Source organism: Afipia dichlorophenoxyacetatis, assembly GCF_055386385.1.
Window position 1 is genome coordinate 2,553,806 of record NZ_AP029250.1, and the last position, 444,446, is coordinate 2,998,251.

The 444,446-nt window shown below is 59.5% G+C and carries 447 protein-coding genes, 6 tRNA genes and 3 pseudogenes (2 of these 456 running past the window's edge); 273 read left to right on the top strand and 183 right to left on the bottom strand.

The features are described from left to right. Positions 1-27 carry the 3' portion of a zinc-binding alcohol dehydrogenase family protein gene (locus tag ACZ5C3_RS11845; protein WP_464037852.1) on the top strand. 948 nt of this gene lie to the left of the window's left edge, so the window shows 27 of its 975 coding nt (coding positions 949-975); its start codon lies beyond the left edge, outside the window; it ends in the stop codon at positions 25-27. A 345-nt stretch (positions 28-372) separates the two neighbouring features. Next, complete coding sequence (locus ACZ5C3_RS11850; RefSeq protein WP_464037853.1) at positions 373-846, top strand: hypothetical protein; 474 nt, start codon at positions 373-375, stop codon at positions 844-846. Between the two features lie 39 nt (positions 847-885). On the opposite strand, the pseudogene ACZ5C3_RS11855 reads toward ACZ5C3_RS11850, so the two are convergent. Beyond that, positions 886-1,775 (bottom strand): annotated as a pseudogene (locus tag ACZ5C3_RS11855) (AraC family transcriptional regulator). 135 nt (positions 1,776-1,910) lie between these two features. Between ACZ5C3_RS11855 and ACZ5C3_RS11860 the strand changes: the two are divergent. Both ACZ5C3_RS11860 and ACZ5C3_RS11865 read left to right on the top strand, forming a co-directional pair. Next, entirely contained in the window at positions 1,911-2,663 is a 753-nt protein-coding gene (locus ACZ5C3_RS11860; RefSeq protein WP_464037854.1) for an SDR family NAD(P)-dependent oxidoreductase, read from the top strand. Between the two features lie 134 nt (positions 2,664-2,797). Further along, positions 2,798-2,892, top strand: a tRNA-Ile gene (locus ACZ5C3_RS11865). Between the two features lie 124 nt (positions 2,893-3,016). Here the strand turns inward: ACZ5C3_RS11865 and ACZ5C3_RS11870 are convergent. Then, positions 3,017-4,783: a GMC family oxidoreductase gene (locus ACZ5C3_RS11870; protein ID WP_464037855.1), complete on the bottom strand. Its 1,767-nt coding sequence runs from the start codon at positions 4,781-4,783 to the stop codon at positions 3,017-3,019. A gap of 29 nt (positions 4,784-4,812) precedes the next feature. Next, the gene (locus tag ACZ5C3_RS11875) at positions 4,813-5,571 is read right to left on the bottom strand and encodes a gluconate 2-dehydrogenase subunit 3 family protein (RefSeq protein ID WP_464037856.1); all 759 of its coding nucleotides are present in this window, start codon (positions 5,569-5,571) and stop codon (positions 4,813-4,815) included. 281 nt (positions 5,572-5,852) lie between these two features. Between ACZ5C3_RS11875 and ACZ5C3_RS11880 the strand changes: the two genes are divergently transcribed. Further along, the gene (locus tag ACZ5C3_RS11880; RefSeq protein WP_464037857.1) at positions 5,853-6,419 is read left to right on the top strand and encodes a DUF1127 domain-containing protein; all 567 of its coding nucleotides are present in this window, start codon (positions 5,853-5,855) and stop codon (positions 6,417-6,419) included. Between the two features lie 342 nt (positions 6,420-6,761). Here ACZ5C3_RS11880 and ACZ5C3_RS11885 read toward each other — a convergent pair whose 3' ends face one another. Both ACZ5C3_RS11885 and ACZ5C3_RS11890 read right to left on the bottom strand, forming a co-directional pair. Further along, positions 6,762-7,496, bottom strand: coding sequence for a response regulator (locus ACZ5C3_RS11885; protein WP_464038323.1), 735 nt, complete (start codon positions 7,494-7,496; stop codon positions 6,762-6,764). Between the two features lie 422 nt (positions 7,497-7,918). Then, positions 7,919-8,959 (bottom strand): helix-turn-helix domain-containing protein, encoded by a 1,041-nt coding sequence (locus tag ACZ5C3_RS11890; RefSeq protein WP_464037858.1) that lies wholly within the window; start codon positions 8,957-8,959, stop codon positions 7,919-7,921. A gap of 508 nt (positions 8,960-9,467) precedes the next feature. On the opposite strand from ACZ5C3_RS11890, the gene ACZ5C3_RS11895 reads away from it, so the two are divergent. Continuing rightward, positions 9,468-10,499: a cytochrome-c peroxidase gene (locus tag ACZ5C3_RS11895; RefSeq protein WP_464037859.1), complete on the top strand. Its 1,032-nt coding sequence runs from the start codon at positions 9,468-9,470 to the stop codon at positions 10,497-10,499. After that, positions 10,496-13,045, top strand: coding sequence for a two-component system VirA-like sensor kinase (locus ACZ5C3_RS11900; protein WP_464044730.1), 2,550 nt, complete (start codon positions 10,496-10,498; stop codon positions 13,043-13,045). Before ACZ5C3_RS11895 ends, ACZ5C3_RS11900 begins: the two co-directional genes overlap by 4 nt. Here ACZ5C3_RS11900 and ACZ5C3_RS11905 read toward each other — a convergent pair. Next, positions 12,976-13,422 carry a hypothetical protein gene (locus tag ACZ5C3_RS11905; RefSeq protein ID WP_464037861.1) on the bottom strand — a complete coding sequence of 149 codons (447 nt, stop codon included), beginning with the start codon at positions 13,420-13,422 and terminating at the stop codon, positions 12,976-12,978. The two genes, ACZ5C3_RS11900 and ACZ5C3_RS11905, sit on opposite strands and share 70 nt — an antisense overlap. A gap of 123 nt (positions 13,423-13,545) precedes the next feature. Between ACZ5C3_RS11905 and ACZ5C3_RS11910 the strand changes: the two are divergent. From ACZ5C3_RS11910 to ACZ5C3_RS11920, 3 genes and pseudogenes are all read left to right on the top strand, one after another. Next, a pseudogene (locus ACZ5C3_RS11910) lies at positions 13,546-13,761 on the top strand (SDR family oxidoreductase); the annotation flags it as partial. 70 nt (positions 13,762-13,831) lie between these two features. After that, positions 13,832-14,038, top strand: coding sequence for a hypothetical protein (locus tag ACZ5C3_RS11915; protein WP_464037862.1), 207 nt, complete (start codon positions 13,832-13,834; stop codon positions 14,036-14,038). 48 nt (positions 14,039-14,086) lie between these two features. After that, entirely contained in the window at positions 14,087-14,308 is a 222-nt protein-coding gene (locus ACZ5C3_RS11920; protein ID WP_464037863.1) for a hypothetical protein, read from the top strand. A gap of 36 nt (positions 14,309-14,344) precedes the next feature. Here the strand turns inward: ACZ5C3_RS11920 and ACZ5C3_RS11925 are convergent, their stop codons facing one another. After that, positions 14,345-14,920, bottom strand: coding sequence for a phosphatase PAP2 family protein (locus tag ACZ5C3_RS11925; RefSeq protein ID WP_464037864.1), 576 nt, complete (start codon positions 14,918-14,920; stop codon positions 14,345-14,347). Between the two features lie 45 nt (positions 14,921-14,965). Next, entirely contained in the window at positions 14,966-15,292 is a 327-nt protein-coding gene (locus ACZ5C3_RS11930; RefSeq protein WP_464038324.1) for a four-helix bundle copper-binding protein, read from the bottom strand. Between the two features lie 267 nt (positions 15,293-15,559). On the opposite strand from ACZ5C3_RS11930, the gene ACZ5C3_RS11935 reads away from it, so the two are divergent. Both ACZ5C3_RS11935 and ACZ5C3_RS11940 read left to right on the top strand, forming a co-directional pair. After that, positions 15,560-18,076, top strand: coding sequence for an ATP-binding protein (locus ACZ5C3_RS11935; RefSeq protein ID WP_464037865.1), 2,517 nt, complete (start codon positions 15,560-15,562; stop codon positions 18,074-18,076). Positions 18,077-18,303: 227 nt separating this feature from the next. After that, entirely contained in the window at positions 18,304-19,173 is an 870-nt protein-coding gene (locus ACZ5C3_RS11940; protein ID WP_464038325.1) for a hypothetical protein, read from the top strand. A gap of 8 nt (positions 19,174-19,181) precedes the next feature. Here ACZ5C3_RS11940 and ACZ5C3_RS11945 read toward each other — a convergent pair whose 3' ends face one another. After that, positions 19,182-21,602 (bottom strand): hybrid sensor histidine kinase/response regulator, encoded by a 2,421-nt coding sequence (locus ACZ5C3_RS11945; RefSeq protein ID WP_464037866.1) that lies wholly within the window; start codon positions 21,600-21,602, stop codon positions 19,182-19,184. A 743-nt stretch (positions 21,603-22,345) separates the two neighbouring features. Here ACZ5C3_RS11945 and ACZ5C3_RS11950 point away from each other — a divergent pair. Next, on the top strand, positions 22,346-22,576 hold the full coding sequence (locus ACZ5C3_RS11950; RefSeq protein ID WP_464037867.1) for a hypothetical protein: 231 nt from the start codon (positions 22,346-22,348) through the stop codon (positions 22,574-22,576). A 68-nt stretch (positions 22,577-22,644) separates the two neighbouring features. On the opposite strand, the gene ACZ5C3_RS11955 is transcribed toward ACZ5C3_RS11950, so the two are convergent. Both ACZ5C3_RS11955 and ACZ5C3_RS11960 read right to left on the bottom strand, forming a co-directional pair. Further along, positions 22,645-23,538: a DUF6282 family protein gene (locus tag ACZ5C3_RS11955; RefSeq protein ID WP_464037868.1), complete on the bottom strand. Its 894-nt coding sequence runs from the start codon at positions 23,536-23,538 to the stop codon at positions 22,645-22,647. Between the two features lie 177 nt (positions 23,539-23,715). Next, a complete protein-coding gene (locus tag ACZ5C3_RS11960) occupies positions 23,716-24,405 on the bottom strand; it encodes an MBL fold metallo-hydrolase (RefSeq protein ID WP_464037869.1) in 690 nt (229 codons plus the stop codon). A gap of 176 nt (positions 24,406-24,581) precedes the next feature. Here ACZ5C3_RS11960 and ACZ5C3_RS11965 point away from each other — a divergent pair, with 176 nt between their 5' ends. Further along, positions 24,582-25,553, top strand: a complete 972-nt coding sequence (locus tag ACZ5C3_RS11965; protein ID WP_464037870.1) for an ATP-dependent 6-phosphofructokinase — start codon at positions 24,582-24,584, stop codon at positions 25,551-25,553. Positions 25,554-25,577: 24 nt separating this feature from the next. Here the strand turns inward: ACZ5C3_RS11965 and ACZ5C3_RS11970 are convergent, their stop codons facing one another. Together ACZ5C3_RS11970 and ACZ5C3_RS11975 are read right to left on the bottom strand one after the other, a co-directional pair. After that, positions 25,578-25,748: a hypothetical protein gene (locus ACZ5C3_RS11970; RefSeq protein WP_464037871.1), complete on the bottom strand. Its 171-nt coding sequence runs from the start codon at positions 25,746-25,748 to the stop codon at positions 25,578-25,580. A gap of 182 nt (positions 25,749-25,930) precedes the next feature. Beyond that, complete coding sequence (locus tag ACZ5C3_RS11975) at positions 25,931-26,287, bottom strand: VOC family protein (RefSeq protein ID WP_464037872.1); 357 nt, start codon at positions 26,285-26,287, stop codon at positions 25,931-25,933. A 161-nt stretch (positions 26,288-26,448) separates the two neighbouring features. On the opposite strand from ACZ5C3_RS11975, the gene ACZ5C3_RS11980 reads away from it, so the two are divergent. Further along, complete coding sequence (locus ACZ5C3_RS11980; protein ID WP_464037873.1) at positions 26,449-28,605, top strand: carboxypeptidase-like regulatory domain-containing protein; 2,157 nt, start codon at positions 26,449-26,451, stop codon at positions 28,603-28,605. A gap of 53 nt (positions 28,606-28,658) precedes the next feature. On the opposite strand, the gene ACZ5C3_RS11985 is transcribed toward ACZ5C3_RS11980, so the two are convergent. Further along, positions 28,659-29,087 carry a PA3611 family quorum-sensing-regulated virulence factor gene (locus tag ACZ5C3_RS11985; RefSeq protein ID WP_464037874.1) on the bottom strand — a complete coding sequence of 143 codons (429 nt, stop codon included), beginning with the start codon at positions 29,085-29,087 and terminating at the stop codon, positions 28,659-28,661. 447 nt (positions 29,088-29,534) lie between these two features. On the opposite strand from ACZ5C3_RS11985, the gene ACZ5C3_RS11990 reads away from it, so the two are divergent. The 4 genes from ACZ5C3_RS11990 (at position 29,535) to ACZ5C3_RS12005 (ending at position 34,599) form a co-directional block, all read left to right on the top strand. Next, a complete protein-coding gene (locus ACZ5C3_RS11990) occupies positions 29,535-30,815 on the top strand; it encodes a c-type cytochrome (protein WP_464037875.1) in 1,281 nt (426 codons plus the stop codon). After that, positions 30,812-31,267 (top strand): (2Fe-2S)-binding protein, encoded by a 456-nt coding sequence (locus ACZ5C3_RS11995; RefSeq protein WP_464037876.1) that lies wholly within the window; start codon positions 30,812-30,814, stop codon positions 31,265-31,267. The genes ACZ5C3_RS11990 and ACZ5C3_RS11995 overlap by 4 nt, the downstream gene beginning before the upstream one ends. An 8-nt stretch (positions 31,268-31,275) precedes the next feature. Beyond that, positions 31,276-33,498 (top strand): xanthine dehydrogenase family protein molybdopterin-binding subunit, encoded by a 2,223-nt coding sequence (locus ACZ5C3_RS12000; protein WP_464037877.1) that lies wholly within the window; start codon positions 31,276-31,278, stop codon positions 33,496-33,498. A 324-nt stretch (positions 33,499-33,822) separates the two neighbouring features. Further along, positions 33,823-34,599 carry a cysteine hydrolase family protein gene (locus tag ACZ5C3_RS12005; protein WP_464037878.1) on the top strand — a complete coding sequence of 259 codons (777 nt, stop codon included), beginning with the start codon at positions 33,823-33,825 and terminating at the stop codon, positions 34,597-34,599. A gap of 239 nt (positions 34,600-34,838) precedes the next feature. On the opposite strand, the gene ACZ5C3_RS12010 is transcribed toward ACZ5C3_RS12005, so the two are convergent. Together ACZ5C3_RS12010 and ACZ5C3_RS12015 are read right to left on the bottom strand one after the other, a co-directional pair. Beyond that, positions 34,839-35,894, bottom strand: a complete 1,056-nt coding sequence (locus ACZ5C3_RS12010) for an NAD(P)H-dependent flavin oxidoreductase (RefSeq protein WP_464037879.1) — start codon at positions 35,892-35,894, stop codon at positions 34,839-34,841. Positions 35,895-36,033: 139 nt separating this feature from the next. After that, complete coding sequence (locus ACZ5C3_RS12015; RefSeq protein WP_464037880.1) at positions 36,034-36,747, bottom strand: SDR family NAD(P)-dependent oxidoreductase; 714 nt, start codon at positions 36,745-36,747, stop codon at positions 36,034-36,036. Between the two features lie 321 nt (positions 36,748-37,068). Here ACZ5C3_RS12015 and ACZ5C3_RS12020 point away from each other — a divergent pair, with 321 nt between their 5' ends. Beyond that, positions 37,069-37,296: a hypothetical protein gene (locus ACZ5C3_RS12020; RefSeq protein WP_464037881.1), complete on the top strand. Its 228-nt coding sequence runs from the start codon at positions 37,069-37,071 to the stop codon at positions 37,294-37,296. Positions 37,297-37,326: 30 nt separating this feature from the next. On the opposite strand, the gene ACZ5C3_RS12025 is transcribed toward ACZ5C3_RS12020, so the two are convergent. Continuing rightward, entirely contained in the window at positions 37,327-37,593 is a 267-nt protein-coding gene (locus ACZ5C3_RS12025; RefSeq protein ID WP_464037882.1) for a hypothetical protein, read from the bottom strand. Positions 37,594-37,764: 171 nt separating this feature from the next. On the opposite strand from ACZ5C3_RS12025, the gene ACZ5C3_RS12030 reads away from it, so the two are divergent. Then, the gene (locus ACZ5C3_RS12030) at positions 37,765-38,841 is read left to right on the top strand and encodes an AI-2E family transporter (RefSeq protein WP_464037883.1); all 1,077 of its coding nucleotides are present in this window, start codon (positions 37,765-37,767) and stop codon (positions 38,839-38,841) included. Positions 38,842-38,961: 120 nt separating this feature from the next. Continuing rightward, on the top strand, positions 38,962-39,585 hold the full coding sequence (locus tag ACZ5C3_RS12035) for an HAD hydrolase-like protein (protein WP_464037884.1): 624 nt from the start codon (positions 38,962-38,964) through the stop codon (positions 39,583-39,585). 156 nt (positions 39,586-39,741) lie between these two features. On the opposite strand, the gene ACZ5C3_RS12040 is transcribed toward ACZ5C3_RS12035, so the two are convergent. After that, on the bottom strand, positions 39,742-40,098 hold the full coding sequence (locus ACZ5C3_RS12040; RefSeq protein WP_464037885.1) for a hypothetical protein: 357 nt from the start codon (positions 40,096-40,098) through the stop codon (positions 39,742-39,744). Positions 40,099-40,134: 36 nt separating this feature from the next. Beyond that, positions 40,135-40,389, bottom strand: coding sequence for a PilZ domain-containing protein (locus ACZ5C3_RS12045; RefSeq protein WP_464037886.1), 255 nt, complete (start codon positions 40,387-40,389; stop codon positions 40,135-40,137). Positions 40,390-41,794: 1,405 nt separating this feature from the next. On the opposite strand from ACZ5C3_RS12045, the gene ACZ5C3_RS12050 reads away from it, so the two are divergent. The 13 genes from ACZ5C3_RS12050 to ACZ5C3_RS12110 all read left to right on the top strand — a co-directional run bounded on the left by ACZ5C3_RS12050 (position 41,795) and on the right by ACZ5C3_RS12110 (position 53,039). Beyond that, positions 41,795-43,336: a hypothetical protein gene (locus tag ACZ5C3_RS12050; protein ID WP_464037887.1), complete on the top strand. Its 1,542-nt coding sequence runs from the start codon at positions 41,795-41,797 to the stop codon at positions 43,334-43,336. After that, on the top strand, positions 43,337-45,544 hold the full coding sequence (locus ACZ5C3_RS12055) for a portal protein (protein ID WP_464044731.1): 2,208 nt from the start codon (positions 43,337-43,339) through the stop codon (positions 45,542-45,544). A 2-nt stretch (positions 45,545-45,546) separates the two neighbouring features. Then, a complete protein-coding gene (locus ACZ5C3_RS12060; RefSeq protein WP_464037888.1) occupies positions 45,547-45,846 on the top strand; it encodes a hypothetical protein in 300 nt (99 codons plus the stop codon). Positions 45,847-46,462: 616 nt separating this feature from the next. Next, positions 46,463-46,981, top strand: coding sequence for a hypothetical protein (locus ACZ5C3_RS12065; RefSeq protein ID WP_464037889.1), 519 nt, complete (start codon positions 46,463-46,465; stop codon positions 46,979-46,981). A 512-nt stretch (positions 46,982-47,493) separates the two neighbouring features. Next, positions 47,494-48,453: a DUF5309 domain-containing protein gene (locus ACZ5C3_RS12070; RefSeq protein WP_464037890.1), complete on the top strand. Its 960-nt coding sequence runs from the start codon at positions 47,494-47,496 to the stop codon at positions 48,451-48,453. 67 nt (positions 48,454-48,520) lie between these two features. After that, the gene (locus ACZ5C3_RS12075; protein WP_464037891.1) at positions 48,521-48,886 is read left to right on the top strand and encodes a hypothetical protein; all 366 of its coding nucleotides are present in this window, start codon (positions 48,521-48,523) and stop codon (positions 48,884-48,886) included. Between the two features lies 1 nt (position 48,887). Continuing rightward, complete coding sequence (locus ACZ5C3_RS12080; protein ID WP_464037892.1) at positions 48,888-49,184, top strand: hypothetical protein; 297 nt, start codon at positions 48,888-48,890, stop codon at positions 49,182-49,184. Beyond that, positions 49,181-49,510 (top strand): hypothetical protein, encoded by a 330-nt coding sequence (locus ACZ5C3_RS12085; protein ID WP_464037893.1) that lies wholly within the window; start codon positions 49,181-49,183, stop codon positions 49,508-49,510. The genes ACZ5C3_RS12080 and ACZ5C3_RS12085 overlap by 4 nt, the downstream gene beginning before the upstream one ends. Then, positions 49,507-50,160 (top strand): phage adaptor protein, encoded by a 654-nt coding sequence (locus tag ACZ5C3_RS12090; protein WP_464037894.1) that lies wholly within the window; start codon positions 49,507-49,509, stop codon positions 50,158-50,160. Before ACZ5C3_RS12085 ends, ACZ5C3_RS12090 begins: the two co-directional genes overlap by 4 nt. Positions 50,161-50,169: 9 nt before the next feature. Continuing rightward, positions 50,170-50,589 carry a hypothetical protein gene (locus tag ACZ5C3_RS12095; protein WP_464037895.1) on the top strand — a complete coding sequence of 140 codons (420 nt, stop codon included), beginning with the start codon at positions 50,170-50,172 and terminating at the stop codon, positions 50,587-50,589. After that, positions 50,589-52,043: a hypothetical protein gene (locus ACZ5C3_RS12100; protein WP_464037896.1), complete on the top strand. Its 1,455-nt coding sequence runs from the start codon at positions 50,589-50,591 to the stop codon at positions 52,041-52,043. The genes ACZ5C3_RS12095 and ACZ5C3_RS12100 overlap by 1 nt, the downstream gene beginning before the upstream one ends. 3 nt (positions 52,044-52,046) lie before the next feature. After that, positions 52,047-52,424: a hypothetical protein gene (locus tag ACZ5C3_RS12105; protein ID WP_464037897.1), complete on the top strand. Its 378-nt coding sequence runs from the start codon at positions 52,047-52,049 to the stop codon at positions 52,422-52,424. Between the two features lie 3 nt (positions 52,425-52,427). Further along, complete coding sequence (locus tag ACZ5C3_RS12110; protein WP_464037898.1) at positions 52,428-53,039, top strand: hypothetical protein; 612 nt, start codon at positions 52,428-52,430, stop codon at positions 53,037-53,039. Between the two features lie 57 nt (positions 53,040-53,096). Here the strand turns inward: ACZ5C3_RS12110 and ACZ5C3_RS12115 are convergent, their stop codons facing one another. Beyond that, positions 53,097-53,924, bottom strand: a complete 828-nt coding sequence (locus tag ACZ5C3_RS12115; RefSeq protein ID WP_464037899.1) for a class I SAM-dependent methyltransferase — start codon at positions 53,922-53,924, stop codon at positions 53,097-53,099. Positions 53,925-54,216: 292 nt separating this feature from the next. Here ACZ5C3_RS12115 and ACZ5C3_RS12120 point away from each other — a divergent pair, with 292 nt between their 5' ends. The 6 genes from ACZ5C3_RS12120 to ACZ5C3_RS12145 are packed head-to-tail and all read left to right on the top strand — an operon-like array spanning position 54,217 to position 59,063. Next, positions 54,217-55,689, top strand: a complete 1,473-nt coding sequence (locus ACZ5C3_RS12120; protein WP_464037900.1) for a hypothetical protein — start codon at positions 54,217-54,219, stop codon at positions 55,687-55,689. Continuing rightward, positions 55,686-55,994 (top strand): hypothetical protein, encoded by a 309-nt coding sequence (locus ACZ5C3_RS12125; RefSeq protein WP_464037901.1) that lies wholly within the window; start codon positions 55,686-55,688, stop codon positions 55,992-55,994. Before ACZ5C3_RS12120 ends, ACZ5C3_RS12125 begins: the two co-directional genes overlap by 4 nt. Further along, positions 55,984-56,388 (top strand): hypothetical protein, encoded by a 405-nt coding sequence (locus ACZ5C3_RS12130; protein ID WP_464037902.1) that lies wholly within the window; start codon positions 55,984-55,986, stop codon positions 56,386-56,388. The genes ACZ5C3_RS12125 and ACZ5C3_RS12130 overlap by 11 nt, the downstream gene beginning before the upstream one ends. After that, entirely contained in the window at positions 56,388-57,476 is a 1,089-nt protein-coding gene (locus ACZ5C3_RS12135; protein WP_464037903.1) for a tail fiber domain-containing protein, read from the top strand. Before ACZ5C3_RS12130 ends, ACZ5C3_RS12135 begins: the two co-directional genes overlap by 1 nt. Next, the gene (locus ACZ5C3_RS12140; RefSeq protein ID WP_464037904.1) at positions 57,473-58,762 is read left to right on the top strand and encodes a hypothetical protein; all 1,290 of its coding nucleotides are present in this window, start codon (positions 57,473-57,475) and stop codon (positions 58,760-58,762) included. The genes ACZ5C3_RS12135 and ACZ5C3_RS12140 overlap by 4 nt, the downstream gene beginning before the upstream one ends. Positions 58,763-58,781: 19 nt before the next feature. Continuing rightward, positions 58,782-59,063, top strand: a complete 282-nt coding sequence (locus ACZ5C3_RS12145) for a hypothetical protein (RefSeq protein ID WP_464037905.1) — start codon at positions 58,782-58,784, stop codon at positions 59,061-59,063. Here ACZ5C3_RS12145 and ACZ5C3_RS12150 read toward each other — a convergent pair. Both ACZ5C3_RS12150 and ACZ5C3_RS12155 read right to left on the bottom strand, forming a co-directional pair. Beyond that, positions 59,047-59,262: a hypothetical protein gene (locus ACZ5C3_RS12150; protein ID WP_464037906.1), complete on the bottom strand. Its 216-nt coding sequence runs from the start codon at positions 59,260-59,262 to the stop codon at positions 59,047-59,049. The genes ACZ5C3_RS12145 and ACZ5C3_RS12150 overlap by 17 nt on opposite strands. A gap of 166 nt (positions 59,263-59,428) precedes the next feature. Beyond that, positions 59,429-60,778, bottom strand: coding sequence for a hypothetical protein (locus ACZ5C3_RS12155; protein ID WP_464044732.1), 1,350 nt, complete (start codon positions 60,776-60,778; stop codon positions 59,429-59,431). Positions 60,779-61,037: 259 nt separating this feature from the next. On the opposite strand from ACZ5C3_RS12155, the gene ACZ5C3_RS12160 reads away from it, so the two are divergent. The 5 genes from ACZ5C3_RS12160 (at position 61,038) to ACZ5C3_RS12180 (ending at position 65,542) form a co-directional block, all read left to right on the top strand. After that, a complete protein-coding gene (locus tag ACZ5C3_RS12160; RefSeq protein ID WP_464037908.1) occupies positions 61,038-61,793 on the top strand; it encodes a hypothetical protein in 756 nt (251 codons plus the stop codon). A 38-nt stretch (positions 61,794-61,831) separates the two neighbouring features. Next, positions 61,832-62,851, top strand: a complete 1,020-nt coding sequence (locus ACZ5C3_RS12165) for a M23 family metallopeptidase (protein ID WP_464037909.1) — start codon at positions 61,832-61,834, stop codon at positions 62,849-62,851. A gap of 143 nt (positions 62,852-62,994) precedes the next feature. Continuing rightward, positions 62,995-63,540 (top strand): hypothetical protein, encoded by a 546-nt coding sequence (locus ACZ5C3_RS12170; RefSeq protein ID WP_464037910.1) that lies wholly within the window; start codon positions 62,995-62,997, stop codon positions 63,538-63,540. Further along, positions 63,537-64,190 (top strand): hypothetical protein, encoded by a 654-nt coding sequence (locus tag ACZ5C3_RS12175; protein WP_464037911.1) that lies wholly within the window; start codon positions 63,537-63,539, stop codon positions 64,188-64,190. Before ACZ5C3_RS12170 ends, ACZ5C3_RS12175 begins: the two co-directional genes overlap by 4 nt. Before the next feature lie 359 nt (positions 64,191-64,549). After that, entirely contained in the window at positions 64,550-65,542 is a 993-nt protein-coding gene (locus tag ACZ5C3_RS12180) for a phage tail protein (protein ID WP_464037912.1), read from the top strand. Between the two features lie 2 nt (positions 65,543-65,544). Here ACZ5C3_RS12180 and ACZ5C3_RS12185 read toward each other — a convergent pair whose 3' ends face one another. The 5 genes from ACZ5C3_RS12185 to ACZ5C3_RS12205 all read right to left on the bottom strand — a co-directional run bounded on the left by ACZ5C3_RS12185 (position 65,545) and on the right by ACZ5C3_RS12205 (position 71,127). Continuing rightward, entirely contained in the window at positions 65,545-66,195 is a 651-nt protein-coding gene (locus ACZ5C3_RS12185; protein WP_464037913.1) for a class I SAM-dependent methyltransferase, read from the bottom strand. Between the two features lie 359 nt (positions 66,196-66,554). Next, entirely contained in the window at positions 66,555-67,373 is an 819-nt protein-coding gene (locus ACZ5C3_RS12190) for a class I SAM-dependent methyltransferase (protein WP_464037914.1), read from the bottom strand. 112 nt (positions 67,374-67,485) lie between these two features. Then, positions 67,486-68,535 carry an NAD-dependent epimerase/dehydratase family protein gene (locus ACZ5C3_RS12195; protein WP_464044733.1) on the bottom strand — a complete coding sequence of 350 codons (1,050 nt, stop codon included), beginning with the start codon at positions 68,533-68,535 and terminating at the stop codon, positions 67,486-67,488. Next, on the bottom strand, positions 68,532-69,320 hold the full coding sequence (locus ACZ5C3_RS12200) for a transglutaminase domain-containing protein (RefSeq protein WP_464037916.1): 789 nt from the start codon (positions 69,318-69,320) through the stop codon (positions 68,532-68,534). Before ACZ5C3_RS12200 ends, ACZ5C3_RS12195 begins: the two co-directional genes overlap by 4 nt. Positions 69,321-69,822: 502 nt before the next feature. Further along, positions 69,823-71,127: a hypothetical protein gene (locus tag ACZ5C3_RS12205; RefSeq protein WP_464037917.1), complete on the bottom strand. Its 1,305-nt coding sequence runs from the start codon at positions 71,125-71,127 to the stop codon at positions 69,823-69,825. Between the two features lie 136 nt (positions 71,128-71,263). Between ACZ5C3_RS12205 and ACZ5C3_RS12210 the strand changes: the two genes are divergently transcribed. Genes ACZ5C3_RS12210 through ACZ5C3_RS12225 form a run of 4 tightly spaced genes read left to right on the top strand, consistent with a single transcriptional unit; the run spans position 71,264 to position 73,096 of the window. Next, the gene (locus tag ACZ5C3_RS12210) at positions 71,264-71,968 is read left to right on the top strand and encodes a hypothetical protein (RefSeq protein ID WP_464037918.1); all 705 of its coding nucleotides are present in this window, start codon (positions 71,264-71,266) and stop codon (positions 71,966-71,968) included. Between the two features lie 9 nt (positions 71,969-71,977). Beyond that, the gene (locus tag ACZ5C3_RS12215) at positions 71,978-72,394 is read left to right on the top strand and encodes a hypothetical protein (RefSeq protein WP_464037919.1); all 417 of its coding nucleotides are present in this window, start codon (positions 71,978-71,980) and stop codon (positions 72,392-72,394) included. Positions 72,395-72,396: 2 nt separating this feature from the next. Continuing rightward, positions 72,397-72,783: a hypothetical protein gene (locus tag ACZ5C3_RS12220; protein ID WP_464037920.1), complete on the top strand. Its 387-nt coding sequence runs from the start codon at positions 72,397-72,399 to the stop codon at positions 72,781-72,783. A 13-nt stretch (positions 72,784-72,796) separates the two neighbouring features. Further along, a complete protein-coding gene (locus tag ACZ5C3_RS12225) occupies positions 72,797-73,096 on the top strand; it encodes a hypothetical protein (RefSeq protein WP_464037921.1) in 300 nt (99 codons plus the stop codon). 39 nt (positions 73,097-73,135) lie between these two features. On the opposite strand, the gene ACZ5C3_RS12230 is transcribed toward ACZ5C3_RS12225, so the two are convergent. The 4 genes from ACZ5C3_RS12230 to ACZ5C3_RS12245 form a co-directional block, all read right to left on the bottom strand. Beyond that, entirely contained in the window at positions 73,136-73,273 is a 138-nt protein-coding gene (locus ACZ5C3_RS12230) for a hypothetical protein (RefSeq protein ID WP_464037922.1), read from the bottom strand. A gap of 195 nt (positions 73,274-73,468) precedes the next feature. Then, entirely contained in the window at positions 73,469-74,239 is a 771-nt protein-coding gene (locus tag ACZ5C3_RS12235) for an exodeoxyribonuclease III (protein WP_464037923.1), read from the bottom strand. 281 nt (positions 74,240-74,520) lie between these two features. Then, positions 74,521-74,760, bottom strand: coding sequence for a hypothetical protein (locus ACZ5C3_RS12240; RefSeq protein ID WP_464037924.1), 240 nt, complete (start codon positions 74,758-74,760; stop codon positions 74,521-74,523). Positions 74,761-74,862: 102 nt separating this feature from the next. Then, positions 74,863-75,063 (bottom strand): hypothetical protein, encoded by a 201-nt coding sequence (locus ACZ5C3_RS12245; RefSeq protein ID WP_464037925.1) that lies wholly within the window; start codon positions 75,061-75,063, stop codon positions 74,863-74,865. A gap of 450 nt (positions 75,064-75,513) precedes the next feature. Between ACZ5C3_RS12245 and ACZ5C3_RS12250 the strand changes: the two genes are divergently transcribed. Beyond that, a complete protein-coding gene (locus ACZ5C3_RS12250) occupies positions 75,514-75,828 on the top strand; it encodes a hypothetical protein (protein ID WP_464037926.1) in 315 nt (104 codons plus the stop codon). Positions 75,829-76,347: 519 nt separating this feature from the next. Here the strand turns inward: ACZ5C3_RS12250 and ACZ5C3_RS12255 are convergent. Beyond that, on the bottom strand, positions 76,348-76,578 hold the full coding sequence (locus tag ACZ5C3_RS12255; RefSeq protein WP_464044734.1) for a hypothetical protein: 231 nt from the start codon (positions 76,576-76,578) through the stop codon (positions 76,348-76,350). A gap of 252 nt (positions 76,579-76,830) precedes the next feature. On the opposite strand from ACZ5C3_RS12255, the gene ACZ5C3_RS12260 reads away from it, so the two are divergent. Then, a complete protein-coding gene (locus ACZ5C3_RS12260; RefSeq protein WP_464037928.1) occupies positions 76,831-77,019 on the top strand; it encodes a hypothetical protein in 189 nt (62 codons plus the stop codon). Positions 77,020-77,035: 16 nt separating this feature from the next. Here ACZ5C3_RS12260 and ACZ5C3_RS12265 read toward each other — a convergent pair whose 3' ends face one another. Then, positions 77,036-77,209 (bottom strand): hypothetical protein, encoded by a 174-nt coding sequence (locus ACZ5C3_RS12265; protein WP_464037929.1) that lies wholly within the window; start codon positions 77,207-77,209, stop codon positions 77,036-77,038. Between the two features lie 142 nt (positions 77,210-77,351). Then, a complete protein-coding gene (locus tag ACZ5C3_RS12270; RefSeq protein WP_464037930.1) occupies positions 77,352-78,080 on the bottom strand; it encodes a Crp/Fnr family transcriptional regulator in 729 nt (242 codons plus the stop codon). Between the two features lie 132 nt (positions 78,081-78,212). Here ACZ5C3_RS12270 and ACZ5C3_RS12275 point away from each other — a divergent pair, with 132 nt between their 5' ends. Further along, positions 78,213-78,422, top strand: coding sequence for a hypothetical protein (locus ACZ5C3_RS12275; RefSeq protein WP_464037931.1), 210 nt, complete (start codon positions 78,213-78,215; stop codon positions 78,420-78,422). Here ACZ5C3_RS12275 and ACZ5C3_RS12280 read toward each other — a convergent pair. The 3 genes from ACZ5C3_RS12280 to ACZ5C3_RS12290 form a co-directional block, all read right to left on the bottom strand. Continuing rightward, on the bottom strand, positions 78,419-78,634 hold the full coding sequence (locus ACZ5C3_RS12280; RefSeq protein ID WP_464037932.1) for a hypothetical protein: 216 nt from the start codon (positions 78,632-78,634) through the stop codon (positions 78,419-78,421). The two genes, ACZ5C3_RS12275 and ACZ5C3_RS12280, sit on opposite strands and share 4 nt — an antisense overlap. Beyond that, positions 78,631-78,825 carry a hypothetical protein gene (locus ACZ5C3_RS12285; protein ID WP_464037933.1) on the bottom strand — a complete coding sequence of 65 codons (195 nt, stop codon included), beginning with the start codon at positions 78,823-78,825 and terminating at the stop codon, positions 78,631-78,633. Before ACZ5C3_RS12285 ends, ACZ5C3_RS12280 begins: the two co-directional genes overlap by 4 nt. Positions 78,826-78,951: 126 nt before the next feature. Continuing rightward, positions 78,952-79,662 (bottom strand): Crp/Fnr family transcriptional regulator, encoded by a 711-nt coding sequence (locus ACZ5C3_RS12290; protein WP_464037934.1) that lies wholly within the window; start codon positions 79,660-79,662, stop codon positions 78,952-78,954. A 518-nt stretch (positions 79,663-80,180) separates the two neighbouring features. Between ACZ5C3_RS12290 and ACZ5C3_RS12295 the strand changes: the two genes are divergently transcribed. Next, a complete protein-coding gene (locus ACZ5C3_RS12295; protein WP_464037935.1) occupies positions 80,181-81,884 on the top strand; it encodes a methyl-accepting chemotaxis protein in 1,704 nt (567 codons plus the stop codon). 101 nt (positions 81,885-81,985) lie between these two features. Here ACZ5C3_RS12295 and ACZ5C3_RS12300 read toward each other — a convergent pair whose 3' ends face one another. From ACZ5C3_RS12300 to ACZ5C3_RS12320, 5 genes are all read right to left on the bottom strand, one after another. Further along, the gene (locus tag ACZ5C3_RS12300; RefSeq protein ID WP_464037936.1) at positions 81,986-82,783 is read right to left on the bottom strand and encodes an outer membrane protein; all 798 of its coding nucleotides are present in this window, start codon (positions 82,781-82,783) and stop codon (positions 81,986-81,988) included. Between the two features lie 223 nt (positions 82,784-83,006). Beyond that, positions 83,007-83,756: an outer membrane protein gene (locus tag ACZ5C3_RS12305; RefSeq protein ID WP_464037937.1), complete on the bottom strand. Its 750-nt coding sequence runs from the start codon at positions 83,754-83,756 to the stop codon at positions 83,007-83,009. Positions 83,757-84,006: 250 nt separating this feature from the next. After that, positions 84,007-84,375 carry a hypothetical protein gene (locus tag ACZ5C3_RS12310; RefSeq protein WP_464037938.1) on the bottom strand — a complete coding sequence of 123 codons (369 nt, stop codon included), beginning with the start codon at positions 84,373-84,375 and terminating at the stop codon, positions 84,007-84,009. A gap of 549 nt (positions 84,376-84,924) precedes the next feature. Continuing rightward, the gene (locus ACZ5C3_RS12315) at positions 84,925-85,419 is read right to left on the bottom strand and encodes a lysozyme inhibitor LprI family protein (RefSeq protein WP_464037939.1); all 495 of its coding nucleotides are present in this window, start codon (positions 85,417-85,419) and stop codon (positions 84,925-84,927) included. 246 nt (positions 85,420-85,665) lie between these two features. Then, positions 85,666-85,995: a hypothetical protein gene (locus ACZ5C3_RS12320; protein WP_464037940.1), complete on the bottom strand. Its 330-nt coding sequence runs from the start codon at positions 85,993-85,995 to the stop codon at positions 85,666-85,668. 64 nt (positions 85,996-86,059) lie between these two features. Here ACZ5C3_RS12320 and ACZ5C3_RS12325 point away from each other — a divergent pair, with 64 nt between their 5' ends. Then, positions 86,060-86,569, top strand: coding sequence for a hypothetical protein (locus ACZ5C3_RS12325; protein WP_464037941.1), 510 nt, complete (start codon positions 86,060-86,062; stop codon positions 86,567-86,569). Between the two features lie 168 nt (positions 86,570-86,737). Next, entirely contained in the window at positions 86,738-86,926 is a 189-nt protein-coding gene (locus ACZ5C3_RS12330; protein ID WP_464037942.1) for a hypothetical protein, read from the top strand. 509 nt (positions 86,927-87,435) lie between these two features. Here the strand turns inward: ACZ5C3_RS12330 and ACZ5C3_RS12335 are convergent. The 5 genes from ACZ5C3_RS12335 to ku form a co-directional block, all read right to left on the bottom strand. Beyond that, a complete protein-coding gene (locus tag ACZ5C3_RS12335; protein WP_464037943.1) occupies positions 87,436-88,683 on the bottom strand; it encodes a DUF763 domain-containing protein in 1,248 nt (415 codons plus the stop codon). A gap of 63 nt (positions 88,684-88,746) precedes the next feature. Continuing rightward, positions 88,747-89,094: an alpha-ketoglutarate-dependent dioxygenase AlkB gene (locus tag ACZ5C3_RS12340; protein WP_464038326.1), complete on the bottom strand. Its 348-nt coding sequence runs from the start codon at positions 89,092-89,094 to the stop codon at positions 88,747-88,749. Continuing rightward, the gene (locus ACZ5C3_RS12345; protein WP_464037944.1) at positions 89,019-89,318 is read right to left on the bottom strand and encodes a hypothetical protein; all 300 of its coding nucleotides are present in this window, start codon (positions 89,316-89,318) and stop codon (positions 89,019-89,021) included. Before ACZ5C3_RS12345 ends, ACZ5C3_RS12340 begins: the two co-directional genes overlap by 76 nt. A gap of 106 nt (positions 89,319-89,424) precedes the next feature. Then, positions 89,425-89,613, bottom strand: a complete 189-nt coding sequence (locus ACZ5C3_RS12350; protein ID WP_464037945.1) for a hypothetical protein — start codon at positions 89,611-89,613, stop codon at positions 89,425-89,427. 715 nt (positions 89,614-90,328) lie between these two features. Beyond that, positions 90,329-91,303, bottom strand: a complete 975-nt coding sequence (gene ku, locus ACZ5C3_RS12355) for a non-homologous end joining protein Ku (RefSeq protein WP_464037946.1) — start codon at positions 91,301-91,303, stop codon at positions 90,329-90,331. 270 nt (positions 91,304-91,573) lie between these two features. Between ku and ACZ5C3_RS12360 the strand changes: the two genes are divergently transcribed. After that, complete coding sequence (locus ACZ5C3_RS12360) at positions 91,574-92,020, top strand: DMT family transporter (protein ID WP_464037947.1); 447 nt, start codon at positions 91,574-91,576, stop codon at positions 92,018-92,020. A 15-nt stretch (positions 92,021-92,035) separates the two neighbouring features. Here ACZ5C3_RS12360 and ACZ5C3_RS12365 read toward each other — a convergent pair whose 3' ends face one another. Then, positions 92,036-92,350 (bottom strand): hypothetical protein, encoded by a 315-nt coding sequence (locus tag ACZ5C3_RS12365; protein WP_464037948.1) that lies wholly within the window; start codon positions 92,348-92,350, stop codon positions 92,036-92,038. 235 nt (positions 92,351-92,585) lie between these two features. Between ACZ5C3_RS12365 and ACZ5C3_RS12370 the strand changes: the two genes are divergently transcribed. The 5 genes from ACZ5C3_RS12370 to ACZ5C3_RS12390 all read left to right on the top strand — a co-directional run bounded on the left by ACZ5C3_RS12370 (position 92,586) and on the right by ACZ5C3_RS12390 (position 96,531). Beyond that, a tRNA-Cys gene (locus ACZ5C3_RS12370) sits at positions 92,586-92,661 on the top strand. 485 nt (positions 92,662-93,146) lie between these two features. Beyond that, positions 93,147-93,512, top strand: a complete 366-nt coding sequence (locus tag ACZ5C3_RS12375) for a Rieske (2Fe-2S) protein (RefSeq protein WP_464037949.1) — start codon at positions 93,147-93,149, stop codon at positions 93,510-93,512. Further along, on the top strand, positions 93,499-93,855 hold the full coding sequence (locus ACZ5C3_RS12380; RefSeq protein ID WP_464037950.1) for a hypothetical protein: 357 nt from the start codon (positions 93,499-93,501) through the stop codon (positions 93,853-93,855). The genes ACZ5C3_RS12375 and ACZ5C3_RS12380 overlap by 14 nt, the downstream gene beginning before the upstream one ends. Further along, on the top strand, positions 93,852-95,099 hold the full coding sequence (locus ACZ5C3_RS12385) for an amidohydrolase family protein (protein WP_464037951.1): 1,248 nt from the start codon (positions 93,852-93,854) through the stop codon (positions 95,097-95,099). Before ACZ5C3_RS12380 ends, ACZ5C3_RS12385 begins: the two co-directional genes overlap by 4 nt. 115 nt (positions 95,100-95,214) lie before the next feature. Next, positions 95,215-96,531, top strand: coding sequence for an MFS transporter (locus ACZ5C3_RS12390; RefSeq protein ID WP_464037952.1), 1,317 nt, complete (start codon positions 95,215-95,217; stop codon positions 96,529-96,531). Here ACZ5C3_RS12390 and ACZ5C3_RS12395 read toward each other — a convergent pair. The 4 genes from ACZ5C3_RS12395 to ACZ5C3_RS12410 all read right to left on the bottom strand — a co-directional run bounded on the left by ACZ5C3_RS12395 (position 96,528) and on the right by ACZ5C3_RS12410 (position 101,980). Further along, entirely contained in the window at positions 96,528-97,430 is a 903-nt protein-coding gene (locus tag ACZ5C3_RS12395) for a LysR family transcriptional regulator (RefSeq protein WP_464037953.1), read from the bottom strand. The two genes, ACZ5C3_RS12390 and ACZ5C3_RS12395, sit on opposite strands and share 4 nt — an antisense overlap. 147 nt (positions 97,431-97,577) lie before the next feature. Next, the gene (locus ACZ5C3_RS12400) at positions 97,578-97,892 is read right to left on the bottom strand and encodes a hypothetical protein (RefSeq protein ID WP_464037954.1); all 315 of its coding nucleotides are present in this window, start codon (positions 97,890-97,892) and stop codon (positions 97,578-97,580) included. 69 nt (positions 97,893-97,961) lie between these two features. Then, positions 97,962-101,540 (bottom strand): hypothetical protein, encoded by a 3,579-nt coding sequence (locus ACZ5C3_RS12405; RefSeq protein WP_464037955.1) that lies wholly within the window; start codon positions 101,538-101,540, stop codon positions 97,962-97,964. A gap of 197 nt (positions 101,541-101,737) precedes the next feature. Then, complete coding sequence (locus ACZ5C3_RS12410; RefSeq protein WP_464037956.1) at positions 101,738-101,980, bottom strand: hypothetical protein; 243 nt, start codon at positions 101,978-101,980, stop codon at positions 101,738-101,740. A gap of 351 nt (positions 101,981-102,331) precedes the next feature. Between ACZ5C3_RS12410 and ACZ5C3_RS12415 the strand changes: the two genes are divergently transcribed. From ACZ5C3_RS12415 to ACZ5C3_RS12485, 15 genes are all read left to right on the top strand, one after another. Beyond that, positions 102,332-105,505, top strand: coding sequence for a GAF domain-containing protein (locus ACZ5C3_RS12415; RefSeq protein WP_464037957.1), 3,174 nt, complete (start codon positions 102,332-102,334; stop codon positions 105,503-105,505). Between the two features lie 90 nt (positions 105,506-105,595). Then, positions 105,596-106,516 carry a helix-turn-helix transcriptional regulator gene (locus tag ACZ5C3_RS12420; RefSeq protein WP_464037958.1) on the top strand — a complete coding sequence of 307 codons (921 nt, stop codon included), beginning with the start codon at positions 105,596-105,598 and terminating at the stop codon, positions 106,514-106,516. A 181-nt stretch (positions 106,517-106,697) separates the two neighbouring features. Then, complete coding sequence (locus ACZ5C3_RS12425) at positions 106,698-107,723, top strand: TonB-dependent siderophore receptor (protein ID WP_464037959.1); 1,026 nt, start codon at positions 106,698-106,700, stop codon at positions 107,721-107,723. Continuing rightward, on the top strand, positions 107,660-109,012 hold the full coding sequence (locus ACZ5C3_RS12430; RefSeq protein WP_464037960.1) for a TonB-dependent siderophore receptor: 1,353 nt from the start codon (positions 107,660-107,662) through the stop codon (positions 109,010-109,012). Before ACZ5C3_RS12425 ends, ACZ5C3_RS12430 begins: the two co-directional genes overlap by 64 nt. A gap of 46 nt (positions 109,013-109,058) precedes the next feature. Then, positions 109,059-110,189, top strand: coding sequence for a PepSY-associated TM helix domain-containing protein (locus ACZ5C3_RS12435; RefSeq protein WP_464038327.1), 1,131 nt, complete (start codon positions 109,059-109,061; stop codon positions 110,187-110,189). Further along, entirely contained in the window at positions 110,186-110,392 is a 207-nt protein-coding gene (locus tag ACZ5C3_RS12440) for a hypothetical protein (RefSeq protein ID WP_464037961.1), read from the top strand. Before ACZ5C3_RS12435 ends, ACZ5C3_RS12440 begins: the two co-directional genes overlap by 4 nt. A 121-nt stretch (positions 110,393-110,513) precedes the next feature. Beyond that, entirely contained in the window at positions 110,514-111,686 is a 1,173-nt protein-coding gene (locus tag ACZ5C3_RS12445; protein ID WP_464037962.1) for an extracellular catalytic domain type 1 short-chain-length polyhydroxyalkanoate depolymerase, read from the top strand. 75 nt (positions 111,687-111,761) lie between these two features. Continuing rightward, positions 111,762-112,718, top strand: a complete 957-nt coding sequence (locus ACZ5C3_RS12450; RefSeq protein WP_464037963.1) for a formylglycine-generating enzyme family protein — start codon at positions 111,762-111,764, stop codon at positions 112,716-112,718. A 137-nt stretch (positions 112,719-112,855) separates the two neighbouring features. Then, complete coding sequence (locus tag ACZ5C3_RS12455; protein ID WP_464038328.1) at positions 112,856-113,206, top strand: EF-hand domain-containing protein; 351 nt, start codon at positions 112,856-112,858, stop codon at positions 113,204-113,206. Positions 113,207-113,419: 213 nt separating this feature from the next. After that, the gene (locus ACZ5C3_RS12460) at positions 113,420-114,118 is read left to right on the top strand and encodes an RNA polymerase sigma factor (protein ID WP_464037964.1); all 699 of its coding nucleotides are present in this window, start codon (positions 113,420-113,422) and stop codon (positions 114,116-114,118) included. Between the two features lie 115 nt (positions 114,119-114,233). Beyond that, entirely contained in the window at positions 114,234-114,758 is a 525-nt protein-coding gene (locus ACZ5C3_RS12465) for a DUF4142 domain-containing protein (protein WP_464037965.1), read from the top strand. A gap of 7 nt (positions 114,759-114,765) precedes the next feature. Then, positions 114,766-115,083, top strand: coding sequence for a cupredoxin domain-containing protein (locus ACZ5C3_RS12470; RefSeq protein WP_464037966.1), 318 nt, complete (start codon positions 114,766-114,768; stop codon positions 115,081-115,083). An 87-nt stretch (positions 115,084-115,170) separates the two neighbouring features. Continuing rightward, the gene (locus ACZ5C3_RS12475) at positions 115,171-115,455 is read left to right on the top strand and encodes a hypothetical protein (RefSeq protein ID WP_464037967.1); all 285 of its coding nucleotides are present in this window, start codon (positions 115,171-115,173) and stop codon (positions 115,453-115,455) included. A 12-nt stretch (positions 115,456-115,467) separates the two neighbouring features. Continuing rightward, entirely contained in the window at positions 115,468-115,632 is a 165-nt protein-coding gene (locus ACZ5C3_RS12480) for a hypothetical protein (protein WP_464037968.1), read from the top strand. 9 nt (positions 115,633-115,641) lie between these two features. Next, positions 115,642-115,767, top strand: coding sequence for an MFS transporter small subunit (locus tag ACZ5C3_RS12485; RefSeq protein WP_464037969.1), 126 nt, complete (start codon positions 115,642-115,644; stop codon positions 115,765-115,767). Between the two features lie 21 nt (positions 115,768-115,788). On the opposite strand, the gene ACZ5C3_RS12490 is transcribed toward ACZ5C3_RS12485, so the two are convergent. From ACZ5C3_RS12490 to ACZ5C3_RS12500, 3 genes are all read right to left on the bottom strand, one after another. After that, positions 115,789-116,016: a hypothetical protein gene (locus ACZ5C3_RS12490; RefSeq protein WP_464037970.1), complete on the bottom strand. Its 228-nt coding sequence runs from the start codon at positions 116,014-116,016 to the stop codon at positions 115,789-115,791. A 75-nt stretch (positions 116,017-116,091) separates the two neighbouring features. Then, a complete protein-coding gene (locus ACZ5C3_RS12495) occupies positions 116,092-116,283 on the bottom strand; it encodes a hypothetical protein (protein WP_464037971.1) in 192 nt (63 codons plus the stop codon). 41 nt (positions 116,284-116,324) lie between these two features. Further along, positions 116,325-116,519, bottom strand: coding sequence for a hypothetical protein (locus ACZ5C3_RS12500; protein ID WP_464038329.1), 195 nt, complete (start codon positions 116,517-116,519; stop codon positions 116,325-116,327). Between the two features lie 361 nt (positions 116,520-116,880). On the opposite strand from ACZ5C3_RS12500, the gene ACZ5C3_RS12505 reads away from it, so the two are divergent. The 3 genes from ACZ5C3_RS12505 (at position 116,881) to ACZ5C3_RS12515 (ending at position 117,882) form a co-directional block, all read left to right on the top strand. Then, positions 116,881-117,012, top strand: a complete 132-nt coding sequence (locus ACZ5C3_RS12505) for a hypothetical protein (RefSeq protein WP_464037972.1) — start codon at positions 116,881-116,883, stop codon at positions 117,010-117,012. Positions 117,013-117,316: 304 nt separating this feature from the next. Further along, positions 117,317-117,574 (top strand): hypothetical protein, encoded by a 258-nt coding sequence (locus ACZ5C3_RS12510; RefSeq protein WP_464037973.1) that lies wholly within the window; start codon positions 117,317-117,319, stop codon positions 117,572-117,574. Further along, positions 117,571-117,882 (top strand): hypothetical protein, encoded by a 312-nt coding sequence (locus ACZ5C3_RS12515; RefSeq protein WP_464037974.1) that lies wholly within the window; start codon positions 117,571-117,573, stop codon positions 117,880-117,882. The genes ACZ5C3_RS12510 and ACZ5C3_RS12515 overlap by 4 nt, the downstream gene beginning before the upstream one ends. A gap of 584 nt (positions 117,883-118,466) precedes the next feature. On the opposite strand, the gene ACZ5C3_RS12520 is transcribed toward ACZ5C3_RS12515, so the two are convergent. The 3 genes from ACZ5C3_RS12520 to ACZ5C3_RS12530 form a co-directional block, all read right to left on the bottom strand. Beyond that, a complete protein-coding gene (locus tag ACZ5C3_RS12520) occupies positions 118,467-118,676 on the bottom strand; it encodes a hypothetical protein (protein ID WP_464037975.1) in 210 nt (69 codons plus the stop codon). 313 nt (positions 118,677-118,989) lie between these two features. Further along, entirely contained in the window at positions 118,990-119,184 is a 195-nt protein-coding gene (locus ACZ5C3_RS12525) for a hypothetical protein (RefSeq protein ID WP_464037976.1), read from the bottom strand. Positions 119,185-119,298: 114 nt separating this feature from the next. Next, positions 119,299-119,703, bottom strand: a complete 405-nt coding sequence (locus ACZ5C3_RS12530; protein ID WP_464037977.1) for a hypothetical protein — start codon at positions 119,701-119,703, stop codon at positions 119,299-119,301. A gap of 313 nt (positions 119,704-120,016) precedes the next feature. Between ACZ5C3_RS12530 and ACZ5C3_RS12535 the strand changes: the two genes are divergently transcribed. Further along, positions 120,017-120,253, top strand: a complete 237-nt coding sequence (locus ACZ5C3_RS12535) for a hypothetical protein (protein WP_464037978.1) — start codon at positions 120,017-120,019, stop codon at positions 120,251-120,253. A 150-nt stretch (positions 120,254-120,403) separates the two neighbouring features. Here the strand turns inward: ACZ5C3_RS12535 and ACZ5C3_RS12540 are convergent, their stop codons facing one another. Then, positions 120,404-121,381 carry a Bug family tripartite tricarboxylate transporter substrate binding protein gene (locus ACZ5C3_RS12540; RefSeq protein ID WP_464037979.1) on the bottom strand — a complete coding sequence of 326 codons (978 nt, stop codon included), beginning with the start codon at positions 121,379-121,381 and terminating at the stop codon, positions 120,404-120,406. A 307-nt stretch (positions 121,382-121,688) separates the two neighbouring features. Between ACZ5C3_RS12540 and ACZ5C3_RS12545 the strand changes: the two genes are divergently transcribed. Continuing rightward, on the top strand, positions 121,689-123,542 hold the full coding sequence (locus ACZ5C3_RS12545) for a putative bifunctional diguanylate cyclase/phosphodiesterase (protein WP_464037980.1): 1,854 nt from the start codon (positions 121,689-121,691) through the stop codon (positions 123,540-123,542). A gap of 29 nt (positions 123,543-123,571) precedes the next feature. Here the strand turns inward: ACZ5C3_RS12545 and ACZ5C3_RS12550 are convergent, their stop codons facing one another. The 9 genes from ACZ5C3_RS12550 to ccoN form a co-directional block, all read right to left on the bottom strand. Then, positions 123,572-124,765 (bottom strand): GGDEF domain-containing protein, encoded by a 1,194-nt coding sequence (locus ACZ5C3_RS12550; protein WP_464037981.1) that lies wholly within the window; start codon positions 124,763-124,765, stop codon positions 123,572-123,574. 168 nt (positions 124,766-124,933) lie between these two features. Continuing rightward, positions 124,934-125,128, bottom strand: coding sequence for a cbb3-type cytochrome oxidase assembly protein CcoS (gene ccoS, locus ACZ5C3_RS12555; protein WP_464037982.1), 195 nt, complete (start codon positions 125,126-125,128; stop codon positions 124,934-124,936). Continuing rightward, positions 125,125-127,398 carry a cation-translocating P-type ATPase gene (locus tag ACZ5C3_RS12560; protein ID WP_464037983.1) on the bottom strand — a complete coding sequence of 758 codons (2,274 nt, stop codon included), beginning with the start codon at positions 127,396-127,398 and terminating at the stop codon, positions 125,125-125,127. Before ACZ5C3_RS12560 ends, ccoS begins: the two co-directional genes overlap by 4 nt. 48 nt (positions 127,399-127,446) lie before the next feature. Next, positions 127,447-128,244: a DUF2189 domain-containing protein gene (locus ACZ5C3_RS12565; RefSeq protein ID WP_464037984.1), complete on the bottom strand. Its 798-nt coding sequence runs from the start codon at positions 128,242-128,244 to the stop codon at positions 127,447-127,449. Positions 128,245-128,249: 5 nt separating this feature from the next. Further along, positions 128,250-128,486, bottom strand: a complete 237-nt coding sequence (locus ACZ5C3_RS12570; protein ID WP_464037985.1) for a hypothetical protein — start codon at positions 128,484-128,486, stop codon at positions 128,250-128,252. After that, positions 128,483-129,364: a cytochrome-c oxidase, cbb3-type subunit III gene (gene ccoP, locus ACZ5C3_RS12575; protein ID WP_464044735.1), complete on the bottom strand. Its 882-nt coding sequence runs from the start codon at positions 129,362-129,364 to the stop codon at positions 128,483-128,485. The genes ACZ5C3_RS12570 and ccoP overlap by 4 nt, the downstream gene beginning before the upstream one ends. Next, on the bottom strand, positions 129,361-129,525 hold the full coding sequence (locus ACZ5C3_RS12580) for a cbb3-type cytochrome oxidase subunit 3 (protein WP_464037986.1): 165 nt from the start codon (positions 129,523-129,525) through the stop codon (positions 129,361-129,363). The genes ccoP and ACZ5C3_RS12580 overlap by 4 nt, the downstream gene beginning before the upstream one ends. A 2-nt stretch (positions 129,526-129,527) precedes the next feature. Continuing rightward, positions 129,528-130,259, bottom strand: coding sequence for a cytochrome-c oxidase, cbb3-type subunit II (gene ccoO / locus ACZ5C3_RS12585; protein WP_464037987.1), 732 nt, complete (start codon positions 130,257-130,259; stop codon positions 129,528-129,530). Positions 130,260-130,262: 3 nt separating this feature from the next. Then, positions 130,263-131,921, bottom strand: coding sequence for a cytochrome-c oxidase, cbb3-type subunit I (gene ccoN / locus ACZ5C3_RS12590; RefSeq protein ID WP_464037988.1), 1,659 nt, complete (start codon positions 131,919-131,921; stop codon positions 130,263-130,265). A 346-nt stretch (positions 131,922-132,267) separates the two neighbouring features. Here ccoN and ACZ5C3_RS12595 point away from each other — a divergent pair, with 346 nt between their 5' ends. Further along, entirely contained in the window at positions 132,268-132,696 is a 429-nt protein-coding gene (locus ACZ5C3_RS12595; RefSeq protein WP_464037989.1) for an RrF2 family transcriptional regulator, read from the top strand. A 26-nt stretch (positions 132,697-132,722) separates the two neighbouring features. After that, positions 132,723-133,169 carry a group III truncated hemoglobin gene (locus ACZ5C3_RS12600; RefSeq protein WP_464037990.1) on the top strand — a complete coding sequence of 149 codons (447 nt, stop codon included), beginning with the start codon at positions 132,723-132,725 and terminating at the stop codon, positions 133,167-133,169. Positions 133,170-133,284: 115 nt separating this feature from the next. Here the strand turns inward: ACZ5C3_RS12600 and ACZ5C3_RS12605 are convergent, their stop codons facing one another. From ACZ5C3_RS12605 to ACZ5C3_RS12635, 7 genes are all read right to left on the bottom strand, one after another. Then, complete coding sequence (locus tag ACZ5C3_RS12605) at positions 133,285-135,438, bottom strand: vWA domain-containing protein (protein ID WP_464044736.1); 2,154 nt, start codon at positions 135,436-135,438, stop codon at positions 133,285-133,287. Further along, positions 135,428-136,114, bottom strand: a complete 687-nt coding sequence (locus ACZ5C3_RS12610; RefSeq protein ID WP_464037992.1) for an RNA polymerase sigma factor — start codon at positions 136,112-136,114, stop codon at positions 135,428-135,430. The genes ACZ5C3_RS12605 and ACZ5C3_RS12610 overlap by 11 nt, the downstream gene beginning before the upstream one ends. Positions 136,115-136,312: 198 nt before the next feature. Then, positions 136,313-138,244, bottom strand: a complete 1,932-nt coding sequence (feoB, locus tag ACZ5C3_RS12615) for a ferrous iron transport protein B (protein WP_464037993.1) — start codon at positions 138,242-138,244, stop codon at positions 136,313-136,315. Further along, entirely contained in the window at positions 138,241-138,552 is a 312-nt protein-coding gene (locus tag ACZ5C3_RS12620; protein WP_464037994.1) for a FeoA family protein, read from the bottom strand. The genes feoB and ACZ5C3_RS12620 overlap by 4 nt, the downstream gene beginning before the upstream one ends. A gap of 570 nt (positions 138,553-139,122) precedes the next feature. Then, entirely contained in the window at positions 139,123-139,359 is a 237-nt protein-coding gene (locus ACZ5C3_RS12625) for a hypothetical protein (protein ID WP_464037995.1), read from the bottom strand. A gap of 145 nt (positions 139,360-139,504) precedes the next feature. Beyond that, positions 139,505-139,738: a hypothetical protein gene (locus ACZ5C3_RS12630; protein ID WP_464037996.1), complete on the bottom strand. Its 234-nt coding sequence runs from the start codon at positions 139,736-139,738 to the stop codon at positions 139,505-139,507. Positions 139,739-139,809: 71 nt separating this feature from the next. Beyond that, entirely contained in the window at positions 139,810-140,133 is a 324-nt protein-coding gene (locus ACZ5C3_RS12635) for a hypothetical protein (protein ID WP_464037997.1), read from the bottom strand. 650 nt (positions 140,134-140,783) lie between these two features. On the opposite strand from ACZ5C3_RS12635, the gene ACZ5C3_RS12640 reads away from it, so the two are divergent. From ACZ5C3_RS12640 to ACZ5C3_RS12655, 4 genes are all read left to right on the top strand, one after another. After that, positions 140,784-141,068, top strand: coding sequence for a hypothetical protein (locus ACZ5C3_RS12640; protein ID WP_464037998.1), 285 nt, complete (start codon positions 140,784-140,786; stop codon positions 141,066-141,068). A 68-nt stretch (positions 141,069-141,136) separates the two neighbouring features. Continuing rightward, on the top strand, positions 141,137-141,358 hold the full coding sequence (locus ACZ5C3_RS12645; protein ID WP_464037999.1) for a hypothetical protein: 222 nt from the start codon (positions 141,137-141,139) through the stop codon (positions 141,356-141,358). Positions 141,359-141,399: 41 nt separating this feature from the next. Next, complete coding sequence (locus ACZ5C3_RS12650) at positions 141,400-141,642, top strand: hypothetical protein (protein ID WP_464038000.1); 243 nt, start codon at positions 141,400-141,402, stop codon at positions 141,640-141,642. A 179-nt stretch (positions 141,643-141,821) separates the two neighbouring features. Then, positions 141,822-143,840 carry a GYF domain-containing protein gene (locus ACZ5C3_RS12655; RefSeq protein WP_464044737.1) on the top strand — a complete coding sequence of 673 codons (2,019 nt, stop codon included), beginning with the start codon at positions 141,822-141,824 and terminating at the stop codon, positions 143,838-143,840. A gap of 48 nt (positions 143,841-143,888) precedes the next feature. Here the strand turns inward: ACZ5C3_RS12655 and ACZ5C3_RS12660 are convergent, their stop codons facing one another. Further along, positions 143,889-144,596, bottom strand: coding sequence for a TetR/AcrR family transcriptional regulator (locus ACZ5C3_RS12660; RefSeq protein WP_464038001.1), 708 nt, complete (start codon positions 144,594-144,596; stop codon positions 143,889-143,891). A gap of 331 nt (positions 144,597-144,927) precedes the next feature. Here ACZ5C3_RS12660 and ACZ5C3_RS12665 point away from each other — a divergent pair, with 331 nt between their 5' ends. From ACZ5C3_RS12665 to ACZ5C3_RS12680, 4 genes are all read left to right on the top strand, one after another. After that, a complete protein-coding gene (locus tag ACZ5C3_RS12665; protein ID WP_464038002.1) occupies positions 144,928-145,812 on the top strand; it encodes an FAD binding domain-containing protein in 885 nt (294 codons plus the stop codon). Further along, positions 145,809-146,312, top strand: a complete 504-nt coding sequence (locus tag ACZ5C3_RS12670; protein ID WP_464038003.1) for a (2Fe-2S)-binding protein — start codon at positions 145,809-145,811, stop codon at positions 146,310-146,312. The genes ACZ5C3_RS12665 and ACZ5C3_RS12670 overlap by 4 nt, the downstream gene beginning before the upstream one ends. Before the next feature lie 9 nt (positions 146,313-146,321). After that, positions 146,322-148,700: a xanthine dehydrogenase family protein molybdopterin-binding subunit gene (locus tag ACZ5C3_RS12675; protein WP_464038004.1), complete on the top strand. Its 2,379-nt coding sequence runs from the start codon at positions 146,322-146,324 to the stop codon at positions 148,698-148,700. A gap of 340 nt (positions 148,701-149,040) precedes the next feature. After that, positions 149,041-150,021, top strand: coding sequence for an aldo/keto reductase (locus tag ACZ5C3_RS12680; RefSeq protein ID WP_464038005.1), 981 nt, complete (start codon positions 149,041-149,043; stop codon positions 150,019-150,021). Positions 150,022-150,084: 63 nt separating this feature from the next. On the opposite strand, the gene ACZ5C3_RS12685 is transcribed toward ACZ5C3_RS12680, so the two are convergent. Continuing rightward, entirely contained in the window at positions 150,085-151,281 is a 1,197-nt protein-coding gene (locus tag ACZ5C3_RS12685) for an acetylornithine transaminase (protein WP_464038006.1), read from the bottom strand. Positions 151,282-151,703: 422 nt separating this feature from the next. Here ACZ5C3_RS12685 and ACZ5C3_RS12690 point away from each other — a divergent pair, with 422 nt between their 5' ends. After that, the gene (locus tag ACZ5C3_RS12690) at positions 151,704-152,084 is read left to right on the top strand and encodes a winged helix-turn-helix domain-containing protein (RefSeq protein WP_464038007.1); all 381 of its coding nucleotides are present in this window, start codon (positions 151,704-151,706) and stop codon (positions 152,082-152,084) included. Positions 152,085-152,109: 25 nt separating this feature from the next. Here ACZ5C3_RS12690 and ACZ5C3_RS12695 read toward each other — a convergent pair whose 3' ends face one another. The 4 genes from ACZ5C3_RS12695 to ACZ5C3_RS12710 all read right to left on the bottom strand — a co-directional run bounded on the left by ACZ5C3_RS12695 (position 152,110) and on the right by ACZ5C3_RS12710 (position 156,179). Further along, positions 152,110-152,886 (bottom strand): ABC transporter ATP-binding protein, encoded by a 777-nt coding sequence (locus ACZ5C3_RS12695; protein WP_464038008.1) that lies wholly within the window; start codon positions 152,884-152,886, stop codon positions 152,110-152,112. Beyond that, complete coding sequence (locus ACZ5C3_RS12700; RefSeq protein WP_464038009.1) at positions 152,883-153,887, bottom strand: FecCD family ABC transporter permease; 1,005 nt, start codon at positions 153,885-153,887, stop codon at positions 152,883-152,885. The genes ACZ5C3_RS12695 and ACZ5C3_RS12700 overlap by 4 nt, the downstream gene beginning before the upstream one ends. Positions 153,888-153,896: 9 nt before the next feature. Continuing rightward, a complete protein-coding gene (locus ACZ5C3_RS12705) occupies positions 153,897-154,949 on the bottom strand; it encodes an iron ABC transporter substrate-binding protein (RefSeq protein ID WP_464038010.1) in 1,053 nt (350 codons plus the stop codon). Positions 154,950-155,141: 192 nt separating this feature from the next. Continuing rightward, positions 155,142-156,179 (bottom strand): Atu2307/SP_0267 family LLM class monooxygenase, encoded by a 1,038-nt coding sequence (locus tag ACZ5C3_RS12710; protein ID WP_464038330.1) that lies wholly within the window; start codon positions 156,177-156,179, stop codon positions 155,142-155,144. 353 nt (positions 156,180-156,532) lie between these two features. On the opposite strand from ACZ5C3_RS12710, the gene ACZ5C3_RS12715 reads away from it, so the two are divergent. Then, positions 156,533-157,021: a DoxX family protein gene (locus tag ACZ5C3_RS12715; protein ID WP_464038011.1), complete on the top strand. Its 489-nt coding sequence runs from the start codon at positions 156,533-156,535 to the stop codon at positions 157,019-157,021. 3 nt (positions 157,022-157,024) lie between these two features. On the opposite strand, the gene ACZ5C3_RS12720 is transcribed toward ACZ5C3_RS12715, so the two are convergent. After that, entirely contained in the window at positions 157,025-158,437 is a 1,413-nt protein-coding gene (locus ACZ5C3_RS12720) for an ATP-binding protein (RefSeq protein ID WP_464038012.1), read from the bottom strand. Continuing rightward, the gene (locus ACZ5C3_RS12725) at positions 158,434-159,099 is read right to left on the bottom strand and encodes a response regulator (protein WP_464044738.1); all 666 of its coding nucleotides are present in this window, start codon (positions 159,097-159,099) and stop codon (positions 158,434-158,436) included. The genes ACZ5C3_RS12720 and ACZ5C3_RS12725 overlap by 4 nt, the downstream gene beginning before the upstream one ends. Before the next feature lie 101 nt (positions 159,100-159,200). Between ACZ5C3_RS12725 and dsbD the strand changes: the two genes are divergently transcribed. Together dsbD and ACZ5C3_RS12735 are read left to right on the top strand one after the other, a co-directional pair. Then, positions 159,201-161,027, top strand: a complete 1,827-nt coding sequence (dsbD, locus tag ACZ5C3_RS12730; RefSeq protein WP_464038013.1) for a protein-disulfide reductase DsbD — start codon at positions 159,201-159,203, stop codon at positions 161,025-161,027. A gap of 31 nt (positions 161,028-161,058) precedes the next feature. Then, positions 161,059-161,688 carry a DsbA family protein gene (locus tag ACZ5C3_RS12735; protein ID WP_464038014.1) on the top strand — a complete coding sequence of 210 codons (630 nt, stop codon included), beginning with the start codon at positions 161,059-161,061 and terminating at the stop codon, positions 161,686-161,688. Between the two features lie 146 nt (positions 161,689-161,834). On the opposite strand, the gene ACZ5C3_RS12740 is transcribed toward ACZ5C3_RS12735, so the two are convergent. Beyond that, a complete protein-coding gene (locus ACZ5C3_RS12740) occupies positions 161,835-162,605 on the bottom strand; it encodes an outer membrane protein (RefSeq protein WP_464044739.1) in 771 nt (256 codons plus the stop codon). Between the two features lie 907 nt (positions 162,606-163,512). Here ACZ5C3_RS12740 and secE point away from each other — a divergent pair. The 6 genes from secE to ACZ5C3_RS12770 all read left to right on the top strand — a co-directional run bounded on the left by secE (position 163,513) and on the right by ACZ5C3_RS12770 (position 167,218). Further along, on the top strand, positions 163,513-163,707 hold the full coding sequence (gene secE, locus ACZ5C3_RS12745) for a preprotein translocase subunit SecE (RefSeq protein ID WP_464038015.1): 195 nt from the start codon (positions 163,513-163,515) through the stop codon (positions 163,705-163,707). Between the two features lie 19 nt (positions 163,708-163,726). Beyond that, a complete protein-coding gene (gene nusG, locus ACZ5C3_RS12750) occupies positions 163,727-164,260 on the top strand; it encodes a transcription termination/antitermination protein NusG (RefSeq protein WP_464038016.1) in 534 nt (177 codons plus the stop codon). A gap of 166 nt (positions 164,261-164,426) precedes the next feature. Then, positions 164,427-164,855, top strand: a complete 429-nt coding sequence (gene rplK, locus ACZ5C3_RS12755) for a 50S ribosomal protein L11 (protein ID WP_464038017.1) — start codon at positions 164,427-164,429, stop codon at positions 164,853-164,855. A 5-nt stretch (positions 164,856-164,860) separates the two neighbouring features. Then, on the top strand, positions 164,861-165,550 hold the full coding sequence (rplA, locus tag ACZ5C3_RS12760) for a 50S ribosomal protein L1 (protein WP_464038018.1): 690 nt from the start codon (positions 164,861-164,863) through the stop codon (positions 165,548-165,550). Positions 165,551-165,638: 88 nt separating this feature from the next. Next, positions 165,639-166,589: a 2-hydroxyacid dehydrogenase gene (locus ACZ5C3_RS12765; protein WP_464038019.1), complete on the top strand. Its 951-nt coding sequence runs from the start codon at positions 165,639-165,641 to the stop codon at positions 166,587-166,589. Positions 166,590-166,591: 2 nt separating this feature from the next. After that, complete coding sequence (locus tag ACZ5C3_RS12770; RefSeq protein WP_464038020.1) at positions 166,592-167,218, top strand: FMN-dependent NADH-azoreductase; 627 nt, start codon at positions 166,592-166,594, stop codon at positions 167,216-167,218. A 165-nt stretch (positions 167,219-167,383) separates the two neighbouring features. Here ACZ5C3_RS12770 and sigJ read toward each other — a convergent pair whose 3' ends face one another. The 3 genes from sigJ to ACZ5C3_RS12785 are packed head-to-tail and all read right to left on the bottom strand — an operon-like array spanning position 167,384 to position 169,167. Beyond that, positions 167,384-168,277: an RNA polymerase sigma factor SigJ gene (gene sigJ / locus ACZ5C3_RS12775; RefSeq protein ID WP_464038021.1), complete on the bottom strand. Its 894-nt coding sequence runs from the start codon at positions 168,275-168,277 to the stop codon at positions 167,384-167,386. Beyond that, a complete protein-coding gene (locus ACZ5C3_RS12780; RefSeq protein ID WP_464044740.1) occupies positions 168,249-168,797 on the bottom strand; it encodes a carboxymuconolactone decarboxylase family protein in 549 nt (182 codons plus the stop codon). Before ACZ5C3_RS12780 ends, sigJ begins: the two co-directional genes overlap by 29 nt. After that, a complete protein-coding gene (locus tag ACZ5C3_RS12785) occupies positions 168,787-169,167 on the bottom strand; it encodes a hypothetical protein (RefSeq protein ID WP_464038023.1) in 381 nt (126 codons plus the stop codon). Before ACZ5C3_RS12785 ends, ACZ5C3_RS12780 begins: the two co-directional genes overlap by 11 nt. 665 nt (positions 169,168-169,832) lie before the next feature. On the opposite strand from ACZ5C3_RS12785, the gene rplJ reads away from it, so the two are divergent. From rplJ to ACZ5C3_RS12825, 8 genes are all read left to right on the top strand, one after another. Continuing rightward, the gene (gene rplJ / locus ACZ5C3_RS12790; RefSeq protein WP_464038024.1) at positions 169,833-170,351 is read left to right on the top strand and encodes a 50S ribosomal protein L10; all 519 of its coding nucleotides are present in this window, start codon (positions 169,833-169,835) and stop codon (positions 170,349-170,351) included. A gap of 52 nt (positions 170,352-170,403) precedes the next feature. Continuing rightward, positions 170,404-170,781 (top strand): 50S ribosomal protein L7/L12, encoded by a 378-nt coding sequence (rplL, locus tag ACZ5C3_RS12795; RefSeq protein ID WP_464038025.1) that lies wholly within the window; start codon positions 170,404-170,406, stop codon positions 170,779-170,781. A gap of 397 nt (positions 170,782-171,178) precedes the next feature. Continuing rightward, complete coding sequence (gene rpoB, locus ACZ5C3_RS12800) at positions 171,179-175,312, top strand: DNA-directed RNA polymerase subunit beta (RefSeq protein ID WP_464038026.1); 4,134 nt, start codon at positions 171,179-171,181, stop codon at positions 175,310-175,312. A 125-nt stretch (positions 175,313-175,437) separates the two neighbouring features. Then, positions 175,438-179,637 carry a DNA-directed RNA polymerase subunit beta' gene (gene rpoC / locus ACZ5C3_RS12805; protein ID WP_464038027.1) on the top strand — a complete coding sequence of 1,400 codons (4,200 nt, stop codon included), beginning with the start codon at positions 175,438-175,440 and terminating at the stop codon, positions 179,635-179,637. A 187-nt stretch (positions 179,638-179,824) separates the two neighbouring features. Then, the gene (locus ACZ5C3_RS12810) at positions 179,825-180,955 is read left to right on the top strand and encodes a helix-turn-helix transcriptional regulator (RefSeq protein WP_464038028.1); all 1,131 of its coding nucleotides are present in this window, start codon (positions 179,825-179,827) and stop codon (positions 180,953-180,955) included. A gap of 604 nt (positions 180,956-181,559) precedes the next feature. Next, entirely contained in the window at positions 181,560-182,675 is a 1,116-nt protein-coding gene (locus ACZ5C3_RS12815; RefSeq protein ID WP_464038029.1) for a helix-turn-helix transcriptional regulator, read from the top strand. Between the two features lie 240 nt (positions 182,676-182,915). Then, positions 182,916-184,979, top strand: coding sequence for an FAD-dependent oxidoreductase (locus ACZ5C3_RS12820; RefSeq protein ID WP_464038030.1), 2,064 nt, complete (start codon positions 182,916-182,918; stop codon positions 184,977-184,979). A 211-nt stretch (positions 184,980-185,190) separates the two neighbouring features. Beyond that, positions 185,191-187,176, top strand: a complete 1,986-nt coding sequence (locus ACZ5C3_RS12825) for an ABC transporter ATP-binding protein (protein ID WP_464038031.1) — start codon at positions 185,191-185,193, stop codon at positions 187,174-187,176. 30 nt (positions 187,177-187,206) lie between these two features. Here ACZ5C3_RS12825 and ACZ5C3_RS12830 read toward each other — a convergent pair whose 3' ends face one another. Further along, positions 187,207-188,376 carry an FAD-dependent oxidoreductase gene (locus ACZ5C3_RS12830; RefSeq protein ID WP_464038032.1) on the bottom strand — a complete coding sequence of 390 codons (1,170 nt, stop codon included), beginning with the start codon at positions 188,374-188,376 and terminating at the stop codon, positions 187,207-187,209. 252 nt (positions 188,377-188,628) lie between these two features. On the opposite strand from ACZ5C3_RS12830, the gene ACZ5C3_RS12835 reads away from it, so the two are divergent. The 34 genes from ACZ5C3_RS12835 to ACZ5C3_RS13000 all read left to right on the top strand — a co-directional run bounded on the left by ACZ5C3_RS12835 (position 188,629) and on the right by ACZ5C3_RS13000 (position 211,464). Then, on the top strand, positions 188,629-189,765 hold the full coding sequence (locus tag ACZ5C3_RS12835; protein ID WP_464038033.1) for a GNAT family N-acetyltransferase: 1,137 nt from the start codon (positions 188,629-188,631) through the stop codon (positions 189,763-189,765). A gap of 103 nt (positions 189,766-189,868) precedes the next feature. Continuing rightward, positions 189,869-190,381, top strand: coding sequence for a YdcF family protein (locus tag ACZ5C3_RS12840; protein ID WP_464044741.1), 513 nt, complete (start codon positions 189,869-189,871; stop codon positions 190,379-190,381). Between the two features lie 1,185 nt (positions 190,382-191,566). After that, a complete protein-coding gene (gene rpsL / locus ACZ5C3_RS12845; protein ID WP_002712306.1) occupies positions 191,567-191,938 on the top strand; it encodes a 30S ribosomal protein S12 in 372 nt (123 codons plus the stop codon). 16 nt (positions 191,939-191,954) lie between these two features. Then, positions 191,955-192,425: a 30S ribosomal protein S7 gene (gene rpsG, locus ACZ5C3_RS12850; RefSeq protein ID WP_464038035.1), complete on the top strand. Its 471-nt coding sequence runs from the start codon at positions 191,955-191,957 to the stop codon at positions 192,423-192,425. Between the two features lie 33 nt (positions 192,426-192,458). Next, complete coding sequence (gene fusA, locus ACZ5C3_RS12855; RefSeq protein WP_464044742.1) at positions 192,459-194,531, top strand: elongation factor G; 2,073 nt, start codon at positions 192,459-192,461, stop codon at positions 194,529-194,531. A gap of 37 nt (positions 194,532-194,568) precedes the next feature. Beyond that, entirely contained in the window at positions 194,569-195,759 is a 1,191-nt protein-coding gene (tuf, locus tag ACZ5C3_RS12860) for an elongation factor Tu (protein ID WP_464038037.1), read from the top strand. 111 nt (positions 195,760-195,870) lie between these two features. After that, positions 195,871-196,179, top strand: coding sequence for a 30S ribosomal protein S10 (gene rpsJ / locus ACZ5C3_RS12865; protein ID WP_002712302.1), 309 nt, complete (start codon positions 195,871-195,873; stop codon positions 196,177-196,179). A 48-nt stretch (positions 196,180-196,227) separates the two neighbouring features. Then, complete coding sequence (gene rplC, locus ACZ5C3_RS12870) at positions 196,228-196,959, top strand: 50S ribosomal protein L3 (protein ID WP_464038038.1); 732 nt, start codon at positions 196,228-196,230, stop codon at positions 196,957-196,959. Then, positions 196,959-197,579, top strand: a complete 621-nt coding sequence (rplD, locus tag ACZ5C3_RS12875) for a 50S ribosomal protein L4 (RefSeq protein WP_464038039.1) — start codon at positions 196,959-196,961, stop codon at positions 197,577-197,579. The genes rplC and rplD overlap by 1 nt, the downstream gene beginning before the upstream one ends. Beyond that, on the top strand, positions 197,576-197,875 hold the full coding sequence (locus ACZ5C3_RS12880; RefSeq protein WP_464038040.1) for a 50S ribosomal protein L23: 300 nt from the start codon (positions 197,576-197,578) through the stop codon (positions 197,873-197,875). The genes rplD and ACZ5C3_RS12880 overlap by 4 nt, the downstream gene beginning before the upstream one ends. A gap of 12 nt (positions 197,876-197,887) precedes the next feature. Further along, positions 197,888-198,721 (top strand): 50S ribosomal protein L2, encoded by an 834-nt coding sequence (gene rplB / locus ACZ5C3_RS12885; RefSeq protein ID WP_464038041.1) that lies wholly within the window; start codon positions 197,888-197,890, stop codon positions 198,719-198,721. A gap of 12 nt (positions 198,722-198,733) precedes the next feature. Then, positions 198,734-199,012 carry a 30S ribosomal protein S19 gene (rpsS, locus tag ACZ5C3_RS12890; RefSeq protein WP_464038042.1) on the top strand — a complete coding sequence of 93 codons (279 nt, stop codon included), beginning with the start codon at positions 198,734-198,736 and terminating at the stop codon, positions 199,010-199,012. 10 nt (positions 199,013-199,022) lie between these two features. Next, positions 199,023-199,409, top strand: coding sequence for a 50S ribosomal protein L22 (gene rplV, locus ACZ5C3_RS12895; protein ID WP_424630866.1), 387 nt, complete (start codon positions 199,023-199,025; stop codon positions 199,407-199,409). 15 nt (positions 199,410-199,424) lie between these two features. Continuing rightward, positions 199,425-200,135, top strand: coding sequence for a 30S ribosomal protein S3 (gene rpsC / locus ACZ5C3_RS12900; protein ID WP_464038043.1), 711 nt, complete (start codon positions 199,425-199,427; stop codon positions 200,133-200,135). A gap of 34 nt (positions 200,136-200,169) precedes the next feature. Further along, the gene (rplP, locus tag ACZ5C3_RS12905; protein WP_424630868.1) at positions 200,170-200,583 is read left to right on the top strand and encodes a 50S ribosomal protein L16; all 414 of its coding nucleotides are present in this window, start codon (positions 200,170-200,172) and stop codon (positions 200,581-200,583) included. A gap of 5 nt (positions 200,584-200,588) precedes the next feature. Next, on the top strand, positions 200,589-200,801 hold the full coding sequence (rpmC, locus tag ACZ5C3_RS12910) for a 50S ribosomal protein L29 (protein WP_464038044.1): 213 nt from the start codon (positions 200,589-200,591) through the stop codon (positions 200,799-200,801). An 11-nt stretch (positions 200,802-200,812) separates the two neighbouring features. Continuing rightward, the gene (gene rpsQ, locus ACZ5C3_RS12915; RefSeq protein WP_002712292.1) at positions 200,813-201,061 is read left to right on the top strand and encodes a 30S ribosomal protein S17; all 249 of its coding nucleotides are present in this window, start codon (positions 200,813-200,815) and stop codon (positions 201,059-201,061) included. A gap of 37 nt (positions 201,062-201,098) precedes the next feature. Beyond that, positions 201,099-201,467 carry a 50S ribosomal protein L14 gene (gene rplN / locus ACZ5C3_RS12920; protein ID WP_009797128.1) on the top strand — a complete coding sequence of 123 codons (369 nt, stop codon included), beginning with the start codon at positions 201,099-201,101 and terminating at the stop codon, positions 201,465-201,467. After that, positions 201,467-201,781 (top strand): 50S ribosomal protein L24, encoded by a 315-nt coding sequence (gene rplX, locus ACZ5C3_RS12925; RefSeq protein WP_464038045.1) that lies wholly within the window; start codon positions 201,467-201,469, stop codon positions 201,779-201,781. Before rplN ends, rplX begins: the two co-directional genes overlap by 1 nt. Beyond that, entirely contained in the window at positions 201,774-202,331 is a 558-nt protein-coding gene (gene rplE / locus ACZ5C3_RS12930; RefSeq protein ID WP_464038046.1) for a 50S ribosomal protein L5, read from the top strand. Before rplX ends, rplE begins: the two co-directional genes overlap by 8 nt. 50 nt (positions 202,332-202,381) lie before the next feature. Then, on the top strand, positions 202,382-202,687 hold the full coding sequence (rpsN, locus tag ACZ5C3_RS12935; protein WP_464038047.1) for a 30S ribosomal protein S14: 306 nt from the start codon (positions 202,382-202,384) through the stop codon (positions 202,685-202,687). 12 nt (positions 202,688-202,699) lie between these two features. Next, positions 202,700-203,098, top strand: coding sequence for a 30S ribosomal protein S8 (gene rpsH, locus ACZ5C3_RS12940; protein ID WP_464038048.1), 399 nt, complete (start codon positions 202,700-202,702; stop codon positions 203,096-203,098). Between the two features lie 13 nt (positions 203,099-203,111). Beyond that, the gene (gene rplF / locus ACZ5C3_RS12945) at positions 203,112-203,645 is read left to right on the top strand and encodes a 50S ribosomal protein L6 (RefSeq protein WP_464038049.1); all 534 of its coding nucleotides are present in this window, start codon (positions 203,112-203,114) and stop codon (positions 203,643-203,645) included. Positions 203,646-203,656: 11 nt separating this feature from the next. Further along, complete coding sequence (gene rplR, locus ACZ5C3_RS12950; protein WP_464038050.1) at positions 203,657-204,019, top strand: 50S ribosomal protein L18; 363 nt, start codon at positions 203,657-203,659, stop codon at positions 204,017-204,019. A 53-nt stretch (positions 204,020-204,072) separates the two neighbouring features. Beyond that, positions 204,073-204,651, top strand: coding sequence for a 30S ribosomal protein S5 (gene rpsE, locus ACZ5C3_RS12955; RefSeq protein WP_424630877.1), 579 nt, complete (start codon positions 204,073-204,075; stop codon positions 204,649-204,651). A 27-nt stretch (positions 204,652-204,678) separates the two neighbouring features. After that, positions 204,679-204,873 carry a 50S ribosomal protein L30 gene (rpmD, locus tag ACZ5C3_RS12960; RefSeq protein ID WP_424630878.1) on the top strand — a complete coding sequence of 65 codons (195 nt, stop codon included), beginning with the start codon at positions 204,679-204,681 and terminating at the stop codon, positions 204,871-204,873. A gap of 11 nt (positions 204,874-204,884) precedes the next feature. Continuing rightward, a complete protein-coding gene (rplO, locus tag ACZ5C3_RS12965; protein ID WP_464038051.1) occupies positions 204,885-205,370 on the top strand; it encodes a 50S ribosomal protein L15 in 486 nt (161 codons plus the stop codon). Between the two features lie 113 nt (positions 205,371-205,483). Beyond that, positions 205,484-206,815, top strand: coding sequence for a preprotein translocase subunit SecY (secY, locus tag ACZ5C3_RS12970; protein ID WP_464038052.1), 1,332 nt, complete (start codon positions 205,484-205,486; stop codon positions 206,813-206,815). Next, positions 206,812-207,765 (top strand): adenylate kinase, encoded by a 954-nt coding sequence (locus tag ACZ5C3_RS12975; protein ID WP_464038053.1) that lies wholly within the window; start codon positions 206,812-206,814, stop codon positions 207,763-207,765. Before secY ends, ACZ5C3_RS12975 begins: the two co-directional genes overlap by 4 nt. 153 nt (positions 207,766-207,918) lie before the next feature. Then, positions 207,919-208,287: a 30S ribosomal protein S13 gene (gene rpsM / locus ACZ5C3_RS12980; protein ID WP_464038054.1), complete on the top strand. Its 369-nt coding sequence runs from the start codon at positions 207,919-207,921 to the stop codon at positions 208,285-208,287. 104 nt (positions 208,288-208,391) lie between these two features. Then, on the top strand, positions 208,392-208,781 hold the full coding sequence (gene rpsK / locus ACZ5C3_RS12985) for a 30S ribosomal protein S11 (RefSeq protein WP_006021048.1): 390 nt from the start codon (positions 208,392-208,394) through the stop codon (positions 208,779-208,781). Positions 208,782-208,887: 106 nt separating this feature from the next. Beyond that, on the top strand, positions 208,888-209,919 hold the full coding sequence (locus tag ACZ5C3_RS12990; protein WP_424630883.1) for a DNA-directed RNA polymerase subunit alpha: 1,032 nt from the start codon (positions 208,888-208,890) through the stop codon (positions 209,917-209,919). Positions 209,920-210,038: 119 nt separating this feature from the next. Beyond that, positions 210,039-210,458 (top strand): 50S ribosomal protein L17, encoded by a 420-nt coding sequence (rplQ, locus tag ACZ5C3_RS12995; RefSeq protein ID WP_464038055.1) that lies wholly within the window; start codon positions 210,039-210,041, stop codon positions 210,456-210,458. A 211-nt stretch (positions 210,459-210,669) separates the two neighbouring features. Further along, positions 210,670-211,464: an SDR family NAD(P)-dependent oxidoreductase gene (locus tag ACZ5C3_RS13000; protein WP_464038056.1), complete on the top strand. Its 795-nt coding sequence runs from the start codon at positions 210,670-210,672 to the stop codon at positions 211,462-211,464. A 129-nt stretch (positions 211,465-211,593) separates the two neighbouring features. On the opposite strand, the gene ACZ5C3_RS13005 is transcribed toward ACZ5C3_RS13000, so the two are convergent. Continuing rightward, positions 211,594-212,607 (bottom strand): zinc-binding alcohol dehydrogenase family protein, encoded by a 1,014-nt coding sequence (locus tag ACZ5C3_RS13005; protein ID WP_464038057.1) that lies wholly within the window; start codon positions 212,605-212,607, stop codon positions 211,594-211,596. A 114-nt stretch (positions 212,608-212,721) separates the two neighbouring features. On the opposite strand from ACZ5C3_RS13005, the gene ACZ5C3_RS13010 reads away from it, so the two are divergent. Genes ACZ5C3_RS13010 through ACZ5C3_RS13035 form a run of 6 tightly spaced genes read left to right on the top strand, consistent with a single transcriptional unit; the run spans position 212,722 to position 218,365 of the window. Beyond that, positions 212,722-213,126: a winged helix-turn-helix transcriptional regulator gene (locus ACZ5C3_RS13010; RefSeq protein ID WP_464038058.1), complete on the top strand. Its 405-nt coding sequence runs from the start codon at positions 212,722-212,724 to the stop codon at positions 213,124-213,126. Positions 213,127-213,176: 50 nt separating this feature from the next. Beyond that, positions 213,177-214,568, top strand: coding sequence for a DegQ family serine endoprotease (locus ACZ5C3_RS13015; RefSeq protein WP_464044743.1), 1,392 nt, complete (start codon positions 213,177-213,179; stop codon positions 214,566-214,568). Further along, positions 214,565-215,896 carry a replication-associated recombination protein A gene (locus ACZ5C3_RS13020; protein WP_464038059.1) on the top strand — a complete coding sequence of 444 codons (1,332 nt, stop codon included), beginning with the start codon at positions 214,565-214,567 and terminating at the stop codon, positions 215,894-215,896. Before ACZ5C3_RS13015 ends, ACZ5C3_RS13020 begins: the two co-directional genes overlap by 4 nt. Beyond that, complete coding sequence (locus tag ACZ5C3_RS13025; RefSeq protein ID WP_464044744.1) at positions 215,893-217,164, top strand: RluA family pseudouridine synthase; 1,272 nt, start codon at positions 215,893-215,895, stop codon at positions 217,162-217,164. Before ACZ5C3_RS13020 ends, ACZ5C3_RS13025 begins: the two co-directional genes overlap by 4 nt. Before the next feature lie 43 nt (positions 217,165-217,207). Then, positions 217,208-217,576 carry a hypothetical protein gene (locus ACZ5C3_RS13030; RefSeq protein WP_464038061.1) on the top strand — a complete coding sequence of 123 codons (369 nt, stop codon included), beginning with the start codon at positions 217,208-217,210 and terminating at the stop codon, positions 217,574-217,576. A gap of 15 nt (positions 217,577-217,591) precedes the next feature. Next, the gene (locus ACZ5C3_RS13035) at positions 217,592-218,365 is read left to right on the top strand and encodes an ATP12 family chaperone protein (RefSeq protein ID WP_464038062.1); all 774 of its coding nucleotides are present in this window, start codon (positions 217,592-217,594) and stop codon (positions 218,363-218,365) included. A gap of 9 nt (positions 218,366-218,374) precedes the next feature. On the opposite strand, the gene ACZ5C3_RS13040 is transcribed toward ACZ5C3_RS13035, so the two are convergent. After that, positions 218,375-218,824, bottom strand: coding sequence for a hypothetical protein (locus ACZ5C3_RS13040; RefSeq protein WP_464038063.1), 450 nt, complete (start codon positions 218,822-218,824; stop codon positions 218,375-218,377). Positions 218,825-219,016: 192 nt separating this feature from the next. Here ACZ5C3_RS13040 and fliK point away from each other — a divergent pair, with 192 nt between their 5' ends. The 4 genes from fliK (at position 219,017) to ACZ5C3_RS13060 (ending at position 222,723) form a co-directional block, all read left to right on the top strand. Beyond that, complete coding sequence (fliK, locus tag ACZ5C3_RS13045; protein WP_464038064.1) at positions 219,017-221,026, top strand: flagellar hook-length control protein FliK; 2,010 nt, start codon at positions 219,017-219,019, stop codon at positions 221,024-221,026. Next, positions 221,023-221,289, top strand: coding sequence for an EscU/YscU/HrcU family type III secretion system export apparatus switch protein (locus ACZ5C3_RS13050; protein WP_464044745.1), 267 nt, complete (start codon positions 221,023-221,025; stop codon positions 221,287-221,289). The genes fliK and ACZ5C3_RS13050 overlap by 4 nt, the downstream gene beginning before the upstream one ends. Before the next feature lie 254 nt (positions 221,290-221,543). Beyond that, entirely contained in the window at positions 221,544-221,936 is a 393-nt protein-coding gene (locus tag ACZ5C3_RS13055; RefSeq protein WP_464038065.1) for a nuclear transport factor 2 family protein, read from the top strand. A 112-nt stretch (positions 221,937-222,048) separates the two neighbouring features. Beyond that, positions 222,049-222,723, top strand: coding sequence for a carboxymuconolactone decarboxylase family protein (locus tag ACZ5C3_RS13060; protein WP_464038066.1), 675 nt, complete (start codon positions 222,049-222,051; stop codon positions 222,721-222,723). A gap of 74 nt (positions 222,724-222,797) precedes the next feature. Here the strand turns inward: ACZ5C3_RS13060 and ACZ5C3_RS13065 are convergent, their stop codons facing one another. From ACZ5C3_RS13065 to ACZ5C3_RS13075, 3 genes are all read right to left on the bottom strand, one after another. Beyond that, positions 222,798-223,166, bottom strand: a complete 369-nt coding sequence (locus tag ACZ5C3_RS13065; RefSeq protein WP_464038067.1) for a nuclear transport factor 2 family protein — start codon at positions 223,164-223,166, stop codon at positions 222,798-222,800. 51 nt (positions 223,167-223,217) lie between these two features. Then, the gene (locus tag ACZ5C3_RS13070; RefSeq protein ID WP_464038068.1) at positions 223,218-223,928 is read right to left on the bottom strand and encodes a helix-turn-helix transcriptional regulator; all 711 of its coding nucleotides are present in this window, start codon (positions 223,926-223,928) and stop codon (positions 223,218-223,220) included. A gap of 104 nt (positions 223,929-224,032) precedes the next feature. After that, complete coding sequence (locus ACZ5C3_RS13075; protein WP_464038069.1) at positions 224,033-224,446, bottom strand: DUF4260 domain-containing protein; 414 nt, start codon at positions 224,444-224,446, stop codon at positions 224,033-224,035. 189 nt (positions 224,447-224,635) lie between these two features. Here ACZ5C3_RS13075 and ACZ5C3_RS13080 point away from each other — a divergent pair, with 189 nt between their 5' ends. The 3 genes from ACZ5C3_RS13080 to ACZ5C3_RS13090 all read left to right on the top strand — a co-directional run bounded on the left by ACZ5C3_RS13080 (position 224,636) and on the right by ACZ5C3_RS13090 (position 228,340). Then, a complete protein-coding gene (locus tag ACZ5C3_RS13080) occupies positions 224,636-226,168 on the top strand; it encodes an acyl-CoA carboxylase subunit beta (protein WP_464038070.1) in 1,533 nt (510 codons plus the stop codon). 65 nt (positions 226,169-226,233) lie between these two features. Beyond that, positions 226,234-227,442, top strand: a complete 1,209-nt coding sequence (locus ACZ5C3_RS13085) for an MFS transporter (protein WP_464038071.1) — start codon at positions 226,234-226,236, stop codon at positions 227,440-227,442. 583 nt (positions 227,443-228,025) lie between these two features. After that, positions 228,026-228,340: a hypothetical protein gene (locus ACZ5C3_RS13090; protein WP_464038072.1), complete on the top strand. Its 315-nt coding sequence runs from the start codon at positions 228,026-228,028 to the stop codon at positions 228,338-228,340. 10 nt (positions 228,341-228,350) lie between these two features. On the opposite strand, the gene ACZ5C3_RS13095 is transcribed toward ACZ5C3_RS13090, so the two are convergent. Further along, positions 228,351-228,635 carry a hypothetical protein gene (locus ACZ5C3_RS13095; RefSeq protein ID WP_464038073.1) on the bottom strand — a complete coding sequence of 95 codons (285 nt, stop codon included), beginning with the start codon at positions 228,633-228,635 and terminating at the stop codon, positions 228,351-228,353. Between the two features lie 108 nt (positions 228,636-228,743). Beyond that, a complete protein-coding gene (locus ACZ5C3_RS13100) occupies positions 228,744-229,076 on the bottom strand; it encodes a hypothetical protein (RefSeq protein WP_464038074.1) in 333 nt (110 codons plus the stop codon). Between ACZ5C3_RS13100 and ACZ5C3_RS13105 the strand changes: the two genes are divergently transcribed. Further along, positions 229,077-229,271 carry a hypothetical protein gene (locus tag ACZ5C3_RS13105; protein WP_464038075.1) on the top strand — a complete coding sequence of 65 codons (195 nt, stop codon included), beginning with the start codon at positions 229,077-229,079 and terminating at the stop codon, positions 229,269-229,271. It abuts the gene before it with no gap. Positions 229,272-229,334: 63 nt separating this feature from the next. Here the strand turns inward: ACZ5C3_RS13105 and ACZ5C3_RS13110 are convergent, their stop codons facing one another. Continuing rightward, positions 229,335-229,583 (bottom strand): GCG_CRPN prefix-to-repeats domain-containing protein, encoded by a 249-nt coding sequence (locus ACZ5C3_RS13110; RefSeq protein WP_464038076.1) that lies wholly within the window; start codon positions 229,581-229,583, stop codon positions 229,335-229,337. Positions 229,584-229,817: 234 nt separating this feature from the next. Here ACZ5C3_RS13110 and ACZ5C3_RS13115 point away from each other — a divergent pair, with 234 nt between their 5' ends. Beyond that, complete coding sequence (locus ACZ5C3_RS13115) at positions 229,818-230,255, top strand: hypothetical protein (RefSeq protein WP_464038077.1); 438 nt, start codon at positions 229,818-229,820, stop codon at positions 230,253-230,255. Between the two features lie 205 nt (positions 230,256-230,460). Continuing rightward, a complete protein-coding gene (locus ACZ5C3_RS13120) occupies positions 230,461-230,724 on the top strand; it encodes a twin-arginine translocation signal domain-containing protein (protein WP_464038078.1) in 264 nt (87 codons plus the stop codon). A gap of 87 nt (positions 230,725-230,811) precedes the next feature. Here the strand turns inward: ACZ5C3_RS13120 and ACZ5C3_RS13125 are convergent, their stop codons facing one another. The 4 genes from ACZ5C3_RS13125 to ACZ5C3_RS13140 all read right to left on the bottom strand — a co-directional run bounded on the left by ACZ5C3_RS13125 (position 230,812) and on the right by ACZ5C3_RS13140 (position 233,912). Further along, positions 230,812-231,072 (bottom strand): GCG_CRPN prefix-to-repeats domain-containing protein, encoded by a 261-nt coding sequence (locus ACZ5C3_RS13125; protein ID WP_464038079.1) that lies wholly within the window; start codon positions 231,070-231,072, stop codon positions 230,812-230,814. Between the two features lie 50 nt (positions 231,073-231,122). Then, complete coding sequence (locus ACZ5C3_RS13130; protein ID WP_464038080.1) at positions 231,123-232,139, bottom strand: alpha/beta fold hydrolase; 1,017 nt, start codon at positions 232,137-232,139, stop codon at positions 231,123-231,125. A 140-nt stretch (positions 232,140-232,279) separates the two neighbouring features. Then, the gene (locus ACZ5C3_RS13135; protein WP_464038081.1) at positions 232,280-233,104 is read right to left on the bottom strand and encodes a hypothetical protein; all 825 of its coding nucleotides are present in this window, start codon (positions 233,102-233,104) and stop codon (positions 232,280-232,282) included. A 121-nt stretch (positions 233,105-233,225) separates the two neighbouring features. Next, entirely contained in the window at positions 233,226-233,912 is a 687-nt protein-coding gene (locus tag ACZ5C3_RS13140) for an ArsR/SmtB family transcription factor (protein ID WP_464038082.1), read from the bottom strand. Positions 233,913-233,987: 75 nt separating this feature from the next. Between ACZ5C3_RS13140 and ACZ5C3_RS13145 the strand changes: the two genes are divergently transcribed. Then, complete coding sequence (locus ACZ5C3_RS13145) at positions 233,988-234,293, top strand: NIPSNAP family protein (protein ID WP_464038083.1); 306 nt, start codon at positions 233,988-233,990, stop codon at positions 234,291-234,293. Positions 234,294-234,373: 80 nt separating this feature from the next. Further along, positions 234,374-235,198, top strand: coding sequence for an isocitrate lyase/PEP mutase family protein (locus ACZ5C3_RS13150; RefSeq protein WP_464038084.1), 825 nt, complete (start codon positions 234,374-234,376; stop codon positions 235,196-235,198). Between the two features lie 78 nt (positions 235,199-235,276). Here ACZ5C3_RS13150 and ACZ5C3_RS13155 read toward each other — a convergent pair whose 3' ends face one another. Both ACZ5C3_RS13155 and ACZ5C3_RS13160 read right to left on the bottom strand, forming a co-directional pair. After that, complete coding sequence (locus ACZ5C3_RS13155) at positions 235,277-235,633, bottom strand: hypothetical protein (RefSeq protein ID WP_464038085.1); 357 nt, start codon at positions 235,631-235,633, stop codon at positions 235,277-235,279. Between the two features lie 72 nt (positions 235,634-235,705). After that, the gene (locus tag ACZ5C3_RS13160) at positions 235,706-235,930 is read right to left on the bottom strand and encodes a hypothetical protein (protein WP_464038086.1); all 225 of its coding nucleotides are present in this window, start codon (positions 235,928-235,930) and stop codon (positions 235,706-235,708) included. A gap of 432 nt (positions 235,931-236,362) precedes the next feature. Here ACZ5C3_RS13160 and ACZ5C3_RS13165 point away from each other — a divergent pair, with 432 nt between their 5' ends. From ACZ5C3_RS13165 to ACZ5C3_RS13210, 10 genes are all read left to right on the top strand, one after another. Further along, positions 236,363-239,851 (top strand): indolepyruvate ferredoxin oxidoreductase family protein, encoded by a 3,489-nt coding sequence (locus ACZ5C3_RS13165; protein WP_464038087.1) that lies wholly within the window; start codon positions 236,363-236,365, stop codon positions 239,849-239,851. 117 nt (positions 239,852-239,968) lie between these two features. Next, positions 239,969-241,117: a thiolase domain-containing protein gene (locus ACZ5C3_RS13170; RefSeq protein ID WP_464038088.1), complete on the top strand. Its 1,149-nt coding sequence runs from the start codon at positions 239,969-239,971 to the stop codon at positions 241,115-241,117. Then, positions 241,117-241,509: a Zn-ribbon domain-containing OB-fold protein gene (locus ACZ5C3_RS13175; RefSeq protein WP_464038089.1), complete on the top strand. Its 393-nt coding sequence runs from the start codon at positions 241,117-241,119 to the stop codon at positions 241,507-241,509. Before ACZ5C3_RS13170 ends, ACZ5C3_RS13175 begins: the two co-directional genes overlap by 1 nt. Positions 241,510-241,537: 28 nt before the next feature. Further along, positions 241,538-242,398 (top strand): MaoC family dehydratase, encoded by an 861-nt coding sequence (locus ACZ5C3_RS13180; RefSeq protein ID WP_464038090.1) that lies wholly within the window; start codon positions 241,538-241,540, stop codon positions 242,396-242,398. Between the two features lie 30 nt (positions 242,399-242,428). Continuing rightward, positions 242,429-243,301 (top strand): SDR family oxidoreductase, encoded by an 873-nt coding sequence (locus ACZ5C3_RS13185; RefSeq protein ID WP_464038091.1) that lies wholly within the window; start codon positions 242,429-242,431, stop codon positions 243,299-243,301. A 39-nt stretch (positions 243,302-243,340) separates the two neighbouring features. Beyond that, positions 243,341-244,273, top strand: coding sequence for a dihydrodipicolinate synthase family protein (locus ACZ5C3_RS13190; protein WP_464038092.1), 933 nt, complete (start codon positions 243,341-243,343; stop codon positions 244,271-244,273). Continuing rightward, positions 244,270-245,085 carry an NUDIX hydrolase gene (locus ACZ5C3_RS13195; RefSeq protein ID WP_464038093.1) on the top strand — a complete coding sequence of 272 codons (816 nt, stop codon included), beginning with the start codon at positions 244,270-244,272 and terminating at the stop codon, positions 245,083-245,085. The genes ACZ5C3_RS13190 and ACZ5C3_RS13195 overlap by 4 nt, the downstream gene beginning before the upstream one ends. A gap of 180 nt (positions 245,086-245,265) precedes the next feature. Further along, positions 245,266-246,006: a DUF3750 domain-containing protein gene (locus ACZ5C3_RS13200; RefSeq protein WP_464038331.1), complete on the top strand. Its 741-nt coding sequence runs from the start codon at positions 245,266-245,268 to the stop codon at positions 246,004-246,006. Positions 246,007-246,049: 43 nt separating this feature from the next. Next, positions 246,050-246,829, top strand: a complete 780-nt coding sequence (locus ACZ5C3_RS13205) for a cobalamin-binding protein (protein ID WP_464038094.1) — start codon at positions 246,050-246,052, stop codon at positions 246,827-246,829. 89 nt (positions 246,830-246,918) lie between these two features. Continuing rightward, positions 246,919-246,995, top strand: a tRNA-Arg gene (locus ACZ5C3_RS13210). 71 nt (positions 246,996-247,066) lie between these two features. On the opposite strand, the gene ACZ5C3_RS13215 is transcribed toward ACZ5C3_RS13210, so the two are convergent. Next, a complete protein-coding gene (locus ACZ5C3_RS13215; protein ID WP_464038095.1) occupies positions 247,067-247,327 on the bottom strand; it encodes a hypothetical protein in 261 nt (86 codons plus the stop codon). A gap of 625 nt (positions 247,328-247,952) precedes the next feature. On the opposite strand from ACZ5C3_RS13215, the gene ACZ5C3_RS13220 reads away from it, so the two are divergent. Beyond that, positions 247,953-248,528: a hypothetical protein gene (locus ACZ5C3_RS13220; RefSeq protein WP_464038096.1), complete on the top strand. Its 576-nt coding sequence runs from the start codon at positions 247,953-247,955 to the stop codon at positions 248,526-248,528. A 115-nt stretch (positions 248,529-248,643) separates the two neighbouring features. Further along, a complete protein-coding gene (locus ACZ5C3_RS13225; protein ID WP_464038097.1) occupies positions 248,644-249,372 on the top strand; it encodes a helix-turn-helix transcriptional regulator in 729 nt (242 codons plus the stop codon). Between the two features lie 14 nt (positions 249,373-249,386). Here ACZ5C3_RS13225 and ACZ5C3_RS13230 read toward each other — a convergent pair whose 3' ends face one another. The 4 genes from ACZ5C3_RS13230 to ACZ5C3_RS13245 all read right to left on the bottom strand — a co-directional run bounded on the left by ACZ5C3_RS13230 (position 249,387) and on the right by ACZ5C3_RS13245 (position 255,440). After that, complete coding sequence (locus ACZ5C3_RS13230) at positions 249,387-250,766, bottom strand: HlyD family type I secretion periplasmic adaptor subunit (protein ID WP_464038098.1); 1,380 nt, start codon at positions 250,764-250,766, stop codon at positions 249,387-249,389. Between the two features lie 197 nt (positions 250,767-250,963). Beyond that, positions 250,964-252,721 carry a type I secretion system permease/ATPase gene (locus ACZ5C3_RS13235; protein ID WP_464038099.1) on the bottom strand — a complete coding sequence of 586 codons (1,758 nt, stop codon included), beginning with the start codon at positions 252,719-252,721 and terminating at the stop codon, positions 250,964-250,966. Positions 252,722-252,849: 128 nt separating this feature from the next. After that, positions 252,850-253,314 carry a hypothetical protein gene (locus tag ACZ5C3_RS13240; RefSeq protein WP_464044746.1) on the bottom strand — a complete coding sequence of 155 codons (465 nt, stop codon included), beginning with the start codon at positions 253,312-253,314 and terminating at the stop codon, positions 252,850-252,852. 278 nt (positions 253,315-253,592) lie between these two features. After that, complete coding sequence (locus ACZ5C3_RS13245) at positions 253,593-255,440, bottom strand: autotransporter outer membrane beta-barrel domain-containing protein (RefSeq protein WP_464038101.1); 1,848 nt, start codon at positions 255,438-255,440, stop codon at positions 253,593-253,595. Between the two features lie 396 nt (positions 255,441-255,836). Here ACZ5C3_RS13245 and ACZ5C3_RS13250 point away from each other — a divergent pair, with 396 nt between their 5' ends. After that, positions 255,837-256,616, top strand: coding sequence for a tetratricopeptide repeat protein (locus tag ACZ5C3_RS13250; RefSeq protein WP_464038102.1), 780 nt, complete (start codon positions 255,837-255,839; stop codon positions 256,614-256,616). Positions 256,617-256,622: 6 nt separating this feature from the next. Here the strand turns inward: ACZ5C3_RS13250 and ACZ5C3_RS13255 are convergent, their stop codons facing one another. Further along, positions 256,623-257,333: a hypothetical protein gene (locus ACZ5C3_RS13255; RefSeq protein ID WP_464038103.1), complete on the bottom strand. Its 711-nt coding sequence runs from the start codon at positions 257,331-257,333 to the stop codon at positions 256,623-256,625. Between the two features lie 126 nt (positions 257,334-257,459). On the opposite strand from ACZ5C3_RS13255, the gene ACZ5C3_RS13260 reads away from it, so the two are divergent. Continuing rightward, positions 257,460-257,536 (top strand) — tRNA-Arg (locus tag ACZ5C3_RS13260). A 1,246-nt stretch (positions 257,537-258,782) separates the two neighbouring features. Here the strand turns inward: ACZ5C3_RS13260 and ACZ5C3_RS13265 are convergent. Further along, a complete protein-coding gene (locus ACZ5C3_RS13265; RefSeq protein ID WP_464038104.1) occupies positions 258,783-265,124 on the bottom strand; it encodes a DUF4082 domain-containing protein in 6,342 nt (2,113 codons plus the stop codon). A 336-nt stretch (positions 265,125-265,460) separates the two neighbouring features. Between ACZ5C3_RS13265 and ACZ5C3_RS13270 the strand changes: the two genes are divergently transcribed. Then, complete coding sequence (locus ACZ5C3_RS13270) at positions 265,461-266,564, top strand: helix-turn-helix transcriptional regulator (RefSeq protein WP_464038105.1); 1,104 nt, start codon at positions 265,461-265,463, stop codon at positions 266,562-266,564. 29 nt (positions 266,565-266,593) lie between these two features. Here ACZ5C3_RS13270 and bchE read toward each other — a convergent pair whose 3' ends face one another. From bchE to ACZ5C3_RS13295, 5 genes are all read right to left on the bottom strand, one after another. Beyond that, positions 266,594-268,120: a magnesium-protoporphyrin IX monomethyl ester anaerobic oxidative cyclase gene (gene bchE, locus ACZ5C3_RS13275; protein ID WP_464038106.1), complete on the bottom strand. Its 1,527-nt coding sequence runs from the start codon at positions 268,118-268,120 to the stop codon at positions 266,594-266,596. 16 nt (positions 268,121-268,136) lie between these two features. Continuing rightward, the gene (locus ACZ5C3_RS13280) at positions 268,137-268,871 is read right to left on the bottom strand and encodes a di-trans,poly-cis-decaprenylcistransferase (RefSeq protein ID WP_464038107.1); all 735 of its coding nucleotides are present in this window, start codon (positions 268,869-268,871) and stop codon (positions 268,137-268,139) included. A gap of 32 nt (positions 268,872-268,903) precedes the next feature. Next, a complete protein-coding gene (locus ACZ5C3_RS13285) occupies positions 268,904-269,284 on the bottom strand; it encodes a transcriptional regulator (RefSeq protein ID WP_464038108.1) in 381 nt (126 codons plus the stop codon). Beyond that, entirely contained in the window at positions 269,271-269,891 is a 621-nt protein-coding gene (locus ACZ5C3_RS13290; protein ID WP_464044747.1) for a hypothetical protein, read from the bottom strand. The genes ACZ5C3_RS13285 and ACZ5C3_RS13290 overlap by 14 nt, the downstream gene beginning before the upstream one ends. A 183-nt stretch (positions 269,892-270,074) precedes the next feature. Continuing rightward, on the bottom strand, positions 270,075-270,437 hold the full coding sequence (locus ACZ5C3_RS13295) for a hypothetical protein (protein ID WP_464038110.1): 363 nt from the start codon (positions 270,435-270,437) through the stop codon (positions 270,075-270,077). 431 nt (positions 270,438-270,868) lie between these two features. Between ACZ5C3_RS13295 and ACZ5C3_RS13300 the strand changes: the two genes are divergently transcribed. Both ACZ5C3_RS13300 and ACZ5C3_RS13305 read left to right on the top strand, forming a co-directional pair. Further along, complete coding sequence (locus tag ACZ5C3_RS13300) at positions 270,869-271,318, top strand: hypothetical protein (protein ID WP_464038111.1); 450 nt, start codon at positions 270,869-270,871, stop codon at positions 271,316-271,318. 46 nt (positions 271,319-271,364) lie between these two features. Then, positions 271,365-271,913, top strand: coding sequence for a YbhB/YbcL family Raf kinase inhibitor-like protein (locus tag ACZ5C3_RS13305; protein WP_464038112.1), 549 nt, complete (start codon positions 271,365-271,367; stop codon positions 271,911-271,913). Between the two features lie 65 nt (positions 271,914-271,978). Here ACZ5C3_RS13305 and ACZ5C3_RS13310 read toward each other — a convergent pair whose 3' ends face one another. Together ACZ5C3_RS13310 and ACZ5C3_RS13315 are read right to left on the bottom strand one after the other, a co-directional pair. After that, positions 271,979-272,893 (bottom strand): PhzF family phenazine biosynthesis protein, encoded by a 915-nt coding sequence (locus ACZ5C3_RS13310; RefSeq protein WP_464038113.1) that lies wholly within the window; start codon positions 272,891-272,893, stop codon positions 271,979-271,981. Between the two features lie 323 nt (positions 272,894-273,216). Beyond that, on the bottom strand, positions 273,217-274,344 hold the full coding sequence (locus tag ACZ5C3_RS13315) for an S-(hydroxymethyl)glutathione dehydrogenase/class III alcohol dehydrogenase (protein WP_464044748.1): 1,128 nt from the start codon (positions 274,342-274,344) through the stop codon (positions 273,217-273,219). Between the two features lie 93 nt (positions 274,345-274,437). On the opposite strand from ACZ5C3_RS13315, the gene ACZ5C3_RS13320 reads away from it, so the two are divergent. Then, positions 274,438-275,340, top strand: coding sequence for a DMT family transporter (locus ACZ5C3_RS13320; RefSeq protein WP_464038114.1), 903 nt, complete (start codon positions 274,438-274,440; stop codon positions 275,338-275,340). Here the strand turns inward: ACZ5C3_RS13320 and ACZ5C3_RS13325 are convergent. Next, positions 275,337-276,788 carry a cryptochrome/photolyase family protein gene (locus ACZ5C3_RS13325; protein ID WP_464044749.1) on the bottom strand — a complete coding sequence of 484 codons (1,452 nt, stop codon included), beginning with the start codon at positions 276,786-276,788 and terminating at the stop codon, positions 275,337-275,339. The genes ACZ5C3_RS13320 and ACZ5C3_RS13325 overlap by 4 nt on opposite strands. Before the next feature lie 130 nt (positions 276,789-276,918). Between ACZ5C3_RS13325 and ACZ5C3_RS13330 the strand changes: the two genes are divergently transcribed. Beyond that, positions 276,919-278,655: a methyl-accepting chemotaxis protein gene (locus ACZ5C3_RS13330; protein WP_464038115.1), complete on the top strand. Its 1,737-nt coding sequence runs from the start codon at positions 276,919-276,921 to the stop codon at positions 278,653-278,655. Between the two features lie 63 nt (positions 278,656-278,718). Here the strand turns inward: ACZ5C3_RS13330 and ACZ5C3_RS13335 are convergent, their stop codons facing one another. Further along, positions 278,719-279,378: a peroxiredoxin gene (locus ACZ5C3_RS13335; RefSeq protein ID WP_464038116.1), complete on the bottom strand. Its 660-nt coding sequence runs from the start codon at positions 279,376-279,378 to the stop codon at positions 278,719-278,721. A gap of 379 nt (positions 279,379-279,757) precedes the next feature. On the opposite strand from ACZ5C3_RS13335, the gene ACZ5C3_RS13340 reads away from it, so the two are divergent. Beyond that, entirely contained in the window at positions 279,758-280,348 is a 591-nt protein-coding gene (locus tag ACZ5C3_RS13340) for a hypothetical protein (RefSeq protein WP_464038117.1), read from the top strand. Between the two features lie 92 nt (positions 280,349-280,440). Here ACZ5C3_RS13340 and ACZ5C3_RS13345 read toward each other — a convergent pair whose 3' ends face one another. Then, a complete protein-coding gene (locus ACZ5C3_RS13345; RefSeq protein ID WP_464038118.1) occupies positions 280,441-282,294 on the bottom strand; it encodes a nucleotide pyrophosphatase/phosphodiesterase family protein in 1,854 nt (617 codons plus the stop codon). 199 nt (positions 282,295-282,493) lie between these two features. Between ACZ5C3_RS13345 and ACZ5C3_RS13350 the strand changes: the two genes are divergently transcribed. The 3 genes from ACZ5C3_RS13350 to ACZ5C3_RS13360 are packed head-to-tail and all read left to right on the top strand — an operon-like array spanning position 282,494 to position 285,730. Continuing rightward, complete coding sequence (locus ACZ5C3_RS13350) at positions 282,494-284,509, top strand: acetyl-CoA carboxylase biotin carboxylase subunit (RefSeq protein WP_464044750.1); 2,016 nt, start codon at positions 282,494-282,496, stop codon at positions 284,507-284,509. Between the two features lie 10 nt (positions 284,510-284,519). Then, positions 284,520-285,386, top strand: coding sequence for an isocitrate lyase/PEP mutase family protein (locus ACZ5C3_RS13355; protein ID WP_464038332.1), 867 nt, complete (start codon positions 284,520-284,522; stop codon positions 285,384-285,386). A 44-nt stretch (positions 285,387-285,430) separates the two neighbouring features. Next, on the top strand, positions 285,431-285,730 hold the full coding sequence (locus ACZ5C3_RS13360) for an acylphosphatase (RefSeq protein WP_464038119.1): 300 nt from the start codon (positions 285,431-285,433) through the stop codon (positions 285,728-285,730). A 14-nt stretch (positions 285,731-285,744) separates the two neighbouring features. Here the strand turns inward: ACZ5C3_RS13360 and lipB are convergent, their stop codons facing one another. After that, the gene (gene lipB, locus ACZ5C3_RS13365; RefSeq protein WP_464038333.1) at positions 285,745-286,479 is read right to left on the bottom strand and encodes a lipoyl(octanoyl) transferase LipB; all 735 of its coding nucleotides are present in this window, start codon (positions 286,477-286,479) and stop codon (positions 285,745-285,747) included. Between the two features lie 38 nt (positions 286,480-286,517). On the opposite strand from lipB, the gene ACZ5C3_RS13370 reads away from it, so the two are divergent. The 4 genes from ACZ5C3_RS13370 to ACZ5C3_RS13385 all read left to right on the top strand — a co-directional run bounded on the left by ACZ5C3_RS13370 (position 286,518) and on the right by ACZ5C3_RS13385 (position 289,536). Continuing rightward, positions 286,518-286,781 (top strand): FliM/FliN family flagellar motor switch protein, encoded by a 264-nt coding sequence (locus ACZ5C3_RS13370; protein ID WP_464038120.1) that lies wholly within the window; start codon positions 286,518-286,520, stop codon positions 286,779-286,781. 110 nt (positions 286,782-286,891) lie between these two features. Then, positions 286,892-286,976 (top strand) — tRNA-Leu (locus ACZ5C3_RS13375). A gap of 244 nt (positions 286,977-287,220) precedes the next feature. Then, entirely contained in the window at positions 287,221-287,583 is a 363-nt protein-coding gene (locus ACZ5C3_RS13380) for a hypothetical protein (RefSeq protein WP_464038121.1), read from the top strand. Between the two features lie 1,182 nt (positions 287,584-288,765). After that, positions 288,766-289,536, top strand: coding sequence for a dioxygenase family protein (locus ACZ5C3_RS13385; RefSeq protein WP_464038122.1), 771 nt, complete (start codon positions 288,766-288,768; stop codon positions 289,534-289,536). A 348-nt stretch (positions 289,537-289,884) separates the two neighbouring features. On the opposite strand, the gene ACZ5C3_RS13390 is transcribed toward ACZ5C3_RS13385, so the two are convergent. From ACZ5C3_RS13390 to ACZ5C3_RS13405, 4 genes and pseudogenes are all read right to left on the bottom strand, one after another. Continuing rightward, the gene (locus ACZ5C3_RS13390; RefSeq protein WP_464038123.1) at positions 289,885-290,400 is read right to left on the bottom strand and encodes a flavin reductase family protein; all 516 of its coding nucleotides are present in this window, start codon (positions 290,398-290,400) and stop codon (positions 289,885-289,887) included. A 1-nt stretch (position 290,401) separates the two neighbouring features. Beyond that, complete coding sequence (locus ACZ5C3_RS13395) at positions 290,402-291,028, bottom strand: FAD synthetase (protein ID WP_464038124.1); 627 nt, start codon at positions 291,026-291,028, stop codon at positions 290,402-290,404. After that, positions 291,025-291,648 (bottom strand): IclR family transcriptional regulator domain-containing protein, encoded by a 624-nt coding sequence (locus tag ACZ5C3_RS13400; protein ID WP_464044784.1) that lies wholly within the window; start codon positions 291,646-291,648, stop codon positions 291,025-291,027. The genes ACZ5C3_RS13395 and ACZ5C3_RS13400 overlap by 4 nt, the downstream gene beginning before the upstream one ends. A gap of 39 nt (positions 291,649-291,687) precedes the next feature. Next, positions 291,688-291,834, bottom strand: a pseudogene (locus ACZ5C3_RS13405) (helix-turn-helix domain-containing protein); the annotation flags it as partial. A 262-nt stretch (positions 291,835-292,096) separates the two neighbouring features. Between ACZ5C3_RS13405 and ACZ5C3_RS13410 the strand changes: the two are divergent. Next, positions 292,097-293,659 carry a 4-hydroxyphenylacetate 3-hydroxylase N-terminal domain-containing protein gene (locus ACZ5C3_RS13410; RefSeq protein ID WP_464038126.1) on the top strand — a complete coding sequence of 521 codons (1,563 nt, stop codon included), beginning with the start codon at positions 292,097-292,099 and terminating at the stop codon, positions 293,657-293,659. A gap of 93 nt (positions 293,660-293,752) precedes the next feature. Here ACZ5C3_RS13410 and ACZ5C3_RS13415 read toward each other — a convergent pair whose 3' ends face one another. Both ACZ5C3_RS13415 and ACZ5C3_RS13420 read right to left on the bottom strand, forming a co-directional pair. Then, on the bottom strand, positions 293,753-294,649 hold the full coding sequence (locus ACZ5C3_RS13415; RefSeq protein ID WP_464038127.1) for a LysR substrate-binding domain-containing protein: 897 nt from the start codon (positions 294,647-294,649) through the stop codon (positions 293,753-293,755). 194 nt (positions 294,650-294,843) lie between these two features. Then, positions 294,844-295,743, bottom strand: a complete 900-nt coding sequence (locus tag ACZ5C3_RS13420; RefSeq protein ID WP_464044751.1) for an MBL fold metallo-hydrolase — start codon at positions 295,741-295,743, stop codon at positions 294,844-294,846. Positions 295,744-296,014: 271 nt separating this feature from the next. On the opposite strand from ACZ5C3_RS13420, the gene ACZ5C3_RS13425 reads away from it, so the two are divergent. Beyond that, on the top strand, positions 296,015-296,977 hold the full coding sequence (locus ACZ5C3_RS13425) for a helix-turn-helix transcriptional regulator (protein WP_464038130.1): 963 nt from the start codon (positions 296,015-296,017) through the stop codon (positions 296,975-296,977). A gap of 65 nt (positions 296,978-297,042) precedes the next feature. Here ACZ5C3_RS13425 and ACZ5C3_RS13430 read toward each other — a convergent pair whose 3' ends face one another. From ACZ5C3_RS13430 to mdcA, 4 genes are all read right to left on the bottom strand, one after another. Beyond that, positions 297,043-297,723: a hypothetical protein gene (locus tag ACZ5C3_RS13430; protein WP_464038131.1), complete on the bottom strand. Its 681-nt coding sequence runs from the start codon at positions 297,721-297,723 to the stop codon at positions 297,043-297,045. Between the two features lie 355 nt (positions 297,724-298,078). Continuing rightward, positions 298,079-298,858 carry an alpha/beta fold hydrolase gene (locus ACZ5C3_RS13435; protein WP_464038132.1) on the bottom strand — a complete coding sequence of 260 codons (780 nt, stop codon included), beginning with the start codon at positions 298,856-298,858 and terminating at the stop codon, positions 298,079-298,081. Between the two features lie 67 nt (positions 298,859-298,925). Next, positions 298,926-300,203, bottom strand: a complete 1,278-nt coding sequence (locus tag ACZ5C3_RS13440) for a malonyl-CoA decarboxylase (RefSeq protein WP_464038133.1) — start codon at positions 300,201-300,203, stop codon at positions 298,926-298,928. A gap of 10 nt (positions 300,204-300,213) precedes the next feature. Further along, entirely contained in the window at positions 300,214-301,869 is a 1,656-nt protein-coding gene (gene mdcA / locus ACZ5C3_RS13445; protein WP_464038134.1) for a malonate decarboxylase subunit alpha, read from the bottom strand. Between the two features lie 106 nt (positions 301,870-301,975). Here mdcA and ACZ5C3_RS13450 point away from each other — a divergent pair, with 106 nt between their 5' ends. After that, positions 301,976-302,836 carry a LysR substrate-binding domain-containing protein gene (locus ACZ5C3_RS13450; protein ID WP_464038135.1) on the top strand — a complete coding sequence of 287 codons (861 nt, stop codon included), beginning with the start codon at positions 301,976-301,978 and terminating at the stop codon, positions 302,834-302,836. Between the two features lie 20 nt (positions 302,837-302,856). Here the strand turns inward: ACZ5C3_RS13450 and ACZ5C3_RS13455 are convergent, their stop codons facing one another. Next, positions 302,857-303,828 carry a LysR family transcriptional regulator gene (locus ACZ5C3_RS13455; protein ID WP_464044752.1) on the bottom strand — a complete coding sequence of 324 codons (972 nt, stop codon included), beginning with the start codon at positions 303,826-303,828 and terminating at the stop codon, positions 302,857-302,859. Positions 303,829-303,939: 111 nt separating this feature from the next. Between ACZ5C3_RS13455 and ACZ5C3_RS13460 the strand changes: the two genes are divergently transcribed. Next, on the top strand, positions 303,940-304,461 hold the full coding sequence (locus ACZ5C3_RS13460; protein ID WP_464038136.1) for a hypothetical protein: 522 nt from the start codon (positions 303,940-303,942) through the stop codon (positions 304,459-304,461). Positions 304,462-304,486: 25 nt separating this feature from the next. Here the strand turns inward: ACZ5C3_RS13460 and ctaD are convergent, their stop codons facing one another. Then, complete coding sequence (gene ctaD, locus ACZ5C3_RS13465; RefSeq protein WP_464038137.1) at positions 304,487-306,094, bottom strand: cytochrome c oxidase subunit I; 1,608 nt, start codon at positions 306,092-306,094, stop codon at positions 304,487-304,489. Between the two features lie 382 nt (positions 306,095-306,476). Between ctaD and ACZ5C3_RS13470 the strand changes: the two genes are divergently transcribed. Continuing rightward, complete coding sequence (locus ACZ5C3_RS13470) at positions 306,477-306,605, top strand: hypothetical protein (RefSeq protein ID WP_464038138.1); 129 nt, start codon at positions 306,477-306,479, stop codon at positions 306,603-306,605. Positions 306,606-306,669: 64 nt separating this feature from the next. Here ACZ5C3_RS13470 and ACZ5C3_RS13475 read toward each other — a convergent pair whose 3' ends face one another. From ACZ5C3_RS13475 to ACZ5C3_RS13490, 4 genes are all read right to left on the bottom strand, one after another. Further along, on the bottom strand, positions 306,670-306,900 hold the full coding sequence (locus tag ACZ5C3_RS13475) for a hypothetical protein (RefSeq protein WP_464038139.1): 231 nt from the start codon (positions 306,898-306,900) through the stop codon (positions 306,670-306,672). Between the two features lie 36 nt (positions 306,901-306,936). After that, positions 306,937-307,233, bottom strand: coding sequence for a hypothetical protein (locus tag ACZ5C3_RS13480; RefSeq protein ID WP_464038140.1), 297 nt, complete (start codon positions 307,231-307,233; stop codon positions 306,937-306,939). A gap of 302 nt (positions 307,234-307,535) precedes the next feature. Then, on the bottom strand, positions 307,536-308,720 hold the full coding sequence (locus tag ACZ5C3_RS13485; protein ID WP_464038141.1) for a polysaccharide deacetylase family protein: 1,185 nt from the start codon (positions 308,718-308,720) through the stop codon (positions 307,536-307,538). A gap of 61 nt (positions 308,721-308,781) precedes the next feature. Then, the gene (locus ACZ5C3_RS13490; RefSeq protein ID WP_464038142.1) at positions 308,782-309,576 is read right to left on the bottom strand and encodes a polysaccharide deacetylase family protein; all 795 of its coding nucleotides are present in this window, start codon (positions 309,574-309,576) and stop codon (positions 308,782-308,784) included. Positions 309,577-309,702: 126 nt separating this feature from the next. Between ACZ5C3_RS13490 and mgtE the strand changes: the two genes are divergently transcribed. The 5 genes from mgtE (at position 309,703) to ACZ5C3_RS13515 (ending at position 314,205) form a co-directional block, all read left to right on the top strand. Continuing rightward, complete coding sequence (gene mgtE, locus ACZ5C3_RS13495) at positions 309,703-311,133, top strand: magnesium transporter (protein WP_464038143.1); 1,431 nt, start codon at positions 309,703-309,705, stop codon at positions 311,131-311,133. 394 nt (positions 311,134-311,527) lie between these two features. Next, positions 311,528-311,971, top strand: a complete 444-nt coding sequence (locus tag ACZ5C3_RS13500; RefSeq protein WP_464038144.1) for a hypothetical protein — start codon at positions 311,528-311,530, stop codon at positions 311,969-311,971. A 109-nt stretch (positions 311,972-312,080) separates the two neighbouring features. After that, the gene (locus tag ACZ5C3_RS13505; RefSeq protein WP_464038145.1) at positions 312,081-312,392 is read left to right on the top strand and encodes a helix-turn-helix domain-containing protein; all 312 of its coding nucleotides are present in this window, start codon (positions 312,081-312,083) and stop codon (positions 312,390-312,392) included. A gap of 103 nt (positions 312,393-312,495) precedes the next feature. Beyond that, positions 312,496-313,314: an aldo/keto reductase gene (locus tag ACZ5C3_RS13510; protein WP_464038146.1), complete on the top strand. Its 819-nt coding sequence runs from the start codon at positions 312,496-312,498 to the stop codon at positions 313,312-313,314. Positions 313,315-313,353: 39 nt separating this feature from the next. Then, positions 313,354-314,205, top strand: coding sequence for a YdcF family protein (locus ACZ5C3_RS13515; protein ID WP_464038147.1), 852 nt, complete (start codon positions 313,354-313,356; stop codon positions 314,203-314,205). 6 nt (positions 314,206-314,211) lie between these two features. On the opposite strand, the gene ACZ5C3_RS13520 is transcribed toward ACZ5C3_RS13515, so the two are convergent. Together ACZ5C3_RS13520 and ACZ5C3_RS13525 are read right to left on the bottom strand one after the other, a co-directional pair. Continuing rightward, complete coding sequence (locus ACZ5C3_RS13520) at positions 314,212-314,487, bottom strand: DUF3253 domain-containing protein (RefSeq protein ID WP_464038148.1); 276 nt, start codon at positions 314,485-314,487, stop codon at positions 314,212-314,214. A 59-nt stretch (positions 314,488-314,546) separates the two neighbouring features. Next, positions 314,547-315,221 (bottom strand): DUF599 domain-containing protein, encoded by a 675-nt coding sequence (locus tag ACZ5C3_RS13525; protein WP_464044785.1) that lies wholly within the window; start codon positions 315,219-315,221, stop codon positions 314,547-314,549. Positions 315,222-315,347: 126 nt separating this feature from the next. Here ACZ5C3_RS13525 and ACZ5C3_RS13530 point away from each other — a divergent pair, with 126 nt between their 5' ends. The 5 genes from ACZ5C3_RS13530 (at position 315,348) to ACZ5C3_RS13550 (ending at position 318,537) form a co-directional block, all read left to right on the top strand. Next, a complete protein-coding gene (locus ACZ5C3_RS13530; RefSeq protein WP_464038149.1) occupies positions 315,348-316,004 on the top strand; it encodes a glutathione S-transferase family protein in 657 nt (218 codons plus the stop codon). A 95-nt stretch (positions 316,005-316,099) separates the two neighbouring features. Beyond that, positions 316,100-316,465, top strand: coding sequence for a YidB family protein (locus ACZ5C3_RS13535; protein WP_464038150.1), 366 nt, complete (start codon positions 316,100-316,102; stop codon positions 316,463-316,465). A 261-nt stretch (positions 316,466-316,726) separates the two neighbouring features. After that, on the top strand, positions 316,727-316,930 hold the full coding sequence (locus ACZ5C3_RS13540) for a hypothetical protein (RefSeq protein ID WP_464038334.1): 204 nt from the start codon (positions 316,727-316,729) through the stop codon (positions 316,928-316,930). A 60-nt stretch (positions 316,931-316,990) separates the two neighbouring features. Beyond that, the gene (locus ACZ5C3_RS13545; protein WP_464038151.1) at positions 316,991-318,052 is read left to right on the top strand and encodes a hypothetical protein; all 1,062 of its coding nucleotides are present in this window, start codon (positions 316,991-316,993) and stop codon (positions 318,050-318,052) included. A 47-nt stretch (positions 318,053-318,099) separates the two neighbouring features. Further along, complete coding sequence (locus ACZ5C3_RS13550; RefSeq protein WP_464038152.1) at positions 318,100-318,537, top strand: DUF1489 family protein; 438 nt, start codon at positions 318,100-318,102, stop codon at positions 318,535-318,537. A gap of 21 nt (positions 318,538-318,558) precedes the next feature. Here ACZ5C3_RS13550 and panC read toward each other — a convergent pair whose 3' ends face one another. Then, positions 318,559-319,413 (bottom strand): pantoate--beta-alanine ligase, encoded by an 855-nt coding sequence (panC, locus tag ACZ5C3_RS13555; protein ID WP_464038153.1) that lies wholly within the window; start codon positions 319,411-319,413, stop codon positions 318,559-318,561. 198 nt (positions 319,414-319,611) lie between these two features. Here panC and ACZ5C3_RS13560 point away from each other — a divergent pair, with 198 nt between their 5' ends. From ACZ5C3_RS13560 to ACZ5C3_RS13575, 4 genes are all read left to right on the top strand, one after another. Beyond that, entirely contained in the window at positions 319,612-320,532 is a 921-nt protein-coding gene (locus ACZ5C3_RS13560) for a division plane positioning ATPase MipZ (RefSeq protein WP_464038154.1), read from the top strand. A gap of 395 nt (positions 320,533-320,927) precedes the next feature. Next, on the top strand, positions 320,928-321,776 hold the full coding sequence (locus tag ACZ5C3_RS13565; RefSeq protein ID WP_464038155.1) for an alpha/beta fold hydrolase: 849 nt from the start codon (positions 320,928-320,930) through the stop codon (positions 321,774-321,776). Between the two features lie 218 nt (positions 321,777-321,994). Beyond that, positions 321,995-322,174, top strand: a complete 180-nt coding sequence (locus ACZ5C3_RS13570; RefSeq protein ID WP_464038484.1) for a hypothetical protein — start codon at positions 321,995-321,997, stop codon at positions 322,172-322,174. Positions 322,175-322,385: 211 nt separating this feature from the next. Then, positions 322,386-322,895 (top strand): GrpB family protein, encoded by a 510-nt coding sequence (locus ACZ5C3_RS13575; protein WP_464038156.1) that lies wholly within the window; start codon positions 322,386-322,388, stop codon positions 322,893-322,895. A 5-nt stretch (positions 322,896-322,900) separates the two neighbouring features. Here the strand turns inward: ACZ5C3_RS13575 and ACZ5C3_RS13580 are convergent, their stop codons facing one another. Beyond that, positions 322,901-324,202, bottom strand: coding sequence for a hemolysin family protein (locus tag ACZ5C3_RS13580; RefSeq protein ID WP_464044753.1), 1,302 nt, complete (start codon positions 324,200-324,202; stop codon positions 322,901-322,903). A 175-nt stretch (positions 324,203-324,377) separates the two neighbouring features. Between ACZ5C3_RS13580 and ACZ5C3_RS13585 the strand changes: the two genes are divergently transcribed. From ACZ5C3_RS13585 to ACZ5C3_RS13595, 3 genes are all read left to right on the top strand, one after another. Then, complete coding sequence (locus ACZ5C3_RS13585) at positions 324,378-325,115, top strand: vWA domain-containing protein (RefSeq protein ID WP_464038157.1); 738 nt, start codon at positions 324,378-324,380, stop codon at positions 325,113-325,115. Positions 325,116-325,253: 138 nt separating this feature from the next. After that, positions 325,254-325,988: a DnaJ domain-containing protein gene (locus ACZ5C3_RS13590; protein WP_464044754.1), complete on the top strand. Its 735-nt coding sequence runs from the start codon at positions 325,254-325,256 to the stop codon at positions 325,986-325,988. Positions 325,989-326,640: 652 nt separating this feature from the next. Beyond that, positions 326,641-328,305 carry a phospholipase C gene (locus tag ACZ5C3_RS13595; RefSeq protein WP_464038158.1) on the top strand — a complete coding sequence of 555 codons (1,665 nt, stop codon included), beginning with the start codon at positions 326,641-326,643 and terminating at the stop codon, positions 328,303-328,305. 239 nt (positions 328,306-328,544) lie between these two features. On the opposite strand, the gene ACZ5C3_RS13600 is transcribed toward ACZ5C3_RS13595, so the two are convergent. Further along, a complete protein-coding gene (locus ACZ5C3_RS13600; protein WP_464038159.1) occupies positions 328,545-330,569 on the bottom strand; it encodes a serine hydrolase in 2,025 nt (674 codons plus the stop codon). Positions 330,570-330,967: 398 nt separating this feature from the next. On the opposite strand from ACZ5C3_RS13600, the gene ACZ5C3_RS13605 reads away from it, so the two are divergent. Beyond that, on the top strand, positions 330,968-331,309 hold the full coding sequence (locus ACZ5C3_RS13605; RefSeq protein ID WP_464038160.1) for a phasin family protein: 342 nt from the start codon (positions 330,968-330,970) through the stop codon (positions 331,307-331,309). A 91-nt stretch (positions 331,310-331,400) separates the two neighbouring features. Here the strand turns inward: ACZ5C3_RS13605 and ACZ5C3_RS13610 are convergent, their stop codons facing one another. After that, positions 331,401-332,804 carry a TadE/TadG family type IV pilus assembly protein gene (locus tag ACZ5C3_RS13610; RefSeq protein ID WP_464038161.1) on the bottom strand — a complete coding sequence of 468 codons (1,404 nt, stop codon included), beginning with the start codon at positions 332,802-332,804 and terminating at the stop codon, positions 331,401-331,403. Positions 332,805-333,473: 669 nt separating this feature from the next. Between ACZ5C3_RS13610 and clpS the strand changes: the two genes are divergently transcribed. Both clpS and clpA read left to right on the top strand, forming a co-directional pair. After that, the gene (gene clpS, locus ACZ5C3_RS13615; RefSeq protein ID WP_464038335.1) at positions 333,474-333,806 is read left to right on the top strand and encodes an ATP-dependent Clp protease adapter ClpS; all 333 of its coding nucleotides are present in this window, start codon (positions 333,474-333,476) and stop codon (positions 333,804-333,806) included. A gap of 146 nt (positions 333,807-333,952) precedes the next feature. Then, complete coding sequence (clpA, locus tag ACZ5C3_RS13620) at positions 333,953-336,352, top strand: ATP-dependent Clp protease ATP-binding subunit ClpA (RefSeq protein ID WP_464044755.1); 2,400 nt, start codon at positions 333,953-333,955, stop codon at positions 336,350-336,352. Positions 336,353-336,431: 79 nt separating this feature from the next. On the opposite strand, the gene ACZ5C3_RS13625 is transcribed toward clpA, so the two are convergent. Beyond that, positions 336,432-336,818, bottom strand: coding sequence for a hypothetical protein (locus ACZ5C3_RS13625; RefSeq protein WP_464044756.1), 387 nt, complete (start codon positions 336,816-336,818; stop codon positions 336,432-336,434). Positions 336,819-337,052: 234 nt separating this feature from the next. Here ACZ5C3_RS13625 and ACZ5C3_RS13630 point away from each other — a divergent pair, with 234 nt between their 5' ends. After that, positions 337,053-338,186: a transglycosylase SLT domain-containing protein gene (locus ACZ5C3_RS13630; protein WP_464038163.1), complete on the top strand. Its 1,134-nt coding sequence runs from the start codon at positions 337,053-337,055 to the stop codon at positions 338,184-338,186. Between the two features lie 396 nt (positions 338,187-338,582). On the opposite strand, the gene ACZ5C3_RS13635 is transcribed toward ACZ5C3_RS13630, so the two are convergent. Further along, entirely contained in the window at positions 338,583-339,302 is a 720-nt protein-coding gene (locus ACZ5C3_RS13635; protein ID WP_464038164.1) for a class I SAM-dependent methyltransferase, read from the bottom strand. A 321-nt stretch (positions 339,303-339,623) separates the two neighbouring features. On the opposite strand from ACZ5C3_RS13635, the gene ACZ5C3_RS13640 reads away from it, so the two are divergent. The 3 genes from ACZ5C3_RS13640 to ACZ5C3_RS13650 all read left to right on the top strand — a co-directional run bounded on the left by ACZ5C3_RS13640 (position 339,624) and on the right by ACZ5C3_RS13650 (position 341,767). Beyond that, the gene (locus tag ACZ5C3_RS13640; RefSeq protein WP_464038165.1) at positions 339,624-340,364 is read left to right on the top strand and encodes an AzlC family ABC transporter permease; all 741 of its coding nucleotides are present in this window, start codon (positions 339,624-339,626) and stop codon (positions 340,362-340,364) included. Next, entirely contained in the window at positions 340,361-340,705 is a 345-nt protein-coding gene (locus ACZ5C3_RS13645) for an AzlD domain-containing protein (protein WP_464038166.1), read from the top strand. Before ACZ5C3_RS13640 ends, ACZ5C3_RS13645 begins: the two co-directional genes overlap by 4 nt. 69 nt (positions 340,706-340,774) lie before the next feature. Beyond that, on the top strand, positions 340,775-341,767 hold the full coding sequence (locus tag ACZ5C3_RS13650) for a Bug family tripartite tricarboxylate transporter substrate binding protein (protein WP_464038167.1): 993 nt from the start codon (positions 340,775-340,777) through the stop codon (positions 341,765-341,767). 26 nt (positions 341,768-341,793) lie between these two features. Here the strand turns inward: ACZ5C3_RS13650 and ACZ5C3_RS13655 are convergent, their stop codons facing one another. From ACZ5C3_RS13655 to ACZ5C3_RS13675, 5 genes are all read right to left on the bottom strand, one after another. After that, positions 341,794-342,216, bottom strand: coding sequence for an HIT family protein (locus ACZ5C3_RS13655; RefSeq protein ID WP_464038168.1), 423 nt, complete (start codon positions 342,214-342,216; stop codon positions 341,794-341,796). A gap of 79 nt (positions 342,217-342,295) precedes the next feature. Then, positions 342,296-343,387 (bottom strand): FUSC family protein, encoded by a 1,092-nt coding sequence (locus ACZ5C3_RS13660; protein ID WP_464038169.1) that lies wholly within the window; start codon positions 343,385-343,387, stop codon positions 342,296-342,298. 91 nt (positions 343,388-343,478) lie between these two features. Beyond that, complete coding sequence (locus tag ACZ5C3_RS13665) at positions 343,479-344,696, bottom strand: GNAT family N-acetyltransferase (protein WP_464038170.1); 1,218 nt, start codon at positions 344,694-344,696, stop codon at positions 343,479-343,481. Between the two features lie 100 nt (positions 344,697-344,796). Continuing rightward, positions 344,797-345,555, bottom strand: a complete 759-nt coding sequence (locus ACZ5C3_RS13670; RefSeq protein WP_464044757.1) for a glycerophosphodiester phosphodiesterase — start codon at positions 345,553-345,555, stop codon at positions 344,797-344,799. A 5-nt stretch (positions 345,556-345,560) separates the two neighbouring features. Then, entirely contained in the window at positions 345,561-346,028 is a 468-nt protein-coding gene (locus tag ACZ5C3_RS13675; RefSeq protein ID WP_464038171.1) for a RidA family protein, read from the bottom strand. A 217-nt stretch (positions 346,029-346,245) separates the two neighbouring features. Here ACZ5C3_RS13675 and ACZ5C3_RS13680 point away from each other — a divergent pair, with 217 nt between their 5' ends. Beyond that, the gene (locus tag ACZ5C3_RS13680; protein WP_464038172.1) at positions 346,246-347,112 is read left to right on the top strand and encodes a cell envelope integrity EipB family protein; all 867 of its coding nucleotides are present in this window, start codon (positions 346,246-346,248) and stop codon (positions 347,110-347,112) included. A 31-nt stretch (positions 347,113-347,143) separates the two neighbouring features. Here ACZ5C3_RS13680 and ACZ5C3_RS13685 read toward each other — a convergent pair whose 3' ends face one another. Further along, positions 347,144-348,430 (bottom strand): DNA polymerase IV, encoded by a 1,287-nt coding sequence (locus tag ACZ5C3_RS13685; protein WP_464038173.1) that lies wholly within the window; start codon positions 348,428-348,430, stop codon positions 347,144-347,146. 16 nt (positions 348,431-348,446) lie between these two features. Beyond that, on the bottom strand, positions 348,447-348,731 hold the full coding sequence (locus tag ACZ5C3_RS13690; RefSeq protein ID WP_464038174.1) for a DUF3572 domain-containing protein: 285 nt from the start codon (positions 348,729-348,731) through the stop codon (positions 348,447-348,449). A 122-nt stretch (positions 348,732-348,853) separates the two neighbouring features. On the opposite strand from ACZ5C3_RS13690, the gene ACZ5C3_RS13695 reads away from it, so the two are divergent. The 3 genes from ACZ5C3_RS13695 to ACZ5C3_RS13705 all read left to right on the top strand — a co-directional run bounded on the left by ACZ5C3_RS13695 (position 348,854) and on the right by ACZ5C3_RS13705 (position 352,470). Continuing rightward, a complete protein-coding gene (locus ACZ5C3_RS13695; RefSeq protein WP_424631011.1) occupies positions 348,854-349,219 on the top strand; it encodes a response regulator in 366 nt (121 codons plus the stop codon). 10 nt (positions 349,220-349,229) lie between these two features. Next, on the top strand, positions 349,230-350,603 hold the full coding sequence (locus tag ACZ5C3_RS13700; RefSeq protein ID WP_464038175.1) for a PleD family two-component system response regulator: 1,374 nt from the start codon (positions 349,230-349,232) through the stop codon (positions 350,601-350,603). Positions 350,604-350,736: 133 nt separating this feature from the next. Further along, positions 350,737-352,470, top strand: a complete 1,734-nt coding sequence (locus tag ACZ5C3_RS13705) for an adenylate/guanylate cyclase domain-containing protein (protein WP_464038176.1) — start codon at positions 350,737-350,739, stop codon at positions 352,468-352,470. A 16-nt stretch (positions 352,471-352,486) separates the two neighbouring features. Here ACZ5C3_RS13705 and ACZ5C3_RS13710 read toward each other — a convergent pair whose 3' ends face one another. From ACZ5C3_RS13710 to ACZ5C3_RS13750, 9 genes are all read right to left on the bottom strand, one after another. Next, positions 352,487-353,803 carry an NAD(P)/FAD-dependent oxidoreductase gene (locus tag ACZ5C3_RS13710; RefSeq protein ID WP_464044758.1) on the bottom strand — a complete coding sequence of 439 codons (1,317 nt, stop codon included), beginning with the start codon at positions 353,801-353,803 and terminating at the stop codon, positions 352,487-352,489. A 127-nt stretch (positions 353,804-353,930) separates the two neighbouring features. Beyond that, entirely contained in the window at positions 353,931-354,098 is a 168-nt protein-coding gene (gene rpmG / locus ACZ5C3_RS13715; RefSeq protein WP_002712167.1) for a 50S ribosomal protein L33, read from the bottom strand. A gap of 106 nt (positions 354,099-354,204) precedes the next feature. After that, positions 354,205-355,554, bottom strand: coding sequence for an LLM class flavin-dependent oxidoreductase (locus tag ACZ5C3_RS13720; protein ID WP_464038178.1), 1,350 nt, complete (start codon positions 355,552-355,554; stop codon positions 354,205-354,207). A 132-nt stretch (positions 355,555-355,686) separates the two neighbouring features. Next, positions 355,687-356,589: a cell envelope integrity TolA family protein gene (locus tag ACZ5C3_RS13725; protein WP_464044759.1), complete on the bottom strand. Its 903-nt coding sequence runs from the start codon at positions 356,587-356,589 to the stop codon at positions 355,687-355,689. Positions 356,590-357,022: 433 nt separating this feature from the next. Then, the gene (locus ACZ5C3_RS13730) at positions 357,023-357,763 is read right to left on the bottom strand and encodes an NUDIX hydrolase (protein ID WP_464038180.1); all 741 of its coding nucleotides are present in this window, start codon (positions 357,761-357,763) and stop codon (positions 357,023-357,025) included. Continuing rightward, positions 357,760-358,236: a DUF983 domain-containing protein gene (locus ACZ5C3_RS13735; protein WP_464038181.1), complete on the bottom strand. Its 477-nt coding sequence runs from the start codon at positions 358,234-358,236 to the stop codon at positions 357,760-357,762. The genes ACZ5C3_RS13730 and ACZ5C3_RS13735 overlap by 4 nt, the downstream gene beginning before the upstream one ends. A gap of 17 nt (positions 358,237-358,253) precedes the next feature. Next, entirely contained in the window at positions 358,254-360,587 is a 2,334-nt protein-coding gene (gene rnr, locus ACZ5C3_RS13740; protein WP_464038182.1) for a ribonuclease R, read from the bottom strand. Beyond that, entirely contained in the window at positions 360,587-363,337 is a 2,751-nt protein-coding gene (gene topA / locus ACZ5C3_RS13745) for a type I DNA topoisomerase (RefSeq protein WP_464038183.1), read from the bottom strand. The genes rnr and topA overlap by 1 nt, the downstream gene beginning before the upstream one ends. Positions 363,338-363,803: 466 nt before the next feature. Further along, the gene (locus ACZ5C3_RS13750; protein ID WP_464038336.1) at positions 363,804-364,259 is read right to left on the bottom strand and encodes a winged helix-turn-helix transcriptional regulator; all 456 of its coding nucleotides are present in this window, start codon (positions 364,257-364,259) and stop codon (positions 363,804-363,806) included. A gap of 101 nt (positions 364,260-364,360) precedes the next feature. Between ACZ5C3_RS13750 and ACZ5C3_RS13755 the strand changes: the two genes are divergently transcribed. The 3 genes from ACZ5C3_RS13755 (at position 364,361) to ACZ5C3_RS13765 (ending at position 368,727) form a co-directional block, all read left to right on the top strand. After that, positions 364,361-365,134 (top strand): SDR family NAD(P)-dependent oxidoreductase, encoded by a 774-nt coding sequence (locus ACZ5C3_RS13755; RefSeq protein ID WP_464038184.1) that lies wholly within the window; start codon positions 364,361-364,363, stop codon positions 365,132-365,134. Between the two features lie 488 nt (positions 365,135-365,622). Beyond that, positions 365,623-366,585 carry an alpha/beta fold hydrolase gene (locus ACZ5C3_RS13760; RefSeq protein WP_464038185.1) on the top strand — a complete coding sequence of 321 codons (963 nt, stop codon included), beginning with the start codon at positions 365,623-365,625 and terminating at the stop codon, positions 366,583-366,585. A 306-nt stretch (positions 366,586-366,891) separates the two neighbouring features. After that, on the top strand, positions 366,892-368,727 hold the full coding sequence (locus tag ACZ5C3_RS13765) for a hypothetical protein (protein WP_464044760.1): 1,836 nt from the start codon (positions 366,892-366,894) through the stop codon (positions 368,725-368,727). A gap of 45 nt (positions 368,728-368,772) precedes the next feature. On the opposite strand, the gene dprA is transcribed toward ACZ5C3_RS13765, so the two are convergent. The 5 genes from dprA to ACZ5C3_RS13790 all read right to left on the bottom strand — a co-directional run bounded on the left by dprA (position 368,773) and on the right by ACZ5C3_RS13790 (position 373,668). Then, complete coding sequence (gene dprA / locus ACZ5C3_RS13770) at positions 368,773-369,894, bottom strand: DNA-processing protein DprA (RefSeq protein WP_464038188.1); 1,122 nt, start codon at positions 369,892-369,894, stop codon at positions 368,773-368,775. 63 nt (positions 369,895-369,957) lie between these two features. Beyond that, the gene (locus tag ACZ5C3_RS13775) at positions 369,958-370,731 is read right to left on the bottom strand and encodes an alpha/beta fold hydrolase (protein WP_464038189.1); all 774 of its coding nucleotides are present in this window, start codon (positions 370,729-370,731) and stop codon (positions 369,958-369,960) included. A gap of 80 nt (positions 370,732-370,811) precedes the next feature. Beyond that, a complete protein-coding gene (gene plsY / locus ACZ5C3_RS13780; RefSeq protein WP_464038190.1) occupies positions 370,812-371,402 on the bottom strand; it encodes a glycerol-3-phosphate 1-O-acyltransferase PlsY in 591 nt (196 codons plus the stop codon). Positions 371,403-371,408: 6 nt separating this feature from the next. Continuing rightward, on the bottom strand, positions 371,409-372,710 hold the full coding sequence (locus tag ACZ5C3_RS13785) for a dihydroorotase (protein WP_464038191.1): 1,302 nt from the start codon (positions 372,708-372,710) through the stop codon (positions 371,409-371,411). 4 nt (positions 372,711-372,714) lie between these two features. Further along, on the bottom strand, positions 372,715-373,668 hold the full coding sequence (locus ACZ5C3_RS13790; RefSeq protein WP_464044761.1) for an aspartate carbamoyltransferase catalytic subunit: 954 nt from the start codon (positions 373,666-373,668) through the stop codon (positions 372,715-372,717). 179 nt (positions 373,669-373,847) lie between these two features. Here ACZ5C3_RS13790 and ACZ5C3_RS13795 point away from each other — a divergent pair, with 179 nt between their 5' ends. The 5 genes from ACZ5C3_RS13795 (at position 373,848) to ACZ5C3_RS13815 (ending at position 382,650) form a co-directional block, all read left to right on the top strand. After that, positions 373,848-374,603, top strand: coding sequence for a M15 family metallopeptidase (locus tag ACZ5C3_RS13795; RefSeq protein ID WP_464038192.1), 756 nt, complete (start codon positions 373,848-373,850; stop codon positions 374,601-374,603). A gap of 45 nt (positions 374,604-374,648) precedes the next feature. Beyond that, positions 374,649-376,298: an acyl-CoA dehydrogenase family protein gene (locus ACZ5C3_RS13800; protein WP_464038193.1), complete on the top strand. Its 1,650-nt coding sequence runs from the start codon at positions 374,649-374,651 to the stop codon at positions 376,296-376,298. Positions 376,299-376,336: 38 nt separating this feature from the next. Next, complete coding sequence (locus ACZ5C3_RS13805; protein ID WP_464038194.1) at positions 376,337-377,119, top strand: lysostaphin resistance A-like protein; 783 nt, start codon at positions 376,337-376,339, stop codon at positions 377,117-377,119. Positions 377,120-377,239: 120 nt separating this feature from the next. Beyond that, the gene (locus ACZ5C3_RS13810; protein ID WP_464044762.1) at positions 377,240-378,136 is read left to right on the top strand and encodes a LysR family transcriptional regulator; all 897 of its coding nucleotides are present in this window, start codon (positions 377,240-377,242) and stop codon (positions 378,134-378,136) included. A 164-nt stretch (positions 378,137-378,300) separates the two neighbouring features. Further along, a complete protein-coding gene (locus ACZ5C3_RS13815) occupies positions 378,301-382,650 on the top strand; it encodes an autotransporter outer membrane beta-barrel domain-containing protein (RefSeq protein ID WP_464044763.1) in 4,350 nt (1,449 codons plus the stop codon). A 29-nt stretch (positions 382,651-382,679) separates the two neighbouring features. Here the strand turns inward: ACZ5C3_RS13815 and ACZ5C3_RS13820 are convergent, their stop codons facing one another. Both ACZ5C3_RS13820 and ruvX read right to left on the bottom strand, forming a co-directional pair. After that, on the bottom strand, positions 382,680-383,606 hold the full coding sequence (locus ACZ5C3_RS13820) for an AEC family transporter (protein ID WP_464038197.1): 927 nt from the start codon (positions 383,604-383,606) through the stop codon (positions 382,680-382,682). 3 nt (positions 383,607-383,609) lie between these two features. Then, positions 383,610-384,101 (bottom strand): Holliday junction resolvase RuvX, encoded by a 492-nt coding sequence (gene ruvX, locus ACZ5C3_RS13825; protein WP_464038198.1) that lies wholly within the window; start codon positions 384,099-384,101, stop codon positions 383,610-383,612. Positions 384,102-384,155: 54 nt separating this feature from the next. Between ruvX and ACZ5C3_RS13830 the strand changes: the two genes are divergently transcribed. The 6 genes from ACZ5C3_RS13830 to ACZ5C3_RS13855 all read left to right on the top strand — a co-directional run bounded on the left by ACZ5C3_RS13830 (position 384,156) and on the right by ACZ5C3_RS13855 (position 388,922). Continuing rightward, positions 384,156-384,380, top strand: coding sequence for a hypothetical protein (locus ACZ5C3_RS13830; protein WP_464038199.1), 225 nt, complete (start codon positions 384,156-384,158; stop codon positions 384,378-384,380). A gap of 271 nt (positions 384,381-384,651) precedes the next feature. Further along, on the top strand, positions 384,652-385,119 hold the full coding sequence (locus ACZ5C3_RS13835; RefSeq protein WP_464044764.1) for a PAS domain-containing protein: 468 nt from the start codon (positions 384,652-384,654) through the stop codon (positions 385,117-385,119). Between the two features lie 150 nt (positions 385,120-385,269). Continuing rightward, positions 385,270-385,557, top strand: coding sequence for an Asp-tRNA(Asn)/Glu-tRNA(Gln) amidotransferase subunit GatC (gatC, locus tag ACZ5C3_RS13840; RefSeq protein ID WP_464038201.1), 288 nt, complete (start codon positions 385,270-385,272; stop codon positions 385,555-385,557). 18 nt (positions 385,558-385,575) lie between these two features. Continuing rightward, the gene (locus ACZ5C3_RS13845; RefSeq protein ID WP_424631039.1) at positions 385,576-385,764 is read left to right on the top strand and encodes a hypothetical protein; all 189 of its coding nucleotides are present in this window, start codon (positions 385,576-385,578) and stop codon (positions 385,762-385,764) included. Next, the gene (gene gatA / locus ACZ5C3_RS13850; protein WP_464038202.1) at positions 385,761-387,239 is read left to right on the top strand and encodes an Asp-tRNA(Asn)/Glu-tRNA(Gln) amidotransferase subunit GatA; all 1,479 of its coding nucleotides are present in this window, start codon (positions 385,761-385,763) and stop codon (positions 387,237-387,239) included. Before ACZ5C3_RS13845 ends, gatA begins: the two co-directional genes overlap by 4 nt. Before the next feature lie 294 nt (positions 387,240-387,533). Further along, entirely contained in the window at positions 387,534-388,922 is a 1,389-nt protein-coding gene (locus tag ACZ5C3_RS13855) for a patatin-like phospholipase family protein (protein WP_464038203.1), read from the top strand. A gap of 46 nt (positions 388,923-388,968) precedes the next feature. Here the strand turns inward: ACZ5C3_RS13855 and ACZ5C3_RS13860 are convergent, their stop codons facing one another. Then, a complete protein-coding gene (locus ACZ5C3_RS13860) occupies positions 388,969-389,937 on the bottom strand; it encodes an SEC-C metal-binding domain-containing protein (protein ID WP_464038204.1) in 969 nt (322 codons plus the stop codon). 236 nt (positions 389,938-390,173) lie between these two features. Here ACZ5C3_RS13860 and gatB point away from each other — a divergent pair, with 236 nt between their 5' ends. Together gatB and ACZ5C3_RS13870 are read left to right on the top strand one after the other, a co-directional pair. Further along, positions 390,174-391,658, top strand: a complete 1,485-nt coding sequence (gatB, locus tag ACZ5C3_RS13865; protein ID WP_464038205.1) for an Asp-tRNA(Asn)/Glu-tRNA(Gln) amidotransferase subunit GatB — start codon at positions 390,174-390,176, stop codon at positions 391,656-391,658. A 1,491-nt stretch (positions 391,659-393,149) separates the two neighbouring features. Next, complete coding sequence (locus ACZ5C3_RS13870; RefSeq protein WP_464038206.1) at positions 393,150-393,416, top strand: SEL1-like repeat protein; 267 nt, start codon at positions 393,150-393,152, stop codon at positions 393,414-393,416. Positions 393,417-393,433: 17 nt separating this feature from the next. On the opposite strand, the gene ACZ5C3_RS13875 is transcribed toward ACZ5C3_RS13870, so the two are convergent. Continuing rightward, positions 393,434-393,718, bottom strand: a complete 285-nt coding sequence (locus tag ACZ5C3_RS13875; RefSeq protein WP_464038207.1) for an O-linked N-acetylglucosamine transferase family protein — start codon at positions 393,716-393,718, stop codon at positions 393,434-393,436. Continuing rightward, on the bottom strand, positions 393,634-393,837 hold the full coding sequence (locus ACZ5C3_RS13880; protein WP_464038485.1) for a hypothetical protein: 204 nt from the start codon (positions 393,835-393,837) through the stop codon (positions 393,634-393,636). Before ACZ5C3_RS13880 ends, ACZ5C3_RS13875 begins: the two co-directional genes overlap by 85 nt. A 322-nt stretch (positions 393,838-394,159) precedes the next feature. On the opposite strand from ACZ5C3_RS13880, the gene ACZ5C3_RS13885 reads away from it, so the two are divergent. From ACZ5C3_RS13885 to ACZ5C3_RS13900, 4 genes are all read left to right on the top strand, one after another. Continuing rightward, positions 394,160-394,251 (top strand) — tRNA-Ser (locus ACZ5C3_RS13885). Positions 394,252-394,491: 240 nt separating this feature from the next. Next, positions 394,492-396,897 carry a tetratricopeptide repeat protein gene (locus ACZ5C3_RS13890; RefSeq protein WP_464044765.1) on the top strand — a complete coding sequence of 802 codons (2,406 nt, stop codon included), beginning with the start codon at positions 394,492-394,494 and terminating at the stop codon, positions 396,895-396,897. A gap of 177 nt (positions 396,898-397,074) precedes the next feature. Further along, positions 397,075-399,465, top strand: coding sequence for a tetratricopeptide repeat protein (locus ACZ5C3_RS13895; RefSeq protein WP_464038210.1), 2,391 nt, complete (start codon positions 397,075-397,077; stop codon positions 399,463-399,465). Between the two features lie 506 nt (positions 399,466-399,971). Further along, on the top strand, positions 399,972-401,534 hold the full coding sequence (locus ACZ5C3_RS13900) for a porin (RefSeq protein ID WP_464038211.1): 1,563 nt from the start codon (positions 399,972-399,974) through the stop codon (positions 401,532-401,534). A 135-nt stretch (positions 401,535-401,669) separates the two neighbouring features. On the opposite strand, the gene ACZ5C3_RS13905 is transcribed toward ACZ5C3_RS13900, so the two are convergent. Both ACZ5C3_RS13905 and ACZ5C3_RS13910 read right to left on the bottom strand, forming a co-directional pair. Then, positions 401,670-402,554 (bottom strand): alpha/beta fold hydrolase, encoded by an 885-nt coding sequence (locus ACZ5C3_RS13905; protein WP_464038212.1) that lies wholly within the window; start codon positions 402,552-402,554, stop codon positions 401,670-401,672. Between the two features lie 170 nt (positions 402,555-402,724). Next, a complete protein-coding gene (locus tag ACZ5C3_RS13910) occupies positions 402,725-404,944 on the bottom strand; it encodes a lytic transglycosylase domain-containing protein (RefSeq protein ID WP_464044766.1) in 2,220 nt (739 codons plus the stop codon). Positions 404,945-405,201: 257 nt separating this feature from the next. On the opposite strand from ACZ5C3_RS13910, the gene dapA reads away from it, so the two are divergent. The 4 genes from dapA (at position 405,202) to ACZ5C3_RS13930 (ending at position 407,703) form a co-directional block, all read left to right on the top strand. Further along, complete coding sequence (dapA, locus tag ACZ5C3_RS13915) at positions 405,202-406,092, top strand: 4-hydroxy-tetrahydrodipicolinate synthase (protein ID WP_464038213.1); 891 nt, start codon at positions 405,202-405,204, stop codon at positions 406,090-406,092. Positions 406,093-406,123: 31 nt separating this feature from the next. Next, positions 406,124-406,540: a large conductance mechanosensitive channel protein MscL gene (gene mscL / locus ACZ5C3_RS13920; protein ID WP_464038214.1), complete on the top strand. Its 417-nt coding sequence runs from the start codon at positions 406,124-406,126 to the stop codon at positions 406,538-406,540. Between the two features lie 109 nt (positions 406,541-406,649). Next, positions 406,650-407,123 carry an SsrA-binding protein SmpB gene (gene smpB, locus ACZ5C3_RS13925; RefSeq protein ID WP_464038215.1) on the top strand — a complete coding sequence of 158 codons (474 nt, stop codon included), beginning with the start codon at positions 406,650-406,652 and terminating at the stop codon, positions 407,121-407,123. Between the two features lie 4 nt (positions 407,124-407,127). Beyond that, the gene (locus ACZ5C3_RS13930; RefSeq protein ID WP_464038216.1) at positions 407,128-407,703 is read left to right on the top strand and encodes a peroxiredoxin; all 576 of its coding nucleotides are present in this window, start codon (positions 407,128-407,130) and stop codon (positions 407,701-407,703) included. On the opposite strand, the gene ACZ5C3_RS13935 is transcribed toward ACZ5C3_RS13930, so the two are convergent. Together ACZ5C3_RS13935 and ACZ5C3_RS13940 are read right to left on the bottom strand one after the other, a co-directional pair. Beyond that, the gene (locus ACZ5C3_RS13935) at positions 407,700-408,398 is read right to left on the bottom strand and encodes a uracil-DNA glycosylase (protein WP_464038217.1); all 699 of its coding nucleotides are present in this window, start codon (positions 408,396-408,398) and stop codon (positions 407,700-407,702) included. The genes ACZ5C3_RS13930 and ACZ5C3_RS13935 overlap by 4 nt on opposite strands. Beyond that, entirely contained in the window at positions 408,376-409,014 is a 639-nt protein-coding gene (locus ACZ5C3_RS13940) for a LabA-like NYN domain-containing protein (RefSeq protein WP_464038218.1), read from the bottom strand. Before ACZ5C3_RS13940 ends, ACZ5C3_RS13935 begins: the two co-directional genes overlap by 23 nt. Before the next feature lie 348 nt (positions 409,015-409,362). Here ACZ5C3_RS13940 and rpoZ point away from each other — a divergent pair, with 348 nt between their 5' ends. The 9 genes from rpoZ to recO all read left to right on the top strand — a co-directional run bounded on the left by rpoZ (position 409,363) and on the right by recO (position 417,331). Next, positions 409,363-409,755, top strand: a complete 393-nt coding sequence (gene rpoZ, locus ACZ5C3_RS13945) for a DNA-directed RNA polymerase subunit omega (protein ID WP_002712128.1) — start codon at positions 409,363-409,365, stop codon at positions 409,753-409,755. A gap of 187 nt (positions 409,756-409,942) precedes the next feature. Further along, a complete protein-coding gene (locus tag ACZ5C3_RS13950; RefSeq protein ID WP_464038219.1) occupies positions 409,943-412,225 on the top strand; it encodes a RelA/SpoT family protein in 2,283 nt (760 codons plus the stop codon). A 35-nt stretch (positions 412,226-412,260) separates the two neighbouring features. Further along, positions 412,261-413,028: a pyridoxine 5'-phosphate synthase gene (locus ACZ5C3_RS13955; protein ID WP_464038220.1), complete on the top strand. Its 768-nt coding sequence runs from the start codon at positions 412,261-412,263 to the stop codon at positions 413,026-413,028. Next, positions 413,025-413,444: a holo-ACP synthase gene (acpS, locus tag ACZ5C3_RS13960; RefSeq protein WP_464044767.1), complete on the top strand. Its 420-nt coding sequence runs from the start codon at positions 413,025-413,027 to the stop codon at positions 413,442-413,444. The genes ACZ5C3_RS13955 and acpS overlap by 4 nt, the downstream gene beginning before the upstream one ends. A 206-nt stretch (positions 413,445-413,650) precedes the next feature. Further along, entirely contained in the window at positions 413,651-414,409 is a 759-nt protein-coding gene (gene lepB / locus ACZ5C3_RS13965; RefSeq protein ID WP_464038221.1) for a signal peptidase I, read from the top strand. Beyond that, positions 414,406-415,221, top strand: coding sequence for a ribonuclease III (gene rnc / locus ACZ5C3_RS13970; protein WP_464038339.1), 816 nt, complete (start codon positions 414,406-414,408; stop codon positions 415,219-415,221). Before lepB ends, rnc begins: the two co-directional genes overlap by 4 nt. Continuing rightward, complete coding sequence (gene era / locus ACZ5C3_RS13975) at positions 415,214-416,137, top strand: GTPase Era (RefSeq protein ID WP_464038222.1); 924 nt, start codon at positions 415,214-415,216, stop codon at positions 416,135-416,137. The genes rnc and era overlap by 8 nt, the downstream gene beginning before the upstream one ends. Further along, complete coding sequence (locus ACZ5C3_RS13980; protein ID WP_464038223.1) at positions 416,134-416,541, top strand: hypothetical protein; 408 nt, start codon at positions 416,134-416,136, stop codon at positions 416,539-416,541. Before era ends, ACZ5C3_RS13980 begins: the two co-directional genes overlap by 4 nt. Before the next feature lie 43 nt (positions 416,542-416,584). After that, on the top strand, positions 416,585-417,331 hold the full coding sequence (gene recO, locus ACZ5C3_RS13985; protein ID WP_464038224.1) for a DNA repair protein RecO: 747 nt from the start codon (positions 416,585-416,587) through the stop codon (positions 417,329-417,331). A gap of 72 nt (positions 417,332-417,403) precedes the next feature. On the opposite strand, the gene ACZ5C3_RS13990 is transcribed toward recO, so the two are convergent. Beyond that, positions 417,404-417,673, bottom strand: coding sequence for a hypothetical protein (locus ACZ5C3_RS13990; protein ID WP_464038225.1), 270 nt, complete (start codon positions 417,671-417,673; stop codon positions 417,404-417,406). A 185-nt stretch (positions 417,674-417,858) separates the two neighbouring features. On the opposite strand from ACZ5C3_RS13990, the gene parC reads away from it, so the two are divergent. From parC to ACZ5C3_RS14005, 3 genes are all read left to right on the top strand, one after another. After that, positions 417,859-420,111, top strand: a complete 2,253-nt coding sequence (gene parC, locus ACZ5C3_RS13995) for a DNA topoisomerase IV subunit A (protein ID WP_464038226.1) — start codon at positions 417,859-417,861, stop codon at positions 420,109-420,111. A gap of 168 nt (positions 420,112-420,279) precedes the next feature. Beyond that, positions 420,280-420,774, top strand: a complete 495-nt coding sequence (gene tsaA / locus ACZ5C3_RS14000; protein ID WP_464038227.1) for a tRNA (N6-threonylcarbamoyladenosine(37)-N6)-methyltransferase TrmO — start codon at positions 420,280-420,282, stop codon at positions 420,772-420,774. A gap of 290 nt (positions 420,775-421,064) precedes the next feature. Beyond that, a complete protein-coding gene (locus tag ACZ5C3_RS14005; protein WP_464038228.1) occupies positions 421,065-422,666 on the top strand; it encodes a hypothetical protein in 1,602 nt (533 codons plus the stop codon). Between the two features lie 51 nt (positions 422,667-422,717). On the opposite strand, the gene ACZ5C3_RS14010 is transcribed toward ACZ5C3_RS14005, so the two are convergent. After that, positions 422,718-423,260, bottom strand: a complete 543-nt coding sequence (locus tag ACZ5C3_RS14010) for a TetR/AcrR family transcriptional regulator (protein ID WP_464038229.1) — start codon at positions 423,258-423,260, stop codon at positions 422,718-422,720. A 147-nt stretch (positions 423,261-423,407) separates the two neighbouring features. Here ACZ5C3_RS14010 and ACZ5C3_RS14015 point away from each other — a divergent pair, with 147 nt between their 5' ends. After that, on the top strand, positions 423,408-423,785 hold the full coding sequence (locus tag ACZ5C3_RS14015; protein WP_464038230.1) for a darcynin family protein: 378 nt from the start codon (positions 423,408-423,410) through the stop codon (positions 423,783-423,785). Positions 423,786-423,937: 152 nt separating this feature from the next. Next, a complete protein-coding gene (locus tag ACZ5C3_RS14020) occupies positions 423,938-425,317 on the top strand; it encodes an Nramp family divalent metal transporter (RefSeq protein ID WP_464038231.1) in 1,380 nt (459 codons plus the stop codon). Positions 425,318-425,390: 73 nt separating this feature from the next. Here the strand turns inward: ACZ5C3_RS14020 and ACZ5C3_RS14025 are convergent, their stop codons facing one another. Continuing rightward, positions 425,391-427,448 (bottom strand): methyl-accepting chemotaxis protein, encoded by a 2,058-nt coding sequence (locus ACZ5C3_RS14025; RefSeq protein ID WP_464044768.1) that lies wholly within the window; start codon positions 427,446-427,448, stop codon positions 425,391-425,393. A gap of 219 nt (positions 427,449-427,667) precedes the next feature. After that, a complete protein-coding gene (locus tag ACZ5C3_RS14030) occupies positions 427,668-428,063 on the bottom strand; it encodes a winged helix-turn-helix transcriptional regulator (protein ID WP_464044111.1) in 396 nt (131 codons plus the stop codon). 101 nt (positions 428,064-428,164) lie between these two features. On the opposite strand from ACZ5C3_RS14030, the gene ACZ5C3_RS14035 reads away from it, so the two are divergent. After that, positions 428,165-428,776, top strand: coding sequence for an FMN-dependent NADH-azoreductase (locus ACZ5C3_RS14035; protein WP_464030592.1), 612 nt, complete (start codon positions 428,165-428,167; stop codon positions 428,774-428,776). A 68-nt stretch (positions 428,777-428,844) separates the two neighbouring features. Here ACZ5C3_RS14035 and ACZ5C3_RS14040 read toward each other — a convergent pair whose 3' ends face one another. The 3 genes from ACZ5C3_RS14040 to hemB form a co-directional block, all read right to left on the bottom strand. Then, positions 428,845-429,621 carry an arginyltransferase gene (locus tag ACZ5C3_RS14040; protein ID WP_464030594.1) on the bottom strand — a complete coding sequence of 259 codons (777 nt, stop codon included), beginning with the start codon at positions 429,619-429,621 and terminating at the stop codon, positions 428,845-428,847. Positions 429,622-429,881: 260 nt separating this feature from the next. Next, complete coding sequence (locus ACZ5C3_RS14045; protein ID WP_464030596.1) at positions 429,882-430,427, bottom strand: RDD family protein; 546 nt, start codon at positions 430,425-430,427, stop codon at positions 429,882-429,884. Positions 430,428-430,556: 129 nt separating this feature from the next. Next, positions 430,557-431,627 carry a porphobilinogen synthase gene (gene hemB / locus ACZ5C3_RS14050; RefSeq protein ID WP_464030598.1) on the bottom strand — a complete coding sequence of 357 codons (1,071 nt, stop codon included), beginning with the start codon at positions 431,625-431,627 and terminating at the stop codon, positions 430,557-430,559. 236 nt (positions 431,628-431,863) lie between these two features. On the opposite strand from hemB, the gene ACZ5C3_RS14055 reads away from it, so the two are divergent. The 12 genes from ACZ5C3_RS14055 (at position 431,864) to ACZ5C3_RS14110 (ending at position 442,725) form a co-directional block, all read left to right on the top strand. Next, positions 431,864-432,280, top strand: a complete 417-nt coding sequence (locus tag ACZ5C3_RS14055) for a DUF6163 family protein (protein WP_464038340.1) — start codon at positions 431,864-431,866, stop codon at positions 432,278-432,280. A gap of 299 nt (positions 432,281-432,579) precedes the next feature. Continuing rightward, entirely contained in the window at positions 432,580-433,092 is a 513-nt protein-coding gene (ldtR, locus tag ACZ5C3_RS14060) for a transcriptional regulator LdtR (RefSeq protein WP_464030600.1), read from the top strand. Positions 433,093-433,674: 582 nt separating this feature from the next. Then, on the top strand, positions 433,675-433,830 hold the full coding sequence (locus tag ACZ5C3_RS14065) for a hypothetical protein (RefSeq protein ID WP_464030602.1): 156 nt from the start codon (positions 433,675-433,677) through the stop codon (positions 433,828-433,830). A 278-nt stretch (positions 433,831-434,108) separates the two neighbouring features. Next, entirely contained in the window at positions 434,109-435,410 is a 1,302-nt protein-coding gene (glyA, locus tag ACZ5C3_RS14070) for a serine hydroxymethyltransferase (RefSeq protein WP_464030604.1), read from the top strand. Between the two features lie 27 nt (positions 435,411-435,437). After that, positions 435,438-435,938, top strand: a complete 501-nt coding sequence (nrdR, locus tag ACZ5C3_RS14075; protein ID WP_464030606.1) for a transcriptional regulator NrdR — start codon at positions 435,438-435,440, stop codon at positions 435,936-435,938. 24 nt (positions 435,939-435,962) lie between these two features. Next, on the top strand, positions 435,963-437,072 hold the full coding sequence (gene ribD / locus ACZ5C3_RS14080) for a bifunctional diaminohydroxyphosphoribosylaminopyrimidine deaminase/5-amino-6-(5-phosphoribosylamino)uracil reductase RibD (protein ID WP_464030608.1): 1,110 nt from the start codon (positions 435,963-435,965) through the stop codon (positions 437,070-437,072). Continuing rightward, positions 437,072-437,680 carry a riboflavin synthase gene (locus ACZ5C3_RS14085; RefSeq protein WP_464030610.1) on the top strand — a complete coding sequence of 203 codons (609 nt, stop codon included), beginning with the start codon at positions 437,072-437,074 and terminating at the stop codon, positions 437,678-437,680. Before ribD ends, ACZ5C3_RS14085 begins: the two co-directional genes overlap by 1 nt. A gap of 133 nt (positions 437,681-437,813) precedes the next feature. Beyond that, positions 437,814-438,308, top strand: a complete 495-nt coding sequence (gene ribH, locus ACZ5C3_RS14090; RefSeq protein ID WP_464030611.1) for a 6,7-dimethyl-8-ribityllumazine synthase — start codon at positions 437,814-437,816, stop codon at positions 438,306-438,308. Further along, a complete protein-coding gene (gene nusB, locus ACZ5C3_RS14095) occupies positions 438,305-438,811 on the top strand; it encodes a transcription antitermination factor NusB (RefSeq protein WP_464030613.1) in 507 nt (168 codons plus the stop codon). The genes ribH and nusB overlap by 4 nt, the downstream gene beginning before the upstream one ends. 9 nt (positions 438,812-438,820) lie before the next feature. After that, entirely contained in the window at positions 438,821-439,816 is a 996-nt protein-coding gene (thiL, locus tag ACZ5C3_RS14100; RefSeq protein WP_464030615.1) for a thiamine-phosphate kinase, read from the top strand. A gap of 392 nt (positions 439,817-440,208) precedes the next feature. Continuing rightward, a complete protein-coding gene (locus tag ACZ5C3_RS14105) occupies positions 440,209-442,332 on the top strand; it encodes a sodium-translocating pyrophosphatase (protein ID WP_464030617.1) in 2,124 nt (707 codons plus the stop codon). A 240-nt stretch (positions 442,333-442,572) separates the two neighbouring features. Continuing rightward, entirely contained in the window at positions 442,573-442,725 is a 153-nt protein-coding gene (locus ACZ5C3_RS14110) for a hypothetical protein (protein ID WP_464030619.1), read from the top strand. Positions 442,726-442,814: 89 nt separating this feature from the next. Here the strand turns inward: ACZ5C3_RS14110 and ACZ5C3_RS14115 are convergent, their stop codons facing one another. Further along, positions 442,815-443,813, bottom strand: coding sequence for a Bug family tripartite tricarboxylate transporter substrate binding protein (locus ACZ5C3_RS14115; protein ID WP_464030620.1), 999 nt, complete (start codon positions 443,811-443,813; stop codon positions 442,815-442,817). Positions 443,814-443,977: 164 nt separating this feature from the next. After that, positions 443,978-444,446: the 3' portion of an outer membrane protein assembly factor BamE gene (locus ACZ5C3_RS14120; protein ID WP_464030622.1), read on the bottom strand. The gene runs 17 nt beyond the window's last position; 469 of the gene's 486 nt are visible here — the last part of the coding sequence; the start codon falls outside the window, past its right edge — the gene reads right to left on this strand; its stop codon occupies positions 443,978-443,980.

A 444,446-nucleotide genomic window follows, 5' to 3' on the forward strand; every position in this document is an offset into this window, starting at 1 on the left:
GGTAAAATGGTGGTGGTCCATCGTTAGTTCTCACGCAGAGACGAGTCGTTGTCATGTATTTCGATGTGGCCACATGGGGTTATTACGCCGCGCTCTGGATCCGCTTGCGGATTGGCGCGGCGGCACCGCGGCCGGCAGGCTGCTGCAACTATCACTTGCGCAAGCGCGGTTCCAACCTCACGGTATCGTGAAGCGAGGCTTATGGCGGGATGGAGCCCTGTATCCGCGCATCGGATTACAGTGTTCGTGGCCGGGCGTTGGAGACGAGGAAAGTACTCATCGCCAAAAAACCTTTGAATAGATTTAGATGAGGCTGTGACCAACTAAGCTCCGATTACGAGGACTGACTTTGTAACCGAAGGAGTACTAGTGATGGTGAAGCCGACAGATGGACAAGTCTTGGACTTGGTTGATTTGGAAAGAGAGATTGAAGCGCAGGTTCACAGTTTTTTACCAATTCGTGAAAACCGCTCTTTGAATGTCGTACCTGCAAAGCCTGGAATGCCGGCACGCGCGATGCCTGATTATGTTCAGCATTGCGACGGTGCCACCGAAATCGGCAAACTCTCGGCAGAAGCTGTAGTCCGCGAATACGAGGCTGCTGCGAAAGAAATCGAGGGCATGGGCGCCGAGCTGATCGAACGCGTCAAGCAATGTGAGACGATGACGAAAAACGCATTCCAAGCCTCCGAGGAAATGAAGGAGACCGCAGCGCGATACCGCGAGGAGGCCAAGCGCATCTTCCTGGAGATTGAGAACTGCACGCGGATGACCGAGGAGGTTCGCAAGACCTGCACGGATCTCAAGGAAAAGATCGCGCAGCCGGTGCCGACTCCTGCAGAGTGAGTTGTGGGCGGCGTTTGCGAAGCGCCGTTTGCCCGTTGATCATGCTGCGGTTTTGATCCGTTCGCGGATCTGTGCAGCGTCCTTGGCGGGCGGCAGGCCAAAGAAGCGGGCGTATTCCCGGGTGAATTGCGACGCGCTTTCGTAGCCTATGTCATAGGCGACGGACGATGCATTCACGATTGGGAAATCAAAAGCTGGCGCGCCTGCAGCAGGCGGATGCGTTTCTGAAACTGGATCGGGCTCATCGCTGTCACCGCCTTGAAGTGACGGTGAAAGGCTGAGACGCTCATGGAGGTCATCCGCGCAAGCTGTTCGACTTCCACGGTTTCAGCGTAATGCGCCCTGATCCAGCGGATCGCCGAGCGTACCTGTGACAGCGCACTGTCCGGCGCTGCGATGTCGCGCAGCATCCAGCCTTGGGGGCCTCGCAGCACGCGATAAAGGATTTCGCGCTCATAGGCGGGCGCGAGCGCTGCAATATCCGCAGGCCGCACCATCAGCCGCAGCAATCGCAACCAGGCATCGAGAAGTTCAGGGGTGACGGTGCACACCGAATAGCCGCCGCGCTGACCGCCGGTATTGGGCTGCACCGGAACATCCATCAAGAGATCCGCGACACGGATCGGGTCGAGCATGAGTGCGATACTCGTATAGGGTCGCCCCGGACCGGCATGATGCACAGTGCCGGTGGCCGGCGTGTCGATCGACATCACGAAATAGTTCGCCGTGTCATAGTGATACACTTGATCGCCGATGTTCAGCGTCTTGCCGCCTTGCAGGATCAGGTTGATCATCGGCTCATAGACGGCGGCGAGCTGATGCTCGGGGACTTCGCCGCGCACCATCACCACGCCGGGAATGCCGGTCTCGGTGCTGCGGTTTTCGGCACCGACCGTTAAACGGCGCATTTCCTCGAGCATTGTTTCCATGGCGGATTTCTGACCCGGCCGTCATCGGCTTTCAAGATCAAAAGCAGGATTAGGCAAACATGCGCCAGCTTTCGGCGGCTCCCGCGATCACGCCTTCTGACAGGTTACGCGCCATCGCAATGTCAGGAGATGGAAATGAAAGTAGTCATCATCACTGGAGGAAGCAGGGGCATCGGCAAATCGGCGGCGCGCGAATGCAGCGCGCGCGGCATGGGCGTGATCGTCACCTATAATAGCCACAAGGCGGGCGCGGACGAGATCGTGCAGGAGATTGAAGGCGCCGGCGGCAGGGCCGTGGCACTTTCGCTCGATGTCGGCAACACCGCGGCCTTTCCCGGTTTTGTCACGGAAGTCGCGCGGGTGCTGCAAGACACGTTCGAACGGACATCGTTCGATTATCTCGTCAACAACGCGGGCTTCGGCGTGTTCATACCGATGACCGATGTGTCCGAGGCGGTGTTCGACAGCCTGTTCAACGTGCACCTGAAGGGACCATTCTTTCTCACACAGGCATTGCTTCCGCTCATGGCAGATGGGGGTGCCATCCTCAACGTGACCAGCGCATCGACACGTGTGGCCACGGCCGGTGTCGCACCCTATGCATCGTTCAAGGGCGGGCTCGAAGTGTTGACGCGCTACATGGCGAAAGAGTTCGGCGACCGCCGCATCCGCGCCAACGCGATTTCGCCCGGACCGATCCGTACCGATCTCGCCAACGGCGCGCTCGATAAATATCCCGAGTTCGCTCAGTTGCTGGCTTCGCAGACCGCGCTTGGCCGTTTGGGTGAGGCGGGCGATGTCGGCAAGATGATCGCGTCGCTACTCTCGGATGATCATGCATGGGTCAACGCGCAGACCATCGAGGTCGGCGGCGGCTATATGATTTGACACCGCTCCATGAATTGATGCGGTGATGCTCTCCGCATCACCTCATCCAGTTGCAACAATGCAGCGGCGATGATATCGATTCCGTATGAAGTCGCTCGCCGCTCATCACCTGATACGTCGCTCCCGCTAATTTGCCGGGGCAGCACGGGTGTGCGGGAGGGCCTTATACCCCCTTAATTGGCAGCAGATGGCTGTTCGCGGGTCGGTTCGAGTCCGACGCCCCGGACCATGCGCGCGTGGAAAATTTTACGCGCACGGTGTTTTTGCACAATCGATCGACGCGCGGTCTCTCGCGTCGCGGTTGTCTTCACTTCAGCGCATCATTGAGCGTGATCGGGGAGGATCGATGACGCTCAGGTATGGACCAGACGGCCCGGCGATTTCAGATACTTCTTTGTAATCGCATCGGCCGCCCAGTAGGCAAGGGCTCCGACAGTGCCCGTCGGGTTATGCGACGGGTTCTGCGGGAAGGCGCCTGAGCCCATCACAAACACATTCGACACATCCCAGCTTTGGAGATAGCGGTTGACGGCGCTGGTTGATGGATCGGCTCCCATGATGGTGCCGCCGGTGGTGTGCGTCGTCTGGTAGGGAACAATCGAATAAGGTCCCTTGCGATAGTTGATGCCGATCTTGTCCGCTTTCATATGCTTCGCGATGTCGGCTGAACGATCGGTACAGTACTTCGACATGTCCAAATCGTTCTTGCTGAAATCGAACGTCATCCGCAGCAGCGGATTGCCGAAGCCGTCCTTGTAGTTCGGATCGAGATCGAGATAGTTGCCGCGCTGGGCAGTGACGCTGCCGAAGGCGGCAATCACGAATGTGCGGTTGTACCAGTGCGCCACCGACTGCTTCCAGCCCTTGCCCCAACGCGGTTCGCCGGGAGGCAGATTGCGGAAATCGATCGGCCGCTGACCCTTGCTCTCGACGCAGAGATAAGAGCCGCCGACGAATCCGAGCGGGCCGTGATCGAAGTTGTCGTAGTTGAAGTCGTCCATGATCATGGCGCACGCACCGGCCCCCATGAACGGGTTGAAGATCTTGTCGTTGAAGTGCGCGGTCACGCTGCTGGACATCTGGTAGGCGTAATTGCGTCCGACGCCGCCTTTGCCGGTCTTGGGATCGTAGATGCGGCCGATGCCGGAGAGCATCATCAGGCGCGCGTTATGCAGGCCGAAGGCGCAGAGCAGCACCATGTTGGCTGGCTGTTCGAACTCGCGACCTTGCGAGTCGACATAGGTGACGCCGGTGGCCTTCTTGCGCGTGGAGTCGAGATTGACCTTGGTCACATGAGAAAGGGTGCGCAGCTCGAACTTCGAGTCTTTCAATAAAGGTGGCAGCAGCGTCGATTGCGGGCTTGCCTTGGCTGACATCTCGCAACCGAAGCGTTCGCAGAACCCGCAGTAGACGCAGGAGCCCATGTCAACGCCTTCAGGATTGGTGTAGGGCTGCGTGACGTCGGAGGATGGCTGAACGTACGGATGGAATCCCATCTCACGCGTCGCATCCTCGAACAGCTTCATCTGGAAGCTACGCTTCATCGCAGGGTTGGGATATTCGCGGGCACGCGGGCCCTCGAACGGATTGCCGCCTTGCTGGATCACACCCTTGATGTTGCCGGCCTTGCCAGCGGTGCCGCAGAGATATTCGAAACGGTCGTAATAGGGTTCGAGTTCGTCGTAGGTAACGGGCCAATCCTGAATCGTCATTCCTTCGGGAATGAATTTCTTGCCGTATTTTTCCTGGTAGTGACTGCGGATCCTGAACTCGCTCGGCGCGAACCGGTAGTGCTGACCATTCCAGTGGACGCCAGCGCCGCCGACGCCGTTTCCGGGGAGGAACGATCCCCAGCGCCGGATCGGAAGTGCGGTCTGGTCGACATTGTTTCGGAAGGTGAGGGTTTCGCGGGACGCGTCCTGCATCAGATCGTGCCGTATAGCGAAGCGAAGTTCGTCATGAATCATGGGCGCGGAAAATTCCGGCGTCGTGTCGCGCATTCCGCCACGCTCGATGGCCACCACATTGAGGCCTGCTTTCGTCAATTCTCTGGCGAGCACGGCGCCGGTCCAGCCGAAACCAACAATGACCGCGTCGACGGATTTCAATTTCGTCGCCATCGGAAATGCTCCTTCGATTTGAGATCGGATCAGCTCAAGTCAGCGATGCTTTGAGGTTCTTCGGTGTAAGGCTTGTTGTAGGTGGTCTCGATGAGGTCGACGAAGTTACCGGTCGCGCCGGAATAGCCGATCATCTTCCACGCGGCCTTGTTGCGGTTGCCGCCATAAGCGGGGTCGCTGAAGAAGCCTTCCATCACGTTCTGATAAAGCAGATCGAGAAAGAGCCCTGCGGGGAGCGGCCCGGAATCCACTTTTCCTGTGCCGAGGCCGTTCAACACCTCGTCGCGCTGATCTTCCGTGATCGATGAAAAGTCCTTGCCGTACGTCTTCGTGCAGTAAGCGTTGATCGCAGGTATCGCGGCACGATAAGCCTCCGCAGGCGAGAGGCGAACCTGCCAGCCTTGTTGAGGCAGGCCCGGATGCCAAGGACCTTGCATGAACATCTTACCACCTTGTCCGAAGCCGCCGGCGAGTTGCTGGTCGATGAAATAGGCAATCCCCAGATCGACGCCGCTGGCGCTTAAGTCATCCGCCGGAATCATATGATTCACCGCGGCTTCGACCCAACTAGCTTCATCGGGATTGAGAAAAGTATAAGTGCGCTTCTCGGGTGGGGTAGACGTTGCAGCCTGCGCAGGTGTCGATGGAGATGCTTGCGCAACCTGCTTTTTGCCCATGTGCATCGCATGTTGCGCAGATGCAGGTTGTGGAGTGATCGATCCGCCAGTTACGCTGGCAACACCAAGAACACCGGCCCCCACAACGAATTCACGACGCTTGATCGTCATGGCCAAACTCGCTTTTCACGTTGAGATGAATGCAGTTTGCAAACGTTCTAAGTTCGTGGAAGTGAATTACTCGCACGATGAAAATGAACGATCTTCAACATCGACGAGGCAAATAAGAATAAAAGGCCTCGCATCGCGCGATATGAAGATGAGATGACATTGGCGTGGCAAAAGAATGACTACCGCATTGCGAACGTAGCCAGATTCCGCGCATGCGTGACCACGACGTAACAGCGAGACTGCACATTCTCTCCCGCACCTAGCCTTATGGGAGAAGACTGATGCGACAGGAATACTCATCGGACACATTACTGAAGCCTGCAACGCTGTACTACGCGCTCAATGTCGAGGCGGGCGTTGGTGCAGAAATAGATCATCGCGCCACTGCGCCCAACGGCATTTCGCGTGCCGCGCGGCATCTCGGAAGCGTCAATTTGGACGCGGCGAAGATGACACCGAAGAGGGATGCTGACGATCAGACGATTTGGTCGAAGGTATTCAACTTCTTCGTTGAAGGTCTTGCGATGGGCGGCGTCTCGCCGCGTCCGGTGGAGGATTTCCTGCAGGACGATCATTGGCCTGAAGAGAAGCAAGAGATCCAGTCCGCGAACGGGCAACACGCGGCCGCGATGTATCCCGTACCGTTTTCATCAGCTGCTCCGAATTGGACTTGGTGGGCATCGTCCCAAGAAGTTGCGATCGCAGTTGGCGAGCATCTGCGCAGGGAGCGGGACATCAAGCGCGCCGTCGATGCGCTCTCCGAACTCGACGACGAGACGCTGCAGGACATGGGCATTCCGCATCGATCGCGGATCGAATATGTCGTGAGGTATTGTCATGATTGCTGATGTGATCAGCCTGACGATCGCAGGATTCAAAGTTTGGCGCGGAGCTTATGCGGCCACCTGTACATGGGGGCGTGCGTCTCAGGTTTTGCGCCAGCTCAAGTGGCCGGTGCACAGCGCGGCACCTCATGTGGTGGTTCAGAAGTTCGCTTCATTTTCTCGGCGAGGCTTTTAAGCGAACTTCTGAACCTGAACCACGCGAGTGTGGCGCGGAGCGCGCTGCACGATGAGGCGAGCTTTGGATTCGGGATACGAGGCAGGCCCGCTGTCATGCGCGGGTGTGCAGCGGCGATGATGCTTTCGTGATCCGGCACGGAAACGTCATCGCCGCTTAACTACGTAAGATCAGAACGGCTCGACGGGCAGGGTAAATGTATAACCGACGCCGCGAGTCGTCTGAATCACGCGCGGTGCGCGCGAATCAGTTTCCAGCTTGCGCCGCAGCCGCAGCACTTGAACGTCGATGCTGCGGTCGAAGATGTCGTCGTGAACGCGCGTGGCTTGCAACAGATGTTCGCGGGTCAGCGGCCGCTGTGGCGCTTCAAGAAACGCCAAAAGCAAAGCATATTCTCCTTTGCTCAAGGTGACCTGCTGCCGCTGCGGATCAAGCAGCCGTCGGTCGCGTCGTTCGAGCCGCCATCCGTTGAAGCGGTAGCCGCCACGTTCGGGGTCGCGGGAGCGGGCGACCCGGCCAAGCTCCTGCCGCCGCAGAATGGCCCGCACGCGTGCAAGCAACTCACGCAGGCCGAACGGCTTGACGAGATAATCATCCGCGCCGAGCTCAAGGCCGACCACGCGGTCGATTTCGTCGACGCAATGACCTGTCATGATGATGACAGGGACATCTGAATGCGACCTGAGTTCTCTCAACAGGTCGAGTCCATCGTCGTCGCCGAGCCGCAAGTCGAGCAGTACCAGGCTCGGCGGTGCTTTGGCAAAGTGGCGATTGAGTTCGCTCCGGTTTGAAGCGGCGCTGACGGGAATGCCTTGTTCTTCGAAGTAGCCGATCACCATGTGTCGGATCGCTTCGTCGTCGTCGACCACAATGATGTGGCCAAGCTTGTTCAGCTCGTCGCTCATGTCGTCGTTCGTTCTCCCAGCATTGGGGAGCATCAAGGCCGAGGTCGCGGATTTCATGGCGGCTCCAGTCACGCTTCGCCCCAAGCGCGTGATAGCTCGTGATATAAGCATCGATCGCCCAAGATATGGGCGAAATTTGAACGATTCTGACTTTCTCTGATTGCGTGTGCAGATGATGCCGCGCGCGCACGCCAAGCACGTGATGCGGAGCAACTCAGCTAAAGACAAGCCATGGCGAAATGGTGGCGCGGACGGTTACAGCCGTAACACGCGCCACGCCCGACGGAGATGAGGCTGCAACGGCGCGTGCGTGATCATCTCTCGCGGAGAACATGTGTGAGTGCTGGTCTGTGCATCTGCGCGCCGTTGTTTGTATTCCGGCCGCGCGGCAAGGAAAATTAGAGGTTGCGATTGGCGAGGATCTAGCGTCGGGTCAGCTTGTGGAGCAGGTTGTCCAGCGTCGGCGCCACTCCTGTTTCGCGGACCCACTCCTCGAACAATTTCCTGATCTCGCCCGGCGTCAGACCGAACTGCCGGCGGAATGCACGGACAAAGGTGGAGTCGCTGCTGAACCGAAGATCGACAGCAAAATCGATCAGGCGCTTGCCCTGTGATGCCGGCGAAATAAGCAGCATCAAGGCGCGATTGAGCCTTTGCTCCTGCACGTAACGCGCAAGTCCGCCGTCGTCTTCGAAGAGGCGATAGAGAGTGGCGCGGGAGATCTCGAAATGGCGGCAAAGATCGCTGGCAGTCAGCGGGCTTTCGAGATCGGCCGCGATATGGCGCTTGATCATCGAAAGATACAGATGGCGCTCGGCCCGCTCGACGCCATGCTCTGTGTCGGCGGTGCAGCCTGCTGCCGCGGCCATGATATCGGCCATCGCCTCGATGGCGGCCTCCAGACTGCCGGCTTCGGGCACGGGGGGCTGCCATAGCGCAGCGAAGTGGCTGGCCAGAAGCCGCGCGTGGGAGTGGCTTGCCGGTAGGAATGACGCCGCCGCCGAATCCGGATTCGCCAGCCGCCGCGCCAGCACGGCGCGTGGCAAGATGATCGACATCAGCCGGGCGCGCTCTGTGCCCACGCCTGTCAACCTTGTCCGGTTTGGTTGCACCATGTCGACCAACCAGATGTCGCCGGGGTTCATGTTCAGCTCCCGCCGGCCGGAGCTGAACCACATCTCGCCATGCAGGCACAGGGTTACGTGATAGTGATCGAGGCCGCCGCGGGCGATGTGCGCGGGGGTGCGGTCGTATTCCAGTGCGGTCGAGGCGGAATCGACGATTATGGCGTTGCCGGTCATCATCGTGAGGGTGGTGATATGGAAGTCATCTTCGGCGGTGAGGGGATTTACGTCACAGATGTCTGCCGTCGCCGCGCGCAACCGCTCCAGTGCATGCGCCCCGTACTCAGGATAGGTCGCGGGGGCGTCCGTCACCTCGTCAGCCGATATAGTCTCACTCACGTCCGCATCATCACTTAAAGAAGCCCGCGGTCCGATTTTAACATTCGCATCCCATTGAAATGGGCTCCCTTGCGAATGTCAGAACCTAAGAACGAGCGCCACACCAGTATGGCTTGTAACTATCTGAAAATCATCGTGCAAGCGAGAGCGTGGTTATGCCTGACAGAGTTTTGGAGAGGGGGCACGGTGCGTCTTGGGACGGCCGTCTATAGCGCTTTTTCAAGCGGCTCCGATGCTGGCGGGCCTGGCTTCTCGGAGCCTCGCCGTGGCGGTCTCGGCGGATAGTGCCGGTGCGAAGGATGGCTAAATGGTGGCGAAGATGTTACAGCAGTAATACACCCAGGTCTCGTGGTGACGATGCTGTAACGCGCGCCCGTCATTGTCCGTGATGCGGTGTGAGCGCGTGCACTGGTCTGCGCGTCCAAGCGCCGTTGTTTGTATCCCTGCCATGCGGCAAGGAAGTCTACAGCCATTGCAGACCAGCGCCCATATCGTGATCAGCATCAGAATGAGCGGCAGGGTGGATCCAAACGATATCGATCGCATCGAAAGTATTGCGTGGGCGCCCGAGCACTTTGGTGTTCGGAGCGCGGTTTTGGTCGTGGCCGTCGGCTTTCTCGCAATCCTTGGATCGATGTTCTCTTTTTCGCTCTGCACTGCGCAATCCGTCACGCCAATGCCCGAGGCGAGTTCTGCCGTTAGTGAGCCGATCACACCCATTCCTGATCCGCCGGAGATCGATCCGTTGAAGGTTTCGCTCGGGAAGCAACTGTTCAACGATCCGAGACTCTCTCGCGGCAACAGTCACAGTTGTGCGTCATGCCATGATGTGCTGACCAATGGCGCGACTAAGCAGAGCCACGACCTTGGTCTCGATGGTGCGATGCTGGAGTTCAACACGCCGACCATGTTCAACGCTGCGCTCAGTTTTCGTTTTGGTTGGCGCGGTGCCTTCCGGACATTGCAAGCTGATACAGCTGCATCGCTCACGTCCCCGCACATTATGGGCATCACGCTCGGCGATGCCGCAACGAAGCTCCATGCCGACCCGGAGATCCGCCGTGCTTTCATTGAGGCTTACGCAACAGGGCCGGACGCAGACAATATTCTTGATGCGCTCACCAGTTATGAGCGCACGCTGTTGACGCCCAACAGCAAGTTCGACCGTTGGCTGAAAGGCGACGCGAATGCGCTATCGGCTCAGGAGCTGAAAGGCTATCATCTATTCAAGTCACTCGGCTGCGTGTCCTGTCATCAGGGTGTGAATGTCGGCGGCAATCTGTTCGAGCAGAGCGGCGTATTCACTGCGCCGCCTTCGAGTCCTCCGGATGTTTTCCGTGTACCGAGCCTGCGCAACGTCGCCGTGACGCCTCCTTACTTTCACAACGGCAGTACATGGACGCTCGATGGGGCGGTTCGCCGGATGGCGCGCATCCAGCTCAACACAGCGCTGCCGAACGAAGATATCGCGGCAATTGTCGCCTATCTCAACACATTGACGGGAGAGTATCAGGGCGCTCCCGTTCGGGCCGCGCCATGAAGTCGAGCCATTATACCAGTATCGTTGTCCTGCTGCTGCTTGGCGCGCTGACCTGGCTGCAGTTCAGCGGGCTGAATCTCAATTCCCCCCGTTATGACCAGGAGATGCGAGCGCTGGAGGATTTCCTTCGCTTCGAGCGCGGGCTCCATCGCGAGGTGTTGACGGCGCGAGCAGGGCTGTCGCGCAATTACGATGCGCTGGTGCGCATGAGCGATGCTGTTCAGGATTCTCTTGAAAGGCTGCGCAAGGCGGCTGGTCCCAATGCGCCTGAGGCCCCGGCCATCGGCGCGCTCGAGGATCGCGCGAATCGAGAGTTTACTCTGATCGAGAAATTCAAGACCAAGAATGCACTACTGCAGAACTCCGTTGTTTATTTCGGAGTGCTGACCTCGCGTCTGCTTGCATCCGATAATAAGCCGGTGGCGGGCGCCGCGACACGGCTTGCCGGCGCGATGCTGCTGCTCACTATCGACACTTCGCAGACGACGGTGGAGGACGTGCAGAACAGGCTCCACGAGTTGTCCGCCGTCGACCGGACACCGGATGACAGTGACGCTATCGCCGCCATTCTCGCCCATGGGGGAATGCTGCGGACCCTTCTGCCTGACATCAACACGTTGTTGAGGGCGCTGATCAGCGAGGCGGATAGCCGACAGCAGGATGTCCTGCGGTCGATGATCTTCCAGCGTCAGGTCGCAGCGCGGACCTCAGCACGGAGGTACCGCGTTTGGCTCTATGCGACATCGCTGCTGCTGGTGGTCTTCCTGGTGATTCTTGCGCTTCAGTTGCGTAAGCGCGCGGTGGCGCTGCGGCGGCAGGGCGCCTTCGAGCGTATGATCACGAATATCTCCATGGGGTTCATCAGTTCGCAGCATCACGAATTGGCGACGTCCGTCGAGCGGGCGTTGCGCAGGCTCGCCAAATTCATTGACGCGGATCGTGCTTATTTCGTGCTGGCGGAGCCTGCGCTTGTCTATCATTGGACACGCAACGGTGCGGAATTTCCGAAAGACTGGTCCGCGCCGATGCTGGACCATGCATTTCGCCTCGATGCGGGCAAGGACGGCATCATCCGCACCTCAAGCTTCACCCCGGCGCATGCACCGGAGCGAGATTTGCTCACGACGACTGGGCTGCAGAGCTGGCTCTGCGTTCGCAGCATCGGCAAGCGGGTGGATGCCATCCTGGGATTCGATGGCCTAAACGCCCGTGCGCTCGGCTCCCGGGATGATTTCGCGCTGTTTCGCATGGCGTTTGATGCGATCGCCAACGCTGTGGACAGAGCGTTGCTCGAACAGGAGAAAGAGAAGCTGGAGGCAAACCTGCAGCGCGCCGAGCGGATGGAGACCATCGGCACCTTCGCCAGTGGCATCGCCCACAACTTCAATAACATCGTAGCGGCGATTCACGGATACACCGAGATCGCGGAGACGCGCATCGCGCTTGGGAAAGACCCTGGCAAGAGTCTGATCGAAATTCATCGTGCCAGCGAGCGGGCGCGCGAACTCGTCGAGCAGATCCTGCGCTTTGGCCGCCGCGGCGAGGGCAAGCGGCGGGCAGTATCCGTCAAGACGCTTGTCGGCGAAGCCGTCTCGTTGCTGAAAGCCTCTTTGCCGCAGCACATTTCTCTTGCGGTGGCCGACACCTCCGACTCGGCCATGCTCTCCGGTGAGGCCGCGCAGCTGCAGCAGGTCATCCTCAATCTCTGTAACAACGCGGCGCAGGCGATGGCGGAGCCAGGCACCATCGAGATCCACATCAGTTCAGAATATCTGGTGGAGGCGCGCCAGATCGGGCGCAAATGGCTGCCGCCGGGGCGCTTTACCACGGTTGTAGTTTCCGATCCTGGCAAAGGCATGGATCGGGCGACAATGGAGCGGATCTTCGAGCCATTCTTCACCACGCGCTCCGACGGCAACGGCCTCGGTCTTGCGACGGTGCGGGAAATTGTCGAGGACCATAAAGGGGCTATCGACGTGCAAAGTACGGTCGGAGTGGGGACGCGCTTCACGATTTGGCTGCCGTCCGATTATGCGCCGCATGTGATTACGCCGCCCGCTCAGCACGCTGTGTCCGATGCCGACTTCGGCAGGGCTGTACTGGTGCTTGATCCCGATCCGGCGCGTCTGCTGCGTCATGAGGAAATCGTCGCGGCCCTGGGCTTCGAGCCCATCGGATTCACGACATGCAAGGATGCTGAGGCGGCGTGCAGCTCGGGCGAGACCGATTTCGATGCGGCGCTGGTGTTTCATAAGACAACCGACTCCGCTTTGACAGGAGCAGCGCTGTTGCATGCGGCCGTGCCTCACCTTCCGATTGTCCTGGCCGCATCATCGGCGCGTGATTTCGACGCTACGCAACTTGCAACCTCGGGCGTCACGGAGCTGGTGCGTTATCCATTGACATCGACCGATCTGGCTGACGCTTTGTCACGCTGCCTCGTGTCATCGGGCAAGCTGGTGTGGCTCAGCCAGGATCACCGGGCCTGCATGAACCAGCCGGCAATTGCCACCAAGGCGCAGATCACGGCCACGATCCAGAAATGAAACCTCTCGCGCCGCCGGCGCTCCGGTCCGAGCCACTTGGCGTTGAGATCTGCGTTCATGCGCGCGAATGCTTCGGCGTAGATCGGATGGCGCAACGCGTAAGTGCGCTTGACCGTCCTGTAGAGCGATGAATCGTCGTCACCGAAGTCGAAGCTTCGCGTGATGCTGGTTTGGGGCGGGATGCGGCGATACTGGTTTGTGCTCCAACTGTTGCGGAAGCAGGCATAGGAGCCGAGCAGGAACAACGCGCCGAGCCCAAGCAAGAGGATGTCCGCAGTAGTCAATTGACGGTACATGTGTCTTAGCACCTGCGCGCCGAGGTAAAGCGCGATCGCCAACATGCCGTAACCTGGAAGGGCCTCCTCCGTGAGAAGCAAGCTCTTTGCCCGTTCGCCCAATATGGGCGCCTGTTCTTCGGCGCGATGCTGTGCGGCGCAGCTACCGCAAAACAGTGGTGTCGCCCGTGTGACCCTGATGCCGCTGGCGGCAAAACATGACAGCGCTGTTACGCCGTTGCGCCAGGCCCGATCTGGACGCCGCTCATTCCCTCGACGATGTCGGAGGAGCGCGTATCGTACTTCGGCAAGCAGGTTCCTATGCAGCGGCCGGGTCAGCCGACGGAACTGGCCACGGCCTATGTGATGCTGGCTGACCCGCTATCCAGTTACGTCTCGGGTGCCACCATTGCGGTGACCGGCGGCCGCCCTATCATCTAAGTCCCTGGAACGTTGCGATAAGTGTGCCGTTTTCCCACTGGCACATCGCAGTTTTAAAGGGAGTCGAGCAATGGGTTTGGCAAGCTATGCCATTGTGGAACACCGAGGTGGGTGGGTGATCCTGCACGATGGTGAGGCGGAAGGTGACTTTGAGACCAAGGAAGCTGCATTTGAATCGGCAGTCTCAGCGGCGTCTCTCGCGGTCCGGCAGGGGCATGAGGTTCATGTCAGTGTGCCGGGTCGCGAAGTTGGCGAAACAGCGCTTGGGCACCACTAACCGCTTCGAAGAGAGTGACGCATATTGCTTGGTTACGGATCGGAACGAATGGCCATGCTGTTTGAGGACTCCCTGCAGATAGCGTGGGATTATCTCGAACGGCTTGGAGAAATCGAGGAGCCCGCGACCGCGGCACGCTATCTCGCTGAGACGATCGAACGAAGGCTGCGGTCCGGCGAGGAGCACCGAATTTTATTGTCGAACCATGCGATAAATGACTATCGGCGGTTTGTTCAGGACAGACGTCGCCGCCATGGTGACCGCTTGTAAAGCCATTATGCCGCCATCGAAACGGTGATTCAGCCGCTATCGCCTCGGGTGTCTCGGTTGGCGCGATGGAGCGAAGCCGGTCGCTCGCCGGATGAGCCGTTCAACCGCCACGCCGATGGTAAAACCGGCTAATACGTCGCTCGTCCAATGCGCCAGGATCACGATCCGCGAGAGCGCTAGCGTTGAGGCCGCCGTCCAAACCGCGTTGCGGTATCTCGGCGGCAGTGCCGTCGCGGCGGAGGCGAGCGCGCCCATATGGACGGCATGTCCTGAAGGAAAGGCGTCTTTTGCTTTCCCGGATGTCGGAATACCACGCCGGTGAGCGCGAAGAAAACGGCGATCAGGCCGTGTCTGGTTGAAGCCTCGCTTCAGGAGATGCGGAAGAACGGCCGACGCGACAGTGACTGCGAGGATATGATTGGCCGCAAGCCGCAGCGAGGGCTTTTCCTCACGCGCATAAATCCAGAACGCTCCTGCCAGCGCGATGAGGAGCTTTTCGTCTGCGCCATATGTCGCTGTGCGTGCGAGGAATTCCGGCAGTGGCTCCGCATGCTCTGCGACGGCGTTCGCAATCGTGATGTCGAGCTTCGTGGGTGAGACCTTGATCGGCATGTTGCTTGATAGGCTCTCTCTCTCTCTCTCTCTCTTTCTTTCTCGTTATCCAGCCATCGCGGCACATAACTTGGCGCATTGGCGGCAGGCCTTCACGCACTCGTCCATATCGCCGATGCGCTCGCAATCGCTCGCACATTCGGTGCAGATTTCCGCGCATTCTTTGCACGTGTGTCTGTGATGAGGCGTGTTGATGAGCATGAAGTGCGCCGATGTCCGGCAGATTTCCGCGCAAGCCATCATGAGGCGAAAGTGCGGTGGTTGGGTATGCTTGCCCCCGGCTTCGAGGCAGTGGTTCATCGCGGTGGAAGGGCAGGTCTGATAACAAAGAAGGCAGGCGTCGATGCATCGCTTGGCTTCAGCAGACATCATCTGATCTTCTCCCATCGCGGAAGGAGATAACTATCGATATCCCGGATCGTTTGCTGAAGCGGGCAAGAATCTTTTCCGCCGTGAGCCTTCTCGCGGGTAAGAACCGCGGGCCAGCGTCCGATCTGCCGCAGATATTTCAGTTTCACCAAAGGAACCCAAAGCCGGGCCGCGCATTGTCGTGGTTCCACCTCTTTGTGCATTGCCCGGACTGGGTCACTCGGCAGGCGCCCAATCCCTACAACCCTCAGGACGACACCAGGTTTTGTTATGAGCGTGGTCGCTACGGATGATCTGACTGAAATTTTTCCGGGCGACAGCGTCATGGCGCGTCTGATGCGCGAATGGGATTGGAGTCGAACAGGGCTGGGCGATCCGCGTAGATGGCCTGATGGCTTGAAGATTCCGTTGCGGATGCTGCTGACGTCGCGCTTCGAGATGTGGCTCGGGTGGGGGCCGGACCTTCTGTTCTTTTACAACGACGCGTACATCCCGACTCTCGGGCTCAAGCATCCGTCCATGCTTGGCAAGCCGTTTCGCGAAGTATGGGCGGAAGTCTATGCCGACGTGGCCGATCAGGTGGAACGGGTGCGCGCCGGGCAAGCGACGTGGAATAAGGCGCTGCTGCTTCTCCTTGAGCGCAGTGGTTATCCCGAAGAGACCTACCACAGCTTCTCTTACAGTCCGCTTTACGGGCAGGGCCCCTCGGTTGAGGGGCTGCTTTGCGTTGTCAGCGAAGACACCGAGCGGATCATCAGCGAGCGCAGGATCGATATGCTGCGGCATCTCGGTTCAGAGTTGGTCGGCGCCTCGGATCAACATGCCGTGCAGCAGGCGGTGTGTTCTGTCCTGAGCACCAATCGGAGGGACTTTCCCTTCGCGCTGCTTTATCTCTGCAATGAAGGTTATGCCTGCACCGATGATGCCGCGGCTCTGCTGAATGAATCCTGGCCGCTACAGGACCGTGAGACGCTCGGCAAGGGGCGAATTATTCAGCTTCGTGAAGGCCCGGTCTATCCCACCGGAGAATGGCGGTTACCTCCGACCGAAGCCGTGATGGTGCCAATCCCCGGTGCGCACGGGCAGGATGCGTTTGGCACGCTCATTCTTGGTCTCAATCCTCATCGCCGCAACGACCCCAATGTGATGGACATCGCGCGGTTGATTGCGGGGCAGATCAGCGGCGCGATGGCCAATGTCGGTGCGCTGCAGTCGGAGCGGCGGCGTGCTGACCGGATTTGGAGTCACGCACGCGATCTCATGGTGGTGGTCGGCGCGGATGGGATCTATCGCTCTGTGAGTCCGGCATGGACGCGTATTCTGGGTCATCCAGTGGAGGACGTGATCGGCCATTCGTTCAGGGAGTTCGTTCTCCCTGACGATATCCTATCCACCGCAGACGGATTGCAGAAGGCTGTCAGCGATACCGATCTTACCGGATTCGAAAATCGCTTGCGGACAGCGGATGGCGACTTCCGCTGGATTTCATGGCACACGGCCATGGAAGAGGGGCTGGTCTTCGGTTATGGCCGCGACATTACCGAGCAGAAAGCCAACGAAGCCGCGCTGCAAGCGGCAGAAGACGCGCTTCGCCAGGCCCAAAAGATGGAGGCGGTCGGTCAATTGACCGGAGGCATTGCCCACGACTTCAACAACCTGCTCACCGGTATCATCGGATCGCTGGATATGATGCAGCGCAGGCTTGCGCAGGATAACACCTCCGATGTGCAACGCTTTGTCTCCGTCGCGACAGCCTCTGCCAATCGCGCTGCGGCGCTGACACAGCGTCTGCTCGCGTTCTCGCGGCGGCAGTCGCTCGATCCGAAACCTGTCGATGCGAACGAACTCGTGCATGGCATGGAAGATCTCGTCCGCAGGACAATCGGCGAGTCGATTGACCTGAAAATCGTCACCCGCTCAGACCTGTGGCCGACCAAGTGTGATCCCAATCAATTGGAAAGCGCCATTCTCAATCTGGCGATCAATTCACGCGACGCGATGCCGAATGGCGGTCAGCTCGCGATCGAAACTGGACATGCCTGGATCGATCGGCACCACGCCAAGACGCATCAAAGCGCAGCTTATGGCGAGTATGTCGTCATTTCCGTCATCGATACGGGATATGGAATGTCCCCGGAGATCGCGTCCAAGGCCTTCGATCCGTTCTTCACCACGAAGCCGATAGGGCAGGGGACGGGGCTTGGCTTGTCGATGATTTATGGATTTGCGCGACAGTCGAATGGCTTCACCGAGATCGAGAGCAAGGAAGGACAGGGGACGACTGTCCGCATCTTCCTTCCGCGCAATGAAGAAGTTCCGAGAAGCGAAGTTTATGCGGATGCCGACCGATCCGATGGCCGGTCGGACGGCGAGGAAACCGTGATGGTGGTGGAAGATGAGGCCGCGGTGCGGGGCTTCGTGATCGATGTGTTGCACGAGCTGGGCTATCGCACGCTTGAAGCCGTTGACGGCGCGAGCGGGCTAAAACTTCTCGAAACCAATATTCAGGATATCGATTTGCTTCTGACGGATGTCGGCCTTCCCGGAGGGCTGAATGGGCGGCAGCTTGCGGATGCGGGGCGTGTGTTGCGGCCGGACTTAAAAGTGCTGTTCATGACCGGGTATGCCTTCAACGCATCTGTCGGCAATAGCTACCTTGAGCCGGGGATGGCGATCATCACCAAGCCGTTTGCGGCGGACAAGCTTGCGCGTTACGTCCAGAACATTCTGAAGGTGAAGTTCGTTCTGCCCGTGGAGAAAACCGAAAGCCGGGTGCAGGGTTTATAGTGGGTTAGCTGCGACTTCGCGGCGCGACCATCTTACATCGCAACGCACCAAGCACGTTTGTTGCTATTCCAGCGCATGTTCGGGAACATCACACTCATCCCGCGATTAACACTCCGAGAGTGAAGCGAAGCATCGGAGGGAAGTTCCATGAACGGTATTATCTATCTGATTGGTTTGATCGTCGTCGTCATGGCGATCCTGTCATTCCTGGGACTGCGCTGATGACGATGCCTGCGGATGTCGATGTGATTGTTGCGTCGGATGAGCTCGATGCAACATCATCATATGTGAGCTGGACGCCGATCGTCATCGGTGCGCTGGTGGCGACGGCGCTGTCGTCAATCATGCTGGCGTTTGCCGTGAGTGTCGGCCTCGGCGTGTCATCGGCTGCGCCGACATGGCGTGATGCGTCAGCGTCGCTGGCGTTGCTGTCAGGGCTTTACCTCGTCATTCAGGCGGTGATCAGCTTCGGTGTCGGCGGCTATATCGCGGGCCGGGTACGCACCGGCTTTGTCTCAACGCTCGATCCGGATGCGACTGAGCGGCGCGATGGTTTGCATGGGTTGGCGGCGTGGGCACTTGCGGTGGTTTTGGGAGCCGTGCTTGCGGCTCTGGTGGGCAGCGCAGTGTTGCCGCGCTCGAACACAGCTCCGGTGACGCCGTCGAGGACAAGCGCAGCCGAAACGCTGTTGGGCCTTGATCTTGACCGCATGTTCAGACCGGTCCGCCGTCCGGCCAACGTCGATATTGCGGAGGCGAGGGCAGAGGCGGGCCGTATCCTGCTGACGACATCAAGCCATATGGGGATAACCACCGAGGATCGCGCCTATCTGATCCAGCTCGTCACGAACACCACCGGCCTCGCCGGGCCTGATGCTGAACGCCGCGCCGACACGGCCATCGTCAATGCAAAGACCGCGATCGCGCGGTCACGGCGAGCCGGCGTGATCGTCGCATTCTCAGTCGCAGCCGCGTTGTTGATCGGAGCTGCGGTGGCCTGGGCGGCCGCGGCTACCGGAGGCCGTCACCGCGACGGCGAGCCACTGCCGGATTGGATGAATTCGGGAATGACGGCGAGAAAGCGCGGGCTGCCGTGAGTTGAGCCTCACGTCGCCATCGCGTGACCGTGTCGCGCGGAGGCGATGGCCTTGCGCAGGACGCGGGACAGGCCGTCGACCGAGTACGGCTTGTGCACAAGCTCGAAGCCGTGGTGGGCATTTTCCGACAGCACGTTGCTGAAGCCGCTGGTGAGCACGATCGGCAAGCCGGGGTAATTCTCGCGCACGAAAGTGCCGAACTCGATGCCGTTCATGCCCGGCATCACGATGTCGGAAAACACCACGTCGAAGGCGAACTCGTCTTCCGAGATCATGGTCAACGCGTGTTGCGCGGTGGTGACCCATTCGACCTTGTAGCCGAGATCCTGCAGCATCTCGCTGGTGAAGGCGCCGATGCCTTCATTGTCTTCCACGATCAGCACGCGGTGCCCCTTGCCCGAGACAGGGGTGATCGCGGCTGCGGTAATCGCCTCATCGCTGACCACCGGACTTTGCGGCAGGTAGATCGTAAAAGTAGAGCCCGCACCGATGGTGCTCTCGACCATGACCTCGCCGCCGGATTGCTGGGCGAAACCGAGCGCCTGGCTTAAGCCAAGGCCCGTGCCGCGGCCCACTTCCTTGGTGGTGAAGAACGGCTCGAAGATGCTGTCGATATTATCTGCGGGAATGCCGATGCCGGTATCGGTGACGGATATGGTAATGAAATCGCCGGTGCGCTTGTCCCGATTGCGGCACGGTGGGATTTCGGTGGCGGTGGCGACCGCGATGGTCAGGCGGCCATCGCCTTTCATGGCGTCGCGCGCATTCACCGCAAGATTGATCAGCGCCGTCTCGAACTGGGCTACGTCGGCAAAGGCAAATAACGACTGATCGAAATTGGTGACATCGACCCGCACGGTCTTGCCGACCAGCGGGCGAAGCAACTGGACGATGGAATTGACAGTGTCGTTGACGTTGAAAGGTTCGGGCTTGAGCGCTTGCCGCCGTGCAAACGCCAGCAACTGCTTGGTCAGCTTCGAGGCGCGATCCACGGTCTCAGAAATGGCGTCGACATAACGATTGCGTCGCTCATCCGGCAAATCGCGCCGCCGCAGGAAGTCGGTGGCCGAGCGAATGATGGTCAGAAGATTGTTGAAGTCGTGCGCGACGCCGCCGGTGAGCTGGCCGATCGCTTCCATCTTCTGAGACTGCCGCAGCGCTTCCTCACTGCGCCGCCGCTCGGTGATGTCGACCGCTTCCGCAATCGCAGCGGTCACGGCGCCGTATTTATCGACCACTGGACGCAGCGTGAGATCGAAAGTGCGCTTGCCGATGGGAAGTTGCGTTTCCATCTCGGCGCGGACATTGTTGCCCGCAATGGCGTTCTGAAAAGCGATGCTGATCGTCTCGCGCGCGCCCGGCGTTTGCGCGAACCACGGTGTTTCCCAAATCCGCTCGCCAAGGACATCGTCGATCGCTGCGCCAAGGCCGGAGAGGGCGGTGGTGTTGGCGTAGAGCACTTCGCCATGGAGATTGAGGAGCGCCTTGTATTGATGGCTGGTCTCGAAGATTGCGCGCATCTGCGCCTCTCGCGACTCGATCTCGGAGGTGCGCTCACTGATCCGGCGTTCGAGTGTGTCGTTGACCGCGCGGAGGTTGATCTCGGCTTCTTTTGACGCGGTGATATCGTGCGCGACGCCGATATAGCCTGCGTGCTGGCCGCTGGCGTCCCATCGCGGCTGCGACTCCGATCTCAGCCAGCGCCAGACGCCCTCCGCGTTGCGATATCGCGCTTCAAGCACGAAGGGCTTCAGCGAGGCTTCCCCCGCGATCTGCTCCTTCAGGATTCGCGATAGGTCGTCCGGGTGCAGTGCCTTGCGCCAGTCAAACACCAACGCTTCCTCATAGGGAAGACCGAGGAAATCGAGATAGGCGCGATTGGCGAAAGAACGGGTGCGGTCGAGCTTCGTCACCCAGATCGGCACCGGCGCGCTGTCAGCGATGAGGCGAAAGCGTTCTTCACTTTCCCGTAGCGCTCGCTCTCCGAGCTTGCGTTCCGTCACATCGGTGTGGGCACCGATGAGCCGTGTGGCGCGGCCGTTGGCATCGCGTTCAATTTTCGCAATGACGCTGATCCAGCGGGTCTCGCCGTCGCTCGGGCGAATGATCCGGTATTCCTGGGCAAAGTCTTCAGCGGTGCCCGTCAGTGCGTTCTCGAAATGCGAGACGGCACGCGTACGGTCTTCAGGGTGGACACGGTTGACCCAATCCTCGTGGGTTTCGTGCGTGGCTTCCGGCGGCAGGCCGTGGATCAAGAGATATTCAGGAGATCGCCGGTTGCGATAGCCGTTGGTGAGATCGACCTCCACGCCGCCGACGCCCGCAATCCGCTGCACTAGCGCCAGCTCGGTCTCGCGCCGCTTGAGGAGAATTTCTCGGTTTGATTGTGGAATAGATGCGTCTGGAAGGTCATTCGGTAATACGGTCATTTCGGCACTGCGGCGCTTCTCGCTTGCGGTGCTAAAGTTTGCACCCGCTTTCATAAAGAATTCAATTTGTTCAGCGGCAAAGCGCTGACTTATCTTCTTAAAATTGTGCGGATAGGCTTAAGAGGAAGAATGGAACAAGAATCAACGTCCGGTGTCCGAAAAAGTTCCATCCAATTGCGCGACGGTAGGCGCGGTTCCTGGGCGGGCGCGCGCCCGCCGGTCAGGAAGCGAGTGGCGAAGGGCGTTCTGAGCGCAGTGACGCTGCGTCACTCGACCACTTCGGTTGCCGCGAATGAGAAGCTCAAGATGATTATCGAAACTGCGGGACCGGTGGGACGCTCATCGACGGCGGGGGAGGCGAGGCGATCCGCGACGCGTTACCTATTCCGCTTGGGTCGCTGATGGATGAATTCCGCATCGGCGGAATCCCATTAACGGCAGATGCTCCGGCTCCGGCCGAACCTGCCGCTCGTATTGCTCTTTGTTGGGCATATGAACCTGTTTGTTGGGCATATGACCCGGCGGTGGATGCGAAGATCAGGCAAACGGCGAGACCGAGCTTGCGTGAGACGTTCGACATGGAAAGACTCCATCGGTTGAAAGCCCCACAACTCATGTAGGCTCGCAATCGCTCCCCACCACTAAATTATTGTTCAGAAAGCGTGATGGACCCCACGGCCACATCTTTGTGATGCAGTGAACGCGTATGAATTTGGTGCGACCGATGTTCATGGGAGAACATCATGCGCCTCATCATTGCTGCTCTGGTTTTAAGCACCATGCCGGCGTTTGCCGACACTGACGTCTATGTCCCGAGGAATCCTCAGACCGATTTAGATCAGGCTCACATGCTTTGTCAGGATGACTGGGGGATGGTGCTCGACGGCACACCCGCCAGTTGGGAGTTCAAACGCTGCATGGCCCAGTATGGCTGGTACTACAGCAAGCACATTCCCTCTAAGCGACGCAAATAGGAAAGCGTCCAGTTCAGCCCGCGGCGGGCTGTGAAGGTCCGCGCCTGACGCGCTGGCAACATGACGTATCAATCCGCGAGATCGAGCAGAGCCCGCTGATTGTCGCGGCAGATTGTCTGCAGGGTCTGCAGGGGCATACCCGAATCGTACATGCTTTGAATGACGATGCGCAGTGATTCATGCGGCGGAGGGTTGAACGGCTGTCCGCCGTCGCTCGACAGGATCGCGCGCGCGGGCGTCACCGCATCGATGGCTTCCATCAGTCCTGTGAGCGAGAGGCAGTGGAATTTCGGAAGCAGGTTCACCGCGCAGAATTCCATGGTGGCGCCCATCTTCGCGAGTTCGACCATGGTTGGAACGTCGAGGTTTGGCGTTGCAAGCTCCGGATGAGTGATGACGACGCGCTTCAACCCAATACCGAGCGCATAGTCCGCAACTGCGAAGATCTCGCGCTTTGAGACATGCCCAGTGCCGAGGATCGCGCCGTAGTCATGCACGAGGTCGATGACTTCTTTTGTCTCAGCGGTGAGTTTGCCGCCCGTGTCCAGAACCGACAGAAGCGGAGATGGCCGATTGCGGCGCGAGGTGAGCGTCATGGCCTTGAAGCCATAGGTGCCGCCGGAGCCATAGGCCTCCGCATGGGCCGCAGCATCGAGGGTCGGCAGCCAGACCACCTTGGCACCTTGTTGAAGCGCCAGCTCGACGGCACCCGGATTGATGCCTCCGACACCGCGGTTAAGCGCGATGCTCGCATAGACCTTGAAGTCGGGATGGGTCTCGGCCACGGCGCGGCGGGCGTGATGGACCTTGGAGACCGTACTCTCAAAGTGGCTCTTGATGACGATGCCCGCCATGCCGGCGTCGGCACACCATTGTGCGATATCGATCGAGTCTCCGATCCGCACGAAGGGGGCAGGTGCAGAATGCATGTGCAGGTCGAAATAGCCGTCGAGCTTGAGCATGATGTGAGACCTCAATCGTTGTGCAGGAACCTCGGTTTGTGAGCAGGAGAAAAGAGCCGGAGTTCTGAGAGCCAAGATAAATTGATTGCCAGGTTGCTGAACCGACGCAAAACCCATGCAAGAAGCGTGCTAAAGCCATCATTGGCGACGGCTTTAACACCTCGATGCCTGGCGGTCTCAACGCATAATGATCGGCAGCTCCATGGTGCCGTCCCATGTGAAGGTGCCGTCGCGCTTGTACATCTCCATGTAATGGCCGGGGATGATGCGGTCGCCGAGGGTGAGGAGATGCCGGATGGTCTCGGCCGCGCGCTCCTGGGTATCGAAGGCGTGGTCGGCCTTGCGGTTGAGCGCTTCCTTCGGAAACTTGATCGCGTCCTGGGCAACCACGACATTGCCGTCCTTGGTCTTCAGCACCAGCGCGTAGCATCCCGGCGTGTGGCCGGGCGCGGGGATATAGCGGATCTCGCTTTGGAATTCGCCCGGGCCATTCAGCAAATGAAGTTTGTACTTCGCGAGCTGCTCGCGGACCATCCACGGAATCCACGGATCGTCCGGATGCGGGTTTGCGGCGTATTCGTATTCGGCGCGGCTGACGAAGATCTCAGTGGTGTAGGGGAATAGGTCGATGTTCAGGACGTGGTCGATATGCAGGTGGGAGAGAAAGACGCGCGGAATGTCGGATGGCTTGAGCCCGCGTTTATCTAGCTCCGCGACCAGACCTTGACGGTTCACGGTGTGGCCTACGTCCACCAGCATCGGGCCGTCATTGCTCTGGATGAGCGTCAAGTTGGTCATCGCAAGGTAGCCGGTCTGGAGCCGGAGGTTGTTTCCCTTGACGAGGATTTCATAAGTCACATCGGACACGGTATCTTTCTCCGGAACTAGGCCCCCATGAGGCCGTTAACAGCGTGACGCGGATTTGCGTCCTTCGCCAGACTGTACAAGCTTCGTTACGTTGCGCCAAAATACATCGACGCAAATGAGGTCTGAGAGCGGCGAGGGTTCACAAATCGGATTTGGGGCGGGTAAAGTCACAACACATGAAGAGCATTGCGATCATCACCAGCGGCGGCGATGCGCCGGGCATGAATGCTGCCATTCGTGCCGTCACGCGAACTGCCCTCGACCAGAATATGGTCGTGTACGGGGTGCGCCAGGGCTGGCAGGGTTTGATCGAGGACCAGATGATCCAGCTCAATGCCCGTGAAGTGGGCGGCATCATCCATGTCGGCGGCACATTTTTGGGCAGCGCGCGCTCGGCTGAATTTCGCGAGGAGAGCGGCCGCGCTAAGGGGCTGCGCAATCTGTCCAAGCGAGGCATTGATGGCCTCGTGGTGATTGGCGGCAACGGCTCGCAGACCGGCTCCCATATGCTGAGCCAGATGGGGTTTCCGGTGGTCGGCGTGGCATCCACCATCGACAACGATCTGTTCGGCACGGACATCACCATCGGCTGCGACACCGCGATCAACGTGACGCTGGAGGCCATCGATCATCTGCGCACCACCGGATCCTCGCACAACCGCGCTTTTCTGGTGGAGACCATGGGCCGCAATTGCGGTTACCTCGCCATGATGGCGGGGCTCGCGGGCGGCGCCGAGGTCATCTCCACGCCCGAAGCTGAGGTGCACCCCGCCGAGGTCGCAGAGCGGCTGCGCGCGGCTTACGAGCGCGGCAAGACCCACGCTATCGTTGTGGTCGCCGAAGGCGCCACGCACAATTGCGAAAAAATCCTGAGCTACTTCGAGCACGACAAGCGCATGGTGGGCTTCGAATTGCGCGCCACCACATTGGGGCATGTGGTACGTGGCGCACCGCCGACGGCCTTCGATCGCATTCTTGCGACGCGCCTCGGCGTCAATGCCGTCACAGCACTGAACGATCGCGAGTACGGCGTGTTGATCGGTCAGCAGAAGGGGCAGGTGACGCGCACGCCACTCGGTGAGATTGCGGGGCTCACCAAGCCGATCGACACTGAGTTCGTCGAACTCGCTCGGATGCTGGCGCGCTGATCCAGCGCGGTTGCCCCAGGACTGCTAATCCAAAACGAGGTGCACCAGCGTACGCATGTCGTTCCAGTTGAAATAGTAAGCGATACAGATCAACAAGGTTGAAAGCAGTAGGCCAGTGAGCGCGCCGAGTGCCACGCCTTTGCTCATCGCCCAATCGTCGCGCCGCGTATCCTTCTGTTCGTCCTGCGAGAGCATAGCCGGCCTGGAATTTTACGCGATACTGGTAGTTCAATGTGGTGGTTCAGAAGTTCGGTGAGGCGAACTTTGGATTCGGGACACGAGCGTCATTGGGATTTCGAACGTCGGACGGACGGATGCGTTCCCACAAGCTGGGGCTATTTCTCTGTGACACGCCGTCGCGCTGTTAGGTCTGCGGGCTATGGCTGTAATGGACGCGCGAAACTCAGTTCGTGGCCGTCGGGATCGTCGAGATGGAAGAAGCGCTCGCCCCATGCCGCATCGCGTGGTGATGTGGTCGGCCGAAAGCCCGCAGTAACAGCGCGCTCATACATCTTGTCGACATCGTTGACATAGAAGATCGCGCGGCCCCACCACGACCAGCGCCGCTCGGGTGTCTCTGCAGTGATGTTGAGAAAGCCAGTGCCCGCACGGAAGCTCGTGAACGGTGATGTCTCCCCGCCATGCACGACCTCGAAGCCGAGCGTCTTGTAGAAGGAGACAGCTCTTTGCATGTCGTGGGTGGCGAGCGTAACGGCGCTGAGACCTTCGATCATCGCGAGGCCTTTCTGCTTTCAAGATCAAATACGGCATGCGGTCCGAATAAATTTCCCAAATGACATCGCCGTCGTCGTGACGATGCCAACGAACCATGTTACCGATTTACGGTAATATTCTAACCCCAAATCACATTCGAAAAGAACGACGGGGAGGAAACATGAAGTTCGTTATTGCCGGGACTCTCGGGGCCGTGGCCTCGTTCCTCACAAGTGCTGCTTTTGCCGCGAGTGTCGATATCTCCTCACACGACATTGGCGGTCAGGTGGCCGGGGCCAAAGGTCCTGAAGCAGGCGTGTGGGTCGTCGCCGAAACCAAAGATCTTCCGACGAAATATGCCAAGGTGGTGGTGACGGACGATCAGGGCCGCTTTGTTATCCCCGATCTGCCGGACGCAAACTACAAGGTGTGGGTGCGCGGCTATGGCCTGCAGGACAGCGCACAGCAGGATGCGCGGCCGGGCAAGCTGCTCGATTTCAAAGCCACACCGGTGGCTTCTGCAGCTGCGGACGCGCAGCACTATCCCGGCATGTACTGGTACTCGATGCTCGATATTCCCCCTCCATCGGAATTTCCAGGTACCGGCGACAAGGGCAACCAGATGCCCGACACCATGAAGAGCCGGGCGCAATGGGTCGATACGGTCAAGAACATGTGCCAGTCGTGTCATGCCATCGGATCGCGCGGCATTCGCGAAGTGCCGAAGGCGTTCATGGACGGCAACGACTCTCACACGGCATGGGCGCTGCGCACGCAGGCGGGGCAGGCCCAGGAATACATGGCGGTGGCGCTCGGCAGCATGGGGCCGGAGAAAGTCTATTCGCTGTTCTCGAAGTGGACCGACCGCATCGCAGCAGGCGAATTGCCATTCGACAAGCCGGAGCGGCCGAAAGGCCTTGAGCGGAATGCGGTGTACACCATGTGGGACTGGGCCTCGCCCAAGCATTACCAGCACGACGCGATCTCGACCGACAAGCGGAATCCGACCGTGAATGCCAACGGCCTGATCTACGGCTCGCCGGAAGAGAGCACCGATCTGGTGCCGACGCTCGATCCGGTGAAGAACATCGCCTCGACGATCAAGCATCCGTATCTCGACCCCAAAACGCCGTCGTCGGAAGATGCGGGACGCGGACCGTCCGCCTATTGGGGCGACGAAGCGATCTGGGATGGCCACACCAGCATCCATAACGTGATCATGGACGAGCAGGGTAAGGTGTGGTTTACCGCGCGGCTGCGCCCGCCTGAGAATCCGGACTATTGCAAGCAAGGCTCGGATCATCCTTCCGCGAAAGCGTTTCCGCAGGCGACATCGCTGCGTCAGTTGTCGCGCTTCGATCCCGTCACCGGAAAGTGGGATCTGATCAACACCTGCTACAATACGCATCATCTCTACTTCGCGCACGATGCGAACGACACACTATGGATGAGCGCGGGCGGGCCGGGGCTCGGTGGTGGCGCGGTCGGCTGGCTCAACACCAAGCAATTCCGGGAAACGTTGGATGGCGTCAAGTCGCAGGGCTGGACGCCGCTCGTCATCGATACCAACGGCAACGGCAAGCGTGATGCCTATGTGGAGCCGAAGGAGCCGCTCGATCCGAACAAGGACAAGCGGATCAAGGCGTCGTTCTACGGCATTATGCCGAGCCCCGTGGATGATGCGATCTGGGGGCAGGCGATGGATCGCGGTTTCTCCCGCGTCGATCAACCCGGTTACATCGTGCGCGTGATGCCAGGCTCTGATCCGACAAATACTGCGCTGGTGGAAGTGTATCAGCCGCCGGAGGGCACGTTCGGTCCGCGCGGGATCGATCTTGGTCTCGACGGTGTGGTGTGGACGGTGCTCTCCAGCGGACATCTGGCAAGCTTCGACCGCAAGCTGTGCAAGGGACCGCTCAACGGGCCGACCACGGCCGAAGGCAAGCAATGCCCGGAAGGCTGGAAGACCTACCGTATGCCGGGACCACAGTTTAAGGGCATGGACGCCAGCGGCAGCGCGAACCACGCTTATTATGTGTGGGTCGATCGTTACAACACGCTTGGATTGGGCGCGAATGTGCCGATTGCTTGCGCCAATGGCGGCGAGGCTGCGCTGGCGCTGGTCAACGGTGAGTTCGTGAACCTGCGCGTGCCTTATCCGCTCGGCTTCTTCACCAAGAATTTCGACGGCCGCATCGATGATCCATCCGCCGGTTGGAAAGGGCGCGGCGTCTGGACGACGTCGGGCACGCGCGCCAACTTCCACAGCGAGGGCGGCACAGACGCCTATCCCAAGGTGTACAAGATCCAGATGCGCCCCGATCCGCTGGCGCATTGAACCCTTATATTGTCCGGGGCGATGCGCATTTGTGCATCGCCCGCAAAGCGGGACTAGTCTTTGCAACTCTCGGCGGAGACCACGAGGTTGAGGACGGGCTTTGAACTGGTGTCGAGATATGAGTATTCGTAGGCCACACCATGGGTCATCGTTTCACGCATGCCGCTGTCCTGGCAGGTTTGCGACCTGAGATTCTCTCGGAGGCGGTTCAAGCGTTCGGCGCTGAGGTCGGCCTTTGTGGTGTCAATGGCGTAGACCTGAGTCAGCCGGTGGTTGTTCAAGCTGATGTCGATCATCGACATGGCTTCGTTGAGTTTCTTCGGCAGGGTCGGCTTGACCTCCTGAACGACTTTCGCCATCCCCACCTCATAGCCGTTGGGAGACTGGGCATTAGCCACCGTGATGTCTTGCAGCCCAGCGATCACGAAGGCGATCACTGTCAGGTGGGACAGGCCTACGGCTGCTCGTCGTAAGCAATCCAACGATTCATTCCGCCGATGAGAACTCTTCATAGCGCACCCCAATGATCCCGCACTCTATTTCTGGTCGAGATAGACGAGTTCGATGAACGGGAGAAGACGTCTTGCAAATGGCGCGTTGGCTGGTTCGTTTGCGCATGTGGTCTGCCAACGAAGAGCATCCCTTTTGGCCGCGAGCGGCGGCTGACGAGCCATCGTCGCTTTGACAAATCATCTTTTCGTGTGGGCTTCGCGCGCGCGTGACGTGAACCATTCCGCGCCGCTCGCATTAGGTCTGATATCGCACGGTGACACGTCGAAGTGGGCCTCCCTTCGATGTGTTTTGTTGTGCCTGATTTCATTGCAGTGCGGGAATTGGCTCCATTCGCGAACGGTGCTTCCGGCGCTGCAGCGAACGGCGTAAGGTGAAACAGGAGTACTTCCCCTGGATATGCCTCGGAGCAGTACGGAATGAGCTTCCGTCGTGTTGTGTACACAGTGGTGACTGTGTGCGTTGTAATCGTCCTTGCCGGCCTTGCCTGGATCTGGCGTCCTGCCATTGCGCCGATTGCCGCGAACGCAAAGCCTGTTTTTGATCGTAAAACGATCAATCGTGGTGCTGAACTCGCCCTGATCGGCAATTGCAGCGATTGCCACACCAAGGAGGGCGGCGCTTCCTATGCGGGCGGGCGCAGCCTCCCAACGCCGTTCGGCACCATCTATGCCAGCAACCTGACCCCAGATCCCGACACCGGTATCGGTCAATGGTCGGAAGAGGCGTTTCGCCGCGCCATGCATGAGGGCGTCGATCGCGAAGGCCGGCAGCTTTATCCGGCCTTTCCCTACGACCATTTTACCAATGCGACGAATGAGGACATCCACGCGCTTTATGCTTATCTCATGAGCCTTGCGCCGGTTCGCAACACGATCCCCGCCAACGAGCTGAATTTCCCGCTCAACTATCGTCCGCTCGTTGCAGGCTGGAAGTTGCTGTTCCTGAGCCGGGCCAATCTTGATCCTGAGGCGAGCAAGAGTGCCGAGTGGAATCGCGGGCGCTATCTCGTGGAAGGGCTTGGGCACTGCGGCTCCTGCCATACGCCACGCAATGCGCTGGGCGGCGAGAAGAAGGACAGCGCTTATGCGGGCGGCATTGCTGACGGCTGGAATGCGCCACCGCTCAATGCGTCGCTCATCGCAGGGGATCATTGGACGGTGGATCAACTCGCGGAATATCTGTCCTCCGGCTGGCATCAGCAGCATGGCGCTGCTGCTGGCCCCATGGCGGACGTGGCCAAGAACCTCGGACAGGCCTCAAAGGAAGACGTCCATGCCATGGCGGTCTACATCGCAAGCCTCTCGCCGCAGGGCGGTGGGGCGCCGAGCACGCCGGCTGCCGTGGACGCAGGCAATGCGGCGAACGCCCGGCCGGAGATCGTTGCGATCTACAATGGCGCGTGCGCGAAATGTCATAACGACCGCAACACGATTGGTCCCTCGAAAGCGTTGCCGCTGTCGCTGAGCACGGCTGTGCATCAGCAAGAAGCGACAAACACCGTGCGCGTGATCCTCAACGGCATTCAATCGTACCGTGCCGATGGCGGCCCCTATATGCCCGCGTTCGACGGCATGTTCACCGACGATCAGATCGCAGCGCTCGCGCAGTATGTCCGCGGCCGCTACAGCGGCCAGCAGCCATGGACGGATGTCAGAGCGATGATCGCGAAAGCAAGACGGGAAGGAGCCCAGCCATGACGATCGCGCTGAAGGTCAATGGCAAGTCGCAGCAGGTGGATGCTGATCCATCGACGCCGTTGCTGTATGTGCTGCGCAACGATCTCGGACTGCATGGGCCGAAATTCGGCTGCGGGCTTGGCCAGTGCGGCGCCTGCATGGTGCACGTGGACGGCAAGGCGACATTCTCCTGCGTGCTGCCGATCGCGGCCGTGGGCGATCGCGAAGTCACAACGCTGGAAGGCCTGCTGGAGGACGGCAAGCCGAACAAGCTGCAGCAGGCGTTCATCGACGAAGCAGCCGCCCAATGCGGCTACTGCATCTCCGGCATGGTGATGCGGGCGCAGGTGCTGCTGAAGGAGAAGCCGCATCCGACCGACGAGGAAATCCACCATCACATGCGGACCAATCTCTGCCGCTGCGGCACCCATGCTGCCATCATGCGCGCGATCAAGCGCGCTGCCGTGGCGTAGGAGGCATCATGAACGCTCCATTCCGGACATCACGGCGCGATCTGCTCAAGGCAGGCGGTGCACTGGTCGTTACTTTCTCCATCTCACCACGCATCGATGCTGCCCTGGCGCAGGATGCAGCCGCTGTTGCAAAGCCGGTTACACTCGATCAGGTCGAGTCGTTTCTCGCCATCGACGCCAAGGGCGGTGTGACGCTCTATGCCGGCAAGGTCGATCTCGGCACCGGCGTCCGAACGGCGCTCTCGCAGATCGTTGCGGAAGAACTGGATGTGCCGCTTGCGAGCGTCACAGTAGTTGAAGGCGATACCGCGCTGACGCCGGATCAAGGCGCGACCTATGGCAGCCAGTCGATCCAGACCGGCGGCATGCAGATCCGTCAGGCAGCGGCGACGGCGCGGAGCGCGTTGCTTGATCAGGCGGCGCAGCGCCTCAATGTCGACAAAAGCGAATTGTCTGTCAGCGATGGCAAGATCGGTGCGAAGGCCGGTGGTGCTGGCATCACTTACGGCGAGCTGGTCGGTGGCAAGACTTTCGAGCTGAAGGTCGACAAGGCCGCGACAGGGAAGGACCCTGCCGACTACAAGATCGTCGGCAAATCCATTGCGCGTGCTGACATTCCGGAAAAGCTCACCGGGCGCTTTACGTATATGCATGACTTCCGCGTGCCGGGCATGCTGCACGGAAGCGTGGTGCGTCCGCCTGCGATCGGTGCGTCGCTTGAGAGCGTGGACGAAGCCTCGATCAAGGATATTCCCGGCATCGTTAAAGTGGTGCGCGACGGCAATTTCCTCGGCATCGTCACCGATAACGAATGGTCGGCGGTGCGTGCAGCGCGTGAGATCAAGGCGACGTGGTCGAAGTCGCAAACTTTGCCGGATGAGAAGAAGCTGTGGGAACACGTGCGCGCCACGAAGATCCTCAAGGATGATGTCACGAGCAATATCGGCGACGTTGCCGCCGCAATGGCGGGTGAGGGGCGAACTCTCAAGGCGACTTACGACTTCACCATCCATACCCACGGCTCGATCGGCCCGTCTTGCGCCATTTCCGAATTCAAGGACGGTAAACTGACGTCGTGGTCGGCATCGCAGGCGACGCACAATCTGCGCAAGCAGCTCGCCAAGATGTTCGGGATGTCGCTCGACGACGTGCGCTGCATCTATGTGGACGGTGCGGGCTGTTATGGTCGCAATGGTCACGAGGATGCGGCCGCCGATGCTGCGGTACTGGCCAAGGCCGTCGGCAAGCCGGTGCGCGTGCAGTGGTCACGCGCCGACGAGCACGGCTGGGACCCCAAGGGGCCGCCGACGCTGATCGACCTGCGCGCCAAGCTCGACAGCGAGGGCAAGGTGGTTGCGTGGGATTCCGAATTCTTCATCCCGCAAGGCGCAGCCGGCACCGTTGATCTCGTGGCCGCAACGCTGAGCGACAAGCCGGTGGACGGCATGCTGTCGCCGGGCGGCATCGTTGGTGACTCCGCCATCGGCTACAAGTTTCCGAACATCAAGACGGTCTGTCACCGTCTGGAGACCACACCGTTTCGGCCGTCCTGGATCAGGACGCCAGGGCGCATGCAAAACACCTTTGCCAACGAGTGCTTTCTCGACGAGATCGCAGCAACGCTGAATGCCGATCCGCTGGAGTTTCGCGTGCGCTATACGGATCCAGCGGACAAGCGTGGGCTGGATATTCTGGAGCGCCTTGCGAAGTTGTCGAAATGGGAGACGCGGCCATCGCCGCGCAAGGATATGTCGGGCAATATCGTCAAAGGCCGCGGCGTCAGCTACGTGAAATACGAACTCGTCCGCACCTATGTCGGCGCGGTGGCTGAGGTTGTGGTGGACCGTACCTCGGGCGATGTCCGCGTCACCAAGGTCTATGTGGTGCACGATTGCGGGCAGGTGATTAATCCGAACGGCGTCAAGGCGCAGATCGAAGGCAACGTCATTCAGACCGTGAGCCGCACGCTGAAGGAAGAAGTCACCTTCGACCGCAGCAACGTCACGTCGCTCGACTGGGCGAGCTATCCGATCCTGCGTTTCCCGGAATTGCCGGAGATCGAGATCGAACTGATTGATCGTCCCACTGAAAAGCCGTGGGGTGCGGGCGAGCCGACAGCGGCGGTGATTCCTGCCGCGGTGTCCAACGCTATCTTCGATGCCACCGGCGCGCGGATGCGCTCCGTGCCGTTCAAGCGGGACAAGGTGAAGGCTGCGCTGCGTTCGGTGTAGGATAAAGCGGATTGCATACGAAATGACGAAGGCCCGGCATCGCCGGGCTTTTTGCTTTTATGAGTGATGCCGGCAATCTTTTTCTCCATGCGCGAGACGCCGGGAGAATATCTCCCACATGCGATCATGACGTCTGAGCGATTCCGCCGGAGGGTTATGCCGGTGAATTCTGGTGGTCTGTTTTCTTTCCCACTTAAAAGACGAAAGATTTCGAGAGAAGCAAATTCGTTGGCGGTCTCGTTTCCTTGCACCAAGATAATTTGGAAGCACTTTGTTCGTCGCTGTTGCTAGCCTTCGCATGCTTGAACATGTGGAGGTCAAATCATGCAGGCATCTCGAAGGGCTGTGATCGGCGGAGCTGCAAGTCTCGCTGCAGCAGGGGCTTTATTGAACGCAGGAGGCGCAATAGCGGCGTCCGCAGGAGACGAACTCAAGGCGATTCCCGAACTTGCTCCGCAATGGAAGAAGCTCGATCTGGCCGCGATCCTGAAGAAGCCGGCCGCTTTCGCATCAGTTAGCCAGAACAATTCGCTCTATCAGTCGTGGGGCGCGCAAGCATCCGAGAAGCATTGGGAGCGTGGGTCTTTGGTCGCCACCGTCAAAGCGGTCAAGGCCGCGAGGAAGGCATCGAACTTCAAGTCGTTCAGCTGGATTGGATATTCCGTCTTCCGCGAAAACTATCCTCAGTCTGAATTCGACCGGGTGCAGTACGAGACATGGATAAATGGGCTCAATTTCTCTGAGGAGAAAAAGAAAGCCGACAACGAGCTGGTTCCCGAGCTGCGAGAGCTGGTCAAGCCGGGCGACCTCGAATTCAACGAACTGGCCCTGCAGACAGCCTTTGTGGGGACGCAGCTTCCGCTGGAGTTGTCACGGAAGAAGATCGAAGTCCTTGTTCTCACTGGTATCCACACGGATTGGTGCATCGAGGGAAATGCGCGCGCTGCACGTGACAACGGATATCTGCCGATCGTGATCGGTGACGCCACCGGGACGCAAAAGCCGGAGCAACTGGCCCCCGCACTGGAGCGCATCAATAATTTCTTCGCGCCCGTGATTTCATCTGACACCTTTGCCAAGCTCCTTGATCAATCGGCTTAAGGCGAAGCCAAAGCTTTCATCCAACATTATTCCCGAGGCACGATAGGCGGCGCACGAGGACAATCGAGGCGGGGCGTGTGCCTGATTGTGGAGGCGGGAATAATCGAGCCGAGGGGCGCCATTGTCGTGGCGCCCCTCGTGCGCTTGTCTCATGGAAAATGTCTGCCGGACGAAACGACCAAGGTCCGGCGTTGCCGAGCCATCTGCTCTTGTGTGCCGTTTGTCTTGAAGCCTGTGCCTCAATTGCCTTCCATGAGATAGCGCGTGAGCTGCGCGCTCGACATTTCACGCACGAGACCGGCGGCCTGGCCCGACCACATATTGCTGAAGTCGGATGAGTTCGCTTTCTCCGTCACCGCGCGTAGCGGCGCGAGGGCGCTGCCTGCAGTCGGGAAGGCTGGTGCATGTTCGGAGATTGGACCGATTTCACGCATCAGGCGGTTATAGATGCCGCGCGCAGGCCGCCCGGTGAAGAGGTTGGTCAGCGCCGTGCCGTCGTCGCGCCCGATCTTGAGTGCTTCGCGGTGGTACGCGTTGACCTTCGCTTCCGGTGTTAGAAGATAAGCGGTGCCCACCTGCACGGCGGATGCACCCAAGGCAAAAGCAGCGCGCACACCACGCGGATCGGAAATGCCGCCCGCTGCGATCACCGGCAGTTTGATCGCATCGACGATCTGCGGTACCAGCGCGATGGTGCCGACCTGCGTAGACATATCGTCGGTGAGGAAGTTGCCGCGATGGCCACCGGCTTCATAGCCCATGGCGATCACGGCATCGATACCGCGCTCCGCGAGCCAGCGCGCTTCGGCGACCGTGGTGGCCGATGCAATGACCTTCGCGCCGGTTCGCTTCACGCGATCGAGCAGGGCAGGCTCCGGCAGGCCGAAATGGAAGCTCACCACTTCGGGACGATAGTCTTCCATCACCGCGCAGTATTCCGCATCAAACGGCGCACGGCCCGTGGCCGGAATGGGCGCGGCTGGATCGAGCCCGTGCTCGACATAATAAGGTGCGAGCTTCGCGCGCCATGCCATCTGGCTGGCAGCGTCCGCTTTCGGCGGAACGTGGGTGAAGAAGTTCACGTTGATCGGCTTCTTGGTCGCTTTACGGATCTGGTCGAGCGACGCTTTCATCTGTTCGATCGACAGCATCGCGCCGGGGAGCGAGCCGAGCCCGCCGGATTCGCTCGTCGCGATCACCATCTCCGGCGTGGTCGCGCCGGCCATCGGTGCCTGGATGATGGGAAGTTCGATGCCGAAAAGACGCGTGATGCGATTGTCTTGCCAGTTGCTCATGGCCTTCTTTCTACTGTTCGAAGCTTGGTCGTTATAGAGGGAACAGCGCGAAAAGTCCTTCGGCAATTCATACCGAAGAGCCTCCGCGTACGGCAAGCCGCTTTCTCCATTCTGGGGTGGGGAGGCCGTCGCCCCGCGATTACCAGCGGCCCGCGTGCTGGCCGCCGTCGATATTGAGCGTTTCGCCGGTGACGAATTCGGCGCGCTCAAGATAGAGCACCGCGTCGACGATATCCTTCACTTCACCCATTCGGCCCATTGGATGCAGGCCCGCGAGAAACTCGTGCGTCTTCGGAGCGTGCATCGGTGTTTTGATTATACCCGGTGCTACTGCATTTACGCGGATGCCGCTCTTGGCATATTCGATGGCTAGCGCGCGGGTCACAGCATCGAGGCCGCCCTTGGTCAAAACAGCAAGACCTGAAGGCAACTCCACCAGCGGCTGGTCGACCAGAGCCGTGGTCATCTGCACGATATGGCCGCGACCTTGCTTCAGCATCTGCGGAATAGCGAGCTGCGTGATGTGAAAGAAGCCCGCGACGTTGACATCGAGCACGTTGAGGAAGTCGTCTTCGGTGTATTCGGTAAACGGCTTGCCGATGTAGATGCCGGCATTATTGATCAAGGTGTCGATGCGGCCGAAGCGATCGATCGCGGTCTTGACCACCTTTTTGGCCACAGCGCGGTCGCCGATGTTGCCAGGCACGGCGATGACGTTTTCATCCGAGCTCGGCTTGATGTTGCGGGAGTTGGCCACTACGGCGTAGCCAGCGTCGCGATATCCCTTGACGATGCCGGCGCCGAGGCCTTGCGATGCACCGGTAACGATCGCAATTTTCCCTGCGTTGCTCATGGTCGATCCCTTTCCAGGACAAGCGTGCTGAACCTACGGCAGGCATGCCGCAAGGAGAATTCACTCTTTGGGGGGAGGCGCTGAAGCGTCGTTGCTCCGCCTTCGGGTCTTCCGCCGTCCGTTCTTCGCTGGAGGACCGGCGACACCACTTATTTTGGGGACAACCGAGCCCTCCAGGTGGATGAGATTTCAAGACCGTCGAGAGGCTCCGGCCTCTTGATTCGATTTAAATGAACGTGACTGGTCGTAGGGGACAGTTCCGCTATTCGGGAACAAAATTGCGTGGTCCGCGTTTGTCCTCATTGAAAGAAAGGCGGCTGGATGAACGACATTGTAGAACGATGCCTCAACACCTTCGGCATGATGCACGGTCTGACGAAGGATGATCTCGATGTGAAGAGGGTCGAATTGACCGGCTATATCGAGAAGCTGAATGCGGAAGGCGAAGAGGATGCCAACCGGCTGGCTGTCAGCGGGTTGACCTATCTTCGTAACGGCATGAAGCATTCCGACGTCCCGGAGACGCAGGCTTCCAACCGATCGGCATGAGAGAAGAGGCTTGGCGTAGCCGCTTTGCGGCTATCGCCGCCGGCCCACCGCTATTCCAAGCACAAAGGCCAACAGCAGCGAGCCGAGCGGCGCTTCCCGCACGACGTTGCTGAGAATGCTGAGCGGCATTCCCGGCTGCTTGGCGGTATTAATTGTGTTCTGAATCGCATGGATGGCGCGCGAGACCGACTCGCTGACGGATCCTTCCGGTTTCTTACCCGGAATGGCTGTTGGCTTCTCGCCGAGGATGTTGTCCGCGCCTTCGTAGATAAAGGGCGGGTCTGGAAAGTCCGGCATTGATGAATCCTCTCATATACGTAGCATCGATCACTTGTAGAAACGTCAGCGAGCCGGGCATGTTCCGTACATGCGTTATCAGGCCTGGCGGAGGACAGGTGAGGCAACAGCGCCGGTGTTGGGCGCGGATCTTCAGTAAAGTCGGCGGCAAAGATCGTCGGGAGCGACGCGATGACCAGACAAGCCGGCGAGAAGCGTAGCTTCGAAGACACCACTTTTCTGCTGCTCATTGTCATTGTCACCATCGCATTCGGCTGGATCTTGCAGCCGTTCTATGGCGCGATCCTCTGGGCGATCGTGGGTGCAGTGATCTTTGCGCCGCTTTACCGGAGGCTGCTGCGGTCCACCGAGAAGCCAAGCCTAGCCGCGACAATCGCGGTGTTGCTCATCACAGCGATGGTGATCCTGCCGCTGGCGATGGTCGCGACCTCACTGGTTCGCGAAGCCACCGGCATCTATGCCAAGGTGCAGTCAGGCGAGATCAATTTCGGCGCATATGTTCAGCAGGTGTTCGATGCGCTGCCGGGCTGGATCAGAAGCCTGCTGGATCGCGTCAATCTTCCGGATTTATCCACACTCCGCGAAAGCTTGTCATCTGGTCTGATGAAGGGCGGCCAGGCGTTGGCACCGCAAGCCCTAACCATCGGGCTCAATACGTTCGACTTTCTGCTTGGCCTCGGCATCATGCTTTATCTGCTGTTCTTCCTGCTGCGCGATGGTGCCTATCTCGCGGATCGATTGAAGCGTGCCATTCCGCTGCGTGAGGATCAGAAGTCCGCGCTGTTTTCTCGATTTGCCATCGTCGTGCGCGCCACGGTGAAGGGCGGAATCCTGGTGGCGATTGTGCAGGGGACGCTTGGGGGATTGGCGTTCTGGTTTCTCGGCGTCCGCGCGCCGCTGTTGTGGGCGGTGCTGATGACCTTTCTGTCGCTGCTGCCAGCGATAGGCGCGGGGATTGTGTGGCTGCCAGTCGCGATCTATTTCCTCGCCACCGGCTCGATATGGCAAGGAGTATTTCTCATTGCCTGGGGCGTGCTGGTCATCGGTCTCGTGGACAATCTCCTGCGGCCCTACCTGGTCGGGAAGGACACCAAGCTGCCGGACTATGTCGTCCTGCTGTCGACACTTGGGGGAATTCAGGTGTTTGGACTCAACGGATTCGTTATTGGCCCGGTGATCGCGGCAATGTTCATGGTGGCGTGGGAGAGTTTCGCCGAGTCACGGCAGGTGCCGCTGGACGAGGGCTGAAGGCCTCTGATCTGACTCGGAGCGTATGACGCAAAATTGCGCGCCTGTGACAGTCGGACAGGTTGATCGTTGTTCCGGTGGCTCGTATCAATCGGTCTTTGCCCGACATGGTTTCCCCGAATGCGTAAATACAAGCTTGTGATCTTTGATCTCGACGGCACGTTGCTGGACAGCTTTCCGTGGTTTCTCAGCGTCGTGAACGATGTCGCCGGGACGCATGGTTTTCGCCGCGTGGCGCCGCATGAGGTGGAGGAGATGCGCGGCAAGGGCTCGCGGGAGCTGGTGGAGTTTCTCGGAGTCCCGTTCTGGAAGATTCCGGCGATCGCCCGCGATATGCGGCGCATGAAAACCGAGCGACTCAAGGATATTCCGCTGTTCGCAGGTGTCGACCACATGCTGCGTCACTTCGCGGAGGCCGGTGTCGTCACGGCGATGGTCTCGTCCGACAGCGAGGGTAACGTTCGAGCGGCGCTTGGGGATGCCACGCAATACATCGCGCACTTCGACTGTGGCGCATCGATGTTCGGCAAAGCGGTGAAATACAAGGCCGTGCTCCGGCGCACGGGCATTCCGGCGTCCGACGCCATTTCCATTGGCGACGAAGTGCGGGACGGTGAAGCGGCGCAGAAGGCGGGTATCGCCTTCGGAGCGGTCAGCTGGGGGTATGCCACACCAGCGGCGCTGGCGAAGACATCGCCGGCATTGGTATTCTCCAGCATAGATGACATCCGCCGGCTCGTTTAGTGTGGCGGTTCAGAAGTCCGCATCATCGTGCGGCGAGTCTGGAATGCGGACTTCTGAACCAAAGCCACACGAGATCTATAACTTGCTAGTGTCCTTCGATTCCGAGGTTCGCAAACAAACGTGCCGCGGAATAATGCGAACTTTGGAATCGGGACACTAGCCCTCGGCTGTCCTGAACATCTGCGAAAGATCGCTCAGCAGGCTGCCGAGCCAGACGCCCGCAAGCACGCCCGCATCCTTGACCCCGACATCGTGCAGCGTGGCGTGCCGTCCCGCGAACAGCATCTGTAGTGCCTCGAAAAGCCCGACGGCGCAAATGAGGAACCCTGTGATGAACATCGACTTCTTCGGGTAGGCGAGAACGAACAGTGCGGCGACGACGAAGAGCGCCACGAACCGCTCAAGGTTTGGCGAGAAGTGCGTGACAGGACGCAGCCAGATGGGCGCGTCGGTGAACAGGAAGATCGCGAGCAGCGAGCACCAGGCGAGCAGGCGGAAGATCTTTTGAGGCATTCAATATCGCGGTGTTTGAATTTCAGTACGAGCGGCTCAGTCGAGAAACTTGACGCCGGTCATTGATCCGTTGCGCCAGACCACCTGGCAGTGTTTGCCGGAGGGCGCGGCATTCCACCGCAGGGTAAAGGTGCGGGGTAGCGAGCTTTCGCGCGGAAGCACCAGTCTCGCGCCATGGGCGGAGAGATCAATAATCTTGCATTCTGTTCTCTGTACATCGTCCGGCGAGATCCATGCGTCCATGTGGCGGACCATGCGCCGGCCGTGTCGCTTAGCTTTGGTTTTGAGCATGTTCTACCTGGGCATATCAGGCTTAATTTAGGCGTTGCTTGATCATTCAAATTCTAACGATCGGCATTTGCGCTGGAGACGTCCGCAAGCGAAGTACGCAAGGAGGATACGAAAGAAGAAGCCAGCCGACAGGGCTGGCTAAGATCCGAGCGAAGCTAATGTCGCTACTGTAAAATCATTACGTCTGTTTAATGATTAAATCAAACCACGCAGCGTGCAGTGAGTCTGTAGCGGCGGGGGCACACTAAGGTTGTTTCTGGTGGGAACTTTGCCCGCGGCGTGCTTGCGTTGTCGTCATCTGCCCTGGGTCAGTCGGCGAATGTCCATCGATCCGCGGCAACAATCTATTTAGCAAACTGCAGAACGAGCGGGCCGAACTCTCCGAAAGGGAGATCAGGTATTGCGTGCCAACTTCTGCGAAGTGATCTTCGTCGTTATCCCAAACGATCCAGTTGTCACAGGGGTCCGGAAACGCTTCGAACCGTTGATCAATAGCTTCCAATAACGCGCCTCTTCTTAAATCGGGGGCTTACGATGCAAAACAGTAAGAAAAATTGGCGAGAGTTGGGCGAGCAAGAATGAACAATGAAATTCCTGCGCGCGATTTTCTTGTAAAAATTTTCCGAAGCCTAACGAATAATGAAATAGAGGTGCGCGACGATCCTGCCATCTGAATCTTCGGCGCATGTACGATAACGAACATAGCTACGTCACGTGCATCGCAGGCAGTATATTCGCATACTATGACAGGTGGTGTGATGGCGCTTTTCACTTATGCGCGCGTACACCACGCGTATTCACGCTATTCAAAGTCACGGATCGTTCTTCCTGTTTACGCGATAACCCAAATGGCTTATTGGCGTAAGTGGATCGTGACAAGTTGCGCCCGCCGGACACCCGAGCGGGCGTTTTTTGTTTTGAGATGAGCTCTAAGAATGGCGCGGCGAGGAGCGCAAGCAATTGCGGTTCATCTGATCGCTGTCGCCGAATTTGAGTTTTCACATTATTCAATGCGGAGGCTTGTCGTCTTTGTTTACGCGATGGCGTGAATGGCTTATTGGCGTAAGTGGATCGTGACAAGTTGCGCCCGACGGATATCCCGCCGGGCGCTTTTGTTTTGAGATGGTTTTTAAGATGGCGCAGCGCGGAGCACGAACAACGCGTAAGGCGAGCGCTGCCAAGGCGAGTACTACCGATACAGGCTCTGCCGCTCGCGTAACGAACGTTCGCAGGGCGGCCAGCGATCTCTCGCCCGTCGATTACATGCTCTCGATTTTGCGTGATGAGGCACAATCGCAAGGGGATCGGATGGACGCGGCCAAAGCGGCGGCGCCGTATTTGCATGCGCGGCTGTCCGGTGTGAAGCATTCCGGCGAGATGGTCATGCGCCACGAGGACGCGTTGAATGAACTTGACGATGCGCGAAAGACAAATTCGCGTAAGACTTCGCGATGACTTTCCTTACTACGCATCGAAGTGCCTGAAGATCAGATCGAAGTCCGGCAGGATTGAACCGCTGATTCTGAACCGGGCGCAGCTTCACGTTCATGAACGGCTCGAGGGGCAGAGGGCCGAGACCGGAAAAGTCCGGGCACTGATCTTGAAGGGACGGCAACAAGGTTGTTCCACTTATGTGGAGGGCCGTTACTACCACCGCGTCTCGCACGGCCGCGGCTTAAGAGCCTTCATTCTCACTCATGAGGACGCGGCGACGCAGAACCTATTCGAGATGGTCACTCGCTATCATCAGCACTGCCATCCACTGGTGAAGCCGTCGACCGGATCGGCCAACGCCAAGGAACTGAACTTCGACGTGCTCGACAGTGCCTACAAGGTCGGCACCGCTGGCACGAAGGGCGTGGGGCGTTCATCGACATTGCAACTGTTTCACGGTTCCGAGGTCGGCTTCTGGCCGCATGCCGACACGCATGCCGCTGGTGTGCTGCAGGCGGTGTCGGATGAGCCTGGCACCGAGATCATTCTGGAGAGCACGGCCAACGGTGTCGGCAACTTCTTTCATCGCAAATGGCGCGATGCCGAAGCCGGCAAGAGCGATTACATCGCAATTTTCATTCCGTGGTTCTGGCAACAGGAATACCGCAAAGCGCCGCCGGCCGACTTCATGCTGGACGAGGAGGAGAGCGAGTATGCCGCGTTTTACGGCCTCGATGACGAGCAGATGTCCTGGCGCCGGAACAAGATCGTGGAATTGAAAGATCCGGTGCTCTTTAAACAGGAATATCCGGCAACTGCTGCGGAAGCATTCCAGATGTCCGGACATGACAGCTTCATTCCGCCCGCGCTCGTCGCGCGTGCGCGCAAGGCGCAATGCGAGGCGTCGGGCCCGCTGGTGATCGGTTACGATCCCGCATGGATGGGCAGCGATCGTCACTCGATGGCGTGGCGGCGCGGGCGGCGTGTGCTGAAAGTGGAATCGAAGCAGAAGCTCGACACCGTGCAGGGCGCGGGCTGGGCCAAGGCTGTCATCGATCGTGACAAGCCGACAAAGATGTTCATCGATGTGGGTGGGGTCGGCGCAGGTGTGTTCGACCAGATCCGCCATATGGGTGAACCTTACGCTTCTATCATCGAAGCGGTGAATTTTGGTGCTGCGCCTTACGAGCCGCCGCCGCTCGATGAGCGCGGCAGGCCGAGCGGCGGGCCGCTCAACCGGCGTGCGGAGATCTGGATGAAATCGAAGGATTGGCTGGAAGATTCGTCCGGCGCGCAAATCCCTGACAGCGACAGCCTGCAGGCCGATGCCTGCGGCCCAACTTACAAATACGACAGCAACACACGGCTGGTGCTGGAGAAAAAGGAGGACATGCGGCGGCGCGATGCGCTCAGCCCCGACGAATGGGACGCGGTGGCGCTGACCTTCGCCAAACCTGTTGCGCCTTCATCGTTCAACCGTCCCATCAACTATCCACGTCAAGGCATCGCATAAATGGCAAAAATGTCTGTATCCACGCTGCAGGCCATGCTTGCGGCGGAGAAGGCCGATGCGCTGGCGGCAACCTCGTCGGCACGGCTCTCCATCGAGCGCGCTGACGCGATGGACTATTACCTCGGGGACATGCGCAAGGACATGCCGCAACTCGAAGGCCGCTCGGGCGCGGTCTCTACCGATGTGGCGGACACCATTGAAGGTCTGATGCCGAGCCTGATGGAGATCTTCTGCGGCTCTGATGAGATCGTCTGCTTCAATCCGGTGAGCGCGGAAGACGTTGCTGCCGCCGAGCAGGAAACCGATTATGTCAATCACGTCTTCATGCAGCGCAATCCGGGATTCCTGATCCTGTATTCGTTCATCAAGGATGCGCTGCTGCAAAAGGTTGGCGTGGTGAAAGCCTGGTGGGAAACGCGCACGGAGGAAGAGCGCGAGACCTACATCGACCAGTCCGATGACGCCTTCGCATTGTTGGCGCAGGCGGTCCTCCAAAGTAACGGTGCGCTCGCCATCGAGGCGCATACGCGGAAGGAAAACCCCGGGGCGGTCAATCCGGCGACTGGCCAGCCGTCGATTCTTGTGACCCACGACATCACCATTGTCACCACCCGCAAGTTCGAGCAGGCGCGCGTTGAGGGGGTTCCTCCCGAGGAATTCGGCATCGAGCGCAACGCGCGCTCCATCGCTGCCAGTAATTATTGCTTCCATAAGATCGTGACGCTGACCGAGGCTCAGTTGATTGAGCAGGGCTATGACGGTGCTCAGGTAAAGGCGCTACAGACCTATGGCAATACGTCCAACACCGAGGAGCTGAGCCGGGACAGTGTCGATGAGGAATATTGGGCGGACAGCAGCACCAATGCCGCATCGCGCATCATCGAGGTGGTCGAGCATTACATCCGGATGGATTACGAGGGAAATGGCAGGGCCTGTCTCTACAAGGTCACGACCGGCGGCGGCCAGGAAGAGATTCTCCGCAAGGACGGGCGCGAGGACATCGAGCAGGTGGATATGATGCCGTTCGCCGCGATGACGCCAGTGATCGTCACCCATCGCTTCTTCGGCCGCTCTATCGCGGACCTGGTGATGGACATCCAGCGGATCAAGACCGCGCTGGTGCGCGCGATGCTGGATGCGCAATATCTGGCGAACAACCCGCGCACCATTGTCTATGAAGGACTCGCTAGCGAGAACACCATCGACGATCTGCTGGTGGCGCGGCCTGGCGGGATTATCCGCGCCAAGACGCAAGGAGCGGTGGAGCCGTTCAAGCATCCGGCCATTGCCGGCGATGTGCTTCCGGTGATCGAATATATGGACGCCACGCGTGAGTGGCGCACCGGTGTCACGCGGCAAGGGCAGGGCATTGATGCCAACTCGCTGCAGAACGTGTCGGCGACTGCATCGGCGCAGGGTTACAGTGCTGCGCAAGCGCGCATGAAGCTGATCGCGCGCATCTTCGCCGAGACCGGTATCCGCGATCTGTTCCTGCTGCTGCACGGCATCATCCGCAAGCACGCCACGCAGGCCGACACCGTTGAGCTACGTAAGCAGTGGGTGCCGGTCGACCCCCGCGGTTGGAAGACCCGTAACGATATGACGGTGAAGGTGGGGCTTGGCTCCGGAACCCGGCAGGAGCGGGCGGCCAATCTCACCATGCTGATGAACCTGCAGAAGGAGGCGATGATGGGCGGCTTGCCGGTCGTCACGCCGAAGAACATCTTCAATGCGGCGAAGGAGCTGTGCAAAGTCATCGACCTGAAGGATGTCAGCCCGTACATGACCGACCCGGACTCGCCAGAAGGCAAGACGATGGCGCAGGCCTCGTCGCAAAAGCCGGACCCAGTGATGGCCGGACTGCAGATGAAAGCCGCGCTGGACGAGAAAGCCGATCAGCGCAAGGCGCAGATCGAGAGCGTGCAGGCGCAGGCGGACATCGAGACCCAGCGCGACAAGACCCGCGCTGAAATGGCGCAGACCGAACGTGACTTCACGCTGAAGCGGGAGCTGGCTTTGTTGGAAGCCGACCTGGAGCGCGAAAAATTCAAACGCGAGGAAGCGCGCCGGGACCGCGAACACGAACAGCGAATGGAGCATGCTCGCCAGATGCACGAGCATGCCATGGCGCAGGGGCACTTCAACCTGGCCGCGGGTGCCGAAGCGCACCAGCAGAAGATGGCGCACAACACGCAGGGCACCGTTTGACGATGATCGACGAATTGAAGGCCAACAACGAGATGTCCCGCGGCGCGCGGGCAAAGGCGTTGCTCGATAACGTGCTGCTCGACGAGGCGTTCAGCGCCCTTGAAGCGGCTTATATCGAGCGCTGGCGCGCCACCCACATCGATGACGAGCGCGGGCGCGAGAAGTTGTTCATCGCCGTGAATGTGGTCGGCAAGGTGCGTGCACATCTCTCTAGCATCGTCGCTAACGGCCACGTGGCTGCGAAACAGCTCGACGATCTGGCCCGCGACGCCGAGCGGCGGAAACGGTTTGGGATTGGGTAAACGTCGGTCCGTTCATTGTGTTGGGATCTAATTCCTAATTATTGCGACGCCGCAACGCTTTAGGCGGCCCTCATATTGTAGGAGTTTCCGAGGGTAGCTACGCTAATTCAGCGATTCTTGGCGAAGTAAACTGGCGTTTATCTGGTGCTGCCAGGGCAAGCGCGGCTCGCGATTAATTGATTATTACGTGTAGATATGGCTATCTTCAACCGGGGGGAAGTTGCCATATGTCCTTGTCGGAAGAGTCGCGCGAGAGAATCCAGCTATACGCGACCGATCAGCTATACCGCACGATACGTACGGCTATCAGGGGAGCTGTCGCAGTCGCGGTTGCGTATTTTATCTTCAGGGCTGTGGAGGCCATCGCCGGACAAGACACGAACTTTTCTGTCGTAATGTCGTTGGTGTTGACCGCTTTCGCCGATTTCAGATTTGCAGTTGCTATAACTCTTGGAGGGGCGGCGACAGTGTGGGCGATGGTTGAAAGGGGCTTACGGCATCGAAAAGTTGATTACATGCAGGGCAGAATCAAACAATTAGAAGGTCAGTTGGATCCAAATCGTAGTAGCTCTGGATTGACGACAGCCGGTAAAACAAACCCAGGAGATAAATTCCGATGATTTACGCGGATGCAATCGCAGGCTTGTTTGCCTTTTCGCTCTTTATTGTTTTCTTTTATGGACCTTGGCAGCAAACAGTTACTGATGTTGCGCGCCAAGTTGTTTTTGAGCAGCGCGACGCCGTATTCGATATGGCGAGCGCAGGCACCATGGATTTCGATTCCGACGAGTACAAATCTGTCCGCAAGTCGTTCAACCAATTCATCCGTTTTGCTCATGACCTCACTTGGGTAAGGTTTGTTGCTCTGTATCCCGTTGGTGACAGCGAGCCGTCGGCTGTAAGCAAAGCGCTGGGAAAAATCGAGAATCAAGAAACGCGGAAGCAAGTCGCGAGACATCTTCGACGTGCCCGTCTAGCTATAATGACCATGATGGTGTTCAAATCTCTTCCGCTGCTTATTGCATCAGCCATTGTTGCGATCGTTGCACTATGTGTCGGAAGCTTGCGGGAAATAATTGTGAAAATTGACAGTGCGTTCGGAGAACGAATCCAAGCCGAAGCCGAGAGCGCCTGATTTTCCAATCTTTCCAGTTGCCGATGTGGCAACCTCGGATATCAATCAGATTTAGCCAATAAGGCTGACGCCGCCCCTCCGGACGCTGTTGAGATAGAGAGCGACGGAGGCTCCCGGTGAGACGCAGGACAACGGCCCGGCTGACATAGCCGCTCCCCGGATAGTCCGAGGTCTTGGACGAAGCAACGACCCTTGATCTGAACTCGAACCGTGCGATGCGGACGCTTCCGCTGCGCATGACAGCAAGGTCCTGGCGATCGTTCGCCAGAGTCACCACACAGCCGTTCACTGCACGGAGTCATTCCGACCGCGTGCAGGTGAGGCGGCTATGCGACGCGCAGGTCTCAATTTTCTAACGCGTTTTCTTCACGCGAACCGTTACCCACTTCGCTCGAAAACGTTCTAGCGCGTCGCGAACAGTCCAAGCACTTCATAACGTCTCAACCCAAACGCCGGCAATACCCGCGACGCACTCGCGTGGAGCCGATGCCGGCGAGAAAGGAAACATATCCATGGCTATGCCATCTAATACTTTTGCCACCTATGAAGCGGTCGGCAACCGCGAAGACCTGTCGGACGAGATCTTCCGTATCGATCCGACCGACACGCCGTTCTTCACCATGTGCGAGAAGGTGAAAGCCTCAGCCGTCAATCACGAGTGGCAGACGCAGGCGCTCGACAGCCGCGACACCGGCAATGCGGTGCTCGAAGGCGATGACGCCACGACCGACGCCACCGTGCCGACGGTGCGCCTGGGCAATATCTGTCAGATCTCCGACAAGGTGGCCCGCGTTTCAGGTACGCAGCAGGCGGTGGAGCACGCCGGGCGCGGCGACGAGATGGGCTATCAGAAGATGCTGAAGGGTCTCGCGCTGAAGCTCGACATCGACGCCATTCTCTGTGGCACCAACCAGGCCAAGATTGTTGGCGACGATGCCACCGCGCGCAAGACCGCGTCAGTTCTCTCCTGGCTCAAGACCAATACATCGAAGGGGACGGGAACTGCTGCTGATCCGGCAGCAGCAAACGGCACCGGGACCCGCACCGACGGCACACAGGTGGCCTTCACCGAGGCACGGCTGAAGACCGTGCTGCAATCCTGCTGGACCAATGGCGGCAAGCCGAACATCATCATGTGCGGCGGCTTCAACAAGCAACAGTTCTCGACCTTCACCGGCCGCTCCACGCCGATGGAGGACGCACGCTCGAAGAAGATCGTGGCCTCGGTGGACGTCTACGAATCCGATTTCGGCGTGCTGAAGGTGGCGCCGAGCCGCCAGGTGCGCCCGCGTGATGTGCTCGTCCTGCAGGACGACATGTGGGCGGTGGCGCATCTCAACGGCCGCAAGATGGTGGCCGTGCCATTGGCAAAGACCGGCGATAGTGAACGCGCGCAGCTCCTGAGCGAATACGCACTGGAAGCCCGCAACGAGAAAGCCTCCGGCGGCGTGTTCGACAACACGGCCGCTTAAGCTTTTACGCATCTCCCTGCAACTCATGGGCGGCCTTCGGGTCGCCCATTCTTTTTGGAGGCTCTCAATGACTCTCGCTAATCCGCGCCCGCTCAACATCATCCGCGTGTTCGCGCACATGGCGGACTGTTCCACCGCGGGCAGTGCGTTCACCACTGCGCCGTGCCGCGGCAGAGTGGTGAAGATGGGCTCCGTCATCCATGCCGCAGTCACTACTGCCGACAACATCATCACCACGAACATCAAAGGTGTCGCCGTGACCGGCGGCGGCTGGACCATCGGGTTCACCGGCTCTGCGGCCGGCGATGTCGATACCGTCGTTCCGGCCGATGACAACGCCGTCAACGAAGACGACGCGATCGAGTTCATTACCGACGGCGCCGGCAACGGCCCGGTGCCGACAACCTTCTTCGCGGACATTCAGATCGCCTGACATGAAACATTCAACCCGCATCGGCGTCACGCAGACCATTGCCTATGACGCATCCGCAGCCATCGCCAACGCGTTCGGCCCGCAAACCTATCGCATCAGGCTGGTGTCGAATTCAGCCTGCCATTTCCGGATCGGCGACGGCGTGCAGACCGCTACCGCTGCCGATCCCTATCTGCCGGCCAACTGGGAAACCTTCGTCACGGTCACGCCAGGCCAACGCATCTCGGCCATCAAGGCCGCAACCGGTGGCCTGGTGACCTCAACTTCCGGCACCCTGTGGGTGACGGAACTGCAATGAGCGTTCACACCTCCCTCCACATCGATGAGAGCGCGCAGAGCTTCACGTTCAAGCGCTCGCAGGATGTGGAGGACATCATCGAAGCCAACAAGCAGGCCGCAGCTGTGCCGCAGGCAAGTGACTGGGGGCGGCATGTCGCGCGTATTCCCAATATCTTCCTCGAGCAATGGCTGAACGAGGAATACGCCCGCGGCAATGTGAGCCTGCGACTGTTCACACCGGAATTCGACCGGTTGGTCGCACGCAAGCTGCAGGATCCTGACTGGCGATTTCTGCGCATCGATGCGCCGTCCACACGGGCGGGCTGGATTGGAGGTTCGTTGTGAGTCTTGCAAACTATGCCGATCTACAAGCGGCCATCGCCGAATGGCTTGGCCGCGAGACCGATGCTGGCATTCTCGCGCGTGTGCCGGATTTTGTCCGCCTGTGCGAAGCGAAGCTGAATCGCGATCTGCGTTCCAACAAGATGGAAAAGCGGTCGACGACATTGGTGAACATGCTGAGTGATGAGCCGGAGTTCGTCAGCCTGCCGCTGGACTTCCAGACCATGCGGCGCGTGCGCCTGAATGGTGTGGAAGGCAAGCCGCGTCTTGAGTTTCTGAGCGGACGACAGGCGGACGAATTCCGCACACGCTCCGGAAACGCGCCGGGGCGTCCGCAGTTCTTCACCATCTTCGGCGACGAGATGGAGCTGATCCGCACACCAGATATGGCTTACACGCTGGAGATGGTCTACCGCGCCAACATTCCGGCGCTATCGGACACCAATCCTTTGAATTGGCTGCTTGAGACATCGCCGGATATCTATCTGTACGGGGCGTTGCTCGAGACCTCGCCCTATATCAAGGAAGATGAGCGCCTCTCCACCTGGGCAACAGGATTCAAATACGCGCTCGACAGCATCAATCAACTTTCGCGCGATCAGGCCTACAACGCGGGCCCGATGACCGCGCGTGTTACCGGCTCAACGCCATAAGGACAGACAATGGCGACATTCAACAAGTTTCAAAGTTTCGTAGAGGCCCTGGCCGAGAAGGTGCATAATCTTCAGTCGGATCAGCTTAAGGCCGCATTGTCGAACACGCTTCCAGTAGCGACGAATACTGTTCTTGCCAACATCACGCAGATCGCGGCGACGAGCGGTTATCCAGCCGGCGGCATAGCACTGACCGTTGCATCGTCTGCTCAGACGTCAGGGACATACAAGCTTACAATCAGCGACGCCACATTGACGGCTTCCGGCGGCGTTGTGGGGCCTTTTCAGTATGTCATCCTCTATAACGACACAGCGGCGAATGATGAGCTTATCGGCTGGTATGATTATGGAGTGGCCTTGACGCTCACGAGTGGAAATTCGTTCACGATCGATTTTGACGGCACCAACGGCGTTCTGACGATCACCTGATGGCAAAGCTTTACAATCTCGCCCGGATGACCACGTCGACGACGGGGACGGGTGCAATCACGCTTGGCGTTCCAGTCGCGGGCTATCTGACATTCGCCCAAGCAGGCGTGGCTAATGGCGACGTTGTCGCCTACGGCATCAAGGACGGCAACAACAGCGAGATTGGGACGGGCACCTATAGCCCTGGCGGCCCGACGCTGACGCGCACCGTGTCACGCTCGACGAACGCTAATGCGGCGTTGAATCTGTCAGGTACGGCCGAAGTTTTCATCACCGCGCGAGCGGAGGACATTCTTTCGTTCGATGCTGCCATGTCGCTGACCAGCGCGCAGCAAGCGCAAGGTCGCAGCAACATATGCGCCGCGCCATTCGATGCCCTTGCTTCCAAAGGTCTTCAAACAAATGGCGGTTGTGAAGTCAGCCAGCAATACGGGCAAAACCCTGTTGCTGCTGTCAATTCCTATTTGCTCGATGGCTGGCTGGTGAACACGAGTGGATTTGTCGTCTCAGGACAACAGGTATCTGATGCACCGCCGGGGTACAACAATTCACTAAAGATCTCTGTTACAACAGCAGTTCCTTCGATTGGTTCGAGCGAATTTATCGTCATTAGTCACTACATCGAAGGTTACGATTCGGTTCAATTAGCGTTCGGCAGCGGTAATGCTCAACCCATTTCATTCGGGTTTTGGGTTAAGGCCCATAGACCTGGCACATATTCCGGAGGTGTTCGGAACGGCAGCTTCAACCGATCCTATTCATTCACTTTTACAATCAATGCCGCTGATACATGGGAATTTAAAACTGTTACCGTTTTTGGTGACACATCCGGAACGTGGTTTGGCGACAACAGGATTGGATTGGCCGTCACGTTCGTCCCTGCATGTTTTAGCGGGTCTTTGACAACGCCCGGTGCGTGGATGAATGGTAATTTCGTTGGAGCCACAGGAAGCATCAACGGCGGCGCAGCGACGACAGATACGTTCCAAATAACCGGGTTGATTATATTGCCCGGCCTCGAATTGCCGATGGTAGGTAGCTCGCCGTCCATCATGCGTCCGTTTGATCAAGAGCTTTTTCGCTCTCAGCGGTTTTATTCAAAGGGCTTTCCTGTAGGCACTCCTCCTTTCAATGGTGGTGGCGCGTCGCGCATCTCGGCCTTGGCTTGGGCTACTACTGCGATTACCAGCCAAATGATCCGATTTCCACGAAACATGCGGGTGTCGCCAACGATGACGTTCTTCTGTCCAGCCTTTCAAGGCGGCACGAATGACACACCTGTCAATGGTTTCTGGCAATGGTTGCCTAACGGGAGCGCTTGGAGAAACACCGCAGTCATCACCGCGCAAGACGTCTATGAGGACAGCTTTAACGTAAATATGGGCGTGAGCGGTGCGACGGTCGGAGGGGCTTCTCTTGTTTTGGGCAACTGGACCGCGAACGCGAGATTGTGAGCCATGACCAAGGCATATGTGCTAACCGCTACTGATATAGTTGTTCGTGTTGTGGATGGTGCTTCTATTCCGAGCGGTCCAGCTAACCGAGATCGTGCAGAGTACGAAGATTGGCTTGCTGGAGGTAACACGCCAGACCCTTACGTCCCGCCCGTGCCAGCTAGCGCTACGAAGCTCGGGCTCAAGCGGGCATTCGATGAACTTGGCGCATGGGATCAGGTGAAAGCGGCGATTGCGACTGACCCTGATGCACAGGAAGAATGGGATTTAGCGCTTGAGATCAGGCGTAGCGACAAGTTGGTGCAAGAGTTGATCGCGGCGCTGCAACTCTCGTCAGATCAGGTGGATCACATCATCATTCGCGCGAACGAATTGGTTTAGTACGTGCTTGGGTTCGATGCTCTAGGCCGCCTCGCGCTCGGGCAAGGCGCAGACCAAGCCGCGTCGACAATTGTACTGGTCGCAGGGACCGGCTCATTTGTTCTGACAGGCAATTCAGCAGCGTTCAATATCAAGCACGCTATCGGAACAGGATCGGTCGCCTTGGTTGGTCAACCTGCTTCGTTCAGCGTTATGCAACCCACTGCTTCTGGGTCATTTGCCCTTTCCGGCAATCCTGTTCAGCTCAATGCAGCGATTGCACCTGGAACTGGAGACTTTAACATAAATGGCGAGGATGCAGCCTTCCGAACAAATGTCCCGCTTGGATTCGGCGCTTTCGCGCTCGTCGGAAATGAAGTCGCATTCACAACAATCTTTGGGACCGCAGCAGGCGATTTCATTCTGACGGGGTGGCCTGTCGCCTTCATCGTCATCCCTGAATGGTGGATACCGATTCCGGTAGATCAAGACGGCTGGGCCGAGCAGCCAACGCCATCAGACCCATGGGTCATTGTTGCGAAGGCTTCAGAGGCCTGGACGACCAAGCCTGCGCTATCGGACGGCTGGACCGAACGCAGCAAGCCCTCTGAAAACTGGACGGACGAGACAATTTAGCATGCCATTGATTCAATGGGGTGAGTACCGGGCCGGACGTTTCGGATCATGAGGGCGCTAGATTGGTTTACATATGAAGCAATGATACCAGCCAAGTATCGTTGCTAATTTTCTGAGCTCGGGCCCATCAGGCGCGAACTTCTTCCCAATCACAGGAAGATAATTTTGCACAAAGCCGCGTTTTTCATAGCGCTTAATCGTAAAACCGGCTTCCACGAGCTCGCGCTCAACTCGAGCCTTGGATCTGATTTTGATCGTAACAGGAGCGCCTAGTTCTGAATGTTCTGCGACATGGCTACGCCAATCATCGAACGAATTCTTCATTCGGTTTCGCAGAAGCCAGGTTGCCAGCAGGTAGACGTTGAAGAAACTGTATTTTGAATAAACGGCAATTCTCAGTTCGCCGTCTGGCTTGAGCAAAGAGCGGATTTTCCGAAGGTAGTCTTGTTCATGGGCGATGTGATGAAGGACGCCAAAGGAGTAGACAACATCGAAGTCGCCGGCGAGGTTTGATGAAAGTAAGTCTCCATGGATCAGTTCGGAGGCCTGAGACGAGAGGCCCATCATCTCGATATGACGTCTCGTCAATTCGAGATGATTAGCCGTGACATCCAAGCCGGTATAGATCGCGCCGTACCGCATCATTTCAATAGCATCAATGCCGTTGCCAACGCCGATTTCGAGAACTCTCTTGCCGTTAAGAGAGACGAAATCGAATGTCGTTGGGATGAAGGGCGTTTCATATCCATATCGGTATGAACGTATTCGGTCGAAATAGAGCGTTGATCCTTTTTCCGCGCCCAAAGCTCGATCGCTGCCAACCGCCTTGCTGTTCCAAAGCTGTTGAGCTGCCTTGTTGCTGTTCTCTGCGAAATCGGGACGCATGGATCGAATTCCAATTAGTCAATTGGCATGTACTAAAGCCGTTTCCCAATTGAATACAACCCCGGCCGCCTTCAGGCGGCTTTTCATCGCTCTCCAAGGGTAAGTTCCATCTCAGGAAGCGATGGCAGGCCATGCATTCTCCTCGGATTTTGATCCCAGGCCTTTGAGGCTGACTGATTCGACGGGGTTGCGGCGAAACCAAATTTGAAACCGACACACCCAAACAGTCCGAGATCTAGGCGCCTCAAGCGCGCCAGCCAGGAATTCGGACGCAGATCTATGCGAGTGATCCATGCCTCTGATTCAATGGGGTGAATACAAGCCCGACGTTTCCGACTACCTCGCTACAAACACAAAGAACATCCAAAACGTACTCCCGCAGGGTGATGGATACGGGCCGTTCCCGGACTTCACGAGCTACAGCAATTCGCTGCCTGCGGCCTGCCGTGGCGCGTTCTATGCTCTCCGCGGAGACGGCACGGTTGCGACGTTCGCCGGAACGGAAGACAGGCTCTATATTCTCAATAACACCACGTTCTCTTGGAGCGATGTCTCGAGGGGAGGCGGCACTTACGGAACGCTGAACCCAACAGCGCAGTGGCGATTTGCGCAGTTCAACAATCTGGTGTTCGCGACGCAGGCAAACGACGTCTTGCAGGTATTTGATCTTCAATCCTCGACAGAATTTGAGGACGCACTCGGGGGCCCGCCACAAGCCGCTTATATCGAAGTCGTTGGCCGTTTCCTCGTGCTGTCCGGTCTTCTCGAGACGCCGTATCGCATCCAGTGGTCCGGGTTGAATAATGTCAACACGGCAGACTCCTGGACGAGTGGTCTCAATTCGTCGGATTTCCAGGACCTGCCGGATGGCGGCATCGTGCGCGGCGTGGCGGGTGGCGAGTACGGCACCATATTTCAGGATCAGGCGATCCGCCGCATGACCTACGCGCCCGGTTCTCCGGTGATCTTCCAGATTGAACGTGTCACGCAGGACCAAGGACTTTATGCGCCTTACAGCATCATACGCTCTGGCGACGCAATCTTCTTCTATTCCGCAAAAGGGTTCTACCAGATCGAGCCGGGAGGGCTGCCGCAGCAGATCGGGCGTGAGCGAGTGGACCGTTCGTTTTTCAAAGACCTGGATAAAAGCAACCTGCAGCTCTTCATGGGCGCTGCCGATCCACGCGGCACCCGCGTGTTCTGGGCTTATAAATCAGTCAACGGCGCAACGGGATCGTATGACACCATCCTTGGTTACGACAGGGCGTTAGATCGGTTCTTTCCGATCAGCATGAGCGGGCAGTATCTGCTGGGAATTTCGCAGACTGGCGTCACGCTGGAAGGGCTCGACGAACTTTCATCCTCGATCGATGCTCTTGTTGCGTCTCTGGATAGTTACGCCACGTCGGTCACGCCTGAGATCGCGCAATTCAACAAGGCTGGCACGTTGGGTTTCTTCCGAGGCGCGAACCTTGAAGCCACGCTTGAAACGGCGGAGCAGGGCACTGACGGGCGGCGGATATTTCTGAAGGGATTCCGGCCGATCACAGATGCCAGCCCTGTCTATGGCTCGGCTTCGTTCAGGGACAATCAGCAAATCGCACCGGTATTGATTCCGGAATCGCTGATCAACCCTCGCACCGGCCGCTGCGACTTTCGTAAGGACACGCGTTACTCCCGCTATAAGGCGCGTATCCCTGCCGGAACAAGCTGGACGTTCATTGCGGGCGTCGAGCCCGATGTCACGACGGCGGGTAGCTTATGAGCGTCGCAATTGTTCAGACCAACGAGAAAGACCTCACCAAGTTCGCATTTGCCTTGCAGCAGCTCGCGCAGGGGAGATCCAATGCGGTGGGCGAGGTGACGCTGCAGCATGACGCAACGGCGACCACAGTGAGCAATCAGACCTGCGGGCCTGAGAGCATCGTACTGCTGATGCCGAAGACGGCGAATGCGGCGGCCGCGCTTGCGACGACTTACGTGACTGCGACGGCGCCAGGCACGTTCACGCTCACCCATACCAGCGCGGCCTCGACGGATCGCACGTTCGGATACGTGAATGTCGGTTGAGTTGATCTGCGTTGCTCCCGACCGCGTTCACGAATTCTGGCCCCACGTTTCCGACCTGATCCATCGCGCCATCCGCCGCACCAATCTCTCGCATTCGCAGGACATCGATTTCGATGTGCTGAATGGCGATGGCCTTCTGTGGATTGCCTGGAACGGAAGCGCCGTGGAAGCGGCGGCAACGACGTCGCTGATCGAGACCGATGCGGAGAAGGTTTGCGTGTTGACGGCCTGCGGCGGCAAGAACATGCGCCGCTGGCTCAGCCTTCTTGGCGAGATCGAAGATTATGCAAAAGCAGAAGGTTGTTCGCGCGTCCGCATTTTCGGGCGCAAGGGGTGGGTGCGCGTGCTCGAACGCTATCGCATCCGTAACGTTATCCTGGAGAAAGAACTCTAATGGGCGGTGAAAGCAAGCAGACCACCACACAGCAAAGCCAGACCCAGCCCTGGGAGGCGGCGCAGCCGGCGCTCAAGGGCATTCTGGATCAGCTCGGCACTCTCATTCCGAACAGCGGGCTGTCGCAGACGTCGCAGAACGCCATCAATCAGCTTCAGCAGAATGCGCAGGCGGGCAATCCCTATGCCCCGCAGATCGGCAGCCTGGCGACGAATCTGCTGAGCGGCGGAGGGGCGACGGATCAGTCGGGCAACATCAATCAGGCTTACCAGACCTATCAGCAGCAGACGAACCCGCTCGCGTCGAACACGAATTACGATCCCTACAGCACGCCGGGATTTGCGGATGCGATCAAGACGGCCAGCTCCGACATCACGAACGGCGTCAACAGTCAATTCGCGGCGGCGGGCAGAGACTTCAGCGGGGCAAACTCGCAGGCGCTGGCGCGCGGCCTCGCGCAGGGGTTGGCGCCAACGATCGCCGCTCAATACAACCAGAATGTCCAGAATCAACAGGGCGCGGCGAGCAACCTGTACTCCGCGGGCAATACGACCGCAGGCTTGCAGTCTGGCTTGCAGCAGCAGGGCATTCAAAATCAGGTGCAGGGTGCGCAGACGGCAAACGACGCGCTCAATGCGCAGAACTATACGCCGCAACAGATGCTGCAGCTCGAGCAGTTGAAGCAGCAATTGCCGGCGCAGACGTTGTCCTTGCTGGCGCAGATCGGCGTGCCGATTGCAGGCCTCGGCAATCAGTCGAACAGCACGGGCGAGACGACGAGCGAAATGTCCGGTGCGGATCAGTTCGCGAAGATCCTGGGCGGAATCGGAAGTCTCGGGAATCTTGGCAATCTCGGCAATCTCAGCAAGCTGTCCGATCGGCGCGTGAAGGAAGATATAGCTCAGGTGGGAGCTCTGTTTGATGGCACCCCCGTTTATCGCTTCCGTTATATCGGCCAGCCCGGATTCCAGATCGGTCTTATGGCACAGGATGTTGAGAAGACGACGCCGGAAGCAATTGGCCGGCTCGGGCCGCTCAAGACGGTCGACTACAAGCGCGCGACGGACAAATCGATGCAGATTGCTTGAGCGACGAGCCTTCGCAAGCCGAAACGAACCATAAGGAGAAGATTGCAATGGGGCTGCTTGATTATTTCGATGAAGACTCTCCTCTCTCCGGAGGGTTGTTTGGCGGTGACGATCCTTCTCGGTCTGTCCCTCCGACGGATATTCCCGGTGGGGATATTAACGCGCTTTCCGCTCCGATGTTGATTGCAGGTGCCGCAAGCTGCGGCATTCCGGGACAAGGGCAACTCTCACCAGCGCTGCCACAGTGGCTGCAAACGGTGCCTGATCAATCCCGATCAGCGCTGCCAATAGCTGGCCTTACGCAAGCTCAGTTCGATAAGCGGTTCTATGCCGGGACGGATGGATCGAACTCGGCCGGAAATATTCAATCCGCTCCGCAGTCAGATGCTGGCGTCGGCGGCTCATCTCGGTTCGACCATGCGTTCGATCCGCAAACGTATGTATTGAATAATGCATCGCCTTCATGGTTACAGCATGTGGTGCCCAAGAGCCCAGGTTTACGTTCAACGCTGCCAACAGCATCGACGCAAACGTCATTCAATGATCGGTTCAATGCAGCGGATAGGGGAAATTCGACGAGATTTCTTCAAACTATCGCGCCGTCTGATGATGAGTCTCGTTTCGACGATAGATTTCCGAAACTCAACCCAGATGAAATGAAAGTCGCGGTCGAGAAAACCGCTGCATTACCGCAAACGGACAAATATCGGCAGGTCGTTCGGCGGGAGATTGATAACCTGAAGGCCAAGGGTATGCCCACGGGGGAAGGGCTGCAGCGTCTCATTGTTCATGGCATGACCATGAACGCGGATGATGAAATCATGGCGGGCGTTGCAACACCTTTTGAAATGTTTAAGCGGGGCACTTGGAGTCCTGCTGAGGCGTATCGGTATGCCAAGGCTCAAGAGGACATGATACTTGACGACTCTCGCAAGCAATATGGCTTGGTTGGCAAAGGGGCTGAAGCTCTTGGCGGCGTTCTCGCGGGTGGGGTCCTTACCAAAGCAGGGCTTGCAGCGGCCGCCGGGCTCGCTCCCGAGGCGACTCTGATCCAGAAATTTCTCGCGCATCTTGGAGATGGTGTCGCCCAAGGCGCTGTTGCCGGTGCGTTTGATGGCAATTCCCTTTCCGAACGTCTAAAAAACGCAGCGCAATACGCGGTGCGGCACGGTGTCGAGCATGGGGCGGTTGGGACTGGCTTGCCTGTCGCCTTCAGCGCGTTGAGTAAATATGTCGCTCCGGTAGCGAAGAATATCTGGAGCCGGGTAAATCCCGCTGTGTTCTGATGGTCAGATTGATGAAGGTGTGATCAAGCAGCGCTCTCTGGACCTCGGTAAAATCGGTAGAGCGTTGAAAAGCGTTGCTGGCACCATCACGCTGCTATCTGACGAGCAGGGCGAGGTTCGTCTGCACATTGCGGAGGCATTGCTATCGCGTGGAGAAAAGAATGGACCCGACCCGGCGCTCAGATTGATTGACACGGTTCAGGGCGCTGCGTTGCGCCGTCTGGGGCATTCCGATCGGAAGGTGGTGCGGCGCTTGCCGCTGTGCCTGAAGCGACGGATATTCGCTATTTCTTCGGCATAGAGAAGAATGCCGCCGGAGGTACTCCCACGTCACCTATAAGTGGCTTCGCGAGATACAAAACAAAAATAACTAACGCCCAGAGGATTAATTGCGTGAGGACATCAGGCAAGCCTGGCCCCCAAAAAGGCTCTCTTGGTTTTTCGCGATCTAGCTCCCGTTCGTGCGGCTCCAGATCGACAGGTTTATCGGGATCGTTCATGGCAAATTACCGTCTTGAAAGGAGCGGGTGTGAATTTTCATTTTATAGTTGATCGGCAATAACCGCGGTTAGCTTGCGCGATGGTGATCTGCTGCTGACAGCTACCCGAACGATCGTTCGCGGCGGGAGCCAAAGGCTGTGAATGTGAGCCGCGAACCAGTAGTCATTACTGAGTTTTCTTCCCGCTGTTCTGAACAGCTTCGGTCCAGCGTTTGGACCATGCTGCAAGTTCGCTCTTTGCAGGTTGCGGCCATTCTTTCACTGGGGGCTTCACGACAATCGGATTGCCGGGCGATTTCCACGCAAAAAAGACGTGCTTGCTGGTGGGGTCGAGCGCAAACATCAATGATTTATCGCTGCACTCATCAGGGAGACAGGACGTTCCGACGATGACATTGCCTTTGTCTTCTATCGTCCCTTGTCCGCCGCGTACCATGGACATCACTGTTTCGCGGTAGCCCAAAAGCAAGGTCTCGATCGGAACGACCATGTCGGGATGTTTGAAGATCTCTTCCGGCTTCGACAAATTCTTGCTGCGGAGATCGTTCAAAAGATCGCCGGTCACAGCATCGCGGGGCGGAGGGGGATTCTTGCGAAGATCTTCGTGGTCTTCCCATTTCTTAAGCCAATCATCGAGTTCAGCACGCGCCAGCGGCGACCATTGTTCGGCTGCGGGCTTTACGACAGGCGGCTTTTCGAACAACTTCCACGCGACAAATCTTTCTTTAGTCTTTGTGTCGAAGACGAAAATGATTTGTTCGTCATCGCAGAAGGCATTGGGCCTCGCACAGGCTTTTGCAACGAAGAGGTCCCCTTTGTGTTCGACGTCCCCCGCTCCAAATGCGGCGTGAGCGATCCGATCTTCATCTATCCCCATCCAGGCTTTGATCGCTTCCTTCATCTGAGGATGACTGAACAGAAGCAGCGGGTGATCCACACGCCCCGCGGAGATATCCTGCCAGAGATCAGAATCTTGAAACGGATTTGGCAGGTTCGCGTCGACTTCCGCGGACATGCCTTTGTCGGGCGTCCAAGTCCATGTTTTGGGCTTATAAGCCTTCGATCTCAAAAAGTGGATCGCATCTTTCTCGACTTCGTAGGTGATCTCGCCACAGTCACCTTTCGGGCCGTGCAAACGAAAGGGGCGATCCTTTGGAAACGACACGACGAAAATTGCGGGCTCAGGGCAGAGAGACCCACCTTCACTGCTCGACCCGATGAGAGCACCAGCACCTGCGATGGTGTGCTCTTCGTTGATGGACACATATCTATCTTTGACGACGGTCTTCCCGTCGATCATAAGCCGCTCGGTGTTGTCCTTTTCGACTATTCTCACCCTGTGGCCGAATAATTCTTTGTTGTACGAATCCGCCGCCTGAGCTGGAGCGATGGTCATGCAGCCTGCGAACAACGCCGCGCCAACGCCGATGAAAGCCGGCCAGACCTTGCGCATGCGATAGCTGCGAGGAAAGCACGCAACGACGTTGCGAAGGATGTGAAGGAAATAGCGCTTCATCACGTCCTCAAGTCTCGGTGCGAGTGAGATCGGCGACGGTTGACATGATTCTGCTACGAACGATGACGATCGTTCGCGGACGACGTTCAGGAACTGGTGGGACATAAGTCTTCCGATTGTAACGAGACCGAGCGTCGGCTTCTTTACTCAAAAACACATTTGCAGTATGGAACATTTGAAGAACAAATGCAACCGTAGGCATTATTGTTGATGCCTACACGCTGCATCTTGTCCGTTTGCAACGGATGGGATCACGGGAGTGTCTCGGGAAGTGGCCTATCCAAAAGGGGAAGTTCGAAGTGCACTTGCCAAAAGAAGCCCGTCAGAAACCAAAAGGAGGGTGGGTGACGACTATCAAGGAATTCGTCGAGTTGGTGACAAAGGAAATGTCGACGGCTGTAGGACGGTCGGACGCTATCGTAAATCTTCGCTGATGATCTTTTATGAGGCTGCTGTTATGGAACGCGCTATTTTTCGTTGGTTGATTGCTGTTGCCATCGCGACAGTCTCCTTGGTCGCTCCATCTCGATGGGGCTTTGCGCTTGAGCGCGATAGTCAAACCTCACCGGTTGTCTCGCAGGCAAGCGCGACCTGTCCCTCTCGCGAGTTCAGTGCGTTCTTTAAGGTTTTTTCCACGCGCTCAGACGTGCAAAGAAAATTCACACGCCTTCCACTCGATTACCTCCGGCTTGATGCTGATTTGATCGGGACAGATAAGGAAGATCAAGCGTTCAAGACGCGACTTATTGAAAGGTTTGAAGACATACCTTTGTTCAATAAGGGCGTAATCTTTCCGGGCGAAACGGAAAGAAAGAAATACGAACTTCGTGTGGAAGTTACGACACGCAAGAACTCTCATTCCAATCCTGATGCGGATCCAGAGCGAGTCATCAATGACTCGGAAAGCGCGACGGCAACAATCTTTGTTCCTGACACGGGTTTCCGTATCCACTTTCGCTTCCGGAGGGATTCGCGTTGTTGGTTTCTGTACGGCATTTCCGATCGTTCAATTTAGCAGATTAAGAACAACGCATCACCACGGGAGCGCTTGATATGCCATGGGACGATAAAAATCGTAAAATGTTTAGCATCCTCCCACCGATCGGGGGAGTGCCGCCGCATCCGACTAGCCATTTTGGAGAGCGGAGAGACAACATACCGCGCGCATCGAGCCCGCATGGTGGCGTCGATTTCAATTACAACGTTCCCGGGCAGCGCGGGCTCAACCTTCAGCATCCAAGCGTATATTCACCTGTAGACGGCACTGTTGTTAAGGAGCCGGGTGGGTACCTTGGGATGGTGTCAATAAGAGATGCCAACGGTTTTTTGCATGAAATTCTTCATTTGCAGTCCCAATCCGTCTCGAAGGGGCAATCCGTATCGGCTGGACAGCTCATTGGCTCCATGGGGGGAGTGGGAGCAGAGGGACGTCAGCACGTTCACTATCAAATCCATGATCAGTCGGGAAATCGCGTTAATCCAGAAGCATTCTGGGATGATCAGCGGCCCGCCAGCACATATAAGCCGGCTCTTGACGTGCCCTCTCTTGGGGACTTTCGAGCGTTCCAATCGCTCACCGAGTCGGGGCCAGCGACTTTTAACGAGCGCTGGCCGTTCTCCAATCCCAGGGGAGCGACGCCTGGCATCGGCGATAACAACGGCATTGGTGATTGGTGGCGCAACATCGGGCAAGACCCGAAGAAAATGAGCGTGACGGCCAACGAGCCCTCTCAGCCCCTGAACGCTGCAGATCGGACAGCCGATAGTACTCAGCGTGTAGCAACCGGAATGCAATCATTCCAAGGCTCCAAAGGCCAGCCCGTTACCGACACGACGGGTTGGCAGAACGGCATGTTCGATTCCTCCTTGGCGCCGATGTCGCAGGCGCCGCGGCGATTGGTATCGTCGCAACAGCAGAGCGATTTCGATTCATCTGCAGTCGATCGACAGCCGGTCGACTATGGTGCAGCCGCGGGCGCAACTCCGGTTCCGCCTGAAGATATGAGCGATCTGCTTAAACTGCGTTCGATCATTCAAGCCGTGGGAAACCGCGGCCTCTTCCCAATCCAGTAGCGCGAACTGGAATTGCAGAAACGAAAAAAGTTCGTACGCTTTCGCAGCGGATATGGACAACAAGATTTAAACCAATGTTCAAAATGCCCTGATGCTTCGCTCGATTTTTTCAGAGGCGAGCTAATTCTCAAACGGAGCTCTAAGTGCATTTGCTAAAAACTGTTGGTCGAGGAGTTTTTCTCTTTTTGGTGGTTTTTATTGCCGTCATCCTGTTTCGCGGCGATCTTGAGCGCACTTCTGAAATCCGGGCTGCGGTGGTTTGGGATCAACTGGAGCTTCAGCTTGATCGACTTCACTGTCTTTCGGTTAACCCGCGGCGGATCGTATTTAATGAGCGGCAGTATCCCAGCGAGAAGCTGGTGAGCACAATTGGCGCGCAGCTCGCGATCCCGCGGATATACGTAAATGCAAATGTTGCTGAATGCCCCTGGGGGTTCTCGCTATCGGGGGAGAAAAGAAACATATTCGCTGTGCGTTATCGCGAAGAAATTGCGCACTACGTGCTGTCGGTTGGCATCTGCGAGCGAGTGCCTGATGGCACCCTAAATCCCGACCGGTGCCTCGTAAAGAGCATCTATGTCTTCAATAGCAACGTGGGAGTTGATGCGCTTTTTTCGGTCGCGCTCACCGGGCTAGCAAGAAAGCAAACGAGCGAATGGGAAGCGTTCCAAGCTGAGGGGGCAAAATGACGGATATCAATGGTATTCATTATGAGATTTCGAAACCTGTTCAGAATCTGGACGACGGCCATTGGTACCAGAGAGTTCGCCAGGTTGATGGAAACGGCAATGTTGTTGGTTTTGGCGATCAGATGATCCGGTCCGCTCGTCCAGATTCGCGGGATGGGTTGTTTGATCCAAACGGGAACGTCGCCTCGGGATTTCGTGCTGTCTATGCCACGGCTCGCATGATGCAAATTCTAGCTGGTATCGCAGAACGCCGCCCCGAATGGGTGGCAGATGGAGCAAAAAAGATAACCGAGACGCTCTCGATAGAGCCCCCTGAATTTTTGAAGCGAGATTATAAGAAGTGGCCAGGCACAGACAAACCTTGGGAAGGTGTGCCGTCAGGCGATAACGGTTTGACAAAACCGAACGATGGACTCGGGAAGCAGGGGATGGGTCTTCCTGGTTTTGATCCTCGTTCGGGCATTCCTGCGAACGCGCGAGATTTAGATGTGCTGAGGAAAATGAGTCCGAGAGCCAACGAGCCGTCTCAGCCCCTGAACACCGCAGCTCGGAGAGCCGAGAGTGATGTAACGGCCGGCACGCAATTATTCCAGGTCCCAATGGCCGGGCTGTTGCCGACACGACGGGTTGGCAGACTGAAGCCAATGTAAGCCCCTTCGAGTCTGCTCACGAGGCTGTGCCGTTTGTGCCTTATCAGAGCATGTCATACAGCACGGCGCGTTTGCCGGGGCAGGCGTTTGAGGACCGGGCGCCGGTGCTGCGATTAGTGCAGCCACAACAGCAGGACGTTCCCGATTCATCTGCAGTCGATCGACCGCAGATTGATCCTGGTGCAGCCGCGGGCGCAACTCCGGCTTCGTCCGACGATATAAGCAATCTGCTCAAACTGCGTTCGATCATTCAAGCCGTGGGAAGCCGCGGCCTTTTTCCGATCCAATAACGCTAAGCGAAAATTGAAACTGAAGTGACGGCGGCTTTCGGAGTCGCCGTTTTTGTTTGGAGAGACTAGATGTCAGGATTCTACACGTGGTCCCGCACGGCGTCGGCCAACGCGAGCGCGGACAATGCCGTCAACTGGGCTGAAGGCATGGCGCCATCGGCGGTCAACGACAGCGGCCGCGGCATGATGGCGTCCGCTGCCAAATGGCGCGATGATATCTCCGGTGCACTGGCGACAGCCGGCTCGTCCACGGCTTATACGATCGCGAGCTATCAAGGCTTCGACACGCTCGCGCATCTGGACGGTCAGCAGATCGCTTTCACGCCCCATGTCACTAACGATGCTACTGTCACACTGGCGGTGGATGGGCTTGGCGCGAAGCCGCTACGCCGCGCGCCTGGCGTCGAGCTGCCTGCGGCCACGCTGATCGCCGGCAGTCCGTATGTGGCGACTTACTATAACGCAACGAGCGAATTTATCCTGCAAGGCTTTTACACCCTGCCGGAAGTCATTCCCGTTGGCGGATGTATTCCGTATCTCGGCACGACGGTGCCCAACAACAACTTCGCCTTTCCATTCGGACAGCTGTTCTCGCGCACGGTCTATTCAATGCTGTTTGCGCTGGTTGGGACGGCATTCGGACCTGGGGACGGTTCAACCACATTCACCGGGCCGGATATTCGCGGTCGCGCGTTCTTCGGGCTTGATAATATGGGTGGCACGGCCGCCAATCGCATCACGACCGCAGGGAGCAGTATTTCCGGGGCGACGATCGGGGCGACGGGCGGAGCAGAGAATGTAACGCTCACGTCGGCTCAAATCCCTGCGCATACACATGCGAACTCACTCAACGATCCAGGGCATTCGCACACTTATTCGAGGGCTGCAGTGTTAAACATCATGCAGCCATCCGGCTCCGGCGTGTTTGCGACAACCACAACAGACAATACTGGCGTTTCTCCCACTAACGTCACGATCACTAACGCTTCAGCAGGCGGGGGTGGTGCTCACACCAACATGCCGCCCGCATTCATCTGCCCTGTGATTATGCGAGTTATCTAGGTTTAGATATTCGTCGAACGCGCGATCAGATACCAGCCAGCGACGCGGCCAAGGACATTATAAACAGGGGAAGGTAGTAACCTGTAGAGCGCACCAAATTTTCCACTGCCAGGAAAATCTTCTGGCGTGCATTTGCGTACTGTTATTTCGGGATGCGCAAAGCCTTGCTTCCGCAAGATCTCGTCTAATTCATTCCGTGAATAGACATTCACGATCGGCGCGGCATCGGCTGTCGTTGTTTCAATTCTTGATCGCCGCTGTGCAAGCGTTTCGCGCCGAAAGCGACCACTCAGAAAGTGAACTAAGACAAGACCCGCATAAAATACCGAGCGCTTGTTGTACAGAATAACGATGAATTGACCGCCGGGCTTCAGAACTCGACGCGCTTCACGAAAGGCGCGCTCCATGTCTGGCACGTGGTGCAGGACACCATTGGAATAAACAACATCGAAGGTTGCATCGGCGAATGGTAAGTTCTCCGCGTCCCCCTGTTGAACGTCGGGATCATATCCGAAGAACGCGAGGTGTTTTTTCGTTCGCTCGACATTCTCGGGTGTGATGTCGATGCCGGTGTAGTTAGCGCCTGCCTGCAGGAATTTGAGTGTGTCGTAGCCTGGGCCGAAGCCGATCTCGAGAACCCGCTTTCCGGCCATTTGATGGAAGGGGACGACGTCGGCTAGCCAGGGCTGTTCGATGTTGTCGCGAAATTCTCGTGCCTTATTGAAGAACTCGACAGTGCCGGGAGCAAAGTCCCGCGCAGAGGTCCATCCCGTGGGGTTTGCGCCCCATGTCTTTTGTGCTTCGAGTTTCCCGCTCATGCGTGAAACTAACCCGCACGACTTTAGCGATCAACCGCCACAGCTGCCCTACGGGCGGCTTTTTCTTTGCCTCTCTCGGCCTCTTCCGCACGCGTTGGAGAGAAGGCGATGCCAGACCTCGCATCCCTGCAGGCGCGAAACGTTGCGCAAATGCCAAGCTGATGTGGGGGAGGGAGTTTGGGCCGGCAGCAGCACTATCTACGGTGCGCTTCGATCAACATAAACAGACCGAAATTCGGCGCGAAAGTTCGAATAAGGCTACGAGGCCAGATTGCCTTCGCAAAATTTAACAGGCGCCCCTGATGCCGTTGGCCGGCTGCGCCTTCCAGAAGGTCTCCGCTGCAAAGCTGGATCTTGATGTTGGCGTTCTCCAAGCCTGCGTTGCTGCAAAGTTCTCCAGCTTCCTGGATTGAGTAAGCCTTGGTGCCGGGGCTTTCAAGATATTGGGAATATGTCTCGGCCAGAGAGAGGCGGTTCTTGAGGCCATATCGCGCCCAGAGCAGAAAGCCGGTCATCGAGTTCTTGTGGTAGATCATGATGCGCGCAACACCGCCGGGCTTCAGGACGCGGGCAACTTCCTGGAACGCGCGCTGCGTGTTGGGTGAGTGGTGCAAGACACCCCAGCTATAGACGACGTCGAAACTGCCGTCAGGGAACGGCAAGTTCTCTGCGTCTGAAACTTGTAGCTCGGATTGGAGGTCTGTAAGCGCGAGACGTTTCGACGTGAACTCGATCGCCCGCTCAGTCAAATCAATGCCGCAAAGTCGGGACGGGCTATTGCGCGCCAGTTGTTCGTGGTCGGCGCCCATGCCGACGCCAATCTCAAGAACGGATTTACCGCGAGCTTCCGGGAAACGAGCGAAGTCAAAGATATAGGGCTCGATGGCATAGCGTGCATCCGCTTGGGCTTTCAGGCGGGACTGGTCGTCTTCTCCAATGGCGTAAGCTTCCTCTCCGCAGGAAGCTTCCTCCCAGAAAAGCCGGACATCTTCTTTTGCAATCACGTCGCTCATCGTTGCGCCTTTCGGATGGGTAAGGTTTACCATGCGCAAAACACGCAATCCACGGCCCTCAGCTGCCTTGAGGCAGATCTTTCTTTCGGGTCCTATGGATGTCCTGCGGAACTCAACCGAAGCTTTTGATAGTTTCCGACAGGCCTTCTCTTGCGTCGACCGGAAATCGCGAGATTTGAAGGGCTTCTTTTATCTTCCGATTATCGACCACATAGTTTTCGGTCAACTTACGCAGCCGCTCCGTGGTCAGCGGCAGGCGAAGTGTATCTCCAGCGCGAGCCGCCGTCTCCAGAAGTCCGGGGGGGAGTTTCCACAGGCGAGGTTTTCGGTGCAGCGCCGTGGCAATCAGTTGAATGACTTCATTCGTGGAGAGTGCATCGTCATCTGCGAGCTGATAGGCGCCACCAGGAATCTCGGGTCGCTGCAGCAGCGTCGCCACCGCGTAACATAGATTTTCAACGCTAAGGAACGAGCGCTTGTTCTGAAATGCCGCGAGCGGATAGGGGATTCCGCTTTTAACAAACCTGTAGAGCAAATTCAGGTTTCCCTTGTTGCCGGGACCATGAATCATGCTGGGGCGCAGGATAAAGACGCGCTTTCCCGGCGGCAGTTCGCGGCTGGCAATGTACTGTTCAGCAGCCAGCTTGGATCGCCCATAAGGCGTTCGAGGTGCAGGTGCTGATGTCTCGTAAAGGACATCGCTCACTTCGTCGGCAATTGCTTTTACGCTGCTGAAGAAAAAGAAATCGCGCGCTGTACTCTGCAGGAAAAGATCGAAGAGACGGGACGTCAGCCCGGTATTGACCGTAAAGTAGTCATCGGCATTCGACGTGCCATGAACGTCATGCGCCTTGCCTGCCAGATGAATGACGGCTGCAGCGCCGTTCAAATAATCCGGAGGGATGTCGTCCCAGCAACAATCATTGTCTGGGCCGGCCGCCGGTGCCTGAAGCTGGCGACCGATGCGAGCGAGTTCGTACTCTCCGCGCAGATAACTCGCGAGGTTTTGTCCGACAAAGCCGGTGTCACCGGTGATGACTAATCGTTGCATTGTTGTGTCATCAGTTGAGAAGAACGACCGGTTCAGACAAGGGGTTGGGTTACTTGCTTCAGTCAACGAGCCGCGGCGGTGCCTTGATGCAAAACTGCCGTCACCGCTCACTGACACTGCATATTCAGGCCGAGTTGAACGCCACAGTCAGCTGCTAGTTTCACAGCTGTCTCATACCAGTCTTGGGGGAAAGTATCGACTCGCTCAGATCGGATTGGTGAAGATACTTTGCCCCGCGTATATGCTGAAAAATACCTTTGGTAAACTTTTGGATCTGCGATTTTTGAGCCCCATTTTGTTTTTTCGGCTATCTGCGTTTTGCCCGGAGTTAAAACGAGCGAATGACCGTCCTTTATGCAGGCCCGCGCTTCTGGGGTGGCAATTGGCTTAGCCGGGTCGGTCGAGCACGCGACAGAAACGTTATACGTGGGGTCGGAGATCTGCCACGCGCCGTCCAGGAATGCCTCGACGGTGACGTGTGTATCGAAGCCGTCGATGCCATCGAGAAAGTCATCGCCGGCAAGCTGGATAAACCTTGCTGGAATACCGATTGCCTGCAGCGCCCAAACATATGCAACGCCAGCTCCTCCGCAAAACATCGTGCCATCGGGGGATGAAAGTGATGCATAGCGCATTGCGGGGCTAGCATTGGGTAATCTCTCAGGCTCGAGCCGATACGTTCGATAGATATAATCGCGTACCGCGAGCGCGGCCCGCTTCGGATCGAGAGGACCTATTATGGCCAGCCCGGCATCCCGGCGCACGATTTCATTCGACAGATCTCCGTCGAAATCAGCAACACGGGCGCGGGCACGGTAGTGGAGCGCCAGATAGCTTGGCGTTGCGATGGCTGTGGCAAGGAGAACGGCGCCGGCGAATTTCCGGGTGATCTTCATGGGGCAGATGGCCCCGTATCACATGAAATAATCGCAACGAAATTCGCGGTTCCTATCCGGGCGTTGCGTACTCTCTCCACGACAGCCCTCTACGCTGTCCCGGCTGGTGCCGGGAATGGTTGAAGCCCAGCAGACAAGGTGCTGACCCCATTTATTGGCCGCGACGGCTTCACGGCACCACGTTATCCGATACACGTATTTGGAAGTAAATACCCACTCACGCAACCGTGTTTACGGCTGGGCGAGGCGCGCTTACTTTCAACAACTGGAGAGATGGATGTGCCCGATCTCGCATTTTTGCGGGGGCGCGCGCTTGGTTTTTCGCAGCTCTAAAGGAGGTTGGTACCCGAGAGTTACCCGAGAACCGGGGACCGGCGATCCGGCAGTATATTTCCGCTGCTCACTGTGGGTCCGAAGGCGATCCCTGGTGCGCCTCCTTCGCCAACGCCATGATTGAGGGCTCTGGCCTCCGCGGAACCATTCGAACGCGATCCGAGCTTCGTCAAGCTTGATGGCCGGGCGACCCAGCGGAGAGCGAGGCGCCAGTTGTAGCGCGTAGATATCTCCTCACAACAAGCTCAACAGAGATGCCACACATCAGGGTGAATGAAACCGTGATCGGATACAGAAACTGCATCGCATAGTGGAATAGCGCGGCTTGTGCCAAGAAGAAGCATACAAAGAGACTGCTAACTAGGAGCGTAGCATCAATCCCTTCCGGGAAAAATTTCTGGGCCGGGCCTGAGAAACGCAGCAATAATACTGGAATGAGAGAGGCAAGGAGCATGACCCAAATTTTTCCATGCCTGACGGCCATTGCGAGTTTTTCAGCATAGACGCGCGCGACGGCCAACGGATACTTCTTGACGACATCGAAGTAAGCGACCTTCAGGATGTCGTAATATTCCTTGCTGGCGTATTTGACGGAAGGGTTGATTGCTCTCGCATGTTCAAGGCCATTGGAGTCAACCCAACTGATACCAAATGGATTGTCGGCGGCGCCGAGACCGATATAGAGATTGTGCCAAATTCCGTGTGTTTCCATCTGCTCGGATGGTTGCAAGCCATAGGCAACGTCTCTGGCCTTAAATACGATGGCTGGCGTGTTGTACGAGACGTACAACGCAACAAGGGCAACAGTATAGAACGCCAGATTGTGGATTGTTCGCGGTGCTGCGAAGATTCGATAGGAGACCGCAAGTAGTCCGGCGACAAGCCCCATAAGTCCCGCCGATTGGCGAATCAAGCTTGCGATACCGAGCCCAATGATCGCAGCGATAAACCAAGTTTTTGCCGATCTGCGCTTGTCGAGAGGTGCTGTCGCTAAGATAAAAATCGCTGGAATCATGGCGAGGCACGTAGCGCCGAAGTGCGAGGTGTGCATGCTGTTGAACAAATAACGCTGCGATACGAGAGGCGCCACAGCAAGAAAGAAAATCGAGGCGGCCGGGAGCTTCAGCCAGTAGAGAAGGGCCGTAAGGGCTACAATTCCTGTAACGTTAATCACCGCGTTGACTACGGCGTAATCGGTCAAATGGGCGGGTTGCCCTGTGAGAGCGGCGTAGATTCCAAGAAACAGCGCATGACCGGGATCGTCTCCGATGCTCTCCTCGGCGATGGCTCGTATCTTGTCGTCGCTGCAAAGAATTAAAACTTTTCCGGTCGTTCGGGCGCACTCTGCGCTGAGCACATAAGTCGTCGGATTAGAGTAGAATGGCTTTTCCGCACTTTCTTTCTTGACCGCACTGAACGCCTGAAGAACGGCGAGCGCAAATAGCAGCCCGAATACCAAGACTTTCAACTTCACGATCCATTCCCTCTGCCCATTGCGGGCAGGAACCTAGAGCAGTCAGGCGGGTAACCGCAACCGCCGAATAGCCGATTTCAACGTCCGTTGCGGGTTACATCCCGCCCTCGCGGGCCAATTCCACATGGAGAATCCTATGCCAGACCTCGCATCCCTGCGGGCGCGGAATGCTGTGCGTTGGCAAAATGCAAAGCTCACGCGTGGTTCTGAATTTGGGCTCGTCGCGGCTCGGCTCGCTTCCTCAGCCGCCAAGGCGCGGTACCAGGCCATCGAGGCGAAAACCGGGGTGCCATGGTTCTTCATCGCCGTAGTGCACCAGCGCGAGTCTTCGCAGGATTGGGCGCGCAGTCTCGCGCAGGGGGATCCGTGGAATAAGACATCAACCCACGTCCCGAAGGGGCGGGGGCCATTCGCGTCATTCGAAGACGCTGCCGTTGATGCCCTGACGAACTGTGCGCCGTATGCCGCGCGCAACATGGACTGGACCGTCGGCGGTCTGCTGACCATGCTCGAGCAATATAATGGGTTGGGATATTTCAACCGCGGCATCCCGAGTCCTTACATTTGGTCCGGGACCGATCAGTACGTCAAAGGCAAATACATCGCAGACGGCAAGTTCGATCCGAACGTCGTCGACAAGCAGCTCGGCTGCACCGGTCTCATCCTCGCGATGATGCAGATCGACGCCAGCATCAAGTTCGAGACTGCTGAGAAACTCGCGGTCGTCGCGGTGAAGCCGCCGGCCATGCCATCCGCTCCATCACCCACCAATCCAGCCAGAGGCAGCATCGGCGCACTGATCGCTGGACTCTTTTCATTGATCTTCAAACGCGCTGCATAAGGAGATGACATGCTTGCAATTGTTCTGTTTGTCGTTGCTATCGTTGTTTCAGTTTATATTTTCATTATCCGCCCGATCCTGAAAACCCAGCCTGCATTTTCCGAGGCCTTTAAGGCGGAGGCGTCGTTTGTCGATAAGGTGCGGGCCAAGGTCGTCGGCTGGCGCACGCGCATCGCCGCACGGTTGACCATGCTCGCGGGTTTCTTTGTCGGTTTGTATGACCAGGCGTTGCCGATCGTCACGGGGCAGGACTGGACGCCCCTGACGGCGAAAATTCCAGCGTGGGCACTGCCCGTCAGCATGGTCGGCGTCGGCCTGCTATTCGCATATTTGCGCCGGATTACCGATAATCCGCCGCAGATCGTGACGCAGAAGGATGACAACGGCGTCGCCAAAGTCGTCGACGTCATCAAGCCGGCGGCCTGATCATGTTCTGGTCCTGGCTCGGAAATTTTCTCGCAGGGCCGCTGCTGGGCAAGGCGCTCGATGCGTATAAGGCGAAGCTTGCTGCTGGCAACACCGATGCCGGCATCGCAGCGGACCTCGCGGCGAAGGAAATTCTGCTGCAGCAGCGCGAGGCGGAGCTGCAGACCCAATACCGCATCGCCGAGATCGGTCATTGGTATGAGCCCGACAAAATCATGGGGTACGCGGTGGCGATCTATTTCGCCAAGCTTCTGATCATCGATAAGGTGATGGGATGGGGCGTGACCGATCCATTGGCGGGCTTCGCCGAGACGACGGCCAACCTCATCGTCGCGTTTTATTTCGCCAAGCGCGGCTTCGAGAACATCGCACGCATTATCAAGCGATAGGTAAGAGGCGGCCATGCACGATCATGAAGTCAAGGCCATCATTGCCGAAGTCCTTGCCGAACAGAAGCGTCTCTATGGCGCGGAGACGGAGGAAGCTGTTCAGCGCACGATCTCCACGATGCTGACATCGTTCGGGATCGAGGAAGAGGACAGGGCGGAGCTGCGGGCCGACTTCATTCATCTGCGCAAGTGGCGCAAGAGCGTCGAGCAGGCGCAAAGTTTGACGATCAGGGCCATGGTCACAATCATCGTTGCCGGTGCAGCCGGCGCGCTGTGGCTCGGAATCAAAACGCTGCTGCAGGGGAAGACGTAGCCACCGTGATCTGGATAGATGACTCCTTCCCCGGAGCAGTTACAGATTGTCGCCCCACACGCCGCGATCTCGACGTACTTTCGCAATCAAAAGCGTGCCCATCACAAGGAACGCTCCGACAAGAAGTAGATAGACCAGCACAACGGGAAGGATGGCGAGGTCGAGAAATCTTTCCATGTGGTTCACCGGCCAGGCACGCTGTCCTCGTGGGATCAGTCCGCCGTGCTTAGCAGCAGTCAGGTTGCGTGGCTTGGACGGGACGGTACTATCGTTTGGACTCCGCGGTATTTCCGATCATTTTTTCATGATGGACAGCGCGGGGGTTCGGTTCGCTGTCTTGACCGGCGGATAAGGCGGCTTCGCTGCGCCTGCTCAATCGAGCGCAATCCAGACCGGCGCATGATCGCTTGCCCCAATGAGGCCTCGAGCCTTGCGATCTACGCCGGCGCGGGACAATCGCGCAACCAGAACTTCGCTCAGCAGCAGGTGGTCAATCCGAAGGCCGTGATCCTTCTCATAGCGCTCGCGCCAATAGGTCCAGAATGTATAGATGCGCTTCTCGCCACTGACATGGCGCAACGCATCGGTCCACCCCTTGTCGAGCAGGCGGGCGAACGCCTGCCGGGGTTTAGGCTGCACGAGCGCATCCTTATTCCATGATGTGGTCGGATAGATATCGATCGGTGTCGGCGCGACGTTATAGTCGCCTGCCAAGATCACCGGCACGCGCTTCTTCTGCAGCGCGGCTGCATGGCGGGCGAGGCGCGCGAACCATTGCATTTTGTAAGTAAACTTCGGCCCCGGCTGCGGATTGCCATTCGGAAGATAAAGCGACGCGACAATGACGCCACTAACAGCCGCTTCGATATAGCGCGCCTGATGATCCTTTGGATCGCCCGGAAGCCTGCGACGCGTCACGACAGGTTCGGTCTTGCGCGCCAGGATGGCGACGCCATTCCAGCTTCGTTCGCTCTCCCATGCGGAGGCATATCCGGCTCGCCGCAGCGCGGCTTCGGGAAAGGCGGACGGTTCGCACTTCAATTCCTGAAGGCAAACAATGTCAGGCTTGGCTTTCTTCAGCCATGCCAGAAGGAGCGGCAAGCGCTTATTGATGTTGTTGACGTTGAACGTCGCGACCTTCATGCCGTGGTGAGATTCAAGGCCTCACAGCACCAGCTCGAACATCAGGATGACGAGCGCGGTGGCAACCGCCCAGCACAGCAGGCGATCTTCGGCGATAGCGTTGATGATTTTCATGGTGCAGCCCGGAATGTTCAGCCCAATTTAAAAATGGGCAATTCGGTGGCAGCAATTCCGTTCCGGATTATTGCATGATTCCCATGCATAGAGCGATTGCAATTTCGCCACGTCAGATCACGATGCACCGCTTGTGATGGCGCTGGAGTGCTGGAAAGCAGATGGCGTCACTCGGACACCGGCAGTCCCAGAAACTTGCGCACGGCGGCCTGCTTGCGCCGCTGCTCCGTCACCGCATCGCGGCAATCCGGAAACGGAAATCCGGAGATCTGGGCATGCAGTTTCACGGCATCCGGTGAACGCTTGAAAATGGCCGAAGCCCGCACCGGCGGCACGCCTTTGGCGACCAGCTTCCGCAGGTGCTCTGTCTGTTCGGGCTTCCAGGTCAGGCTCGTGATCTCGGTCATTGTGTGGCCTCACGATCGAACGTTTGGCCAACACAACCCGTCAGGCCTTCGCGTGTTCCGTGCCCTGCGACAACGCTGACCTTGCGACGCAATTGGCCCCGGTCATGCGGTGTGTGGCGGGTTGGCGTCGGGGGATATGTTCTTGGCCTGCTGCGGTGTCATCCGGGCAGGATCCGGTGCGTCCGGAACGCCGCGAGGGCCGAGCTCGGCGCGCTGAATATCGTCTTCACTCAGCCTGGGTTTCCCGTCGTCGGTCTGTCCGCTGCCGCCGTGACAAGGCTCTGAAGGGCTCGGCCACCGCATGACGCGCTCTCCTGAATGTGAAGTGCCAAGGCTATCACGCGCGGACATGCCATCGGTTCCAAGGAACATATACGCGCATGTGTGGTTTTACGTCTCATGAGTAGCCACGACCACGATTACGACTGGAACGCCAACGAACCGACCGACTGGGCGATTGCGCTCGGTGGAACGGTGGCTGCGATCACCCTTGTGTGGATCGCGCTGCTGTAAGCTTGTTGGTGATCCCTCATTCGCGCATCGCATCACGCGAGGTGCGCGCGGGGGAGGCTGTGCGTTTCTTTTCTCCGAACGGAGCCAGCCGTCCCTAAGCTTTATCTGTACAGGGCGTTCAGCCCCACCTCTCTATGTGCGCCATCACCTGTCAAATTTGTAATCCGCCGATCTCGAACGCAATCTGAAGTAGCCGCCACCAATGTCAGTAACCCACTGTCGTTAAAAGGGAGATCTGACATGAAGCGTTCTGTTATCGCGGGTTTATTGCTCTTGGGGGCGGTGGTTGTAGCTCACGCAGATACATCAATTTACGATGATGTGCGCAAACAGCACCATAGCGAAGATACTCTAGATGTCGCTGCTCAATATTGCGACCAACGGCTCGGACCCGTCATGAATGGTGACGTCACGCCTCCCCAATACAAGAAATGTATGTTGAGCCGCGGCTGGCGGTATCGGAACACGCAGCGTCAGCGCACATGGATCGATCCCGATACCGGGGACCGATGCAGGGATATCGGCAACGATACCTCCTGGTGCTCCAATTTCTAAAGAAGGCATCATGGAGCGCTGTGGACTACGTCTGATACGCAGGCCCGTGTCTCGCGAAATTCTTGCGCGTCCGTTAAAAGCGAAAAAGAAACGCACACCGCGCTGCGGCTTTCTCGCCGCAGAGCGGGTTATCTGTCGTCGAATAATTTAATCGCGATCGCAACCGGGATCGTGCCTTGACCAGCCGCCACCTGAGCCCGCTACGGCCGGCGAGTTGAGTGACGTCGACAGCAACAGTGTAATTACGGGTGGAGTTACGACCGCGAATTTTCCGCACGCGGCGAGAAATTTTCGGCGATCTTCGATCCCGTGAATTTCAGATGGATTTGACTCGGCCATACTGAATCTCCTTTCGAGATCCATCTCGCGGCCCTGCCTCGACCTGTTGGGTCCTCGGCATCTTCGGCGAACAAGGTCACGGAAGTCAAAGTGGTCTTTGTGGTAATTGTTCCGTACCTCAAAAGCATAACGCCCGCATGCCGTAGTGAGTGGTGTCATTTCGTGCACGGACAGGATGATTCAGGATTCGCCGGTATTGTGATGGCCGTCGGTGCCGCGCCCGAAGACGCCGTAGTTGCTCGACTTCGATCCGTCGGCAGTGACGCCAGCTGACGCCAAGCCCATCTTTAGCAGTTCACGGACCGCAGCGGCTCGGGTTGGCATGCGGTGCTTGAAGCGGAAGTCGTCGATAACGGCCAGCTCGGCGGGCGACAACATGATCTGGAGGCGTTCTTCACGTGAAGGGTTCATGGCCTTTCTCAAAATTCATCAAATTGAGTAATCAACCAACGTTACTCAATTGAATAAGTTCCGTGAGAGTGAGGCGATGGCTCAAAGTGAGCGGTAAACTCATTTAAAATCAACGTGTTGAATGAATTTTGTGCTTCGACTCTGATGCGGGCAGGCGTAGACTGTCTGCATGACAGAAAAATCTGACGACCCCAAACCAGAGAAGAAGCCCACGCCGACCAAACGCATTTCCACGGAAGAGGAAGTGCGGCGATGGGCCGAAAGTCCCGGCCTGAAACCTCCCAAGCGGGGGTGAGCCGGGCGTATCGAGCCTCCTCATGCTCGGCCTTCGAGAATGCCGAACGTTCGAGCGGATTGATGCTGATGTTTCCTCGCATCGGCATCGCGCTGATCAATGAGGTCATCGTGTTAGAAGTGAAATTGAAAAAATGGCCCCGATAATCGGGGCCATTTTGCTTTAGTCGTGATGACCATGCTTGATGACGACGACCTTCTTGCCATGGCCGTGATGCCAGCCGTGGTCCATGTGGTGATGTCCGTGCTTGATGATCACCGTCTTTGCCGAAGCGAGCGACGGCAGGGTGAAGACAAAGGCGGAAACGGTCGCGAGAGCCAAAGCGATTCTTTTCATGCATGATCTCCTCTGTTCAATGCAGAGAGAGAACACGCGATGGTGAGCTGCGTTCCTGAAATGCGGCGTGGAATTTTCTGAACAGGTGTTCAGATTGAAACACGTTTGCCCTTGTATTGCAGAGAATCAAGGATCGTCGTTCTCAAAGCGGCGCCTTCTTGAGATGAAGATAACGCGGATTGAACTTCCCGATTTGCACGAGCTTGCGCCAGTTCTGAATCGTCAGCGTGCCGTTGCGAAAGTCCATTGTCCGTGACGCACGAAGCTCGTTGAGTGTGCGATTGACGGTGGCGATCGACATGCCGAGGGTCTCGCCAAGCTGCGTGAGGCTGACGGGTAAATGAAACGTATTATCCTTCGCTAGGCCTGAGGCTCGTGCACGATAGAACAATTCGCAGAACAGATGCGCCATCCGCGCTTCCATCGATCTCGCGCTGTTGTTGGTGATTGCTTCGCGAAAGATCGCCGCATCGATCAGCGTCTCGCGCCAGATGGCGAAGCCGACCGGCGGCTTGCGGTCGAACGCTCTCGTGATCTCCTTGTGTGGGATGGATGCGATGGTCGCAAGCCCGATGGCGCACACCGCGTGATCCATCTCTTCGATGAACATTGCCTGGGCGTCGGGCAGGTCGCCTGTCATGTGAAAGGAGAGATATTGCCGCTGGCCGTTATCCAGCATGTGGTAGCGCGCCACCATACCCGAGATCACGAGCACCGCGACCTTCGGCACATCGCCCTGGCGGATGAAATCTTCGCCGGGCTGGAGGTGGCGGAGTTGGTAGCTGAACGCGTTGACTTCCGCGACGTCGGCTGCGGAGAGGCGCGAGTGCTCCTTCAGCTTGCGCAGCAGGATCTGGGGAGGGAGGTCCATCGCGAGATACTCCGGTGACCCAGCCATCCGTATCAAATGATACAATGGCTGGACCTGATCGGAGGTAACTTTGCAGATGCCGATGGGTTCAATTGCGCGAACGGCCGCGTCGCTGGCCGATTGAGGTTGCCTTTGCCCTTCACCGCTTTGCTGTCGTTCATCCAACGCCTGTTCACATCCGGCGCGGCCGAGACTGTGTCAGCGGATACGGTGCCGTCATCCCTGCCGATGTCGGATCAGGAGTTGTCGCAGTCGATCAGGGAGCTTCGAGAGTCGCCCGTTGCGGATGGCGCGTTCCGGCGCGGCAAGGCATCTGGCGGAAAGAGCGACGGCGATCGTTAGAATCCGGTTTGGATATCGCGCGCCTTGCGTTCGCGTTTCAACACCCGTTCATCGGGAAAGGGGAAGCCGAAGCGCTTCGCCTGAGCCTTCACGGACACGATGCTGCGGTGAAAGATCACGGCGGCCCGCGCAGCCGAGACGCCGGATGCCACCAATTGCTTCAAACGTTCGATATCGGCCGCCGTCCATGTCCGGCTAGTGATATGTGTCATACACGCTTGCCTTCCGGTGCGCGCAGACCGGGCGAGTTGAGCCAACCTTCAAGGCGGGCTGCGGCTTCAAGCTTGTTCGCTTTTTCGAGAAGCTCGTCTCTTGCCTCTCCCTGAGGGGTGTTGCGTGCCTCGTCGCGGCACTGCTCGGCCAGTTTTCGCCATTTGGCCTGGGTTGCCTGGGTTTCGCTCATGAGCCACTCCCGTACGCCAAACAATGATGTCGATGCGACGCAATTCGGAGTGCTGCCACTCGTCATGTTCCATTACTTTGGAAAGGGGAATATCGCCTGTCTGTCCGATTGCCGACGTAGGTTCGATTAATTTTTCGCGAGGCTGAGTAGCTTGCCTTCGACCTCCTTGATCGCGCCGTAACATTCGCAGGTGGATTCCTTCATGCCTTCGAGATTCAGGATGCGGATATTGCCGCGGCTGTATTCGATCAGGCCCGCGGCCTGCAGCCGGTGCGCGGTGACGCTGAGGGTGCTGCGCTGCACGCCGAGCATCTGGGCCAGGAATTCCTGGGTCAGCGACAGCTTTTCGCTTTCGGCAAGATCCCGGCAGCGCAGCAGCCATCGGCATAGCCGCGCCTCTAACGGATGTTTGGCAATGCAGGCGATCGATTGCTGGGATTGCAGGAACAGGATCTGCTCTTGCCGGTAAACCGCCCGTCGGAAGCTCGGGCTTTCCGCTGCAATCTTGCGAGCGAGGCCCACATCGAGCGCAAGGCCGGCGCCGGGCATTTGAATGATGGCTGTATTCAGAGCCATCGTCTCATTCAGTACGGCAGACGAGCCGATGATGCCGTCATTGCCGACCATGCCTGCTTCGACACCGTCGCCGGTGCTCAAGTGGACGACGAAGGACACAATGCCGGACGTGGGGATGGTGAGCGCACGGATCGGCTGTTCGGGGCCGTACAGGATTTGCGCCAGTGGCAAGTTGACCGCGGTCAACTCGGTCCGGATGGCGGTGAAATCCTGCTCATTGAGTGCGCGCAGGAAAGCGTTGTTGGGCCGCTCGGTGGACATGGCATATCCCTCCGGAAGAAGGTGAGGGCAGCTTGCGAGATAAGCTGCGAATGAGGCGCTCACAACCTCGCTCAAAGTTTTGCGCGGCGTTGACGCCGAACGCGATCAGGCAGCGGTGCTGACGCATCGTTCTGCGGCACTGACGCGATAGCGGCCGATGAACATCGGTGAATGCCATCAGTCGCGACGCGACCGTCATCACACGCCGTCGTTTGAGTACGATACCGTACACACGCTGGCCGCGCCCCGATCATTCCAGGCTCGACCTTTTTTTGTTTTCGAATTCGTCTTGAGGTGCGGAGGTGGCCGGCGCTCTGTTCACAGCGGACCACGTCATGTGCGCATCGTTGTTCCATCGCGTGGAACGTTTTGTAAATCTTTCGTGACAATCGAGGCGCGGTACACCGCGCGCAATCGAATATTCCGCGCGAGGATGGAAATTATTTTGCGCTTATTGAGACACCTCTTAATTTATTTAGCACGCGATTAATAGCTCGCGGTCATTTTCCGAGCCCGACATGCCCCGGCATGATTCGGAAAACGGAAAGAACATTATGCGCGTCACGTTGAAGGCGTCCCTGATCGGAGTGCTCTCCCTGCTGGTTGTCATGATCGCAGGTGAGGGATGGTATGGCATCTCCCAGGTCGACAAGATGAATTCCTCTACGCAAGACATCGACACCAACTGGATGCCGTCGATCAAGTCGCTCGGCGAGCTGAAATATCTGGCCGCGCGCGTCCGTCTCGATGCCATCCATGCAGCGACCTCGGAAGGTGAAAGCCGTCAAGCCCGTCTCAAGGCACTGAGCGAACATCTCGAGGCGATGGACGTTGTCGGCAAGAAATATGAAAAGCTCATTTCTAATGCGGAAGAGCGGACATACTGGACGTCCTTCACGGATAAATGGCAGGGGTATCTCCGGCTGCAGAAGGAAGCGCTCTCGAAGGACCGCGACCGGCTGGAAAGTCTGTTCGCCGAGACAAACGGAGCCGCTTATCTCGATGCGTTGAAGCCGCTGGATGAAGACATTGTCTTCAACAACAAGGGTGCGAAGCAGGCAACCAGCGCAGCTCAAGGCATCTTTGATAGTGCGCAACGCTCGATGATCGGCCTCGTGGTGGTGGCGATCCTGATCGGCCTCGCGGCGATCGCCTTCGTTGTGCTGCGGCTCGCCGCGCCGCTGCAGAAGCTCAACGGCGCCCTGCAGGCCATGGCCGACGGTGACGTCCATTCGGAGATCCCCGGCGCATCGCGCAGCGACGAAATCGGTGACATCGCCAAGACGGTGACTGTCATCCGCCAGAATGCCGAGAACGAGGCCCTGGCGAAAGCAGACGAAGCCGCCCGCGAGACTGTGGCCCGCGCCGCGCAGCGCAAGACCGAGATGAATGCACTCGCGGACCAGTTCGAGGCGGCGGTGGGCCAGATCATCGATCGGGTCTCGTCGGCATCCACCGAGCTGGAAGCTGCCGCAGGATCGCTGACCGAGATCGCCGGCACCACGCAGCGCCTGGCGGTGAATGTTGCGTCGGCCTCGTCGCAAGCGTCGAGCAATGTACAGTCGGTGGCGTCCGCGACCGAGGAGATGGCATCTTCAGTGAAGGAGATCGGTCGTCAGGTGGAAATGTCCACGCGCATCTCCGCGGATGCGGTTCAGCAGGCGCACATCACCGATCAACGTATTGGCGACCTGACGAAGGCAGCCGCGCGCATCGGCGACGTCAGCGAGTTCATCAAGACCATCGCCGGGCAGACCAACCTGCTGGCCCTGAACGCCACCATCGAGGCGGCACGTGCGGGCGAAGCGGGGCGGGGCTTCGCGGTGGTCGCAGCCGAAGTGAAGGAACTGGCGGCTCAGACCGCCAAGGCAACCCAGGAAATCGCCGAGCAGATCGCGGGCATTCAATCGGCAACGAATGAATCAGCCAGCGCCATTCAGGACGTCGGCTCCACCATTTCCAACATCTCCCGCATCGCGACCACCATCGCGGCGGCTGTGGAAGAGCAGGGAATGGTGACGCAGGAGATCGCACGGAACGTGCAGCAGGCCGCTGCCGGGACCAACGATGTCGCCACCAACATCAACAGCGTCAACGAAGGTGCGGCCTCCACCGGCTCATCCTCGGTGCAGGTGCTATCGTCGGCCAAGGCGCTGGCGGAGGAAAGCAACCGCCTGAAGCACGAGCTGCGCGAATTCCTGCACACCGTGCGGGCGGCCTGATCGGGCGGCACGGGTTCACTTGCTCAACAAAAAAGCCCGGCACGAAGCCGGGCTTTCAACATTGAAGCGTGTCGGATCGTATTTGCCGACGCGGACGAGGACTAGCCGCCAAACTTGTAATTGATGCCGGCCCTGACGGTGCTGAGATCGTGATGGAAGCTGGCGATGGGGTTGACGCTTTGGGGCACGTCAAATTTTGCGGTGACTGGCGGCGTGGTGTCGTCGAATTTTGCGTAGAGGTATTCGATCTTTACGGACCAGTTCGGAGCAAAGGCATACTCCGTACCGGCGCCGATCACTCCGCCGTAAAGCGTCGACGAACTGGACCATGTGACGACGGAGCCTTGGTTGAAGATACCTGGTTGCGCCGAGTAGATGGAGTCTTTGGCATGGGTCACTGCCAGGCCGCCCGTGACGTAAAGCAGCCAATTGGGAGCGACAGTCACACCCCCTCGCAGGCGAGCGGTCGCTAGCCAATCATACTGGCTGGAATAGGTGGCTGAGGTGGTGCCGCCTTTGCCGTTGAAGAACGGATCGACGAATGTATTGGTTCTGGCGTTGATCCCGCTGAAGTCGAGTTCGGCGCCCAGCACCCAGGGGCCGGTCTGCCAGTTGTAGCCGATCTGGCCGCCACCGATGAAACCTTGAGGTCGAGCCGATACCGGTGGAGCCGAAATATCGACACCGTTTATTTTCCCGAACTGACCGTCATGCAGGGGAGTGGCATCCGAGTTGCCCCAGGCATAGCCGGCGTTGAGGCCCACGTAAGCGCCGGTCCATGACCACGGCGCTGCCGCCATCGCATAAGCCTTGGTCGGCATCGCACCAAGATCAGCTGCCATCGCCGTCGAAGTCCCGAACGCCACGATGGCGGCGGTGGTCAGAAAGGTCTTGCGCATTTTTGCTTTCAGGTGGTCGTCGCATTACGATAACCACATCGCTACCGGTCAGGCAGATTCTCGTCTTGGGGCAGGCGGTATTGCGGAGCGGACAAAACGATACTTTGGAAGGTTTCGTGCCGGTGTCGCTATCCGGCCACAAGGCCGCTTGCGCCTGACCGCGCGCCCGAAAAAAAGCCCGGCGCGAAGCCGGGCTTGAGTTTGACTGGAGATCAATCGCAGCTCAGTAATTGGTGCCTGAGCCACCAAAGCGATAGTTCAAGCCGACGCGGCCAATCTGATACTCGTGTTTGAAGTCGATGTAGGAGCCAGGGTTGACGATGGAGTCAACCCGATTGGTTCCGAGGTTCGCATAGAGGTATTCGGCCTTCAGCGACCAGTTTGACCAGATCGCGGTTTCTAGACCCGCACCGATCGCGTAGCCTGACAACGTGTCGTCGTGCGCTGCGCCAGGCACGCCAAAATCCACCAAGCTGTCTTTCACGTTTGCGAACGCCGCGCCGCCGGTGACGTACACCATCGAGCGATCCCAAGCGTATCCGAGGCGGCCGCGAACCGTTGCTAGATAGTCGGTTTTGGAATTGAAGATCAGTTCTTCGCCGTGGAAGCAGTCATTGATATCGCAAGTTGAGCGTTTAGCTGAGATTGCGTTGATGTCGCCTTCGATGCCGAGCACCCAATTCGGCGCGAATTGCCAGTTATACCCAATCTGCCCGCCGCCGGTGACGCCGGCCTTGAAGAGATCGTTGTTGTTGCCGGTGTTGGGATTTCCAAACCAGCCGGTCGTCGGATCGGGTGCAACATTAGTGCCTGCCGCAGCCGCGCCAATGTTGGCGCCGATATACAGGCCGGTCCAGTCATAGATCGGCGATGCCGCCGGGGCTTTGGTATATGGGCGCGCGCCTAAATCTGCGGCAGTTGCAGAACCGGCGGTCAGTACAGCAAGTGCGATGCTAACGGCAAAGTATTTCATGTCTTCCTCACAAAAAGTCTGGCGGAGGCCGGCTGTAAGAGCCGCGCGATTCCTCAAGCCACTGTGTAAGGACGATCCGGGATGTTGGCTTGGATTAGTCAGTGCTCTCACTAGGACAGGAAGGCCCTCCCGGAAGTTTGTTGCAGTCGTGTTCATTCAGCCACACTGGAGCTTTCGCGGGCGCCTTTCAGCGCAAAAAAAGCCCGGCGCGAGGCCGGGCTCAAGTTTCACTGGAGAGATCGGATGTTCTTCAATTCAGTGGAGGCGGGGTCACCTCGACCTGTGGAGGTGGCGTCGTATCGATGACTGGCGGCACCGGCGGCGGTGGGATGACTGTATCTTCCGGGATCACGTCGTCATCTTCTTCGGTCGGTAGCCTTTCGAGATGGCTGAACGTCCAATGATGTCTCAGCATACATTTCCTGAAACGCGCTGTCGGGAATCCCCGCTGTTCGCCAGCCACCCGTTCGCATTCGCTTGCGTCGGCTTGCATGTCACCATCCATCTCGTAGTCACTTCTCAATGGCTTTCGCACGTCGTTCCAGACGTCCTTGTAGGTCTGCGCGTGAGCCGCTGAGGCCATAAAAATTGCCATGGCGACAAGTATGCTGCGTTTCATTGTTCGCTCCCTCGCTCGTCTCAAAGTTTGTCGCGTGTGACGCAGGCTTTGGTTCACGGGCGGGCGATGACAAATTGGACATGCTCGGCGCCCCACGGGCGCGGTTTTTTGCTTTCGGATGCCTGCCAACGAAAAAAAGCCCGGCGTGAAGCCGGGCTCAAGTTTCGCTGGAGAGAGAGTGGATGTTGGTTCAATTCAGCGGAGGCGGGGGCACCGCGACCTGTGGAGGCGGCGTGTTGACAGTTACGGTGTAGGGACGCCCGGGATCACATCCCGGAACTCTTCGATTGGCAACGGTTCGAGATGGTTGAGTTTCCAATGATGTCTCAGCATGCATTTCCTGAAACGTGCTGTCGGAATTCCTCGCTGTTCGCCTGCCACCTGTTCGCATTCGCTTGTGTCTGTTTGTACGTCACTATTTATCTCGGAGTCGCTTCTCCACGGCTTTTGCACGTCGTCCCAGACCATCTTGTAAGGCTGGGCGTGAGCCGCTGACGTGATCAAAAGTGCCGCGACAGCAACTATGCGTTTCATTGTTCGCTCCTCCGGTTATTTTCGCTGCGAGAGATCGTCGACGAAGACGCGCAGATAGATCGCGCGCCGCGCGGTCTCGCGGTTGTTGCAGGCCGCAATCATCGGATAGGCCATCGATCCCTGAAAGTAATCGTACCAAAAATTGCAGGTCAGATCGCGAGTTTGAATCCATGATCGCTGCATCGCCTTCAGCTTGTCCTGCTGCTCCGGCTCAAGGCGGTCCATCATCGTCTTGTAGGAATCGTTGACGATCGTGTCCCAGACCATGCGTTCGCGGTCGAAGCATTGGATCTGCGTCCTGTCGGTGGCCTCATCGCCTTTCATGCAGGGATCGGCGATCTTGGACACGCAGGCTTCATAGGCCTCCTGCGAAGCGCCGGCCTTGTCGAAGGTTTGCAGGCACGCCGCTATCGTCTTGATGTCGCGCGCATCCGGCGTTTCCGCTGCTGCGGCGTGCGAGGTCAGCAAGCACAAGGCTGCGAAGAGGCCAAATGTGGCGCGGCGGATCATGGTCGTTGGTCCCGGAAAAGAGGCGTTCTTTCAATAGTCGCGCCCGCACGGACCGTGGTTCGGCGGTGGGGCCGCTTATTTCGTTAGCATGGCCTTATCCTGCGGCCGAAGGATCATGATCCGGAGCGCACGGTGTAGTGACGCGCTGCTGCGTCCGCGGTCCTGACTAACTCCCATCGACGCTGCGCCTGCGAAGCAATAAAGCTTGCAACGCCCGCGTGCAGCAATGTGAGCGCGGTTGTCTCATTAGTTTAAACAGCCTGTTGCGATGACGACGCCATTCTCGATCATGTTCTCGCATATCTTCCCCGTTTCCGGATCGATCCATTTTTTGCGAGGTTGTCGCACCGTTCGCTGAAGGCGCCAGCCATGCGCGCGCATGCATTCTCTGCGCGCCTCTGATGTCGGCTCCCCGTCGTGGTCGATGCCGACTTGCTGTTCACACTCGCTGGTGTCGATGTGAAGTGCGTCGTTGCCGCGGGGGTGTTTCGTCATATTGATCCAGAAGTCGGTGTCGGCCTGGGCGTGAAGTGTGCCGCAGATCAATAGGGTGCCTGCCAATATCCAGCGGCTCATGACGTTGTCCTTTCGCGTGGGTCTCTCTCTTCTTGTCGGACTGAGGAGTCTGGACGTTCACGCGATGAAGATTACATTTCGGAAAGTGACGTGCTTGAGGGAAGGACAACGCGATGATGGGTTCTGGTTACCGGTCATGACGTGCCTGGCGCTCGCAGCAGTTCTTGCGTCGGCCGCCGTTGCGGACACGCCGGCCCATGCCATGCTGGGTGCACATCGGGTTCCAGCGTATCAAGCTGGGACATCCGCCACACACCATGATGTGCAGCAGGTTCAAATGAGCGGCGAGAGAAGCGGTGTGTATTCGGGCATTACTCCCGGCATGCAGACCGGCATCCGTCCGGGATACCAGCCGGGCTACGCCGGCACGGGTGCGATCCCCGGCGGCTATGGCCGGGGACCTGACAGCGCCATCGCCTCCGGCGTGGCGCGCGGCGTTCTCCCGGCTTCGAAAGCCAACCCGATGGTGGCGGGGCAGCAGCCCGCGCCGGGCTATTGCTGGTACTACACCAATCGATCACGCACCCGCGGCTTCTGGGATGTGTGCCCGGACCGTGCGCCACGCCGCGATTGATGAGATCATCAGCCTGTCTTGCTTCGCGTGTAGATTGTGAGAGGTCACGAACGCGAATCGATACTGCTTCAGATGTGGGCAGCGGCTTGTCCACAATTCAATGTGCTTGTCTGCATGGCCGGACTCACCGTAACCAAAGTCATCCCACGACGTTGCTGGACTTACGACATGGTTCTTCATTCTCCTGATCTCCCGAAGACCGGGTATGCGCTCGAGATCGATGGTCGCATCAAGACTGAATTCAGCACCAAGGAAGGCGCCGAACGCGGTGCCATCGAACTGAAGCGGCGTTTCCCGACGCTGCAGATCCGCGTGTACGATGCCGCAACGCAATCGCGGCACGAAGTTCACGCGTAAGGCTTTCCTTCGGTTCCGCTGACCACTCATCGTTGCGCTGCGGCAATTCGCGACGGCGAGTTCGGAGAATTTTGGGTTGGTCGTGACATCGCCATTGTTGCCGGTGCTAATGCCTCGGCTGCTGCATGTATGCATGTCAGCAGCACAAATGCTGTGCTTGCAGCGCGCACCGAGGAACGCTTAGACTTGGGCGACGTTGAAGAGCATCAAAAGGGGGTGCCTTCAGATGAAGCGGCTGGCACGGTGGTTCAAGACTTTCTTTCGCAGGGGATCGCGCCCGGTCTCCGATGATGATCTGCCATTTACGAACGAAGAGTTTGCGCGGCTGATCGCAAGCGGCAGATCGGAAGACATGAAGATTCTCGCGCGCGGCTTGTCCCGCCCTAATCGATCGTCCCGCATCGAGCTTGAATCATCCTGAACAGGCTCCGGAACCTGCAACAGGCTTCAGGCAACAGCGGAAGGCATCACTGCGGCCTCAAGTGATGTGTCACCTTTGATGAAAGTCTTCACGATCCGGACGACGTCTTGTCGCCCGCGATATCCTTTTCCCAGCCGAACACCGATCGCCCGTCGAGCGCCGGTGAAGCCGCACGTTCGGTCGCGACAAAGGCGTCGAAGGACGGCCCCTGTGCGCTGCGTTCCAGCCGGCGGGCCTGATCGTCGAGGCGTTTCAAGGCCTGCATTTCCTCATCGCGCCCAAGCTTTGCATTTTGCACCGCGGATTTCATCACGCGGATGGTCTCGTCATAGACCTTGAGCGGGACGGGGTAGGGATGCCGGTCCTTGCCGCCATGGGCCAGGGAAAACCGCGCCGGATCGGCAAAGCGGTAGGGCGCGCCGTGAACCACTTCAGCCACCATCGCGAGCGAGCGCACGGTTCGCGCGCCGACGCCCGGCGTCAGCAGAAGATCGGGAAAGTCCGCAGGTCCGCGCTCGGCCACGGCGGCCAGCGTTCCATGCAGGCGGCGGGTAAATACATCCTTCGAGCGGACGTCGTGGTGCGCCGGCATGATGAGATGCGGGAGCAGGGCCTGTTGCGGCGGTTCGCCGTTCAGCACCTCGTATTCCGACAGAATGCGGTCCGGGCCCAAGTCGGCAAGAAGTTCGAGCTGCGCGGCGCGCGACGTCTCCGCGCGATGATCCGTGAGGTTGACGATCTCGCCCTGAGCCGGTCCGTCGATGGCGCTATGCGGCTCATCGACAAAGCTCTTCAGATTTTCCGAATGCCAGTGATAACGGCGCGCCTGCCTTTTATCTTCGTTCATGCCCTGCTGGACCACGGTCCATTTGCCGTCGTCGGTGACGAAGAAGCCGTGCAGGTAGAGATCGAAGCCGTCTTGTACCGCGGCGCTATCGACCTTGGCCACCAGGCGGCTGGCGCGCGTCAACCCGGCGCCGTCGAAGCCGATGCGGTCGCCGAGCGCCTGAAGTTCCTGGGGTGTTTTGCGCGAATGCTGGCCGCGTCCGCCGCAGACATGAATGCCGAGCTCGCCCTGCAGCGGGGTGAGGCCGCGTTTCAATGCGCCGATCACGCTGGTGGTGATGCCGGACGAGTGCCAGTCCATTCCCATCACGGCGCCGAACGACTGAAACCAGAAGGGATGCGACAGGCGCTGCAAGAATTCGTCGCGACCGTAATGATGCACGATCGCCTGCGTAATGATGGCGCCAAGCGAGGCCATGCGCGTGCCGAGCCATGCCGGAACGCGTCCGCTATGGAGGGGAAGATCGGCGCTGCCTGTGCGTCTGGCCATCGTCTGATTGTTAGGTTCCGAGATGAATCGGCTGGATTATATTAGAGAGGTTTTGATCTTCGGTCAGGACTTCTCGGCCATGGTGCGGAAGGTGATCGAGTAGCGCGGGGCTTCGACGCCGGGAATGCTGTGCTCCCAGACGTGCCGTGACTCGCCTGACATCATATAGAGCGAGCGCGGCGCTGCATCGAGCGTGAAACGCTGCCACTTGCTGCCGTCCGGCTTGCGGAAGCGGAATTTACACGGCGAGCCCAGCGACAACCCGAAGATCCGGTCGAATTGCGGCTTGTCGCGATGCCAGCCGATGCCCACACCGGTGTCGTATTCCGTACACATCACCTGCGCGATCCGCGTGCCTTCGCCGCCGGACTCTTCAACCTGAGCGACGAGTGGGAAGAGCCAGGGCGGGATCTGCTCGGCGTCTCTAGCCGCCGCAGGGCGTAGTCATAGCGAAAGCCGAATGACGCCACGCGGCGCTTGCCTTCATAGATGCCGAACTGAAACGGCTGCAGCGGCAAAGCCGACACATGCGTGATCAGCTCCTGCTCGGTGGCGGGCGAAATGAAATCCTCAGTGTAGTGCAGGCCCTCGGGCAAGGGCGATGGCGCTGCGAAGAGCGCGAGTTGGTCGGACACGTCGAAATCCTTAAATCCTCTTGTGTACCTAACAGACGGCGACAGAGCGTCGTGAGAAAGCGACGACGAAAAATGACCCTGCGCACCTTGCGCGTGCGCCGGAAACTCAGTTCGTCGATGATTTCTTCTCAGATGAGACGGACGACTCGCCGTCGAGCCAATCCTGCTCTTCAGCAAGGGCTTGCCACGCCTCCGCCATACGCAGATAGCGTTTGCGTTGCGGCTCATCCACCGCGTCTTCGGCGAGCCTGCGGCAGTTGTCGGCGTTGTTGCGGTAAGCGTCTGATTGTTTCATGCATATTAGCTGGGGGAGGCTACGCAGCATTGCAAGAGCTCTCGGAACCTCATCGCGTCTTGCATGTTGGTCCTGCGTCAAAACGATGGAGGATCGTGATGGGTTTAGGTCGAGGTGCACTGTTGTGGATTCTTGGAATCCCGCTTCCAATCATTATTCTGCTGGCGCTATTCTGGCGCTAAGCTGATCTTTGACGGGACGATAGACTGCAGGCGATATAGACTGAAGAGAAAGAGGGCTCCGAAAGGGGCCTTCTTTTTATTTTCATCTTTGCGTGAATCAGGAACGAAGAGATTTTGTGCACGTTAGCGGCGCATGAGATGCCCCGCCTGTAATATCGCAATGTGACAGATTGAGCCGCGTACGTTCATTTGCGATCCGTGCAAAGAGATCATCAGACTCTTTGACTTGAAGTCTGCTCCCAAGCCATTCCGACCAGCGCAGCCGCCGACGCTAGCAGAACCGAAGACCGGTTGAGTGGGGTGCTAACGCTTGCCTTGCTTGGATTTGACTTTGTCGGCCGCGCGACCAGTGCTGCTGGACGAAGAGGCCGCTTGCCTCTTCGCCACGCGTGGCTTTTCGCCGAGAGGCTTTTCGCTCGATACCAAAGAGGGTGTAGCTGCCGAGGGCTCATCCGCCCGGGGCTCAGACGCGACGAACCTGACGCCGTTGGGACGCCAGTTGCGATGCTCCTGCTTCCAGCGGTCGATGCCCATCAGCTTGCCTTCCTGCCGCGCGCGGGTGAGCGCTGCGGCTTCTCCGCCGGCTTCTCGGTCTGCTTTTCAGCTTTCTTGCGCTCGCCGCCTTTACCCGCGATCGGCAAGAGCATCTCGCGCTGGCCTTCCACGCGTTTCTTGGCACGCTTCGGCTTGGTGGCGGGTGCGGCGGATTTCGCAGCCGGAGCGGGGGCTTTGCCACCTGAGAGGCTCTTGCGCAGCGCGTCCATCAGATCCACCACATTGCCCGCGGTGCGCGACTTCGCCGGTGCCTCGATGCGCTGGCCGTTCTTCTTCTTGTTGATCAGCTCGATCAGCGCCGTCTCGTAGTGGTCTTCAAACTTCTCCGGCTCGAACTCCCCGGACTTTCCCTCGACGATATGCTGCGCGAGATCAAGCATATCCTTGGTGATCTTCACGTCCTGGATGTCGTCGAAATATTCCTTCTCGTCGCGCACTTCGTAAGGATAGCGCAGCAGATTGCCCATTAGCCCTTTGCCGAGCGGCTCGAGCGCGATGATGTGCTCGCGGTTCGTTAGCACCACGCGGCCAAGCGCCACCATGTCCATCTTGCGGATGGTCTCGCGGATCACACCGAAGGCGTCGTGGCCGATCTTGCCATCCGGCACGAGGTAATAGGGGCGGATGAGATAGCGGGTGTCGATGTCGGCCTTGGGCACGAACTCGTCGATGTCGATGGTGCGGGTGGATTCCAGCGCGATGTTGTCGAGCTCTTCCTTCGTCACCTGCACAAAGGTGTCGGTATCGACCTTGTAGCCCTTGATGATGTCGTCGCTGCCGACCTCGTCGCCGGTCTCCGCGTCCACCTTCATGTATTTAATGCGATGGCCGGTGTTCTTGTTGATCTGGTTGAAGCTGATCTTTTCAGAGTCCGAGGTGGCCGGGTATAGCGCCACGGGGCACGTCACCAGGGATAGACGCAGAAAACCCTTCCAATTGGCTCGCGGGGCCATCGGTTACTCCTACGCTACAGAACAATGGCTTAAGTCCCCGGGTGGCTTCGGGTTCCATTCTGAATCTGATTTCACTGTTTGTTCCGCGCTGCCTGCTCAGGTTCATCCGCAGGACATTTCAGCAAGCCTTTGAAAGCTACTTTGGAAAACCGTCAGAAAGTCTTCGACAGCGCCGCCATCAGGGCCTAGCGAAGGTAACAGGTTCCGCGAACCACGCGGGCCTCTCTTTATAAAAGTAGCCGTCAGGCCAGGAATGCCCAAGGAAAGCTCATGTCCAACTCGTTGATGCTGATGCTTCTCGCAGTCATGTCAGGCGCAAGCATCGTTCTCCAGCAGGCGCTGAACGCCAATCTGCGCACGCTTCTGAACTCGGCGGCATGGTCGGGCTTTATGAGCTACTTCGTCGGCCTCTTGTGCATGATCGCGCTGGCGATCGCGCTGCGCGATCCCATTCCTTCACTCAGCGTTGCGGCACGCGTGCCTTGGTGGGCGTGGAGCGGGGGCTTGTTCGGCGCGGTCTTCATTGGCCTCGCGGTGGTGCTGGTGCCGAAGCTCGGCGCGGCCACGTTCTTCGCGCTGCTGATCACAGGCCAGCTCGTCGCCTCCGTGGCATTCGATCATTTCGGCCTGTTGGGTCTGGCGCAACGGTCCGTTGATTTGCCACGCGTGATCGGTGTGGCGTTGTTGATCGGTGGCGTCATTCTCGTTCGTCGCTAGTCAGATCTAGCGAGCTCAGCTCTCGGGCGCCTCGATCTTTGGATACCGCCGATTGATCCACCATTGCAGGCAGAACACGACGACGAAGGTCATGACAATCGTGATGATCGTCCAATGAGCCGACAGGACCTTTTGCGAATAGGCCTGCGTGGCGATTGTAAAAATTGTCATTGAGCATCCGCCGCTGATCCAGTGCCAGATGATCAGCCAGATATTCCGCGCGGGCAGGTGGCCATCGGTGGCGAGAGTCAATGCAATTTGCCCCAGGATGGAGATGACGACAAAAATCCACAGCAGGAGGATAACGGGCGTTAGTCCCGAAAAATCCATGTGTCGGCTCCTGTCCTTTAGCGCCCGGACAGCAGCCGAGATCGAATGCGTTGCGCAAATTTCGTGTCAAACAATGCTGGCGGACCGAATGCGTGCACGGCTCGACATCCGATATCGTCGCACCGTGGTGAGGCACTCCCAATGTCCGCTTTCGGACGGTATTTTGGTTCCGCTTTAACCACAGTCAGAACGTGGCTTTGCGTTAGGGAATAATCTCGTGCAAGAAATTCAAATTGGCCCGGTGGCGGAATGTCTACGCGGGAGCGTCGCAAACGCTTCAGATCCTGGTTCAAATCCAGGCTGGGCCTCCAACAATTCGAGAGCGAATTTAAAGCCCGGTGCGTCATAGCTGCCGGGCTTTTTTGTTATCGCTTTCTGTCGGAGATGCGCGCTCGATACCTAGCGTGAGCACCGCATAGCCCGCGATCGCAATGAATACGAGATTCCACCAAAACATCGGTCCCCCTGCCGAGCACGGACAACACGATCGCGTTGAAGTTGTCCGAGGCGTGTTTGATGACAGGGCGTCGCGCGATCTCCAATCCAGCAAAAATTGTTGCCAACAGGCCGGAGCGCGCTTGCTTAATTTGCGGTGAGCGAGCGGAGCGAAAATCGATTCAAAATCGAATGAATTGAAAGTGTGCTGTGAGTAGATGGTCACTGCAGCGCACCATACGCGCAACGTATCGCTCGTTCCTGAAAGCGATATTGCTGGTCAGTTCTCGCTGTTCAGAATGCTTCTAATTCAAATGTTTCGGCCGGTTTGTCCCAGCCGATGCAGGACGAGGATGGAAGCATGACTGAATACAATGCCGGGAAGGTGTCGGATTACGCGGACGGGGACCGCAAGGTGGTGGTCTGCGGGGAATTCGAGGTCGGGGTGTTCCGGCTCGATGGCGAATTCTATGCCTGGCATAATCGCTGTGCCCACCGCGCCGGGCCGGTTTGTCAGGGCCGCATCATGAAGCGCGTGCTGGAACCTGTCGCTGAAGACCGCACCGTGCGCGCCCAGGCCTACGACGAGACCGAGACCAACATCGTCTGCCCGTGGCACGGCTACGAATACAGCATCAAGACCGGCGCTCATCAGGGCAATCCGCGCATCCGCCTGCGCAAGGCCGAACTCTCGATCAGGGATGGAGACGTCTATGTACGGGTCTGACGATCGCAAGAACGATCCCTATGGCTGGATCGACACCATGGCGCCGGAGCTGTTGCGCACCTCGCGCGAGCTCGTTGAGAGCAGCCAAGCTTATCGCGTTTCCGATGAAGCCGTCGCGCAAATCCTCACCGCGGCCATCAGGCTCTATGTCGCGAAGTCTGACGGGGAGGAGCGGACGTTTCCGCCGATCGCCGGTCAACACGACAGCGAAATGACGCCGACCGAGCTTCTCTCCGCCGTCTCGGAAATGCTGCGCGCGCTGCATCTCAGCCCCATGGAGCTGGCGCTGTGGTACCGCCGTCGGCCGGACGAAGACACGTATTATCCCGGAGCAAAATCGTGAATATTCATAACAAGGTCACTCCGCAGTTCTCGCCGACACAAGAAATCAACGTCTACACGGACACTCGTGACGTGCTGGCGCTCGCCAAGAAAAACGCGATCAAGCGCGGTCTCGATGACTGGTTTATCGTCGATATCGATGCGCACCATGTCGAGTCGGTGTCGTGGAAAGAGGTCGTTACCTATATCGAAGATCCGGTGATCCGGGACAACGCCATGCGCTACCAGATGGAGCGTATCGGTGCGCCGCCTTACGGTCTCAATGGCGATCTCGGTCTGCGTTATCAATCGGTGGGCGGTCGCATTCCGCATCAGGACGACCAGCGCGAGAAGATCGAGGAGACCGATGTGCATCGCGACGTGGTGCTGACCCGCCGCGCGATGGATTCGCTCGGTGTGGACAACATGGTGGTGTTTCCGACGCCGATGCTGTTCCTCGGCATGCATCCGCAGACGGAAATGGAGGTGTGGCTTGGTCGCGCCTATAACCGTTGGATGGGCGAGCGCATTCTCGCGGGTGACGATCGCATCAAGACGCTGATCTATCTGCCGTTCAACACGCCGAAGGAAGCCGAGCGAGCCGTGGAGGAATTCGGCGACAACAAAGGCGTGATCGGCTTTTGCGTCACGAGCACACGCTACAAGCCGGTGCATCACAACGACTACATGCGGCTGTATTCGATGATTGAGGAGCGCGGCAAGCCGCTGGCCTTCCATGCCGGTTATCACTGGCAGGACCCATCGCTCGCCACTGTCAATCGCTTCCTCGGCATGCATGCGCTCGGCTTCGCCTGGTGCAACATGGTGCACATGACGAACTGGATCCTGAACGGCATTCCGGAGCGATTTCCGAAGCTGAAGACCATGTGGGTGGAAAGCGGGCTCGCCTGGGTGCCGTTCCTGATGCAGCGGTTGGACGATCAGTATCTGATGCGTCCCTCGGAAGCGCCGCAGCTCAAGCGCATGCCCAGCGAATACATGAACACCAACTGCTTCTATACGACGCAACCCATGGAGACGACGCATCCAAAGGCGCTGCAGAACACCTTCGAGATGATCAAGGCTGACACGCAGCTGATGTTTTCGTCGGACTGGCCGCACTTTGATTTTGATTTGCCGCAGGAAATCTGCGACCTGCCGTTCCTCGATGAGCAGGCCAAGCGCAACATTCTTGGCCTCAACGCGGCGCGGCTGTTCAATCTCGATCCGACACCGGTCAAGAAGCTGCGCGCGGACGCCAAATAGAGAAAATAAGGGAGGGACGGCGGGCGGCGCGAGGGGGCGTGCCGCCCGAAACCAGAACTAGAGCTTGAAAAAGCCAAAGTCCAAAAATGGACGGCATAAAATTCGGGGAGGAAGCATGACCACGATCACTGCGGCAGACTATCCGGTAGAGCAGGCAAGGAGCAGTGAGGCCATCAGCAAGGTCTGGCGGCGGCTCATTCCGTTTCTGTTCGTGCTCTACATCATCAACTATCTCGATCGCATCAATATTGGCTTTGCCGCGCTATCGATGAACAAGGACCTGATGTTGACCGCAACGGTCTTCGGCCTTGCCAATTCGATCTTCTACTTCGGCTACGTGGTCTGCGAGATCCCTAGCAACCTGCTGATGGTTCGTTTCGGCGCGCGCATTTGGATCGCGCGCATCCTGATCTCGTGGGGCCTTGCCTCAGCGGCCACCATGCTGGTGGTCGGCCCGTATAGTCTGTACGTCGTGCGCTTCTTCGTCGGCGTGTTGGAGGCGGGTTTCGTGCCGGGCGTCCTGCTTTACCTGACCTACTGGATACCGAGTTCGCATCGCGCCCGCGCCAATGGCCATTTGATGATGGCGCAGCCTGTGGCGATGGCGCTCGGCGGCGCCGTGTCGGGTCTGATCCTCGAACACTTCAATGGGATATTCGGTCTGCAAGGCTGGCGATGGATGTTCCTGCTGGAAGGTCTGCCGGCGGTAGTGCTTGGTGTGGTCGCTTACTTCTATCTGACCGACAAACCGAAGGACGCAACCTGGCTCACTGAGGAGGAAAAGGACGCCCTCGCGGTGGCCGTCGCTCAGAAAAAGGTGGTAAAGGACGATGATCGTCCGCGGATTCCCGTGCTGAAGCAGGTGCTGCAGCCAAACATCCTGCTGCTGGCGGTGGCTTACTTCTGCCTGGTGAATACCATCAATGCCAACGCCACCTGGATCCCGACGATCGTGCGCGAGGTGTTGAAGGCTTACTCGCTGACGTCAGTGGGCTTCATCACCGCGATCCCTGCAATCTGCGCGCTCATCCTGATGCCGATCTGGACCCGCAGTTCGGACCGCATGCAGGAGCGGCCATGGCATGTGATCGTCGCGCTGGCGATGGCGGCGGTCGGCTGGCTCACCGTGACCTATTTCCCAGCGCCGGAACTGCGTCTGGCGGGATTGATCTTCACGGTATCCGGCGCGTTTTGCGCCATGAGCGTGTTCTGGACGTTGCCACAGGCGATCCTCTCTGAAGAGGCGCGGCCCGCCGGTATCGGCCTGATCAGCGCGGTCGGCCTGCTCGGATCAGCGGTCAGCCCTGCGGTCATCGGCGTGTTGCGGGACGCGACCGGCAGCTTCAGGGCGGGACTTTTCTATGTCGCGGCGCTGCTTGCGATCTCGGCGGTCTTGATCTGGATCGTCGGGCGCAGCAACAGGGCAGCTTAGGGCGCCATTAGCTTGGCCTGCATCCGCGTCGCCGAGACGAACGCTTCGACGACCGGAGTAGCGTCTCCATAGGCGATCGCCAACTCGAACTCGACGGGCGTTCCGGCGCCCGTCAGTTCACGAAAGGCAACCCCCTGACGTCCGCCACCCTTGACGAGGGCACGCGATACCAGCGCAACGCCCATGCCGCCTGCGACGAGACTCGCGATGGTATCCATCTGCAGCGCTTCCTGGCCGATCCGCGGTGTAAAGCCGGCCTCCAGACAGGCCACCTGCATGATCCGGTGCAATCCTGGACCCTGCCGCTCGGAGAACGAGATCCAGGGCTCGTTGGCCATATCGGTCAACGCGATCATGTCTTGCTGGGCGAGCGGATGACCTTCGGGAACCGCGGCCACCAGACGGTTGCGCGCCACGACTTCGCATTTCAGTTTGTGCGCGTTCTGCAGCGGCGGAATGACAAAGCCGAGATCAACACTGTTCTTCTGCAGCAACGTGATTTGTTGCCCGGTCATCGCCTCCTGCAGTTCGAGCCGCACTTCGGGGTGATGCTCGCGAAAGCGCAGCAGGATGGCGGGAAGAATTTCGCGGGCGGCACTGGCGACGAATGAAATCCGGAGCGTTCCGGTGAGACCCGCGCCCGCGTGCCGGGCCGCGATCATCGCGCGTTCCGCCTGCTGAACGGTCCGCCGCGCTTCCTCCAGAAAGACCTGGCCCGCTTCCGTCAGCCGCGTGATGCGGTTGGTCCGCTCGATCAGCGTGGTGCCGACTTCGTCTTCTATGCGCTGGATTGTTGCGGTCAGCGGCGGCTGTGCCATATTCAGCCGTTCCGCCGCGCGGCGGAAACTCAATTCTTCCGCCACTGCGATGAACTGCCTGAATTGCCGAAGCTCGATCATATCCGACTGCTCTCCACCTTTTCGGAGCCCGTCGATTCTGCGCAGAGGAGCTTCGTAGGCCTAGTCCATGAAGGAATAGACCTCATCATCCAGAACCCGCGTCTGGATGCAAGACCAAGTTTCGATGAGGGCAGATCGGTCGCTGTCTTATTTCTTTTGCGCGGAAGGAGCGCTGCCAGATCCCGCTGTGCAACTGATCGAGCCGATGGTGTTGGAGCCGTACTGGACGTAATCCGAGCCGGTCTTCTCGCTGTGTGACGCGCTGATGGGAAGATAGATGTAACACACCGAACCATCCACGGGGTCGCGGAGGCGCTGGATGATCGTGTCGGTGAGGGGGCCGGCGAACTGCCGGTCGAGGGTCATGCGTGGCGCGCGCTGCCAGTCAAATCGCTGCGCGATGGCTGATTGCGTGCCGGCTGCGCAGAGGAGGCCAATGCAGGCTGCGGTGAGCAGTCTCATAATCTAACCTCACATGTGAAAAGACATAAAACGAAACGAAAAAACAGAATTTTACGGCGTAACGAATTCTTACCACGCGACCATCAGTCCGGCGCGGCCGCCGACCTGATTGCTTTGCAGCGCCACACCTCCCGAGACAACCATACTGTTTGTGAGGCGCATGTATTGCGAGATACCGAGCGCGCTTTGTCCAGCGAAGGTGCCGACGTTCATAGCGGTGGCAAACGCCTTGTCCGATGGAAGGCTGCTCCCGGTTAACGCCATGGCCATTGCCACGCCGCCGGCGTTGTTCGTGATGCGCTGATCGAGCCGTTCGATCTGTGACGAGACGTTGGCGCCGAACGCCTGAAGCTGCCCGAGATTGACCGCATCGGTTTGATTGACGCCTGCCGCGACATTGGTGATGCGGCGTTCATTCCCCGGCGCGCCGACCGACACAGTATTAGGTGCCGTTGCTACTGAGCCAGAGCCGATCGCCACGGCATTTGCAGCAGTGACGCTTGCGTTCATGCCCAGCGCGACGCCGCCGGTACCCGTGACGCTCGCGCCATTGCCCATAGCCACGCCATTGCTCGCGGCTACTGCATTGGTGCCGATGGCAACGGCATTGAGGCCGGTTGCACGAGCGGCCCGTCCCAGAGACAGAGCGCCATCGGCGCTCGCGATCGACTCGGCGCCAATCGCGATCGAAGAATTTCCGGATGACGTCGATACTGCGCCGACAGCAATCGCATTGGTCCCCGAGGCGACGGCCGCTGCACCTTGTCCGTTGATCTTCGTATAGGTGTTGGTGGCTGAGAGGGAATTCTGCAAATCGTTGATCGCGGTGCTGTGCGCGCTGAGCGTGGCATCGATCGCGCCGACGGCTGTGGCAACGGTCGAATAGTTCTGGCTTTGCACCGTAAAATTCGGATTGGTGACATTGCCATTGGCATCGACGCTGGCGCCGCCGCCGATGGCGTTCGCGAACCCTGTCGCGGAGTTCGTGGCATAGGTTGTGGTGGCGGCGACAGCCTGGTTGGTCGCATAAAGCTGGCTGCCGGTGACTGCGTCGCTGCTGGTCGCGTTGACCGCTCCCTCGGCAACGCCCGTGAGCTGCCGGTTGCCGCTGGTGCCGGCGATGCTGACGGACGTTCCGTCGGTGGTTGCCGCCACGTTGATCGCGCGTGTTGTCGGGTCTTGCACCACAAAGCTCGTGCCGCCACCGCCGCCGCTCGAGGCCTGCAGAATGCTGATGTTGTTGCTGTTGGTCTGGACGCGGTTGCTAAGGGCTGTCAGCGCGCCATCTATATTACCGTAGCTGCCTCCTAGCACGTTGAAGGTGGGGACAGTGAAGACGCCATTGGCATCGAGTGCTGCACCGCCACCGAAGACTGTGACGAGGCGCTGGTTGAGCATGCCCGAATTGGTGTTGATGGCGGTAATCGCATTCGAATTCGCGGTGATCGATGCCTGCGTTGTGAAGAGTTGATCGCCGGTCACGGCGTCGGTGCTTGATGCCGCGATGGTGCCATTCTGCAGACCTGTCAGCGTTCGTGTACCGATCGAGCCGCGCAGATCGACGAGGGCGCCATCGGTGGATTTCCCGATCGTAATCTGCCGCGTGGTGCTGTCCTGCTGGACGAGACCGACGCCGCCGCTGCCGATCTCCGCGGTCAGGTTGGCGATCGCATTACTGTTGGTGGTGAGTTTCGTGTCCACTGCACCGAATGCCGTATCGATGCTCGAATAGCTGTTTCCCTGGATGGTGAAGCTCGGCATGGTCACCACACCATTCGCATCGATCGACGCGCCTGCACCGAGGATCGAAACGAGTCTCTGATTGAGCGTGGTTGCATTCGTACCGAGAGTGCCGACGGTCTGATTGGTGGCAAAGAGCTGAGCGCCGGTCACGGCATCTGTGCTCGCGGCTGCGATGGTGCCATTTTGCAGGCCCGTCAGCTGTCGCGTGCCGATCGAGCCGCGCAGATCGACGAGGGTGCCGTCTGTCGATTTGCCGATCGTAATCTGCCGCGTGGTGCTGTCCTGCTGTACGAGGCCAACACCGCCACTGCCGATCTGGGCACTGAGCGTGGCGATGTCGTTGCTGTTGCTTGTCAGCTTGGTATCGACCGCGGTGAAGGCGCCGCCAATATTGGCATAATTGCTGCCCTGAATATTGAAGCTCGGTACCGTGACAATGCCGTTGGCATCGACAGTTACGCCCGCACCGAAGATCGAGACGAGTCTCTGGTTGAGGAGCGTGGCGTTGGTGCCGAGATTACCGACCGTCTGATTGGTGGCGAAGAGCTGCGCGCCGGTGACAGCATCGCTGCTAGCCGCGGAGAGCGTCCCGGCTTGAAGACCGGTGAGCTGCCGTCGTCCGGTGCTTCCGGTGAAATCGACGACGGCGCCATCGGTGGTTTTACCGACGCTGATCTGTCGCGTCGCGCTGTCTTGCTGGACAAGACCAACGCCGCCACTTCCGATCTGCGCGCTGAGGTTGGCAATGTCGGTGCTGTTGGTGGTCAGCTTGGTGTCGACGGCCGTAAAGGCGCCGCCGATGCTGGTGTAGTTGCTGCCCTGGATATTGAAATTCGGGATAGTGACGATGCCGTTGGCATCGACGGTTGCCCCTGCGCCCAGGATAGAGACGAGCCTTTGATTGAGGAGCGTCGCGTTGGCGCCAAGATTGCCGACCGTCTGATTGGTCGTGAAGAGCTGCGCGCCGGTCACCGCATCGCTGCTGGAGACGGACAGGGTTGCGGCCTGAACGCCGGTCAGCTTGCGCACACCGGCGGAGCCCGTGAAATCGATGCTTGCGCCATCCGTTGTTTTGCCGACGCTGATTTGTCGCGTCACGCTGTCCTGCTGCACAAGGCCGACGTGACCTAGATTGATCTGTGCCGATAGCGAACTCAGATTAGTCGCGTTTGCGGTTACGTTTGTATCAAGCGCGCCCAAGGCGCCGCCGACACTGGTGTAGACGTTGCCTTGCACATTGAAACTCGGCACGGTGATTACGCCGTTTGCGTCAACGGTGACACCGCCGCCGAATGCCGCTGCGATCCTCTGATTGGTGGTGAGTAGATTGGCGGTCGTATTGGTGATGGCGGTGGTGTTGAGGCCGATATTCGTGTTTGCGGTGGTCAGCGCAGCCTGAAGCCCTGACACTGTGTTGTTGGTGGTGAACAATTGGCTGCCGTTGACAACATCCGTACTCGTCGCAGTCAGGGCACCAGCCGAAACATTGACGAGCTTGCGCTCATTGCCGACGCTGCCGAAGGAGACAGTATTGGCGACGTTCGCAACAGAATTGGCGCCGATGGCGACCGATCCGTTCGCTGAAGCGCTCGCCATATAGCCGAGTGCCACTGCGCTGACGCTGGCTGCACTGTTAGCGCCGAGGGCGATGGCATTGGCACCGTTGACCGTCGCCGATGCGCCATAGGCTGTGCTGTTGTTTCCCGTAACCGAGGCGTTTGGGCCGCATGCGGTTGCGTTGATGCTGCCGCCAGATATGACCCCCGCAAGTAGGCAGCTAAAGATCTGCGCCTGCGCCGGAGCTGCGCTCAGAACTACCAGGCCTCCGGCGTACCAGATCGCCCTTATCGCTTTGCACTTACTCTGCATCGTCGCGACACCACACGTTCCAGTGGTGTCGATCATGATTTGTTAGGGTTAAATGCTCGTTAATTGCGCAACTCAGAGTAGGTTCCGAGTCCGGAACAGAGGCGTTTCTACGCGATTGGCTGACACAATGCGACTAGGCTTCACAACCTATGGGTGTGTTTACGTGTATCGATGATTTAGTCAAATACTCGCATCGCGTGCGGGTAAGAAGGACGTTCTTCAACTATCGGCAATCAAAGCCGCGACACGCAGTCGTCGCAGCCGAACACACCGACGATGCCGCTGAAGGTGCCCAACGCGAAGGTCATTGCAGCAAGACCTCCGATGGCGACCAGTGAGATGAATTCCAGGTCGGTGTCGTCCGAGATGATGGCGTCGCACAAAATACACGACGCCAAAAAGAGAAGCAGCGCGGCGAAGATCTGAAACCGCCGTTTTCCCGGGCGCGGCTGCGCACCAAGTTTCAATGTACTCATCAATCCGCCAAAGCGGCAGCTACAGGGTGACGAAGCGCTTGTCTCCATTGGCCCCCCGAACGCTGTGATGCGGCGATCCTTGCCCGCGTTCGCCATTAGTGAAGCATGGATTGTGGGAACCTCAAAGCTGAAGGGACATCTGATGGCACGTGGAGTTAGCTCCTGCCTGCTCCGGCGGGAAGCCGAGTTCACCGGCACATTGTCCAGACGTGTGCCGTTCAGCCCAAGCTCTTGTGGATTAATGCTGCTTTATTTCAATGGGATGGGAACCAATCGGGGGGCCACCGATTTTCAAGGATTACGCGTTTGGTCTCAAAAAAAGGGGAGGCGGGCGCTTTGGGGCGATGGGAATTGGCAAGTTTATCCGGCAATACCGATTTTCTCACCGGTGACGGTGAAATGGCTGCTCTCATCGGGGCGCACGATTGGTCAGCTTCTCTTGGTCCTCCCGCATCCTGGCCGCAAAGCCTGAAAACCGCCGTGAGCATGCTCGTCTGCTCCCCGGTGCCTATCGTCCTGTTGTGGGGCGAAGACGGCATCATGATTTACAACGATGCCTATTCGATCTTCGCCGGGGAAAGGCACCCGAAGCTTCTGGGCAGCAAGGTCCGCGAAGGATGGCCCGAAGTCGCCGACTTCAACGACAACGTCATGAAGGTCGGCCTGTCCGGTGGAAGGCTGTCTTACAAAGATCAGGAACTGGTGCTGTCGCGACGGGGGCGCCCCGAACAGGCGTGGATGAATCTCGATTACTCGCCCGTTATCGACGAGAGCGGGCGGCCGGGCGGTGTGATCGCCATCGTGGTGGAGACGACGGAGCGCATGCTGGCGGAGGCGCGGCGCAAGACGCTCGAAGACGCGTTGCGGGAGAATGAATCGCGTTTGCGTTTTCTCGACATGCTTGGCAAAGAAACCGCCAAGAGCCTCGACGCCGATGACATTCTAAAAACAACGACGTGGATGCTGGGGCGGTATCTGAAAGTCGCTGTCTGCGCCTATGCAGACATGGAGCCGGATCAGGATCACTTCACTATCCGTGGCGACTGGAATGCGCGCGGTGCGGCAAGCATTGTCGGCTATTACAGTCTCGCCACTTTTGGGCAGCTTGCGGTGAAGAGTTTGCGCGCCGGTCGTCCGCTCATTGTCAATAACATCGCGGATGAATTGATCCCTGAAGAAGCACAAACCTTCCTCCGCATAGGACTGGCGGCGACGATCTGCATTCCGCTGGTGATCGAGGGGCGCCTGACCGCACTGATGGCGATCCATGACAAGGTGCCACGCAAGTGGACCGCGGATGAACTGGCGCTGCTGACCGAAGTCACCGAGCGATCGTGGGCGCATATCCAGCGCGTGCGCGCCCAGCAGGCGGCGCTTGAAAGCGTCGATCGTCTAAATCTTGCGACGGAAGCGGCATCGATCGGCACGTGGGATTTCGATCCGGTGACGAAGGTGCTGCGCTGGGACGAACGCTGCAAGGCCATGTTTGGATTGCCGCCCGACGCAGAGGTGACTTACGACACATTTCTTGCGGGCATTCATCCGGATGATCGCACCTCGACCCATGACGCGGTGAAGAGCGCCTTGTCGGTCGCCTCGCGTGACCCTTACGATATCGAGTATCGCACAATCGGTCTGAGGGACGGTATCGAGCGCTGGATCGCTGCGACCGGCAATGCGATCTTTGACCACGGACACGCCACGCGCTTCGTCGGCACGGTGATCGATATCACCGCGCGAAAGAAGGCCGAGCGTCATCTGCGCCTGTTGAACGATGCGGGTGCAGCGGTGGCGAGGGAGCTCGACCTCGACAAGATCGTGCAGATCGTTACCGATGCAGGTGTGGAACTCTCCGGCGCGCAGTTTGGCGCGTTCTTTTACAATGTGCTCGATGAACAAGGCGCGAGCTACATGCTCTACGCGCTCTCAGGCGCGCCCCGCTCGGCGTTTGCGAACTATCCGATGCCGCGCTCGACCGCGGTGTTCGAGCCGACGTTCCTTGGCACCGGCGTGGTGCGCTCGGATAATATCCTGGAAGATCCCCGCTACGGAAAGAACACGCCGCGCAAGGGCATGCCGGAGGGGCACCTGCCAGTTCGCTCTTATTTGGCAGTTCCGGTGGTGTCGCGCTCGGGCGAAGTCCACGGCGGATTGTTTTTCGGCCACGCGGAAATTGGAAAGTTTACGGTCGAGCACGAGACGGCGCTGCTAGGCATTGCGGGCCATGCGGCGACTTCAATCGACAATGCGCGTCTGTTTCAGGCTGCTGAACGCGAGCTGGCAGAGCGGCGGCGTGCGGAGGCTGCACTCCAGTCGCTGAATTCGACGCTTGAGCAGCGCGTCCGTGACGAGATTGCTGAAAGACTGAAGACCGAAGAGCAACTCCGGCAGGCGCAGAAGATGGAAGCCGTCGGTCAGCTCACCGGCGGCATCGCTCACGACTTCAACAATATGCTGGCGGTGACCATCGGCGGCCTGAACCTCGTCCAGCGCAAGCTCGACCGGGGTGAGACTGATATCCAGCGCTATATCGACAGCGCCATGGACGGCGCGAAGCGTTCCGCGAACCTGACGCAACGGCTGCTCGCGTTCTCGCGTCAACAGCCGCTCGCGCCGGAGACGATGAACGTCAACCGCATGGTCGCCGGCATGAGCGATCTTCTGTCAAGAACGTTGGGCGAGACCATCAACGTCGAAACGGTTTTGTCAGCAGGCCTGTGGCAGGTGAAGATCGATCCGGCGCAGCTTGAGAGCACGCTATTAAATCTCTCCGTGAATGCGCGCGATGCGATGCCGCAAGGTGGCAAGCTCACCATCGAGACGACGAACGCGTATATCGACGAAAGATACGCGAAGGACTATGCCCTCGCATCAGGTCAATTCGTCCTCATCGCCGTCACGGATACCGGCACCGGGATGACGCGCGATGTGATTGAGAAAGCGTTTGATCCGTTCTTCACGACGAAGGGCGTGGGGAAGGGGACGGGTCTTGGTCTGAGCCAAGTCTATGGTTTCGTCCGGCAGTCCGGTGGCAACGTCAAGATTTACTCCGAGCCTAACGTCGGGACCACGGTGAAGGTCTATCTGCCGCGTTATGTCGGTGTCGCCGATGAATACGCGGTCATCTCGTCGCGAGATAATGTCTGCGGTGGCCTCCACAGCGAGATCATCATGGTCGTCGAGGACGAAGATCGGGTGCGGGCGATCTCTGTCGAAGCGCTGCGAGATCTTGGCTATACCGTCGTGGAGGCCAGCCGGCCAACGGAAGCTATCCGCTTGCTCGAGCAAGGACAGCAAGTGCATCTGCTGTTCACCGACGTGGTGATGCCGGAGATGTCAGGCCGGGAGATGGCGGACATTCTCCGCAAGATGAAACCGGATCTGAAAATCCTGTTCACCACGGGCTACACGCGCAATGCGATCGTGCACAACGGCGTTCTCGATGCGGGCACGAATCTCCTGTCGAAGCCGTTCAGCATCGATGCGCTCGCTGAGAAGGTCCGGACCATTCTTGATCAAAGTTAAGGCGCGTTTTATTCCGCGTGTATTTTTCGAATATCTCTAAATGTGAAGGTGATGTGTTGAGGCTTCAGGCATGGGCCGTCATAGTACCTTATGACTCATATTTACGATCGGATATTTGAAAACTACCGTATTCTCGATGCTGAAAATCGGCCGATTGAAGATACTTACTCCGGGCTTGCATTCTGGTTGGAACCGCCCGGTTGCGTGGTTCAGCGCAGCGATTTCTCTCTGCCTGCCGACCTTCATTCCGACGGCATCGTAAAGCCCGGTCTGTTTCTCTCCATCGTGCTCGAAGGAAGCGGGCGCGGGGGAACGAGCGACGGCATCGACACGCATTCCTATTGCGATAAGCAGATGCTTGCGATGGCGGTTCGCGAACCGACGCCTTGCAACGGCGAGGCCGCTGGTGGTTCGCACATCCGCGCGGTCGGGGTTGCGTTTCCATTTCCGTCGATCCAGCGGCTGGGGCTGGAGCACGAATTCGTCGAGCTTTTCAGCATGACGGAACGTCCGGTGCTGTCGATGAGTCTGCCGGCAACGCCGCGTGTTCAGGCGCTGGCGGCGGAAATGCTGTCGCCCACCATCGAGGGGCAGCCGGGACAATTGCTGCTCAAGGCCCAGGCAACGGAGCTGCTGGCGCGCTCATTGTTTGCACTCCGCCATCATGCGGATATCGATCCGCCGTGCGGCAACAAGCGGGCGCGTCTGCAATCGGTGAAAGAGCTGATGGATGCCAATCCCAGCTATCCGTGGAGCGTCGCAGAGCTAGCCCGGCGTGCGGGGGCGAGCCGCAGGACATTCAATATCCAGTTCCGGGCGGTCTATGGCGTCAGCGCCAATGATTACCTGAGAGACAAACGGCTGGGATTGGCGCGCGAAGCGCTGGTGCACCAGAATCTGACGGTGACTGAAGCGGCCTATGTCGCGGGCTATTCGAGCCCCGCCAATTTTGCCACGGCCTTCCGGAAGTTTTTCGGAGCGGCTCCGAGCGCCTATCGCGGCCAACGGTAACAGGCTGCGGTAAGACATCGAGCGGGCTGCAGCAAAAACAACACACCGTGCGCGGAACGACCTTCCTTCGAGAGCCTCAACATTCAATCAAAGATTTTCTGCGCAACTGCAAAGGCACCCCATTTCCAAATCTGCTTTTTCAAAGGCTTAGGCCGCAAGGCAGTAAGACGGGGACTTTGTTATGGGGCTTCATGGTTCGAGGCGAATCTTACGTGCGACGTTCAAGGGCGCGCTTGGCATCGCAATTTTCAGCGGCGGCTTAGAAGCCTCGCCAGCTTTTGCACAGTCCGCAGCACCGGAGCAGGGAACGGCGTTGCCGGAAGTTCGCGTCACCTCCACGCGTAACCGTCCACGTCCGCGTACGACGCCTGCTCCGGCGCCTGCGTCCGCGCCCGCGCAGACAACTGAAGCCCCAAGTCCTGCTCCCGAGAGCGGGATCGGCCCCGTGAACGGTGTTCTTGCGCATCAGAGCGTCACCGCCACAAAAACCGACACGCCCATTTTGGAAACGCCGCAATCGATCTCGGTCGTGACCCAGGATCAGATCGCGCAGCAGGGAGCGCAAACTGTTCAGCAGTCGTTGCAATATACGCCGGGCGTCTCTCTGCAGAGCTTTGGTGCGAACGCATTCTTCGATGGCTTCAAAATTCGCGGTTTCGACGCGCCGCGTTATCTCGATGGCCTTCGGCTTCCGAATGATAGCGTCCAGTTCGCTCTTCCGAAGATCGAGCCATACGGTCTTGAGCGTATCGAAGTCCTGAAGGGGCCGTCGTCCGGGCTCTATGGGCAATCAGACCCAGGCGGCTTGCTGAACATGGTCAGCAAGCGTCCAACGGTGACGCCGCACTACGATTTCGAAACAACCTTCGGCAACTTCAACTATAAGCAAGGCGCGTTCGATATCGGCGGCCCGATCGATAAGAACGGCGAATTTCTCTATCGCATCGTGGGTCTCGGTCGGTTGGCCGATACGCAGACCGACTTCGTGCAGGACAACAAGCTTTTCATTGCGCCGAGCTTCACCTGGCGTCCGACCACGGATACCAACTTCACGATCCTCTCGCAGTATCAGAAGATCGACAACAAGGGCTACCAGCAGTACGTGCCGGGACAGGTATCTTCCTGCCAAATCCGAACGGCCCCGTGCCCTTCAGCCGTTATCTGGGCGAACCTTCCGTCGATGGCTATAAGCTGGAGCAGGCGATGATCGGCTATGCCTTCGAGCATCGCTTCGACAACAACATCCAGTTCCGGCAGAATTTCCGTTACACGGACGTCAAGAACGACCTGCAAAGCACACGGCCGGAAGGAATGGACCCTGCCAATCCGACACAGCTGGTCGCGCGGTCCTACAATTATGTGAAGTCTGAATCGCAGAACGTCGCCCTCGACAATCAGCTTCAGGCTGATTTCAGAACCGGCATCTTGACCCACAAGGTTTTGGTCGGTGCGGATTATCTGCACCAAACCGGCAACAGCGATTATCGGACTCAGGGCTCGACGATCTTCGGTGGCGCGTTCCCATCGATCAACGCGTACACTCCGATCTATGGCGCGCCGATCCCATCCTTTGATTCCTTGGGCTCATTCATCAAGAGCGATGCGAAGCTCGATCAGGTCGGCCTCTACGCGCAGGATCAGATCAAGCTTGATCGTTGGACACTATCTCTGACCGGGCGCCAGGATTTCGTGAACAGCGAGCTGAACAGCCAGGCATTCTATCCGCCTGCTGGCACGTACCGGCGCAGCGATTCCGCGCAGACGGGACGTGTCGGCCTGAACTATCTGTTCGATTTCGGTCTCGCGCCTTACATCAACTACTCGACATCCTTCGTGCCGAACACTGGCGCAGGGCTTGACCTCAAGCCCTTCAAGCCGACGACCGGCGATGGCAAAGAAATCGGCGTCAAGTACCAGCCGTTGGGCATGAACCTGATGGTGACGGCCGCTCTGTTCGAGATCAATCAGAACGACGTTCTCACCGCCAATCCGATCAATCCTTTCCTCAGCATTCAAACCGATGCGGCTCGCTCACGCGGTTTCGAACTCGAAGTGCGCGGCAACCTTACGCGTGAGATGGAGATCATTGCCGGCTTCACGACGATTGATCCCACGGTCACCAAGAGCCTGCTGCCTGCGAAAGTCGGCAAATACCTGCAGGGCGTGCCGCTCGATCAGGCATCACTGTGGGCGAAGTATACGTGGTTCGATGGTGCTCTCGCCGGCTTTGGCCTTGGTGCTGGCATACGTTACGTGGGTAACAGCTACGGGGATGACCTCAATACCTTCGTGCTTCCGGCGTACACGCTGTTCGACGCCACAGTCAGCTACGATCTTGCCTATTGGCGGACGGACCTGAGGGGCTGGAAGGCCCAGATCAATGCCACAAACCTGTTTGATACGTACTACACGGTATCGTGCCTAACAGGGTTGCCTTACTGCGGATTGGGCACCTCGCGCACGGTGCTCGGGACATTGAAGTACTCCTGGAACTAGTTAGGAGAGTGGTGTGACGAGCGGCGCGCTGCGTAAATGGGGCTGGGTGCACAAATGGTCGAGCATCGTTTGCACGGTGTTCATGCTGATGCTGTGCATCACCGGCCTGCCGCTCATCTTCCATCACGAGATCGACGATCTGCTGCATGAAGAGACCAAGGCCGCGGTGGTGCCTGAAGGAACGCCATTGGCCAATCTGGATGCAGTTGTCGCCAATAGCCTCGCCAAGGAGCCGGGACACGTCCCGCACTTTCTGATCTGGGACAACGATGATCCCAATTCGCTGATGGTGAGCATCGGCAAGTCCATCGATGTCGATCCGTCCACCAACCGCATTGTGCGGGTGGACTCCCACACCGCAGCCTATCTCGATGCGCCGGATGTGACGGGGCGCTTCACCTACATCATGCTGAAGCTGCACACCGATATGTTCGCAGGTCTGCCCGGAAAGCTCTTTCTCGGCCTGATGGGCATTCTGTTTTGTGTTGCGATCATTTCAGGGATCGTCGTTTACGCGCCGTCGATGCGGAAGCTGAAGTTCGGCACCTACCGTAGCGAGCGGCCGCGCGTGGTGCGCTGGCTCGACATCCATAATCTTTCGGGCATCGTGCTGGTGATGTGGATGCTCGTGGTTGGCTTCACCGGCGTGATCAACACCTGGGCTGAGCTTGTTATCAAGATCTGGCAGTTTGGCCAGCTCGCGGAGATGACGGCGCAGTATAAGGGCAAGCCGCCGCCGAGCCATCCGTCATCAATCGACGCGGCCGTGCAGGTGGCGATACGTGCCGAGCCGAATATGAAGCCGGCGTTCGTGGCATTCCCGGGGACCATCTTCTCGAGCAAGAGCCACTATGGCGTGTTCATGCGCGGCAATACCCCGCTGACCTCGAAGCTTTTGAAGCCTGCGCTGATCGATGCTGAAACCGGGCAGCTGACCGACAGCCGCGAATTGCCATGGTACGTCTCCACGCTCTTGGTGTCGCAACCGCTGCACTTCGGCGACTACGGCGGCATGCCGCTGAAGATCATCTGGGCGATCCTCGACATCATCACCATCGCTGTGCTGATCACCGGGCTTTATCTCTGGCTGCGGCGTCGCCGGTCGGGCGTGAGTATCGAACGCGCGATAGTCAGCAGTGCGTCGACGCCATCCGAGCGTCCGGTGTTTACGTCATGACGGGGAAACGCCTCCACCATTCGCCGCGGCGGCAAACGCTTTGGCAGATCTTCATCATCCCGCTTGTGCTCGGCGTGCTCAGCACGGTGGGACTGATCTCCGCGCTGGTGGGTGACGGCGTGTGGGACGGCGTGTCGTGGATCACGCTCGGCATCCCGATCCTGCTGTGCGCTTACTTCTTTCTGAAGCCGCGACGCGGTTAAGCGCGTCTGCATCTCGGAACGGCTCGTGACTTTGGGGAACTCGATCACGCATTATTATTGTGCGACGCAGCAACCTTCTGACGGGAGGTGTGTTGGTAGTCTCTCTCACAAAGGAACTGCCGTGTCCCTTGCAAAAAATATCGAGTTTCTTCGCCATCTTCCCAAGCTGGACAAAATATCAGGATTGGGCGGATTTCATCGATCCCCGGGAGCCGGTGGTGCCCACAGTCCATTGATCGAAACATCGCGCTTCGGTTCCAATCCCGGCAACTTGCGCATGCTTTCGTTTGTGCCTGAGGGCATTCCCTCAAAAAGCGGACTGGTTGTCGTTCTTCATGGCTGCACGCAAAACGCTCGCGGGTACGATGCAGGAGCCGGGTGGTCGACGCTGGCGGAGCGTTACGGGTTTGCGCTCCTCATGCCGGAGCAAACCACATCGAACAACGCCAACGGTTGCTTCAACTGGTTCAATCCCGAAGACACCATCCGCGGCAGCGGCGAGGCGCTTTCCATTCGTCAAATGATCGATCACATCGTGCGCAAGCACGGTATCGATCCGAAGCGCATTTTTGTCACCGGACTATCTGCCGGAGGGGCGATGACAACCGTCATGCTGGCAACGTATCCGGAGGTCTTTGCCGGAGGTGCGATCATCGCGGGTCTTGCATATGGCGTCGCGAGCAATGTGAAGGAAGCGCTCAGCGGGATGTTCCAGATCCCGTATCGTTCCCACCGTGAGCTGGGAGATCTGGTTCGGCGCGCTTCACCTCATAAGGGTCCGTGGCCGAAACTATCAGTTTGGCATGGAAGCGCGGATCGAACTGTCAATCCAGGCAACGCGGATGAGATCATCAAGCAATGGCTGGACGTGCACGGACTTCCACTGTCGCCCATGTCGGAAGACATGATCGATGGCCATCCACGCACGACGTGGCGAAATTCCGAAGGGCAGACGGTGGTTGAATCGTTCACGATCAGCAATATGGCTCACGGAACGCCCCTTGGAATTGCGGAAAGTGGAGAGAGATTTGGCACCGAAGGAGCGTTTCTCATCGAGGCGGGAATATCTTCGTCGTTTCACATTGCAAATTTCTTCGGTTTGACCGGGAAAATTCACAAAGCCCGAGCGACTTCATTGACAACAACGGCGCCCGTGCTTGAGGGCGTTCAGAGCGAGCAAAAGAAACAATCGAAGGCTGGCGGATTTGGATCGAGAAGCCGGAGAGGTGAAGGCGGCATCGACGTCAATGCAGTTATCACACGTGCTCTTACAGCGGCCGGTTTGATGAAGTGACGGCTCCGGCATCTGGATAGCGCTTTCGTCCGTGTGTAGTCTCTCCGACTGGCGCATTTGGTGGAGGCGGCGATCGTGTCCGAGACTTCGACAATGTTGCAAGGGAGCGGCATTCCCGACCATCCTTCCTTGGCCCGGCGCTTCAAGTTGCTTTCAGAATTTTTGGTCCTGCTTAGCTTTAGCGGCCTTTGCAGCATCGCTCTCGATGCGGCAGCACAGGACGTCCTGAAGCAGCAGGGCCGATCCGGATCGACCGTGCTCACGGCGGAGGAAGAAAAGGCGATAACTGCGAAGCCTGGTTCAACGTTCAAGGAATGCGCAAAGGGTTGTCCGCAGATGATTGTCATCCCTGCCGGAAAATTCGTCATGGGATCGCCTGACAACGAGCCGGACCGCTCGGACAGTGAAGGCCCGCAGCACGAGGTGACCATCGCAGGGCCGTTCGCTGTCTCAAAATTCGAGGTGACATTTGACGACTGGGATGCATGCACGGTTGCCGGTGCATGCGCGCAGGTCCCCGATCATTGGGGGCGGGGAAAGATGCCCGTCATCAATGTGAGCTGGGAAGATGCCAAGGCCTATGTCGTCTGGCTCGCGCAAGCGACCGGAAAAGACTATCGCCTGCTGACCGAAGCCGAATGGGAGTATGCGGTGCGCGCCGGAACCACGACCCGCTACTACTGGGGCGATGATGCTGCAAAGGGCGATGCCAACTGCGACGGTTGCGGAGGCGAGTGGACGCGCGAGCAAACCGCGCCTGTGGGGACGTTCAAGCCCAATGCATTCGGTCTTCATGACATGGTCGGCAATGTCTGGGAGTGGGTCGAGGATCCTTGGCACGAGACTTACGTGGGTGCGCCAATCGACGCCTCAGTGTGGCTTCAGGATAGCGATCCAAACTTCCGCATGATCCGGGGCGGCTCCTGGCGCAATGAGAGCGAACGCGTTCGTTCGGCCAGTCGCGTCAGGCGTCATCGCCTCGTGGAGTTCGATACGCTGGGCTTCCGGGTCGCCCGAACGATGCAGCCGTGAAGGCCTGATGAGAACTCGGTGGTTGTAGCGGCGTTGGCGTGCTATCGTCATATTCCCGATGCCAGCGGAGAGACCGCCCTATGATCACGCGCCGTGCCATTGTTCAGATGCTGATTGCCGTTGGCGCCGTCTGCGTCATGACTCCCGCTCTCGCCAAGTCACATCGGAAGGGCCCGATCGGTCTGCTCGATACGGACAACGACGGCACCGTCGATCTCGACGAAGCTAAGAAGGCCGCGTCTGCCGTGTTCGACCGCCTGGAAAAAGATAACGACGGTACGCTTGATGCTAAAGAGTTGAGGGGACGTCTCACTGCCAAGGAGCTGGCCGCCGCAGATCCGGACAACGATGGCACGTTGACGAAGGATGAATACCTCAAGGTGGTTGAGCAGCGCTTCAAGGCCGCAAACCCTGATAACGACGGCACCATCGATGCCAAGGAATTCAAGACCAAGGCCGGGCAGGCGCTGTTACGGTTGTTGAAGTAAAATCTGAAGCCGTTCAGCCGAAAGGGCGACAAGTGGCCGCGAACTGATTCAGCGAGCTTGCGTTTCAGGCTGCGGATTTCATCGAAGCGGTGCGTCACGTCGCAGCTGCGAATATTCCCGCGTGAGGAAGCCGCCGGACAATCGGTAAAACGGCGGATTTCTTAGGAACCTTTTTCGCTGCCCTCCATCTAACGGACGACAGGAGGATCAGCCATGACACTGGCTAAGGGACAGCGTCCCCAGGCTTCGGTCGCGTCAGCGCCGGACGCCGATTTGGTGCGCCGAGCGATTGCGCGAGACGGCGATGCGTTCCGCACGATCATTCAGCGGTACAACCAGCGGCTCTACCGCATGGCGCGCAGTATCCTGAAGAACGACTCTGAGGCCGAAGATGCCGTGCAGGAGGCCTACATAAGCGCCTTGACCCATCTTGCGAGCTTTCGCGGCGACTCCAGCCTCAGTACGTGGTTGTCCCGCATCGTCATCAACGAAGCGCTTGGACGGTTGCGGACACAGCGTCCGAATGTGGATCTTGCGACATTCGAAGAGACCCGTGCGGCGGCTGACATCATTCCATTTCCTCTCGCATCGAAACTCGATGATCCGGAACGCACCATGGCGCAGCGCCAGCTTTTACAGCTTGTGGAACAAGCAACCGACAATCTTCCCGATGTTTACCGGATTGTCTTCACCGCACGCATCATCGAAGGCATGAGCGTGGAGGACACCGCTGAGGTTCTCGGGCTGCGGCCGGAGACCGTGAAGACCCGCCTGCACCGTGCCCGGCGGCTGGTGCGCGAGCAGCTCGACCGGCAGATCGGCCCGGTGCTGATGGATGCGTTTCCGTTCGCCGGACAACGCTGCGAGCGGATGACCGAGACCGTGATGCGACGGTTCGGGTTCTCGGATTGACAGAATTCGCAGGCGCTTTTTTCAGGAACCTTTTTCATCGGCATCCATCCAAGGGGTGTGAGTTCTCACCAACGCGGGCACTGCAACTGCGCGCCCGAACGAAAGGATTGACGCCATGTTCGTAAAGTTAAGCGCGGCTGTTGCTGCTTTATCGCTGTTCGCGGGAGGCGCATTCGCCCAGCAGGCGGCCAAGCCCACAGATCCGCAGATCGCGCATATCGCCTACACCGCCGGCGTGATCGACGTCACCGCGGCGAAGCAGGCCATTTCGAAATCCAAGAACAAGGCGGTGGTCTCATTCGCGGAAGACATGGTGCGCGACCATGAGGCCGTGAACAAGCAGGCGCTGGACCTCGTGAAAAAGCTGAAAGTGACGCCGGAAGACAACGACACGAGCAAGGCACTGTCCAAGCAGGCCGCGGACAAGCAGACTGAACTCTCGAAGCTTTCGGGAGCCGCCTACGACAAGGCCTACGTCGCCAATGAGGTTGCCTATCACAAGACGGTCAACGGCGCGCTGGAGACGACGCTCATTCCGTCCGCAAGCAATGCGGAGCTGAAGGACCTGCTGCAGACCGGCTTGAAGATCTTCCAGGGCCACCAGAAGCACGCCGAGCATGTCGCCTCTGAATTAAAGTGAGGATGGCATGCGTGGATGCATTTGGCTTGTCTCTCTTTCCACGATCTTCGTGCTGTCGCTCTATCCGGCGCAAGCTGAGACGATTCGCGTTGTCATCGAAAAGCTGGGCTATGAACCAGCAACAATCAGCGCAAGGGTCGGCGACACCGTGGAGTGGGAGAACAGGGACGTGATCGCACACACGGCGACGGTTCGCGGCGATTGGGATGTCATGATCCCGGCGAAGACAACTGGAAGCTTTGTCCTGAGGAAGTCGGGTGACGTCGAATATTACTGCCGCTTCCATCCCAACATGACGGCGCGGATCGCGATCGCTCCGCGCTGATCATTGCGGCAGTTTCATCGAGTGCTTTGATCTCGCTGCAAACAGGTGGCCGCGGCTTCTCTACGGTGCCGGCGTACCTGCGCGACAATGTTCGGCGTCATTCACGGTATCCTGTTAACGGCATGGTCCGTTGCCGCAGGACTGGTACTGATCCCTGAGTACAATGTGACGCACGGCGTTCCGAAAGCGCAGGCCTATAATGTCACCATGTACATCATGGGTGGGCTGTTCGTGATCGGATTTATCGCGAACTTCTGCATCAAGGCGGTCGATAAGCGCCACCACATGGTGAAGGACGTTAGCGTGAAGGGCTTGGAACCGGATGCCACAGGCGCGACTGCGTCGGTCGCCGCAGTCCCCGGGCGCGCATAAGGAGTGCTCGTCATGACGATGCAGAATACGCCGCATTCGCATCTCTCCTTCTGGCAAATGTTGCTCGCCTGGGGTGCGCATCGCTTGTCGGAAGCTGTCGATGCGAACAAGCCGGAACATTCGAGCGAAGAAATCGCTGCGCTGGTGGCGCGCAGCGGCAATCCATCAGGCACGTAAGGACTGATCATGCAGAACAACGAGGTGTCTCAGACAAGTACGCTGCAATTGATGTTGGCGTGGAGCATCGCCGGCATTCCATTGCTGGCAGGCGTTGCGCAAACGCTCGTCAATGCCATGAAGCTGTTTCAATAACGGGAAATAGCGCCAGCTGGCTCAAAGGGGAGCCGACCAGGTTTTTTCCGATGCGTCGTAGATCTGCACCTGCAGCATCTGGAATTTTGACTTGAGCGCCCGCGCAGCCTCGTCCGCGGCTTCGCTGGAAGTGAACCAGGTTTTAAAATGCCCGTCGACAACGAGAACGAAGCCATCGACAGGCGGGCGATCCGCTCGCGATGGTTTGATCGCTGGAGTTTCTTCCAGGACAAGGATAGCTTTTTTCAAAGACAAACTTCTTCACCCGTTGCTGCTGGCGCGACATAACTAAGTCAATGATGCGCGGTCTTCGTTGAACGAATCTTATTTCTTCTTGGCCCAGGCGGGGAGCGGGCCTTTCCAGGCTGGAAGTCCGCTCCACTCCGCTGCTCGCATTCGGCGCTCTTCATCGCCGACTCGAACAAACACGAATGGATCATCTTCGTTGCCCGTCTTTGACCCGACAAACATAGCAGGCAGGCCGTAGGCGTCTCGGATGGTTCCGGAACTCGTCATGCGATCTCCTGTCAACGTGTGGAATCTCGACGGCTTAAAAATTACCGCGATGTCGGCGCCTTAATCTTTTTTGCCGGTAGCGGATTGAGCTCTGCGATCTTGCGAAGGCATTCCTGGTCGGTGGCGTGCGGACCTGTCACAAAGGTGCCGCTAACTTTCGTGCTATACCAGCCAGAGGTTACACCGAGGCGTTTGGCCTCTTCGGCTTTCACGTGACGCGAGGATAGATTTTGCATTGAAATTTCGACCACGTCTAAATTCTCCCGTTCCCGCAGAACGTCATGTCGGTTTCAGGATCCATTGTTCGCGGAAAACAATCGACGCGCGTTTCGCTGTTTTTGATGAGATAGAATGAATGTCACTGTTTCCCGCACATCAAACGCAAAGACGAGCGTTGGCATACCGCGTGGAAACAAGTGCAGAAAAAGAACGTTTTCGAACCCTGCGCCTTTCCGTCGTAAATAGCTATCTACTTATTTCACGCGAAACGGGTTATTCGTCCGAATAAGGCAGGCGCTACGTTGTAATCGACATTCCGATAGCCAAGTTCAAAGGACGCGGGGGGATTTCCCCAAGCGTGTCTTAAAGGATATTCAAATGTCGAATTCACCAGCCGTTGCTGCCGATACTCCGAAGCCCGCAGTTGCGCCGGATCAGGCCACTCCAGCAGCGCCTCAGCAGAATCAAGAAAATAAGCAGGGCGACGCGAAACCCGCTCAGCAGAAGTAATTTCGCAGAGCAATTGAGATGAGGGCTCGGCGGATTGCCGAGCCTTTTTACTTGGAGGGAAGTCTCGCTCAGAGAAGGTCCGGCGGGCCGCGGGTAAAGCGCGTGAACATCAACTGTGTCGAGTTCGTCGTCGGCTGTGCAGTTGCATATCCACTGCAATCGATGTCACCGTGCCGGATCGCTTGAAGCTCCAGCAGCGCCGTGCCCCATTTTCGCTCATCGTTCGTGTTTATGTAGCTATCCGGATCGGAAAGGCGCACAATCCACACGAATTTTGATGCGTCACGTAGAGCGGAGTGGATCGATGACCACCAGAACGCGACGAGAAATGGTCACTTTCAAACATCCAGCGCGTATTAAGGGCGTTGACCGAACGATCCCCGCTGGAAGCTATGAAGTGGTCACCGACGAAGAAATGATCGAGGGGATTTCCTTTCCCGTTTATCGGCGCGTTGCCACGTTGATCCTGTTACCCAGCGAGCGTGGGTCATCGATGGAGATGATCTCCATCGGATCTGTTGATTTGTCGGATGCACAGTTGGCCGATGCGAGTATGCCATGAGCGATCACCCAGTTGATCTTGATGCACATCGGGGAATGGCCGCCCAGAAAGCCACGGATCTCCGGCGGGTTCTCGCCGAAGCGGAACAGCATTCAGCGCTCATGCGTGAGCGGCAAGCCGAGATCGAAGCACATCTTATAGACACGCCTGCAACTACATGGGACGAGGCGGCTGCCAAGGCGCGCTACCTGCTGAATTTGTATGCTGGTTCGCTAGGTCCCCAAGACAGCCGACACCGCGATCTCGTCGCGGCCGTGCTTGCGGATTTCGCTCGTCTTACATCTGAGAGCGATGACAGCGGTGAATAATGCGCGGACGTCGCCGCGAGATGCGCTTAAGTCGCGCGGCTCCGATCGATGAAAGGCTTGCACGCTGAATTCAGACAATACTTGCGCTGCGTTGACGGCGATCGTTGCCGTCAGGATGGATTGTCGCACTTGGCATTTAGCAGTGTTGCGAAATCAACTCCTTTAAAAGGGATGCCCGGATCGAACCTGTCGGTAGGGCCAATTGCAACATCGCCGACGGGGCCAAGAACTAAAATTTGCCTGATGGGAGTCCATGAGCCGTTGAGAACTCTCTGGAAGTCCCGGCAATCTAGCTGCTGTGCATTTGTGCCGACAGTCATAAAAATCGCTAAGGGGGCGAGAGGCAGAAATATCATCACGGCAACAAACATAATCTTGCGGGGTGCGCGATCGGGGAGGTCCTCTTTCGGAGGCGCGCTTCGGTTAGTCGAACTTTTTCGCGCAGGAGCGTGAGTGCCTCCAACTCCGCCGTAAGACTGCGATGGGGATCATGTGCTGCTCTCGGCAGAAGTGCTTTGCGAGCGTTCATTCTGTGAGATTTCATCTTTTCCTGCCTTTCTTGGCGGAAGCGAACTCTGATCTGGTTAGCGGCGAGAGTTGGGCCCGTGAATAATAATTTGATGGTTGTCGTTGGCCGTTATGATTTCGCCGTCGAGCCAGTCTTGCTCATTGGCTAATGCGGTCCATGCATGAGCCATGCGGCGATACCGCAGGCAATCCTGTTCCCTTGTTGCCTGCTCCGAGAGCCGCATGCAGTTTTCGGCATTCTCCCTGAAAATGTTCGACTGTCTCATCGTCCTGGCTCCATGTAAGTCAGCGATAAGTTGTTGAACGCTGGCGATTGCAATACGCCGAAGCGAGAATCGGCGCGACGACAATGAGGAAATAGTCGGTAGATCTGGCCAATTTTCACGTGGACGGGCTGCCGCTACGCGTGATCAATCCGCTTTTTTACAATCTGACTCGCCTCAATCGTAGTCTGATTCGGAGACGCCTTCGCGACGTGTTTGCGAGGTTTAGCCGGTTTAACAGCAGCCGCGGTTGCAAAGCGTGCGGCCCATCGTTGTTCGAAGCGACGCCGAAAATGAACTGGATAGACATGGTCGGTCATTGATTTGTCTCCTTGATCTTTCCGTGATTTGCCTCCCCAATCTTTCCGTCGAGCCAATCTTCACTGTTTGCAAGCATGATGTAGGTATCGCGTTCACGGCGAATTTTCGCACTCTGGCTCAAGGATTTTATTGAGGCGAGTTCGCGTGTCAGTTCGGCTGCTTTATTTCGGTAGATATCGGCCTGACCCATGCTTTTCTCCCGTGGCGAGAAGTTCGAGGATCACAATGACCGCCGAGAAGAGGTGGTGATGAAGTCTTTCAATGTCAGATCTTGAAAGGCTGACATCTATACAGGTCGTTGTTTTCAAACGTCGCGCTGTTGTTTGGTCGACTTTTTCCGATCGTCTCGAATTTTTTGAAATTCGTCCGGGCCCTTGATCAATCGCCGCTTACGATAAACCTTGTCCTCTTCTGCTGCCGCGCCGTCGATCATGTCGTCGATAACCTTGCCGGCCATTTCGGACGCGCGGGCTTGCTGATTGGAATTGCGTGTTCGTTTGGTTGATCTGCCTTCGGTGGCCGCTTGCTCCGCGGCCAATCCCAATTCGACCAGGCGGCGGACAGCGGTGGGGATTTGAGGGGCATCCGGCTGGTTCTCGGCCCACTTCACGACAGCGCCGCGCAGCTTTGTTGGAAACCGAATGGCCATGGTGAGGCCGCGGCTGGTTTCTGCGCGGTTGGTCGTTCTTTTGGAGAGTGGTTGTCCCATCAAAGCTCCATCGGGTGGGGCAGGGGCGAACACGTTACGGATCGCCCGGCATTGCTGCCGGATCTGCTCAAGTCTCAGTTGCGGGGCTAACCGGATGACCTCGTGCCCGTCGGCGTATACAGGTCAATCACAGGGCGCACATGACAGTGGATGTGCGGGTATGTTGGCTTAACATTAAAAGGGGCGGGATGTTCCCAAAGCGGCCTTAAATACCGTCACGGAGGTCGCATTTATTAAGGGGACAAATTCGGTGGCGCGCTGGGTTTGGGGATATTTGCTTTGACTTGTGTCGCCGCATCGAACACAAGGCGCCATGGCCAAGAAACCCGGAACCAATCCCAAAGGCGAATTTGCCTTCTTCGATGTCGTCTATGAGGACGGTTCGCAGCGTTCAAACAGGCGTGTACCGGCCGAATTGCTCAGTGGCCTGGACAAGGATGAGCCTGCCCGTGGCTTTATTATGGAGCAGGATCGCGAGATCGCAGAGAAATCCGGTCGCCCACCGCTCGCGATCAAGAGTCTGACGCGCACGGGCGCCAAGAAGAGGTAAAGCGGCCAACTATTCAGACTTCCGCAATGCCCATACCGGGGCTGTGTGGTGTTTCCGATTTCGTGCGAGATGACGCTACGACGACTTAGAACAACAAACGGCGGAGTGCGATATCCGCCGCTTTTGATTGTGGCATAGATGTCCGCAACCTCAATCCACCTTGGCACCGGCGAACTTGACCACCTTGGCCCATTTCTCGGTCTCGTCAGCGAGAAGTTTGCCGAAGTCTGCGGATGATCCGGGCAGCAGGAAGGCACCAAGCTCTGCCAGCTTCGCCTGGGCCTTCGGATCCTTAAGGATTTCGTTGACCTCTTTGTTCAGCTTTTCCTTGATCTCGACCGGCGTGTTCTTCGGCGCGCCGATGCCGTACCAGGCGCTCGCTTCATAACCCGGCAGGAAGTCGGCAACGGTCGGCAGGTCCGGCAATTGCGCAGATCGCTGGGTGCTGGTGACGGCCAATCCGCGCAGCGAGCCGGACCGGATGTGCTCGATGGAGGTCGGGATGTTGTCGAACATCACCTGCACCTGTCCGCCCATGAGATCGGTCAGCGCTGGCGCCCCGCCGCGATACGGTACGTGAACCATGTTGACGCCCGCGAGCATCTTGAACAGTTCGCCTGACATGTGGATGGTCGATCCATTGCCGGACGATGCCATGTTGAGCTTGCCGGGATTGGCCTTCGCGTAGGCGATCAATTCGGGAATCGTCTTGATCGGCAGCTGTGGGTTCACCACCACGACGTTCGGGAAACGGATGATGCCGGCGACCGGCTCGATGTCGCGGAGGAAATTGAAATTCAGCTTGTCGTAGAGCGACGCATTGATGGCGTTGGCCGGTGCCACGAGTATCAGCGTGTAGCCGTCGGGGTCCGCATGCACGACCTGCTCGGTGGCGATGTTGGTGCCGCCGCCCGGCCGGTTCTCGATCACGAACGGCTGGCCGAGCCGGTCCGACAGCCATTGGCCCATCAGGCGCGCCGTGATATCGGCGGCGCCGCCCGGCGGATAACCGACAATGAAGCGAACAGGCCGTGTCGGATAGCCTTCAGCCCTTGCGACGCGCGAAACAGCAGGCAGCGCAACCGCACCGGCAGCTAATGGCAAAAATTGGCGACGAGATAGTTTCATGAGTCTCCGAAGAACGAACCGTCTACGCGGTTCTGCGGGAAGGCTACACTGACTCTCTCGGCGCATTAAAGGCCATCTCTGTCAGCGCATGACGTATTGCGCCGCACACTCGAACGGTCTGCGCGCATCGCAGCGTGTCACAAACAATTCACAACGACAAAATCTTGGGCTTGCATTCGATTGCGTGAGTTCCAGCAGTTTTCAATGCCTTGACGTGAATTAACGAACCATTCAGCGCCTTTGCCAACGGCGGCTTTACCTGCATTTGATACCTCTACGCCCGAAAGAAGAAACGGCAGGTGAGCCAGTGCTCCGGCTTCAGAACACCATTCTCGAGATGATCGCGCGAGGCGAGACATTTCGTCCGACGATCGAGAGGCTGTGCCGCGAGATCGAGCGAATGTTGCCGGGCGTTCGATGCTCCACAGCAACGGTCGAGCGCAACAATTGTATCGGCACGTGCATTGGTCCCAGTTTTCCCGAAGCACTCAACAAGGGATTTGAGGGTTCGCTCGTCGGGCCAGATGTCGGATCATGCGGCTCCGCCGCGTATATGAGAACCCAGGTGTTCGTTCAGGACATCGAACACGATCCGAAGTTTGCGCGCGTCAAGGATGTCTTTCTGTCGCTCGGCGTCCGGGCCTGCTGGTCCGTGCCCATTTGCGACGATAACGGCCACGCCATCGCAGTGCTGGCTTTCTATTTCCCTGAGATGCGAGGCCCAGGCACCCGGGAGCGACGGTTGATGGAGATCTTCCATCGCCTGTTCGTGATCGCGTTCGAGCGGAATGAACGCTTCGTCGCGCGCGAACGCCGTACATTTGTCGATGCATTGACAGGTCTCGCCAATCGCGCGGCTTTCGATGCCGCGCTGTCGCGCGTACCAAGCCGTGGCCCCGGAAGCTGGGCGCTGTTCATGATCGATCTCGACAACCTCAAAATCATCAACGACACGTTCGGGCATCAGGCGGGCGATGCTTTGCTCGAATCTGTCGCATGTCGAATTTCGCGCGTAATGGCGCCGGACGTCACGTTCCGGCTCGGCGGCGACGAGTTCGCCGTCATTGTGCAGCATCAGGATTCGCTTCGCGATCTCGCCGCTGCGGCTGAGCGCGTACTCGCAGCGATCGCAGCACCGGTGGATTTTTGCGGTCAGGTCATCATCCCGCAGGCCACGATCGGCAGCGCGGTGATCTCGGCCGACGATGCCGACGCGCTGGCCGTGCGGCAGAACGCCGACTTCGCGCTCTATCACGCCAAGGAAACCGGACGTGGCGGCTATGTTCGCTACTGGCCCGGAATCGACAGTCGCATCAGCCATCGCCGCACCGCGATCCATGATTTGACGGCCGCGATCGCGGACAACCGGATTCTGGCTTATTACCAGCCGGTGGTTCGTCTCGACAGCCGCGAGATCATCGGGTTCGAAGCGCTGTGCCGGTTGAGAACCACAAGCGGTGCCATCGTGACAGCGGCCGCGTTTCAGGACGCGATGTCCGACGTGCGTATCGCAGGGGCGCTCACCAGCCGGATGATGTCGATCATCAGCGCAGATATGCGCCGGTGGCTCGACGACGGGCTGTCGTTACAGAAAGTCGGCGTAAACGTTTCCACGGCGGATCTGCATGCTGGCGATCTGCTCGACAAGATCGCAGCGACTTTCGGTAAGAATGCCGTGCCATTGAACCTGATTACGCTGGAGATCAACGAAAGCGTCTACATGGGGAATCACGATCGGATCACCGCGCGGGAAGTCAAGAAACTGCGTGATTTCGGTCTGAGCATCTCGCTCGACGACTTCGGCACCGGTTATGCGTCGCTGACGCATCTGAAATCCATACCGGCCAACAATATCAAGATCGATCGCTCGTTCGTCTCCGATCTCGCGCCTGGAAATCCGTGCATGGCGATCGCGGAGGCGCTTATCGGCCTCGCCAATAAGCTCGGCATGCGCATTGTCGCGGAAGGTATCGAGACGCAAGAGCAGGCCGCTCTGCTGGAAGCCGCAGGATGTCTTCTCGGGCAAGGGTTCCTGTATTCGAAGGCGGTGGACTGCGACACGCTTGCAGGGCTTCTCAGCCGTCATGCGCAGGGCATTGCAGGCGTTACGCCGATGCCGGTCGATGATGGTATTGCCCACCAGAAGCCGATGGTCGCCTGATCGGAATGCGAGGCGCAAGCCTCAGACTATCAGGCGCGCAACTGCAGTACTTCGGCTAACGGCTTGCCGTTCGGGTCCAGGCCTATCTTTGCCGAATAGACGACGACGCGATTGCGGCCGGTGCGCTTGGCCTCATACAAAGCGGCGTCGGCTTCGCGAAGCAAGCCTGCGAGATCCGGCTGTCCATCCACGCTGTATGAAATACCTGCGCTGACCGTATTGGTGAACGCGCCAGTTGGCGACTGAAACCGCCACTCGGCGAAACTCTGGCGCATGCGCTCGGCCACCAGTGTGGCAGCAGCGACATTCCCGCCGGGCAGGATCACGGCGAATTCCTCACCGCCGAGACGCGCAGCAATGTCGCCATCGCGGATGCTGGCTTCCAGCAGCGCCCCGAACCTCTGTAGCACGACGTCACCGATCTCATGTCCGTGCCGGTCGTTCACCGGCTTGAAATGATCGATATCGAAGACGATGGCGGCGACCGGAGCGGGAAGGTTTTGTGTTCGATCGAGCAACGCGCGACGGTTGGACAGTCCAGTCAGAACGTCGGTTTCGGCATTCCGTTTGTGGCGTCGCGCATCGCGCACCTGATTGAGGCCGAGCGACAGCGCGCCCATGGATGCAATGCTGGCAAGCGAAACGCCGAGATTGATATTCTCTGCCCAGGTTTCCGGCGCGTGGCCCATTACCCAGCTTCGGTCATGGACCAGGACGGCCGCGCAAAGCACGAACGAAAGGCCGGTGAGCGCGTAGAGGCCGGAAAGAGTGATAATCAGCAGCGGAGATTCCGCGCGCCAATACCAATAATCCCACGCGGTATAAAACAGGATGGCGGCGGCACCGAGATTGAACACAATGTAGGAGATGCCGTCATATCCTTGCAGCATGGGCACCGCCATGGCTGCAGTCGTTACGGCTGCGACAACGGCCATTGTTCCGAGAGGCAGAACGCCGGTCCGGAATTGATAGCCGGCCCCCAGCAGGAAGGTGAGGCCGGCGAGCAGGGTGCCAAAGCCGAGCACGCCTACATGCGGAGAGAATTGCCTGACAAATTCGCTGTAAATCAGCAGGCTGACGACGATCAGCAGCGCGCCGATGGCCCACGTCATCAACACGCGATCACTGCGAGAGACCAGCCAGCTCACAAAGAATGTGAACGCGAGGCCAGCGCTGCAGAAACTCAGCGCGACAAGCAGGGAATTATAGTCGATGACGATCATTTCCCAGCCGTACGCGAAGAGCTTAAAATGTCAGTGAAGACAAGCGATTAAGGAGGGTTAAATACCCGTACTGGTCTTTATCGTCTTGTCAACCTTACGCGCGCGGCGGTCAACAGGCACGAGCCCGGAAATGTCGGGGACCGGACGAAAAGAGCGCTTTTACTGAAATCAATTGCGGAGAGGTGGCTTTTCTCCGGGCGCCAGGGCCGAATTCCCGGGGCCGTCCCGGTCCTCGAACAGAATTCGTTCGGCAGCGCCCGCGAGATCGTCATATTGCCCGCTTCGCAGCGACCACATGAACGCGCCAAGCGCGATGGCGCCGAGCGCGAGCGCAATGGGGATCAGGTAGAAGAAATCCGTCATCGGGCTTTCTCCATCGTGAGCGTGGAGAGATCAAGCCGAGCGGTATCCGCGTTCGGTTCTTCGCGGAAGCGCCAACTGTTCAGGCGCAGGGCGTTGGCGATGACCAGCAGCGACGACGCAGACATCGCCACTGCCGCCACCAGCGGCGTCACGTGGCCGAGGATCGCGATCGGCACTGCAATGGCGTTATAGCCAATGGCGAGGATGAGGTTCTGACGCACGAGCTGGCGCGCATTGCGGGCGACCGCGATCGCCTGAGGCACAGCCAACAGACTGTCGTGCAGGAAGACGAGATCGGCGGCATTGCGTCCGACATCGGCGGCAGTCGCGGGGGCCATGGATGCATGGGCGGCGACGAGCGCGGGCGTGTCGTTGAGGCCGTCGCCGACCATCAGCACGCGCTGTCCTGCTTCCGTCAGCTCGACGATGTGTTTGGTCTTGTCGGCTGGAGAAACACCTGCGCGATACGGAAGTCCGAGATCCGATGCGAGATGCCGCACCGGTTCGTCGCGGTCGCCGGACATGATCTCGACGCGGCATCCACGATTGGAGATGGCGAGCACGGCCTCGCGGACATCGGGGCGAAGATCGCTGTCGAAATGGAAAGCCGCACGCAGTCGTCCGTTCTCCGACAAAACAACGCCTGTGGTAGAGGTCTTATCGGATGGATTTGTGAGGGCCCAATCCGCCCGGCCGAGCCTGTAGATCGTTGTGCCGATGGCGGCCTGCAATCCTGCGCCGGGTTGCTCTGACACGTCGTTCAGAGCGATTGGCGCGATCGCGCCATCCCGGCCCGCGGCGGCAAGTGCCTTTGAATAGGGATGGCGCGAGTGAGCGGCGATGGAGGTTGCGATGGCAAGTGCGACGGGATCGATGGCGTCGCGGTTGATGAGCCGCAGGCGATCCATGGTCAGCGTTCCGGTCTTGTCAAAGATCACGGTGTCGATTTCGGCGATACGCTCCAGTGCGCCGCCGTCCTTGACCATGACACCGCTCTCGAACAGACGCCGCGCAGCGACCACCTGCACCATGGGCACAGCAAGACCCAGCGCGCAGGGGCAGGTGATGATCAGCACGGCGATGGCAATGGTTGCTGCGCGATGCAGGTCGCCTTCCACGATCATCCAGCCGATGAACGTCAGCAGCGCTGTGAGGTGCACGACCGGCGCGTAGAGACGCGAAGCGCGGTCGGCGATGCGCCGATAGACAGAACGTCCGGCTTCGGCGGCTTCCATCATCCGCATCATCTCGGAGAGGAATGAATCTTTCGCTGCTGCTGTTGAGACAATGGAAAGCGGGCCGGTCAGGTTCAGCGTACCTGCGGACAACATCGCCCCTGGCGCAACTGGCTGCGGCAGGCTCTCGCCGGACACTAATGCCCAATCGATCTCGGATTGTCCTGTTTCAACGCGGGCATCGACCGGCACGCGCTCACCCGCCGCCAGCAGGATGTGCATGCCCGGCTGGATTTCGTTGACCGGCAAATAGGCATGGGTGCCGTCGTCCTGCACCACCAGAGCGCCGCGTGAGGACAGGCGCGCCAGTCCTCGGACGGCGGTTCGTGCGCGCTCGCGCATCATGTAATCAAGTGTGCGGCCGATCAGCAGGAAGAACAGCAGCGAGATCGCCGCGTCGAAATAAGCGTGTGCTTCGTGATGGATCGTCTCGTAAAGGCTCATGCCGAAGGCGAGCAGTACGCCGATGGAGATCGGGACGTCCATGTTGGTCTGGCCGTGGCGCAGGGCGCGCCATGCGGAGGAAAAGAACACGCGGCCGGAATAGACCAGTGCGGGGAAGGCGATCAGCGCGGAGATCCAGTGAAACAGGTTGCGGGTTGAATCTTCCGCGCCGGACCAGATCGATACCGACAGCAGCATGATGTTGCTGGCGGCAAAGCCTGCGACTGCGAGCGCGCGGATCAGCTCTGTCAGCGTACCGTCAGTCTTGTCCGTACCCGTGTCGTAGAGATGGGCGTCGTAACCGATCTTACTAAGTGCTTCGACAAACGGCGCAGGCGGCTTGTCCGCCTGCCAGCGGATCGCGACGCGCTTGGTGGAGAGATTGACACGCGCGTTCTCCACACCGGGAAGAGCGCCAAGTGCTTTCTCGACTTTCTGGATGCAGCCGCCGCAATGAATGCCCGGTACCGAGAGATCGGTCTGGCGAATGCCGTCGCCGACCGTGCGGCTCGCGAGCAGCACTTCCTCGTTCTCGGTGTGGGGATCAGACACCGCGAGAGCTAGTTCAGCGCCGGGCGCACAACAACTCATCGGCACTCCGTTTCTGAACGCCGCTGGTCATGTGCCGGCGGCGCGCCTTTACAAAACCGCTTCGTCGGCCATCGCCCGATAAGCGTGCCACGTGCCGTGCCCAAGCACGGGAAACACGATGATCAGGCCAAGCATTCCGGTGGCAAGCGAAAGCAGGAATAGCGCCAGCACAATGGCGCCCCATGTCAGCATCACGGGCAGATTGTTCCAGACCAGCGCCGTGCTCGTGCCCATGGCAGTGAGAGCGTCGACGCGCTTATCCAGCATCATCGGAATTGAAAACGCACTGATGGCAAACGAGAACGCCGCGAACAGTCCGCCGATGGCGCTGCCGACGACGAGCATCGCCCAGCCGACCGGTGTGGTGAACAGCATCGGCGCAATGTGCTCCAGGCCGGGAAACGGCACCAATCCGAAAAACAGAGCGTAGACGATCACGGCTGCGCGCATCCAGGTGATCATCAGCAAACACAGCAGCACGCCCGCAAACAGGATCTGTCCGCCGGACTGCGGCCTGACGAAGATCATGTTGGCGAGGCTGACGGGCAGGCCTGCGGCGAGGCGGCGGCTTTTCTCATACAGGCCGACCGCGAGGATCGGGCCCACCACCATGAAGCCGGCGAACGCTGGAAACAGGATGTAGTCCCAGCCTAAGCGAAACAATCCGCCGACGATGGCGACGGACACGAGGAAGATCAGCAGGCCATAGCTCAGGCTCGTCATCGGTTGCACGGTCAGGTCATGCCAACCCTTTTCGAGCCACGTGAAGGCATCGGAGGGAGCAAGCGAGCGCTGCCAGCGGTTCTTCGTGGGAAGCGGAGGCATGACGGATGGGAGCATGGTCATGTCGATCACTCCACCTGCGCTTTGGTTAATTTCGACGAGCACGACGAGGTCGCCGCACTGAAGCTGGTTGTGCCGTTACCTTGGCCGTGCCTCACATGTGCGACGCAATCGGGCTGCGTGGACACGGCCACGTAAACCAGATGCGCGTTGGCGGCGACCAGCACAATCAGCCCGAGGCTGACCGACAGCCAGACGAGGGATCTCGTCTTCCATGCGCTATGCGATGCCACCGTACCGGTCATTGGTTGGGCATCCTCTGATCGACCAGATAGAGCGCCAGGATCTTGCGGTCGAGCGGTGTCAGGCGGCCGTCCCAGGACGGCATGTGACCTTGCCGCCCGCTCCACACGGTGTTGGTGATGGTCTGGGTGTCACCGCCATAGATCCAGAATTTATCGGTGAGATTCGGCGCGCCCATGTCACTCTTGCCCCTGGCGTCCTCACCATGACAGGCGGCGCAGTTTGCGGCGAAGACGTCCTTGCCGGCCTCTACATCGCCGGGCTTCGCCGTCTTCACAGACGACGGTTCGGAGAGTGACCGTACGAACGCCACCACCTTGTCGACCTCGGCAGGCTTGATGATCCCGTCATGGCCGAAGGCGGGCATCTGCGAGGTGCGGCTGTCGGGATGCGGAGAGTTGATGCCGACGCGGATGGTCTCGGCAATGGCCTCCGGATCGCCGCCCCATAGCCACGAGGCGGTGGTCAGGTTCGGGAAGCCGGCGCCGCCCTTGGCATTGAGGCCGTGGCACACCGCGCAATTATCGCCGAACAGTGTGCGGCCGGTGGTGCGCACGATCTTCATCAGCGCAGGGTCAGCCTGAATGTCTTGATAGCTCTTGGCCTCGATCTGCTTCGCCCAAACACTGCGGCCCAGCGCCGCCTGTTTCAGCGAGTCCTGCACGATGTTGCGCTGGTCGAGGCCGAGCAGACCTTTGGTGTAGCTGACGCCGAGCGGCCAAGCTGGCATCAGCACCCAATAGCCGACCGAATACAGAAACGCCGCCAGCAGGAAAAAATACACCGGGCGCGGAACGGGCGTGTTCAATTCCTTGATGCCGTTCCACTCGTGTCCGGTGGTGAGATAACCGGTGTGTTTGTCGCGTTCTTCTGCGCTCATGGCCGATCCTCATTGCGCAGGATCGACTTTGCAGCCTTATCGAACGTTGTCTTGTTCGAGGGCCAGTAGGCGTAGATGACAACGATGATCGCGAGCGCGATCAGATAAAACAATCCGAACGACTTCGAGAACCAAACGAGCGTATCGTGTCCGAGATCCATGATCACCTCGCAACGTCGGCGACGGATTTATGCGCCGCCTCGGTGAGGCGGCCGAGCACCTGAAGATATGCGACCAGCGCATCCATTTCGGTCAGATCGCCGGGCTTGCCGTCGAAGGCGCGGACCGTGGTGGCCTTACCGTAGCGCTGGGTGACACCGTCGGCGAAAGGTGAATCCGGCGCGGCCTGGCCGTAAGCGTCCTTGCTCGCATTCGCGATCATGTCATCGGTGTAGGGTACGCCAACGGCGCGCTGGGCCCTCAGGTGCGCGCCGAGGTCATCGGTGCGCAGCGCTGTTTTCAGCAGCCATGAATAGGCGGGCATGACGGAGACGGAAAGCACATCGCGCGGATTGTTGAGGTGGGCGACATGCCATTCATCCGAATACTTGCCGCCGATACGCGCAAGGTCCGGGCCCGTCCGTTTCGATCCCCATAGCATGGGGTGGTCGTATTTCGATTCAACGGCCAGCGAGTAGGGCCCGTAGCGTTCAACCTCGTCGCGCAGCGTGCGGATCATCTGCGAATGGCACGCGTAGCAGCCTTCGCGGATGTAGATGTTACGCCCTGCGAGTTCGAGCGGCGTGTAGACGCGCATGTCGGGCGCATCTTCCACTGTCTGGTGGATGGTGAAGAGCGGGGCGATTTCCACGAGGCCGCCGATGCTCGCCACGAGGATGATGCCGAGCGTGAGGCCGATGGCTTTGCGTTCCAGCCGATAGTGCAATCCGAACACGGCTTACTCTCCGGGTTGAAGGACGGCCGAGCCGCCGAGCGCGGGCTCTGGAGCATCGACGGCGGATTCAGGACGTCGCTCGCTTTCGGTCTTGATCGTCATCCAGATGTTGTAGGCGCCGACGATCCCGCCGATCAGGAACAGCAATCCGCCGACGGCGCGCGCGATGTAGTAGGGGCGCATCGCAATCAGCGAGTCCACGAAGGAATAGGCCAGCGTGCCGCTCTCATTGTAGGTCCGCCACATCAGCCCCTGGATGATGCCGGAATTCCACATGGCGAAGACGTAGACGACGGTGCCGGCCAGTGCGAGCCAGAAGTGCACCTCAACGAGGCGCGACGAATACATCCTCTCACGTTTCCAGAGCCACGGCACGATGGCGTAGATCGATCCGAACGTGATCATCGCTACCCATCCGAGTGCGCCGGCGTGGACGTGGCCGACGGTCCAGTCGGTGTAATGCGAGAGCGAGTTCACCGAGCGGATGGCGAGGAACGATCCTTCGAACGTGGTGATGCCGTAGAACACCGCGGCCACCATCATGAAGCGCAGCGTCGCGTCATCGCGCACCTTGTCCCAGGCGCCGTTCAGCGTCAGCAACGCGTTGGCAGCGGACGCCCACGAGGGGATCAGCAGCATCAGCGAGAATGTCATGCCCAGCGTCTGCACCCATTGCGGCAGCGCCGTGTAGTGCAAATGGTGCGAGCCAGCCCACATATAGAAGAAGGTGATGCCCCAGAAGCTGATGATCGAGAGCCGGTAGGAATAGATTGGCCGTCCGGCCCGCACCGGCAGGAAGTAGTACATCATGCCGAGGAAGCCGGCGGTGAGGAAGAAGGCGACGGCGTTGTGGCCGTACCACCATTCGGTCATCGCATCCTGCACGCCGGAGAACAGCGAGTAGCTCTTGGCGCTTCCGAACGAGACAGGGACGGCGAGATTGTTGACGGTGTGCAGGATCGCCACCACCAGGATGAAGGCCATGTAGTACCAGTTAGCCACATAGATGTGTGGCTCTTTGCGCCGCGCGAGCGTTCGCAAGTAGAGGACCAGGTAGGTGACCCACACGATCTCCAGCCAGATGTCCGTGTACCATTCCGGCTCCGCGTATTCCTTGGACTGGGTGATGCCCATCATGTAGCCGGTGACGGCAAGCACGCAGAACAGGTTGTAGCCAAGCAGCACGAACCATGGGGTCAACTGATCGGGCAGGCGTGCGCGCGATGTTCGCTGCAGCACGTAATATGATGTGGCGATCAGCGCGTTGCCGCCGAAACCGAAGATCACGCTCGTGGTATGAACGGGGCGCAGCCGTCCGAAGCTGGCCCATCCTGCATCAAAGGTGAAGTCGGGCTTGACCAAAAGCCATGCCACCCAGTCGCCGATGAAGAGGCCGAACACGGCCCAGATCATCGCAAGGATAATGCCGAATTTCGTTGGGTCGTCGTAGTAGCGGGTGAGGCGGTCGTCACCGGGCTCAGGATCGTAGTAGATCGAAATGACTTTGAAGATGCCCGCGAGCGCTGCGACGCCAACGAGAGCGCCGTGAACACCGAGCGGATCGTCCTTGCCTGCGACGCCGAATATCAGCCCGATAAGCGCAAGCCCCAGCAGAATTAGCAGCGCGTACTGACGTTCAGCCTTGGTCAGTTGTCCGATCATTGTCTTGCCGCCCCCAAAACCGGAATCGTGATCCGGTTCGCATTGAAAAATGAAAGGTCAGGTCAAATCGATAGGACGAGATGTCCTAGCCTAAGGTTGTTGTTTGAAAGCTGAAAGTCTCTTCATCGCAGCGCTCAACAATTTCTCGCCGTTTCCTCAGGTCGATCCATTCTGTTGTGCGCGCAATGAGATAGATCAATGGCGGTGCAAAGCCGTTTCGCGCCAAGCAGCTCCTGCAAATTCTCATAAAGTCTTCGCCGTACAACTCCTTGCTAAAAGAAACATTTTGTATATATCTTTTATACCTGATTTTTCCGGCTGCCGGTACCATCCGAAAGGATAGGGCATGCGACTGACGAACTTTTCCGATTATGCCCTGCGCGTGCTGCTGTATGCGGCGGCGCGCCGTGACGAGTTGATCACCATCGAGGAGACGGCGAAAGTCTACGGAATTTCAAAGGCTCACCTGATGAAGGTGGTCAATCAGTTGACCAGAGCGGGATACCTCAAGGCGGTGCGTGGGCGCTCCGGCGGTCTCACGCTCGCCATGCGCCCGAACAAAATTCGCCTCGGCGACGTGGTCCGCGCGACTGAGCCGGATTTCGCGATGGTCGAATGCTTCACCCCCGACAATCAGTGCCGGATCACGCCGCGTTGCCGGCTGCGTGGTGTTTTGAAGGAGGCGCTTGGTGCCTTCCTGTCGACACTGGATGGCTACACCCTGGCGGACCTCGTGCTCCGCCCGGAGGATTTCGGAATTCGTCCCGCGGCATGAGCCGCATGTGAATCGAGGATCGAACAATGACCGTTGCCGCAGAAGGTGGACCCGAGCGCCGCGCGCGGATCACTGCAGACCTGATGGACAAGACCGGCATCGATGAGCCGATGATCGAGCGTCTGGTCCGGAAGTTCTACGAGCGCATTCAGGCGGAGCCGGTGCTTGGGCCGATCTTTGCGTCCAAGATCACCGACTGGGAGCATCACATCCAGAAGCTCTGCGCCTTCTGGTCTTCAGTGGCGCTGATGACGGGGCGCTATCACGGCCAGCCGATGCGGATGCATCTGGGCCTGCCGGTGGATCGGTCGCATTTCGATCGTTGGCTCGGGCTGTTCGAGAAAACCGCGGCGGAGATTTGTCCGCCGGTGGCGGCTGCGCATTTCGTTGAGCGCGCACGGCGGATCGCCGACAGTCTCGAGATGGGAATTGCGACCACGCAGGGCAGGATCGTCGCGCCGCGTCATGCTTGATAAGGTTTCTGTCGCAGGACGAGTGGCGCAGCCCAAAGTGCACAAGAGGGTGTGGCGCCACGCCCGTCCCGGTTCACCGGTGGGCGTGGCGCCGTTTTGTTATTCCTCAGATGGACTATCTGTCGCGGCCCTTGGCGGATTGCGCGGCACGCACCAGGCTGACGAACTCGGCCCGATAGCCATAGGGGTCGGCTCCCTTGGCGGCATTGGCGAGATCGATGATCCCTTCCAGCTTCATATCGCCCATCTGCGCGGCATTGCGCAGATATTCGCCAAAGCTTGCCACGGCCACCGCGAAGCGTGCGCTTTCAGGAGCTTGGCTGATGTCGGCCACTTCATTTTTAAGCGTGATCGGCTGGGCCATCAGCGTGCTTGTCGTCGCTTGCGGTAGCTTGTAGCGAATTTTGAGATAGGCATATTCGCTGGTTTGCGACGCCGCTTCGACCGGACGCCGCGTCGCCTCAGGCTGATAGCGGCTTTCGTCCATCAGACGCGGCGCGCCTTTTGGCACGATGTCGTAGATCGCCGTCACGCTGGCTCCCGCTCCGACATCGCCCGCATCGACTTTGTCGTTGTTGAAATCATCGCGATTGAGGAGGCGTGTTTCATAGCCGACCAGGCGATATTCAGACACCGTAGCCGGGTTGAACTCGACCTGGATCTTCACATCTTTGGCGATCGGAAACAGCGTGGCTGAAGCCTGGTCCACCATCACTTTGCGCGCTTCGGCCAACGTGTCGATATAAGCGGCGACACCATTGCCGTTCTGCGCCAAAGCTTGCATCAGGCTGTCGTTCAGATTGCCCATCCCGAAACCAAGCACCGAGAGAAAGATGCCTTTATCGCGCTTGCTTTCGACAAAACCTTTCAGCTCGTCCCGATTGGTGATGCCGACATTGAAGTCGCCATCGGTGGCCAGCATGATGCGGTTCACTGCCTTCGGATCGAAGTTACGTTCAGCGAGCCTGTAGGCCAGTTGCAGACCCTCGCCACCGGCTGTCGAGCCCCCGGCTTTCAGATTGTCGAGCGCGATCAGGATCTGGTTCTTGTTGCTGACCGTTGTGGGTTCAAGCACGGTCCCTGCCGACCCCGCATAAGCGACGATGGCGACACGGTCCTCCGGCCGCAAGGTCTCGACCAGCATTTCGAGCGATCGCCGCACCAACGGCAGCCGGTTGGGGCTATCCATCGAGCCTGACGTATCGACCAGAAACACGAGATTGGCCGGCGGCCGTTCTTCGGTCTTGATCTGATAACCCTGGATGCCGATGCGGATCAGCTTGCGCCCCTTGGCCCAGGGGTTGGGCATGACGCTGACATCGGTGGCGAAGGGCTCGTTGGCGGAAGCCGGACGAGCATAGTCGTAGGGGAAATAGTTGATCAGTTCCTCGGTGCGGACCGCCTGGGTCGAAGGCAGTTGACCACGCGTCAATAGCGATCGCACGACGGAATAAGAGGCCGTATCGACATCAATTGAAAAGGTCGACACAGCATCCTGCATGACGTCCTTGAAGCCATTGACCGGTGCATTGGCGAACTGGTCGCGGTTCTCGGCGGGCGGTTGATAGGGCGGCGCGTAGCGGTCAGTGCTGACAACGCTGTCGTCCGGGGCTATTAACCGCTTCTTATCGGCGTCTGATCCGGCAATGGCGGGAGCGGCGGGCTGGAATGAAGAGGGCCCACGACCTTCGCGCATACTGCGGGTCATCGGCTCCTGTTGATGCGATCGCATGGCGTAATTTTGTAGCGGAGCGGCAGCAGGTTGGGGCGCGATCCCCGGTGGAGGCGCTGCCGCAGCGCCGCTCGGCTTATGCGCATCTAGTGTCAACTCGGCGCTTGAACGCGCTTGCTGGTTAGGTTGCGGTGCTTTGGGAGCAACTGCCACCGGTGGAGGCTCTTCCACAGGGCTGTATTGCTTAGCGAGTTCTGGCGCTGCATGCACAACTGCTTGCGACGGCGCAGGTTCGCCATCGGCAGTGTTCGGCTTGGGGGCAATCGCATTCGATTGTTGGGAGAGAGGAAACCGCGTTAGCGAATAAAGCCAAGGCGACGCGACGGCGAGGGCCAGCACGCTGACAGTGGCGAATTGCATCGCTGGCCGTTTGAACAACGCAACCAATGAAAATCCCCGGCGCTGCGCGGCTGGCATTGCAGTTTGCTGTCCATGGGCTTTTTGGTAGGCCGCGACCGCGTTGAAGACAGCTTGTTCGCGGGCGCGGTTGGACGGAACGATGTTGGGAAGAGTTTCGGGGATTTGATCAACGCTCATGGCGGATCACCTCATCGGAAGGAGTGCTCAGGCGTTTGCGCACTTCATGCATGCGCCACGCCACGGTGTTTTCTGAAACGCCCAGTTGCTCGGCCGCTTCGCGGTGGCTCAAGCCTTCGCCCGCGACCAGCACGATGGTGGCGCGCAGCTTCGGATCGAGCTGGCTGAGAATGCTCGAGAGCCAAAGGTGCCGCATCGGATCAGGTGCTTCGCTCGCGGCCTCGCTGCTGCCGAGCCACCCGGCCAGGGCCTGACGCGCCTGCCCAAGGCGGGACTGGCCCCGGCGATGATCGTGGCTGGCATTGATGGTGATGCCGATCAGCCAGGTGGTGAATTTTGCTTCGCCACGCCATGTGGCCAAGCGCTCTACGAGTTGCATCACTACCGTTTGGGCGATGTCCTCGGCATCGGCGCGATGGCCGGTCTGACGCCAAGCTACACGGTGGATGAGATCATAGTGGCGGCGCACCAGCCGCTCGAAAGAGGCAGCATCGCCTCCGTTCGCTTTCTCCACGAGATCGCTATCGCTCTCGTCTGAGGACGGTACGCGGGCCAGGATGTCGCCCTCGGCAACGCAATGGAAGCGTGGCGCCGGCGCAGGCAGGATCGCCATCGCGAGGAAGAGTCCGTCCGGCCGTCCACAATTCAATAGGTTAGCGTTTGTCATGACGGCCATTGCCTGCCTCTCTGTCCGAGGCGCGGCCCACCTGCCGCTCCAGATTGACGTTGATTATGCTCATCTTGGCTCCGTTACCGGTTACGTTCGAGCATAGGACGCCGCCCGGGCGGAAAACCTTGGCGCCCGATCAGGAATTTTTCAAAAAAAGTCGCTCGGCGCCAGCCCCCCGAACCGGGCAGGAGACAGGTTTATCCGCTAAAGCCCCGCCGCGCGTGCGATGTGGTAGACGATAAAGCTTGCGACATAGGCCAGTGCGAACATGTAAAGGAACGTCACCACCATCCATTTGGTGCTGCCGGTCTCGCGCCGGATCACCGCAAGCGTCGAGGCGCACTGCGGCGCGAAAATGAACCAGGCGAGCAGCGACAGCGCTGTCGGGAGTTGCCACTTCTGCGCCAGCACCTGTCCGATTTGCTCGGCGGCTTCCTTGCCTCCTTCAATCGAATAAACCGTGCCGAGTGCCGCGACCGCGACCTCACGTGCCGCCATGCCGGGGATGAGGGCGACTGCGATCTGCCAATTGAAGCCGATCGGTGCCAGCAGCGGCTCCAGCGCGTGGCCGATCATCGCGGCGAAGCTATAGTTGATCGCGGGACCCTCGGCGCCGATGGGCGCTTGCGGGAAGGAGGCGAGAAGCCAGATCAGCACCATCATCGACAGAATGGTGGTACCTGCACGCTGCAGGAACATCTTGGCGCGGGTGTAGACGCCAAGCGCGATGCTGTTGAGCCGCGGCAGTTTGTAGTCCGGCAATTCGAGCATGAACGGGGCAGGCTGATAGTCGCGCCACATGAAGAACTTGACCACCGCGGAAACGGTGAGGGCGCTGGTGATGCCCGCAGCATAAAGCCCGAACATCACGAGGCCTTGCAGGTTGACCCAGCCCCAGATGGTCTTCGCCGGAATGAAGGCGGAGATGATCAGCGTATAGACGGGGATGCGCGCCGAGCACGTCATCAGCGGCGCGATCAGGATGGTGGTCAGCCGGTCGCGGCGATTGTCGATCACGCGCGTGGCCATGATGCCGGGAATGGCGCAGGCAAAGCTCGACAGCAGCGGGATAAAGGCGCGGCCATGGAGACCCGCGCCGCCCATGATGCGGTCCATCAGGAACGCCGCGCGCGCCATGTAGCCGAAATCTTCCAGCAACAGGATGAACAGGAAGATCATGATGATCTGCGGCAGGAACACGATCACGCTGCCGACGCCGCTGATCAGGCCGTTCTGTATGAAGCTTTGCAGGAGGCCGGGCGGGAGAAATTGCTGGACGAGTTGGCCGAGTGAATCGAATGACGACGAGAGCAGATCCATCGCCGGCTGCGCCCAGGTGAACACTGCCTGAAACATCACGAACAGGATCAGCGCCAGGATGGCGAGGCCGGCAACGGGATGCAACACCACGGCATCGACGCGGGTGGTCATCGAATCCGGCTTGACCGGCATCGTTACCGTCGTGCGGATGATGCGGTCGGCCTCGCGCTGGGCGGCTTTCAGGTCGGCGATGGTCGGCGGCGTCCACGGGGCGACGCTGGATTTTTGTTCTGACGCGTTTTCTTCACGTGAACCGGTATCCACTTCGCTCGAAAACGCTCTGGCCGGGGCGGACGACGTGTCGAGAAAGGCGTCGGTGCGTTTCAGGAGTTCTTCAATGCCGTGCTTGCGGACGGCGATTGATGTGACCACGGGCAGGCCGAGTTCATGGGACAGCTTGTCGAGATCGAAGGTGACGCCGCGCCGCTGCGCAATGTCGATCATGTTGAGCACCAGCATCATCGGCCGGCCGGTACGCTTCAGCTCGAGGACGAGCCGGAAGGTGAGGCGCAGATTGGTGGCGTCGGCGACGCACAGAACGAGATCCGGCACGGCCTCATCCCGGTAACGGCCGAGCACGACGTCGCGGGTGATCTCTTCATCCGGGCTGCGGCCCCGCAAGGAGTAAGTGCCAGGCAGGTCGAGCAGGGTCACGTTGCGGCCAGCAGGCGTAACGAATGCACCGGATTTCCGCTCAACGGTGACGCCCGGATAATTGGCGACTTTCTGCCGGCTGCCGGTCAAGGCATTGAAGAGCGCCGTCTTGCCGCTGTTCGGCGCGCCGACGAGTGCAAGGCGCAGGGTTTCTGTCGTCATTCTACAAAAACAGCCGATTCTACGAAGACAGCCGATTCTACGAAAACAGCCAAGGCTTCGCTCCGGCGCAGTGCGATCGTGATGTTATCAACGCGCACAGCGATCGGGTCGCGTTTGATCGTCCCCTCGTGCAGGATTTCCACCCGGGCGCCTTCCAGAAACCCCATCTCGACCAGTTGCTGCTCGAGCTCATGGGACGGCAGTGACGAGGTAATCCTCGTCGCATCCACCCTCAGGATCGTCCCGACAAAACCCCGGTCGGCGTGCCCAAGCTGCAATTCTTGTGAAGACGTCGGATCACTGGTCATGCCGTCTTGTTGAGCAGCAACCCGAGCCGGTCAAGTGATTGTCATACCGGCAACTTAGAACGATTAAAAATGTCTTGGGAGAAATGGCCGGTGTCAATCCGCGCTAGGCGGGGGCAGGGGGCTGTTCGGTTCGGTGCGCGATTGCTGGCGAGGTCGGAAGCTGACAAGAGGCTGAGCGAAGGAGCCGGCATAAAACCGGATCAATTAGCGAGCAGAAGTATGAAGTATGATGATCATACGCGTCTCGAAGCGAGGCTGCTTATTGTGATCAACTCTTTTGTAGCCTCCGCTTCGCCGCGAAGTGGACATTTTAATAAGTGAGCTAGGGTGCGCTAGGCATTCAGGGAAATCGGCCCGACCGGCCCGTCAGGGTTGAAGGACCCGTACCGGCCGGGCCTTAGCCAATGGACTGTCCCGCTCCGTTGGCCCTGAAACAATAGCAAAAAAGGCCATTAAGTTCCAGCGCAGGGCTATCACGGCCTCGGGAAGTGGCTCCGGCGGTGCCTCACGAGCTGGTGAGGCGCCGCCCAAATTCCAATTTCCGGTCAGTTCCCGCTACTGCTGGTTGCCTCAATCCGCCGACCGCAGCCGCTTCATGGTGAATTCGATCTCGCCACTCGGCAATTCGCGCCAGCTTTCGACTTCACTCATGTAAGCCGCTTTCGGATAGCGCGCGAAGAAGCCTTCCGCTCTTGTGCGCGCTTCAGGCCGGGGAAGCGTGAATGTCTCGCGCACGAATCCGTCGTCAACCTTGCGGCGATCCTGGCGATCGCGCATGCGGTGGGCGAGGTCGCGAGGCGTTTTCATCGGATGCCCTCAGCGGTGCGGCCTTCATGCCGCTATGCCTACTTACATAATATAGGATGTGAGACAAACGCACAGATGCCCTTTGCCACGGATGCCTTCGCGTGGTTTGCCACTATCAATCATCCTCGCAGATCGACCGCAGGCGCTACTGCTGCTCAGCCATTGCCTTGAGGCAGGATTTGCTGAGCTTGGCGCGGTTCTCCCGCAGGCAGTTTGCGATGATGGCGTCGCTTTCCTTCATCACCGAGCGGCAATGGCGCGAGACGTCTTTCGAACATGCCTGCTGTTGCTGGGGTGTGCCGCTGCGCTGAGCGTCCTGCGCGAAGGCACCGGAGTTTGCCAGTAATATCGCGGCCGCAACTATCGTCGCACGAACCATTCTCAATCCTCCTTTTTAAATAAATAAACAACGAGCTGTTGGATGCTCGCCTTTCCCGGTGCGGCCGGTGGCTATGGCTTCGCTCCACCAACCGGGGTTTCAGGAAGCAGGTCCGGCGTTTCGACCGCGATGCTTGGCGGCGAATTCCGAAGTGGGAGAGCCGAATCGCGGATCTCTACGCCGGACGTTTGCACGATCGTGGTCACGGCAATGCCGGCGGCGATCGTGTGCTTGTGCTTGACGAGATTTTCCGGATTGCGACAATCGAACCAGTATCCGCATGTGGGACATAGCGTGAAGTAATCGAATTCGTTGTGCGCAGCCCAGCCGCGCGACTTATGCGCATCCAAAACCGCCAGCAGGTTTTTCAGTCCTTTCGTTGCGTCCATCATCATCGTTCGTTCTTCTGCACTGGCTGCCGCGCCGCCTTGCTTTGTATTAAGGCGATCATACTGGCCTGAGCATTCGGGATGTGGCCAGTTCGCATGGCGGCCATCAACACTGTCTCGATGACCGCTTGCACGACCTCGGTCCGCCGTTCGTTGTCCGGAAGCTTGAGAAGAAATCTTCGTGCGTCTGCCAGGGTCTGCAGGGGTTTTCCGTTCGGAACTTCGACAGGCGGTTGAAACCGCGCGGACCAGCACACGACGCAACTCCAAAAACGAACGCTTTCCAATGGCCATAAAGCGGGAGGAAAACGTTTTGTTCCGCGCTCGCCAAACGCTCACAGGGATTTCAGGAGAAGTTGATCGAACGCGGTTTTGCGTGACCGCGTAGATGTCAGCCTAGTGCGGCAGGCGAACCTACGGTTTCGTCACCATGCTGAGGAACGTGATGAAATGCGCTGACTTAACCTAGTGTGGCGGTTCAGAAGTCCGCGTCATTGGTGCAGCGAGTCTCGAACGCGGACTTCTGAACCAAAGCCACACTAGATCAATAGTTTGCTAGTGTCCTTCGATTCCGAAGTTCGCAAACGAGAGTGCACCGGGATAATGCGAACTTCGGAATCGGGACACTAGCGGCAGGAAATGCAAGGAGTGAACTGATGAAGAAATTACTGTTCGTTGGCGCCTGTGCTTTGGCACTGTCCTCAACCGGCGCGATGGCGCAGACCCCAGAAGCGCAAGGTAGCAGCGCGCCGAGCGCCAAGTCGGGCGGGATGAAGCCAGGTGCTGACACCATGCACAAAGGAACAGGCACGACGTCTGGGCAGACATCCGGGATGTCGCGCCAGGACCGAGCGACCGTTCCCGGATCGACAAACGCGGGTGGAACGTCGGAGCAGTCGCCGAACACGGCACAACCGAATTCCAGCAAGACGGGCAAGTAAACGCGCTGACAGGTGGACCCGGTCACAGTGTGGCCGGGCTTCCTCCAAAAAGTCGGTGGACAGTTAAAATGAAGAAGCCGAGCAGGACGGCCGGAGAACTTGAAGCGTCGATCAAGGTCGAGATGGAAGACATCTGCGAATGGCCGACCGACATGGCGGTTTCCATTCATCCGGACGGCGACAGTTGGCGTGTCGAGGTGATGCAGGAGGGGCCAGGAGACCCTCGCCAGCGAGAGATGATTTTCCTTATCGCTGAGCGGTTGCGTTGTGAATTCGATTTGAAGCGTTGATGATTTGAAACCTGATCACATGCGCACGAAGAGGGATGACGATGACCGACAATCCAAACATGGGTGAGCGCGCGTCCGATACCTTGACGGATGTCAGGCAATCGGTAGACGCGGCAAGTGACAAGGCGCTCGAAGCGGGCCGTCGGTTTGCGGATGCCGTGCGGGGCGTGAACACCAGACCCATTCTCGACACCATCGAGGATTTCACGCGGAAAGCGCCGCTTGCCATGCTGGGCATCGCTTTCATTGCCGGCGCGATGTTCGCCGCCGGACGGCGGCGCTGACGCAGATCGTGCGAACCCTTGCGGGTTATCGGCGCCTTTCGATGTCTCATGCTGAGACGATCGCATGAAGACCGCGCACTGATTCCTCGCTATCGGCCTCGCAAAGCGCGCGCTGGTTTTGCCTCTTTTCAAGGATGCAACCTTGGGTAAGATGTACCTACCTGGGGTTGGGGCGACTAATGGGCGCGGGTTGGCATATCCACGATTCACGCGGACAGCATGGTCCGTTCAATGATTACGAGTTGCATGCGCGCCTGAGAGGCTACGCCGAACTTCGCGACGTCGCTGTCTGGCGTGACGGCTTTGAAGACTGGTTACCGGCGGCAACTTTCCTTCAACAGAGCGCAATTCCGGCGAAGCTCCCACGAGTGAAGGGTAAGTGGGCGCTTTACGGACTGGGCTTCGGCGTGGTGCTTGTCGCACTTGCTGCTGCGCTAAGGGTCGGGCCGCTCGTCTCATATATCGACTGGTCGGGAAAAAGCGTTGCCGAGAATGCCGCCATGATGGCGATCGGTATAGTCTGGACCGCCTTCCTGTTTTTTCTAGCAGGTTTGATCGCCGACATTTTCTCAAGGCCTAAGAAGACCAAGGACGGTGCGATACCGCATTCGGCACTCGACGATCTGGCGTCGCCGGACCATTTCACCAAGCATCGCTTCAATAACTTCATCGCTCGTAACTGGCGGGGCGAATATCCGCTCTGGGTGTCCTATTGGCTCGTAGGTGTTGGCACCAATGTCGCGGCGGTTGCCATTCCGCTGGCGCTGGCATTGCTTATCCGGCCGCAGAACGGTCTTTGGCCGCTTACGAACTTCGCATTCTTCGCTGCTCTGTGGCTGGTGATCGTATTTGCGCTTACTTGGCAATTTGTCGGCGTATGGCGTTCCGCGAATGTGCGAATCTCGGAACGCGCCTCGATCGGCAAGGGGGCGCCTTGGGCGGGGTTGGCGAAGTTCGTCATCCTGATCGCCGTCCTGCAAAGCATAGGCTCGTTCGTCAAATTCGGCGTGCCGCAATTGTCGGAGTCGGTGCGCGTCGCCTTCCTGAACGATCCGGACGTGCCGGACTACACGATTCATTTGCTCAACGGCGGCACCGAGATCGAAATTATCGGCGGTATGAAGTACGGCCTTGCGGAGGAGTTCAAGAAAATCCTCAAGGCGTCCGGTCAGGTGCGGGTGGTGCATCTCGACAGCGTCGGCGGGCGGCTGGGTGAGGGAGCTGCTCTCAATGCCGTCATCAAAGAGAATGGGCTGACAACGTTCGTCGCTGCGAAGTGCATGTCAGCGTGCACGCTGGCGTTTGCGGGCGGGAAGCAGCGCATCCTGAAAAAAGACGCGGTGCTCGGTTTTCATCGCGGCGCATTCGGGGGTGAAGATCAGGTCGACGACCATCAGGGTGGAATCGAACGTCGGATCTTCCTTGATGCGGGCTTCAGCCGCAGCTTCATCGACAAGGCGCTTTCGACGCCCAACAAAGAGATGTGGACGCCGACAACCTCGGCCCTGCTGGCGGAAGGTGTGATCACCAGTGTCAATGATGGTGAAGGCTTCGCTATATCGGGTTACGGCGCAAGCGTTTCGCGCGAGGTTCTCGATCAATCACTGCAGAAGGCGGGCCCGGTGTACGTTGCGCTGAAAGAACGTTTTCCCGATTTCTACAATGAGTTGGTGGATCAGTTTTACGTAGGGATTTCGAAAGGCGAGCTCGAGGGCCATGTCATCGAAGGCATGCGGGCCAAGATGTTTGGACACATCTTGGGCTTGCTGCCCCAGGCAGACGATGGGGTTGTGGTTGGCTTTGCAAATCTTGCGGCGGATCAATACGAGATGTTGGGTAAGAGTGCACCGGCCGCCTGCTACGCATATGCTTCCGGTGAAGGGCGCACGTCATATGCCGATACCCTGTCGCCTGATCTCATCAAACGCGAACTCGCGCTTGACGAGCAGATCGTTAAAACGGCGGTCAAGCGCCCGCCATCCGGCGACACCACTGCGACCTGGAAGAAGATCGGTGCAAACCTTGCGGCGAAGGGCTTCTCCAAGGATGACTTTGCCCTGATGAACGCGACAAAACTCGAACCGTCAAAGCACGCACGTTATTGCAATGTGATGATCAGTCTTTACAGAACCATCACCAGCCTGCCGAACGCCGAGGCGGCCGTTGTTCTCAGGGATCTCTTCTCCGGGAAGTCGTGACGGGAGTAGAAGGACGCCACGATTTTTTCCCGTGGCGCGTCGCTGCCGTCAGCCGTTCTGCAGTTCGCTGAGAACCCGCCGCGTGCCAAGGATGAACTGACGCACCGCATCGCTCACGACCACAGCGCGCTCCTCGTCCGGTGGGATGGGCATCCGGTAAACGAATTTGCGGATTGCCATATAAAAAATTCGCCCGTGCAGGCCCCAGAACAATTCATGCTCCCGCCAGCCGATCGGCGCATCGGGGGGCGTATATCCGAATTCTTCGCGCGCTTCCATCAGTGCGGGCGTGCCGACCGTCTTCATCACCATGGTGAGATAGCGCTCGCTGATGTCGAACGACTTTAGCCCTGCGAAAATGAAGATGCGCACCCAGTCGAAACGGAAAATATGATCGATGTATTCGGAATAGAATTGATTGAGCCGTTCTTCGAGCGGTCGGCTCCTGTCCTGGATCAGATCGGCCCAATGCTTCTGCCAGCTGCCGAGATAAACGTGTTCGTAAACACGCTCGACCAGCGCTTCCTTGCTTGGGAAGTGGCGATAGATCGCTGAATGGGTGATGCCGATCCGCTTGGCGAGTTCGCGCTGCTGTCCCTCGAAGCCATGTTCCGCAAAGAAGCGGATGGCAGATTCCAGAATGACCTTTTCCCGCTCGGCGGCGGGCATGTTCTTTCGCGTTCGGACGCCTTTCTTCGCGGCTGCGGCCTTCTTCGGGCGTGCGGTCTTGGCCGTCTTTTTTCCACTGCTTCGCATAGCCAGCGTTCCCGTCGTCACTAGTGTGGCGGTTCAGAAGTTCGCCTGATTTTACTGCGAGTCCTTCCAGCGAACTTCTGAACCTTAGCCACACTAGAATCATAGATTTACTATTGTCCTTTCGAATCCAAAGTCCGCTACGGAGCGCGCTACACGGGGAGGCGGACTTTGGATTCGGGACACTAGATGGATTGGCATTGTACCAATTTAAGGTGTTTCGATAGGTAAACGAAAACAGACCAGCGGGTAATTTATATTGACTCTGGGCTAATCCGGCTTCAGTAGTGATTTGAGACCAATTGGTCACAAGTGATAAAATCGGAGAATGGACGTGAAGGCGCGGGCTTTCAAATATGTCCGGGCGGAAACCCTCGAAGCTGCTTTTGATGCCTACGCTGAAGCCGATGGCGACTGTGTGTATCTGGCGGGCGGGCAGAGCCTGGTGCCGTCGCTCTCGCTCCGGCTGCAGGCGCCTGCCGTGCTCATCGATATTTCGCGCATTGAAGCGTTGAAGGGCATTACGAAATCCGGCGATGTGCTGCGCGTCGGCGCACTGACGCGGCACGCCGAGATGCTGACGTCGCCGGACATTGCGCGTTACGCGCCGCTGTTGAGCCGGGCCGCGCCTTACGTGGCGCATCCGGCCATCCGGAACAAGGGAACATTCGGCGGGACGATCGCGCTGGCGGACCCTGCGGCGGAGTTTCCGGCCATGACGCTGGCCCTCGATGCCGAGTTCGAGATTGCCGGTCCCGAGGGCACCAGGACCATGAAGGCAGACGGCTTCTTCAAGGACCTGTTCGACACAGGACTGGAGCCCGGCGACATTCTGGTGGCGATCCATATTCCGGTGTTCGGCGCAAACGACCGTTGCGTCTTCCACGAACTGGCGCGCCGCCGAGGCGACTACGCGATGGTGGGCTCCGGCATTCAGGGAACATTCGATGGTGACCGGCTGCTGTCCGCGCGCATCGCGTTTCTCTCTGTGGCATCCACGCCGGTCCGTGCGCGCAACGCCGAAGCAGCTATCGCCAATCAAGTGCTGTCGCCAGCGGTGATTGCAGCGGCCCAGGCGTCGCTCGACGACGATCTCGATCCGGAAGAGAATGAAGAAACCAGTGCGGCGATGCGGATGCATCTGGCCCGCGTGCTGCTCGGTCGATTGCTTGGGCAACTCAGCCATGCCGATTGCATGCTTGAAGGAGTTCACGCATGAGCGAACACGTTCCTGTCGCCCTCGAGGTGAACGGCGAGACCGTCGCGCGCTACATCGAGCCGCGCATGTCGCTTGCGGATTTCCTGCGCGAAGAACTGGAATTGACCGGCACGCATCTCGGTTGCGAGATGGGTGTGTGCGGCGCGTGCCTCGTGCTGCTGAACGGCAAGGCCGTGCACGCCTGCCTGATGTACGCGGTGCAGGCACATGGCGAGCGCATCGAGACCGTCGAGGGGCTGACCCAGCGCAAGGCCATTGCTGATATTCAGGAGGCCTTTCACAACAACAACGCATTGCAGTGCGGGTTCTGCACCGCGGGCATGCTGGTGACCGCCCATGAATTACTCAGTCGTGGCGAGGTCCTGAATCGCGAGGAGATCCGCGACGGCCTGTCGGGAAACTATTGCCGATGCACCGGCTATGAGGCCATCGTCAATTCGATCGAATCCGTCGCCCAGGCGCGCGTCGCTGCCGGCGCGGTCTCGTCGAAGCCGGAATAGGTTGCGGCCATGGAGAAGACGCTGAGCAAGCTCGACCGCCCGAATAGCTATATCGGCCGCTCTGTCACGCGTCCGAACGCCAAGCGATTGCTGGCGGGCAAGGGGCGCTACGTCACCGACATGAAGCTGCCGCGCATGCTGTATGCAGCGTTTGTGCGCAGCCCTTATGCCCATGCGAAAATCATGTCGGTCGACACCAGCGCTGCGCTGGAGGTCGAGGGCGTCCATCTGGTGGCGACCGGTGAGGATCTGGCAAAGCTGTGCAAACCATGGGTCGGCACGCTCGATCACTTCCACAACATGAAGTCGACGCCGCAATTGCCGCTTGCGACCGGCAAGGTGGTGTGGGCCGGGCAGGCGGTTGCTGCTGTTGTCGCGCGCAGCCGTGCGATTGCCGAGGATGCTGCCGAGCTGGTCAATGTGGATTACGAAGAGCTTCCGGTGGTCGCTGACATCGATGCCGCGCGGGAAGAAGGCGCGGACATCATTAATCCCGAGCTTGGCACCAACGTGTCATTCACGCTGAAGCTTGAGAGCGGCGATGTGGAGGCCGCGTTCAAGGACAGTGCGGTTGTCGTGGAAGACACCTTCCGCTTTGGCCGGCATACCGCCGTGACGCTGGAGCCACGCGCCATCATCGCGGATTACAACGCAGCCGAAGAGCAGCTCACGGTCTATCACGCGACCCAGACGCCGTATCAGTTCCAGGATCTCTACAGCCGTCACTACGGTATCGCGGAGTCGCGTGTGCGCGTGGTCGCGCCGGACATCGGCGGCTCCTTCGGCATGAAGCTTCATGTCTATCACGAGGACATGGCGGTGGTGGGCCTCAGCATCATGGCGGGCCGGCCGGTGAAGTACTCGGCCGACCGCATGGAATCTTTTCTCTCCGATATTCATGCCCGTGATCATCGCGTTCACGCCAGTCTTGCAGCAGATGAATCCGGCAACATCCTTGGCATGAAGGTCGACGATGTGACGGCGATCGGCGCGTTTTCGAGCTTTCCGCGCACCAGCGTTGTCGAAGGCAATCAGGTGGTGCGCCTGATGGGCGCGCCGTATCGCTTCAGGAACTACCGCGGCGATCTCAACGTTGTGTTTCAGAACAAGGTGCAGACCAGCCAGTACCGTGCCGTGGGCCATCCGATCGCGTGCTCGGTCACCGAAGGGCTGATGGACGACGTCGCACGGCGCGTCGGCCTCGATCCGTTCGAGATCCGGCGGCGCAACATCATTACGCAGGACATGTATCCCTATACGTCGCCGACGGGATACAAGTTCGAGCGTCTGTCCCACGAGCAATGCCTCGACAAGCTTCACGACATGATGGATTACCCGCGGCTCGTGAAGGAGCAGCAAGAGTTGCGCGAGAAGGGTATCTATCGCGGCATTGGCATTGCGATGTTCGTGGAGATCACCAACCCATCGCCGGCCTTCTATGGCGTCGGCGGTGCGCGCATCTCTTCGCAGGACGGCGCCATTGTGAAGATCACGCCGTCGGGTGAGGTGCAGTGCCTCATCAGCGTGGGTGAGCACGGGCAGGGCACCGAGACCATTGTCGGCCAGATCGTCGCGGAAAATCTGGGCGTCGATCGCGAGACCGTGCGCGTCATCACCGGCGACACCGACGTGACGCCGCAGGGCGGGGCCAACTGGGCCTGCCGCGGCGCGGGCATCGGTGGTGAGACCGCATTCCAGGCTGCGAAGAAGTTGAAGGGCAATGTTCTTCAGGTGGCTGGCGCGATCTTACAGGCCAAGCCTGACACCCTTGATATCCAGAACGCGCAGATCGTCGATGCGGACACCGGCAACATCCGGATGTCGCTCGCCGATGTCGCGCGCATTTCCTACTATCGCTCCGATACGCTGCCGGCTGACGTGTCTCCGCAGCTCACCGTCGCGCATCACTATTCGCCGCGCGGTTATCCGTTTGCCTTCACCAACGGCGTCCAGGGCTGCCATGTGGAGGTCGATGTCGAGACCGGATTCACGAAGATCCTCGGCGTCTGGGTGGCGGAGGATTGCGGACGCGTCATCAACCCGATGCTGGTGGACGAGCAGGTTCGCGGTGGCGCGATCCAGGGGCTGGGCGCAGCATTCTTCGAGGAGTGCAAATACAGCGAGACTGGGCAACTCGAGAACGGCTCGCTGGCAGATTACCTCGTGCCGATGGCCTTTGAGATGCCCGACATCAAGATCGCCCATGTCGAGACACCGACGCGCGACACCGAACTGGGCGCCAAGGGCTGCGGCGAGGCCGGCACGGCGGCGGCATCGGCTGCGGCGATGAACGCGGTGAACGATGCGATGGCCCCACTCGGGGCGCACGTCACGCAAATTCCGATGACGCCGCAGCGGCTGTTGCGTGCGCTAGTGCCCCGGTTCTGACATTCGTATCAGCTTGCGGCTAGCACGTTTACGAATGTCAGAACCTAGGGGACACTAGCAAAAATATGAAGCTAGTGCGGTTTTGGATCTGACGTTCGTATGATGGACCAGTGGTTATTATTGATACGAACGTCAGATTCACCGCACTAGGGCATGCCTGAGATGCAGGCGAACGACTTGACGCGTGTTGACCGCGGTAAGCTGAACATGTCCCGTACGCTATTGCCATTTTGATATAGCGCGCGCCACTTGCGTTCCACGTGGCGCGAATTAGGCTGTCGGCCGCCTTCGGCGCAATCGCCCGAACCTGTCTGCCTTTCTTCAGTCCCGGAGCAACTCAATGGAATACGTAAAATTCGGATCAACCGGTATGGATGTTTCGCGCATCTGTCTCGGATGCATGACCTTCGGTGAGCCCGATCGAGGCAATCATAGCTGGACCATCAAGGAAGAAGCCAGCCGGCCGTTGATCAAGCAGGCGCTCGACCTCGGCATCAATTTCTTCGATACGGCGAACGCCTATTCGGACGGGACGTCTGAGGAGATCGTCGGCCGTGCGCTGAAGGATTACGCCAAGCGCGACGACATCGTGCTCGCGACCAAGGTCTATAACCGCATGCGTCCTGGCCCAAATGGAGCAGGGCTCTCCCGCAAGGCGATCATGACCGAGATCGACCACAGTCTGAAGCGACTCGGCACCGACTATGTCGATCTCTATCAGATCCATCGCTGGGACTATGGAACGCCGATCGAAGAAACATTAGAGGCGCTCCACGATGTCGTGAAGGCGGGCAAGGCGCGTTACATCGGCGCGTCGTCGATGCATGCGTGGCAATTCGCCAAAGCGCTGTATGTCTCGCGGCTGAACGGCTGGACCGAATTCGTCAGCATGCAGGACCATCTGAGCTTGCTGTACCGCGAGGAAGAGCGCGACATGCTGCCGCTTTGCTTCGATCAGGGCGTGGCGGTCATTCCATGGAGCCCGCTGGCGCGTGGCCGGTTGACGCGCGACTGGAGCGAGACCAGCGAGCGTCAGGAGACGGATCTGTTCGGCAAGACGTTTTTTGCCCGCGCCTTCGAGTCCGACAAGGTCATCGTGCAGAAGGTAGCGGAGATTGCCAAGGCGCGCAGCGTGTCGCGGGCGCAAGTTGCGCTGGCATGGGTGATGCGGCAGCTCGGCGTGACTGCGCCGATCGTCGGCGCTTCGAAGCCGAACCACCTGACCGATGCAGTGGCGGCGGTGTATCTGAAGCTGACCGACGACGAGATCAGCGCACTCGAGTCGCCGTACGAGCCGCACCACGTCGCGGGCTTCGAGTAAGATCTGACACGACAAAAGCGGCTCCGAACGGGCAACCGTTCGGAGCTGCTTTTTATTTTGGGATCACGCAGCGACGACATCGCCGCTGAGTTTGCCCAGCATCCCGTCGAGCTGCACGATCATCTGTGCGATTTCATCCCGCGTCACATTTAGGGCGGGCATAAAGCGCAGAATATCCTGCTGTGGGGCGTTGAGCAGCAGACCATCCTGGAGCGCTGTGGCAACAATTGATGGTCCGATGGAGCGCTTCAAATCGAGCGCCAGCAACAGACCCCGGCCGCGCACCTCGCCAAGTCCATACCGGGCGGAAAGTCGTTCCAACTCGCTGGTCAAGAAAGTGCCGCTGTCCACGACCTGCTGCAGAAAATCCGGCTGATTAACCTGTTGCAGGACGGCGAGCCCTGCCGCGCACATGAGCGGGTTGCCGTTAAAGGTGCCTCCTTGATCCCCGTACTCGAAGCAGGAGGCCGGCGTTGTCGCAAGCAGAACGCCGAGCGGGACGCCGCCGCCGATGCCTTTGCCAAGCGTCATAATGTCGGGAACGATGCCGGTGTGTTCGTAGTGGAAGAGCTTTCCGGTGCGGCCTATGCCGGTCTGGATTTCATCGACGATCAGCAACAGTCCATATTGCTTCGTCAACTCCCGCAGTGCTTGCAGGAATTTGTCGGTTGCAGGCCAGACGCCGGCTTCGCCCTGAACAGGCTCCAGCATCACCGCGACGGTCTTCCGACTGATCAGCGCCTTGACTGATTCCAGGTCGTTGAGCTTCGCTTTCGGGAAGCCTGGCACCTTGGGTTCGAACAGCGGCTCGAATGCTTTCTTGCCCGAGGCTGACATCGCCGCCAGGGTGCGGCCATGAAAGGCGCCATCGAACGTGATGATCTCGTAAGCGCCGTCGCGATGCAGCCCGCCGTATTTGCGCGCCAGTTTGATCGCACCCTCGTTGGCTTCGGCCCCTGAGTTGGTGAAGAACACCTGATCAAAGCAACTGCTGTCAACGAGTGCCTGCGCCAGTTTGAGACTCGGCGCGTTGTAGAAGGCCGGACTCGGCGTCAAAAGGGTTTTTGACTGAAGGGCTAAAGCCTCAGTGACTGCCGGCGGCGAGTGACCAAGGCAATTCACGGCCCAACCTTGCACAAAGTCGAGATAGCGCTTGCCGGTTTGGTCCCACAGCCAGCTGCCTTCGCCGCGAGCGAATACGATCGGTGGGCGGGGCGTGATGTCCATCAACGCGTCGAACGAGTGTATTGCTGCAGTCATGCTGGGCTCCTGTGCTGGAAAGAGCAGGCGGCCCAAACGCAAGGAGGCCGCACTGCGGGTGCGGCCTCCTTGAAGACATACTGACGTTTAAGCGTTCAGCATCGTCGTCGGACATGGCGCGACCCGGCATCGTCGAACGAGCGACGACGGAGTCCAGCGCGGATGATTGTCCGGTTGTTGTTCATGGCGGCATCCATACTGACGAACCACAATCAGTGTCAATCGACATTTCGAGCCACGTGCGTCGAATAAAAAAGTGGCCTCGCGCGGACACCCGCTCGGCGGCTTCGTTTTCGCCCTGCGTGTCCTCAGCTCGCAACCTGTCGAGTTGCTTTGCATCGGGGACGGATTATTGTCGGGCTACTCGGTCCCAAGATGTTGATGCAAAGCGCCGGAATAGCAGCTCGTCGAATGGCTAAGCGATGAAAAAGTCATCTCCAAAGGCAACCCCCTCATTGAGTTTAAGGATCGATCTGGATTCCGGTGCCAGGATTGGTCCGGGCAAGATTCAGTTGCTGGAGGCGATCCAGACCTGCGGCTCGATCTCGGCTGCGGGAAGGGCGCTGGAGATGTCCTACAAGCGTGCCTGGGATCTGGTGGATGAAATCAACACCATCTGCGGACGCCCGGCGGTGGAACGGAAAACCGGGGGTAAACACGGTGGCGGAGCGGCGCTCACGCCGTTCGGCATCTCGCTGGTCGAGCGCTATCGTCGGATCGAGAAGGCGGCGGAGGCCGCGGCTCGCAAGGATCTGATGGCGCTTAAGTCCGATATCGGTCGGTCGCGCCGCGCGGCGGGTTAGGTTGGCGCGTAACACGTTTGAATCGTCACGTCTCTTTCTTCCCGGCGACAACAACAGATCGTCCCGAAGACGTTTTCTCGATCGTGATCGGCAAGCCGTAAAGCCTCGACAGTTCGTCCGATGTCATCGTCGTTGCGGGAGTGCCCGTGACGAAACGATCACGGCCAAGGATCGCGACCTGATCGGCGACCAAGAACGCGTGCTCCGGCTCGTGGGTGGACAGTACGATCGTCAGTCCACTCGCTGATAGATTGCGGATAGTATCGAGAACGAGACTGCGATTGCCGAGATCGAGGCTCGCGGTCGGCTCATCCATCATGATGACGTTCGCCTTCTGGGCCAGTGCGCGTGCAATGAGTGCCAGCTGCCGCTGCCCGCCTGAGATACGCGTTGAATCGCGCTCGGCGAGGGCGCCGATGCCGAGCAGGTCGAGCGCGCGGGCAGCTTCCTCGTAGTCGGCTTTTCGCGGCGTACCGAAGGTGCCGAGATAAGCGGTACGTCCCATCATGACGAGATCGAGAACGGTGTAGGCGAATTCAGAAGGGGATGCCTGAGGGACATAGGCAATCTGGCGCGCGATCCGCTCGCGGGTCATCTGGGTGAGGTCTTCGCCGCCCACAAGCACCGATCCATGCATCGCAGGGATCAATCCGAGCAGTGTTTTGAACAGCGTGGTCTTGCCGACACCGTTTGGACCAAGCAGGCATGTGATCGTGCCCGGCGGCAATGCGAGATTGAGACCGCGCGCGATGGTGGTCGAGCCGTAGCCGATGGCCAGGTTTTTGGCTTCGCGCGGCGTCATGGCACGAGCCTCTTGCGGCTGCGCGCCAGCAACCACACAAACAGCGGGCCGCCGATGGCTGCTGTCAGCACGCCGAGTGGAATCTCGATGCGAGCGCCGGATCGTGCCAGCGTATCGACCGCGATCATGAACGCCGCGCCGAGTGGGATCGACGCGAGCAACAGGCGGTCAAATCTTGGTCCGGTGAGAATGCGCGCCATATGCGGGATCATCAGGCCGACCCAGCCGATCACGCCGGAAATCGCCACAACGCTCGCGGTCACAAGGGTTGCCGCCGCGATCACGATGGCGCGGATACGCTCGACATTCACGCCGAGTGCGCGGGCTTCGTCGTCGCCGAGGGAGAGAACGCCGATCTGCCACCGCAGCAGGATCAGCGGCGCAAGGCCGATCAGCACAACGGGCACGGTGGCCGCGACATCGTTGGCCTTCACCCCGGCAAGACTGCCGAGCAGCCAGAACGTGATCGCGGGAAGCTGGTCGTAGGGATCGGCAAGCACCTTCACGAGCGAGATCGCCGCACCCGCGAGCGCGCCGACCACGATGCCCGCCAGGACGAGCACCAGCACGTCGCCACTCCCGCGCAGCGTCCGCGCCAACGCCACCACAATCGTGACGGTGGCAAGGCCGCCGGCAAATCCGAACAATTGGATCATGAACACCGGCAGGCCGAGCAGGATGCCGATCACGGCGCCCAGTCCGGCGCCGGTCGAGACCCCAAGGATGTCAGGCGAAACCAGAGAATTGCGAAACAGGCTTTGATAGGCTGCGCCCGCAGCGGCGAGCGCCGCACCGACGAGACCCGCAGCCACCACGCGTGGCAGGCGGATATTGAACAGGACGGTCGAAAGCGTTGTGTCGGCGCTGGTGCCGAACAGCCGATGGGTCAACACATCGAGAACGGTCAGCGGTGCAATCGGGTAGGGGCCGACACCCGATGCGATCAGCGCAATGGCGATGAGAAGAACGAAGAGAAGAATGATCGTGGTTGCGGTGCGCAAGGCTGCGTCTCAACCTCCCGAACCATCAAGCAAGGTGTCGAGCTGCGCATCCGTCAGATCGACCTGATAGAACAGTTTGTAAAACGCGCGAGTATCATCGCGCAGATTGCCCTGCGTTTTGTCCGGGTAGAGTTTGTAGAGCAACCACGTCAGACCAGCGAGGCGGTTGATCGATGGCGGCGAGTCGATAAAGCCATAGGGCAGGTTGGGCGCCACAAAAATGCGGTTTGAAGCAACGGCCGGGACAGGCTTCCATTCAGCCTTCTCATGCACAGCTTTCTGGAAACGGCGGTCCAGCGTGATGATCGTATCCGGCGCCCATGCGATCACCTGTTCGGGGGAGACATTGACGATGCCGCCTTTCTCCCGCAGTCCCTCGACGACATTGATGCCGCCGACACGCTCGATGATCTCGGTGTTGATCGAGCCGCGTGATCCGCTCTCAAGTCCTTCGGGACCGCGCGCGAGATAAACGTGCGGGCGTTTATCGGCTGGGATTTCGGCGATGGTCTTGTCGACACGCGCGAAGGTCTGTTCTGCAGCATGCGCCAGTTGTTCACCGCGTTCTCTCACGCCTAGCACATCCGCCAGCAGGCGCAGCGCCGTTGGCGTGTTCTGGAAGCGGCCATCGATGAGGAGATAAGGAATGCCGGTCTGGCCCTGGACGCGATCCGCCAGCGAGCGATAGGTGTCATTGATGGTGCCGAAGTCGATGATGATGTCGGGCTTTGCCGCCAGCAGCCGCTCGAGGTTGAGCGTATCGCCACGGCCGGTCAGCCGTCCCAATTCAGGAAGCTCACGCGTGGACGGAAGCAGGAAGGGTTTTTCGGGCTCGCGCGGTGGGCGGACCCAGCCGATCATTTTCTGCGGCGCGAGCACGTAAAGGAGCGTTGAAGCCGGAGGGCCGGCCGCGAATACCCGGGAGATCGTGTCGGGCACATCGACCTGCCGTCCGGCGGAATCGGTCACCGCGCGCGCGCCCGCAGGCGCTGCGCTTAAGGCTGCCGCGATGCACACGCTGACGAAAAGGGCGAGCGTGATACGTTTGATGGCCTGGATCATGGCTTGATCTTCTGCCTCGGGTAAATGTGGCTGTGCCACCAAATCAGATGACCCAATTCATACCGGGAGCGGGGCCATCCCGCAATTTGTCGTCCTGCCTTTCGCTATGAAGCAGCCAATATGACGCGGTGATTTCCCGCGTCACGGTTCCGTGAAAGCCTCGCGGGATCAATCGGTTCGGGGGGCGAGTGTTTATGCGGTCGCCGACCGCATAGCGGGCGCAACCTTCTCGCCGAGCAGCGTAATGGCGGCGGTCATGGCCTCGTGATCGGTGGACGCCGTGCTCATCTGGAATGTGACGCGCGACAACCCGCCGAGGATGTCGTTCGCCCGCATCAGATTGGCGGTGACGTGATCCGGGTCTCCAATCAGGAAGGTGCCCCTGTCGCTGCACATCACATCGAAGTCGCGACGGGTGGGGGCGGACCAGCCGCGCTCGCGGCCGACCACGGACATCAGCTGCGCCCAACCGGGATAGAAGATGTCCGCTGCTTGTTTCGACGTGGGAGCAACGAAGCCGATCGTATGCAATCCCACACGCAATGTGTCCGGCGCGTGTCCCGCGCGCAGACCCGCCTCGCGATAAAGATCAACCAGCGGGCGAAACTGTTCGTATCGCCCGCCGATCACCGCCAGCATCAGCGGCAGGCCGAGCATGCCGGCGCGGACGAACGATTGCGGCGTTCCGCCGACGCCGAGCCAGATCGGCAGCTTTTCTTGTAAGGGGCGCGGATAGATGCCTTGTCCGCGCAGTGCGGGCCTGAAGCGTCCAGACCACTCAATATGGGAGGCATCGCGCACCTTGAGCAGCAGGTCGAGCTTCTCGGCGAACAGGTCGTCGTAGTCGTTCAGGTCATAGCCGAACAGCGGAAAGGCCTCGATGGAGGAGCCACGGCCGACAACGATCTCGGCGCGCCCCTTCGAGATCAGGTCGAGGGTTGCGAATTGTTGAAAGACGCGCACGGGGTCGGCTGCGCCAAGTACGGTGACTGCGCTGGTGAGGCGGATCGATTTCGTCCGCGCGGCTGCGGCGGCGAGAATGAGTGCCGGTGCGGAGTCCAGGAATTCAGGCCTGTGATGTTCGCCCATGCCAAAACTATCGAGGCCGACGCGGTCAGCGGTCTCGATCTCCACAAGCAGTTGCTCCATGCGCGCGGCTGCGGCCTGGTGCTGGTTTGCCGATGCTGCGCCTAGCGGAAGAATGGCGAAGCTGTCGATTCCGATTTCCATCGCGGGCATGTCAGGGCTTCTCGTTGGGAAAGAGTGAATCGCGGTGCGTTGACGGCGTCGCGAATTTTCGATCCATGGGTGAGGTGGAAGCTTAGATGTCGAAAAAGTGAAATTGTGCAAGAACGCACACTTGTGTCACTCGCGCACACGGGTGTTACCGCCCTGTCGGGGCGTGTGTCTGCTCTCGATAATTCTTTGAGGATCGTCGTGGATAGTTCACGCGTCATTGAACACGCGTGAGTGACCCGCATGGCTTGCTTAAGGCTGGTTTAAGTTCGCATTGGTCCGGTCTTGCGCTGGTCCCGTAATCCGGGATCGGCGCATCAATCTGTTCAAGATGACTGGATCCACACATGCGCTCGCTTGTCGCCCGTTACTACGCTCTCACAAATTCGATTCAATCGGCTTGGTATCCGATCCCGCTCAGGATGATTGTCGGATTCGGTTTCATGCAGCATGGCTACGCGAAGTTCGCGCGTGGCGCGGACTCTTTCGCGAGTCTCCTGCATGCTCTGCATGTGCCGATGCCGTGGATGATGTCGTGGCTGACGATCCTGATCGAGCTTGTGGGAGGATTGGCTGTGCTTGTTGGCGCGTTGCTTCCGCTCGTCAGCATTCCGATGGCGGTTGTCCTGCTGGTGGCGATTTTTACCGTGCACCTGCCGAACGGCTTCAGCTCGATCAAGTTGCAATCTGTAACCGAGAGCGGAGCGTATTTCGGTCAACCGGGATATGAAACCGATCTGCTTTATCTTGCAGGGCTTGCCGCTCTTGTAATGGGAGGAGCGGGGCCGCTGTCCATCGACCGTCGTCTCGCTTCGCGCCGCAAGAAGGATCAGTGAGCGCTACGACGCGGCCTGAAGGCGAAGCTGCGCGTTGCCGTGGATGTATTCGCTCGATGTATGGCTTTGCGGGGCGCGGCTTATCGGCCAGATGATCTGAACCCGCAGGCCCGATCTGTCGGTGCGGTTTTGCAGGATCAGCCGCGCGCCGCTGGCTTTCAAGGCGAGCTCGACGATGGACAGCCCGAGGCCGCTGCCCACGGCGCTCTTGTGACGGCCCCGGAAAAAGCGATTGGTTGCGAGCGCGATCTCATCATCCGGAATGCCGGGGCCTTCATCTTCAGCGAAGACGACCAGCTCGTCGCCAACCGTTTCCGTAGACCACCTCACGACGCCTGTGTCCGGCATGTGATGGAGTGCGTTCTCATGCAGATTGCGGATCGCGAGCGTAAGAAGTTCGCGATTGGTGTTGACGGTTGTGCGCCGGAGCGACGGATCGATTGCGATTTGAACGCCGACGTTAGGAACGGGCAGCGCGCTCACTATCTCGTCCAGCACGGTGCCGATATTGATAGTCGTGTTGTGTTCGGCCTCTTGGGTGGCATCGAGCTTGGCAACCGTGAGAAGCTGGCGGACCAGCCGAGTAGTGCGGTCGACCGCGATCATGATCTGCCGCAACGCTGCGTCGCGCGTCGGCTTGTCGTGTGCTGCGATCGAAATCTGCGCCTGCATCTTCAAGCCGGCCAGCGGCGTGCGCAGCTCATGTGCCGCGAATGCCGTGATCTCGCGTTCATGCTGCCGTGCCGTCTGTACCTTGGCGAACAATCCATTCAGCGACGCAACGACCGGATGGATTTCCTTTGGCAGGCGTCCGACATCGACCGGGCTCATGTCGTCAGCGTCTCGTGCCTGCAGCCCTTCCGCCATGATCCGCAGCGGTCGCAATCCGCGATTGAGGCTTACCCAGATCAGGAAGCCGAGCAGCGGAATCATGAGCAGCATCGGGGCAAGCAAGCCTTTGATCAACTCGGCAACAAGGTGAGTCCGCTGTCCGAGCCGGTCGCCCACGAGGACGCGGATGCCTTTAGAGTGATCCTCGATGGTGTAGACACGCCAGTTTTCATCGTCGATTTTGCGGTCTGAAAAGCCCGCGCGTGTGTCGGTGAATTTCGTCGCTGGCGCGCCGCTCGATTTGGCAACGAGTTGGCCGTCCAGCGACCAGATCTGGCACGAAAGCTGGCGCTCGTAACTTGGAATGTCGATCACATGGCTCGATGTGGGGCCTTGTCCGGCTGGGGGCAGGCCGCTGCTTGGCACCAGCGATGCCACCATGCGCGCCGCTTCCTGCAGGCGCGCATCGAGAACCGTTTCGACTTCCTGCTTCGCGCCGATGTAGATCCAGCACGCAGCAAACAGCCAGATCAAGCCGGTAGCCGCCACGAGAATGACGAAGAGCCGGCTTCTCAAGGAGTTCATGCAGCGTCCAGCTTCATGCGGTAGCCGAGGCCGCGAACGGTCTCGATTCTGTGCTTGCCGACCTTCGCGCGCAGCTTGTGGATGTGCACTTCAACGGTGTTGCTTTCGATCTCCTCCTGCCAACCGTAGAGCCGTGCTTCGAGATCGTCTTTTGAGATGACTGCGCCGGGGCGGCGCATGAGAGCGGAGAGAATCGCGAACTCGCGGCGCGACAGCCGAATCTGTTCGCCGCTGACACTCGCTGTCATCTGCGCGGGATCGAGGATGATGCCATTGTGCGAGAGGAAAGGAGAGGCGCGGCCTGACTGACGGCGGCCGATGGCGCGCACGCGTGCGGCCAGTTCATCGAGGTCGAAGGGCTTGCCGAGGTAATCGTCGGCGCCCGCATCAAGGCCTTTCACGCGGTCCGCGATCTCGTCCTGCGCGCTCAGCACCAGCACCGGCGTCAGGTCACCGTTGGCCCGCATCTGCGTCAGCAGATCGAGCCCCGATCCATCGGGCAGCATCAGGTCGAGAACCAGTGCATCGAACTCACTTGATGCCACCGCGGCGCGACCGTCGGCGCAATTCGAGACGACGTCGAGGGTTGCCCCGAACAGGCCAAGGCCCGCGCGTAGCCCGTCGGACAGAACCGGATCGTCTTCGACAACGAGAATTCGCATGGATGGTCAATCCCCAATCAGGCGCTCAAGTGACCAACCAGGCTTAAGGCTGGCTTAAGGTGGACAATTCACATGGCGCCATCATTCACAGAAGGTACGCCATGCAATACGTGCGCACGCTCCGGTTTGTTACGTTCCTTGTCCTGATATTCGCGTTTGTCGTCGGTGCGGCATTCGCCGCAGGACCACGCCCGGCCGATGACGTTTTTAAGTTGAATGTTCAACTCGACGAGGAAACGGGAATCGAACTCAACTGGTCGATCGCGCCGGGGCACTACCTTTATCGGGAGAGAATTGCTGCGACCCGCGACGGCAAGCCGCTGAAGATCACGCTGTCCCACGGTGACATGAAGGACGACCCGACATTCGGGTTAACGGAGGTCTATCACGGCTCTGCCATGGCAACGGTCGCCATGGAGGATCTACCGAAGACCGGAACAATCCAGGTCACCTATCAGGGGTGCGCGGAAAATGTCCTCTGCTATCCGCCCATCACGAAGGCGATCGATCTCGAAACGCTCGCGGTGACCGAGCCGTCCGAGAGTGAACACAATGGCGTGAGCACGCGCCCTGTTGAGTATGAATCCGCAGGGGCGGTGCCTGTGGCAGCAGAGCCCGCAGCGGGAACAGAATCCGGAACGGGAGCTGTGAGCCTCGACGGCGGATATCTGCCGATGCTGGCCGCATTCTTCGGGTTCGGGTTGTTGCTGTCGTTTACGCCATGTGTGTTCCCGATGGTGCCGATCCTGTCGGGCATGCTGGCGCGTACCGGCGGCGGATTATCCATCGGGCGCAGTCTCGCTTTGTCGGGAACATATGTGCTCGCCATGGCTGCGGCTTACAGCGTACTCGGCGTCTTCGCCGCATGGTCGGGAGAAAACCTGCAGGCGGTTCTGCAGACGCCATGGGCCATTCTACTGATGAGCCTGATATTCGTGGTGCTGTCGCTGTCCATGTTCGGGCTGTTCGAGTTGCAGCTTCCGCAGCATTGGACGACGAAGCTGGCCGGTGCCGCGGGCAATCGTGGATCGATTGGCGGAGCGGGGCTCTTGGGATTTGGCTCGGCGCTGATTGTCGGTCCTTGCGTTACGCCGCCGCTTGCAGCCGCGTTGATCTATGTCGCGCAGACCGGAAATGTTCTCCGTGGTTCGTCGGCGTTATTCGCGCTTGGCGTCGGGATGGGAATTCCGCTGCTGGCGTTCGGCATTCTCGGCGCGAAGGTGTTGCCACGTTCCGGACCATGGCTCGCGCATGTCAAAACCGCATTCGGCTTCATCTTCATTGGTCTAGCGATTTGGATGGCGTCGCGGGTGCTGCCGATCGCGGTGGTCGCGGCTAGCTGGGGAGCGTTGTTCATCGCCATCGGCTTTGCGCTCGACGCGTTGAATATTTTCAAATCGAGGTGGAGCGTGCCGCGCATCGCCTTTCGGACCGTCGGTGTCGTCGCCATGCTCTACGGTTGTGTGCTGCTCGTTGGTGCTGCGAGTGCGCGGTACGAGCCACTCCGTCCGCTCGACGTGGTCGGTCTCGTGACGCGGCCGCAGAACGCCGACGCCGACAAAAGTCATTTCCAGATCGTCTCGAGCGAAGCCGAACTTGATCGCGCGATTGCATCCGCTAGCAAGCAGGGCCGCATGGTCATGGTGGATTTCTCTGCCGAGTGGTGCGTGGAGTGCAAGGTGATGGAGCGCAACGTGCTCTCGGTGCCCGCGGTGCTTCAGGAGCTGCGCAATGTGGTCCTGATCCGCGCGGATGTGACGCGTGTCGATCAGTTCAGCAAGAAGCTGATGCAGCGGTTTGATGTCGTTGGCCCGCCAACCATCGTCTTTCTCGATCCGGAAGGGGCGGAAATCTCAAGCTCACGTGTGATCGGCGCCGTCAGCGTCAATGCGTTCCTTGCCAAGGTCGCAAGGGCCTTGCGCGCCTGACCCATCGACTTTCGTTTATCGGAGATACCTCATGGAAAAATTGCTTTCACGCGCATCCTTTCTGCGTCTGGCCGCCACATTGCTGTTGATCTTGCCGTCCGTTGCTTTGGCGGACGACAATGAGATTACGCGGGAGGACATCCTGCATGATCCGGAAGCGCCGACGGCGGGCAATCCGGACGGCGATCTGACGATCGTGGATTTCTTCGACTACAATTGCCCGTTCTGTAAGAAGGCGGCGCAAAATCTCGAGCGCCTTGTGAAGACCGATGGAAAGATCAGGCTTGTCTATAAGGACTGGCCGATCCTGGGGCCGACCTCCATCGTCGGCGCGCGGATAGCGTTGGCAGCCAGGTATCAAGACAAGTACCTCGACGTCCATCATGCGCTGATGAACATTCCGGGTGAGGGCATTCCGCAGGAGCGCATGATCGAGGAGGTGCGCAAGACCGGCGTCGATATGACCCGGCTCGATGCGGATATCAACGGACATGCGGAGGACATCGGTAAGCTGATCAAACGCAATCTCGCCATTGGCGCCGCCATCGGCTTTCTGGGAACGCCGGGCTTTTTGATCGGGCCCTACAGGGTCAATCAGGCGCTCACTTACGATGGTTTCGCGCATGCGGTGGCCGATGCGCGCACCAAGCAGAAAAAGTAGCCAGGTTGAAATGCGGCTTGCAGGCTCATCGCGGGGGTAAGCCGAACGTGACGCGGTCGCAGGCGTTACAGCGATGAGGTCTCGGATCAAAAGAAAAGCCCGGCGCGAGGCCGGGCTTGAGTTTGCACACTGGAGTTTATGAACGGTCAGTACTTCGCCACGGCGGGGCCGCCGAACTTGTAGCTGAGGCGCGCTGTGACGGTTTCGACCTTCAGCCTGTCGTTGAAGGCCTCGTCCCTCAGTGATGGATCGACTTTGCTGCCAATGTCTGTTCCAGAAAACGACGTCCCGCCGAAATCCATGTAATTGTATTCAACGCCGAGGATCCAGTTTGCGGCGAACGCAACTTCGACACCTGCACCCACCACGTAGCCGGAGCGCCACGCGCTGTGGTCGAGATAGTTGCCTTCGTCGTCGAAGTTTTTCGTTCCCAGATGCGCGGCGGCGTAGCCCCCCTTGATGTAGGGCAGCCAGTTGTTGAACGCGTAGCCGAGACGGGCGGTGACCGTCCCGAAGGAGTCTATTCTTGAGCTAAGGGAGTCTGTGTCTGGATAGAAGATACTGAGATCCGTCCGCTTGAGGTCGGCGCCGTTGAATTGTCCTTCCACACCGAACACCCAGTTCGCCGCTTGCCAGTTGTAGCCGATTTGGCCGCCGTAGGCCGCGCCACGCGGGTTTGTCGTCTGGACGCTGCCCATATCCGCACCCGCAGTCCACCAGGCACCACCAGGAGTGATATCTGTGTGTTCGTTGCGCGCCCAGCCGTAGCCTGCGTTGACGCCAATATAGAATCCCGACCAGTCGTAGGCTGGGTCCATCGCCGGGGCCTTGGTGTAGGGGCGGGCGCCGAGATCGGCAGCGACGGCGCTGATTGAACTGAACGCAACAAGTGCTGTGGTGAGCAGAATTTTTTTCATCAAAGGCCTCGAGAGAATCCACGTCTCTCTGTGCCTAACAGTCGTCGCCGTGTTCGGCTTGGGCGGCGCGGAAGTGTGGATAGATTGGGCGATACTTCCAACTGATTTGGCGGCAGTGTCACCGCGCCGCCACAGAAGCGTCAGGTCGATGGCCCCCCGGACGCCGTCCTAGCGAGACGATTTCGTCCTTGAATCCAGACGCAAGGATGATGCCGCCTCGTTGTCCGATGGACTAATGATGAGGAGCGGCCCGGACAATCATTCGCAGGAGCTCGAAAAATGCGATTGTTGCCTTTTGGAACGCTGGATAGCGGTGGAAGCAATACGCCCACGAGAGCGTCAGGATAACTGCCGGAACCGCGGCAATGGAAAAACGATGCTCGAGCACACCAAAACAAACACCAAGTGCGATGAAAGAGCAGAGATAGAGCAGCGGGAATACGATCAAGACGGCTAAGAGTAACAGGCCTGACCAGAATGGTTTCGTTGGCGCGGGGGTGGTCTGTAGAGAAGGGCGATTCACTTCCGGTTGTCCTGTGTCAGCTACAACAACTATAGCGTTTCGGAGATTCTCAGGCTTGTCATCCAATTTCTCCGGGACCACGGTCTCCTGACCGCCTCGCGATACATATAATGTCAGGCGAGGGGAAGGGCCCCTCCGAGGACTATATTCCGCCCTGCGGCGGTCCAATACCTTGACCTTCCGCTGGTCCCGCAGTAGATAACCGACACCTGCTGCTGGCCCGTTTCGGATTTCCAGCGCGGCATTACATCCCCGGACAATCGAGCCCGCTTGGCGGCTCATCCTTCAAAAGAGGGTTGGGCACACGAGAGGGCTGTCTGGATTCCTGACATTGACTGGCGCCTGGAACACGATTTCGGGCACTACTGACGCGGATCAAAGACGATGGCCACCAGCCCGTTCAAATTTCTGCAGGAAGTGCGCTCGGAGACCGCCAAGGTCGTCTGGCCGACCCGCCGCGAGACGATGATCACTACGGTGATGGTCTTCATCATGGTGGCGGCTTCGTCGATCTTCTTCTTCGTCGCCGACCAGCTTATTCGCGTTCTTATTACCTACATTCTTAGCATCCACGGCTGATGCGCGCAGGACCTGACCAATGAGCATGCGCTGGTACATCGTTCACGCCTATTCGAACTTCGAAAAGAAGGTCGCTGAATCCATTCGCGAGCAGGCCAAGCAGCGCGGGCTGGAAGAGCTGTTCGAGCTGGTGCTCGTTCCGACCGAAAAGATCACGGAAGTGCGCCGCGGCCGTAAGGTCGATGCTGAGCGCAAGTTTTTCCCGGGCTACGTGCTGGTCAAGATGAACCTCACCGACGAGGCGTTCCATCTGATCAAGAACACCCCGAAGGTGACGGGCTTCCTCGGCGCGGAAAACAAGCCGATGCCGATCTCGGAGTCTGAGGCGATGCGCATCCTGCATCAGGTGCAGGAAGGCGTGGAGCGTCCGAAGACCTCGGTCACGTTCGAAGTCGGCGAAAACGTGCGCGTGGCCGATGGCCCGTTCGCCTCGTTCTCGGGCGTCGTCGAAGAAGTCGACGAGTCGCGTTCGCGCGTGAAGGTCGCGGTGTCGATCTTCGGCCGTGCGACCCCGGTGGAACTGGAATTCGGTCAGGTCGAGAAAGTCGCCTGATTTGACGAGATTGCGCGGGCTGGGGTATCTCCAGCCGCGCAATGGATAGGCGCAAGCTTATCCTTAAGACCCGTGGGAGGAGGCCGATGATCGCCAGTCATCGCCGAACCGAACCACGGTTCCCTGAAAGGTCCGGAATGGTCCGGGCCGCTTAGAGGAGTGACGTATGGCAAAGAAAGTGACCGGATACCTGAAGCTTCAGGTGCCGGCCGGTGCGGCGAATCCGTCGCCACCGATCGGTCCAGCGCTTGGTCAGCGCGGTCTCAACATCATGGAATTCTGCAAGGCGTTCAACGCCCAGACGCAGAAGGAAGAAAAGAACACCCCGATTCCGGTGGTGATCACGATTTATGCGGATCGCTCCTTCACCTTCGAGATGAAGACGCCTCCGATGTCCTTCTTCCTGAAGCAGGCGGCGAAGATCCAGTCCGGCTCCAAGGCTCCTGGCCGTGACAAGGCGGGCAAGGTGACCTCGGCGCAGGTGCGCGAGATTGCCGAGAAGAAGATGAAGGATCTCAACTGTGACACCGTCGAGTCGGCCATGCGTATGGTCGAGGGCTCTGCCCGTTCGATGGGTCTGGAAGTGGTGGGGTAAGGGTCATGGCTGTTGGCAAAAAACTGGTCAAGGCCCGCGAGGGTATCGATCGCGAGAAGCTCTATCCGATCGCCGATGCGGTGAAGATGGTGAAGGAACGCGCCAAGGCGAAGTTCGATGAAACCATCGAAATCTCGATGAACCTCGGTGTCGATCCGCGTCACGCCGACCAGATGGTCCGTGGCGTCGTCACGCTGCCGAACGGCACCGGCCGCACCCTGCGCGTCGGCGTGTTCGCGCGCGGCGCGAAGGCTGAAGAGGCGAAGGCTGCCGGTGCTGACGTTGTCGGCGCTGAAGACCTCGTCGAGAAGGTGCAGGGCGGCGCGATCGATTTCGATCGTTGTATCGCAACCCCTGACATGATGCCGCTGGTCGGCCGTCTCGGTAAGGTGCTCGGCCCGCGCGGCATGATGCCGAACCCGAAGATCGGCACGGTGACCATGGATGTCACGTCCGCCGTGAAGGGCGCAAAGGGCGGCTCCGTCGAGTTCCGCGTCGAGAAGGCCGGCATCGTGCAGGCTGGTATCGGCAAGGCATCGTTCTCGGAAGAGAAGCTCGTCGAGAACATCAAGGCCCTGACCGACGCGGTCGTGAAGGCCAAGCCGGCGGGTTCCAAGGGCACCTATGTCCAGCGCGTGGCGGTTTCCTCCACCATGGGCCCGGGCGTGAAGGTTGAACCAAGCAGCGTGATGTGAACACCACGCACTGGTGAGTGATGCAAAGGCGGAGCGGGCAAAACCTGTTCCGCCTTTTTCTTTTTAAAGTTCTGCTGGAAGTTGAGAAATGGCTGAGCAAGTCCTGATCTATTCGCGCTTTCCCAAGGCCCAACTGGTGCGCATCGGCGAGCACTACGACCTGCTAGACGCCATGGGTAAACCACCCATCGAAACTTTCTCCGCGGACGAACTCAAAGGTGTCCGCGCCTTGATTACCGCCGGTGGGCAGGGGCTTTCGCCCGCGGTACTCGATTCACTGCCGTCGCTCGGCGCGATCATTTGCTACGGCACGGGATATGACGGCGTGAACTTCGACGACGCCAAGAAGCGCAACATCGTTGTCGGCAATAGCCCCGCGGCGAATGCAGCATCGGTCGCTGACCTCGCGATGACCTTGATGCTGGCTGCGACCCGCCGCCTGCTTCCGGCGGATGCCTATGTCCGCGACGGAAGATGGTTCGACAAGCAGCCGTCGCCGCTGATGCGCCCGCAGCCGGGCATGACCGGCCGCAAGGTCGGCGTGTATGGCATGGGCGAGATCGGTCGCAAGATCGCGGCGCGCTGCGCGGCGTTCGAAACCGAGGTCGCGTATTACAGTCGCAGCAAGCACGACGTGCCGTATGCCTATCACGCGAGTCTTGCCTCGCTCGCTGAGTGGGCCGACATCTTGATGGTGGCGGTGCGCGCCGGCACGGACACCAAGCACATCATCAACGCGGACATCCTCAAGCTGCTCGGCCCGCAGGGCACGATCGTCAACATCTCGCGCGGATCGGTGATCGACGAGAAGGCGCTGGTGCTGGCGCTGGAGAACAACCTCATCGCAGGCGCGGGTCTCGATGTTTACGAGACCGAACCCCACGCGCCGGATGCGCTGACCAAATTCCCGACGGTGGTGCTGACGCCGCATGTCGGCGGCCACACTATCGAGTCCCACGTCGCGATGCAGACCTGCGTGCTCGCCAATCTCGATGCGTTCTTTGCCGGTAAGGCGCTGCGCTATCCGGTGAACGGCTGAGCATGGTGCAGGTCTTGAGCATACTGACCTCGCCGAGGTCAGATTCCGTGTCGACAACCATCGTTGACACGTTTCTCTCTGCATATCGTCAGCGACAGGCTGATCTGACCATCGATACGCTGAACGTTTGGAATGAAGCGCTTCCAGAGTTCGATGCTGAAGCGATCGGCGCCAAATATAAGGGCGTATCCGGCGCTCCACTCTCGGCCATTGAACAAAAGACATGGGACAGCATCCAGCGCCTGGCGTCACGCTTCAAGAATGCGGACCGGATTGTCCTTGGCGTCCCGATGTGGAATTTCTCCTATCCCTATAAATTCAAGCAGCTTGTCGATCTTTCCTGCCAAAGGAACATGCTGTTCACCTTCGATGGGAAGAATTACGGGCCGTCGCTGTCGATCGATAAGGCCTTCGTCGTTTACGTCCGTGGGCAAAGCGATGAGGCGGGAATTAGCCACCTCAATTCGCCTGGGTTCGCGCATGTCAGCGATTACGTCGACTTCTGGCTGAAACTCGTCGGCGTTCGGGACGTTGTGTCGCTCAATGTGGAGCATACGTGGGACGGTCGCGCCCATGATACGATCGAGGCGGCCAAGGCCAGAGCCGCCGAGCTGGCGCATACGTTTTGATCACTAGTGTGGCGGTTCAGAAGTCCGCATCGTTCGTGCGGCGAGTCCGGAATGCGGACTTCTGAACCAAAGCCACACTAGATCAATAACTTGCTAGTGTCCCTTCGATTCCGAAGTTCGCAAACAAAGGTGCCGCGAAATGATGCGAACTTCGGAATCGGGACACTAGTGTCCCGGTGATGCCGGGACATGCTGCAGCTTGTCCGGATTGCGCACGAGATAGATCGCGGCAATCCGTTCGCCATCGACCGCAAGCGTAAACGTGTGATCGAGTTCGCCGTCGAGATAGACGAGGGCGCCGACCATGCCGTTAATCATCCTCGTCTCAACACGCAGGTCGTGACCCGCGTTCTTCGCGGCTAGCCCGATGAAGAAGCGCGCGACTTTGTCGGCGCCCATGACGGGATTGAGTGCTGCGGTCTTGCGTCCGCCGCCATCGGTGATGGCAATGGCATCCTCACGCAGGAGCGCCGCGAGACGGGTGACATCGCCGCTGCGCACTGCTTCGCCAAAGGCCTCTAACAGCCGCGCGTGATTGTCCGGCGTGGCTGCCGGTGCAGCGCGATCATTGCGCACAGCGCGCCGGGCCCGCGCAGCGAGCTGACGGCAGGTGGCCTCGTTGCGTTCGAGCACGCGTGCGATGTCAGCGAATGGCGTGTCGAAAACGTCGTGCAACAGGAAGGCAGCGCGCTCCAGCGGCGACAGCCGATCGAGCGCCAGCAGCAATGCGAAGGACAGGTCGTCGGCGAGCTCTGTCGCCGCATCGGGCGACAGGCCCTCGGTGTCGAACACCGGTTCGGGCAGCCAGGGCCCGACATAGACCTCCCGCTGGGCGCGGGCGCTCTTCAAACGGTCGAGGCAGAGGCGGGTGACGATGGTGACGAGAAACGCTTCGCGGTTCTGGACATCCTGCGCGGTGGCAAAGCGCAAATAGGCATCCTGAACCACATCCTCGGCATCGCTGTGACTGCCGAGCATACGGTAGGCGAGGCCGAGCAGGCGCCCGCGGTGAGGCGCTATGGGATCTGCGTCACGCGGCCTGTTTGACGACGTCGACATTGTGTCCTTCTACCCTGATCCGCCGGCATTGCGCAGAATATCCGAGCCCGGCCTTCAGCATCGGGAAAACTCGCGAAATGGTCAGCGCAAGCGTCAATTCCACAACGCCTTTGTCGTCCCATTCGGCGCGCACGGCGTCGCGATATTGATCCACGTCGAGCGAACGCTGCACGACGGCATCGGCAAAGCGATACGCGATTGCCGTCGGCGTGGTCATGGCCGCAACATCGCCGCGCAGCACCGCTTCGACTTGCTTGTCCGGCATGCCTGCCTCCAAAGCCATGTCGACCACGAGCTGTACGCAGGGGCCGCAATCTTCTTTCAACGCGCCGACGAGCTTGGCCGCGAAATAAGCGTCCACCGGAACGGCGTCGCGATGCCGGGAGACGGCCTGGATCTTTGCAAACTTGAAGAAAGCCGAGGGCGCCTCGTCCAGCATCATCTCCAGGTAGCTGGCATCGTAGTTATAGCGCTTGCTGAACGCGCGCAGCACGCGGCGCATCAAGAACTTACGCATCATGAACTCCTTTGTTGGGAAGACTGCAGGTAAGAGCGAGTGCTGAGGGAATGACGACCGCGAGCAGATCGAAAGCGGTGTGATGGTTGTGGCCGCCGGATACGATCGATACGAGATGGATCAGGCCGTGCAGGGTGATGAATGATGCGCCGGTGGCGGCTGCCGCCCAGTAGACGGGGCGCCAGGCGCCGACCACGAGCGCAACCCCGGCGACAAGAAACGCTGCGCCGATGTCGAGGACGAAGTGGGGGTTAAAGGGGCCCGTCTCGGGTACCCCCGGGACGTTCGCGTACCAGAGCGGGCCGTTTGCCAGCATAACCAGCCCGTTCAGGGCATTGGCGATGCCGAGCACTCCTGCTATCAATCGCTTCATACGAACCTCCTGCGCCCAAGACGAGCGACAGGCGGGGAACGTGACGTCGGGTGAAAAAAAATCCGGGCCGTCAAAAAATCCAGCCGGGATGGGCAAAAAGCCTCCGGGGTGGCCCGAAACCTGCTTTCGGAACCCAGAATCCTCTTGGCAAGGCCGTTCAGACTCGTTAAATATGCCTTTCCGGGCGTGCTGGCTGTCGCTGGCGCGTCCGTGTTCGTTTTCCGAAAATCAGGCCAATAGGAGACCATTCCTCGTCGATCATTCCGCATGGAACGCTCACAGGAACGGAAATCCTTGTCTTGACTGACGAAAGCGAGCGGGAGTCCCTCGGTTGAACAGACCGGGACGGCTCCAATCCTGTCCAAGACTGCAGGTGCCGTCCTTCATCCTTCGGGATCGGAGTTCAGCTTAATCCCCTGCACAGACGGGTGAAAACCGGATTTCGTGACCCCGCCTCATGTTTGCGGCGGGCTGCGGGTTTGGTTCGAACCTCGACACCTCGTCGGGCGTGCCGGAAGGCGGGTCAGGCGAGAGGGCAGGCTTCCGAAATGTCGTCGTGCCCCGACGTGTTGAGAGACGAGAGTCTTGAGATCAGACGGGCAGGACGATCGGTGCAACCCGGCGGTCCTGCCTTAAGGTAGACCGCCAACCGGAAAGAGCTTGCTGTGGAACGAGCGGCAAAAAAAGAGGCGGTCGAGTCGCTGAACGAGGCCTTCAAGGCCACCAGCGTCGCGGTCGTCGCTCATTATTCCGGCCTGACCGTTGCCCAGATGCAGAAGCTGCGTACGCAGATGAAGCAGGCTGGTGCCTCGGTAAAGGTCTCGAAGAACCGTCTCGCCAAAATTGCTCTTGAAGGCACGGACGTCGTGTCCATCGGCTCCCTGTTGAAGGGGCCGACCGTGATCGCAACTTCAAACGATCCGGTCGCGGCGCCGAAGGTTGCCGTCGAATTCGCCAAGGCGAACGAAAAGTTCGTCATCCTTGGCGGTGCGATGGGAACCACTGTCCTGAATCCCGACGCTGTGAAGGCGCTTGCCTCGCTGCCGTCGCTTGATGAACTGCGCGCGAAGCTCCTCGGCCTCCTTGTGGCGCCGGCGACCAAGATCGCTCAGCTCTCTACCGCGCCTGCTGCGAAGCTGGCCCGTGTGGTTCAGGCTTATGCCTCAAAGGGTGAAGCGGCGTGACGCCATTCTCCATCTCAACTGGTTCGAACTAATACGCTGAAGGAAAGTTAAAATGGCTGATTTGCAAAAGATCGTAGACGACCTCTCGAGCCTCACCGTTCTCGAGGCTGCTGAACTCGCGAAGCTTCTCGAAGAGAAGTGGGGCGTTTCGGCTGCTGCCGCTGTTGCGGTTGCTGCTGCTCCAGGTGCTGGCGGCGGTGCTGCTCCGGCTGAAGAAAAGACCGAGTTCACTGTCGTTCTCGCTTCGGCTGGCGACAAGAAGATCGAAGTCATCAAGGAAGTCCGTGCGATCACCGGCCTTGGCCTCAAGGAAGCCAAGGACCTCGTCGAAGGCGCGCCGAAGCCCCTCAAGGAAGGCGTTGCCAAGGACGAAGCCGAGAAGGTCAAGGCTCAGCTCGAGAAGGCTGGCGCCAAGGTCGAGCTCAAGTAAGACGACGATATTTGTTCCGGCCGGTCACTCTCGACCGGCCGGACACATTAAAGTGTGACGGTTCGATGATTGACCCCCTCGAATTGTTACGAAAACCGCCCATATAGGCGGAGGCACGAAAGGACGAATCGCTCTTTGACACCGGGACCGAGTTCAAGGCGCGACGTTGGGAGACGAGCAATTTCGGGCTTTAGCAGTCCGTAGAGTTTGTTTTGACGGGCAGGGCGCCCATAGCGCCCCGCGCGTCATTTTGCGTCTTGGGATTCGGAGCGGAACATTATTCCGCCGGAACCGAAGACGCCTGAAGTTTGGACGATTTGACAATTCAACCCGGGGGGCGGTGCCCATCGCACTCCGGAAGATGCCGCCACCCAGGGCGGCGAAATGAGAGGCCACGATGGCGCAGCAGACGTTCACCGGTCGCAAACGCGTTCGCAAGTTTTTCGGACACATTCGGGAAGTCGCCGAGATGCCGAACCTCATCGAGGTTCAGAAGGCGTCCTATGATCAGTTCCTGATGGTCGAGGAACCTCAGGGCGGGCGACTGGACGAGGGCTTGCAGGCAGTTTTCCGTTCAGTGTTCCCGATCAACGATTTCTCCGGCACCTCGCAGCTCGAATTCGTTCGCTACGAATTCGAACAGCCGAAGTATGACGTCGACGAGTGCCGCCAGCGCGGCATGACCTTTGCTGCGCCGCTGAAGGTGACGCTGCGCCTCATCGTGTTCGATATCGACGAGGAAACCGGCGCGAAGTCGGTGAAGGACATCAAGGAGCAGGACGTCTACATGGGCGACATTCCGCTCATGACGATGAACGGCACCTTCGTGGTCAACGGCACCGAGCGCGTCATCGTTTCCCAGATGCACCGTTCGCCGGGCGTGTTCTTCGACCACGACAAGGGCAAGACCCATTCCTCGGGCAAGCTGTTGTTTGCCGCGCGCGTGATTCCGTACCGTGGTTCATGGCTCGACATCGAGTTCGACGCCAAGGACATCGTGTTCGCGCGTATCGACCGTCGCCGCAAGATTCCGGTGACGTCGCTGATGTTCGCCCTCGGTCTCGATGGCGAAGAGATCCTGTCCACGTTCTACAAGAAGATCCAGTACAAGCGGACCAAGGAAGGCTGGCGCGTGCCGTTCGACGCGACCCGTTTCCGTGGCTACAGCACGATCAATGACCTGATCGATGCTGACACCGGCAAGGTTGTTCTCGAGGCCGGCAAGAAGCTCACCGTTCGTGCGGCTCGCCAGCTCCAGGAAAAGGGCCTCAAGGCTCTGCGCATGATCGACGACGAACTCGTCGGCATGTATCTGGCCGAGGACCTCGTCAATCCGAAGACTGGTGAGATCCACGCCGAAGCCGGTGAAGAAATCACCGAGAAGCTGCTCAAGGCGCTGAACGAGGAAGGCTACAAGGACCTTCCGCTGCTCGACATCGACCACGTCAATGTCGGTCCGTACATCCGCAACACGCTGAACGCCGACAAGAACATGACGCGTGAAGACGCGCTGTTCGACATCTATCGCGTGATGCGTCCGGGTGAGCCGCCGACGCTCGACTCGGCGCAGAACATGTTCCAGTCGTTGTTTTTCGACGCAGAGCGCTACGATCTCTCGGCCGTTGGCCGCGTGAAGATGAATATGCGTCTCGAACTCGACGCGCCGGACACCATGCGTACGCTCCGAAAGGAAGACATCCTTTCGGTGATCAAGACGCTGGTCGATCTGCGTGATGGCAAGGGCGAAATCGACGACATCGACCATCTCGGCAACCGCCGTGTGCGTTCGGTCGGTGAGTTGATGGAGAACCAGTACCGCGTCGGTCTGCTGCGTATGGAGCGCGCGATCAAGGAGCGCATGTCGAGTGTCGATATCGACACTGTCATGCCGCAGGACCTGATCAACGCGAAGCCTGCCGCTGCCGCGGTGCGCGAGTTCTTCGGTTCGTCGCAGCTCTCGCAGTTCATGGACCAGACCAACCCGCTGTCGGAAATCACCCACAAGCGCCGTCTCTCGGCACTTGGACCGGGCGGTCTGACCCGCGAGCGCGCTGGCTTCGAAGTCCGCGACGTGCATCCGACTCACTATGGCCGTATCTGCCCGATTGAGACGCCGGAAGGTCCGAACATCGGTCTGATCAACTCGCTCGCGACCTTCGCGCGCGTGAACAAGTACGGCTTCGTTGAGACGCCTTATCGCAAGGTGAAGGACGGCCGCGTCACCGACGACGTGGTCTACCTGTCGGCGATGGAAGAGGGGCGGCACTACGTCGCGCAGGCGAACGTGCCGCTCGACAACAAGGGCCGTTTCACCGATGACCTCGTGATCTGCCGTCACGCCGGCGAAGTTCTGCAGGTGACGCCTGATCGCGTCGACTACATGGACGTGTCGCCGAAGCAGCTCGTGTCGGTCGCCGCGGCGCTGATCCCGTTCCTCGAGAACGACGACGCGAATCGCGCGCTGATGGGCTCGAACATGCAACGTCAGGCCGTGCCTCTGGTGCGCGCCGAAGCGCCGTTCGTCGGCACCGGCATGGAAGGCGTCGTGGCCCGTGACTCGGGCGCTGCGATCGCTGCACGCCGCACCGGCGTCATCGACCAGATCGACGCGACTCGTGTCGTTATCCGCGCGACGGAAGATCTCGATCCGACCAAGTCGGGCGTCGATATCTACCGCCTGATGAAGTATCAGCGCTCGAACCAGTCGACCTGCATCAACCAGCGTCCGCTGGTGAAGGTGGGCGATCACGTCAAGAAGGGCGACATCATCGCTGACGGTCCGTCGACCGATCTCGGCGAGCTCGCGCTCGGCCGTAACGTGCTCGTCGCGTTCATGCCGTGGAATGGCTACAACTTCGAAGACTCGATCCTGCTCTCCGAGCGGATCGTGAAGGAAGACGTCTTCACCTCGATCCACATCGAGGAATTCGAAGTGATGGCCCGCGACACCAAGCTGGGTCCGGAGGAAATCACGCGCGATATTCCGAACGTGTCGGAAGAAGCGCTGAAGAACCTTGACGAAGCCGGCATCGTGTACATCGGCGCGGAAGTCCGCGCCGGCGACATCCTCTGCGGCAAGATCACGCCGAAGGGCGAAAGCCCGATGACGCCGGAAGAAAAGCTTCTGCGCGCCATCTTCGGTGAAAAGGCCTCCGACGTCCGCGATACCTCGCTGCGCGTGCCTCCGGGCGTGCAGGGCACCATCGTGGAAGTCCGCGTGTTCAACCGCCACGGCGTCGACAAGGACGAGCGTGCGCTGGCGATCGAGCGCGAGGAAATCGAGCGTCTTGCCAAGGACCGCGACGACGAACAGGCGATCCTCGACCGCAACGTCTTCGGCCGTCTGGCCGAGTTGCTCGAAGGCCGTCAGGGCATCGCTGGTCCGAAGGGCTTCAAGAAGGACACCAAGATCACCCGTGCGATCCTGGATGAATATCCGAAGTCGCAGTGGTGGCAGTTCGCTTCGCCGAACGACAAGTTGATGTCCGAAATCGAAGCGATGCGGAAGCAGTACGACGAGTCGAAGAAGGGGCTTGAACAGCGCTTCCTCGACAAGGTCGAAAAGCTGCAGCGCGGCGATGAACTTCCGCCCGGCGTGATGAAGATGGTCAAGGTCTTCGTCGCGGTGAAGCGTAAGATTCAGCCCGGCGACAAGATGGCCGGCCGTCACGGCAACAAGGGCGTTGTATCGAAGATCGTGCCGATCGAAGACATGCCGTTCCTTGAGGACGGTACGCATGCTGACATCGTGCTGAACCCGCTTGGCGTGCCTTCGCGCATGAACGTCGGTCAGATTCTCGAAACGCATCTCGGCTGGGCCTGCGCAGGCCTGGGCAAGCGGATCGGGCAGGCGGTCGATGCCTATTACCATGGCAAGACCGACGGTAAGGCCGACATCAAGCCGCTCAAGGAGACCTTGAAGAAGGTCTATGGTGAGGACGAGACCATCAAGACGCTCAGCGATCAGGAGCTGATGGAGCTTGGCCGTAACCTGCGCGCCGGTGTGCCAATCGCGACGCCGGTGTTCGACGGTGCGAAGGAAGCCGACATCGAGCAGATGCTCGAGTTGGCCGGCATGAACAAGTCGGGCCAGTCGACGGTTTACGACGGACGTACGGGCGACCAGTTCGACCGCAACGTGACGGTGGGCTACATCTACATGCTGAAGCTGCACCATCTCGTGGACGACAAGATCCACGCACGTTCGATCGGTCCGTACTCGCTCGTCACCCAGCAGCCGCTGGGCGGCAAGGCGCAGTTCGGCGGACAGCGTTTCGGCGAAATGGAAGTGTGGGCGCTCGAAGCTTACGGCGCGGCTTACACGCTCCAGGAAATGCTGACCGTGAAGTCGGACGACGTGGCCGGCCGTACCAAGGTGTACGAGGCCATCGTGCGCGGCGACGACACGTTCGAAGCGGGTATTCCGGAATCGTTCAACGTTCTGGTCAAGGAAATGCGTTCGCTCGGCCTCAACGTCGACCTGCACAATTCCAAGCTGGGTCCGGCGCCGACGTCCGAGGCTGCTGAGTAATCAAGATTCCATGCCCGGCTCTCCGAGCCGGGCATTCCATCCTGCGAGAACGTCACGCAGGGGTGGGGACGACAGACGAATTTCGAATTTGCTGCCGGTGACGATCGGCACGCGAGGAGAATACGATGAACCAAGAAATTATGAATCTCTTCAATCCGACGACTCCGGCTCAGGTCTTCGACCAGATCCGCATCTCGATCGCGAGCCCTGAGAAGATTCTGTCCTGGTCGTACGGCGAAATCAAAAAGCCGGAAACCATCAACTACCGCACGTTCAAGCCTGAGCGTGACGGACTATTCTGCGCGCGCATCTTTGGACCGATCAAGGACTACGAGTGTCTTTGCGGCAAGTACAAGCGCATGAAGTACAAGGGCATCATCTGCGAAAAGTGCTCGGTCGAAGTGACGCTGTCACGCGTCCGACGCGAGCGCATGGGCCACATCGAACTGGCTGCGCCCGTTGCGCACATCTGGTTCCTGAAGTCGCTGCCGTCGCGCATCGGCCTTCTGCTCGACATGACGCTGAAGGATCTCGAGCGCATTCTGTACTTCGAATACTACGTCGTTCTCGAGCCGGGTCTGACCGCGCTCAAGGACCGTCAGCTGCTGTCGGAAGAAGAGTATCTCCGCGCGCAGGACGAATACGGCCAGGACAGCTTCACCGCCATGATCGGCGCGGAAGCCATCCGCGAGCTGTTGAAGGGTCTCGAGCTTGAGAAGCTCGAAGGCCAGCTTCGTGCTGAGATGGCGGAGACCGACTCCGACATCAAGCACAAGAAGCTCGCCAAGCGTCTGAAGATCGTTGAAGCGTTCCGCGTCTCCGGCAACAAGCCGGAGTGGATGATCATGACCGTGATCCCGGTGATTCCGCCGGATCTGCGTCCGCTGGTCCCGCTGGATGGTGGCCGCTTCGCGACCTCCGATCTCAACGACCTGTACCGTCGCGTCATCAACCGCAACAACCGCTTGAAGCGGCTGATGGAGTTGCGTGCGCCGGACATCATCATCCGCAACGAAAAGCGCATGCTGCAGGAAGCTGTGGACGCGCTGTTCGACAACGGCCGCCGCGGCCGCGTCATCACCGGCGCCAACAAGCGTCCGCTGAAGTCGCTCGCCGACATGCTTAAGGGCAAGCAGGGCCGCTTCCGTCAGAACCTGCTCGGCAAGCGCGTCGACTATTCCGGCCGCTCGGTGATCGTGGTGGGTCCCGAACTGCGTCTGCATCAGTGCGGTCTGCCGAAGAAGATGGCGCTCGAGCTGTTCAAGCCGTTCATCTACTCGCGGCTTGACGCCAAGGGTCTGTCCACCACCGTGAAGCAGGCGAAGAAGCTGGTCGAGAAGGAGCGTCCCGAGGTTTGGGATATCCTCGACGAGGTCATTCGCGAGCATCCGGTGCTGCTGAACCGCGCGCCGACGCTGCATCGTCTCGGCATTCAGGCGTTCGAGCCGGTGTTGATCGAAGGCAAGGCGATCCAGCTTCACCCGCTGGTTTGCTCGGCGTTCAATGCTGACTTCGACGGCGACCAGATGGCCGTGCACGTTCCGCTGTCGCTTGAAGCGCAGTTGGAAGCGCGCGTCCTGATGATGTCGACCAACAACATCCTGCATCCCGCGAACGGTCAGCCGATCATCGTGCCGTCGCAGGACATCGTGCTTGGTCTCTACTATCTCTCGATCTTGCGGAATGGCCTGTCGGGCGAAGGCAAGGTCTTCCACGAGATGGCTGAAATTGAGCACGCGCTGTACTCGAAGGTCATCCACCTTCACACCAAGATCAAGTATCGCTGGACCGGTCTCGACGAGGACGGCAACACCGTCACCCGTTGGTATGACACCACGGCTGGCCGCGTGATGCTCGGTCAAGTGCTGCCGAAGCACAAGAAGGTGCCGTTCGACGCCGTCAACAAGCTGATGACCAAGCGCGAAATCTCGGGCGTGATCGATCAGGTGTACCGTCACTGCGGTCAGAAGGAGACGGTGATCTTCTGCGATCGCATCATGGCGCTCGGCTTCCACAACGCTTTCAAGGCGGGCATTTCGTTCGGCAAGGACGACATGGTCGTACCGCACAGCAAGTGGAAGATCGTCGACGACACCAAGTCGATGGCGAAGGAGTTCGAGCAGCAGTACAACGACGGCCTGATCACTCAGGGCGAGAAGTACAACAAGGTGGTCGACGCCTGGTCCAAGGCCAGCGAAAAGATCGCCGAAGAAATGATGAAGGAAATTTCCTCCGTCAAAAAGAACGACCAGGGCGCCGACTCGCAGATCAATTCGATCTACATGATGTCGCACTCCGGTGCGCGTGGTTCGCCGGCCCAGATGCGTCAGCTCGCCGGTATGCGCGGCCTGATGGCCAAGCCTGACGGTTCGATCATCGAAACGCCGATCGTGTCGAACTTCAAGGAAGGCCTGACGGTGATGGAGTACTTCAACTCCACCCACGGTGCCCGTAAGGGCCTCGCGGATACGGCGTTGAAGACCGCGAACTCGGGTTATCTCACGCGTCGTCTCGTTGACGTGGCTCAGGACTGCATCATCAACGCTGATGATTGCGGCACCAACCTCGGCATCAAGATGCGTGCGATCATCGACGCCGGTACGGTCGTTGCCTCGCTCGGCTCGCGTATTCTCGGCCGCACCGCGGGCGAGGATCTGCGTGACCCAGCGACCAACAAGGTCGTCGTCAAGCGCGGCACGTTGATGGAAGAGACGCATGTCGACGCCATCCATCAGGCCGGTATCCAGGAAGTGAAGATCCGTTCTGCACTGACCTGCGAACTGGTCAACGGCATCTGCGCCCAGTGCTACGGCCGCGACCTCGCTCGCGGTACGCCGGTCAATCACGGTGAAGCTGTCGGCGTCATCGCCGCGCAGTCGATCGGTGAGCCGGGCACGCAGCTCACGATGCGTACGTTCCACATCGGCGGCGCCGCTCAGCTTAACGAGCAGTCGTTCGTCGACTCGAACTTCGACGGTAAGGTCGTCATCAAGAACCGTGCGATCGCCACCAACAGCGAAGGCGCCACCGTTGCAATGGTCCGCAACATGGTCGTCGCGATTGTGGATGCCGATGGCACCGAGCGTGCGACGCACCGCATTCAGTACGGCGCGCGTATGCGGGTCGACGATGGCGATATGATCAAGCGCGGTCAGCGTATTACGGAGTGGGATCCGTATACGCGTCCCATCCTGACCGAAGTCGAGGGTACGATCGGTTTCGAGGATCTGGTCGAAGGCCAGTCGATCTCGGAAACGCTCGACGAATCGACCGGTATCGCCAAGCGCGTGGTCATCGACTGGCGTACGACGGGCCGCGGTGCGGACCTGCGTCCGGCCATCGTGATCAAGGACAAGGACGGCAAGGTGCTGAAGCTCGCACGTGGCGGCGATGCCCGCTACATGCTGTCGGTCGACGCCATTCTGTCGGTCGACATCGGTGCGACTGTGAAGCCGGGCGACATCCTTGCGCGTATCTCGACGGAGAGCGCCAAGACCCGCGACATCACCGGCGGTTTGCCGCGCGTTGCTGAGTTGTTCGAAGCCCGTAAGCCGAAGGATGCCGCAATCATCGCGGAAATCGCCGGCACGATCCGCTTCGGCCGCGACTACAAGAACAAGCGCCGCATCTCGATCGAGCCGCTCGACAAGACTGAGGAGACTCGCGAGTACCTCATTCCGAAGGGCAAGCACATCCATCTGCAGGACGGCGATATCGTCGAAAAGGGCGATTTCATCGTCGAAGGCAATCCGGCGCCGCACGACATTCTGGCGATCAAGGGCATCGAGGAACTCGCTGCCTACCTGGTCAACGAAATCCAGGAAGTCTACCGGTTGCAAGGCGTGCTCATTAACGACAAGCACATCGAAGTGATTGTCCGTCAGATGCTGCAGAAGATCGAGGTCACCGATCAGGGCGAGACCGACATGATCTCGGGCGAGCAAGTCGACAAGATCGAGTTCGACGCGCTCAACGCCAAGGCGAAGGACGAGGGCAAGAAGCCCGCGACCGGAAACCCTGTGCTGCTCGGCATCACCAAGGCCAGCCTGCAGACGCGTTCGTTCTTCTCGGCGGCGTCGTTCCAGGAGACCACGCGCGTGCTCACCGAAGCTGCCGTCAACGGCAAGGTGGACCCGCTCGAAGGCCTCAAGGAGAACGTCATCGTTGGCCGCCTGATCCCGGCGGGCACTGGTGCGTCGATGGCGAAGATCCGCGAAGTCGCAAGCAAGCGCGACCGCTTGATCCTCGACGAGCGCGAGAAGCAGGCCGCGATCGTGCCGAACGCTCCGGAGCCGGAGCCGCTGGCCCTGCCGCCTGCGGAATAGTTCCGCCGCGTAGAGCGCGTATCACTCATGCTGAAAAGGCCGTCCTTCGGGGCGGCCTTTTTTGTTGGAATGACTGAACTTCAGTGAGTTTTGAACGTCGTTCCCCGTAATTGCCCGAGGTCACGACGAGAGGAGGTCATGTTACGACACGGCTTTAGTCTGTTTTTTGCACTCGCTTGGGGATCACTTGGGACACCACGACACACTTATTTCGGCGATTGAAGCCATCTACATCGCTGCAGCCGATCCGTCGCATTGGCCGGCGGCGCTGCAGGCGATCGCGGATTGCTTCGACGATGTTGGCGCGATTCTCATCTACGGCAGGGATGATGGCAGCTTCGGCGTCATTGACTCGCCATCGCTTGAGTCTGTGACCGCCGAGTATGCACTGCACTGGAGCGCACGCGACATCCGCGCGCTTCGTTCGCGCGAGCGTGGCTATTTCCTCAATCGCGATGTCATCACCGATCGCGACGTTCTCACGCCTGATGAGATAGAAATGGATCCGTTCTACAGCGACCTGCTGCGACGGCACGGGTTGAAGTATTTTGCAGCGGCGATTGTGTCGCCCGATCCGCGTATCGAGGTGGCCCTGAGCGTGCAGCGGGCGCTCGGCCGCGCGGAGTATTCCGAAGACGAATTGAAACTCCTCGAGAAGTTGGCACCGCATGTGGAGCGGTCGTTGCGGCTCAGCATCCGCCTCATGGATGCTCGATCGATTCAGTCGGGGCTTGCCACCGCACTGGCTCGCATCGGCATCGGTGTGTTTGCGCTGGATTCGCTCGGCCGCATTGTTTTCTCCAACGCGGCATCCGAAGCGCTGTTGGGCGATGGGCTCAACATCGTTCAGGATCGGCTGGTGCTGGCGAACCCGTCGACCAGTGCGGATGCGGTGATGGCGATCCGTCGTGCGCTCGATGGTGGAGCGCTTGAGGCGTTGTCGTGGGAGGCAAAGCCGGTTCTGGTTCAACGCCAGCCGCCGAAGCGTCCGCTGGTGCTTCACGTCCTGCCGTTGCCGCCATCTAAGCAGCCATCAAACGCGTTTCTTGCCAGCGCGCGCGCCGTCGTTCTGGTGAGCGATCCGGTGGTGTCCGGCGTGGCCGATCCCACGCTGATCCGAGATGTTCTGGGCGTTACGCTCGGCGAAGCCAAGATTGCGTCGCTGGTCGGTTCGGGCATCTCGCCAAAGGATGCAGCGGAGAGATTAGGGATTGCGGAGGAGACCGCCCGCTCGGTTTTGAAGCGTGTGTTCTCGAAAGCCGGCGTGTCTCGTCAAAGCGAACTGGCCGCCTTGATCTCCCGGCTCGCATCCAAATAGGCGGGGCGAGGCAAGTTGTCGCAGTTGGCATGTTGCACCGCAGGATCACCCATTTGGGGGATGTGACTTTTTGACGGCGTTTATATGATCCCCTTATTCTGTGACCAGGCTGATACTGCGGGACGCATTGGGGCAGGCTATTGAAACTCAAGTGATATTAGACAGCCATTGAACACGATCGTCTCATGGCGATTATTTTGGTGTTCGTGGCTCCGGATAGCTGGATATACCTCCGGCAGGTCGGCGCGAGCTGGCCTGTTTTTTTTTCCTCTCCCTCTGGCAGCGTCCAGGGTCAACTTGCAAATGTGGTTGTCGTGGTTCTGCAACCTTGAATGGTCTAGTTTAAGAGCCGCGACGACGATGCTCCAAATACTTTTTTGACGCGTTTTCTTCACGCGAACGAGTGTCCCGCTTCCGAAGTTCGCACAGACTTGCGGTTAGCTCGGATGCGAACTTCGGAATCAAAGGGACACTAATAAACCTATGTTTCTAGTGCCGCTCTTGGATTTGAAGTTCTTCATCGAGTTTGCGGCGTCATTCGGAAGAACTTCAAATCCGCGGCACTAGGTGCCACTTCGCTCGAAAACGCTTTAAGTGAGCTTCAGTGACCAAGCTGTTTGACGAAACGCTGGCGGATCGCATCTACGAGGCGGCGGTGGTGCCAGAAAAGTGGCCGGCCGTTCTCGATGAAATGTCGGTGGCGGCCGATGGGGCGGGTGGGGTTCTGTTTACCGCCAACGCTCATCACGTCATCGGTATCACGTCGCCCAACCTCACATCCGTCTTCGAAGAGTTCGTGCGCGACGGCTGGGCGGAACAGAACCCGCGTCCTGGTCGGCTTGCGGCCGCAAATTATCCAGGCTTCGTGAGCGAGTACGATGTCTTCACCGACGAGGAGCTGGATAACGATCCGGTCTATCGCGACTTCTATCGGCAGCGCGGCCTCGGCTGGGGAACAGGCACCATGGTGGAGACGCCGTCCGGCGACTCGATCATTTTTTCATTCGAGCGCGCTTACAAGAAAGGGCCGGTCCCAACCGAGACAGTGAAGCAGTTCGACCTGTTGCGCCCGCATCTCGTGCGCGCGGCGTTGTTGTCGTCGCGTCTCGGTCTGGAGCGCGCCGTTGCCACGGCCAATGCCCTTCAATCGCTCGGGCTGCCCGGGGCTGTGTTGTTCCGCGGCGGCAGGCTGCTTGCCGCCAACAATCTGTTCGAACAATTGATGCCGACGCTGTTTCAGGATCGGCGCGAACGTTTGCTGCTCGCCGATGTTGCGGCGGATGCGTTGCTTGCGGTGGCGCTTCGCGAGGACTTGCTCGTGAGCGGGCGGACCGTGGTGAGCTCAATTCCCGTTGCCGCAACGGAGCGGCACGCACCACTGATCCTCCATCTGCTGCCCGTATGCGGAGCGGCGCACGATGTGTTCGCACGCGCCACCTCGCTGCTGGTGGTGACGCCGGTGGATCGGGCTATGGTGCCGAGGGCACATGTGCTGCAAGGGCTGTTCGATTTGACGCCCGCCGAGGCACGCGTGGCGCGCGGGATCGGCGAGGCGCAATCGATCGATGCGATTGCGATGTCGCTCGGCGTGTCGAGCGAAACCGTGCGGACCCAGCTCAAGGCAGTCCTGTCGAAGACCGGCCTCTCGCGGCAGCAGGAATTGATCAGCCTGCTGGCTGGAAAGGCGCTTCCTGTCCCGGAATCGTCGAAAGGTTCCTAGTGGAGTTTTGGATGTGACATTCGCCTGGCGAACTCGCGGTTGGGTGGGGAGCGAATGCCAAATCCACTCCACTAGATCAGGCCAGAACGCGGGGGAAACACCGTCGTTTTTGATATTTTTGACATTTTTCGCTGCCAAATCCTGCTTTGTTCATCTTTCCTTCAGATGAAAAACGCTTTTGTTTAACTTGAGTTAGACCGTGTCTTCACCCGAACGGGGGGCCGGCGGGCGAAGGACATCATGCTCGATCTTGCGATTGTTGGCGGCGGCCCTGGCGGGCTTATGAGTGCGTGGTACCTCAAGAAGAAACTTGGGGCCCTCTGCCGCATCACCATCTATGAAGCGTCCGATCGCCTTGGTGGGAAGATCCTGACCAAGACGTTCGACACTGCGCCGGCGATGTACGAAGCAGGCGTAGCCGAGATCTACGACTACTCGATGACCGGTCCAGATCCTCTGCGTGAGTTGATCCAGCATTTCGGGCTGCAGACCATTCCGATCGAAGCCGAGCAGGTGCAGCTCGATGGCGAGTTGCTTGATGACGTGCCCGGCATGCGCCGCAAGTACGGCCCGCAGACCGCGAAGGCGATCGAGGACTTCCGCAAGCTGTGCGCCAAGATGGTGTCGCCGATCGAATACTACGAAGGCGTCGGCGCGCACGACAACGAACACCCCTGGGCGTTTATCAGCGCCGAGGAACTGCTGGACCGCGAGGTCAAGGACCCGGTCGCCAAGCGTTTTCTCAAAGTGAAGGCGCGCTCGGACATCGCGACTGAGCCGCACAACACCAACGGCCTCAACGCGCTGAAGAACTTGGTGATGGATGTGGACGGCTACATCGGCCTCTATTCGATCCAGAACGGCAACGAACAGCTCATTCACAGCCTGCGCAGCGAGATCGAAGCCGACATCCAGTTGAACCATCGCGTGCTCAAGGTCGGCAAGGCCGACTCCGGCCGCTACGCCATCAACATGATGAACGGCAAGGGGCCGATCACCAAGGAGCACGACCTTGTCGTGATGTGCCTGCCGCACTCGTGGCTGACCACCATGCGGTGGGACGGTGAACTGCTGCGCCACTCGATGGTCAAGCACATCGCATACTTTGATCGCCCCGCGCACTACCTGCGGGTCTCGATCCTGTTCGACGAGCCGTTCTGGGGCGACAAGGTTTCCGGCGCATGGTGGATGTCCGAAGCCTTCGGCGGTTGCTGCGTCTATGTAGAAGGCGCGCGCCACGATGTTGGCCGGCATGGCGTGCTCAACTGGCTGATCCCGGGCTCGGATGCGCTCGCATTCGCCAATCTAAGCGACAATGAACTGATCGACGCGGCGCTGAAGTCGCTGCCGACATCGTTCGGCAATGCGCGCGAGCATTTCCTGGAAGGCAAGATCCATCGCTGGCTGTCGTCGGTCAACGCGATCCCTGGCGGATTGCCGGCACGCGACGTGATGACCAATCATCATCCCGAGCCGTATGAGCATCCGGGCTTTGTGGTGGTTGGTGACTATCTGTTCGACTCGACGCTGAACGGTCTGCTGGATTCGTCGGACGCGGCCACTGACATCATTCTCACCCAGATGATGAAGCTGCGCTATGAGCGCGGTGAGAGCGGCAACGTGCCGTCCGACAAGATCGACCGCGCGTATTTCGAGAACTATCGCAATGTCGGTCCGTATGCCGACGTCTGGAGCCAGTTCACCGATCCCGACTATCTGATGAACTTGATCAAGATCGTCTGGGGCCGCGCGAAGGGTTACAAGCTGCTGGTCGCAGGTTCGGCAAGCGGTGAACTCGTCGGTGCGCTGCGCGACCGCGGCATCGACGCATGGGGTGTCGAGAATAACCGCACCATCCACGGCAAGACGCCGAAGGCGCTCAAGAAATACAACAAGCTCGGGTCGGTGACGAAGCTGCCGTTCAAGGACAGTGAATTCGATTTCGTGTTCGAGACAAGCCTTTGTCACGTCACTCCCAAGCAGGTTGCGCGTGCGGTGCGTGAACTCAATCGCGTGGTGAAGAGCGGTTTCGTGTTCGGCTCGGTCACCAGCGACATGGCGCCGGCCGTGATCGATCGCTACGATCTGCTGCGCGGCGTGAAGAAGCTCGGCACCTGGTGGGAATGGTCCGAACTGTTCTTCAGCAACGGTTTCGATCTGTCGATGCACCGTCGTGACACCACGGATGCTGTCTGGGAAGCGACGCTGGCGGCCGGGAAGGGCCCCGGCGATTGGTATGCGGACGCCGACAGCCTGCGGTATTCGTTCTTTGATAAGGTCAATGACGACGAAGACGACGACTGATCTAGCGTCCCGAATCCAAAGTTCGCCTCGCGTGCGAATTGTCACATCGTTGACGGTTTGGCGAACGGAGCGGGCGCCGCTATAGTGCCTGCGCGGTGGGCGAGTGGCGGATTCACTTATGCTGGCCGCGTTCGGGGGCGGCGGCGTATCGGGCCATCGCAGTCAATTCTGATACGAACGTCAGATCCACCGCACTAATGACGGTTACTTCATGCCGACCAATTCGCCTTCCAAAAAAAATGACAAGCCGGTGAAGGGCAGGCCGCTCGACGAGGAGGAGGCGCGCCTGGCGGCTGTGCAGGAAGAGCTGCCAGATCCGCCGGCGATCGACGATCTCGACGACGATGACGACGACGAGGAACTCGTCGCCTATACGGCGCAAGAGGCGGCAGGTGCCTTTGCGACCGTCTGGCGCTTCACCAAGCCGCATCTGCGCAATTACAGGATGTGGTGCGCATTCGTGGCGATCGGTCTCTTCATCGAGACGCTGTTCAACGTCATCATGCCGTTGAGTTTGAAATACCTGATCGATGATGCGCTCGGTGAGGAAGATTTCAACGCGCTCTACGTGATCCTGTCGGTGCTCGCGGCGGCGGGCATCATCACGTCCATCGTCGCCGTCTGGTACGAGCGCTGGGACGCGCGGTTGACGGCCTCGATCATCGCGGACGTTCGCACGCGGCTGTTCGATCACGTGCAGAACCTGCCGGCTGCCTATTTTGGACGCACCAAGCGCGGTGAGATCCTGTCGCGCTTCTCGGTGGACATGGCGGGTTACGAGTCCTCGGTGAAGCACTTCGCCAACAGCGCCGCGCTGCCGTTCCTTGAGTTGATCGCCGGCATCGGGTTGATGATCTGGTTGAACTGGCAGCTTGCGGTGGTGGCGCTGCTGGTGTTCCCGATCACGCTGATCGGTCCGCGCATCCTGACGCCGAAAGCCGTCAAAGCTAATTACGAGCAGAAGGTCAACGAAGCGGCCATTCTCGGCGTCGTGCAGGAAAACGTCGCGGCTCAGATGGTCGTGAAAGCCTTCGGCCTGCAGCGCAAGGCGTTCGGCTGGTTCGCCTTCCGCAACAGGGCGGCGCGCCATTCGATGGCGGAGGCGACCTTTCTCTCGACCATGGTGGAGCGGACGGTTGCGGTGTCCGTGCTGCTGCTGCACCTCGTCGTGCTGGCGATCGGCGCGTATCTGGCGACCATCGGCAAGATCACCGTCGGCACGTTCGTCACCTTCGAGAGCGCGTTTTGGGAGATTTCCTACAACATCGCGAATCTCATGCATTTCATTCCGGTGGCCATTCAGGCGTCGGCCTCAGTGCAGCACATGGAAGAGCTGCTGGATGAGCCGACCCGTGGGGCCGACCGTCCGGGCGCGCCGGATCTGCCGCGCATCACCAACGACATCACTTTCGATCGCGTTGTCTTCAAGTATGAAGGCAGCGACAACTCGGTGATCGATGGGCTTTCGCTGAAGCTGGCAGTCGGCAAGAAGATCGCGATCGTCGGGCCGAGCGGTTCGGGCAAGAGCACGCTGCTCAACCTGATTCTGCGCCTCTACATGCCGAATGACGGCAGGGTCACCATCGATGGCGTCGACATCCGCAAGGTGACACGGGACTCCCTGCGCAAGAGTATGGCCGTCGTGTTCCAGGAGAACATGCTGTTCAACATGTCGATCCGCGAAAACATCCGTCTCGGCAAGGAAGGTGCGACGGATGCAGAGGTGGTGGAAGCCGCCAAGAAGGCCGAGATCCACAGCTATATCATGACGTTGCCGGAGAAGTACAACACGGTGGTCGGAGAGCGCGGCGACACCCTGTCAGGCGGTCAGCGCCAGCGCATCGCCATTGCGCGTGCCATCGTGCGCAATCCATCGGTGCTGCTGCTGGACGAGGCGACCTCGGCGCTGGATCAGACCACGGAAGCCGCGATCAACCGCACGCTGTTCAAGGTTGCGGAAGGCCGCACCATGATCTTCTCGACGCATCGGCTGACGTCGGTGGTCGATATGGACGAAATCATCGTGATCAGCGGCGGCAAGGCCATTGAGCGCGGTTCGCATGCCGAGCTGCTCACCGCGAATGGCACGTATCGCAAGCTGTGGGACGATCAGCTTCACAAATCGCACGCGCCGATTGGAGCCGATGGAGATGAAGACAATGACGATGACGATGAGGATGATGACGATGAGGAGTAAGCTCCTCGCCGATGTTTAAGGCGTCGCGTTTTAAGACTCGGCAGTCCGTCTGACAGCCATCATTTCGCGCAGATTGCGCACCCAGCCCATGCCAAGGCGTACGCCAAAGCGGATCCAGCGGCGCAGGTGCCACGACAATCCGGTATCTATCGACATGGAGCGCAGGTTGTAAGCCTCGCGCGTCGATTCTTCATCGCAAGCCTGCTTCTCGGGATCGTCGTAGAACTGCGAGACCTTGAGCAGGCCCATGCCCGGCGTGGCGAGCCATGCGGGAATGTAGACGTTGCAGAGCCGCTCCACATCCGTGAACACCTTGCCCGTGCCGGTGCCGGCCGCAGGGCAGGACGTGGCAAAGGCATCGCCCACCAGCACGACGCCGGCCTGCCGGTGTCCCTTGGTGATGTAGAGATCCGCCGGACGGATCTTGATATCGCCCTCGACTTTGAAATCGCCGGTCAGCGCATGGAGATGCGGCATGATTTCGTGCAGCGCGTCTTCGGGTGTCCGGCGCATGCGGCGCAACCACGGATCTTCCATGGTGCGATAGACCATCAGGTTCGCGCGCATTACCGAGCCGATCGGAAACAGCGTCAGGTATGACATCTGCGCGGCGGAATTCTCAGTGAAGTAGGTCAGCGCCGGGAATTCAAATTTGTCGCGGCCGACTGGCTCGAGATTGAAGCCGACAGTGATCGAATGGCACGGGCTGGTAATTTCGCGCTCGATCCCGAGCGAATGGCGCAGGCCGATGTTCAATCCATTCGCCAGCACGACCAGCCGCGCGACGATCTCTTCGCCGTTCGATAGCGTGATCGTTTGCCGTTCGGTGCTGGTCTTGATCCCGGTCACCTTGGCTTCGATGAATTCGACGCTTTGAGGAATCTCGTCGCGTACGGTGTTGACGAGGGTGTCGTAGAAAATTCCGTTCTGGTCGCTGGGGCGGCGCTTATCGAGCAGGCGTCCGAGTCTCGCAACCCACACGTGGTGATCGAGTGTTGCTGCACGGAGCACGGATTCGGCCAGCCCTGTCTTTTGCAGAATGCCGACTTGATGGCTGTCGAGTTTCTCGCAGCGGAAGTCAGGCGGATAAATCTTGTGCGGATCGATCAGGATCGCGGAAATGCCTGCGCGGCCGAGCATCGCCGCCGCCGTCGATCCGGCCAGTCCGCCGCCAACGATTGCAATATCCGTCTGTCGCATGACACGCCTCTTTTCCGACAGCGTAGCATTGCGACAGCAAACTCGACTAAACCTTGAATGAAACAAGGTGAATCGTCGGTGAGGTTAATGCCGAAGAAACGTGTTTATTAACGCTTTAATTGTTTGCTTCTTGCCTGCGTTACGCCGCCGCAGCATTAGTATTCATGTGACACGATTTGGCGCGTCGCATTGCCTTAACGGTGCTGCAATCCGACGGCGATAGTATTTTCCAAGGCGTCGCGGGCCCTTCTTATGATCTCGGTTACGATCGCATCGCCGGACAAAGATTTTAAGGCGCAATGGGATGATCTCATCGCGCGTGCACCCGGGAATGTGTTCATGAATCCCGTGGCGCTCAAAGCGGCGCTCGACACCATGTTTGCAGTGGTTCACGTGCTGCTGGCTTGGGAAGAGGGCGTTGAGCCTGCGCGTTTGGTGGGCATGTGGGCCCTGCAGCAGCGCAGTGTCATGTTTATGTGGCCGGCTTTGCTCGAAGCGCGCCCGTACAACTACGCATTTCTTTCAACGCCGGTGATTGATCCTGCATTTGCCAGCGAGGTGATTCCAGCCTTCTTCGCGGCAATCCGCAACAATCCGGCACTGCCCAATGTGGTCAGTCTGCGAGAAATGGATGCAGAGACGCAGGCGTATGCTGCGATCCAAAAGACCATCACCGATGAGCATCACGCGCATGTGATGCTGACTGAAAGCGCGCGCCCCTTCGTGTCCCGCGAACGCGGCGTGAAGAGTTCGGGTTCGACACGCAAGAAGCTGCGTCAGGACTGGAACAGGCTGTCCGCGCTCGGCAAGCTGGAGGTCGTCAATGAACGCTCCGGCGAAGCGGCGCGCGCCGGGTTCGAACATTTTCTCGATCTGGAAAAGCGAAGCTGGAAGGGCGCGGAGGGGACCGCAATCCTCTGCGACGAGCATGACGCACAGTTCACGCGCAAACTGATCGGTGATCTCGCAGACGATGGTAATGCGTCGGTGGCGCTGCTGCGTCTCGACAATCGGCCGATCGCGGCCCAGGTGGTGATGTATTGTGGAACCACGGCTTACACGTGGAAGACCGCATTCGATACAGAGTTCGCCAAATACTCGCCGGGCTCCTTGCTGATCGACAAGCTGCCTGAGCAGCTCTTCAGCTCAACCAATGTGCAGGTGGTCGATTCCTGCTCGGCCGAAACCAGCTTCATGGCGCAGCTCTGGACCGGCCGGAAGACGATGGTCGATATGGTCGTCGACGTTGGTACACGGCGTTCGCTGGTGTTTGCGATGGAGGCGGCGCGCCAGTCCGGCTACGAGAAACTGCGGACGTTGCGCGATCGGCTGCGCGCGATGTCGTTGCTGGCGGCGAAGCGCCGGCTCGCCTCGTCGCAGTCAGCATAACGCTCTATTTCCTTTGTCCTGCTCCCAGTAGACTTGCCTTCCAGGAAGTGCGCGACGCGATCGCGCGTTGCCTGTTTTTCATCTCGAGTGCCAGGATGTTATCTTGGGCCAAACTCTGATTGCGATATTCGGAGCTGCTGTTCTTCCCGACGGTAGCCCGTCTCCAACGCTGGCGCGCCGGATCAGATGCGGCTTACAAGCCTCAAATTTAGACCCTGATGCCATGGTGTTTTGTTCGGGAGGGGTAGGGCGCTTTGGCCGTTCCGAGGCCATGGTGATGTCATCCGCGCTTCAGTCGTACGGAGTATCTGGCGAACGTTTGGTTCTGGATGAGAAAAGCACCGACACATTTGGGAGTGTCGTCAGTATCGCAACGTTTGTGCGGCGACATCACATCGAAAGGGTCGTGATTTGCAGCGACGCTTATCACATCCCGCGAATCCGCACCTTGTTGCGAATGTTAGGCGTGCAGAGTGATCCTGGTCCCCGAACGTCACCGGCCGGAACGCTGCGACTTCGAACATACATGAGGTTGCGAGAAACCCTCGCGTTCGGGGTCGACCTTTTCCTCATGGCAATTCGGCGCCGAGCGATCATGGCGACGCTGCCGCGGTAGCGCGAATGATCTATGGGCCGGCTCATTTGAAGCGCCGTCGGTGGTGTTCCTGGCGTTCGAATCGCCAGTCGGCCAATGGGCCACCAATCTCGCCATGCTCAAGCGAGGCATGCTTGATGGTGTGTTACGGCCTTATGTGGCGTCGGCATGCTTCACTTTGGCGCTCGCGCCGGTGCTGGTTGCTGTGTCCGGCAGGGAGCTGATTCTGCGGCGGGGCCGAGAGCCAAAAGTGCGACGATCGTCGCGGCGGCTTCTGGCTTGTTGTCGGTGCTGCTTTACCTTGTGCTGGGGCAGCGTCCTGCAGGCTTTCGGCCTGTCGCGACTCACTGTGTTTGCCTCGCTCGGGATTCGGCAGACTGTCCGTTTTCATCGCACCATGGGCGGCGCTTGGGATTCCCGTGGCGGCCGCCACCTGCCGTCTGGTTGGGGTGCTGGTGCTGCACCGGCAGAGTGGCCGGAGCTCGAATCGTCTTCCGAATGGTCCCTTAAGGTATTGATTTTAAAATAAAACACCCCAAGTAAGGAAAGCGCCGAGTTCTGGCGGGTGGTCTGGTGTGCGTCGCTTTGCGTGCACGGGACTTCCCGGTTTCGGCGTCGTGAGGGGTCAAGGAATCGCTTCGAAACGGCACACTGACGATTCGACCGTGCAGCGCAAAAAGCGTTGCGGCTGTCATACTCAGAGTGCGAGAAGTGGCTCTGCCGCTTGTGTTTTTGCGATGTTGTTTGTCCTTGACTTAAGTCGACATGGCTTATACAAACCGGCCACTTCACGACAGGCGGTGAGCTTCTTCACGTCGGAACGGACCACCATTTCAGCCTTGGCCTCCCCAGAATTAGGCCTCTGCCAGGATGAAACGGCACCAACCTCGACGAATGTCGCTCAGACGCTGTCGGCACTAGCCAGGCAATGCCAGGACATTATTGGTCTCAAGAGCTTAAGGCTCAAGAGTTCAGTCTCGGATGCATGACCCCGGTCTGTCTCAGGTGGAAGCCTGACGAGCGAGCCGTGGTCCTCTGTGGCGTCCAAGCGCTTTCCGTTCAGCGATGAATGGGTGGCGCGATTTCGTTTTGCGTGGATGTTGCGCGAGGCGGGTCGATGGGCCGACGTGAAGAGAGTGGGGCGGTTGCTCCTAACGAATTTGCGAAATCGATGAGGTTTCGCGCGAACAAGGGTGAAGGCGAACGATGCCGACGATCAACCAGCTGATCGCAAATCCACGCGAAGCGCAAAAGTCGCGCAAGAAGGTTCCTGCTCTGCAGCAGTCGCCACAGAAGCGTGGTGTTTGCACGCGCGTCTATACGACCACTCCGAAGAAGCCGAACTCGGCGCTTCGTAAGGTTGCAAAGGTGCGTCTGACCAACGGTTTCGAGGTCATCGGCTACATTCCGGGTGAAGGCCATAACCTTCAGGAGCACTCGGTGGTCATGATCCGCGGCGGCCGCGTCAAGGACTTGCCGGGCGTTCGCTACCACATCCTCCGCGGCGTTCTCGATACGCAGGGCGTCAAGAACCGCAAGCAGCGTCGTTCGAAGTACGGCGCGAAGCGTCCGAAGTAATCGGGGAATTTGATCAATGTCTCGTCGCCATTCTGCTGAAAAGCGTGAAGTGAACCCGGATCCGAAGTTCGGGAGCATTGTCATCACGAAGTTCATGAATTCGATCATGTACGACGGCAAGAAGTCTGCCGCCGAAAACATCGTGTACGGCGCGCTGACCACCATTGAAGCCAAGACCAAGCAGAGCCCGATCACGGTGTTCGAGCAGGCGCTGGACAACGTCATGCCAACCATCGAAGTGCGTTCACGCCGCGTTGGTGGTGCGACGTATCAGGTGCCGGTCGAAGTTCGTTCGACTCGCCGCCAGGCGCTGGGCATTCGCTGGATTATTACGGCTGCACGTGGTCGTAACGAAAAGACAATGACGGAACGGCTCTCCGCGGAGCTGCTCGATGCGTCAAATAACCGGGGGAACGCGGTCAAGAAGCGTGAAGACGTGCACAAGATGGCGGAAGCCAACCGTGCGTTCTCGCATTATCGCTGGTAACGGCGTCTCGAACCGGAATTTAAGGACAGACCCATGCCCCGCCAACATGCCATCGAGGACTACCGTAACTTCGGTATCATGGCGCACATCGACGCTGGTAAGACCACGACGACTGAGCGCATCCTCTATTACACCGGCAAGAGCCACAAAATCGGCGAAGTGCACGAAGGTGCCGCGACGATGGACTGGATGGAGCAGGAGCAAGAGCGCGGCATCACCATTACGTCGGCTGCGACTACCGCGTTCTGGAATGGCAAGCGCCTGAACATCATCGACACTCCCGGCCACGTCGACTTCACTATTGAAGTCGAGCGTTCGCTGCGCGTGCTCGACGGCGCTGTTTGCGTTCTCGACTCCAACCAGGGCGTCGAGCCGCAGACCGAAACCGTTTGGCGTCAGGGCGACAAGTATCGCGTTCCTCGCATCGTCTTCGCCAACAAGATGGATAAGACGGGTGCGGACTTCTACAAGTGTCTGCAGGACATCATTGACCGTCTCGGCGCAAAGCCGGTTGCGATCCAGCTGCCGATCGGCGCGGAGAACAACTTCAAGGGTCTGATCGATCTCGTTCGCATGAAGGCGGTCGTCTGGAAGGACGAGGCGCTTGGTGCGAAGTACGAGGACGAAGAGATTCCGGCCGACATGGTCGAGAAGGCCAAGGAATACCGCGAGAAGATGATCGAAGCCGCCGTCGAGCTCGACGACGATGCTTTGACCGCATTTCTTGACGGCAACGAGCCGGATGAAGCGACGTTGAAGAGGCTCCTCCGCAAGGCGGTGCTGACCGGCGCGTTCTATCCTGTGCTTTGTGGTTCGGCGTTCAAGAACAAGGGCGTGCAGCCGTTGCTTGACGCGGTGGTTGATTATCTTCCGTCGCCGCTCGACGTTCCTGCGATCAAGGGCTCCGATGAGGACGGCAACGAAATCGTACGCAAGGCGGACGATAAGGAGCCATTGTCGCTGCTCGCATTCAAGATCATGGACGATCCGTTCGTCGGCACCATTACGTTCTGCCGCATCTATTCGGGCGTGCTGATGAGCGGCACGGGCGTCATCAATTCGACCCGCGAGAAGAAAGAGCGCATCGGCCGCATGCTGTTGATGCATGCGAACAACCGCGAAGACATCAAGGAAGCCTATGCCGGCGATATCGTCGCGCTGGCCGGCCTCAAGGAAGCCCGTACCGGTGACACCCTGTGTGACCCGGATCATCCGGTCATCCTTGAAAAGATGGAATTCCCGGAGCCGGTGATCGAAATCGCGATCGAGCCGAAGTCGAAGGCAGACCAGGAAAAGCTGGGCGTCGCTCTGGCGAAGTTGGCTGCGGAAGATCCGTCTTTCCGCGTGTCCACCGACCACGAGTCCGGCCAGACCATCCTGAAGGGCATGGGCGAACTCCATCTCGACATTAAGGTCGATATTCTCCGCCGCACCTACAAGGTCGACGCCAACATCGGCGCGCCGCAGGTTGCGTTCCGCGAGAAGATCACCAAGACGGCCGAGGTCAGGTACACCCACAAGAAGCAGACCGGTGGTACCGGCCAATTCGCCGAAGTGTCGATCGTGGTCGAGCCGACGGAGCCGGGTGCTGGCTTCTCGTTCGAATCCAAGATCGTCGGCGGCGCGGTGCCGAAGGAATACATTCCAGGCGTTGAAAAGGGCCTGAACAGCGTCATGACTTCGGGCGTGGTTGCCGGCTTCCCGGTGGTCGACGTCAAGGTTTCGCTGGTGGACGGCAAGTATCACGACGTCGACTCATCGGCGCTGGCCTTCGAAATCGCTTCGCGTGCTGCTTTCCGCGAAGCGCTGCAGAAGGGCAAGTCGGTCCTCCTCGAGCCGATCATGAAGGTCGAGGTGGTGACGCCTGAAGATTACACGGGTTCTGTGATCGGCGACTTGAACTCACGTCGCGGTCAGATCCAGGGCCAGGACATGCGCGGCAACGCCAACGTCATCAACGCGATGGTGCCGCTCATGAATATGTTCGGTTACGTGAACAACCTGCGCTCGATGAGCCAGGGTCGCGCGACCTTCACGATGCAGTTCGATCACTACGCTGAAGCTCCAGCGAACGTGTCGGCAGAAGTCCAGAAAAAGTTTGCTTGATTTCTTTGACGCAAGTCAAAGTTAAACGGAGAACGTCATGGCTAAAGCTAAATTTGAACGTAATAAACCGCACTGTAACATCGGCACCATCGGTCACGTCGACCACGGCAAGACGTCGCTGACCGCAGCGATCACGAAGGTTCTGGCCGAAGCCGGCGGTGCAACGTTCACCGCTTACGACCAGATCGACAAGGCGCCGGAAGAGAAGGCGCGCGGCATCACGATCTCGACCGCTCACGTCGAGTACGAGACCGCGAACCGCCACTACGCACACGTCGATTGCCCCGGCCACGCCGACTACGTGAAGAACATGATCACCGGCGCAGCGCAGATGGACGGCGCGATCCTGGTTGTGTCCGCTGCTGACGGCCCGATGCCGCAGACCCGCGAGCACATCCTGCTGGCTCGTCAGGTCGGCGTTCCTGCGCTCGTCGTGTTCATGAACAAGTGCGACATGGTCGACGATCCGGAGCTCCTCGAGCTCGTTGAAATGGAAGTCCGTGAACTGCTCTCGAAGTACAACTTCCCGGGCGACGACATTCCGATCATCAAGGGTTCGGCTCTTGCTGCTCTCGAGAACTCGGACCAGAAGCTCGGCCACGACGCCGTTCTGGAATTGATGAAGGCGGTTGACGCCTACATTCCGCAGCCAGAGCGTCCGGTTGACCTGCCGTTCCTGATGCCAGTTGAAGACGTGTTCTCGATCTCGGGTCGCGGCACCGTCGTCACCGGTCGTGTCGAGCGCGGCATCATCAAGGTCGGCGAAGAAATCGAAATCGTTGGTCTGAAGGCAACTCAGAAGACCATCGTGACCGGCGTCGAAATGTTCCGCAAGCTGCTCGATCAGGGCCAGGCTGGCGACAACATCGGTGCTCTTCTCCGCGGCACCAAGCGCGAAGAAGTCGAGCGTGGCCAGGTTCTCTGCAAGCCAGGTTCGGTCAAGCCGCACACCAAGTTCAAGGCTGAGGCTTACATCCTCACCAAGGAAGAGGGCGGTCGTCACACCCCGTTCTTCACCAACTATCGTCCGCAGTTCTACTTCCGCACGACTGACGTGACGGGCGTGGTTCACCTGCCAGAAGGCACCGAGATGGTGATGCCGGGCGACAACATCGCGATGGAAGTGCACCTCATCGTGCCGATCGCGATGGAAGAGAAGCTCCGCTTCGCTATCCGTGAAGGCGGCCGCACCGTCGGTGCAGGCGTCGTCGCGACCATCATCGAGTAATAAACGATCCGTCAATGTGCCCGGCTTTAACCAGCCGGGCACTCACGACCCTTAAGAGTAAACGTGGATGGCCGGGCTGACCGGTCGCGACGGACAAGAAAGACAACGGCAATGAACGGCCAGAATATTCGCATTCGTCTCAAGGCGTTCGACCATCGAATCCTCGATACGTCGACCCGCGAGATCGTGAACACGGCAAAGCGTACCGGTGCACAGGTTCGCGGACCTATTCCGCTGCCGACCCGCATCGAGAAGTTCACCGTCAACCGTTCGCCGCACGTCGACAAGAAGAGCCGCGAGCAGTTCGAGATGCGCACTCACAAGCGTCTTCTCGATATCGTCGACCCGACCCCGCAGACAGTCGATGCTTTGATGAAGCTCGACCTGGCCGCAGGCGTCGACGTCGAAATCAAGCTCTAAGAATTTTGTAAGTCCGCGGTGGCGGACAGAAAGACAGGAAGCACGCCGATGCGCTCCGGAGTGATCGCACAAAAGGTCGGGATGACGCGGGTCTTTACAGAGACCGGTGAACATATCCCTGTGACCGTGCTCAAGTTGGGCAATTGCCAGGTTGTTGGCCATCGCACGACCGAGAAGAATGGTTATGTCGCTTTGCAGCTCGGTTCGGGCTCGCGCAAGAGCGTCTACATGCCGAAGGCTGAACGCGGTCAGTTCGCGGTCGCTAAGGTGGAGCCGAAGCGCAAGCTTACGGAATTCCGCGTCACTGAAGATGCGTTGATTCCGGTTGGCGCCGAGATCCAGGCAGACCATTTCGTCGTCGGTCAGTTCGTCGACGTGACCGGTACTTCGGTCGGTAAGGGCTTTGCCGGCGGTATGAAGCGCTGGAACTTCGGCGGTCTGCGCGCCACGCACGGTGTGTCGGTTTCGCACCGTTCGATCGGTTCGACCGGTGGCCGTCAGGATCCCGGCAAGACCTTCAAGAACAAGAAGATGCCTGGTCACATGGGTGTCGATCGCATCACCACGCTGAACCTGCGCGTCGTCCAGACGGACGTTGAGCGCGGCCTGCTGCTCGTCGAAGGCGCCGTTCCTGGCTCCAAGGGCGGCTGGATCACCGTGCGCGATGCTGTGAAGAAGCCGCTGCCGAAGGAAGCCGTGAAGCCGGGCAAGTTCAAGCTCGCTGGCGCTGCTAACGATCAGGCAGCTCCTGAAGCCGCAGCTGAGAAAGAGGGTGCGTGATGGAATTGCAAGTCACAACCCTTGAAGGCAAATCGGCTGGTTCGATTCAGCTCTCGGACGAGATTTTCGGTCTCGAGCCGCGCGCGGATCTCATCCAGCGCTGCGTTAACTGGCAGCTCGCCAAGCGTCAGGCCGGCACGCACAAGGCCAAGGGCCGTGCGGAAGTCTGGCGTACCGGCAAGAAGATGTACAAGCAGAAGGGCACCGGCGGTGCTCGTCACGGTTCGGCACGCGTGCCGCAGTTCCGTGGCGGTGGCCGTGCGTTCGGTCCGGTCGTGCGCAGCCATGCCCACGACCTTCCGAAGAAGGTTCGTGCGCTCGCTCTGCGTCATGCTCTGTCTTCGAAGGCCAAGGACGGCGGTCTCGTTGTCATCGAGAACGCTGAGCTGAAGGATGCGAAGACCAAGGCGTTGATCGGACACTTCTCCGGCCTCGGTCTCACCAGTGCGCTCATCATCGACGGTGCCGAGCTCAATGCCGGTTTCGCGATGGCTGCGCGTAACATTCCGCACATCGACGTGCTGCCGATCCAGGGCATCAACGTCTATGACATTCTGCGCCGTCAGAAGCTCGTTCTGACCAAGGCCGCTCTCGATGCGTTGGAGGCGCGCTTCAAATGACCACTCAGGATGCGCGTCACTACGACATCATCGTTTCGCCAGTGATCACCGAAAAGGCGACGGTCGCTTCGGAGCACAACAAGGTTGTGTTCAAGGTTGCTGCCAAGGCAACCAAACCGCAGATCAAAGACGCGGTTGAGAAGCTTTTCGACGTGAAGGTGAAGAGCGTGAACACGCTGGTCCGCAAGGGCAAGACGAAAGTCTTCCGCGGCCAGTTCGGTTCTCAGTCGAATACCAAGCGCGCTGTCGTGACCCTCGCTGAGGGCCACCGCATCGACGTGACCACCGGCCTGTAAGGTTCAGCGACCATGGCATTGAAAACATTCAACCCCACGACGCCAGGCCAGCGCCAGCTGGTGATGGTCGATCGTTCGGCCCTCTACAAGGGCAAGCCGGTCAAGGCGTTGACCGAGGGCAAGAACTCGTCGGGCGGCCGTGGCAACACCGGCCGTATCACGGTTCGCTTCCGCGGCGGTGGCCACAAGCAGTCCTATCGTATCGTCGACTTCAAGCGCACCAAGCTTGACGTGCCGGCGAAGGTCGAGCGCCTCGAGTACGATCCGAACCGCACCGCCTTCATCGCGCTGATCAAGTACGAAGACGGCGAGCAGGCTTACATCCTGGCTCCGCAGCGTCTGGCTGTTGGCGACACTGTCGTTGCCGGCAACTACGTCGACGTGAAGCCGGGCAACGTCATGCCGCTGGGCAACATGCCGGTCGGCACGATCGTGCACAACGTCGAGCTGAAGATCGGGAAGGGCGGCCAGATCGCCCGTTCGGCCGGTACTTACGCTCAGATCGTTGGCCGCGACCATGACTTCGTGATCGTTCGCCTGAATTCCGGCGAGCAGCGTTTGGTTCACGGCCGTTGCGTCGGCACCATCGGTGCGGTGTCGAACCCGGATCATATGAATATCTCGATCGGTAAGGCCGGTCGTAAGCGTTGGATGGGCCGTCGTCCGCATAACCGCGGCGTCGTCATGAACCCTGTCGATCACCCGCATGGCGGCGGTGAAGGCCGCACCTCAGGTGGCCGTCATCCGGTTACGCCTTGGGGCAAGCCGACCAAGGGCAAGAAGACACGGTCCAACAAGTCGACCAACAAGTTCATTCTCATCAGCCGCCACAAGCGGAAGAAGTAAGGATCGCCGGACATGGTTCGTTCAGTCTGGAAAGGCCCGTTCGTTGAAGGTTCTCTGCTCAAGAAGGCAGATAACGCGCGCGCGTCCGGCCGTCACGACGTTATCAAGATCTGGAGCCGCCGCTCGACGATCCTCCCGCAGTTCGTGGGGCTCACCTTCGGCGTCTACAACGGTCAAAAGCACGTTCCGGTTGCCGTGAACGAGGAAATGGTTGGCCACAAGTTCGGTGAGTTCTCGCCGACGCGGACCTTCCATGGCCATGCAGGCGACAAGAAAGCCAAGAAGGCTTGAGGACTAAGTCATGAGCAAACCAAAGCGCGAACGGGTTCTCCCGGATAACGAGGCCAAGGCCGTCGCCCGCATGCTTCGGGTCAGCCCTCAGAAGCTGAACCTGGTGGCGCAGCTGATCCGTGGCCGGAAGGCTTCGGCGGCGCTTGCCGATCTGCAGTTCTCGCGCAAGCGGATAGCAGTCGACGTCAAGAAGTGCCTGGAGTCCGCGATCGCGAACGCCGAAAACAACCATGACCTCGATGTCGACGCGCTGGTCGTCTCCGAGGCTCATGTTGGCAACGGCATCGTGATGAAGCGTTTCGCACCGCGCGGCCGTGGCCGTTCGGGTCGTGTTTTTAAGCCGTTCTCGCAGCTGACGATCGTTGTCCGTCAGGTCGAGGCCGAGGCTGGCGCCTAAGGGCGGGAGAGAACGATGGGTCAGAAAATCAATCCAATCGGCCTGCGTCTGGGTATCAACCGGACCTGGGATTCCCGTTGGTTCGCCAACAAGAGCGAGTATGCGAAGCTCCTCCACGAGGACATCCGCATCCGTGAGATGTTGATGAAGGAACTGAAGCAGGCGGCTGTCGCGCGCATCGTCATCGAGCGCCCGCACAAGAAGTGCCGCGTGTCGATCCACTCGGCGCGTCCGGGCGTCGTGATCGGCAAGAAGGGCGCGGACATCGACAAGCTGCGCAAGAAGGTTGCCGAGATCACTGACTCCGACGTCGTGATCAACATCATCGAAATCCGCAAGCCGGAACTCGATGCGACGTTGGTGGCTGAATCGATCGCGCAGCAGCTTGAGCGCCGTGTTGCATTCCGCCGCGCTATGAAGCGCGCCGTTCAGTCGGCGATGCGTCTGGGTGCCGAAGGCATTCGTATCAACTGCTCGGGCCGTCTGGGTGGCGCGGAAATCGCGCGCATGGAGTGGTACCGCGAGGGTCGCGTGCCTCTGCACACGTTGCGCGCCGACATCGACTACGGCGTGGGAACGGCTTTCACCACGTTCGGCACCTGCGGCGTCAAGGTTTGGATCTTCAAGGGCGAAATCCTCGAGCACGATCCGATGGCGCAGGACAAGCGGATGGCAGAAGGCGAGAGCGGTGGCGGCAGCGGACGTCCGCGTCGCGATGCAGCCTGATCAATTTTTAAGAAAAGGTTTGAGGGCGTAAGCCATGATGCAACCAAAGAAGACAAAGTTCCGCAAGGCGCATAAGGGCCGTATCCACGGCGTCGCCTCGTCGGGCGCGACGTTGTCTTTCGGCCAGTTCGGCCTGAAGGCGATGGCGCCAGAGCGCATCACGGCGCGTCAGATCGAAGCCGCCCGTCGTGCACTGACCCGTCACATGAAGCGTGCCGGCCGCGTGTGGATCCGTGTATTCCCGGATCTTCCAGTGTCGAAGAAGCCTGCTGAAGTCCGAATGGGCTCCGGTAAGGGTGCGCCTGAATTGTGGGTGGCGCGGGTCAAGCCGGGCCGCATCCTGTTCGAGATCGACGGTGTCACCGATCAGACGGCGCGTGAAGCGCTGACCCTGGCGGCCGCCAAGCTTCCGATCAAGACGCGCTTCGTAGCGCGCATCGCGGAGTAACAGAAATGGCTGAAATGAAGGTCGAAGACATTCGCGCAATGAGCGCCGATCAGATGGAGGACGCGATCCTCAATCTGAAGAAGGAGCGTTTCAATCTGCGCTTCCAGCGCGCCACCGGGCAGCTCGAGAACACCTCGCGTCTGCGTGAAGCTCGCCGCGATATCGCACGCATCAAGACCGTCGCTGCGCAGAAGCGTGCAGCGAAAGACAAGAAGTAAGGGGCGAAAAGATGCCGAAGCGTACTCTCCAGGGCGTCGTCGTCAGCGACAAGCAGGACAAGACCGTTGTCGTGCGTGTTGACCGTCGCTTTACCCACCCGATCTACAAGAAGACGATTCGTCGGTCCAAGAACTACCACGCGCACGATGAGAACAATCAGTTCAAGGCGGGCGACACGGTTTGGATCGAAGAAAGCAAACCACTCTCGAAGTTGAAGCGCTGGACTGTTGTTCAGAGCGACGCAAAGAAAACAGCTTAAGCGCAGTTAGCGCACAGAAAGAGGACGAGGTGCATCAATGATTCAGATGCAGACCAACCTCGACGTGGCCGATAATTCAGGCGCGCGCCGTGTAATGTGCATTAAGGTTCTTGGAGGCTCCAAGCGCCGGTATGCAACCGTAGGTGACATCATTGTCGTGTCCATCAAGGAAGCCATCCCACGCGGGAAGGTGAAGAAGGGCGACGTGATGAAGGCCGTTGTGGTCCGCGTGAGCAAGGACATCCGCCGTGCGGATGGTTCCGTGATCCGTTTTGATCGCAACGCGGCTGTGTTGATCAACAACCAGTCCGAGCCAGTCGGCACCCGTATTTTTGGACCGGTGCCACGTGAGCTCCGCGCCAAGAACCACATGAAGATCATCTCGCTTGCGCCGGAGGTGCTGTAATGGCTGCCAAAATTCGCAAGGGCGATAAGGTCATCGTGCTGTCCGGTCGCGACAAGGGCCGCACCGGCGAGGTCTTCGAGGTGCGTCCGACCGAGAGCCGTGCGCTGGTGCGTGGCGTCAATATGATCAAGCGCCACCAGAAGCAGACGCAGAACCAGGAAGGCGGCATCATCAACAAGGAGTCGCCGATCCACCTGTCCAACATTGCCGTTGTCGGCAAGGACGGCAAGCCGACCCGCGTCGGTTTCAAGATTCAGGCAGACGGCACCAAGGTGCGTGTCGCCAAGCGTTCGGGAGCTGAGATCGATGTCTGAGACCGCGTACGTTCCGCATCTGCGCGCGAAATTCGACAAGGAAATTCGCAGCAAGCTGGTTGAACAGTTCGGCCTGACCAATCCGATGCAGGTTCCTGCGCTGGAGAAGGTCGTGCTCAACATGGGCATCGGCGAAGCCGTCAACGACCGCAAGAAGGTTGAGCTTGCTGCAGGGGATCTCGCTTTGATCGCCGGTCAGAAGCCAATCGTGACGCACTCCCGCAAGGCGATCGCGACCTTCAAGCTGCGCGAAGGCCAGGCCATCGGCGCGAAGGTGACGCTGCGCAAGTCCAAGATGTATGATTTCATCGATCGTCTTGTGAATATCGCGCTGCCTCGCGTTCGCGACTTCCGCGGCCTCAATCCGAAGAGCTTCGACGGCCGTGGCAACTACTCGCTGGGCCTCAAGGAGCACATCGTGTTCCCGGAAATCGACTACGACAAGTCGGGCGAGTCCTGGGGCATGGATATTACGATCTGCACCACGGCGGCTGACGATGAGCAGGCGCGTGCGTTGCTGAATGCTTTCAATTTCCCGTTCCGGCAGTGAGACACTGATTTACAGCGTCTCAAACGCGGAAAGGTATGGAGACTACTCGTATGGCTAAGAAGAGTTCAGTCGAGAAGAACAATCGTCGTCAGAGGATGACGAAGAACGCCGCCGACAAGCGTGCGAAGCTGAAGGCGATCATTTCGGACAAGAACAAGCCGATGGAAGAGCGCTTTGCTGCGACCATCAAGCTTGCCGAGATGCCGCGCAATTCGTCGGCGACCCGCATTCGCAATCGTTGCGAAGTCAGCGGTCGTCCTCGCGCGGTCTATCGCAAGAACAAGATGAGCCGCATTGCGCTTCGTGAATACGGCTCGAAGGGCCTTATTCCCGGCCTCGTCAAGTCGAGCTGGTAAGGAGGGTCGGACATGTCAACGCACGATCCGATCAGCGATCTCATCACCCGCATCCGCAACGCACAGATGCGCAACAAGTCCAAGGTTTCGACCCCGGGCTCCAAGATGCGCGCCAATGTGCTCGAGGTGCTGAAGACCGAAGGTTACATCCGTGGTTATGCCGCGGTTGAGCATGCCGGCGGTCACAACGAACTCGAAATCGAGTTGAAGTATTTTGACGGCGCACCGGTCATCCGCGAGATCGAGCGGGTGTCGAAGCCGGGACGTCGTGTTTACGCTTCGGTCAAGAACCTGCCGCGCGTGCGCAACGGTCTTGGCATCTCGGTGCTGTCGACGCCGAAGGGAATCATGGCTGACCACGACGCGCGTGACGCGAACGTGGGCGGCGAAATTCTCTTCACGGTGTTCTGAGGAAGGAAGAGATATGTCACGCGTAGGCAAACGGCCCGTCGCGATCGCCTCGGGCGTCACCGCGAATGTCGAAGGGCAAACCGTCAAGATGAAGGGGCCGAAGGGCGCTCTTCAGTTCATCGTGCACGACGACGTCTCGGTAGAGATGAAGGACGGCAAGATCTCGGTTGCGCCGCGCTTTGAGACCAAGCGCGCTCGCTCGCTGTACGGCACCGCTCGTGCCCAGATCGCGAACCTGGTCGAAGGCGTCACCAAGGGCTTCGAGAAGAAGCTGGAAATCACCGGCGTCGGTTATCGCGCCGCGTTGCAGGGCAAGAACCTGCAGCTCGCGCTCGGCTACAGCCACGACGTGATCTATCCGATCCCGGAAGGGATCACGATCACCGTGCCGAAGCCGACCGAAATCACCGTCGTCGGCAACGACGCCCAGCGCGTCGGCCAGGTGGCTGCGGAGATCCGCAGCTATCGTCCGCCGGAGCCTTATAAGGGCAAGGGTGTGAAGTACGTAGGCGAATTCATCTTCCGCAAGGAAGGCAAGAAGAAGTAACGGAGCCGGTCATGTCGAAACTCAAGGTCACGAATGCCCGGCGCAAGCAGCGAGTGCGTCTTTCGCTGCGCCGGACTGCCAACGGACGTCCTCGTCTGTCGGTGTTCCGTTCGTCGAAGCACATCTATGCGCAGGTCATCGACGACCTGAAGGGCGAGACGCTCGCTTCGGCGTCATCGTTGGAGAAGTCGATGCGCGAAACCGGCAAGACCGGCGCCGACATCGATGCGGCGAAGGCTGTCGGAAAGTTGCTTGCCGAGCGCGCCGTAAAGAAGGGCGTCAAGGACGTGGTTTTCGATCGTGGTGGCTATCTCTACCACGGCCGCGTCAAGGCGCTCGGCGATGCCGCGCGCGAGAGCGGACTGAATTTCTGATTTAACCGGATACAAGAGCAGGGGTCTTTGCCCCTCAAGGATTGGAAAAGACAATGGCAGCTGAACGCGAACGCGGTGGACGCGAACGGGGCGGTCGGGATCGGGAAGAGCGCGATAGCGAGTTCGTTGACAAGCTCGTCCACATCAACCGTGTGGCGAAGGTCGTCAAGGGCGGTAAGCGCTTTGGTTTCGCAGCCCTGGTCGTCATTGGCGATCAGAAGGGCCGGGTCGGTTTCGGCCACGGCAAGGCGCGCGAAGTGCCGGAAGCCATCCGCAAGGCGACCGACTCAGCGAAGCGTAACCTGACGCGCGTTGCTCTGCGCGAAGGTCGCACGCTGCATCACGATATCGCCGGCCGTCATGGCGCGGGCCGCGTTTACCTGCGCGCTGCACCTGCCGGTACCGGTATCATCGCGGGTGGCCCGATGCGCGCTGTGTTCGAGACGCTCGGTATCCAGGACGTGGTGGCGAAGTCGGTCGGTTCGTCGAACCCTTACAACATGGTTCGCGCAACCTTCGACGCGCTGAAGCATCAGGATTCGCCGCGCTCGGTCGCTAACCGTCGCAACATCAAGGTTTCCACGCTGCAGTCGCGCCGCATCGGCGGTGACGCGGAAGCAGCAGCGGACTAATTCACGCGCCCTTTTGGAGTTAAGACAATGGCCAAGGCCGCAAAAACCATCAAGGTCGAGCAGACCGGCAGCGCAATCCGCCGCCATGAATCGCAGCGCGCGACGCTGATCGGCCTGCGTCTGAACAAGATCGGTCGCGTCTCTGAACTGCAGGATACGCCTGAAGTTCGCGGCATGATCAACAAGGTCAAGCATCTCGTTCGCGTCGTCGACGAGAAGTAAGGAAGAGAACGATGAAGCTCACCGATCTCGCCGACAACCCCGGCTCGCGCAAGAAGCGCATGCGGGTTGGCCGTGGCATTGGCTCCGGCAAGGGTAAGCAGGCAGGCCGCGGCGGCAAGGGCCAGACCGCGCGCTCGGGCGTGCGCATCAAGGGTTTCGAAGGCGGCCAGATGCCGCTGCATCGTCGCCTGCCGAAGCGCGGCTTTAACAACATCTTCCGTCTCGATTTAACGGAAGTGAATCTTGATCGCCTGCAGGAAGCCATCGATGCGGGCAAGCTCGACGCCAAGGCGACGATCAATGCCGAGACGCTGGTGAAGTCGGGCTTGCTCCGTCGCGCCAAAGACGGCGTGCGGTTGCTCGGCCGTGGCGAACTCAAGGCCAAGGTCACCATCGAAGTGTACGGCGCCACCAAGACTGCCATCGAGGCGGTTGAGAAGGCCGGCGGCTCGGTGAAGATCCTTGCGCCGAAGAAGGACGAAGGCGAGGCGGCCTGATTCCGCGTTCCCGGGCTTGTGAAGGGCACCCACGACGTTACTTCCTATATTGGCGTTTCGGACGTGGGTGACCGGATATCCCGGTACTAAGTGCTAAAGGATCGGAGCCTCGAATGGCCTCTGCAGCGGAACAATTAGCGGCAAATCTCAACTTCTCGGCGTTCGCAAAGGCTGACGAACTCAAAAAGCGCATCTGGTTTACCCTGGGTGCGCTGCTTGTTTATCGGCTGGGCACCTACATCCCGCTGCCGGGCATCGACCCGAACATATGGGATCAGGTTTTCAAGTCGCAGGCCGGCGGTATTCTCGGCATGTTCAATATGTTCGCCGGCGGTGGCATTCACCGCATGGCGATTTTTGCATTGAACATCATGCCGTACATCTCGGCATCGATCATCATCCAGCTTCTGACGAGCGTGTCGCCGCAGCTCGAAGCCCTCAAGAAAGAGGGCGAGGCGGGCCGCAAGACCCTCAACCAATACACCCGTTACCTGACCGTCGTTCTCGCGGCCTTCCAGGCCTACGGCATCGGTGTCGGCCTCGAAGGCGCGGGCAACGTCGTGGCCGATCCGGGCATGTTCTTCCGTCTCTCGACGCTGATCACGCTGACCGGCGGCACCATGTTCCTGATGTGGCTGGGTGAGCAGATCACCTCGCGCGGCATCGGTAACGGTATCTCGCTGATCATTCTCTCCGGTATCGTCGCGGAGCTTCCGTCGGCCATCGCCGGCACCCTCGAACTGGGCCGTCAGGGCGCTTTGTCGACCTTCGTGATCCTTGCGATCATCATCATGGCCGTTGCGGTCATCATGCTGATCGTGTTCGTGGAGCGCGCACAGCGCCGGCTGCTGATCCAGTATCCGAAGCGCCAGGTCGGCAACAAGATGTTCGAGGGCCAGTCCTCGCATCTGCCGCTCAAGCTCAATACCTCGGGCGTCATTCCGCCGATCTTCGCATCGTCGCTGCTGCTGCTGCCGACCACCATCGCAAGCTTCAACGCGGGCAAGGGGCCGGAGTGGTTCCAGTGGCTGACGACGCAGCTGGCCCACGGCCGTCCGTTGTTCCTGGTGCTGTATCTCGCGCTGATCGTGTTCTTCGCGTTCTTCTATACGGCGATCGTGTTTAACCCGGTCGAGACCGCGGACAACCTCAAGAAGCATGGCGGCTTCATTCCAGGCATCCGTCCGGGTGAGAGAACTGCTGAATATATCGATTATGTGCTGTCGCGTATCACCGTGATTGGTGCAATCTATCTGGCAGTCGTCTGTCTGATTCCAGAGATCCTGATTTCCTACGCCTCGGTGCCGTTCTATCTCGGCGGAACGTCATTGCTCATCGTCGTCAGCGTGACGATGGATACGGTGGCGCAGGTGCAGGGCTATCTGCTGGCGCATCAGTACGAAGGATTGATCCGGAAATCGAAATTGAGGGGCCGCCGTAAATGAGATTGATACTTCTCGGGCCGCCGGGGGCGGGCAAGGGAACACAGGCACAACGGCTAGTTCAAAAACACGGTATCGTTCAGCTCTCCACGGGAGATATGCTGCGTGCCGCAGTTGCAGCCGGAACGCCGATCGGTCTCAAGGCAAAGGACATCATGGCGAACGGCGGGCTGGTGCCCGACGAGGTCGTTGTTGGCATCATTGCTGATCGCATCGAAGAGCCGGACGCCAAGAAGGGCTTCATCCTCGATGGCTTTCCGCGCACCGTGCCGCAGGCCGAGGCGCTCGACGAGCTGTTGAAGAAGAAGCACGTCAAGCTCGATGCCGTCGTCGAATTGCGCGTCAATGAAAGCGCCCTGATCGAGCGGGTCGAGACGCGGGTCGCACAGATGCGCGAGCGCGGTGAGAACGTGCGTATCGACGATACGCCCGAGGTGTTGGCCAAGCGCCTGGCGAGCTATCGCGCCCAGACCGAGCCGCTGGTGCATTACTATTCCGAGAAGCGGAAGCTGATGACCATCGATGGCATGATGACCATCGAGCAGGTCACAGGGGCTATTAACCGCCTGCTGTCCGCCATTGGAGCGACCGAATCGGCGGTGGCGGCGAAGTCCGAGAAGAAGGCAGCCAAGAAGACCGCGTCGGCAAAGACCGGTTCCAAGACCGCTGCTAAGTCGACGAAGACCGCCAAAAAGGCCTCTAAGGCCAAGGCGGTCGCTAAGGACGCTAAGAAATCTGCCAAGAAATCCGCTGCCAAGGCGCCGGCAAAGGCCAAAAAAGCCGCCAAAACGGCCCGTGGGAGCGTTGCCAGGGCCTCCAAGGCCGCCAAAAAGCGGTCCGCGGGGGCTAAGGGCCGGGGAGGTGCGGCAAGGGCCGCGCAGACCCGGAAGGTGGCCAAAAAGGTCACGAAAAAGCGAGCTAAAGCCGTCAAGCGGTTGACGAAACGCCGCTAAATACATTAATAAGCCCGCATCCAGTCGGATTGTTCAGACGATGCCGGGCCCCGAACGAGAAATGGGGAGGGCGTCGTGTTCGCGTTTGGAACGCCCGCCCGACAAACAGAATAACCAGCCGATCCCAGATGGACGGCGACAGGAGCGAAGACCGTGGCCCGTATTGCAGGCGTGAACATTCCGACCAACAAGCGCGTGCTGATTGCGCTTCAGTATATCCATGGCATCGGCCAGAAGAACGCCGCTGACATCATGGAAAAGGTCAAGATCCCGACCGATCGTCGTGTATCGCAGTTGACCGACCAGGAAGTTTTGCAGATCCGCGAAATGATCGACCGTGACTATCTGGTCGAGGGCGATTTGCGCCGTGAAGTCGGCATGAACATCAAGCGCCTGATGGACCTCGGTTGCTACCGCGGTCTGCGTCATCGTCGTGGCCTTCCGGTGCGTGGTCAGCGGACCCACACCAACGCCCGCACCCGCAAGGGTCCGGCAAAGGCCATCGCCGGCAAGAAGAAGTAAGCAACGAATTAAGCGGGGAGTGGCGAGCTGTCAGGTTCGCCACTCGCTGCTTTGGTGTAGCCGCTGGCACTACGGCGGCGTTGAGATCGTAAGAAGGAATCACAATGGGTAAAGAAGCCACTCGCGTCCGCCGCCGTGAACGCAAGAACATCGCATCCGGCATCGCGCACGTGAATTCGTCGTTCAACAACACGACCATCACCATCACCGACGCACAGGGCAACACCATTGCCTGGTCGTCCGCTGGCACGATGGGCTTCAAGGGATCGCGCAAGTCGACACCGTATGCGGCGCAGGTTGCTGCCGAAGACGTGTCGAAGAAGGCGCAGGAGCACGGCATGCGCACCCTCGAAGTCGAGGTCGCTGGTCCGGGTTCGGGCCGTGAATCGGCTCTGCGCGCACTGCAGGCAGCGGGCTTTACCGTGACGTCGATCCGTGACGTCACCACGATCCCGCACAATGGTTGCCGTCCGCGCAAGCGTCGGCGCGTCTGATTTTTTACTGCCGCGGGTGGACCTAGCTTCACCCGCGTTTTGCTTAAAATGCGATGACGCGGGTATTCCGCGCCGCCATTCCTCCAACGCCAAGAATTCGAGTGGCATGGGTGAACAAGTGACGATCCAAAAGAATTGGCAAGAGCTCATTCGTCCGAACAAGCTGAACGTACAGCCTGGCTCGGATCCGACCCGTTTCGCTACCGTTGTTGCTGAGCCGCTCGAGCGCGGTTTTGGCCAGACGCTCGGCAACGCGCTTCGCCGCGTGCTGCTGTCGTCGCTGCAGGGCGCTGCCGTGCAGTCGGTCCACATCGACGGCGTGCTGCACGAGTTCTCCTCGATTGCCGGTGTACGTGAAGACGTGACCGACATTGTGCTGAACGTGAAGGACATCTCGATCAAGATGCAGGGCGAAGGCCCGAAGCGTATGGTCGTGAAGAAGCAGGGGCCGGGCGTTGTTACCGCCGGCGACATCCAGACCGTCGGCGACGTCGTCGTGCTGAATCCTGACCTGCAGATCTGCACCCTCGACGAGGGCGCTGAAATCCGCATGGAGTTCACTGTGAACTCCGGCAAGGGCTACGTTGCCGCTGAGCGCAACCGTCCTGAGGACGCGCCGATCGGCCTGATCCCGGTGGACAGCCTGTTCTCGCCGGTTCGCAAGGTCTCGTACAAGGTCGAGAACACCCGCGAAGGTCAGATCCTCGACTACGACAAGCTGACGCTGACCATTGAGACCAACGGCGCGATCTCGCCGGAAGATGCGCTCGCGTACTCGGCGCGTATCCTGCAGGATCAGCTCAACGTGTTCGTCAACTTCGAAGAGCCACGCAAGGAAGTTGCGCAGGAGATCATTCCAGATCTCGCCTTCAATCCTGCGTTCCTCAAGAAGGTCGACGAGCTCGAGCTGTCGGTTCGTTCGGCAAACTGCCTGAAGAACGACAACATCGTCTACATCGGCGATCTGGTGCAGAAGTCGGAAGCCGAAATGCTCCGCACGCCGAACTTCGGCCGCAAGTCGCTGAACGAAATCAAGGAAGTGCTGGCCCAGATGGGTCTGCACCTCGGCATGGAAGTGCCGGGCTGGCCGCCGGAGAACATCGACGAGCTCGCCAAGCGCTTCGAGGATCACTACTAAGATTGGAAGGTTGGCCGGGGTCACCCGGCCATCTTTCTTTGCTGTTTCTACGGGCGAACGCAGGTGGCCCACCTGAGCAAAGCGACGAACCGTCGCGATTCAAAATGAGGACTTAAATTATGCGTCACGGCAAGGTTCATCGCAAACTCAACCGCACTGCAGAGCATCGTCGTGCCATGTTCGCCAACATGAGCGCGTCGCTGATCAAGCACGAGCAGATCATCACCACTTTGCCGAAGGCAAAGGAACTGCGTCCGATCGTCGAGAAGCTCGTCACTCTCGGCAAGAAGGGCGGTCTCTCCATGCGCCGTCAGGCGATCAGCGAGATGCGCGACGTCGACCAGGTCAAGAAGCTCTTCGACGTGCTCGCTCCGCGCTACAAGGACCGCCAGGGCGGCTATACCCGCATCATCAAGGCCGGCTTCCGCTACGGCGACAACGCGCCTCTCGCTGTGATCGAGTTCGTCGATCGCGATGAAGACGCCAAGGGCCAGGATTCAGGTCCGGTGCAGGAAAAGGCCTCCGACGAGGCAGCGTAAGCTTACTCTCGATACAGTTTTTCAAAAGCGGCGCCTGGTGCGCCGCTTTTTTGTTTTGGGGCGCGATGGCATTCGCGGTGTAAGCCGCCATATGGAGCGCCGAGAGCGTTTTCGAGCGAAGTGGCTACCGGTTCGCGTGAAGAAAATGCGTCAATCGAGAATTGAGAGCTTCGGTTCTGATTCCATCAGAGCCGAAGCAAAGGAGCGTTCCATGAAAATTGATCTATCCGGCAAAACCGCAGTCGTGACCGGTTCAGGAAGCGGAATTGGTCTTGCGATTGCCAGGGGACTTGCCGGCACCGGGGCAAGCGTCGTGGTGAATAGCCGGACGCAAGAGAAGGCGGACGCTGCGGCCGCGTCGATCACGAAGGCTGTGCCGGGAGCAAAGGTTCGTGGTGTTGCGGCGGATGTGTCGACGGCAGCAGGTTGTGCAAAGCTCGTTGAAGAGGTGCCGAGCACCGATATCCTCATCAACAACACCGGCATCTTCGAGCCGAAGGACTTCTTCGAGATCACCGATGAAGACTGGACTCGTTTCTTCGAGACGAATGTGATGTCGGGCGTGCGCCTGTCGCGCGCTTACATGAAGGGGATGCTTCAGCGTAACTGGGGGCGCATCGTTTTCATTTCGTCGGAATCCGCGCTGAATATTCCGACCGAAATGATTCAGTACGGCACGACAAAAACTGCGCAGCTCGCCATCTCGCGTGGCCTTGCGGAGCTGACCAAGGGTACGGCCGTCACTGTCAATTCCGTACTGCCGGGGCCGACGTTGTCTGAAGGTGTCGAGACCTTCGTGAAGAATCTCGCACGGCAAAATGGTCAGTCGGAAGAAGAAGCTGCGTCGCTTTTCGTCAAGCAACATCGTTCGACATCGCTGATTCAGCGCTTTGCCAGCGTCGATGAGATCGCGAACATGGTGGTCTATGTTAGTTCGCGCGAAGCTTCCGCTACCAATGGTGCAGCGCTGCGTGTTGAAGGCGGCATTCTTCAAACGATCGCGTAAGCGTTCTTTTTGAGAGATCGTTGAGAAAATTCTAGGCGCCGTTTTTTTTGAGGGCGTTGAAATGAGAGGAAAGGGATAGTCGGAATGACTATCCCTTTTTTGTTGTCTGCGCTTTTCATCCGCGCGCAGTTACCAGCCTTCCAGCACCAGCTTGCCGGTGGCGCGTCCGCTCTCAAGCAGCGCGTGAGCCCGCTTGAGGTTGGCGGCGTTGATGGTGCCGAGCATCTCGCCAAGTGTGGTGCGCAACACGCCGTTGTCGATCAAGTTCGCGACATCTTCTAACATGTGGTGCTGCGCGATCATGTCGTCGGTCTGGAATGTGGAGCGGGTAAACATCAGCTCCCAATGCAACGACACCGACTTGCCCTTGAGCAGGTTCACGTTCAGCGAAGCGGGGTCGTCAATCAATCCGATCTTGCCCTGTGGCGCGATGATCTCGGCGAAGGACGCGAAGTGCTGCTCGGTGTTGGTGAGGCCGGTGATCAATGCGACCGGTGGCACCTTGAGTGCGTCGATCTGTTCCTTCATCGGCTTGGAATGGTCGATGACATGATGCGCGCCGAGATCGAGGCACCACTTGCGGGATTCGGGACGCGACGCTGTGGCGACGATGGTGAGGCCAGTGAGGCGACGCGCGAGCTGGATCAGGATCGAGCCGACCCCGCCGGCGCCGCCGACGATCAGCAGCGTGCGCGGATCGAGGCTCTTGCCGGGGGCAACGCCAAGCCGGTCGAACAGCAATTCCCATGCGGTCACGGACGTCAGGGGCAGGGCGGCGGCCTGCGCGAACGACAGCGTCTTCGGCTTGCGGCCGACGATGCGTTCGTCAACCACATGGAATTCTGAGTTGGTGCCCGGCCGCAGGATCGTGCCGGCGTACCAGACTTCGTCGCCCGGCTTGAACAGCGACACGTCCGGTCCCACGGCATCGACAATACCGGCGGCGTCAAAGCCGAGGACCTTGGTTTCACCCTCTGGCGGCTCGGCGCGCTTGCGCACCTTGTAGTCAACGGGATTCGCGGAGATCGCCTTCACCGCGACACGGATATCGCGTCCCTTTGGTTCCGGCTTGGGAGCCTCGAAATCGATCAGGGATTCGGGCGCATCGATCGGCAGCGATTTCTTGTAACCCACGGCTTTCATCATCAGGCTCCATTTGCAGCGTCTGCCTGCCTACCTGTCTCGCCCTGTCGTGAATTGCAAGTACTGTCGTTTCGGGGATATAGTCACCGTTTGGATACTAATGGGAGTTTCCCCTTGAAACGCAAGGATTTCGGTTGCGGTCCTGGTTGCCCGGTGGAGGTGACGCTGGACCTGATCGACGGCAAGTGGAAGGGCGTGATCCTCTATCACCTGCAGGAGGGGCGTCTGCGCTTTGGCGAATTGCGCAAGCGGCTGCCTGGGATCACTCAACGGATGCTGACCAAGCAGCTGCGTGCCTTGGAGGAGGATGACCTGATCATCCGCAAGGTGTATGCCGAGGTGCCGCCACGGGTGGATTATGAACTGTCCGAAACGGGGCTTCGGCTTCGGCCGGTGATCGATGCGCTGAAAGCATGGGGCGAGGATCATCGTGCCCGGCTTGCTGCATCTGAGGTAAAGAAGGCAAAATCGCAACCCGGAAACACCACGCGCCAGGCGCGGCAACCGCAACCGGCTTAACCCCACATCGTTATTCCATTTCCTCTGACCTAAAACTCAGGATCGTTTTCATGACCGTTCTCCGCGCGCTCACTGCGCTTCTCGTTTCAACCGTTGTTGTGGCTCCGGCATTGGCGCAGGATCGCTTCGTCCCAACGCAGGGACAGTTGCGCGCGTCCTATGCGCCCGTCGTGCAGCATGTGCAGCCGGCCGTCGTGAACGTTTATGCCGCGAAGATCGTGCAGAACCGCAATCCCTTCCTCGACGATCCGATCTTCCGCCGCTTCTTTGGCGGGCCGGGCCAGCAGCCGGAGCAGATGCAGCGCTCGCTGGGCTCGGGTGTGATGGTCGATCCGTCGGGTCTCGTCGTCACCAACAACCACGTCATCGAAGGCGCGGATCAGGTGAAGGTCTCGCTCTCTGACAAGCGCGAATTCGAAGCGGAGATCGTGCTGAAGGACAGCCGCACGGACCTGGCCGTGCTGCGGCTGAAGGACGCAAAAGAAAAATTCCCGGTTCTCGACTTCTCCAACTCGGATGACGCGCAGGTGGGTGACGTGGTGCTCGCCATCGGCAATCCATTCGGCGTCGGTCAAACCGTGACCCACGGCATCATCTCGGCGCTGGCGCGCACGCAGGTTGGCATCACCGACTATCAGTTCTTCATCCAGACTGACGCTGCGATCAATCCGGGCAATTCCGGCGGCGCCTTGGTGGACGTGACCGGAAAGCTTGTCGGCATCAACACCGCAATCTTCTCGCGCTCCGGTGGCTCGCAGGGGATCGGCTTTGCCATTCCGGCCAACATGGTGCGCGTGGTCGTCGCATCCGCCAAGGGTGGCAGCACCGAAGTGAAGCGGCCATGGCTCGGCGCGCGCTTGCAGACGGTGACGCCCGAGATAGCTGAAACACTCGGCCTGAAGCGTCCGACTGGTGCTCTTGTCGCCAGCGTCGCGAAGGGAAGTCCCGCAGACCGCGCGGGCCTGAAGATCTCCGACCTGATCGTGTCGATTGAAGGCCAGACGATCGACGATCCCAACGCGTTCGATTATCGCTTCGCGACGCGCCCGCTTGGTGGTTCGGCGCAGCTCGACGTGCAGCGCGGGAACAAAACCGTCAAGCTGGCAGTGCCGCTGGAGACTGCGCCCGACACCGGCCGCGACGAGATCGTGATCAAGGCGCGTTCGCCGTTCCAGGGTGCGAAGGTTGCCAACATTTCGCCGGCGCTTGCTGACGAGATGAAACTCGACAGCAGCGCCGAGGGCGTGATCATCGTCGGCATTTCGGACGATGGGCTTGCGAGCAACGTCGGATTCCAGAAGGGCGATATCATCACCGCGGTGAACGGCAAGCAGATCAAGCGCACGAGCGATCTCGAAAAGGCGTCGGGCGAGTCTTCGCGGCTCTGGCGCATCACCCTCGTGCGCGGCGGTCAGCAGATGAACGTCGTGTTGGGCGGATGAGCGCGAAACGCCCACAATCGTCGCCGAACCTCTTCGCTGCCGCGGGGCTGGAGCAGGACGCGCCGCGTCCGCTGCCGGAGAAGCTGCGGCCGCGGACGCTCGCCGATGTTGTCGGCCAAGACCACATTCTCGGTCCCGATGGTGCGCTGACCCGCATGCTGGAGACGCGCACCCTCGGCTCGCTGATCTTCTGGGGGCCGCCGGGCACCGGCAAAACCACGGTGGCGCGGCTGCTCGCGGACGCCACCGAACTCGAGTTTGAGCAGATCTCGGCGGTGTTCTCCGGCGTGGCCGATCTGAAGAAGGTGTTCGACGCCGCGCGGGCCCGCCGCGAGATGGGCAAGGGCACGCTGCTATTTGTGGACGAGGTACATCGCTTCAATCGCGCGCAGCAGGATTCCTTCCTGCCGGTGATGGAAGACGGCACCGTGGTGCTGGTCGGCGCCACCACGGAGAACCCATCGTTCGAACTCAACGCCGCTCTGTTGTCGCGGGCGCGGGTGCTGGTGTTTCAATCCCTCGATCCCGAGGCCGTCGAAAAACTTTACGCACGTGCCGAAGAGGTTGAAGGCAAAAAGCTGCCGCTCGATGCCGAGGCGCGGGCCGTGCTGGTGCGGATGGCCGATGGCGATGGCCGCGCCGCGCTGACGCTGGCTGAAGAAGTCTGGCGCGCGGCCAGGACGGATGAAGTTTTCAATGCGGTGCAGTTGCAGGAGATCCTGCAGCGCCGGGCGCCGATCTATGACAAGTCCGCTGACGGTCACTACAACCTGATCTCGGCTCTGCATAAGTCGGTGCGTGGCTCGGACCCTGATGCCGCGCTGTATTATTTCGCACGCATGCTGGACGCGGGTGAGGATCCGCTGTTCCTGGCGCGGCGTGTGGTGCGCATGGCGGTGGAAGACATCGGCCTCGCGGACCCGCAGGCGCTCGTCATCGCCAATGCGGCGAAGGATGCTTACGATTTTCTAGGAAGCCCGGAAGGCGAACTCGCCATCGCGCAGGCGGTGATCTATGTCGCCACCGCGCCGAAATCCAATGCTGCCTACAAGGCGTTCGGTATCGCCAAGCGCGTGGCGCAGGAGGGGGGCTCGCTGCTGCCGCCGAAGCACATCCTCAATTCGCCGACCAAGCTGATGCAGTCGGAAGGCTATGGGGCAGGCTATCAATACGATCACGACACGCCGGATGCGTTCTCGGGACAAGACTATTTCCCGGAAGCGCTCGGTCGGCAGTCGTTCTACAATCCACCGGACCGCGGCTTTGAACGCGAGATTCGCAAGCGGCTCGATTATTGGGCCAAGTTGAGAAAAGAAAAATCATCATGAGCCGCCGATTTAGAAAGCCACTCGCGAAGAAGTCGGAGCGCGGCGACAAGCGCGGTCCTGCGAAGCGTGGTCCCACCGAAAAGCGGGCCACAGCCAAACGCGGCTCGGAGCAGCGTGCAGAGAAGCGCGCGACGGAGAAGCGCGCAGTCGAGAAACACCTGTCTGAAAAGTTTTCACCGCGGCGTCCCGCCGGCGAGTTAGCTCGTTCGGCCAAGCCGGTGCGCGAGCCGCGACCCGAACCGGTGAGGGAAGAGGCCAAAGCCGCCGCGCCACTGCCGACCAAAGTGCAGACCGTTGTCGTCACCGCCGATGAAAACAACATGCGCGTCGACCGGTTTCTCGAGCATCGGTTTCCCGGCCTGTCGTTCTCCCATATCCAGCGTATCGTCCGTAAAGGCGAGCTGCGCATCAACGGCAAGCGCGCTGACAGCAAGGATCGGCTTGAAGAAGGCCAGAGCGTGCGCATTCCGCCGCTCAAGCTCGATGCGCCGAAGGTTGGTGGCAACCTGTCCGATGCCGAGACGAAGGCCCGCGATGATTTGCAGGCGATGATCCTGTTCGAGGACGCCGATGTCATGGTGCTGAACAAGCCGGCGGGTCTGGCGGTGCAAGGCGGCTCGGGATTGTCGCGGCACGTGGACGGCATGCTGGAGAGCATGCGCGACGCCAAAGGCCAGCGGCCGCGTCTGGTGCATCGTCTCGACCGCGAAACGTCGGGTTGCCTTCTGATCGCCAAGACCCGCTTTGCGGCCTCGACCCTGACGGGCTCGTTCCGCCATCGCTCGGCCCGCAAGATCTACTGGGCACTCGTGGCCGGGGTTCCGAAGCCGAAGCAGGGCCGCATTTCGACGTATCTCGCCAAGGAAGAGAACGAGGAAGACTCCATCATGCGCATCGCCGCCCATGGCGACGAGGGCGCAAGCCACGCGGTGACGTATTACGCTGTGGTCGAGGCCTCGGCACAGAAGCTCGCCTGGGTGTCGCTCAAGCCGGTGACCGGGCGCACCCACCAGCTGCGCGCCCATATGGCCCATATCGAGCATCCGATCGTCGGTGACCCGAAGTATTTCAATAAGGAAAACTGGGAGTTGCCGGGCGGCCTTCAGAAGCGGCTGCATCTTCTGGCGCGACGAATTGTCATCCCGCACCCGCGCGGAGGCGTGATCGATGTCACGGCACCGCTGCCGCCGCACATGCTGCAATCGTGGAACCTTTTGGGGCTCGAGCACGAACGGTTCGATCCGATCGAGAATGCCCCGGAAGAGTGATCATCATCTTGCCGTCGCAAAGCGGGATCACGATATGAGAGTGATGCGCAAGATTCTCGCAGCATTCCTGATCGGACTGGCCGTCCCGTTGGCTGGCGCGGCGCAGGCACAGGTGGGCTATCAGCCGCCGAACATGCAGCCCGTCATTCCATATCCGACCGCCCCGGCGCCGATCCCGCCGCCGCGGATCGAGGTGCCGGTGGTGCCCCAGATGAGCAACCCGCCGCCGTTCGCTTTGCAGAACACCACGCCCGGATTGGTGGAGCAGGGTGCGCCCCCGAAGCAGGTGCTGAAGTCCCGACATCGCAAGTCTTACAGCGATCGCGTTGCCCGCTGTCTCGACGAGGCGGCTGCATTGGGATATGGCCCCAATGGGCGTGCGGCCTATTCGCGTTCATGCGCTAATCAATGATTTCTGGAAAACACGATGCGTGAATTGTTCGACGAGGTTGCGGGGAAGTCTCCGCTCGATCCACGAGAAGCGTCGCGGCTGTCGGCGCGCACGCCGTTGCGCAAACGCTTTTATACAGCGGCGGATGTCTCTGAAGGGCCGGACGGTTTTGCCATCACGCTCGACGGTAAGACGGTTCGCACGCCAGGTAAGCATGTACTGGCCGCTCCCAACAAAGAAATCGCTGATGCCATCGCAGCCGAATGGAATGCGCAGAAAGAGCTGATCGATCCGATGTCGATGCCGCTGACGCGGCTGGCCAACAGCGTCATCGACGGCGTGGCGTGGAATACCCGCGCGGTCATCGATGACGCAGCGAAGTATTTCGAGACAGATTTGCTGCTCTATCGCGCAGGCTTCCCGGATGCGCTCGTGCAGCGGCAGGCCGATCACTGGGACCCCGTGCTGGGCTGGGCGGCGGAGGAGCTTGGGGCGCATTTCATTCTGGCGGAAGGCGTGATGCATGTCCGCCAGCCGGAGAAAGCCATCGCCGCCGCGCTTGCGAAGATGCCCGCCGACCCGTGGTCGGTGGGCGCATTCCATCTGGTGACGACGCTGACGGGCTCCGCGTTGCTGGCGCTGGCGTTTAAGCACGGCGCGCTCGACAAGGTGCAGGTCTGGACCGCCGCGCATGTGGACGAGGACTGGAACCGCGAGAAGTGGGGCGCCGACGAGGAGGTCGAAGCACGGCGGGCCTCGCGCCTGCTGGATTTCGAGGCCGCGGCCTTGGTGCTTAAGGCGATCCGCTAAGGTTTTGCCTCAGATCAAGTCGTGCTCCTTCATCGCCTTCTCCTCATCGGGGGCGATGCAGGCGAATAGTTTGGGCGAGCCCTCGGCGAAGTTCAGGAAATACAGATTCTGAAACCGGATCGTGCCTTTGCCGCCGTCCTTCGGGCGCTCATAGGCAAAGTCCCAGTGTACGCGCGCCATCACGTTGACGTCGTCGAGTTCGGTGATTTCAACCTGCGATATGACAAACTGTTTGCCGCCGATCTTGCGGTAGCGCCTGAAGCCTCGCGGGATCGCTCGGCGGAAATAGTCGTCGTTGGCGCTGCCGACCACACCCTTTGGGCCGGCTTCAACGAAAAACCGCGCGAAGCCGTCGCCCAGATCGTCGCCCACATCCCTGGTCGGGGACTGGAGCGCCTGGTTGCTGCGTTCGCTATAAGTTTTGAAAAATTCGAGCGCCTGATCCTTCAATCCCGTCATGCGCGCCTCCCGTGATGCGGGCGATCAACCGCAACGGCTAATTCCGGCGGAAGGTTCCGAAAAAATATCGACGGGTCCCGCGTCACGATTGGACATTTCGCATCGCATTCATCGCTCTGGTCGGCATTCGGTTAAGGAGGGGTTTACGTCGTTTGGCTAACTTGCCGCTCTAAGTAGCGTCGAGTTTGAGTCATGTCGTTCGCGATTAATCCTGTTTTCCCGGTCATCGCCGCGTCGAGCCCGACGGCAAGCACGTTGTTGCAGCCGGGCACGACAGTTAGCGCGCAAGTGCTGCAGCAGCTCGACGCCAATCGCGTCCGTATCGCTCTTCCCAACATGACGATTGAAGTGTTGTCGGAAGTGCCGCTGCAGGTGGGGCAGATCCTGCAACTGGCGGTATCGCAAACGCCGCAGGGCGTGCGATTGCAGATTGTGCCGCAGAACGACGGGGCGGCTCCAAATCCTCCAACAACGACCCCGGCGAATACCGCGGTGACGATTGTTGATATTCTGAGCACGACGGCGCAGCCCGCGCCGCCACCGGCTTCGACCAACGCATTGGTGACCACCGCTACCGACGCGACGCTGCTGGATATTTTGGAGACGACGGCGAAGCCCGGCGCGTCCACAACGGCGGGTGCTTCGACAACGGCGGACGGAACCGCATCCGCTGAAGCCGGCCCAGACGTGACCGGCAATGTCCGGGTCGATACGCCGACTGCGCCGACCGCGGCCGCCGCAGCGGGCCGCCCGCTGACAAACCTCGAGGCGTTGGCCGTCTCGGCCGCGGTTCAGACCGCTGCCGCCAAGCAGGGCAGTCTCGCGCCATTGTTTGCAAACCTGAGCGCGGCCATGGCGTCAGGCGCATTGCCTCAGACCCTGCAACAGGCCGCTGCGCAGCTCCTGGCGCTTCGGCCGAAGCTCAACGAAAATCTCAGTGGCGAAGACCTGAAAACCGCCTTCCGCAATTCGGGTTTGTTCCTCGAACAGTCGATGCCCAATACCGGCGGCGCATCGCAATCCATGGCCGGTTTGCCGGACATGAAGGCGGCCTTGATCGTCTTCCGTCAGACGCTGTCATCATGGCTCGCGACGCCAGCCGCACAGGAAGCTGCGAAGTCGCAGGGGCAGGGCACGGCGCAGGGTGCTGCATCGCAGACCTCGGCGTCGCAAAGTTCAACTGCGCAGGGGGCAGCTTCGGCAGGCGAGGGAGCTACGCCCCAAGGTACAGCTTCGCAAGGCACAGCTTTTCAAAGCATAGCCGCTCAACTCAGTGGACAATCCGCGTCATCCACGGCGGCGTTGCCCGGCAAGGTGACGCTGATGCTGCCCGGTGGAAGCCCATCGTTGGCGCCGGAGATCGATGCCGACGATATCATCTTACCGCGCTCGCCGATCCGGCCGGGCGCAGAGACCATCGAAGTCGAACCGAAGATGCGCATCTTCGCGCCGAACGAGCCGCTGCAGACGGCCACGGTGCGGTTGTCCGCGAGCGCTGCCGGATTGGCTTCGCTTCAGGAAGTGCTCGATGTGTTTCCGAAGGGCGTGCGCGATGCCGTGAAGGCATTGCTCGACGCCGACGCCTTCTACTCGCATACCGTTGCGCCGAAGAGCGATGCTCCGGCCCAGACGCCGCCTCCGCCGTTTCGTGGCTCGACGCCGACGGCGCAGGCCATGGCGCGCGCAACGCTCGGTCCGGATGATGCGCCGGGAACTGTAGCACAGCACCTGTTGAAGGACACCGATGCCGCCATCGCGCGGCAGACGTTGTTGCAGGCTGCATCGCTGCCGGACCGCGTCGATCTCCCGGGCCTGCGCACCGATGCCGGACAGCCGCGCTGGAATTTCGAAATTCCTTTCGCCACGCCGCAAGGCACGGCGATCGCGCAGTTCGAGATATCGCGTGACGGCGACGGCGTCGAAATCGGCCGCGCGCAGAAAACGTGGCGTGCGCGCTTCTCGTTGAATGTCGAGCCCACCGGCCCGGTGCATGCGGTGGTGACGCTCAGTGGTGAGCGCACATCGGTGCGCATGTGGGCGGAGCGTCCCAACACGGCCGCGCAACTGCGCGCCAATGCCGATCAGCTCACGCATGCATTGCGCGAGGCCGCCCTTGAGCCCGGAGACATCGTGATCCGGGACGGGGCGCCGCCGCCGCCGGCGCCGCCGCCGGCCGGCCAATTTTTGGATCGCGCATCATGATTACGCGTCCTGAAAGTCTGCTCGCCGTCGCGTTGCACTACGACAAAAAGGGTGCGCCGCGTGTCGTTGCCAAGGGCAGGGGCACCATCGGCGAGAAGATCCTCGAGGTCGCGAAAGAGCACGACATTCCCATCGAAGAGAATGAAGTGCTCGCGGGTGCGCTGTCGCATGTCGAACTCGGCGACGAGATCCCGGCGGAGCTCTACAAGGCCGTGGCGGAAGTTTTGATCTTCGTCATGAAACTGTCCGGCCGTCTGCGCTGAGCATGCCAGTGCTGCGCGGGACAATTGCCGGGTTTCGCGTCTAGTGTCCCGAATCCAAAGTTCGTTTCATGGTGCAGCGCGCTCTGTAGCGAACTTTGGATTCGAGAGGACACTAGCAACCTTATGATTCTAGTGTGGTTTTGGTTTAGAAGTTCGCTGGAAGGACTCGCGGGAAAAATGGAGCGAACTTCTAAACCACCACACTAGGTGCGAACATGTTAGGCTTTCTGTAAATCACGAACAGGGAGCCAAGGATGTCATCAGCAGTGCCGTCATGGAAAGATCTCGCCACGCGCTACAATGCAGCGTGGAACGCGCACGATGTACCGGCCATCATGGCTTTTCACGTGGATGACACCAGCTATCAGCGCCACGGCATCCCGAAAGTCTATCGCGGCAAGGAAGCCGTCGCCGAGCAATTTGCCAAAGACATCTCCGGTCTGCCCGGCATCCATTTCGAGCCGGTCGCGCTCTACGGCAGTGACGATCACTTCGTCTCGGAGTCCATCATCACCGCGACCACGGCGAACGGCGAGCCGGTGCGCATGGAGCTGGTGGACGTGATCACGCTGCGCGACGGCAAGGTGGTCAGCAAGTCCAGCTATTTCGTCACCAGCCGTCCGCCACGGGACAAGCCCGCGGCCTGATCGAAAGTCGTTATGATTATTTGCCATGGTGCATCGGCGATGCCGCAATAGGCAAGCCGTGCATGAACCGCTTATCCTTATTGCATCAAAAAAGAAGCAATGGAGGAAACGCATGGATGCAGGAAAACGAGCGGCATCACGATCGCTCTGGCTATGTTCGCTCGCGGTTGCGACAGGTGCGGGCTGGTTCGCGGCCACCGCATTTTCACCCGCCGCCAAAAGCGAAGAGCCGCGCTTTCCGGTCCTGACCATGGATCAGTTGAGCGAGAAGCAGAAGCCGCTCGGCGAGCAGGTGATGAAGGTGTCGAGCGTCGGCATCGGTGGACCGTACAATCCGATGATGCGCAGCCCCGTGCTCGGACAGCGGCTGTTCGATCTGTATCACTATCTGCGCTGGGAAACGTCTGTCCCCACGAAGTTGAATGAATTCGCCATCCTGATCATCGGGCGGCAGTGGCGCTCGCAGGTGGAGTGGTACGCCCATGCGCCGCTGGCGGCGAAGGCCGGGCTGTCGCCGCAGATCATTGCCGACCTGAAAGCCAACAAGCGTCCGGCGAACATGTCGGAAGAGGAGGCGGTGGTGTATGATTTCGTCACCGATCTCACCACCAAGCATGCGGTCTCCGACGAGCTGTTCGCCAAGGCGCGCAAGCTGTTCAACGACCAGCAGCTCGTGGACCTGACGTCTGTGGCAGGCGCCTACGTGTCTGTCGCGATGCTGCTGGCCATGGCCGAGGAGACCACGCCGCCCGGCAAGGAAGAGCCGTTCAAGCCGGGCGAACCCTAGTGCGGCCAACTCCGGCAGCTTAGCGCCAGCCTGACATACTCAGGTGGTCGGGATTGATACGTTTGGCCAATGACTCAGACCTTGGTCTTATTCTTGATGATGATCAGCTGGGTAATTTGATTGCCGCGCAGGCTGAAGTAGAAACTCAGGATCAACGGGTCGGGCAGGCCGGTCTTGTCGTAAGTGCCGTCAAGCTTGGCATGGACGGTGACGTCACCATGGCGATCCCAGGCGCGCTGGACTTCCATCGTCACTTTGGCTCCGAAAATCTCCTTCTCGCCGAAACCGCGGATCGCGGCGGTGCCGATGAACTCACGCTGGATATCATTTAGCATGGCATCTGGAGCGAATGTCGCCATCCAGGCTTCGACATTATGGGCATTACAGGCGGCGATATGGTCGGCGACTACTTTTGGTAGATTGTTGGTAATATCGATTGTCATGACGATCTCCTTTGCACGGGGTGTTGCGAAGGTTTTACGCGCATCCTCCTGTCAGTTTCCGTCAGGAGAGATTTTCCGGTTCGCCAGCCTGTCGAGGTGGGTGCGCAGGCGGCGCACGAGGTTTGCGCGCTGGGCGGGGTAGCGGTCCAGCGGCGTCATCGCGACGATCCGATCCGTGCGGAAAGTGCGGAAATCCTGCCGCAACTCGCACCAGGCGAACAATACGCGCGCTTGGTCCGTGAAGCCGATTTGGATTGGCCAGATGATGCGTTCGCTACGCCGCCCCTGTTCGTCGCCATAGCCGATATCGAGTCGGACGCGGCCGCGAATTGCCGTGCGCAGCTCATCGATTGGCACGCTATTCTGGGGAAAGCTCGGGGGTGGTCCTGGCAAAGAGAGCGGGTTTGTAAGCTGCGCCTGGGCCTGGGGCGATAATACCGCACTTATTTTTGCCAGTGCGACAGAAGCCGCCGCTTTCAACACGGCGTCACCACGCTGATCAACGTAGCGCAAACCCAGCGTGATCGCCTCGACCTCGTCTTCCGACAACATGAGCGGCGGCAGGAAGAGACCAGGTCGCAGGATATAGCCGACGCCGGCCTCGCCGTCGATTGGTGCGCCCTGCGCGATGAGTTCGGCGATGTCGCGATAGATCGTTCGTTCAGAGACCTCCAGCGCTTCGGCCAGACGCACGGCGGTGACCGGCTGATGGCGTCCGCGCATAGCTTGAAGCAGGCGGAGGAGACGTGCGGAACGGGACATAAAGCAACTGGACCTTTGATCCACTCTACGACGGATTGCTGACAGTTTGTGTCAGGAATCGAGATCGGATCGAAGGTTCAGACGAACAAGGGAGACGTCTCGCCTTAAGTCTTCGCGTCTCGGCCGATGCGGCCGAGGTGGGTGTAGCCGAACCCGGCGCGGTATTTCAGCCCGTAGCCCAGCGCGCGGTCGAGCCCGATATGCGCCAGCCAGATCAGCGCGATGGCGAGCACATAGGCGTGGGCCGCGAAGATGTAGCCGAGGATAACCAGCAGTAGAGGGCCGCAGGTGTCGTGGGCGAGGTTGTAGACCACCGCGCCGACACGCGGGCCGGCGAGATAGCCGAAGAAGCTCAGGTCCGGGGCGAAGAACATGATGGCGAACGCCGTCCAGGACAGGCCCGAGTTGGCGTAGAGCAGCACGCACAGCGCCAGCAGCCCCAGTCCCTCCAGCCGCAGCAGGATACGGACACCCCCGGTGACAGCGCCGGCGGTGTCAGTCGTCATGTTGTCAGTCATTTAGCGGATTCCCTTGAAGTCCTATCGTGCAGTGCAATGCAGCCCTGAGCCGCCGTTTTCGTGTCCGCCCGGGCGTTTTCCCCCGGCCAAATCGCGTGCTAGAAAGTTGGCCAGCGAGAATGAACAAGGACGGCGCCAGCCGCCCAAACAACCAAAAGGCGGTGCTAACCGCCAATCGGGAAGATATCCATGAAGCACATCCTCGAAGCACTCGATGAGCGGCGCGCGGGCGCGAAACAAGGCGGCGGCGAGAAGCGCATCGAGGCTCAGCACGCCCGCGGCAAGCTGACTGCCCGCGAGCGCATTGAGCTGCTGCTCGACAAGGGCTCGTTCGAGGAATTCGACATGTTCGTCGAGCACCGCTCGGTCGAGTTCGGCATGGAGAAGAACAAGATCCCGGGCGACGGCGTCGTCACCGGCTGGGGGACGGTCAACGGCCGCAAGACGTTCGTCTTCGCGAAGGACTTCACGGTGTTCGGCGGCTCGCTATCGGAAACTCACGCACTGAAGATCACCAAACTGCAAGACATGGCAATGAAGGCGCGGGCGCCGATCATCGGCCTTTATGATGCAGGCGGGGCGCGCATCCAGGAAGGCGTCGCGGCGCTGGCCGGCTACTCATACGTCTTCCGCCGCAACGTGCAGGCCTCGGGCGTGATCCCGCAGATCAGCGTCATCATGGGCCCGTGCGCGGGCGGCGACGTCTACTCGCCGGCCATGACCGACTTCATCTTCATGGTGAAGAATACCAGCTACATGTTTGTCACCGGCCCGGATGTGGTGAAGACCGTTACCAATGAAGTGGTCACCGCGGAAGAACTCGGCGGCGCCTCGGTGCACGCGACGAAATCCTCCATCGCCGACGGCGCGTTCGAGAACGATGTCGAGACGCTGCTGCAGATGCGCCGGCTGATCGACTTCCTGCCGTCCAACAACACCGAAGGCGTGCCGGAATGGCCGAGCTTCGACGACATCGAGCGCACCGATGAGTCGCTCGACACGCTGATCCCGCAGAACCCGAACCAGCCTTACGACATCAAGGAATTGATCCTGAAGGTGGTGGACGAGGGCGATTTCTTCGAACTCGCCGACACCTTCGCGCGCAACATTGTCACCGGCTTCGGGCGCATCGCGGGCAAGACGGTGGGCTTCGTCGCCAACCAGCCGATGGTGCTGGCGGGCGTGCTCGATAGCGACGCCTCGCGCAAGGCCGCGCGCTTTGTCCGCTTCTGCGACGCGTTCAACATTCCGATCGTCACCTTCGTGGACGTGCCGGGCTTCCTGCCGGGCACCGCGCAGGAATACGGCGGCCTGATCAAGCACGGCGCCAAGCTGCTGTTTGCTTACAGCCAGTGCACGGTGCCGCTGGTCACAGTGATCACCCGCAAGGCCTATGGCGGTGCATTCGACGTCATGGCGTCGAAGGAAATCGGCGCGGACATGAACTATGCCTGGCCGACGGCGCAGATCGCGGTGATGGGCGCGAAGGGCGCGGTGGAGATCATCTTCCGGCAGGACATTGGTGACGCCGAGAAGATTGCCGCGCGCACCAAGGAATACGAGGACCGCTTCCTGTCGCCGTTCATCGCGGCCGAGCGCGGCTATATCGACGACGTCATCATGCCGCATTCGACCCGCAAGCGTATCGCGCGTGCGCTGGCGATGCTGAAGGACAAGCATGTCGAAGCGCCGATGAAGAAGCACGACAATATACCACTATAAGTAGAATTAATGCGGGACTTCCCGCCTCAATTCGCTAAAGTGGTGCGGTGAATCGCGGAGGACGGGTGTCGAGTCCTATGGTTGAAGAGCGGCCGGCACCATTTCTGCCTCTGCGATGGCAAATCCTGCTCGTGCTGTTTCTGGCGCGCAGCTCGATGGCCTATCAGTTTCAGAGCATCGGCTCCGTCGGGCCGTTTCTGATCGATGGCTTCCACATCGACTTCACCTGGCTCGGCACGCTGATCGGCCTCTACATGCTGCCGGGGGCGGTGGTGGCGCTGCCGAGCGGCGCCATCGGCCAGCGCTTCGGTGCGCGGCGGGCGGTGATCTTCGGATTGTTTCTGATGTTTGCCGGCGGCCTGCTGACCGCCTCGGACAACTTCAACATTGTCCTGACCGGTCGCCTCATCAGCGGCATCGGCGGCGTCATCCTCAACGTGATGATGACCAAGATGGTCACCGACTGGTTCGCCGGCCATGAGATCGTGTTCGCCATGTCGGTGTTCGTGGCGAGCTGGCCGTTCGGCATCGCGCTCGGGCTGATGACGCTGCCGCTGGTGGCGGGCGCCTGGCACTGGCCGGCGGCGATGATTGTCGCCGCGGGTCTTGCACTGGTCGGGCTTATGCTGATGGCGGCGCTGTATCGCGATCCGCCGCGCAATCTGGATGAGCCTGTCGCGAAGTTCAGCATCTCGATGGACAGCCGCGAGTGGCTGCTGGTGTCGATCGCTGGCCTGATCTGGGGGCTCTACAACGTCGGCTACATCGTGCTGGTGAGTTTCCTGCCGGAGCTGTTCACATCGCGGGGCTATACCCATGAGGATGCGGCGCGGATCGTCAGCGTGCTTGGCTGGGCGCTGATCTTCTGCGTGCCGCTGGCGGGCTACGTCGCCCAGCGCGTCAACCGTCCCAACTTGCTCATGACACTGGGCTTCGGCCTCGTTGCACTTTCTGCGCTCGCGCTGCCGTTCATCAGTGCGTTCATGCCGACGTTCTTCTTGATCGCGGTGGTGGCCGGTCTGCCTGCAGGGCTGATCATGTCGCTGGCGTCGCAGGCGCTGTCGCCGCAGAACCGCGCCATCGGCATGGGCGTATTCTACGCGTTCTATTACGCCAGCATGGCGATCCTGCCAGCGCTTGCGGGACGCGTGCGTGATCTCTCGGGAAGCCCTGCATCACCATCGCTGTTCGCTGCTGGGATGATGGGGCTGTCGATCGTGGGGCTGATCGCGTTTCGCGTGGCGCAGAGATGGAAGCCGGTCGGGGATCGGTGATGGCTATTTTCTACAGAGCTGTTGCGGGAGTTCTGACAACGCGAAAGACGGCATATCGATGCGCTGTCATTTTTGCTTCGATGATAGGCGCTTTCGGATTTAGCTTTTCGGCTAGTGCCCAAGAGCATCTGTCGAAAAGCACAAAAGCTGAGCATGAACTTTTTCTAGGGGGATATGCGCGGTCAAACAGCAATTGTGAGGGCATTGATCCTCCGAAAATTAATCTCGATCTGAGCCCGGAGCACGGGATTGTCTGTTTGCGACGTGCAGGTGTTTGGCTCACGAAAGTTGTAGAATCTAATCTAGTGCACTGCCTGCGGCGAAAAGTAAGTGGCATCCACGTCATATATGTGCCGCGTGCTGGCTACGCAGGGTTGGATAAGGTCCGTTATACTGCGGAGTATCCTACGGTACAGTACTCGGTCGAAGTGGATCTGACCGTTCTGCCTGATGATTCTTCGCCAGGTGGAGTGCTTAAGAATATCGACGCGTCCGCTGGCAAGAACGGTCAAATTCTGGGACCTATCCATGAGTGCAGTGCTCTCGTGTCTTAGCTTGTGCGTTCTGTTCAGCGAGTCATCTCATGCCCCGTCACATTTTCATCGTCCGTGCCTCCGTTCCTGATCCCGCCGAGCGTGAGGCTTTCGATGCATGGTATTCGCGAGAGCATTTGCCGGATGCGGTGAAATCGTTCGGCTGCATGCGCGCGTGGCGGTTCTGGAGCGTGGTTGATCCGTCGCAGCATTCGGCGATGTATGAGTTCAATGACCGTGAATCGCTCGACCGCGGGACCACGGGCGAGGAGATGAAGCGGCTGGTGCGGGACTTCGACCGCGACTGGCCGAATATCAAGCGCACGCGCGACATTCTCGTGCAGTCCGAGAACTTCAGCGCCTAATCCAAGTCCGTCATTCCTTCCATGGCCGCAGCTCGCGGGTCGCACCTGGACTCAAGCCCGTGTGGCGCTTGACGGTGTCGTAGCCGCGGTCGGTGGTCTTGTAGGTGACTGTGCTATCGTAGGGCTTGCCGTCAGCGGTCGCCGTCAAGTTCAGGATGATGGTGCCGTCGCTCTCCATGCGCGCCGTGCCGGTGTAGGGCATCGAAGGGCGTGCGTCGGTCGAAGGCCGCACGTCATCGGCCAGCGCAGTACCGGTCACACACAGCATCAGAATGGTCAGGATTGTCTTGGTCATTCGGTCTCTCCAGACAGCCAGTCTGGGGGCGCAATCCGGCGCAAATATGTGGAGTGGCGGCGCTATCGTAATGTGCTTACGAACGCGAAAGCGCGGAGTGATCCATCACTAACATAGATGCCGTCGCGCGCTGATGCCGGCGACGATCTGCATGATGCCACCCACCAGCCAGCAGACGCCGAGGATGATGGTGGAGCGTGTCGATGGATTGGCGTCGAACACGATGATGTAGACCGACAGGAATGCAGCGAGCGTTGCGAGGAAGGTGCCGATGGCGCTGAACAGCTCAACCGGATCGGTCCGTTCTGAATTGCCGGCCGTATGTCCGGCGGTGCTATGTGGTGGGATATCGATACCGAGATAGAAGCCGACAGCGCCGAGGATCATCAGCCCAAAGACCAGTGCGACCGAGCCGAAGGCCTCGACGCGCGAACTGGCCATATGGGCGGCGACGAACAAGCCGCAGGAGCCGCCAGCCATCGCCAAGCCGATCCGCTCAATGATATGGGCGGCTTTGCTGGTCCGGGAGCGGGTGGCGGGTCGCGAGATGCTGGTTTCGGCCATCCTCTACCAAGCGCGGAACTGGAAAAGGTTGCATCGCAACTGCAAAAATATTTTTCGATTGAAGTGGAATAAAAAGCTCACCTCAAAAAAGAAAAACCCCGCCGAAGCGGGGTTTTATTAAGCGATATCAGTCGCTCACCACCAGGTGCGGCAAACGCGACGGCCTGGGCCCCAGTAGCGGCAGCGGCGCACAGCCGGAGCAACCACGACAGCGCGCATCGGCCGGCAGGCGCCCATTGGGCCGCGGGCGAAGCCAGGGCCGCAGCCCTGTGCAACATGAATCACGTCAGACGACTGGCTAGCGGGAGCGAGCGGCATCGCGCTGGCTGAACCGAGGCCAACAACGGTGGCGGCGAAGAGGGCTGCTGCAAACAATGTCTTCATGGGATTCCCTTCCAATTCCAAATGAGGCGCGAATCAAAACGCGCGCCATGAGTCCATTTAAATCATGGCAGCAAGGAGTCCGTATGAAGAGCGCCTTGCCTGCTGTGACGGACGTACAAAACGCTATCATCCATGAATGATGAATGAATGAATTTGAAATGTTGTGATGTGAACCTTGTTGCATCGCCACACGACTAATCAGTGGAAACGCTAAATTAATTTTTGAGGGGCTGCATGATTCGAAAATCCATTGGCATGGTGATTGCCGTCTTCGCGATCAGTCCAGCCTTCGCCGATGTAACGGCGGTCTGTAAACTTGCGGATGACAAACGCACTGTCACTGTCGCGTTTACAAATCCGTCATCCCAGACAATGGCGTGCGATGCGAACTGCGATATGGCGGTGCCGAACGGATTCGGCACCGTGTCCTGCAGCAAGCAAGTCCCTGGTGGCGCGACAGATTTGGTGTTGTGCACGGAAGTGAAGAAAGGCGGCGTTGAGTATTCGCGCGTCAAAGGCGTTGAGACCAACTGCCGCGATGTGAATGCTGCAGCTGCTCCGGCCGAACAGGACAAAGACGCTGACAAAGACGCTGATGAAGACGATGACGCAGAGATGCAGCGCATTCAGAAGCAAGCGCAGGAGCTTCTCAACCAGATGAAGAAGAAATGACATCCGCGACGTGATGTGACATTCGCGATTCCATCGGTGTGAAAGCAATCATCATGCCGCGAATGAGGGATATGCATGCGTTCACAAGGTGGAGGCAATGCATCACGTTCTCCGAATGGAACCAAAACGATTCACACTGCGTTCATCGGCGGTGCGGAAGAGTTGCGGTGTTGCAACCTCGCTCACGTGAAGAGGAAATTGGAATATGGAACGTCGTAACTTTCTGAAGTTCGCCCTCGGCTTTGCCGCTGGCGCTGGTGTTCTCGCCGCGGCAAGTGCCAACGCAGCACCGATGCTCGCTCCCCAATCGCAGATGACTGGTCCGCTCCCCAAACCCGAATTGCCCGCAGAGCCTGCTGTGGTCGATCAGAACGAAGTCGAACATCTCAAGCCCGAGCAGGTTTACTGGCGCCGCCGTCACTGGCACCGCCGTCGCCACCATCGTCGTTGGCATCGCCGCCACTGGTAAGCACGCGCTGCCGTTTAAAAATGAACCCCGGTTCGAGTGGCTCGAGCCGGGGTTTGTTTTTGTCTGTCTTTTTGTAAACGGGCCGCGTCACTCGCGGCGGCATTTGCCCAGCCAGTTGCGGCGATAGCCGAGCGGGCACTTGCGCGCGAATATCCGCATCAGGGCAGGGCCCTTCGCCTGCGGCCGGCAGGCGCCGCCCGGTATGCGCTCGAACCCGACACCGCATCCGTCCTTCACCACGATGATGGTGTCAGCCGGCATGGAGAGAGGCGCGAGCGGCGCCGCGCGAACGGCGTCGATCTGAAACAGCAAGGTGGCAAGAAGGATCGCTGCGACTAGCGTCTTCATTGGGTATTCCTGTTTTCAATCTGGCGTAACCTGGCGCCGCTCACATTGCATTATTTCGCGAGGAAGCCGAGCATCAATTCGTTGAATTTCGGTGCAGCCTCAATGAATACGAGGTGGCCGACGTTCGGGATCACTTCGGCTTTCGCATCCGGCATCTTGGCGGCAAATTCCTTAGCAAGGTCGGCGTTGTGGCCCATCTTCGGCCGCAGCGCTTCCGGCGCGTTCGGCTTGCCGGGCGCGTTGTGATCGTCCTCGCCCATGATGAACAGGGTCGGCCGCGTAATCAGCGGGATCTCATGCGCCACCGGTTCGCGGTAGATCATCTGTGCCGAGCTGACAAAGGCCTTCAGCCAGCGGGGATAATCCGCCGCGCCTTTGATGTTGAAACGCGCATCAACGTACGGTGTGATCTGCTCCGGCGGCAGCTTCAGCGAATAATTGGTGATGAGCTGCTTGCGATAGCCGTCCGGGGTGAGCTTGTCCTCGTGCTCCAGGATCGCCTCGGTCGGCGTCGGCGGCACGTAGAGGCGGTAGTCCTCCAGGCCGATGGGCGCGACCAGCAGCAGTTTGGATACGCGATCAGGATAGGCGCGGGTGATGCGCACACCGAGCATGCCGCCGAGCGAGTGGGCGACGACATCGACTTGCTTGAGTTGCAAGTGATCGAGCAGGGCGACGGTGTTGCGCGCGAGAATATCGAAGTGCAGGTCGAAGGTCGGCTTGGAGGATTTGCCGAAGCCGATCTGGTCCGGCACCACCACGCGATAGCCTGCGTCGGTCAGCGTCTTGATGACTGGCGCCCAGTAGCTCGACGGGAAGTTGCGCCCATGCAGCAACAGAACGGTGCGGCCGTTCGGGTTGGCCGGCGCCACATCCATATACGCCATGCGCACCTGCTCGCCTTCATTGGTCAGGGGCAGCATGTGCACAGGATAGGGATACGCAAAGCCCTCAAGCCCGATGCCGTAGGGCTCTTTCGCCGCCGGTGCGGGGGAGGTCTGCGCGTGTGCCGAGGACAGCAATGCCAGTGAGGCGAGTGCCGACACGGCAATGGAAAAGCGGTTCATAAAAGTCTCCTGGAATCTTGCATTTCTTACAATGCGGCTCTGCGTATAGAGCGTCGGGAGTCACGGTGCCATGACAATGCCGTGACCTCCAAAAGACGTGTATAGGCGGCCGCGCGGGGCCTTGGTTTCAAGCCTTGGTTTCAAAGCTTCGGCGCGTTGCCCGGTGCACTGTTAACCGCCGCGTCTTTCTCCGCAGCAAACGCGTCCGCATCGATCCTGGCTGCGCTGACGATCTGCTTGAAATCGATGAGTGTAAACTCGGCCTTGCCGACGCGATCCGGCGCAGTGCCCGGAGAGAGTTCAACAGTAAGGAGGCCGTCGCAATTGGCGGCCTTCGCGTCATCAAGCAGCTTGCCGAGCGATTTGTCGCTGGCCTGCGCGTGCTTGAACACCGCAACACAACTGCCGCGGCCATTGGCATCGTTCAGCGCAACCGCCGCCTTGGGATTGATCGGCGCGTTAAGCGCTTCGATCGCTGAGGCGGGATCGTACTTCTGCTTCACCGAGACGACCTTGCCGCCCTTGTAGAAGTAGTAGAGGCGTCCATCACCAATGGCGGTGGGCTTGTCGCCATACTTCGCCATCACCTGCTGGATCATATCCGATTTGGTGAGCTGCTTGTCGTTGGCAAAGCCAAGGGTGCGGGAGACGTAATAGGCGCGGTTCGCGCTGGCAGACGAAGAGAACATCGCCAGCATTGACTCGCCGGCGCGATTGCCGCTTGCGGGCGAAGCGAATTTCATCGACGTGACATAGGTCACGTTGGTGCTGCCGAATTTCTGCTGCGTGGATTCCGGCTTCACGCCGGGCAGATCCTTCAGATACGCCTCGAAAACGGACGCCGCCTTGCTGCCTTCGGTCGCAGTCGACAGCCCGACGATGTCCGGCTGCAACTTGCCGGAGAACGCCGTCTCAGGTGATTTCGGCTTGATCTCGTAGGCTGAAGCCGCAACAGGAACAGCCACTGCCAAAAACGCAATTAAACCTGCGCGGAACATCGATCACCTATGCAATCAAGCGGTAAATAGCCGGAAAACGCGGCGGATTACGCCAATTTCTCTGTCCGGATGTCAACTGTGGAATTCATTACTCAGGCGAGCCGAACAGCGCCTTGAACTGCATTTCGCCTTTGGGGGTAAACGCGACGATGCGGCTTCCGGTGCGGCGTTTGGCCCATTTCAATTCGTAGAACCGCTCGAGAATGGCCGCGCCTAGCGCGCCTGCGAGGTGGCTGCGTCGCACGCTCCAGTCGAGACAGTCCTTGCACAGCGGGCGGCGCGTTCCGCCCAGCGCAGGTAAATCAATGCCGAACTCGGCCATGAAGCGCTCGCCATCCGGGGTGAGGGTGACTGTTCCCTTGTTCCGACGGATGAAGCGCTTCTCCGTCATGGTGTCGAGCATCCGGACACCCAAGTCACCCGCAAGATGGTCGTAGCAGACACGGGCACGGCGCAGTTCCGGATCCGATGGGCCGGTGCGTGTGCGCAGATGTCCGGCGCGCGCGGCAAGCCCCATCAGTCCTTCCAACACAGCAGCAACATCAGGGCCGCTGAGGCGGTAGTAACGATGGCGCCCCTGTTTCTCAGGGACGATGAGGCGGCCGCTTTCGAGTTTTGCGAGATGCGAACTCGCGGTCTGCGGCGTGATGCCGGCTTCCTGCGCGAGCTCGGTTGCGGTGAGCGCGCGGCCGCTCATCAGCGCGGTGAGCATGTTGGAACGTGCGGGATCGCCGACAAGCGCGGCAATCATAGTCATGTCTGGTCCTGCTTTCATACTTCGATCCTAATCGAAGCATTGACGACAGGCAACGCGGTAATGTTCGGGTCGTTAAAGTCGGAGAGGTGAACGATGATCACGGTTTTCATTCGCTACCAGATCGATCCTTTCAAGAATGCGCAATTTGAAGAGTATGCGAAGCGGTGGCTCGACATCATTCCGGCATGCGGCGGAGATCTGCTTGGCTATTGGATGCCGCATGAGGGCACGAACAACATCGCATTCGGCCTGATCTCGTTCCGCAGTCTTGCGGACTACGAGACCTATCGCGCACGGCTGAAAGTGGATGACGCAGGGAAGGCCAATTTCAACTTCGCACGGGAGCACAGATTCATTTTGGCAGAAAAACGGACGTTCTTGCGGCAAGTGGAACGCTGACGCGGGTGTCGGTTGATTTTGCATCGCGCAGGCCGCATCGTCGGCTCCGCCAACGCAGATAACATAAATGGAGAAGGCGGATGTCAGTCTCGGTCGCACAGAAGCGGGCGGAATTTCGCAAATTGCATGAGAGCGGATGTTTCGTCATTCCAAACCCGTGGGATGTCGGTGGCGCGCGTCTGCTCGCAAACATGGGTTTCAAGGCGCTGGCGTCCACAAGTGCAGGCTTTGCGTGGTCGATCGGGCGCCGTGACAACCAGGTGACGTGCGACGACGTGATCGCGCATCTGACGACGCTGTGCGAGGCGACGGATCTGCCGGTGAATGCGGACTTTGAGGCGGGCTTTGCGCATGATCCCGCCGGTGTCGCCGCCAACGTCACGCGCGCTGTTGCAACCGGCGTTGCCGGATTGTCGATCGAGGATACGACCGGCGATGCTTCGAAGCCGCTTTACGAGATGACGCTTGCAGTGGAGCGCATCCGCGCAGCGCGCAAAGCCATCGACGACAGCAAAAGCGGTGTGATGCTGGTTGGCCGCTGTGAAAGCTTTCTGATCGGGCAGCCTGATCTCGACGCGACCATCAAGCGGCTCGTTGCCTATGCGGATGCAGGCGCGGAGTGTCTCTATGCGCCGGCGCTCAAGACGAAAGAACAGATTGCGGAAGTCGTGAAGGCGGTAGCGCCAAAGCCAGTCAATGTGCTGATGGGTATGCCGGGATGGAGCGTCGCTGAGCTCGCGGATCTCGGCGTGCGGCGTATTAGTGTCGGAAGCTCGCTGGCGCGCGCAGCCTGGGGTGCGTTCTTGCGTGCCGCACGTGATATCGCCGACAACGGCTCGTTCGATGAGTTCGGAAAAGGCGTTCCGTTTGCAGAGATTAACGGGGTGTTGGCGAAAAAGGCGTGACCGCCGAGAACTGTTTAAAACAAAAAGGGCGAGCATTGGTGCTCGCCCTGATCGCCTCAGCAAGAGAGAGTTGCGCGCTTACTGTTTCGCAGGTGCGGCCGGAGCTGGCGCCGGTGCCGGTTTTGCCGCAGGTGCTGTCGGAGCCGCCGCTGAGCCCGAGCCCGTGGTTTGCTGGCTGGTCGCAGCGGGTGCCGTCTCCTGGGCGGTCCTGTCGTTTGGATTCATCGAGCCGTTATTCAGCCCGTAGAACACCACGCCGAGGATCGCGACAACCGCAATCGCAAACAGGGCGATACGGCTACCGCTTGCCGGGCCTTCTGCGAGTTCAGGATCGGCCTGAAGCTCGTTATCCAGCCGTTCGGCGCGCTGCCGGATCAGCTCTTCGTTGGTCGGAGTCGTCCGATATGGGTCGTTGGGGTTGTGCTCAATTGCCATAAGCCGTTCCTCCAGTTGTACAACAGGACAATCACGGGGCGGCTGGGTTGTTCCTTGGCTTCCTGACCAGGATCAGTTGGCTGGGCTGGAAATAGACGGCGGATTTTGGATCTCGTGCGGGGCAGGGTGCATCTGCGCCAGGATGAGCGCCAGCCCCACCAGAAGCGCCACGCCAACCATGGCTTTCAGCGGCTTATTGCGCTGAGTGAAGTGGAAGTCCTGGTAGATATCAGGCGCGTCCGCGTAGCCGCGTTTGTCCTTGTCGGACGCCCACCTGTTTCCCGAAATCAGGGCCATAAGCATTTCCTCCAAACTTTTTTGGTTTGTCCGGTTCTTGGTGACCGGGTTCGACGTCCAGGTTCAACCTGCCATGACGTTTGTCCGGTTTCTTGCAGAGGCTAATGGCCAGAGCGAGGCACCGTTCCTGCGGAGCCTTGCGTGTGGCTCGGGGCAGCTTTGCGGAACATTCTGCAGATTGAGGGGGGCGCCAACTTCCTCACTGGAAAAGAGGCATTCATGTCGTTTGTTTCGGTGAAAGCCGTCATTGCGACATAACGCGTCATCGGGGCGAGGGTGGGCGATGTAAAATTGCCGTTAGATAACAACGCACTGGCGCACAGATTTATGATGCACTCGCAACGAAAAGCGACATAGACTGGTTCTAATTGGAGACTGGTCTAACTGGACTCGTCCAAACGCAACAACAGCCCGTCGAAGAGGCAAATTGAAATGGGAATCAACCAGGGACCTATTAGTCTCGACCAGAAATATACCCAGGGTTCGGGACATGTTTTTCTAACCGGCATTCAGGCCCTGGTGCGCCTGCCGATGGCGCAGATCCGGCGCGACCGCGCGGCGGGTCTCAATACGGCGGCTTTTGTTACGGGCTATCGGGGCTCACCGCTCGGCGGTTATGATCAGCAGCTTTTTGCAGCGCGCAAACATCTTGATCAGTACGGGGTCAAGTTTCAGCCGGGCGTCAACGAGGACCTCGCCGCCACCGCGATCTGGGGATCGCAGCAGCTCAATCTTTCGCCCGGCGCCAAGCACGATGGCGTGGTGGGCATCTGGTACGGCAAGGGCCCCGGCGTTGACCGCTGCGGCGACGTCTTCCGCCACGGCAACGCGGCGGGTTCGGCGAAGAATGGCGGCGTGCTGTGTCTGGCCGGCGACGACCACGGCGCGAAGTCGTCGACTGTGCCGCACCAATCGGACCATGCGTTCATCTCCGCGCTGATGCCTTACCTCTATCCCTCGAGCATCCACGAGATGATCGAAATGGGGCTGCTCGGCATCGCCATGTCGCGTTATTCCGGCTGCTGGGTCGGCATGAAGGTCATCACCGAAACTGTGGAGACCACGGCGGAGATCGATCTCGCCGACGAAATGAAGCCCTTCATCATTCCAACCGATTTCGAGATGCCGCCCGGCGGCCTCAACCTGCGCTGGCCGGATGATCGCTTCGCGCAGGACCGGCGCCTGCAGGACTACAAGGGGTTCGCTGCCGTCGCATTTGCGCGCGCGAACAATGTCAACCGTATCACCATGGATTCGCCGAACGCCCGCTACGGCATCATGGCGTCCGGCAAGAGCTACGAGGACATCCGTCAGGCGCTGCGCGAACTCGGTATCACCGAGGAAGTGGCCGCGAAGATCGGCCTGCGGCTCTACAAGATCGGCATGCCATGGCCGCTGGAGCCGGAAGGCGTCCGCAAGTTCGCCGTCGGTCTCGAGGAAATCTTGATCGTGGAAGAGCGCCGCGAGATCATCGAGAACCAGGTCAAGCAGGAGCTGTTCAACTGGCGCGATGACGTACGTCCGCGCATCGTCGGCAAGATGGACTCGCACGACAAGCGCTTCCTGCCGTTCGCGGAAGAGCTGAGCGTTGCGTCACTGGCGACCTCGCTGACCGAGCGCCTGCTGCAGCTCGATCTCAATCCTGAAATCGTTTCGATGCTGCGCGCCAAGGCCGACTGGTTCAACGGGCGGCAGGCCTCACAGGTGCAGGCCGTAGCACCAGTGACCCGTACGCCGTATTTTTGCTCGGGCTGTCCGCACAACACGTCGACCAAGGTGCCGGATGGCAGCCGCGCGCTCGCCGGCATCGGCTGTCACTTCATGTCGCTGTGGATGGATCGCAACACCGAGACCTTCACGCATATGGGCGGCGAGGGCGTGCCATGGACCGGCATCGCGCCGTTCACCAACGAAAAGCACATATTCGCCAATATCGGTGACGGCACTTACTTCCACTCGGGAAGCCTCGCGATCCGGCAGGCCGTCGCGTCCAAAGCGAACATCACCTACAAGATCCTCTACAACGACGCCGTCGCCATGACCGGCGGCCAGAAGCATGACGGCGATCTGTCGCCACAGCAGATCACGTTCCAGCTTCACAGCGAAGGCATTCGCGAAATTTACCTGGTGTCGGAAAATCCCGACGCCTATCCGGCGAGCACCATCGCGCCGGGGACAAAGCTCGCGCACCGCGATGAGCTCGACCAGGTCATGCGCACAGTGCGCGAGGTGCCGGGATGCTCGGCCATCGTGTTCGTGCAGACCTGCGCCGCTGAAAAGCGCCGCCGCCGCAAGAAGGGCATTCTGGAAGATCCGTCACGGCGCGTGATGATCAATCCGGCAGTCTGCGAAGGCTGCGGCGATTGCTCGGTGCAGTCGAACTGTATTTCTGTTGAGCCGCTGGAAACCGAGCTGGGTCGCAAGCGCGTCATCAATCAGTCGAGCTGTAACAAGGACTATTCCTGCGTGAAGGGCTTCTGCCCGTCGTTCGTCACCATTGACGGCGGCGCGCTGCGCAAGCGCGCGCCGGTCGATCTCGGCGATCTTGGCGTGCTGCCGGAGCCGGCCTCAAAGCCGTCGCTCGATCGGCCTTACAACATCGCCGTGGGCGGTGTCGGTGGCACCGGCGTGCTGACCATTGGCGCGCTGCTCGGCATGGCCGCGCATATCGAAGGCAAAGCCAGCATGATCCTCGACATGTCGGGGCTCGCGCAGAAGGGTGGCGCGGTGTTGAGCCACGTGCGGCTGTCGCAGCACACGGCTGATGTCACGTGCTCGCGCATCGTCACCGGAACAGCCGACCTTTTGATTGCGGCTGACGAAGTGGTCGCAATTGCCAAGGAGACGCTGTCGCTCTGTGAATCGTCGCGCACCCACGGCGTTATCAATACGCATCTTATTCCGATCGCGGACTTCATCATGAACCGCGATTTTGATTTCCAGCGTGGCAAGGTCAATCTTGTGTTGGAAAATGCCTTGAACAAGGATTCGGCATTCCTCGACTTCACCAAGCCCGCGGAGGCGCTGCTGGGTGACTCCATCGCCACCAACATGATGATGATGGGTTACGCCTATCAGAAGGGATTGTTGCCGGTTGGCGTGGAAGCGATCGAGCAGGCGATCGAGTTGAACGGCGTGGCGATCAAGATGAACACGCAGGCGTTCCGGCTCGGCCGTCTCGCGGCGATCGATCCCGCGCGTCTTGCGAAGATGATGAGCGGCGATGCGCCTGAAGCGCCGAAGACTCTGGATCAAATGTCGCTCGACGAGATCATTGCCCATCGCACCAAGCTTCTGACCGACTATCAGAACGAAGCCTACGCGGCGCGCTATGTTCATTTGGTCGAGCAGGTGCGCAAAGTGGCGTTCGATGGCGGTTACGGCGAGGCGGTGCCGCGCGCGGTGGCCATCAACTACGCCAAGCTGCTTGCGTACAAAGACGAGTACGAAGTGGCGCGCCTGTTCACCGACAGCAAGTTCATGGACAGCGTCAACAAGCAGTTCGACGGTAACTTCAAGATGAGCTTCAATCTTGCGCCGCCGATGCTGCCGGGCAAGGACGCATCGGGCCGCCCGCGCAAGCGCGCGTTCGGTGCGTGGATGCTGCCGGTGTTTGGTCTGCTCACGAAGCTTCGCTTCCTGCGCGGGACGATCTTCGATCCGTTCGGTCACAGCGAGGACCGCAAGCTCGAGCGCGATCTGATCAAGGGCTACGAGCAGGATGTGGTCACGGCGGTGAAGTTGCTGTCGCCGCGGACCCATGACATCGCGGTCGAACTGCTCTCGCTGCCGGATCAGATCCGTGGCTACGGTCCGGTGAAGGAAGCATCGGTCAAGAAAGCGAAGGCGCGATACGAGCAGCTTGCGAAGGACCTTGTCAATCCGCCGGAGCTCGCTCCTCAGCCGATCGCTGCAGAATAGAACGCGCGAAAGCGCGTTCGTTCGCCCTGCGAAATTGAAGGTGCTTGCCAAGCGCGTGTTGGCGCGCGAATTATCCTGCTGGGAAGAAGAAAAAAGACACGCCAGCGGAGACTTCGTTTGACCATCAAGGGAAAAGCCTACATCGCCGGGATCTACGAACACCCAACCCGGCACGCACCTGACAAATCCACCGCACAACTGCACGCTGAATGCGCCAAGGGCGCATTGGAGGATGCGGGCCTGACAAAGGCGGATGTGGACGGCTATTTCTGCGCTGGTGATGCACCGGGCGGTGTGATGCCGATGGCTGACTATCTCGGCCTCAAGCTGCGCCATCTCGACTCCACCGAAACCGGCGGTTGTTCCTACATCATCGCGCTCGGCCATGCGGCGGAGGCGATTGCCGCGGGCAAATGTTCCGTCGCGCTTATCACACTGGCCGGCAAGCCGCGCACCGGCCCGATGCCGCCGCGCGCAACCGGACCTGAACTCGATTTCGAAGCAGCTTATGGTGCGACGACCCACAACGCATATGGCATGGTCGCCATGCGACATATGCATGACTTTGGCACCACCAGTGAACAACTGGCGTGGGTGAAGGTCGCAGCCTCCCATCATGCGCAATACAATCCGCATGCCATGCTGCGCGACGTGGTCACGGTTGAAGACGTGCTCAACTCACCGATGATCTCGGACCCGCTGCATCGTCTCGATTGCTGTGTGGTTTCAGATGGCGGTGGCGCACTCGTGGTGACGACGCCGGAGATCGCGAAATCACTGAAGCGTCCGCTGGTGCGCCTGACCGGACACGGCGAGTCACTGAAAGGTCCGAACGGCGGCCGCAATCTCGACCTCACGTATTCCGCAGGTGTGTGGAGTGGTCCACCGGCATTTGCCCAAGCCGGCGTCACGCCGAAGGACATCAAGTACGCGTCGATCTATGACAGCTTCACCATCACCGTGGTGGTCCAGCTCGAAGACCTCGGCTTCTGCAAGAAGGGCGAGGGCGGCAAGTTCGTCGCCGATGGCAATTTGATCTCGGGCGTTGGCAAGTTGCCGTGGAATACGGACGGCGGAGGGCTCTGCAACAACCACCCGATCAATCGCGGCGGCATCACTAAGATCATCGAGGCGGTGCGTCAGCTGCGCGGTGAGGCGCATCCGAAGGTGCAGGTGCCGAACTGCGATCTTGCCCTTGTCCATGGCACCGGCGGCTTGCTTGGTGTGCGTCATGCGGCTTCGACCGCTGTTCTGGAGCGCGTGTGATGACCGATAAACCAAAGTATCCAGCCCCAGTCGGCAATCCCGAAACCGTAGAATTTTGGGAAGCAGCGAAGCAGGGCAAGCTCCTCATCAAGCACTGCACCACGTGCGGTGAGCGCCATTACTTCCCGCGTTCGATCTGTCCGGTGTGCTTCTCCGACAAGACCGAATGGCAGGAGAGCAAGGGCGAGGGTGTGATTTACAGCTACAGCCTGATGCGCAAGTCGCCGACCGGGCCGTATGCAATTGGCTACGTCACCCTCGATGAAGGTCCGTCGCTGCTGACGAACTTTGTCGACTGCGATCTCACGGCCTTGAAGATCGGTCAGCGTGTGAAGGTGGTGTTCAAGCCGACGGATGGCGCGCCGCTGCCGTTCTTCACGCCGGTTGGCTAATAGCAAAAAGAAAGAGACGCGAGGAAACATGCCGATCAAGTACGATGAGGTGATGGCGCTCAAGAATGTCGGCCAGAAGTATTCCTGGACCGATCGCGAAGTGATGCTCTACGCGGTCGGGATCGGCATGGGTGCCGATCCGATGGATCAGAAGGAGCTCTCGTTCGTCAACGAGGGCTACTTCACGCCGCGCGAACTGAAGGTGGTGCCGACGTACGCGTCGGTTGCTGCATGGGGCGCCAGCGCGGGACACATCGACGTCAACCGTGTGATGGTGGTGGACGGCGAGCGCGACATCACCTTCCACAAGCCAATGCCGGTGACCGCGAACATCACGGCGGACTCCAGCATCCTCGGCGTGTTCGACAAGGGCAAGGACAAGGGCGCGGTGATCCTGCGCAAGACCGTGCTCAGGGACGAGACAGGTGAGGCGCTTGCGACGTTGATCGCTTCGCAATTCGCGCGCGGCGATGGCGGCTTTGGTGGCCCGTCCGGCGGTCAGCCCGAGCCGCACAAGATTCCCGAGCGTGCACCCGATATGACCGTGGATATTTCCACGCGGCCGGATCAGGCACTGATCTATCGCCTCTGTGGCGATCGCAATCCACTGCACAGCGATCCGGAGTTTGCCAAGCGCGCAGGGTTCGATCGTCCGATCCTGCACGGCATGTGCACTTATGGCCTGAGCTGCCGCGCTGTGCTGCAAACTTACGCCGATTACGATCCGTCGGCGTTTAAGCAGCATGTCACGCGGTTCTCCTCGCCGGTATTCCCGGGAGAGACTGTGTCGTTCGATCTCTGGAAGGACGGCAACGTCATTTCCATCGAAGGGCGCGTCAAGAGCCGCGGCGTCACGGTGATCAGGAACGGCATGACCGTTCTCGCCTAACAACAACACAAGAAAAGTTTGGAGGCACCAATGGGTCTGCTCGAGGGCAAGGTCGCGATCATCACGGGAGCAGGTGGAGGCCTCGGTGAGGCTTATGCCAAACTGTTTGCGCGCGAAGGTGCGGCAGTTGTCGTCAACGACCTCGGCGGGCCTCGCGACGGCAGCGGCTCCGACAAGGGGATGGCGCAGAAGGTGGTCGAGGCGATCAAGGCGGAGGGCGGCCGCGCCTATGCCAACACCTCGGATATCTCCACCATGGCTGGCGGGCAGTCGGTGTTCGATGATGCCATCAAGCAGTTCGGCCGCGCCGATATCCTCGTCAACAATGCCGGAATCCTGCTCGACGTCACCTTCGCCAAGATGACCGAAGAGCAGTGGGACAAGGTGATGAAGGTGCACCTCAAAGGCACCTTCTGCGTCACCATGCCGGTGTTCAAATGGATGCGGGAGAACGGCGGCGGCGTTATCGTCAACACGTCGTCCACCTCCGGCCTGATCGGCAATTTCGGCCAGAGCAATTATGGTTCGGCCAAGGGCGGCATCTGGGGCCTGAGCAATGTGCTCGCCATCGAAGGCCGCAAGTACAACATCCGGCTGTGGACGCTCGCGCCCGGCGCGCTGACCCGCATGACCGCCGACCTGCCGCGCTACAAGGAAAACCCTGGTGCCGCCATGGGGCCGGACGAGATCGCGCCTGCGGTGCTCTACATGGTCAGTTCCCTGTCAGGAGAGCAGACCGGCAAGACGCTGGGTGTCTCCGGGCCGCGCGGTGTCCGCGAGATGAAAATGCTCGAAATGGAGGGCTGGAAGCCCGGCGGGCCCTGGAAAGCACAGGATATTGCGACCCACGCGAAGGAGATTTTCTTCGACGAGGGCGATAAGATGGCCGCCCGCAGATTCTAAAAATAACGAACTAACGAATTAACGAAAGATTTGATCGACATGAAGCTGACCCATGAGGCGAGCGGCACCATTGCCATCGCGCCGACCCCGTTCTTCGACGATGGCCGCATCGACTATGAATCGATCGATCGGCTGACCGATTTCTATGGTGAAGTGGGCTGCATGGGCGTCACCGTGCTCGGCATTCTCGGCGAAGCGCCGAAGATGGAGAGCCACGAGTCAGTCGAAGTCGCGAAGCGCTTCATCAAGCGCGCCAAGGACAAGCAGGTCATCGTCGGCGTCTCGGCGCCGGGCTTTGCCCAGATGCGCTCGCTGGCTCTGGCCTCGATGGACGCGGGCGCGGCCGCCGTGATGATCGCGCCGCAGCCGCATCTGCGCACCGACGAACAGATCTTCGCGTATTTCAAGCAGGCGACTGAGGCCATCGGCACTGACGTACCATGGGTGCTGCAGGATTATCCGTTGACGCTCACTGTCGTGATGACGCCTTCGGTCATCAAAAAGATCGTGATGGATAGCCCGTCCTGCGTGATGCTCAAGCATGAGGACTGGCCGGGACTGGAGAAGATCTCGGCGCTGCGCGGCTTCCAGAAGGACGGCTCGCTGCGGCCGCTGTCGATCCTGACCGGCAACGGCGCAACATTCCTCGACTTCGAGATGGAGCGCGGCGCGGACGGCGCCATGACCGGCTACGCATTCCCAGAATTGCTGATCGATGTCGTCAATCTGTCCAAGGCCGGCAAGCGTGATGCCGCGCACGATATCTTCGATGCGCATCTGCCGCTGATCCGTTACGAGCAACAGCCGGGCGTCGGCCTTGCGGTCCGCAAATACGTGTTGAAGAAGCGCGGTCTGCTGACGTCGGATGCCCAGCGCAAGCCGGGATCGGCCATGAGCGCGACAGCGCGCGGCGAGGTGGATTATCTGCTCTCGCGCGTTGCGAAGCACGATAAGCGCGCGAACCTCGGATGAGCGATACCCCTTCCCAGGGATCAGACAACAAGAAGGCGATGCGAACCGCCGCCACCGTGCTGTTGTTGCGCGATCGTAGCAACAGCATGGAGATCTTCATGGTGCAACGGCACCATGAGATCGAATTCGCTTCCGGCGCGCTGGTATTTCCAGGCGGCAGCCTCGATCCCAATGACGATTTGATCGCGGCTGATGGCGCGCTCGTGCCGGATCGTTTCGGTCTCGATATTGAGACCGTGGCGATCCGCGTCGCCGGTGTCCGCGAGACCTTCGAGGAAAGCGGCATCTTGCTGGCGCGCGGGAAGGGATCGTCCGCGATCATTCCGGCCGCGCAACTCGCCGATATCGAGCCGCTGCGCGTTGCGCTGGATGAAGGCAAGATCAGCTTCGCGGATATCTTGCGTCAACATGGTCTGGTGCCTGCCATTGATCTGCTGGTGCCGTTCGCGCACTGGATCACGCCGGTCAATTTGCCGAAGCGTTTCGATACGCATTTTCTGCTGACGCTTGCTCCGGACGATCACGTCGGCAAGCACGATGGGCACGAGTCAGTGGACTCGCTTTGGCTCTCGCCACGAGAAGCGCTTGATGGCGCAGCATCCGGCCGCTTCACGCTGCCGTTTCCCACCATCCGCAACCTGATCAAGCTCGGCAAGCTCGGTACGGCAAAAGCCGCGCTCGAATTTGCGAGGGCGACGCCGGTGGTGACCGTGATGCCTGAAATGAGCAAGCGGGAGGACGGAACGCGTCAGCTGCGTATCCCGCGCGAGGCGGGGTATGATGGTGAGGTATTCGACTTTCGAGGTAGTTAATCCGGTCACTGATCGGCACCATCATCGCCATAATTGTTTCGCGGTTTCACGATAGTCAGCAGGTGCGCTCATAGCGTTTTCGAGCGAAGTGGTTCCCGGTTCGCGTGAAGAAAACGCGTCCAAATAAGAATCTGGCGAGCGCGCGCGTCCAATGAGACTCCATCGATGAGATCGTGGAAAATGCTCCTGATCGCCTTTCTCGCACTTCTGCTCGGTCCCATCGGTGTTTCCGCAGCCTCTTATTTTCTGAGTGACCGCGCCTCGGCGAACTGGCAGGTCGCGGACCGTTCGAGCGCGGGCGTCTTGCCGGAAGCGTCTCAGCATCCTGACGCGCTTGTCAGGATCTATGCGGCGCGCACTGTGCGCTGGCGTGGCATCGTTGCGGTTCACAGCTGGATCGTGTTCAAGGAGAGGGGCGCCTCGCGTTACAGCCGTTACGACTACACCGCGTGGGGTGAGCCGATCCGCGTCAACGGCTTCGTCGCTGATGGGCGCTGGTTTGGGCAGTTGCCAGAAGAAGTGTTTCATGCGGACGGCGAGCGCGCGGATCAGCTGATCCCGAAAATTCAGGCCGCGATCGACAGCTACAAGTATCGCAATCTCGGCGACTATCGCGCGTGGCCCGGACCGAACTCGAATACCTTCGTCGCTGCAATCATCGATGCGGTGCCGGAAATGGAAGCGGTGTTGCCGCCCACCGCCATCGGCAAGGACTTTCCTTACGACGGTGCTTGGTTTGGCCGCACGCCATCCGGCACTGGCGTACGCATGACGCTCGGCGGCTACCTGGGGCTTACTGTCGGCTGGTTTGAAGGCATCGAGCTGAATGTTCTTGGCGCGGTGCTGGGCCTCGATATCCGGCGGCCCGCAATCAAGATTCCCGCTATCGGACGGATTGGCATGAGCGCCGCGTCGGCGTAGTCACGTTCCTATCGACGCACAGTTGCGTCTTTGGAATATCCAGATGCGCGCATTTCCTCCCAACCGTATTGTCTGTCTCACGGAAGAAACCGTCGAGACGCTTTATCTGTTGGGCGAGCAGGATCGCATCGTCGGGGTGTCGGGCTATGCCGTGCGACCGCCGCAGGTGCGCCGTGAAAAGCCGCGGGTGTCGGCATTCATTTCGGCGGACATTCCGAAGATCATGGCGCTGCAGCCCGATCTCGTTCTCGCGTTCTCAGATCTGCAGGCGGATATCGTTGCCGATCTGGTGCGGGCAGGGGTGGCGGTGCACGTATTCAATCAGCGCGATGTTGCCGGCATTCTCGCGATGATCCGCACACTTGGTGGCCTCATCGGCGAAGCCGCGAAGGCAGACGGTCTTGCGGCGCAGCTTGAAGAGCGGCTTGCAGCGGTGGCCGCGAATGCGAATGGTGGCGCCCGCCCAAAGGTCTATTTCGAGGAGTGGGACGATCCGCTGATCAGCGGCATTGGCTGGGTGTCGGAGCTGATCGGCATTGCGGGCGGCGAGGATGTCTTCCCGCAGTTGGCGAAGGAGAAATCCGCCAAGGATCGCATCATCGCGCCCGAGGCCGTCATCGCAGCGAAGCCCGATGTCATCCTCGCGTCGTGGTGCGGCAAGAAGGTCGTGCCTGAGAAAATCCGTCAGAGGGCGGGCTGGGGCGAGATTCCGGCAGTCCGCAATGGCCGCATCATTGAAATCAAGTCACCACTCATCCTGCAGCCGGGCCCGGCAGCCCTGACCGACGGGCTCGATGCCGTGGTGGCGGCGCTGCGGGTGTAAGCTCTTGTTCCGAAAAGCCAAAAAAATACAACTCCACACCCGTTTTGGGGCTGGCTTTCGGAGGCTGCTTGGCTATTGTGCGGCCTCACGCGCTCCTAGCTCAGCTGGATAGAGCATCGGATTTCGATTCCGAGGGTCGGGAGTTCGAATCTCTCGGAGCGCGCCATTTCTCAGCAAAATCGCGAACTTTGAGCGTACGGTTTCACCGCTCTCTTTCGCCGAATTAAGTCCCCGGTATCAGCGACGTCCAACACGGTTGACAGGTCCACCGCGGTTCATTGGCGTTCCTGGCCGGACCGCCTCGCGAGCGGCTGCGCGTGCTACAGGGCGTGGCCTTAGGACGACCCCAGGTCGCGCAACGCAGCTTGGTGGATAGCCAACGTATTGGCAGTAAACGACTGCGCCCGCTGGTTCGCTAGTAACGATCATTCCCGTCGAGCCCAACAGGGTACTCAGTGCTAGTCCGGTGAGTGTTAACGACAGTCGAAGTCGATGCATAACGTCCTCCCATGAGGTTGTTTTGCATTCAGCAGTACAGAGGGCCTTTTGGCCGACTGTTCCGGCGTTAGTGAACCGCGACCAGATTGTAGCTAATTGACGTAGATCAACGGGGCGGTATGCCTTGTGATCGCTGTGGGAGGCGGGAGTTCCAATCTCTCGGAGCGCGCCATTTTGTCAGTCATCTGCGAATTCGCAGATTCCGCGCGAAGACAGTTCATTTCGACAAGGTGCAGCCGGCGTCTCTCCACACACGCCGATTGCTGCACGCGCACGGTTGCGTGCGGCGTTTCTCGTCGTGCGATCAACGTGCCTCTAGTTTGGGAATGCGGGGCGAAGACCCGCAACGAATAATGCGCCTGAAGCCCGGTTCGGCATTGGCTGTGTTTGTGTTTGAACCAACGCGTCAATCGAGGTGGCGATGCTGGCAACGAGCGAAATCCGTAACAACTTTTCCCCGGTGCGTGCGCGAATACACGAACGTTAACCATGCGGGAGCGCGCTTTGACAAAGGACGCCTGCTTAATGAGCGCTTAACCCTTTTGGGCGACAGATACGGGATCAGCAGTACAATTAAGTCGTGCAAGAAACGCGAGCGGAAACCTGCACCCGAGGAGGGAATTGCGTGGGACTGCTTTTCATTGGCATGCTGGCCGGAATCTTGGTCGGCTATGGCTTGCTTGCGCCATCGCAGGCGAGCTTGCAGGAGTGCCCTTCGCAAGGCTGTTTCGACAACATCGCGGTCACGCCGCCGATGCAGCCGAAATCAACGCCCCTTGCGAAAAATCCCGCAGTGAAGCCTGCGGTGGCGGTGAAGTCAGGAAAACGATCGGCGGGCAAGTCGGGCCGAAAGAAAGACCTCGTCAAAAATGCGAGCTTGCCGACGAGGGGCAGCACCTCGGTCTCTGATCGTAGCGCTGAAGCATCGGATCCCGTCCTGAACAAGGCGAAGATTTCGATCGCAGCGAAGATGGAAGATCCGGCGTCCGCGGAGTTCAGTGACATGAAACGGGCTGTCAGAAAGAACATGATCGGGCGGCCCGTGGATACCATTTGCGGCCACGTCAGGGGGAAGAATACCTCCGGTGCCGACGTCGGGGACAGGCCGTTCCTGTATCTCGTGGACGATGATGATGCGTACGTTGTCGACGGCAAGGCAAATTCAGCGGCCGCGATCGCGTATCGTAATATTTGCAAGTAGAGCATGAACTGGCGAGAGCCGAACACTGGCCCTTCGGGCGCATATGGCGCAACGGAAGTTACGATCACTGGGAATGCGGAATGGGCGGGGGCGCTCTTTCAAACTCGGGGATCTTATGGACGACCTAACGGATTCCGTAGAGCGGCTCAATGGATCGCTACATTTGCCGGTCCTGGTGATTATCGAGCCTCTGACTCTGACGCGTACCTGTATTCTCAGCATTCTCAGGCGGGAATTGCCTGGGTTCGACATCGTCGAGATGGCGACGACAGACAATCTTGGCTGGGTGTCGAAACGAGATGTCCGCTTGGTGGCGCTCAATATTGGGGACAAGTCCATCGTTGATCCCTCCGTCGAGGATGATCTTGTGCTGCTCGAAGACTTCCATCCGAATGCTTCGATCGCGCTGTTGTCAAATCGTGATGACGAAGTCAGTGCGCTCGCGGCGATGCATCGGGGAGTCCGCGGTTTCATCCCGACGTCGACACCGGTTGAACTCGCTGTCGCCGGTTTGCGTCTCGTGCTCGCCGGCGGGGTTTACAGACCGCTTCCTATCATCGGACACAATGGCGCGCCAGGCCCCGAACGGTCCGAGATGTTGGCGATGGTTCCGGCGGCTGATGTCACGCAAGATGCGATGGAGAAAGCCATCATCGACTTCACGCCTCGCGAGCAACATGTGCTCGCAGCGTTGGAACTGGGTCTTCCGAACAAGCTCATCGCCGCAAAACTGAATCTTTCGGAGAACACCGTGAAAATGCACATCCAGCATATCATGCGGAAGTGCTCCGCTCGCAATCGCACCGAGGCGGTGCTCCGCTGGAGTGGTCGGTTGTCGGGTTAATAATTAGGCGTCGCTCAATCCTCGCGGAATGCACTGTTAAATGTGTCGAGCAGAGGCCGCAGCGCGTAGAGTGCGACTGTGCCGCTTCCGGTCTTGATGAACACCTGTGCGGGCATTCCGGGAATGATCTGGATGTCGTTCTCGGTGATCCGCGGATCCTGCACACGGATTTTCGCCGCGTAATATGGCTGGTCAGTCCGCTTGTCGGTGAGCCGATCGGCGGATACGTGCATCACTGTTCCCTTCAAGTGCGGTACGCGGCGCTGATTGTAGGGCAGGAGATGCACATCAGCATTCAGTCCAAGATGAACCACATCGATGTCCTCAGGCCTGACGCGCGCGATCACGATCAGGCGGTCCTGCCGTGGCACCATATCCATGAGCGGGGCGCCGGCCGCGATCACGCCGCCGGGGGTATGAACCCGCAGCTCGGTGACCACGCCGTCTTCACGCGCCTTAACTTGCGTTCTGGACAGCTGGTCCTCGGCTGCCCGCAATCGCTCACGCAACTGAAATATCTGGTTTTGCGCCTCGCGCAGGGATTGTGCGATCTCGTGTTGCCGATCGCTTTCGAGCTTCAGGTGCGTCGCGTGAGATTCGCTGATCACTTGTCCGGCGCGCGAAATCTGCGCGGCGATCTCGCCCCGGCGGCCCTGTATATCGGCCACCTCCCGTTCGAGGCTAAGGAGGCGCGGTCGCCGCTCGAGGCCCTTGCTAACGAGGGTGGCCACCATCTCCAGTTCCTCGCGGGCGATACCCACCCGCTGCGCAACTGCGGTCTCTTGCGCCTTGAGACCCTCAATCTCCTTTTCGACCTGTAGCCTCTTTTCGCGAATGACGGCAGCCTGCGAATGAAAGACCTGTCGGCGCGATTCAAAGATATTCCGCTGCGCTGCAAGGATCGCCGCAGCAGATGCACTTTCGCTCCGTGCCGTCTCCAGTTCAGCGGGAAACGATAGCTGCTCTTGCCCCTGTTGCTCGGCCTCAAGCCGCGCTTCACGTGCCGCGGCATCCCACAACTGGCCCTTAAGGCTCTGCACCTCGGCCCGGGCCCTGGTGTCGTCCAACGCGATCAGTGTCTGCCCGTCGTGCACGACGTCGCCGTCGGAGACCAGAATTTCCCGAACGATACCGCCCTCGAGGTGCTGAATTGTCTTGCGGCTCGACTCCGATTCCACGACGCCTGAAGCGATCGCGGCGCTTTCGAGCGGCGCGAAGCCGGACCATATTCCGAGACCCAGCACAAAGCAGATGACCAGCAGATTGCCTGCCAGGGTGACGCTACGAAGCCTGCTGCGAGGTGAAATCGGCGTCGGTGCAGAGCACCACGCAAACTCGAGAGGCTCGAATTCGTCAATCGCGGTAATCGTGACGCGGCTTCCTCGAACGGGCATGCTCGCCGCATATAGAAAGGATAGAGGATGGCTTGGCTTTTTCCGGCGCGGGCCAATTGTGGGGACATAACGTTTCGACATCGCGAGGAGGGCGGAGCCAAGCGGCGGAAGAGATCCCAAAAACTTCAAATGCGATATCTTTGCTCGCTCTAGGAGGAGAGCGGGCGACAGCACCTGCGTGTTTTGTCGTCTCCAGGTCACGACACAACTGGCTCCGCTGGTATGTTCGCGTGCGATACGACTTGGGGCCGGCTCAAATACCTCTCGAAGATATCCTCGCTCTCACCGAACGCGGTCAATGTGCCGTCCTCCAAGATGGCAATCTTGTCCGAGGCCGCGAGGATACCCATTCGGTGCGTGATAATGACCACCGTGATGTTGGCGCTCTTCATTTGTTCGATTGCATCCACGAGGACGCGCTCGCCCGTGTAATCCAGGCTGGCGTTTGGCTCGTCGAGAACCACAAGGCGGGGATCGCCAAAAAAAGCTCGCGCAAGGCCGAGGCGCTGACGGTACCCCCGTGAAAAAAGCAAGCCGCCATCGGGGATAACGGTGTCGTACGCCTGGGGCATGTTCATGATGGTCTCATGAATTCCAGCGAGTTTCGCCGCGTCGATAATTTTCTGCGGATCGGTATCGTCCAGCCGACCAATGATGTCCTTTATCGTGTCTCCAAACAGATTGATGTCTTGCGGTAGGTATCCCAGGTGACGGCTCCCTCGCGCCTCGCGGAAGACCGACACGTCGATGTTATCGAGCAGGACGCGTCCCTGCGTTGGCGCAGAGATTCCGGCGATGATTTGTCCAAGTGTTGATTTGCCCGAGCCCGATGGACCGATGATGCTCAGGCATTCTCCAGGCGCGAGACGGAACGAGACGTCGTTCAGCAGGAAATCGCCGGACGCCGGCAGCACGAGGCCAACATTCTCGACGATGAGCCCGCTCCTCGGTTGCTCCAGCGGAACGTCTGTGTTGTCAACGGCAGCGGGAAGGGCGGCGAGAATGTCCCTGAGCCGCCGATAGGCACTGAGAGCCGCCTCGAGCGATTTCCAGCCAGCAATCGCGCCCTCGATCGGTGCGAGCGCGCGGCTGAACAGCAGTGTCGCGGCAAAGATGATCGCGGGACTTTTCCCGTAATCGAGGACAAGCCACGCGGCCGCGCCCATGATCAGAACCGGCGCCAGCGCGCGTATCGGCTTGGCGACGAGCATGAAGATCTCGCTTCGCCGCTGAGCCACGTCGTGCTCGCGTCGTTCGGCCTGGGCGTTCTGATAGATCAGGCGCGCGGCGCCGTCGAACATCCCCATGGTGCGGATCAAGCCAACATTGCCGACGGCCGTCGCAAGCCAGCCATGGCTTCTGAACAATGCTGCGCCGGACCTGGCAACCGCATCTTTGGTGAAGAGGTCGCTGGCAAGGGTGAGGCCGAACAGCAAAAGCACGCTGCAGGCCCCGATCACTCCGAGTATTGGATGGACGAGAAAAAGAACACAGAGGAAGAGAGGAGCCCAGAGCGCGTCAAACAGCATCAAGGAAGCGTGGGAATCAACGAACTGACGCAGAACGGTGAGATTCCGATACGTTTCAGATGCTCGCGCGGGATCACACCGGAAGGCGCATTCGAGACTGGCCGAGAGCACGGAAGGACGAAGCCGGTCTTCGAGCCACGCACCGAGCCGTCCCAATACTGCGCGACGTAGTGCGTCGAGTATTCCTCCGACAACGACCGTGACCGCAACGACCACAGTGAGCATCAGAAGCGTGTGGTCGCTCCGGCTCGACAGAACCCGATCATAGATCTGAAGCAGATAGATGGCAGGAGCGAAGAGCAGCAGATTATAGCTGCAACTATAGGCGAACACGAGCCCGAGGGAGCCAGCGCAGGCCCACAGCGCCGCCTGCAACGGAGCCTGAGACGGCGGTACGCTGTGTAAGCGGAGCGGCGGCATCAGCATTATCCTCACCGCCAGAAATCTGAGCTTCGACCTTGCTTGACAGGCAATCCGACGAACGACGGCTCGATGAGCGCCAATAGGACCGGCGGCACGTGCCGCCGGTCGCTGCAAGTCATACGAACCATCGGTCAGCTAATGCCAAATTCGACATTGCCACCCAACGCGAAGTTGCCGTCTCCGCCGTAGCCGCCAACGCCGGCCACCACTTCCTGATGTTGGTCCGCGGAGAAGTAGTTCTTCTGCTCGGCCGTCGTATTGGCGTACACCTTGGAGGTGTCATAGCCGCTGCTCGAGCTCTGATCTCCGTTCGACTTGGCGTCACCTCCGTAAGCCTTCGAGAACTTGAAGGCCTTTGCGCTTCCAGCGTCGGCGTCCCAATACGCTTTTTGACTGACGTGATCGCCGGTGGTGACCTTAACCTCGGCGCCGCTGGCTTTGTTGGATGGATCGAATTTGATAGTCGGCTGATTGCTGATGCTTCCCTTGAAGCTGCCATCACCGCCGTTTCCTGCACTCTGACCACCGGTGCTGATCGATTTGAATGAGATCGTGTCGGTGATGTGGGGCAATGACTTGACCACGGGCATTGTCATGTGAGCCTCCGTGCTGTGTTGGTTTTTGCATCATCCATTCCGAGCGGGGATGACGGATGTGCTGGTCAAGTGTGGTCTCCGCCTCTTGAGCAGAATAGATGCCAAATTGGATGGCACGCGGTTCGGGTGTACGCACGAAAGACTGACATACGTTGACGCCGCTCGCTGCGTCGTCCGGAAAAGTCGCCGGCGCTTCTGTTCGATCATGCGCAACCCCGGAACGGCGGCAGGCTTGCTGCCACATGATCGGGCCGATCACGCGTACGAATTTTCGCGCGCTATGCGATCAAATGAAGATCGGACAGAAGGTGCGTGGCGAAATCACCCCCCATCGCAAAGTTGCCGTGGCCGCCGTTACCGCCGACTCCGGCAATCTGGACCGCGCTCTGATCGAAGTGCACGTTGTTGGTCTGGTCGGCTTCGGCCGTGGAATGGGGACCAGCGATAGCAATGTTGATCGGAGCATAGATCGCGACGCTGACATCCATGAGAGTGCCCGAGGCGTGGCCGCTGCCGCCATTCCCCGCGCTGTTGGCCCCAGTCGCGATCGTGTCGGAGCCGCCCCAGAATTCGCCGGAGGCAATGCTTCCATGTCCCCCAATGGCGGCGTTGCCATTGCCTCCGTAGCCGCCAACGCCGGCCATCTGAGTGGAGGATTGATTCAAATCCACGTTGTTGGTCTGGCTGACGGAAACGTTGGAATTGTAGCCCGCCACCGCGACGTTGACCGGGGCATACACCGCGAAAGACGTGTGGAGGAGGCTGCCGTAAAAGTTGCCGTCTCCACCGTTGCCGGCGTGGTTGTCGCCGGTGTGGATCAGTTGCCCGTAGTATCCGCCACCGCCTGACATTGAGCCATATCCGAACATGGATAGTTCGCCGCCAGCCGCCGCGTTGCCGTTTCCGCCATTCCCGCCGACGCCTGCGATCTGGATGGAGGATTGATCGATCTCAATCGTATTGGACTGACTTGCGTGGGCCGTCCCGCCATAGCTCGCCATTGCGATGTTGATGGGATGGTAGATGACGACAGGAGCGTCCAGCAATAGTCCGGAGTAGTGGCCGTCGCCACCATTGCCCGCGTTATTGTCGCCGGTCGTGATCGCACCGGAGCTGGAAGAAGCAAGGTCGACGTTTCCTCCTGCCGCGATGTTGCCGTTGCCGCCGTTGCCTCCGATGCCGGCCATCTGAATGGCCGATTGATCGAACGTCACATTGTTCGTCTGGTGGGCGATGGCAATGGAGCCGTAGCCTGCGGACACCGTGATGTTGATGGGTTGGTAGATGACCAGCGAAGCGTGAATGATGCCTCCATAGAAATATCCATCGCCCCCGTTGCCGGCTTCGTTGGCCCCGGTATGAAGCGGTCCGGAGTCAAACCCGGCGTTTCCGAAGCCGGGCTTGAGAACCGATACGTTCCCACCCATCGCTACGTTGTCATGTCCACCGTTGCCGCCGATCCCCGCAATCTGCGTGGTGTGTTGATTGATCTCAACTACGTTGGATTGGTGGGCGTCGGCCTTGCCATGGGAGGTGGCGAACGCAGTATTCAACGGCTTGAACATCGCGACAGGCGTATTGACTGCCGCTCCGGAGAAGAGGCCGTTGCCTCCATTGCCCGCGTGATTGTCGCCAGTGGCGATTACGCCGGAAGGGGCGGAAGCAATGCCGATGTTTCCACCTGATACGATGTGGCCGTTGTCGACTTCGTGGGTCCCGGTATGGAACGGTCTAGAATCATGCCAGGCGTTGCCTGAGCCGGAAGCGGGCCTGAGGATCGATACGTTCCCGCCAATCGCCGCGTTGTCATGTCCACCATGGCCGCCCATCCCCGCAGTCTGCGTGGCGTGCTGATCGATCTCAACCATGTTGGACTGATGGGCATCGACCTTACCATGGGAGCCGGCGAACGCAGTGTTCAACGGCTTGAGCATCGCGACAGAAGCATTGATCGCTGCCCCGAAGAAGAAGCCGTTGCCGCCATCACCGGCGCTATTATCGCCGGTGTCGATTGCGGAATGCCGCGGAGAGTCCCGCCACGGCGCGGCTGATGCGCCATGCCCATCGTGCCCCCGATGAGGTTGGTGATGCAGTCGGATTCCATCCGACATATGTCGGAAACCCATGGCCGCCTCCCTCGTCGCAGTCGCTCTGCAGGACTCGACAGGCCTCTCCCGAGGAAAGAATGTCGCCCCGGCCAAGTCAAAAGCCGAGCCGTCAATTCAGGCTGAGTCCTTTTGGTGGAGGGACGTGATATCGGCTATACCCGTTAGGGTAGAGGACAGTTTCAATGGCGGACGACAATGTCTGGACTGCGGGGATGTCGCGGGACGCCATCGAGGCGCCCGATTCAAACCTTGTCATCGAGATCGAGGTGATTAAAACACCCTCGGAATTTCAATGACATACGAGCTCGTAATTTTACTCTGAATGGCGCGCCGGCAATCCTGATGAAACCGATCTCCAAAAACCCTTCTTCGGAACGAGGCAGGCCACCCCATCCCGCGCTTGCAAAGGCGGTGATGGCATTTCAGATGCAGCAACTCGCGGAAGCGGAGCAGCTTGCGTCGCAGGTTCTGAAATCCGATCGCGGCAACACGTTTGCCGCAGAAATTCTCGGGCGCGCCCTTATGGCGCAAAATCGCCTCGACGAGGCTGTCGTGCACCTGGCGAAATTCGCGCGCAGGACCGAGGAGCCATCGATCGAAACTTTGCTCGCGGGCATGCTCGCCGCTGTCGGCCGCCGAGACGAAGCGCTGGACCATTTGCGACGCGCCGTCGCCCGGCGGCCGCCTTACATTCCGGCGTTTGTCGAACTCGCACTCCAGTTGCGAAAGACCGGACAATTTGACGAGGCAATGACCGTCACCGAGAGCGGGCTAACGTTCGAGCCACAATCGACCGATCTGCAACTTGCCTTGGGATATGTTCTGGCGGAGCGCAACGAGCGTACCCGGGCGAAGGCGGTGTTTTCTAAAGTCCACGCGGCGGAGCCGATAAATCACGACGCTTTGCTGGCTCTTGCGGCGACGTTGCTATGGGACGGCGACTACGGACGGGCCGCAGACCTCTATCGCCGCGCGCTGGCGATCAGGCCTCTGGATGAGACGCGGATCCGTCTCGGGAAATGTTTGATGGAACTTCGGCAGCGGGAGGAGGCGGAAGCGCTCTTGCGCACAGCCACCCATGGGTTGGACCAATTGGCCGCCCCTGCGATTAAAGCGATGGTATCTACATCGCATGGGCGAATCTTCCTGCAGCCCAGTTCGACGCTGGATTTTTTACGCGCCCGAAACAATTGACCGTTATCAGGCGCGAAATTGACGCCGGTAAACGCCGGCCTCACGAGACATCAGGCCGACGAGGTCGTGCGTACGCTGCGTGTCTTCTTCCGTGAAAGCCGCGGTTCGCAACTGCCATTTTTCCCGCTTCACCGGAAAGCATTGAGTGACCGGCGTTCCCTTCGGCAGTACGCCGCTGAAATTCTTGTCGCGCCACAGCGCTGGAAAGTGAATCCAGCCATCGCGATAATTATCGCAATCGACCCAGCCCGTCAGCGTTGTAAACGGCAAATCGAACCGGTTGACGGGATGCGTGAACAGCAGGGAGTAACCCTCCGGTGCTTCGATGGTCCAGAGATTGTGAAACTTGATCACGAAGCGGTCGGCTTCGAAGAACGGCGTGCCCGTCAGTTGAGTCCCGTCGTGCAGCCCCAGGGGCGAGCGTGGGAAATCGACCGTGCTGCAAGGCGGCAGATCATTATCCCAACTAAACTCGCCATTCTCGAATTTTACATCGCAGATCAACGAAATCAGAAAGCCTGACGTCATCGCATCCACGAATGGCGGACAACGCTTCACGGTGTCGTTCTGCCCCATAATCTCGCTGGCCACTTCTTGCGGCATGGTTTTCAACCAATCCGGCAAGCCTTGCGCCGCTGGGATCGGCGGCGGCAACAGACCTTCGAGTTCTTTCGGGCAGCGAAACGTCAGCAATTGCGGGGAGTCAGGCGAGGGCATAACAGCAGCAAATCTCAACGATAAGGGCGAATGGTATCCGGCGTGATGTTCGACGATATCATCACCATTGCCTGCTCGCTACTCTTATGCCGACCCAATGCAGAGCAGGGGGTGACGCGCCCTCACGCGCTCCTAGCGAGGCTGGATAGAGCATCGGATTTCGATTCCGAGGGTCGGGAGTTCGAATCTCTCGGAGCGCGCCACTCGCTACATCTGCGAACACCGCCGGAGGCCCACGATGCGGCCGCAACGGCTCGTTCCAGCGTCGATCTATCCTCGATGATGCTGATGATGTGGCCGCCAAGCTCGATCCGGCCGACGACACTTTGAATATAAGCCTGGCGAGGGGGACGCCGCCGGCAGCGATGCTGTTGCACATGACCTAACTCAACCGCTCGATCGCGTCCGGACTGAAAACGGCGGAGTCTGTCGGCTCAGCCGCGAGTTCACGTCGCACGATCCATTAGGTCATGATGGCAGAACTCACGTGAGACATTTCTTTCTGATGAGGCGCATGGCGGACCTGGCAAGGCGTTTAGAGACCATCGACGACCAGCTTCGTTGCGAGATCATTTATCAAATTGCCCGAGCCATATAACTCAAATGGGTCATGAACGTGGAGGTCGCTCTGGCTACAACAATATTTGTGGCTTCCTGCTATGAGAGGACTCGGCTGGAAGCAGATCTTTAGAAAGGTGCTTCATGACTCTTACCAACGCGACAAGGATGTTTAGGATCGCTACAGCAGCGGCATTTTGCATGATCGCTACTCAGGGCTTTGCTCAAACCGATGTAAAAGCTTCAATGGTGGCAATGAATGTTGCGCCTCAACTGTCCTTGGACAGACATCTCGCTCGAAAAATCAATTATTGTCCGGGTAGTTGTTCCACGAGCATGGATTGTCAACAGTGTCCAGGGTATCGCGTTTGCCATTACCCATCGGGTAGCAATGTCGGACTTTGCTCAGATCGGTGACCTAAACACACGTATCGACCGCCGACGGTGACGTTAGGTGTGTCCAGTTTTGGAATGTGGGAATCAGCGAACTGGTCCCACATTTCGGGAGGCACTATCATTCGATGGGGACAGGTTTGCATGCGTGACGAGCGTAGCCGTGGCGCTTCCCCTGATTGGTTGTTTCCTCCCAAGGCGTAACCCATCCCGCTCTCCGCCGCCTGAACACCACCTCAGCGTAGTCATTCGACGCACCAAAAGTGCTGGTGGAAGAAGCCGTTGGTGCCGTTGCCACCATGCGTAAACGCGATCGTCGGCCGATGTGCTGATGGACGGCGCAGCTAACGGCCCGCCAAAGTCTGAGCAGGCCGGAGCCGGTATCGCTCGGGTTACGATAGAAAATTTAGCGTGACGCCGCTGCTGGCGATGCCCGGTTGGCCGGCCGAGATCGGGTCTTGACCTTTGCCTCCAGGCCAACTCCAAAAGCTGGCTGACCTACGCCGCCAGCTGCGGCCTGAACACCACGTCAGCGTAGTAATTCGACGCACCGAATGTGCTGGTCGGGAAGAGGCCGTTGGTGCCGTTGCCACCATACCCATAGACACCGTTGCCACCGGAGGAGGACGATGACGGCGCCGTCAATGGTCCGTTGCTGACGGCGCTGGCAAAGCCGTTGCTGCTGGCCACATAGGCGCCGTTGGTGTGATAGGACACGACGTAAGTGGTGTTGGCGTTGATGTTCACCGGCGACGACAGCGCAACAGTCTGCCAGCCGCTTGCGGTCGTGTTGGTGAAGGTTGCGCTCCCAAGCTTCGTTCCCGTAGACGTCCACAGGCTGAGCAGGTCGGATCCGGTGTCGCTCGCGCTGCGATAGAATTTCAACGCGGTGACCTGGCCCGCGGTCGACGAGGTGAACTTCATTCCGACTTCCAACGCTCGGCCATCGTTGAGGCTGGTCATCGTCGGCGTGTTCGATGCGCTGAACAGGCTGACGTCCGTTACCGGCGGAGCGGTTGTCGTCACCGCAATGTTGAAGGTCTCGCTGGCGGTGAGGCTGCCGAGATCAGTGGCTGTTGCTCTGACACTGAGCGTGCCGACATTGGCCGCTGCGGGCGTGCCGCTGAACGTCCGTGTCGTCGGGTTGAACGCCAGCCATGACGGTAGCGCCGAACCATCGGCGAGGGTCGCTGAATAGGTCAGCGTGTCGCCGGTGTCGACATCTGTGAAAGTGTTGGCGGGCAGCGCCAGCGAGAATGCCGAGCCGACCACGGCATTCTGGTTGGCGGTCTGGGCTGTCAGCGCCGGTGCATCGTTGGCGCCGTGAAGGGTGATTGTGAGTGTCGCGCTGGACGTGACGCCCGCCGTATCGCGCATCGTGTAGGTGAAGACATCGGTGAGGGTGTTGGTCGACTGCCGCAGAGCCTGGACGGCAGTATCGTTCTCGTTGATGGTGTAGGTGAACGCCCCAGACGCACTCAGTACGAGGCTGCCGCGCGCGCCATTCAACGCTGTGCCAAGCGTGCCCGCCGTGGAGCCGAAGCTGATCGCCGTGACGGTCTTGGTGTCGCCGGTGTCGGGATCAGTGTCGTTGGTGAGGACGTTGCCACTTGCGGCCAAGCCGCCCGAGCCGTTAGCTGTGCCGCCACGCTCGGTGGCGTCGCCAGTGTCGGCAACTGCGGTTGGCGCTGTGTTGTTGCCGCCACCACCGGTCGAGCCGTTAAACACCACATCGACCCAATAGTTGGCTGCACCGAACGTGCTGGTCGGGAAGATGCCGTTGGTGGCGTTACCGCCATAAGTATAGACGCCGTTGCCGCCGGCTATCGAAGATGACGACGGCGCAGTCAGTGGCCCGCTGGTGACGGAGTTCGCGAATCCGTTGTTGGTGGCCACGTAGGCGCCGTTGGTATGATAGGAGGCGACATAGGTCGTATTGGCGCTGATGTTGATTGCGGTCGGCAAGGCGACGGTCTGCCAACCGGTCGCGGTTGTGTTACTGAAGGTCGCACTTGCGAGCTTTGTTCCCGTCGAGGTCCACAGGCTGAGCAGATCCGGGCCGGTATCGCTCGTACTGCGATAGAACTTGAGCGCCGTGATCTGGCCTGCGGTGGAGGAGGTGAACTTCATTCCAACTTCCAGCGCCTGGCCATCATTGAGGCCGGTCTGCGCCGGTGTGTTCGATGCCGTGAATAAACTGACTCCCGTCGGGGGTGGTGGTGTCGTTGTTGTCGTCACCGCGACACTGAACGTCTCGGTGGCGGTTAGGGTGCCGAGATCGGTGGCGGTAACCCTAATGTTGAGCGTGCCAACATTGGCCGCTGCCGGTGTGCCGCTGAAAGTGCGTGTCGTCGCGTTGAAAGCGAGCCATGCGGGGAGAGCCGAGCCGTCGGCGAGGGTCGCTGAATAGGTCAGCGTATCGCCCGTATCCACGTCGGTGAACGTCGTCGTGGGCAATACCAGAGAAAATGCCGAGCCGACCACGGCATTCTGGTTGGCTGTCTGGGCCGCTAGCGTTGGTGCATCGTTGGCGCCGTGAACGGTAATCGTGAGCGTCGCGGTGGACGTGGCGCCCGTGGTGTCGCGCATGGTGTAAGTGAAGACGTCCGTCAGCGTGTTGGTGGAGAGGCGCAAGGCCTGCACGGCGGCAACCGTCTCGTTGATGGTGTAAGTGAAAGCGCCGGAGGCGGCGATGACGAGGCTGCCGAACGCGCCGGCGAGCGCGGTGCCGAGTGTGCCCGCTGTGGAGCCGAAGCTGATCGTGCTTACTGTTTTGGTGTCGCCGCTGTCCGGGTCTGTGTCGTTGCTGAGGACGTTGCCGGTGGCAGATGAGCCGGCCGAGCCGTTAGCGGTACCGCCGCGTTCGGTGGCGTCGCCGGTATCGGCGACCGCGGTTGGCGTCGTATTGCCGCCGCCACCGGTCGAACCGTTGAGCACCACATCGACCCAGTAGTTGGCAGCACCGAAGGTACTGGTTGGGAAGATGCCGTTGGTGTCATTGCCGCCATAGCTATAGACGCCGTTGCCGCCCGCAGTCGTGGTGGACGGGGCTGTCAGCGGCCCGCTGGTGATGGCAGAGGTGAAGAAGTTGTTGGTCGCAACATAGGCACCGGTGGTGTGATAGGACGCGATGTAGGTGGTATTGGCGCTGATATTCACCGGCGTCGGCAGCGTCACGGTCTGCCAGCCGCTTGCGGATGTGTTGGTGAAGGTCACACTGCCGAGCTTGGTGCCGGTTGCGGTCCACAGACTCAACAGATCGGGGCCGGTGTCGCTAGCGCTGCGGTAGAATTTCAGTGCGGTGATCTGGCCGGCCGTGGAGGACGTGAACTTCATCCCGACTTCCAGTGGCGTGCCGTCACTCAAACCGGTCTGCGCCGGTGTGTTCGACGTGGTGAAGAAACTCACATTGGTTGGCGGTGGCGGCGCCGTCGTCACGTTGAGGCTGACGTTGGCCGAGTCCGTACCACCGCGTCCATCCGAGACCGTGTAGCTGAAGCCAGCCGTGCCGGTGTAGCCGGTTGTGGGGGTGAAGGTGATAGTGTTGGTCTGCGTGTTGAGCGAGACAGTGCCGTTGCTGGCGGCGTTCACCGCTGTAATCGTGAGCGCGTCACCATTGGGGTCGCTGTCGTTGGCGAGCAGAGATGCCGCCGAGATCGTGATCGGCGTGTTGATGATGACGGTAGGACCAGGGTCGTCGCCGGCCACCGGTGGTTGGTTGGTTCCGGTCGACGGATTGAACATGACGTCGACCCAGAAGTTCGTTGACTGGAAAGTCTCCGTCGGGAACAGGCTGTTGCTGCCATAGGCAAAGACGCCGTTGTTGCCAGCGGGGGCTGTCAGCGGGCCGCTCGTCACGTTTGTCGTGAAGTAGTTCGCAGTGTTGGAATAGTGGCCAACATTGGTGTGATAGGACGCGGTGTAAGTTACGCCCGCTGTGATCGCAACTGGACTGGAGAAGGTCGCGGTCTGCCAACCGCTCGCGGTTTCGTTGCTGAAGGTCAGCGTGCGTAAGACCCCACCTGTGCTCGACCATAGCGTGCCGGTGTGAACACCGGTGTCCTGGCTGCTCTTGTAGAAGCGAAGGCCGCTGATGGTTCCGGCGACCGAAGACGTGAATCTCACCCCGAGTTCGACCGGACTCGCATCATTGGTGTTCAAGACCGCAGGAGTTGCTGAACCGGGAAACAGCGACACGAAGCCCGGTCCAGTGACCGAGAGCGTGCGTCCGGCCGAGGGCGTCTCCAGATTGATGCTGTCGTCGACGGCGCGGGAGCGGATCGTATAGTTGCCGGCGACTTGCGGCGAGAAAGTATATGTCCATGTCTCGTCGCCGATTGCCGGATGCCAGCTGGCACCGTTGTCAGTCGTAACTTCGACGCCGGCGATCACGCCGCCGCCAAGGTCCGACGCGGTGCCGGAAATCGTAACGCTGGCCCCGGCGGTCACCGATGCGGGAGGTGCATTGATGGTGGAGGTGGGGGCGGTGCTGTCGGTCGAAGGTGCGCCGGTGATGAGTCCTGATTGCAGCGTTCCAGGCTGGACGCCCATGTCGGCGAACAGGTTGACCATCGCCTGCTGCACGCGCGGGTCAGTGGGGGTGGGATTCAGGTCGTGATTGTCACTTACTCCCCATGACCAATAGACCGTTCCGGCGCCGAAGACCAATGCGCCGCTTGGTGCGCGGTAGAGGGTCAGATTGTGTGTTGCGATACCGTCGCCGGTCGTATTCCCGTAATCGAGCAAATAGGTGCTAACCGGAAGTGTCGTCGATGAAAGCTTGACCAAGCCTGCGGGATCGAAGCCGTTGTCGGGCGCTTCGTCCCATTCATAGCCGAGGTAATTCTGCGTCAGCGTTGCAGTCTGCCCAGACTGTAGGTTGGCAACACTTGTATTGCGCCAGAAGCGGAGGTTGGCGTCGTCGTAGGGAACCCTGATCGATTCAAGATTGCCGCGGACATCATCGACCTTAAAGAGTTGGCCGGTGAGGGAGTTCTCCGGATTGCCTCCGCCGATTGCGGGCGGACTGAGACGCGGATCGCGGAAAGTCCCGGTCCATTGATTGGTGGGATCGATCGAGGCGCTCGGCGACCAGGTTTCCTTGTAGGATATCAGGGTGCGATAAGGTGTTCCGTCACTGCTGATCGCGTTGCCCCAACGGGTGCGCCAGTAGACCTCGTTGCCGCTCCAGAATTGCAGGTTTACGCCGGCGTCGCGCGCCGCTTCGACGTTGGTGCGTTGCTGCCCCGACCAGTACTCGTCATGGCCGACGTCCATGTAAACTTGGTGGTTGAGCAGCAGGCTGCCGAAGCGATCGACATCGACTCCCGACATGTACGAAACGTCGTAACCGTTTTGCTCCAGCCACGAGATCGCCGCGTATTCGGCACCAAAGAGATAGTCTTGCGGGCCTGCATATGTTCCAACGTTGCCGCGGGTTGCAATCGGCCGGTTGTAGCTCACCGCATAGGCGCGTCCTGCGCCTTGACCTGTCGCGGGGCCGTTGCCGCCATAGAAGTTAGCGCCGCCCCATCCGTTGTACGCCTGCCAAGTCTGATCCGCCGTCTGGAAGACGATGTCGCTTTGGCTGCTGTCGTCGCGCACGATAAACGGGATGTGGTTCTCGCCGAAGGTTCCGTCTTGACGTACAAGCTTGGCGATATACACGCCCGATACGGCGTCTGCAGGCACATTCCAAGTGGCCGAAACAGCCCAGTTACCGGCGTCCACCAGGCCTGTCGTTGCATCACGCAGCGGGTTCGGCTGGTTCTGCACGCCGGTGTGCTGGATCGTGTCGACCTTACGGGCGCCCATGCCGCCGTAGTAGCCAAGCCGGTAGACATCGATCCGGTAGTTGTTCGAATTTGTGTTGATCTTGAAGCTGATCGTGTTGCCGTGATTGACGCTGATGTCTGTTGCGAAGCCCTCGATATTCGAGCTGCCCGCGCCATCGATGCCCCATTCGCTTTCCGGATTACCCTGCTTTTGGTTCTCCAGCACAATCGCGTTCGTTGCCGTTATTGCGAGCGCGTTCGGTGCGGCGAGTGCTGATCTGGCTTGAGCCTGGGCTTGGACTTGAGGTGATGTGACTGAGCCGCCGAGAATTCCGAGGCCCTTTGTGTTGGGTCCGGTCCCGGTCTCACCGCCGCCGGGCAACACCCCGTTGGTCGCGATCACGGGCGCAATGTTCCAGTCCGTCGCGGGCGAAATGTTCTTCGACAGCATCGGATCGCTCATCGAGGCGCCGATCGTGCCGCTCCGGCTCAGCACGGCATCCGCTGCGCCAGGTGATCCACTTCCGTACAACTCACCGGTCAACTTTGTGGTAGCGGCCTGAGCCATCGCCTGCAGCGGACAATTGACATAGCCGCAGCCACCGCAACACGGACTGACGTTCAGTCCTGTGGGCTGAGATGCTGCAGGTGTGGAGGAGCCGGTGACCACCGTGCTCAAACTCATCGACGAAAGCGTCGAAGTGCTTTGATCTGCGACCGGGATTGTCGCGCCAGCTTCGTTAGTCGTGACGGTCAGTGACTGTGCCGTTGGTGAAGCCGTGTCGTCCGCTCGGGCCATTGGAGACGATGCGAGCGCGGCGACTGCCGTGGTCGCTACGAATGGGTCGCGGAGAATATCCCGTGTTGCGAGATCGCTCGCGGGTAATTCGTGAGAATGATCCGGATTGCCATCGCCCTGTTTGTCGCCACTGAAACGCGTTTTCCTGGAGGGATCGCTGGTTCGGGAGGGCAGTGGCCCGTGGGGACGTACGGTCCCGAATGTTTCGGATAGCCACTGTGCGATGCGCGATTGAACGTCGGAACCGCCGCCTTCTGAAATGCTCATAACGCCACTCCCCAAGACGAGATTGAACGACAGGGGGTGAATTAAATGCCACGACGCGATTATTTAATAAACACGATTTAATTGGATTTCATCCGCGAGTCATTTCACAAATTGATCATCGCCGATAACCCACTTGGCTGATGGCGCGGCGTGTAAGGTCAGCGGGGCGTCATTGGTCGATTGCTTGGGCCAGGCCTTCCCGGATAGAAGAGCAATTTTCATTTGTTGCGGTCGGCATTAGGCTACCGTCGCAATAGATTGGTAGCCTCTCGTCGTTAGCCTTGGAGCGTGCCTCCTTCAAACGTCGCCCTCTTTGGCTTTGGAAAGTGAACTGTCGTGGCTCGCCTCGACCTCAAGAAGTTAGAAACGGCAAAGGTCCGGCTTGGGGAAGCGGCGATCGATCCCGGTCAGTGGGTCTCCCTCATGGAAGATATTTGCGCGGCAACCGGAACGGCCGGAGCGGCGCTGCTGCAAAGCGACGTGAGAACACCGGATATTCCGACCACCCGGTCGGCGGCCGAATACTTCAAGAATTACTTCCGCAACAATCTTCATCTGAATGATGTGCGTGCTGTCCGTGGCGTTCCATTGCTTCTGTCTGGGAAGCGAGTGGTCACCGACCAGGATATCTTCCGATCTGAGCAGGAGATGATGCGCGATCCGCTCTACACAAACCTCGACGAGTTCGGGATTCGCTGGTGGGCGGCAATCGGTTTTCAGGCCGGGTCGGCTCTATGGGGGTTCGCGCTTCAACGCACGCCGATGGAAGGACAATTCCAGGGGATAGAGATCGATGCCCTTGCTCAACTGTCTCAAAGTTTAACCGACGCTGCGACACTGTCTCAGGTCGCCGGCCGGCAAGTCCTGCTTGGAGTGATCAATGCTCTGAGCCATATCAAAAAGCCCGCCGTTGCGATGGATCGATATGGCTTTGTCATCGATGCCAACGACAGCGCAAACACCTTATTTGATGATGAGTTGCGTATCAGAGGCCGACGATTGACTGCTGCTGATACAGCCGCGCGGGCATCTCTCGACGATCTTGTCGATGATTTGCGCAATGCCGGCGAGAACGACGCATTGTCCGTGTTTCCGATCATCGTGCGCAGGAAAACCAGGCGTCCGATCGTCATCCAAGCCGTGCCTGTTCCTCCGGCAGCCAAATCCCCGTTCCTTGGAGCGCGTGCGGTCCTGATTTTGAACGATCTTGATCAGGAGAGGGCGATCCAGTCGAATTTGTTATCGAAGGTCTTCAATCTGACGCCGGCGGAAGCGAGGCTTGCTTCCTTATTCGCAAAGGACTTGTCTTTGGACGAGATCGCCAACTCTCTAGGCATCAGTCGTCAAACGGCTCGAAATCAGCTCAAGTCCATTTTTGCAAAGACTGGAACGGGCCGTCAGGCAGAGCTTCTGTCGCTGCTCTTGCGACTTGATATGTAGCTTTGAATCGCTGTGGTCGTCGCCTGAGCTTACGCTGCTTCTCGCGTGTGGGGACGTCGTTCAGGACGCAATGAGGACATCGATTCCTCTTCCGCATCTTGCGGAGCGCCCCAGAATTCGGCCACCGTCGGGCCCTTTTTCAAGCGGCTATCAAGAAGGAAATTGATGATCTCGTAAGGCCAGACCCTGCGTCCCATTTTGGTGTACCAGCGCATCGCATGACGCAGGCCGGCATCGGGATGAAAGAGAACGCGCCAGATTGCTTTCGGCCGGCTCTGAAGAACCATCTCGGTGAACTTGAACCAGAGCAGCACGCGCCACGGTGCCATGTGCCGCGTCGCAAGAACCTGATGCTTGTAGTCCCAACGGCGCCGGTCGGTTTGTATGACCTGTCGCTCAGCGGCGAACTTGAAATACGGTGTCCAGCGATGAGGCGTGACGTAGAGCATCTGAATTTGGTCCGGATCGTACGATAATAATTGGCGCAGTCCGCGCCAGTGATCGCGATCCGTTTCTTCTTCGAACCCAACGACCCATGTGGCCATCGAGAGAATGCCGTGCTGTCGCATGAGTCGAATGGCCTCTCGGTCGGTGGTCGTCGTTGTACCTTTCCGGATGAGATCGAGCGTCTTTTCGTCGGTGGTTTCCAGGCCAAGCAGAAAGCGAGCCCAGCCGGCCTTCTTGTAAAGATGCAAAATGTCTGCATCCCGGACGATATCGTCCGCGCGGGTTGATCCAACAAGTATGAGATCGACATTCTCCGCGATCAGGGCTTCAAGAAAGACGCGCCAGACCTTTTTGGACACTGTTGGATTCTCATCCGCGAAGTTGATGACCTTGACGCCGTGCTCGCGATGGAGCCGCGCCAATTCCTTTGCGAACAGGACAGGGTCGCGATGACGCCAGCGCGTCCAGAACCCGCGTTGTCCGCAGTAATTGCAGAGGTGAGGGCAGCCGCGTGAGAACTGCACGACGACCGCCCGCAGTCCGCCCCAATAACTGTAACGCGCATGATCGATCAGCTCCCAACCAATCCGATAGGCATCGAGATCGCGGATGACTGCAACTGGCCGGGTTGCGAGAGGGCCCTCAACCGCGCGGTAGGCGATGCCCGGGATATCGCCGAGAGGCAGGTCCTGTTGCAGGGCGCTCATTAGGCGCCGTGCGGTCTCCTCACCTTCGCCGCGGACGATCGCGGTGACATAGGGCTCGTCCGCGAGAATCTCTCGCCAGTGATAGGTGGGAAATACGCCGCCATAGACGATGTGAACGTCCGGCATCGCGTGGGCGATACCACGCGCAACTTGTGCGATGACAGGATGTCCGGATGTCGAGCCGGAGTGCCCGAACAACACGGCATCAGGACAGAAGCGTACCGCGCCCGCGACGATAGCCTCGGTCGTCATCGGATCGAACTCGCCATCGATCAGGTGCACGTCGTGGCCGTCGTCGAGCAATGGTCCACCCACCGCGAGAAGGCCGAGCGGCGGGAGATGGTCGTCGGGAATCCGGCTTCCAATCGCTGGATGCGGCACGTTAATCAGGAGAATGCGCATGGCGAGAACCCGCCCGTCACGATGTCAGAGCCAGTTCGGACGGTGCCGATTGCAAACCGCCAAAGCGGCGCTCGCGCTGGTGATAAGACCTCAAGGCTTCCGCAAGATCTTCCGCTTCAAACTCGGGCCACATCCGTTCAGTGAAATGCAGTTCAGCATAGGCACTTTCCCACAGCAGAAAGTCCGATAGCCGCTTCTCGCCGCTGGTTCGGATCACAAGATCAACATCGCGGAAGTCTGCTTCGCCGGTGATGAGTTCGGCAAAACGTTCGCGCGTCAGATCAGCCAGCCCGGTTGCTTGTGTTGCCGCTCTCAGGATGGCGTCGCGCGCTGAATAGTCGATCGCAACACGCAGATGCAGGCGACGTCCATTCTTCGTCACCAACTCCGCGTGCTCTATCGCCGCGGCGAGTCCATAGGGGAGGCGGTCACGCCGCCCGATGACCGTGAGACGTACGCCATTGCGGATGAGGCTCTCGATCTCGTTTGCCAGATAGGATCGCAACAGCGCCATCAACGCAGTGACTTCGGCTTGGGGGCGTCGCCAGTTGTCGCTTGAGAACGCGTAGAGCGTCAGCGTTCCGACGTCCTGTTGCGGGGCGGCCTCGACCACCCGGCGGATGGCTTCAACACCCGCTTGATGTCCGTGCAATCTCGAAAGATTGCGTCGGGCAGCCCAGCGTCCATTGCCGTCCATGATAATTCCGACGTGAAGCTTGGATTGAAGTTTAGATGAGAGAGTGCTTTGCATTGCAAAGTTTCCTTTCAAAAAAATAGGGTGATTCAGGTGGGGGAGAGTCCTAAGCGGGTTGTCACGGTATCCTCTTTGCCTGCAGCTTTAGCTGCGTCATGAACGAGGCGCTCAAGGACCGAGAGGTAGTCGAGGAAACGGCGGCGGCCAATCTTGGTCAGGCGACAAGTGGTATGGGGGCGGTTGTTTTCATAGCCTTTCGTGACTTCAACCAATCCCGCTTCCTGCAGCACCTGGAGATGACGGCTGAGATTGCCGTCAGTCAGTCCGCAAAGGTGCTTGAGATCGGCGAAAGCCAATCCTTTCGGATGTGCCATCAGTGATGTCATCAATCCAAGACGCGCCTTCTCGTGAATCACGCGATCGAGGCCATCATAAGAAAACGGCGCGTTCTGCGCATCAGTCTTCGGCATCGGATTCGTCTCCGGAAGCAAAATGCAAAAGGGCAGCCATGAGCAACTGACCAACGACAAATGGCACGCCCATGATCCAGGGCGATAGCGCGTGACTTCCGCTTGTCAACACGAGGCTGGTAAAGCCCGCCACGAAATACCACGCGCCTGCGAGTGCAACGATGCGCGGTAGCGAGCGGGTGGACGAGAATATTCCGAGGCTCACGAGGATCTGCCAAAGCCCGGGAAGCATCCACATCGCTTCCGGAGCAAACTTCCAAAACACCAGCGCAAGAAAAATACCTGCCGCACCAGCCGGAAGAAACTGTTCGACGGCCTGATAGATCATTGCGTCAGCGAGGCCCGAGTGATGCCGGCGTGATCTTGCCTGCATCTCGCTCCCGATCATTCCCGCAGCAACCAGTGCTGTCGCAGTCCAGCCGGCAAAGAAGGTCAGGGGAGAGCCGGTTGGGTCCTCGAGCCAGATGAACTGGAGCAGTGCAGTCAATAACGCGAGGCCACCAGTCGCGGCGATGGCGGCCGGGCCATATCCGCGAAACGCCGTACCCGCGGCAAGCTGGCTACGAATGGCGATAATGTCGGCAAGCGCCTTGTCGAGGTCGCGCATCAATCACCTGTGCTTTACATTGCAAAGTATGCACGGTTGTAAAGTAAAGGCAAGCCCGTTCCTGTAATTTTGTTGATCGGTCGGATTTGTTGTCGAGATGCGGCAAGGTTGGTGAGACGCCACAGCGTCCGGCGTTGAGCCGTTTAATTCGCTGTGGCGTTTGTTTTGCGATGTCGAATGATATCAGCGGACGCGACGTCCGCCGCCACGATATCCTCCGCGATAACCCACTCTTCCGCCGCGATAGACACCGCCGCGATAGGCATATCCGCCACGGCGATAGACGCCGCCACGATAAACTCCGCCGCGATATCCGTAGACACCGCCGCCGCCGTAGTAGCCCGGCACGCCATAACCATAGTTCACGACGCACCGGCCAAGAGCGGGACTGAAGTGCCTGCCACCACCACATCCATCGCGGACTTGGATCAGATCATCATCCTGGATCGTTTGTGATGGGGCGGGAGCAACAGGCATTGCTTGAGCACCGGTCCCGATGAGCAATGCGCTGGCGAGAAGTGTAGCCCCGATGACGTGCTTGATCATGGAATCACCTTTCCCTAGCGTGGTGGTTCGGAAGTTCGCTCGATTTTTCGTGCGAGTCCTTCCAGCGAACTTCCGAACCTAAACCACGCTAGAATCATAAATTTACTAGTGTCCTCTCGAATCCAAAGCCCGCTACCGAGCGCGCTGCACGACGAGGCGGACTTTGGATTCGGGACACTAGGCGGGCGGAAATAGCCCAAAGCTCAACAGGAGGACTTTCCGTTTGTTCCCGAAACACGCCGGCGGAGCGCTTGAGCATTGGAAATTGCATAAATATTTCATCGGCTTGCCGGTCGGTGCGTCAAAACGCTTCCGCCGCGCCGAAAAATGCTTAACGATTTTCCAACACAGTAACGCCAGAGTCTTGGTGCTGATGGGGAGCACCAACGCCGTCGACATCAACTCTCGATCCGCGGATTGCTGACCCGCCTATGCGAATTCTTGTGCTGCTTGCTTGCCTTCTGCCGATGCTGGCCTCAGCGCCAGCATGGGCCGATTTGCGCATCACGCGTGACCACGGCGGCTATGTCGAGGAGTACAAGGCAAAGTATGAGCGCATCCGCAGAACCGGCGAGCGCGTCATCATCGACGGCATCTGTAATTCGGCCTGCACGCTGGTGTTCGGCATCGTGCCGCTCAACAAGATCTGCGTCACGCCGCGCGCAAGCGTCGGGTTCCACCAAGCTTACTACGACAAGTCCTACACGTTCGGCATCAAGGTCACGAGTGCAGAGGGCACGTCGGATCTGATGTCGTACTACACGCCGCCGATAAAGGCATGGATCGCGCGCAATGGCGGGCTCACGCCTGAGATGAAGAAGCTTAAGAACGGCGTGGATTTGTGGAAGGTCGTCGATCCGTGTCCGGAAGAATTCTTCTGACGCGCGATCGTACGATGTGGAGGTTGGCATTTCATTCGTAACCTTCATGGGTCGCACGCTTCACGGCATCAGGGCTGGTGAAGCAAAGCTGGCGTGGAACCATCCAGCGGCAGCATCCGCACCTGCGATCATCCGCCTGACAAGTTCAGCATTCAGTGAAGGTGCTCCCATTCCGCTGCGCTACGCAGGCGCGGGCGTGGGCGACAACGTGTCTCCGCCACTCGCATGGAGCGGACTCCCGCCGGGGACTGTTGAACTCGCGCTGGTGATGGAAGATCCCGACGCACCGCTGCCGCGCCCGTTCGTGCATCTTGTGGTCGCGGGAATTGCGCCGATGCCGGAAACGATCGCCGAAGAAGCGCTCTCCGGTGGTGCGCATAACCTCCTGATCGGGCGCAACATGCTGCGTCAGACCATCTACGCTGGTCCACGCGCGCTGCCGGGCCATGGTTTGCACCGCTACGTGTTCGAGCTGTTCGCTCTCAACCGCAAGCTCAGCTTCAAGAAGCCGCCATCGCTTGCTGAACTGATGTCCGCTATGAACCGCGCCGTGATCGCGCGCGGCAAGCTTGAGGGTACGTTCGAGCGTACATAGCGTTTTCGAGCGAAGTAGTTTCCGGTTCGCGTGAAGAAAACGCGTCAAAACAAGACTTAACCTAATCAGGCGAGGTTGATTGTCCCGGTCATCATCGGTACGCAACGGCCGCCGACATAGGTCGCGGTCACGACGCCGTGTTGTTTCTCGGCAGTGAGCGACAGCAGGCTGGGACGTCCCATCTCCACGCCTTGAGCCACAGTCTTCGACAGCGTGACATCCTGTTCCGGGCGAAGCTTTGCCAGTAGGCCGATCAGTGCGACATTTGCGCTGCCAGTGGCAGGATCTTCGGGAATGCCGTGGTTCGGTGCAAACATGCGTGCCCGAATGTCGATGTCGCTTTCATCGACCTGCGTATAGAGCAGGATGCTGGTTGAGGGATGTTTCGAGACTTCAAGCCTGAAAACATCCGCGCGGGCGATGGCGCGGGTCAGCGTATCCCGGCTTTTCAACTCGGCGAGAATGAAGGCTGCGCCGCAGGATGCGATACAAGGTTGATGATTTCGGGTTTCGATGTCATCAGCCGAAAGACCGCAGGCTGATGCCACCAACTCGGACGAGATGTTTTCGCCGACGCTCAGGCGCTGAGGCGAGGCGAGCCGCGCCCCGACGACAGCATCACCATCGCGCTGCAGATCGATCGGGACAAGGCCGGCTTTCTCTTCGAAGATCACGCGATCGCTTGGTACGCGACGGCCGTAGGTTTCGCCCGCGCGCGCCAGCACATAGGCCGTCCCGACATTGGGATGACCTGCGAACGGCATTTCGCCATGCGGGGTGAAGATGCGCACGGCCGCCGTATGCGCTGGGTTATTCGGCGGCAGCACGAACGTCGTTTCAGAAAGATTGAACTCCGCTGCAACAGCCTGCATCTGAGCGGATGACAGGCCTTCGGCATTCAGCACAACGGCGAGGGGATTGCCGCTGAACTGATCCGACGTGAACACGTCGACGGTGACGAATTGCAGCGGCTGTCCCATGGCTCGTACCCGCTTTCCGAAGTTCGTAACACGTCGCAGCACCCGCTTTGCGAACTTCGGAAAGCAAAGGGTACTAGCAACCTATGATTCTAGAGTCCCGATTCCGAAGTTCGCATCATTTCGCTGCTCGTTCGTCTGCGAACTTCGGAATCGAAGGACTCTAGCAAGTTATTGTTCTAGTGTGGCTTTGGTTCTGAAGTCCGCATTCCGGACTCGCCGCACGAATGATGCGGACTTCAGAACCGCCACACTAGTACCGCTATCGATTTAAAGTCCCTGGACGAGATCGCCGCAACTGATGCAGGGACTTCAAATCGGCGGTACTAGAACGTCACCACGCCGCGGATCGACTCGCCACGCTTCATCAGGTCGAACGCCTTGTTGATGTCGTTGAGCGGCATCACGTGCGTGATCATCGGATCGATCTGGATCTTGCCGTCCATGTACCAATCGACGATCTTTGGCACATCGGTGCGGCCGCGTGCACCGCCAAACGCAGTACCTTTCCAGACGCGTCCGGTAACGAGCTGGAACGGACGAGTGGCGATCTCGGCTCCTGATGGCGCCACGCCGATCACGATGGATTGGCCCCAGCCGCGATGACATGCTTCGAGCGCCTGCCGCATCACGGTGACGTTGCCGGTGCAGTCGAACGTATAGTCCGCGCCGCCGATCTGGTCTTCCTTGGTCTTGGTCATGTTGACGAGGTGAGGGACGAGATCCTTACCCACTTCAGTCGGATTGACGAAATGCGTCATGCCGAAGCGTTCGCCCCAGGCCTTGCGATCGTTGTTGATGTCGACGCCGATGATCATGTCCGCGCCTGCGAGGCGCAGGCCCTGCAGCACGTTGAGCCCGATGCCGCCGAGACCGAACACGATGGCTTTCGCGCCTTGCTCGACTTTCGCAGTGTTGATCACGGCACCAATGCCGGTGGTGACGCCGCAGCCGATGTAGCAGACCTTGTCGAAGGGGGCGTCTTCGCGGATCTTCGCGACCGCGATCTCCGGCAGCACGGTGTAGTTCGCGAATGTCGAGGTGCCCATGTAGTGGTGGATCGGCTTGCCGCCCATGGAGAAGCGCGAGGTGCCGTCGGGCATCAGGCCCTGGCCCTGCGTCGAGCGAATCGCGGTGCAGAGGTTGGTCTTGCGCGAGAGACACGACGGGCACTGGCGGCATTCCGGCGTATAAAGCGGAATCACGTGGTCGCCCTTCTTGACGCTGGTGACGCCTTTACCGACATCGACGACGATACCGGCGCCCTCATGGCCGAGAATGGCGGGGAAAAGCCCCTCCGGATCGGCACCTGACAGGGTGAATTCATCGGTGTGACACACGCCCGTCGCCTTGACCTCGACCATCACTTCGCCTTCGCGAGGCCCTTCGAGTTGAACCGTGGTGATTTCGAGCGGTTTTCCGGCAGCGATGGCGACGGCAGCGCGAACATCCATGATTGTTTCCTTTCAGGTCTGCTTTTTTGGGTGCGCGGCTCAGCGCATTTGACGATTGCTCGATAGCATATGATCGGGCAATCAGGCGCGCAAATGAGCACGCTTTCCAAACATTCGTCATCAGAATCAATTGCTGCACGTGCGGTGCCTGCGATTTTCGTGCTGCTGTGGAGCACCGGCTTCATCGGCACGAAATACGTGCTGGCCGGGGCCGAGCCGCTGACCTATCTCACCACGCGAATGATCCTCGTTGTCTTGCTGATGGCAGTCATCGCGGCCATCACACGGCCAAAATGGCCGGACCGGACCGGGGTCATTCACAGCGCCGTGGCGGGGCTGCTGGTGCATGGCTTCTATCTCGGCGGCACATCAGTCGCGATCTTTCATTCGGTGCCGGCGGGGCTCTCTGCGCTCATTCCAGGTTTGCAGCCGATCCTCACGTCGACGCTGGCCAATCGCTGGCTGGGCGAACGCGTCACGCCGCTGCAGTGGACGGGCCTGCTGCTCGGTCTCGCCGGGACGCTTCTCGTGCTGCATAATCGTTCCACATCAGGCGCCGAAGGGTGGGGATGGCTTGCCTCCGGCGTGTCGCTGCTCAGCATCACACTCGGCACGCTCTACCAGAAACGGTTTTGCAGCGGCATCGACTGGCGCGCAGGTAACTTGATTCAGTTCACGGCAGCCGGTGTGCTGTTCGCTGTTGGCGCATGGTTGTTCGAAACTCGGACGATCGAGTGGAGCCAGCAGTTCATCCTGGCGCTGACGTGGCTCGCCCTGGTGCTCTCGATCGGGTCGGTCGGGTTGCTTTACTGGCTCATCCGCCGTTCGGCGGCCACCAGCGTGGCAAGTCTATTTTATCTCGTGCCGGGCGTGACCGCGCTGATGGCTTATTTCTTGTTCGACGAACGGCTTGATACGATTGCGATTGCCGGAATGGTGATCTGCGCAGCCGCCGTTCTTCTTGTGAACAGGGGCAAGGCTTCCGCAAAAGGCTAATCGCTGCGTGTCTTCTTATAAGCTGCGAGCGCACGTTCGCGCGCGGCTTTGTGATCGACGATCGGCTCCGGATAGGTTTTGCCAAGCACGACGCCTGCGGCTGATAACTCGATGGGCGTCGCGTCCCATGGATGGTGGATCAGCTTTGCGGGTAACTGCGCCAGCTCGGGCACCCACCTTGAGACATACGCGCCTTCCGGATCAAACTTCTCGCCCTGAAGCACGGGATTAAAGATGCGGAAGTAGGGTGCCGCATCGGCGCCTGAGCCCGCCACCCACTGCCAGCTTGCAGGATTGTTGCCGGGATCGGCATCCACCAGCGTGTCCCAGAACCATGCCTCGCCGTCGCGCCAGTCGATCAGCAGATGCTTGACGAGAAACGAGGCGACGATCATCCGCACGCGGTTGTGCATGATGCCGGTGTGCCACAGCTCGCGCATTCCGGCGTCAACGATCGGATATCCGCTCTCACCACGCTGCCATGCGCGCAACGCCTTGGCATTTCGCTTCCATGGAAATTCGTCAAACGACGATTGAAGATTTTGCTTTGCCAGTTGCGGCAGATCGAACAGCAGATGGCGCGAGAATTCCCGCCAGCCGAGTTCGCTCAAGAATTTTCCAACATCACTGGCGATAGCAGGCCGTTGCGCGGCCGCGAAATTCGCCGCGTACCACACCTGCCGCGGACTGATTTCACCAAAGCGCAGATGTGGCGACAAACGCGATGTGCCGTCGCGATCGGGAAAGTCGCGCGAGGCCCCGTAGCCCTTGATGCTGTGATCGAGGAATTCCTTGAGACGCTTCTGTGCTGACGCTTCTCCAGGCGTCCATGTCTCGCGCAGGCCGCCCGCCCAATCCGGCGTCGTCGGTTCGAGATTCCACGCCGCGAGATCGTCGCTCGCGATGCGTGGCGCTGCTTTCAACGTCTTGGGTACGGGCAAAGGCTTGGGCGGGTCGCCGAGGCTTAAGACCCGTTTCCAGAACGGCGTGAAGACACGCAGGCCGCGGCCTTCCTTGTTGCGAACACTGGATGGCTTGGCGAGAAGGTCGCTCGGAAAGGCACGGCCTTCCACGCCAATGGCTTCAAGCGCCTTCGCCACCTCGCGCTCCACTGACGCGTCGCCCGCGATGTCGCTGGCGATCCAGTTTACGCGCGTCGCATTTGTTTCCTGCGCGACTGCGGCGATAACCTCGGCGGCGCGGCCTTTGCGAAGCACCAGGGTTTGTCTGAATGGTTGCAGGCTTTGGTCAAGTGCACGCAGTGATTGCGCGAGCCACCATCGGGATGCCGCGCCGAAGGGGCGTCCAATGCCCGCGCTTTTCTCGTCGAGAACATAAAGGCAGATCACAGGCGCGCCGCTCTGTCCGGCATCGAACAAAGCGGGGTGATCCGACAGCCGCAGGTCGGTACGGAACCAGACAATGACTGGCGCGGGTGAGGACGACATCGCGATAAGGGTGATCCTGAGGGGGAAATTGATCGGCAGGCTTCAGCAACGAAACGTTAATCAGACGGTAAACATAACCGGTCATGTTTTAGCATTTTAAATCGCAAACTCATTTTCAGGACCTAGCAGCATGGCATTCGGGTTGAACAGGGGCTCGCCTTCATTGTTCCGATTTAAGCTTGGCCCCAAGGCCGTTATTTGTGCCGCATTCTTGATTGCAACAACCACTGCCATGGTCGTCGGTGCTGCGTACTGGTCGCTCAGCAATGAGTTCGATGCTCGAGCCAGAGCCGATCTCGAGGTCAATCTGCGCACCCTCGCGCTGACCTTTGCCGAGGCTTATGGCGATGCGAAGGTCTCCATCAAGGATGGCGTTGTCGATCGCGTCGAGATTCCCGCGATGCCGGACTTCAAAGATCACAAGACAGTCGATCGCGCCACAGGGTATGTCGGTGGAACCGCCACGATCTTCGTCTATGACGATGCGACAAGCCAGTTTGTCCGGCGTACCACGAATCTGAAGAAAGAGAACGGTGACCGCGCCGTCGGCACTCAGCTCGCGGCGGATCATCCCGGGCAGCCCGTGGTTCGCTCAGGTGCGGCTTATAAGGGGCCGGCGGTCCTGTTCGGTAACCGCTTCATCACGGCGTACCAGCCGGTGTTCAACACCGCCGGAAAGGTTGTCGGCATACTCTATGTGGGGATTGCAACGGCGCCGCTGGATTCGATGCTGACCCACGCCATGGAGATGATGTCGATCGCGGCCGTGCTCGGCGCGTTGCTGGTGCTGTTGCTGACGATGCTGCTCGTGAAGCTCGTGACAAGTCCGCTGCGCTCGGTGACCAATTCATTGACGTCGCTGGCGGAGGGCAATCCTCATATCGAGATCGGTCACACGGAGCGTTACGACGAAATCGGTGAAATCGCGCGGACCCTCGGCGTGTTCAAGAACAATTCGCTGGAGCGCCGCCGGCTGGAGGCAGAACGCAAGGCCGCGGAACAGCAAGCAGTCGAACAACGCAAGGCGGAGCTGCGGACATTCGTCGACGACTTCCAGGCCAGTGTCGGCGGGATCATTGACAATGTCCTGAACTCCTCCGGCCAGTTTGAAACCGCGGCAAAACAATTAACCGAAACTGCGCGGACGACAGCGCATCTGTCGAAGGATTCTGCTGACGCTTCGGAAAAGGCCTCCGAGCACGTGCGCAATGCGGCAGCAGCCTCGGAAGAGCTGTCGAGCTCCATCAATGAGATCAGCCGCCAAGTGCAGGAATCCAACGGCATCGCGGCGAGCGCCGTGCAGCAGGCGGCCCATACCGATCAACGGATTGCCGAACTGTCGGAAGCTGGAGAGCGCATCGGCGATGTCGTGAAGCTGATCACGTCCATCGCCGAGCAGACCAATCTTCTCGCCCTCAATGCCACCATCGAGGCGGCGCGGGCAGGCGACGCTGGCCGAGGCTTTGCGGTTGTCGCGCAAGAGGTCAAAAACCTCGCGGGCCAGACGGCGAAAGCCACCGACGAAATCAGCAACCAGATCGTCAGCATGCAGTCCGCAACGCAGGAGTCCGTATCGGCCATTCGGGAGATCGGGCAGACCATCGGGCGCATCAGCAACATTGCCACATCCATCGCGGCTGCGGTGGAAGAGCAGGGCGCGGCAACCCAGGAAATCGCACGCAGCGTGCAGGCGGCATCAAAGGTGACCGCGGACGTCGCGGCCAATGTGGGGGACGTCGCGCGCGGCGCCAATGAAACCGGCCACACGTCGGACGAGATCTTCAAGTCAGCGAAGGTGCTGAGCGACGACAGCCTGCATCTGAAAGCCGAGGTTGGCCGTTTCCTGGACGGTGTGCGGGCGGCTTGAGATTTCTCACTCCAAAAGAAAAAAGGGACGCCGCGGGGCGTCCCTTTTGCTTTGAGCCGCCGCTTACTTCGGCTGCGGAACGATCCGGATATACGGCTTCGGCGACTTCCAGCCGCCCGGATAGATCGTCTTGGCTTCATCGTCGGAGACCGAGCCCGCGATGATGACGTCTTCGCCTTGCTTCCAGTCGGCAGGCGTGGACACGCGATGCTTGGCTGTGAGCTGCAGCGAGTCGATGACGCGCAGGATCTCGTCGAAGTTACGTCCGGTGGTCATCGGATAGACCAGCACCAGCTTGATCTTCTTGTCCGGCCCGATGATGAAGACGTTGCGCACAGTGGCGTTGTCGTTGGGCGTGCGCGAGTTCGCGTCGCCGGCGGCGTCGGCCGGCAGCATGTTGTAGAGCTTGGCCACCTTGAGATCGGTGTCGCCGATCATCGGATAGTTGGGCGCGTGGCCCTGGGTCTCCTTGATGTCGTCCGACCACTTCGCATGCTTGTCGACCGGATCAACGCTCAACCCCATCAGCTTGACGCCGCGCTTGTCGAATTCAGGTTTCAAGCGGGCGAGGACACCGAGCTCGGTGGTGCAGACAGGTGTGAAATCTTTCGGGTGGGAGAACAGCAGAGCCCAGCTGTTGCCAATCCAGTCATGAAAGCGGATGCGTCCCTCGGTGGTGTCTGCTTCGAAGTCCGGGGCGACCGCGCCGATCTGAAGTGTCATGGTTTTGCCTCACAGGTTTACGGTGACAACGTAATTCGACCGAAAGCATATAACGAGCAGGCGGGCTAAGTGGAACGGGGGCAGGAAAAGGACAAGATTTTTTCGTGTCCTGCAGGGCCTGCGAAATCCTGTTCTGCGCCGGGCTTGATCCCGAAAAGTTGTGTTCGCGGGCCTTTCTTTCACGTTTGCGGGATGCCCCGAATTTGACGCCGAGGCGCCCAACCGCCGCCGGGTCACACTGCCAATTCCGTCGAACCTTGCAGACGTCGGCTGCGACCAATCTGCAACGTTAACGATGAATGTGACTCAAACTTGCGTCGTTAAGGCTTCGTTCACGTCCGCATGGAAATGGTGCGGTACACAGCAAGAGAAAAGTAACATGTCTGCCCCCTCGAGTTCCACAACCAATCTCACCGATCTGATTCGTGACATCGAAACGTCCGCCAGTGCGGACCGCGATCTTGCGGCCCGAGCGCTTGGTATTGTCCGTGATGGCGTCATCACGGGCGAGGGACCTACCACCGAAGGCCGCGTTCACTTCTCGCGCGCCATCGATGCTGTGGACGTCGCATGGTGCATGCGCATCCTGAATGCGATGGCTGTCTCCAATCTCCCGGTCAGCCGGGCGGAGGCGGAAGCTTTGTTCGAGATCAATGAAGCTGCTTCGGAGCGCAGCGACGAGGGCCGTTTCGACGATTTGTTCGCGAAGGCGATCGTCCATCACGCGGCTTCGTCGTCAGGCTTGCCCGTGCCGCCGCGTTCTGTTGCGCTGTCACCGGATACCGCCATTGAGACCTGGGCGCCCACGCAGGCGATCGGCGTCAATATCGAAGTGCTTGAATGGATCGCGGCCCAAATGCGCGGCAAGCGCCGTGGTAACCGCAAGCTGATGGCATTGGTCGCGACACTGATCGGCGCTGCGACGCTGCCGTTGATCGCACTGCCCAACGTCTTCGACCTCGGAATGTAATTCCGAAAGGTCCCAAAGTTTAAGAGCCTCGGTTCTGATCCATCAGAACCGAGGCTCTTATTTTTTATTTCGATGCGTTCAACAGTGAGGCGTTACTTCATGCCCGCTGTTTTCTTCTCGGCGTCAAGCCCGACCGTACGTCCCGGGAAGCCCGCCACGTCGAAGTAACGCTGTTCCAGCACGCGCTGGAATTTCAGCACCGTTTGCAGCCCACTGGCATCCGGCTTCGAGGTGAGGGTGCCGGTGAAGGCCTTCGGCGTCGCACCGTTCGGCATCGCTTCGCTCATCACACGACCAAGCAGCTTGCCGTTGGCCTTGCGGCTGAGGCCAAGCAGCTTGGCGGCGGTCATGCCGACGTCGGCGTTGCTCACCGGCAGTGCGTCGACGTAACCGGCTTTGAAGTCCGGGCCCATCGCGGCCATGAAGTTCATGGTGTCGCCACGGCTGAAGCTGCCGTGCATGCCTTGACCCTGACGCAGCACCGTGTCGGCAACCTCCACCGAGCAAAGCACCGGCTCATCGCAGCCGACCGCGTAGGAGCGGAAGTTCACGACGATCGACGGATGCGGCGTGACGGAACGGCCGTTGAGATTGAGCGCCGACATCGGCAGCGCGCCGGGGAAGCGGCCGAGAGCGTCATCGACGAAGATGCCACTGACGTAATCCTGCTCGAGCAGCGCCTTCACGGTGCGGCCCGCCAGCTTGCGATCGTTGCTCGGAATGTAGATCAGGTCGGAGCCGCCGTTGGTGGCAACCACCATCTCAGGCTTCGCTGGATCCTTACCGAGGAGGCCGTTACCGGCCTTCGGATAGGCGTTGTCGCCAACGCGGGCGTTCTTGTCGTTCGGATCGAACAGCGGCAGGTCGAGTGCCTTCGCAAGATCCAACGCAAGAAAGCCGAGCGGCAGGAAGCCTTCCGGCGTGTCGGGATAGGTGACCTTCACCGTCGGGCTGGTCTTGCTTTCCTTCGAGATCGTCGAAAAGCCGTGGTCGGCGGAAACGATGATGTTGGTCGACGCCGAGAGACCGAGATCGTCGAGCGCCTTGCGCAGTTGCGCGAGGTTATTGTCGGCGTTCTTGATGGCGGCCAGCGACGTCGGTCCGTTGATGCCGGGGGTCAGCTTGTTGAGGCTGTCGCCCTGATTGTGCTGGGTACCGTCCGGATCGCGTGACCAGAACACCAGCACGAACGGCTTGTTGCGCGCCTTGAACATCGGCAGCACAACCTTGCTGGCGACGTCGGCGAAATATGCCTGCTGGTCGATGTTGGCGGCCACGGTGCCGGGCGTCTTGGCGTCACCGGCCTTGCCGTTGTCGCCGCGTCCGGGAGCCTTGAGAGCAAGCTTGACCGCGTCCATGGCCTTCTTCATCTCGTCGGACAGTGGAATGCCGATCAGCGAGCCATCCTTCTCCACCGCACCGGTCTGGTCGTCGATGGTGATAGTCTTGGTGCCGGTGCGCTCGGTGTGGTCGAACAGCAGCGTCGGGCCGAGCTTGCCGATGGCGGCGGTGCTGAAGCCGGCGTTGCGCGCGGCTTTCAACAAGGTTTCCTCGTCGAGATAGTCGCCGCTGAACTGCTCATCGACATCGCGCAGTACCTGATCGTGCTCGAGGAAGGGCACCACGGTGCCGTTCTGGGCCGCGACCGGATGTCCGGTGTAGATCGAGTTGCTGAAGGTGCCGGTGTCGCCGAGATAGTGGCCGGTGGACATGCCGGAGGCGTTGGCCATCGTGAACGTCGGGAACAGGGAGTGTGAGTTCTTGAAGTTCACGCCCTTGTCGCGGATTGCGGCCATGGCGGGAGCGGTTTCGGGCGTCACCTTGAGCGCGCGCAGACCGTCCGGAACGAACAGAATCAGGTTGCGGGGCTGGTTGTTTTGGGCGAAAGCCATGGACGACGATAACGCCAAAAAAACTAGGGAAACGACCGGAATGGTGCGGCGCATAAGGGACTCGCTTTTGAGAGAAAATGGGCCAAGCAGTACAGCTATGCCGAACGGTACGTTGGTGTAGTTTTTGTCTGCAACAGAATTGTTACAACCCGCCGCCCATGCCAAATTGCTCCTGCCAGGACTTAATAAGCCCGACTTGGCAGCCCGTTGCCCGCCCTCGACACCAACAGATCAAGAAATCAAGAAATAAAGCATGTTTAAAAAGATCCTGATCGCAAACCGCGGCGAAATTGCCTGCCGTGTCATCAAGACCGCGCGTCGTATGGGTATCAAGACGGTCGCCGTGTACTCGGAAGCCGATCGCGATGCGCTTCACGTCGAGATGGCGGACGAGGCCGTTTTCATCGGACCGCCGCAGGCGGCTGAGAGCTATCTGGTGATCGACAAGATCGTCGAGGCCTGCCGCCAGACCGGCGCCGAAGCGGTCCATCCGGGCTACGGATTCCTCTCCGAGCGTGAAGCGTTCCCGCGCGCGCTTGCCGCAGCCGGCGTCGTCTTTATCGGACCGAACCCGGGTGCCATCGCCGCAATGGGCGACAAGATCGAATCCAAGAAGGCCGCAGCCAAGGCCAAGGTCTCCACGGTGCCCGGCCATCTCGGTGTGATCGAGGACGATGTCCACGCGGTCAAGATTGCCGACGAGATCGGCTATCCGGTGATGATCAAGGCGTCCGCTGGCGGCGGCGGCAAGGGCATGCGCATCGCGCACTCCACGTCCGAGGTCGCAGAAGGCTTCAACCTCGCCAAGGCTGAAGCCAAATCGTCGTTCGGCGACGATCGTGTCTTCATCGAGAAGTTTATCGTCGATCCGCGCCATATCGAAATCCAGGTGCTCGGCGACAAGCATGGCAACGTGATTTATCTGGGCGAACGCGAGTGTTCGATCCAGCGCCGCAACCAGAAGGTGATCGAGGAAGCGCCGTCGCCGTTGCTCGACGAGGCCACCCGCCGCAAGATGGGCGAACAGGCCGTCGCGCTGGCGAAGGCCGTGAATTACGATTCCGCCGGCACGGTTGAATTCGTCGCGGGGCAGGACAAGAGCTTCTACTTCCTTGAAATGAACACGCGCCTGCAGGTCGAGCATCCGGTGACCGAGCTCGTCACCGGAATCGATCTGGTGGAACAGATGATCCGCGTCGCGGCCGGCGAAAAGCTCGCCATCGCGCAGAAGGACGTGACGCTCACCGGCTGGGCGGTGGAATCTCGCGTTTACGCCGAAGACCCGTACCGCAACTTCCTTCCATCGATCGGACGTCTCGTAAAGTATCGTCCGCCGGCAGAGAGCAAGATTGACGACATCACGCTGCGCAACGACACCGGCGTGCAAGAGGGCGGCGAGATTTCAATCTACTACGATCCGATGATCGCCAAGCTCGTGACGCATGGTCCGTCGCGTGCTGCAGCTATCGAAGCGCAGTCGCATGCGCTCGATGCGTTCTATGTCGACGGCATCCGCCACAACATTCCGTTCCTCTCGGCGTTGATGAATCACCCGCGCTGGCGCTCCGGCAATTTGTCGACGGGCTTCATCGCCGAGGAATTCCCGAAAGGTTTTGGGCCGCGCACGCCGGAAGGCGATGTCGCGCTTCGCCTCGCTGCGGTGGGTGCTGCCGTCGATCACATTCTCGGCGAGCGCAAGCGGCAGATCTCCGGCCAGATGAAAGGCCGTGCGGTGTCGCGTGAACGCCGTCGCGCCGTTTGGCTCGATCGCAGCGAGCTCACGCTCGAAGTCGGGCGCGAGGGCGACAATATCGCTGTCCGCTTCATGGGCACCGATGGCGAACTGGGGCAGCCGGTTGAGTTGGTCTCGAACTGGACGCCGGGTGATGTGGTCTGGCAGGGCACGGTCGGTGGTCATCCTACGGCGGTGCAGGTGCGGCCGATGCCGAACGGCTTCCGTCTCGCCTATCAGGGCTATGAAGTGCCGGTGCAGGTCTACACCGAGACCGAAGCCGCTGCGGCTCGCCTGATGCCGGTGGGATCACAGGCTGATAGCGGCAAGAAGGTGCTGTGTCCGATGCCGGGTCTTGTGGTGTCGATCGCTGTCACCGAAGGGCAGGAAGTGAAGGCGGGTGAAACACTCGCGATCATCGAGGCGATGAAGATGCAGAACGTGCTGCGCGCCGAGCGCGACGGCACGGTGAAGAAGGTCCACGCGACAGCCGGCGCGACGCTGGCCGTCGATGCGCTCATCCTCGAATTCGCATGAGGCGCTGATGATGGTCCCGAAGCAAAAGCGTGATGCGTTTCGGGCCATTTTGAAAGGCGAGAACGTTATTCGCCCGGGCTCGGTCTATGATCCGATCTCGGCGCGGATTGCCGAAGATCTCGGCTTCGAACTCGGTCTTCTCGGTGGCTCGGCGGCGTCGCTCACGATCCTCGGAGATCCCGATCTGCTGCTGATCACATTGTCCGAACTCGCTGAGCAGGCGCGGCGGATTTGCCGCGCGGGTAACATCCCCGTGCTGGTCGATGCCGATCACGGTTATGGCAACGCGCTAAATGTCCGCCGCACGGTGCAGGAGCTTGAAGCGGCGGGCGTCGCGGGATTGACCATCGAAGACACGCTGCTGCCGCAGGCCTACGCAGAGGCCAAGCCGCAACTGATTTCGCTCGAAGAGGGCGTCGGCAAGATGAAGGCGGCGCTCGACGGGCGTCTTGATCCGTCTCTCGTCATCGTTGGCCGCACGGGCGCTGCGTCGATTACCAGCATCGATGACGCTGTGGCGCGCGCCAAAGCTTATGAAGCCGCGGGCGTTGATGCGTTGTTCTTCACCGGCGTGAAAACCCGCGCCGAACTAAGCGCAATCGCGTCGGCCACGACGCTGCCTATTATTCTTGGCAGCTTCGATGGTGAACTGTCGGACACGGTGTTCCTCGGCATTCATCGCGTCCGTGTCGCCAATCAGGGACACACGCCGATCGCCGCCGCGACACAGGCCGTTTACGAAACTTTGAAGGCGCTGCGTGATGGTGTGTCGCCCAAAGATCTGAAAGGATTGCCGTCCACTGAGCTGACCAATCGCGTGATGCGTGAGGCCGATGTCAAAGCGCGCAGCGCGGAGGTTCTGGGGCTGAAACGCTAAAGCGGTTTGCGCGAAGAAAGCGCGTCGATGCAAGTATCAAGACCATGAGTGACATCGTTCGTCATATCTTCGTTCGCGGCCGGGTCCAGGGTGTTGGATACCGGGCCTGGGTTGAAGGCGAGGCGAGTGCGCGCAACCTCGAAGGATGGGTGCGCAACCGCAAGGATGGATCGGTGGAAGCGGTCTTCGCCGGTCCCGAGGACGCCGTGGAAGCCATGATCGCGAAATGCCGCTACGGACCCGGAACGGCAAGGGTCGATACCATCGACGATAAGATCGATGGCCGCGATGCTCTGCATGCGCGGCAGCCGGGAGAACGGTTTTCGGTGCTGTCGACGATTTGACGGGAAGAGCCGCCTCAGGTGACGGCCTCGCGCAGGTCTGCATTCGCTGGGCCAAAGATCTCATCGAACGATTGCCGAAGCGCAACGTCGACGTCCTCCATCGTCACCGGCAGGCCGAGATCGACCAGGCTGGTCACGCCATAGCGTGGGTCCTCGACGCCACACGGCACGATGCCGGTGAAGTGGGTGAGGTTGGGTTCGACATTGATCGCGAGGCCGTGCAGCGAGACCCAGCGTTTCAGCCGAACGCCAATCGCGCCGATCTTGTCCTCGTGGGCCGGACCCTTTTCAGGCCGCGCCACCCAGACGCCGACCCGGTCTTCGCGCCGCTCGCCCTTGACGTTGAAAGCCGCCAGCGTCCGGATCATCAACTGTTCGAGGCTGGCCACATAGGCCCGCACATCCGGCTGCCGGCGCTTCAGGTCGATCATCAGATAGACCACCCGCTGCCCGGGGCCGTGATAGGTGAACTGGCCGCCGCGGCCTGTGGAAAACACCGGGAAGCGGGCGTCCAGCAGGTCGCCAGCCTTGGCGCTGGTGCCGGAGGTATAAAGCGGGGGGTGTTCAAGGAGCCAGACCAGCTCCGGCTCGTTCCCGGCGGCAATGGCGGCCGCGCGCGATTCCATGGTCTCGAGCGCTTCCTGATAGGGAACCGGCGAATCTGCGATCCGCCACTCGACGGGAGGGCCGGAACGGGCGGAAAAGGGTGTTAAAACAAGGCTTTCGCGCCCCTGAGGCGTATTAACCATTGGGTAACCATAGTTGTGCTGATCTGCCGTCATCATTCATGTGCGGATTCAGGATCAAAGTGGCAACCCTCGATAACGTCTCGGTCGATCTGATGGTGGTTCTTGGAACCACGACTATGCCCGTCCACCAGGTTATGCGGCTCAGCCGCGGCGCGATCATCGAACTCGACGCCACCGAGCAGGACGAGGTCAAGATACACGCCAATAACATGCCGGTTGCCAGCGGTACGGTGGTGGTCAATCGCAACCGCATCGCGGTTGAAGTCAAGCAGATGCTCCCGCGGGCGCCTGACCACAGATAGTTTGCAAGCCTTGTGACAAGGTCGCTCGGAGGCCTTGTCCCTCCATCTTTGATTTGTTACATGGGCGCCACCAAGACGTGCCCCGGTACGAATCCGGAGCCGACTTTCCAGCGCTCGTGGCGGAATTGGTAGACGCGCTGCCTTGAGGTGGCAGTGAGTAAAATCGTGGGGGTTCGAGTCCCTCCGAGCGCACCAGCCCAAAAATCATGATCGATAAGCACCGGCTCAGGCCGTCCGTCCGATAGAGGCGAGCGCGGCTGCGCGCCTGACGGCGTAAGCGGCATTCACGCCGCGTCCGGGAAGTTCGTTACAAACCCGTAATGAAAATGCGTCTTTTCGCATAGGGCTTTGCATCGCGCGCTCATCACACTTGGATCGCGCGGAATTCAATTCGAAACTTTTAGCGGATCGGCGATCAGTTCGCTCGCAGCATTCAGCAATGGCGCTGGATCTGTTCAAAACAATGTTGGAAGTAAACATGCTCAAGAAGTTGCTCGGAGCGGCCGTAATAGCTGCCGTTGGCTTAGCCGTCGTTCCAGCCTCCGCCGCAAAAATGGCGGGTTGCAGCGATGGTAACCTGCAGAAGACCGAATCCGCGACCGAAGCCATGGCTGATGGCCCGGGCAAGACCGTGGCACAAAAGGAAATCGCGCAGGCTGAACATGCCATGCTCGACGGCAAGATGGGTGCATGCGCAATGCATCTGTCCAACGCGATGCACCCGGACACAATGAAGGCCCCGGCCGTAACCACAGCCCAAGCGCCTCAAGGGGATTGGAAGCCTCTTAAGGGCGCGGAGTAAGCGTAGCATAGGGCCGAGCGAGCGCTCGGCCCTTTCGGCTGCAGGAGCACGATGGCAAGGCGAACAGCTTGCAACAGATCTACGACCGATGATCGGACGAAGAGGGGTCTTCAAAGTCGAAGCCTGTTCCGAGGCCTCCACCGCCACCCATTCCCATTCCACCGCCCATGCCGCCGCCTTGTCGTGACTCTTTCTCCCCGCGATCGCTCTTGCCGCGACCGCCGGAACTCGATGGCCGGGCAGGGCCCTGTAGTGGAATTGTAAGGTCGGATGGGATCGGATCGAGATCAAGCGCGTCGCGAATCCGCGTCGGCGATCTGATCCTTCAAAGCTCCCGGCGTGCGCGCTTTCATCTCTGCCTTGATCACTTTGCGCGTCAGCACCCAAACGGCTTCGCGGCATTCTCGACCAACAATGACTCGATCAGCCCGGTGCGCTGCCGCCGCGTCGAGTCGGACAGGCCTTCGTCCGACGCTGAGATTGTCGAGGCAGTGGTCGCTCTGCTTGTAGAGCGACCAATACCAACACAAGGTGTGAGGCTTCAGAGGTTCAGCAGACGTTTGATAGCGTGGTTCATTGCGCTGCTTCTCTGCGTTGATGTGATCGGTCGCGTCGCCCTAGATCACGATCTGCGAGACGATGGCCGCGTCACATTCGTCATCGAATTCTTTCGTGCCGAACTCAGCCTTGATCCTGACCTTCGGCAATCCATTGCGAAGTGGACGTAGTAACGCGTCTGAGGTTGGGCACACGCAGGCGGGAACGTCGACCCGCTGCTCGCAACTCTGGTAATTCTCGCTCCTGCAATCGACGCTTTCTGCTTCAGAACGCGAGAAGTGGGGTGGCGAGGGCCATCCTGCTGAGTGTTGTTCTGATTGCTATCCCAGCCTTTCGTTCAAACGTACGTCACGGAAAGGTCCTGAGTTCTAACGGGCCTGCGTTCGCAAAGAACACCCAGAGCAATTCTTCGTGACTTAGTCACGAAGCACACCAAGAAATCTTCTGCGTCTTCGGCATGTATCCCGCGAACACGCTGCTATACGGGACTAACCGTCGCAGCATTGAAGAGGGCCGATTGGGTCATACCGATCTTGCATCAAGATGGTCACCTGTAGGTATTGGAGTTGATTGGGCGGGCGCGATACTAGTCGCGAATAGTGAAATGCCAACTAGGAGCCACTTATGTCCGATCGCGTAAAAGAAATCGTTCCTGACTTGATCGAGGCGGTCCGCAACGTTCTTCGTCAGCACAAGGTCACCTTCGATGAATATCGAGCTGGATTCGGCTATATGATCGGGGTCCAGGAAGCGAAGGAAATCCCGCTGCTGCTGGACGCGTTGCTGAACTCAACCATTGTCGAAATCGAAAATCAGACTCGCGGCGGCACCAAGGCCGATATCCAAGGACCATATTATATCGACGAGAATTATCCGTTGGTTACAAAGGCGCTTGCAGTTCGTCCGGAGGACGCGAACGCCGAAGACATGATCGTTCGTGGCCGCGTCACTGATCTGACTGGCCAACCCGTCGCAGGTGCGGAGATCGACATCTGGCACTCAACCCCCGACGGACGCTATTCAGGCATTCACGACAAAATCGATCGCAAATATTATCGTGGTCGCGTAGTAACCGATGCGAACGGGCAGTATTCGGTCACGTCCAAAACTCCTGTCGCCTATCAAATCCCCAATCAAGGGCCGACCGGCGAACTGCTCGAAAAGCATCTTGGTCGCCATTCTTGGCGTCCGGCCCACATTCACTTCTGGGTGAGGTGCAAAGGCAAGCGCGATCTCATCAACCAGGCCTATTTTGAAGGCGGCGACTATGTTGGAGACGATTGCTGCGAGTCCGATCATTTGGATCTGGTTGTCCCTAAGGTCTACGAGAACGGCAAGCGGATCATGCAAGTGAACTTCGCGCTCGAACCCGCATATGCGGTTGCTGCTGAATAAGCCTTCGTCACGGGGGGACGGAAAAACGGGGAGCTTCAAGCTCCCCGTTCTTTTTTTGTCATCAGTAAAAACTTCGGGAGCGATTAATTTAACGGCGGAGATTTCAACTGCTCTTGATCGCGGATCGAGTTGCTTCACCTTCGCTGCTATTGCTTCGGTATAGCCGGGGATTCAACGAACCGCGTCGACGACTGAGACGGGACTAGAGCCCGTCCCGTTGCTCTCCCGATGATGCGCCTTTCAGCTTTAACCGTGGCGCGCAGCGATCTCTGAGCTGTCCGGGTGGCCGCGGAAAGCATAATTCCCGCCGGCCGCCGACCGGCTCATGCGCCTTGATCGCAGCGCTGGTTAGCTTTCATGAGAAAGCAACTTGCCAAACTTTCCTTTATGAAACATCAGCGGGGCCTTTTCCGGCTCGACCTGTATGCGACTGACCCGGCCCACAAAAATAACATGATCTCCCGCCTCAATCTCTTGCTCGACTACGGCGGCGAGAACGGTGCAAGCGTCCTTGACGCCTGGCAGCTCGTCAAAATCGAAAAATGGCTCCGCGATCGATCCGTCTGGCCGCCCTGCGAAATGCAGCGCCAATGCTTCACGGCCTTCCTCAAGAATCGATACTGCGAAACGGCCGGACTGCCGGATTCGAACGAGCATGTTGGTCGTATTAGCCACGGAGACGGCAACCAGTGGAGGCGATAGTGATATCGACATGAAGGCATTTGCGGTCATGCCGTAGTCCGCGCCGTCGCTACGCGTCGTAATCACGGTGACGCCGGTGCCAAACATACCGCACGCATTACGGAACGCGCCCGGTGGGATCGAAGCAACAGAATGAGCGGCGGAACTGGTGTGGTTTTGCATATTATTGACCGTCGATGTTAGGTGAGGAATTTGAACTGTCTATTGTCAGTGGATTGTTGTCCCAGCCGTGTAGTTCGGCTGCCTCGGCGTATCGTCCCTGCAGCATAAGATCGCGCAGCCGCGTACTCGAAATGCGATCGCCTTTCGCGCAAACGACCTCGCTTAGCACGTGCACGTTGAAGTAACGGCCGAGCGTGTGGATGTCGCCCGTGCGGCCTTTCCCGAACCGGAAATCACCACCGACCCATATCTCTCTGGGATTCAATTTCCCAAGCTCATCGATAAAATGTTCTTTTGTCCTGCTCGCGTACTCGCTGGTGAAATCGGCGACCAGTACAAAATCGACTCCGAAATGCGACAGCCGGCGTAGCTTCTCGTCTAGCGTTGTCAGCTGCTGCGCCAGGCCTAATGCCGCTTTTGGCGGTGTCGAAAATGTGTAGACGACAGAGGCAACGCCTATCGTGCGCGCCCGTGACGCAACATGATTCACCAGCGCCTGATGTCCCTTATGGACGCCGTCAAACGAGCCGATGGTTACGACCGATCCTGACAACGCCAATTGCCCGGCATAGGGCGCAATCGTTGTGGGCGGTCTGTCACCAAGAGTGGGATGGAGCGCTGGGGTCATCGCTGGGATCCAATCAGGAGGGCAGAGTTCTGCTGCGATTTGCTGTTCTTCGAGGCATTCCCTGACTCCCATCCGAGGCGCGAGGAAATCTTCCTGGCTGCCTCGTTGGTGATGTTACGAAATGCTCGCGGTTCATTGGCGTAACGTCCTTTCGGGATGAACAGGGCGAAGGCGGCAATGCACATATTGGCGTGGTTGAGAATCGGTGCAGCGACCGTTGCTAGGTCAGGAAGGTAGCGACCTTCCTCGCAGGCATAGTTGTTGGCCCGGATATCGGCGAGTTCGGCCAGGAGTTGCTCACTTGAGCCCGCTTTTCCGTCTGGACCTTTCACATCGCTCAACTCTCTCACCGTGCCTTCCAGTCGGTCCACAGGCAGATGGGATAGCAAGAGCAGGCCGGGCGCGACGAGATGAGCGGGTAGACTGCCATTCACGATCGCACTGGCGACATGAACCTGACTACTACCTTCCTGTCCCGTGAGAGACAGCAATCGTGATCCCATCAACTCGATAACGTGAACGGTCTCCCCGTAGGTTTCGGCCATTTCAACAACATATTCTCGGCTAGCCTCCAAGACTAAATCGGTGCTGGCGAGTACTTCGGCGAGGGAGTTGATCATGGGCCCCAATCGAAAACGGCCGGGAGCTCGCTTTCGGATCAAGCCAGTCTTGGCAAGTCCGTTGAGAAGTTCATGAGCAGATGAATGCGCCATTCCGAGACTCTCGGCGACGTCCGACGTGCTCAACTCCGGCCGAACTGCTGTGAACAAACAAAGCAACTCAACGACTCTGTCTGTCGCTTTCATCGCGCTCTCCACGGCATGCTTGAGCCTTTCGAATATTTTTCGAAGCGAACTCGATGCAGACGAATTTGCCTCACCGGTTGAGCTTCACCATTCGAAATTTCCGAACCCGGATCAAGGTATGACGCCATACCTTCCAAAAGCGCCAAATCCAGTTAGCACTTCACTTGGGAATTGCGGGAAAACCACAACTTGAGACCGGGAAATCCCGCCGGGAAGGGACCGGAACACCGCGCCAGAGCGCGCCATTAGGAGGAACCGAATAGTGACTAGTAGCAAAACAGCAGCCAAGGGCGCACCAATTTTGCCCTATACAGGCGCGGAGTACCTCGCCAGTCTCAACGATGATCGCTGCGTCTATCTTCATGGTGAGCGCGTCAAGGACATCGTAAACCACCCCGCCTTCCGCAATTCTGCGCGGATGATCGCCCGCTGGTACGACGCGCTGCATGAAAAGAAGGACCTGATCTGTGTGCCGACCGACACTGGATCCGGTGGTTTCACACATCCGTTCTTCCTTGGCAGTAAAACTGTCGATGATCTGGTAAAGTCGCGCGACGCCATCGCTGAACTTCAGCGTACATCCTACGGCTGGATGGGCCGGACCCCGGATTACAAGGGAGCGTTTCTGGGTACGCTCGGCGCCAATTGCGAATTTTACGGTGACTACAAACAGAACGCCCTAAACTGGTACGCTAAGGCGCAAGAGCGTCTGGATTATTGGAATCATGCCATCGTCCATCCGCCGATCGATCGCGGCAAAGCCATCGAAGACATTCGCGATGTGATCATCCACGTCGAAAAGGAAACCGACGCTGGTCTGATCGTTTCGGGCGCCAAGGTGGTCGCGACGGGTTCGGCCCTGACGCACTTCAACTTTATCGCCCATTATGGCGTGCCGGTGAAGGACAAGGCCTTCGCGTTGATATTCACCACGCCGACGGCTTCCCAGGGCGTTAAGCTGATTTCGCGAAGCTCGTATGAGCTAAATGCCGCGATCACCGGATCGCCGTTCGACTATCCGCTGTCGAGCCGGTTCGATGAAAATGACGCGATTCTCGTTTTCGACAAGGTGCTGGTCCCGTGGGAGAACATTTTCGTCTACGGCGATTTGGACAAAGCCAACAATTTCTTTCCGATGAGCGGATTTGTTCCACGCTTCACCATGCATGGCGCAACCCGGCTATCGGTGAAGCTCGAATTCATCGCCGGCCTTTTCAGCAAGGCCGTCGAAGCCACCGGCACTAAGGATTTTCGTGGCGTACAGACCGCGGTCGGCGAAGTGATTGCTTGGGCCAACCTGTTCAAGGGACTAACCGACTCGATGGTTCTCAACCCGGTGCCATGGCCCGGAACAGATGGGTGCATTCTCCCCAACATGTTCTCCGCGGCATCGTATCGCGTATTCGCTCCGATGGCCTACCAGCGCATTAAGCTGCTCATCGAGCGCCATGTTGCGTCAGGACTGATCTACTTGCCCGGCTCGGCCCACGATCTCCAGAGCCCCGAGATCCGCCCGTATATCGATCGTTTTGTTCGCGGTTCAAATGGATATGCTGCGATCGATCGGATCAAGCTCTTAAAATTGCTTTGGGATGCTATGGGGACGGAATTCGGCGGTCGCCACGAGCTTTACGAAATCAACTATGGCGGTAATCACGAGGCCATCAGGATCGAAGCCATGTTGATGTCGGAGGCAACCGGTCAACTTGCCGGAATGCAAGCCTTCGCTGAAAAATGCATGTCGGAATACGATCTGAATGGATGGACCAGCCACGGCTTGGTCAACCCCGACGATGTCAACATGCTCAAGCGCATCGCCAAGTAAGCTGGGCCAAGTAAGCTGGGCTAAGTAAGCTGGCGGTACGACCGAAATCAATAACATACAAGAGCTCCGCGCATTGCGCGGGGCTCAACGATGTTACGCCCGGCTGTTCTGCTTCTTGAAGGTTTTCAGCAGGTCAAAGAAGTTTGATACGTGTCGAGACTGATTATCAAGACGGGCATGAATTGAGAGCGACGTTCCCGGATTCGCACCTATGTAAGGTCGGAAGGCGATACCCGAAATCTTTGATTGCGAGACACTCTCGGGCACGATGGAGATACCAACGCCGACCGAGACCAAACTGATGGCCGTTTGAAAGTCTTGCGCCATCACAGGCTGCTTCGGGGTGAACCCTTCCTGCCGGCAAACCTTCAGAATGCGATCGCAGTAGGCCGGTCTTGGCCGTCTGGGAAACAGCACGAACACTTCGTCATGCAAATCAGCCAGCACGACTTTGTCGACCTTGCTCCATTCGGAGTCTTCCGGCAGCGCCAGGATGAACGGCTCAGAATTCAGAATATCCGTACGGAACTCGTTGCCTGACAGCGACGGCCGGGCGACCGCAATATCGATTTCCCGCTGAACGAGCGCGCGCTCGGACTCGGCATTGTTCATTGTATAAAGGGCGATGTCGACCGGCGGATAGTTGGAACGAAAGGCCTTGATCAGCCTGGGCAGCGGGCCATGGGTGGCCGAGCCCACAAAGCCTATTCGAAGGATGCCGGCGCCGCCCTTACCGATCATCGTTGTCTCGCGATAGGCGCTGTCTAGCAGTCCGAGAAGCTCCCGCGCGCGTTCAAAGAGAGTTTCGCCAGCCTGGGTCAGCCGGATCTGACTGCGCGAGCGATCGAACAGAAGCACGTCAAGATCGCGCTCAAGCTGCGCGATCTGCCGCGAGAGGGGTGGTTGAGCCATTTCCAGGCGTTCCGCCGCTCGCCCAAAATGCAGTTCTTCCGCAACGGCGACAAAGTATTTGAGGCGCTTGAAATCCATACTCGTAGCCTCAGCGCGATATTGTAGTCAGATGGCGCAAGCGATCTCGCGGACGTGAGAGGGCGATACTCTCGACAACACTGGCTGATACGCCGCCTCTGCTGACTTCCGCGATCGCTATGTCCCGATACCCTGTTCGTCGGGATAGGGAGTCGCGAAGCCAAAATGCGCGGCAGCCGGTCACTTGGTCTACGCTATATGAGCGGTGTGAAGTGGAAGCCGTCTCCTTTGCGGTCCACGGTACCGGCGCATTCACCCGGAAAGTGTCCATTGAACAACACGGTCGCATCGTCTGCATATTTCGCTAACTTGGTCGTGCGGGTGTCCACCGCCCGTTTGGGGTCTTCGCAGAAGATGGTGGTGACCTGTGGCGCAGTGACTTGGAGCGGATGGTGCATCAGATCAGCGCAAAATGACGCGAGCACGCGGTCACCATCGCGGTACTCCAACCCGATCATGCCTGGAGAATGACCGCACAAATCTACGACGAAGAGGTTATCGTCGATTTCAGTTTCGGGGAGCACGTATTCAAACAATCCGGCGTGTCTGACGATATCGACGCAGTCGGCGATGGACGACGCCATAAATGGCCGCTCGCCTTGCGCGGTGCTCCAAAAATCCAGTTCAGTCCGAGACACAAGATGGCGCGCATTCGGAAACGACGGCACCCAACGTTCGCGATGCTTGCGTGTGAGCCACCCGGTATGATCCATGTGCAAGTGAGTCAGGAACACGACGCCGATTTCATCGGGAGCAATGCCGGCCTTACCTAGATGATTGAGCCAATTCGTCTTGCTCAAATGCCAATCGGGCCGCGACGGATAATTGCCGTCTTCCCCTATGGCGCAATCGACCAGAATGGATGTCTTGGGTGTCTGAATCAGGAACGACTGATAGGCCAGCACCAGTTGGCCGGAGGCTGCGTCTAGATAGTTCGGGACCAACCATTCGCGATTGTCCTCGACCAGGTCAGTAGGGAAGTCACGCATCATGTCCTCTGGACGGCGCGTCGGGCCGAGCCAGTCAACGAGGGCGTCCACACGAATATCACCGATGACTTTTGACGTCATGCGCGCGATCGGATTCAAGGTCATTCGTGGCGTCCCAATTTGCTTTCGGCTCGAGTCCCCAATTCTCCTCGTCCAAGCTACGATGGGTCCAATACTTAATCGAGCGGATGCCGATGCCGATCGGGTATGGCGGAACACGCGGTCCGTCATTGCATCAAAGCTTGCGCCTCTTATAATTAGTAGGATTAGCAGTTGCGAGGGTGCGGCCCGTTAGCACGGGATATGCCATTAATCTTGCGAACCGTAAGCAGCTGGGCAATGATTAGAAGTCCAATCAGCTTAGGAGAGGCGCGCTTTGACCGCGGCGTCGGACCATTGCATTGACCTTGAGCGCTCGACCGATTCCGTCTCTTCCTGGACGGATTGCCTCGGTACCTATCTGACCGAACTTCACGTTGAAAACAGAGCCTTTAGCGCGCATCGCGGGCGGATACAGCATTTCGAATTGGGGCCCCTTCAGCTGAATTTTCTGTCGGCAACCTCGCAACATGTTTCGCACAGCGCGGCGATGGCCAACCGCAGTTCCAGTGATTACCTGCTCCTTCTTTTTGAAAAGGAAGCCGCGCAATTGCGGCACTACGGGCTTGAGATGAGTATTCCCGAGGGATGTTTCGTCCTGCTGGATAACCAACAGCCTTTTGAGCTATTGCGCGAAAACGGCGGCGTCACTATGGCGATGCGCCTCGAGGATGTGTGGTTGCGTCATTGGCTACCCCATCCAAAAGCGGCCGTCGCAAAGCCAATTGTTGCGGAGGACGGTTGGGGATCGTCGCTTGCTGCCACGTTACGAACGATAGCCAAGCACGGTTTGGCTGACGCGATCCTGCCACGTAGCGTCATCGCCGATCAGCTTGGGGCATTCCTGGCGTTGATGATCGGTAGCCATGAACAAGGTACCAGTCGGTATCAAAGTGAAGTGCTCGTGCGTATGAAGCGTTGTATGCAGGAACGGCTCGACGATCCCAATCTGGATCCAACCACTGTCGCGAATGCTATTGGCATCTCTAGGCGTCACTTGCACGGCCTGTTCGCGCAGGCCGGTCTTACCTTCGGCGCACTGCTGATCGATCTACGCCTAAAACGCGCCGCCGAGATGCTGCGTGATCGTCGCTTCAACGGATATCGCGCAGGCGATGTCGCCTGGACCTGTGGCTTCGCCAATGCGAGTCATTTCGCGCGCCGCTTTCGCGCGAAATATGGTGTGAGTCCCGTCAACTACCGCAAGGGCCTCGACACCGTTGAAACCATAGTCTTCTGATCGCGAATTCCCGTACGCGGCGAACATAGCTGCGCGTGTCGGCACGCGAACAGCCCGAAAGAAATCTACGGACGATGATCGGGCGCGGCAGGATCGTCAAAGTCGAAGCCTGTTCCAAGGCCTCCGCCCATACCGCCACCCATTCCCATTCCACCGCCTTTTCCACCGCCGCCTTGTCGTGTCTCTTTCTCCCCGCGGTCGCTTTTGCCGCGACCGCCGGAGTTCGAGGGGCGGGCAGGGCCCTGCAATGGAATCGTAAGGTCGGGTGGGATCGGATCGAGATCGAGCGCGTCGCGAATGAAGCCACGCAGCGAGACGACGAGTTCATGCACGTGGACCGGACGTCCAGCGACCAGCTCGCGCGCCGCGCGCTCGGCCAGGCGCACGTGTTCTTCCGTCCCCAGCAGAATGATATCGGACAGGGCAGCCTCGACTGCGTCGCGGATCCGTCGCCTGCGGTCTGATCCCTCAACACTCCCGTCGGTGAGATCCAGCGTTGCCGCGGCCTCGCTCTCGGCGACAGGCTCGCCAGCGCGGCGCAGATCGCGCAGATGCGTCGGATCGACAGTGAGATTGCCGGTGAACGAGCCGCCTAATGTTTTGTAAGCCGCGATCAGCGTGCGCAGCCGCTCGTTGATCTGGCGATTCATGCGTTCGCGGCGCTGCTGAATCGTGAACATCGCCAGCAGGCGGATGCTGACGCCGATGAGTGTGAACAGAGCGAGGCCAATCAGTGTCGCCAGCAAACTCTGCCACGACGTGAAATCAAGATTGTGCAGGGGAGCCTCCCTTGTCGGCGGCCGCGGAGCGGCGTTTCACGTGATCGATGAAGGCCCGTAGCTTTTGGCAGACCTGGCGCTTGCCGGGATGATAGACAAAGACGCCATTGACGCAAACGGCTCCGGCACATGCGTAAGTCCGCCGAGCGGCGACAATCGCTCGGGGACTTGCGCAAGGCCCGCGCTTTCGAGTGCTGCGCCAAGCAACGTGGGACAGTCGTTGGGAATGAGCGGTCCGATCCAGCAATCTCGATGGCGCGGGTGTCATTCGCTAACCGCCCTCAGGCTTGGGCTCTCAGGTTTGGGTCCTCAAGCTTGGTCGCTACGCTTGCTGTCCCGCGGCTTCGAGGATCAGCCGTGTGATCTCCTTGGGGTGCGAGATCAGTGAAAGATGGCTCGCTTTCACTTCGATGGTTTTGGCGCCCATCCGTTTGGCCATGAAACGCTCGAGGTCTGGATTGATCGTGCGGTCTTCGGTCGAAACAGCGTAGTAGCTCGGCTTTGACCGCCACGCAGCATTGGTCGTCTTGCCGGTGAGCAGCGCCTTCTGGAATGGCTGTTGGACCGCGTAGAGCACCTTGGCTTTCGCTTTCGGCAGGTCGCCAGCGAAATCGCGCAGGAAAGCCTCCTCTGAAAGTCGTCCTTCGTCACCGTCGAACACGATGCCGGCGCTCGCCGGAGGCGTCGGGTAGGTTTTGGCGAGCGCTGTGTAGTCCTCGCCGGCATCCGGCGCGCGGGCCGCCACATAAACCAGCGCCGATACGTTCGGATGGACCCCGGCCTCAGTGACGATCATGCCGGAGAAGGAATGGCCGACCAGAACCGTCGGACCGTCCTGCCGCGCCAGCACGCGCTCGGCGGCGGCGACCGCTTCGGGCAGTGTGGTCAGCGGATTTTGCACGGAAGTCGCGTTCAGGCCCGCAGCCTGCAACCGTGCAATCACCTCGGTCCAGCACGAACCATCGGCGAACAGCCCGTGCACCAGCACGACGTTGCGGGCCTTGGGCGGCTTGGCGTTGGCGGCCATGCCGCGCGTGGAGATCAGCGAGGCCGCTGCACCGGCGAGTACTGCGGTCGAAAAAGTACGTCTGCTCATCATCATGGTTTCTCTCCTTGGTTATGCGGGGTGGTGACGGTTGACCTCGATGGCGCAGAATGACGGCGTCGGCTCAATCTGATTTGTGCAAGAGGGCGTCGACATCGCCCGATCGGACAACAGTGCCGTCGCGTACGAAGGCCTCGTGGTTGTTCTCGATGCTGTCGTGGTCGTAGAGATAGTTGACCATGACGCCGAAGGACTCCTGGATGCCGCGCGGCGCGGTGTTGCCGAGCCAGTTGATCCGCTCGAGCCGCGCGCCGTTGCCGAGGTGAAAGCGCGCCACCGGATCGATGCGGCTGCCGGGTGAGGGGCGTTGCGTCAGATAGGTTGCAGCAAGCCGCATCAAATCAGCTCGTAGCGCCTCGCTCTGTGCCGGATCATTCCACCAACCGTCACGCGCAAGCTCCGGCTGCAGCGCGGCGCCTGAATTGCCTTCGCCAGAGAGCTGCTGCGTGAGCCAGCGTCGGAAACCCGGCACCGGGGAGAGCGTCGAGAACTGCTTCAAACGCGGAAACTCAGCTTGCAGCTCCTCGACCACCTGTTTGATCAGGAAATTGCCGAACGACACACCGCGCAGGCCTTCCTGACAGTTAGAGATCGAGTAGAAGATCGCGGTGTCGGCGCGTTCGGCCTCTGCCCTTGTCGCGTCTGCATCGACCTCCTGTGACAACAGCGGAGGCATGGAGGTCGCCAATCCCTCGACCAGTGCGACCTCGACGAAGATCAATGGCTCGCCGGGAAGCGCGGGGTGAAAGAAGGCGAAGCAGCGGCGGTCGGGCGCAAGGCGGCGCCGCAGATCGGCCCAGCCTTTGATCTCATGCACCGCCTCATAGGCGATCAGCTTCTCCAGCACTGCGGCGGGCGATTGCCAGTCGATCCGCCGCAGCTCGAGGAAGCCACGGTTGAACCACGACGCCAACAGATGCTTGAGGTCGGCGTCGAGCAGCTTCAGTCCCGGCTCGTCGCGCAGATGTGCGGTGATCTCGCGGCGCATCGCGATCAGCGCGCCCGTGCCGCCGGGCGCCATGTTCATTCGTCGCAACAACTCCTGCCGCGGGGGATCGGCGGCCTGCGCGAGGGCGGCCGCCGCCTCCGCGGAGGCATCGCCGAGATAACGTTCCGCCGCAGTACGCAGCGCGGTTTGGTCGGGTTGAAATCCTGTGGCCAAATAGCGGTGGAAGTCGTGCCGGTCGTTTGTATTGAGTTTGCGCAGCACGCCGTGCAGCTCGCGCGCAACCAAGGCGCCGGAGGCTTCGCCGCGCTCCGACAACAGAGTGATGGCGAGTTGCTTTGCGTGGTCGAGCGCAGGCGTCGTATTGTGCGAGGTGGATTGGTTAGCCAGGGTCATCGTTGCCTCCTTACGTATGGGAGAGGGCAGTCGCGGCATGCGGGCGGAATTTGGCGGGCGGCGCATAGAGCCCGCCAGAAGCCGTCACGAGTTCGTCGATGCTTTGGGCGGCGAGCTGATCGCGGGTCGCGGTTTGGACATCGATGCCGAGATCGGCAGGAAGCATGACGATGCCGCGGCGGCGCAGGCTTTCCGTCGCGTCCGGCGATTGCCGACGGCCGAACTCGGTGTCGCCAGCCACCGCACGCAATGCGGCTTCGCGCTCCTGCAGCGACCGGCAGCGCAGGAGATTGGCCACGCCGGTCTCGGTGATGACGTGGGTCAAGTCGTCGCCATAGATCATCACTGGCGGCAGCGCGAAGCCCGCAGAGGCGGCAAGATCGAACGCGTCCAGCCGTTCGACAAAGCTCGGCGCGCCATTGGGTTGATGGGTCTGCACCATCTGCACCACGAGCTTGCGTCCGCGCAGGTGGTCGCCAGCTTCCTCGCCGACGCGCAGCCAGGTCGGACTGTCGTGACGACGGCCGCGCGCATCTGCGCCCATGTTCGGCGCGCCGCCAAAGCCCGTGATCCGTCCCTTCGTGGCCGTCGAGCTGTTGCCCTGTGCGTCGATCTGCAGTGTCGCGCCAACGAACATGTCGCAGGCGTAATGTCCCGCGACCTGCGCCAGCGTGCGGTTCGACCGCAGGCTGCCGTCGGCACCGATCGGGAATATGTCGGAGTGCTTCGCGACGTAGCGCTCCATGCCAAGCTCGGAGCCGAAGCAATAGACGCCGTCGACAAAGCCGGCTTCGATGGCGGGGATCAGCGTTGGATGCGGGTTGAGTACGAAGTGGTTCGCGATCTTGCCCTTCAGTCCGCGCTTCGCGGCGAACGTCGGCAGGATCAGCTCAATCGCTGCGGTGGCGTAGCCGATGCCGTGGTTGAGCCGGCGCACCTGGTAGGGTTCATAGACTGCAGCGATCGCCATCATCGCCATCAGCACGTTCTCGTTTCTGATTTTGGCGGGGTCACGCGTGAACAGAGGCTCGATGGCATAGGGCTTTGGACCCGGTACGACGAAATCGACCCAGCCGCCGGGGATGTCGACGCGCGGCAGTTGATCGACGATCTCGTTGACCTGCGCCACGACAAGGCCGCCACGGAACGCTGCGGCTTCGGCGATGGTGGGCGTGTCTTCGGTATTTGGGCCGGTATAGAGGTTGCCGTCGCGATCGGCCTTGTCGGCGACGATCAGTGCCACGCGCGGCGTCAGGTCCACCAGCATCCGGGCATAGAGTTCGAGATAGGTGTGGATCGCGCCGATCTTCACGGAGCCGCTTCCGACCAGCTCGGCGAGCCTGCGGCTCTGCGGGCCGGCGAAGGCGAAATCCAGCCGGTTCGCAATGCCGCGCTCGAACACCGCGAGATGCTCGTCCAGCGCCAGCACCGACTGCACCATGTGCAGATCGTGCAGCCGCGCGGGATCGGCGTTCGCGAGCGCCGCGGCCAGAAAATCGGCCTGCTTCTGGTTGTCGCCCTCGATGGTGACGCGGTCACCCGGCATGATGATCGCTTCGAGCAACGCCGTCGCGCGATCGGGCGGGCAGATCTTCCCGTTCGCGATTGTGGCTGCGCGCGCCAGACGTTCGGTCCGGCCAGTGGTCTGCTGTGATGGATGGGACATGATGGGTTCCTTCGCTTGATCCTGTCTGCAGCGAAGGTAGGCGCCAATGATTGATTATAGAAACGATGCTTTATAATATCATTGATCGTAAATATGGATCAATCACATGCTCGATTTCGAACTGTTGCGCGCCTTCGTTGCCGTCGCCGAATACGGCGGTTTCCACCGTGCCGCCGAGCGGCTCAACCTGACGCAGTCGACCATCAGCCAGCAGATCAAACGGCTGGAGCTGGAGACGAAACGTCCGCTGTTCCGGCGCACGACCCGCAGCGTCGCGCTCACCGACGACGGCGAGATGCTGCTCGGTGATGCCCGCCGTCTGCTGCAGCTCGAGGAGGCCGCGCGTCATCGTCTGGCGGCGCCGCGTCTGTCCGGCATGGTGCGTCTCGGCGTGGTCGAGGAAGTTGCCGGCGGCTCGTTGCCGTCGGCGCTCGGCCGCTTCGCCGCGCTGCATCCGGGCGTGAAGCTCGAGGTGCAGATCGGCGTCAGCGCGGAGTTGATCGAGCAACTCAACAAGGGACGGCTCGACGTCGTGTTCGCCAAGCGTCCGCTCGGCACCACGCGCGGACGTCTGGTGTGGCGCGAGCCCTTGGTTTGGGCGGCGGCCGAGACCTTCGATCTTGCCCCTGGGGCGATGCTGCCGCTTGCGCTTTATCGCGAAAAATCCGTCTCACGCGAGGCAGCGCTTGCCGCGCTCGACAGCGGCGAGCGGAGCTGGGAGATCGTCTATACCAGCCCCAGCCTGACGGGCGTACGCGCGGCGGCTCTCGCGGGGCTGGCGATCACGCCGCTTCCGGCCAGCGCGATCATCTCCGGCTTGCGCATTATGGGATTGGAAGAGGGGCTACCGCGTCTTCCCGATCTTGAATTCGCAATCTACGAGAAGGGCCGGCCTGAAAAGGCGGCCACGGCACTCGCCGCAGCTCTGCTTGCGCTTGGGCAATCACCGGCGCGCCCGACGATTTGACAGAGCATGTGTGTGAAACATCAACCTCTTTTGCGCGGTCTTCCCAGCTTCTCATCGACCTGAAGACGGACTCTCTCATCGGCAGCGGAATGACTTTTCACATGATCGATGAAGGCGCGCAGCTTTGGCAGAACCTGACGCTTGCCGGGATGGTAGAGAAAGACACCTGGCACCATTGACGCGAACGGCTCCAGCACGTGCACCAGTCTCCCGGCGGTCACATGTTCGGCGGCGATCGGCTCGGGGACTTGTGCAAGGCCTACGCCTTCGAGAGCTGCGCCGAGCACGGTGGGAAAGTCGTTGGCAATGAGAGGCCCCGATACGGCAAGCTCGATGGCGTGTCCGTTGTCGTTGAGTGACCACAGCGCGAGCGCGCCGTTGGAACGGCGCCATCTCACGCACGCGTGCTGGCGCAAATCATCCGGCTGCTCGGGCCGGCTATTCCGGTCGAAATAGGCGGGGCTACCGACAATGATGAAGCGAAACGGCGGCGTCAGCCGCACCGCGATCATGTCGGCGGCGATGAACTGGCCCATCCGGACACCGGCATCGAATCCTTCGGCCGCGATGTCGATCAACTCCTCGCTCGCCGCGATCTCGACCTCGACTTCGGGATAAGCCTGGCAGAAGGAGGCGATCAGCGGTTCCAGCAGGATCGGCACCACGGCGCGCGGCACCGAAAGGCGCAACAGTCCGGAGGGACGCTGTCCGAGTTCACGGGCGACTTCGCTTGCGGCGATGAGCTCCTCGAAGGCGGGTTTGGCGCGCGACAGGAAACGTTCGCCGGCTTCGGTCAGGCCCACACTGCGTGTTGTGCGGATGAAGAGCGCCGCACCCACGCGGGACTCCAGCACGCGTATCGCCTGACTAATCGCTGAGGGCGTGACGCCAAGTTCCGCGGCGGCCCTGCGGAAGCTGCGGTGCTCGGCAACGCGCAGGAACGCCTCCACGCCGTCGAGCGCGCCTTGCCGGACTGTGAAGTTCTGCTTCATGGCACGTCGACATTATCGCGAATAGTCGCTCACAGGAAGCTGCCGTATCTGGAGGGGCAACATCATCACTGTGTTCGCCGCCACGGCGATCAACGCACGATAGGAGGTCATATGTCGCCGGAAATCCTGTTCCAGACACATCTCGTGCTGGGTTACGTCGTGTGGCTGCTTTGCTTCGGTACGTACATCTGGCCGTGGCTCAAAATGATGGACCACATCGAAGCGCAACGCGCCATTGCCACGCTGCACAGCTTTCGCTTCTTCGGGCTCGTCTTCATCCTCCCGGGCGTCGTCGGCCCGAATCTGCCCGCTCAGTTCGCCCAGTTCGCCGCCTACTGGGATTTCGCGACCGGCGTGTTGGCCATGCTGGCGCTTGTCACGATCAGGATACGGCCGCTGTTCTGGCTGCTCGTCGTCGCCTTCAACCTCGTCGGGGTCGTCGACTTTATCCTCGATTACTACCACGCTGTGCAGGTAGGCCTTCCCGCGAAAGCCGGGGAATTAGGCGCTGCCTACGCGATCCCGATCATCGTCGTGCCGGTGCTGATGATCACGCATCTCACCGCATTCTATTTGTTGGTGCGTCATCAGTTTAAGGCGGGGCGGGCGCTTGTGGGCGCGGCCGCATCTTAGATCGAACACGGTCTCGCTCGCTGGATTACCGAATCCGAGGGAGAACCTCGAATTGATGAAATGGCGGCGGCGAAGGCAGCGTCCATTCGAGCGTCGTCTCACCTGGGCCCCATGGATTGCCTGCAGCCCTTGATTTGCGGACAAAGGCGTAAACGAGCCCCCAAAAGAAAACGACGAGACCCGCGGCGGAAATATATGAGCCGATCGAAGAAACCAGATTAAACCCTGCGAACGCATCAGGATAATCCACAATGCGGCGCGGCATTCCCGACAGACCGAGGAAATGCATCGGAAAGAATGCAAGGTTGACGCCGATAAAGGTTAGCCAGAAGTGCAGCTTGGCCAGGGGCGCGGAATACATGTAACCCGTGAATTTCGGAAACCAGTAGTACCAGCCGGCAAAGATCGAGAAGACAGCGCCGAGCGACAGCACATAGTGGAAATGTGCGACGACGTAATAGGTGTCCTGCACGACGCGGTCCATTCCCGCATTGGCCAGCACGACGCCGGTGACACCGCCGATCGTGAACACGAAGATGAACCCGATCGCCCACAGCATAGGCGGTTCGAACGTCACCGAACCACCCCACATCGTGGCGATCCAGGAAAAGATCTTCACGCCGGTCGGTATCGCAATCACCATGCTGGCTGCAACAAAGTAGGCTTGGGCGTCGGCGCTCATGCCAACGGTGTACATGTGGTGCGCCCAGACGACGAAGCCGATGAACCCGATCGCAACGATCGCATAAGCCATGCCGAGATAGCCGAACACCGGCTTGCGGGAGAAGGTCGACACGATCTGACTGATCATGCCGAAGCCCGGCAATATCATGATGTAGACTTCAGGGTGACCGAAGAACCAGAAGAGGTGCTGATACAGCACCGGGTCGCCGCCACCTTCCGGAGCGAAGAATGTCGTTCCGAAATTTCGATCGGTGAGCAGCATCGTAATTCCACCGGCGAGCACGGGCAGCGACAACAACAAGAGAAATGCTGTCACCAGCACCGACCACGCGAACAGGGGCATCTTGTGCATCGTCATGCCAGGGGCGCGCATGTTGAAGATCGTGGTGATGAAATTGATTGCGCCGAGTATCGAAGACGCGCCGGCCAGGTGGAGCGACAGGATGACGAAGTCGACCGACGGGCCAGGGTGCCCGGATGTCGATAGAGGTGGGTAGAGTGTCCAGCCGGTCCCAGATCCCGGCGAGCCCGGCTCTCCCTCGACAAATGCCGAGAGGATGAGCAACGCAAATGACGCCGTCAGCAGCCAGAACGAGACGTTGTTCATGCGTGGGAAGGCCATGTCCGGTGCACCGATCATCAGCGGCAGCATCCAGTTGCCGAAGCCGCCCATCATCGCCGGCATGAGCGTGAAGAAGATCATGATCAGGCCGTGGCTGGTCACGAAGACGTTGTAGGTATGATTGTTCGTAAAGATCTGCAGGCCGGGTTCCTGCAGCTCGGCCCGGATCGCCACCGAGAGGATCCCGCCGATCAACCCCGCGCACATCGCAAACACGAAATACATCGTGCCGATGTCCTTGTGATTGGTTGACAGAACGTAGCGACGCCAGCCAGTCGGATGGTCGTGTGCGTGCGGATGGGAAGGGATCTCTTGTACAATTGGCATTTCGTCTCCTTGAGCTCAAGATCCTGAGTCAGGACGAATTCAGCTGCCTCCCCGTTTCAAGCTAGCAAACGGATCTCCATCGCTCCATAAGGCAAAAGGATTGCTGAACGGATCGAGTTTGCGTTGCCGCGGCGGGCGAGTTGCTCCTGCGGTACGTGCAGTTGTGCGAAGAGCCCGGCACATTTCGCGCTGCAGCCAGGGCGCTCGCCGGCTTCCTACGGGCGACCGCAATGATGTTGCGGTTCGGTCGCGGCTAGGCAGGCCGGGCTTCCACCCAATGACGAGTGTCGCGCCGGCGACCATATGCCGTTCCCGATAAACTCCTGGAACTTTTGCGGCGAGACTGTGTTTCTGGTCAGGCAAGGCTTGTTTGGAGGCTGCAATGGCTGACCACTGGCTTCATACGCGCGACCCGATAACCGACGATGAAGGTGCCTATGGCACAGGATGGGCGATCGGCTTGGCGATCGTATCAGCCGCTGTATTATTGCTCTGGCACTTTAACGTCTGATCATCCGCCCCCAATAGGTTCATGCCGTCTTCGGGGGTATTGCCGCGGATGTGGGCATGACTTGCTATTTGGGCTTCGTATCGCTGGTGGGCTTTGTGTCGCCGTCCTCGATCTTGCCGCCGCTCTCGACGCACTTCTTGAAATAATCCCGCTGGGCGGCGCCCGTGCCTTGCGCGCTGCCTGCCGCCGGATTGCCAACCACGCGCGGCGGAAATTTCTTTGCGAGAAGGGCGTTGCACGTCTTCGCGACGTCAGCCGTCACGGCGAATGCATCGCTCGCGCTAAGCACGAACATCAAGCATATCGCTGCCCGCAGCGCATGCATCACGACTTACCAGCCACGGCCAAAGTACGGCAGCAGATTCATGTCTCTGTCGCAGTAGTGATAGCAAGGCGGTGGAGGCGGATAAGGACGATAGCCGTCGTAAGGCAGCGTCGCAGTGCGGTAATAGCGATGGCCATAGTGCCGGTGGTAGCGACGATGCCGCGCGCTGATGTCGGTGGTGCTCGCCTTGTCTGGACTTTCGATCCGTAGCGTCGCTTGTTCTGCTGAAGCCTGCTTCACCTGAGCGAATGTGCCGACGGTAAGTGCCGTCACTATTGCCGCCGTGCCGACCAACAACCTCATTTCACTGCCCCTCATTCAGACTGAAAAGAGATAATCTGAACTAGTGTCTCGATTCCGAAGTTCGCATCATTGCGCGGCGCCTTCGTTTGCGAACTTCGGAATCGAAGGACACTAGCGAGTTATTTGATCTAGTATGGCTTTGGTTCAGAAGTCCGCATTCCAGACTCGCCGCACAAATCACGCGGACTTCTGAACCGCCATACTAGTGTAGGGGCGCGTAATCGATTTCGCCAAGCGAATTCCGATGACGCGAGGGCTTGATCCCAAGCGTCCTTGCGTGCCGTTCGCGTTGCGAGCCGCCGTTATCGCAACTGGCCAGACGGTATGTCCGTGCGGGCGCCTGTTTTGACCGGACCAGGACGGAAGGTCATGTCCCCGGCGGTGACCGGCCAGCTGCCGGGCAATGGTGTATGCGCCGCATTTTTCGGCGCTGGACCAGGCCGGCGCATGGCTCCGATTTCCCGATTGATCTGGAAGGGACCTTTCGCGGGCATCAACACCGCAACCGCAGATGCGCGCGGACGTCGTGGCCGTTGCGCCAGCCAGACGGATCGGGCTGAGCGTGATCCGCTTACCGGGTTTTCGGTTTCACCGAAGACGAATTTGGCCGCAGGTGCAGAAGTCTTTGCATTCGCGACTGCGCCGTGGATCCAGTGCGGCACCCATTGCGCGGGATCGGTGGCGGTCTTGGGCTGCGCCGGCGTTGCCGCGACCACATGGACAATGCGGTAGCCGCGCGTCTTCAACTCGCGCAGGATCACTGGTAGCGCAGCCTGGGTTCTCGCCTGAATGTCGTGCAGCAACAGAATGCCTTTGCCTTTGGCTTCCAGCCGCGACAGCGCATAGTGGACGACTTGTGCCGAGGTGATGTGCCGCCAGTCATCGGCGGGGAAATCCGCACTCCACGTCATGATGCCGCGCTTGCCGAGGTAGGCCTCGACCGCGTTACCGCGCCGCAAGCCGGGGACTCGGAAGAACGGTGAGATCTTCGCCGGATCGCCGAGAGCGTTGCCGACGTTGGTAATCGCGTCCTCGATTTCCGAACTCATGCGGTCCGGCGGCAGGTCACCGAAGTGAAGGGGATGGTTCTGGCTGTGGGTGCCGATGGAGTGTCCGGCATCGTAAACGCGGCGGACGTCTTGCGGATAAACCTGGGCCATGCGGCCCACCATGAAGAACGTCGCTTTGATGCACTGTGCGGCCAGGATGTCGAGGATCGGATTGGTGTGAGCCGGGAGCGGGCCGTCATCGAAGGTCAGAACGACCTCGTGATCGTTCAGCGGCAGCGTCTCGTTGTACTGCATGGTCCCGATACGGGTGTGCTCTGTCGGGTCGACCACGATGGTGCGCGACGTGCCGAGCGCATCCGGGTGGCCGGGACAATCGGCAGCCGGTGCCTGTGCCCGCGCGGGGTCGAGGCAGGCGGATGCGATCAAACAACCCAGCAGAAGGAGAGAGGATTGTTTTAGCGTTGATCTTCGGTTCATCAGAGGAAAACCATCGTGGCAAGAGGCCATCGTTTTTATCGCCATGCCTATGAATAGCGGCTTAATTGCGTAAGGAACTACCGGTGGTCACAGGGCTTTTGGCCGTCTGTGTGGCCACAATGTGGACGACCTTGTAGTCGTTGCGCTTCAGGTATTGCAGGAATGCCGGGAGCATCTTGGCGGTCTGGACCTTGGTGTCGTGGAGCAGGATGATGCCCCCGCCTGCGTTATCGAGGCGTTCGGTGAGCAATTTGAGCTGCTGCTCGGGCGTCATGGGATTCCAGTCGCTGGCCCATAGATCCGCTCCGAACACTGCAATTCCGCGTGATTGAAGGTTTGCCAGCAGCGCGGGCGTCGAGGCAAAGCCGGGGAAGCGGAAGAAAGGTGTCGAGAGAGTGCTGCTCACCTTGCCGTGAAGAGCCGTCTCGTCCGCGGCAAAGCCGCGGTCGATTTCCTCGATCGCTTCACGCTCGCTGATCCGGTCGAGAATCCGGTGCGACCATGTGTGATGGCCGATGCTATGGCCCTCGGCGGCGATCCTCCGGACCATGACCGGATTGGCCTCGGCGCTCTTGCCGATCAGGAAAAACGTGGCCTGCACGCATTCGGCGGCAAGGGCTGTGAGCACCTTCGATGTGGTCGGCGGGAAGGGGCCGTCGTCAAACGTGAGCACCACTTCCTTGTCGGCGAGCGGCAACGTCTGCGGGAAGCTCTTGAGACCCACGCGAGGCGTGGTCTGCGGGTCCACGGCCAGCACACGCGAGGTGCCGAGAGCATCTTTTCGGGGGCATTCGGCAGCGTGGGCCGCAGTTGTGCAGACAACGAGCGCCAGCAGCACAGACTTCAGTGGGAGCATCGTGAGTTTTCCGGGCGCTGTTTGCGCGCATCGCACATTTAGCATTGCGTTCTGCACAGTCGATTGGGTAATGCCTGATAAGCACAGCAAATCAGTAAATCTTCTTCAACCCCGCGAGGCCCCGGCATGGCCGACGATCAAGACCTCGCCGAGTTAGAGCACACGGTTCACGATTCCGTGCTCGACCGGTATCCGATGCGGGATGAGGATGGAGAAATCCGCCCCCGTTTTGTCGGGATGATTGCGGATGCGGTTCAGCGCGGCGATGCCGACTTCCTCTGCAAGATCGTCGGCGAGCTTCACGAGGCCGACCTTGGCAACCTGATCGAGGCGCTGGAGCCGGACCTGCGGCCGCGGCTGGTGGAATTGACCAGCACGGACTTCGACTTCTCGGCATTGAACGAAGTCGATGACACCGTTCGCGAAGAAATCCTTGAAGAGCTTGAGCCGGAAACGGTCGCGGAAGGTGTCCGTGAACTGGAATCCGACGACGCCGTCGAACTGCTTCAGGACCTCGACGAAGAGGACCAGGAGGAGATCCTCGAAAAGCTGCCGCTGTCCGAGCGCGTCACGCTGGAGCGCAGCCTCAAATATCCGGACAATTCCGCGGGTCGCCGGATGCAGACGGAGTTCATCTCCGTTCCGCCGGATTGGACGGCGCTGCAGGCGATCGAATACATGCGTGATACGTCGGATCTGCCGGATCGCTTCTACGAAATCTACGTGGTGGACTACGCACAGCATCTGCTCGGCGCGGTGCCGCTTGATGCGCTGTTGCGGGCGCACCGGCCGGTGCCGGTCACCAAGCTGATCGACGAAGACCGACGGCGCGTATCGGTGCTCGAAGATCAGGCCGAAGTCGCGCGCATGTTCGGCAAGTACAACCTTGTCGCAGCACCGGTGGTGGATACCCATGACCGCCTCGTCGGCGTGATTACCATCGACGACGTGGTGGACGTCATCGAGGAAGAGGCCGAAGAAGACATCAAGGCGTTGGGCGGTGTCGGCCGCGACGAAGAACTCTCGGACTCCGTGTGGACGACCGCCAAGAGCCGCTTCAACTGGCTGTTGGTAAATCTCGCGACCGCGTTTCTTGCGTCCGCTGTCCTTGGACTATTCGAAGGTCAGCTCGAGAAGATGGTCGCGCTCGCTGTGCTCGCGCCGATCGTGGCGAGCCAGGGCGGCAATGCTGCGACCCAGACCATGACGGTCGCCGTTCGCGCACTCGCGACGCGTGAACTCGGCGCGAGTAACGCATGGCGGGTGATCATGCGTGAGGGCCTTGTTGGCTTCGTCAATGGATTGGCCTTCGCTGTAATTACAGGTGTCGCTGCCGCCGCGTGGTTCCAGATTCCCGGCCTCGGCATCGTCATTGGGCTCGCCATGATGTGTAATCTCGTTGCCGGTGCGCTCGGCGGCATTCTCATTCCGATGGCGCTCGAGCGGTTGAAAGCCGATCCTGCTGTTGCTTCGGGCACCTTTGTCACGACGGTCACGGACGTCGTCGGCTTCTTTGCATTCCTTGGCATTGCGACGCTGTGGTTCGGCCTTAAATAGCGAGGCCCGCTCGGTTGTAGAGCGGCATCGTTACAATTAACTCTAAAAATCGTCACATTTTCGTCGCATTGCGGCCCGTTCCCTCCTGTGGAACAGGGCTCTCGCCGGTTCGTCGATGCGCTTTTCCCGACGATCCTGACTTTCAGCCTCCGCGATGCATGCACGCACTGACGTGCTGAGACATCCAGCTGATTTTTCACTTGGAGTACAAAAATTGGGACGAATATTTTGCGCCGTAGTGGCGACGTGTGTGCTTTGTTCTGTTGCGGAAGCCCGCACGCGCGCACCAGCTATTTCTCCGGAATGCAATATTACAATGCCGTGCATTGGCGTCGGTCTCGGAACCGAAGCTCAACCTAAAATACGACACGCATCACTCACGTCAGGCGTTGAGATGCAGACTTCCGGCTCTGAGACTCCGGGCTCTGAAACTTCAGTTGCGCGGTCAACGCGGCGCGCTCGTGAATCCGATACCACCGAAACCGGCGTCTCGGTCTCAGGGCTTGTCTCACCGCTCGCGGCGAAGCTCGCCTCGATCGAAGCTGCTTGCCCCGGCACTCATGCGATTTCGGGTATTCGCCACACCCGCATCGCAGGCTCCCGGCGCATGTCGCTTCACGCGCAAGGCAAGGCCGTCGACGTTCGCGGCCCGTATGGCTGCATCTACGCAGAACTGAAGGGCTGGACCGGTGGTTACTCGACGGATGCCGGGCGCGTGCAGCACATCCACATCTCCTACGACGATGCAGGGGGACGGGAGATGGGCCTGCGCTTCGCCCATGGAGGCGGCCGGCGTCATCATCACGCTTTCCGCAGCGCTTACGCGCGCATGCGATAAGTAGGCTAGCGTTGTCCGGAGAATTTTGAATTCTCCGGACAATTCGCCGCGCTTTCTTAAGTCTTCATTTACCACGTGTCGTCGACCCTTACGGACTGGGGAGATGACCATGCAGCGATTGCGTTTGAAGGCGGACGGCCGGATCGTTCAACTGATCGACGGACGTGAGGCACCGTTGGTGCCGGATACTGGCATCGCGATTCCGGAAGAGATGTCGGCAACGCCGCCGGTGCGCGATTTGCGCCTCCGGGCAAAGCTGACCCAAGCCGAGTTCGCAGCGCGCCTCAGTGTCCCGCTCGAAACGATCAGAAACTGGGAGCAAGGCAAGCGTTCGCCGCGCGGACCGGCACGGGCGTTGCTGGCAGTCATTGCCCATGCGCCTGACACTGTGTTCGAGGCTCTTGCGCCGCGCCGAGGCTAAATGGTCGCCGTTTCGAACATCGGAGGGTTGCTTGGCAATGTCCTTTACGCAGGTCATGATGCCAGGGTGACTCTCCCGGTTTAATTCCGCCACAGGACCCATGATGGAATTCGTTGAAGCAAATGGCGCGCGCATTCCTGCGATTGGACTTGGCACGTGGGAGTTGAGCGGACGGACCTGCGCGCGGGTCGTTGAGCAGGCGCTTCGTCTTGGCTATCGCCATATCGATACCGCGCAGATGTACGACAATGAACGCGAAGTGGGTGAGGGCGTCCGTGCGTCCGGCGTCAGCCGTTCGGACGTTTTCGTCACGACGAAAGTCTGGACGACACATTTCGCCCCCAATGATCTTTTGCGTTCGACCAAGGAGAGCTTGGCGCGGCTGCGGATGACCGAGGTCGATCTGCTGCTGCTGCACTGGCCTAATCCTCAAGTGCCGCTGGAAGAGACGCTCAGTGGGCTTGCGCAAGCCAAGAAGCTCGGTCTCGCCCGCAACATCGGTGTCTCGAACTTTACGGTCGCGCTGATCGAGCAGGCTGTTGCGATTTCGTCCGAGCCGCTGGTCTGTGATCAGGTCGAGTATCATCCGTATCTCGACCAGTCGAAGGTTCTTGCCGCCTGCGCATCGAATGGGATGGCGCTGGTTGCCTATAGTCCGATCGCGAAGGGCCGGGTGAAGAATTCCGAAGCGCTCAATCGCATCGGCGGTTTCTATCGCAAGACTCCCGCGCAGGTCACCTTGCGCTGGCTGATCCAGCAGAATGTCGTTGCGATCCCGCGCACGTCGCGCATCGAGCGGCTGTCCGAAAACATCAACATCTTCGACTTCGAACTGACTGATGAGGAGATGGATGAAATCTCCACCATGGGTACGCGAGAAGGCCGCATCGTCGATTACGGCTTTGCGCCGAAATGGGATTGATCCGGTGCCGCTGATCGAGCATGCAGGCTTGCGGAGCTCATGATTTTTATTCTCTCCAAAATTGTGAATTTCTTCGCGCTGCCATCGAACGCGCTGATGGTGATCTCCGTGCTCGGTCTAGCGCTGCTGATCATGACGCCATTCCGGCGGACAGCGACATGGCTTCTCGCGGTCGGCCTCAGCCTGTATCTGCTGCTCGGATTGTCGCCGGCATCGAACTGGCTGGTGCTGCCATTAACGGAGCGCTTTCCGGCATGGAAGCCGGATGGCCGCGCCCCTGATGGCATTATTGTGCTTGGCGGCGCCATCAATGCCGAGGCGACAGTCGCGCGCAGCTCGCTTGAAGTGGACCAATCCGCCGAGCGCATCCTGGCGATGCTGGAACTGGCGCGGCAATATCCGTCCGCACGTATCGTTTTCACCGGCGGAAGCGGAAACCTGATTGCGCGCTCCGTGCCCGAAGCACCCATCGCAGGACAACTGCTGGAAGATTTCGGAGTGGCGAAGGACCGGATCATCCTGGAGAGTGAATCCAGGACCACAGCCGAGAATGCGGAATTTACCAAGCGGCTGGTGTCACCGAAGCCAGGCGAGCGCTGGCTGCTCGTGACATCCGCGTTTCATATGCCGCGATCGATCGGATCATTCCGCAAAGTCGGTTTTGAGGTCGAAGCCTATCCGGTGGACTGGCGCTCGCAGGGATGGACCGAAGCATTCGACCCGCCTGACAAAATGAGCGGAGGTTTGGCCCGCGCTGACTCCGCGATCCACGAATGGACCGGGTTGATCGGTTACTGGCTGGCGGGGCTCAGCAGCGAACTGTTTCCCGGTCCGCGTGTGACAACCGGATGCAAGGATACCAACGCTGGAGAGGGCTGTAAGCGCGATTGATCGCGATCAATCGTGCCGGGGCAGACCGAGCCGATACACGCCGCGAAAATCCGTCGGATCGACCGGTTTTCCTTTGCGATAAATTACGAGGCGTCCGGCCTGGGCGAGAGTGACGGCCGTGCTACGGATCGGAACCAGCAGGTCGTGCCAATCGCCATCGATTGCAATGGCGTTGGCGATTTCCGGCGCGCTGAGGGTTTTGACGCCGGGACGTGCCAGCACATCCAGAATGGCGTCGTCGAGCGATTTGGTCTCGGGCGAATTCGAATCGGAGGCGTTCATGCCCATGCCATGACGCATTCACGACGGCGCGGCAAGGAAACTTCCGTTATCGCGCCATGTTACCGTGCCATGGCGCGATAGGAGTCAGAGTCGAACTGTCTGCGCCATATGACGATGACCACCGCCAGTGTCGTCGCGAACAGCACCCACGGACTGATAAACCAGCCGAGATATCCGAGTGCGAAAAAGAACGCGCGCTGGCCGCGGTTGAAGTGGCGGCCTGCGGACTGGAACAGCCGCGTCGTGCGCATGACATGCGCCTGCGCTTCCGGTGTGTCTTTTCTGTCCGATGGAGGCGTGGCGCCGAGCAGGATCGCGACGTAGTTGAACAGGCGATATGCCCAGGCGAACTTAAAGAACGCGTAGACGAAAATCAGGATCAGCCCGACCGACTTCAATTCCCACAGGGCCTCAGAACTGCGAAGGCCGAACGGCAAGGTCGTCAGAACCGACATGGCCTGGTCGGTCGAGCGCAGCAAGGTCAATCCGCCACCGATCGCGAACAGACTTGTGGAGGCAAAGAACGCCGTGCCGTTCTGCAGCGAGCCCATGATTTGTGTATCGACCATGCGGACCTCGCGGTCGAGCATCCGCCGCATCCAGACCTCGCGATAGATGTTCATGCGTGCATTGAGACTATCGCGGCCATGGGGCATGCGCTCGAGGGTGATCGCGTACACCGCCCAGCAAAGAACGAAGAAACCGATCGCGAAGATGTCGGGGAGGGTGAACAGGTTCACGATGGAAATCCTTAGAGGGCTTTGTCGCCGATGCTGCCACGCGGTCATCGGCGCGGCAACGCTGGTTGCACGGGCGCGGCTCGCCATGTCAACATGTTCCCACAAACGGAGTTTTGATCGATGGCTTTGACGCTCGTGATTGGCAACAAGAATTATTCGTCTTGGTCGATGCGGCCGTGGATGGCGTTGAAAGCCTTCGGTATTCCGTTCAACGAAATTCTCGTTCCGCTTTACACGGGCGACGCCGACAAGCGCCGCATCTTGGGCTTTACGCAATCCGGCAAAGTGCCAGCACTGATCGACGGCGACATCACGGTCTGGGACTCGCTCGCCATCATTGAATATCTCGCCGAGCGGTTTCCTGACGCGCATATCTGGCCGCAGGATCGCGCCAGCCGTGCGCATGCGCGGTCCGTCTCGGCGGAAATGCATTCCGGCTTCATGGCGCTGCGCAACGAATGCGGGATGAATCTTCACCGGCAGATTGGTGCGAAGCCGCTTTCGGACGATGCGAAGGCCAATATTACGCGTATCCAGCAACTCTGGACGGATTGCCGCGAGCGTCATACGGGCGAGGGACCGTATCTCTTTGGAGCGTTCAGCGGGGCTGACGCGATGTACGCGCCGGTGGTTCATCGCTTTCATACCTACGCCATAGAAGTGACACCTCCGGTTCGCGAATACATGAACACCATGCAGGCCAATACTGCTTTCAAGGAGTGGACCGAGGCGGGCCTTGCCGAAACGCTCGTCATTGAAAGGTTTGAGGTCGAATAGCTGCTCGCGGAAATTTGCTTAGCCGTTCGCTTGACCCGGACCGAACTTCTGAACCACCACACTAGCGATATCGAATTTCGATCCGGGGACTGCACATGGGAATTCTTGATACGTTGACCAGCATGATGGCTTCGAAAGCGGCTGGCGAGATTGAGGCTGCCGTCATTCCGGTTGTCTTGAGCGAAGTGCTTGGCAATGGCGGGCAGGGTGGATTGTCGACGATTGTCGCCAAGCTTGAGCAGGCCGGCTTCGGAGAGCAGGTCAAATCCTGGGTCGGAACGGGCCAGAACCTGCCAATCAGTGCCCAGCAGCTGCAAGAGGTTCTCGGCAGTGATACGGTCAAACAACTGGCCGGACGTTTTGGCATCCCAGTGGACCAGCTTTCGACGGTTCTCGCGCAGGTTCTGCCGAACGCGGTGGACCAGGCGAGCCCGGCCGGCACGTTGCCGCACACGGCATAACAACTCTTACCCAAGTCCCTGACTTTGCTCGGAGAACGCCCGAAACCTGGAACTTGCGGATTGCACCCGGCTGGACCCTGCTTTGCCCCCGGCGCAGCCCGCAAAAATCGATCTATCGCATTGGGAAATATGAAGAAATTTGCCGGTTTGGTGGAGCGATTTGTCTGGCCAAAAGCCGATCCCGCGTGCTATACGCCTGCCGGGCGTTCAAACGGCCAACGCCGGGGACACGGCAGGCCACCAAATGCGCGTTATCGCGTGATGGAGCAGGTGTTGAAGCACAAATACGGCGTTGGAGAGACTGTCTATTTCACGGCAAGCAATGTGGCACGACCAGCCGCAAGCGGTATGTATGAGGTTATTCGCCTCCTGCCGACGGATGGTGATGATTGCCAGTACCGGATCAAAAGCTCCACGGAAGCTTTCGAGCGCGTTGCCAAAGAAAGTCAGCTCGCTCAGACGTAACCGCCTTTGGCGACGTGAGCAGCGCAAGTGCGGTCTGGTTCGTCTTGAGGGAGACCACATATGAACCAGGCATTGCCTTCAACAATCGACCAGTTGTGGCATTCGCCGAGCCTCCCGATGTGGCTGACGGTTGCGGCGGCGGGTTTCTTTGCCATCGTCCTCCTGGTGACGTTGTTTCGCGCTGAACGATCAGTCGCCAACGGTGCGCTGACCGTCATCACGTTGCTCGCGATTGGTATCGCCGTCACGACCATGATGCGTGCGTCGGGCGACAGTTCTGCGCGTCAGGCTGCTGATCTCGGATCATCGGTTCGGTCGGCAGCAGGGCTGCCGGCTCTGTCGTGCCTTGATGGTCTGGCCGGCGAAAGTGTCGAGAACGCCTGCGAGAAGGCGTTGTTTGCTTCCGCCGATACTGCCGCTGCCGCAGTGTCCTATACCGCCACTCAGGTAACGAAACTCGCAAGCTTTGGAAGTGTCGCGGCTGCGGACAAGGTCATGACACCTGAGCTCAATGCGCTTCGGCGTACGGTCGAGCGTGATCGCTTCGGGCTTGTGGCGCATGTCCTCACCACGCGCGAAGGTTGCTCGCTCTCGGCGCCTTGTCCCTTCTTTCAGTCGCTGACCAATTCCGCGCAGATCTCCTCGAACATGAGCGACACTGTGTATGACGGGATCGTTGAGCGGCACACGGCTGCATGGTCGGCGCCGTCGCCGCTCGCCACCGGGTCTACACCGGGCGCGCCGTTGGCCGCGCTGGGAACCGTGCCGCCGCCGGGACGGCCGGTCTCGGGTGATTTTCCGAGCGCTGCATCCATTCCGCCGGTCAGTATCATGAGCCCGGAACCATCTGGGCAGGGCTCGCAATCGGCGCCGCGTTCAGCGGAAAAGCCGGAGAAAGAAAAGGAAAAGGTGGAGACCGTTGTGTCAACGCCTGCGCGGCCTTCATCTTCACCCGGTGCAACCTTGATCCCGCCGCCTGCACCTACACCAGCGCCTGCTGCGAAGTCGCCGCCGGCGGCTGCAAAGAAGGCCGCGCCTGCAACGCCGAAATCGCGTGCACAAGCACCCGCGCAGACCCCTGTACAGCTTGCGCCAGCGCCCGAGCAGAGCGAAGATAATTAAGCTTCCAACTCCCTGAGACGTGTGACGCGTCTCTCCGATCATCAGATATGCCGCTTCACCTCATCAAGCTCAGCGTCGGTGCGACCTCCGTCAAGGATTTGAAGGACTGGATCGCCGAGCGCGTTCGTCAGGCCAAGGCAAAAGGACAGCCAGGTCGCCATATCCACGTCACGCGCATGACTCCGAAACGTGAAGAGGAATTGCTTGACGGCGGATCAATCTACTGGGTGATCAAGGGCGAAATCGCAGCGCGCGAGAAGCTCGTCGGCATTGAACCCTTCCGCGACAGTGAAGGCATCGGACGATGCCGCCTGATCATGGAGCCGAAGCTGATCCCGGTGTCGCCGCGGCCGATGCGCCCCTTCCAGGGCTGGCGCTACCTGAATGCGAAGGACGCGCCACCTGACCTCGGCAAGGCTGCGGAGGGCGTTGCCGCGATGCCGGAGCCGATGCGCCGCGAATTGCGCGAGCTTGGTCTGCTCTGAGTTTCGAGCTTTTTAGATCTCTCAAGCCTTGATGTTGTCGATCAGACGGGTGGTGCCGAGTTTGGCCGCCACCAGCAGCCGGACGGGGCCGTCATCCATGGTTGAAGCCGGCGCCAGTGTTTCCGCATGCCGGGCTTCGAGATAGTCGACCCCCGCGAAACCGGCCTCCTTGATCGCGGCCACACCATCCGCCAACGCGCTCTTGAAGTCGTCGCCCGCCTGCAGGCGCTTCGCAGTTGTTTTGAGCGTCCGGAACAGCACTGGCGCGACGCGGCGTTCATCCGGCGACAGGTAGACGTTTCGCGACGACATCGCGAGGCCGTCGCGCTCGCGGATGATTGCGCCACCGACGATCCTGACGCCGAGATCGAGATCACGCGCCATGCGCGTGACGACCTTGAGCTGCTGAAAGTCCTTCTCACCGAAGAACGCCATATCCGGCCGAACCTGTGTGAACAGCTTGGCCACGACGGTTGCGACGCCGCCAAAGAAGTGGGGACGGAAGCGATCTTCCAGTCCGGCGAGGGCAGGGCCCTCGGGCGCAATCCTGGTGGCGAAGCCATCCGGGTACATGGCCTTCACATCGGGATTCCAGACGAGGTCGACGCCTTCCGCTGTAAGCTTTGCGATATCGGCCTTCCACGTCCGCGGGTAGGAGCCGAGGTCTTCATGCGCCGCAAACTGGGTTGGATTCACGAAGATCGAAACCACAACCTTTTTGGCGCGGCGCTTTGCCAGGCGCACCAGCGACACATGGCCGTCATGGAGCGCGCCCATGGTCGGGACAAGGCCGACCGTGGCGCTGCGCTTGCCGAGGTCAGCCCGGGCGCGATGAAGGGATGAAAGCGTGCGGGCAATGATGGGGGCTTGGGGCATTCGTCTCGCGCGATGATGGCTGGAGCAATTGATCGGTGGGCGCCGACCATAACAAAGGTCGCAGCATGAGGCCATTGGTCTGCCCCGCGTTTTGCAAACACGCAACATATGCCGGCTAGTTCACGCTGAACCAAATCGATCAAAGCATTTCGCTTGATTCTTTTGAGTCTGATTGAAAGTATTGCGCGGGGGACGTTGATGCTGCTGCAGGCTAGCCAAGGACAATCAGGTTCGGCGCACGTCGTTGTCCTTGGCAACGAGAAGGGCGGCTCGGGCAAATCCACCACCGCGCTTCACATCGCAGTGGCTCTCCTGAAGGCTGGACAGCGCGTCGCGACGATCGATCTCGACTCCCGGCAGAAGAGCTTCACCCGCTATCTCGACAATCGCCGCGCCTGGGCCAAGCGCACAGGCATCGACCTCGAACTGCCGCATCACTGTTGCGTCGCCTTAGGCAACAGCATGCAGATCGAGGACAACGAAGTGTCCGAATTCGGACAGTTCTCCGCGGCCATCAGTGCGGTGGAGAAAACCTGCGACTTCATCGTCATCGATACACCGGGGACCGACAATTACCTGATGCGGCTGGCGCACTCGATGGCTGACACGCTGGTGACTCCGCTGAACGATAGCTTTCTCGACTTCGACGTGCTGGGCGCAATCGATCCGACCACGTACGCGGTGATCGGCGAAAGCCATTACGCCACGATGGTGAGGGCGGCCCGCAAGCAGCGCCGCGACCTCGATGGTGTCACCACCGACTGGATCGTGGTGCGAAACCGGTTGTCGATGCTGGGCTCGCGTAACAAGCAACTCATCGCAGAGGGGCTCGATCAGTTATCGTTTCGTCTTGGCTTCCGCCCCACCGATGGCTTTGCCGAGCGGGTGGTTTACCGCGAGTTCTTCCCACGCGGGCTGACGGCCCTGGACGACCTGAACGAGGCGACCCTGGGTGCTCGCCCCAGCATGTCCCATGTCACCGCCCGTGAGGAAGTGACCGCCTTGCTGCGCCACCTGAAGTTGCCGATCGACGAGCGGGGACGGCGGCGGGCTGCCAACCGGGCCGAATGGTTCGCTCAGATCGACCAGCCGCTCGAGATGCACGATTTGATCGCATAAAGTTTTCGAGCGAAGTCACACCTAGACCTAGTGGTCCGATTTAAACGTTCGCGTTCCGTCTCGGCAAGCTAGGCTTCGGCTCTGAGCCGAAGCTATGGGCATCAGAAGCCTGCCCAAAAGGCACATCCGGAAAAGTTCCCGGCGAAACCAAGGATTTTTCACCAAAAACCGGGGACCTCCAGGGATTTTGCAGGGTTGTTCCTAGGTCCAAAATTGGCACGGTTGCTGCATTGCACATGCGACAATGGTGTTACGGCAACATTGCCTCGATTTTAGGTGCTTTTGTCACGGGAACGTTACGAACTATATGGACAAGAGCGACGGATTCTAAAACACTCTGTGGGGCGAGGCTGGGTTCCATTTCCAGCCAAGCCCTTAGACCCCGCGGGGACGATATGAAGCGTGGATTGATCATTCTGCTCGGCTTGTTTGCGGTGGCGACTGTCGCCTACTTCACCGCAAGTAAATGGGCTATTCGTCACGAGACGATCAGCTTCTACGATGAAACGCGCGGGCGTCCGATCGACGTCGCGATCGCTGTTCGTCGCGACAAGGAGATGAAAGCAAACGCTGGCATGGGTGCGCTGCCGGTTGCGATCATCAATCACGGTAACACCGTGAAGTTCACCGAATACTCGTTCCTCGCCAACGTGCTCGCTGCGCGTGGCTACCTGGCAGTCAGTATCCAGCACGATCTCGCATCCGATGCGCCGCTGGTGACGAAGGTCGGCGAGCTCTATGTCGGCCGTTTGCCGGTGTACGAACGCGGTGTGGCTAATATCGAATTCACCATTGCGAAGATGAAGAAGATCGAGCCGAACGCGGACTACGATCATCTCACGATGGTCGGCCATTCCAATGGCGGTGACATCTCGATGTATTTCGCCAAGCTCCACCCGGAGAACGTGAAGAAGATCGTCACGCTCGATAATCTGCGCGTGCCGTTCATGACGGAAGGCAAGTTCAAGATCCTGTCGTTCCGCTCAAAGGACCCTGTGTTCAAGGCTGATCCTGGCGTAGTGCCGGATGACGATATCTGCGAGCAGGCCGGCATTACGGTGGTCAAGACGGGCTTCCAGCACGTCGACATGAGCGACCGTGGTCCTGACAACGTGAAGACGTCGATCCAGGAAACGCTTGATAAATTCCTCGCGGACGACAGCAAGCTGGGACCGGTTGATACGCGTAAGATCGTCGTGCCGAAGCCGGGCCCTGTTGCCCAGGTCGCGCCACCGATCAATTAGCGCTGCGATTAATTCGTTAAGAACGTCGTGGCATTTATAGCGGCCCGTCCTTCCAAGACGGGCCGCTTTTTTGTCCAGGGTTCTTGTTCATGTCTCTTGTCCAAGTCTCTTAATAATTCTGACGAGCGCGTGATCACACAAAATTGTGCTTGATCCCGCCACATTCCATTGCTGGCATGTCTTGCCGGATACGCACATTCCTACTCGTGAGGTGAGTGATGACCAGCTTCTCTTCTTCGTCTCCCAATCTCGCCCCTTCGATGGAAGATCAATCAAGGCTCGCGATCAGCGACGATGAGTGCATGGTGCGGTTGGCGCGCGCAGTGGAGCAGCACGATGACCGCCGGCTTGAGGAGGTCGCGCAGCTGATTGGAAGGCTGGCCGTCACAATTGAGTAGTGCGGATCACGCCTGGGCGCGCGGCTAGGACGTGGACTCATTAGCGCTTGGCGCGACCTGATTGGGACAAGTTGGACGAAGCCGAGGTCGTTGGCGGCAAGCCTGTCGTCGCGCGTCGCGATCCGACGGCATTGCTCGAAGAATCGTTCCATGGAGAGCCGCCGACGCGCCGGTACTTTTCCGGGGTCTGTATCTTGGCTAACCTTTACAGATGCCGCTCACCAGTCCGATACGGCCTTACGATCCGAAGTGGCCTGAAGAATACGCGAATGCGGAGACGCGCCTGCGACCTATTTTCGGGCCAGCTTTGGTGAGCATCTATCACGTTGGAAGCACTGCTGTACCCGAGCTCGCTGCGAAAGGCGAAATCGACATGCTTGCGGTCATCGATTCCACCGGCGCAGTCGAAGATTGGAGCGGGCCGTTAGAGGCGCTGGGCTATCGACGTGGAGGCGATTTGTCTCAGGGCCATCATTTCTTCAAGCGGGATGTCCCTGGTGTCCGCACACACAAGCTTCACATCTGCCGGGATGGCCACGCACAAATCACCAGGATTCTGCGTTTTCGAGACCATCTGCGACGGCACCCTGCGGATCGCATGAGATACCAGGAACTCAAGCTAAGGCTGGAATTGGAGAATACCGGTGGAATTCAAGAGTATCTCGCCGCCAAAAATCCGTTCATCAGTGCAATTCTGAGCGAAGCGAAAATCTGCGATTGAGCGTCCTAGGCCGCGCGCCTCGGTGCTTTGATCCTGCTTGCCATCAGCTTGTCGATGCGGCGGCCGTCGAGGTCGACGACTTCGATGCGCCAGCCTTGATAGTCGAAGCTGTCACCCACGGCGGGGATGGAGCCGAAATGCTGGAGCGTAAAGCCGGCGAGGGTGTGGTACCCCCGCGCGTCAGGGATCTGAATGGAGAGCAAGTCGCCAAATTCATCGACCGGCATCCATCCTGACAACAGATACGATCCGTCCTGACGGCGCACGGCAGCCGGTTCTGCAGGGCCTTCCTCGGTGTGGAAGCTGCCGACGATGGATTCCAGGATGTCTGCCGTCGTCACGACGCCTTCGAAGCTTCCGTACTCGTCGTGGACAAGGCCCATGTGCACGGGGGAGTGTTTCAGGATCGCCAGCACATCACGCGCGTCCGCCGACATCGGGATGACGGGCGCTTCGCGAATGAGGCTTTTGATGTCGGGATCTCCGCCGGAGAGATACGCATCAAGCAGGTCCTTCGCCTGGATGATGCCGAGCAGACGATCGCGATCTTCTTCGTAAACCGGAAGGCGTGAATGCGGGTTCTTCCGGAATGTCTCACGGACGGTCTCTGGCGGATCAGCAAGATCGATCATGTTGACTTCGTGTCGTGGCGTCATCACCGCGCCGACAGGCCGATCGCCGAGGCGCAGAACACCGGCAATCATTTCCTTTTCGCCGGGCTCCAGAACGCCGGCGTTTTCGGCTTCCAAAATCAGGCTGCGGATTTCGTCTTCCGAGACCTTGTCATTGGTGTCGCCATGCTGGCCGAGCAAAGCGAGCAATGCCTTGCCCGAGAGATCAAGCAGCCAGACGACCGGCGAAGAGATCTTCGCCATAACAGTCATGGCCGGTGCAACGCGCACCGCAATGGCTTCCGGGTCACGCAAGGCAATCTGTTTCGGCACCAGCTCGCCGATGATCAAGGATCCATAGGTGATTGCAGTGACCACGATGCCGACCCCGATCGCATCGGCTAGCCCTGGCGAGACGCCAAGATCAAGAAGCCATTGGGTGAGGCGCTGGCCGAGCGTTGCGCCGGAGACCGCACCTGACAAAACGCCGATCAGCGTGATGCCGACTTGAACCGTGGAGAGAAACTTCCCGGGATCAGAGGCAAGCGCCAAGGCACGGCGTGAGCCGGTGACTTTCTTCTCGACCAGGACAGCAAGGCGCGCCGGACGGGAGGAGACAATTGCCAATTCGGACATTGCCAAGAGGCCATTGATGACGATCAGAACAATGACCGTCGCAATTTCGAAGGCTAACATGGCGTTGTCGTTCAACTCCGGGATCCGTTATTGGACCTAAGTATATATAGGTCAAAAGGACTGGATGGCATGGGCATTCGGCTCGGAAACGGCCAATTTAGCTCGATTTTCCGGACTGCTCCTGTTTCCCTCTCACGCAACTCCCCACATTTACTGAGGTTCTAAGAGAGTTTCGATGACACGCGACCCGACTATCCCGAAATCTGGCACTGGCTACGCGGGCGCGACGCCGGCCGAGGTCAAGTCGTCCGCCTCCGACATCGCGGCCTTTGTCGCAAAGGCGCGGTCGGTGGCGCACACCCAGACCCATACCGGGCGGCTGATTTTCGCGCTCGATGCGACCATGAGCCGCCAGCCGACATGGGATATGGCCTGCCAGCTCCAGGCAGACATGTTTCAGGAGGCAGGCCGCGTCGGCGGGCTTCACGTACGGCTGGTTTATTTCCGTGGCATGAACGAATGCCGCGCCAGCCCCTGGATATCCGACACCGCACGTCTCTCCAGGCTCATGAGCACGATCCAGTGCCAGGGAGGGCATACCCAACTCAGCCGCGTGTTGTCCGATGCCCGGCGGGAAGCGGTGGCATCGGGTGTGCGGGCTGTCGTCTTTGTCGGCGACGCGATGGAAGAGCAATTGGATGGGCTATGCGCCACCGCGGGCGAGCTGGGTTTGCTCAAGGTGCCATGCTTCATGTTTCAGGAAGGGCTCGATCCGACAGCAGAGACCGCCTTCCGCGAGATCGCGCGGCTGACGGGAGGCGCGTGGTGCCGGTTCGATATGGGCTCGGCGGCGCAATTGCGCGAGCTGCTGCGCGCTGTGGCGGCCTACGCTTCAGGTGGTCGCGACGCTCTGATGAAGCTCGCGAGAAACACTTCGGGCGCGGCGATGCTGCTTGAGCAGATGAAGAGCTAAACGCGAGGTCGATACGCGGCAAAAATTCGCAGATACCCGCGCTTACCAAAGCACGCTAGACTCATACATCAACTTGGCGCCGGTAACCGGTGCTGTCGTGTGCGACCATCGGAAACGATGGTCAGTTAAGAGAATTCCATGCCCACCCTGATCGCAGGTATCGTCGCCGTAGCGCTGCTCTATACGGCCCTCAACGTCGTCAAGGGGGCCGATCCGAAGTGGCTGGCCAGGATCATCAGGAGCGGTGGTGGCGTGCTTGCGCTCGCGACTGCGGCGTTCGTGGGAGCGAAGGGCGAGCTCGCTGTTGCTATACCGCTCGCCGTGTTCGGTGCAGGTTTGCTGGGCTGGTCGCCGTTCGGCGCACAGCTTGGCTCCGCCTGGGGCAATTACGGCCCCAAGGCGTGGAAATCACAGGGGCAAAAATCCCAGGTACGATCCCAGTTTATAGAAATGACTCTCGACCATGACACCGGAGCGCTTGACGGGCGAATTATTGCCGGCCCCGAAGCGGGGCGTGTACTGGACGAATTCACGCTTGACCAACTCATCACGCTGGCGAGGAGCTTTGACGCGGAGAGCTGGTCCCTTCTGGAAGGTTATCTGGACCGCCGGTTTCCCGCCTGGCGTGAGAACGCGCAAGGCGCAGGGGCAGGCGGGAATGGCAGCGAGGATCGCCGCGCGACGCCGAGCGGCAAAATGACGGCGGACGAAGCTTATCAGATCCTTGGCCTGAAGCCCGGCGCGGGGCGCGAGGACATCAGCCGCGCTCACCGCGGGCTCATGAAGAAACTTCATCCCGACCAAGGGGGCTCGACGTATCTCGCCGCCCGCGTGAACGAGGCCAAGGACACTCTTCTTCGCAATCATCGCTGACTCCAGCACGCAACATCATCACGCCACTCACTGCGAGCGGCCGCTCCGTCTCTGTGCTGAAGTCCCCCTGTGGGCGCCCACCGTTGCCCGGTGTGATCGGTTCCACGGTTAAGTTTTTAGAGACCAAATCTTGAAAAATGGTTTTCAACGAAACTTTGAAGCGGCGTCTTTTGCGGCCGATGGCCGCATCACGCGTCAATATCCGTCAGCTGTGCTGTCGTTGTTGACACTTCTTCGCCATCACGGTTCGAAGTCCATGTGGCGAAGCGTGCGCGAGACGGTCTCGGTCAACGAATCAGCATCACCTCAACAGCGCCGCGCGCGGCATCGAGGCGGTCCGGAGAGCGGCGGCTTAGGCGGCGAGTGTTGTCGGAGGAGGGCCACCTCGGCCATCCACGGTAAGGCTTGGTCTCGTGTGGCGGTTCAGAAGCCCGCATCATGACCGCGGCGGTGATCAACCGCCCGGATTAGCCATCGCGCGCGATGTGGAGGCGATAACCGCCTCGTTTTATATCGTGACCCGACTAAAATACTGCGCTTTCACCTGGAAAAGCGCGCCCCGAAGTGGTTTGAAGTAAAACAGACACATGGCCGTCATTGACGCTGCCTATCTGTCCCGGCGCTCCACAAACTCCTTTCGCTCTGGGACAAAATGAAAAATCTGAAGCTCAAATCCGTTTTGCTTTCTACTGCAGCGTTCCTCGCTGTTGCGGCGACTGTCACGACCATCGGTCCAGTCGCCGCCCAGAACACGAACACCGTGACCGCCGCCGTCGACGCATTGCCGACGAAAACCCCGATCAAGCACCTCGTCGTGATCTTCAACGAGAACGTGTCGTTCGATCACTACTTCGGCACTTATCCGCACGCCTCGAACGTGGACGGCGAGCCAGCTTTCGTGGCCGCCAAAAATACCCCGGTCGCCATCAACAATTATGTGAGCCACCCGACACTGCTCACCAACAATCCAAATCTGAACCCGCTGAACGGCGCTGGTGCGTCCAATCCGTTCCGCCTCGACCGCTCGCAAGCCAAGACCGCCGACCAGTCCCACGGCGCTGGTGCCGAGCAGAAAGCCTATGACGCCGGCAAGGCCGACCTGTTCCCGCTGAACACCGGCAAGGGCACCGCCGGCAGCGCAGGCACATTCGGCACCACCGGTCAGGTGATGGGCTATTACGACGGCAACACCGTCACCGCCTACTGGAATTACGCTCAGAACTTCGCCATGAGCGATAACGCCTATAGCGACCAGTTCGGTCCGTCGTCACCCGGCGCGGTCAACATGTTCTCTGGTAACACCAATGGTTTCGTTAAGGTCATCGGCAGCAGCGGCCTGCTCGCCGACGGTGAGAATGGTTTCACGCTGACCGGCGACACCGATCCCGCCGGCGACGCCTGCTCGAGCACGACCGCGACGGTCAAGTCGACGGCGCACAACATCGGCGACCTCTTGAACGCCGCGAATGTGCCGTGGGGTTCGTTCGTCGGCGGCTTCAACCTGCAGACCGTCAACGCTAACGGCACCACCGGTTGTAAGCGCAGCACCCGTAGCCCGGTGGTCGGCACCCAGGCCGACTACATTCCGCACCACATCTGGTTCCAGTACTTCGATTCCACGGCCAATCCGAGCCACGCTCGTCCGGCCTCGGTGCAGTCGATCGGGCTCACCAACAGCGCCGGCACCAACACGAAGGATCCAGCCAACCATGCCTATGACCTCGACGATTTCTTCACGGCGGTCGGGCAGGGCAATTATCCGGCGGTCTCCTTCATCAAGCTGCTTGCCGTGCAGGACGGTCACCCAGGCAACTCCAGTCCGCTTGACGAGCAGACCGGCGTTGTCCAGCTGATCAATTTCCTGCAGCAGCAGGGCGAGTGGGAATCCACCGCTGTGATCATCGCTTATGACGACTCCGACGGCTGGTACGACCATCAGATGGCGCAAATCACGCACGGTTCGTTTTCTTCGTCAGACGCGCTGAACGGCACCGGCAATTGCGGGACCCCTGGCCTCACTCCCGTCCCGAGCGGCGTCACGGGCCTGCCGGTCAAAGGCCGCTGCGGCCCGGGCACCCGCCAGCCGTTCTTGGTGATCTCTCCTTACGCCAAGCAGAACTACGTCAGCCATGTGCAGATCTCGCAGGCTTCGATCCCGCAATTCATCGAAGACAATTGGGTGAACGGCCGACGTCTCGGCGGCGGCTCCTTCGATGCTACGACTGGCTCGATCGCGGACATGTTCGACTTCCATACGAGCAATTCTCGGAAGCTGATCCTCGATCCGAGCCTCGGCACCGTGGCAACGACGAACTAAGTAAGATCAATCGCACCATCGTGTGATTCCGCGGCGTCGGCCTTATGGGCCGGCGCCGTTTTCGCGTGCCATCCACGAGTGTCCCGTTGAGTGCTGCTTTTGGATTTGAAGTTCTTCGCCGAGCCTGTGGCTTCACGCGGATGAACCCGCGGCACTCGTGTGGATGAGATTCAGAAGTCCGCTGCAAGAACTCGCAGGAAGAATCGGGTGAACTTCTGAACCGCGACACTAGATCGTCATTAGTTCCTGATGGCGATGCAGGAAATTTCTGAGCGCTTCAGCGAGCGGCATGCGGCTTCAGCTGAATTCTGGTCGAGACCAGCAAAGCGTGCGCGATAGAACGTCTTGCTGCCCTTTGAGACAGTCTCGGTAAACGAATCAGCCTCGTTCAACAGCTTGCTGGCGCCGCGCGCGGCATCGAGGCGCTGGCGGGCTTCGCCTTCTGTGTCGAGGGCGCCGACCTGGATGATCCAGCCGCTACGCACGGCCGGCTTGGCGGGCGTGGCAAGGCTTGGTTGAGCTGCACGCACAGGCTGCGGCTGCTGAGCGGGCTGCAGGGAAGCCTGCTGCTGAAGCGGTTGTTGTTGCGGGATCGAGGAGGTCTGGAGAGCTGCGGCTTGAGCGCCGAGTGTCGTCGGAGGAGCGCCGCGTGCGGGATCCGTCGAAGCCGCCGGATTGGACGGCTGAACAGGAGCGCCGATCACGACCTGACCGATTCCGTTGTTGGTGGTTGGCGGAGCAGGCATCGGAGCAGGGAATTCGGTGCGCGACTGAGCGGAGGCGACAGCCCAAGGCTCGGAGCGAACTGGCTCGGAGCGGACTTCGGTTTTGGTCTCGGCCTTTGCTTCCATTCGGGCGTCGGTCTTGGCAGCAGCTGCGCGGAGTAGAGCGGCCCGTGCGGCCTCGGCCATGTCAGGCTTGCTGGGCGCCGGTGCGGGATTGGTTGCGACAGGCGCCGGCACTGGCGCATTTGGCGCGGCCGATGCGACTTTGGTTTGTCCCATGCGCACCTGAACGGTCTTGACGCGAACGGGTGTCATCGGCTCGGCCGAGCCCGGAATTGTACCAAATGACTGGGCGGAGATGACGCCGCTGGTCAGCGGAGCAGGAGCGGGCTTGTCGTCTTGAGCTTGAACTTGAGGAGCAGCCACAGGCTTGGCGGATTGAACAGGCGCGCGTGGGCTCGGCAATGGAACGGGATCCGAGGCTACTGCCGCTAGCTGCATGCCGCTCTGGGCTTGAGGCGCCGGAGCGGGACGTGCTGCTAGCGTATCGGTCTTGACGTCATCGTCGTCGTTCTCGGCGTCATTGCTGCGCGCATCAGCAATCTGCACCTCGCTCACGCTGCCGCGTTCGGAGATGGCGGCAACGGTGCGGCGGGTGGACGCTTCGTCAAGATGTTCGGCGAGCAAATTGCGCATGATGGCGTCACGCGATCCGCCGCTGCGGCCTCCCATCACGACGCCGACGAGGAAACGATTGCCGCGCTTCATGGATGTCACGAGGTTGAAGCCCGAGGCGCGCGTGTAACCGGTCTTGATGCCGTCGACACCCTCAACCTGCCCGAGCAGGTGATTGTGATTGCGAATGACCTTGCCACGGTAGGCGAATGAGGCCGTGGAGAAGTAGCGATAGTATTTGGGGAAGCGATCCTGGATGGCGCGGCCAAGTGTGGATTGATCCCGCGCGGTGGTGACCTGATCATCGTCCGGAAGACCGGAAGCGTTCTTGTACACGGTCTTGCTCATGCCAAGCGCGCGCGCCTTGCGCGTCATCATCTTGGCGAACTCATCTTCGCTGCCGCCGAGGGTTTCTGCGATGACGACGGCGGCGTCGTTGGCGGAGCGGGTGACGAGACCCTTGATGGCATCCTCGACGCGAATGGTCTGCCCAGGGCGTAGGCCGAGTTTTGTCGGTGCCTGTTCGGACGCATGTTCCGAAACGTCCATCGGCGAGTCGAGTTTGATCCTGCCGCTATCGAGGCGCTCGAACAGCAAGTAGAGCGTCATGATCTTGGTGAGCGAAGCGGGGTGGCGCAGGCCGTCGGCGCTGGTGCCCTGCAGCGTGGCGCCCGAATTGGCGTCGACGATGATCGAGGAGAAGGCCGGGCTGTAGCTCGAAACGGCAGCGCGATAATGGCCCCGATGGCGGCGGCGCGCATCGGCTGTATCGGTGGTGGCCATGATGGCCACAGAGATCGTGGCGACGCCGAGCAGGCACAGGCGAAGCGTGCGTGATGACGCCGACGATTTGACCCCAAGCATAGATTTCCCCGTCCGATTCCCTGTGTATTCGCCCCGTTCTGAGGCCAAATTTGGTCCGACCTGGCCCGAATTTCGCGGCAAAGACGGCCCATACGAGATTGTCGCTCGGTGCTTTATCGCAGCGTTCTTTTGCGATGCGGCTAAGGCTTTGGAGCTACGTTGCTTTTCACGCTCCTTTCGAGAACGCGAACCAGCATAAGGAATCAAAGTAGGTCGGCCCGGTTTCCAAAAAGTTAAGTAACCCTTTCGGGAACCTGTGAGATTTGTTTCAGAATTAAATCAGTTGTGCGACGCACAAGATTCTTGACGGTTATTGTGCGCTGCACTATGTTGAGGGCGTGGTTAGGGAGCCGGGGAATCCCCCGGCAGGTCAGTTCATCAAGTCCGGAGGAAATACTGTGGTTAAAGTTGAAGAGCTTCAGCAGTACGGCAAAGAGCAGTTCGATGCCGCTATGGCTTCTGCCAATACCTTCTCGAGCGGCTTTCAGGCCATCGCGACCGCCTACAGCGACTACACCAAGAAGTCGTTCGAAGACACCAAGTCCTTTGTCGAGAAGCTTTCGAGCGTGAAGTCGTTCGACAAAGCTCTCGAAGCGCAGTCGGAATATGCGAAGTCCGCTTACGACACTTTCGTCGCGGAATCGCAGAAGATCGGCGAGCTATACAGCGACCTGGCCAAGCAGGCTTACAAGCCTTTCGAAGGCCTCGTCTCAAAGCTGAACCCGACGGCCACTCACTAATTACAATCTGAAAATTCGTTCGACGGCTCTCTAGCCAAAGAACAAAAGCCCGGCCTTGCGGCCGGGCTTTTTTGTAGCGTGGGTAGGGCGATTACTGAGCGACGCGCAATTTGGACAGTGAAGCGCCGATCGCACTGAACGCGGTATTGATGCCCGCAGCTGTCGTCGTCGAGAAATACGTGTCGGTACTGCTGGCGCAGTAGGACATCACGGGAGAGGTGTTGTCGTTCGCCGTGTTCACCTGAATTGTGTAGATGGTGTACATCGGCTGGTTCGTTTTCGGGTCCGTCGGCGCTTTGATGTTGTCGCAAAGCTTTTTCTGCCGGGCGTCGATCTGAGAGACGTAGTTCGAACTGAGGGACTGATCGTAATAGCGGTCTTGGGTGTTGTCGCCGTCCGACAGCAGGATAATGACTCTGCGATACTTGAAGTTTGAATCTTCCGCAGGCGAGTTGAGCGGTGATTGTTGCAGCAATGATTGCCAGCCCCACGCCAAGCCGATCGCCTGGTTCGTGTTTCCTGTTGGGTTCATGGCATCGATTTTTGACGACAACTGCGACCAGTCGTAGCTCATCGGCATCAACTGTGCCGGACACGCGGAATAGTTCTCCGCCGGAAATTGCGTTGCGCGATCAGTCGCGGCCGTAGCCGTTGCTTTGCTGGTATTTGGCGCTGTGCTCATGGTGTCGTAGTCCATGTCGCGATCGGAGACACACCCCGTCCAGCCGCTGGAGTTGGTTTTCGACCAACTGCTGTTGCTGATTTTGTTGCAATCGGCCTGAGTCATGAAGCCCTGGGTAACAGTCGATTTTTTGACGGTGGAGGTGCATGTGCCGAGATCCCAGCGCAGCCACTTCGCACTCACGTTGGAAGGCCCAACGTTCACGTCTTTCGCAAACGGGACGATCGAGACGTAGATATCGCCATCCTTGGATGCGGCCTGTTGCAATTGTGTGAGCAGGCTTTTCGCTGCGGTCTTAAGCGCACTCATTTTGTTCGCGCTTGACATCGATCCGGTGTTGTCCAGGACGAGCGCTACGCGCAGCTTCGTCGTGCCCCAGACCGTCGTGGAGCTCGCGCCGAAATCAAGCGTGTTATAGCCGGCCATGTACATGAAGTCGGTGGGCATCTCGCCGGAACCGCTCATGGTCAAGGTTGAACCGGCTGTGGTGCTGGCAGTGTAGGTGACCTTCACCGAGATATTCTGCGCGGCGGGATCCGTGTAAAGCGCTTTGAAATAGGCTTCGCCTTTGGTTTGCATGTCCGCTTGCGAAAGGCCGTTAACGTCCTTTGAGAGCATCAGTGCCGCCGAATCCAGCGCTTCCTGCATGGCGGTCCGTGCGGTGTTGGCGCGTGTGTAATCGACGGCGGCACCGACAAACAGCAACAGCGGGACGAGCGAGAAAGCAAAGATCACTGCGACGTTGCCGCTTCTGGCGCTGCGGAAATTCGCAGCGCGTCGCAGGGCCCAATTGAAAAACGATGCATCACTCATAGTGTCACCGGACAGATGTGGTTGTGCCTCATGGCTAATCGGGAGGCATGAAGAGGTCGTAAAATACGGTGATGAAACATGGGGTAACCCCCGGCGAAGGCGCCGCGCGGGGCGGGTGATGCGGTTTCATCGTAAAGAAGAGGTTGAGGTGATCCCGTTAATTGTCTCAATTCCCGGCGGCATGCTGTCGGGTAAGTCGCGGGAATGGCAGGACGGCAATCTGTAAGGCACGGGCTTTTGCAAGGGGAAGGGTGCCCGAATGTCGCATGGCAGGCGCGCGGCGAATTTCATTAATTTTGCCGCCAGTTCGCATAAAATGACGCACACGCAGCTCATTACGGCTGCGATCGGCCAAATACGGTAAATGCAATCTCAACGGGATGAGGACGAATTCCGATCAATTGAACCGCCTCTGCTAACCAAAAAGGGTGAGGCCGGCGTCCTTCAACGTGCTGTTTCAGCGGTTTGGTTGTGCTTGCAGGCAGAGCGATAGCGACCCATATTGGGGAGGTTGATCCGGGGAGTTTTTGAGGCCCTTGGTGATCGTTTTTCCTGGGGAATTAGACCTTCCAAGCCATGCCAAACGCGAATTCATACCTGGAACCCGTCTCGGTACCTGTTCTGGCACCTCAGATGCCAGCGAAAAAAGACGTGGGGTTTGCTCCGCGGATGAGCAAGGACGATGATCGCTCCGATGGGCCAACTGGTCCCGGTACGTCAGTCATCACGAAAGTCAAACCGAAGACGAAACGTCCGAACCTTTATCGCGTTTTGATTCTGAACGACGACTACACGCCGATGGAGTTCGTCGTTCATGTTTTAGAAAAGTTCTTCAATAAGGACATTGAAGCCGCGACAAAGATTATGTTGCATGTTCATCATCACGGGATCGGCGAGTGCGGGGTGTTTACCTACGAGATCGCTGAGACCAAGGTCACGCAGGTCATGGATTTTGCGCGCAAGCACCAACATCCTTTGCAATGCGTGATGGAAAAGAAGTAACCTCTTGTTGGTGCGGGTGGGGAACCCGAAGTGTCGTGTCAGGTGACAGTTGAAACGAGAGACGGATTGACTGGCCAGCAAAGCGACCCATCTAAGTTTGAGAGTTGAGTTCTAAAGTGAATTGGCGGGGGCCATAAGGGACGCGAATGCCGACTTTTTCTCAGAGCCTTGAACAATCCCTGCACCGCGCACTTGCAATCGCAAATGAGCGCCATCATCAGTACGCGACGCTGGAGCATCTCCTGCTGTCGCTGATCGATGACTCGGATGCCGCGGCGGTGATGCGTGCGTGCAGCGTTGATCTCGACAAGCTGCGCGGCAGCTTGGTCAATTACCTCGAAACAGAATTTGAAAATCTCGTCGCAGACAATTCGGACGATGCCAAGCCGACGGCTGGTTTTCAGCGCGTGGTTCAGCGCGCTGTGATCCATGTGCAGTCTTCGGGCCGCGAAGAGGTCACAGGCGCAAACGTGCTGATCGCGATCTTCGCGGAGCGCGAAAGCCATGCCGCTTACTTCCTGCAAGAGCAGGACATGACCCGTTACGATGCGGTCAACTACATCAGCCACGGCATTGCCAAGCGTCCCGGAGTTTCCGAGGCGCGTCCGGTGCGTGGTGTCGATGAAGAAGCCGACACCAAGGGTGGCGAGGATTCCAAGAAGAAGGGGGAGGCGCTCGACACCTATTGCGTCAACCTCAACAAGAAGGCCCGCGACGGCAAGATCGATCCGGTCATCGGCCGCAACGCGGAAATCAACCGCGCCATCCAGGTGTTGTGCCGCCGCCAGAAGAACAATCCGCTGTTCGTCGGTGAGGCCGGCGTCGGCAAGACCGCGATCGCGGAAGGATTGGCCAAGCGCATCGTGGACAGCGACGTGCCGGAAGTGCTCGCTGCTGCCACGGTGTTCTCGCTCGACATGGGCACGCTGCTCGCAGGAACCCGCTACCGCGGTGATTTCGAAGAGCGGTTGAAGCAGGTCATCAAGGAGCTGGAAGCGCATCCGAATGCGATCCTGTTCATTGATGAGATTCACACAGTGATCGGCGCGGGAGCGACCTCCGGCGGCGCAATGGATGCCTCGAACTTGCTGAAGCCTGCACTGGCTTCGGGTGGCATCCGCTGCATGGGCTCCACCACGTACAAGGAATATCGTCAGCACTTCGAGAAGGACCGTGCGCTGGTGCGCCGGTTCCAGAAGATCGACGTCAACGAGCCGTCGGTGGAAGATGCGATCGGTATCCTGAAGGGCCTCAAGCCTTACTTTGAGGACTATCACAAGCTGAAGTACACCAACGACGCCATCGAGGCGGCGGTGAATCTGTCGGCGCGCTACATCCATGACCGCAAGCTGCCGGATAAGGCGATCGACGTGATCGACGAATCGGGCGCAGCGCAGATGCTGGTGCCTGAGAACAAGCGCAAGAAGACCATCGGCATCAAGGAAATCGAGGTCACGATCGCGACGATGGCGCGCATTCCGCCGAAGTCGGTGTCGAAGGACGATGCCGAGGTGCTGAAGCATCTCGAGACGACGCTGAAGCGCACGGTGTTCGGACAGGACAAGGCCATCGAGGCATTGTCAGCCTCGATTAAGCTCGCCCGCGCGGGCCTGCGTGAGCCCGAAAAGCCGATCGGTTCCTACCTGTTCTCTGGTCCGACCGGCGTCGGCAAGACCGAAGTTGCCAAGCAGCTCGCCGCATCTCTCGGTGTCGAACTTATCCGCTTCGATATGTCGGAATACATGGAGCGTCATACGGTCTCGCGTCTGATCGGCGCGCCTCCGGGCTATGTCGGCTTTGATCAGGGCGGCTTGCTCACGGATGGCGTCGACCAGCACCCGCACTGCGTTGTGCTGCTCGACGAAATCGAGAAGGCGCATCCGGATCTCTACAACGTGCTGCTGCAGATCATGGATCACGGCAAGCTGACCGACCACAATGGAAAGTCGGTCAACTTCCGCAACGTCATCCTGATCATGACCACCAACGCGGGCGCGGCTGATCTGGCTCGTCAGGCGTTCGGCTTCACGCGCTCGAAGCGGGAAGGCGACGATCACGAAGCGATCAATCGTCAGTTCGCGCCTGAGTTCCGCAATCGTCTCGACGCGATCGTGTCGTTCGGTCACCTCAACACCGACGTCATCGGTATGGTGGTCGAGAAGTTCGTGCTGCAGCTCGAGGCTCAGCTCGCGGATCGCGATGTGACGATCGAACTGTCAGAGCCTGCGAAGGCTTGGCTGATCACGGAAGGCTACGACGAGCAGATGGGTGCGCGGCCAATGTCGCGTGTCATCCAGGAGCACATCAAGAAGCCGCTGGCCGACGAAGTGTTGTTCGGAAAGCTCAAGGGTGGTGGCCATGTCCGCGTCATTCTCGTCAAGGACGAGGCGGTCGCAGACAAGGAGAAGATCGGCTTCGAGTTCGTCGAAGGCCCGGTTACACCGAAGCCCGAGAAATTGCCGGGTGCGCGCAAGCGTGCAGCCTCGCGCAAGCCAAAAGGGGACGATGGACCGAAGGGGCCGGCCAAGCCGCTCGCCAAGGTCTAGAGCGCCTCAAGCCTTGAAAATCGAAAACCCGGCAATCGCGAGATTGCCGGGTTTTTCTTTTGCAGAGTGAAGATAAAAATCAAAATCGCTCGAGAGCCGAGACTATTGCAGCGAATTTCTCATGAATCGCACGCGAAGCATGATGCGCGACCGTCACCGCCACACCGGCCACCAGTGCTCCGACGATGACGTATTGCGCGGTGATCAAAGCGACCAATGGCTTGATCACACCGCGGGCGATGGGGCGGAAACCGGCGGAAGATGCGCGTTCTGTTCGAGGCGCAAGATCCGCAGAGATCTCGTTGATATCGGACGCAGATACGCTTTCGGGTGCCGTGTCTGCGGCTTCCAACGGACGGCCAATCACATCCTCATCGAAGAGGGCGTCGTGCTCCGCATCGAGGTCGACACTCATCGGCATTAAAATCAGCCCGCTGGATACGATCACGTGACACAATCCGATCATTCACTGTTTGCTAACCGTAGTGCGCCGGATGGAACTGCGCCATGCGGCGCGTCGGAAAGGCATCGTTAAGGTAAATGCCGCTGTGTGCGACGGAAAGTCCGTATGATTGCGCTCGACCATTTCGTCAGGACGCTGCCATGGAGATTTTTTGAGCCCACGCGTGGCCGCGGCCTTGTGCCTACACATTCTTCGCCAAATTCCGGGTTATAGAGAGTTGCAACACGGTGGTGCTCCATGACCTGGCATGTGCGGCTTGCGGTTGCTGTTGCAATTGCGACCAGCGTTTCCATCGCGCGGGCGGAAGAGGACAAGCCCGCGGCGGCACCGGTTGCGCCGCCTGCGGTCACATCTGAGCCATCGAAGCCCATCGATGCACCAAAGCCGGCGGGTTCTCCTCAGCCAACTGATGCGTCCAAGCCTGACGAAGCGGCCAAGCCGGCGACCGAGAACCCGCCTGCGCCTCCAGCCGCTGCGCAGGTGCCGACCGCTCCCAGAGCCGTGCCGGAGTCCAAACCGTCTGCAGAGACCGCGTCCCCGTCACCGCCAGCCAAAGATGCGAAGGACACCGATACACGCGAGGCCATGTGCCTGATGATCGAGTCGGCGGCATCGGCCAACGGTCTGCCGCTGGAGTTCTTCGCGCGCGTCATCTGGCAGGAGAGCCGATTTCAACCCAATGCTGTTGGCCCGATGACGCGCAACGGCCAGCGCGCGCAGGGTGTGGCGCAGTTTATGCCCGGCACCGCGAGCGAGCGGCGTCTGCTCGATCCGTTCGATCCGGTGCAGGCGCTGCCGAAGTCGGCGGAATTTCTCGCGGAACTGAAAGAGCAGTTCGGCAATCTCGGACTTGCCGCCGCAGCCTACAACGCGGGCCCCCGTCGCGTGCAGGAATGGATCGCGGGCACGGGCTATATGCCCTCTGAGACACGCAACTATGTGTACGCCATCACCGGATCAACGGTGGATGAGTGGGCGTCCGCCGGACGAAATGGTGTCACGAAAGAACGTAAGCCTCCTGCGGGCTGCCGCGAGTTGATGGCGATGCTGAAGACCGCGCCAAATCCGTTTGTCGCTGAGCTCGAACATCGCATTGTGCTCGGTGCCGACATGCCATGGGGCGTGCAGCTTGCGGCAGGCTTCTCACGCGACAACGCGCTTGCGATGTACGCGCGTTCGATAAAGCATCTCAGTTCGATCATCGGCGATCGCGATCCGACTCTCATCAGCTCGATCTTCCGCAGCCGCGGCACGCGGCCGTTCTTTCAGGTGAGGATCGGAGCGGATACACGAGCCACGGCGAACGATCTTTGCGGCCAGATCAGGCGGGCAGGGCAGGCTTGCATCGTTCTGAAGAACGGGCGCGGCTGAGCGGCGACGACACACCGAGTTCGAAACTCGTGCGACGGTTAACGCGGCCGGCTGCATACCGGATTCAAAAAAGCCAATAGAATCAGGCGTTTCTCGATGTCGGATGCGAGGCGTTATCGTCAATAAAATCCTAATTTGATCTCTGCAATTTGCGGCGCGATTTTCATTAAGTTTTACGCAACACTTTTCCAATCACCTGAACCGACGTCGAAGTGATCGACATCATTCGCGCCTTTAGGAGCGGGGATATGACATTTATTCTGATCGGTTGCGGGCTGCTCGTGTTGTGCCTTTGCGCGACGATGTGCCCGTCGGCACGCGAGCCGTCCATCTAAGACGCTAGCGGTTCATCACCACGCATATTCGCTGATGCGGATGGACGGCCCAGTTCGCCGATCAGGGCTTACGAAATTTCAGGACAAATTCATCGACGGGTGTTGGGTTGCTGAAGATGGCGTTGGACCGGGCATCTTCGGGGTGACGTAGGAAATTTCCCGCTTCGACAAAAACGAAGCCGGCAGCTTCGATCTCGGTTTTCACAGTGTCCTCAGCGATCCGGTGGAAGGTTTTGCCGACCGACGCCCCATCCTCAGGCTTTGCCGAGTGGTCTGCGACAACCAGAATTCCTCCGTGCTTGAGGGAGCCGAAAATGGCTTTGTCCATTTTGGCTCGATCAACACCTAGAAAGGTTGTGTCGTGATATCCAAAGAGGAAGGTCACGAGGTCTAAATCGCGAATCTCCGGATGAGAGAGCGCATCGAACGGCGTAATCACGTCTTCCACGTTTGACATGGCGGGAAGCTTCTTGCGTTCTGAAAATTTCTCAGACTCTTTCGTATGCTGAGCTAAAACCTTCCCGCTGGGCGATACCGCTCTGGCGAGCAGTTCAGTGCTATAGCCTGCTCCGGCGGCCATATCGAGCACCCGCCAACCTGTCTTGGGAGCGATGAACTCCAGGAGTTCAATCGGGTGGCGCTTGTTGTCGTTTTCCCGATCTGCCGCAGTGCGGTCGGACGATGCAACGATGGACCGATAGTCCTGTGCGTGCGCCGACGATCCAAAAAGAGCGCCTGAGAGAAGCAATACGGCGAGAATTTTGCGGGAATGACGGCTCATAAATTCTCCATAACATTTAAGAGCAATTCAGCTCACAGCTAAAAACGCGAATGGATTGGTCGACCTATTATCTTGGGTTGTCAAATAACGATCCTGACAACGACGAGCGATGGCCAGCGTTCAAAAAATGCCTGTCATCCGCTTGTTACTCACTTGCGATGAAATACTTTGTCTGCCCGCGCCTAAACCTAACTGCGGATGGAGCATGCAGCCCTGCATTCGCGGGTGCGCTGCATCGCGCAAATAGCGGCTCACGTCCCTTGACGACGAGATAAATCAGCCGCGTGATAGATTTCTTTCGACTCACCGGTTTCTATTTCCTTGGCACTTCCACCTCTCGATTCACCGGACTGGCATAGCGCCGCCAGAGCATTCATGTTCGGCGTGCAATCGGCGATGACGTCGGTTCTCGCGCTGGTGCTGTTCGGAACCTTCATCGGCATCGGCGCTTTCGCGCACGATTCCGGCTTCACGCTCGGGTGGATGCTGGCCAGCACGGTCCTGGTGTGGGCGGGGCCCGCACAGGTGATCCTGATCTCGACGTCGCACGCAGGCGCTACGCTGCTCGAATCCGCGCTTGCGGTGACGCTGAGTGCGATCCGGCTGTTGCCGATGGTAGTGTCGGTGTTGCCGATGCTGCGCTCGCCAAAGACGAAGATGCGCCATATGGTTTTGTCCGCGCATCTGGTGGCGGTGACCGTCTGGGTGGAAAGTTTTCGCCTGTTGCCGCTCGTGCCACGCGAGCGGCGCGTGCCATTCATCAACGGTTTGGGTGTCACGCTCGTCGTGCTCAGCATGATCGCAGCCACGTTGGGTTATGGCTTGGCAGCGAACTTGCCGCCGATCCTGGCTGCGGCGGTGCTAGCGCTGACGCCGCTGACGTTTCTGCTCTCGACTGCGCGCAATGCGCGTCTGCTGGTCGACAAGCTTGCGCTCGGGCTTGGACTTGCCCTGTATCCGCTGGTGTCGATGATGCAGACCGGCATTGATATTCTGATTTCGGGTTTGACCGCCGGCAGCATCGCTTTCGGTGTTCATCTGTGGCGGAAGCGCGTCGCATGAGTGAGTTGTTTGGCAGCCCTCAGGCGATCGCGCTGCTGCTGGTGGCGGGATTTCTATCGAATGAAGTCTGGCGGCTGCTCGGCCTGCTGATCGGCGGCGGGATCGATGAGAGTTCCGAATTTCTCGTCTGGGTGAGGGCAGTTGCCGCGGCCATTCTCGCTGGTGTCATCGCGCAGATCCTCATCGCTCCACCGGGCGCACTGGCGACGGTGCCAGGCATTGTCCGCTACAGCGCGATTGTTGCCGGGTTCGCGGTTTACGTTGCAATGCGCAAATCGGTTTTCGCGGGCGTCATTGCGGGTGAGATCGTCGTCATCGCGGGTGAATGGTGGCTCGGGTAATAGCCGCTATCGCTTGCTAAGAATCTTGGCTAGCCTCTCTCCAACAAAATAAAATATCGGGAGAGAAGCGTGCTCAAGTCATGGTGCCGGGCGTCAGCCCGGTGGTTTGTGCTGACTGCTCTGGCAGTCGTCGTCACGATCGATTATCCGCTCGCGGCAGATTATCCGACACGTCCGGTCAAGCTCGTCGTTCCTTATGCCGCGGGCGGCCCGACGGACATTCTCGGACGTGCGGTGGCCGAATTCCTGACCAAGGATCTCAAGCAATCTGTCGTCGTCGAGAACAAGCCAGGCGCGCAGGGCTCGATCGGGGCGGAGATGGTCGCGCATGCCGACGCAGATGGCTACACGCTGTTCGTGGCGTCCGGTTCGATCGTCATGATCAATCCGATCCTCTACAAGAAATTGAATTACGACCCGATCAAAGACTTCCGGATGTTGTCGTTGATCACGCAGGTGCCGGTGATCATGGAGGTCAATCCGAAGATCCCGGTCAAGACCGTCGCGGAGTTCGTGGAGTATGCAAAGAAGAATCCCGGCAAGATCAACTACGGATCGTCCGGTATCGGTAGCACGCTGCATCTCGCCGCCGAGATGTTCAAGCATGAGGCGGGCGTGGAGATGACGCACGTACCTTACAAGGGTGTCGCGCCTGCGCTGACGGATCTGCTGTCGGGCCAGCTCGATGTGATGTTCGACACGATCAGCACGTCGCTGCCGCACATCCAATCCGGCGCGCTGCGGCCGCTGGGTGTCACAACGCCTGAGCGCTTCGCTGATTTGCCTGATGTGCCGACCATCGCGGAAAGCGGCTATCCGGGCTATCGCGTGATCGTCTGGTACGGAATTTCAGCACCGGCGAAACTGCCTGACGATATCGCTCAGACTCTTACGGCGAGCCTGAACCGCGGGCTCAACGATCAGGCGTTCCGTGCGTCGCTGGAGAAGATCGGATACGTCGTCTACCGGCCTCAAGGCCCGGAGGCGATCACGAAGTTCATCGACGATGATCGTGATCGCTGGGAGCGCATCATCAGGGAGCAGAAAATCTCCATAGACTGATGCGGAGACCGCTCGCGTCTAAGCGTTTATGCCAGCGCCGCGATCAGGCGCGTGGCGTGGTCTTCCAGCACCTTGATGTCTTCCTTGCGGCTTGCTGCCGGCAGCAGCGCGACGCCGTCGACACGCGGCATCACGTGCACGTGGAGATGAAACACCACCTGGCCGCCGGCCGCTTCACTGAATTGTTGCAGCGTGATGCCGTCGGCCTCGAACGCCTTCTTGCCGGCAATAGCGATCTTTTTCGCGACGCGCATCACATGCGCCAGATCGTCCGGCTTGATGTCGAGAATATTGCGGGCCGGCGCTTTCGGGATCACCAGTGTATGGCCCGGTGAGCGCGGCATGATGTCGAGGAAGGCGAGGGTGTGCTCGTCCTCATATACCTTGTGGCAGGGTAGCTCGCCGCGCAGGATCTTCGCGAAAATGTTGTTGTTGTCGTAGGCCGTCATCAGTCACCCTCATCTTCGAATGGCGCGACAATCGCCGCCCGGGGCATGCGGGTCAAGCCGTCACCGAGCCTGCGCCGTGTCACAAAGCCGTTGCCTGTTCAGGCTTCCCCTCGGCAATTTCATTGATCCGGTCGGCGAGGTCGCCAAGGTCGCGGTGCAGTCGCTCCAGTGTGAAGGCGAGGCCGAACACGCGGCCAGCCGCGTCGAAGTCCAGCGCGTGGGTGACGCCGCTTTGGCGCACTTTGTCGAATGCGTCCGTGAAGGCGAGATACATTTCGGTGACATGGTCGCGCGTCACCGCGGTGCCATCGTTCAGTCCGGTTGCACAATGGCCGACAAATGCGGCTTCGGCGCGAAGCAGGTTTGCTGCTGCAGACGCGAGACTGGCTAGGATGGTCTCGGGCAGCTGTTTGTTCAATACGCTTCCGATATGAACGAGATCGTTGCGGATTCTCCACAACGTGCGCGGAATGGCCGCTGGAATGGCGTGAGTGGCGAGACGCGATGCACGTTCGCGATCAGCATCCTTCATCGCCTGTTCTACGGATGTCAGTGCCTCGCGAAGATTGGGATGTTCGTTGGAGGGCGGGAGCGCTTCTCCGCGCTCGATGGCGTCGGCCTCGGACTGAAGCAGGTGCTGAATGCGCCTGAGGACGTCGACCGAACGGGTGATCACCACATCGTGGGAGCGGGCGGGGAAGATCAGGACGGTGGCCAACACGCCGATGACGCCGCCCAGCGCGATCTCGATGATCCGGTCGAGCACGAAAGTGTGCACGGGGACACCGGCTGGCGCACTGAGCAGCATGATTGCTGCGGTAACAGGTGCGACCTTCAACTGTGGGCGCAAAGATGCGCCCCAGACGCCGAGCCCGGTGACAATGACCAGAGCCGTGCCGAGTTTGTAGGGGCTGTCGTCGTGTAGCGCCGCGGCAACGCCACCGAGAATGGCGCCTGCAAACGTTCCGATCATGCGCTCGGTTGCTGCACCTAACGTTCCGCCAATCGACCCCTGCATGACAATCAGGACAGTGAAGATCGCCCAGTAGCCTTGCTGCAGATTGAGCAGCTTGTACGCGACGAACGCCGCGGCGGCTGCCACGGTCACCCGGAGGGTTTGGCGCAGCTCAGGCCCACGGCGCGTCCAGAATGTATTTGCTTGCTCAGACATCGATCCCAAAGCGCAGTTCTGTTATCGCAAGACTAAGCTCGCAGCGGTTGGCCGACAACGTTGTCTGCGCGCCAATCAGGGCGCGGCTGCGTCACTCGTCGGTTTCTGTTTTCCGGAAGGGACCGGCGTCGGTGAGATCTTCGACCGCTTCCTGCACATAGGCCCGCTCGTGTTTGAGATAATCGCGGACAGCGCGGCGCAGGGACGGATCGGCGATATAGTGCGCCGAGTAGGTGGTTTGCGGCAGATAGCCGCGCGCGATCTTGTGTTCACCCTGCGCGCCGGCCTCCACGCGCTTCAGGCGGCGCTGAATGGCGAAGTCGATGGCCTGATAGTAACAGACCTCGAAGTGCAGGAATGGATGATGCTCGATCGCGCCCCAGTGACGGCCGAACAGGGTGTCCGATCCGATGAAGTTGATCGCGCCCGCGATCCATCGTCCATCGCGCTTCGCCATCACCAGCAGGACGTCGTCGGCCATGGTCTCGCCGATCTGCTGATAGAACGCGCGCGTGAGGTAAGGGCGGCCCCATTTGCGCGAGCCGGTCTCCATATAGAATTCGAAGAATGCGTCCCACGCATCCGGCGTGATGTCGCGCCCGGTCAGGTGATGAATGGTGATGCCGTTGGCCACCGCGTCACGCCGTTCGCGTTTAATGCCCTTGCGGTGTCGCGACGCCAGCGTGCCGAGGAAGTCGTCAAACGTGGCGTAGCCTTCGTTGTGCCAGTGAAACTGCCGGTCGGTGCGTTGCAGGAAGCCGTGTCCGGCGAGAAATTCCCACTCGTCCTCGGGCGCGAATGTCATGTGAACCGAAGACGCATTCACCGCGTCGCAGAGGCCGATCAGTCCGCCGGCCAGCGCTTTGCGAACGCGGGCTGCATCGACGCCGTCGCGCACCAGCAAGCGCCGCCCCGTGGCGGGCGTGAAAGGAACGGTGGCCTGCAGCTTGGGATAGTAGCTGCCGCCGGCGCGCTCATAGGCGTCGGCCCAGCCGTGATCGAACACGTATTCGCCCTGCGAATGGTTCTTCAGATAACAGGGAACAACGCCGACAACCTTGCCACCCATCCGCGCCACCAGATGGCGCGCGCCCCAGCCGGTGCGGGCGACGGCGGAACCCGACTTCTCCAGCGCAGAGAAAAAAGCATGCGATATGAATGGGTTATAGGGATGGTTGCCCGCGCATGGCGAAGCACTCAACTCGCCCGAAAGCTGGCGAGAGGGATTGGCGCACGCATCCCATTCGTCTGCCGCGATCTGGCCGGTCGAAGAAACGGCTTCGAGAGTGATGTCGGACAAATCCGTCAAGGAGCAGGGATACCGTGGCCGTGAGAAAAGCGATGACGTTCAGGAGTATAGATCGTTGCTTGAGCGCCCAACTTCAAGTGTTCGGGATCATGTCAGTGACTTATCCCACCGGCACGAAACCTTCAAAGATCATCTGATCGGCGTAGCGCGACGCGCGCTCGCGTTGCTCAGGGGTCCGCACGGTCCATGTCAGGAGTGCGCAGCCGAAGACGTTGCGTGCGATCCAGGGGGCTGGCGCGGGCAAGTCGTTCACCCAGTACGCCACGAAATGCGGCCGCGTGCTGAACGCGTGGCGCAGGCCCATCATCCCGCGGACCTTATCGGGTGGAAGCTGCTTCCATTCGCCATCCTCGTAATGGCGTTCGGCGACGATGCCGCGCGGTATGAAAGGCAGCAATTCGCGGATCGCCATAACCTGATCGGGATCAAACGACATCGCGACGACGGGATTGCGGTAGGATTCCAGAACCTGCGCCATGCGGCCGACCAGTTTACGGTCGCCGTTGAAGCGGCTCTTCACCTCAAGCACCAAAGGAACGCGTCCATTGACGCGTTCGCAGAGGTCGCCGAGTGTCATCATGCGTTCCGGCGTGTGCTTGAACGCGACCTGTTTGAGCTCCTCCGCCGTGAGCGAGAGCAGTTGGCCGCTGCCTTGCGTCAGGCGGCCGAGCTCATAGTCGTGGTGCACCATCGCCTCGCCGTCGGCGGAAAGCTGCAAATCGACTTCGATGGCGAAATTGCCGGCGATCGCGGCATCGATCGCCGACGGCATGTTCTCGATGATTCCTTGCGCGCGATCGTGCAGGCCGCGGTGGGCAACCGGCCGCGCGGTCAACCAATCAGGCGCTCGTGAGGCCATCGGAATCAAGATACCTCGAAGATGGCTTCCACTTCCACGGCCGCATCGGCGGGAAGGGCAGCTACGCCCACCGTGGTGCGGGCATGGCGGCCCTTGTCGCCGAACACGTCGACCATCAAGTCCGACGCGCCATTGAGCACCTTCGGTCCGTCGAGGAAGTCAGGAGTGGCATTTACGAAACCGCCGAGGCGCACCACGCGCACAACCTTGTCGAGGTCGCCGAGCGCCATCTTGACCTGTGCCAGCAAATTGATTGCGCAGCCGCGTGCGGCCGCAACGCCTTGCTCCATGGTGACGCCGGCTCCGAGCTTGCCCTTGGCGATCAGCTTGCCCTCGGGGCTGTTGCAGACCTGTCCGGACACGAAGAGCAGATTTCCAGAGCGGACAAAGCCGACATAGTTCGCTACCGGAGCGTTGGGCTGATGCAGTGTGATGCCCATCGTGCTCAGTTTCTGCTCGATCGTTCCCGACATGTGTACCTCAATGCTGTAATGTTGACCCGATCGAAGTGTGTCGGTTTCGCGCCGATTGTGGATCGGGGTGCCATATTTCGCCCATCGTGCTGGCACATGCAAGCTTGCAGCAGCTTCGGTTTCTAGGACTGACAGGGATCTTGAGGGCAAGCTTGCCCCGGTTGCGGCGCAATGTTGCGACTATTATTGTTTCGAATCTTATCTTTAAGGAGACGTCATGCGTCGCGCGCGCGGAATTTCAGCAGTCGGTTTGCCGGTGATTGTGTCTGCCATCCTGCTCGCGCCGGGTGTGGGGCGCGGCGCGGCACACGCGGCGCCCAACGTGTCGTTTCTGGCGCATCAGGCGGTGTATGAACTGAGCCTGAAAAAGACCCGTGGCAATGCCACCGTCAACAGCGTGCGCGGGCGTATCCTGTACAATTTCTCCGGCAGCGAGTGTGAAGGTTACACGACCGAATTCCGGCAGGTATCTCAGCTCGATACAGGCGAGAACAAGACGACGCTGAGCGATTTGCGTTCGACCAGTTGGGAGGACAGCGAGGGCAAGAAATATACCTTCAAGGTCGACACCCGCATGAATGAGGGCGATACGACCTCCGTGGATGGCGTTGCGGAGCGTAAAGGCGATACCGTGACCGTCAAGCTGAAGCAGCCTCAGGCGAAAACCTTCACCATCGAGGGAGCGGTCTTCCCGACCGAGCAGGTCAAGCGCATCATCGCGGCTGCGCGCGAGGGCAAATCGCTGCTCGAGCTCGTGGTCTATGACGGGTCGGACAACGGCGAGAAGGTCTACAACACGCTCACAGTCATCGGCCAGCCGATCCCCGGCACGAAGGCGCCCGTGGTGTCGGATGCCACGACCGATAACGAGGTGTTCAAGTCGAAGACACGCTGGCCTGTGACGGTCAGCTATTACGACCAGGCGACGAAGCCCGACTCCGGTGAGCAGACGCCGGTCTACGCGATGTCATTCGAGCTGTTTGAAGACGGCGTTTCCCGGGCGCTGACGCTGGACTACAACGATTTTGTTATTGCCGGTGCGATGGATAAAATCGACATCAGACAAACCAAGCCCTGCAAATAAAGCGAAGCTCCACAAATAAAGCGCGGGCCAATCATTCCGCCTTTGCCGGACCTTCGTAAGCAATGCCGCGGATCAAAACGGCATTGCCGAACTTCTTGCGCACGCTGTCCATGGCCCGTTCGGCATGTGCCGAGCGGCGATCGAGCAGGTTTTGATCGTCCGCTTCGGCGCCCGGGCGCAGGGCGCTGACGCCTGCGCCGATCAGGCGGAAGGCCGTGCCATCGATCTCGCGGCTGAGCATCTCGCGCGCCATACCGAAGATGCGATTGGCAAGCTGCGTGGGCACCTGGATCGATTGCGAACGGGTGCGCTGGCGGAAGTCCGCGGTCTTGAGCTTCAGCGTGATGGTGGTGCCGGAGAGGTCGCCGCCCTTGAGGCGGTCTGAGACCTTTTCGCACAGCCGCCAGAGTATTTTTTCCAGCGTTGCGAAATCCCGCACATCCGTTTCCAGCGTAGTCTCGTTGGAGATGGTTTTCGCGCCACGGTCCGGCACGACCTTGCGTTCATCCATGCCGCGCGCGAGCCGCCACAGCCGCCGCCCTTCGGGACCGAACTGCTTCATCAGGTCGGTCTCATCGGCGCGGTGCAGATCCTTGATCAGGCGGAAGCCCCGCTGCGATAGCTTTTCTTGCGAGGCGGGGCCGACGCCGTAGATGAAGCCGACAGGTTTGTCGGCCATCAGCGCTGTGGCTTCCTCCGGATCGATGGCTGCGAAGCCGCGCGGCTTGTCGAGATCGGACGCCATCTTGGCGAGGAACTTGTTCACCGACAGGCCGACTGAGATGGTGATGCCGATGTCCCGCTCGATCTGCGTGGCGAAGCGTGCCAACACCTTCGCCGGGATCATGCCATGCAGCAGCTCGGTGCCGCTGAGATCGAGAAACGCTTCGTCGATGGACAAGGGTTCGACCAGCGGCGTCAGCGATAGCATCGCCTGACGGACTTCGCGGCCGACGCGCACATACTTGGACATGTCCGGCCGCACGACGACCGCATCGGGGCACAGATCGAGCGCCTTGAACATCGGCATCGCCGATCGCACGCCGTAGGTGCGCGCGATGTAGCAAGCAGCCGAGACCACGCCGCGTTTGCCGCCACCGATGATGACCGGCTTGTCGGCGATGTCCGGATTGTCGCGTTTCTCGACGGTGGCGTAAAACGCATCACAATCGATGTGGGCGAGGGTAAGCTGTCGCAGTGCGCGGTGGCGGACCAGTCGTGGAGAGCCGCAGGCATGGCAACGTATGGATCGTGCCGTGGCGTCGGAAAGACAGTCGCGGCAGAACCCTGACAAACCCTCTGTGGGCCGGTCGCTCAAGCGATTTACTCCCAGCTTATTCCCAGCGCGGGTCCAGCACCTCGCGCGCGTTGGCGATGGCCTCCGGCGTCAGTTGGGAGGCTCCGGCAAACGCCTGTACGGTGGCGTCGTCACGCATGATGAAATCGAGAATGCCGGCCAGGAACTTTGGATCGGAGGCCGATGCCCGCAGGGTCTGTGGGCCGATCCCTGTCTCGGTCAGGAACATTCCCAGTCGCTCGGGATCTGACGCGAGGAAGGAAAGCGCCTGAATCGCAACAAATTCAGCCACTTCCTGAGGGTTGGTTGCGCCCTTTCTCATTGGTTGTGTTTGCCTTTCCGTAACTTCTGGTCTCTATTTTAAGTCATCATGCCCGAGTCATCACGGCGTGGCGAATTCTTTGGCTTTTATGCGTACGGGCATTTTGGGGATTGGAGGGCAGGATGGCGAAAACCGTCCTGATCGTGGAGGACAACGAGCTTAATATGAAGCTCTTTCGCGATCTGTTGGAGGCCCATGGATATGCGACGGTCGGCACACGCAACGGCGTCGAAGCGGTGGGCCTTGCGCGTGCGCATCGTCCTGATCTGATCCTGATGGATATTCAGCTTCCTGAAATTTCTGGCCTCGATGTCACACGCTCGATCAAGGCTGATGCTGAACTGCGCGCCATTCCGGTGGTCGCGGTCACCGCGTTTGCCATGAAGGGCGACGAAGAGCGTATCCGCGAGGGCGGGTGCGAGGCCTATTTGTCCAAGCCGATTTCGGTTGGCAAGTTCATCGAGACCGTTCGACGGTTCATCGGTTAAGGGAAGTGCTATGTCCGCGCGTGTTCTGGTCGTTGACGATGTTGTTGCCAACGTCAAGCTGTTAGAGGCTCGTCTGTCGGCCGAATATTTCGATGTCGTGACCGCGAACTGCGGCATGCAGGCGCTTGAGATGTGCGAGCGTGCGGAATGCGACATTGTGCTGCTCGATGTCATGATGCCCGATATCGACGGCTTCGAGGTTTGCCGGCGGCTGAAATCCAATCCGAAGACGCACTTCATTCCAGTGGTGATGGTCACCGCTCTCGATAGTCCTTCGGATCGAGTCCGCGGGCTCGATGCGGGCGCTGACGATTTCCTGACCAAGCCGGTGTCGGACGTGGTGATGATCGCCCGCGTGCGCTCACTGACGCGCCTGAAGATGATGACCGACGAGCTGCGCATGCGCGCCATCACGTCACACGAGATCGGCGTGCAGGCGCCGGAGCGGGAAGCCATTGCCGATACCGGAATGGGCGGCCGCATTCTTCTCGTCGATGACCGGCCGTCGTCCTACGAGCGGCTGGCGCCGGTTCTCGCAACTGAACACAGCGTCGATGTCGAGCCCAATCCGGCTGAAGCGCTGTTTCACGCAGCTGAAGGCAACTACGACCTCCTGATCGTGTCGCTGACCCTGGAGAATTTCGACGGCCTGCGGCTGTGCAGCCAGGCACGTTCGCTGGAACGCACCCGCAGTGTTCCGATCCTTGCGATTGCTGATGCCGACAACAATTCGCGGTTGCTGCGCGGCCTTGAGATCGGCGTGAACGATTACCTGCTGCGCCCGGTGGACAAGAACGAGCTGCTGGCCCGCGCGCGCACGCAGATCCGCAAACGCCGCTATACCGACCATCTGCGCGACAATGTGCAGAACTCCATTGAAATGGCGATCACCGATGCGCTCACCGGGCTGCACAACCGCCGTTACATGGAAACTCATCTTGCCACGCTCGCCGAGCAGGCGGCCTCACGCGCGAAGCCTTTGGCGCTGATGATGCTGGACATCGACTTCTTCAAGTCGATCAACGACCGCTATGGCCACGATGCCGGCGACGATGTGCTGCGGGAATTCGCCGTGCGTATCCGCAAGTCGATCCGGGGTATCGATCTCGCCTGCCGTTATGGCGGGGAAGAATTCGTCATCGTCATGCCTGAGACGGATTTGCACGTGGCCGGCATGGTGGCTGAGCGGCTGCGCCGCTCCATCGCAGGCGAACCATTTTCCATTGAGAAAGGCGCCAAGCGGCTCGATGTGACGATTTCCATCGGCATAGCCACGCTCGAAATCAAGGGCGAGGCGATCAGTGATGTGCTCAAGCGTGCCGATCAGGCATTGTACCGGGCGAAGAACGATGGACGTAACCGCGTGGTTGCGGCGGCGGCGTAAGTCAGCTTTGATTTGACGATTGGCTGGTCGCGCGTTCAGATATGGATGTGCGCGACAGGCTGGGACAGCGCGAATTTTTCGATACTAAGGCAATTTAGCCGCGAGCGTCTTAGGACGTCAAAGGCACTGACCAATGATCCGCCAGTCGATCAGAAGGCAAATCGTCGGCATCGCCGTTGGGTTGATCATCCTGATGGCGATCACGTCGGTTCTGTCGATGGTGATGTCCGCGCGGGTCGCGAACTACCTTGATGAGCTGAGCTCGAAATACGTTCAGGCCTACGGTCACCTCGCGCGGATGAACGTCCGCTCGCTGGAGCAGGCGTTGGCGCTTCGCCAGATGGTGATCGCGAAGATGCAATCGCCGCCGGACGAAACTGCCTATGCAGAGCGGAAGAAAGTCTATGAGGCCAAGGGAATTGAAGTCGGGCGCGAAGCCAAAGGCGCGCGCGACCTCATCAATGCGATCATTGACGACACATCCACGGCCTCGGACAACGCCACGCTGGCGCGGCTGGACAGCCGCATCGACTCCGTGAGCAACGATGTTCGCCGCTATCTCGACCAGGAATATGACCGGTTTTTTCAAGTCGTAGAACGCCGGGACCCTGAAGAGCTGAAGCGGGCGCTTGTCCGGATCGATGAGCTTCGTGACGATTTCAATGCGAAGGTCGATGCTATCCGGGCCGATATGCTGGCGCAGGTTCGCGCGGACTCCATTGTCACCATGGGGCATCAGCGGCAGGCGATTTTGATCTCCGCGATCATGACTGGGCTGGCCGCCATTCTTGGATTGGTGGTGTCCGTTCTCGTCAGCACGGGCATTACACGGCCGGTTCGGCGGTTGCTGGATGGCACCCGCGCCGTGGAGGCAGGACAGCTCGACGGAACTATTTCCGTCACCACGCGGGACGAGATCGGCGAATTGACCGGCGCGTTCAATCGTATGGTTGAGCAGTTGCGTAACAACGAGCGCGTCCGCGAGACTTTCGGCAAGTATATCGATCCGCAGGTGGTGAAGGGCCTGATCGATCGTCCGGCGCTGACGGCGTCCGAAGGACAGCGGCGCGTTATGACGGTGCTGTTCTGCGACATGAAAGGATTCACGAGCCTGAGCGAGGGCATGACGCCGCAGGGGCTGGTCAAGGTGATGAACCACTATCTGTCGACGATCACTGCACCAATCAGAAGCCATCGCGGCATCATCGACAAGTATATCGGCGATGCTGTTATGGCCTATTGGGGGCCTCCGTTCACCGAAGAAAACGAACAGGGCCAGTTGGCATGCCTCGCTGCGCTCGAGATGATCGATCGCATTGGAGATTTACGGAAGGAAATTCCCGAATTGCTCGGCGTTCGTCAGGTGCCCAATCAATGCGATCTGCGCATCGGGATTGCGACCGGCGAGGTGGTGGTCGGCAGCATCGGCTCTGAATTTATGATGAGCTACACCGTGATGGGTGACACGGTGAATCTCGCGTCGCGCCTCGAAGCCGCCAACAAGATTTATGGCAGCCGCTCGCTGGTGTCGAAGGCAACCATTGTTGCGGCCGGCGATACCATCGAAGTGCGCGAACTCGATTTGCTGGTGCTGGTGGGACAGACCACGCCGCAACTGGTCTTCGAGATCATGGGCCGCAAAGGCGAACTCACGCCGGAGCAGCTTCTGCTGCGAACGCACTACGCAGAGGGGCTTGCGGCCTATCGTGCCCAGCAATGGGAAAACGCCGCCAAGGCTTTCAACGCTGCGCTGGAAGCTGTTCCGGGCGACGGACCATCCATGGCGATGGCCGCGCGCGTTGCCAATTTCCAAGCCATTCCGCCGGCCCATGGCTGGGATGGCGCGTGGCACCTCGACCACAAGTAGTCGTCAGGCTGGCTTCTTAGCCAGGTTTTTTGGGTTCCATGGCACCGCGTCCCTGTGTGATCAGCCGCGCGCTGCGCTGATCGCGGGTATAGATCCACAGCCAGCTGATCGCCACGCTGAGCCGGTTGCGCACGCCGATCAGGAAGTAAATGTGCGCGATGCCCCAGATCCACCAGGCGAGTGAACCGCGCAGCTTGATCCAGCCGAAATCGATCACCGCTCGGCGCTTGCCGATCTGGGCGAGGCTGCCGTCGTGTTTGTAGTGGAAGGGGGCTGGCGCTTTCTCACCGCGCAGACGTGCCTTGATCACCTGCGCCACGTAGCGTCCCTGTTGCTTGGCTGCGGGCGCGATGCCGGGCACCGGCTTGCCCTCCGGATCGTTGATGGTCACGGTATCGCCGACGGCGAAGATCTCGGGATGTCCAGGCACTGTGAGATCCGGATTGACGATCACGCGACCGGCACGATCGAGCGGCACACCGAGCCACTCCGCGGCAGGCGATGCGCGCACGCCGGCCGCCCAGATGATGGTTTTGGAATCGAGTTGTTTGCCGCCGCAGATCACGCCATCGGCGGTGCAATCGGAGACGGCTTGGTTGAGGACGACTTCGACGCCGAGCTCTTCCAACGAGCGCTGCGCATAGGCCGACAGATCCTCAGCAAAGCCTGCCAGCACGCGCGGGCCTGCTTCGATGAGGACGACGCGTGCCGTTCTCGTGTCGATGTTGCGAAAGTCCGACGGCAATGTGATCCGCGCCAATTCCGCGATCGTGCCGGCGAGTTCGACGCCGGTCGGGCCGGCACCGACGATGACGAACGTCAGATACGCCGCACGGCGCTGCGGATCGGTTTCACGCTCGGCGCGCTCAAAGGCATAGAGGATGCGGCGTCGAATGGTCGTCGCATCTTCCAGGGTCTTGAGGCCTGGCGCGAACGGCTCCCATTCGTCATGGCCGAAATAGGCATGCCGCACGCCGGTGGCGAGCACCAGCGTGTCGTAAGGCATGGTGCTCCCATCATCCAGCACCACATGACGCGCCTCGGTGTTCACGCCGGTCACGGTCGCCAGCAGCGTTGTCACTTCCTTCCGGCTGCTCAGCAGGTGCCGCACCGGCCATGCGATCTCTGAGGTTGCGAGCGAGGCTGTGGCGACCTGATAGAGCAGGGGCTGGAACAGGTGATGGTTGCGCCGGTCGATTAAGGTGATGTCCGCGGGTGCCCCGGCGAGACGGTAGACCGTCTCAAGGCCGCCGAAGCCTGCGCCGACAACCACGATTCGGTGGCGGGCGTCCGATTTGGGAACTTCCGCGGTTTGCGAAGCCGGCAGGGACATGACGGGGCTCCAAGGTTCTGCATGGGCGGTAGCCGGATAACGGCCGCGCGCGAAGCTTAGAGCCAAGCCCCAGAAACGCAAAACGGAGCCAATCGGCTCCGTTGCGACTATCAAGTTATTGATTTTATTACTTAATCTTCGCTTCGCGGAATTCGACGTGCTTCTTCGCGACCGGGTCGTACTTCTTCTTGACGAGCTTGTCGGTCATCGTGCGCGAGTTCTTTTTGGCGACGTAGTAGAAGCCGGTGTCCGCGCTGGAAACGAGCTTGACCTTGATGGTGACCGCTTTGGCCATGTTCAGAACCTCAAATGTCTGGAATCACGAGCGGGCCCAAACAGGTCGAGCCGCATTTCGGCGCAACCTACCGCCGAACGCCCCAAAGTCAAGGTTTCAGGGGTAATTATTCGGCTGCATTTGCGGCGTCCGGCCCCTCAAAAAACCGGTTCGCCGGGCGGGGCAGCCCCAGGTTCTCGCGCAGGGTTCGGCCCTCATATTCCTTGCGGAAGATGCTGCGGCGCTGAAGCTCCGGAACCACGCGGTCGACGAAGTCATCCAGCCCCTGCGGCAGGAACGGGAACATGATGTTGAAGCCGTCGCTGGCGTCCGTCATCAGCCATTCCTCCATCTGATCGGCGATGGTAGTGGGCGTTCCTACGAACGATAGGCCGCCATAGCCACCGACGCGTTGCGCCAGTTGGCGAACAGTCAGGTTGTTCTTCGCCGCCGCCTCGACCATCCGCTGCCGGCCGCTCTGGCTGGCATTGGTCTCCGGAATTTCCGGGAGCGGACCGTCCGGATCAAAGCCCGAGGCATCGGTGCCGAGGATTACGGAGAGGGACGCAATGCTGCTGTCGTAGTGGACCAGACTGTCGAGATGCGCACGCTTGGCCTTGGCTTCATCGACGGTGTCGCCGACCACGACGAAGGCACCCGGAAGGATTTTAAGGTGATCGCGGTTGCGGCCGAGCTTGTCCATGCGGCCCTTGATGTCGGCGTAGAGCGCCTGTCCATCGGCGAGGCTGCCGCCGCCGGTGAACACGGCTTCTGCGGTTTCCGCGGCCAACTGCTTGCCCGCTTCTGAAGCGCCTGCCTGCACGATCACCGGCCAGCCCTGAACCGGGCGCGCGATATTGAGCGGGCCGCGCACAGACAAATATTTTCCCTTGTGATTTAGGATGTGCATCTTCGCGGGATCGACGTAAAGGCCGCTCTCCACGTCGCGAACGAACGCATCGTCCGCAAACGAGTCCCACAGGCCCGTGACCACGTCGAAGAATTCACGCGCACGACGGTAACGCTCGTCGTGCTCCATGTGATCGTCGAGCCCGAAATTCAGTGCGGCGTCGGGATTGGACGTGGTGACGATGTTCCAGCCCGCGCGCCCGCCGCTGATGTGATCGAGCGACGCGAAACGGCGGGCCACGTGATAGGGCTCGTCAAATGTGGTCGAGCCGGTCGCGATGAGGCCAATGTGTTCGGTCGCGCCTGCTAAGGCCGACAACAACGTGAACGGTTCGAACGATGTGACGGTATGGCTGCGCTTGAGTGCGTTGATCGGCATGTTCAGCACAGCGAGATGATCCGCCATGAAGAAGGCGTCGAACTTGCCGTGCTCGAGCTTTTGCGCGAAGCGCTTGAGGTGGGCGAAGTTGAAGTTCGCATCAGGGTATGAACCGGGATAGCGCCATGCGCCGGTATGGATGCTGACGGGACGCATGAATGCGCCGAGGCGCAATTGCCGTGAACTCATCGAGACATTCCTTGAGGATGACGACGGAACGAGATGCACTGCTAATGTAAGTGCGGCACCGGATAGACCGCTACGGAAGATTTTTGTCTTTTGTTTCGCGGACGGGGAGAATTCTTCCAGCGGGCGAAAGTGCTATCCGCCGCCAAAATCCCGCGGTGTGAAGGGCAGGTCGACGCTGCGCCACTCCTTGTATCTGTCCGCCGGCAGCATCGTGTAGGGTTGGCACGCTTGCAGGCCGCTCATCGCGCCTTGCAGCAACGCAAGGACCTTCGGGCTCGGGCGGGGGCCTTTGATCAGCATTGGCTCGGTGGCGAGATGCCCGTCGGGGGTGAAGGACACACGCAGCACGATCTGGATGTCATCAGTCGGCGCGACGGATTTCGGCAGCGGCGTGCATGTTTTCAGATGCGCGCGCAGGGCTGCAATGATGTTGGTGGAGACATCGGCAGCCTGGGTAGCTTGAGCGTCGAAATCGCCCGCGCCGCCGCCCGGCATGGTGAACATCATGCCGAACCTTTCGGTGATATCGGGCTCGGCGCGCGGCACGGCTTGCGGTGGCGCAGCCTGAGAAGGAGCAGGAGGCGCGGCGGCGCCTTGCGGAGAGGGCGGCGTTGCCGGTGCAGCCTGCGTTGGCGGAGCAGGCGATTGCGCTGGGGGCGGCGGAGCTGCCGGCGGAGGCGCGGAAGCCTGCTGCTTTGGTGGATCCGCAGGCTTTGCCTTTTCCGGGGCAGGCTTTTCCTCAGCGGGCTTTTGCTCAGCAGGCTTTTGCTCGGAAGACTTTTCTTCTGGAGGCTTGGCCTTATCGGTGATTTCGGGAAGCGTCAGCGTGTCCGGAGGCTTCGGTGTCTCTTGCGGGGGCTCCTGCTTGGCCGGCTGGGGGACCTCGTCCGGCGTCACGATATCGACGGCAATGGCCTCCACAGGGTGCGGCTCAAACGGGCGCGTCTCCGCGAAGAAAATCACCCAGACCAGAAACAGCACATGGCCGGCCACCGAGACCGCGATGCCTGCGCGCGTGAGCAATTGTGAAAACATTCCCGGTCAACGCTTCTCGTACCGTTTTCGCCCGCCAACATAACCTGCTGGCCGGGCCATGTGGTTGACCTTTTTGACACTCTCCGGGGAATTGATCGAGTGGAGTGGGTTTGACATTCGCTACCCTCCTGGCCGCGAGTTCGTCAAGCGAATGTCAAATCCAAAACTCCACTAGTGTGGCGTCTCGCAATTGCCGACATCCCTTGCAGCTTGTCTCTTTCGGCAATTGCGAGACAGGAGCCACACTAGCATTTTAATATTGCTAGTGTCCTTTCGTCTCCGAATAACCGTGCGAGCGCGCCGCAAATCAATCGGTTATTCGGAGACGGGACACTAGAAACTCTTATTTGCTAGTGGTCCTTTGATTCTAACATTCGCAGGAAGTGCCTGCTGAAACGGGATGCGAATGTTAGAATCGGACCACTAGGGCCCGTCAGATCGTATCCCGCTGCATTTTGCCGCCGTAGAAATGGAAAAACGGGATGACGGCGTTATGGGACAGCGGACCCGTGGCGAGGCGCTGATCCAGCTCACGCAGTACCATTTTCGTCATCATGTGCGCATCAGCCAGCGGCTGGGAGCCGAGCTCGACCCACACCAGTTCGACCAGCTCGGCATCGGCGTGGATCACGCCTTCGACCTGATGGGCAATTGCCGACGCATCCGCCGTGAAGAAGCGGGTGTCGAACCGGCGTACGCGGCCAGGCGGCGTAATGGCGCGCGCAATCAGAAAGAGGCCGGACGGATCAGGCAGCAATCCGGCATCCGCGAACGGCTTCCACTCGCCGGTCAGCTTCGCGGCCGCGCCATTCATGCGCGAGACCTTCTTGCCCAGACAAAGACCGGTTTCTTCGCAGGCTTCGCGGATGGCGGCGACGGCCAGTGCACGGGCGCGGGCCGGCGTGATCTTCGGACTTCCACTGACCAGCTTCTTTTCCAGCGCCTTTGGAATCTCGGCGGCAACGGGGATCTTGTTGTCGGTTGCGTCGACCCGGCCGCCCGGAAATACGAACTTGCCCGGCATGAAGACAACTTTGTCATGCCGCTTTCCGACGAGCACTTTGGGTACGCTGCCGCTGCGATCGACGAGGATGAGTGTCGCGGCGTCCTTGGGGCGGCGATAAGGATGACTGTCGTCTTCCTTTTCTTCTTTTTCTGGTTGTGGAGCGTTCATTTCAGCGAGGTCACATTCAGCTTGGTAAGGGTGCCTTCTTCTTCGCCTTCTGGACGGGTTTCGTCAAATCCGTGCATGCGGAATGCCCATTGCAATCCCACCACGGCACCTTTGACCGGTTGCAGCAACAGCAGTGACGATACCAGCGTGACGGGCAGATAGATTGCCAGTTGCAGAGCCACGGGCGGCGAATAGTTGGTTTCGATCCACAGCGCGATCGGCACCACGATGTGGCCGACAATGACGATCACGAGGTAGGCGGGGAGGTCGTCGGCGCGATGGCCGCTGAGATCCTGTCCGCAGACCGAGCATTTGTCGGCGACTTTCAGAAATGCGCGGAAGATCCTGCCTTCGCCGCAGTTCGGACAGCGGCAGCGAAGTCCGCGCCGCATCGCCTGCCAGACATCGCGCTTGGGCGGCTTGCTGACGTCCGGCGTCCATGTGGTCGCGGGGTGTGTCGTCCGGCTTTCCATCATCGCTCCTTTGAAGGTCAGCCCTTCTTCTTAGCTTTGCGTTCCTTTCGCGACGGCTTGCGCGATTTCTTCTTGCTCTTCTTGTCGCGTCCGGGCCGTGCCTTGACGCCAGCCTTTGATTTCGGGCCGCGGCCCTCGTGCTTGCGGCCGCCGCGCGGGGCGACCTGACCGTCCGACAGCAGTTCAAACCGCAGCGCGCCGGCCACAGGCGCTGCTTCTACCAGACGAACCTCCACCACGTCACCCAGCCGATGCATGGTTCCGCTGCGCGAACCGATCAGCGCGTGGCGGGTCTCGTCATAGTTGTAATATTCGCTGCCCAGCGTCCGGACCGGAATAAGACCATCAGCGCCGGTGTCGGTCAGTTTGACGAACAGGCCCGCGCGAGTCACGCCGGAAATCCGGCCCGTGAATGTCGCGCCCACGCGGTCGGCGAGATGATGCGCGATCAGGCGATCCACAGTCTCGCGCTCGGCCTTCATGGCGCGACGCTCGGTCAGCGAGATGGCTGCGGCGACTTCGCTCAGCGTTTCGAACGATTCTTGTTCGGGCAGCGCTCCTTCGCCAAGTCCAAGCGCGCGGATCAAGGCGCGGTGCACGATCAGATCGGCATAGCGCCGGATCGGCGAAGTGAAGTGGGCATATCGGCGCAAATTGAGACCGAAGTGTCCGTAATTGTCGGCGGAATATTCCGCCTGCGCCTGCGAGCGCAGCACCACCTCGTTCACGAGCGGCTCTGAATCGTGACCGCGAACCTGCGCGAGCACGCGATTGAAGACAGTAGGGCGCAATGCGCCAGCCTTGGCGAACGGGATGTCGAGCGTCTTCAGAAACTCCTGAAGATTGTGGACCTTCTCGACAGTCGGCTCATCATGGACGCGATAAATTAGCGGCAGCGCTTTCTTCTCAAGCGTCTCAGCCGCGGCCACGTTGGCGAGGATCATGAACTCCTCGATCAGGCGGTGGGCGTCGAGCCGCTCCGGAATGATCACGCGATCGACGGTGCCATCCGGCTTGAGCATGATCTTGCGCTCGGGCAGATCGAGATCGAGCGGATCGCGTTCGTCACGTGCGCGCTTCAGCAGCGCGTAGGCGGCATAGAGCGGTTTCAGGATTGGATCGAGCAGGGGGCCTGTGGTGTCGTCTGGACGGCCATCGATGGCCGCTTGCGCCTGTGCGTAATTCAGCTTGGCTGCCGAGCGCATCAGCACGCGATGAAATGTATGCGAGCGCTTGCGTCCGTCAGGGGCGATGACCATGCGTACAGCCAGCGCGCCGCGGGGTTCATGAGGCTTCAGCGAACACAGGTCGTTTGAAATGCGCTCCGGCAGCATCGGCACGACGCGGTCGGGGAAGTAGACCGAGTTGCCGCGGTTCAGTGCCTCGCGGTCGAGCGGCGAATTGGGGCGCACGTAAAACGCAACGTCGGCAATGGCGACGTTAACGATGTAGCCGCCCTTGTTGTTCGGATCGTTGTCAGGCTCAGCGTGGACCGCGTCGTCGTGGTCTTTCGCGTCCGGGGGATCGATGGTGACAAGGGGCACATCGCGCCAGTCCTCGCGTCCGGCGAGCGTCGCCGGCTGCGCCGCTTCGGACTCGCGGATCACGTCAGCGGGAAATTCCTGCGGGATGTCGTGAGCGTGAATGGCGATCAGGCTGATGGCCTTCTCGGTCTTCATCGAGCCAAGGCGCTCTTTGACGCGGCCTTGGGGGAGGCCAAAGCCGCGCGAGCGCATCAGCTCGATGCTGATCAGGTCGCCGTCCTGCGCGCCTGCACTGTGGGCGACAGGGATCGCCAGCTCGCGCCCGGCTTGCTTCTTGTCGATCGGGATCAGGCGGCCATCGCCATTGGGCAGGATGCGGAAAATGCCAAGAACGCGGTGGCGCGTTTTGTCGAGCACCTTGATGACGCGTCCGCGATACGAACCGCGCTCGCCCTTGTTTTCGGATTTCTCGATACGGAGCAGGGCGCGGTCACCGACGCCTGCGACTGTGCCGGGCTTCGGCCTGCGCGGCACGTCGATGCGGATCACCGGTGCCGGACCGTCGACATCCTCCAGCCACTCGGCGGGGGCTGCGAGCAATTCACCGTCCTCGTCGCGGCCTGTGATGTCGGCAACGAGCGTCGGCGGCAGCGACTTCGCTTCGTGAAGCTTCCTGCCGCTTTTTTCGATGATTCCTTGATCGGCCAGATCACGCAGTACACGGCGCAGCTCGGCGCGGGATTCGTTCTTCAGCCCGAAATGGCGGGCGAGCTCACGCGTGCCCACATCGCTCGGTTGCGAGCGAACGAACGCGACAATGCTATCCCGATCGGGAAAGGCCGTTGGCGCGTCGTGTTTCTTCGTCATTATCCGCGTGCTTTACCGGCGCTCTTCTTGGCGGCGACCTTGGTGGTTTTCTTGGCCGCAACTTTCTTCGGCGCAGCGGCTTTCTTAGGCGCGCGTGGCTTCGCGGCTGTGATCGGCGTCACCTCGGCGCTTGTATCATCGTCATCCGCCTCAGGTGCAGCCTTCGACGACTTCTTCGCAGCGGCTTTCTTCGCGGGCTTCTTGCTTGCAGCTTTCTTTGCTGCGCGCTTCGGCTTGCCGCCACCTTTCTTAGCCCGGTCCTCGATCAGCGCAATCGCTTCTTCAAGGGTGAGCGCCTCTGGCTCCTTGTCGTCCGGAATGGTCGCGTTGATGCCGTCGATGGTCACGTAAGCGCCATAGCGGCCCTTCTTGAGCATGATGGTGCCGCCGCGCGCAGGATAGTCGCCGACAGCCTTGCCTGGATCAGCGCCAAAGCGCCGGCTCGGGCCCTTGGCGATCTTCTCCGCGATCAGCGTGACCGCGCGGTTGAGGCCGACGTTGTAGACGTCATCACCGGCCTCGAGGCTCGCATAAGTCTTGCCATGACGCACGAACGGACCGAAGCGGCCGATGCCGGCGGTGATGATCTCGCCGTCCTCTGGATGCGGGCCAACGTCGCGCGGCAGCGCTAATAACTTGAGTGCGAGCTCAAGTTCAACGTCGGCCGGCGACATGTTTTTTGGAATGCCGGCGCGCTTCGGCTTCTGGTCCTCGCCATAGTCCTTGGGCTCACCAAGTTGGATGTAGGGACCGAAGCGACCAGCCTTTACCACGACATCGAGGTCCGATACCGGGTCCTTGCCGAGTGCGCGGTCGCTATCGCCGCTGGAGGCTGCGAGCGGGCGGGTGTAGCGGCACTCCGGGTAGTTCGAGCAACCGACGAACGCGCCGAACTTGCCGGCCTTGAGATTGAGCTTGCCGTTGCCGCAGCTCGGGCACTGACGCGGATCGCCGCCATCGGCACGCGGCTCGTAGATGTGTTCGCCGAGCATCGCATCGAGCACGTCGAGCACTTCGGAGACGCGGACGTCCTTGATGCTATCGACTGCGCCGATGAAGTCGGTCCAGAAATCCCTCAGGACCTGTTGCCAGCCGATCTCGTTGTTGGAGACCTTGTCGAGCTTCTCTTCGAGATCGGCGGTGAAGTCGAACTCGACGTAGCGCGCGAAGAAGTTCTCCAGGAACGCGACGACGACGCGGCCCTTGTCCTCGGCGGACAGGCGCTTCTTCTCAAGCTTCACATAGCCGCGGTCCTTCAGCACCTGCAGGATCGACGCATAGGTCGAAGGCCGGCCAATGCCGAGTTCTTCCATGCGCTTGACCAGCGAGGCTTCCGAGAAACGCGGTGGCGGCTCGGTGAAATGCTGCGTGACGTTGAGGCTCTCGCGCTTCAGCGCTTCGCCTTCGCTCATGGCGGGAAGGCGACGGCTCTCTTCATCGTCTGGATCGTCGTCGCGGCCTTCCTGATAAACCGCAAGGAAGCCGTCGAACTTGATGACCTGACCGGTGGCGCGCAGTTCGAGGGTCCGCGCGCCTGCCTTGGCCGTGATGTCGACAGTGGTGCGTTCGAGCTCAGCTGACTCCATCTGGCTCGCGATCGTTCGCATCCAGATCAGTTCGTACAGCCGCGCCTGATCGTTATCGAGACGGCTGCGCAGACTGGCAGGACGGCGCGAGAGGTCGGTCGGGCGGATGGCTTCGTGTGCTTCCTGCGCGTTCTTCGCCTTGGACGAATACTGACGCGGTGCGTCCGGCACGTAGTTCTTGCCGTATTCCTCGCCGATCACCTTGCGGGTCTGCGTGACAGCTTCGGGCGCTATCGAGACGCCGTCGGTACGCATATAAGTAATGAGACCTGTGGTCTCGCCGCCGATGTCGATACCCTCATAAAGACGCTGCGCGATACGCATGGTGTGCGCAGGCGCAAAGCCGAGCTTGCGGCTGGCTTCCTGCTGCAGCGTCGATGTGGTGAAGGGGGCCTGCGGATTACGGCGAGCGGGCTTAGCTTCCACCGTGGTGACGGTGTAGTTGGCCGCTTCCAATGCCTTCTTGAAATCCTCGGCTTCTGTGCCGCTGCCAATGTCGAGGCGCTGGATCTTCTTGCCGTCGGCGCCGACAAGGCGGGCTTCGAAGGTATCACCACGCGGTGTCGCCAAGTTTGCCAGCAACGACCAGTATTCGCGCGGCACGAATTTTTCAATTTCAAGCTCGCGGTCGCACACGAGGCGCAGCGCCACCGACTGCACACGTCCGGCTGAACGTGCGCCGGGCAATTTGCGCCAGAGCACGGGGGAGAGGGTGAAGCCGACCAGATAGTCCAGCGCACGGCGCGCCATGTAGGCGTCCACCAGCGCGCCATCAATCTGGCGCGGATGCTTCATGGCCTCGGTGACGGCCTGCTTGGTGATGGCGTTAAAGACGACGCGCTCGATCTTCTGGTCCTTGAGGGCGCGTTTCTGCTTCAACACCTCGAGTACGTGCCAGGAGATCGCTTCACCTTCGCGATCAGGGTCGGTTGCGAGGATCAGCTTGTCCGCGTCCTTGACGACGCGTGCGATGTCATTGAGGCGACCGGCGGCCTTCGGGTCGACTTCCCAAATCATCTGAAAATTTGCGTCCGGATCCACCGACCCGTTCTTGGCGGGGAGGTCCCGGACATGCCCGTAGGAGGCGAAAACCTCGTAAGAGTCGCCCAAATACTTGTTGATCGTCTTGGCCTTTGCAGGCGACTCAACAATGACGATGTTCATATTATTCCAATGGCTTACGGGGAAAATACACGCCGGAATCGGAGGATTCGCCCTGGGTGGTTAGTCGGATACATGGGTAAAAGGGCCCTCGCTGTCAAATCGACAGCTGGTGATGGCTCTGGGAATGACGGGAGAATTCCCCTCATGGTTGTAGAATTTTCAATCTATAGGTGCATTTTGAGGCCGGCATTTACCTTGGCGGTTGTTCCAGAGGGGGCAGCTTCGCCTCTGGCAGGGCCCTAAAAACCGTATCGCGAATGGGCAGGCCGAACGCTCGTCCGCGGCGGAATTCGCCAATCGGATCGGGATAGTGAGGCCCATCACTTTATAATAGGTGACATGCGGACATCGTGTCGGGTTGTGTGCACCCGCCTGATGAGCACAGCGGGCTAAGCTCTTTTATTTCTGGGGATCGCCGGATCCGAACCCGCCCGGGCTGCAGGGCGCCGGGCGATGTGCTCGGGCCTCAGGCCGGAGCGCCTGCCAGACGGACCATGACGTCACCCTGACAGATAACCCGGCCATCCTCGGCACGGATTTCCAGCTTCCGGAGGGGCTTCCCGTCCTTCCTGTCGAGGAGCTTCGAGAAGTCTTCATTAGGCTTAAACGAGAATTCCTCACCCCATTGCCGCAGGGCCACCAGGATTGGGAACAGCGCCCGGCCTTTGGGGGTGAGCACGTAATCTTGATACGAGCTGCCGTCCGCCGCGGGCTGCAGCTCCAGAATGCCCTCGGCGACGAGGGCGCGCAGTCGGACTGTCAGGATGTTCTTCGCGACGCCGAGGCTCTTTTGAAGTGCGCTGAAGCGGCGGGGCCTCATCATCGTGTCGCGCACGATCAACAGCGACCACCAGTCACCGATGACGTCCAGTGCCCGGGCGATGGGGCACATATCCCCCTGCAGACTCTTACGTTTCACCAGGCCGATCTCCGATCACGCGATTGTGGTTGCAATATAGGACCAAGTGCCTTAGGTATCAAGCACGGTTTTATCATGAAACCAGATTTGGACAGGAGAGTTCCATGAGACTGAAGGGCAAGACCGCGCTGATCACAGGCGGCAACAGCGGTATCGGCCTGGCAACGGCAAAGCTGTTCGTGGAGGAGGGAGCTCGCGTCGCCATCACGGGACGCAACAAGGAGACGCTCGACGCGGCGGCGAAGGAGCTCGGCGCCAATGGCCTTGCGATCGTGGCTGACGCGAACGATGTCGCGGCAACGGAACGTGCCTTCGCACAAGCGGCTGAGAAATTCGGCAAGCTCGATATCGTGTTTGCGAACGCCGGCATTCCGGGCAACACGCCCGTCGGTAAGACAACTCTCGAGGCGTTCGAGAATATTATCAGGACCAATCTGACGTCGGTCTTCTTCACCGTGCAGGCGGCACTGCCGCATCTCAACGACAACGCCTCCATCATTCTCAACGGATCAGTGATTAGTGTGCTCGGCAATCCGGGCTATTCAGCTTATGCCGCGACGAAGGCAGGTGTGCGCGCCATGGCGCGCGTGATGGCGAGTGAACTGTCGCCGCGCGGTATCCGCGTCAATGTTGTGGCGCCGGGCGCTGCTCGCACGCCGATCTGGAATGGCGCTGCGCCAACCGCTGAAGCTTTCGCCGTGCTTGAGAAGCGCATTGCAGGAACCACACCGCTCGGCCGTATCGCTGAGCCGGATCACATCGCTAAGACCGTTCTGTTCCTTGCGTCGGACGACGCCGCGCATGTGCAGGGCCAGGAAATCTTCGTCGATGGCGGCGCGACCGCATCGCCCGCCGGTGCACCTGTATTTCGTGGATGACGATAAATTCGACTGGCTCAGGAGATAAATCGAGCCAGTGTCCTGAATCCAAAGTCCGCCTCATCTTGCAGCGCGCACCGTAGCGGACTTTGGATTCGAAGGGACACTGGTGAATCTATGATTCTAGTGTCCCGATTCCGAAGTTCGCACAGGCTTGTGGCTTACTCGGATGCGAACTTCGGAATCAAAGGGACACTAGCAAGCCTATGATTCGAGTGCCGCTTTTGGATTTGAAGTTCTTCATCGAGCTCGCGGTTTCACTCGGAAGAACTTCAAATCCGCGGCACTCATGTGGTTCAGGTTCAGAAGTTCGCTGGAGGGACTCGCAGGAAAATCGAGCGAACTTCTGAACCACCACACTAGTCGTCTCCACGATGCGTGGATTCCAGAAGGCGATGAAAATTCTTCACTTGCATTGACAGTTCAGTATCTCCATGCCGTTAACCTGCGACGGTGGGTCGCGTCCTTGGCAACCAATGGAGATAGTGATGGTCTCTCTTTCCCCTCGTCGTAGGCTGGCTGCGGCCGTTGCCGGAAGTTTGCTGAGCGTGCTGGTACTGCCGTTCATCGTCGGCGCTCCGGCCTCAGCTAAGGTCAAGCCCTTCTCAACTAGCTTTCACGCGAAGCAGATGCCGGTCACTGGCGGGACGCAATACGTCCGCGTCGGTGGTCATGGGCCGGCCGTCCTGCTGCTGCACGGCTTCGGGGATACGGGAGATATGTGGGAGCCGCTGGCCGAAGTGCTGGCGAAGGACCACACGGTGATCATTCCCGATCTGCGTGGGATGGGCCTGTCGTCGCACCCGGAGGCGGGATACGAAAAGGTCGCGCAAGCGCGCGATACCGCCGCCATTCTCGACCAGTTGAAGATTCAAAATTTCGTGCTGGTCACCCATGACATCGGCAACATGGTTGGCTACGCGCTGGCAGCGCAGTATCCCGACCGCGTCACCAAATGGGTCATTATGGATGCGCCGCTTCCCGGACTCGGGACATGGTATGCGCAACTGACAAATCCCAAGGTCTGGCACTTCAATTTCCGCGGCCCCGACACAGAACGTCTCGTCGCTGGCCGTGAGCGAATTCTGCTCGATCGCTTCTACAACGATCTGTCGGCTAATCCCGCCGGGATCGATGAACAGACCCGCGACCACTATGCGGCGCTGTATGCTCGTCCGGGCGCGATCCATGACGCTTTCAGCGGACAGTTCGCAGCCTTCGCCCAGGATGCGGAGGACAACAAGGCGCTCTTTGCAAAAGGCGGCAAGTTGCCCATGCCTGTGCTGGCGATCGGCGGTGACCACTCTTACGGCACATCCATGCAATCCGAACTCGCATCGGTCGCGAGCAATGTTCAGGGCGCCGTCATCACCAATTCCGGTCACTGGATCATGGAAGAACAACCCCAGCAGGCCATCAGCATCATCGTGCCCTTCATCGGAAGCAAATGATTCAACCAGTTCCGCGCGACGCAGATGCTTCAACCGCGATAGCAGAGGCGGTGTGTCGCGCGGAAGCTTTCACCGAATGATTCAATGCTCGCGATCTCGCCGGATCTCTGGATCGTTACGTTCGATCTTGGGCTATGCGGTATATAACATTGGGCTACGCGGCATAAAGCAGCGCTCCTATTGAGAGCAATTTTCTGCAAAGAAGGACGTCAGATAAATGCCGTGGATTGCATCAACCGCGGCGAAACTTATTGCGCCTATCGGAATCTCTGAGCCAACTCGGCTTGCCCAATTCGAAAGAGATCCATGGCGGACGGCGATCAGAATCTCAGTAAGAACCCCGAATTGTTAGCTCCTGACAGCGGTCGCCAGCCCATCTCGACATTATTCGAGGGTGAGGACGAGCCCGCTCCGCTTCCGTTCGTATCCTCACCGTCCTTGCGCTCGTCACAGCCTGATCATGATTTCGAGGCTGTCTCCGCGCGCTTCCGCAGCATCCTGCCGACGCAGGGCGGGGCCCGCTCGGCGCACACGGTCACCGAGGATGCCAAGGGTCTCATCCGAGGCACGAGCGACGAACTCCGCGCTCGGTCGCTCACGGCAGGCGACGCCGACGAGCAGGCCCGCCTCGTCGGCTACGCCGACAGCCTCGAGAAGCTCCTCGCGTCGCCGCTCGCGCTCGAATACCTCGAAGATCCCCAGGTCTCTCGCGAGCTCGCCACTTACCTCCGGCGCTACCGCGCCTCGCTGCTGGCGTTCCCGCACGACGCGGAGCTGCGCGACATCGTCCTCAAGGCGAGCGTGACGGCCATCCACGTGGCTCCCTGCCTCGGCTTCTGGCGGGCCAGTGCCAATGTACCGGCGGACGTGCAGAAGCTGCTCACCGCCGAGAACGTGTTCGGCTCGGTGCTCCGCATCGCCAAGGAGCGGAGAGGGGAGTGGCTCGATCGCCTCCTCAACCGCTACAACGCGGTGACCGGCGAGCTCGGTCGCGGCGATGCTCCGCTGCCGATCAAGACCCGGAACCCCATCCTCTGGCCCTGGTGCCGCTTCAACATCAAGAGCGTCACCTATGACTTTTATCACGGCGACGCGGCGCTGGTCGCGTCCGAAGAGGTGATCGCCGACATCAAGGTCGCGCTCGTTCTCTTCAACGTGCTCCTCGACGACGTCGCGGACAACCTTCAGGACGCGGAGCTCCTCGCCACGCTCCTCGCTATCCCGGTCGCCGGCGGCAAGTTCGGCGTGGCGTCCCCTGAGGCCTACACTAAGCTCCGCGCCCGGCTCTCCGAGCTCGGGTGGTCCCGCCTCGAGGCGTACTTCGACCTCGCCGTCCAGACATGGACGGTGACCCTCGGCAAGCTCGTCGAGGTGGTCGGCCCAGCCTACGCCTCCCTCGAGACCGAGCTGGCGCACGATTACGATCTGATCCTCAAGGCCATGCGGTTCTCGGTCGAACTCAACAACCGCCCGATCGAGATCTTCCGCGCGCCCTCCGCTGAGCTGCAAGGCGAGTACGGCGGCCCCGACTTCGGCGCTGTGCTTGCCCACAACGCCAACCGCGGCGCGTTCTTCACTATCGATCTGATGTGCTTCCGCGCCTTCGACGCGAGGCGCTGGGACTCGTTCGTCACGTCGGGCGCCGCCGCGGTGTACCGGCAGAACGCCATCGTCTTCCAGGACATGCACCAGATCGGCAACTCGGTGGCGACCGGTGCGCGCGAGACCGAGTCGGACGACATCACCAACGAGCTGTTCAAGATCGCCAACGACCGCCTCAACACCACCGACGACTGGCCTCTCCCAGAGCACCTTGCGGCGCTGCCCGGCTTCAAACGCCGCGACGCCTTGCTCGAGGCCTTCGTCCGTAAGAAGGCGGCGAAGCTGGAGCTGGCCGCCACCGCGGCGGGCTCGGCGGAGCACAAGGCGGCGAGGCTCGAATACGTCGCGCTGGGCGAGGACATCGAGCACATGGTCGCCCTGTCCGGGGCCGAGCATTACTACTTCCACCACTGGCTCCATCGCCGGGAGGAGGCGGTGGACTTGTTCTATCAGTGCGAGGACTGGATCGATCCGTATCGGCTGGTGGATGCCAACGATCTCGTGCTGGTCCTTCACCTGATGTACAAGGGGCGAATCTGAGAGCGCTTCGATCAGCGCAACGAGGCCGACTGATCGGGGCGCTGGTCAGATCAGCGACACCATTCCGCCGCCCTGACGTTCCAAGCGTCCTGCGAGTTCAAGCTCAAGCAACACGGTCCGCACCACGGCAGGCGACACACCCGTGAGACGAAGCAGATCGTCGATGCTGACGGGCGAGGGCCCGAGCAGGTTGATGATCTGAGCGCGCTCGCCGCTGTGCGGTTCGCCATCAATGAAATCATCTGCGTCCTCATTAAGCGGCAATTCGAGCGGCCGCCCCATGATCGGGCGTACGGCATCGACCACATCGGCCGCGCTCGTGATCAGCGTCGCGCCTTGCTTGATGAGGTCGTTCGTTCCCGCTGCGCGTGGATCGAGCGGCGAGCCTGGTACGGCGAACACCTCGCGGCCTTGCTCATTGGCAAAGCGTGCGGTGATCAGCGAGCCCGACCGATGCGCCGCTTCGACGATCACGACGCCGAGGGCAACACCCGAAATCAGCCGGTTGCGGCGAGGGAAATCCCGCGCACGCGGACTGTGACCGAACGGCATTTCTGAAATCGCGCCGCTGTTGGCGCCGATGATCGAAGCAAGCAGTTCGTCATGTTCCGGCGGATAGATCCTGTCGTGGCCGCCTGCCAGCACAGCGACGGTGCCGGTCTTGCAGGTAACGCGATGAGCTGCGGCATCAATGCCGCGCGCCAGTCCCGACGCGATGACAAATCCTTCTTCGGCAAGATCGCTCGCGAGTATTTGCGCGAATTTGAGGCCGGCACCGGATGCATTGCGCGAGCCGACGATGCCGATCATCGGACGCATTTCGACATCGTGCGAGCCGCGGACGCCGAGCAGCGGCGGCGCGTCGTCGATCAACGCGAGGCGAGGCGGATAACCGTTTTCGCCGGGCGCGAGCAGCGAGACGCCAAGCCTGGCGCTGGCGGTGATTTCCCGCTCGGCTTCATCCAAGGTGCAGATGCGTCCCGGTCGTCCGGCGCCACCGCGAAGCGCAAGGTTTGGCAGCCGCTCAAGTGCGGCGCGCGGACTTCCGAAATGATTGACGAGCGAGCGAAAGGTACGTGGTCCGACATTCTCGCTGCGGATCAACCGCAGCCAGTCGATCCGCTCTGCGTCGGTCAGCGTGTGGGTGTTGTCTGACTGTAAGTTCACGTGCTCCCCCTGACGGTATTGTCGCCGATGTAGGGGGATGGAACAATCGGCAGGTCGCGAAAATTATGCAGGCGGCGCCGTCAGCTCGCTGACAATCTCGCGCCTCGTGCACCAGGCCCTGACCGTTGCGGTGAACAGGTCCGGCCGCTCGGCGGGCCACCCATGGCCGGTGTCCTTGACCTGCAAGGTTCGTGAATTGGGCAGGGTCTTTTCAAGCGTGGCCATCGAACCCTTGATCAGCGAATGTTCGCGCTCGCCGGCTGCAATGAGCGTGGGGGTTGCGATGGTGGCCGCGTTTGCAGGTAAGGTGAAGGTGATGGCGTCGCGGTTTGCCGCGATAAAGCTGCGGATGGAAAACTGCCGCAGCGACTGACGGTATTCCTCAATATATGTCTCTGGAATCCTCAACGCGCGCGCATTGAGGCGGGCGCCCAGCGATGTCTTTGCGAGGGGCGCGATCACATAAGCAAACGCAGTCATGAGCGACGGGTTCGGAAGTGGCAACACGTTGATGCCGCTCAATAGGGCGGTCGTGACAAGGTCTTGATGTCTCGACAGAAGCGTGAGGCCGACATAGGAGCCGAGCGACAGGCCGACGACGTGCGCTTTCCCACCCGCAGTCGTGCGGATGATCTCGGCGATGAGATCGGCGGTGTCTTCAAGGGAGCGCCACGGGATGGTGCGGCTGTGGCCGTGACCGGGTAAGTCTGGAGCGATGCAGTGAAAATCCTGCAGACTGCTGGTTTGTTCGCCCCACATCCATCCACTTGTTGCAAGCGCGTGGAGGAAAACGATGGGTGGCTGGTCAGGCGATCCCGATACACGCAGATGGAGCATATCGGATTACTCTTTGCTGAGTTTGAATGCCGACGCGTCGCGATATTACGCGCTGGATGCGTCCGCCATCTGACAGATTGCTAGCCCTTTTGGCCGATCTTGCCCTCGGTGCCTTCGCGCAGCCGCTTGATGTTGGCGCGGTGCATGATCCACAGCAGTGCGGAGAGAACGGCGAATAGCGCGGCGAGGGTCTGGTGCTGCGACCAGAACAGCATCAACGGCACGACGGCACTTGCAATCAGGGCCGCGAGCGATGAGTAGCGGAAGATAAACGCGACCGCGAGCCAGATCGCGCAGAAGGCCAGCGCGGCGGGCCAGAACAATCCGAGCAGGACGCCGATGTAGGTGGCAACACCTTTGCCGCCCTTGAACTTCAGCCAGATCGGGAAGAGGTGACCGAGGAAGGCGCCAAGGCCCGCGGCCATGGCGGCATCTGGTCCGGCGAACTGGCCCGCGACGATGACGGCCACGGTGCCCTTCAGCATGTCGCCGATCAGTGTCGCCGCAGCGAGGCCCTTGTTGCCGGTGCGCAGCACGTTGGTTGCACCGATGTTGCCCGAACCGATCGAACGCAGATCCTGCGTCCCAGCGAGCTTGGTCAGGATCAGCCCAAACGGGATGGAGCCGCAGAGATAGCCAAAGACAAGGGCGAGCAGGAGGGTGCTGATCATGCGTCCTCACACATGTTCATAAACGGTGCGGCCGCCGACAATGGTGCGGGCCACGCGTCCAGAGAACCGAGCCTCGTCGAACGGCGTGTTCTTGCTTTGCGACTTGAGGTCGGCCGGATCGACAATCCAGGGTGTATCGAGATCGATCACGATGACATCGGCGGGTGCACCCGCACGCAATGAACCTCCGGGCAGGCCGAGCAGTTCCGCTGGACGCGTGGACATCGCACGGATGAGGGCCTTGAGTTCAAGGTCACCTGAATGAACGAGCCGCAGGCCTGCGGGCAGCATGGTCTCAAGGCCAATGGCTCCGGAGGCGGCTTCCGCAAACGGGAGACGCTTGACCTCGACGTCCTGCGGATTGTGGTCAGACATGACGACGTCGATCAGACCCGATGCCACCGCGGCAACCAGCGCCCTGCGATCGTCTTCGGTGCGCAGCGGCGGTGACAGCTTGAGGAACGTGCGATACGGGCCGATATCGTTTTCGTTCAGCGTCAGATGATTGATCGAGGCGGATGCGCTGACATTGAGGCCCGCGTCGCGTGCGCGCTTCAGGATTTCGAGCGACTCGACGCAGGTCAGCGACGCGGCGTGATACCGGCCGCCGGTCAAAGCGACGAGGCGCATGTCGCGTTCCAGCACAATGGCTTCCGATGCCGTTGGAATGCCCATCAAGCCGAGACGCGAAGCGAATTCGCCCTCGTTCATGACGCCTTCGCCGACGAGATTGGGATCTTCGGTGTGCTGGACAATCAGCGCGTCGAAATCGCGGGCATAAGTCAGTGCGCGGCGCATCACCTGCGCATTCATCAGGCTCTTGTCACCATCGGTGAACGCGACTGCGCCGGCTGCTTTGAGGAGACCGATTTCCGTCATCTCTTCGCCCTTCATTCCCTTGGTCAAAGCGGCCATGGGATGAATGTTGACGATCGCGGTGTCGCGGGAACGGCGCATGATGAAATCGACGGTCGCCGAATTGTCGATCACCGGATTGGTGTCCGGTTGGCAGATGATGGTGGTGATGCCACCGGCTGCAGCTGCGAGGCTTGCGGACGCAAACGTCTCGCGATGGCCTGCGCCGGGTTCGCCGACGAAGGCACGCATGTCGATCAGGCCGGGGGCGACGATCTTGCCGGCGCAATTTATAATGTCTGTGCCTTCGGGGACACCGGCCGCGCCGATGCCGCGACGGGCATCGCGGATGATGCCGTCGGCGATCAGCACGTCGCCGGAACCGTCGAGGTCACGCGATGGATCGATCAGGCGGGCGTTGGCGAGGAGGATAGGGCGGCGTTCTGTCAGCATGGCGTCACGCGTTCGGCAGGTTGCGGGCGAGTGCTTCAAGCACCGCCATGCGCACCGCCACTCCCATTTCGACCTGTTCGCGGATCAGTGATTGCGCACCATCGGCCACGATGGAGTCGATTTCCACGCCGCGGTTCATCGGGCCCGGATGCATCACCAGCGCATTCGGCTTGGCGTAGGCGAGCTTGTTCTGGTCGAGACCGAAGTAGTGGAAGTACTCAGAGCTCGATGGCACGAACGAACCATTCATGCGCTCGCGCTGCAACCGCAGCATCATGACGATGTCCGCGCCGTCCAGGCCTTCGCGCATGTCGCGCGCGACCTCGACGCCCATCCGCTCGATGCCGGGTGGAAGTAGCGTGGAGGGGGCGACGACGCGGACGCGCGCGCCCATGGTGTTGAGCAGGATGATGTTGGAGCGCGCCACGCGCGAGTGCAGCACGTCGCCGCAGATCGCGACCAGCAAGCCGTCGAGGTGGCCTTTGTTGCGGCGGATGGTCAGCGCATCAAGCAGCGCCTGGGTCGGGTGTTCGTGGGCACCGTCACCGGCATTGATCACGGAGCCGTCAACTTTCCGCGCCAGCAGTTCCACCGCGCCGGAGGCATGATGGCGCACCACCAGGATATCGGGATGCATGGCGTTCAGCGTCACCGCCGTGTCCATGAGCGTCTCACCCTTCCGGATCGAGGACGAGGAAACGGACATGTTCATGACGTCGGCGCCGAGGCGTTTACCGGCGAGCTCAAAAGAGGATTGTGTTCGCGTGGAGGCTTCGAAGAACAGGTTGACCTGGGTGCGCCCCCGGAGATTGGTGCGCTTCTTGTCCACCTGTCGATTCAACTCGACATATTCTTCGGAGAGATCCAGGAGGCCGGTGATGTCGGCGGCGGAAAGCCCTTCGATGCCCAGCAGATGCCGGTGCCCGAGGACAAAAGACGATTTTGATGCAAGGGTCATTAAAGCAAGAGCTATAGGCAGTGTTGCCCGGGCGGGCAAGGCGGATTCGGCTCCTCGAGAGTTTTCCCCTGCCGATAGGGGGCCAGGGTAAACAGAAGGAGCGGGTAAACGGAACATTTTCGTATTTTCGCCGCCGTTGCCGGGTTTGTCCGGCCTATACCAAAACCGGGGCAGGCTTCATGAAATTTACAACCGCGCTGCTGATCGTCGCTCTCGGCAGTCCCGTGCTCGGAGCGCACGCCGGCGAGGCATTGCCCGGGGATTTCGTGTTTCTGCGCGAGGTCGATCCGACCATCGTCCAGGACATGCGTTACGCCACCGACAACAATTTCGTCGGGCGCCGGCTTCGCGGCTATGAGGCCGGGGAATGCATCGTCACACGCAGTGTGGCGGCAGCATTGAGGCGCGTGCAGCAGGATCTTGCGCCGCGGGGGCTCTCGCTGAAGATGTACGACTGCTATCGCCCGCAGCGCGCCGTCGATGACATGTATGCATGGGCGCAGGACGGCCATGAAACGCCCGCACAGCATCTCTACAATCCGAAGATGCGCAAGGAAGACTTGTTCCGCCTCGGCTATATCGCGCGGCACTCCGGCCACTCCACCGGCAAGGCGGTGGATTTGACCCTCGTAACATTACCGGCTGCGCAGTCGCCGTCATTCGATCCGCAGGCGGACTATGCTGACTGTACGGCGCCCAAGAGCCGGCGCGCGCCCGACAGCAGCGTCGACATGGGCACGGGTTACGACTGCTCCGACGAGGTGGCGCATACCGCCTCGAAGGCGATCTCGCCGGAGCAGCGCAAATGGCGCGATACCCTGGTTTCGGCGATGGCAAAGCAAGGTTTCGTCAACTATCGGCTGGAATGGTGGCATTTCTCGCTGCCGGGCGGCGGGAACACGGCCTTCGATTTTCCGGTGACGCGGTCACGTTGATATGATGGGGCATGAAACGCTTTGGCGAAGACAACGGAGGACACGATGACAGATGCCAGACACGGCACCCGTGAGGTCTTCAATCAGTCCCCGCCGTTCGAGGATGTTGACCTGTTTACATTCGACCGGCCGCTGGTCGATGCAGTCGCGGCAAATGGCGGCGGCGAGGCGGCGGCAGAGCTGTCGGAATTCGGCAGGCATTGGGGTTCGGCTGCGATGGCGCAGCGCGGCCGTCTTGCCAATGAGAATACGCCGAAGCTGAAACTGTTCGATGCGCGTGGGTTTCGCCGCGATGAGGTCGAGTTTCATCCGGCCTATCATGAACTGATGGCATACAGCGCTCACGCGGGTATTCACAACTCGACATGGAATGACAGCGGAGAGGCCGCAGGCGGTGCTTCCGAAGTCGTGCGTGGTGCGCGGTTTTTCATGGCGTCGCAAGTCGAGACCGGGCACCTGTGTCCGATCACCATGACGCGGGCGGCTGTCGGCGCGCTCGGGACCGATCCGGCCTTGCGCGCCAAGGTCATGCCGGTACTGAGCACGAAGACATATGATCCAGCGTTCGCCCCGTGGTGGCAGAAGCGCGGCATGACCACGGGCATGGGCATGACCGAGAAGCAAGGCGGCACCGATGTGCGGGCCAACATTACGCGCGCCGAGCGTGATGACGGCGACGCCTATCGCATCACCGGGCATAAATGGTTCATGTCGGCGCCGATGTGCGACGCGTTTCTCGTCCTGGCGCAGGCGGAAGGCGGATTGACATGCTTCTTCATGCCGCGATTTGCGCCGGACGGCAGCGTCAACGGACTTCACTTTCAGCGTCTGAAAGACAAGCTCGGCAATCGGTCCAACGCGTCGTCAGAAGTCGAGTTCGACAATGCGTATGCGTTGCGGCTCGGCGAGGAGGGGCGTGGTGTCCCAACCATCATCCAGATGGTGTCGCTGACGCGGCAGGACTGCGCGCTGGCGTCCGTTGGTTTGATGCGCTCAGGGCTTGCCCACGCGCTCCATCATGCGCGTCACCGCAGCGTGTTTCAAAAGCATCTCGTCGATCAGCCTTTGATGAAGAACGTCCTGGCTGACATGGCGCTGCATGTGGAGGCGTCTACTGCGTTGGTGATGCGGCTATGCCGCTCGTTCGACCGCGCACCGTCGGAGAGGGCGGAAGCGGCCTATATGCGCCTGTTGACGCCGGTGGTGAAATACTGGACCTGCAAGAGCGCACCGGGATTTTTGTATGAAGCGATGGAGTGCGTGGGTGGCAACGGGTATGTCGAGGAAGGCATTCTCGCCCGGCATTATCGCGAGTCCCCCGTTAACGCCATTTGGGAGGGCTCCGGCAATGTCATGTGTCTTGACGTGCTGCGGGCGCTGTCACGCGAGGCAGATGCGGCAGCCGATGTCTTGCGCACGCTTGTCGATCAAACCTCGGGCGTGCCGGGCGTTGTCGAGGCGGTGGCCTTCATCGCAAAGGCTTTCCGTCAGCCGGATGCCGAGCGGGTCGCGCGCCTTGCGGTGGAGATCCTCGCTCTGGTCGCGGCCACTGCCGCACTCAATGAAGTTTCGCCCAGGCATGCCGAACTGTTCGCAACGACGCGGCTCGTCGCCGAGCACGGTCATCTCTATGGCGCGGTGGATCTGTCCGACGACAATATCCGCGGACTGCTCGATCGTGCGCTACCGGCCTGAAGTGTTGAGAACGACAGACATCTTTTATTGGAGTGATCATGAGCGTTGCTGAAGGCCCGACCGATCTTGCACCCGTTTCTCCACCCGGCAATAGCCGTGAGCCGCGGGTCTGGAAGTTCTTCGGAACCAGCGTGTGGGGACTTGTTCTGTTCGTGGCGATGTTCGCCGGGCAGGTTGCTGGCGTGCTCTATTTTATCTTCGTCAGTGGCGAGCCGTTCGACCTGAATTCCGTGATGACGCTGGCTGCGAATGGCCGGGTGATTTCCCTGTCGGTCATCATGGGATTGCCGGCGATCTTGCTGGCGCTGTGGATCGCAACGCGCTGGTCGGGCGTGCCGTTCGCCGATTATCTGGCGCTGCGCTGGCCATCGTGGCGGATGCTTGGTGTGGGTATCGCCGGGCTCGTTCTTTTGCTGCTGGCCTGGGAGGGCATCAGCCATCTGATGGGGCGCGAGAGTTCGCCGGGCTTCATGGTGGATGTGCTCAAGACCGCGCAGAGTGATGGGGCGCTTTGGCTCCTGGTGTTTGCCTTCTGCGTCGCGGCGCCTCTGACTGAGGAACTGCTCGCGCGCGGATTTCTCTATCGTGGATGGTCGGAATCGTTTCTGCGGCCGCTCGGCGCCATCCTGTTGTCGTCAGCGGTGTGGACCGCGATGCACATGCAATACAACTGGTATTTCCTCGCGCAGGTGTTTTCGATCGGCCTGCTGTTCGGTTTCCTGCGCTATCGCAGCAACTCGCTGCTGCTGCCGGTGATCCTGCACGGGATCAACAATCTGGCTGCGACGGTGCAAACCTTCTGGCTTGCGCACTATTCGTGAGCAGCAACCGACCCTGGAGATTCGTCCCGGTGACAGGTTCAACACACCGCGCTGGCGATGTGTCCACCAATGCGGTTACAATCAGCCGAAGCCATTCTTGGGACTGATCAGGCTCTCATCATGGAAATGCATCAGATACGGTACTTCCTCAAAGCGGGGGAGACGCTGAATTTCACGCGCGCCGCCGAGCAGTGCGGCGTGAGCGTGCCCTCGCTTAGTCGTGCAATCCGGCAATTGGAGGAAGAGTTAGGCGGGCAACTTTTTCGGCGCGAGCGGCACCTAACGCATTTAACAGATCTCGGCCGGCTCATGATTGAGCATTTTTCGATCATGAGCCGCGCCGCCGATGCAGCGAAACGCGAGGCTAAGGATTATACGAGGCTTACGGGGTCGCGGCTGAAGCTAGGCATATTTGCGTCGATCGGTGCAAACTTGCTGACCGGCTATCTCACCGCCTTGCGGGATCAGGCGTCCGAGCTTGAACTCCATATCTGGGAAGCCAATTGCGAAGAGCTGGAAGGCGCGCTGCTCGGCGGCGAGATCGACGTCGCTCTGACCAGTTCGCCTGAACTCGACGAGCGAATTCGTATGACGCCGCTGTTTCGGGAGGCATTCTACATCTCCTTTGGTCCCGGCCATCGCTTCAGCAAAATGAAGACGGTGCCGATGCGTGAGCTTGAGGGTGAAGACTATGTTAAGCGTCTGCATTGTGAATTTCCCTCGAACCTGGCTCGCCTCGGCGTCGCCAAGCCCTATGACGCTGTCAATGTCCGCTATGTCGGGGAGCGTGAAGACTGGATCCAGTCGCTGGTCCGGGCCGGTCTCGGCTGCGCGGTGATGCCCGAATATCTGCCGCTGCTGTCCGGTCTCGAAATGCGCCCGCTGGTGGACCCGGAAGTATTTCGGCAGATCAGCCTGGCAACGGTCGCCGGCCGGCCGCACAGCCCGGCGGTTGCTGCGGCTATTGCAGCCGCGCGTCGCTATCGATGGCCGAACGGCCGCGCGGGCCAGAACTGAACCTCGGTCTGAGTCGGCAGTCGTCGGCATTACGCGCAGGCTAACGGTTCGTTAGCCAAACAGCGGCTGTTCCAGCGCGATAGAAAATCTCAATCCTCCCGATACGGTGCCGCATTCGGTTCAGCGAGTGCGGTGCGCGCGCGTACGGCTCGCGAGAGGGTGAAATGCGGGGAGAGGCAATCCTTCTTCGGGAGGGTATCGGGCTGTCAAACGGAGCGCTCTGGACGACGAGCTCACGTTTCGTACTTGCGGGGAAATTTGCGGCCTTCGCGCTCGCCGTCGCTCTTGTGCTGCCGTCCGGCGCGGCGCGTGCGCAGGATGCGACCTGGATCGGCGGCGTATCCGGTGACGTCAGCGACCCTGCCAACTGGGCCGGCGGAGCCGTTCCAACCGGAGTAGCTAATTTCGGCGCGTCGGGTAATACAAACCTGTCGTCATCGTTGCCCTTTGGCACTCTTATCATGCGGGGTTGGACGTTCGACGCCGGCGCGCCCAACTACTCCTACAACGTGACCCTTCCTGCCGCTCTGCTTCTCTCCGGCGCCGGTATCATCAATAACGGCAGCAACACCGTTACCCTCAGCAACGATTACTTCCTGACATTTTCGAACGCCGCGACGGCGGGGAATGTCGTCATCAACAACAGCGGCAACGGTGCTGTCTCCTTCGAGTCGCACTCGACCGCCAATAACGCCATAATCAACAATCTGACATCCACGGCTGTTGTCGACTTCAATGCCAGCCAGCTTGGCCACGCCACCATCGTCAACGGCGGTACCCTCGGCATTGGTGGCGGTAGCGACGCTGAGAACGCCAGCATCACCAACAACCATATCGTCAATTTCACCGGCAGCAGCACCGGGGGCAGCGCGACGATCCAGAACAACAACGGGGGTGTCATCAATTTCGGCAACACCAGCACGGGCGGCAACGCTGTCATCACGAACAATGCTGGGGCCGTGGTCGACTTCTCGGGGAGCAGCGGCCCGAATAGCGATCACAAGCTCAGCATTGGCGCGATCATCGGTGATGGCAATGTCTATCTGGGCAGCAATGCGCTCTCCATAGGCGGCAACAACCAGGATACGACGCTGAGTGGTGTCGTCAGCGACTGCGGCGCGAGTGGGAACGATTGCCAGAACGCTGGCGCTGTCGGCGGATCGCTGGTCAAGATCGGTACGGGTACGCTGACGATCACGAGCGCCAACACCTATACCGGCGGCACGACGATCAGCGCGGGAAAGGTGCAAATCGGTGACGCGGTGACGGCCGGCAGCATCGTCGGCAGCGTGAACGTCGGAAGCGGGACGACGTTCAGCGCCGTCAACGGGAATCTGAGCGGGATTCAACGTATCGATAATTCCGGTGTCACGGAGTTTCACAACAACACGAATCCCATCAATGCTCTCATCACGAACAATGCGGGCGGCCTGGTCGATTTCTCTGGGAGCACGGGTCCCGCAGGTGACGGCAAGCTCAACGCCGCGGGTCTTGCGGGCGCCGGCAATTTCTATCTGGGCAGTAACACCCTCACGCTCAATGATGGTTTCAATACGACGGTCAGTGGCGTCATCAGCGATTGCGGCGCGGGCGGAACCGCTTGCAACACGCCCGGAGCGACCGGCGGCGCGCTGGTGAAGAGCGGAAGCGGCACGCTGACGCTCACCGGGGCCAACACCTACACCGGCGGCACGACGGTCAATGGCGGATTGTTGGTGCTGGGCGACGCCACCGCCAAGGGCAGCATCGTCGGCAACGTGACGGTCGGCAATGTCGGCACTCTTCAATTGATCAACACCGATCTGGGCGCGGTGACCACCATCGACAATGCAGGTCTTGTGTTCGTCAGAAATAGCACCAACGCTGGCAATGTTGCCCTGAACAACAGCAATTTCGTGTCGTTCCTGGATGCGAGCACCGCGGGCGACGCAGCGATCACCAACAGCGGCATGCTTTTCTTCAGCAACACCAGCACGGCCGGAAATGCGGCGATCACGAACGACGCAGGTGGTAAGGTCGATTTCTCCGCCAGCAGCGGGCCTAACGGCGACCACAAAATCAGCGCCGGCTCGATCGCGGGCGCTGGAAACTTTTATCTCGGCAGCAACGCGCTGATCGTTGGTGGCAATAATCAAAGCACGACGGTCAGCGGTACGATCAGCGATTGCGGCGCAGGCGGCACGGCGTGTTCTATTTCCGGGGCGACCGGCGGCATGATCGTGAAGGCCGGGACCGGCGACCTGACGTTGTCCGGCGCCAATTCCTATAGTGGCGGCACGCGAGTTGCCGCGGGAACGTTGAGTCTGGCGAACAATGATGCGCTCGGGACCGGAGCCGTGATGCTCGATCCCAATACGACACTACATCTTGCAGGCGTGCAGATCACCAATACCGTCAATGTCTGGGGCGATCCGAATATTGCCGTCACCGGTGCGAACTCGCTGAACACCATTGCCGGCTCAGGTGACATCAACATCCTTGGCACATCCGCCAGTGCGACCGTTGACGTGCTCACGCTGAACGGCCCGAACGCCTACACCGCGGACACCTTCGTCGGCAATGGAACGTCGAGTGCCGCGGCGACACTGAAGGCCGGCGGAGCTAATACATTGAGCGCCAATTCGACGACAACGGTGACGGCGAACAGCTTCCTGGACATTAATGGCTTCGATCAGGCGATCGGCGCGCTGGCCGGAGCCGGGACGGTCACCAACAGCGGTGCGAGCGCGGCGACGCTGACAGCCAACGGCAACAACAGCTCGACGATCTTCAGTGGTGTTATTGAGAACGGAAGTGCGGCGACGGCGTTGACCAAGGCTGGCACCGGCACGCTGGTGCTCTCGGGCACCAACTCTTTCACCGGTGCAACGACGGTCAACGGTGGACGCTTGTTGGTCGATGGCTCGATCGTGTCGTCAAGTGGAGTCCAAGTGAACGCGGGCGGTTTGATTGGTGGCTCTGGCTTCCTCCCGTCAACGGTTATTGCCGGCGGCGGCACGCTGGCCCCCGGCAGTACCAACACGGCTCTGTCAGTGAATGGCAACCTCACGTTCGACACCGGCGCAACATACGCCGTACAAATTTCGCCGACAGCCGCCGGACACACAAATATCACCGGGACGGCAAACCTCGCCGGCACCGCCTATGTCGGTTTTGCTTCCGGAAATTATCGGAAGGGCAATTATACTCTCCTTTCTGCGGCTGGTGGATTGGGCGGCACCACGTTCGATACGCTGCAGACAAGCATGCCGGGTTTCGTCACCTCGCTCGGTTACACGGCCAACGACGCGGTGCTGACGATCTCGTCGGCGGCTCTCGGCGCGGGGCAGCGGCTTGGGCGTAACCAGCAGAACGTCGCCAATACGATCAATGATTACTTCAACAATGGCGGTATGCTGCCGTCCAGTTTCTCCAATATCTTCAGTCTCAGCGGCAGCCGTCTTGGCGATGCGCTGTCGCAGGCTTCAGGAGAAGCGGCAACGGGCGCGCAGCAGGGCGCGTTCCAGCTCATGAACAGGTTCTTCGGGGTCATGCTCGATCCCGCGATGGGCGGCACGGGACGGGCCGGCGGAGGGCCCGCACTCGGTTTTGCCGCGGAGCGTGACATGTCGCCTGATGTTGCTCGCGCTTATGCTTCTGTGTTCAAGTCAGCGATCAAAGAACCGCAATCCTTCGAGCCACAGTGGAATATATGGGCTTCCGGCTTCGGCGGCTCCAGCAAAACCGGCGGAGACATCGCATCCGGTTCGCATGATAGCACTGCGCGTATCTATGGCTCTGCCGGCGGAGCCGACTATCACTTCTCGCCTGACACAGCCGTGGGCTTTGCTTTTGCCGGAGCCGGTACCAGCTGGGGTCTTACCGGTGGGCTCGGTGGCGGCAAAAGCGATGCCTTTCAGGCGGGGGTCTACGGTTCGAAACAATGGGGAAACGCCTATGCGGCCGCCGCGTTCGCATTTGCCAACCACTGGATGTCGACCGACCGTTTTGCATTGGCCGGCGACCATCTCATGGGAAACTTCGGTGCGCAGAGCTACGGCGGGCGGCTGGAAGGCGGCTATCGCTTCACGACGTTGTTTGGCGGTATCACGCCATATGCCGCCGTGCAGGCACAGGCTTTCCACACCCCGGGCTACAACGAGACGGACGTTGCTGGTGGAGCGCTGGCATTGTCATACGGCTCGCGTGACGCAACCGATACGCGGAGCGAACTTGGTATGCGCTATGATCGCACGATGCTCCTCAACTCAAATGCGTTGCTTACGTTCCGCGGTCGCCTCGCATGGGCTCATGATTGGGTTAGTGATCCAACCCTGACGGCGGCCTTCCAGTCGCTTCCCGGCTCGAGCTTCGTTGTCGGTGGAGCAGCACCGGCGAAGGACACGCTGCTCACTTCGGCCGGTGCCGAATTGTTCATGACGCCTGCTTGGTCCGTGCTCGCCCGGTTCGATACCGAACTGTCCGGAAACTCCCAGACATACGCCGGAACGGGCACGTTACGTTACACGTGGTAAGTAGACGGACACTCGCATCAATCTAACCGCTACGCCACCAGCGCAATCGCGATTGGCATGGTGAAAATGGCAAGCACGGTTTGGAGGGTCAGGACTTCCGCGACCAGTGGCGCGTCACCCCCCATCTGACGTGCGAGCAAGTAGGCGCTCGATGCAGTCGGTACCGAGGCGCAGCATGCGACGATGGCGAGGTTTACTCCTGAAAGCCCGAACGCGATGCCGAGCGTGATGGCAATTGCCGGCATCACAATCAGTTTCAGGAAGCACGCCAGTATCGTCGGTGCATCCGGACGGAATACGCCCTTGAGTTTCAGACCTGCGCCGACAACAAGCAGACCCATCGCGAGGGATGCGTGGCTCAGCGCGTCGAGGAATTCATTCATCCATGTCGGGAGCTCGAGTCCGGACAGGTTAAACACCCCACCCAATGCGCAGGCCCAGATGAAAGGGTTTTGGGCAATTGTCAAAAGGATGCGGGGCCAGGACAGCCGGATGGGTGATGCATACTGAGCCAGCACCCAGACGGCGGCGATGTTGAGAAACGGAATCATCGCGACGATTGCCACCGAGGCGAGGGTGAGACCGACAGCGCCGTAAAGACTGCCAGCGACCGCGAGCCCCACATAAGTCTGCCAGCGGCAGGAGCATTGAAAGATCGACGTGAAGGAAGGGCCGCTGACACCAAGCCGTTTCATCAGCAGCGGCCGCAGCGCCAAACACAACGCCGACATCAGGAACACCGAGATCAGCAACGCGCCGCCGACACCAGCGAAGGGGACTTCCGCAAGTTTGGCCCGGGCGAGCGTCTGGAACAGCAGCGCCGGAAACAGCACGTAGTAAACGAGTTGTTCAGTGCCGTCCCACAGCACGTCGTCCTTGAGCAGGATGCGGCGAAGGACGAAGCCCATCACGATCAGCAGAAATATGGGCACAATGGCCACGACCACAGGCAGCATCGGTCACGGATCTCCGGCCGTGCGGCCCAGTGCGGCAAGGCGGTCGAGGGCACCTTGCAAGATGAAAATCGCTGCGTGCTCGTCAATCACCTTGGCACGCTTGGCGCGGCTCATATCCATTCCGATCAATTCGCGCTCGACGGCGGCAGTCGACAGCCGTTCATCCCACAAGCCGATCGCGAGCGGTGTGAGCTTTGAAAAATTTCGGGCAAAGGCCCGTGTCGATTGAGCGCGAGGTCCTTCGCTGCCATCCATGTTGATGGGAAGTCCAAGAATGAAGCCGACCACCTTGCGCTCATTGCCCAGTTCGATCAGCCGGGCAGCATCAGCGGTGAAGGTCTTGCGGTGTATGGTTTCGATCCCCGTTGCCAGTTTGCGGTCGGGGTCGGACACGGCGACGCCAATGGTCTTGGTGCCGAGATCGAGCCCGATCAGGGCGCCTCGTGGTGGCCAGTGCGCAGCGGCTTCAATCAGCGGGTGTATCGGGGCGGGCATGTCGTCGCATAACATGTGCGGCATAAGGGTTGCAAAGAGGAAGGACGGTGGGCAGTGGGCGGGTTGACGTTATTCGGATTGTTTGCCGTGACGGCAATGCTGGTCTGCTATGCCCTGGAAGACCGTAGTCCGTGGTTCATCTTTGGATTCGCCCTGTCCTGCGCGTTGGGATCGGCTTACGGATTTCTGCAGGGGGCGTGGCCTTTTGGTCTTGTGGAGGCCATTTGGGCGCTGGTGGCGTTGCGACGCTGGTTCGCCAAGCAGCAAGCCGCGGCATAGCGAGGCGAGGGGCGACGACAGCTTCGGTTGGTGTTTCGTATGGCTCGCGACTGAACCTATTTGATACAGTTGTTGGAATAGTTGGGGGCCTGAGGCGTTTGCTTTTGGCCTGCACTAAAAAGAACGCCGTTATGCGCAAGTTATGGTTGTACTTTGACGAGAGTGAGGGCATTGAACGCTCGCTTGCCCGCACTGGATTCTCCCTTTGACAAATCAGGATCAAACCGACTTTTTCGGTCGTGACCGCATTCGCTGTGTTCAGCAAATCGGTATGCTCAAGCTATGGGAACGCTCGAAACGCGGAGCAGTCCTGCCGCAGGTGTCTTGCGTTCATGATGAAGATCTCGCCCGGATGCGCGAGAAAGTGATGCTGCTCGATGTGGAATGGCAGGATGGAGAGCCCCGTTATCTGATTCGATATCAGGGCTCCGATATCGACCGCATGCATAATCGAAACTGTGTCGGTCTTTATCTGAATGATGTGATGGACCCGTCCATCCGCGAAAAAGGGTTGAAGAGCTACTGGCGCGTGGTCGATCAGCGGATACCTGCGTTCAATTCAACCGTTGTTCTGGACGAAAGCGGAGCGAGCGTGAACTATGAGCGGCTGCTGCTGCCGTTCACGCGGAGCGGGGAACAGGTCGACCAGATCTACAGCATCGTCACGCTGTTCACGGAAGACAATCAGTCGCCATTCCAGACGTTGAAAAACGCCGTTTCGCCGACCGATCAGCCTTGATCGCGCCGGCGGATTTGCTCAACCTTTTGAAGTTTCTGTCATAATTTTCCCAACGGCGTGTCCGCCGGGACCATTTGACATTGGCGATCCGTGCTAAAATGCTCTATGAGGGCGGCTGAACAGCGCAGCCGCCCCGGAGTTTCTAAGGATATGTCAGTCGATACCGCCACCGTCCGCCGGATCGCGCATCTTGCGCGCATCGCCGTCAAGGATGAGGAAGTGGCCCACCTCCAGGGCGAATTGAATGCCATTCTGGCGTTTGTCGAACAGCTGTCGGAAGTGAACGTCGACGGCATCGAGCCGATGACATCGGTCATGCCGATGGAGATGAAAAAGCGGGCGGATGTCGTCAACGACGGCGAAATCCCGGACAAGGTGCTGGCCAACGCGCCAGCCACCGAGGATCATTTCTTTCTAGTGCCGAAGGTCGTCGAGTAACTTTTTTGAGGCCATGCCATGTGCCTGCTGTGCGATGACGAAAAATCCTACGCCGCCTATCTGCAATATCTCGATGCCATGGAGCGCGCGGGACAGGTCGCCGATCCGGACAAGGCGATGGATATGCTGATCGAAGAAATCCAGAAGAGCGATGCCGAAAAGCTCAAGAACAAGTCTCCCTTTTCCTGCGACCCGGTTGATGAATGACTGATCTCACTTCGCTGACGCTTGCCGATGCCCGCGAGGGCCTCACGCAGAAATCCTTCACCGCTCTGGAACTGACCGATGCGCATCTCGCCGCCATGGAGAAGGCGCGGGCGCTGAATGCTTACGTGCTCGAAACGCCGGATCAGGCCCGTGCGCAGGCGCGCGAGCAGGATGCCAAGATCGCAAAAGGTGAAGCCGGTCCGCTCGCGGGTATTCCGCTCGGCGTGAAGGATCTGTTCGCCACCAACGGCGTGCGCGTTACGGCGTGCTCGAAGATCCTCGGCAACTTCATCCCGCCGTATGAATCCACCGTCACCTCGCAGCTCTGGCGAGACGGCGCGGTGATGCTCGGGAAGTTGAACAACGACGAGTTCGCCATGGGCTCGTCGAACGAAACCTCCGCATTCGGTCCCGTGATCAATCCCTGGCGGCGGGAAGGTTCGGACACGGACCTCGTGCCCGGCGGTTCGTCCGGTGGTTCGGCAGCAGCGGTCGCGGCCAATTTGTGTTTCGGCGCCACCGGCACCGACACCGGCGGTTCGATCCGCCAACCTGCCGCGTTCACCGGCATTGTCGGCATCAAGCCGACCTATGGGCGCTGCTCGCGTTGGGGCATCGTCGCTTTCGCGTCATCGCTGGATCAGGCCGGACCGTTCGCGCGCACGGTGCGCGACACCGCAATTCTGATGCGCTCGATGGCAGGGTATGATCCGAAGGACACCACGTCGGTCAATCGGCCTGTCCCTGACTATGAAGCCGCGGTTGGCAAGTCGGTGAAGGGCATGAAGATCGGTATTCCGAAGGAATACCGCCTTGATGGCATGTCCGGCGAAATCGATAAATTGTGGTCACAGGGGGCGGAATGGCTGAAGGCGGCGGGCGCCGAGCTTGTCGAAGTCTCGCTGCCTCACACGAAATACGCCTTGCCGGCGTACTACGTGGTGGCGCCGGCGGAAGCCTCGTCCAATCTCGCGCGCTATGACGGCGTGCGGTATGGCGCTCGCGTTAATGGCCGCAACATCATCGACATGTACGAGAACACCCGTGCCGAAGGTTTCGGGCCGGAAGTGCGCCGCCGCATCATGATCGGCACGTATGTGCTCTCTGCTGGCTATTACGACGCTTATTACCTTCGGGCACAGAAGGTCCGCACGCTGATCAAGAAGGATTTCGAAGACGTCTTCGCGAAAGGCGTGGACGCGATCCTGACACCAGCAACGCCTTCGGCCGCGTTCGGTATCGGCGAGAAGAGCAAGGCCGATCCGATCGAGATGTATCTCAACGACATCTTCACCGTAACGGTGAACATGGCGGGATTGCCGGGCATCGCGGTGCCTGCCGGAAAAGACGGGCAGGGGCTCCCGCTTGGCCTGCAGTTGATCGGTCGCCCGTTCGAAGAAGAGACGTTGTTCTCGCTTGGCGAAGTGATCGAGCAGGCCGCCGGAAGCTTCACGCCTAAGCATTGGTGGGCATAGTTCTTTAAATGCCTGCGACGTAACTCGCGGGAAGTTCTCGGAGGAGGCACTGTGCCTCCAACGCGACACATTGGTATGTGTTCGTTAACCTCGCGGGGCGAAGGTACCCGCTAGTGGAGTGGATTTGACATTCGCTCCCCGCTCGGCAGCGAATTCGTCAAGCGAATGTCAAATCCAAAACTCCACTAGAAACTTATATTTGCTAGTGGTCCTTTGATTCTAACATTCGCACGAAGTGCCCGCCGAGACGGGATGCGAATGTTAGAAACGGACCACTAGGGGTGGTCGTGTGTCATGCGTATCTTTCGGACGATTGGGGGATTTGCATTCGCGAGCGCGGTACTGCTCGGCTGCGCGAGTATCCAGAACGATCCCGTCAACGTCCCCGGCACACCCAATACACTCGCCAACCGGCTCGGTCTCGGATTCAAGGAAAACGAGATCGAAAACGACGTGGTGATTGGCCTCTCGTTCTCCGGCGGCGGTACGCGCGCGGCGGCTTTTTCCTACGGCGTGTTGTCTGAACTGGAGCAGATCCCGGTTCGCGGCGCCCAAGGACCGATGATCGAGCACGTCGATTTCATCTCCGGCGTCTCGGGTGGTTCGGTGACCGCAGCCTATTACGGTCTGAAGAAGCGCGCCGGCCTGACCGATTTCCGCGAGAAGTTTCTCCTGCGGAATGCGGAGGAGGGACTGCAGACCGATCTCAACTTGACGAATTTGTCGCGTGCGCTGGCGGGTGGCATCAACGACGCTACAGGTTTCCCGCGCTGGCTCGATGCGAACCTGTTTCATGGCGCCACGTTCGGGCAATTCCGCGCCGAGGGCCGGCCGCGGGTCTGGATCAACGCTTCCGACATCTACAACCGGACGCCGTTCGTATTTGATGCGACGGCCTTCCGCGCGATCTGCAGCGATCTGTCTGAATATCCATTGGCGGATGCGGTCGCGGCCTCGGCAGCAGTGCCGGTCGCATTCGCGCCGATCGTGATCCGGACGTATCCAGGTCAATGCAACGATCCGCTGCCGCCATGGATCGCGCGTGTGCGCGACAATCCCAGTTCGCCTCCGCTACTGACGGGGTTTGCGCGAGCGATGAGCCGCTATCGAGACGGTTCGATCCCCTACATCAAGCTCCTCGACGGTGGTCTTGTCGATAATTTTGGTTTGTCGGGCTTCACGATCGCAAGACTATCGTCCGATACTCCTTATGGTCCGCTCAGCCCGCGACAGGCGGTCAAGATACGGCGCGCGGTGTTTTTGGTGGTAGATGCGAAGACGGGTGTCGCGGGCAACTGGATCAACACCGTGCAGGGGCCGAGTGGTGTCGAACTGGTGAAGGCGGCGGCCGACACCGCCATCGACGCCAGCGTTGCCGGCAGCTTCACGGCATTCAACAGCACCATGAGTGACTGGCAGGGCGCGCTGGTCCGCTGGCGTTGTGGTCTTTCGGCTGCCGAGCGCGCCAAATACGGTGCGCCTGCAGGTTGGAACTGTAAGGATATCAAGTTTTACGTCGGCCGCGTCGGCTTCGATCAACTCGATCCGGAGCGGGCAGCCGAGCTCGAAAAGGTGCCAACGCGCTTCCATCTCCCGGCCGAGCAAGTGGATGCGGTGATTTCCGCGGGCCGTGATGCGCTGCGGAGCAATCCGGCATTCCGGAATTTTGCGGCGAGCCTGTAGAGCGCAGCTGCTTGCGAGGCTTGTGCCTGATGGTGGCGTAGCTCGCTTATCGTCCGTGACACTGCTTGTAACGTTTGCCGGAGTTACACCAGCACGGATCGTTTCTGCCGAGCTTAACGCTGCGCCGCTGTTGCATCGTCAAGGCAGGGTCAAAAATCATCGTCCGAAAGACCGACGGAGGAAAAGTGCAATCCGGCACGACCGCGTTAGTAAGATACGGCAGGACAAACAACCTCTCACCTTGTTGGCGGAAGCCGGCATTAAACGCGACATGTTCGCAGGTTTGCCAGCCAATTTCGTTGGAGCCACTTGGCGCGCTGACAGGTTTGGTCTTGTAGCCGATGAAGCTCTGCCGGTTCTTCAGGACGCTGCTGATCTTATAGATTGCGAACCCGCCGAACGCTGAATCAACCTCCAAGGGCAGGGCGTCCGTGGGAATGGAGAACGTTCTTTTGGCAAATATCTGATTGAAAGCTTCCTGATCCGAAACCTCTCGGCTTTCGGCGTAATCGTGAACTTCTTCCCATACATCACCCGGACATCGGACCGGGTGCCGGAAGGCCCAAAGATCGTAATACGGGCCGTCTTGATTTGCGAATACACCCGCATGGCCCGGGTCGGACTCGAGGAACGTGATCGCTTTGCTCACCTGTGTCAGGTCGAGCGGCCTGGCGTTCATGTCATCGCAATCAAGGGCGAACAGGTGATCGAAGTCACCGAACTCTGTCTTGATGAGATTCAGATACTGATTGCGGGCGTGAGCGAGCCGCATTGTCCGAACAGGATGCGAACGGGACAGGCCATCCAGTGAAATCAGGCGTGCGTTCCGTACGCGACGGCACCACCCTCCAAGAAGCTCCTTGGTGCCGTCCCAGGAGTCGTTTTCGACGAAGATAAAAGCGACCTCGCTATAAAGCTGAGCGATGCTTTCGATATTGCGAAGGACCTGGGGAAGATAATGCGCACAATCCTTCGCACAGCCGACGAAAACGGCTTTACCAAATGGGGTACTCAATTGATTCTCTTGGGAAAAAAAGTAGCGACGAATATGACGGGTTGTTATCGAAGAGAATGCACGTAATTTATGGTTGTATATTGCCCGTATATCTACTGGTGTAAATGAAATATTTTATGCAGCCATGTCGCTGCCGGTCCGCAAGACGCGAGACACGTCTGAGGCGATATCGGCGCGGCATATCCGGGCTTGGCTAAGGGGTTTTCTCGCTGTGCCGTGCGAGGTAGAAGTCGCCCATGAACGCACCTGTCAAATCTTCAAAGCTCATCAAAGGCCACACCGGCGATTGGGAAATGGTCATCGGCCTGGAAGTCCACGCCCAGGTGACCTCGAATTCCAAATTGTTTTCCAGCGCCTCGACCGAATTCGGCGGTCAGCCGAACGATCACGTCTCGCTGGTGGACGCAGCGATGCCCGGCATGCTGCCGGTCATCAACGAGGAATGTGTCGCGCAGGCAGTCCGCACCGGGCTCGGCCTGAAGGCAAAGATCAATCTGAAGTCGACCTTCGACCGGAAGAATTACTTCTATCCGGATCTGCCGCAAGGCTATCAGATCAGCCAGTACAAGTCGCCGATCGTCGGCGAGGGCGAGGTGATTGTCGATACGGGTGACGGGGAGAGCATCTCCATCGGCATCGAGCGACTGCATCTCGAGCAGGATGCCGGCAAGTTGCTGCACGATCAGCACCCGACGATGTCGTTCGTTGATTTGAACCGCTCCGGTGTCGCGCTCATGGAGATCGTCTCCAAGCCCGACATGCGCTCTGCCGAACAGGCGCGGGCTTATGTGAGCAAGGTGCGCTCCATCCTCCGTTACCTCGGCACCTGTGACGGCGACATGGAGAAGGGCAACCTACGCGCGGACGTCAACGTCTCGGTGCGCAAGCCGGGTGAACCTTTCGGGACGCGCTGCGAGATCAAGAACGTCAACTCGATCCGTTTCATCGGTCAGGCCATCGAATATGAAGCACGACGGCAGATCGACATCCTCGAAGACGGCGGCGTCATCGAGCAGGAAACTCGGCTGTACGATCCCAACAAGGGTGAGACGCGGTCGATGCGCTCGAAGGAAGAGGCGCACGACTACCGTTACTTCCCCGATCCGGATCTTCTGCCGCTGGAATTCACCAGCGCTTACGTTGAAGAGCTGAAGGCGAAGCTTCCTGAACTACCTGATGAGAAGCGCGCACGCTTCATGGAAGACTTCGGGCTAACGCCTTATGACTCCAGCGTTCTTGTCGCTGAGCGGGAGAGCGCCGACTTCTATGAAGCTGTCCTCGCGAAGCTCGCTGACAAGGCGCGCGACGGAAAGCTTGCTGCAAACTGGGTGATCAACGAGCTGTTCGGCCGCCTTAATAAGGAAGGCCGCGATATTGCGTCCTCGCCAGTCTCCGCCGACCAACTCTCTGCCATCATCGATCTGATCGGAGAGGGAACCATCTCCGGTAAGATCGCAAAGGACTTGTTCGAGATCGTCTGGACCAAGGGTGGCGATCCAAAGTCGCTAGTCGAGAGCCTCGGCATGAAGCAGGTCACGGATCTCGGCGCGATCGAGAAGGTGGTCGACGACATCATCGCCGCGAACCCCGACAAGGTTGAGCAGGCGAAAGCGAAGCCTCAACTGATGGGCTGGTTCGTCGGTCAGGTGATGAAATCATCCGGCGGCAAGGTTAATCCGCAGGCGGTGAACGACATTCTCAAGGCCAAACTTGGTCTCTGAACATCGCTGACGCTGTGCATCATGCGACGATGCACGGCGTCATTGCCGCTTCGACAAGCACTCCCACGCTCCAATTTTTGTCTCGATGTTGCCCTTCTTGGGTCGTTGAGTGGAGCTCAAAGGTCTCCCGCCGAGAGACGCGATGTGCGAATCGGTTTCCCGGACTCGCCCAAAAGGGGCCTCGGTGCGAGCGACCATCGGTCGAAAAGTAGTTTTTCACGAAAATATTTTTATTGCCAAAAAACGAGACTCAGAGTTCGCGCGAGGCGTTTTTTATCCGTCGATCAGTTGTGCGTTTGCTTTTGAATGCTCTCGCGTCGTGTATTCAGCGATGAAAGAAATCGTTGCGGCACAGGCACTTCTTGCATGCATGATGTTTCTCTGCATTCGAGGTTTGCATGAAGTGTTTGTTGGCTTGCGTATGTGTTGAAGTGTTTGCACTGCGTGCTTGCGTCGCGAGTTGCGCCTTGGGCGTAAACGTTTCCTTAAGTGGGACGCTGTTTTTTTGTTCGCGTTGGTGTAATTCGAATGGAGTGCATTTCGATTCCCGAGTGCACACAGAGCGATTATAGCCATCTCACTCATTTAGGAGGGCAACATGGCCAAGAAAGCGAAGAAGGCGAAGAAGACCGTAAAGAAGGCAAAGTCGGCAGTGAAGAAGACTGCCAAGAAGACCCGCAAGGTCGCCAAGAAGAAGAAGTAAGGCTTCGCCTTATGGAATGAGCCGGCAGGTTGATGCCGGCGACGTCACAAGAGCCGCCAGCCTTATTCGTTCACACGAACGAGTTTGAAGCAGAGGTTCTGGTCGACGAGAGAGGGTGTCGGCGAGACATCCGGCAAGACGGTCTGATCAGGAGGAGACTTGTTCTCCTCAACCGACCAGGCAGAGGAGTCCAAGCGGCTCTTCGTTCGTTGCGGGTTCTCCGCATTTTCGTTGGCAGGTGCTTCGGCGCTCTGCACTTCGAAATCTTGACCCGGGTGTGTTCACCGACGCCCTCGTCTTATGAGAGCCGCCGCATCGCCGCGCGCTCCTTTGGCCGTCGGGCCATCCCAAACTCTCCCATCCAGTCAAGTTCCGGAACATAGCTCCGCCTGTCGGGTGTTGTGCCGTGTCGCTGTGCTGCGCGCCCTGTCGCCAACTTTGGATTTCTGAACCCCACACGCGACGAGCTCCGCCGATGGTTATCGCTTCACCAACCACCACGGTGAATCGATGTTTACGGCTTGCAAGAAAGCCCTGAAAAATGGGCGTTTCTGAGATTTCCCGTCCGAGGGCCGGTTCCCGCGTTCAGATTCCGTTCATTGCGATACTTAAACTGCTCTTCAAATTTTACGGGCCATGATCGCTTCAACAAGCCGGCAAACGGCGAGGGGCCTTCGCGGCGACGGGCGACCGGACAACGCGAAGGACATGTCAAACGGACTAAGGACAGGGGCCGCGCTCGCTGCGGCTGATTTCAACAGCCGCCGCGGCGGAAACGGAGAGACAGGATGTTTCAGGGATTGATCAATGTCGGCACAGCGATGCCGGTAGAAGCCGATGCGAATGGCGATGCGCTGTTTGATCTCGGCATGCTCTATTCGACCGGCCGTGCTGGCGTGGTCGACCTGATTGCCGCCCACAAATGGTTCAACCTTGCGGCACTCAAAGGACGCGCGGACGCGATCCCGTTGCGCCGTGAAGTCGCCGAGTTGATGTCGGATGCCGACATCGCGCTCGCTCAGCGCGAGGCGCGGGCCTGGATGACGGCGCACTAAGAGGCGGGATCTGTCCACTATGGGGCGAAGGAGAGGCCTTCGGGCGTCTCCCTCCGTTGCGATCGTTTCCACATCATGGCGTCCGCAGCTTCGATATGCCGCGTGAACTGCGAGGTGTCGAACAACGGCGTCGTTAATCTTTGCTCTGACAGTTTTGTTCTGATCGAAGAGAAAAGGTCAGCGTTGCTGGCCAGTCTCAACGCAAGCGTCTCGTCGTCTATCGACGTCGTGATGAGCGCGGGGAGCCCGGCGGCCTTGAGAAGGCTCGCGCAACCTTTACTGCGAATGCCGATCCGAGACACGTCACAAGCGAGACGCCAGCCCACAGCGCGTCACAGGCCGTCGTATAGGCGTTGTGGATGATCGTATGAGGATAGATCGGCGAGCTGTAGCCGCTCGAGATGTGCTCCTGGCGCTTCATGCGATCTCTGATCGCGCATGCCCCGTGAATAGGCGCGGGATCCGATCATGCCAAGATCGTCCCTGAACTCACCGTGGCGTTATGAAGCGCACGCTGAAGCTTCGCAGAGCCAAGGATCACTTTGGCTCGATGCGGGCCCGCTGGCAGGTAACAAGTTGTGCGAACATTCGCGTTTCGCCTGTCACGCTCGCGCCAAAACCAGAGCGGGAGATCACCTTAAAGTTCGAATCCCTCCGGCTCCCCACGGCTGGCAAAACAAATTTGTTTGGCGCGACGTTGAGACTTGCAGCGCCGGGCAGGGTGGGGCATACGGAACGTCTCAGGAGACGTGGCCGAGCGGCTGAAGGCACTCGTTTGCTAAATGAGCATACCTTGAAAAGGGTATCGAGGGTTCGAATCCCTCCGTCTCCGCCATCTGCTTCAAATAATTGAAATAATTAGATAATTTCTGTCTGCCGCTTTGATGGCGGTCGCGGAAATACGATAATCCCCGATACTGGTTCCACGCCGCGCGAGCCCCGCGAAATACAATCGGGTAAGAGTCGTCGGTACGAGCTCGACGAGCGCGTGGGGAAGCGCTCAGCGATTTATGAGACAGTTATGAGTGGCCGTCCGGAGAGAGCTGTCCGGCGATCAGACGAGGAATAGGTTGGAATGTCGGGCAAGACCAATCGGGGCGTTCTGGATGATCTCAAGCGCGCGGTTTCATTGCACCAAGCCGGCCAACTGGCGCAGGCAGATGCACTCTATCGATCCGTCCTTAAAGGGCAGCCGCGTAACTTCGATGCCGCTTTTTTGTTGGGGTTATCGTTAGCCCAGCGAGGGCAGTTTGAGCCGGCGAGGGAATTCTTTGCCAAAGCCGTGAGAATCAAACCGGAGTCGGTCGAGGGACACTATAACCTGGGCCTCGCTCAACACTCGTCCGGGCTCCTGGCTGAGGCGCTCGAAAGCTACAATCGCACAATCAAGCTTCAGCCAGACCATGCCGTCGCGTTACATAACACCGGTGCTGTCTTGCACGCCATGAAACGGCACGAGGAGGCAGTTGTTTGTTTCGAGCGCGCCCTTCAAATCAAGCCGGACTATGCCGAAGCTCACTACAATCGAGGGATAGGGCTGCAAGAACTTGGGCGACACGTAGAGGCGCTTGAAAGTTTCGATCAAGCGATAGCCATCAGGCCCCCTGACGCAGAGATGCTCTACAGTCGAGCGGCCGTGCTTAATAAGCTCCAGCGTTTCGAGGAAGCGCTCGACGGGTGTGATCGTATGTTGGCTGTCAATCCCAACATCCTGGAGGCGTGCTACAATCGCGCCAATGCGCTGGCCGGGCTGAAGCGTTTTGATGAAGCTGTGGAGGCGTACACACGCGCTCTGCAGATCAAGCCGGATCACGCTGATTCATACGTAAACCTCGGTCGCGCTTTGGCAGACCTCAAACGTTTTGACGCTGCACTACAGAGTTACGATCGCGCGCTTCTCTTTAAACCTGACTTTGCTGAAGTCTATGGCAATCGCGGCTACATTTTCGGACAGCTGAATCGGTTCGAGGAGGCGCTGGAAAACTTTGACCGATCCATTCAGATCAATCCTGAAAGTGCGAACGTGCACTTCGGTCGGGCCGACGCACTCAGGATGCTGGATTGCCCGGAAGAGGCGGTCAAAAGCTACGACAGGGCGATTGAGTTAGATCCGAATTCTGAATTTGCTCATGGCCATCGGCAGTTTGCTCGAATGAAGACATGCAGTTGGTCGAACCATTCAGAAGAGGTCGATGGTCTTCTGAAGAAGGCCACTCATGGTGAACGGGTTTCGAACCCATTCGCTTTGTTCGGTTTGACCGATAACGCCGCTGTGCTGCTGACGGCGGCAAAAACGTTCGCAGATTCCAAGTTTCCGCCGAGCGATGCGCTCCCGGCGCTCGCAAAATATCCGAGGCATGAGAAGATCCGCGTCGGTTACTTTTCAGCAAATTTCCATACCCATCCCGTCGCGGTTCTGTCCTCCGACTTGTTCGAAAATCACGATCGATCGCGCTTCGAAGTAACGGCCTTTTCCTTCGGCCCGGACATCAGGGACGAGATGCGTAAGAGACTGGAGCTGGCGTTCGACAAATTTATCGACGTCCGAGAGCAGTCCGATCAAGCCGTGGCGATGGCCGCGCGGAATCTTGAAATCGATATCGCCGTTGATTTGATGGGAATGACGCAGGACCACAGAACAAGTATATTCGCGATGCGGGCGGCTCCCGTTCAGGTCAACTATCTGGGTTATCCAGGGACAATGGGCGCGGACTATATCGACTATCTGATCGCCGATCCTGTGTTGATCCCGCCCGCTCAACGCGAGCACTACGTGGAAAAAATCGCGTACCTCCCGCACTCCTACATGCCGAGCGATCCAAGGCGTGTGATCTCGGACAGAGAGTTCACACGTGCGGAATTGGGCCTTCCCGATACAGGATTCGTGTTCTGCTGCTTCAACAACAGCTATAAAATAAATCCGGCTGTTTTCGATCGCTGGATGAGAATCCTGCAAGCCGTGGAGGGCAGCGTGCTGTGGTTGTCGGAAGACAACGTGTCGGCCGTTGTCAATCTGAAAAAGGAGGCAAGCAGCCGGGGTGTCGATCCCAAGCGCTTGATCTTTGCCAGCCGGATGCCTTCACTAGCGGATCATGTTGCACGGTTGCGGGTCGCTGACTTGTTTCTGGATACACTGCCGTACAACGCCCATGCGACTGCAAATGACGCGCTGTGGGCCGGGTTGCCAGTGCTGACGCTGCAAGGGCAAGCCTTTCCGGGAAGAGTTGCAGCAAGTCTGTTGAACGCGAGCGGTCTGCCTGAGCTCGTTACGGTCACTGCAGAAGCCTATGTTTCATTGGCGATCGAACTTGCCACGGATCCGGGACGGCTTCAGGCTATCCGGCGCAGGCTGGCATCCGATCGTCTTACGACGCCATTGTTCGATGGCTCCCTGACGCGACACATTGAGGGCATCTACACCGCTATCTATGAACGGCACATGCAAGATTTGCCCCCAAGCCATATTGATGGGGATGTGTGAGCGCTGCAGGACCTTTCGTCGCAGGCGGATTTCCCCATGAGCAACAAGGCTGATGGTTGAGGAGCGAACAGCTGGACTATGTCACTTGCGCAGGGTTAGCTATTTTGCAGCCTGTCATTTGTGTAACATGGCCTCGAAATACGGAAGAAGCAGCGTCATTTGAGGTGCGGTCCTCCATTGTCGGCTCAGGACAAATTCAAACAGGGCTTGGCCGCCCACCAGCAGGGCCGCCTCCGTGAAGCGGAGGAGCTGTACAAGCAGGTCCTGAAATCAGATCCGAGACATTTCGACGCGCTTCATCTGCTCGGCGTCCTGTCGTTGCAGACAAATCGTGCCGAGCGCGGCATCGAATTGATCCGAAAAGCGATCGCTCTCGATCCGGCCGCAGTCTCCGCCATTGGTAACCTCGGAGCGGGTCTCTACGATCTGAACCGTTTCGAGGAGGCGCTGACGTGCTTCGACAAGGTCATCGCGCTGAAACCGCGGGATCCCGGCACGCACTGCAATCGCGGCAACGCGCTCAGTGGACTGAAGCGTTTTGATGAGGCGCTTGCGGCGTACGACATGGCGATCGCGATCGAGCCACGATTTACGGAGGCTCATGTCAGCCGGGGCAACACATTGTCCGACCTGGAGCGCTTTGCCGATGCGGTTGCGGCTTATGATGCCGCGATCAAGCTTGAAAGCCGGGCTGTGGATGCCCTTAGCAATCGTGGAAACGCGTTGGCACGCCTGCATCGATACGAGGACGCTCTGGCGAGCTATGACAAGGCAATTGCTCTCTCGCCCGGCTATGCGGATGCCCATTACAACAGGGCAAAAACGCTCCGGCACCTCGGTCGTCTTGAAGATGCCCTGGCAAGTTACGACAAGGCGATCGCGGCCAAGCCCGACTTTCGCGTGGCGCACTTCAATCGCGGTGGCCTGCTGAACGATCTCGGGCGCTTCCGTGAGGCGGTCGCGAGCTACGATACGGCGATCCATCTGAATGCGCGCGACGCCGACGCCTATATCGAGCGAGGTAAGACGCTGAGCCGGGCAGGTCTGCAGGAGGACGCTCTCAAGAGCCTAGATCGAGGCCTCAAGCTTGATCCGCAGAATGTGGACGCGCTGATCAGCCGGGGCAGCGTTCTCGTTGGGTTAAAGAGCTTCAATGAGGCGGATGAAAGTTACTCCGCGGCCCTCGCAATTGATCGGGACTGCGATTTCCTGTTCGGCAACTGGTTGAGTACCAAGCTCTACAAGTGCGACTGGGTCGATTGGGGTGCTCGAACCGAGGAACTGGAAAACAGGCTGAAGGGCGGCGAGAGGGCTTCGGCGCCGTTTAATTTGTTCGCGCTGCTTGACGATCCCGATCTGCAAAGATGCGCGGCTGAAGCCTTCATGGCAGTGAAGTTTCCGCAGAAGAGTGGGGTGCCGGCCATCCTGGCACACCCACGTCACGACGTGATCCGGATCGGATACTTCTCGGCGGATTTTCGGATGCATCCGGTCTCATTGTTGTGCGCGGAATTGTTTGAGCGGCATGCGCGCTCGCAGTTTCAGCTGACGGCCTTTTCGTTCGGGCCTGACACGCAAGACCCCATGAGAAAGCGCCTTGAGGCGGCGTTCGACAAATTTATCGACGTTCGCGACAAGACCGATGCGGCGATCGCGTTGCTTGCACAAGAGCTTGAAATCGACATTGCGATCGATCTGATGGGGATGACCCAAAGCAGTCGGCCGGAGATTTTCGCTGCCCGCGCAGCGCCGATTCAGATCAACTATCTTGGATATCCCGGCACCATTGGTGTCGATTACATCGACTATCTGATCGCGGATCGCATGACGATTCCTGCGTCGCACCGGGTCCACTACCGGGAGAAGATTGTCGAATTGCCCGGATCGTTCATGCCGCGAGATACGAAGCGCGCGATCTCGGACAAGTTGTTCACGCGCTCGGAATTGGGGTTGCCGGAAACAGGATTCGTTTTCTGCTGCTTTAACGCCAGCTACAAATTCAACCCGCGGGTGTTCGACTGCTGGATGACGATCCTGCGGAATGCGCCGAGCAGCGTGCTTTGGTTAGCTGAAAGCAATTCAACGGCGATCGCCAATCTCAAGAGCGAGGCTGCCGCACGCGGCGTCGATCCATCGCGTCTGGTCTTCGCCGGCAGAACGGAAAGCCTTGAAGAGCATTTGGCCCGGTATCGCGCAGCGGATTTGTTTCTCGATACATTGCCCTACAATGCTCATGCGACAGCAAGCGATGCATTGTGGGCGGGGTTGCCGGTTCTCACTCTGGCGGGAGAAACGTTCCCGGCCCGAGTAGGGGCGAGCCTCGTCAATGCAAGCGGTGTCAGCGAGCTCATCAAGACAACGGACGCCGCCTACATTGCGACCGCAACCGAACTGGCGGCGCATCCGGATAAACTCGCTGCAATCAAGCACAAGCTTTCCGTCAATCGGGTTTCAGGGCAGCTCTTCGATATGCCGTCTTATGTGAAGCATATCGAGGCGGCCTATCGTGTGATGTACGACAAACATCTGGCCGGTGTTGAACCGGAGCACATTCAGATTGATGGATAAGAGGCGTGCGCCTCTTAATAGAGTCCCATAGTCGAAGCCACGATGGCCGAACGGTTTGCTGCCTCGTTCGTCACGACGGGCTTGATTCGCGGCAGTTTTCCCCCGTGCAGCTGCGGTCTGCCTCAATCCCCATTGGGATACCGTCGTCATGTCGCGTTATGCGTCCTTGGAATAGTTGTTTTATTTCAGTTGGTTATGAGGTTGTGGGGCACATCCTTGCGTGCTCTTTGTGCAACACGTCTCCAAAAACGGCCGCAACCGCACCCTTTGATGGCGCTCCTTTGTTGCGCGTTTATGAACCTTAGGTAATCGTGCATTCAGCGACGTAGGGGGGCATCCCGAGGTCGTCCCGTTCGGTGGTTTCGCTTTAGTCGCTCGCGTTCATGCGGGAGCGTTGAGGGCGTGCGGCCACCAAGCGGCTAGCGGAGATTTTGAACGAACCTCGCGGCGGGCGGCATCCGCCGGGGTGGGACGTGCTTGATCTCTCAAACAAACTTGGAGGTTTTATGAGCAAGATTAAGACCCTTATCCTGGGGTCTGCAGCGGGCATTGCTGCGATCACCGGGGCACAGGCAGCTGATCTTCCCGTCAAGGCGAAAGCCATTCAGTACGTGAAGATTTGCTCCCTTTATGGCGCCGGCTTCTACTATATCCCCGGCACCGATACCTGCATTAAGCTCGGCGGCTACGTTCAGGCCGACGCGAACATTCTCGCTGGTAACTACAACAAGCCGGGATGGGATCAGGGCGGCGCCCCTGGCCAGGCCGCTGCAACTGCTTATTCCAACGCACTCGGCACCGGCAGTCGCGACCAAGACTATTTCACGACCCGCTCGCGTGCTCAGTTCAACATCGATACCCGCACCGCCACCGAATACGGCGTTGTTCGCACCTACTGGTCGAGCAACTTCGAATTCTCGACGGGCGGCTCGCCGTCATCGGGTAACATCACCCTCGATTACGGGTTCGTCCAGTTCGCTGGGTTTACCTTCGGTAAGGCGATTTCGGGCTTCCAGACGCCATGGGGTGCTTACGGCGCGAACAACAACACGTCGTATCTGCTCGGTGGCTACGATAACGCGACCGGCATCACCCAGGCAGCCTACACTTGGCAGTTCGGCAATGGCGTGTCGGCTCAGATCGGCGTTGAAGACAACCGCGTGATTAACCGCGCTCCGTTGTTCAACACCGGCTTGGCGATCACGAGCCTTGGCGGCTTCTTCACCGGTGCTCCGGCTGGTTCGCCTTTCACTCCGCAAGGCGCAACCGGCGGCAACGTTGCTCCGGACTTCGTCGGTAACATCCGCGTTGACCAGTCTGCCTTCACCTTCCAGTTGTCAGGTGCGGTACACAACATCCATGCCAGCTACTACGCGACCCCAGCTGGTGCACAGGGTACCGAGCCTAACGGTCATCCGGGAGACGAATGGGGCTTCGCAGTGTCGGGCGGTCTTCAGCTGAAGAACCTGCCGACCGGTCCTGGCGACAAGCTGTCGTTGGACGCGACCTACACCGATGGTGCGCCTAAGTACATCATCGGCGGCGTGACGGGTAACGGCTTCGAACACTTTAGCGGCGGCGATGGCGGCTTCTACAATAGCTTCGCGTTCGCTGGATTGTTCGATGGCGTGTTCGGCACCGGCACCAGCATCGAGAAGACCAAGGTTTGGGGCTTCCGTGGCGCCTTCGTGCACAACTGGACCCCGAATTGGGAAACCAGTGTGTTCGGCAGCTACACGCATGTCGACTACAACGGTGCTGCTTCGACTTTGATCTGCAACCGTCTGACGACAACTGCGGCTACTGCCCTCGCGACGTTTACGCCTGGAAGCTCGTGCAACCCAGACTTCAACATCTGGCAAGTTGGAACGCGTACGGCCTGGACCCCTGTCCAGAACCTGACGTTCTCCGCAGAGTTCTTGTACACCATGCTCGATCAGTCGAACACCGGCGGCATCAACCTCGTCGGCAACCCCTCGATCCCGAGCACGTTCAAGCCTGCTGGCGCCTACGAGTTCAAGGATCAGAGCATCTACGCCGGCAACCTTCGTGTTCGCCGCACCTTCTGATCGTGATCGCCTGACGGCGTTCATCATCTGAACCGCTTACGACCCTCGGCGGGAAACCGCCGGGGGTTTTTCTTTGTGCGAAATGGCACAGGTCAGCGTGCCTGCCGCGCTATGGATGCGTCAACAAGGAGCTCTTTAAGAGTCGAGCCGAACGCAGAAGGCTTTAATCCGATCGATTGTCGGCCGGTCTGCCAGCAAGGGCGCATGCCCTTGATCGGGCACCACAACCAGATCGATGTCGGGACGCCGTGATTGCATGTCCTTCACGCCTTGCGGCGACAGCAGGTCGGAGAGACCGCCGTGCACGAGCATCAGTGGAATGTCTGCAAGCTTGTCGAACAGCTCCCAGATCGGCGGCAATGGATTGGCTGGATCGAGGCTCGAGAATCCTTGCGCAAGTCTCAAGTCGTAAGTCCGTTCCAGACCGCTACCGTCCGGCTTTTCGCGAAACGCGCGGCGCGCCCATGCCATCCATTCAGCATCGGTGAGAGACGGGAAGACGCTGCTGAACAGATCCTTGAGCCCGCGCGCAGCTTCCTCCCAGGTTTTTCGCGGCGGCGGATCGGCGATATAGCCCTTGATCTTCATCAGCCCATCCATTTCCAGCGCGGGGCCGATGTCGTTCATGATGACGCCGGCCAATAGCAGAGGCTGTGTCGCGGCCAGGGCCATTGAGATCAGGCCACCACGAGACGTACCGAGCACAATGGCGCGTGAGATGCTAAGTGAAGCGGCGATTGTCAGCACGTCACCCATCTCGATCGGGACGGTGTATTTCGCGGGATCCGGGTCGTAATCGGATAAGCCGCGGCCACGGTAGTCGATGGACACCACGCGGCGCGGAGCTGCCGGATCAAGAGCCAGCGCCCGCGCGATTTCGTCGAAATCATCGGCGGTGCGGGTGAGGCCCGGCAGGCACAGCACGGGCAGGGCCGGGCTGTCTTCGGGGCCGATGGTCTTTGCGTGAAGCTTGAGACCGTCGGCTGACTGGCAGAATACGTCGCGGAATTGGTCGGACATCGGGTGTTGGCCTTGAGCAGTGGCGGGGGCAGGGCAAGATCAAGTGTTGCGGCTCTCCTGCAAACCCGTGACGTTTGTCCGTCGGGCACAATGCAGGCGGGATCGCGTCCTCAAAATGAGGGGCGAGCTTAACATCTGTAAGACGAATGGAAACGTCTGGAGGCGTCGCGTTATTCGCCCCCGGCGCCGCGGCGCAGGTCTGCTTCGATCAACAGCTTATTGCCGCCGCCGAACCTGGCGCGATAGACCTGCACGTTTTCCATGATGCGCTGGACGTAATTGCGGGTCTCGGCAAACGGGATTTTCTCGACCCAGTCGACGGCATCCACATTCGGATCGCGCGGATCACCGTAACGCTCAATCCATTTGCGCACGCTGCCGCGTCCTGCGTTGTAGCCGGCGAACGTCATGATGTAGGAGCCGCGATAATCTTCGATCAACCCGCCGAGTTCGGCGGCACCGAAGGCCGCGTTGTAGGACGAGTCCGTCTTGAGACGGCTGAGATCAAACGTTGTGCCGTACTTCTTGGCGACGTATCTGCCTGCGTCTGGTGTGACCTGCATCAGGCCATAGGCTTGCGCAGGCGAGACCACGCTCGGATTGAAAGCGCTTTCCTGCCGCGCGATCGCGAACACGATCGGCTTTTCGACTTCCGGCCCGAAATCCTTGTACGCAGGGATGCCCATCACCGGATAGGCGTAGTAGTCGAAGGGCATGCCGCGATTGAGCGCGGCTTTGCCGACCAGTAACATCGCTCGTGCATCGTTCTGGCGCTGGGCCAGCTCGCACAATGCCAGCAGGCCATCCATATCCGCGCGCTCGCCCATGTCGGCGAGAATAGGAATTGCGATCTCGCGTTCATCGAGCGCATAGAGCATGTCGACCGCGCGAACGACTTCGAGCCGCTCGCCGCCGCGTGACCGCCCCGGCGCGCTGTTCAAGGCGATCTGCGGCAAGCGCAGCTTGGCGCGTGCGAGTTGTCCGTAATAGCTGGTCGAATGCGCGGCCGCCGCTTCATAGGCCGAACGGGCGGCGTCGGAGCGTCCTGCGGCCTCGGCCGCGCGGCCTTGCCAGTAACCGGCGCGTGCGAGTGCCGTCGGGTTGACGCTGTTGACGCCGATGCGCGCGAAATGCTGGGCGGCCGTATTGGGGTCGTTGAGGAAGCGGAGCGCAATCCAGCCTGCGGTGAATTCCTGCTCGGTCTTGTAGATGTCCTTGGCAGGCAGCGCCGCATCGCGCGCGATCACATAAGCCGAACGCGGATCGTTGTTGTCGAGCAGCTTACGCGCCACAAGCCGACGCTCGATCCACCATTCGTCGAGGTCGAACAGGCGCGCCGGATCGCGCGGTGCTGCCATCATCAGCTGCCCGGCTTCAGCGATTTTATCTTCGCGTCTCAGATATTGAATCCGGCTGAACATGTAGCCCGGGTCGCTATGCAGTTCGCGGGGCACTGCATCGAGCAGCGCTTTGGAGTTCGACGACTTGTTGTTGATCGCGATCCGCGCCTTGGCGAGCGCCACATAAGCGGGGCCGAGCCGCTTGGCCGAACGCAGGGCTGCTTCCGCGCCGTCCTTCTCGTAAAGCAGCATGTCCATCCGGGCTTTGTAATCACCGGATGTCAGCAGCGGACCGAATTGCGCGAGAGCGGCCTCTTCCATGTCCGATCCGAATTGATCGGTGCGCCAAGATTCTCGTACATAACGCTCCGCGCTCTGCCGATCCCCACGGGCGAGCAGTGCGCGCGCCAGCATGAAGCGACCCTTGGCCGTGGTGGGTTGCTCGCCGCCAAAAAAGGCAAGGACTGTCGCGTCGTCCCGCTTGTCGTCCCACAGGGCGGCCTCCGAGCGACGGCGGAGAAAGACTTGGCTTGGCCATGTCGGATTCTCAGCGAGGAACGCGCGGTAGCGCTCCATCGGCGCGCCGTTGTTGTCGCTGCGCAGGATGAGCCATTCCGCAAGCTTGCGCGCGACGGGATCGGTGATCGAGGCTTCGAGCTGCGTGGCGTCGGTTTGCTTCTTGTTGCGGACCAGCTCGATGACCTGTTCGAGCGTTTCCATATCCGCGCGAGATGTGGACGACGTCGAAGATAGCGCCAGCGATACGGATGGCTTCTTCGGTGGTGGCGCAACAGGTGCTGCCACGGTGCGCCCTGGGCCTTTGGGGGGCGTAGGCGCAGGCTGGGTAAGGGCGGATTGTTGTGGTGATGGCGTTGGCGCGCTGTGAGGCGTCACGCTGCGGGGGATTGGCCGCGGCTTTGGCAGCGGCACGGCGGATGCGCCATTCGACGGCAGACCTGCAGACGCCAGAACGGCAATGGCCGCGCCCAGCACGAATGTACGCCGCAGCTTTGCGTTAACACCGGCTGAGGGGGCAAAAAACGATGTCACTGCAAACCTGTGGGGCGAATCGTGCAATGGCCGCGCCTTCAAGTCTATTGGATTGATTATGTGGACAAAACATCAAATGTGTTAGAACCGGTACCCTGCCGCAACACCACGGCAAAATAGCGGCTGATGCGACCGATCCGGGGGCTCCCCGGGCCGGCCTGAGCCCATGACCCTTTCATCATGGGCCGGGACTCGTTATCAATCGGTAACCTTTTTACTTTTCAAAACAAGAAGCGACACGCGTTCGGAGACAGACAATGGCAGCCAAGACGAAGTTCCAAGGGTCCTACACAGCCTTGGTGACGCCATTCAAAAACGGCGCAGTCGATGAGGCTGCCCTGCGTGCGCTGGTGAACTGGCAGATCGAGCAAGGGTCGAACGGCCTGGTTCCTGTGGGCACCACGGGTGAAAGCCCGACGTTGAGCCACGCAGAGCACAACAAGGTCGTCGAAGTATGCATCGAAGAGTCCAAGGGTCGCGTACCAGTGATCGCCGGTGCAGGGTCGAATTCAACCCGCGAGGCGGTTGATCTCGCTAAGCATGCGGAGAAGGCTGGCGCCGATGCCGTGCTCGTCGTGACGCCTTACTACAACAAGCCTACTCAGGAAGGCATGTATCAGCACTTCAAGGCGGTGAACGATGCAATCGGTATTCCGATTTTCATCTACAACATCCCGCCGCGTTCGGTTGTCGATATGTCGGTTGAGACGATGACCCGGCTGTTCGAGCTGAAGAACATCGCGGGCGTGAAGGATGCCACCGCAAATCTCGCGCGCGTATCACAGCAGCGTCACGCTATGGGGCCGGACTTCATCCAGCTCTCCGGCGAGGATATGACCGCGCTCGCCTATATGGCTGCCGGTGGTCATGGCTGTATCTCTGTTGTCGCCAATGTGGCGCCTAAGCTTTGCGCCGACCTGATGTCCGCGGTGCTGAAGGGCGACTATGCGACCGGCCTCAAGCTTCAGGATCGGCTCGTGCCGCTGCACGACGCTGTCTTCAAGGAGCCAGGACTCGCGGGCGCCAAGCACGGCCTCAGCCTGCTCGGACGTCTGGAAGAGGAAGTTCGTTTGCCTTTGATGCCGGTGACAGCGCCGACCGGCAAGGCCATCCGCGATGCAATGGTTTTCGCGGGGCTGATCAACTGATCCGCGCCAATGCGGTAGAGGGAGATTGCCGATGCTTGAGGAGTTCAAGAAGTTCGCCCTGAAGGGCAATGTTGTTGATCTGGCGGTTGGCGTCATCATCGGCGCAGCGTTCGGCGCGATCGTCAATTCCTTGGTCGGCGATGTCATCATGCCGATCATCGGTGCGATCACCGGCGGCCTCGACTTCTCGAATTACTATACGCCGCTGTCGAAGGCGGTGACGGCAACCAACTTGGCAGACGCCAAGAAGCAGGGCGCCGTGCTGGCATGGGGCAGCTTCCTTACTTTGACGCTGAATTTCATGATCGTAGCGTTCGTGCTGTTCATCGTGATCCGCCTCATGAACCAGCTGAAGGCCAAGGAAGAGACCGCGCCACCGGCACCGGAAAAGCCGACGAAAGATCAGGAACTGCTCACCGAGATCCGCGATCTTTTGAAATCGAAATAATTTGCTATCTATAGAAGATAGATGTTCTGACAGCCCGTCAGTTTCAATCTGAAGGATTGCGTTCTCACGCGAGCCGGTTTTCTTCGCCTGAACACGCACCGAGGCACCGATGGCTGAAAAGAAAGAGCGTCCGATCAAGGTCGTTGCGGAGAACCGTAAGGCGCGGTTCAACTATGCCGTCGAGGACACAGTTGAAGCGGGAGTCGTGCTGACAGGGACCGAGGTCAAGTCGGCGCGCAACGGCAAGTCCACGATCGCGGAGTCGTACGCCGACTCCAAGGGCGGTGAGATCTGGCTCGTCAACGCTAACATCCCGGAATATCTCCAGGCCAACCGGTTCAATCACGAGCCAAAGCGGCCGCGTAAGCTGTTGCTGCACAGGAAGCAAATCAACAAGCTGATCGGCGCCATCGAGCGCGAGGGCATGACGCTCATTCCGCTCAAGATGTATTTCAATGAGCATGGCAAGTTGAAGCTTCAGCTCGCTCTCGCGAAGGGCAAGAAGCTGCACGACAAGCGCGAGACTGAAAAGAAACGGGACTGGTCGCGCGAAAAGGGCCGTCTGCTGAGGGCAAGAGGATAACGTTATGAATCAACCGAATTTGATGGGTGTCGACTGGAGCACAATTCCGGCGCCCGTCGACGATGGAGCCGCAAAGCACCTGAAAGGCGCAGCCATTCCGCCGGTTGCTTTGCGCGCGACCGATGGCAGTTCGGTCACGCTGTCGTCCTTGCCCGGTCGCACTGTTTTGTTCGCATACCCGCGCACGGGAGAGCCCGGCAAGATCGGCCTCGTGGATGATTGGGACATGATCCCAGGCGCGCGTGGATGTACGCCGCAAACCTGCTCATTCCGTGACCTGTTCAAGGAGTTGAAAGAGGCGGGTGCGAGCCACGTGTTCGGCATCTCGACGCAGGAAACTGAATATCAGCGCGAGATGGTCGAGCGGCTGCACGTGCCGTTCCTGGTGTTGTCCGATAGCGAACTCGCCCTCTCACGTGGGCTCAATCTGCCGACGATGGACGTCGCCGGGCTGACGCTGATCAAGCGCATGGCGATGATTATCGACAACGGCAAGATCACCCATGTGTTCTATCCGGTGTTTCCGCCGGATCGGAACGCGGGAGATGTGCTGGAGTGGCTGCAGGCCAATCCGGTTTAACGAGCGAGATCGTTGCGGACCTTTGCGAACACGCTCTTGAACATTTTCGGCGTGAGGACGCCGGTGTTCGTGTTGTAGCGCGAGCAATGATAGCTGTCGTAGAGCTTGAAGCGGCCTGCATCGTGAATCGCGCCGTGCGCAAACGGCGCGGTCACCGCTCGGATGCCGAGCGCCTTTAGCGTCGTGTCATGCGCGATGCGGCCTAACAAGATAACCGCGCGCACGTTCGGCATGTCATCCAGAGTGGCATTGAAAAACGTGCGGCACGTATTGATTTCTGCGGGCAGCGGTTTGTTCTGCGGTGGCACGCAACGCACTGCATTGGTGATGCGGGCGTTGACCAGCTTTAGGCCATCATCGGGGCGCTTGTCGTAAACACCTTTGGCGAAACCAAACTCGAGCAAAGTTTCGTAGAGCAGGTCGCCTGCATAGTCGCCTGTGAAAGGGCGTCCGGTGCGGTTGGCGCCTTGCATGCCGGGCGCGAGACCAACGATCAGAAGAGCTGCGTCGCGGCTGCCGAAAGAATCGACCGGTCCGTTGAACCAGAGCGGTTCGCGCGCCTGATTGGCGTGGCGGAAAGCTGCAAGCCGAGGGCAGAGGGGGCAGTCATGGTCGGGAACGGGGGGAAGTGCGGCAGCGGCCTTTGTGTGCCGTTGCCGCGATTCGCTTGCTTTAGTCGTCGAACTCTTCGTCATCGCCTCGCGGTGCAATCGTGCTGGTGCTGCGCTGCAGGAATTGCGGCGTGTGTTGACGCTGTTCGCGAGGCTCCCGAGTGGCAGGACGTTCGTTGGGGTCGCGGCCCAGCTTTGCTTGTAGCTGGACAAGATCTGTAAAGACATCTGCCTGACGACGCAATTCGTCGGCGATCATCGGAGGCTGGCTGGCGATGGTGGAGACGACAGTGACGCGCACGCCGCGGCGCTGCACGGCTTCAACAAGTGAACGAAAATCTCCGTCGCCGGAGAACAGAACCATCTGGTCAATGTGCTCGGCGAGTTCCATGGCATCGACGGCAAGCTCGATGTCCATGTTGCCCTTCACCTTGCGGCGTCCGCTGGCGTCGATGAATTCCTTGGTGGCCTTCGTGACCACAGTATAGCCGTTGTAATCGAGCCAATCGATCAACGGCCTGATGGATGAGTACTCCTGATCCTCAATGATCGCGGTGTAGTAGAACGCCCGCACCAACGTACCGCGGCTCTGGAACTCGAGGAGAAGCCGCTTGTAGTCGATGTCGAAACCAAGCGTCTTGGCGGTGGCATAGAGATTGGCACCGTCGATAAAGAGCGCGATCTTGTTAGTGGCAGGCATCAGTTTGTTCTCGCATCGTGTTTGTTGTGTAGCATTTTTGGCGGCGTGGAAAGCGCCGCGTGTTGTTGCTTCAGATTTCAGCTGGTCGCCAAACGGTTGAAGAGGGATAAGCAATAGTAAATATCAGATCGACAACCGTTGGGGACGATCGGGATAGGGTATCACCTTGGGCAGGCAATAAGCCGATTTCTTGTCCATGGACCAAATTGTTCCTTTCATTTGACAAGAAGTGACCTCGCGAAAACCCGGATTTCTCGGGCATTTAAAAATTGCTACTTGCGAAAAGGCCCTAGTCGCTATACCTAAGACGCATAGCGAGACATTCTGACTTACTTGGAGCGACAGCCGATGGCGCGTGTCACCGTTGAGGACTGCATTGATAAGGTCGATAACCGGTTCGACCTCGTACTGCTCGCCGCACATCGTGCGCGGATGATTTCGTCGGGATCTCCTCTCACCGTCGATCGGGATAATGACAAGAATCCGGTGGTTTCGCTACGCGAAATCGCGGACACGACCATTTCTCCTGAAGATTTGCGTGAAGAGCTGGTCCATTCGCTTCAGAAGTTTGTTGAAGTGGATGAGCCTGAGCCCGATACGGTCCCACTGATTGGTTCTGCTGGCGCCTCCGTTGATGCTGACGACACCGAAGTTGCTGTCGAGCGCATGACGGAAGAAGAACTTCTGAAGGGCCTCGAAGGCCTCGCACCTCCCGAAGAGCAGCCTGAAGAAGACGAGTAAAACTCATCTTACTTTCTACATGAAATTTTCGTAATCATTCGAAAGGCCCGGATACTCCGGGCCTTTCGTTTTGCGTGCCTTTGCGTTTATTGACTTTTTGCGTGTCTTCCTTGCGGTCACCGGCCAACGCGGTGATATTGTGATTGGCTGTTCCGTTAGGAATTTCGCCAATCAAGGAAGTGTTGCAATGGCGACGTGGCGCCAAAATCATCATCAAATGCAGGCGGCAGCCGATGCCGGCGCGGCGACTCAGGCCGACGCATCCGCGGCTGCGAAAAAGCCGACGCGCGCCAAGATGATGCGGCAATACGACCTGGTCGATCGGGTTCGCGCCTACAATCCGAACACCGATGAGGACCTGCTGAACAGGGCCTACGTCTATGCGATGATGGCGCATGGCGAACAGAAGCGCGCTTCCGGCGATCCATATTTTTCGCATCCACTGGAAGTGGCCGCGATTCTGACGAACCTGAAGCTGGATGATGCAACCATCGTCGCCGCTCTGCTTCACGACACCATCGAAGACACCGAATCGACGCGCGCCGAAATCGACCAGATCTTCGGCAAGGAAATCGGCGCACTGGTTGAGGGACTGACCAAGCTCAAGCGATTGGAACTCGTCTCGCGCGAAGCCAAGCAGGCCGAGAATCTCCGCAAGTTGCTGCTCGCCATTGCTGACGACGTGCGTGTATTGCTCGTTAAACTCGCGGATAGATTGCATAATATGCGGACGATGGAGTTCATGCCTCCAGCGTCGCGACGGCGAATTGCCGAAGAGACCCTCGATATCTATGCGCCACTCGCAGGACGCATGGGTATGCAAAAGATGCGCGAGGAGCTCGAGGACCTGTCGTTTCGTGTCCTCGATCCCGACGCGCATCTGGTGGTGGTGCAGCGGCTGGATGCGCTCGAGGAGCGTAACCGCAATTTGATCGGCGAGATCGAGTCGCAGCTGGTCGCCAAGCTCGCGAAGAACGGAATCGCTGCGCAGGTGAAGGGCCGACGCAAGCAGCCGTTCTCGATCTGGGTGAAGATGGAGCGGAAATCCATCGGTTTCGAGCAGCTCTCCGACATCTTCGGGTTCCGTGTGGTCGTGAAGAGCCTCGAAGAGGTGTATGGCACGGTGGGTATCGTGCACACCACGTGGCCTGTCGTTCCGGGCCGCTTTAAGGATTACATCTCGACGCCCAAACAGAACGATTACCGCTCTATCCATACAACGGTGATCGGTCCCGGCAAGCAACGTGTCGAATTGCAGATTCGCACCGAGGAGATGGATCGCGTCAACGAGTTCGGCATCGCGGCGCATGCCTTCTACAAGGACGGCATTGGATCTCCGACTGAAATGCTCAACCGCGAGTCCAACGCGTTCGCGTGGCTGCGGCATACCATTGAGGTTCTTTCGGAGAGCTCAAACCCTGAAGAATTCCTGGAACACACCAAGATGGAGTTGTTCCACGATCAGGTGTTTTGCTTCACGCCGAAGGGAAAGCTCATTGCGCTGCCACGGCATGCCAACGTGATCGACTTCGCCTACGCGGTTCACACCGACGTCGGCAACAGCGCCGTCGGCTGCAAGATTAACGGCAAGTTCGCGCCGCTGTCGTCTGAACTTGAAAACGGCGACCAGGTCGAAGTGCTGACGTCGCAAGCGCAGTCTGCGCCGCCGAGCGCGTGGGAAGCGCTTGCCGTCACCGGCAAGGCGCGCGCTGCGATCCGCCGTGCGACCCGCGCCGCCGTGCGGGATCAGTACGCTGGACTCGGACGGCGCATCGTGGAGCGCTTGTTCATGCGCGCGAAGATCGCTTATGCCGATGACAAGCTGAAGGGCGCACTGCCGCGGTTGGCGCGATCTTCCATCGACGATGTGATGGCTGCGGTGGGACGCGGCGAGATGAAAGCTTCTGATGTCGCGCGCGCGATGTACCCCGACTACAAGGAAGAAGCGCGTGTTGGCGCGAAGAAGGTGATCGGGGCGACACCAAAGGCGAAAACGCCTGTGGACAGCAAGGCATCAACCGCGATTCCAATTCGCGGCATCAATTCGGACTTGCCGGTGAAGTTCGCGCCGAATGGTGGTGCGGTGCCGGGCGATCGCATCGTCGGCATCGTCACGCCGGGCGAGGGGATCACGATCTATCCAATCCAGTCGCCGGCGTTGAAGGATTTCGAGGAAGAGCCGGAGCGCTGGCTCGATGTTCGTTGGGACATCGAGGAAGTCGCGCCGCAACGTTTTCCGGCGCGACTGCATGTGCAGAACGTCAACGAACCGGGAAGTCTTGCACAGGTTGCCGGGGTCATTGCCGAGCACGACGGTAATATCGACAACATCAATATGAGTCGCCGTTCGCCTGACTTTACTGACCTGACCATCGATCTTGAGGTCTATGACCTCAAGCATTTGAACGCTATCATTTCTCAGTTGCGTGCAAAGGCGGTGGTTGCCAGCGTCGAGCGCGTCAACGGGTAACCGTCATCCTTCTGTCATCTGGTTTGGATTTTCCCATGGCGACAACTCCTCCGCTCCGTCTCGGGGTCAACGTCGATCACGTGGCTACGCTGCGCAATGCGCGTGGTGGCCATGTACCTGATCCGGTGCGCGCCGCTCATCTTGCCATCGAGGCGGGAGCCGACGGTATTACTGCGCATCTGCGTGAAGACCGCCGCCACATTCGCGATGAGGACATGGCGCGGTTGAAGGCGGAGATTTCGAAGCCGCTCAATTTTGAAATGGCCGCCACCGCGGAGATGCTTCAGATCGTGTTGGCGACCAAGCCGCACGCTGCATGTCTTGTTCCGGAACGCCGCACGGAAGTCACCACCGAAGGCGGGCTCGATGTGGTTGGTCAGCGCGATGCGCTCGGACCTTTCATCGCGCGGCTGAGCGATGCCGGCATCCGCGTCTCGCTGTTTATCGCTGCCGATCCAAGCCAGATCGAAATGGCGGCGAAACTGAAGGCGCCGGTGATCGAAATCCATGTGGGCGCATGGTGCGATGCTGTCGTCGAGGGGCAGAAGGACAAGGCCGAGCACGAATGGCAGCGCATTGTCGCGGGTGCCACGCTGGCGCAATCGGCGGGGCTCGAAGTACACGCCGGGCACGGCCTCGACTACAAGACCGCCCAGACGATCTCGAGCTTGCCTCAGGTGGTCGAACTCAACATCGGTCATTTCATGATGGGGGAGGCGATGTTCATCGGTCTGCCGCAGTGTGTCCGTGACATGCGCGCCGCGATGGACCGGGGTCGCAAGTTGATCCGGACCCACGCATGATCATCGGGATCGGTTCGGACCTCATCGACATCACGCGCATCGAGAAGGTGATCGGGCGGCACGGGGACCGGTTCCTGGACCGCATCTTTACTGACGCGGAGCGTGCCAAGGCGGAGCGTCGCGCCAAGGCGCCGAAAATGGTCTGGGCGACCTATGCCAAGCGGTTTGCGGCCAAGGAGGCCTGTTCCAAGGCGCTTGGCACCGGAATCCGGCAAGGGGTCTGGTGGCGGGACATGGGGGTGATCAACCTTCCGGGAGGGCGCCCCACGATGAAGCTCACAGGGGGGGCGCTGGCTCGGCTCGAATCCCTGACGCCGAAGGGCTTTGAAGCCCGAATTGACCTGACAATCACCGATGATTGGCCTTTGGCGCAGGCTTTCGTGATCATTTCAGCGGTTCAGGCCGCCAGGGGCTAAGCCGCGTCGTTTTGGACCAGGAAGTACGCGCAAATCTAAAATTCACTGATTTGTCAGACCATTAGCAAGTTTTCATCCGGCTCTTGATTGCGCCCTCTGCGACAACAGTCTAAAACCCGCGCGGGTGATTTGGCTGGCTTTCCGGTTGGGCGGATCACTTGCCGGCGCGGACCGCAAGCATCACAAAACCAGGACCCGAAAGAGCAATGAGCGTGACATCTCCGGCGAAATCCGAAGGCGGCGTTGGTGAAACCGTTCGCGTCGTCATTCACGCGCTCATTATTGCGCTGGTGATCCGAACTTTCCTGTTTCAACCCTTCAACATCCCGTCCGGATCGATGAAGGCGACCCTGCTGGTTGGTGATTACCTTTTCGTCTCGAAGTATTCGTACGGCTACAGCCACTATTCAATTCCGCTGTCACCGCGAATTTTCTCTGGCCGCATTTTCGGTTCTGATCCCAATCGCGGCGATGTCGTCGTGTTTCGCCTGCCGAAGGACGACACGACGGATTACATCAAGCGCGTGATCGGATTGCCGGGCGATCGTATTCAGATGAAAGAGGGACTGCTCTACATCAACGACAAGCCCGTTGAGCGCCAACGGTTGGCGGATTTCATCGGCGAAGACCCTTGCGGATCGGATGCGACAGCTCGCGTCAAGCAATGGCAGGAGACGCTTCCGAACGGCGTCACCTACAAGACGCTCGATTGCGTCGATAACGGCTTTTACGACAACACCAATGTTTACACTGTGCCGCCCGGACATTTCTTTATGATGGGTGACAACCGCGACAATTCGACAGACAGCCGCGTGCTGTCCGCAGTAGGCTACGTGCCGTCGGAGAATCTGATCGGTCGCGCGCAGATGATTTTCTTCTCCATTGCTGAAGGCGAGCAAGCCTGGCAGTTCTGGCGATGGCCGGTGGCGGTCCGCTGGAATCGTATTTTCTCCTTCGTGCGATGAACGGCGAGAGCGCACTGACGAAACCTACTCCGACGATAGATGACGCTGCGGCTGGTGGCCCCGGCGATGAATCGCCCGCGAAAAAGAAAGCGGTGCGGAAGCCGAGCGCCAAGGCCGCTGCCAAGATCGTTGAACAGCGCCTCGGTCACACGTTCGCCGATCCGTCATTGCTGGCGACCGCCTTCACCCACGTGTCCGCCTTGAAGTCGGCGCGCAACCGCACCGACAGCTATCAGCGGCTTGAGTTTCTCGGCGATCATGTGCTCGGGTTGATCGTGTCCGATATGCTCTACCGTGCTTTCCCCAAGGCAGATGAAGGTGAATTGTCCAAGCGCCTTGCAGACCTCGTTCGCCGGGAAGCTTGCGCGGATGTGGCGAAATCGCTTGGCCTTGATGAGGCCATCAAGCTTGGTTCGGTCGGCGCCGGTGCAAGTGCGCGGCTGCGCAATTCGGTGCTTGGTGATATCTGCGAAGCCGTGATTGGGGCTGTCTTTCTCGACGGCGGCTATGCCGCTGCGGCGCAATTCGTCGAACGCAACTGGACCGAGCGCATGCGCAAGCCGGTTCGGCCGTTGCGCGACCCCAAGACCGTCCTGCAGGAGTGGGCGCAGGGCAAAGGTTTGCCGACGCCGGTTTATCGCGAGGTGGAGCGAACCGGCCCGCATCATGATCCGCAGTTCCGCGTTGCTGTGGAATTGCCAGGTATTTCGCCCGCCGAAGGTGTCGGCGGCAGCAAGCGCGCCGCGGAAAAACTCGCCGCTACGGCGTTGTTGAAGCGTGAAGGCGTAACAGGCAATAGCAACGATGGCTGATCAAGAAACAATGGCGGACCGCGAGACGCGCTGCGGCTTCGTCGCGCTGATCGGGGCGCCGAACGTCGGCAAATCGACGCTGGTCAACGCACTGGTCGGCTCAAAGGTGACGATCGTATCGCGCAAGGTGCAGACCACACGCGCGCTGATCCGCGGCATCGTCGTCGAAGATAACGCCCAGATCATTCTGGTCGATACCCCCGGCATCTTCGCACCAAAGCGGCGTCTCGATCGCGCGATGGTGTCAACGGCATGGAGTGGTGCGCACGATGCTGATCTCGTGTGTGTGCTGCTGGATGCGCGCGCCGGTATCGATGAAGAGGCGGACGCGATTTTCACGAAGCTTGAAAGCGTCAACCATCCGAAAATCCTTGTGTTGAACAAGGTGGATCTGGTGCAGCGGGAGAAGTTGCTGGTTCTGGCCCAGAAGGCGAACGAGCGTCTGAACTTCACGCAGACATTCATGGTATCGGCGCTGAGTGGTGACGGCGTGGACGATCTGCGCCGGGCGTTGGCGCATGACGTTCCTCCGGGTCCGTTTCACTATCCCGAGGATCAAATGTCGGATGCGCCGATGCGGCATCTGGCGGCGGAAATCACCCGCGAGAAGATCTATCGCCACCTGCATCAGGAGTTGCCGTATCAGTCGACGGTCGAGACCGACACATGGACCGAGCGCAAGGACAACTCCGTGCGGATCGAGCAGACGATCTTTGTCGAGCGCGACAGTCAGCGCAAGATTGTGCTCGGCAAGGCCGGTGCGACCATCAAGGCCATCGGCGCGGATGCCCGCAAGGAGCTCGCGGAAATCGTCGGCCAGCCCGTGCATCTGTTCCTGTTTGTGAAGGTGCGTGACGGCTGGGGTGACGATCCCGAGCGCTACCGCGAGATGGGCCTGGAGTTCCCGAAAGAATGACAGGATCTGACGTCACAGTTCCAAAGCACATCTTCTATTTTGAAGTGCTGCTTTATCTGTCGCTTCTGCTCGATTCACTGTCGATGGTGTTTCGCAGCGATACGTTCAACGATCTCGGCGAGATGACTCCTCCGGAGGCCAAGCTGATCACGGCGGTGCTTTTGTTGTTCTTTGTGTTTCTGGTCTGGCTGGCGGCCCACCGGCGACAAAACTGGGCGCGGATGGTTTTGCTGGTGTCGCTCGTGATGTCGGTGATCTCGGTCGCCGCGATGGTCAACGAAACCGGCTGGCAGATCGAGACCTTTGTCGACTTCATTTCAGCGGCGCTCACGGCTGTCGGGCTGTTCTTTTCCTTTACCGGCGACGCGCAAGGCTGGTTCGCTCCTCAGAACGGCCGGCGCTAGAGAGTGCTGAAATCAAGCCGCGAGTTCGTGTAGACTTCGAGTCATGGAGTGGACGGACGAAGGCATCATCCTGGGGACGCGGCGTCATGGCGAGTCGAGCGCCATCGTCGAGTTGATGACGCGTTCCCATGGCCGGCATCTTGGTCTGGTCCGTGGCGGCGCGGGATCGCGAATGCGGCCGCTGCTTCAGCCCGGCAACACGGTGAACGCGGTCTGGCGCGCGCGGCTCGATGAGCATCTCGGCTATTATGCCCTTGAGGGAACACGGCTCCGGGCAGCCACGATGTTCGGGTCGTCTCACGCGGTTTATGGCGTCACGCATTTGGCGTCGCTGGTGCGGCTTTTGCCGGAACGTGATCCGCACGAAGACATTTACGAGACGGTCGAAGCCATTCTCGATGATTTCGAAAATGCGGGAGAGGCAGGTGTTCACCTGATCAGGTTTGAACTCACCATGCTGACTGAACTCGGATTCGGGTTGGACCTGTCGGCCTGCGCAGCCACCGGCACGATGAACGACCTTGTGTATGTCTCGCCGAAGTCGGGGGCAGCGGTGTCGCGTCAGGCGGGAGAGCCGTGGCGGGATCGGTTGTTGCGTCTGCCGCCATTCCTGCAGGAGGGAAGTGCGGGCGCCAGTTGGACCGGTCAGGATCTGGAGGACGGGTTCCGGCTGACAGGACTATTCCTGCTGCGGAATGTTCTGGAGCCGCGGGGGCAGGGCCACTCCGACGCCCGTGATGGGTTTATCGCGGCTGTCACGCGGCCTCGCGTCCGCGCGGTGGAAGGATAGCGGTGGACAGATAAAAGCAAGCGGGCCGGAATCATCCGGCCCGCTTTGGCATGCGGATAACTCTGCGTGCGATCAGTAGTAACGCGGCCGGTAGTAACGGCGGCCATAGTAGCCACCATAGTAAGGGCGCGGGCCGTAATAGCGCGGACCGGTGCGATAGCAGGTGCGGACCCAGGCATAGCCGTTCCAGACCGGGTTGCAGACCAGCGCGACGGTTTCCGCCTGGCCGGTGGCTGCTCCGGACAGACCGCCCAGGGGCATAGCTTCAGCCCGGGTGCCGGCCAGCGAACCGGCGCCGGCCAAAGTGACCGCGGCAACCGCAGCCAAAATCAAACGACGCATTTCTTCCTCCTCAAAGGCGCAACGAGGTGTCGGCACATTCCGGCACGTCGCACTGTTCGCGGCGCTGTCGGGCATGGCCCAGGCCACCGCGCTACAGGCCAAATTATGGCGGAACAATTACGAACAGGCGATGTCCAAATAATTCACTGGTTGTTCATTTTGCTCGGGAGAGTTAACCCCTAGCCATGGGAAAAAGACTGATTCCGCCAGAACCGATGGACATTCAGGAGGTCGCCCTCCGTGAGGCGCTCGAAGAGCGCTATCTCGCCTATGCGCTGTCCACCATCATGCACCGCGCGTTGCCGGATGCCCGCGACGGCCTGAAGCCCGTTCATCGCCGCATTCTTTACGGCATGCGGCTGCTGCGGCTCGACCCCGGCACACCGTTCAAGAAGTCCGCCAAGATCGTCGGCGACGTGATGGGTAGCTTCCATCCGCACGGCGACCAATCGATCTATGACGCGCTCGTCCGCCTCGCGCAGGATTTTGCCTCGCGTTATCCGCTGGTCGACGGGCAGGGCAACTTCGGCAATATCGACGGCGACAACCCTGCCGCGTATCGCTACACCGAAGCGCGCATGACGGAAGTCGCGCGGCTGCTGCTGGAAGGCATCGATGAAGATGCCGTCGAATTCCGCGCCAACTACGATGGTCAATCGAAAGAGCCGGTAGTTCTGCCCGGCGCATTCCCCAATCTTTTGGCGAACGGGTCGCAGGGCATTGCGGTCGGCATGGCAACCGCCATCCCGCCGCACAATGCGGCTGAGCTCTGCGACGCCGCCTTGCATCTGATCGACAAGCCCGCGACCAAGACGCGCGGCTTGTTGCGCTATGTGAAGGGTCCGGATTTCCCGACTGGCGGCATCGTGGTGGATTCCCACGAGCTCATCGAAGAGGCCTACACCACCGGGCGCGGTGCGTTCCGTGTGCGCGCGAAGTGGCACAAGGAAGAGGGCGCGCGAGGCGCCTGGGATATTGTTGTCACGGAAATTCCGTGGCTGGTGCAGAAGTCGCGCCTGATCGAGCGCATCGCTGAACTCCTCAACGAGAAGAAGCTGCTGCTGGTCGGCGACATCCGCGATGAGTCGGCTGAAGACGTCCGCATCGTCATCGAGCCGAAGACGCGCAACGTCGATCCCGAAGTGCTGATGGAGACGCTGTTCAAGCAGACCGAGCTTGAAAGCCGTATCTCGCTCAACCTCAACGTCCTGGTGAAGGGCCGTATCCCGAAGGTCTTGGGCTTGGCCGAGTGTCTGCGCGAGTGGCTCGATCACCTGCGCGACGTTCTGTTGCGCCGCTCGAACTACCGCAAGGGCCAGATCGAGCATCGGCTCGAAGTGCTCGGCGGCTATCTCGTCGCCTTTCTGAATATTGACAAGGTCATCAAGATCATCCGCACTGAGGATGAGCCGAAACCGGTCTTGATGAAGACTTTCAAGCTGACCGAGATCCAGGCGGAGGCTATTCTCAACATGCGGCTGCGCAGCTTGCGCAAGCTGGAAGAGATGGAAATCCGCGGCGAAGACAAGGAACTGCGTGCCGAACTGAAAGGCATCAATGCAGTGATCGCTTCCGAGGACGAGCAGTGGAAGAAGGTTGGCGAGGGCGTCAAAAAGGTCCGCGACTTGTTCGGGCCGAAGACGCCGCTCGGAAAGCGCCGGACGCAGTTTGCGGACGCGCCTGAGCACGATCTTGCTGCCATCGAGGAAGCGCTGGTCGAGCGCGAGCCGATCACCGTTGTCATGTCGGAAAAGGGCTGGGTGCGTACGCTGAAAGGTCACGTCGAAGATCTTTCGAATTTGGCATTCAAGACCGACGACAGTCTCGGTTATGCGTTCTTCGCAGAGACCACATCGAAGCTGACGTTGTTCGCAAGCAACGGTCGCTTCTATACGCTCGACGCCCAGAAGCTGCCGGGCGGGCGTGGTCATGGCGATCCGGTGCGCATGATGATCGACATGGAAGGCGATGCCGATATCGTCTCGCTGTTCGTCAGCAAGGGCGGCCGCAAGTTCATGGTCGCGAGCCAGGATGGACAGGGCTTCGTCGTCAATGAGGATGACTGTGCCGCCAACACCCGCAAGGGCAAGCAGATTCTCAATGTGACGGCGCCGAACAAGGCCGCAGCGATCACCGTGGTCAACGGCGATACGGTTGCCGTGATCGGCGAGAACCACAAGATGGTGATCTTCCCGCTGGATCAGGTTCCGGAGATGGCCCGCGGACGTGGCGTGCGTTTGCAGCGCTACAAGGACAAGGGACTGTCCGACGTCATGACCTTCATCAACAAGGACGGCATGACGTGGAAGGACACTGCGGGTCGCGAGCAGAGCCTGACGTCGAAAGAGCTGAACGACTGGCGCGGCAATCGTGGCGATGCGGGCCGCCTCGCCAATGGTTTCCCGAAGTCGAACAAGTTCGGCAAGGTGATCGAATAGTTCTGAGCGGGTTGAACTCTGTTTGTGTTTTGATGGACCCGCCAAAAGCGGGTCCATTCGTTTTTGTACCGTCGCCCAAGCTTCAAAGTTGGAGTGAAAACTGTCGAAACGTGATCTTCTGTTCCGCTATGATCGTCACGCAAGTGCAGTGTCCGGGGAACGGTGAGAATGGTCCGCTATAATGAAATTCGTGAAGGTGAAGTTGCCGTCGATCCGCCGACGCCGTCCGACGCCGGTCTCGTGTTCATTGGCCGCATTCGCACCCCATGGACCGACCGCATGATGACGCCGCGGCAGGGCAGGCACGACGGTCCGATCTGCCGGATCGAAATCTTCGATCCATGGGTGCCTGCACTGAAGGGACTTGATCAGTACAGTCAGGTCGAGGTGTTGTACTGGCTGCATCAGTCGCGCCGTGATCTCGTGCTGCAAAGTCCGGCAAGCGACGGCACGACACGCGGAACGTTCTCGCTGCGCTCGCCTGTTCGCCCCAATCCCATCGGGACATCGGTTGCCAAATTTGTCGGAATGGAAGGAGCGACTGTGCTCGTGCGCGGTCTCGACTGTCTCGACGGTACGCCGCTGATTGATCTCAAGCCCGATCGATGTCAGTTCACGCCGATCGCGCCGCCGCAGCCGGGCGATTTTGAAGCAGAAGCCTGAACCGCTTTCGCTGACAAGCTAACAACATCGCCGTGAAATCTTTGAGCGCAATAAATTCGCTCGGATTATATTCGTCGCCACATTCTTGGCGTGAATTAAATCGTGAACGTTGATTCTCGAACTGGGTATTGACGGGTGTTCCGCTGTCAATTTAATCAGGCTCGGCATTTAATTTACTATTTTGAAGTTGGTCGCCTTATTTAATTTTTGAAAATAACAGGCGCGCGAATGAATTGGATTCCTGTTGGTTCAGGAGTTGCTCACGCGGCAATTTGCCAAAGGAGAAAAACATGGCCAATTCCACAAGGAGCCAGAGCGTTCAACAATTGGTCGGGGTTGATGATTTTTTCAGCACTCAAGATTTTGGCTGGCTTTCTCTCATCAATCCCATCAACGATTTGATCATCGGCACCCGTCGAGCGGATGTTCTCAGTGCTAGGGCCGATGGTGACATCGTCATCGGGCTTGGCGGGAATGATCAGTTGGGCAGCGCGTTCAATCGCACAGCGCTGATTGGTGGCACTGGTAACGACACATTGGCGACGAATGTTCTCGTTCCAACGGAAGGCACTGATCCGGTTCACGGGCTTGCGGTCCAGCTTGGCGGATCCGGCCACGATAGTCTCGATGCGACCGTCACTCTGCAGGGTATATTAGGAATACCTCTAGATAGGCCGCTTATTGCTGAGGTTTTGCAGGATGGCGGAATTGGTAACGACACGATCAATGCCACGGCCAACCTTGCAGGGCCGATCGCACTTGGCGACGTTACTGCCAGAACTCATTTTCTCGGAGGGGCAGGGAACGACACCATAAATGCCGTCGCCGATACACACGGCGCTGTCGGCGATAACACCGCCATCAACGTGGTGGATGGTGGCGCGGGCAACGATCACATCACCGCGCGCGCCGACACAGAGTTGTCTGGCTCCCTGGCGACTGCCAAAAATATCCTTGATGGCGGTGGCGGTGACGACATCCTGGATGCGTCTGCCTTTGGCCGGTCGAATTCGACGCAATTGGTGTTGAACGAACTTCACGGCGGACGTGGAGACGACACGCTGACTGCCTTCAACTTCACGGATTCCAATTCACGCGCACCTGTCGGGGTGAACAATTTATTTGGTGATGATGGCAACGATGTCCTGGTCGCGACCCAATCCACCGATGGCGAAAACTCGATCACGAACGTCACGAATTATCTCAATGGTGGGACAGGGAACGACAGTCTGACAGCCAACTCAACCGCACTGGGGGGAGCTGTCACGGCCCTCAATCAGCTTGAGGGGGGAGATGGGCGGGATAGCCTCACGGCGAATCTCGATGCCAATGCCCGCGGATTTTTGAGCAACGATTTGTACCATGTCTCGAACGTGCTGAATGGCGGTGCTGGAAACGACAGCCTCACAGCTTTCCTGTCCACCGGTCCTGCCGCGAATATCACCGACAATTCGACGGCGGAAAATCATCTGGATGGTGGCAGTGGTGACGACACGCTCACTGCAACGGTCGCGCCTGGTTCGCTTGGTACGAGTTTCCTCAATGGCGGGACAGGCAATGACAAGCTCACGGTCATCGGTGGATCAGACAATGTGCTCCATGGTGGTGATGGCAGGGACGTCCTGACCGGTGGCATTGGCAATGATCACATGTTTGGCGACAGCGGTGCAGACCGGTTCGTGTTTGCCGCCGATAGTGGCCATGACACTGCCGACTTCTCGAAGGGCGACAAGATTGACGTAACCGCGTTGGCATCAGAGGGCATCCACAATATCGGCGATCTGGATATTGAAATCACTGGTGGCAACACGGTTGTGCATTTCGACGCCAACAACGATCTGACGATCGCCGGGGTGAAGAACCTGACAGCGGGTGACTTCTGGTTCGCATAAGGCGGTTCAGCCTCGTGTGGTGAGGAGGAGGCTAGCCTAGCTTGCGACTTTTTACGGGCTGGGAGATTGAAGATAGCCGAAGACGGCGCGTGCGACGCGGGATTCCAATGCCTGTGAATCCCGCTCGCTGCGTTCACCCGCGGCGTCGATCATGCCTTTGACGATCGCGACGACGTCCTGAGCGGTCGTCGCGATGTCGGGTGGAGTGGGTGCGTCATGATTGATCAGCATCGCTCCCAGCGATGCGGCTATGGCGTCACGAACATGGTGGACTTCCCTGGTGAGCGGGAGGCGCGCTTCCTCAAAATCAAGCAGACGTGCGAGGGCCGGGCGGCGCAGCTGATGTGCCACGGCTGCGCGGATGATCTGCAAAACTCCCTGCCTTAGATCCGATTTATCCAGCGTTTCGATCTCCGCGAGAAGCGTTGATGTCTCTCGCTGGATCAGTGCCTTTGTGATCGCATCCTTGTTCGGGAAATACTGATACAGCGATCCGATGCTGACGCCTGCGCGCTCGGCCACGGCATTCGTGGTGTAACCCTCAAACCCTTTCGTCTCCAAAATGCGAGCCGCCGCTTCGAGAATGGCTTTCACCGTCTCAGTTGAACGGGCTTGGGCGGGTAATTTCCGGGGCTTGAGGCGTGCTCTTTTCAAGTTTCCGACCGTTTGACAATGCGAGTAGAGATTGTGAGCTTTTGCTCATATTCTTCGTGTGCAGCTTCAAACACAAGGAGTTTTTTGATGGCAGCACAAATCGAAAATCAGTTGGATGAACGGCTGAAGCCGGAGATCACGGTCTTCATGCTGGTGAAGACGACGACGGAATGGCTCGGGTTCACGGTCGACCGGCGCTTCAAGCATATGGAGGAGACCGTTCAGCCGATCCTGCAAAAATACAAAGGCAAGGTTCGGCTGCGCTTCTACGACACGGAGTTCTACTCAAGCAGGGTCACGGACATGTGGGTGTGGGAGGCGTCCTCCCATGCCGACTATCAGTTGCTCGTCGAAGAGCTGCGGGAAACACCCTTCTGGGATCGTTTCTTCGACATCGTCGAGATCCTGCCTGGCGTTGAGAACGCCTACGCGCAGAACTACGGCAGGCAGGCGCTCGCAAGTTGAAGTCATGATGGCGTCTCGTTGCTCCCGCCCGTCAGGAGCAACGTGCGGCCAGATGGGGTCCTGAATGGTCGGCCCCGGGAGGCTCTCTCCGCCACTTTTTTGCTTTTGCAAGTCACTTGCAACTAGGTAGTGATCTGTGCATATTGCGGTGCATGGATGCAAAGACCTCTTTCACGCCTGCGCCCGCGACAAGTGGCGCCAGCGAAACTCCTGTGGCCGGTGGCTGGCGCAACGCGCGAGGTGAACCTTCGCTGAGCGGCATGTTCGCCTCGGTCCGGATCGCGAAATCCGGATCATTCTGGCGCAAGCTCGCTGCTTTCCTCGGACCGGGATATCTGGTCGCCACGGGCTATATGGACCCGGGCAACTGGGCGACATCGCTCGCTGGTGGCTCGAAGTTCGGCTACGCGCTGTTGACCGTCGCGTTGATGTCCAACATCATGGCCATCATCCTGCAGGCGCTGTGCGCGCGGCTGGGTGTTGGGGCGGGGCGCGATCTCGCTCAGGCGTGTCGCGATGCGTTTCCCAAGGCGTTGGCATGGCCGCTCTGGCTGCTCGCTGAGATCGCGATTGCCGCTACCGATCTCGCGGAGATCATAGGTACGGCGATTGGTCTCAATCTTCTGTTCGGCATTCCACTCGAGATCGGTGTCCTGATCACAGCGCTCGATGTCTTTCTCATCCTCGCGCTGCAAGCTGCCGGTTTCCGTTGGGTCGAGTCATTTATCGTCGGCATGCTCGGCATTATCGCGGCGTGCTTTGCGATTCAGATCGCAATGGCCGATCCGAACTGGGGTGAAGTGATCCGCGGCTTCGCGCCGACAACGGAAATTATCCGCAATCGGGAGATGCTGTACCTTGCGCTTGGCATTCTCGGCGCGACGGTGATGCCGCACAATCTCTATCTGCACTCCGGCCTCGTGCAGACACGCAATTACGGACACAGCGTTCCCGAGAAGAAAGAGGCCATCAAACTTGCGACCATCGATTCCACCGTCGCGTTGTGCCTGGCGCTGCTGATCAATGCTTCGATCCTGATCCTTGCGGCTGCGACGTTTCACAAGGCGGGCAAGACCGACGTGGCCGAGCTCGAGCAGGTGCACTCCTTCTTGTCGCCGCTGCTCGGATCGACGCTGGCGCCGAACCTGTTTGCGATTGCGCTGTTGTGCTGCGGCCTGAGCTCGACAGTGACCGCGACGTTGTCGGGTCAAATCGTGATGGAAGGCTTCATCAACATCAAGGTGGCGCCATGGTTGCGGCGATTGATCACGCGCATGGTGGCGATCATTCCGGCCGCATTGGTCACGGTCTGGTATGGCGAGAAGGGGACAGCTCAACTCCTGATCTTCAGTCAGGTGGTGCTGAGCCTACAACTGCCTTTTGCGATCATCCCGCTGGTGATGTTCACTGCGAGCAAGGCCAAGATGGGGGAGTTCGTTGCACCGCGCTGGCTCACCGTCTTCGCTGCACTGATCGCAGCCCTTGTCGTGACGTTGAATGTGAAGCTGCTGATCGACTTCGTCAGCGGATAACGCCACAGGCGCCTTAAAAAAATGGAGCGGGCGCCAGGCACCCGCTCCGAAAGATTGTCACCTAAGAGAGTTGTCACGCAACCCGCAGCGAGCCGAGGAAGACGCCGACCTGTTCCTGCATGGCATTGCCGCGCTGGCTCAGAGCATTGGTCGCTTCGTTGACCGCATCGGCCGTGGCGCGGGTGCGGCCCGCGCCCTGACGAACGGACTCGGCATGGCGAGCCGCGTCCTCAACGCCCGCAGCCGCGCGCTTCACTGCATCGGCAATGCTTTGCGTCGCCTGGCTCTGTTCGCTTGCGGCGTTGGAGACCGCTGCCGTCACGCCCTCAAGCTTAGCGATCGTCTCGGTAATGTTGTGGATTGCTGAAACCGCCGTGTCGGTAGCGCCCTGCATGGCGCTGATCTGACGGACGATCTCTTCAGTCGCGGTGGCCGTCTGGCTGGCCAGCGCTTTGACTTCGCCGGCAACCACCGAGAAGCCCTTGCCCATCTCGCCGGCACGGGCGGCTTCGATGGTGGCGTTGAGGGCGAGCAGGTTGGTCTGGCTGGCGATGTTGCGGATCAGCTGCACCACATCGCCGATGCGCTGGGCCATGTTGGAGAGCTCCTGCACCGATGCATCGGTGTCGCGTGCGGCTGTAGAAGCGCTCTCTGCAATTTGAGCTGCGTCGGCAACGCGTCCGTCGACGTCGGCAATGCTGCCCGCCAGTTGCGTGATCGCGGCCGCAACAAGGCGAACGTTTTCCAAAGCAATCGACGTCGCAGCCGCAACGGCGTCCGCTTGCGAATTGCCGTCTTCGGCGGCGCCGGTGAGGGTGGCGCCTGCGCTCTCAAGCTGTGCGGTGGCATGCGCAACTGCGTTGAGCGCTGCGTTGATCTGCGTCTCGAAATCCCGAGCCGAGCTTTCCAGTGCGGCTCCGCGCGATGCACGGGTCTGTTGTTCCGCCAATGCACTCTGACTGGTTGTGTCAGCCTGGATGGCGTTGCGGCGCAGGGTTTCAATCGCCTGTGCCATCTGGCCCAGTTCATCGGTGCGGTCTTGCAGCGGCACCTGGATGTCGCGGTTGCCGTTAGCCAGAGCGAGGATTGTTTCCGTGATCTTGCCGGTTGGCGTGACGACGCGGCGATTAAACCACCATGTGCCCACGGCTGCAGCACAGATCGTGAGTGCGACAAGGCCGAGGGCGAGAGCGAACTTGATCCACAGCACGTTGATCATGGCCTCGCTCTGGCGCGTGGCTTCCGCAAGCGCCGCTTCACGAAGCGGCAGAACGTTGTCCAGAATCGGAATGATGTAGGGGAGGAATTTATTGGGCTCCAGAGCAAGCGGCTTACCGTGGTTCGGCAGCACATAGGTGGCGTAAGCTTCGCCGCCCTTACCCCAGAACGCGCGATCCACTTCGGCGAATGTGGCCGAGACGGAAGGGCTATGGATGTCTTCAACGGCTGAGCGGATGGTGGACCAGATCTGATCGATGCGGCCCTTGAAGCCCGAGAGCACTTCCGCCTGTTCGCCGTCCATCGGCAACTTCATGGTCATGTAGCGAATCATGGTGCTCGATTGCCGTCCGGCCCAATCACGCATGTCCCAGGAAAGCTGGGCCAGACGTGCGGCCTGTCCGACGTCCGGATTGCCGGCATTGATGCGCCGCTGAACTGTGGCCCCAAAGGCGCGGGCGGTTTCCTGAATGGCGAACATCTGCGGGAGGTAATTGTCGACGACGTTCTTCGGACGCTCTGTCAGAGGCACTTCAGCGGCGGCGAGGACTGCCTTGCGGACTTTGGTGAGGCTGTCTTCCAGTTCACGAAGAGCAACGACGTCGCTTTCCAGAGCAGCCTGACTGCGGGCATCTGCAAGAATGGCATCAAACGCCTTCATCTTGGCCTGTACCGGTGCCTTCTGTTCAGCTGTGATCGGTGTCGGCTGAACGAGAGGCGGATTCGAGAACGCGCGTTCAAGGTTCAATGCCTCGGGCAGGCGAAGCGCACTCGCGAGCAATCGCACGTCGTGATCGACATTCCGCGCGGTCGATAGTGCAGACCATTGCTGGGTGGTGAACAGAACCGTGGCGAAGAGACCCACCGCCGAACCAAGAGCGATGGACAACAGAAAAACTTGCCGGATGCGCATTGCAGTCTTTGCCTTCGAGAGAGCGCTTAGGGCGCTGAAATCATGATCGAAACGGACTGCAAAAAGGTTATCGGGTGATCACCAAGAATATCTTAAGAGACGCGGCAAAGTTGCAGCGCTTTTTTGTCACAAGTCTGACATCACGTGCGCTAGAGAACGCGTGCGTATTCAAAAATTGGATTGATAGTTCAAGCGCCAATGGCCGCGATCGAAATACGATCACGTGTCCTTCGAATCGAACTTGTCCCGCGCGCTGTTAATCTCGGGCATGTTTTCAAATGCCCAATGACCGAGATTTTGCACGGGTTCACGGAGCGATCGTCCGAGCTCGGTCAGCTCATAGTCGACACGCGGCGGAATCGTCGGAAACACCGTGCGCGTGACGAGGCCATCGCGCTCGAGACCGCGTAGCGTCAGCGTCAGCATTCTCTGCGAGATTCCGCCGACCATGCGCTTGAGCTCGTTGAAGCGGCGAGGCTGGTCGCCGAGCATCATGATGATCAGCACGCTCCACTTGTCGCCGATCCGGGCGAGGATCGAGCCCACCTCCCGGCAGTCGCTCGGCAGGTGCTGCTGCTCCGGCGGCTCGGTTACATCGGTGTTCGCGGGTGCCATGGGTGTGCTCGGGTTTAAAAAATGTGCCTTCTTGCGCGGTTTATCAAAGGTCACTTATAGCGTCTAGGTATAAGTTTGATACCAACGCTAAAGGCGATCCTATGAAACTCCTCCACATCGACGCCAGCATCCTCGGCGGTAATTCGGTCTCCCGGCAGGTTTCCGCCGCGGTGGTCGATCGCCTCAAGACGACTGTTTCCAATCTCGAGGTGATCTATCGCGACATCACGTCGGCGCCGCTCTCCCATCTGAGCGGGGCGCATCTCGCTGCCGCCCAGGGCGCGACGCCGGAGTCGGTCGACGTTCAGGCGGATATCGCCGCGAGTTCTGCTGCGCTAGACGAATTCCTTGCCGCCGATATCGTGGTGATCGGCGCCCCCATGTACAACTTCACCATCCCGAGCCAACTCAAGGCCTGGATCGATCGCATCCTCGTGGCCGGCAAGACTTTCAGATATTCCGAAAAGGGCCTCGAGGGCCTTGCCGCTGGCAAGCGTGTCATCGTTGCGATCTCGCGCGGTGGCTTCTACGGCGCAGATATGCCCACCGCAGCCGGCGAGCATCTCGAAACCTATCTGCGCTGGGTGTTTGGCTTTATCGGTATTCCAAATCCGGAAATCATTGCGGCGGACGGACTGCAGATGGGCCCTGAGCATCGCGAGAAGGCGCTGGCTGGCGCGATGCAGTTGGCGACTGGGCTGCAGGCGGCCTGAGCCGACAAGCAAACGGGACATCGCGCTTTGTGCGCGATGCCCCGTTGGGCGCAATGTTGTGAATGGGCTTAGTCCTGAGGTTCGGTCGCCGCGCTGCTGGCGGCGTCGACACGGATCCAGCCACTCGGCGCCAGCCGCTGTTGCGGCAGGAAGCGAGCTTTGTAGTCCATCTTCTTCGAGCCATCGATCCAATAGCCAAGGTAGACGTAAGGAAGGCCCAGCCTGCGCGCGCGGGCGATGTGGTCGAGGATCATGAACGTCCCCAGCGAACGGCTTTCCTCGCCGGGCTCAAAGAACGAATAGACCATCGACAGGCCGTCGCTGAGGATGTCGGTCAGCGCCACGGCGATCAGGTCGCCGCCTTTGCCGGTGATGCCGCTGTCGATCGTGCGCCGCCGGTATTCGATAATGCGGGTTTCGACATGGCTGTCTTCGACCATCATGGCGTAGTCGAGCACGGTCATGTCGGCCATGCCGCCGTCGCGGTGCCGCGCGTCCAGATAGGCACGGAAGATCGAATACTGCTCAGAGGTCGGCACGCCACTGCGTTGTTCGCTGATGATGTCGGCGTTGCGGGCCTGGACCTTGCGGAAATTGCGTGAGGGGCGGAATTCGTTTGCGATCACCCGCACCGAGACGCAGGCGCGGCATTGGTCACAGGCGGGCCGATAAGCGATCGACTGGCTGCGGCGGAAGCCGCCATGGGTGAGGAGGTCGTTGAGGTCGCCGGCCTTGTCGCCCACAAGATGCGTGAACACTTTCCGCTCCTGCTTGCCCTCCAGGTAGGGGCAAGGCGAGGGAGCCGTCAGGTAGAACTGCGGCGTGTTGCGCGAGTGCTGGGTCACGAGGTGCCGTTTGTCTCCAGACTATGCGATTCTGCTCCAGCATCGCGCTGAGCGGACAGGTGGTCAATGAATTTGGCCACTAGTGTGGCGGTTCAGAAGTCCGCACCATTTGTGCGGCGAGCCCGTAATGCGGGCCTTCTGAACCAAAGCCATACTAGATCAATAACTTACTAGTGTCCTTCGATTCCGACGTTCGCAAACCAACGTGCAGCGGAATGATGCGAACTTCGGAATCGTGACACTAGCCCGCTAATTTGGGGTTAAACGCGGTTCGTTTGTACCAGGGTCGGGGCCTGAACGTTGCTGTTGATGATCACGGCGCCAAGCACAATGTCGTGCAGCATCCGGCGACGGTCATTGAGCAGGCCGACCACCAGCACCAGCGGTGTCAGGACTGAAACCGACACCCAGTACAGAACGGCATGGACCACGCCGAGCAGAAAGTAGGGTCGCTCGCCGCTCCAGGTTCGCATCTGGATGTCCATGGTCCGCATACCGACGGTTGCGCCATGAGGACCGCCTAGCGACATGCCGTAATAGATCAGCGCCCAGATCACCGAGAACGGCGACACCAGCCAGAACAGGAACCAGCCCAGTCCAAGCGTCACGACGCCGAACAGCGTGATGAAGATGATGGCCAGGATAATTGGAATCGACAGCACCAGCAGGTCGATCAAAAACGCGAAGAACCGCTTGGTCAGTACGCCGCGGAACAGTTCGGGCTGTGTCCACGGGTCATAGGCGCTTGAGCCGGCCGACGGATTGTTACGCCAGGTCGCGCCACCAGTGTTTCTCGTGTCAGACATCGCTTAACCCCTCCGGAACCGGCCTCGTTGGCCGGTTCTCCCGCACATGGCCCCGGTCCTGCAACGCTGCAAGATGGGTTAGGCTCACATGGAGAAAAAGATATCTGGCGAGAACGTGGCAGCGGCGTCCTAGCGCTGCCCCCTTAGCTTCTCCGCTGCGGCAGGCGCGAAGTAGGTCAGAACCCCGTCGGCGCCGGCACGCTTGAAAGCGACGAGGCTCTCCATCATGGCGCGTTCGCCGTCGATCCAGCCATTGTTGGCCGCGCCTGCGATCATCGCGTACTCGCCCGACACTTGATAGGCGAAGGTCGGCATCGCGAAGGTGTCCTTCACGCGGCGAACGATATCGAGATAGGGCAAGCCGGGTTTCACCATCACCATGTCCGCGCCCTCCGCGATGTCGAGTTCGACTTCGCGCAAGGCTTCATCCGAATTCGCTGAGTCCATCTGATAGGTGCGCTTGTCTCCGGTCAGCGTTTTCGAGGAGCCAATGGCATCGCGGAACGGACCGTAGAATGCGGAGGCGTATTTCGCGGCATAGGCCATGATCTGCACATCCAGGAAGCCGGCATCGTCGAGTGCCTCGCGAATGGCAGCGACGCGGCCATCCATCATGTCCGACGGCGCGATGATGTCACAACCGGCTTCAGCCTGGACCAGTGCCTGCTGAACGAGAACAGCGACAGTCTCGTCGTTGAGGATCTTGCCATCCTGCAGCAGGCCGTCGTGACCATGGCTGGTGTATGGATCGAGCGCGACGTCGCACAGGACGCCGAGGTTGGGGAATTCTTTCTTGATCGCGCGCACGGCCTCGCAGACGAGGTTATCGGCGTTGAGCGCCTCCGATCCGTTGTCATCGCGCAGCGATGGGTCGGTGTAGGGGAACAAGGCGATGCAGGGGATATCGAGCTTCATGGCGCGCTCGGCGTCGCGCACGCATTGATCGACGGTGAGGCGATCCACACCCGGCATCGATGCGATGGGTGTCCGCGTGTTGTTGCCGCCGACCACGAACAGCGGCCAGATCAAATCGTCGGTAGTCAGAACGTTTTCGCGCACCAGACGCCGGGCCCATTCCGACTTCCGGTTGCGGCGCATGCGCGTGGCGAGATCGAGGGAGGGCGCAGCGGCGGCAGTCCGGGGATTGTGACGCGTGGGGTCGTCACGCATTTCGATCGGACGTCCGAACTTGATTGCCATCTTGAAACCACTCCCGTGCGCAAAACAGTCTGCCTGCAATTGTAGCACCTGCAAATCGCCCCGTCACCGCGCGGGATCACAGCCCTATGCATTGATTTTATCGGCCTGAAGGACCAAACAGTGCCCCCATGAGCAAGAATCCCCTGCGATCACTCTCGGCGAAGTTGGGCCGAGCCGCGGCGAACGACGATGTCGCTCGGCCCGAGCTTGACCATACTAATCGTGACAAAGTGAATATGGTCACGGCGATGCCGCCTCCGGATGCGGAGACCGGCGACAACACGTGGACAGGCCGGCTCGTTCTTTTCCTCAGAGTCATGGCGGTGCTGTCCATGATCAAGGGGCTTTATCATTGGGCGCAGATCACCGGCTTCATCGGCGGTGAAGATGGCTCGTTTGAATATCAAACAACGCAGTGGCAAACCGCGACGGTTTATTTCGCCGTGATCGAACTCGTTGCTGCTGTCGGGTTGTGGCTCGCGACGCCGTGGGGCGCGGTGGTGTGGTTGACGACCATCGTCTCCACTGCCGTTATCGAATTGATGTTTCCCACAATCTATGGCGGCAATCTTTTTGCCGTTCTCGTCGCAGCAATACTTCTTATTGCTTATCTCGCGCTCGCCTGGATGGCCGCGCGGGAGCGGCCGCCATAGTGGTCCGATAATAGGCCCCTTGCCACGATGCTTGACGGAATCTTTCAAATTTGAACGGTCGCTGTTCTGGAATGCGACAGCGGGGGCGACGAAGCGTGAACATTGCCCCGTTTTGGGTGAATCAAAGCTAACAAAACCCCTTATTTCATAGGGGTAATGTATGATTTACCGTTTTAAATAAACCCTCTCTTCATGTTGTTATTTAAGCTGATCTTCAAACGCATCCCTTAGTTTGCCCCTATCAGACGAGACAAAAGTTTCGTCGAATAAGTCGTAAAAAACGACATAGGGGAAGTGTCATGATTAAAGCCGCAACCACGGCGATCGAACCTGCGCGTGAGAATGCAGCTGCTCCAGTGCAGCCGCTCTATCTTGAAGCTCTGACTCTCGTTGAACGGCTGCATCGCCGTTTGCTCGACGTCATCAAGGATGAATTCGACCGTCGCGGTCGCGCGGACATCAACTCCGTGCAGGCGCTGCTGCTCTACAACATCGGCGACAAGGAATTGACCGCCGGTGAGCTGCGCACACGCGGCTACTATCTTGGCTCGAACGTCTCGTACAATCTGAAGAAGCTTGTCGAGATGGGCTTCCTCGATCATCAGCGTTCGCGCGTTGATCGTCGCTCGGTCCGCATTCGCTTGACCGCGCAGGGCCAGGAAATCCGCCACATCGTCGACGCGCTGTATCAGAAGCACGTCAAGACGGTGGAGCAGGTGGGCGGCATTTCGAACGCCGAGTTTGCAACGCTGAACAAGTCGCTGCATCGCCTCGAGCGCTTCTGGACCGACCAGATCCTCTATCGTCTTTGATTTCAATTTAATCGGGAAAATTGCGAGGCAGCCGGCGGAAGATCGGCGCCTCATGATCATCCCTTGGGTTTTTCGGCCAGTCCCTCCACTGGCAACGCCGAAGTGCGCGCAAGACGCACGCGGGACAGTTCTGCGCGAGAATCCCCCTCGTAGTACGAAATGCGACTTCGGCGCCCTCGGGCGCCTTTTCGCGTTGGGGAAAAGGAATCGACTCGTAAACGAGACCTGAATCCTGCGGCGTTCCAGCCAAAAATAAACCCCGGGACTCTTCGCCTGAGTCTTCCCATCATTCAGCATGAAGACGATTCTCAAAACCGCTGGCGATCGGATGCAGGTTGTATTGACCGTTGCATTGTTCATGGCGTGCTCGCTGAACGTGATGTTCCTCTGCGCGTGGCTTTAGGCTGCGCCCCATCGTTTTCCAGACATCGTTCGAGAGCCCGGGACGTCGCGCGAGGCCTGCTGCTTTGCCGTGGACGGAGGCGACCGGTTAGCGCCCGAGGCTCGATGGTTGACAAATAATTAATCGATTAAGGCGACGATCAACCGTCGGGAATCTCGTTGCCTCAGAAGAGGAAGCCCATGGACGCGCAAACAATTGCTGTCGACGCGGTCGTCGTTCTCACCGGCTGTAACCGCGATACGGTGGCGGCTCTGATCGAGAAGCTTTACCGGGACGGGGTGAGGGACCCTAAGCGCCTGACCTTCAAGGGCCTGCAGGCCGTCGCCCGGACTTGACCCTCGGGTTTTGGGCTATCTGTCGTCCGGCGGCCCCGGTTACCCCGATATATCCGCTCGGGGAGATGATTTTTCGCCTTTTGGCCGGTTTGGCGGACGTTTTGACCAAGGGGGGCCGATCTGGATTGCAGAGGCCGCTATTACGCCTAAATAGCGGCCGGAGGAGGCCGAACTTGGCCGTTCGCCCCAGATATGGTATCCCGCCATTGCCGCCCTTTAGTACCACCCAGAGCCGTCCGCACCCAATTTGAGGTTGCGGCGGTGGAGACATTTTATCCATGAGCTCATCTGCCAAAACTGCTTCCACGCCCGACTCGTTTTTCACGGCCTCCCTTGCCCAGGCCGACCCGGAGATCGCCGCCGCGATTAAGGGTGAACTCGGTCGTCAGCAGCATGAGATCGAGCTGATCGCCTCGGAAAACATCGTCAGCCGCGCCGTGCTCGAGGCACAGGGTTCGGTGATGACCAACAAGTACGCGGAAGGTTATCCGGGCGCGCGTTATTATGGTGGTTGCGAGTTCGTCGACGTCGCTGAGACGCTGGCGATCGAACGCGCCAAGAAGTTGTTCGGCGCGAACTTCGCGAACGTGCAGCCGAATTCCGGCAGCCAGATGAACCAGGCCGCATTCCTGGCGCTGCTGCAGCCGGGCGACACCTTCATGGGCCTCGACCTCGCAGCGGGTGGCCATCTCACGCACGGCGCGCCGGTCAACATGTCAGGCAAGTGGTTCAAGCCGGTGCACTACACCGTGCGCCGCGACGACCAGATCATCGATATGGACGCGGTGGCGAAGCAGGCCGAGGAGGTCAAGCCGAAGCTGATCATCGCCGGCGGCTCGGCTTACTCGCGCGCCTGGGACTTCAAGCGTTTCCGCGAGATCGCTGACAGCGTCGGCGCTTATCTGCTGGTGGACATGGCGCACTTCGCGGGCCTCGTGGCCGGCGGCGTGCATGCATCGCCGGTGCCTTATGCCCACGTCACCACCACCACCACGCACAAGTCATTGCGCGGTCCGCGTGGTGGTCTCATCCTCACCAACGATGAGGCGATCGCGAAGAAGATCAATTCGGCGATCTTCCCCGGCCTGCAGGGTGGCCCGTTGATGCACGTCATCGCTGCGAAGGCCGTTGCGTTCGCTGAAGCATTGCATCCGGACTTCAAGATCTACGCGAAGAACGTCGTCGAAAATGCCAAGGCGCTGGCGGAAACGCTGCGCTCCAACGGCTTTGAGATCGTCTCCGGCGGCACCGATAACCACCTGATGCTGGTCGATCTGCGGCCCAAGGGTCTCAAGGGCAACGTGTCCGAGAAGGCGTTGGTGCGTGCGGGCCTGACCTGCAACAAGAACGGCATTCCGTTCGACCCCGAGAAGCCGTTCGTCACATCCGGTCTTCGCCTCGGCACGCCTGCGACCACAACGCGCGGCTTCGGCGTCGCGGAGTTCAAGCAGGTCGGTGCGCTGATTTCGGAAGTGCTCAATGCCGTTGCGCAGTCGGGCGAGGGCAGTGCGCCGCTCGTCGAAGCATCGGTCAAGGAGCGTGTGAAGGAATTGACCAGCCGCTTCCCGATTTATCAGTAAGAGGAAAACAAGGAAGGCAAACCACGCATGCGCTGCCCAAGCTGCAACAGTCTCGATACGCAGGTGAAGGATTCACGGCCGACGGAAGATTCGTCCGTGATCCGCCGGCGGCGCGTGTGCATGGCCTGTAACTTCCGCTTCACCACCTTCGAGCGTGTGCAGCTTCGCGAACTGACGATCATCAAGCGCAACAGCCGCCGGGTGCCGTTCGATCGCGACAAGCTCGTGCGCTCGGTCCAGATCAGCCTGCGCAAGCGCCCGGTTGATCCGGAGCGGGTGGAGCAGATGGTTTCCGCCATCGTGCGCGAGCTCGAAAGCGGTGGTGAATCCGAGATATCCTCGGAGGTCATCGGCGAGACGGTGATGGAGCATCTGCGCCAGCTGGATGACGTCGCCTATGTGCGGTTCGCTTCGGTCTATCGCAATTTCCGCGAGGCCAAGGATTTCGAAGCCGTGCTCGGCGAGTTGAGCAGTGATGAAGAACCATCGCCGCCGGCGGCGCCGCGCCCGCTCGTCATGCGCAAATGACCTTTGCGCGCTACGGCATCGAAGATGCAGTCACAACCTTCTGACCAGCGCTTCATGCGCCTGGCGCTGGAGCTTGGCCGGCGCGGGCAAGGCCGTACCTGGCCGAACCCGGCGGTCGGAGCAGTCATCGTCAAGGATGGCGTCATCATCGGCCGTGGCTGGACCCAGCCCGGCGGACGCCCACATGCTGAACCCGAAGCACTACGGCGCGCTGGTGAAGCGGCACGCGGCGCAACGCTTTATGTCACCCTTGAGCCATGTTCGCATTTCGGCCGGTCGCCGCCGTGTGCCGATGCGGTCATCGCGGCAGGCATCGCGCGTGTCGTGTCAGCCATCGAAGATCCCAATCCAGACGTCGGCGGGCAGGGACATGCCCGGCTGCGTGCTGCGGGCGTCGAGGTCGATGTCGGGCTCCTTGCCGATGAAGCTGCACGGGATCACGCCGGACATTTTCTGCGGGTGAGCGAGAAGCGGCCTTACATCATTCTCAAGCTTGCACTGTCGGCCGATGACAAGATCGCGGCTGCGGGATATCGCCCGCTCGCCATCACCGGTGATGTCTCCCGGTCCCGTGTTCATCTGTTGCGGGCTCGCAGTGACGCCATCATGGTCGGCATTGGGACGGCGCTTGCCGACGATCCGCTGCTCACCTGCCGCTTGCCGGGCATGGAAGACTTATCTCCCGTGCGAGTGGTGTTGGATCGCGCCCTGCGGCTGCCCGGCGACAGCCGGTTGGTTCATACCGCGCGCCAGCATCCGCTCTGGGTCATGGCGTCCGATCTGGCCGAGGCGCCTGCCGCTGCCAAACTCGGAGGGGCCGGGGTGCACATCATGCGCATCCCGGCTATCGCCAATCAGCCCGGCCTTGATCTGAAGGCTGTCTTGCATGCGCTGTCCGATAAAGGCATCACGCGGCTGTTGGTCGAAGGTGGCGCGCGGGTGGCGTCGTCGCTTCTCGCGGCGGATCTCGTGGACGAGGTCTGGCTGCTGCGCGGACCAAGCGAGATCGGTTCCGATGGGATCGCCGCACTCGATGCACAGCCGGTATCCGTGATCACGCATTCGCCGCGCTGGCAGGTGCGTGCTACTGAGACGCTGGATCAAGACACTCTCACAATTTACGAGCGAGCTTAATGTTTACCGGTATCGTCACCGACGTGGGTGAAATTGTCAGCGCCGCGCCGACGGCGCAGGGCCAACTGCATCGGTTGCGCATTGCGTGCCGCTACGATCAAACCACAATCGTGGATGGCGCATCCATTGCCTGCAACGGCGTGTGCCTCACGGTGGTGGCCTCGGGCGTCGACCAGGGCAGAACGTGGTTCGATGTCGATGCGGCGGCTGAGACGTTGCGCCTGACCACAGCGAAGGGCTGGGGGAAGGGAACACGGCTCAATCTCGAGCGTGCACTCAAGATCGGCGATGAGCTTGGCGGCCACATCGTGGCGGGGCATGTGGATGGTATCGCGACCATCGTCTCGCGCGAGGATCTGCCCGATATGGCGCGATTTGCGCTGCGCGCTCCTCGTGAACTCGCAAAGTTCATCGCTGCAAAAGGCTCCATCACGCTCGATGGTGTGTCATTGACGGTCAATACCGCTGTGGACGACGTCTTCTCTGTGCTCATTATCCCTCACACGCTGCAGGTCACCACGCTGGGTGGTTGGCGCGAGGGCTCTGAAATCAATTTCGAAGTCGACTTGATGGCGCGGTATGCGGCGCGGCTGACGGAGATGAAATAGCAGCCATACGCAGGGCTTAATTGCCTTGGCATTGTTTGAGGCTGCGGTTACAACCGCCGCTTACCCCGATATGTTGACAATCTGCATAAGCACATTGTCGTTGTAGAATAATGTGAAAAGACCGGATGGGACGATGGCTGAACCGCGCCGTGCAGAACTGAAAGACGAAACCGATATTAGCGGCTCGCATATCGTCATCATCGAGGCTCGGTTTTATGATGACATTCAGGATGCCCTGCTGGCCGGTGCGACTTCTGAGCTGGATGCCGCCGGAGTGGGGTACGACGTGATCAGCGTTCCGGGCGCGTTGGAAATTCCGGCAGCCATTGCGATCGCACTCGATGCATCAAAGAAGAACGGCCGGCCTTATGACGGCGCGATTGCGCTGGGTTGCGTGATCCGCGGTGACACGATCCATTTCGAAATCGTGTCCATGGAGTCGTCCCGTGCGTTGATGGATCTGTCGGTTGCGCGGAGCCTGCCGCTCGGCAACGGCGTGATCACGGTCAATACCACCGAGCAGGCCTGGGAGCGTGCGCGGGCGGACAAGCTGAACAAGGGTGGCGATGCGGCCCGTGCTGCACTGACAATGATGCGTATCAAACGCCGTCTGGCAAAACCGCTATGAACGACACGAAGAAAAACGCGGACAAGAATTCCGGCGAGAAGAAAGCCAACCGGCGCGGTGCAGCGCGGCTGGCCGCCGTGCAGGCGCTCTACCAGATGGACATCGGCGGCGCCGGCATCAACGATATCTTTGCCGAGTTTGAAAGCCACTGGCTCGGCAACGAAGTCGAAGGCGATACGTATCTGCCCGCTGAAGCCGCGTTCTTCAAGGATGTCGTCGCCGGTGTTGTGCGCGACCAGGCCAAGCTCGATCCGTTGCTGGATGACGCGTTGAGCAGGGGGTGGCCCCTCAAGCGGATCGACGCGATCCTGCGCGCGACCCTGCGCGCCGGGGCCTATGAGCTCGAGCATCGCAAGGATGTTCCGGCCCGCGTTGTCGTGAAGGAATATGTCGACGTCGCCAACGCCTTCGTCGATCGTGATGAGACCGGCCTCGTCAACGCGGTCCTCGACCAGATCGCCCGGCAATTTCGCGCGGACGAGTTCTCGCGCACAAGCGGCTAGTGTGGTGGCATGACAGCGCGCGGCCACAGTGGTTCCGGTGAGGACAATCTGATCGCGCGTTACTTCCGCCCGCTCGCGACCAACCCGGGCGCGCTGGGTCTCATCGACGATGTGGCGATCCTGGCCGCGAACGGTCAGAACTTGGTAGTGACCACCGACGCTATTGTCGAAGGGGTCCATTTTCTTCCCGACGATCCGCCGGACACGATCGCGCGCAAGGCGCTGCGCGTAAACCTCTCGGATATTGCTGCCAAGGGCGCCAAGCCTGCCGGCTTTGTGCTGACACTCGCGCTGCGTGACGCCAGCGAGGCGTGGCTCGCACCATTTGCAAAAGCCATTGGCGAAGATGCGGAGGCGTTCGGCAGCCCGCTGCTGGGCGGTGACACGGTGTCGACGCCGGGTCCTTTGATGATTTCGATCACCGCTTTTGGACATGTTCCCGTCGGCAAGATGGTCCATCGTGCCGGGGCGAAGGCCGGAGACAGGGTTGTCGTGACAGGGACCATCGGCGATTCTGCGCTCGGCTTGCGGATCTTGCGGGGAGACATCCCGCGCGAAAGCCTCGATGCGCCGTCGCGGGAACAATTGGTGCAGCGTTACCGGGTGCCGGAGCCCCGCAACGCGATCGCGCTCGCGGTTCGTGAGCATGCCAGTGCAGCCATGGATGTTTCGGATGGTTTGGCCGGCGATCTTGCCAAGCTGTGTGCGGCATCCGGCGTCTCCGCAGTCATCGACATCCCCGCTATTCCGCTGTCAGAACCGGCACGCACCATGCTGGCTGAGGCGCAGGTGACCCTGGAAAACATCGTCGCCGGGGGCGACGACTACGAAGTGCTTTGCACGGTTCCCGAGAGCCGCTGGGATGCGTTCTCTGCCGCGGCGACGGAAGCAAATACGCTTGTCACCAGTATTGGCAGGGTTGTTGCGGGTCAGGAGACACCCCGGTTCATTGATGCGGATGGGAACCACATCACGCTGAAACGCCTGTCTTACAGCCACTTCTGAGCTTTTCGCACCGCAACCGTTCAACGTTGTAACGTCTAAAAACTCTAGTGTGGTGGTTCAGAAGTTCGCTCCATTTTTCCCGCGCGTCCTTCCAGCGAACTTCTGAACCTAAACCACACTAGAATCATAAATTTGCCAGTGTCCTTTCGAATCCAAAGTTCGCTACGGAGCGTGCCGCAATATGAGGCGAACTTTGGATTCGGGACACTGGTGTGATCAAACCGCTGGCGCCGTTGCGTCGCGAATATGATTTTGGCATGCTTCGTCCCGAATTGAGGCTGCTCCTCTGTTCTCTCTCGGGGTTTGCCTCGTTTTACGTCCTGACCGCTTTGTGCGGAGCAAAAATAATTTGGGGCGTTGGGGAAACACACGGGATCTGAGGCAAAAAATAGATGACAGCTTTGTGGTTGATTGTGCTCGCTGGAGCGCTTTCCATTGTCTACGCCATCTGGGCAACATCGTCGGTGCTCAGTGCGGACGCGGGTAATCCGCGGATGCAGGAAATCGCCGCCGCAGTACGCGAAGGCGCGCAGGCCTATCTCAGGCGGCAATATACAACGATCGGTATCGTCGGCATCGTGATCTTCGTGCTGCTGGCTTACTTCCTCGGAATCCTTGTGGCGGTCGGCTTCCTGATCGGTGCCGTGCTTTCCGGCGCTGCAGGCTTCATCGGCATGAACGTCTCCGTTCGCGCCAACGTGCGCACTGCACAAGCGGCGACCAAGTCGCTCGCAGGCGGTCTTGAGCTGGCGTTCAAGGCAGGCGCGATCACAGGGCTGCTGGTTGCAGGCCTCGCGCTCCTCGGTGTCACGCTTTACTTCGGCTATCTCACTCAGATGCTGGGTCTGGCGCCGAACAATCGCGTCGTCATCGATGCGATGGTGGCGCTCGGCTTTGGTGCGTCGCTGATCTCGATCTTCGCGCGTCTCGGCGGCGGTATCTTTACCAAGGGCGCAGACGTCGGCGGCGATCTCGTCGGCAAGGTGGAAGCGGGCATCCCGGAAGACGATCCGCGCAACCCGGCGACCATCGCAGACAACGTCGGTGACAACGTCGGTGATTGCGCCGGTATGGCCGCCGACCTGTTCGAGACCTACGCCGTGACAGCGGTGGCCACCATGGTGCTCGCCGCGATCTTCTTCGCTGGGGCACCTGCGCTTCTGCCCAACATGGTGATCCTGCCGCTCGCGATCGGCGGCATCTGCATCCTGACCTCGATCATCGGTACCTTCTTCGTGAAACTGGGTGCCAGCCAATCGATCATGGGTGCGCTCTATAAGGGGCTGATCGCGACGGGTGTGCTGTCGCTGTTTGGTGTGGCGTTCGTCATTCACCGGCTGATCGGCTTCGGTCCGCTGGCAGGCGTGAACTACACGGGCCTCGCACTGTTCGAGTGCGGCATTGTCGGCCTTGTGGTGACCGGTCTCATCATCTGGATCACCGAATACTACACCGGCACGGACTTCCGTCCGGTGAAGTCGATCGCGGCATCCTCGGTTACCGGACACGGCACCAACGTGATCCAGGGTCTCGCGATCTCGATGGAGTCGACGGCGGGTCCCGCCATCGTCATCATCGCGGGCATCCTGGTCACCTACAGCCTTGCCGGTCTGTTTGGCATCGCGATCGCGACAACCACCATGCTGGCGCTCGCCGGTATGATCGTTGCGCTCGACGCGTTTGGCCCGGTGACCGACAACGCCGGCGGCATCGCGGAAATGGCGGGCCTTCCGAAGGAAGTCCGCAAGTCGACCGATGCGCTCGATGCGGTCGGCAACACCACCAAGGCCGTAACCAAGGGCTATGCCATTGGCTCCGCCGGTCTCGGCGCGCTGGTGCTGTTCGCCGCCTACAATGAAGATCTCAAGTTCTTCATCGCGAACAGTGCGAAGCATCCTTACTTCAACGGTGTCGTTCCGGACTTCTCACTGAACAATCCGTACGTCGTGGTCGGCCTGCTGTTCGGCGGCTTGCTGCCGTATCTGTTCGGTGCGATGGGCATGACGGCGGTTGGCCGTGCGGCCGGCGCCATCGTGGAAGAGGTGCGTCGTCAGTTCCGCGAAAAGCCGGGCATCATGCAAGGCACCGACAAGCCGGACTACGGTAAGGCGGTTGACCTTCTGACCAAAGCCGCGATCAAGGAAATGATCATTCCGTCGCTGCTGCCGGTGCTGTCGCCGATCGTGGTCTATTTCTTGATTTATGTGATCGCGGGCGGCGGTGCGGCCGGCAAGTCGGCGGCTTTCTCGGCCGTCGGTGCGATGCTGCTCGGCGTGATCGTGACGGGTCTGTTCGTTGCGATCTCCATGACGTCGGGAGGCGGCGCATGGGACAACGCCAAGAAGTACATTGAGGACGGCCACTACGGTGGCAAAGGATCGGAAGCTCACAAAGCAGCCGTGACCGGCGACACCGTCGGCGACCCTTACAAGGATACGGCAGGTCCGGCCGTCAATCCGATGATCAAGATCACCAACATCGTCGCGTTGCTGCTGCTGGCAATTCTGGCACACTAACAGGCGGCAGACTGCAATAGACCAAAACCCCGCAGCGCAAGCTGCGGGGTTTTTCTTTCGCGAATTGGCTGCCGGTTCGACAAAAACTCAACGGCGAAAGCTCGGTGATTCGGTTCGAATTGATGACAATTCGAGCGGGCTGCACCGGATATATTTTCGTGCCTGCCTGGAAACCCGCCTCAGTTGCCGCGTTATCTGCGTTCGATGAGGACGCAAAGCTTTCAACGAGGGAGCGAAGCTATGGCAGCCGATGATGGAGATCCGTTTGAGCAGGGGAAGCTCGCTCGGTTCAACAATGAGCCGCACGAAAATCCCTATCCTAAAAACTCCGAACAGCACGACCGCTGGGAGGCCGGCTACAAGTTCGTGGACCACGGTCTGACGGCCGTGTGATGGAGATCAGCTAGAAGACAAAACGGCCGTCCGAACGACGGCCGTATCTTTTTGGACGCATCGATGTCGGCAAGCGAACGCGATGTTCGTCAGTTGACGTCCATCTTCAGCCCTTCCTTGTCGATGATGCCGGCGAACTTTTTGATCTCGGCATTGATGAAGGCCGTGAACTGCTCGGGCGTTCCATAGTCGGGGACGGCGCCCATCTGGCTGATGTTCTTCTTGATGTCGTCGCGCGCCAGCATCTTCTTGATCTCGCCATTGAGTGCGTCGACCGCAGGCCTTGGTGTGCCTTGTGGCAGAAACACACCGAACCAGGATGAGACGTCAAAGTTCGCAAGCTCCGGCGCGCTTTCCCGCATCGTCGGAACGTTCGGCGCCATGAAGCTGCGCTCCGGTGTGGTGACGGCCAGCGGGATGAGTTTGCCATCCAGCGCCTGCGGCAGTGTTGGGAAGAGGTTGTCGAACAGGATCGCGATATCGCCTCCCAGCGCTGCGGTGAGGGCGGGGCCTGCGCCGCGGAAGGGAATATGCGTCATTTTCAAGCCGGTCAGTTGCAGAAACCAGACAGCGGTCAGATGCGGGCTTTGTCCAACGCCGGACGAGCCGTAGTTCAGCTTGTCCGGATGGGCTTTGAGGTAAGCGATCAATTCCGGAATCGATTTGATGCCGCTGGAGGGATGAGCAGACACGATGTTCGGAATTCGGATCGCGTTGCTGACGGGCTGCAATTGGTCGGCTTTGTAGGGCAGGCTACGGAAGATGCTGTAGGCCACCGCGTTCGGCCCCGGATTGCCGATTAGGATGGTGTGGCCATCTGGCTTCTGCCGAACGAAATCGGCCGTGCCGATGGTGCCGCCCGCGCCTGATTTGTTGTCGACGACCGCCGATTGTCCCCACGCCGCTTGAAGATGTTGCGCGAGATAACGCCCGATCACATCGGTGCTGCCACCAGGGGCCGCGGGCACAACGATGCGGATGGTCTCGGTCGGACGCCAGTCCGCTTTCGCGCGGCGCGGCCAGAACGGTGTTGTGGAGAGTGCGGCAGCACCGGACAGCACGGTGCGGCGAGACAGCAAACGCGTCATCGTTATCCTCCCATGTGCATCTCTTTGCGAGATTTTTATTGGGAGAGCGTACCGGCCGTATTTCCCAGCGGCAAGCCGAGGCGGTTGAGGAAGTTCTGAAGGTATTCGCAACGCAAAAGCCCCGCAGCACTGCTGCGGGGCTTCATGATGTCACAGGCCGCCGATTACTTTGGACTGAGGAGTTTGAACAGCGGTGTCAGATAGCTCATTTCCTGACCGCTGGTCGGCGTGGTGCGGCTGATGAAGTCGAAGATCTTGCCGTCCTTGAGCCCGTAATTGGCGATACGTTGGACGGTTCGGTTTTTGTCGAAATAGATCGCGATCACGCGCTGGTCGACCACGCTCTGCGGCATGAAGGCGACTTTACGCTCTGAGCGCTGGGAGATGTAATAGAACACCTCGCCGCTCAGGGTCGCGACGGTGGAGGGCGTGCCCATCACGATCAGGACCTGATCCTGGCTGGCGCCGATCGGGATTTGCTCCAGCGCGCCGTCCGGCAGGATGTAGCCCTTCTGGAATTGTTCGCCTGTGCAGGCGCCCAGGACGCCGCAGACGACAGCCACTACAGCGATTGCACGCAATTTCCGCCAGCCGGCAATAAAGCCGTGCCAGCCTTTGGTCGCAGGACCAGCT

Excerpts from the sequence above, each read along its gene's own strand:
- ACZ5C3_RS11850 (WP_464037853.1), top strand. The coding sequence starts at position 373 with ATGGTGAAGCCGACAGATGGACAAGTCTTGGACTTGGTTGATTTGGAA.
- ACZ5C3_RS11860 (WP_464037854.1), top strand. The coding sequence starts at position 1,911 with ATGAAAGTAGTCATCATCACTGGAGGAAGCAGGGGCATCGGCAAATCG.
- ACZ5C3_RS11870 (WP_464037855.1), bottom strand. The coding sequence starts at position 4,783 with ATGGCGACGAAATTGAAATCCGTCGACGCGGTCATTGTTGGTTTCGGC.
- ACZ5C3_RS11875 (WP_464037856.1), bottom strand. The coding sequence starts at position 5,571 with ATGACGATCAAGCGTCGTGAATTCGTTGTGGGGGCCGGTGTTCTTGGT.
- ACZ5C3_RS11880 (WP_464037857.1), top strand. The coding sequence starts at position 5,853 with ATGCGACAGGAATACTCATCGGACACATTACTGAAGCCTGCAACGCTG.
- ACZ5C3_RS11885 (WP_464038323.1), bottom strand. The coding sequence starts at position 7,496 with ATGAGCGACGAGCTGAACAAGCTTGGCCACATCATTGTGGTCGACGAC.
- ACZ5C3_RS11895 (WP_464037859.1), top strand. The coding sequence starts at position 9,468 with ATGAGCGGCAGGGTGGATCCAAACGATATCGATCGCATCGAAAGTATT.
- ACZ5C3_RS11900 (WP_464044730.1), top strand. The coding sequence starts at position 10,496 with ATGAAGTCGAGCCATTATACCAGTATCGTTGTCCTGCTGCTGCTTGGC.
- ACZ5C3_RS11915 (WP_464037862.1), top strand. The coding sequence starts at position 13,832 with ATGGGTTTGGCAAGCTATGCCATTGTGGAACACCGAGGTGGGTGGGTG.
- ACZ5C3_RS11920 (WP_464037863.1), top strand. The coding sequence starts at position 14,087 with ATGGCCATGCTGTTTGAGGACTCCCTGCAGATAGCGTGGGATTATCTC.
- ACZ5C3_RS11925 (WP_464037864.1), bottom strand. The coding sequence starts at position 14,920 with ATGCCGATCAAGGTCTCACCCACGAAGCTCGACATCACGATTGCGAAC.
- ACZ5C3_RS11930 (WP_464038324.1), bottom strand. The coding sequence starts at position 15,292 with ATGATGTCTGCTGAAGCCAAGCGATGCATCGACGCCTGCCTTCTTTGT.
- ACZ5C3_RS11935 (WP_464037865.1), top strand. The coding sequence starts at position 15,560 with ATGAGCGTGGTCGCTACGGATGATCTGACTGAAATTTTTCCGGGCGAC.
- ACZ5C3_RS11940 (WP_464038325.1), top strand. The coding sequence starts at position 18,304 with ATGCCTGCGGATGTCGATGTGATTGTTGCGTCGGATGAGCTCGATGCA.
- ACZ5C3_RS11945 (WP_464037866.1), bottom strand. The coding sequence starts at position 21,602 with ATGACCGTATTACCGAATGACCTTCCAGACGCATCTATTCCACAATCA.
- ACZ5C3_RS11950 (WP_464037867.1), top strand. The coding sequence starts at position 22,346 with ATGCGCCTCATCATTGCTGCTCTGGTTTTAAGCACCATGCCGGCGTTT.
- ACZ5C3_RS11955 (WP_464037868.1), bottom strand. The coding sequence starts at position 23,538 with ATGCTCAAGCTCGACGGCTATTTCGACCTGCACATGCATTCTGCACCT.
- ACZ5C3_RS11965 (WP_464037870.1), top strand. The coding sequence starts at position 24,582 with ATGAAGAGCATTGCGATCATCACCAGCGGCGGCGATGCGCCGGGCATG.
- ACZ5C3_RS11970 (WP_464037871.1), bottom strand. The coding sequence starts at position 25,748 with ATGCTCTCGCAGGACGAACAGAAGGATACGCGGCGCGACGATTGGGCG.
- ACZ5C3_RS11975 (WP_464037872.1), bottom strand. The coding sequence starts at position 26,287 with ATGATCGAAGGTCTCAGCGCCGTTACGCTCGCCACCCACGACATGCAA.
- ACZ5C3_RS11980 (WP_464037873.1), top strand. The coding sequence starts at position 26,449 with ATGAAGTTCGTTATTGCCGGGACTCTCGGGGCCGTGGCCTCGTTCCTC.
- ACZ5C3_RS11990 (WP_464037875.1), top strand. The coding sequence starts at position 29,535 with ATGAGCTTCCGTCGTGTTGTGTACACAGTGGTGACTGTGTGCGTTGTA.
- ACZ5C3_RS11995 (WP_464037876.1), top strand. The coding sequence starts at position 30,812 with ATGACGATCGCGCTGAAGGTCAATGGCAAGTCGCAGCAGGTGGATGCT.
- ACZ5C3_RS12000 (WP_464037877.1), top strand. The coding sequence starts at position 31,276 with ATGAACGCTCCATTCCGGACATCACGGCGCGATCTGCTCAAGGCAGGC.
- ACZ5C3_RS12005 (WP_464037878.1), top strand. The coding sequence starts at position 33,823 with ATGCAGGCATCTCGAAGGGCTGTGATCGGCGGAGCTGCAAGTCTCGCT.
- ACZ5C3_RS12010 (WP_464037879.1), bottom strand. The coding sequence starts at position 35,894 with ATGAGCAACTGGCAAGACAATCGCATCACGCGTCTTTTCGGCATCGAA.
- ACZ5C3_RS12015 (WP_464037880.1), bottom strand. The coding sequence starts at position 36,747 with ATGAGCAACGCAGGGAAAATTGCGATCGTTACCGGTGCATCGCAAGGC.
- ACZ5C3_RS12020 (WP_464037881.1), top strand. The coding sequence starts at position 37,069 with ATGAACGACATTGTAGAACGATGCCTCAACACCTTCGGCATGATGCAC.
- ACZ5C3_RS12025 (WP_464037882.1), bottom strand. The coding sequence starts at position 37,593 with ATGCCGGACTTTCCAGACCCGCCCTTTATCTACGAAGGCGCGGACAAC.
- ACZ5C3_RS12030 (WP_464037883.1), top strand. The coding sequence starts at position 37,765 with ATGACCAGACAAGCCGGCGAGAAGCGTAGCTTCGAAGACACCACTTTT.
- ACZ5C3_RS12035 (WP_464037884.1), top strand. The coding sequence starts at position 38,962 with ATGCGTAAATACAAGCTTGTGATCTTTGATCTCGACGGCACGTTGCTG.
- ACZ5C3_RS12040 (WP_464037885.1), bottom strand. The coding sequence starts at position 40,098 with ATGCCTCAAAAGATCTTCCGCCTGCTCGCCTGGTGCTCGCTGCTCGCG.
- ACZ5C3_RS12045 (WP_464037886.1), bottom strand. The coding sequence starts at position 40,389 with ATGCTCAAAACCAAAGCTAAGCGACACGGCCGGCGCATGGTCCGCCAC.
- ACZ5C3_RS12050 (WP_464037887.1), top strand. The coding sequence starts at position 41,795 with ATGAACTTGACGATGCGCGAAAGACAAATTCGCGTAAGACTTCGCGAT.
- ACZ5C3_RS12055 (WP_464044731.1), top strand. The coding sequence starts at position 43,337 with ATGGCAAAAATGTCTGTATCCACGCTGCAGGCCATGCTTGCGGCGGAG.
- ACZ5C3_RS12060 (WP_464037888.1), top strand. The coding sequence starts at position 45,547 with ATGATCGACGAATTGAAGGCCAACAACGAGATGTCCCGCGGCGCGCGG.
- ACZ5C3_RS12065 (WP_464037889.1), top strand. The coding sequence starts at position 46,463 with ATGATTTACGCGGATGCAATCGCAGGCTTGTTTGCCTTTTCGCTCTTT.
- ACZ5C3_RS12070 (WP_464037890.1), top strand. The coding sequence starts at position 47,494 with ATGGCTATGCCATCTAATACTTTTGCCACCTATGAAGCGGTCGGCAAC.
- ACZ5C3_RS12075 (WP_464037891.1), top strand. The coding sequence starts at position 48,521 with ATGACTCTCGCTAATCCGCGCCCGCTCAACATCATCCGCGTGTTCGCG.
- ACZ5C3_RS12080 (WP_464037892.1), top strand. The coding sequence starts at position 48,888 with ATGAAACATTCAACCCGCATCGGCGTCACGCAGACCATTGCCTATGAC.
- ACZ5C3_RS12085 (WP_464037893.1), top strand. The coding sequence starts at position 49,181 with ATGAGCGTTCACACCTCCCTCCACATCGATGAGAGCGCGCAGAGCTTC.
- ACZ5C3_RS12095 (WP_464037895.1), top strand. The coding sequence starts at position 50,170 with ATGGCGACATTCAACAAGTTTCAAAGTTTCGTAGAGGCCCTGGCCGAG.
- ACZ5C3_RS12100 (WP_464037896.1), top strand. The coding sequence starts at position 50,589 with ATGGCAAAGCTTTACAATCTCGCCCGGATGACCACGTCGACGACGGGG.
- ACZ5C3_RS12105 (WP_464037897.1), top strand. The coding sequence starts at position 52,047 with ATGACCAAGGCATATGTGCTAACCGCTACTGATATAGTTGTTCGTGTT.
- ACZ5C3_RS12115 (WP_464037899.1), bottom strand. The coding sequence starts at position 53,924 with ATGCGTCCCGATTTCGCAGAGAACAGCAACAAGGCAGCTCAACAGCTT.
- ACZ5C3_RS12120 (WP_464037900.1), top strand. The coding sequence starts at position 54,217 with ATGCCTCTGATTCAATGGGGTGAATACAAGCCCGACGTTTCCGACTAC.
- ACZ5C3_RS12125 (WP_464037901.1), top strand. The coding sequence starts at position 55,686 with ATGAGCGTCGCAATTGTTCAGACCAACGAGAAAGACCTCACCAAGTTC.
- ACZ5C3_RS12130 (WP_464037902.1), top strand. The coding sequence starts at position 55,984 with ATGTCGGTTGAGTTGATCTGCGTTGCTCCCGACCGCGTTCACGAATTC.
- ACZ5C3_RS12135 (WP_464037903.1), top strand. The coding sequence starts at position 56,388 with ATGGGCGGTGAAAGCAAGCAGACCACCACACAGCAAAGCCAGACCCAG.
- ACZ5C3_RS12150 (WP_464037906.1), bottom strand. The coding sequence starts at position 59,262 with ATGAACGATCCCGATAAACCTGTCGATCTGGAGCCGCACGAACGGGAG.
- ACZ5C3_RS12155 (WP_464044732.1), bottom strand. The coding sequence starts at position 60,778 with ATGAAGCGCTATTTCCTTCACATCCTTCGCAACGTCGTTGCGTGCTTT.
- ACZ5C3_RS12165 (WP_464037909.1), top strand. The coding sequence starts at position 61,832 with ATGCCATGGGACGATAAAAATCGTAAAATGTTTAGCATCCTCCCACCG.
- ACZ5C3_RS12175 (WP_464037911.1), top strand. The coding sequence starts at position 63,537 with ATGACGGATATCAATGGTATTCATTATGAGATTTCGAAACCTGTTCAG.
- ACZ5C3_RS12180 (WP_464037912.1), top strand. The coding sequence starts at position 64,550 with ATGTCAGGATTCTACACGTGGTCCCGCACGGCGTCGGCCAACGCGAGC.
- ACZ5C3_RS12185 (WP_464037913.1), bottom strand. The coding sequence starts at position 66,195 with ATGGCCGGAAAGCGGGTTCTCGAGATCGGCTTCGGCCCAGGCTACGAC.
- ACZ5C3_RS12190 (WP_464037914.1), bottom strand. The coding sequence starts at position 67,373 with ATGAGCGACGTGATTGCAAAAGAAGATGTCCGGCTTTTCTGGGAGGAA.
- ACZ5C3_RS12200 (WP_464037916.1), bottom strand. The coding sequence starts at position 69,320 with ATGAAGATCACCCGGAAATTCGCCGGCGCCGTTCTCCTTGCCACAGCC.
- ACZ5C3_RS12210 (WP_464037918.1), top strand. The coding sequence starts at position 71,264 with ATGCCAGACCTCGCATCCCTGCGGGCGCGGAATGCTGTGCGTTGGCAA.
- ACZ5C3_RS12215 (WP_464037919.1), top strand. The coding sequence starts at position 71,978 with ATGCTTGCAATTGTTCTGTTTGTCGTTGCTATCGTTGTTTCAGTTTAT.
- ACZ5C3_RS12220 (WP_464037920.1), top strand. The coding sequence starts at position 72,397 with ATGTTCTGGTCCTGGCTCGGAAATTTTCTCGCAGGGCCGCTGCTGGGC.
- ACZ5C3_RS12225 (WP_464037921.1), top strand. The coding sequence starts at position 72,797 with ATGCACGATCATGAAGTCAAGGCCATCATTGCCGAAGTCCTTGCCGAA.
- ACZ5C3_RS12230 (WP_464037922.1), bottom strand. The coding sequence starts at position 73,273 with ATGGAAAGATTTCTCGACCTCGCCATCCTTCCCGTTGTGCTGGTCTAT.
- ACZ5C3_RS12235 (WP_464037923.1), bottom strand. The coding sequence starts at position 74,239 with ATGAAGGTCGCGACGTTCAACGTCAACAACATCAATAAGCGCTTGCCG.
- ACZ5C3_RS12240 (WP_464037924.1), bottom strand. The coding sequence starts at position 74,760 with ATGACCGAGATCACGAGCCTGACCTGGAAGCCCGAACAGACAGAGCAC.
- ACZ5C3_RS12245 (WP_464037925.1), bottom strand. The coding sequence starts at position 75,063 with ATGCGGTGGCCGAGCCCTTCAGAGCCTTGTCACGGCGGCAGCGGACAG.
- ACZ5C3_RS12250 (WP_464037926.1), top strand. The coding sequence starts at position 75,514 with ATGAAGCGTTCTGTTATCGCGGGTTTATTGCTCTTGGGGGCGGTGGTT.
- ACZ5C3_RS12255 (WP_464044734.1), bottom strand. The coding sequence starts at position 76,578 with ATGAACCCTTCACGTGAAGAACGCCTCCAGATCATGTTGTCGCCCGCC.
- ACZ5C3_RS12260 (WP_464037928.1), top strand. The coding sequence starts at position 76,831 with ATGGGCCGAAAGTCCCGGCCTGAAACCTCCCAAGCGGGGGTGAGCCGG.
- ACZ5C3_RS12265 (WP_464037929.1), bottom strand. The coding sequence starts at position 77,209 with ATGAAAAGAATCGCTTTGGCTCTCGCGACCGTTTCCGCCTTTGTCTTC.
- ACZ5C3_RS12270 (WP_464037930.1), bottom strand. The coding sequence starts at position 78,080 with ATGGACCTCCCTCCCCAGATCCTGCTGCGCAAGCTGAAGGAGCACTCG.
- ACZ5C3_RS12280 (WP_464037932.1), bottom strand. The coding sequence starts at position 78,634 with ATGACACATATCACTAGCCGGACATGGACGGCGGCCGATATCGAACGT.
- ACZ5C3_RS12285 (WP_464037933.1), bottom strand. The coding sequence starts at position 78,825 with ATGAGCGAAACCCAGGCAACCCAGGCCAAATGGCGAAAACTGGCCGAG.
- ACZ5C3_RS12290 (WP_464037934.1), bottom strand. The coding sequence starts at position 79,662 with ATGTCCACCGAGCGGCCCAACAACGCTTTCCTGCGCGCACTCAATGAG.
- ACZ5C3_RS12295 (WP_464037935.1), top strand. The coding sequence starts at position 80,181 with ATGCCCCGGCATGATTCGGAAAACGGAAAGAACATTATGCGCGTCACG.
- ACZ5C3_RS12300 (WP_464037936.1), bottom strand. The coding sequence starts at position 82,783 with ATGCGCAAGACCTTTCTGACCACCGCCGCCATCGTGGCGTTCGGGACT.
- ACZ5C3_RS12305 (WP_464037937.1), bottom strand. The coding sequence starts at position 83,756 with ATGAAATACTTTGCCGTTAGCATCGCACTTGCTGTACTGACCGCCGGT.
- ACZ5C3_RS12310 (WP_464037938.1), bottom strand. The coding sequence starts at position 84,375 with ATGAAACGCAGCATACTTGTCGCCATGGCAATTTTTATGGCCTCAGCG.
- ACZ5C3_RS12315 (WP_464037939.1), bottom strand. The coding sequence starts at position 85,419 with ATGATCCGCCGCGCCACATTTGGCCTCTTCGCAGCCTTGTGCTTGCTG.
- ACZ5C3_RS12320 (WP_464037940.1), bottom strand. The coding sequence starts at position 85,995 with ATGAGCCGCTGGATATTGGCAGGCACCCTATTGATCTGCGGCACACTT.
- ACZ5C3_RS12325 (WP_464037941.1), top strand. The coding sequence starts at position 86,060 with ATGAAGATTACATTTCGGAAAGTGACGTGCTTGAGGGAAGGACAACGC.
- ACZ5C3_RS12330 (WP_464037942.1), top strand. The coding sequence starts at position 86,738 with ATGGTTCTTCATTCTCCTGATCTCCCGAAGACCGGGTATGCGCTCGAG.
- ACZ5C3_RS12335 (WP_464037943.1), bottom strand. The coding sequence starts at position 88,683 with ATGGCCAGACGCACAGGCAGCGCCGATCTTCCCCTCCATAGCGGACGC.
- ACZ5C3_RS12350 (WP_464037945.1), bottom strand. The coding sequence starts at position 89,613 with ATGAAACAATCAGACGCTTACCGCAACAACGCCGACAACTGCCGCAGG.
- ku (WP_464037946.1), bottom strand. The coding sequence starts at position 91,303 with ATGGCCCCGCGAGCCAATTGGAAGGGTTTTCTGCGTCTATCCCTGGTG.
- ACZ5C3_RS12360 (WP_464037947.1), top strand. The coding sequence starts at position 91,574 with ATGTCCAACTCGTTGATGCTGATGCTTCTCGCAGTCATGTCAGGCGCA.
- ACZ5C3_RS12365 (WP_464037948.1), bottom strand. The coding sequence starts at position 92,350 with ATGGATTTTTCGGGACTAACGCCCGTTATCCTCCTGCTGTGGATTTTT.
- ACZ5C3_RS12375 (WP_464037949.1), top strand. The coding sequence starts at position 93,147 with ATGACTGAATACAATGCCGGGAAGGTGTCGGATTACGCGGACGGGGAC.
- ACZ5C3_RS12380 (WP_464037950.1), top strand. The coding sequence starts at position 93,499 with ATGTACGGGTCTGACGATCGCAAGAACGATCCCTATGGCTGGATCGAC.
- ACZ5C3_RS12390 (WP_464037952.1), top strand. The coding sequence starts at position 95,215 with ATGACCACGATCACTGCGGCAGACTATCCGGTAGAGCAGGCAAGGAGC.
- ACZ5C3_RS12395 (WP_464037953.1), bottom strand. The coding sequence starts at position 97,430 with ATGATCGAGCTTCGGCAATTCAGGCAGTTCATCGCAGTGGCGGAAGAA.
- ACZ5C3_RS12400 (WP_464037954.1), bottom strand. The coding sequence starts at position 97,892 with ATGAGACTGCTCACCGCAGCCTGCATTGGCCTCCTCTGCGCAGCCGGC.
- ACZ5C3_RS12405 (WP_464037955.1), bottom strand. The coding sequence starts at position 101,540 with ATGATCGACACCACTGGAACGTGTGGTGTCGCGACGATGCAGAGTAAG.
- ACZ5C3_RS12410 (WP_464037956.1), bottom strand. The coding sequence starts at position 101,980 with ATGAGTACATTGAAACTTGGTGCGCAGCCGCGCCCGGGAAAACGGCGG.
- ACZ5C3_RS12420 (WP_464037958.1), top strand. The coding sequence starts at position 105,596 with ATGACTCATATTTACGATCGGATATTTGAAAACTACCGTATTCTCGAT.
- ACZ5C3_RS12425 (WP_464037959.1), top strand. The coding sequence starts at position 106,698 with ATGGGGCTTCATGGTTCGAGGCGAATCTTACGTGCGACGTTCAAGGGC.
- ACZ5C3_RS12440 (WP_464037961.1), top strand. The coding sequence starts at position 110,186 with ATGACGGGGAAACGCCTCCACCATTCGCCGCGGCGGCAAACGCTTTGG.
- ACZ5C3_RS12455 (WP_464038328.1), top strand. The coding sequence starts at position 112,856 with ATGACTCCCGCTCTCGCCAAGTCACATCGGAAGGGCCCGATCGGTCTG.
- ACZ5C3_RS12460 (WP_464037964.1), top strand. The coding sequence starts at position 113,420 with ATGACACTGGCTAAGGGACAGCGTCCCCAGGCTTCGGTCGCGTCAGCG.
- ACZ5C3_RS12465 (WP_464037965.1), top strand. The coding sequence starts at position 114,234 with ATGTTCGTAAAGTTAAGCGCGGCTGTTGCTGCTTTATCGCTGTTCGCG.
- ACZ5C3_RS12470 (WP_464037966.1), top strand. The coding sequence starts at position 114,766 with ATGCGTGGATGCATTTGGCTTGTCTCTCTTTCCACGATCTTCGTGCTG.
- ACZ5C3_RS12475 (WP_464037967.1), top strand. The coding sequence starts at position 115,171 with ATGTTCGGCGTCATTCACGGTATCCTGTTAACGGCATGGTCCGTTGCC.
- ACZ5C3_RS12480 (WP_464037968.1), top strand. The coding sequence starts at position 115,468 with ATGACGATGCAGAATACGCCGCATTCGCATCTCTCCTTCTGGCAAATG.
- ACZ5C3_RS12485 (WP_464037969.1), top strand. The coding sequence starts at position 115,642 with ATGCAGAACAACGAGGTGTCTCAGACAAGTACGCTGCAATTGATGTTG.
- ACZ5C3_RS12495 (WP_464037971.1), bottom strand. The coding sequence starts at position 116,283 with ATGACGAGTTCCGGAACCATCCGAGACGCCTACGGCCTGCCTGCTATG.
- ACZ5C3_RS12500 (WP_464038329.1), bottom strand. The coding sequence starts at position 116,519 with ATGCAAAATCTATCCTCGCGTCACGTGAAAGCCGAAGAGGCCAAACGC.
- ACZ5C3_RS12505 (WP_464037972.1), top strand. The coding sequence starts at position 116,881 with ATGTCGAATTCACCAGCCGTTGCTGCCGATACTCCGAAGCCCGCAGTT.
- ACZ5C3_RS12510 (WP_464037973.1), top strand. The coding sequence starts at position 117,317 with ATGACCACCAGAACGCGACGAGAAATGGTCACTTTCAAACATCCAGCG.
- ACZ5C3_RS12515 (WP_464037974.1), top strand. The coding sequence starts at position 117,571 with ATGAGCGATCACCCAGTTGATCTTGATGCACATCGGGGAATGGCCGCC.
- ACZ5C3_RS12520 (WP_464037975.1), bottom strand. The coding sequence starts at position 118,676 with ATGAGACAGTCGAACATTTTCAGGGAGAATGCCGAAAACTGCATGCGG.
- ACZ5C3_RS12525 (WP_464037976.1), bottom strand. The coding sequence starts at position 119,184 with ATGGGTCAGGCCGATATCTACCGAAATAAAGCAGCCGAACTGACACGC.
- ACZ5C3_RS12530 (WP_464037977.1), bottom strand. The coding sequence starts at position 119,703 with ATGGGACAACCACTCTCCAAAAGAACGACCAACCGCGCAGAAACCAGC.
- ACZ5C3_RS12535 (WP_464037978.1), top strand. The coding sequence starts at position 120,017 with ATGGCCAAGAAACCCGGAACCAATCCCAAAGGCGAATTTGCCTTCTTC.
- ACZ5C3_RS12540 (WP_464037979.1), bottom strand. The coding sequence starts at position 121,381 with ATGAAACTATCTCGTCGCCAATTTTTGCCATTAGCTGCCGGTGCGGTT.
- ACZ5C3_RS12550 (WP_464037981.1), bottom strand. The coding sequence starts at position 124,765 with ATGATCGTCATCGACTATAATTCCCTGCTTGTCGCGCTGAGTTTCTGC.
- ccoS (WP_464037982.1), bottom strand. The coding sequence starts at position 125,128 with ATGACGGATTTCTTCTACCTGATCCCCATTGCGCTCGCGCTCGGCGCC.
- ACZ5C3_RS12560 (WP_464037983.1), bottom strand. The coding sequence starts at position 127,398 with ATGAGTTGTTGTGCGCCCGGCGCTGAACTAGCTCTCGCGGTGTCTGAT.
- ACZ5C3_RS12565 (WP_464037984.1), bottom strand. The coding sequence starts at position 128,244 with ATGACCATGCTCCCATCCGTCATGCCTCCGCTTCCCACGAAGAACCGC.
- ACZ5C3_RS12570 (WP_464037985.1), bottom strand. The coding sequence starts at position 128,486 with ATGACCGGTACGGTGGCATCGCATAGCGCATGGAAGACGAGATCCCTC.
- ccoP (WP_464044735.1), bottom strand. The coding sequence starts at position 129,364 with ATGAGCGCAGAAGAACGCGACAAACACACCGGTTATCTCACCACCGGA.
- ACZ5C3_RS12580 (WP_464037986.1), bottom strand. The coding sequence starts at position 129,525 with ATGGATCTCGGACACGATACGCTCGTTTGGTTCTCGAAGTCGTTCGGA.
- ccoN (WP_464037988.1), bottom strand. The coding sequence starts at position 131,921 with ATGATCGGACAACTGACCAAGGCTGAACGTCAGTACGCGCTGCTAATT.
- ACZ5C3_RS12595 (WP_464037989.1), top strand. The coding sequence starts at position 132,268 with ATGCGACTGACGAACTTTTCCGATTATGCCCTGCGCGTGCTGCTGTAT.
- ACZ5C3_RS12600 (WP_464037990.1), top strand. The coding sequence starts at position 132,723 with ATGACCGTTGCCGCAGAAGGTGGACCCGAGCGCCGCGCGCGGATCACT.
- ACZ5C3_RS12605 (WP_464044736.1), bottom strand. The coding sequence starts at position 135,438 with ATGAGCGTTGATCAAATCCCCGAAACTCTTCCCAACATCGTTCCGTCC.
- ACZ5C3_RS12610 (WP_464037992.1), bottom strand. The coding sequence starts at position 136,114 with ATGGCCGTCATGACAAACGCTAACCTATTGAATTGTGGACGGCCGGAC.
- feoB (WP_464037993.1), bottom strand. The coding sequence starts at position 138,244 with ATGACGACAGAAACCCTGCGCCTTGCACTCGTCGGCGCGCCGAACAGC.
- ACZ5C3_RS12620 (WP_464037994.1), bottom strand. The coding sequence starts at position 138,552 with ATGACCAGTGATCCGACGTCTTCACAAGAATTGCAGCTTGGGCACGCC.
- ACZ5C3_RS12625 (WP_464037995.1), bottom strand. The coding sequence starts at position 139,359 with ATGAAAACGCCTCGCGACCTCGCCCACCGCATGCGCGATCGCCAGGAT.
- ACZ5C3_RS12630 (WP_464037996.1), bottom strand. The coding sequence starts at position 139,738 with ATGGTTCGTGCGACGATAGTTGCGGCCGCGATATTACTGGCAAACTCC.
- ACZ5C3_RS12635 (WP_464037997.1), bottom strand. The coding sequence starts at position 140,133 with ATGATGATGGACGCAACGAAAGGACTGAAAAACCTGCTGGCGGTTTTG.
- ACZ5C3_RS12640 (WP_464037998.1), top strand. The coding sequence starts at position 140,784 with ATGAAGAAATTACTGTTCGTTGGCGCCTGTGCTTTGGCACTGTCCTCA.
- ACZ5C3_RS12645 (WP_464037999.1), top strand. The coding sequence starts at position 141,137 with ATGAAGAAGCCGAGCAGGACGGCCGGAGAACTTGAAGCGTCGATCAAG.
- ACZ5C3_RS12650 (WP_464038000.1), top strand. The coding sequence starts at position 141,400 with ATGACCGACAATCCAAACATGGGTGAGCGCGCGTCCGATACCTTGACG.
- ACZ5C3_RS12655 (WP_464044737.1), top strand. The coding sequence starts at position 141,822 with ATGGGCGCGGGTTGGCATATCCACGATTCACGCGGACAGCATGGTCCG.
- ACZ5C3_RS12660 (WP_464038001.1), bottom strand. The coding sequence starts at position 144,596 with ATGCGAAGCAGTGGAAAAAAGACGGCCAAGACCGCACGCCCGAAGAAG.
- ACZ5C3_RS12670 (WP_464038003.1), top strand. The coding sequence starts at position 145,809 with ATGAGCGAACACGTTCCTGTCGCCCTCGAGGTGAACGGCGAGACCGTC.
- ACZ5C3_RS12675 (WP_464038004.1), top strand. The coding sequence starts at position 146,322 with ATGGAGAAGACGCTGAGCAAGCTCGACCGCCCGAATAGCTATATCGGC.
- ACZ5C3_RS12680 (WP_464038005.1), top strand. The coding sequence starts at position 149,041 with ATGGAATACGTAAAATTCGGATCAACCGGTATGGATGTTTCGCGCATC.
- ACZ5C3_RS12685 (WP_464038006.1), bottom strand. The coding sequence starts at position 151,281 with ATGACTGCAGCAATACACTCGTTCGACGCGTTGATGGACATCACGCCC.
- ACZ5C3_RS12690 (WP_464038007.1), top strand. The coding sequence starts at position 151,704 with ATGAAAAAGTCATCTCCAAAGGCAACCCCCTCATTGAGTTTAAGGATC.
- ACZ5C3_RS12695 (WP_464038008.1), bottom strand. The coding sequence starts at position 152,886 with ATGACGCCGCGCGAAGCCAAAAACCTGGCCATCGGCTACGGCTCGACC.
- ACZ5C3_RS12705 (WP_464038010.1), bottom strand. The coding sequence starts at position 154,949 with ATGATCCAGGCCATCAAACGTATCACGCTCGCCCTTTTCGTCAGCGTG.
- ACZ5C3_RS12710 (WP_464038330.1), bottom strand. The coding sequence starts at position 156,179 with ATGGAAATCGGAATCGACAGCTTCGCCATTCTTCCGCTAGGCGCAGCA.
- ACZ5C3_RS12715 (WP_464038011.1), top strand. The coding sequence starts at position 156,533 with ATGCGCTCGCTTGTCGCCCGTTACTACGCTCTCACAAATTCGATTCAA.
- ACZ5C3_RS12720 (WP_464038012.1), bottom strand. The coding sequence starts at position 158,437 with ATGAACTCCTTGAGAAGCCGGCTCTTCGTCATTCTCGTGGCGGCTACC.
- ACZ5C3_RS12725 (WP_464044738.1), bottom strand. The coding sequence starts at position 159,099 with ATGCGAATTCTCGTTGTCGAAGACGATCCGGTTCTGTCCGACGGGCTA.
- dsbD (WP_464038013.1), top strand. The coding sequence starts at position 159,201 with ATGCAATACGTGCGCACGCTCCGGTTTGTTACGTTCCTTGTCCTGATA.
- ACZ5C3_RS12735 (WP_464038014.1), top strand. The coding sequence starts at position 161,059 with ATGGAAAAATTGCTTTCACGCGCATCCTTTCTGCGTCTGGCCGCCACA.
- ACZ5C3_RS12740 (WP_464044739.1), bottom strand. The coding sequence starts at position 162,605 with ATGAAAAAAATTCTGCTCACCACAGCACTTGTTGCGTTCAGTTCAATC.
- secE (WP_464038015.1), top strand. The coding sequence starts at position 163,513 with ATGGCCACCAGCCCGTTCAAATTTCTGCAGGAAGTGCGCTCGGAGACC.
- nusG (WP_464038016.1), top strand. The coding sequence starts at position 163,727 with ATGAGCATGCGCTGGTACATCGTTCACGCCTATTCGAACTTCGAAAAG.
- rplK (WP_464038017.1), top strand. The coding sequence starts at position 164,427 with ATGGCAAAGAAAGTGACCGGATACCTGAAGCTTCAGGTGCCGGCCGGT.
- rplA (WP_464038018.1), top strand. The coding sequence starts at position 164,861 with ATGGCTGTTGGCAAAAAACTGGTCAAGGCCCGCGAGGGTATCGATCGC.
- ACZ5C3_RS12765 (WP_464038019.1), top strand. The coding sequence starts at position 165,639 with ATGGCTGAGCAAGTCCTGATCTATTCGCGCTTTCCCAAGGCCCAACTG.
- ACZ5C3_RS12770 (WP_464038020.1), top strand. The coding sequence starts at position 166,592 with ATGGTGCAGGTCTTGAGCATACTGACCTCGCCGAGGTCAGATTCCGTG.
- sigJ (WP_464038021.1), bottom strand. The coding sequence starts at position 168,277 with ATGTCGACGTCGTCAAACAGGCCGCGTGACGCAGATCCCATAGCGCCT.
- ACZ5C3_RS12780 (WP_464044740.1), bottom strand. The coding sequence starts at position 168,797 with ATGATGCGTAAGTTCTTGATGCGCCGCGTGCTGCGCGCGTTCAGCAAG.
- ACZ5C3_RS12785 (WP_464038023.1), bottom strand. The coding sequence starts at position 169,167 with ATGAAGCGATTGATAGCAGGAGTGCTCGGCATCGCCAATGCCCTGAAC.
- rplL (WP_464038025.1), top strand. The coding sequence starts at position 170,404 with ATGGCTGATTTGCAAAAGATCGTAGACGACCTCTCGAGCCTCACCGTT.
- rpoB (WP_464038026.1), top strand. The coding sequence starts at position 171,179 with ATGGCGCAGCAGACGTTCACCGGTCGCAAACGCGTTCGCAAGTTTTTC.
- rpoC (WP_464038027.1), top strand. The coding sequence starts at position 175,438 with ATGAACCAAGAAATTATGAATCTCTTCAATCCGACGACTCCGGCTCAG.
- ACZ5C3_RS12820 (WP_464038030.1), top strand. The coding sequence starts at position 182,916 with ATGCTCGATCTTGCGATTGTTGGCGGCGGCCCTGGCGGGCTTATGAGT.
- ACZ5C3_RS12825 (WP_464038031.1), top strand. The coding sequence starts at position 185,191 with ATGCCGACCAATTCGCCTTCCAAAAAAAATGACAAGCCGGTGAAGGGC.
- ACZ5C3_RS12830 (WP_464038032.1), bottom strand. The coding sequence starts at position 188,376 with ATGCGACAGACGGATATTGCAATCGTTGGCGGCGGACTGGCCGGATCG.
- ACZ5C3_RS12835 (WP_464038033.1), top strand. The coding sequence starts at position 188,629 with ATGATCTCGGTTACGATCGCATCGCCGGACAAAGATTTTAAGGCGCAA.
- rpsL (WP_002712306.1), top strand. The coding sequence starts at position 191,567 with ATGCCGACGATCAACCAGCTGATCGCAAATCCACGCGAAGCGCAAAAG.
- rpsG (WP_464038035.1), top strand. The coding sequence starts at position 191,955 with ATGTCTCGTCGCCATTCTGCTGAAAAGCGTGAAGTGAACCCGGATCCG.
- fusA (WP_464044742.1), top strand. The coding sequence starts at position 192,459 with ATGCCCCGCCAACATGCCATCGAGGACTACCGTAACTTCGGTATCATG.
- tuf (WP_464038037.1), top strand. The coding sequence starts at position 194,569 with ATGGCTAAAGCTAAATTTGAACGTAATAAACCGCACTGTAACATCGGC.
- rpsJ (WP_002712302.1), top strand. The coding sequence starts at position 195,871 with ATGAACGGCCAGAATATTCGCATTCGTCTCAAGGCGTTCGACCATCGA.
- rplC (WP_464038038.1), top strand. The coding sequence starts at position 196,228 with ATGCGCTCCGGAGTGATCGCACAAAAGGTCGGGATGACGCGGGTCTTT.
- rplD (WP_464038039.1), top strand. The coding sequence starts at position 196,959 with ATGGAATTGCAAGTCACAACCCTTGAAGGCAAATCGGCTGGTTCGATT.
- ACZ5C3_RS12880 (WP_464038040.1), top strand. The coding sequence starts at position 197,576 with ATGACCACTCAGGATGCGCGTCACTACGACATCATCGTTTCGCCAGTG.
- rplB (WP_464038041.1), top strand. The coding sequence starts at position 197,888 with ATGGCATTGAAAACATTCAACCCCACGACGCCAGGCCAGCGCCAGCTG.
- rpsS (WP_464038042.1), top strand. The coding sequence starts at position 198,734 with ATGGTTCGTTCAGTCTGGAAAGGCCCGTTCGTTGAAGGTTCTCTGCTC.
- rplV (WP_424630866.1), top strand. The coding sequence starts at position 199,023 with ATGAGCAAACCAAAGCGCGAACGGGTTCTCCCGGATAACGAGGCCAAG.
- rpsC (WP_464038043.1), top strand. The coding sequence starts at position 199,425 with ATGGGTCAGAAAATCAATCCAATCGGCCTGCGTCTGGGTATCAACCGG.
- rplP (WP_424630868.1), top strand. The coding sequence starts at position 200,170 with ATGATGCAACCAAAGAAGACAAAGTTCCGCAAGGCGCATAAGGGCCGT.
- rpmC (WP_464038044.1), top strand. The coding sequence starts at position 200,589 with ATGGCTGAAATGAAGGTCGAAGACATTCGCGCAATGAGCGCCGATCAG.
- rpsQ (WP_002712292.1), top strand. The coding sequence starts at position 200,813 with ATGCCGAAGCGTACTCTCCAGGGCGTCGTCGTCAGCGACAAGCAGGAC.
- rplN (WP_009797128.1), top strand. The coding sequence starts at position 201,099 with ATGATTCAGATGCAGACCAACCTCGACGTGGCCGATAATTCAGGCGCG.
- rplX (WP_464038045.1), top strand. The coding sequence starts at position 201,467 with ATGGCTGCCAAAATTCGCAAGGGCGATAAGGTCATCGTGCTGTCCGGT.
- rplE (WP_464038046.1), top strand. The coding sequence starts at position 201,774 with ATGTCTGAGACCGCGTACGTTCCGCATCTGCGCGCGAAATTCGACAAG.
- rpsN (WP_464038047.1), top strand. The coding sequence starts at position 202,382 with ATGGCTAAGAAGAGTTCAGTCGAGAAGAACAATCGTCGTCAGAGGATG.
- rpsH (WP_464038048.1), top strand. The coding sequence starts at position 202,700 with ATGTCAACGCACGATCCGATCAGCGATCTCATCACCCGCATCCGCAAC.
- rplF (WP_464038049.1), top strand. The coding sequence starts at position 203,112 with ATGTCACGCGTAGGCAAACGGCCCGTCGCGATCGCCTCGGGCGTCACC.
- rplR (WP_464038050.1), top strand. The coding sequence starts at position 203,657 with ATGTCGAAACTCAAGGTCACGAATGCCCGGCGCAAGCAGCGAGTGCGT.
- rpsE (WP_424630877.1), top strand. The coding sequence starts at position 204,073 with ATGGCAGCTGAACGCGAACGCGGTGGACGCGAACGGGGCGGTCGGGAT.
- rpmD (WP_424630878.1), top strand. The coding sequence starts at position 204,679 with ATGGCCAAGGCCGCAAAAACCATCAAGGTCGAGCAGACCGGCAGCGCA.
- rplO (WP_464038051.1), top strand. The coding sequence starts at position 204,885 with ATGAAGCTCACCGATCTCGCCGACAACCCCGGCTCGCGCAAGAAGCGC.
- secY (WP_464038052.1), top strand. The coding sequence starts at position 205,484 with ATGGCCTCTGCAGCGGAACAATTAGCGGCAAATCTCAACTTCTCGGCG.
- ACZ5C3_RS12975 (WP_464038053.1), top strand. The coding sequence starts at position 206,812 with ATGAGATTGATACTTCTCGGGCCGCCGGGGGCGGGCAAGGGAACACAG.
- rpsK (WP_006021048.1), top strand. The coding sequence starts at position 208,392 with ATGGGTAAAGAAGCCACTCGCGTCCGCCGCCGTGAACGCAAGAACATC.
- ACZ5C3_RS12990 (WP_424630883.1), top strand. The coding sequence starts at position 208,888 with ATGGGTGAACAAGTGACGATCCAAAAGAATTGGCAAGAGCTCATTCGT.
- rplQ (WP_464038055.1), top strand. The coding sequence starts at position 210,039 with ATGCGTCACGGCAAGGTTCATCGCAAACTCAACCGCACTGCAGAGCAT.
- ACZ5C3_RS13000 (WP_464038056.1), top strand. The coding sequence starts at position 210,670 with ATGAAAATTGATCTATCCGGCAAAACCGCAGTCGTGACCGGTTCAGGA.
- ACZ5C3_RS13005 (WP_464038057.1), bottom strand. The coding sequence starts at position 212,607 with ATGAAAGCCGTGGGTTACAAGAAATCGCTGCCGATCGATGCGCCCGAA.
- ACZ5C3_RS13015 (WP_464044743.1), top strand. The coding sequence starts at position 213,177 with ATGACCGTTCTCCGCGCGCTCACTGCGCTTCTCGTTTCAACCGTTGTT.
- ACZ5C3_RS13020 (WP_464038059.1), top strand. The coding sequence starts at position 214,565 with ATGAGCGCGAAACGCCCACAATCGTCGCCGAACCTCTTCGCTGCCGCG.
- ACZ5C3_RS13025 (WP_464044744.1), top strand. The coding sequence starts at position 215,893 with ATGAGCCGCCGATTTAGAAAGCCACTCGCGAAGAAGTCGGAGCGCGGC.
- ACZ5C3_RS13030 (WP_464038061.1), top strand. The coding sequence starts at position 217,208 with ATGCGCAAGATTCTCGCAGCATTCCTGATCGGACTGGCCGTCCCGTTG.
- ACZ5C3_RS13035 (WP_464038062.1), top strand. The coding sequence starts at position 217,592 with ATGCGTGAATTGTTCGACGAGGTTGCGGGGAAGTCTCCGCTCGATCCA.
- ACZ5C3_RS13040 (WP_464038063.1), bottom strand. The coding sequence starts at position 218,824 with ATGACGGGATTGAAGGATCAGGCGCTCGAATTTTTCAAAACTTATAGC.
- fliK (WP_464038064.1), top strand. The coding sequence starts at position 219,017 with ATGTCGTTCGCGATTAATCCTGTTTTCCCGGTCATCGCCGCGTCGAGC.
- ACZ5C3_RS13050 (WP_464044745.1), top strand. The coding sequence starts at position 221,023 with ATGATTACGCGTCCTGAAAGTCTGCTCGCCGTCGCGTTGCACTACGAC.
- ACZ5C3_RS13055 (WP_464038065.1), top strand. The coding sequence starts at position 221,544 with ATGTCATCAGCAGTGCCGTCATGGAAAGATCTCGCCACGCGCTACAAT.
- ACZ5C3_RS13060 (WP_464038066.1), top strand. The coding sequence starts at position 222,049 with ATGGATGCAGGAAAACGAGCGGCATCACGATCGCTCTGGCTATGTTCG.
- ACZ5C3_RS13065 (WP_464038067.1), bottom strand. The coding sequence starts at position 223,166 with ATGACAATCGATATTACCAACAATCTACCAAAAGTAGTCGCCGACCAT.
- ACZ5C3_RS13070 (WP_464038068.1), bottom strand. The coding sequence starts at position 223,928 with ATGTCCCGTTCCGCACGTCTCCTCCGCCTGCTTCAAGCTATGCGCGGA.
- ACZ5C3_RS13075 (WP_464038069.1), bottom strand. The coding sequence starts at position 224,446 with ATGACTGACAACATGACGACTGACACCGCCGGCGCTGTCACCGGGGGT.
- ACZ5C3_RS13080 (WP_464038070.1), top strand. The coding sequence starts at position 224,636 with ATGAAGCACATCCTCGAAGCACTCGATGAGCGGCGCGCGGGCGCGAAA.
- ACZ5C3_RS13090 (WP_464038072.1), top strand. The coding sequence starts at position 228,026 with ATGCCCCGTCACATTTTCATCGTCCGTGCCTCCGTTCCTGATCCCGCC.
- ACZ5C3_RS13095 (WP_464038073.1), bottom strand. The coding sequence starts at position 228,635 with ATGACCAAGACAATCCTGACCATTCTGATGCTGTGTGTGACCGGTACT.
- ACZ5C3_RS13100 (WP_464038074.1), bottom strand. The coding sequence starts at position 229,076 with ATGGCCAGTTCGCGCGTCGAGGCCTTCGGCTCGGTCGCACTGGTCTTT.
- ACZ5C3_RS13105 (WP_464038075.1), top strand. The coding sequence starts at position 229,077 with ATGGGCGGCGACGAACAAGCCGCAGGAGCCGCCAGCCATCGCCAAGCC.
- ACZ5C3_RS13110 (WP_464038076.1), bottom strand. The coding sequence starts at position 229,583 with ATGAAGACATTGTTTGCAGCAGCCCTCTTCGCCGCCACCGTTGTTGGC.
- ACZ5C3_RS13115 (WP_464038077.1), top strand. The coding sequence starts at position 229,818 with ATGATTCGAAAATCCATTGGCATGGTGATTGCCGTCTTCGCGATCAGT.
- ACZ5C3_RS13120 (WP_464038078.1), top strand. The coding sequence starts at position 230,461 with ATGGAACGTCGTAACTTTCTGAAGTTCGCCCTCGGCTTTGCCGCTGGC.
- ACZ5C3_RS13125 (WP_464038079.1), bottom strand. The coding sequence starts at position 231,072 with ATGAAGACGCTAGTCGCAGCGATCCTTCTTGCCACCTTGCTGTTTCAG.
- ACZ5C3_RS13130 (WP_464038080.1), bottom strand. The coding sequence starts at position 232,139 with ATGAACCGCTTTTCCATTGCCGTGTCGGCACTCGCCTCACTGGCATTG.
- ACZ5C3_RS13140 (WP_464038082.1), bottom strand. The coding sequence starts at position 233,912 with ATGAAAGCAGGACCAGACATGACTATGATTGCCGCGCTTGTCGGCGAT.
- ACZ5C3_RS13145 (WP_464038083.1), top strand. The coding sequence starts at position 233,988 with ATGATCACGGTTTTCATTCGCTACCAGATCGATCCTTTCAAGAATGCG.
- ACZ5C3_RS13150 (WP_464038084.1), top strand. The coding sequence starts at position 234,374 with ATGTCAGTCTCGGTCGCACAGAAGCGGGCGGAATTTCGCAAATTGCAT.
- ACZ5C3_RS13155 (WP_464038085.1), bottom strand. The coding sequence starts at position 235,633 with ATGGCAATTGAGCACAACCCCAACGACCCATATCGGACGACTCCGACC.
- ACZ5C3_RS13160 (WP_464038086.1), bottom strand. The coding sequence starts at position 235,930 with ATGGCCCTGATTTCGGGAAACAGGTGGGCGTCCGACAAGGACAAACGC.
- ACZ5C3_RS13165 (WP_464038087.1), top strand. The coding sequence starts at position 236,363 with ATGGGAATCAACCAGGGACCTATTAGTCTCGACCAGAAATATACCCAG.
- ACZ5C3_RS13175 (WP_464038089.1), top strand. The coding sequence starts at position 241,117 with ATGACCGATAAACCAAAGTATCCAGCCCCAGTCGGCAATCCCGAAACC.
- ACZ5C3_RS13180 (WP_464038090.1), top strand. The coding sequence starts at position 241,538 with ATGCCGATCAAGTACGATGAGGTGATGGCGCTCAAGAATGTCGGCCAG.
- ACZ5C3_RS13185 (WP_464038091.1), top strand. The coding sequence starts at position 242,429 with ATGGGTCTGCTCGAGGGCAAGGTCGCGATCATCACGGGAGCAGGTGGA.
- ACZ5C3_RS13190 (WP_464038092.1), top strand. The coding sequence starts at position 243,341 with ATGAAGCTGACCCATGAGGCGAGCGGCACCATTGCCATCGCGCCGACC.
- ACZ5C3_RS13195 (WP_464038093.1), top strand. The coding sequence starts at position 244,270 with ATGAGCGATACCCCTTCCCAGGGATCAGACAACAAGAAGGCGATGCGA.
- ACZ5C3_RS13200 (WP_464038331.1), top strand. The coding sequence starts at position 245,266 with ATGCTCCTGATCGCCTTTCTCGCACTTCTGCTCGGTCCCATCGGTGTT.
- ACZ5C3_RS13205 (WP_464038094.1), top strand. The coding sequence starts at position 246,050 with ATGCGCGCATTTCCTCCCAACCGTATTGTCTGTCTCACGGAAGAAACC.
- ACZ5C3_RS13215 (WP_464038095.1), bottom strand. The coding sequence starts at position 247,327 with ATGCATCGACTTCGACTGTCGTTAACACTCACCGGACTAGCACTGAGT.
- ACZ5C3_RS13225 (WP_464038097.1), top strand. The coding sequence starts at position 248,644 with ATGGACGACCTAACGGATTCCGTAGAGCGGCTCAATGGATCGCTACAT.
- ACZ5C3_RS13230 (WP_464038098.1), bottom strand. The coding sequence starts at position 250,766 with ATGCCCGTTCGAGGAAGCCGCGTCACGATTACCGCGATTGACGAATTC.
- ACZ5C3_RS13235 (WP_464038099.1), bottom strand. The coding sequence starts at position 252,721 with ATGCTGATGCCGCCGCTCCGCTTACACAGCGTACCGCCGTCTCAGGCT.
- ACZ5C3_RS13240 (WP_464044746.1), bottom strand. The coding sequence starts at position 253,314 with ATGACAATGCCCGTGGTCAAGTCATTGCCCCACATCACCGACACGATC.
- ACZ5C3_RS13245 (WP_464038101.1), bottom strand. The coding sequence starts at position 255,440 with ATGGGTTTCCGACATATGTCGGATGGAATCCGACTGCATCACCAACCT.
- ACZ5C3_RS13250 (WP_464038102.1), top strand. The coding sequence starts at position 255,837 with ATGGCATTTCAGATGCAGCAACTCGCGGAAGCGGAGCAGCTTGCGTCG.
- ACZ5C3_RS13255 (WP_464038103.1), bottom strand. The coding sequence starts at position 257,333 with ATGCCCTCGCCTGACTCCCCGCAATTGCTGACGTTTCGCTGCCCGAAA.
- ACZ5C3_RS13265 (WP_464038104.1), bottom strand. The coding sequence starts at position 265,124 with ATGAGCATTTCAGAAGGCGGCGGTTCCGACGTTCAATCGCGCATCGCA.
- bchE (WP_464038106.1), bottom strand. The coding sequence starts at position 268,120 with ATGCGCATTCTCCTGATTAACGTGCCGCATCCAGCGATTGGAAGCCGG.
- ACZ5C3_RS13280 (WP_464038107.1), bottom strand. The coding sequence starts at position 268,871 with ATGCAAAGCACTCTCTCATCTAAACTTCAATCCAAGCTTCACGTCGGA.
- ACZ5C3_RS13285 (WP_464038108.1), bottom strand. The coding sequence starts at position 269,284 with ATGCCGAAGACTGATGCGCAGAACGCGCCGTTTTCTTATGATGGCCTC.
- ACZ5C3_RS13290 (WP_464044747.1), bottom strand. The coding sequence starts at position 269,891 with ATGCGCGACCTCGACAAGGCGCTTGCCGACATTATCGCCATTCGTAGC.
- ACZ5C3_RS13295 (WP_464038110.1), bottom strand. The coding sequence starts at position 270,437 with ATGATCAAGCACGTCATCGGGGCTACACTTCTCGCCAGCGCATTGCTC.
- ACZ5C3_RS13300 (WP_464038111.1), top strand. The coding sequence starts at position 270,869 with ATGCGAATTCTTGTGCTGCTTGCTTGCCTTCTGCCGATGCTGGCCTCA.
- ACZ5C3_RS13305 (WP_464038112.1), top strand. The coding sequence starts at position 271,365 with ATGGGTCGCACGCTTCACGGCATCAGGGCTGGTGAAGCAAAGCTGGCG.
- ACZ5C3_RS13310 (WP_464038113.1), bottom strand. The coding sequence starts at position 272,893 with ATGGGACAGCCGCTGCAATTCGTCACCGTCGACGTGTTCACGTCGGAT.
- ACZ5C3_RS13315 (WP_464044748.1), bottom strand. The coding sequence starts at position 274,344 with ATGGATGTTCGCGCTGCCGTCGCCATCGCTGCCGGAAAACCGCTCGAA.
- ACZ5C3_RS13320 (WP_464038114.1), top strand. The coding sequence starts at position 274,438 with ATGAGCACGCTTTCCAAACATTCGTCATCAGAATCAATTGCTGCACGT.
- ACZ5C3_RS13325 (WP_464044749.1), bottom strand. The coding sequence starts at position 276,788 with ATGTCGTCCTCACCCGCGCCAGTCATTGTCTGGTTCCGTACCGACCTG.
- ACZ5C3_RS13330 (WP_464038115.1), top strand. The coding sequence starts at position 276,919 with ATGGCATTCGGGTTGAACAGGGGCTCGCCTTCATTGTTCCGATTTAAG.
- ACZ5C3_RS13335 (WP_464038116.1), bottom strand. The coding sequence starts at position 279,378 with ATGACACTTCAGATCGGCGCGGTCGCCCCGGACTTCGAAGCAGACACC.
- ACZ5C3_RS13340 (WP_464038117.1), top strand. The coding sequence starts at position 279,758 with ATGTCTGCCCCCTCGAGTTCCACAACCAATCTCACCGATCTGATTCGT.
- ACZ5C3_RS13345 (WP_464038118.1), bottom strand. The coding sequence starts at position 282,294 with ATGCGCCGCACCATTCCGGTCGTTTCCCTAGTTTTTTTGGCGTTATCG.
- ACZ5C3_RS13350 (WP_464044750.1), top strand. The coding sequence starts at position 282,494 with ATGTTTAAAAAGATCCTGATCGCAAACCGCGGCGAAATTGCCTGCCGT.
- ACZ5C3_RS13355 (WP_464038332.1), top strand. The coding sequence starts at position 284,520 with ATGGTCCCGAAGCAAAAGCGTGATGCGTTTCGGGCCATTTTGAAAGGC.
- ACZ5C3_RS13360 (WP_464038119.1), top strand. The coding sequence starts at position 285,431 with ATGAGTGACATCGTTCGTCATATCTTCGTTCGCGGCCGGGTCCAGGGT.
- lipB (WP_464038333.1), bottom strand. The coding sequence starts at position 286,479 with ATGGTTAATACGCCTCAGGGGCGCGAAAGCCTTGTTTTAACACCCTTT.
- ACZ5C3_RS13370 (WP_464038120.1), top strand. The coding sequence starts at position 286,518 with ATGTGCGGATTCAGGATCAAAGTGGCAACCCTCGATAACGTCTCGGTC.
- ACZ5C3_RS13380 (WP_464038121.1), top strand. The coding sequence starts at position 287,221 with ATGGCGCTGGATCTGTTCAAAACAATGTTGGAAGTAAACATGCTCAAG.
- ACZ5C3_RS13385 (WP_464038122.1), top strand. The coding sequence starts at position 288,766 with ATGTCCGATCGCGTAAAAGAAATCGTTCCTGACTTGATCGAGGCGGTC.
- ACZ5C3_RS13390 (WP_464038123.1), bottom strand. The coding sequence starts at position 290,400 with ATGCAAAACCACACCAGTTCCGCCGCTCATTCTGTTGCTTCGATCCCA.
- ACZ5C3_RS13395 (WP_464038124.1), bottom strand. The coding sequence starts at position 291,028 with ATGACCCCAGCGCTCCATCCCACTCTTGGTGACAGACCGCCCACAACG.
- ACZ5C3_RS13400 (WP_464044784.1), bottom strand. The coding sequence starts at position 291,648 with ATGATCAACTCCCTCGCCGAAGTACTCGCCAGCACCGATTTAGTCTTG.
- ACZ5C3_RS13415 (WP_464038127.1), bottom strand. The coding sequence starts at position 294,649 with ATGGATTTCAAGCGCCTCAAATACTTTGTCGCCGTTGCGGAAGAACTG.
- ACZ5C3_RS13420 (WP_464044751.1), bottom strand. The coding sequence starts at position 295,743 with ATGACCTTGAATCCGATCGCGCGCATGACGTCAAAAGTCATCGGTGAT.
- ACZ5C3_RS13435 (WP_464038132.1), bottom strand. The coding sequence starts at position 298,858 with ATGATGATGAGCAGACGTACTTTTTCGACCGCAGTACTCGCCGGTGCA.
- ACZ5C3_RS13440 (WP_464038133.1), bottom strand. The coding sequence starts at position 300,203 with ATGACCCTGGCTAACCAATCCACCTCGCACAATACGACGCCTGCGCTC.
- mdcA (WP_464038134.1), bottom strand. The coding sequence starts at position 301,869 with ATGTCCCATCCATCACAGCAGACCACTGGCCGGACCGAACGTCTGGCG.
- ACZ5C3_RS13450 (WP_464038135.1), top strand. The coding sequence starts at position 301,976 with ATGCTCGATTTCGAACTGTTGCGCGCCTTCGTTGCCGTCGCCGAATAC.
- ACZ5C3_RS13455 (WP_464044752.1), bottom strand. The coding sequence starts at position 303,828 with ATGAAGCAGAACTTCACAGTCCGGCAAGGCGCGCTCGACGGCGTGGAG.
- ACZ5C3_RS13460 (WP_464038136.1), top strand. The coding sequence starts at position 303,940 with ATGTCGCCGGAAATCCTGTTCCAGACACATCTCGTGCTGGGTTACGTC.
- ctaD (WP_464038137.1), bottom strand. The coding sequence starts at position 306,094 with ATGCCAATTGTACAAGAGATCCCTTCCCATCCGCACGCACACGACCAT.
- ACZ5C3_RS13470 (WP_464038138.1), top strand. The coding sequence starts at position 306,477 with ATGGCTGACCACTGGCTTCATACGCGCGACCCGATAACCGACGATGAA.
- ACZ5C3_RS13475 (WP_464038139.1), bottom strand. The coding sequence starts at position 306,900 with ATGTTCGTGCTTAGCGCGAGCGATGCATTCGCCGTGACGGCTGACGTC.
- ACZ5C3_RS13480 (WP_464038140.1), bottom strand. The coding sequence starts at position 307,233 with ATGAGGTTGTTGGTCGGCACGGCGGCAATAGTGACGGCACTTACCGTC.
- ACZ5C3_RS13485 (WP_464038141.1), bottom strand. The coding sequence starts at position 308,720 with ATGAACCGAAGATCAACGCTAAAACAATCCTCTCTCCTTCTGCTGGGT.
- ACZ5C3_RS13490 (WP_464038142.1), bottom strand. The coding sequence starts at position 309,576 with ATGCTCCCACTGAAGTCTGTGCTGCTGGCGCTCGTTGTCTGCACAACT.
- mgtE (WP_464038143.1), top strand. The coding sequence starts at position 309,703 with ATGGCCGACGATCAAGACCTCGCCGAGTTAGAGCACACGGTTCACGAT.
- ACZ5C3_RS13500 (WP_464038144.1), top strand. The coding sequence starts at position 311,528 with ATGCAGACTTCCGGCTCTGAGACTCCGGGCTCTGAAACTTCAGTTGCG.
- ACZ5C3_RS13505 (WP_464038145.1), top strand. The coding sequence starts at position 312,081 with ATGCAGCGATTGCGTTTGAAGGCGGACGGCCGGATCGTTCAACTGATC.
- ACZ5C3_RS13510 (WP_464038146.1), top strand. The coding sequence starts at position 312,496 with ATGGAATTCGTTGAAGCAAATGGCGCGCGCATTCCTGCGATTGGACTT.
- ACZ5C3_RS13515 (WP_464038147.1), top strand. The coding sequence starts at position 313,354 with ATGATTTTTATTCTCTCCAAAATTGTGAATTTCTTCGCGCTGCCATCG.
- ACZ5C3_RS13520 (WP_464038148.1), bottom strand. The coding sequence starts at position 314,487 with ATGAACGCCTCCGATTCGAATTCGCCCGAGACCAAATCGCTCGACGAC.
- ACZ5C3_RS13530 (WP_464038149.1), top strand. The coding sequence starts at position 315,348 with ATGGCTTTGACGCTCGTGATTGGCAACAAGAATTATTCGTCTTGGTCG.
- ACZ5C3_RS13535 (WP_464038150.1), top strand. The coding sequence starts at position 316,100 with ATGGGAATTCTTGATACGTTGACCAGCATGATGGCTTCGAAAGCGGCT.
- ACZ5C3_RS13540 (WP_464038334.1), top strand. The coding sequence starts at position 316,727 with ATGGAGCAGGTGTTGAAGCACAAATACGGCGTTGGAGAGACTGTCTAT.
- ACZ5C3_RS13545 (WP_464038151.1), top strand. The coding sequence starts at position 316,991 with ATGAACCAGGCATTGCCTTCAACAATCGACCAGTTGTGGCATTCGCCG.
- ACZ5C3_RS13550 (WP_464038152.1), top strand. The coding sequence starts at position 318,100 with ATGCCGCTTCACCTCATCAAGCTCAGCGTCGGTGCGACCTCCGTCAAG.
- panC (WP_464038153.1), bottom strand. The coding sequence starts at position 319,413 with ATGCCCCAAGCCCCCATCATTGCCCGCACGCTTTCATCCCTTCATCGC.
- ACZ5C3_RS13560 (WP_464038154.1), top strand. The coding sequence starts at position 319,612 with ATGCTGCTGCAGGCTAGCCAAGGACAATCAGGTTCGGCGCACGTCGTT.
- ACZ5C3_RS13565 (WP_464038155.1), top strand. The coding sequence starts at position 320,928 with ATGAAGCGTGGATTGATCATTCTGCTCGGCTTGTTTGCGGTGGCGACT.
- ACZ5C3_RS13570 (WP_464038484.1), top strand. The coding sequence starts at position 321,995 with ATGACCAGCTTCTCTTCTTCGTCTCCCAATCTCGCCCCTTCGATGGAA.
- ACZ5C3_RS13575 (WP_464038156.1), top strand. The coding sequence starts at position 322,386 with ATGCCGCTCACCAGTCCGATACGGCCTTACGATCCGAAGTGGCCTGAA.
- ACZ5C3_RS13580 (WP_464044753.1), bottom strand. The coding sequence starts at position 324,202 with ATGTTAGCCTTCGAAATTGCGACGGTCATTGTTCTGATCGTCATCAAT.
- ACZ5C3_RS13585 (WP_464038157.1), top strand. The coding sequence starts at position 324,378 with ATGACACGCGACCCGACTATCCCGAAATCTGGCACTGGCTACGCGGGC.
- ACZ5C3_RS13590 (WP_464044754.1), top strand. The coding sequence starts at position 325,254 with ATGCCCACCCTGATCGCAGGTATCGTCGCCGTAGCGCTGCTCTATACG.
- ACZ5C3_RS13595 (WP_464038158.1), top strand. The coding sequence starts at position 326,641 with ATGAAAAATCTGAAGCTCAAATCCGTTTTGCTTTCTACTGCAGCGTTC.
- ACZ5C3_RS13600 (WP_464038159.1), bottom strand. The coding sequence starts at position 330,569 with ATGCTTGGGGTCAAATCGTCGGCGTCATCACGCACGCTTCGCCTGTGC.
- ACZ5C3_RS13610 (WP_464038161.1), bottom strand. The coding sequence starts at position 332,804 with ATGAGTGATGCATCGTTTTTCAATTGGGCCCTGCGACGCGCTGCGAAT.
- clpS (WP_464038335.1), top strand. The coding sequence starts at position 333,474 with ATGAGCAAGGACGATGATCGCTCCGATGGGCCAACTGGTCCCGGTACG.
- clpA (WP_464044755.1), top strand. The coding sequence starts at position 333,953 with ATGCCGACTTTTTCTCAGAGCCTTGAACAATCCCTGCACCGCGCACTT.
- ACZ5C3_RS13625 (WP_464044756.1), bottom strand. The coding sequence starts at position 336,818 with ATGATCGGATTGTGTCACGTGATCGTATCCAGCGGGCTGATTTTAATG.
- ACZ5C3_RS13630 (WP_464038163.1), top strand. The coding sequence starts at position 337,053 with ATGACCTGGCATGTGCGGCTTGCGGTTGCTGTTGCAATTGCGACCAGC.
- ACZ5C3_RS13635 (WP_464038164.1), bottom strand. The coding sequence starts at position 339,302 with ATGAGCCGTCATTCCCGCAAAATTCTCGCCGTATTGCTTCTCTCAGGC.
- ACZ5C3_RS13645 (WP_464038166.1), top strand. The coding sequence starts at position 340,361 with ATGAGTGAGTTGTTTGGCAGCCCTCAGGCGATCGCGCTGCTGCTGGTG.
- ACZ5C3_RS13655 (WP_464038168.1), bottom strand. The coding sequence starts at position 342,216 with ATGACGGCCTACGACAACAACAACATTTTCGCGAAGATCCTGCGCGGC.
- ACZ5C3_RS13660 (WP_464038169.1), bottom strand. The coding sequence starts at position 343,387 with ATGTCTGAGCAAGCAAATACATTCTGGACGCGCCGTGGGCCTGAGCTG.
- ACZ5C3_RS13670 (WP_464044757.1), bottom strand. The coding sequence starts at position 345,555 with ATGGCCTCACGAGCGCCTGATTGGTTGACCGCGCGGCCGGTTGCCCAC.
- ACZ5C3_RS13675 (WP_464038171.1), bottom strand. The coding sequence starts at position 346,028 with ATGTCGGGAACGATCGAGCAGAAACTGAGCACGATGGGCATCACACTG.
- ACZ5C3_RS13680 (WP_464038172.1), top strand. The coding sequence starts at position 346,246 with ATGCGTCGCGCGCGCGGAATTTCAGCAGTCGGTTTGCCGGTGATTGTG.
- ACZ5C3_RS13690 (WP_464038174.1), bottom strand. The coding sequence starts at position 348,731 with ATGAGAAAGGGCGCAACCAACCCTCAGGAAGTGGCTGAATTTGTTGCG.
- ACZ5C3_RS13695 (WP_424631011.1), top strand. The coding sequence starts at position 348,854 with ATGGCGAAAACCGTCCTGATCGTGGAGGACAACGAGCTTAATATGAAG.
- ACZ5C3_RS13700 (WP_464038175.1), top strand. The coding sequence starts at position 349,230 with ATGTCCGCGCGTGTTCTGGTCGTTGACGATGTTGTTGCCAACGTCAAG.
- ACZ5C3_RS13705 (WP_464038176.1), top strand. The coding sequence starts at position 350,737 with ATGATCCGCCAGTCGATCAGAAGGCAAATCGTCGGCATCGCCGTTGGG.
- ACZ5C3_RS13710 (WP_464044758.1), bottom strand. The coding sequence starts at position 353,803 with ATGTCCCTGCCGGCTTCGCAAACCGCGGAAGTTCCCAAATCGGACGCC.
- rpmG (WP_002712167.1), bottom strand. The coding sequence starts at position 354,098 with ATGGCCAAAGCGGTCACCATCAAGGTCAAGCTCGTTTCCAGCGCGGAC.
- ACZ5C3_RS13720 (WP_464038178.1), bottom strand. The coding sequence starts at position 355,554 with ATGAGTTCACGGCAATTGCGCCTCGGCGCATTCATGCGTCCCGTCAGC.
- ACZ5C3_RS13725 (WP_464044759.1), bottom strand. The coding sequence starts at position 356,589 with ATGTTTTCACAATTGCTCACGCGCGCAGGCATCGCGGTCTCGGTGGCC.
- ACZ5C3_RS13730 (WP_464038180.1), bottom strand. The coding sequence starts at position 357,763 with ATGAACGCTCCACAACCAGAAAAAGAAGAAAAGGAAGACGACAGTCAT.
- ACZ5C3_RS13735 (WP_464038181.1), bottom strand. The coding sequence starts at position 358,236 with ATGGAAAGCCGGACGACACACCCCGCGACCACATGGACGCCGGACGTC.
- rnr (WP_464038182.1), bottom strand. The coding sequence starts at position 360,587 with ATGACGAAGAAACACGACGCGCCAACGGCCTTTCCCGATCGGGATAGC.
- topA (WP_464038183.1), bottom strand. The coding sequence starts at position 363,337 with ATGAACATCGTCATTGTTGAGTCGCCTGCAAAGGCCAAGACGATCAAC.
- ACZ5C3_RS13755 (WP_464038184.1), top strand. The coding sequence starts at position 364,361 with ATGAGACTGAAGGGCAAGACCGCGCTGATCACAGGCGGCAACAGCGGT.
- ACZ5C3_RS13760 (WP_464038185.1), top strand. The coding sequence starts at position 365,623 with ATGGTCTCTCTTTCCCCTCGTCGTAGGCTGGCTGCGGCCGTTGCCGGA.
- ACZ5C3_RS13765 (WP_464044760.1), top strand. The coding sequence starts at position 366,892 with ATGGCGGACGGCGATCAGAATCTCAGTAAGAACCCCGAATTGTTAGCT.
- ACZ5C3_RS13775 (WP_464038189.1), bottom strand. The coding sequence starts at position 370,731 with ATGCTCCATCTGCGTGTATCGGGATCGCCTGACCAGCCACCCATCGTT.
- plsY (WP_464038190.1), bottom strand. The coding sequence starts at position 371,402 with ATGATCAGCACCCTCCTGCTCGCCCTTGTCTTTGGCTATCTCTGCGGC.
- ACZ5C3_RS13785 (WP_464038191.1), bottom strand. The coding sequence starts at position 372,710 with ATGCTGACAGAACGCCGCCCTATCCTCCTCGCCAACGCCCGCCTGATC.
- ACZ5C3_RS13790 (WP_464044761.1), bottom strand. The coding sequence starts at position 373,668 with ATGACCCTTGCATCAAAATCGTCTTTTGTCCTCGGGCACCGGCATCTG.
- ACZ5C3_RS13795 (WP_464038192.1), top strand. The coding sequence starts at position 373,848 with ATGAAATTTACAACCGCGCTGCTGATCGTCGCTCTCGGCAGTCCCGTG.
- ACZ5C3_RS13800 (WP_464038193.1), top strand. The coding sequence starts at position 374,649 with ATGACAGATGCCAGACACGGCACCCGTGAGGTCTTCAATCAGTCCCCG.
- ACZ5C3_RS13805 (WP_464038194.1), top strand. The coding sequence starts at position 376,337 with ATGAGCGTTGCTGAAGGCCCGACCGATCTTGCACCCGTTTCTCCACCC.
- ACZ5C3_RS13810 (WP_464044762.1), top strand. The coding sequence starts at position 377,240 with ATGGAAATGCATCAGATACGGTACTTCCTCAAAGCGGGGGAGACGCTG.
- ACZ5C3_RS13815 (WP_464044763.1), top strand. The coding sequence starts at position 378,301 with ATGCGGGGAGAGGCAATCCTTCTTCGGGAGGGTATCGGGCTGTCAAAC.
- ACZ5C3_RS13820 (WP_464038197.1), bottom strand. The coding sequence starts at position 383,606 with ATGCTGCCTGTGGTCGTGGCCATTGTGCCCATATTTCTGCTGATCGTG.
- ruvX (WP_464038198.1), bottom strand. The coding sequence starts at position 384,101 with ATGCCCGCCCCGATACACCCGCTGATTGAAGCCGCTGCGCACTGGCCA.
- ACZ5C3_RS13835 (WP_464044764.1), top strand. The coding sequence starts at position 384,652 with ATGCTCAAGCTATGGGAACGCTCGAAACGCGGAGCAGTCCTGCCGCAG.
- gatC (WP_464038201.1), top strand. The coding sequence starts at position 385,270 with ATGTCAGTCGATACCGCCACCGTCCGCCGGATCGCGCATCTTGCGCGC.
- ACZ5C3_RS13845 (WP_424631039.1), top strand. The coding sequence starts at position 385,576 with ATGTGCCTGCTGTGCGATGACGAAAAATCCTACGCCGCCTATCTGCAA.
- gatA (WP_464038202.1), top strand. The coding sequence starts at position 385,761 with ATGACTGATCTCACTTCGCTGACGCTTGCCGATGCCCGCGAGGGCCTC.
- ACZ5C3_RS13855 (WP_464038203.1), top strand. The coding sequence starts at position 387,534 with ATGCGTATCTTTCGGACGATTGGGGGATTTGCATTCGCGAGCGCGGTA.
- gatB (WP_464038205.1), top strand. The coding sequence starts at position 390,174 with ATGAACGCACCTGTCAAATCTTCAAAGCTCATCAAAGGCCACACCGGC.
- ACZ5C3_RS13870 (WP_464038206.1), top strand. The coding sequence starts at position 393,150 with ATGTTTCAGGGATTGATCAATGTCGGCACAGCGATGCCGGTAGAAGCC.
- ACZ5C3_RS13880 (WP_464038485.1), bottom strand. The coding sequence starts at position 393,837 with ATGAAGCGCCAGGAGCACATCTCGAGCGGCTACAGCTCGCCGATCTAT.
- ACZ5C3_RS13890 (WP_464044765.1), top strand. The coding sequence starts at position 394,492 with ATGTCGGGCAAGACCAATCGGGGCGTTCTGGATGATCTCAAGCGCGCG.
- ACZ5C3_RS13900 (WP_464038211.1), top strand. The coding sequence starts at position 399,972 with ATGAGCAAGATTAAGACCCTTATCCTGGGGTCTGCAGCGGGCATTGCT.
- ACZ5C3_RS13905 (WP_464038212.1), bottom strand. The coding sequence starts at position 402,554 with ATGTCCGACCAATTCCGCGACGTATTCTGCCAGTCAGCCGACGGTCTC.
- dapA (WP_464038213.1), top strand. The coding sequence starts at position 405,202 with ATGGCAGCCAAGACGAAGTTCCAAGGGTCCTACACAGCCTTGGTGACG.
- mscL (WP_464038214.1), top strand. The coding sequence starts at position 406,124 with ATGCTTGAGGAGTTCAAGAAGTTCGCCCTGAAGGGCAATGTTGTTGAT.
- smpB (WP_464038215.1), top strand. The coding sequence starts at position 406,650 with ATGGCTGAAAAGAAAGAGCGTCCGATCAAGGTCGTTGCGGAGAACCGT.
- ACZ5C3_RS13930 (WP_464038216.1), top strand. The coding sequence starts at position 407,128 with ATGAATCAACCGAATTTGATGGGTGTCGACTGGAGCACAATTCCGGCG.
- ACZ5C3_RS13935 (WP_464038217.1), bottom strand. The coding sequence starts at position 408,398 with ATGACGAAGAGTTCGACGACTAAAGCAAGCGAATCGCGGCAACGGCAC.
- ACZ5C3_RS13940 (WP_464038218.1), bottom strand. The coding sequence starts at position 409,014 with ATGCCTGCCACTAACAAGATCGCGCTCTTTATCGACGGTGCCAATCTC.
- rpoZ (WP_002712128.1), top strand. The coding sequence starts at position 409,363 with ATGGCGCGTGTCACCGTTGAGGACTGCATTGATAAGGTCGATAACCGG.
- ACZ5C3_RS13950 (WP_464038219.1), top strand. The coding sequence starts at position 409,943 with ATGGCGACGTGGCGCCAAAATCATCATCAAATGCAGGCGGCAGCCGAT.
- ACZ5C3_RS13955 (WP_464038220.1), top strand. The coding sequence starts at position 412,261 with ATGGCGACAACTCCTCCGCTCCGTCTCGGGGTCAACGTCGATCACGTG.
- acpS (WP_464044767.1), top strand. The coding sequence starts at position 413,025 with ATGATCATCGGGATCGGTTCGGACCTCATCGACATCACGCGCATCGAG.
- lepB (WP_464038221.1), top strand. The coding sequence starts at position 413,651 with ATGAGCGTGACATCTCCGGCGAAATCCGAAGGCGGCGTTGGTGAAACC.
- rnc (WP_464038339.1), top strand. The coding sequence starts at position 414,406 with ATGAACGGCGAGAGCGCACTGACGAAACCTACTCCGACGATAGATGAC.
- era (WP_464038222.1), top strand. The coding sequence starts at position 415,214 with ATGGCTGATCAAGAAACAATGGCGGACCGCGAGACGCGCTGCGGCTTC.
- ACZ5C3_RS13980 (WP_464038223.1), top strand. The coding sequence starts at position 416,134 with ATGACAGGATCTGACGTCACAGTTCCAAAGCACATCTTCTATTTTGAA.
- recO (WP_464038224.1), top strand. The coding sequence starts at position 416,585 with ATGGAGTGGACGGACGAAGGCATCATCCTGGGGACGCGGCGTCATGGC.
- ACZ5C3_RS13990 (WP_464038225.1), bottom strand. The coding sequence starts at position 417,673 with ATGCGTCGTTTGATTTTGGCTGCGGTTGCCGCGGTCACTTTGGCCGGC.
- parC (WP_464038226.1), top strand. The coding sequence starts at position 417,859 with ATGGGAAAAAGACTGATTCCGCCAGAACCGATGGACATTCAGGAGGTC.
- tsaA (WP_464038227.1), top strand. The coding sequence starts at position 420,280 with ATGGTCCGCTATAATGAAATTCGTGAAGGTGAAGTTGCCGTCGATCCG.
- ACZ5C3_RS14005 (WP_464038228.1), top strand. The coding sequence starts at position 421,065 with ATGGCCAATTCCACAAGGAGCCAGAGCGTTCAACAATTGGTCGGGGTT.
- ACZ5C3_RS14015 (WP_464038230.1), top strand. The coding sequence starts at position 423,408 with ATGGCAGCACAAATCGAAAATCAGTTGGATGAACGGCTGAAGCCGGAG.
- ACZ5C3_RS14020 (WP_464038231.1), top strand. The coding sequence starts at position 423,938 with ATGGATGCAAAGACCTCTTTCACGCCTGCGCCCGCGACAAGTGGCGCC.
- ACZ5C3_RS14025 (WP_464044768.1), bottom strand. The coding sequence starts at position 427,448 with ATGCGCATCCGGCAAGTTTTTCTGTTGTCCATCGCTCTTGGTTCGGCG.
- ACZ5C3_RS14030 (WP_464044111.1), bottom strand. The coding sequence starts at position 428,063 with ATGGCACCCGCGAACACCGATGTAACCGAGCCGCCGGAGCAGCAGCAC.
- ACZ5C3_RS14035 (WP_464030592.1), top strand. The coding sequence starts at position 428,165 with ATGAAACTCCTCCACATCGACGCCAGCATCCTCGGCGGTAATTCGGTC.
- ACZ5C3_RS14045 (WP_464030596.1), bottom strand. The coding sequence starts at position 430,427 with ATGTCTGACACGAGAAACACTGGTGGCGCGACCTGGCGTAACAATCCG.
- hemB (WP_464030598.1), bottom strand. The coding sequence starts at position 431,627 with ATGGCAATCAAGTTCGGACGTCCGATCGAAATGCGTGACGACCCCACG.
- ACZ5C3_RS14055 (WP_464038340.1), top strand. The coding sequence starts at position 431,864 with ATGGTCACGGCGATGCCGCCTCCGGATGCGGAGACCGGCGACAACACG.
- ldtR (WP_464030600.1), top strand. The coding sequence starts at position 432,580 with ATGATTAAAGCCGCAACCACGGCGATCGAACCTGCGCGTGAGAATGCA.
- ACZ5C3_RS14065 (WP_464030602.1), top strand. The coding sequence starts at position 433,675 with ATGGACGCGCAAACAATTGCTGTCGACGCGGTCGTCGTTCTCACCGGC.
- glyA (WP_464030604.1), top strand. The coding sequence starts at position 434,109 with ATGAGCTCATCTGCCAAAACTGCTTCCACGCCCGACTCGTTTTTCACG.
- nrdR (WP_464030606.1), top strand. The coding sequence starts at position 435,438 with ATGCGCTGCCCAAGCTGCAACAGTCTCGATACGCAGGTGAAGGATTCA.
- ribD (WP_464030608.1), top strand. The coding sequence starts at position 435,963 with ATGCAGTCACAACCTTCTGACCAGCGCTTCATGCGCCTGGCGCTGGAG.
- ACZ5C3_RS14085 (WP_464030610.1), top strand. The coding sequence starts at position 437,072 with ATGTTTACCGGTATCGTCACCGACGTGGGTGAAATTGTCAGCGCCGCG.
- ribH (WP_464030611.1), top strand. The coding sequence starts at position 437,814 with ATGGCTGAACCGCGCCGTGCAGAACTGAAAGACGAAACCGATATTAGC.
- nusB (WP_464030613.1), top strand. The coding sequence starts at position 438,305 with ATGAACGACACGAAGAAAAACGCGGACAAGAATTCCGGCGAGAAGAAA.
- thiL (WP_464030615.1), top strand. The coding sequence starts at position 438,821 with ATGACAGCGCGCGGCCACAGTGGTTCCGGTGAGGACAATCTGATCGCG.
- ACZ5C3_RS14105 (WP_464030617.1), top strand. The coding sequence starts at position 440,209 with ATGACAGCTTTGTGGTTGATTGTGCTCGCTGGAGCGCTTTCCATTGTC.
- ACZ5C3_RS14110 (WP_464030619.1), top strand. The coding sequence starts at position 442,573 with ATGGCAGCCGATGATGGAGATCCGTTTGAGCAGGGGAAGCTCGCTCGG.
- ACZ5C3_RS14115 (WP_464030620.1), bottom strand. The coding sequence starts at position 443,813 with ATGACGCGTTTGCTGTCTCGCCGCACCGTGCTGTCCGGTGCTGCCGCA.